Origin of the sequence: Micromonospora sp. NPDC048935 (genome assembly GCF_043197875.1) — a bacterium.
GTDB lineage: Bacteria > Actinomycetota > Actinomycetes > Mycobacteriales > Micromonosporaceae > Micromonospora.
The window spans coordinates 1-457,748 of the sequence record NZ_JBICTZ010000005.1; the positions used below are offsets into that span (position 1 = coordinate 1).

Annotated in this window: 404 protein-coding genes, 9 pseudogenes and 2 riboswitches; of the genes and pseudogenes, 173 read left to right on the forward strand and 240 right to left on the reverse strand. The window is 72.3% G+C overall.

Annotated features, from left to right (window positions below; all coding sequences use genetic code 11):
* Nucleotides 1–1,426 precede the first annotated feature (1,426 nt).
* From ACGFIW_RS15700 to ACGFIW_RS15710, 3 genes are all read right to left on the reverse strand, one after another.
* Nucleotides 1,427–2,056: a hypothetical protein gene (locus tag ACGFIW_RS15700; RefSeq protein WP_393315326.1), complete on the reverse strand. Its 630-nt coding sequence runs from the start codon at nt 2,054–2,056 to the stop codon at nt 1,427–1,429.
* 13 nt (nt 2,057–2,069) lie between these two features.
* On the reverse strand, nt 2,070–3,854 hold the full coding sequence (locus ACGFIW_RS15705; protein ID WP_393315328.1) for a DUF4012 domain-containing protein: 1,785 nt from the start codon (nt 3,852–3,854) through the stop codon (nt 2,070–2,072).
* A gap of 97 nt (nt 3,855–3,951) precedes the next feature.
* On the reverse strand, nt 3,952–5,199 hold the full coding sequence (locus ACGFIW_RS15710) for a glycosyltransferase family 4 protein (RefSeq protein WP_393315331.1): 1,248 nt from the start codon (nt 5,197–5,199) through the stop codon (nt 3,952–3,954).
* Nucleotides 5,200–5,367: 168 nt separating this feature from the next.
* Here ACGFIW_RS15710 and ACGFIW_RS15715 point away from each other — a divergent pair, with 168 nt between their 5' ends.
* Nucleotides 5,368–5,922, forward strand: coding sequence for a low molecular weight phosphatase family protein (locus ACGFIW_RS15715; RefSeq protein WP_393315334.1), 555 nt, complete (start codon nt 5,368–5,370; stop codon nt 5,920–5,922).
* Here the strand turns inward: ACGFIW_RS15715 and ACGFIW_RS15720 are convergent.
* Entirely contained in the window at nt 5,903–7,366 is a 1,464-nt protein-coding gene (locus ACGFIW_RS15720; protein ID WP_393315337.1) for a polysaccharide biosynthesis tyrosine autokinase, read from the reverse strand. The genes ACGFIW_RS15715 and ACGFIW_RS15720 overlap by 20 nt on opposite strands.
* Nucleotides 7,367–7,773: 407 nt before the next feature.
* Here ACGFIW_RS15720 and ACGFIW_RS15725 point away from each other — a divergent pair.
* Nucleotides 7,774–8,225: pseudogene (locus ACGFIW_RS15725) on the forward strand (Na+/H+ antiporter NhaA).
* Nucleotides 8,226–8,239: 14 nt separating this feature from the next.
* Here the strand turns inward: ACGFIW_RS15725 and ACGFIW_RS15730 are convergent.
* From ACGFIW_RS15730 to ACGFIW_RS15775, 10 genes are all read right to left on the reverse strand, one after another.
* Nucleotides 8,240–8,437, reverse strand: a complete 198-nt coding sequence (locus ACGFIW_RS15730; protein ID WP_393315340.1) for a hypothetical protein — start codon at nt 8,435–8,437, stop codon at nt 8,240–8,242.
* A complete protein-coding gene (locus ACGFIW_RS15735) occupies nt 8,434–8,763 on the reverse strand; it encodes a hypothetical protein (protein ID WP_393315342.1) in 330 nt (109 codons plus the stop codon). Before ACGFIW_RS15735 ends, ACGFIW_RS15730 begins: the two co-directional genes overlap by 4 nt.
* Complete coding sequence (locus ACGFIW_RS15740) at nt 8,763–9,125, reverse strand: DUF1622 domain-containing protein (protein WP_355030519.1); 363 nt, start codon at nt 9,123–9,125, stop codon at nt 8,763–8,765. Before ACGFIW_RS15740 ends, ACGFIW_RS15735 begins: the two co-directional genes overlap by 1 nt.
* 39 nt (nt 9,126–9,164) lie before the next feature.
* The gene (locus ACGFIW_RS15745; RefSeq protein ID WP_393315346.1) at nt 9,165–9,752 is read right to left on the reverse strand and encodes a TMEM165/GDT1 family protein; all 588 of its coding nucleotides are present in this window, start codon (nt 9,750–9,752) and stop codon (nt 9,165–9,167) included.
* A gap of 218 nt (nt 9,753–9,970) precedes the next feature.
* On the reverse strand, nt 9,971–10,936 hold the full coding sequence (egtD, locus tag ACGFIW_RS15750) for an L-histidine N(alpha)-methyltransferase (protein ID WP_393315349.1): 966 nt from the start codon (nt 10,934–10,936) through the stop codon (nt 9,971–9,973).
* Between the two features lie 51 nt (nt 10,937–10,987).
* Nucleotides 10,988–11,734 carry an ergothioneine biosynthesis protein EgtC gene (gene egtC, locus ACGFIW_RS15755; protein WP_393315351.1) on the reverse strand — a complete coding sequence of 249 codons (747 nt, stop codon included), beginning with the start codon at nt 11,732–11,734 and terminating at the stop codon, nt 10,988–10,990.
* A 40-nt stretch (nt 11,735–11,774) separates the two neighbouring features.
* Nucleotides 11,775–13,112, reverse strand: a complete 1,338-nt coding sequence (gene egtB / locus ACGFIW_RS15760; RefSeq protein WP_393315354.1) for an ergothioneine biosynthesis protein EgtB — start codon at nt 13,110–13,112, stop codon at nt 11,775–11,777.
* Complete coding sequence (egtA, locus tag ACGFIW_RS15765) at nt 13,109–14,347, reverse strand: ergothioneine biosynthesis glutamate--cysteine ligase EgtA (protein ID WP_393315357.1); 1,239 nt, start codon at nt 14,345–14,347, stop codon at nt 13,109–13,111. The genes egtB and egtA overlap by 4 nt, the downstream gene beginning before the upstream one ends.
* A gap of 156 nt (nt 14,348–14,503) precedes the next feature.
* Nucleotides 14,504–15,292, reverse strand: a complete 789-nt coding sequence (locus ACGFIW_RS15770) for a hypothetical protein (RefSeq protein WP_393315360.1) — start codon at nt 15,290–15,292, stop codon at nt 14,504–14,506.
* Nucleotides 15,293–15,308: 16 nt separating this feature from the next.
* Nucleotides 15,309–15,941, reverse strand: coding sequence for an RNA polymerase sigma factor (locus ACGFIW_RS15775; RefSeq protein ID WP_393315363.1), 633 nt, complete (start codon nt 15,939–15,941; stop codon nt 15,309–15,311).
* A gap of 544 nt (nt 15,942–16,485) precedes the next feature.
* Between ACGFIW_RS15775 and ACGFIW_RS15780 the strand changes: the two genes are divergently transcribed.
* Together ACGFIW_RS15780 and ACGFIW_RS15785 are read left to right on the forward strand one after the other, a co-directional pair.
* Nucleotides 16,486–17,862, forward strand: coding sequence for a serine/threonine-protein kinase (locus ACGFIW_RS15780; protein ID WP_393315365.1), 1,377 nt, complete (start codon nt 16,486–16,488; stop codon nt 17,860–17,862).
* A 123-nt stretch (nt 17,863–17,985) separates the two neighbouring features.
* Complete coding sequence (locus ACGFIW_RS15785) at nt 17,986–19,248, forward strand: nucleotide sugar dehydrogenase (RefSeq protein WP_393315368.1); 1,263 nt, start codon at nt 17,986–17,988, stop codon at nt 19,246–19,248.
* Nucleotides 19,249–19,424: 176 nt separating this feature from the next.
* Here ACGFIW_RS15785 and ACGFIW_RS15790 read toward each other — a convergent pair whose 3' ends face one another.
* From ACGFIW_RS15790 to ACGFIW_RS15805, 4 genes are all read right to left on the reverse strand, one after another.
* Nucleotides 19,425–21,899, reverse strand: coding sequence for an ABC transporter permease (locus ACGFIW_RS15790; protein ID WP_393315371.1), 2,475 nt, complete (start codon nt 21,897–21,899; stop codon nt 19,425–19,427).
* 147 nt (nt 21,900–22,046) lie between these two features.
* Entirely contained in the window at nt 22,047–22,712 is a 666-nt protein-coding gene (locus ACGFIW_RS15795; RefSeq protein WP_393315374.1) for a response regulator, read from the reverse strand.
* Nucleotides 22,709–23,920, reverse strand: coding sequence for a sensor histidine kinase (locus tag ACGFIW_RS15800; protein ID WP_393315377.1), 1,212 nt, complete (start codon nt 23,918–23,920; stop codon nt 22,709–22,711). Before ACGFIW_RS15800 ends, ACGFIW_RS15795 begins: the two co-directional genes overlap by 4 nt.
* A 67-nt stretch (nt 23,921–23,987) precedes the next feature.
* Nucleotides 23,988–24,683 (reverse strand): DUF305 domain-containing protein, encoded by a 696-nt coding sequence (locus ACGFIW_RS15805; protein ID WP_393315380.1) that lies wholly within the window; start codon nt 24,681–24,683, stop codon nt 23,988–23,990.
* Nucleotides 24,684–24,836: 153 nt separating this feature from the next.
* Between ACGFIW_RS15805 and ACGFIW_RS15810 the strand changes: the two genes are divergently transcribed.
* The 7 genes from ACGFIW_RS15810 (at nt 24,837) to ACGFIW_RS15840 (ending at nt 30,829) form a co-directional block, all read left to right on the forward strand.
* Entirely contained in the window at nt 24,837–26,258 is a 1,422-nt protein-coding gene (locus ACGFIW_RS15810) for an LVIVD repeat-containing protein (protein ID WP_393315383.1), read from the forward strand.
* Nucleotides 26,259–26,389: 131 nt separating this feature from the next.
* Nucleotides 26,390–27,601 carry an SLC13 family permease gene (locus ACGFIW_RS15815; RefSeq protein WP_393315385.1) on the forward strand — a complete coding sequence of 404 codons (1,212 nt, stop codon included), beginning with the start codon at nt 26,390–26,392 and terminating at the stop codon, nt 27,599–27,601.
* A gap of 128 nt (nt 27,602–27,729) precedes the next feature.
* Entirely contained in the window at nt 27,730–27,885 is a 156-nt protein-coding gene (locus ACGFIW_RS15820) for a lasso RiPP family leader peptide-containing protein (protein WP_393315388.1), read from the forward strand.
* A gap of 34 nt (nt 27,886–27,919) precedes the next feature.
* The gene (locus tag ACGFIW_RS15825) at nt 27,920–28,558 is read left to right on the forward strand and encodes an ATP-binding cassette domain-containing protein (RefSeq protein ID WP_393315391.1); all 639 of its coding nucleotides are present in this window, start codon (nt 27,920–27,922) and stop codon (nt 28,556–28,558) included.
* The gene (locus ACGFIW_RS15830; protein ID WP_393315394.1) at nt 28,555–29,397 is read left to right on the forward strand and encodes an ABC transporter permease; all 843 of its coding nucleotides are present in this window, start codon (nt 28,555–28,557) and stop codon (nt 29,395–29,397) included. The genes ACGFIW_RS15825 and ACGFIW_RS15830 overlap by 4 nt, the downstream gene beginning before the upstream one ends.
* An 8-nt stretch (nt 29,398–29,405) precedes the next feature.
* Nucleotides 29,406–30,551, forward strand: coding sequence for an asparagine synthase-related protein (locus ACGFIW_RS15835; protein WP_393315397.1), 1,146 nt, complete (start codon nt 29,406–29,408; stop codon nt 30,549–30,551).
* Complete coding sequence (locus ACGFIW_RS15840) at nt 30,548–30,829, forward strand: PqqD family protein (protein WP_393315400.1); 282 nt, start codon at nt 30,548–30,550, stop codon at nt 30,827–30,829. Before ACGFIW_RS15835 ends, ACGFIW_RS15840 begins: the two co-directional genes overlap by 4 nt.
* 65 nt (nt 30,830–30,894) lie before the next feature.
* Here the strand turns inward: ACGFIW_RS15840 and ACGFIW_RS15845 are convergent, their stop codons facing one another.
* The 6 genes from ACGFIW_RS15845 to ACGFIW_RS15870 form a co-directional block, all read right to left on the reverse strand.
* Nucleotides 30,895–31,821 carry a nucleotidyltransferase family protein gene (locus ACGFIW_RS15845; RefSeq protein ID WP_393315403.1) on the reverse strand — a complete coding sequence of 309 codons (927 nt, stop codon included), beginning with the start codon at nt 31,819–31,821 and terminating at the stop codon, nt 30,895–30,897.
* Entirely contained in the window at nt 31,818–32,645 is an 828-nt protein-coding gene (locus ACGFIW_RS15850) for a hypothetical protein (RefSeq protein WP_393315406.1), read from the reverse strand. The genes ACGFIW_RS15845 and ACGFIW_RS15850 overlap by 4 nt, the downstream gene beginning before the upstream one ends.
* Nucleotides 32,646–32,743: 98 nt before the next feature.
* Complete coding sequence (locus tag ACGFIW_RS15855) at nt 32,744–35,437, reverse strand: fibronectin type III domain-containing protein (protein WP_393315409.1); 2,694 nt, start codon at nt 35,435–35,437, stop codon at nt 32,744–32,746.
* 305 nt (nt 35,438–35,742) lie between these two features.
* Nucleotides 35,743–36,573 carry a MerR family transcriptional regulator gene (locus ACGFIW_RS15860; protein ID WP_393315412.1) on the reverse strand — a complete coding sequence of 277 codons (831 nt, stop codon included), beginning with the start codon at nt 36,571–36,573 and terminating at the stop codon, nt 35,743–35,745.
* A gap of 48 nt (nt 36,574–36,621) precedes the next feature.
* Nucleotides 36,622–38,223 carry an asparagine synthetase B family protein gene (locus tag ACGFIW_RS15865; RefSeq protein WP_393315415.1) on the reverse strand — a complete coding sequence of 534 codons (1,602 nt, stop codon included), beginning with the start codon at nt 38,221–38,223 and terminating at the stop codon, nt 36,622–36,624.
* Nucleotides 38,224–38,227: 4 nt separating this feature from the next.
* The gene (locus ACGFIW_RS15870) at nt 38,228–39,196 is read right to left on the reverse strand and encodes a DUF5715 family protein (protein ID WP_393315418.1); all 969 of its coding nucleotides are present in this window, start codon (nt 39,194–39,196) and stop codon (nt 38,228–38,230) included.
* Between the two features lie 192 nt (nt 39,197–39,388).
* Here ACGFIW_RS15870 and ACGFIW_RS15875 point away from each other — a divergent pair, with 192 nt between their 5' ends.
* The 3 genes from ACGFIW_RS15875 (at nt 39,389) to ACGFIW_RS15885 (ending at nt 41,163) form a co-directional block, all read left to right on the forward strand.
* The gene (locus ACGFIW_RS15875) at nt 39,389–40,102 is read left to right on the forward strand and encodes a PIG-L deacetylase family protein (protein WP_393315421.1); all 714 of its coding nucleotides are present in this window, start codon (nt 39,389–39,391) and stop codon (nt 40,100–40,102) included.
* A 147-nt stretch (nt 40,103–40,249) separates the two neighbouring features.
* Entirely contained in the window at nt 40,250–40,924 is a 675-nt protein-coding gene (locus ACGFIW_RS15880; RefSeq protein WP_393315424.1) for a hypothetical protein, read from the forward strand.
* Nucleotides 40,925–40,968: 44 nt separating this feature from the next.
* Nucleotides 40,969–41,163: a hypothetical protein gene (locus ACGFIW_RS15885; protein ID WP_393315427.1), complete on the forward strand. Its 195-nt coding sequence runs from the start codon at nt 40,969–40,971 to the stop codon at nt 41,161–41,163.
* 65 nt (nt 41,164–41,228) lie between these two features.
* Here ACGFIW_RS15885 and ACGFIW_RS15890 read toward each other — a convergent pair whose 3' ends face one another.
* The 3 genes from ACGFIW_RS15890 to ACGFIW_RS15900 all read right to left on the reverse strand — a co-directional run bounded on the left by ACGFIW_RS15890 (nt 41,229) and on the right by ACGFIW_RS15900 (nt 43,582).
* Nucleotides 41,229–41,747: a 2'-5' RNA ligase family protein gene (locus tag ACGFIW_RS15890; RefSeq protein ID WP_393315430.1), complete on the reverse strand. Its 519-nt coding sequence runs from the start codon at nt 41,745–41,747 to the stop codon at nt 41,229–41,231.
* A gap of 78 nt (nt 41,748–41,825) precedes the next feature.
* A complete protein-coding gene (locus ACGFIW_RS15895) occupies nt 41,826–42,431 on the reverse strand; it encodes a DNA-binding response regulator (RefSeq protein ID WP_393315432.1) in 606 nt (201 codons plus the stop codon).
* Nucleotides 42,428–43,582, reverse strand: a complete 1,155-nt coding sequence (locus ACGFIW_RS15900) for a sensor histidine kinase (RefSeq protein ID WP_393315435.1) — start codon at nt 43,580–43,582, stop codon at nt 42,428–42,430. Before ACGFIW_RS15900 ends, ACGFIW_RS15895 begins: the two co-directional genes overlap by 4 nt.
* Nucleotides 43,583–43,713: 131 nt before the next feature.
* Here ACGFIW_RS15900 and ACGFIW_RS15905 point away from each other — a divergent pair, with 131 nt between their 5' ends.
* On the forward strand, nt 43,714–44,628 hold the full coding sequence (locus tag ACGFIW_RS15905) for a hypothetical protein (RefSeq protein WP_393315438.1): 915 nt from the start codon (nt 43,714–43,716) through the stop codon (nt 44,626–44,628).
* 117 nt (nt 44,629–44,745) lie between these two features.
* Nucleotides 44,746–46,491, forward strand: coding sequence for a DEAD/DEAH box helicase (locus ACGFIW_RS15910; protein ID WP_393315441.1), 1,746 nt, complete (start codon nt 44,746–44,748; stop codon nt 46,489–46,491).
* A gap of 66 nt (nt 46,492–46,557) precedes the next feature.
* On the opposite strand, the gene ACGFIW_RS15915 is transcribed toward ACGFIW_RS15910, so the two are convergent.
* Complete coding sequence (locus tag ACGFIW_RS15915) at nt 46,558–46,962, reverse strand: DoxX family protein (RefSeq protein ID WP_393315444.1); 405 nt, start codon at nt 46,960–46,962, stop codon at nt 46,558–46,560.
* A 133-nt stretch (nt 46,963–47,095) separates the two neighbouring features.
* Nucleotides 47,096–49,426, reverse strand: a complete 2,331-nt coding sequence (gene lon / locus ACGFIW_RS15920) for an endopeptidase La (RefSeq protein WP_393315447.1) — start codon at nt 49,424–49,426, stop codon at nt 47,096–47,098.
* Nucleotides 49,427–49,590: 164 nt separating this feature from the next.
* Between lon and ACGFIW_RS15925 the strand changes: the two genes are divergently transcribed.
* Both ACGFIW_RS15925 and ACGFIW_RS15930 read left to right on the forward strand, forming a co-directional pair.
* Nucleotides 49,591–50,385, forward strand: coding sequence for a response regulator (locus tag ACGFIW_RS15925; RefSeq protein ID WP_393315450.1), 795 nt, complete (start codon nt 49,591–49,593; stop codon nt 50,383–50,385).
* Nucleotides 50,370–50,717: an Lsr2 family protein gene (locus ACGFIW_RS15930; RefSeq protein ID WP_357555231.1), complete on the forward strand. Its 348-nt coding sequence runs from the start codon at nt 50,370–50,372 to the stop codon at nt 50,715–50,717. Before ACGFIW_RS15925 ends, ACGFIW_RS15930 begins: the two co-directional genes overlap by 16 nt.
* A 130-nt stretch (nt 50,718–50,847) precedes the next feature.
* Here ACGFIW_RS15930 and ACGFIW_RS15935 read toward each other — a convergent pair whose 3' ends face one another.
* Nucleotides 50,848–52,110, reverse strand: a complete 1,263-nt coding sequence (locus ACGFIW_RS15935) for a hypothetical protein (RefSeq protein ID WP_393315453.1) — start codon at nt 52,108–52,110, stop codon at nt 50,848–50,850.
* Nucleotides 52,111–52,404: 294 nt separating this feature from the next.
* Entirely contained in the window at nt 52,405–53,286 is an 882-nt protein-coding gene (locus ACGFIW_RS15940; protein ID WP_393315456.1) for a DUF2726 domain-containing protein, read from the reverse strand.
* A gap of 162 nt (nt 53,287–53,448) precedes the next feature.
* Here ACGFIW_RS15940 and ACGFIW_RS15945 point away from each other — a divergent pair, with 162 nt between their 5' ends.
* From ACGFIW_RS15945 to ACGFIW_RS15965, 5 genes are all read left to right on the forward strand, one after another.
* Nucleotides 53,449–53,640, forward strand: a complete 192-nt coding sequence (locus ACGFIW_RS15945; RefSeq protein ID WP_393315458.1) for a hypothetical protein — start codon at nt 53,449–53,451, stop codon at nt 53,638–53,640.
* Complete coding sequence (locus ACGFIW_RS15950; RefSeq protein WP_393315461.1) at nt 53,637–53,948, forward strand: Asp23/Gls24 family envelope stress response protein; 312 nt, start codon at nt 53,637–53,639, stop codon at nt 53,946–53,948. The genes ACGFIW_RS15945 and ACGFIW_RS15950 overlap by 4 nt, the downstream gene beginning before the upstream one ends.
* Before the next feature lies 1 nt (nt 53,949).
* Nucleotides 53,950–54,471 (forward strand): DUF6286 domain-containing protein, encoded by a 522-nt coding sequence (locus ACGFIW_RS15955; RefSeq protein WP_393315464.1) that lies wholly within the window; start codon nt 53,950–53,952, stop codon nt 54,469–54,471.
* The gene (locus ACGFIW_RS15960) at nt 54,468–55,028 is read left to right on the forward strand and encodes a hypothetical protein (RefSeq protein ID WP_393315467.1); all 561 of its coding nucleotides are present in this window, start codon (nt 54,468–54,470) and stop codon (nt 55,026–55,028) included. The genes ACGFIW_RS15955 and ACGFIW_RS15960 overlap by 4 nt, the downstream gene beginning before the upstream one ends.
* A gap of 270 nt (nt 55,029–55,298) precedes the next feature.
* Nucleotides 55,299–56,024 (forward strand): helical backbone metal receptor, encoded by a 726-nt coding sequence (locus tag ACGFIW_RS15965; RefSeq protein WP_393315469.1) that lies wholly within the window; start codon nt 55,299–55,301, stop codon nt 56,022–56,024.
* 18 nt (nt 56,025–56,042) lie between these two features.
* Here the strand turns inward: ACGFIW_RS15965 and ACGFIW_RS15970 are convergent, their stop codons facing one another.
* Nucleotides 56,043–57,002, reverse strand: a complete 960-nt coding sequence (locus tag ACGFIW_RS15970; protein WP_393315472.1) for a TerC/Alx family metal homeostasis membrane protein — start codon at nt 57,000–57,002, stop codon at nt 56,043–56,045.
* A gap of 272 nt (nt 57,003–57,274) precedes the next feature.
* On the opposite strand from ACGFIW_RS15970, the gene ACGFIW_RS15975 reads away from it, so the two are divergent.
* Nucleotides 57,275–57,667 carry an FKBP-type peptidyl-prolyl cis-trans isomerase gene (locus ACGFIW_RS15975; protein WP_393315475.1) on the forward strand — a complete coding sequence of 131 codons (393 nt, stop codon included), beginning with the start codon at nt 57,275–57,277 and terminating at the stop codon, nt 57,665–57,667.
* Nucleotides 57,668–57,746: 79 nt separating this feature from the next.
* On the opposite strand, the gene ACGFIW_RS15980 is transcribed toward ACGFIW_RS15975, so the two are convergent.
* Together ACGFIW_RS15980 and ACGFIW_RS15985 are read right to left on the reverse strand one after the other, a co-directional pair.
* A complete protein-coding gene (locus ACGFIW_RS15980; protein WP_393315476.1) occupies nt 57,747–58,133 on the reverse strand; it encodes an STAS domain-containing protein in 387 nt (128 codons plus the stop codon).
* 334 nt (nt 58,134–58,467) lie between these two features.
* The gene (locus ACGFIW_RS15985) at nt 58,468–59,736 is read right to left on the reverse strand and encodes an Ig-like domain-containing protein (RefSeq protein WP_393315479.1); all 1,269 of its coding nucleotides are present in this window, start codon (nt 59,734–59,736) and stop codon (nt 58,468–58,470) included.
* A gap of 696 nt (nt 59,737–60,432) precedes the next feature.
* On the opposite strand from ACGFIW_RS15985, the gene ACGFIW_RS15990 reads away from it, so the two are divergent.
* The gene (locus tag ACGFIW_RS15990; RefSeq protein ID WP_393315482.1) at nt 60,433–61,383 is read left to right on the forward strand and encodes a sugar phosphate isomerase/epimerase family protein; all 951 of its coding nucleotides are present in this window, start codon (nt 60,433–60,435) and stop codon (nt 61,381–61,383) included.
* A 20-nt stretch (nt 61,384–61,403) separates the two neighbouring features.
* Nucleotides 61,404–63,491: a PQQ-dependent sugar dehydrogenase gene (locus tag ACGFIW_RS15995; RefSeq protein WP_393315484.1), complete on the forward strand. Its 2,088-nt coding sequence runs from the start codon at nt 61,404–61,406 to the stop codon at nt 63,489–63,491.
* Between the two features lie 165 nt (nt 63,492–63,656).
* Here the strand turns inward: ACGFIW_RS15995 and ACGFIW_RS16000 are convergent, their stop codons facing one another.
* The 4 genes from ACGFIW_RS16000 to pdhA all read right to left on the reverse strand — a co-directional run bounded on the left by ACGFIW_RS16000 (nt 63,657) and on the right by pdhA (nt 69,204).
* Nucleotides 63,657–65,336, reverse strand: a complete 1,680-nt coding sequence (locus ACGFIW_RS16000) for a right-handed parallel beta-helix repeat-containing protein (protein WP_393316446.1) — start codon at nt 65,334–65,336, stop codon at nt 63,657–63,659.
* Nucleotides 65,337–65,606: 270 nt separating this feature from the next.
* Nucleotides 65,607–67,052 (reverse strand): dihydrolipoamide acetyltransferase family protein, encoded by a 1,446-nt coding sequence (locus ACGFIW_RS16005; protein WP_393316449.1) that lies wholly within the window; start codon nt 67,050–67,052, stop codon nt 65,607–65,609.
* On the reverse strand, nt 67,037–68,041 hold the full coding sequence (locus ACGFIW_RS16010; protein WP_393316452.1) for an alpha-ketoacid dehydrogenase subunit beta: 1,005 nt from the start codon (nt 68,039–68,041) through the stop codon (nt 67,037–67,039). Before ACGFIW_RS16010 ends, ACGFIW_RS16005 begins: the two co-directional genes overlap by 16 nt.
* Nucleotides 68,038–69,204: a pyruvate dehydrogenase (acetyl-transferring) E1 component subunit alpha gene (gene pdhA, locus ACGFIW_RS16015; protein WP_393315487.1), complete on the reverse strand. Its 1,167-nt coding sequence runs from the start codon at nt 69,202–69,204 to the stop codon at nt 68,038–68,040. The genes ACGFIW_RS16010 and pdhA overlap by 4 nt, the downstream gene beginning before the upstream one ends.
* Nucleotides 69,205–69,310: 106 nt before the next feature.
* Between pdhA and ACGFIW_RS16020 the strand changes: the two genes are divergently transcribed.
* Together ACGFIW_RS16020 and ACGFIW_RS16025 are read left to right on the forward strand one after the other, a co-directional pair.
* Nucleotides 69,311–69,817, forward strand: coding sequence for an Lrp/AsnC family transcriptional regulator (locus ACGFIW_RS16020; protein ID WP_393315490.1), 507 nt, complete (start codon nt 69,311–69,313; stop codon nt 69,815–69,817).
* Between the two features lie 74 nt (nt 69,818–69,891).
* Nucleotides 69,892–72,063, forward strand: coding sequence for an acyltransferase family protein (locus ACGFIW_RS16025; protein WP_393315492.1), 2,172 nt, complete (start codon nt 69,892–69,894; stop codon nt 72,061–72,063).
* Nucleotides 72,064–72,084: 21 nt separating this feature from the next.
* Here the strand turns inward: ACGFIW_RS16025 and ACGFIW_RS16030 are convergent, their stop codons facing one another.
* From ACGFIW_RS16030 to ACGFIW_RS16045, 4 genes are read right to left on the reverse strand one after another with little or no spacing between them, the layout of a single operon-like run.
* Nucleotides 72,085–73,056 (reverse strand): DNA polymerase domain-containing protein, encoded by a 972-nt coding sequence (locus tag ACGFIW_RS16030; RefSeq protein ID WP_393315495.1) that lies wholly within the window; start codon nt 73,054–73,056, stop codon nt 72,085–72,087.
* 37 nt (nt 73,057–73,093) lie between these two features.
* Complete coding sequence (locus tag ACGFIW_RS16035; protein WP_393315498.1) at nt 73,094–74,398, reverse strand: acyltransferase family protein; 1,305 nt, start codon at nt 74,396–74,398, stop codon at nt 73,094–73,096.
* A gap of 22 nt (nt 74,399–74,420) precedes the next feature.
* A complete protein-coding gene (locus ACGFIW_RS16040) occupies nt 74,421–75,398 on the reverse strand; it encodes an NAD-dependent epimerase/dehydratase family protein (RefSeq protein ID WP_393315501.1) in 978 nt (325 codons plus the stop codon).
* Nucleotides 75,399–75,421: 23 nt separating this feature from the next.
* On the reverse strand, nt 75,422–76,312 hold the full coding sequence (locus ACGFIW_RS16045; RefSeq protein WP_393315504.1) for a glycosyltransferase family 2 protein: 891 nt from the start codon (nt 76,310–76,312) through the stop codon (nt 75,422–75,424).
* Nucleotides 76,313–76,507: 195 nt separating this feature from the next.
* Between ACGFIW_RS16045 and ACGFIW_RS16050 the strand changes: the two genes are divergently transcribed.
* From ACGFIW_RS16050 to ACGFIW_RS16065, 4 genes are all read left to right on the forward strand, one after another.
* On the forward strand, nt 76,508–78,067 hold the full coding sequence (locus tag ACGFIW_RS16050; protein ID WP_393315507.1) for a glycosyltransferase family 39 protein: 1,560 nt from the start codon (nt 76,508–76,510) through the stop codon (nt 78,065–78,067).
* Nucleotides 78,068–78,110: 43 nt separating this feature from the next.
* Entirely contained in the window at nt 78,111–78,842 is a 732-nt protein-coding gene (locus ACGFIW_RS16055; protein ID WP_393315510.1) for a histidine phosphatase family protein, read from the forward strand.
* Complete coding sequence (locus tag ACGFIW_RS16060; RefSeq protein ID WP_393315513.1) at nt 78,826–79,695, forward strand: NAD(P)H-hydrate dehydratase; 870 nt, start codon at nt 78,826–78,828, stop codon at nt 79,693–79,695. The genes ACGFIW_RS16055 and ACGFIW_RS16060 overlap by 17 nt, the downstream gene beginning before the upstream one ends.
* Before the next feature lie 80 nt (nt 79,696–79,775).
* Entirely contained in the window at nt 79,776–80,276 is a 501-nt protein-coding gene (locus ACGFIW_RS16065; RefSeq protein WP_393315516.1) for a hemerythrin domain-containing protein, read from the forward strand.
* Between the two features lie 59 nt (nt 80,277–80,335).
* Here ACGFIW_RS16065 and ACGFIW_RS16070 read toward each other — a convergent pair whose 3' ends face one another.
* Complete coding sequence (locus tag ACGFIW_RS16070) at nt 80,336–80,467, reverse strand: hypothetical protein (RefSeq protein ID WP_393315519.1); 132 nt, start codon at nt 80,465–80,467, stop codon at nt 80,336–80,338.
* Between the two features lie 79 nt (nt 80,468–80,546).
* A riboswitch (ZMP/ZTP riboswitch) is annotated at nt 80,547–80,636 on the forward strand.
* Between the two features lie 19 nt (nt 80,637–80,655).
* On the opposite strand from ACGFIW_RS16070, the gene ACGFIW_RS16075 reads away from it, so the two are divergent.
* Nucleotides 80,656–82,092, forward strand: coding sequence for a glycine hydroxymethyltransferase (locus ACGFIW_RS16075; RefSeq protein WP_393315522.1), 1,437 nt, complete (start codon nt 80,656–80,658; stop codon nt 82,090–82,092).
* 54 nt (nt 82,093–82,146) lie between these two features.
* Here ACGFIW_RS16075 and ACGFIW_RS16080 read toward each other — a convergent pair whose 3' ends face one another.
* From ACGFIW_RS16080 to ACGFIW_RS16105, 6 genes are all read right to left on the reverse strand, one after another.
* Nucleotides 82,147–82,398, reverse strand: a complete 252-nt coding sequence (locus ACGFIW_RS16080) for a hypothetical protein (RefSeq protein ID WP_393315524.1) — start codon at nt 82,396–82,398, stop codon at nt 82,147–82,149.
* 75 nt (nt 82,399–82,473) lie between these two features.
* Nucleotides 82,474–83,802 (reverse strand): aminotransferase class I/II-fold pyridoxal phosphate-dependent enzyme, encoded by a 1,329-nt coding sequence (locus ACGFIW_RS16085; protein WP_393315527.1) that lies wholly within the window; start codon nt 83,800–83,802, stop codon nt 82,474–82,476.
* A 3-nt stretch (nt 83,803–83,805) separates the two neighbouring features.
* Nucleotides 83,806–84,909, reverse strand: a complete 1,104-nt coding sequence (locus ACGFIW_RS16090) for an alpha-hydroxy acid oxidase (RefSeq protein WP_393315530.1) — start codon at nt 84,907–84,909, stop codon at nt 83,806–83,808.
* Nucleotides 84,902–85,888 (reverse strand): alpha/beta hydrolase, encoded by a 987-nt coding sequence (locus ACGFIW_RS16095; protein ID WP_393315533.1) that lies wholly within the window; start codon nt 85,886–85,888, stop codon nt 84,902–84,904. The genes ACGFIW_RS16090 and ACGFIW_RS16095 overlap by 8 nt, the downstream gene beginning before the upstream one ends.
* Before the next feature lie 7 nt (nt 85,889–85,895).
* Nucleotides 85,896–87,107, reverse strand: coding sequence for a cytochrome P450 (locus ACGFIW_RS16100; RefSeq protein ID WP_393316454.1), 1,212 nt, complete (start codon nt 87,105–87,107; stop codon nt 85,896–85,898).
* 68 nt (nt 87,108–87,175) lie between these two features.
* On the reverse strand, nt 87,176–88,453 hold the full coding sequence (locus tag ACGFIW_RS16105) for an SGNH/GDSL hydrolase family protein (protein WP_393316457.1): 1,278 nt from the start codon (nt 88,451–88,453) through the stop codon (nt 87,176–87,178).
* A gap of 313 nt (nt 88,454–88,766) precedes the next feature.
* Here ACGFIW_RS16105 and ACGFIW_RS16110 point away from each other — a divergent pair, with 313 nt between their 5' ends.
* Together ACGFIW_RS16110 and ACGFIW_RS16115 are read left to right on the forward strand one after the other, a co-directional pair.
* Nucleotides 88,767–90,332 carry an AMP-binding protein gene (locus tag ACGFIW_RS16110; RefSeq protein ID WP_393315535.1) on the forward strand — a complete coding sequence of 522 codons (1,566 nt, stop codon included), beginning with the start codon at nt 88,767–88,769 and terminating at the stop codon, nt 90,330–90,332.
* Nucleotides 90,329–91,552 carry an MFS transporter gene (locus ACGFIW_RS16115; RefSeq protein ID WP_393315538.1) on the forward strand — a complete coding sequence of 408 codons (1,224 nt, stop codon included), beginning with the start codon at nt 90,329–90,331 and terminating at the stop codon, nt 91,550–91,552. Before ACGFIW_RS16110 ends, ACGFIW_RS16115 begins: the two co-directional genes overlap by 4 nt.
* A 22-nt stretch (nt 91,553–91,574) precedes the next feature.
* Here the strand turns inward: ACGFIW_RS16115 and ACGFIW_RS16120 are convergent, their stop codons facing one another.
* Nucleotides 91,575–92,525 carry a pentapeptide repeat-containing protein gene (locus tag ACGFIW_RS16120; RefSeq protein WP_393315541.1) on the reverse strand — a complete coding sequence of 317 codons (951 nt, stop codon included), beginning with the start codon at nt 92,523–92,525 and terminating at the stop codon, nt 91,575–91,577.
* Between the two features lie 477 nt (nt 92,526–93,002).
* On the opposite strand from ACGFIW_RS16120, the pseudogene ACGFIW_RS16125 reads away from it, so the two are divergent.
* A pseudogene (locus tag ACGFIW_RS16125) lies at nt 93,003–93,662 on the forward strand (SGNH/GDSL hydrolase family protein); the annotation flags it as partial.
* A 137-nt stretch (nt 93,663–93,799) separates the two neighbouring features.
* On the opposite strand, the gene ACGFIW_RS16130 reads toward ACGFIW_RS16125, so the two are convergent.
* The 11 genes from ACGFIW_RS16130 to ACGFIW_RS16180 all read right to left on the reverse strand — a co-directional run bounded on the left by ACGFIW_RS16130 (nt 93,800) and on the right by ACGFIW_RS16180 (nt 104,304).
* Nucleotides 93,800–95,158: a hypothetical protein gene (locus tag ACGFIW_RS16130; RefSeq protein ID WP_393315544.1), complete on the reverse strand. Its 1,359-nt coding sequence runs from the start codon at nt 95,156–95,158 to the stop codon at nt 93,800–93,802.
* Nucleotides 95,155–96,123, reverse strand: coding sequence for an alpha-ketoacid dehydrogenase subunit beta (locus ACGFIW_RS16135; protein ID WP_393315547.1), 969 nt, complete (start codon nt 96,121–96,123; stop codon nt 95,155–95,157). Before ACGFIW_RS16135 ends, ACGFIW_RS16130 begins: the two co-directional genes overlap by 4 nt.
* A 28-nt stretch (nt 96,124–96,151) precedes the next feature.
* Nucleotides 96,152–97,123: a thiamine pyrophosphate-dependent dehydrogenase E1 component subunit alpha gene (locus ACGFIW_RS16140; protein WP_393315550.1), complete on the reverse strand. Its 972-nt coding sequence runs from the start codon at nt 97,121–97,123 to the stop codon at nt 96,152–96,154.
* A gap of 1 nt (nt 97,124) precedes the next feature.
* Complete coding sequence (locus ACGFIW_RS16145) at nt 97,125–98,027, reverse strand: phytanoyl-CoA dioxygenase family protein (RefSeq protein WP_393315553.1); 903 nt, start codon at nt 98,025–98,027, stop codon at nt 97,125–97,127.
* The gene (hppD, locus tag ACGFIW_RS16150) at nt 98,024–99,115 is read right to left on the reverse strand and encodes a 4-hydroxyphenylpyruvate dioxygenase (protein WP_393315555.1); all 1,092 of its coding nucleotides are present in this window, start codon (nt 99,113–99,115) and stop codon (nt 98,024–98,026) included. Before hppD ends, ACGFIW_RS16145 begins: the two co-directional genes overlap by 4 nt.
* A 75-nt stretch (nt 99,116–99,190) precedes the next feature.
* Complete coding sequence (locus ACGFIW_RS16155) at nt 99,191–100,429, reverse strand: beta-ketoacyl-[acyl-carrier-protein] synthase family protein (protein ID WP_393315558.1); 1,239 nt, start codon at nt 100,427–100,429, stop codon at nt 99,191–99,193.
* A gap of 67 nt (nt 100,430–100,496) precedes the next feature.
* Nucleotides 100,497–102,113: a class I adenylate-forming enzyme family protein gene (locus tag ACGFIW_RS16160; RefSeq protein WP_393315561.1), complete on the reverse strand. Its 1,617-nt coding sequence runs from the start codon at nt 102,111–102,113 to the stop codon at nt 100,497–100,499.
* The gene (locus ACGFIW_RS16165) at nt 102,110–102,673 is read right to left on the reverse strand and encodes a beta-ketoacyl synthase chain length factor (RefSeq protein WP_393315563.1); all 564 of its coding nucleotides are present in this window, start codon (nt 102,671–102,673) and stop codon (nt 102,110–102,112) included. Before ACGFIW_RS16165 ends, ACGFIW_RS16160 begins: the two co-directional genes overlap by 4 nt.
* Entirely contained in the window at nt 102,670–103,779 is a 1,110-nt protein-coding gene (locus ACGFIW_RS16170; protein WP_393315566.1) for a beta-ketoacyl synthase N-terminal-like domain-containing protein, read from the reverse strand. Before ACGFIW_RS16170 ends, ACGFIW_RS16165 begins: the two co-directional genes overlap by 4 nt.
* The gene (locus tag ACGFIW_RS16175; RefSeq protein WP_393315569.1) at nt 103,772–104,017 is read right to left on the reverse strand and encodes an acyl carrier protein; all 246 of its coding nucleotides are present in this window, start codon (nt 104,015–104,017) and stop codon (nt 103,772–103,774) included. The genes ACGFIW_RS16170 and ACGFIW_RS16175 overlap by 8 nt, the downstream gene beginning before the upstream one ends.
* Complete coding sequence (locus ACGFIW_RS16180) at nt 104,017–104,304, reverse strand: acyl carrier protein (RefSeq protein WP_393315572.1); 288 nt, start codon at nt 104,302–104,304, stop codon at nt 104,017–104,019. The genes ACGFIW_RS16175 and ACGFIW_RS16180 overlap by 1 nt, the downstream gene beginning before the upstream one ends.
* Before the next feature lie 15 nt (nt 104,305–104,319).
* Between ACGFIW_RS16180 and ACGFIW_RS16185 the strand changes: the two genes are divergently transcribed.
* Nucleotides 104,320–104,994 (forward strand): 4'-phosphopantetheinyl transferase family protein, encoded by a 675-nt coding sequence (locus ACGFIW_RS16185; protein WP_393315575.1) that lies wholly within the window; start codon nt 104,320–104,322, stop codon nt 104,992–104,994.
* On the opposite strand, the gene ACGFIW_RS16190 is transcribed toward ACGFIW_RS16185, so the two are convergent.
* Both ACGFIW_RS16190 and ACGFIW_RS16195 read right to left on the reverse strand, forming a co-directional pair.
* Complete coding sequence (locus tag ACGFIW_RS16190) at nt 104,922–106,271, reverse strand: class I adenylate-forming enzyme family protein (RefSeq protein WP_393315578.1); 1,350 nt, start codon at nt 106,269–106,271, stop codon at nt 104,922–104,924. The genes ACGFIW_RS16185 and ACGFIW_RS16190 overlap by 73 nt on opposite strands.
* 295 nt (nt 106,272–106,566) lie before the next feature.
* Nucleotides 106,567–107,394: an XRE family transcriptional regulator gene (locus tag ACGFIW_RS16195; RefSeq protein WP_393315581.1), complete on the reverse strand. Its 828-nt coding sequence runs from the start codon at nt 107,392–107,394 to the stop codon at nt 106,567–106,569.
* A gap of 236 nt (nt 107,395–107,630) precedes the next feature.
* Between ACGFIW_RS16195 and ACGFIW_RS16200 the strand changes: the two genes are divergently transcribed.
* Entirely contained in the window at nt 107,631–108,653 is a 1,023-nt protein-coding gene (locus ACGFIW_RS16200; RefSeq protein ID WP_393315583.1) for a hypothetical protein, read from the forward strand.
* A 33-nt stretch (nt 108,654–108,686) separates the two neighbouring features.
* On the opposite strand, the gene ACGFIW_RS16205 is transcribed toward ACGFIW_RS16200, so the two are convergent.
* The 10 genes from ACGFIW_RS16205 to ACGFIW_RS16250 all read right to left on the reverse strand — a co-directional run bounded on the left by ACGFIW_RS16205 (nt 108,687) and on the right by ACGFIW_RS16250 (nt 117,909).
* Complete coding sequence (locus ACGFIW_RS16205) at nt 108,687–109,514, reverse strand: M55 family metallopeptidase (RefSeq protein ID WP_393315586.1); 828 nt, start codon at nt 109,512–109,514, stop codon at nt 108,687–108,689.
* 261 nt (nt 109,515–109,775) lie between these two features.
* Nucleotides 109,776–110,093, reverse strand: coding sequence for an antibiotic biosynthesis monooxygenase family protein (locus ACGFIW_RS16210; protein WP_393315589.1), 318 nt, complete (start codon nt 110,091–110,093; stop codon nt 109,776–109,778).
* A complete protein-coding gene (locus ACGFIW_RS16215; RefSeq protein ID WP_393316460.1) occupies nt 110,090–111,340 on the reverse strand; it encodes a beta-ketoacyl synthase N-terminal-like domain-containing protein in 1,251 nt (416 codons plus the stop codon). The genes ACGFIW_RS16210 and ACGFIW_RS16215 overlap by 4 nt, the downstream gene beginning before the upstream one ends.
* Nucleotides 111,341–111,363: 23 nt before the next feature.
* Nucleotides 111,364–112,656 carry a beta-ketoacyl-[acyl-carrier-protein] synthase family protein gene (locus ACGFIW_RS16220; protein ID WP_393315592.1) on the reverse strand — a complete coding sequence of 431 codons (1,293 nt, stop codon included), beginning with the start codon at nt 112,654–112,656 and terminating at the stop codon, nt 111,364–111,366.
* A 55-nt stretch (nt 112,657–112,711) separates the two neighbouring features.
* Entirely contained in the window at nt 112,712–113,116 is a 405-nt protein-coding gene (locus ACGFIW_RS16225; protein ID WP_272611493.1) for a cupin domain-containing protein, read from the reverse strand.
* Entirely contained in the window at nt 113,109–113,864 is a 756-nt protein-coding gene (locus tag ACGFIW_RS16230) for an SRPBCC family protein (RefSeq protein ID WP_393315595.1), read from the reverse strand. The genes ACGFIW_RS16225 and ACGFIW_RS16230 overlap by 8 nt, the downstream gene beginning before the upstream one ends.
* Nucleotides 113,861–115,291 carry an acetyl/propionyl/methylcrotonyl-CoA carboxylase subunit alpha gene (locus ACGFIW_RS16235; protein ID WP_393315598.1) on the reverse strand — a complete coding sequence of 477 codons (1,431 nt, stop codon included), beginning with the start codon at nt 115,289–115,291 and terminating at the stop codon, nt 113,861–113,863. Before ACGFIW_RS16235 ends, ACGFIW_RS16230 begins: the two co-directional genes overlap by 4 nt.
* Before the next feature lie 19 nt (nt 115,292–115,310).
* Complete coding sequence (gene accB, locus ACGFIW_RS16240) at nt 115,311–115,772, reverse strand: acetyl-CoA carboxylase biotin carboxyl carrier protein (protein WP_393316463.1); 462 nt, start codon at nt 115,770–115,772, stop codon at nt 115,311–115,313.
* A gap of 50 nt (nt 115,773–115,822) precedes the next feature.
* Nucleotides 115,823–117,574 carry an acetyl-CoA carboxylase carboxyltransferase subunit alpha gene (locus ACGFIW_RS16245; RefSeq protein WP_393315601.1) on the reverse strand — a complete coding sequence of 584 codons (1,752 nt, stop codon included), beginning with the start codon at nt 117,572–117,574 and terminating at the stop codon, nt 115,823–115,825.
* Nucleotides 117,571–117,909 carry a TcmI family type II polyketide cyclase gene (locus tag ACGFIW_RS16250; RefSeq protein ID WP_393315604.1) on the reverse strand — a complete coding sequence of 113 codons (339 nt, stop codon included), beginning with the start codon at nt 117,907–117,909 and terminating at the stop codon, nt 117,571–117,573. Before ACGFIW_RS16250 ends, ACGFIW_RS16245 begins: the two co-directional genes overlap by 4 nt.
* A 434-nt stretch (nt 117,910–118,343) precedes the next feature.
* Here ACGFIW_RS16250 and ACGFIW_RS16255 point away from each other — a divergent pair, with 434 nt between their 5' ends.
* The 5 genes from ACGFIW_RS16255 (at nt 118,344) to ACGFIW_RS16275 (ending at nt 124,012) form a co-directional block, all read left to right on the forward strand.
* The gene (locus ACGFIW_RS16255) at nt 118,344–119,141 is read left to right on the forward strand and encodes a BTAD domain-containing putative transcriptional regulator (protein WP_393315607.1); all 798 of its coding nucleotides are present in this window, start codon (nt 118,344–118,346) and stop codon (nt 119,139–119,141) included.
* Between the two features lie 90 nt (nt 119,142–119,231).
* The gene (locus tag ACGFIW_RS16260; RefSeq protein ID WP_393315609.1) at nt 119,232–119,624 is read left to right on the forward strand and encodes a TcmI family type II polyketide cyclase; all 393 of its coding nucleotides are present in this window, start codon (nt 119,232–119,234) and stop codon (nt 119,622–119,624) included.
* 1 nt (nt 119,625) lies between these two features.
* Nucleotides 119,626–120,975, forward strand: coding sequence for an FAD-dependent oxidoreductase (locus tag ACGFIW_RS16265; RefSeq protein ID WP_393315612.1), 1,350 nt, complete (start codon nt 119,626–119,628; stop codon nt 120,973–120,975).
* A gap of 365 nt (nt 120,976–121,340) precedes the next feature.
* Nucleotides 121,341–122,453 (forward strand): hypothetical protein, encoded by a 1,113-nt coding sequence (locus ACGFIW_RS16270; protein WP_393315615.1) that lies wholly within the window; start codon nt 121,341–121,343, stop codon nt 122,451–122,453.
* 401 nt (nt 122,454–122,854) lie between these two features.
* The gene (locus ACGFIW_RS16275; protein WP_393315618.1) at nt 122,855–124,012 is read left to right on the forward strand and encodes a low temperature requirement protein A; all 1,158 of its coding nucleotides are present in this window, start codon (nt 122,855–122,857) and stop codon (nt 124,010–124,012) included.
* Nucleotides 124,013–124,025: 13 nt separating this feature from the next.
* Here the strand turns inward: ACGFIW_RS16275 and ACGFIW_RS16280 are convergent, their stop codons facing one another.
* Nucleotides 124,026–124,784: an Asp/Glu racemase gene (locus tag ACGFIW_RS16280; RefSeq protein WP_393315621.1), complete on the reverse strand. Its 759-nt coding sequence runs from the start codon at nt 124,782–124,784 to the stop codon at nt 124,026–124,028.
* Nucleotides 124,781–125,608, reverse strand: a complete 828-nt coding sequence (locus tag ACGFIW_RS16285; protein ID WP_393315623.1) for a hypothetical protein — start codon at nt 125,606–125,608, stop codon at nt 124,781–124,783. The genes ACGFIW_RS16280 and ACGFIW_RS16285 overlap by 4 nt, the downstream gene beginning before the upstream one ends.
* A 250-nt stretch (nt 125,609–125,858) precedes the next feature.
* Between ACGFIW_RS16285 and ACGFIW_RS16290 the strand changes: the two genes are divergently transcribed.
* Together ACGFIW_RS16290 and ACGFIW_RS16295 are read left to right on the forward strand one after the other, a co-directional pair.
* Nucleotides 125,859–126,065 (forward strand): hypothetical protein, encoded by a 207-nt coding sequence (locus ACGFIW_RS16290; protein ID WP_357555313.1) that lies wholly within the window; start codon nt 125,859–125,861, stop codon nt 126,063–126,065.
* A gap of 182 nt (nt 126,066–126,247) precedes the next feature.
* The gene (locus ACGFIW_RS16295) at nt 126,248–127,207 is read left to right on the forward strand and encodes a TIGR03557 family F420-dependent LLM class oxidoreductase (protein ID WP_393315626.1); all 960 of its coding nucleotides are present in this window, start codon (nt 126,248–126,250) and stop codon (nt 127,205–127,207) included.
* 259 nt (nt 127,208–127,466) lie between these two features.
* Here ACGFIW_RS16295 and ACGFIW_RS16300 read toward each other — a convergent pair whose 3' ends face one another.
* From ACGFIW_RS16300 to ACGFIW_RS16320, 5 genes are all read right to left on the reverse strand, one after another.
* On the reverse strand, nt 127,467–128,984 hold the full coding sequence (locus tag ACGFIW_RS16300; protein WP_393315628.1) for a hypothetical protein: 1,518 nt from the start codon (nt 128,982–128,984) through the stop codon (nt 127,467–127,469).
* A 173-nt stretch (nt 128,985–129,157) separates the two neighbouring features.
* A complete protein-coding gene (locus tag ACGFIW_RS16305) occupies nt 129,158–131,260 on the reverse strand; it encodes an amino acid transporter (protein WP_393315631.1) in 2,103 nt (700 codons plus the stop codon).
* A gap of 87 nt (nt 131,261–131,347) precedes the next feature.
* Nucleotides 131,348–131,749, reverse strand: a complete 402-nt coding sequence (locus ACGFIW_RS16310; RefSeq protein WP_393315634.1) for a hypothetical protein — start codon at nt 131,747–131,749, stop codon at nt 131,348–131,350.
* Between the two features lie 376 nt (nt 131,750–132,125).
* Nucleotides 132,126–132,896, reverse strand: a complete 771-nt coding sequence (locus ACGFIW_RS16315; protein WP_355032607.1) for a DUF5995 family protein — start codon at nt 132,894–132,896, stop codon at nt 132,126–132,128.
* A 128-nt stretch (nt 132,897–133,024) separates the two neighbouring features.
* On the reverse strand, nt 133,025–135,922 hold the full coding sequence (locus ACGFIW_RS16320) for an AAA family ATPase (protein ID WP_393315637.1): 2,898 nt from the start codon (nt 135,920–135,922) through the stop codon (nt 133,025–133,027).
* Between the two features lie 193 nt (nt 135,923–136,115).
* On the opposite strand from ACGFIW_RS16320, the gene ACGFIW_RS16325 reads away from it, so the two are divergent.
* Nucleotides 136,116–138,374: an adenylate/guanylate cyclase domain-containing protein gene (locus ACGFIW_RS16325; RefSeq protein ID WP_393315640.1), complete on the forward strand. Its 2,259-nt coding sequence runs from the start codon at nt 136,116–136,118 to the stop codon at nt 138,372–138,374.
* Nucleotides 138,375–138,594: 220 nt separating this feature from the next.
* Here ACGFIW_RS16325 and ACGFIW_RS16330 read toward each other — a convergent pair whose 3' ends face one another.
* From ACGFIW_RS16330 to ACGFIW_RS16345, 4 genes are all read right to left on the reverse strand, one after another.
* The gene (locus tag ACGFIW_RS16330; RefSeq protein WP_393315643.1) at nt 138,595–139,338 is read right to left on the reverse strand and encodes a class I SAM-dependent methyltransferase; all 744 of its coding nucleotides are present in this window, start codon (nt 139,336–139,338) and stop codon (nt 138,595–138,597) included.
* A 148-nt stretch (nt 139,339–139,486) separates the two neighbouring features.
* Nucleotides 139,487–140,248 (reverse strand): SDR family NAD(P)-dependent oxidoreductase, encoded by a 762-nt coding sequence (locus ACGFIW_RS16335; protein WP_393315645.1) that lies wholly within the window; start codon nt 140,246–140,248, stop codon nt 139,487–139,489.
* A gap of 87 nt (nt 140,249–140,335) precedes the next feature.
* The gene (locus tag ACGFIW_RS16340; RefSeq protein WP_393315648.1) at nt 140,336–141,844 is read right to left on the reverse strand and encodes an MFS transporter; all 1,509 of its coding nucleotides are present in this window, start codon (nt 141,842–141,844) and stop codon (nt 140,336–140,338) included.
* A 159-nt stretch (nt 141,845–142,003) separates the two neighbouring features.
* Nucleotides 142,004–142,585, reverse strand: a complete 582-nt coding sequence (locus ACGFIW_RS16345) for a TetR/AcrR family transcriptional regulator (RefSeq protein ID WP_393315651.1) — start codon at nt 142,583–142,585, stop codon at nt 142,004–142,006.
* Nucleotides 142,586–142,712: 127 nt separating this feature from the next.
* On the opposite strand from ACGFIW_RS16345, the gene ACGFIW_RS16350 reads away from it, so the two are divergent.
* Both ACGFIW_RS16350 and ACGFIW_RS16355 read left to right on the forward strand, forming a co-directional pair.
* The gene (locus tag ACGFIW_RS16350; RefSeq protein WP_393315654.1) at nt 142,713–146,003 is read left to right on the forward strand and encodes an ATP-binding protein; all 3,291 of its coding nucleotides are present in this window, start codon (nt 142,713–142,715) and stop codon (nt 146,001–146,003) included.
* An 89-nt stretch (nt 146,004–146,092) separates the two neighbouring features.
* A complete protein-coding gene (locus tag ACGFIW_RS16355; protein WP_393315657.1) occupies nt 146,093–146,785 on the forward strand; it encodes a hemerythrin domain-containing protein in 693 nt (230 codons plus the stop codon).
* Nucleotides 146,786–146,897: 112 nt separating this feature from the next.
* On the opposite strand, the gene ACGFIW_RS16360 is transcribed toward ACGFIW_RS16355, so the two are convergent.
* From ACGFIW_RS16360 to paaK, 4 genes are all read right to left on the reverse strand, one after another.
* The gene (locus tag ACGFIW_RS16360) at nt 146,898–147,506 is read right to left on the reverse strand and encodes a hypothetical protein (protein ID WP_393315659.1); all 609 of its coding nucleotides are present in this window, start codon (nt 147,504–147,506) and stop codon (nt 146,898–146,900) included.
* Nucleotides 147,507–147,596: 90 nt separating this feature from the next.
* Nucleotides 147,597–148,163 (reverse strand): dienelactone hydrolase family protein, encoded by a 567-nt coding sequence (locus ACGFIW_RS16365; protein ID WP_393315662.1) that lies wholly within the window; start codon nt 148,161–148,163, stop codon nt 147,597–147,599.
* Between the two features lie 55 nt (nt 148,164–148,218).
* Complete coding sequence (locus ACGFIW_RS16370; protein ID WP_393315665.1) at nt 148,219–149,325, reverse strand: nucleotide disphospho-sugar-binding domain-containing protein; 1,107 nt, start codon at nt 149,323–149,325, stop codon at nt 148,219–148,221.
* 420 nt (nt 149,326–149,745) lie between these two features.
* Nucleotides 149,746–151,065 (reverse strand): phenylacetate--CoA ligase PaaK, encoded by a 1,320-nt coding sequence (gene paaK / locus ACGFIW_RS16375; RefSeq protein WP_393315668.1) that lies wholly within the window; start codon nt 151,063–151,065, stop codon nt 149,746–149,748.
* Nucleotides 151,066–151,351: 286 nt separating this feature from the next.
* Here paaK and ACGFIW_RS16380 point away from each other — a divergent pair, with 286 nt between their 5' ends.
* The 6 genes from ACGFIW_RS16380 to ACGFIW_RS16405 all read left to right on the forward strand — a co-directional run bounded on the left by ACGFIW_RS16380 (nt 151,352) and on the right by ACGFIW_RS16405 (nt 156,533).
* Complete coding sequence (locus tag ACGFIW_RS16380; protein ID WP_393315671.1) at nt 151,352–152,110, forward strand: class I SAM-dependent methyltransferase; 759 nt, start codon at nt 151,352–151,354, stop codon at nt 152,108–152,110.
* Between the two features lie 121 nt (nt 152,111–152,231).
* Nucleotides 152,232–152,708, forward strand: a complete 477-nt coding sequence (locus ACGFIW_RS16385; protein WP_393315674.1) for a fluoride efflux transporter FluC — start codon at nt 152,232–152,234, stop codon at nt 152,706–152,708.
* On the forward strand, nt 152,705–153,067 hold the full coding sequence (gene crcB / locus ACGFIW_RS16390; protein ID WP_393315677.1) for a fluoride efflux transporter CrcB: 363 nt from the start codon (nt 152,705–152,707) through the stop codon (nt 153,065–153,067). The genes ACGFIW_RS16385 and crcB overlap by 4 nt, the downstream gene beginning before the upstream one ends.
* A gap of 114 nt (nt 153,068–153,181) precedes the next feature.
* Nucleotides 153,182–153,706, forward strand: coding sequence for a PadR family transcriptional regulator (locus ACGFIW_RS16395; RefSeq protein ID WP_393315680.1), 525 nt, complete (start codon nt 153,182–153,184; stop codon nt 153,704–153,706).
* Complete coding sequence (locus ACGFIW_RS16400; RefSeq protein WP_393315683.1) at nt 153,703–154,383, forward strand: ABC transporter ATP-binding protein; 681 nt, start codon at nt 153,703–153,705, stop codon at nt 154,381–154,383. The genes ACGFIW_RS16395 and ACGFIW_RS16400 overlap by 4 nt, the downstream gene beginning before the upstream one ends.
* Nucleotides 154,380–156,533, forward strand: coding sequence for an FtsX-like permease family protein (locus ACGFIW_RS16405; protein WP_393315686.1), 2,154 nt, complete (start codon nt 154,380–154,382; stop codon nt 156,531–156,533). Before ACGFIW_RS16400 ends, ACGFIW_RS16405 begins: the two co-directional genes overlap by 4 nt.
* Nucleotides 156,534–156,536: 3 nt before the next feature.
* On the opposite strand, the gene cobA is transcribed toward ACGFIW_RS16405, so the two are convergent.
* The 13 genes and pseudogenes from cobA to ACGFIW_RS16470 form a co-directional block, all read right to left on the reverse strand.
* Nucleotides 156,537–158,294 (reverse strand): uroporphyrinogen-III C-methyltransferase, encoded by a 1,758-nt coding sequence (gene cobA, locus ACGFIW_RS16410; protein ID WP_393315689.1) that lies wholly within the window; start codon nt 158,292–158,294, stop codon nt 156,537–156,539.
* A complete protein-coding gene (locus tag ACGFIW_RS16415) occupies nt 158,291–158,887 on the reverse strand; it encodes a precorrin-8X methylmutase (protein WP_393315692.1) in 597 nt (198 codons plus the stop codon). The genes cobA and ACGFIW_RS16415 overlap by 4 nt, the downstream gene beginning before the upstream one ends.
* Nucleotides 158,888–158,916: 29 nt before the next feature.
* Nucleotides 158,917–159,078: pseudogene (locus ACGFIW_RS16420) on the reverse strand (DUF362 domain-containing protein); the annotation flags it as partial.
* The gene (gene cobJ, locus ACGFIW_RS16425) at nt 159,066–160,826 is read right to left on the reverse strand and encodes a precorrin-3B C(17)-methyltransferase (protein ID WP_393315694.1); all 1,761 of its coding nucleotides are present in this window, start codon (nt 160,824–160,826) and stop codon (nt 159,066–159,068) included. The pseudogene ACGFIW_RS16420 and the gene cobJ, both read right to left, overlap by 13 nt.
* Nucleotides 160,823–162,220 (reverse strand): precorrin-6y C5,15-methyltransferase (decarboxylating) subunit CbiE, encoded by a 1,398-nt coding sequence (cbiE, locus tag ACGFIW_RS16430; RefSeq protein WP_393315697.1) that lies wholly within the window; start codon nt 162,218–162,220, stop codon nt 160,823–160,825. The genes cobJ and cbiE overlap by 4 nt, the downstream gene beginning before the upstream one ends.
* Nucleotides 162,217–163,368: a cobalt-precorrin-5B (C(1))-methyltransferase gene (locus tag ACGFIW_RS16435; RefSeq protein WP_393315700.1), complete on the reverse strand. Its 1,152-nt coding sequence runs from the start codon at nt 163,366–163,368 to the stop codon at nt 162,217–162,219. The genes cbiE and ACGFIW_RS16435 overlap by 4 nt, the downstream gene beginning before the upstream one ends.
* Nucleotides 163,365–164,210 (reverse strand): precorrin-4 C(11)-methyltransferase, encoded by an 846-nt coding sequence (gene cobM / locus ACGFIW_RS16440; RefSeq protein ID WP_393315703.1) that lies wholly within the window; start codon nt 164,208–164,210, stop codon nt 163,365–163,367. Before cobM ends, ACGFIW_RS16435 begins: the two co-directional genes overlap by 4 nt.
* On the reverse strand, nt 164,207–165,013 hold the full coding sequence (gene cobI / locus ACGFIW_RS16445; protein ID WP_393315706.1) for a precorrin-2 C(20)-methyltransferase: 807 nt from the start codon (nt 165,011–165,013) through the stop codon (nt 164,207–164,209). The genes cobM and cobI overlap by 4 nt, the downstream gene beginning before the upstream one ends.
* Nucleotides 165,010–166,365: a cobyrinate a,c-diamide synthase gene (locus tag ACGFIW_RS16450; RefSeq protein WP_393315709.1), complete on the reverse strand. Its 1,356-nt coding sequence runs from the start codon at nt 166,363–166,365 to the stop codon at nt 165,010–165,012. Before ACGFIW_RS16450 ends, cobI begins: the two co-directional genes overlap by 4 nt.
* Nucleotides 166,359–166,970 (reverse strand): cob(I)yrinic acid a,c-diamide adenosyltransferase, encoded by a 612-nt coding sequence (gene cobO / locus ACGFIW_RS16455; protein ID WP_393315712.1) that lies wholly within the window; start codon nt 166,968–166,970, stop codon nt 166,359–166,361. The genes ACGFIW_RS16450 and cobO overlap by 7 nt, the downstream gene beginning before the upstream one ends.
* Nucleotides 166,970–169,300, reverse strand: a complete 2,331-nt coding sequence (locus tag ACGFIW_RS16460) for a VWA domain-containing protein (protein ID WP_393315715.1) — start codon at nt 169,298–169,300, stop codon at nt 166,970–166,972. The genes cobO and ACGFIW_RS16460 overlap by 1 nt, the downstream gene beginning before the upstream one ends.
* On the reverse strand, nt 169,297–172,965 hold the full coding sequence (cobN, locus tag ACGFIW_RS16465; RefSeq protein ID WP_393315717.1) for a cobaltochelatase subunit CobN: 3,669 nt from the start codon (nt 172,963–172,965) through the stop codon (nt 169,297–169,299). The genes ACGFIW_RS16460 and cobN overlap by 4 nt, the downstream gene beginning before the upstream one ends.
* 330 nt (nt 172,966–173,295) lie before the next feature.
* Nucleotides 173,296–173,425: riboswitch (cobalamin riboswitch) on the reverse strand.
* A gap of 191 nt (nt 173,426–173,616) precedes the next feature.
* Nucleotides 173,617–173,892 carry a hypothetical protein gene (locus ACGFIW_RS16470; RefSeq protein ID WP_393315719.1) on the reverse strand — a complete coding sequence of 92 codons (276 nt, stop codon included), beginning with the start codon at nt 173,890–173,892 and terminating at the stop codon, nt 173,617–173,619.
* A 154-nt stretch (nt 173,893–174,046) separates the two neighbouring features.
* Here ACGFIW_RS16470 and ACGFIW_RS16475 point away from each other — a divergent pair, with 154 nt between their 5' ends.
* Nucleotides 174,047–174,940, forward strand: a complete 894-nt coding sequence (locus ACGFIW_RS16475) for a DUF5919 domain-containing protein (protein WP_393315722.1) — start codon at nt 174,047–174,049, stop codon at nt 174,938–174,940.
* On the forward strand, nt 174,937–175,749 hold the full coding sequence (locus tag ACGFIW_RS16480) for an inositol monophosphatase family protein (protein ID WP_393315725.1): 813 nt from the start codon (nt 174,937–174,939) through the stop codon (nt 175,747–175,749). Before ACGFIW_RS16475 ends, ACGFIW_RS16480 begins: the two co-directional genes overlap by 4 nt.
* A 121-nt stretch (nt 175,750–175,870) precedes the next feature.
* On the opposite strand, the gene ACGFIW_RS16485 is transcribed toward ACGFIW_RS16480, so the two are convergent.
* Nucleotides 175,871–176,206 (reverse strand): hypothetical protein, encoded by a 336-nt coding sequence (locus ACGFIW_RS16485; protein WP_393315730.1) that lies wholly within the window; start codon nt 176,204–176,206, stop codon nt 175,871–175,873.
* 118 nt (nt 176,207–176,324) lie between these two features.
* Between ACGFIW_RS16485 and ACGFIW_RS16490 the strand changes: the two genes are divergently transcribed.
* From ACGFIW_RS16490 to ileS, 5 genes are all read left to right on the forward strand, one after another.
* Nucleotides 176,325–176,906: an RNA polymerase sigma factor gene (locus ACGFIW_RS16490; RefSeq protein WP_393315733.1), complete on the forward strand. Its 582-nt coding sequence runs from the start codon at nt 176,325–176,327 to the stop codon at nt 176,904–176,906.
* Entirely contained in the window at nt 176,899–177,609 is a 711-nt protein-coding gene (locus ACGFIW_RS16495) for a hypothetical protein (protein ID WP_393315736.1), read from the forward strand. The genes ACGFIW_RS16490 and ACGFIW_RS16495 overlap by 8 nt, the downstream gene beginning before the upstream one ends.
* 65 nt (nt 177,610–177,674) lie before the next feature.
* Complete coding sequence (locus ACGFIW_RS16500; RefSeq protein ID WP_393315739.1) at nt 177,675–178,211, forward strand: hypothetical protein; 537 nt, start codon at nt 177,675–177,677, stop codon at nt 178,209–178,211.
* Entirely contained in the window at nt 178,208–178,900 is a 693-nt protein-coding gene (locus ACGFIW_RS16505; protein ID WP_393315742.1) for a hypothetical protein, read from the forward strand. Before ACGFIW_RS16500 ends, ACGFIW_RS16505 begins: the two co-directional genes overlap by 4 nt.
* A 279-nt stretch (nt 178,901–179,179) precedes the next feature.
* Nucleotides 179,180–182,326 (forward strand): isoleucine--tRNA ligase, encoded by a 3,147-nt coding sequence (ileS, locus tag ACGFIW_RS16510; RefSeq protein ID WP_393315744.1) that lies wholly within the window; start codon nt 179,180–179,182, stop codon nt 182,324–182,326.
* Between the two features lie 48 nt (nt 182,327–182,374).
* Here the strand turns inward: ileS and ACGFIW_RS16515 are convergent, their stop codons facing one another.
* Nucleotides 182,375–183,271, reverse strand: a complete 897-nt coding sequence (locus tag ACGFIW_RS16515; RefSeq protein WP_393315747.1) for an aldo/keto reductase — start codon at nt 183,269–183,271, stop codon at nt 182,375–182,377.
* A 73-nt stretch (nt 183,272–183,344) separates the two neighbouring features.
* Nucleotides 183,345–184,604 (reverse strand): MFS transporter, encoded by a 1,260-nt coding sequence (locus ACGFIW_RS16520; RefSeq protein WP_393315750.1) that lies wholly within the window; start codon nt 184,602–184,604, stop codon nt 183,345–183,347.
* 161 nt (nt 184,605–184,765) lie between these two features.
* On the opposite strand from ACGFIW_RS16520, the gene ACGFIW_RS16525 reads away from it, so the two are divergent.
* Nucleotides 184,766–185,755: a LacI family DNA-binding transcriptional regulator gene (locus ACGFIW_RS16525; protein WP_393315753.1), complete on the forward strand. Its 990-nt coding sequence runs from the start codon at nt 184,766–184,768 to the stop codon at nt 185,753–185,755.
* A gap of 201 nt (nt 185,756–185,956) precedes the next feature.
* A pseudogene (locus ACGFIW_RS16530) lies at nt 185,957–186,463 on the forward strand (alpha/beta hydrolase); the annotation flags it as partial.
* A gap of 84 nt (nt 186,464–186,547) precedes the next feature.
* Here the strand turns inward: ACGFIW_RS16530 and ACGFIW_RS16535 are convergent.
* Nucleotides 186,548–187,672 carry an aromatic acid exporter family protein gene (locus tag ACGFIW_RS16535; protein ID WP_393316465.1) on the reverse strand — a complete coding sequence of 375 codons (1,125 nt, stop codon included), beginning with the start codon at nt 187,670–187,672 and terminating at the stop codon, nt 186,548–186,550.
* A 161-nt stretch (nt 187,673–187,833) separates the two neighbouring features.
* Nucleotides 187,834–188,463, reverse strand: a complete 630-nt coding sequence (locus ACGFIW_RS16540; protein WP_393315756.1) for a TetR/AcrR family transcriptional regulator — start codon at nt 188,461–188,463, stop codon at nt 187,834–187,836.
* 66 nt (nt 188,464–188,529) lie between these two features.
* On the opposite strand from ACGFIW_RS16540, the gene ACGFIW_RS16545 reads away from it, so the two are divergent.
* Complete coding sequence (locus ACGFIW_RS16545; RefSeq protein ID WP_393315759.1) at nt 188,530–189,693, forward strand: FAD-dependent oxidoreductase; 1,164 nt, start codon at nt 188,530–188,532, stop codon at nt 189,691–189,693.
* A 68-nt stretch (nt 189,694–189,761) separates the two neighbouring features.
* Here ACGFIW_RS16545 and ACGFIW_RS16550 read toward each other — a convergent pair whose 3' ends face one another.
* From ACGFIW_RS16550 to ACGFIW_RS16565, 4 genes are all read right to left on the reverse strand, one after another.
* On the reverse strand, nt 189,762–194,117 hold the full coding sequence (locus ACGFIW_RS16550) for a hypothetical protein (RefSeq protein ID WP_393315762.1): 4,356 nt from the start codon (nt 194,115–194,117) through the stop codon (nt 189,762–189,764).
* A 29-nt stretch (nt 194,118–194,146) separates the two neighbouring features.
* Nucleotides 194,147–195,001, reverse strand: coding sequence for a hypothetical protein (locus ACGFIW_RS16555; protein WP_393315765.1), 855 nt, complete (start codon nt 194,999–195,001; stop codon nt 194,147–194,149).
* Between the two features lie 389 nt (nt 195,002–195,390).
* Nucleotides 195,391–198,225, reverse strand: coding sequence for a BTAD domain-containing putative transcriptional regulator (locus ACGFIW_RS16560; protein ID WP_393315767.1), 2,835 nt, complete (start codon nt 198,223–198,225; stop codon nt 195,391–195,393).
* A 390-nt stretch (nt 198,226–198,615) separates the two neighbouring features.
* A complete protein-coding gene (locus ACGFIW_RS16565; protein ID WP_393315770.1) occupies nt 198,616–199,596 on the reverse strand; it encodes an adenosine deaminase family protein in 981 nt (326 codons plus the stop codon).
* A gap of 236 nt (nt 199,597–199,832) precedes the next feature.
* Here ACGFIW_RS16565 and ACGFIW_RS16570 point away from each other — a divergent pair, with 236 nt between their 5' ends.
* The 6 genes from ACGFIW_RS16570 to ACGFIW_RS16595 all read left to right on the forward strand — a co-directional run bounded on the left by ACGFIW_RS16570 (nt 199,833) and on the right by ACGFIW_RS16595 (nt 204,253).
* The gene (locus ACGFIW_RS16570; RefSeq protein ID WP_393315773.1) at nt 199,833–200,627 is read left to right on the forward strand and encodes an LppM family (lipo)protein; all 795 of its coding nucleotides are present in this window, start codon (nt 199,833–199,835) and stop codon (nt 200,625–200,627) included.
* A gap of 145 nt (nt 200,628–200,772) precedes the next feature.
* Nucleotides 200,773–201,108 carry a hypothetical protein gene (locus ACGFIW_RS16575; RefSeq protein ID WP_357063193.1) on the forward strand — a complete coding sequence of 112 codons (336 nt, stop codon included), beginning with the start codon at nt 200,773–200,775 and terminating at the stop codon, nt 201,106–201,108.
* A gap of 11 nt (nt 201,109–201,119) precedes the next feature.
* Complete coding sequence (locus tag ACGFIW_RS16580; protein WP_393315776.1) at nt 201,120–201,728, forward strand: glycine zipper family protein; 609 nt, start codon at nt 201,120–201,122, stop codon at nt 201,726–201,728.
* Nucleotides 201,725–202,423 carry a carboxypeptidase-like regulatory domain-containing protein gene (locus tag ACGFIW_RS16585; protein ID WP_393315779.1) on the forward strand — a complete coding sequence of 233 codons (699 nt, stop codon included), beginning with the start codon at nt 201,725–201,727 and terminating at the stop codon, nt 202,421–202,423. The genes ACGFIW_RS16580 and ACGFIW_RS16585 overlap by 4 nt, the downstream gene beginning before the upstream one ends.
* A 23-nt stretch (nt 202,424–202,446) precedes the next feature.
* Complete coding sequence (locus tag ACGFIW_RS16590) at nt 202,447–203,769, forward strand: phage tail sheath family protein (RefSeq protein ID WP_393315782.1); 1,323 nt, start codon at nt 202,447–202,449, stop codon at nt 203,767–203,769.
* Between the two features lies 1 nt (nt 203,770).
* Nucleotides 203,771–204,253: a phage tail protein gene (locus ACGFIW_RS16595; protein ID WP_393315785.1), complete on the forward strand. Its 483-nt coding sequence runs from the start codon at nt 203,771–203,773 to the stop codon at nt 204,251–204,253.
* Between the two features lie 234 nt (nt 204,254–204,487).
* On the opposite strand, the gene ACGFIW_RS16600 is transcribed toward ACGFIW_RS16595, so the two are convergent.
* A complete protein-coding gene (locus ACGFIW_RS16600; RefSeq protein ID WP_393315788.1) occupies nt 204,488–204,640 on the reverse strand; it encodes a hypothetical protein in 153 nt (50 codons plus the stop codon).
* A gap of 976 nt (nt 204,641–205,616) precedes the next feature.
* Between ACGFIW_RS16600 and ACGFIW_RS16605 the strand changes: the two genes are divergently transcribed.
* From ACGFIW_RS16605 to ACGFIW_RS16650, 10 genes are read left to right on the forward strand one after another with little or no spacing between them, the layout of a single operon-like run.
* On the forward strand, nt 205,617–205,886 hold the full coding sequence (locus ACGFIW_RS16605) for a hypothetical protein (protein ID WP_393315791.1): 270 nt from the start codon (nt 205,617–205,619) through the stop codon (nt 205,884–205,886).
* Nucleotides 205,886–206,761, forward strand: a complete 876-nt coding sequence (locus tag ACGFIW_RS16610; protein WP_393315794.1) for a hypothetical protein — start codon at nt 205,886–205,888, stop codon at nt 206,759–206,761. The genes ACGFIW_RS16605 and ACGFIW_RS16610 overlap by 1 nt, the downstream gene beginning before the upstream one ends.
* Nucleotides 206,758–208,350, forward strand: coding sequence for a phage baseplate assembly protein V (locus tag ACGFIW_RS16615; RefSeq protein ID WP_393315796.1), 1,593 nt, complete (start codon nt 206,758–206,760; stop codon nt 208,348–208,350). Before ACGFIW_RS16610 ends, ACGFIW_RS16615 begins: the two co-directional genes overlap by 4 nt.
* Complete coding sequence (locus ACGFIW_RS16620) at nt 208,350–208,688, forward strand: hypothetical protein (RefSeq protein ID WP_393315799.1); 339 nt, start codon at nt 208,350–208,352, stop codon at nt 208,686–208,688. The genes ACGFIW_RS16615 and ACGFIW_RS16620 overlap by 1 nt, the downstream gene beginning before the upstream one ends.
* Nucleotides 208,685–209,119: a GPW/gp25 family protein gene (locus tag ACGFIW_RS16625; RefSeq protein WP_355028744.1), complete on the forward strand. Its 435-nt coding sequence runs from the start codon at nt 208,685–208,687 to the stop codon at nt 209,117–209,119. Before ACGFIW_RS16620 ends, ACGFIW_RS16625 begins: the two co-directional genes overlap by 4 nt.
* The gene (locus tag ACGFIW_RS16630) at nt 209,116–211,836 is read left to right on the forward strand and encodes a putative baseplate assembly protein (RefSeq protein ID WP_393315802.1); all 2,721 of its coding nucleotides are present in this window, start codon (nt 209,116–209,118) and stop codon (nt 211,834–211,836) included. Before ACGFIW_RS16625 ends, ACGFIW_RS16630 begins: the two co-directional genes overlap by 4 nt.
* A complete protein-coding gene (locus ACGFIW_RS16635; protein WP_393315805.1) occupies nt 211,817–212,332 on the forward strand; it encodes a phage tail protein in 516 nt (171 codons plus the stop codon). The genes ACGFIW_RS16630 and ACGFIW_RS16635 overlap by 20 nt, the downstream gene beginning before the upstream one ends.
* A complete protein-coding gene (locus ACGFIW_RS16640) occupies nt 212,329–213,261 on the forward strand; it encodes a hypothetical protein (protein ID WP_393315807.1) in 933 nt (310 codons plus the stop codon). Before ACGFIW_RS16635 ends, ACGFIW_RS16640 begins: the two co-directional genes overlap by 4 nt.
* Complete coding sequence (locus tag ACGFIW_RS16645) at nt 213,258–213,719, forward strand: hypothetical protein (RefSeq protein ID WP_393315809.1); 462 nt, start codon at nt 213,258–213,260, stop codon at nt 213,717–213,719. The genes ACGFIW_RS16640 and ACGFIW_RS16645 overlap by 4 nt, the downstream gene beginning before the upstream one ends.
* A 19-nt stretch (nt 213,720–213,738) precedes the next feature.
* Nucleotides 213,739–214,506: a hypothetical protein gene (locus ACGFIW_RS16650; RefSeq protein ID WP_393315812.1), complete on the forward strand. Its 768-nt coding sequence runs from the start codon at nt 213,739–213,741 to the stop codon at nt 214,504–214,506.
* A 122-nt stretch (nt 214,507–214,628) separates the two neighbouring features.
* Here the strand turns inward: ACGFIW_RS16650 and ACGFIW_RS16655 are convergent, their stop codons facing one another.
* The 7 genes from ACGFIW_RS16655 to ACGFIW_RS16685 all read right to left on the reverse strand — a co-directional run bounded on the left by ACGFIW_RS16655 (nt 214,629) and on the right by ACGFIW_RS16685 (nt 221,021).
* Entirely contained in the window at nt 214,629–215,003 is a 375-nt protein-coding gene (locus ACGFIW_RS16655) for a cupin domain-containing protein (RefSeq protein WP_357063231.1), read from the reverse strand.
* A gap of 121 nt (nt 215,004–215,124) precedes the next feature.
* Nucleotides 215,125–216,045, reverse strand: coding sequence for a PmoA family protein (locus tag ACGFIW_RS16660; protein WP_393315815.1), 921 nt, complete (start codon nt 216,043–216,045; stop codon nt 215,125–215,127).
* Nucleotides 216,042–216,671 carry a hypothetical protein gene (locus ACGFIW_RS16665; RefSeq protein WP_393315818.1) on the reverse strand — a complete coding sequence of 210 codons (630 nt, stop codon included), beginning with the start codon at nt 216,669–216,671 and terminating at the stop codon, nt 216,042–216,044. Before ACGFIW_RS16665 ends, ACGFIW_RS16660 begins: the two co-directional genes overlap by 4 nt.
* Nucleotides 216,655–217,521, reverse strand: a complete 867-nt coding sequence (locus ACGFIW_RS16670) for a carbohydrate ABC transporter permease (protein ID WP_393316468.1) — start codon at nt 217,519–217,521, stop codon at nt 216,655–216,657. The genes ACGFIW_RS16665 and ACGFIW_RS16670 overlap by 17 nt, the downstream gene beginning before the upstream one ends.
* A gap of 2 nt (nt 217,522–217,523) precedes the next feature.
* The gene (locus ACGFIW_RS16675) at nt 217,524–218,501 is read right to left on the reverse strand and encodes a carbohydrate ABC transporter permease (RefSeq protein WP_393315821.1); all 978 of its coding nucleotides are present in this window, start codon (nt 218,499–218,501) and stop codon (nt 217,524–217,526) included.
* Between the two features lie 30 nt (nt 218,502–218,531).
* Nucleotides 218,532–219,869, reverse strand: coding sequence for an ABC transporter substrate-binding protein (locus ACGFIW_RS16680; RefSeq protein WP_393315824.1), 1,338 nt, complete (start codon nt 219,867–219,869; stop codon nt 218,532–218,534).
* A 6-nt stretch (nt 219,870–219,875) separates the two neighbouring features.
* On the reverse strand, nt 219,876–221,021 hold the full coding sequence (locus ACGFIW_RS16685; protein WP_393315827.1) for a LacI family DNA-binding transcriptional regulator: 1,146 nt from the start codon (nt 221,019–221,021) through the stop codon (nt 219,876–219,878).
* Nucleotides 221,022–221,259: 238 nt separating this feature from the next.
* Between ACGFIW_RS16685 and ACGFIW_RS16690 the strand changes: the two genes are divergently transcribed.
* From ACGFIW_RS16690 to ACGFIW_RS16725, 8 genes are all read left to right on the forward strand, one after another.
* On the forward strand, nt 221,260–222,588 hold the full coding sequence (locus ACGFIW_RS16690) for a Gfo/Idh/MocA family protein (RefSeq protein ID WP_393315830.1): 1,329 nt from the start codon (nt 221,260–221,262) through the stop codon (nt 222,586–222,588).
* Nucleotides 222,589–222,612: 24 nt separating this feature from the next.
* A complete protein-coding gene (gene uxaC, locus ACGFIW_RS16695) occupies nt 222,613–224,046 on the forward strand; it encodes a glucuronate isomerase (protein ID WP_393315832.1) in 1,434 nt (477 codons plus the stop codon).
* Nucleotides 224,043–225,347 (forward strand): enolase C-terminal domain-like protein, encoded by a 1,305-nt coding sequence (locus ACGFIW_RS16700; protein WP_393315835.1) that lies wholly within the window; start codon nt 224,043–224,045, stop codon nt 225,345–225,347. The genes uxaC and ACGFIW_RS16700 overlap by 4 nt, the downstream gene beginning before the upstream one ends.
* Nucleotides 225,338–226,831 carry a mannitol dehydrogenase family protein gene (locus ACGFIW_RS16705; protein WP_393315838.1) on the forward strand — a complete coding sequence of 498 codons (1,494 nt, stop codon included), beginning with the start codon at nt 225,338–225,340 and terminating at the stop codon, nt 226,829–226,831. Before ACGFIW_RS16700 ends, ACGFIW_RS16705 begins: the two co-directional genes overlap by 10 nt.
* Nucleotides 226,821–228,038 carry a Gfo/Idh/MocA family protein gene (locus ACGFIW_RS16710; RefSeq protein ID WP_393315841.1) on the forward strand — a complete coding sequence of 406 codons (1,218 nt, stop codon included), beginning with the start codon at nt 226,821–226,823 and terminating at the stop codon, nt 228,036–228,038. Before ACGFIW_RS16705 ends, ACGFIW_RS16710 begins: the two co-directional genes overlap by 11 nt.
* Before the next feature lie 65 nt (nt 228,039–228,103).
* On the forward strand, nt 228,104–229,453 hold the full coding sequence (locus ACGFIW_RS16715; protein WP_393315844.1) for a polysaccharide lyase family 1 protein: 1,350 nt from the start codon (nt 228,104–228,106) through the stop codon (nt 229,451–229,453).
* A gap of 81 nt (nt 229,454–229,534) precedes the next feature.
* Nucleotides 229,535–230,269, forward strand: a complete 735-nt coding sequence (locus tag ACGFIW_RS16720; protein ID WP_393315847.1) for an HD domain-containing protein — start codon at nt 229,535–229,537, stop codon at nt 230,267–230,269.
* A gap of 150 nt (nt 230,270–230,419) precedes the next feature.
* Nucleotides 230,420–231,910 (forward strand): FAD-binding oxidoreductase, encoded by a 1,491-nt coding sequence (locus ACGFIW_RS16725; protein ID WP_393315850.1) that lies wholly within the window; start codon nt 230,420–230,422, stop codon nt 231,908–231,910.
* A gap of 638 nt (nt 231,911–232,548) precedes the next feature.
* Here ACGFIW_RS16725 and ACGFIW_RS16730 read toward each other — a convergent pair.
* Together ACGFIW_RS16730 and ACGFIW_RS16735 are read right to left on the reverse strand one after the other, a co-directional pair.
* A complete protein-coding gene (locus ACGFIW_RS16730) occupies nt 232,549–232,914 on the reverse strand; it encodes a barstar family protein (RefSeq protein WP_393315853.1) in 366 nt (121 codons plus the stop codon).
* Between the two features lie 76 nt (nt 232,915–232,990).
* Entirely contained in the window at nt 232,991–233,428 is a 438-nt protein-coding gene (locus tag ACGFIW_RS16735; RefSeq protein WP_393316470.1) for a ribonuclease domain-containing protein, read from the reverse strand.
* A 272-nt stretch (nt 233,429–233,700) separates the two neighbouring features.
* On the opposite strand from ACGFIW_RS16735, the gene ACGFIW_RS16740 reads away from it, so the two are divergent.
* Complete coding sequence (locus ACGFIW_RS16740) at nt 233,701–234,525, forward strand: hypothetical protein (protein ID WP_393315856.1); 825 nt, start codon at nt 233,701–233,703, stop codon at nt 234,523–234,525.
* Here the strand turns inward: ACGFIW_RS16740 and ACGFIW_RS16745 are convergent.
* The 6 genes from ACGFIW_RS16745 to ACGFIW_RS16770 all read right to left on the reverse strand — a co-directional run bounded on the left by ACGFIW_RS16745 (nt 234,512) and on the right by ACGFIW_RS16770 (nt 241,478).
* A complete protein-coding gene (locus tag ACGFIW_RS16745) occupies nt 234,512–234,850 on the reverse strand; it encodes a hypothetical protein (protein ID WP_393315859.1) in 339 nt (112 codons plus the stop codon). The genes ACGFIW_RS16740 and ACGFIW_RS16745 overlap by 14 nt on opposite strands.
* Before the next feature lie 52 nt (nt 234,851–234,902).
* A complete protein-coding gene (locus ACGFIW_RS16750; protein ID WP_393315862.1) occupies nt 234,903–236,381 on the reverse strand; it encodes a hypothetical protein in 1,479 nt (492 codons plus the stop codon).
* Nucleotides 236,382–236,547: 166 nt separating this feature from the next.
* Nucleotides 236,548–237,954 carry a hypothetical protein gene (locus tag ACGFIW_RS16755; protein ID WP_393315865.1) on the reverse strand — a complete coding sequence of 469 codons (1,407 nt, stop codon included), beginning with the start codon at nt 237,952–237,954 and terminating at the stop codon, nt 236,548–236,550.
* A gap of 202 nt (nt 237,955–238,156) precedes the next feature.
* On the reverse strand, nt 238,157–238,783 hold the full coding sequence (locus ACGFIW_RS16760) for a restriction endonuclease (RefSeq protein ID WP_393315868.1): 627 nt from the start codon (nt 238,781–238,783) through the stop codon (nt 238,157–238,159).
* A gap of 213 nt (nt 238,784–238,996) precedes the next feature.
* On the reverse strand, nt 238,997–239,638 hold the full coding sequence (locus ACGFIW_RS16765; RefSeq protein WP_393315871.1) for a TMEM175 family protein: 642 nt from the start codon (nt 239,636–239,638) through the stop codon (nt 238,997–238,999).
* Nucleotides 239,639–239,684: 46 nt separating this feature from the next.
* Complete coding sequence (locus tag ACGFIW_RS16770; RefSeq protein WP_393315874.1) at nt 239,685–241,478, reverse strand: ABC transporter ATP-binding protein; 1,794 nt, start codon at nt 241,476–241,478, stop codon at nt 239,685–239,687.
* Nucleotides 241,479–241,557: 79 nt separating this feature from the next.
* On the opposite strand from ACGFIW_RS16770, the gene ACGFIW_RS16775 reads away from it, so the two are divergent.
* The gene (locus ACGFIW_RS16775) at nt 241,558–241,989 is read left to right on the forward strand and encodes a MarR family winged helix-turn-helix transcriptional regulator (protein WP_393315876.1); all 432 of its coding nucleotides are present in this window, start codon (nt 241,558–241,560) and stop codon (nt 241,987–241,989) included.
* A gap of 114 nt (nt 241,990–242,103) precedes the next feature.
* Nucleotides 242,104–243,888 (forward strand): N-acetylglutaminylglutamine amidotransferase, encoded by a 1,785-nt coding sequence (locus ACGFIW_RS16780; RefSeq protein ID WP_393315879.1) that lies wholly within the window; start codon nt 242,104–242,106, stop codon nt 243,886–243,888.
* Nucleotides 243,889–243,901: 13 nt separating this feature from the next.
* Here the strand turns inward: ACGFIW_RS16780 and ACGFIW_RS16785 are convergent, their stop codons facing one another.
* The 5 genes from ACGFIW_RS16785 to ACGFIW_RS16805 form a co-directional block, all read right to left on the reverse strand.
* Entirely contained in the window at nt 243,902–245,035 is a 1,134-nt protein-coding gene (locus ACGFIW_RS16785) for a glutamate--cysteine ligase (RefSeq protein ID WP_393315882.1), read from the reverse strand.
* A 69-nt stretch (nt 245,036–245,104) separates the two neighbouring features.
* Nucleotides 245,105–246,313 (reverse strand): RNA polymerase sigma factor, encoded by a 1,209-nt coding sequence (locus ACGFIW_RS16790; protein ID WP_393315884.1) that lies wholly within the window; start codon nt 246,311–246,313, stop codon nt 245,105–245,107.
* Nucleotides 246,314–246,315: 2 nt separating this feature from the next.
* Entirely contained in the window at nt 246,316–246,672 is a 357-nt protein-coding gene (locus ACGFIW_RS16795) for a YciI family protein (protein ID WP_393315887.1), read from the reverse strand.
* A 660-nt stretch (nt 246,673–247,332) separates the two neighbouring features.
* Entirely contained in the window at nt 247,333–249,966 is a 2,634-nt protein-coding gene (locus ACGFIW_RS16800; RefSeq protein ID WP_393315890.1) for a discoidin domain-containing protein, read from the reverse strand.
* A gap of 227 nt (nt 249,967–250,193) precedes the next feature.
* Nucleotides 250,194–251,393 (reverse strand): ROK family protein, encoded by a 1,200-nt coding sequence (locus tag ACGFIW_RS16805; RefSeq protein WP_393315893.1) that lies wholly within the window; start codon nt 251,391–251,393, stop codon nt 250,194–250,196.
* Between the two features lie 238 nt (nt 251,394–251,631).
* Here ACGFIW_RS16805 and ACGFIW_RS16810 point away from each other — a divergent pair, with 238 nt between their 5' ends.
* From ACGFIW_RS16810 to ACGFIW_RS16830, 5 genes and pseudogenes are all read left to right on the forward strand, one after another.
* Complete coding sequence (locus tag ACGFIW_RS16810; RefSeq protein ID WP_393315896.1) at nt 251,632–252,930, forward strand: ABC transporter substrate-binding protein; 1,299 nt, start codon at nt 251,632–251,634, stop codon at nt 252,928–252,930.
* 70 nt (nt 252,931–253,000) lie between these two features.
* The gene (locus ACGFIW_RS16815) at nt 253,001–253,993 is read left to right on the forward strand and encodes a carbohydrate ABC transporter permease (RefSeq protein ID WP_393315899.1); all 993 of its coding nucleotides are present in this window, start codon (nt 253,001–253,003) and stop codon (nt 253,991–253,993) included.
* A 166-nt stretch (nt 253,994–254,159) separates the two neighbouring features.
* Nucleotides 254,160–254,741: pseudogene (locus ACGFIW_RS16820) on the forward strand (carbohydrate ABC transporter permease); the annotation flags it as partial.
* Between the two features lie 46 nt (nt 254,742–254,787).
* A pseudogene (locus ACGFIW_RS16825) lies at nt 254,788–256,231 on the forward strand (GH1 family beta-glucosidase); the annotation flags it as partial.
* A 121-nt stretch (nt 256,232–256,352) separates the two neighbouring features.
* Complete coding sequence (locus tag ACGFIW_RS16830) at nt 256,353–257,021, forward strand: TMEM175 family protein (protein ID WP_393315902.1); 669 nt, start codon at nt 256,353–256,355, stop codon at nt 257,019–257,021.
* On the opposite strand, the gene ACGFIW_RS16835 is transcribed toward ACGFIW_RS16830, so the two are convergent.
* Entirely contained in the window at nt 257,008–257,583 is a 576-nt protein-coding gene (locus ACGFIW_RS16835; protein ID WP_393315905.1) for an NTP transferase domain-containing protein, read from the reverse strand. The two genes, ACGFIW_RS16830 and ACGFIW_RS16835, sit on opposite strands and share 14 nt — an antisense overlap.
* A gap of 127 nt (nt 257,584–257,710) precedes the next feature.
* Between ACGFIW_RS16835 and ACGFIW_RS16840 the strand changes: the two genes are divergently transcribed.
* From ACGFIW_RS16840 to ACGFIW_RS16865, 6 genes are all read left to right on the forward strand, one after another.
* Entirely contained in the window at nt 257,711–258,208 is a 498-nt protein-coding gene (locus tag ACGFIW_RS16840; RefSeq protein WP_393316473.1) for a 2Fe-2S iron-sulfur cluster-binding protein, read from the forward strand.
* On the forward strand, nt 258,205–259,188 hold the full coding sequence (locus tag ACGFIW_RS16845) for an FAD binding domain-containing protein (RefSeq protein WP_393315908.1): 984 nt from the start codon (nt 258,205–258,207) through the stop codon (nt 259,186–259,188). Before ACGFIW_RS16840 ends, ACGFIW_RS16845 begins: the two co-directional genes overlap by 4 nt.
* Complete coding sequence (locus tag ACGFIW_RS16850) at nt 259,185–261,275, forward strand: xanthine dehydrogenase family protein molybdopterin-binding subunit (RefSeq protein WP_393315911.1); 2,091 nt, start codon at nt 259,185–259,187, stop codon at nt 261,273–261,275. Before ACGFIW_RS16845 ends, ACGFIW_RS16850 begins: the two co-directional genes overlap by 4 nt.
* A gap of 28 nt (nt 261,276–261,303) precedes the next feature.
* Nucleotides 261,304–261,669 (forward strand): ArsR/SmtB family transcription factor, encoded by a 366-nt coding sequence (locus tag ACGFIW_RS16855; RefSeq protein ID WP_393315914.1) that lies wholly within the window; start codon nt 261,304–261,306, stop codon nt 261,667–261,669.
* Nucleotides 261,669–262,310, forward strand: a complete 642-nt coding sequence (locus ACGFIW_RS16860; protein ID WP_393315917.1) for an SRPBCC family protein — start codon at nt 261,669–261,671, stop codon at nt 262,308–262,310. Before ACGFIW_RS16855 ends, ACGFIW_RS16860 begins: the two co-directional genes overlap by 1 nt.
* Nucleotides 262,311–262,500: 190 nt before the next feature.
* Nucleotides 262,501–263,016, forward strand: a complete 516-nt coding sequence (locus ACGFIW_RS16865) for an NUDIX domain-containing protein (protein WP_393315920.1) — start codon at nt 262,501–262,503, stop codon at nt 263,014–263,016.
* A 212-nt stretch (nt 263,017–263,228) separates the two neighbouring features.
* Here ACGFIW_RS16865 and ACGFIW_RS16870 read toward each other — a convergent pair whose 3' ends face one another.
* From ACGFIW_RS16870 to ACGFIW_RS16880, 3 genes are all read right to left on the reverse strand, one after another.
* Nucleotides 263,229–265,169: an ABC transporter ATP-binding protein gene (locus ACGFIW_RS16870; RefSeq protein WP_393316476.1), complete on the reverse strand. Its 1,941-nt coding sequence runs from the start codon at nt 265,167–265,169 to the stop codon at nt 263,229–263,231.
* Between the two features lie 76 nt (nt 265,170–265,245).
* Nucleotides 265,246–266,703 (reverse strand): ATP-binding protein, encoded by a 1,458-nt coding sequence (locus ACGFIW_RS16875; RefSeq protein ID WP_393315923.1) that lies wholly within the window; start codon nt 266,701–266,703, stop codon nt 265,246–265,248.
* Complete coding sequence (locus ACGFIW_RS16880; protein WP_393315926.1) at nt 266,700–268,358, reverse strand: FAD-dependent oxidoreductase; 1,659 nt, start codon at nt 268,356–268,358, stop codon at nt 266,700–266,702. The genes ACGFIW_RS16875 and ACGFIW_RS16880 overlap by 4 nt, the downstream gene beginning before the upstream one ends.
* Nucleotides 268,359–268,575: 217 nt before the next feature.
* Here ACGFIW_RS16880 and ACGFIW_RS16885 point away from each other — a divergent pair, with 217 nt between their 5' ends.
* The 3 genes from ACGFIW_RS16885 to ACGFIW_RS16895 all read left to right on the forward strand — a co-directional run bounded on the left by ACGFIW_RS16885 (nt 268,576) and on the right by ACGFIW_RS16895 (nt 271,808).
* On the forward strand, nt 268,576–270,762 hold the full coding sequence (locus ACGFIW_RS16885) for a hypothetical protein (protein WP_393315929.1): 2,187 nt from the start codon (nt 268,576–268,578) through the stop codon (nt 270,760–270,762).
* A gap of 34 nt (nt 270,763–270,796) precedes the next feature.
* Entirely contained in the window at nt 270,797–271,288 is a 492-nt protein-coding gene (smpB, locus tag ACGFIW_RS16890) for an SsrA-binding protein SmpB (RefSeq protein ID WP_393315932.1), read from the forward strand.
* 127 nt (nt 271,289–271,415) lie between these two features.
* Complete coding sequence (locus ACGFIW_RS16895) at nt 271,416–271,808, forward strand: SCO5389 family protein (RefSeq protein ID WP_393315935.1); 393 nt, start codon at nt 271,416–271,418, stop codon at nt 271,806–271,808.
* 385 nt (nt 271,809–272,193) lie between these two features.
* On the opposite strand, the gene ACGFIW_RS16900 is transcribed toward ACGFIW_RS16895, so the two are convergent.
* Nucleotides 272,194–273,060 (reverse strand): aldo/keto reductase family oxidoreductase, encoded by an 867-nt coding sequence (locus tag ACGFIW_RS16900; RefSeq protein WP_393315938.1) that lies wholly within the window; start codon nt 273,058–273,060, stop codon nt 272,194–272,196.
* 137 nt (nt 273,061–273,197) lie between these two features.
* On the opposite strand from ACGFIW_RS16900, the gene ACGFIW_RS16905 reads away from it, so the two are divergent.
* From ACGFIW_RS16905 to ACGFIW_RS16925, 5 genes are all read left to right on the forward strand, one after another.
* Nucleotides 273,198–273,638, forward strand: a complete 441-nt coding sequence (locus ACGFIW_RS16905; protein ID WP_393315941.1) for a winged helix-turn-helix transcriptional regulator — start codon at nt 273,198–273,200, stop codon at nt 273,636–273,638.
* 101 nt (nt 273,639–273,739) lie between these two features.
* Entirely contained in the window at nt 273,740–274,162 is a 423-nt protein-coding gene (locus ACGFIW_RS16910; RefSeq protein ID WP_393315944.1) for a molybdopterin-binding protein, read from the forward strand.
* Nucleotides 274,159–274,944 carry a molybdate ABC transporter substrate-binding protein gene (gene modA, locus ACGFIW_RS16915; RefSeq protein ID WP_393315947.1) on the forward strand — a complete coding sequence of 262 codons (786 nt, stop codon included), beginning with the start codon at nt 274,159–274,161 and terminating at the stop codon, nt 274,942–274,944. Before ACGFIW_RS16910 ends, modA begins: the two co-directional genes overlap by 4 nt.
* Nucleotides 274,941–275,756 (forward strand): ABC transporter permease, encoded by an 816-nt coding sequence (locus ACGFIW_RS16920; RefSeq protein ID WP_393315950.1) that lies wholly within the window; start codon nt 274,941–274,943, stop codon nt 275,754–275,756. The genes modA and ACGFIW_RS16920 overlap by 4 nt, the downstream gene beginning before the upstream one ends.
* On the forward strand, nt 275,753–276,820 hold the full coding sequence (locus ACGFIW_RS16925; RefSeq protein WP_393315953.1) for an ABC transporter ATP-binding protein: 1,068 nt from the start codon (nt 275,753–275,755) through the stop codon (nt 276,818–276,820). Before ACGFIW_RS16920 ends, ACGFIW_RS16925 begins: the two co-directional genes overlap by 4 nt.
* Here the strand turns inward: ACGFIW_RS16925 and ACGFIW_RS16930 are convergent, their stop codons facing one another.
* The 4 genes from ACGFIW_RS16930 to ACGFIW_RS16945 all read right to left on the reverse strand — a co-directional run bounded on the left by ACGFIW_RS16930 (nt 276,821) and on the right by ACGFIW_RS16945 (nt 279,605).
* A complete protein-coding gene (locus tag ACGFIW_RS16930; RefSeq protein ID WP_393315956.1) occupies nt 276,821–277,234 on the reverse strand; it encodes a type II toxin-antitoxin system Phd/YefM family antitoxin in 414 nt (137 codons plus the stop codon). It lies immediately after the preceding gene.
* 29 nt (nt 277,235–277,263) lie between these two features.
* Nucleotides 277,264–277,836 carry a GNAT family N-acetyltransferase gene (locus ACGFIW_RS16935; RefSeq protein WP_393315959.1) on the reverse strand — a complete coding sequence of 191 codons (573 nt, stop codon included), beginning with the start codon at nt 277,834–277,836 and terminating at the stop codon, nt 277,264–277,266.
* Between the two features lie 68 nt (nt 277,837–277,904).
* On the reverse strand, nt 277,905–278,345 hold the full coding sequence (locus ACGFIW_RS16940) for a hypothetical protein (protein ID WP_393315962.1): 441 nt from the start codon (nt 278,343–278,345) through the stop codon (nt 277,905–277,907).
* A 33-nt stretch (nt 278,346–278,378) separates the two neighbouring features.
* The gene (locus tag ACGFIW_RS16945) at nt 278,379–279,605 is read right to left on the reverse strand and encodes a hypothetical protein (protein WP_393315965.1); all 1,227 of its coding nucleotides are present in this window, start codon (nt 279,603–279,605) and stop codon (nt 278,379–278,381) included.
* A gap of 156 nt (nt 279,606–279,761) precedes the next feature.
* On the opposite strand from ACGFIW_RS16945, the gene ACGFIW_RS16950 reads away from it, so the two are divergent.
* Together ACGFIW_RS16950 and ACGFIW_RS16955 are read left to right on the forward strand one after the other, a co-directional pair.
* Entirely contained in the window at nt 279,762–281,342 is a 1,581-nt protein-coding gene (locus ACGFIW_RS16950; RefSeq protein ID WP_393316479.1) for an NAD(P)/FAD-dependent oxidoreductase, read from the forward strand.
* Nucleotides 281,343–281,390: 48 nt separating this feature from the next.
* Nucleotides 281,391–281,930 (forward strand): alpha/beta hydrolase, encoded by a 540-nt coding sequence (locus ACGFIW_RS16955; protein WP_393315968.1) that lies wholly within the window; start codon nt 281,391–281,393, stop codon nt 281,928–281,930.
* On the opposite strand, the gene ACGFIW_RS16960 is transcribed toward ACGFIW_RS16955, so the two are convergent.
* Nucleotides 281,920–282,756, reverse strand: a complete 837-nt coding sequence (locus ACGFIW_RS16960) for an RNA methyltransferase (protein ID WP_393315971.1) — start codon at nt 282,754–282,756, stop codon at nt 281,920–281,922. The genes ACGFIW_RS16955 and ACGFIW_RS16960 overlap by 11 nt on opposite strands.
* The gene (locus ACGFIW_RS16965) at nt 282,735–283,400 is read right to left on the reverse strand and encodes a hypothetical protein (RefSeq protein ID WP_393315974.1); all 666 of its coding nucleotides are present in this window, start codon (nt 283,398–283,400) and stop codon (nt 282,735–282,737) included. The genes ACGFIW_RS16960 and ACGFIW_RS16965 overlap by 22 nt, the downstream gene beginning before the upstream one ends.
* Before the next feature lie 97 nt (nt 283,401–283,497).
* On the opposite strand from ACGFIW_RS16965, the gene ACGFIW_RS16970 reads away from it, so the two are divergent.
* Nucleotides 283,498–284,634, forward strand: coding sequence for a tetratricopeptide repeat protein (locus ACGFIW_RS16970; RefSeq protein ID WP_393315977.1), 1,137 nt, complete (start codon nt 283,498–283,500; stop codon nt 284,632–284,634).
* Between the two features lie 31 nt (nt 284,635–284,665).
* On the opposite strand, the gene ACGFIW_RS16975 is transcribed toward ACGFIW_RS16970, so the two are convergent.
* Entirely contained in the window at nt 284,666–287,464 is a 2,799-nt protein-coding gene (locus ACGFIW_RS16975) for a CHAT domain-containing protein (protein WP_393315980.1), read from the reverse strand.
* A gap of 74 nt (nt 287,465–287,538) precedes the next feature.
* Between ACGFIW_RS16975 and ACGFIW_RS16980 the strand changes: the two genes are divergently transcribed.
* Together ACGFIW_RS16980 and ACGFIW_RS16985 are read left to right on the forward strand one after the other, a co-directional pair.
* Nucleotides 287,539–287,940 carry a hypothetical protein gene (locus ACGFIW_RS16980; protein ID WP_393315983.1) on the forward strand — a complete coding sequence of 134 codons (402 nt, stop codon included), beginning with the start codon at nt 287,539–287,541 and terminating at the stop codon, nt 287,938–287,940.
* Nucleotides 287,937–288,839, forward strand: coding sequence for a hypothetical protein (locus ACGFIW_RS16985; RefSeq protein ID WP_393315986.1), 903 nt, complete (start codon nt 287,937–287,939; stop codon nt 288,837–288,839). Before ACGFIW_RS16980 ends, ACGFIW_RS16985 begins: the two co-directional genes overlap by 4 nt.
* 9 nt (nt 288,840–288,848) lie before the next feature.
* Here the strand turns inward: ACGFIW_RS16985 and ACGFIW_RS16990 are convergent, their stop codons facing one another.
* A complete protein-coding gene (locus ACGFIW_RS16990; protein WP_393315988.1) occupies nt 288,849–290,096 on the reverse strand; it encodes an MFS transporter in 1,248 nt (415 codons plus the stop codon).
* Nucleotides 290,097–290,234: 138 nt separating this feature from the next.
* Between ACGFIW_RS16990 and ACGFIW_RS16995 the strand changes: the two genes are divergently transcribed.
* On the forward strand, nt 290,235–291,152 hold the full coding sequence (locus tag ACGFIW_RS16995; RefSeq protein ID WP_393316481.1) for a LysR family transcriptional regulator: 918 nt from the start codon (nt 290,235–290,237) through the stop codon (nt 291,150–291,152).
* A 180-nt stretch (nt 291,153–291,332) separates the two neighbouring features.
* Here ACGFIW_RS16995 and ACGFIW_RS17000 read toward each other — a convergent pair whose 3' ends face one another.
* From ACGFIW_RS17000 to ACGFIW_RS17020, 5 genes are all read right to left on the reverse strand, one after another.
* The gene (locus tag ACGFIW_RS17000; RefSeq protein ID WP_393315990.1) at nt 291,333–292,688 is read right to left on the reverse strand and encodes a serine hydrolase domain-containing protein; all 1,356 of its coding nucleotides are present in this window, start codon (nt 292,686–292,688) and stop codon (nt 291,333–291,335) included.
* A gap of 193 nt (nt 292,689–292,881) precedes the next feature.
* Nucleotides 292,882–295,968: a S8 family serine peptidase gene (locus ACGFIW_RS17005; RefSeq protein WP_393315993.1), complete on the reverse strand. Its 3,087-nt coding sequence runs from the start codon at nt 295,966–295,968 to the stop codon at nt 292,882–292,884.
* Nucleotides 295,969–296,738: 770 nt separating this feature from the next.
* On the reverse strand, nt 296,739–297,542 hold the full coding sequence (locus tag ACGFIW_RS17010; RefSeq protein ID WP_393315995.1) for a sugar phosphate isomerase/epimerase family protein: 804 nt from the start codon (nt 297,540–297,542) through the stop codon (nt 296,739–296,741).
* Complete coding sequence (locus ACGFIW_RS17015; RefSeq protein ID WP_393315998.1) at nt 297,539–298,690, reverse strand: dihydrodipicolinate synthase family protein; 1,152 nt, start codon at nt 298,688–298,690, stop codon at nt 297,539–297,541. The genes ACGFIW_RS17010 and ACGFIW_RS17015 overlap by 4 nt, the downstream gene beginning before the upstream one ends.
* Nucleotides 298,687–299,838, reverse strand: a complete 1,152-nt coding sequence (locus ACGFIW_RS17020) for a Gfo/Idh/MocA family protein (protein ID WP_393316001.1) — start codon at nt 299,836–299,838, stop codon at nt 298,687–298,689. Before ACGFIW_RS17020 ends, ACGFIW_RS17015 begins: the two co-directional genes overlap by 4 nt.
* Nucleotides 299,839–299,953: 115 nt before the next feature.
* Between ACGFIW_RS17020 and ACGFIW_RS17025 the strand changes: the two genes are divergently transcribed.
* Genes ACGFIW_RS17025 through ACGFIW_RS17035 form a run of 3 tightly spaced genes read left to right on the forward strand, consistent with a single transcriptional unit; the run spans nt 299,954 to nt 302,573 of the window.
* On the forward strand, nt 299,954–301,027 hold the full coding sequence (locus tag ACGFIW_RS17025; RefSeq protein WP_393316004.1) for a LacI family DNA-binding transcriptional regulator: 1,074 nt from the start codon (nt 299,954–299,956) through the stop codon (nt 301,025–301,027).
* A complete protein-coding gene (locus ACGFIW_RS17030) occupies nt 301,024–302,040 on the forward strand; it encodes a phosphotransferase family protein (RefSeq protein ID WP_393316007.1) in 1,017 nt (338 codons plus the stop codon). Before ACGFIW_RS17025 ends, ACGFIW_RS17030 begins: the two co-directional genes overlap by 4 nt.
* A 47-nt stretch (nt 302,041–302,087) precedes the next feature.
* Nucleotides 302,088–302,573: a GNAT family N-acetyltransferase gene (locus ACGFIW_RS17035; RefSeq protein WP_393316010.1), complete on the forward strand. Its 486-nt coding sequence runs from the start codon at nt 302,088–302,090 to the stop codon at nt 302,571–302,573.
* A gap of 77 nt (nt 302,574–302,650) precedes the next feature.
* Here the strand turns inward: ACGFIW_RS17035 and ACGFIW_RS17040 are convergent, their stop codons facing one another.
* Entirely contained in the window at nt 302,651–303,955 is a 1,305-nt protein-coding gene (locus tag ACGFIW_RS17040; RefSeq protein ID WP_393316012.1) for an MFS transporter, read from the reverse strand.
* 74 nt (nt 303,956–304,029) lie between these two features.
* A complete protein-coding gene (locus tag ACGFIW_RS17045) occupies nt 304,030–304,935 on the reverse strand; it encodes a LysR family transcriptional regulator (RefSeq protein ID WP_393316014.1) in 906 nt (301 codons plus the stop codon).
* Between the two features lie 118 nt (nt 304,936–305,053).
* On the opposite strand from ACGFIW_RS17045, the gene ACGFIW_RS17050 reads away from it, so the two are divergent.
* The gene (locus ACGFIW_RS17050; RefSeq protein WP_393316017.1) at nt 305,054–305,992 is read left to right on the forward strand and encodes an SDR family NAD(P)-dependent oxidoreductase; all 939 of its coding nucleotides are present in this window, start codon (nt 305,054–305,056) and stop codon (nt 305,990–305,992) included.
* Nucleotides 305,993–306,066: 74 nt separating this feature from the next.
* On the opposite strand, the gene ACGFIW_RS17055 is transcribed toward ACGFIW_RS17050, so the two are convergent.
* Complete coding sequence (locus tag ACGFIW_RS17055) at nt 306,067–306,627, reverse strand: NADPH-dependent FMN reductase (RefSeq protein WP_204940359.1); 561 nt, start codon at nt 306,625–306,627, stop codon at nt 306,067–306,069.
* Nucleotides 306,628–306,763: 136 nt separating this feature from the next.
* Between ACGFIW_RS17055 and ACGFIW_RS17060 the strand changes: the two genes are divergently transcribed.
* Nucleotides 306,764–307,264, forward strand: a complete 501-nt coding sequence (locus ACGFIW_RS17060; protein ID WP_393316020.1) for a MarR family winged helix-turn-helix transcriptional regulator — start codon at nt 306,764–306,766, stop codon at nt 307,262–307,264.
* A 13-nt stretch (nt 307,265–307,277) separates the two neighbouring features.
* Here the strand turns inward: ACGFIW_RS17060 and ACGFIW_RS17065 are convergent, their stop codons facing one another.
* The 4 genes from ACGFIW_RS17065 to ACGFIW_RS17080 all read right to left on the reverse strand — a co-directional run bounded on the left by ACGFIW_RS17065 (nt 307,278) and on the right by ACGFIW_RS17080 (nt 313,152).
* Complete coding sequence (locus tag ACGFIW_RS17065; protein ID WP_393316023.1) at nt 307,278–307,778, reverse strand: DUF1772 domain-containing protein; 501 nt, start codon at nt 307,776–307,778, stop codon at nt 307,278–307,280.
* A 140-nt stretch (nt 307,779–307,918) separates the two neighbouring features.
* The gene (locus ACGFIW_RS17070) at nt 307,919–311,632 is read right to left on the reverse strand and encodes a S8 family serine peptidase (protein ID WP_393316026.1); all 3,714 of its coding nucleotides are present in this window, start codon (nt 311,630–311,632) and stop codon (nt 307,919–307,921) included.
* Between the two features lie 283 nt (nt 311,633–311,915).
* The gene (locus ACGFIW_RS17075) at nt 311,916–312,437 is read right to left on the reverse strand and encodes a hypothetical protein (protein WP_393316029.1); all 522 of its coding nucleotides are present in this window, start codon (nt 312,435–312,437) and stop codon (nt 311,916–311,918) included.
* Nucleotides 312,438–312,444: 7 nt separating this feature from the next.
* Nucleotides 312,445–313,152 (reverse strand): DUF899 family protein, encoded by a 708-nt coding sequence (locus ACGFIW_RS17080; protein ID WP_393316031.1) that lies wholly within the window; start codon nt 313,150–313,152, stop codon nt 312,445–312,447.
* A gap of 137 nt (nt 313,153–313,289) precedes the next feature.
* On the opposite strand from ACGFIW_RS17080, the gene ACGFIW_RS17085 reads away from it, so the two are divergent.
* Nucleotides 313,290–314,210 carry an RNA polymerase subunit sigma-70 gene (locus ACGFIW_RS17085; RefSeq protein WP_030490338.1) on the forward strand — a complete coding sequence of 307 codons (921 nt, stop codon included), beginning with the start codon at nt 313,290–313,292 and terminating at the stop codon, nt 314,208–314,210.
* A 216-nt stretch (nt 314,211–314,426) separates the two neighbouring features.
* On the opposite strand, the pseudogene ACGFIW_RS17090 reads toward ACGFIW_RS17085, so the two are convergent.
* The 4 genes and pseudogenes from ACGFIW_RS17090 to ACGFIW_RS17105 form a co-directional block, all read right to left on the reverse strand.
* A pseudogene (locus ACGFIW_RS17090) lies at nt 314,427–314,690 on the reverse strand (transposase); the annotation flags it as partial.
* A gap of 156 nt (nt 314,691–314,846) precedes the next feature.
* A complete protein-coding gene (locus tag ACGFIW_RS17095) occupies nt 314,847–315,449 on the reverse strand; it encodes a bifunctional 4-hydroxy-2-oxoglutarate aldolase/2-dehydro-3-deoxy-phosphogluconate aldolase (RefSeq protein ID WP_393316033.1) in 603 nt (200 codons plus the stop codon).
* Between the two features lie 131 nt (nt 315,450–315,580).
* Nucleotides 315,581–316,606, reverse strand: a complete 1,026-nt coding sequence (locus ACGFIW_RS17100) for a sugar kinase (protein ID WP_393316036.1) — start codon at nt 316,604–316,606, stop codon at nt 315,581–315,583.
* A 95-nt stretch (nt 316,607–316,701) separates the two neighbouring features.
* A complete protein-coding gene (locus tag ACGFIW_RS17105; RefSeq protein WP_393316038.1) occupies nt 316,702–317,562 on the reverse strand; it encodes a S1 family peptidase in 861 nt (286 codons plus the stop codon).
* A 169-nt stretch (nt 317,563–317,731) separates the two neighbouring features.
* On the opposite strand from ACGFIW_RS17105, the gene ACGFIW_RS17110 reads away from it, so the two are divergent.
* On the forward strand, nt 317,732–318,919 hold the full coding sequence (locus ACGFIW_RS17110) for a low temperature requirement protein A (protein ID WP_393316041.1): 1,188 nt from the start codon (nt 317,732–317,734) through the stop codon (nt 318,917–318,919).
* 10 nt (nt 318,920–318,929) lie between these two features.
* On the opposite strand, the gene ACGFIW_RS17115 is transcribed toward ACGFIW_RS17110, so the two are convergent.
* The 3 genes from ACGFIW_RS17115 to ACGFIW_RS17125 form a co-directional block, all read right to left on the reverse strand.
* Nucleotides 318,930–319,502 (reverse strand): nucleosidase, encoded by a 573-nt coding sequence (locus ACGFIW_RS17115; RefSeq protein WP_393316044.1) that lies wholly within the window; start codon nt 319,500–319,502, stop codon nt 318,930–318,932.
* 37 nt (nt 319,503–319,539) lie between these two features.
* A complete protein-coding gene (locus ACGFIW_RS17120; protein ID WP_393316047.1) occupies nt 319,540–322,299 on the reverse strand; it encodes an Hsp70 family protein in 2,760 nt (919 codons plus the stop codon).
* A gap of 404 nt (nt 322,300–322,703) precedes the next feature.
* Nucleotides 322,704–323,651 (reverse strand): NAD(P)/FAD-dependent oxidoreductase, encoded by a 948-nt coding sequence (locus tag ACGFIW_RS17125; protein ID WP_393316050.1) that lies wholly within the window; start codon nt 323,649–323,651, stop codon nt 322,704–322,706.
* Between the two features lie 76 nt (nt 323,652–323,727).
* Here ACGFIW_RS17125 and ACGFIW_RS17130 point away from each other — a divergent pair, with 76 nt between their 5' ends.
* On the forward strand, nt 323,728–324,183 hold the full coding sequence (locus tag ACGFIW_RS17130; protein WP_393316053.1) for a MerR family transcriptional regulator: 456 nt from the start codon (nt 323,728–323,730) through the stop codon (nt 324,181–324,183).
* Nucleotides 324,184–324,202: 19 nt separating this feature from the next.
* Here the strand turns inward: ACGFIW_RS17130 and ACGFIW_RS17135 are convergent, their stop codons facing one another.
* The 7 genes from ACGFIW_RS17135 to ACGFIW_RS17165 all read right to left on the reverse strand — a co-directional run bounded on the left by ACGFIW_RS17135 (nt 324,203) and on the right by ACGFIW_RS17165 (nt 329,916).
* Nucleotides 324,203–324,910: a RibD family protein gene (locus ACGFIW_RS17135; protein WP_393316056.1), complete on the reverse strand. Its 708-nt coding sequence runs from the start codon at nt 324,908–324,910 to the stop codon at nt 324,203–324,205.
* The gene (gene ribA / locus ACGFIW_RS17140) at nt 324,907–325,572 is read right to left on the reverse strand and encodes a GTP cyclohydrolase II (protein WP_393316059.1); all 666 of its coding nucleotides are present in this window, start codon (nt 325,570–325,572) and stop codon (nt 324,907–324,909) included. The genes ACGFIW_RS17135 and ribA overlap by 4 nt, the downstream gene beginning before the upstream one ends.
* Before the next feature lie 57 nt (nt 325,573–325,629).
* Complete coding sequence (locus ACGFIW_RS17145) at nt 325,630–326,568, reverse strand: lysylphosphatidylglycerol synthase transmembrane domain-containing protein (protein WP_393316062.1); 939 nt, start codon at nt 326,566–326,568, stop codon at nt 325,630–325,632.
* Nucleotides 326,569–326,634: 66 nt separating this feature from the next.
* Nucleotides 326,635–327,453 (reverse strand): class I SAM-dependent methyltransferase, encoded by an 819-nt coding sequence (locus ACGFIW_RS17150; RefSeq protein ID WP_393316065.1) that lies wholly within the window; start codon nt 327,451–327,453, stop codon nt 326,635–326,637.
* A complete protein-coding gene (locus ACGFIW_RS17155) occupies nt 327,450–328,532 on the reverse strand; it encodes a glycosyltransferase family 4 protein (RefSeq protein ID WP_393316484.1) in 1,083 nt (360 codons plus the stop codon). Before ACGFIW_RS17155 ends, ACGFIW_RS17150 begins: the two co-directional genes overlap by 4 nt.
* Nucleotides 328,532–328,930 carry a 6-carboxytetrahydropterin synthase gene (locus ACGFIW_RS17160; RefSeq protein WP_357520820.1) on the reverse strand — a complete coding sequence of 133 codons (399 nt, stop codon included), beginning with the start codon at nt 328,928–328,930 and terminating at the stop codon, nt 328,532–328,534. Before ACGFIW_RS17160 ends, ACGFIW_RS17155 begins: the two co-directional genes overlap by 1 nt.
* A gap of 2 nt (nt 328,931–328,932) precedes the next feature.
* On the reverse strand, nt 328,933–329,916 hold the full coding sequence (locus tag ACGFIW_RS17165; protein ID WP_393316068.1) for a dehydrogenase: 984 nt from the start codon (nt 329,914–329,916) through the stop codon (nt 328,933–328,935).
* A gap of 276 nt (nt 329,917–330,192) precedes the next feature.
* Between ACGFIW_RS17165 and ACGFIW_RS17170 the strand changes: the two genes are divergently transcribed.
* The 5 genes and pseudogenes from ACGFIW_RS17170 (at nt 330,193) to ACGFIW_RS17190 (ending at nt 336,611) form a co-directional block, all read left to right on the forward strand.
* Nucleotides 330,193–330,450 (forward strand): hypothetical protein, encoded by a 258-nt coding sequence (locus tag ACGFIW_RS17170; RefSeq protein WP_393316071.1) that lies wholly within the window; start codon nt 330,193–330,195, stop codon nt 330,448–330,450.
* Nucleotides 330,451–330,460: 10 nt separating this feature from the next.
* Nucleotides 330,461–330,790 carry a TraR/DksA family transcriptional regulator gene (locus tag ACGFIW_RS17175; RefSeq protein WP_393316074.1) on the forward strand — a complete coding sequence of 110 codons (330 nt, stop codon included), beginning with the start codon at nt 330,461–330,463 and terminating at the stop codon, nt 330,788–330,790.
* A gap of 262 nt (nt 330,791–331,052) precedes the next feature.
* A pseudogene (locus ACGFIW_RS17180) lies at nt 331,053–332,225 on the forward strand (collagen-binding domain-containing protein); the annotation flags it as partial.
* Between the two features lie 2,349 nt (nt 332,226–334,574).
* Nucleotides 334,575–335,804 carry a hypothetical protein gene (locus ACGFIW_RS17185; RefSeq protein ID WP_393316487.1) on the forward strand — a complete coding sequence of 410 codons (1,230 nt, stop codon included), beginning with the start codon at nt 334,575–334,577 and terminating at the stop codon, nt 335,802–335,804.
* Between the two features lie 432 nt (nt 335,805–336,236).
* Nucleotides 336,237–336,611: a Rieske (2Fe-2S) protein gene (locus ACGFIW_RS17190; RefSeq protein ID WP_393316077.1), complete on the forward strand. Its 375-nt coding sequence runs from the start codon at nt 336,237–336,239 to the stop codon at nt 336,609–336,611.
* Here ACGFIW_RS17190 and ACGFIW_RS17195 read toward each other — a convergent pair whose 3' ends face one another.
* From ACGFIW_RS17195 to ACGFIW_RS17220, 6 genes and pseudogenes are all read right to left on the reverse strand, one after another.
* The gene (locus ACGFIW_RS17195) at nt 336,612–337,370 is read right to left on the reverse strand and encodes a VOC family protein (RefSeq protein ID WP_393316080.1); all 759 of its coding nucleotides are present in this window, start codon (nt 337,368–337,370) and stop codon (nt 336,612–336,614) included. It lies immediately after the preceding gene.
* Between the two features lie 40 nt (nt 337,371–337,410).
* Nucleotides 337,411–337,758, reverse strand: coding sequence for a hypothetical protein (locus ACGFIW_RS17200; RefSeq protein ID WP_393316501.1), 348 nt, complete (start codon nt 337,756–337,758; stop codon nt 337,411–337,413).
* Between the two features lie 44 nt (nt 337,759–337,802).
* Nucleotides 337,803–337,949 (reverse strand): annotated as a pseudogene (locus tag ACGFIW_RS17205) (hypothetical protein); the annotation flags it as partial.
* Between the two features lie 308 nt (nt 337,950–338,257).
* The gene (locus tag ACGFIW_RS17210; RefSeq protein ID WP_393316083.1) at nt 338,258–341,392 is read right to left on the reverse strand and encodes an RICIN domain-containing protein; all 3,135 of its coding nucleotides are present in this window, start codon (nt 341,390–341,392) and stop codon (nt 338,258–338,260) included.
* Between the two features lie 200 nt (nt 341,393–341,592).
* Nucleotides 341,593–341,781 (reverse strand): hypothetical protein, encoded by a 189-nt coding sequence (locus tag ACGFIW_RS17215; RefSeq protein WP_393316087.1) that lies wholly within the window; start codon nt 341,779–341,781, stop codon nt 341,593–341,595.
* Nucleotides 341,782–342,036: 255 nt separating this feature from the next.
* Nucleotides 342,037–342,615, reverse strand: coding sequence for a helix-turn-helix domain-containing protein (locus tag ACGFIW_RS17220; RefSeq protein ID WP_393316090.1), 579 nt, complete (start codon nt 342,613–342,615; stop codon nt 342,037–342,039).
* A 75-nt stretch (nt 342,616–342,690) separates the two neighbouring features.
* On the opposite strand from ACGFIW_RS17220, the gene ACGFIW_RS17225 reads away from it, so the two are divergent.
* From ACGFIW_RS17225 to ACGFIW_RS17240, 4 genes are all read left to right on the forward strand, one after another.
* On the forward strand, nt 342,691–344,265 hold the full coding sequence (locus ACGFIW_RS17225; RefSeq protein WP_393316093.1) for an FAD-dependent oxidoreductase: 1,575 nt from the start codon (nt 342,691–342,693) through the stop codon (nt 344,263–344,265).
* A gap of 231 nt (nt 344,266–344,496) precedes the next feature.
* Nucleotides 344,497–346,101, forward strand: a complete 1,605-nt coding sequence (locus ACGFIW_RS17230) for a DivIVA domain-containing protein (protein WP_393316096.1) — start codon at nt 344,497–344,499, stop codon at nt 346,099–346,101.
* A gap of 420 nt (nt 346,102–346,521) precedes the next feature.
* Nucleotides 346,522–347,916, forward strand: coding sequence for a dihydrolipoyl dehydrogenase family protein (locus ACGFIW_RS17235; protein ID WP_393316099.1), 1,395 nt, complete (start codon nt 346,522–346,524; stop codon nt 347,914–347,916).
* A 54-nt stretch (nt 347,917–347,970) separates the two neighbouring features.
* Nucleotides 347,971–348,507, forward strand: coding sequence for a GNAT family N-acetyltransferase (locus ACGFIW_RS17240; protein WP_393316102.1), 537 nt, complete (start codon nt 347,971–347,973; stop codon nt 348,505–348,507).
* 16 nt (nt 348,508–348,523) lie between these two features.
* Here ACGFIW_RS17240 and ACGFIW_RS17245 read toward each other — a convergent pair whose 3' ends face one another.
* Genes ACGFIW_RS17245 through ACGFIW_RS17255 form a run of 3 tightly spaced genes read right to left on the reverse strand, consistent with a single transcriptional unit; the run spans nt 348,524 to nt 351,141 of the window.
* Nucleotides 348,524–349,294, reverse strand: coding sequence for a nucleotidyltransferase domain-containing protein (locus tag ACGFIW_RS17245; RefSeq protein WP_393316105.1), 771 nt, complete (start codon nt 349,292–349,294; stop codon nt 348,524–348,526).
* Between the two features lie 36 nt (nt 349,295–349,330).
* Nucleotides 349,331–350,671, reverse strand: a complete 1,341-nt coding sequence (locus ACGFIW_RS17250; RefSeq protein ID WP_393316108.1) for a hypothetical protein — start codon at nt 350,669–350,671, stop codon at nt 349,331–349,333.
* 5 nt (nt 350,672–350,676) lie between these two features.
* Entirely contained in the window at nt 350,677–351,141 is a 465-nt protein-coding gene (locus ACGFIW_RS17255) for a hypothetical protein (protein ID WP_393316111.1), read from the reverse strand.
* Nucleotides 351,142–351,265: 124 nt separating this feature from the next.
* On the opposite strand from ACGFIW_RS17255, the gene ACGFIW_RS17260 reads away from it, so the two are divergent.
* A complete protein-coding gene (locus ACGFIW_RS17260) occupies nt 351,266–352,078 on the forward strand; it encodes a copper resistance protein CopC (RefSeq protein ID WP_393316113.1) in 813 nt (270 codons plus the stop codon).
* Between the two features lie 123 nt (nt 352,079–352,201).
* Here the strand turns inward: ACGFIW_RS17260 and ACGFIW_RS17265 are convergent, their stop codons facing one another.
* Entirely contained in the window at nt 352,202–353,164 is a 963-nt protein-coding gene (locus ACGFIW_RS17265) for a hypothetical protein (protein WP_393316490.1), read from the reverse strand.
* Nucleotides 353,165–353,337: 173 nt separating this feature from the next.
* Complete coding sequence (locus tag ACGFIW_RS17270; RefSeq protein ID WP_393316116.1) at nt 353,338–353,724, reverse strand: DUF2267 domain-containing protein; 387 nt, start codon at nt 353,722–353,724, stop codon at nt 353,338–353,340.
* A gap of 217 nt (nt 353,725–353,941) precedes the next feature.
* Between ACGFIW_RS17270 and ACGFIW_RS17275 the strand changes: the two genes are divergently transcribed.
* The 4 genes from ACGFIW_RS17275 to ACGFIW_RS17290 all read left to right on the forward strand — a co-directional run bounded on the left by ACGFIW_RS17275 (nt 353,942) and on the right by ACGFIW_RS17290 (nt 356,292).
* Nucleotides 353,942–354,274, forward strand: coding sequence for a nuclear transport factor 2 family protein (locus ACGFIW_RS17275; protein ID WP_393316118.1), 333 nt, complete (start codon nt 353,942–353,944; stop codon nt 354,272–354,274).
* Between the two features lie 33 nt (nt 354,275–354,307).
* Nucleotides 354,308–355,144 carry an SDR family NAD(P)-dependent oxidoreductase gene (locus ACGFIW_RS17280; RefSeq protein WP_393316121.1) on the forward strand — a complete coding sequence of 279 codons (837 nt, stop codon included), beginning with the start codon at nt 354,308–354,310 and terminating at the stop codon, nt 355,142–355,144.
* 246 nt (nt 355,145–355,390) lie between these two features.
* The gene (locus ACGFIW_RS17285) at nt 355,391–355,810 is read left to right on the forward strand and encodes an ATP-binding protein (RefSeq protein WP_393316124.1); all 420 of its coding nucleotides are present in this window, start codon (nt 355,391–355,393) and stop codon (nt 355,808–355,810) included.
* Between the two features lie 104 nt (nt 355,811–355,914).
* Complete coding sequence (locus ACGFIW_RS17290; protein ID WP_393316127.1) at nt 355,915–356,292, forward strand: nuclear transport factor 2 family protein; 378 nt, start codon at nt 355,915–355,917, stop codon at nt 356,290–356,292.
* A 6-nt stretch (nt 356,293–356,298) separates the two neighbouring features.
* On the opposite strand, the gene ACGFIW_RS17295 is transcribed toward ACGFIW_RS17290, so the two are convergent.
* From ACGFIW_RS17295 to ACGFIW_RS17340, 10 genes are all read right to left on the reverse strand, one after another.
* Nucleotides 356,299–356,820: an SUKH-4 family immunity protein gene (locus tag ACGFIW_RS17295; RefSeq protein ID WP_393316130.1), complete on the reverse strand. Its 522-nt coding sequence runs from the start codon at nt 356,818–356,820 to the stop codon at nt 356,299–356,301.
* A 192-nt stretch (nt 356,821–357,012) separates the two neighbouring features.
* Entirely contained in the window at nt 357,013–357,483 is a 471-nt protein-coding gene (locus ACGFIW_RS17300; RefSeq protein WP_393316132.1) for a molybdenum cofactor biosysynthesis protein, read from the reverse strand.
* Nucleotides 357,484–357,609: 126 nt separating this feature from the next.
* On the reverse strand, nt 357,610–358,230 hold the full coding sequence (locus tag ACGFIW_RS17305; RefSeq protein WP_393316134.1) for a hypothetical protein: 621 nt from the start codon (nt 358,228–358,230) through the stop codon (nt 357,610–357,612).
* A 17-nt stretch (nt 358,231–358,247) separates the two neighbouring features.
* The gene (gene urtE, locus ACGFIW_RS17310; protein WP_357520777.1) at nt 358,248–358,943 is read right to left on the reverse strand and encodes an urea ABC transporter ATP-binding subunit UrtE; all 696 of its coding nucleotides are present in this window, start codon (nt 358,941–358,943) and stop codon (nt 358,248–358,250) included.
* Nucleotides 358,940–359,716, reverse strand: a complete 777-nt coding sequence (gene urtD / locus ACGFIW_RS17315) for an urea ABC transporter ATP-binding protein UrtD (RefSeq protein WP_393316137.1) — start codon at nt 359,714–359,716, stop codon at nt 358,940–358,942. The genes urtE and urtD overlap by 4 nt, the downstream gene beginning before the upstream one ends.
* Nucleotides 359,713–360,900 carry an urea ABC transporter permease subunit UrtC gene (urtC, locus tag ACGFIW_RS17320; RefSeq protein WP_393316140.1) on the reverse strand — a complete coding sequence of 396 codons (1,188 nt, stop codon included), beginning with the start codon at nt 360,898–360,900 and terminating at the stop codon, nt 359,713–359,715. The genes urtD and urtC overlap by 4 nt, the downstream gene beginning before the upstream one ends.
* Entirely contained in the window at nt 360,897–361,784 is an 888-nt protein-coding gene (gene urtB / locus ACGFIW_RS17325; RefSeq protein ID WP_393240621.1) for an urea ABC transporter permease subunit UrtB, read from the reverse strand. The genes urtC and urtB overlap by 4 nt, the downstream gene beginning before the upstream one ends.
* Nucleotides 361,785–361,859: 75 nt before the next feature.
* On the reverse strand, nt 361,860–363,104 hold the full coding sequence (gene urtA / locus ACGFIW_RS17330) for an urea ABC transporter substrate-binding protein (protein ID WP_393316143.1): 1,245 nt from the start codon (nt 363,102–363,104) through the stop codon (nt 361,860–361,862).
* A 167-nt stretch (nt 363,105–363,271) separates the two neighbouring features.
* On the reverse strand, nt 363,272–363,454 hold the full coding sequence (locus ACGFIW_RS17335) for a hypothetical protein (RefSeq protein WP_393316146.1): 183 nt from the start codon (nt 363,452–363,454) through the stop codon (nt 363,272–363,274).
* Between the two features lie 64 nt (nt 363,455–363,518).
* A complete protein-coding gene (locus tag ACGFIW_RS17340; RefSeq protein WP_393316149.1) occupies nt 363,519–364,601 on the reverse strand; it encodes a substrate-binding domain-containing protein in 1,083 nt (360 codons plus the stop codon).
* Between the two features lie 95 nt (nt 364,602–364,696).
* Here ACGFIW_RS17340 and ACGFIW_RS17345 point away from each other — a divergent pair, with 95 nt between their 5' ends.
* Complete coding sequence (locus ACGFIW_RS17345) at nt 364,697–365,194, forward strand: MarR family winged helix-turn-helix transcriptional regulator (RefSeq protein ID WP_393316152.1); 498 nt, start codon at nt 364,697–364,699, stop codon at nt 365,192–365,194.
* A 101-nt stretch (nt 365,195–365,295) separates the two neighbouring features.
* Here the strand turns inward: ACGFIW_RS17345 and ACGFIW_RS17350 are convergent, their stop codons facing one another.
* From ACGFIW_RS17350 to ACGFIW_RS17375, 6 genes are read right to left on the reverse strand one after another with little or no spacing between them, the layout of a single operon-like run.
* A complete protein-coding gene (locus ACGFIW_RS17350; RefSeq protein WP_393316154.1) occupies nt 365,296–366,075 on the reverse strand; it encodes an urease accessory protein UreD in 780 nt (259 codons plus the stop codon).
* Entirely contained in the window at nt 366,075–366,827 is a 753-nt protein-coding gene (gene ureG / locus ACGFIW_RS17355) for an urease accessory protein UreG (protein ID WP_393316492.1), read from the reverse strand. Before ureG ends, ACGFIW_RS17350 begins: the two co-directional genes overlap by 1 nt.
* A gap of 19 nt (nt 366,828–366,846) precedes the next feature.
* Nucleotides 366,847–367,593, reverse strand: coding sequence for an urease accessory protein UreF (locus tag ACGFIW_RS17360; protein WP_393316157.1), 747 nt, complete (start codon nt 367,591–367,593; stop codon nt 366,847–366,849).
* Nucleotides 367,593–369,296: an urease subunit alpha gene (locus ACGFIW_RS17365; protein WP_393316160.1), complete on the reverse strand. Its 1,704-nt coding sequence runs from the start codon at nt 369,294–369,296 to the stop codon at nt 367,593–367,595. The genes ACGFIW_RS17360 and ACGFIW_RS17365 overlap by 1 nt, the downstream gene beginning before the upstream one ends.
* The gene (locus ACGFIW_RS17370; protein WP_393316163.1) at nt 369,293–369,628 is read right to left on the reverse strand and encodes an urease subunit beta; all 336 of its coding nucleotides are present in this window, start codon (nt 369,626–369,628) and stop codon (nt 369,293–369,295) included. Before ACGFIW_RS17370 ends, ACGFIW_RS17365 begins: the two co-directional genes overlap by 4 nt.
* On the reverse strand, nt 369,625–369,927 hold the full coding sequence (locus ACGFIW_RS17375) for an urease subunit gamma (RefSeq protein ID WP_355029767.1): 303 nt from the start codon (nt 369,925–369,927) through the stop codon (nt 369,625–369,627). Before ACGFIW_RS17375 ends, ACGFIW_RS17370 begins: the two co-directional genes overlap by 4 nt.
* A gap of 438 nt (nt 369,928–370,365) precedes the next feature.
* Between ACGFIW_RS17375 and ACGFIW_RS17380 the strand changes: the two genes are divergently transcribed.
* The 4 genes from ACGFIW_RS17380 to ACGFIW_RS17395 all read left to right on the forward strand — a co-directional run bounded on the left by ACGFIW_RS17380 (nt 370,366) and on the right by ACGFIW_RS17395 (nt 372,676).
* Nucleotides 370,366–371,124, forward strand: a complete 759-nt coding sequence (locus tag ACGFIW_RS17380) for a hypothetical protein (RefSeq protein ID WP_393316166.1) — start codon at nt 370,366–370,368, stop codon at nt 371,122–371,124.
* Nucleotides 371,125–371,177: 53 nt separating this feature from the next.
* Complete coding sequence (locus tag ACGFIW_RS17385; RefSeq protein WP_393316168.1) at nt 371,178–371,582, forward strand: hypothetical protein; 405 nt, start codon at nt 371,178–371,180, stop codon at nt 371,580–371,582.
* Nucleotides 371,583–371,947: 365 nt separating this feature from the next.
* Nucleotides 371,948–372,331: a hypothetical protein gene (locus ACGFIW_RS17390; RefSeq protein WP_393316171.1), complete on the forward strand. Its 384-nt coding sequence runs from the start codon at nt 371,948–371,950 to the stop codon at nt 372,329–372,331.
* A 3-nt stretch (nt 372,332–372,334) separates the two neighbouring features.
* Nucleotides 372,335–372,676, forward strand: coding sequence for a DUF1036 domain-containing protein (locus ACGFIW_RS17395; RefSeq protein ID WP_393316174.1), 342 nt, complete (start codon nt 372,335–372,337; stop codon nt 372,674–372,676).
* A 28-nt stretch (nt 372,677–372,704) separates the two neighbouring features.
* Here ACGFIW_RS17395 and ACGFIW_RS17400 read toward each other — a convergent pair whose 3' ends face one another.
* The gene (locus ACGFIW_RS17400) at nt 372,705–373,880 is read right to left on the reverse strand and encodes an LLM class flavin-dependent oxidoreductase (RefSeq protein WP_393316177.1); all 1,176 of its coding nucleotides are present in this window, start codon (nt 373,878–373,880) and stop codon (nt 372,705–372,707) included.
* A gap of 176 nt (nt 373,881–374,056) precedes the next feature.
* Here ACGFIW_RS17400 and ACGFIW_RS17405 point away from each other — a divergent pair, with 176 nt between their 5' ends.
* Genes ACGFIW_RS17405 through ACGFIW_RS17430 form a run of 6 tightly spaced genes read left to right on the forward strand, consistent with a single transcriptional unit; the run spans nt 374,057 to nt 379,677 of the window.
* A complete protein-coding gene (locus tag ACGFIW_RS17405; protein ID WP_393316180.1) occupies nt 374,057–375,037 on the forward strand; it encodes an aliphatic sulfonate ABC transporter substrate-binding protein in 981 nt (326 codons plus the stop codon).
* A complete protein-coding gene (locus ACGFIW_RS17410; RefSeq protein WP_393316183.1) occupies nt 375,034–375,867 on the forward strand; it encodes an ABC transporter permease in 834 nt (277 codons plus the stop codon). Before ACGFIW_RS17405 ends, ACGFIW_RS17410 begins: the two co-directional genes overlap by 4 nt.
* Complete coding sequence (locus tag ACGFIW_RS17415; protein WP_393316186.1) at nt 375,840–376,571, forward strand: ABC transporter ATP-binding protein; 732 nt, start codon at nt 375,840–375,842, stop codon at nt 376,569–376,571. Before ACGFIW_RS17410 ends, ACGFIW_RS17415 begins: the two co-directional genes overlap by 28 nt.
* Nucleotides 376,572–376,585: 14 nt before the next feature.
* A complete protein-coding gene (locus ACGFIW_RS17420) occupies nt 376,586–377,992 on the forward strand; it encodes a selenium-binding family protein (protein WP_393316189.1) in 1,407 nt (468 codons plus the stop codon).
* A complete protein-coding gene (locus ACGFIW_RS17425; RefSeq protein WP_393316191.1) occupies nt 377,989–378,618 on the forward strand; it encodes a hypothetical protein in 630 nt (209 codons plus the stop codon). The genes ACGFIW_RS17420 and ACGFIW_RS17425 overlap by 4 nt, the downstream gene beginning before the upstream one ends.
* 42 nt (nt 378,619–378,660) lie before the next feature.
* Nucleotides 378,661–379,677 carry a methyltransferase gene (locus ACGFIW_RS17430; RefSeq protein WP_393316193.1) on the forward strand — a complete coding sequence of 339 codons (1,017 nt, stop codon included), beginning with the start codon at nt 378,661–378,663 and terminating at the stop codon, nt 379,675–379,677.
* Nucleotides 379,678–379,766: 89 nt separating this feature from the next.
* Here the strand turns inward: ACGFIW_RS17430 and ACGFIW_RS17435 are convergent, their stop codons facing one another.
* A complete protein-coding gene (locus tag ACGFIW_RS17435; RefSeq protein ID WP_393316196.1) occupies nt 379,767–380,618 on the reverse strand; it encodes an alpha/beta fold hydrolase in 852 nt (283 codons plus the stop codon).
* 180 nt (nt 380,619–380,798) lie between these two features.
* Here ACGFIW_RS17435 and ACGFIW_RS17440 point away from each other — a divergent pair, with 180 nt between their 5' ends.
* The 3 genes from ACGFIW_RS17440 to ACGFIW_RS17450 all read left to right on the forward strand — a co-directional run bounded on the left by ACGFIW_RS17440 (nt 380,799) and on the right by ACGFIW_RS17450 (nt 382,337).
* Nucleotides 380,799–381,119 carry a hypothetical protein gene (locus ACGFIW_RS17440; RefSeq protein WP_393316199.1) on the forward strand — a complete coding sequence of 107 codons (321 nt, stop codon included), beginning with the start codon at nt 380,799–380,801 and terminating at the stop codon, nt 381,117–381,119.
* A complete protein-coding gene (locus ACGFIW_RS17445) occupies nt 381,113–381,400 on the forward strand; it encodes a hypothetical protein (protein ID WP_393316202.1) in 288 nt (95 codons plus the stop codon). Before ACGFIW_RS17440 ends, ACGFIW_RS17445 begins: the two co-directional genes overlap by 7 nt.
* A gap of 70 nt (nt 381,401–381,470) precedes the next feature.
* A complete protein-coding gene (locus ACGFIW_RS17450; RefSeq protein ID WP_393316205.1) occupies nt 381,471–382,337 on the forward strand; it encodes a metallophosphoesterase family protein in 867 nt (288 codons plus the stop codon).
* Between the two features lie 247 nt (nt 382,338–382,584).
* Here the strand turns inward: ACGFIW_RS17450 and ACGFIW_RS17455 are convergent, their stop codons facing one another.
* The 7 genes from ACGFIW_RS17455 to ACGFIW_RS17485 all read right to left on the reverse strand — a co-directional run bounded on the left by ACGFIW_RS17455 (nt 382,585) and on the right by ACGFIW_RS17485 (nt 390,271).
* A complete protein-coding gene (locus ACGFIW_RS17455; RefSeq protein ID WP_393316208.1) occupies nt 382,585–383,607 on the reverse strand; it encodes a methyltransferase in 1,023 nt (340 codons plus the stop codon).
* Nucleotides 383,604–384,764 (reverse strand): aminotransferase class V-fold PLP-dependent enzyme, encoded by a 1,161-nt coding sequence (locus tag ACGFIW_RS17460; RefSeq protein WP_393316210.1) that lies wholly within the window; start codon nt 384,762–384,764, stop codon nt 383,604–383,606. The genes ACGFIW_RS17455 and ACGFIW_RS17460 overlap by 4 nt, the downstream gene beginning before the upstream one ends.
* Complete coding sequence (locus ACGFIW_RS17465) at nt 384,765–385,988, reverse strand: tryptophan 2,3-dioxygenase family protein (RefSeq protein WP_393316213.1); 1,224 nt, start codon at nt 385,986–385,988, stop codon at nt 384,765–384,767.
* Nucleotides 385,972–386,682: a tryptophan 2,3-dioxygenase family protein gene (locus tag ACGFIW_RS17470; protein WP_393316215.1), complete on the reverse strand. Its 711-nt coding sequence runs from the start codon at nt 386,680–386,682 to the stop codon at nt 385,972–385,974. Before ACGFIW_RS17470 ends, ACGFIW_RS17465 begins: the two co-directional genes overlap by 17 nt.
* 808 nt (nt 386,683–387,490) lie before the next feature.
* Nucleotides 387,491–388,645, reverse strand: coding sequence for a helix-turn-helix domain-containing protein (locus tag ACGFIW_RS17475; protein ID WP_393316218.1), 1,155 nt, complete (start codon nt 388,643–388,645; stop codon nt 387,491–387,493).
* Nucleotides 388,632–388,811 (reverse strand): hypothetical protein, encoded by a 180-nt coding sequence (locus ACGFIW_RS17480; protein ID WP_393316220.1) that lies wholly within the window; start codon nt 388,809–388,811, stop codon nt 388,632–388,634. Before ACGFIW_RS17480 ends, ACGFIW_RS17475 begins: the two co-directional genes overlap by 14 nt.
* Before the next feature lie 149 nt (nt 388,812–388,960).
* Entirely contained in the window at nt 388,961–390,271 is a 1,311-nt protein-coding gene (locus ACGFIW_RS17485) for a helix-turn-helix domain-containing protein (RefSeq protein ID WP_393316223.1), read from the reverse strand.
* A gap of 199 nt (nt 390,272–390,470) precedes the next feature.
* On the opposite strand from ACGFIW_RS17485, the gene ACGFIW_RS17490 reads away from it, so the two are divergent.
* A complete protein-coding gene (locus tag ACGFIW_RS17490) occupies nt 390,471–391,007 on the forward strand; it encodes an NUDIX domain-containing protein (protein ID WP_393316226.1) in 537 nt (178 codons plus the stop codon).
* A gap of 96 nt (nt 391,008–391,103) precedes the next feature.
* Here the strand turns inward: ACGFIW_RS17490 and ACGFIW_RS17495 are convergent, their stop codons facing one another.
* From ACGFIW_RS17495 to ACGFIW_RS17505, 3 genes are all read right to left on the reverse strand, one after another.
* Nucleotides 391,104–391,301: a hypothetical protein gene (locus ACGFIW_RS17495; RefSeq protein WP_393316229.1), complete on the reverse strand. Its 198-nt coding sequence runs from the start codon at nt 391,299–391,301 to the stop codon at nt 391,104–391,106.
* Nucleotides 391,302–391,588: 287 nt separating this feature from the next.
* Nucleotides 391,589–392,251, reverse strand: coding sequence for a tetratricopeptide repeat protein (locus tag ACGFIW_RS17500; RefSeq protein WP_393316232.1), 663 nt, complete (start codon nt 392,249–392,251; stop codon nt 391,589–391,591).
* Between the two features lie 124 nt (nt 392,252–392,375).
* Nucleotides 392,376–394,757, reverse strand: coding sequence for a discoidin domain-containing protein (locus tag ACGFIW_RS17505; protein ID WP_393316235.1), 2,382 nt, complete (start codon nt 394,755–394,757; stop codon nt 392,376–392,378).
* Nucleotides 394,758–395,121: 364 nt separating this feature from the next.
* Here ACGFIW_RS17505 and ACGFIW_RS17510 point away from each other — a divergent pair, with 364 nt between their 5' ends.
* A complete protein-coding gene (locus ACGFIW_RS17510) occupies nt 395,122–395,946 on the forward strand; it encodes a hypothetical protein (protein ID WP_393316238.1) in 825 nt (274 codons plus the stop codon).
* Nucleotides 395,947–396,030: 84 nt separating this feature from the next.
* On the opposite strand, the gene ACGFIW_RS17515 is transcribed toward ACGFIW_RS17510, so the two are convergent.
* The 3 genes from ACGFIW_RS17515 to ACGFIW_RS17525 all read right to left on the reverse strand — a co-directional run bounded on the left by ACGFIW_RS17515 (nt 396,031) and on the right by ACGFIW_RS17525 (nt 398,621).
* The gene (locus ACGFIW_RS17515; protein ID WP_393316241.1) at nt 396,031–397,323 is read right to left on the reverse strand and encodes a putative sulfate exporter family transporter; all 1,293 of its coding nucleotides are present in this window, start codon (nt 397,321–397,323) and stop codon (nt 396,031–396,033) included.
* On the reverse strand, nt 397,323–397,469 hold the full coding sequence (locus ACGFIW_RS17520; RefSeq protein WP_393316243.1) for a hypothetical protein: 147 nt from the start codon (nt 397,467–397,469) through the stop codon (nt 397,323–397,325). Before ACGFIW_RS17520 ends, ACGFIW_RS17515 begins: the two co-directional genes overlap by 1 nt.
* Nucleotides 397,470–397,829: 360 nt before the next feature.
* Nucleotides 397,830–398,621, reverse strand: coding sequence for an alpha/beta fold hydrolase (locus ACGFIW_RS17525; protein ID WP_393316245.1), 792 nt, complete (start codon nt 398,619–398,621; stop codon nt 397,830–397,832).
* A 59-nt stretch (nt 398,622–398,680) separates the two neighbouring features.
* On the opposite strand from ACGFIW_RS17525, the gene ACGFIW_RS17530 reads away from it, so the two are divergent.
* A complete protein-coding gene (locus tag ACGFIW_RS17530; protein WP_393316248.1) occupies nt 398,681–401,722 on the forward strand; it encodes a BTAD domain-containing putative transcriptional regulator in 3,042 nt (1,013 codons plus the stop codon).
* Nucleotides 401,723–401,730: 8 nt separating this feature from the next.
* Here the strand turns inward: ACGFIW_RS17530 and ACGFIW_RS17535 are convergent, their stop codons facing one another.
* The 10 genes from ACGFIW_RS17535 to ACGFIW_RS17580 form a co-directional block, all read right to left on the reverse strand.
* Nucleotides 401,731–402,285 (reverse strand): dihydrofolate reductase family protein, encoded by a 555-nt coding sequence (locus tag ACGFIW_RS17535; protein ID WP_393316251.1) that lies wholly within the window; start codon nt 402,283–402,285, stop codon nt 401,731–401,733.
* A gap of 63 nt (nt 402,286–402,348) precedes the next feature.
* The gene (locus ACGFIW_RS17540) at nt 402,349–402,909 is read right to left on the reverse strand and encodes a hypothetical protein (protein ID WP_393316254.1); all 561 of its coding nucleotides are present in this window, start codon (nt 402,907–402,909) and stop codon (nt 402,349–402,351) included.
* A gap of 29 nt (nt 402,910–402,938) precedes the next feature.
* Complete coding sequence (locus ACGFIW_RS17545; RefSeq protein WP_393316257.1) at nt 402,939–404,798, reverse strand: S9 family peptidase; 1,860 nt, start codon at nt 404,796–404,798, stop codon at nt 402,939–402,941.
* On the reverse strand, nt 404,799–406,577 hold the full coding sequence (locus ACGFIW_RS17550) for an N-acetylglutaminylglutamine amidotransferase (RefSeq protein WP_393316259.1): 1,779 nt from the start codon (nt 406,575–406,577) through the stop codon (nt 404,799–404,801).
* A gap of 99 nt (nt 406,578–406,676) precedes the next feature.
* The gene (locus ACGFIW_RS17555) at nt 406,677–409,346 is read right to left on the reverse strand and encodes a glutamate--cysteine ligase (protein ID WP_393316495.1); all 2,670 of its coding nucleotides are present in this window, start codon (nt 409,344–409,346) and stop codon (nt 406,677–406,679) included.
* A gap of 180 nt (nt 409,347–409,526) precedes the next feature.
* The gene (locus ACGFIW_RS17560) at nt 409,527–410,324 is read right to left on the reverse strand and encodes an aminotransferase class IV (protein ID WP_393316262.1); all 798 of its coding nucleotides are present in this window, start codon (nt 410,322–410,324) and stop codon (nt 409,527–409,529) included.
* 173 nt (nt 410,325–410,497) lie between these two features.
* A complete protein-coding gene (locus ACGFIW_RS17565; RefSeq protein ID WP_393316265.1) occupies nt 410,498–411,856 on the reverse strand; it encodes a cellulase family glycosylhydrolase in 1,359 nt (452 codons plus the stop codon).
* Nucleotides 411,857–412,026: 170 nt separating this feature from the next.
* The gene (locus tag ACGFIW_RS17570) at nt 412,027–412,626 is read right to left on the reverse strand and encodes a dihydrofolate reductase family protein (RefSeq protein WP_393316267.1); all 600 of its coding nucleotides are present in this window, start codon (nt 412,624–412,626) and stop codon (nt 412,027–412,029) included.
* Nucleotides 412,627–412,761: 135 nt separating this feature from the next.
* Nucleotides 412,762–413,109, reverse strand: coding sequence for a DUF1801 domain-containing protein (locus tag ACGFIW_RS17575; protein ID WP_393316269.1), 348 nt, complete (start codon nt 413,107–413,109; stop codon nt 412,762–412,764).
* Between the two features lie 33 nt (nt 413,110–413,142).
* Nucleotides 413,143–414,411, reverse strand: a complete 1,269-nt coding sequence (locus ACGFIW_RS17580) for an SGNH/GDSL hydrolase family protein (RefSeq protein WP_393316271.1) — start codon at nt 414,409–414,411, stop codon at nt 413,143–413,145.
* Nucleotides 414,412–414,611: 200 nt separating this feature from the next.
* Here ACGFIW_RS17580 and ACGFIW_RS17585 point away from each other — a divergent pair, with 200 nt between their 5' ends.
* Nucleotides 414,612–417,881 (forward strand): BTAD domain-containing putative transcriptional regulator, encoded by a 3,270-nt coding sequence (locus ACGFIW_RS17585; protein WP_393316274.1) that lies wholly within the window; start codon nt 414,612–414,614, stop codon nt 417,879–417,881.
* 46 nt (nt 417,882–417,927) lie between these two features.
* On the opposite strand, the gene ACGFIW_RS17590 is transcribed toward ACGFIW_RS17585, so the two are convergent.
* Genes ACGFIW_RS17590 through ACGFIW_RS17600 form a run of 3 tightly spaced genes read right to left on the reverse strand, consistent with a single transcriptional unit; the run spans nt 417,928 to nt 419,450 of the window.
* Nucleotides 417,928–418,494 (reverse strand): TetR/AcrR family transcriptional regulator, encoded by a 567-nt coding sequence (locus ACGFIW_RS17590; RefSeq protein ID WP_393316277.1) that lies wholly within the window; start codon nt 418,492–418,494, stop codon nt 417,928–417,930.
* 4 nt (nt 418,495–418,498) lie between these two features.
* A complete protein-coding gene (locus tag ACGFIW_RS17595) occupies nt 418,499–419,059 on the reverse strand; it encodes a carboxymuconolactone decarboxylase family protein (protein ID WP_393316280.1) in 561 nt (186 codons plus the stop codon).
* A gap of 31 nt (nt 419,060–419,090) precedes the next feature.
* On the reverse strand, nt 419,091–419,450 hold the full coding sequence (locus tag ACGFIW_RS17600) for a hypothetical protein (protein ID WP_393316282.1): 360 nt from the start codon (nt 419,448–419,450) through the stop codon (nt 419,091–419,093).
* A gap of 132 nt (nt 419,451–419,582) precedes the next feature.
* Between ACGFIW_RS17600 and ACGFIW_RS17605 the strand changes: the two genes are divergently transcribed.
* Nucleotides 419,583–420,560, forward strand: a complete 978-nt coding sequence (locus ACGFIW_RS17605) for an aldo/keto reductase (RefSeq protein ID WP_393316285.1) — start codon at nt 419,583–419,585, stop codon at nt 420,558–420,560.
* Here ACGFIW_RS17605 and ACGFIW_RS17610 read toward each other — a convergent pair.
* Together ACGFIW_RS17610 and ACGFIW_RS17615 are read right to left on the reverse strand one after the other, a co-directional pair.
* The gene (locus ACGFIW_RS17610; protein WP_393316286.1) at nt 420,499–421,326 is read right to left on the reverse strand and encodes a YqjF family protein; all 828 of its coding nucleotides are present in this window, start codon (nt 421,324–421,326) and stop codon (nt 420,499–420,501) included. The two genes, ACGFIW_RS17605 and ACGFIW_RS17610, sit on opposite strands and share 62 nt — an antisense overlap.
* Before the next feature lie 14 nt (nt 421,327–421,340).
* Nucleotides 421,341–422,507, reverse strand: a complete 1,167-nt coding sequence (locus ACGFIW_RS17615) for a winged helix DNA-binding domain-containing protein (RefSeq protein WP_393316289.1) — start codon at nt 422,505–422,507, stop codon at nt 421,341–421,343.
* Nucleotides 422,508–422,753: 246 nt separating this feature from the next.
* Between ACGFIW_RS17615 and ACGFIW_RS17620 the strand changes: the two genes are divergently transcribed.
* The 3 genes from ACGFIW_RS17620 (at nt 422,754) to ACGFIW_RS17630 (ending at nt 425,246) form a co-directional block, all read left to right on the forward strand.
* Nucleotides 422,754–423,677, forward strand: coding sequence for an RNA polymerase sigma factor (locus tag ACGFIW_RS17620; RefSeq protein WP_393316291.1), 924 nt, complete (start codon nt 422,754–422,756; stop codon nt 423,675–423,677).
* 111 nt (nt 423,678–423,788) lie between these two features.
* A complete protein-coding gene (locus ACGFIW_RS17625) occupies nt 423,789–424,673 on the forward strand; it encodes an alpha/beta fold hydrolase (RefSeq protein ID WP_393316294.1) in 885 nt (294 codons plus the stop codon).
* Between the two features lie 111 nt (nt 424,674–424,784).
* Nucleotides 424,785–425,246, forward strand: a complete 462-nt coding sequence (locus ACGFIW_RS17630; RefSeq protein ID WP_393316297.1) for a DUF5709 domain-containing protein — start codon at nt 424,785–424,787, stop codon at nt 425,244–425,246.
* Between the two features lie 51 nt (nt 425,247–425,297).
* Here the strand turns inward: ACGFIW_RS17630 and ACGFIW_RS17635 are convergent, their stop codons facing one another.
* Both ACGFIW_RS17635 and ACGFIW_RS17640 read right to left on the reverse strand, forming a co-directional pair.
* Nucleotides 425,298–426,878: a DHA2 family efflux MFS transporter permease subunit gene (locus ACGFIW_RS17635; protein ID WP_393316300.1), complete on the reverse strand. Its 1,581-nt coding sequence runs from the start codon at nt 426,876–426,878 to the stop codon at nt 425,298–425,300.
* Nucleotides 426,879–427,124: 246 nt separating this feature from the next.
* Nucleotides 427,125–427,445: a hypothetical protein gene (locus ACGFIW_RS17640; RefSeq protein WP_393316302.1), complete on the reverse strand. Its 321-nt coding sequence runs from the start codon at nt 427,443–427,445 to the stop codon at nt 427,125–427,127.
* Here ACGFIW_RS17640 and ACGFIW_RS17645 point away from each other — a divergent pair.
* The 3 genes from ACGFIW_RS17645 (at nt 427,444) to ACGFIW_RS17655 (ending at nt 430,378) form a co-directional block, all read left to right on the forward strand.
* Nucleotides 427,444–427,758, forward strand: a complete 315-nt coding sequence (locus ACGFIW_RS17645; RefSeq protein WP_393316305.1) for an SDR family NAD(P)-dependent oxidoreductase — start codon at nt 427,444–427,446, stop codon at nt 427,756–427,758. The genes ACGFIW_RS17640 and ACGFIW_RS17645 overlap by 2 nt on opposite strands.
* A gap of 418 nt (nt 427,759–428,176) precedes the next feature.
* Complete coding sequence (locus ACGFIW_RS17650) at nt 428,177–429,400, forward strand: IS110 family transposase (RefSeq protein ID WP_393316308.1); 1,224 nt, start codon at nt 428,177–428,179, stop codon at nt 429,398–429,400.
* Between the two features lie 144 nt (nt 429,401–429,544).
* Nucleotides 429,545–430,378 carry a helix-turn-helix transcriptional regulator gene (locus ACGFIW_RS17655; RefSeq protein WP_393316311.1) on the forward strand — a complete coding sequence of 278 codons (834 nt, stop codon included), beginning with the start codon at nt 429,545–429,547 and terminating at the stop codon, nt 430,376–430,378.
* Between the two features lie 6 nt (nt 430,379–430,384).
* On the opposite strand, the gene ACGFIW_RS17660 is transcribed toward ACGFIW_RS17655, so the two are convergent.
* The gene (locus ACGFIW_RS17660) at nt 430,385–431,188 is read right to left on the reverse strand and encodes an AraC family transcriptional regulator (protein WP_393316314.1); all 804 of its coding nucleotides are present in this window, start codon (nt 431,186–431,188) and stop codon (nt 430,385–430,387) included.
* A gap of 50 nt (nt 431,189–431,238) precedes the next feature.
* Here ACGFIW_RS17660 and ACGFIW_RS17665 point away from each other — a divergent pair, with 50 nt between their 5' ends.
* Entirely contained in the window at nt 431,239–431,661 is a 423-nt protein-coding gene (locus ACGFIW_RS17665; RefSeq protein ID WP_393316316.1) for a DUF2000 family protein, read from the forward strand.
* Between the two features lie 95 nt (nt 431,662–431,756).
* The gene (locus ACGFIW_RS17670) at nt 431,757–433,367 is read left to right on the forward strand and encodes a ricin-type beta-trefoil lectin domain protein (protein WP_393316319.1); all 1,611 of its coding nucleotides are present in this window, start codon (nt 431,757–431,759) and stop codon (nt 433,365–433,367) included.
* Between the two features lie 54 nt (nt 433,368–433,421).
* Here the strand turns inward: ACGFIW_RS17670 and ACGFIW_RS17675 are convergent, their stop codons facing one another.
* Both ACGFIW_RS17675 and ACGFIW_RS17680 read right to left on the reverse strand, forming a co-directional pair.
* Nucleotides 433,422–435,941, reverse strand: coding sequence for an FtsX-like permease family protein (locus ACGFIW_RS17675; RefSeq protein ID WP_393316322.1), 2,520 nt, complete (start codon nt 435,939–435,941; stop codon nt 433,422–433,424).
* A gap of 8 nt (nt 435,942–435,949) precedes the next feature.
* Entirely contained in the window at nt 435,950–436,708 is a 759-nt protein-coding gene (locus ACGFIW_RS17680) for an ABC transporter ATP-binding protein (RefSeq protein ID WP_393316325.1), read from the reverse strand.
* A gap of 172 nt (nt 436,709–436,880) precedes the next feature.
* Between ACGFIW_RS17680 and ACGFIW_RS17685 the strand changes: the two genes are divergently transcribed.
* From ACGFIW_RS17685 to sthA, 4 genes are read left to right on the forward strand one after another with little or no spacing between them, the layout of a single operon-like run.
* Entirely contained in the window at nt 436,881–438,074 is a 1,194-nt protein-coding gene (locus ACGFIW_RS17685; RefSeq protein ID WP_393316328.1) for a sensor histidine kinase, read from the forward strand.
* Nucleotides 438,071–438,709, forward strand: coding sequence for a response regulator (locus ACGFIW_RS17690; RefSeq protein ID WP_393316331.1), 639 nt, complete (start codon nt 438,071–438,073; stop codon nt 438,707–438,709). Before ACGFIW_RS17685 ends, ACGFIW_RS17690 begins: the two co-directional genes overlap by 4 nt.
* 48 nt (nt 438,710–438,757) lie before the next feature.
* The gene (locus ACGFIW_RS17695) at nt 438,758–439,822 is read left to right on the forward strand and encodes a fibronectin type III domain-containing protein (RefSeq protein WP_393316334.1); all 1,065 of its coding nucleotides are present in this window, start codon (nt 438,758–438,760) and stop codon (nt 439,820–439,822) included.
* Nucleotides 439,823–439,875: 53 nt separating this feature from the next.
* Entirely contained in the window at nt 439,876–441,279 is a 1,404-nt protein-coding gene (gene sthA / locus ACGFIW_RS17700) for a Si-specific NAD(P)(+) transhydrogenase (RefSeq protein ID WP_393316337.1), read from the forward strand.
* Nucleotides 441,280–441,727: 448 nt separating this feature from the next.
* Here sthA and ACGFIW_RS17705 read toward each other — a convergent pair whose 3' ends face one another.
* The gene (locus ACGFIW_RS17705; RefSeq protein ID WP_393316340.1) at nt 441,728–443,071 is read right to left on the reverse strand and encodes a PHB depolymerase family esterase; all 1,344 of its coding nucleotides are present in this window, start codon (nt 443,069–443,071) and stop codon (nt 441,728–441,730) included.
* A gap of 317 nt (nt 443,072–443,388) precedes the next feature.
* On the opposite strand from ACGFIW_RS17705, the gene manD reads away from it, so the two are divergent.
* Complete coding sequence (gene manD / locus ACGFIW_RS17710) at nt 443,389–444,597, forward strand: D-mannonate dehydratase ManD (protein WP_393316343.1); 1,209 nt, start codon at nt 443,389–443,391, stop codon at nt 444,595–444,597.
* Nucleotides 444,598–444,637: 40 nt separating this feature from the next.
* On the opposite strand, the gene ACGFIW_RS17715 is transcribed toward manD, so the two are convergent.
* The 7 genes from ACGFIW_RS17715 to ACGFIW_RS17745 all read right to left on the reverse strand — a co-directional run bounded on the left by ACGFIW_RS17715 (nt 444,638) and on the right by ACGFIW_RS17745 (nt 453,848).
* Nucleotides 444,638–446,776: an alpha-glucuronidase gene (locus ACGFIW_RS17715; protein WP_393316345.1), complete on the reverse strand. Its 2,139-nt coding sequence runs from the start codon at nt 446,774–446,776 to the stop codon at nt 444,638–444,640.
* Nucleotides 446,773–446,994 carry a hypothetical protein gene (locus tag ACGFIW_RS17720; protein ID WP_393316348.1) on the reverse strand — a complete coding sequence of 74 codons (222 nt, stop codon included), beginning with the start codon at nt 446,992–446,994 and terminating at the stop codon, nt 446,773–446,775. Before ACGFIW_RS17720 ends, ACGFIW_RS17715 begins: the two co-directional genes overlap by 4 nt.
* The gene (locus tag ACGFIW_RS17725; RefSeq protein WP_393316351.1) at nt 446,991–447,677 is read right to left on the reverse strand and encodes a DUF624 domain-containing protein; all 687 of its coding nucleotides are present in this window, start codon (nt 447,675–447,677) and stop codon (nt 446,991–446,993) included. The genes ACGFIW_RS17720 and ACGFIW_RS17725 overlap by 4 nt, the downstream gene beginning before the upstream one ends.
* A gap of 205 nt (nt 447,678–447,882) precedes the next feature.
* A complete protein-coding gene (locus ACGFIW_RS17730; RefSeq protein WP_393316354.1) occupies nt 447,883–449,520 on the reverse strand; it encodes an extracellular solute-binding protein in 1,638 nt (545 codons plus the stop codon).
* Nucleotides 449,521–449,573: 53 nt separating this feature from the next.
* The gene (locus ACGFIW_RS17735; protein WP_244166150.1) at nt 449,574–450,482 is read right to left on the reverse strand and encodes a carbohydrate ABC transporter permease; all 909 of its coding nucleotides are present in this window, start codon (nt 450,480–450,482) and stop codon (nt 449,574–449,576) included.
* A complete protein-coding gene (locus ACGFIW_RS17740) occupies nt 450,479–451,462 on the reverse strand; it encodes an ABC transporter permease (RefSeq protein WP_393316357.1) in 984 nt (327 codons plus the stop codon). Before ACGFIW_RS17740 ends, ACGFIW_RS17735 begins: the two co-directional genes overlap by 4 nt.
* Nucleotides 451,463–451,472: 10 nt before the next feature.
* A complete protein-coding gene (locus ACGFIW_RS17745) occupies nt 451,473–453,848 on the reverse strand; it encodes a glycoside hydrolase family 3 N-terminal domain-containing protein (protein ID WP_393316360.1) in 2,376 nt (791 codons plus the stop codon).
* Nucleotides 453,849–454,166: 318 nt separating this feature from the next.
* Here ACGFIW_RS17745 and ACGFIW_RS17750 point away from each other — a divergent pair, with 318 nt between their 5' ends.
* The 3 genes from ACGFIW_RS17750 to ACGFIW_RS17760 all read left to right on the forward strand — a co-directional run bounded on the left by ACGFIW_RS17750 (nt 454,167) and on the right by ACGFIW_RS17760 (nt 457,698).
* Nucleotides 454,167–455,204 (forward strand): LacI family DNA-binding transcriptional regulator, encoded by a 1,038-nt coding sequence (locus tag ACGFIW_RS17750; protein WP_393316363.1) that lies wholly within the window; start codon nt 454,167–454,169, stop codon nt 455,202–455,204.
* Nucleotides 455,205–455,225: 21 nt separating this feature from the next.
* Entirely contained in the window at nt 455,226–456,233 is a 1,008-nt protein-coding gene (locus tag ACGFIW_RS17755) for an acetylxylan esterase (RefSeq protein WP_393316367.1), read from the forward strand.
* Between the two features lie 283 nt (nt 456,234–456,516).
* The gene (locus tag ACGFIW_RS17760; RefSeq protein WP_393316370.1) at nt 456,517–457,698 is read left to right on the forward strand and encodes a cellulose binding domain-containing protein; all 1,182 of its coding nucleotides are present in this window, start codon (nt 456,517–456,519) and stop codon (nt 457,696–457,698) included.
* The last annotated feature ends 50 nt before the right edge of the window (nt 457,699–457,748 follow it).

Below are 457,748 nucleotides of genomic sequence, written 5' to 3' on the forward strand. Positions count from 1 at the left end.
GTTCATGGGGGTAGCTCCTTCGGGGGTAGGACACCCGACCGCCAAAGGGGGGCGGCGGCAGGGTGTGAGCACCTCGTCCGGCGCTGCACAAACAAGGGGGGGAAAGATTGGGGGGGTGACGCTGTGTCGGCGTCGGGGCCGGGCGGCCTGCGAGCGAGGGCTCGGGGCACCGGGTCCCTGTGTAACGACCGGGGGGGCCGAGGTCATTCCGGGGGTGGCCCACCTGCCGGCACCCTCATCGTGGCGGTGCCTGCGGTCGTTCGTGGGGACTGTAACGACCGGGGGCCGGGGGTCATTCCGGGTCGGCCCATCGCACGGCACCCTCGTCAAGGCGGTACCGACGGTCGCTCGTCGCGACTGCAACGACCGGGGGGCGGGGGACATTCCGGGTCGGCCCATCGCACGGCACCCTCGTCAAGGCGGTACCGACGGTCGCTCCTCGGGACTGTAACGACCGGCCCCGGGTAGGCATTCCGACCTGCGGGACCAGCCTCCCAAACCCCTGCGGGTCGGGCGCGCGGCAGGTCGTGCTGCGATCGTCAGGGTGTGTAACGACCCCGGCCCGGCCACGATTCCGGCCCACGGGTGCGACCGGTCACAGGCCGCAGAGCCCTCGGGCGAACAAACCACCCATAACCCCCGCACCGGCGTCCCCGAACCACCCCCACCGGGCATGATCCACTCGCGTTCATGAAAATCGGGGCATCCCGGACGCCCGGACACCCCGATTTCCGCAAACCCGAGTCGATCAAGGCGGATCATCCACGGCCGGAGGGTCACGGAACGGACAAAGGTCGCAGGTGGGCTCACGTGTCGGCCCGGTTGGTCGACCGGCGCTGATCTGGGCACCTCCGCGGCCGGATGAACCGGGTCGACCCATCCCGCGCCCACCGCTCGGAGCCGAGGACAGCCAAGGCCGTTCACCCAGCGCCGGGCACGCCCAAAGTCGGACATCCTACGCCCGGGCGTGCCCAAAACCCGGACACAACCAGCGCCTGCCACCCCAGCGGCAGGCGCGCCCAAAGCCGACCATCCCCACAGTCAGGGCCCACCCCGGGCCGACCACACCCACCACCAAAGCCCACCCCCTGCCGGCCACGCCTCACAGTCAGGCCCACCCCCGGCCGACCACAGGCCCGGACACCTGCGGGACCGGACCACCCGGGAAGCCCACCCCCAGCCGGCCACACCCCACCACCAGGCCCACCCCCGCCCACCACAGGCCCGGACACCTGCGGGACCGGACCACCCGGGAAGCCCACCCCCAGCCGGCCACACCCCACCGCCAGGCCCACCCCCGCCCACCACAGGCCCGGACACCTGCGGGACCCGACCACCCGGGGCGGACGGACGCTGGCGCCCGTCGGAGTGTTCCGACGGGCGCCAGCTTCAGGTGCGATCCGGGCACGGCCCGGTGGTGTGCGGATCAGTGCGCGGCACCACCGAGGCGCTGGCGGCGACGCCAGGCCAGGGTCAGCAGCAGCATGACCGCTCCGGCGCCGACCAGGCCGCCGCCGAGCTTCATGGGCGTGCCGATGCTGTCACCGGTGACCGGCAGCGGCTGCTTCTTGTGCAGCACCCGCAGCTCGGTGCTGGCGGTACGGCCGGACTCCCGACCCGTGGCGGTGAAGGTCAGCAGACCCGTCACCGAAGGGGTGTAGCTCTTGCTGAAGCTTCCCTGGGCGTTGGTGTACGCCGTGAAGTTCAGCGGCGCGCTCGCCTGGTAGGCCACCGCGGCCATCGCCACGGTGCTGCCGTCGCTGCGGCGAGCCGGAGCCTGACCGCCGGCCGGAGCGGCCAGCGGAGCCACCGTCACCGCGATGTCGACGGTCTCGTTCGGGCCGAAGCCGGTGCCGGTCAGCACGACCGTCTCGCCGAGGAAGATCGTCGGCCGGTTGACGGTCAGTGACGCTGCGGCTGGCGGGTACGGCGGCGGTTGCGGCGGGTCGGTGGTCGCGCTGGGCGTCGGCTGCGGCTGTGCCGCCCCCGCTGCCGTCGGCACGGCCACCACGGCCAGGCCGACCGTGAGCGCCATGATGATGCGGGATAGCCGCATGATTGGTTCCCTCCTACTGGTCACAGCTTGGTGCGGAATGAACTTGGGTGGTCCATGGGCTGGCGGTGGGGGTCAGCCACAGCTCGGCCTGCCCGACGCCGGTCTTGGCCGTCAGCACGCTGACCTCCAGCACCTTCTCGGCGCCGGGGCCGACGTCGACGCTGGCGGTCGCCACCTGGCGGCGGCGTTCCGTGCCACTGCCAAGCGCCGTCTCGGCCCCGTCGAGCCGGGCCTCGAGCACCGCGCCGCCAGCCGGGCTGAAGATCGACACCAACGTGCGAGCGGTGTACGGGTCGCCAGCCAGACCAAGCCCGAGAACGGAATCGCTGAGTCCGGACTTCGGCGCGGTCGAGCGCAGGGTCACCCGCAGCCGAAGCTCGCGGCGGCCGTCGGGCCGGCATTCGCCGACCGTGAGGTTCGCCGTCGGCCGCAGGTAGTAGCCGAGCTTCGCGCCGCTGCCGTCGTTGAGAAAGACGCCGACGGTCGGCACGGTGTCCTGCTCCGGAAGCGTCCCGGCCATCCGGCTCGCACCGAATGTCCGCTGTTCCTCAGGTCGGGCACTCCAGAACAATATCCGTCGTTCAGTGATAGCACGGTCAAATGCGGACAACAACACACGTGGGTTGACATTCTTCTTGAAGAAGGCGTCGAAGACCGAAGCCGCCGACGCCGCGAAGAACTCATCCTGCTGGCGGACGTTCAGCCGCTGGTAGCTGTCGTTGAGCAGCGTCTGCACGACCTTCTCGCTGGCGAGCGGGACCCCACCGGGCACCAGCACCGGGCCTGTCGCCTTGAGCAGGTACGACAGCACCACCGGGTCGACGGCGAGCACACCGTCGACAGTGGTGCCGGTCGAGCGCCGGAACATCTCGCGGTACAGCGTGGCGGCGGTCGGGAAGTGCGGGGACAGATTGACGTCGGCGGGATAGATGCCGGGCAGATCGGTCCAGAGGGCCCGGGTCTCGGCGGGCACCTTCAGCGCCGGGGTGAACCGGCCGAGCGAGGCACTACTGCCCTGCCTGCCCATCTTCACCGCGCCGTTCTCCGCCTCGATCATCGCGTACGCGCCGAACATGCCGCCGGTGGCGCGCAACTCGGCGAGGTTCTGCGAGACCAGCAGGTACCGTCGCGGCCCGTTCGCGCCAAGCAGCGGCGGCAGCAGGCGGGCGCCCTGGTCGGCGGCCGTGGTGAGGCTGGCCAGCCGGTCGATCTCGTCGCGGAGGTCCGTCAGGGCCTGCCGGATCTGGCTGACCAGCCTGTCGGTCGGCACCGCGCCCAGATCGCGGCGCGTCCGCTGCACCGACTCGTTGACGCCGGTCAGCTCGATGGAGACAGCGGTGAGCCGAGCGAGGTCCAACCGTCCGCCGGTCGGCACCAACCTGGTCAGGTCCGTCCGCAGCAGGGTCGGGAACGCCTCCCGGGCCAGCTCGTCGATGGCGATGGCGATCCGCCGGACGGCGTCGAGATCGTCACCCGCGACCGGCGTGCGGCGAGCCAGTCGCCAACTCGGGTCGGCCGTCGCCGCCCGGGCAGCGCCGGACTGCTCCTGTAGGGCGGCGAGTGTCCGCAGGGCCCGGTCGGTGTCCCCACCCACCACCTGGGCGCTCAACTCCCGGGCCAGGCCGGCGGCGTTGAGCAGGTGTGCCCGCGCCTGCCAGCCACGGAAGCCGATCCACCCGCCGGTCGCCAGCAGCAGCGAGCCGACGACCAGGGCACCGAGGAGCGCACGTCGCAGCCGGGCACGCCGACGGCGCCGGGACCGGCTCCGCCGCCGGGTCGGCCGTTCACTTTCCGTCACACCACACTCCCGTTCACGGAACCGGACAGATGGTCCGTTCCCCGACGTTCTTAGCACGCGCTGGGGAACTTCGTACCATTATTGAGGTCTTCGCCCTTTAAGCGAATTTCCTTCGCAGATCGCCGGTCGGCTCGGTGGCCCGTCCCGCCGCCTCGTGCAGCAGCCGCTCGATCCGGTCCACGCCGGCGGGCAGCGACATCTCCCGCAGGTACGCCGTGCGCCCCCGGCGACCCATCTCGGTACGTGTCGGCGGCGGGATGGTGGCGGCCAACCAGAACCGGTCGGCCAACGCGGCCCAGTCCTCCGGGGGGCAGGACAGCCCGGCCCGGACACGCTCGACCAGCTCCGCGGTGTCGCCGCCGGCCGACGCGATCACCGGGGCGGCACAGGAGAGCGCCGCCTGGAGCTTGCCCGGCACCGTGCCGCGCAGTTCCGGAAGGTCGCGCAGCATGACCAGCTGATAGTCGGCGGCGGCGTACAACTCGGGCATGTCGACGGGCGACCGTCGCTGCACGAAGCGGACGTTGGCCGCGCCCAACTCGGCGGCGAGCCCCCGGACCTTGCGCTCGGCCGAGCCCGAACCGACCAGGACCAGGTCCATCGTCCGGTCCAGCGCCGCGGCCGCCCGGACGGCGGTCTCCAGCCCCTGCCGTTCGCCGATCGTGCCGGCGTGCATCACCACGCACCGACCGTCTCGGCGGACCAACTGGCGGGCCGCCACACCGGGCGTCGCCGGATAGAAGATCCGCTCGTCGGTCCAGTTGAGGACCAACCGGACCCGGTCCGGTTCGGCGCCGGCCGCGACGACCAGATCCCGCATCGACGGCGCCGCGACCGCGATCCGCGCGGCGGACCGGTAGATCCGGGTCATCGCGCTGCCCATCCGCGCCACCCAGCGCCCCTGGCCCGCCTCGTCGACGCCGTCGCGGGTCCAGACGTCCTGGACGTGCAGCACCGCGGGCACCTGCCCGAGCAGCCGGAGCACCCCCGCGGCGGCGAACGTCGTGGCCGGGAGCTGGAAGACGTACAGCGCGTCCACGTCACCGAGGTAGCGGCGCGCGGCCAGCGTCGCGCTGCCGGCGAAGGAGAGGTAGCTGGCCATCCGGGCGCCGGTGGACGTGGCGCCTCCCGGGTAGCGGGGCACCCTCCGTACGGTCAGCCGTTCGCTGTGCGTCTCGTGGTGCCACCGCTGTCGCCAGCCGGGATAGACGTGGCCGCCGGGGTAGTCCGGAAACCCGGTGAGCACCCGGACCTCGTGCCCCCGGGCGGCCAACTCCTCGGCGAGGCTGCCGGGGATGAACGCGGGCTCGGGCGGGAAGTGGTAGGACAGGATGCCGATCTTCACTGCCGAACCCCCATCCGCTGCGAATCGGCGCCAGCCGGCGCGGCACCCCGGCCGGCGGGTGGACGGCCCGCGTACGATGCCGACAACCCCTCCCTGCGCGGCCGCCGGCACCGACACACCGTCCTCGCGGTGTGGCCGCCCGCGTCCGCACCGACGAGAGGGGCACCGATGACTGATCGTGTGTTGTTCGTCTGCCACGCCAACCTGTGCCGGTCACCGATGGCCGAGCATCTGGCCCGCCGGCTGCTGGCCGACCGGCCCGTCACCGTGGCGAGCGCCGGCACCGACGCGGTCGACGGGCTGTCCATGCATCCGTACGCCCTGGAGGTCGCGACGGAGAGCGGCGCGGACGCCGCGGCGTTCCGGACCCGCGGTCTGCGGCCCGAATACCTGGTGGACGCGACGCTGGTGCTGACCGCCACCCGGCGCCAGCGCTCGATCTGCACCGCGCTGGCGCCGAGCGCCCTGCACCGGACGTTCACCCTGCGCCAGTTCGGCCGGCTGGCGGCGGCGGCCGAGCCGCCCGCCGAGCCGGCCGACGACCCGTTGCGGGCGGCTATCGCCGCCGTCGCCCGGGCCCGGGGACGGCTGCAACCCGCCGCCCCGGACGCGGACGATCTTCGGGACCCGATCGGCGGCACCTCCGCCGACTTCCGACGCTGTGCCGAGGAGATCGAGCGGTCGCTGCGACCCCTCGCCGCGCTCATCGGGGCAGCCGGGTGAGCTCCTGGGTGTGGTCGGCGACGCCGTTGACCCCGTTGGTGGCCTCGCTGTGCCGGCCGGACATCACCCGATCTGCCGGAACCGACGCCGGAGGGATCGAGGCGACCACGCGGTAGGCCTCGTACTGGTACGCCTCGGCCTTGGCCACCTTGGCCATGTTCAGCACGCAGCCGAGCAGGCGGACCGAGACCGAGTGCAGTGCGCGGGCCGCCGCGGCCACCTGGGTCCGCGAGGTACGGCCCTGCTGGCTCACCAGCAGCGCGCCGTCGGCCTGCACGGCCACGACCACGCCGTCGGTCACCGCGAGCAGCGGAGCCGTGTCGATGATCACGATGTCCGCGGACTCTCGCAGCGCCAGCAGCAGATCCGACATCGCCTTGGATCCGAGCAGCTCGCTCGGGTTCGGCGGCGCGGAACCGCTGGGCAGCACCAGCATCGACTTGTCGCCCCAGCGCTGGACGACGTCGCCGACCTTCACGTCGCCGACGAGCACGTCGGTGAGGCCGACCCCGGCGTCCAGTCCCAGGTACTCGTCGACCTTCGGCCGGCGCAGGTCCGCGTCGACAAGCAGCACCCGCCAGCCCGCCTCGGCCAGCGCGATGGCCAGGTTGCAGGAGAGCGTGGTCTTGCCCTCGCCCTGCAACGCGCTGGTCACGGCGATGACCCGGGCCGGCTCGTGCACGTCCACGAAGCGCAGGTTCGTCCGCAGCTTGCGGACCGCCTCGGCGCGGGCCGAGGTCGCCGCGTCGCCGATGATGAGCGGCTCGGTGCGGGCGCTGCTCTCATAGGGGATCTCACCGAGCAGCGGGCTGCCGGTGGCACGTTGCAGGCCGGCGGAGTCGCGCAGTCGGACGTCGGCGACGCCGCGCAGGATCGCCAGGCCGACGCCGAGCATCAGGCCGATCAGCCCGCCGAGGGTGAGGTTGCGCGTCGGCTGCGGTGAGACCGGATTGGCGCTGACCCGTGGGCCACTGACCACCTCGATCTTGATCGGTGCCTTGCCCTCCGATGTCGTCTCGACCTTCTGCACCAGGTCGACGAACTTCGCGGCGAGCGACTCGGTCACCCGCAGCGCCCGGGTCTGGTCGGTGTCGTTGACCGAGGCGCGCAGCAGCACGGTGCCGGTCTCGGTGGAGGTGGTCACCCGGCTGCGCACCTCGTCCGCGGTGAGGCCCACCGGGGTGTCGGCCACCACGCTCTGCGCCAGCCTGTCGCTGGTGAGCAGATCGGCGTACGACTTGACGCGCTGTTGGAGGAAGAGCCCACCCTGGTAGGCATCACTGACGCCGGAGTTGGGGGTGGTGACGAAGAAGGTCACCGAGGCGACGTACCGGGGTTGTGCCCGTACGGTCAGGAACGCCGAGGCGCCGAGGGCCACCATGACCGTGACCAGCACGACCCACCAGTGCCGACGCACGTGGCGCAATTGGCGGAGCAGGTCCATCAGGAGCGCCTCCGCGTCGGTCCGGTTACGCCAAGAAACTTCACGAAAACCCCCAAGGTCGTTTGTAAACTCGTGAAACCATTAAAGCGGCTCATGCGGCTTATGTCCGGAGTTAGGTGGTTCTCACTCTGACCCATGCGCCCGCATAACCAACCGGACAGAGGCGCATTCGGCTGCGGCGAGACGCGGGGAAAAGTCGACGGCCGGCCGAACGACCCCTGTGGCCGACGGCGCGCACGAGCCCGGACCGGGCCGACAGCGGTGTGCCGGGAAGTCGGTGGCGCCTTGCTGCTGCTCGGTGCCGTGACGGCCCTGGTTCGGGCTAACTCGTCCTGGTCCGACTCGTACCCCGCTCGGCGACTGGGTGCCCTGGGCCCGGCGGCGCGCCCTGGCACCTCGACCTGGACGTGGCCACCTGGGCGGCGGACGGCCTGCTGGCCGTCTTCTTCTTCGTGGTGGGCCTGGAACTCAAGCGAGAGTTCGTCGCCCCTGCGCGATCCTCGTCGGGCCGCGCTGCCCGTGGTGGCATGCTGCTGCCGGCGCTCTCACCCTCGCCGTGGTCGACGACCTGTTCGCCATCACCATCATCGCGGTCTTCTACACCGCCGACTTCCACCCTGTGCCGCTACTCGCGGCGCTGGCGCCGATCGGGCTCTTCGCGGTGCTGGTGCGACGCGGCCTTACCTGGTGGTGGGCGCTGACCCCGCTCGCGGCCGCGGCCTGGGCCCTCGTGCACGCCTCCGGTGTGCACGCCACGGTGGCCGGCGTGCTGCTCGGCTTCACGGTGCCGGTGCTCGCCCGCCGCCGGGCCGGCGGCGGCGCCGTGCCCGACGTCTACCAGCGGCCCGCCGACAGGTGAGCGGTGGCCGCGCGTCAGCGGCGACGCTCGGCGGGCGGCGGCTCCTCGGTCTCCTCGACCAGCGCCTCCGCTGCCGGTGCGGTGAGGTCGTCGCCCGGCACCGCCACCTCCTCGGCACGATCCTGCTCGTCCGGCCTGCCCCCGGCCGGCGGCTCGGGTGCGGTGCCGCCGCCGGCGAAGCCGTACTCGTTCGGTTCGTCGTGCCGGCTCATGTGGTCATCCTCCCGCTGTCCCCGGTTTCGCGTCTCACCGCCAACGGTAGGTGCTGATCGTGGCCTGCGCAGCGCCCCGGGGATTGTCGCCCGGACCACGGCGGTGAGCCGCTCAGCGCCGCCCCGAGCAGCTGACGCAGGGCGATGATCGCCACCGCGCCGGCCAGGCCGTTCCAACCCGGCTCGCCCACCAGCCGGAGCAGGCCGGCCGCGGTGAGCAGGTCCAGCAGGACCCGGACACCGCTTCGCAGGCCGCCGGTGCCGAGCGTGGCGATCACCCCGGCGACAAGCGCCAACGCGGTGACCGCCGTGACCAGGGCCCCCATCACGGCCGACGCTCCCCCTCGGCGACCTGCCGTTGCTCCTGACGGATCTCCCGACCCAGGAAGTAGTTCAGCGCCGTTCGGATCGTCGCGATCGCCGCCAGTTGGCCGATCTGGTCGAACGACGGGGACACCGCCGTGCGCAGCACGTCGGCCGCCAACTGGAATTCGAGGCCGAGGGTCAGGAACCGACCCAGCGACAGCCGGATCGGCGTGAAGCGGGCGGCGGAGCGGTGTCGCAGCCCTTCGACCACGAACCGCACCGCCGCCCAGACCGCCCCGACGAAGATGACGAGCGCGCCGGCCACCTCCACCACGGCAACCAGCACCTGGTCGCCCTGGCGCAACAACTCGGCCGGCTCCACCGGAGGCCGTTACCCGTCCACGGGCCAGCTAGTCGACCCTCAGGTCAGCTCGTTGACCGCCTCCAGGATCAGCCAGAGGCCGGAGATGGCGAACAGGACCGCGGCGCCGTACCTGATCGTCTTCTCCGGCAGCCGGCGACCGAGCATCCGCCCGACCAGGATGGCCAGCGCGTCCGCGGCCACCATGCCGATGGTGGAGCCGAGCCAGGTGCCGAACCAGCCGTACTTGGTGGCCAACGTGATCGTCGCGAGCATCGTCTTGTCGCCCAGCTCGGCCAGGAAGAACGCCACCGACACCGCCACGATCGCGGTCTTGCTGGTCTTCTCCGCCTTGCGCTTCTCCTCCTCGGTGAGCTTGTCACCGCGCAGCGTCCACGCACCGAAGCCGAGGAACGCCACACCGGCCACCAGGGAGATCCAGTCGGTCGGCAACACCGCCCCGAGACCCACGCCGATGGCCACCGACGCCAGGTGCACCACCGCCGTGGCGACAGTGATGCCGATCAGCACCGGGATCGGCTTGAACCGCGTGGCGAAGGTCAACGCCATCAACTGGGACTTGTCTCCCAGCTCGGCGACGAAGATGACGCCGAAGCTGATGACCAGCGCGGCGAAAAATCCCTCCATGACATCCTTCCCGTTCACGCCGGGAGGAGGTGACAGGGGCGCCCTCGACCCGGCTGCAACAGCCTGAGTCGAAGGTCTCGCCCGCCCCGGACGAACCGGGGCCGCGTGGCCGGGTGCGGAACGCACCAGTATGTCGACCACGACATTGGGGGCTACTCCCCTTCGCGGACCCAGCCTAGCGGATCACCACCGGGCCGGGCCGTGGTGGGTGAACCGGCTCAGCCTGCCCGGGCCAGCGTGACCCCGAAGAGCCCGTCCGGGTCGGTCCAGAACTCCGTCGCGGCGAAGCCCGCGGAGGCCAGCTCTCCGGCGACCCCCTCCGGGCGGAACTTCGCCGACACCTCGGTGCGCAGCTCCTCCCCCGCGGCGAAGTCCACGGTCAGGTCCAACACCCGGACCCGCATCGGTCGGGTCGCCCGCAACCGCATCTCGATCCACTCGTGGGTCGGATCCCAGAGGGCCACGTGCGCGAACGCCCCCGGGTCGAAGTCGGCGCCCAACTCCCGATTGACCACCCGCAACACGTTGCGGTTGAACTCGGCGGTGACCCCGGCGGCGTCGTCGTACGCGGGCACCATCACCGACGGGTCCTTCACCAGGTCGGTGCCGAGCAACAGCCAGTCGCCGACCTCCAGCGCGCCGCGCATCGCCGTCAGGAACTCGGCCCGCTCGGCGGGCAGCAGGTTGCCGATGGTGCCGCCGAGGAACACCACCAGCCGACGGCCGCCGGTGGGCAGCCGGTCCAGTTGCCGGGTGAAGTCGCCGACGATGCCCCGGACCCGCAGGCCCGGATAGTCGGCGGCGATCTGGGCGGTGGACCCGCGCAGCGCGCTGACCGACACGTCGAGCGGGACGAACGTGCCCAGGCCGCCCCGCCGGGTGAAGGCGTCCAGCAGGAGTCGGGTCTTCTCCGACGAGCCGGAACCCAACTCGATAAGGGTCTTGGCCCCGGTCAGCGCCGCGATGGCGGGAGCACGTTCGGCCAGCACGGCCCGCTCGGCCCGGGTCGGGTAGTACTCGGGTAAGCGGGTGATCTCCTCGAACAACTCGCTGCCCCGAGCGTCGTAGAACCACTTCGGTGGCAGCCACTTCTGCCCGGCGCTCAGCCCGGCCCGAACGTCGTCGCGCAGGCCGCGCTCCAGGTCGTGCTCTTCGAGGTAGATCTCCAACGGTTCCGCGGTCATCGATTCGCCTCTCTGTTCGAACAAAACAGGTGGTGCCCCGACCGGTGGTGCTCACCGGACCGGCAGCGGACATACCCGGACCTCCCCCGGCGTGGCCACGACCAGGTGCCCCTCCGGCACCGCCCGCCACCCCGGATCGTCGTCGTGCGGCTCGGAGGCCAGCAGCACCGAACCCGGCGTCTCGCGCACCGACAACGCGTGCCCGGCCACGCTGGCGACCGCCCGTCGCCCGTCGGTGAGCAGCAGGTTGAGCCGCGACCCCGGGGCCGCCGCGGCCACGTCCGCCACCGTCCGCCCGACCGCCTCCGCCGGGTCCTCGCCGGCGCGCAGCCGATGCCGCACCAGCGCCCAGAGCAACGCCGAGTCGGTGGCGGCGTCCAGGGTGAGCAGGTCGCGCACCGGCAGCCCGGCGGCGAGCGGCACCACCGCGTCCGGCCAGCCGCGGACCACGCCGTTGTGGCTGAACAGCCACCGCCCCTCGGCGAACGGCGCGGCGGCGCCGTCGAGCACCGCCATTCCCACGGTGGCCGAGCGCACGGCCGCGAGCAGCGCGCCGGTGCGGGTCACCGCCGCGAGCTGGGCGATTGTCGGATCGCTCCAGATCGGCTGCGCCCGCCGGTAACGCACCGGCTCGCCGTCGCCCGGATACCAGCCGACCCCGAACCCGTCGGCGTTGATGGTGCCGCCGCCGCGCATGTCGCGGGGCGCCCAGGACTGGCGCACCAGCGAGTGCGCCGGGTCGAACAGCACCTCGGCCAGGGTGACCGGCGGCCCCAGGTAGGCCAGGTGACGACACATCAGCAGACCGTCCCCGCCGGGCCGCCGATCGGGCGGTGGATCACCGGTACGACTCGTCCGGCCGGACGTCGCGGGCGCAGCGGAAACCGCTGAAGATCTGCCGCCGGATCGGGTAGTCCCAGTTGCGGAAGGTGCCCCGACAGGCCGAACGGTCGGTGCCGAACGAACCACCACGCAGCACCCGGTAGTCGTCGCCGAAGAACACCTCCGAGTATTCGCGGTAGGGGAACGCCGTGAAGCCGGGATGCCCGGTGAACGTGGTCGAGGTCCACTCCCAGACGTCGCCGATGAGCTGGTGCACACCCAACGGCGAGGCGCCCGCCGGGTACGCGCCCACCGGCGCCGGCCGCAGATGACGTTGGTCGAGGTTGGCGTGCGCCTCGGTCGGGTCGTCATCGCCCCACGGATAGCGGCGGGACCGCCCGCTCGCCGGGTCCCACCGGGCCGCCTTCTCCCACTCCGCCTCGGTCGGCAGCCGCTTGCCGGCCCACGCCGCGTACGCCTGCGCCTCGTGGAAGCACACGTGCACCACCGGCTCGTCGGCGCGCACCCGACTCCACCGGCCGAAGCGCTGATAGAACCAGTCGTCGCCGTCGCGACGCCAGTGCATCGGCGCGCTGAGCCGCTCCCGCACCCGGTGGGCCCAGCCGGCCGCGCTCCACCAGCGCTGATCGGTGTAGCCACCGTCGGCGATGAAGGCCGCGTACTGGCCGTTGGTGACCGGAGCCGCGTCGATGACGTACGCCGGCAGGTCGACGCGGTGCGCCGGGCGCTCGTTGTCCAGAGCCCACGGGTCGGTGTCGGTGCCCATGGTGAACTCCCCGGCCGGCACCAGCACCTCCCCGGCGACCCGGGCGGACGGCTCGGGCGGCGGCGGGGCGTGCAGCACCGCCGGCCCCGACCGCAACTGGTGGGTGGCGAGCATGGTCTCGTCGTGCTGCTGCTCGTGCTGCACCATCATGCCGAAGGCGAACCCGTTGGCGACCAACGGCCGCTGCGTGAACGCCACCGAGTCGAGCAGGTCGTACACCTTGTCCCGGACGGTGGCCAGGTAGGCGCGCGCCTCGGCGGGCGGCAGCAGCGGAAGCGCCGGGCGGTCCCGGCGCGGCTGCTTGAACGCGTCGTACAACTCGTCGATGTCGCGGCGGACCGGCTCGCGGCCCCCGACGTCGCGGACCAGCCAGAGCTCCTCCTGGTTACCCACGTGGGCGAGGTCCCAGACCAGTGGCGACATCAGCGGTGAGTGTTGGCGCAGCAGATCTCCGTCGTCGACCACCTCGGTCAGCAGCGTCGTGCGGGCGCGGGCCCGGGCCAGCTCCGCCGCGATCCGGTCGCGCAAAAGTTCACCGTCGGTGTGCCCCGTCGTGCTCACGCTCATCTGTCCCGTCCTTCCGTCGCGGCGGCGAGCCGCCGTCGTACTCCGCGTTCGATCTCGTCGTGGACAGCCGCCGGCAGGTCCAGCCGGGGCAGGGTGCGCAGCGCCAGGTCGAGCAGCGCCGCCGCGGCGGTGGCCAGCGCCGGATCGGCCAGGCCCTGCTTGGCGGCGACCGACCAGCGGTCCGCCACCGGCGCGGCGATCGTGTGCGCCACGCCCACCGTGCCCGCATCGGTGAAGAGGGCACTCAGCACCGCCAGCGGGAGCCGCCAGTCCCGGCCGGGCTGGGTGTCCAGGTAGCGCAGCTCCAGGTAGCCGCGTGGCCGCACCGGCGGGAAGAGGGTGCTGACGTGGTAGTCGAGGTCGTCGGTGGTGGGCGGTCGCGGCAACGCGCCGTCGAGCCAGTCGGCGAATGTCACGCCCGGTGGCGCGGCCCAGTCCGTGCCGTGCCGACGCAGGCAGAGCAGCGGCGCGGCCAGCACGTACCGCATCCAGGTCGCCGTCGGGTCCTCGTCGACGCGACCCGGCGTCCAGACCGGGCGGGTGCGGGCCGGGTCGATGGCCAGCCAGGCGGCCATCCGCGCGGAAACCCATCCGGTGCGCCGCCCGGCGTGCCGGTCGGCCGACGCGAACACCGCGAGCAGCGGCGGCCCGACCGCGTGGGCGGCCGCCCAGCGTGCCGCGACCTGATCCGGCTCACCGGCGTCGAGGCAGACCTGCAGGCCGGCGGTGCTGTACATCATCGTGCGGCCGGCCGGACCACGCCTGTCGAAGGCGGCGCGCATCGCGCGGTAGCGGGGAGTTTCCAGCACCGGGCGGGGCCGTCGGTGTGGGTCGATGCCGCTGCGGCCGAGGATCAACCCGGCGGCGGCCAGCAGGTCGGTGACCTGGGCGATGTCGGCCTCGGTGGCCTCGATCAACGCGGTGACCGAGGGGCGGGGCGGGGTGGAGATCTCCACCTGGCCACCCGGCTCGAGGGTCACCATGCCGCCGTGTCGCAGCGGCTCGGCCGGGCTGGTGGCATCCAGCGTGGTGGGGCTGTGCCGCCCCAGCGCCGCCCGGAGCCGCGTCGGGTCGACGGGTCGGGCGGGATCGGCGGCGTCGTGCACGGTCCATTCCAGTTCGACGCCGGTGAGGGTGGGTGGGCCGGTCTTGAAGCAGATCCGGGCGAGGTGCCGGACTGCGGCTGCGGACTCGCGCAGGATGGCCCCGCGGTCCAACTCGGGTGACGTCACCAATGGTCGGGATCCCCTCTCCGTGTGCCGACTCCGGACACGGTGCCACCGTAGACCCACCCACCGACACCGTCGTTGGCGTGCACGGCAGCACCAACCTCTGTCTAACAGACGAATTTCCCGTGCAGGGCGGAACGGAAACGCGTCGGCACGGGCCGGTTACCGACGGGTGAGGGGGCCCGTCGGCGGAGATGGCGGCTGGGGCTTCGCCGGTTCGGACGGCCTACGCTCGGGCCCCAACCGCTGGCAGTACGCCTCGACCCCGGCGGGGCCGCCGGCGGCGGCGACGAGCCTCTCGAAGGCCGGCGTCCGCAACGCCCTCTCCCGCTCCTCGGGCTTCTTGGCCTGCCAGGCGCGGCACAGGCCGTCCAGGTCCCCGGCGGGCGCGCCCGGGGTCGGCGGCGTGCCCGCCGACGGAACGCCTGGAGACGGTGGGCCCGACGACGGGCGGCCGGGCGGCGGCGGGCCGGGCGGCGCCGATCGACTCGGCTCGCCGGACGGGGGTGCGCTCCCCTGCGGGCTCGGCGACGTCCGGGACGGCTGCGGTGCGACCGGGTCCGGGGCCCGGTCGCGGGTGACCGCGGCGAAGGCGGCCCCGGCCGTGGCGGTGGCCGCCACCGCGCCGATCCAGGCCACCGCTCCGGTGGTGAGGCGGCGGCGGTGCGGCCGAGGTGGCACGGACGGCGCCGGATCGGCCCGCGCGGCCCGGAACGCGGCCAGCGCGGCCTCCTCGCCGGCCAACTCGCCGGGCCGGGCCGGACCGGCGGCCGCGGCGAGCAGACCCGCCACCCGGTCCGCCGAGGGCCCGGGCGACGCGGGTACGCGGGCCTGCGGCGAGGCCGCGTCCCCTCCCCGACCGGCCCGGTCCGACGTGGCGTCCAGGTCGGCGCGGACCGAGTCGAGCAGCCGTTCGGTCTCGGCGTGGTCGCCCCGCCGGAACGGGTTCATCCAGAATCCCCTCACGTCAGCCGTCCGCCGGCTCGGCGTGCGGTGCCCGCAGGGATGGGCCGCCGCCCGCCCGGGGCGGCGACCCACCGTCGAGTCGGACGGACGACTCGACCGCGTTCTGCCGCTCCAACAGGGCTGCGAGCCGTCGCAGACCGCGGTGCGCGGCGGTTCGAACGGCACCGGCCCGGCGGCCCAGCACCCGGCCCGCGGATCCCGCGTCCAGCCCGATCACGGCCCGCAGCAGGACCGCTTCGGCCTCGCGGGGAGGCAGGGTGGCGATCAGCGCCAGGGCGGCTTCGGTGCCGATCGTCTCGCTGGCACCCTCGGCGGTGTCCGCCTCGCTGGCCAGGTCGACGAGCGCGTGCACCGGGACCGGCAACGACGGCCGGCGGCGCAGCCTGCGCAGGTGATCCATCGCCCGGTTGCGGGCGATCGTGACGGTCCAGGCGCGGAACTCGCCGCCGGTGAAGCTGGGCAGGTCGCGGGAGATCTGTAGCCAGGTCTCCGATGCGACGTCCTCCGCGTCCGCGCCGACCAGGGCGGTCAGATAGCGCAGCAGGCCCGGCTGGAGGCTGCGGTAGAGCAGGCGGAACGCGTCCTCGTCCCCGGCCTGCGCCGCGCTGACCGCCTCCGTCAACTCGCCGGTCATCCGCGGCCCATGGATCGCGCCGGCCTGGCCCGCGGCGGCACGGCAGAGCACGCGGTACGAATCGTCCGCCCGACCAGCACCCGCCCCGCCCTCCGCCAATCTGGTCCCACCCGTGACCGAGGTCGTCGGGCCGGGGTTTCTGGTGGGCCAACGCCAGGGTCGTCGGCTCGGTGCGCCGACCCTCTCCGTGCGCCGACCCTTGAGATCGCCGGGGCGGCCCGAGCCGCGCTAACGCTAGGACGGGGGCCAACGACGCGACAAGTCGGGACCTCGTCACGGAAGAGTGACAATTATCAACCCGACATTCGGGCGTGTCGCCGTCACTGCCCGTGACCCAGAGGGTGCAAACCAGCCCTCGACTCGCCTTTCGTCCACCGTCGCGCGCCCGCGCATCGAAATATGTCGGCTTTCGTCACGGCACGTCGCCGCACCGTCACAGAGACGCAGCGTCCACACAGGTCAGCCCGGTACACCGGTGCGGGGCACCCGTTCGGCTGACAGCCCGTGTCACGCCCCCGCGCGCGACTCTGGGTACGGTATTGCGGTGTTGTCATCGGAGGTCGTGCTCAGCGGTCGGTACCGCCTGGACGAACGTGTCGCTACCGGCGGTATGGGCGACGTCTGGCGTGGCGTGGACCTGATCCTCGGCCGGCAGGTCGCGGTCAAGGTGCTGCTGCCGACACTGGTCTCCGACCCCGACTTCATCGCCCGGTTCCGGGCCGAGGCCCGGATCATGGCGGCGCTGCGGCACCCCGGCATCGTGCAGGTCTTCGACTGCGGTGCCGAGGACCTGCCCGACGACGCAGGTCGGGCCGACTACCTGGTGATGGAGTTCGTCGCCGGCGAGCCGTTGTCCAAGCGGATCGAGACGGCCGGCCGCCTCGACGTGGCCGAGACGATGTCGATCGTGGCCCAGGCCGCCTCCGCGCTGAACGCGGCGCACCGCGGCGGCATCGTGCACCGCGACGTCAAGCCCAGCAACCTGCTCGTGCTGGAGGACGGCTCGGTCGTCCTGGTGGACTTCGGCGTGGCGCGTTCGCTCGACATCACCAGCATCACCAGCACCAACGCGGTGCCCGGCACCGCCCTCTACATGGCCCCCGAGCAGGCCGCCGGGCGACCGGTCAGCGGTGCGACAGACATCTACGCGCTGGGCGCGGTCACCTACTGCTGCCTCACCGGCAATCCGCCGTTCACCGGCGACAACCCGCTCCAGGTCGCCGTCCGACACCTCGACGACGAGCCGCCGGAGCTGCCGCACGAGATTCCCGAGGCGGTTCGCGCCCTGGTGTCCCGGGCCCTGGCCAAGGACCCGCAGGATCGCTTCAGCAGCGGTGCCGCGATGGCCGAGGCCGCCCGGACCGCGGTGACCGGCGGCGAGCCGCCCACCGCGATGGCGGCAGCCGTTCCGCTGCGCGACGGCGGGCCGGGCGGCCGTACCGAGGTGGCGGCCGGCGCGGCGGTGGCGGGTGGGGCCCCGGTCGGGCGTGAGCGACGGCGGGCCCCCCTTGTCGGCGCGGCGGTGGCCGTGCTCGTCGCGCTGGTCGGGCTCGGGGTGGCGCTGGCCACGACGCACAAGACCAGCGAAAACCCGGCGGTCAAGCTGCCGAGCACCTCGCCGACGGCGGCGCCGAGCGGCCCGTTGGACCTGCCGGCGGGCAACGAGCAGGTCGCCACCGGTGGCCCGACCAGGCCCGACCGGTCGGCGTCGCCCGGCGTCTCCCCGTCGACGTCGATCTCCGCCACACCGAGCACGCGGCCCAGCCAGACGACGAGCCCGTCGACGCCGGTGGTGACGCCGACGGCGACGACGGGGCCGACCAACGGTCCGACGGGCGTCCCGACGACACCGCCATCGGTGCCCCCGCCGACCGCGACGGAGAGCGCGCCGACCGTTCCGGAGGGACCGGCGGCCAACTGACCGTCGGTTTCGTCCACCGCGGATATTCCCACCAGCACCGATATCCCCAAAACGGACGTGGGGCGACGAACACCCCTCTAGGCTCTCGGCAGGCCATATCCTCCATCTGCCCCGGGAGCCTGGGTGAGCGCTGAAAAGCTGGTCGTGATCGGTCAGGGATACGTCGGGCTGCCGCTGGCCATGCGCGCCGTCGAGGCCGGGCTGGACGTGGTCGGCCTCGACGTCGACGCCGACCGGGTGAAGCGTCTGGCCTCCGGGGAGTCGTTCGTCGAGGACATCCCCACCGACCGGCTGGGGCGCGCGTTGGGCAGCGGCCGGTACAACCCCAGCACGGAGTACACCGACGCCGAGGGTTTCGACATCTGCGTCATCACCGTGCCGACACCGCTGCGCGACGGCACCCCCGACCTGAGCTTCGTCGAACAGGCAGGCGTCGGCATCGGCCCGTACGTGCGCCCGGGATGCACGGTGATCCTGGAGTCGACGACATACCCGGGCACCACCGAGGAGCTGCTGCGCCCACTGTTGGAGTCGGCCAGCGGACTGCGCAGCCCCGGCGACTTCCACCTCGGCTACAGCCCGGAGCGCATCGACCCGGGCAACCCGACGTGGCGCCTGGAGAACACGCCGAAGGTGGTCTCCGGCGTGGACGCGACGTCGCTGGCCCGGGTGGACGAGTTCTACAGGCGCCTCGTGGAACACACCGTGCCGGTGGGCTCGACCCAGGTGGCCGAGCTGACCAAGCTGATCGAGAACACCTTCCGCCAGGTCAACATCGCGCTGATCAACGAGCTGACCATACTCTCGCACCACCTCGACATCGACGTCTGGCAGGCGATCGACGCCGCCGAGACCAAACCGTTCGGCTTCCTGCCGTTCCGGCCCGGGCCCGGTGTCGGCGGGCACTGCCTGCCGATCGACCCGTGCTATCTGTCCTGGCAGGTCAAGCGACGCCTCGGCCGCCAGTTCCGGTTCATCGAGTTGGCCAACGACATCAACCACGAGATGCCCGAGCACGTCGCGCAGCGGATCATGGCGGGCCTGAACCGGGACGGCCGGGCCGTCAGCGGTGCCCGGCTGCTGCTGCTCGGCCTGGCGTACAAGAAGAACACCGGCGACATGCGGGACTCCCCCGCGGTCGACGTGGCCCGCCGGCTGCGGGCCATGGGTGCCGAGGTGCACGCGGTCGAGCCGTACGCCGAGGCGCACCACATCCCGGACGGCGTCACCGTGGTCGGGCTCACCGAGCAGGAGGTCCGCGCCGCGGACGCGGTGGTGGTGGTCACCGACCACGACAGCTTCGACTACGACCTGGTGGTCCGGCACGCACGCTACGTCTTCGACACCCGCAACCGGTGCGTCGGCCCGAAGGTCGAGCGCCTGTAGACCCGGCACCGCTGGCCGGTCCCGCCGCCGGGAAAGACGGCGGGACCGGCCGGCGGATGTCCGTTCGCACCCCCGGGGCGGCGACCCCGGCGGCGGACCTGGCCGGCCGCGCCAGGCGGCGGCAGGGCCGCTCCGGCCGGCGGCGGCAGGGCCGCTCCGGCCGGCGGCAGGGCCGGTCACTGGTCGGCGAGCGCCTCGACGACCGGGCGGGACAGCGCCCGGCGGGCCGGCAGGACCGAGGCGAGCAGGGCGGCCAGCACCGCGACGCCGAGGATCAGTCCGAGCTGGCCGAGCGGCAGCACCAGGTGGAAGTCACCGCCGAGACGGGTGAGCAGGGCCATCGCGGAGGCGCTGACGCCGGTGCCCAGCCCGACGCCGAGCACCGCGCCGACCAACGCCATCAGCACCGCCTCGACGGCGAGCACCGCCCGCATCCGGCCCCGGGTGAGCCCGACCGCCCGCAGCACGGCGTTCTCCCTGGTCCGCTCGACCACCGACAGGCTCAGCGTGTTGGCCACGCCGACCAGGGCGATCACCACGGCCAGACCGAGCAGTGCCGTGACGAAGGCGAGCACCATGTCCACCGTGCCGGTGAGCGACTTCTTGTACGCGCCCTGGTCCATCAGGTTCACCGTCGGGTAGCTGCCCAGCACCGCCTCGATCGCGTCCCGGGCCCGCTCGGCGCTCACCCCGGCGGCGGGGTCGATCTCGGTCAGGAAGCCCCGCTGGGCGGGGAAGAGCGCGGCGAAGTCCGCGTCGAACATGTCGATGACGTTGCCCGCGGGCGCGCCGTCGGCGGACGTGTCGTCGGTGACCACGGCCGCCACCTGGAACGACCGGCCTGCGACGGTCACCGGGGAGCCGACCCGCAGGCCGCGGGCCTGCGCCAGCTCCCGGTGCACGAGCACCTGCCCGGGCCCGACCCCGGTGGGGTCGCCGGCCAACACCCCGCCCAGCGTCCGGCCGACGAGCGCCGGGTGGGCCGCCCGGATCTCGACGTCGGCGACGACGGTGTGGCGCTGCTCGTGCACCACACCCAGCTCGGGGCGGGCGGCCAGCTCACCGGTGAGGGCGGCGGGAAGGTTCTGGCCGATTCCGCTGACCACGAAGTCCGTCCCGATCTGGGCGTCCACGCTGCGTTCGATGCCGTCCTTGGTGCTGCGCGCGCCGACCATGAAGGCCGACACCAGTCCGATCCCGATCACCAGGGCGGTTGCGGTCGCGGCGACCCGCCGCGGGTTGCGGACCGTGTTGGCCACCGCCAGCGCGCCGGTCGCCCCGAGGACGCGGCGGGCCGGCCAGCCGAACACCCGGGCCAGCGCCGGAACGAGCACCGGCCCGAACAGCACGATCCCGAAGAAGGTCAGCACCCCACCGGCCGCCACCAGCACCAACTGGCCGGCGCTCGCGGCACCGGCCAGCGCGGCGACACCGACGGCCAGCAGTACCGCGCCGAAGGCCAACCGCACCCGACCGGCGCTCCGGCTCGGCTGCACCGCGGCGTCGGTCAGCGCGGCCACCGGCGCGATCCGGGTGCCCCGCCAGGCCGGGAGCAGGGCGGCGCAGACCGTGAGCGCGGTGCCCAGCAGCAGGCCGGTCAGCACTGTCGAACCGGTCACGGCCAGGCCACTGGTGCCCGGCACGTCCAGGTGCGACATCAGCAGTCGCAGCCCACCGGCGAGGCCGACCCCGAGCAGCACCCCGAGCGCGGAGGCGACCAACCCGAGCACCGCCGACTCCACCAGGGCGGCCCGGAAGACCTGACCCCGGGTGGCGCCGATCAGGCGCAGCAGCGCGGTGCGCCGGGTGCGCTGGGCCAGCACGATCGCGAAGGTGTTGGCGATCACGAAGCCGGCCACCACCACCGCGACCCCCACGAAGATCAACAGCAGCATCCGGAACTGGTCCGCGTTGCGGACCGCCTCCTCGACGGCCTCGTCGAGGATCCGCTGGCGACTCTTCACGGTGGCGTCGCCGCCGGCCACGGCACGCACCCGTTCGGTCACCGCCGCGACGGAGGCACCCGGGCGGGCCGCCACCAGGATGCGGCCGTAGCCCCGCTGGCCGGTCAGCGCCAACGCGTCCGGCCCGACCAGGCCGACGAACGGGCCGCCGACGTCGCGGACGGTGCCCGCCACGTCGACGGTCCCCACCAGGGTGTACGGGCGGGCCGCACCGCTGCTGCCGCCGACGCGGACCTCGGTGCCGAGCGTGAAGCCCTCCTCGGCGACCGTCGGCGCGTCCAGCACCACCTCTCCGGACCGGTCGGGCAGCCGACCGGCGACCACGTCGTACGAGCGCACGGCCTGCTCGGTGGGGATGGCCACGAGCATGGTGAAGCCGAGCACCGGACGACCGTCGGAGCCGAGGAGCCCGCCGGTGTTGGTCAGCTCGCCGTCGGCGGCGGCCACCCCGTCGACCGCACGCACCCGGTCGACGAGGGCCGGGGACAACACCTCCGCGCCTGTCGCGTAGACGCCCAGGTCGGTGTGCCGGTCGAAGGTGCCGGCCCGCTCGTACGCCCCGGCGCGCATCCCGTCGACGAAGATCATCGTGCCGGCCACGAACGCGACCCCCAGCACGACGGCCAGTGCGGAGAGCAGCATGCGCAGCGCCTCGGCACGCAACGAGCGCAGGGTCAGGCGGATCATGCGGGGCTCCCGGTGCAGGTGGCGGATCGGACCCCTCCGACGCTATGGCCGGAGCCGGTCGGTTGATCTCCACCGGAATGCTCGACCTGCGTGCGTCCCGGGTCGGGGTGCGCCCGCCACCGGCTACGACCCAGGTCGTACGCGGCGTCATCCGCCGGGTGTCACCAGCCCGCTCTCGTACGCCAGGACCACCGCCTGAACCCGGTCGCGCAGTTGGAGCTTCGCCAGGATCCGACCGACGTGGGTCTTCACCGTCGCCTCGGCCACGTGCACCCGGGCGGCGATCTCCGCGTTGGACAGGCCCTGTGCGACGAGCAGCAGCACCTCCCGTTCCCGGTCGGTGAGTTGCGCGAGGCGCGGGTCGGCGCTCGGGGCGGCGCCGAGTTGCCCGGCGAACCGGTCCAGCAGCCGCCGGGTGATCGACGGTGCCACCACCGAGTCGCCCTGGGCCACCACCCGGATCGCGGCCAGCAGCTCCTCCGGCGGAACGTTCTTGAGCAGGAACCCGCTCGCCCCGGCCTGGAGGGCGGCGAACGCGTCCGCCTCGGTGTCGAAGGTGGTCAGCACCAGCACCCGGGGCCCGCCGGCGGGCCGGTCGGCGCAGAGCCGCCGGGTCGCCTCCACCCCGTCCATGGTGGGCATCCGGATGTCCATCACGACCACGTCGGCCTCGGTGCGGGCGAGCACCCGCAGGGCGTCGGCACCGTCGATCGCCTCCCCGACCACCTCCAGGTCGGGCTGGGAGCCCAGCACCATCCGGAACCCGGCGCGCACCAGCGCCTGGTCGTCCACGATCACCACCCGGACCGTCATGCCGCGATCACCTCCGTCGCCGGGTCCGACGGTAGCGGTAGCCGGACCTCGAGCTGCCAACCCCCGGCCGGTCGACGACCGGCGGTGAGGCTGCCGTCGTACACCGTCACCCGCTCCCGCATCCCGAGCAGACCGTGACCGCCGGACGGCGCCGGGCTGACCAGCGGGCGGCCCCGACCGTCGTCGCGTACCCGGACCACGACGGCGTCGGCGGTGTACGTGAGGGCGACCTCGACGACGGCACCGACGCCCGCGTGTTTGAGGGCGTTGGTCAGCGCCTCCTGCACCACCCGGTAGACGGTCAGCTCCAGGCCCGGCGGCAGGGGCGGCTGGTCGCCGGTCACGGTGCTGCGGATGTGCAGGCCGGCGTCACCGAACCGGGCCAGCAGGTCGGGCAACTCGGCAAGCGCCAGACGACGGTGCTCCGGGTCGGCGGCCACCGCGAGCTCGTCGCCGCCGGCCGGGCCGGCGTCGCGCAGGACGCCGACCAGCCGACGCATCTCCTCCAGCGCCGCCCGGCCGGTGTCCGCGACCACCTTCACGGCGGTGCGGGCCTGGGCGGGGTCACGGTCGAGCATGAACCGGGCGCCGTCCGCCTGGACGATCATCACCGCCAGGCTGTGGGCGACCACGTCGTGCAGCTCGCGAGCGATCCGGGTGCGCTCCTCGGCCACCGCCGCCCGGGACTCGGCCTCCCGTTCGCGTTCCAGGGTGGCGGCCCGCTCCTCCAGGCTGAGCACGTAGAGCCGGCGGGTCCGCACGTTCAGCGCGACCAACCACACCGCGCCGGTGACCAACGCGTACCACAGCGCGGTGACCCACCAACTGATGACGCCCGGGGTCTGCACGGCGGCGAGCACCACGCCCACGGCGGCGGCCGCACCGGCGAGCACCGCGGCGCGCAGCCGCTCGCCGTACTTCACCACGCTGTAGAGCGCGATCAGGACGGCGACGTCGAAGGGCAGCGGACCCCACCGGGCGATGACCTGCACCAGGCCGAGCGCCGCGATCACCACGGTCACCGCGCCCGGGCGCGCACGGCGGAACAGCAGCGCCACGGCCATCCCGACACAGACCAGCGCGGCCGCCCAACCGCCCGCCAGGTTCGCCGCACCGGCCAGGCCGATGAGCGCCACCGCCGCGGAGACGGCCACGTCGAAGGCGACGCTGCGCAGCGGGCGACCGACCATCGTGCGTCTCACGGTCACCCAGCGTACGTGCCGTGGGGCGGGGCACCGCGCCTCGGCCGGGTCGCTCGCTCCCGGCTGGCGCGGCTCAGCGGGCGAGGACCTCGCGCATCCGGTCGATCTCGACGGTCTGCTCGGTGGCGAGCGAGGTGGCGAACTCGTTGAGCGTCAGGTCGGAGCCGACGGTGAGCAGGTTGGTGGCCATCTCGATGGCACCCTCGTGGTGCTCGGTCATCATCCGGACGAACAGCCTGTCGAAGTCCGGGCCCGTGGTGGCGGCGAGTCGCCGCATCGCCTCGGGTGACTGCATGCCGCGCATGGTGCCGTGGTCGTGCCCCTCGGCCTGCGCCGGGAGGCCGCGAGTCTGCAACCAGCCCCGCATCATGCCCATCTCGGGCCCCTGGCTGGCCCGGATGCGCTCGGCGAGGGCGCGCACGTCGGGCTCGGCCGCGCGGTCGCCGGCGAGCTCGGCCATGGCGAGGGCCTGCGCGTGGTGCGGGATCATCATCCGGACGAACCAGACGTCCAACGAGTTGTGCGGCGCGGGGCCGGCGTCGCGGACCTCGTGGGCGGCGCGGGTGGCCGCCACCTCACCGGGGCGGCCGGGCGCGATGACGGTCAGGTCGGTGGGGACCGGGCTGACGGTCGGCGTGGGTGACGCGGAGGTGGCCGGCACGGCACCGTTCTCGGTGTCGCCGCCGGAGCGGTGCACGACGACAGCGACGAGAGTGAGCACGAGCGCCAGTGTGACGATCGCCAGGGTTCGTGCGCGCCGATCGGTCATGGGCCACTCCCTGAAGTCGAGGTCACCGCGATGCTATCCATTGACGCAGGCCCTTTGATGTGACCCGGGTCACATCGACGTTCATCGTCGGGCGGTAGGGTGTCGACAATCATCTTCCCCTTGCGAAGGGCCTCGCCGATGATCAGACCTCACATGCCACGGCCACGCCACCTGCGCACCGTGGCGCTCGCCACGACCGGCCTCCTCGTCGCCAGCGCGCTCGTCGCCCCGGCGAGCAACGCCCAGGTGGCGCCCCCGTCGGCCCCCACCGCCAACGCGATCCCCGGCGTCGACGAGATCGTCAGCAGCCCCAACCTGCGGCAGATCGCCAACGTGCCCAAGGTCGCCCCACTGGACGCGACGAACAGCGACATCGCCTTCCAGGGCAGGTACGCGTTCGCCGGCAACTACAACGGTTTCGTCATCTACGACATCTCGCGGCCCAGCGCGCCGACGGTCACGGCCCGGGTGCTCTGCCCGGGGTCGCAGAACGACATCTCCGTCCACGGCGACCTGCTCTTCCTCTCCACCGACTCGTCGCGCAGCGACGACTCCTGCACCAGCACCACGCAGGGGGCGAACGTGAAGGCATCCTGGGAGGGCATCAAGGTCTTCGACATCAGGGACAAGGCCAACCCGCGCTACATCAAGTCCGTCGAGACGGCCTGCGGCTCGCACACCCACACCCTGGTGCCGGGCAAGGACCGCAAGGCCGTCTACCTGTACGTGTCGTCGTACAGCCCGCGGGCCGAGTACCCGGACTGCCAGCCCCCGCACGACTCCATCTCGATCGTCAAGGTGCCGCTGAAGAAGCCCACCGACGCGGCAGTGGTCGCCACACCGAACCTCTTCCCGGACGGCGGCTTCCCCGGCAGCGAGACCGGCTCGGCGACGACCGGTTGCCACGACATCACCGCCTACCCGTCGAAGGACCTGGCCGCCGGCGCCTGCATGGGCGACGGCATCCTGCTCGACATCAAGAACCGGGAGGCGCCCCGGGTCATCAACCGGGTCCGGGACACGGTCAACTTCGCGTTCTGGCACTCGGCCACCTTCAACAACTCCGGCACCAAGGTGGTCTTCACCGACGAGCTGGGTGGTGGCGGGGCGGCGACCTGCAACGAGGCCATCGGCCCCGAGCGGGGTGCGGACGCCATCTACGACATCACCGGCCGCGGCAACGCCCGGACGATGACGTTCCGCAGCTACTACAAGATCCCGCGCGTCAACGCGGACACCGAGAACTGCGTGGCACACAACGGCTCGCTGGTGCCGGTGCTCGGCCGCGACATCATGGTCCAGGCGTGGTATCAGGGTGGCATCTCGGTGTGGGACTTCACCGACTCGGCCCACCCGAAGGAGATCGCCTTCTGGGAGCGCGGCCCGCTCTCGGCGGACACGTTCGTCGGCGGTGGCACCTGGTCGGCGTATTACTACAACGGCCACATCTACTCCAACGACATGGTCAAGGGCCTCGACGTCCTGGAGCTGAACGACTGGCGCACCTGGTCGGCGAAGCTGACCCGCTACAACGAGCTCAACGTGCAGACCCAGCCCAGCTACCTGGGCTGGTAGGCACCGCACGGCAAACACCGGGCCCGGTCCCCCGATCCGCGGGAGGCCGGGCCCGGTCGCGCGGGTGGGACCCGTCACCTCGACGGGGGTTGCCGAGCCACCGCTCAGCAGCTGTGCCACCGTGAGCAGACGTGAAACCCACAGCCCCGCCCGAGCCGTCCGTGCGCTGGCGCCCGCACCCGCTCGACCTCGTGGCTGTCGTCCTGGCGGTGGCCGGCGCGGGCTGCGCGCTGAGCGGGCTGCTGTCACCGGCGGAGACCACCGCCACCCTGCACCGGATCCTGCCGCTGCTGCTGTTCCTCGGCACCGTGATCGTGCTCGCCGAGCTGACCGCCGTGGCCGGCGTCTTCGACGTGCTGGCCAGCCGGCTGGCCATCGCCTCCCGGGGCAGGTGGGCGGCGCTGTTCCTGCTCTGTGGTGGGCTGGCCACGCTGACCACCCTCGTGCTCAATCTCGACACCACCGCCGTGCTGCTCACCCCGGTGCTGCTCGCGCTGGCCCGCAACCTGCGCGTCCCGGCCGCCCCGCTCGCGGTCACCACCGTCTGGCTGGCGAACACCGCAAGCCTGCTGCTGCCGGTGTCGAACCTGACAAACCTGCTGGCCGCCGACCGGATCGGTCTGGCACCGCTGGCGTACGCGGCCCGGATGGCACTGCCGCAGGCCGCCGCGGTGACGGTGACCATGGCGCTGCTCTGGTACTGCTGGTGGCGGCGGGACGCGCCGGCCGGCGGGCGATTCGTTCCGCCCGAGCGGCACGTACCGGCGGATCCGGTGCTGCACCGCGTCGCGCTCGCCGGTTGTCTGCTCTTCGTCGCCGGCATCCTCGCCGGCGTGGAGATCGGTCTCGCCTCCACCGTCGCGCTCGCGCTGGTGCTCGTCGGGTTCGTCGTACGCTCCCCCGCCACACTGCGCCCGGGGTTGGTGCCGCTGCGGCTGCTGCTCTTCGTCACCGGCCTGTTCCTGGTGGTGCAGACCCTCGGCCAGCACGGGCTGGACGACCTGGTCGCCGGCCTGCTCGGCACCCAGGGCGGAACGCTCGGCGAACTGCGCACGGGCGGCACCGGTGCGCTGCTGGCCAACGTCGTCAACAACCTACCGGCCTACCTGGCCGGTGAGTCGGTGCTGCCACCCGACGACCACACCCGCCTGCTGGCGCTGCTCATCGGCACCAACATCGGCCCGCTGGCCGTCCCGTGGGCGTCGCTGGCCACCCTGCTGTGGTTCGAACGCTGCCGGGCGGCCGGGGTGGCGGTGCCGATGCGACGGTTCGTGCTGACCAGCACCCTGCTCGCGGTCACCGGCACGGTCGCGGCGGTCGGCGCGTTACTGCTCACGAGCTGAGCCCGCTCTAACCACCATTGAATGGTTCTCGCCCGGTTGCGACGTATGGCCACCCACGTCGTGTTATCTACCTGAAGCGCGAGATGACCGTTTATGCTGGGTCGACACCGATTCGAGTAGGAGAACCGATGACATCGCACCGCGAACTGGACACGCCCGATACGGCCGTTCCCGACTACCGGCCACCGACGATCCAGCGCCTGGGCACCCTCGCCGAGCTGACCAAGGGCGGCACCGTGGGTCCGGACGACGGCCTGGGCGGCGGCGGCGACGGTTCGCTCTGACCCGCCGCCGCCCGACAGCGTGGGAGCACCGCCGTTGCTCACGATCCGCCGGGCACAGCGTCGGTTCGGTCGCCGGGTGATCTTCGCCGACCTGGACCTCGACGTCCCGGTGGGTGCCCGAGTGTTCCTGGGCGGCAGCAACGGATCCGGCAAGACCACACTGCTGCGGTGCCTGTCCGGCACGCTGACCCTCAGCGCCGGACAGGCCACCGTCGGCGGCCACCCGGTCGGCTCACTTCCCGCCCGACACCTGACCAGCGTGTGTCTCGCCCCGGAACAGGGCCTCTACGAGACGCTGTCGGCACGGGAGAACGTGTCCCTCGTCGCCCGACTCCGACTGCCCCGGCGAGCCGTCCGCGCGGCCGTCGCCCGGGTCGAAGCCGAACTGGACCTGGCCGGCTACGCGACAGTCCCGGTGCAGCGGTGCTCGGCGGGGATGCGCGCCCGGGTCAGCATCGCGCGGGCTCTCGTCGCCGATCCCGCGCTGCTGCTGCTCGACGAGCCGGGCCGCTCCCTCGACGAGACGTCGCGGGAGCTGTTGTGGCAGGCGCTCGACCGACGGCCCGAGCTGACCTGCGTGATCGCGTCGCACCTCGCCGACGACCGCGCCCGGTGCGAGTCCGCCCTGACCCTCACCGGGCAGCCGCCGACGACGACCGCGGTCGCGTCGTGACCTCGACCAGTTCGGCCGCGACCACCAGCCGGGCCGCCGGGGCCAGGGCGCCCGCGATGATCCTCGCCCTGGTCCGCCGCGATCTCGGCGACCCGCGGCAGTTCCGGCTGCCGCTGCTGCTGGACCTCGCCTTCGGGGTGGTGAACCTGGCCGTCTTCCTGTTCATCTCCCGGGTGCTCACCCCGTCGGCGGGCACCGACCTCGCCCACTCGGCCAGCTACTTCGACTTCGTGGCGGTCGGCATCACCTTCCTGCTCGTCCTCCAGGCCGCCACCACGCAACTGACCGGTCGGGTGATCCGGGAACAGCGCAGCGGGACACTGGAGTTGCTGGCCGCCCAGCCGATGCCGGTCATCGCGCTGACCGTCGGGACCGCCGGCTACCCGTTCCTGTTCGCCCTGCTGCGTTCCTGCGTCTACCTGGCGATCCTCGGCACCGTGCTCGGCCTGCACACCGACCGTGCCGACTGGTGGGGAGTCGCGGTGCTGCTGATCGCCGGCACCGCGTCGGTGCTGGGCATCGGCATCGCGCTCGCGGCGTTCAGCGTGGCCGTCGGGCACGGCGACGCCGCCGCCCGACTCTTCGTCGTCGCGCTCACCTTCCTGTCCGGCACGTACTTTCCGGTCTCCGAACTCCCCGGCCCGCTGCCGGAGCTGACCGCGGTGCTGCCCAGCCGGATCGCCCTGGACGGCCTGCGCGCCGCGCTGGCCGGCGGCGACTGGGCCTGGTCGGCCGGCACGCTGCTCGGTGCCACCGCGCTCCTGCTGCCGGTGTCGAGCTGGGCCTTCGCGGGGGCGCTGCGGGTCGCCGCCCGCCGCGGCGCCCTGAAACGCGATTGAGGTACGACATGCTCCGTCCGACACCGTTCGACATCGCCAGCGGCACGCTGCTCGGTGTCGCCGCGCCACCACCACGTCGGCCCGTTCCGGCCGGCGGACCGGACCCGTTGGGCGCGCTCGACGCCGCCGTGCTGGCCGGCCTGACCCGCCCACCGTGCGTGGTCAGTTTCTCCGGCGGGTTGGACTCGTCGCTGATCCTGGCGGTGGCCGTCCGGGCCGCCCGCCGGGAAGGGCTGCCCGACCCGGTCCCGGTCACCTGGCGGTTCACCGACGCCCCCCGGGCCGACGAGTCGGACTGGCAGCACCGGGTGATCACGGCGCTGGGGCTCGGCGGTTCGTGGCAGATCCTGCGGGCCGCCGACGAGCTGGACCTCATCGGGCCGGTGGCCCGCCGGCTGCTGCACCGCCACGGCGTGGTCCATCCGGTCAACCTGCACCTGCACCTGCCCATCGCCGAGTTGGCCACCGGCGGCGCACTGCTCACCGGTGCCGGCGGCGACCAGGTCCTGGCCGGGTGGCGTCGTCCACCGGCGGCCTCGCTGCGCGCCCGACTGTGGTGGCTGCGGCACGCCGCGCGTACCCGGCAGGGCCCGGCGGAGGCGTTTCCGTGGCTGCGCGCGGAGGTCGCCCGGGCGGCGCACCGCGCGCAACGCGCCGAGCAACGGGCCGAACCGCGCCGCCTGCGGCAGCGGATCGCCTGGCACACCCGACGGCGGGACCTGCGGACGACCTGCTCGGCGCTTGCCGCGTTGGCCGCCGAGCACCGGGCGACCGCGATCCAGCCGCTGCTCGACGAGGGCTTTCTGGCCGCGTTGGCGCTGCGGTTCGGCGGCCACCGGAGGATCGGCCGGGACCGGCTGCTCGCGGAGATCGTCCGGGGAGCCCTACCGGCCGAGGTCACCGCGCCCCGCCGCAAGGCCCGCTTCCTTGAGGTGTTCTTCCGGACGCCGACCCGGGAGTTCGTCAGCTCCTGGGACGGCTCCGGAGCCGACGAGGAGTTGGTCGACCCGGAGGCCCTGCGGGAGATCTGGTCGCACTGGCCGATCCCCGGCGGCACCGCCAGCCTGGTCCAACAGCTCTGGCTGGCCGCCAACCCGCCCGACTCCGCCGGCCGGCCGGAGCGTTCCGAGATCGACATGGAGGTCACGCCGTGACAGAGCAGGAGATCGTGCACCGGGTCGACCCGGACCGGGTGGCCTGGCGGGTCGCCGGCGAGGAGGTCGTCGTGCTGGACACCAGCAACTCGGTCTACTTCGGGTTGGACGCCACCGGCGCGCTGCTGTGGCAGCGACTGGTGACCGGCGCCACCAGCACCGAGCTGGTCACGGCACTCGTGCAGGCCGCCCCGGTGGACCGGGAGCGGGCCCGCGCCGACGTGGCCGCGTTCCTGGCGGACCTGCGCGGGCACGGGCTGCTGGTCCAACGCCCCTGACCGGCCCGGTCACTCGGACACGACGACAGGTCACGCCGGGCGGGTAGGGCAGCACCCGCCAGCGGTCAGCCGTGATCGTCGCGCCGCGCCGCACGTACCTCGTTGAGTGCGGCCGGGAGCCGCCCGGTGTTGCGGGCCAGCCGGGCCAGGTGCGCCAGTAGCAGACCGACCGGGCCCCGGCGGGCCAGCGGGCTGGCGTGCCGCATGGACGCCGGTGTCGGAAACAGCCGTGGGCCGAGGTGGCGCAGCCGGTCGACCACACCGGGCAGCTCGGCGAGCTGCGCGATCGTCAGGGCTGCCGGTGAGGAGCGGTGGGCCCGCAGCCACAGCGCCGGCGTGCCCTGTCGGGGCAGGGCCAACGTGGTGGCCAGCGCCGCGCCCGCCGGTGTGAGGCGCAGCCCGAGCGCGAACGACGGCAGCGCGCCGGTCCGCGTGGCGAGGTCGGCCGCCGATCGCCAGGTGGCGACGGGAAAGACCGCAAGCGCCCGCCGCAGGTCGGCACCCGGCCGGTCGGAGCGGCCCGGCGCGGCGGCGTGCAGGGCCACCAGCAGGGCGGCGCCCGCCTCGTCCGGCACGGCGACCAGGCCGTCGGCCAACCCGATCCGTTGCGCCGAGGTGGACAACCCGGCCCACAGTGCCTCGGGATCGGCCACCCCGTGGAAACCGCGGTGCAGGTCGATGGTGAGCGACAGCGGGCCGGGCATCCGCCACGGCCGTTCGTACCAGTGCGACCGATGGTCGGGGCGACCCTCCGGGAGCGCGCTGTGGCAGCCGAGGTCGGTAAGCGTGGTCTGCGCGAGGTCGAACGAGGCGGGGGCGACCAGCAGATCGACGTCGGTGTAGAGCCGGTGCCGCTCCTGGCCCAGCCGGCGGGCCAGCCCCGCCCCCTTGAGCAGGATGGCCACCACGCCCCGGGCGGCCAGCGCCTCGGTGACCCGGACCGCGGCCGTGTCGAGGCTCAGACAGCGGACCGCCGACGGCAGGTCGGTCACCGGGTCGCTCCCACGGCGTCGACCACCAGCCGGTGGGTGTCGTCGAGGGCCGCCCAGTCGCGCGGCCGGGTCAGCTCCCACGCCGGCAGGGCGGCGAGCGACAGCAGCGCAGCCGGATCGGAGGGCAACTGCCCGAACGACCGCCGGCTGGCGAGGCGAGCCAGCACTGTGGCGCCGGGCACCCGGGCCAGGCCGACCGCGCCGCCCCAGCGCAGGAACAGCCAGCCACCCAGGGGGACGTGCGGCGCGATCGGCGGCAGCCCCACCCGCAGCAGGTCGCCGGCCCGGACCGGCCGGGTGGGCAGCGCCACCCCCGGCACCGGCCGCCGCAGGTCGACACAGCGCGGGCCGGCGAAGGCGTCGACGCCGTCGACGACCAGGATGTCGTCGGTCAGGATCGACACCCCCCGGGCGGCCAGGGCCGCGAGCAGGCTGCTCTTGCCGGCGGTACGCGGGCCGAGCACCGCCCAGGCCCGGCCGGCGAGCACGAACGCGCCACTGTGGAACGCCTCCCGACCGGCCCACCTGTTGACGGTGGTGGCCACCGGCGCGAGGTACGGATGGGCCAGCACGTCCGCAGCGAGCGGTGGCCCGTAGAAGGTGGCGGTGCCGCCCGGCCGGTCGACGGCGAGGGTCCGCCCGTCGGCGAGGACCCGGGTGCCCCGCCGGCCGTCCAACGGCACCGGCGGTGGAGGCGGTGTGGCCACCTGGCCGACCCGCACGGCGGGCCACCCGAGGGCCGCGCCCTCGGCCGGCGGCAACTCGGACGCCTCGTCCAGGCCGTGCACCCGCAGCCCGTACACGCCGCGTCCGGATGTCGGCATGATCCCCCCGCTCATCGTCTGCTCAACGGTCCTGGACGGTGACGCGATGCGGGTGGCGCTCGTGGTGACACGCCACCCGCATCCTCACTCGACGAGCGTCAGCGCAGGGTTCCCCTGATGACTGTCAACTCCTGCGATTCCTTCAGTCGCTTGGCGTCCGCCGCGCGCTGCTTGGTCGCCGTGGCGCCCTTCGCCGAGGGCGCGATCCTCGGGACCGCTCCCCCGCCGATCGCGTCGACGTCGTACGCCACCCAGAACGGTCCGGGTGTGTCCACCGCGAAGCTCAACGCGATGTTGATCGACGCACCCGGCGCCAGGCCACCCAGGTCGATGGGGATCGTCAGGGTGGTGCCCAGCCCTCCACCCGGCGGGTTGGTCGCCGGCGCGTCCATGGACAGGTTGCGCACCAGCAACGTCCGACCATCGCTGATGGTGATCGAGGTGGTGGCGTTGGCCGGGTTGACCAACCGCAGGTTGGAGTGCACCTGCGGCGACGACCCGCCGGGGTACGGTGCGCCGTTCTCCGCGCTCAACGACGTGATCCGGATCCGCGCCTGGGTGATCGGTGCGGTCGACCGGTTGGTCAGCGTCCGCCGGATGACCAGGCTGTTCGCGGTGCGGACCCGGTTGGGCGCGACCGACGCGGCCACGTTCGGGTCGAACAGCGTCGACTGGACAGCGGCGTTCTGCTGGTAGGTGCCCAGGGTGTTCTGCGGGGACGGACTGCCGAGTGTGGACGGCACCCCGTTGATCGGGCCGAGGATGGTGGCCGTCAACCGGAAGTCGGCCACGTTGTTGGCGGTGTCCCGCAGATTGCCGGCGATCCTCAGCCGGTTCCAGGAGTGGTGGACGAACGGCGGGCTGGTGAAGGCGGGCAGTGGTGGCCCTTCGGAGAAGCCCGGTGTGGAACCCGCCCGGTCGGTGACCGTCCCGGCGGCATCCGGGGCGACCAGCCGGAACCCGCCCTGGCCGAGGTTGGCGACGACGAGGTCGGGCTGGATGTTCCACAGGGAGTAGCCGGTTGCCGCGATCAGGTAACCCCGTCGGGGGGGCAGCGGTCGGGCGGTGCCGGGAATGGTGACGGACACCCCGCCCGGGGCCTCGACCTTGAAACCGGCGATCGGCAGGTTGATCGCGGTGCCGTTGACGATCGAGACGAACTGGTCGGTGAGGCCGTTGATGCCGGACTGCGCGAACTGGTCGATGACCACCTGCCGGGGCGCCGCCGAGACCTCGATCGTGACCTCGTTGGACACCGCCTCGCCCAACGGAGCGGTGCCGTCGTACTGCGCCCGGAACTGGTTGTGCCCGAACGCCGGCACGTAGATGTCGAAGGATGCCGTGTTGAGCACGACCGGGAAGGTGCCGAGCGGGGTCTCCACCCCGTTGGGCTGCTCGTCGATCAGGGTGACGCTCCCCTCCGCGACCCCTGGGCCGACGATGACCTCGAAGTGCACAGGCGTGCCGAAGGTGGTGGAGTTCGTCGACGCGGTCAGGGTGGCCACACTGGCCGCCTGGATCAGGATGCGGACCGCCCGCGTGGCGCTCTGGCCGTTGGCATCGGCCACCCGGACCGTCGCCGGGTAGGCGCCCGCCTGGGTCGGCCGGCCGGACAGCAGGCCGCTGACCGGGTCGAGGGCCAATCCGGGCGGCAGCGAGCCGTTGGCCAGCGACCAGGTGAACGGCGCGGTGCCGCCGATCACGTTGAGCTGCTCGGCGTACGGAGCGTTGACCTCGCCCAGCGGCGGCGGCGGGAAGCTCAGGACGGGTGCCTTGTTGACCACCAGGTTGATCAGGCGGGTGCCGGTCTGCCCGTTCGAGTCGTTCACCCGGACGACCACCGGGTAGGTACCGGCGGTGGTTGGCACACCCGAGATGCCGTTGGTGACGGGGTTGAGCGTGAGGCCCGGCGGCAGTGTGCCCGAGTCGACGCTCCAGGTGTACGGCGGCACCCCGTGGGTGACGTTCAGGGTGGCGACGTACGCGATCCCGACGGTCGCCTCGTCCGGGTGGTCGAACAGCAGCGTCGGCGACAGGTTCGCGATCACCTGATCGGACAGGGGCGACTCGGGACCGGTGCCCTCGGCGGTACGGGCGGCCACCGTGAACCGGTAGGGGGTGGTGGGGACCAGCCCGGTCACGGTGTTGGTGGTGGACGGCCCGAAGGTCTGGGCGGGCTGACGCACGCCGTTCACCCAGGGCGTGACGATGTAGTTGAGGATCGGTGACCCACCGTTGGGGCCGGGCGTCCAGCTCAGCAGGGCGGTGGCGGTGTCGGCGGTGACCGCGATGATGGTCGGCGCACCGGGCAGCGCCATGATCTTGGCGCCCGCGGAGGGCTTGCTGGCCGGGCCGACGCCCTCGGCGTTCTTCGCGGCGACGGTGAAGGTGTAGGTGGCCCTGGCGGTCAGACCCTCGACCTTCCGGGTGGTCGTCGACTCGTCGAAGGTGACGGTCTTCGCCTTCTTGCCGTTGCGGTACGCGGTGACCACGTACCCGCTGAGGGCCGAGCCGCCGTCAGCCGGCGCCTTCCAGTTCACCGTTGCCGTGCCGGCACGCCAGGACGCGGTGGGCCGGGCCGGCGCGGCCGGTGGCTGCGCCGGGGCGGCCAGCTCGGCGATCCGCTGCGTGGCGGCGGCCGGCGCTGTCACCGGCGCCACTGCCGGTGTGGGGGTGCGACTCGGGGCGCGAGCCGAGGCCGCCGTGGGGGCGACGAGCAGACTGACGATCAGCGCCAGGATTGCGGCGCATGCCGTGACGGCCCGTGGACGGGCACGGAGCACTGGGGACATGAATGGTTTCTCCCTCTCCCGGGGATGAGGGCCACCGCGGGCGGGGGAAGGAGGCAGGCGGCCGGCTGATGGTCCTCGGCGGGCCACGCGCCTGCTGCCCCCGGCCGCAGGGCGACTGGCGGAAAACCGACCGTCACGCACGGAATGGCTTTCACGTGTTGAGTGACGGATCTCTATCCACTCCTACCAGTTTTCCCAGGTCAGGCCATATTCGGGTGGGGAAAGTGTCCAGCCATGGGCGGAGGTTGTCCGAATTCCGACTGCCGTCGCGTCCTTCCCGCGGCGGACGCGACGGCAGGGCCGTGTCAGTCCCGGCGCACCGCGAGCTGAAGCTCGGTGACGCCCTGCTCCGGCTGGTCCGGGCAGTAGTCCAGGTACACCTCGCGGGCGAAGCCGTCGGCGCGGTAGCCGTTGTCGTCGATCCAGCGGGCGAGCACCTGCATGCTCTGGTCGGCGTCGTCCATCGCGCCATGATGGACGATCGTCGCGGCGACGCCCAGCGCGGGCAGGTCGCGTACCTCGACATCGCCACCTGCCGTCGGCCCGACCGCGACGGTCACCCCGGCGTGCACCAGCACCGCGTCGCCGTCGCCCTCCGTGGCCGGCTCGTACCAGGCGATGGCCGGCCCCGTCGGGGTGATCCCGGCCTCGGCCAGCCGGCGGAACAACTCCGGGTACAGCGGCCCGATCACCGGGCTGATGTCCTGGCTCTGGTAACTCGCCGCGACAGCGGTCAGTTCCGCGACCCGCACCGGTGCGATGTCCTTCAGAACGACGTCCTGCGTACTCATCGTGCCCTCCGACTCGATCATCCGGAGCCTCGCCTCGACCGCCGCCAGCCGGGCGGCGTCCGCGGCCAGTTGCTCTTCCAACTGGGTACGACGCAGCCGCAGCATGCCGCGCAGCTCGACCACGTCGACGGCGTCGTCGACGATGACCCGCACCTGCTCCAGGGTGAGGCCCAGCTCCTTCAGGGCGATCACCCGGTTGAGCCGGCGCAGTTGGTCCGCGCGGTAGAACCGGTATCCGGTGTGCCTGTCGACGGCGGCCGGCCGGAGCAGCCCGATGCTGTCGTAGTGGCGCAGCATCCGCACCGACACCCGGCCCAGTCGGGCGAAGTCTCCGATGGTGAACATGGTCCCCTCACGCTCGTCCCTGACACGGTGTCAGAGTCAAGCGTCGGGTCAACCGGTCGACGAGCGGCGGGCCGGGCGCGGCCCGACCAGCCGGCGGACCATCGGCGCGGCGTTCCACCTGGCGGCACCGACCAGGTCGCGGGCGTGCTCCAGCACGGTGTAGTCGGGCCGGTCGAGCCCGTCGGCGATGGCCCGGTCGAGGTCGTTGCCACACCGGCTCAGCACGGTGTCGAAGTCGCGGCGCACCGGCTGTTGCAGGTCGTAGCCGAAGGAGCGGTGCAGCCGGGCGAAGAGCGGCTTGTACAGCCGGACCCGCTCGTGCAGACCCGACGAGTACGACATCGGGTTCTTCGGCCGGCGCAGGACGTAGTCGGGCAGCACGTCGGCGAACGCCCGCCGGACGATCCACTTCTCCTGCCCGTCGCGCACCTTCAGGCTCAGCGGCAGCCGCATCGCCAGCTCCACCACGCTGAGGTCGAGAAACGGCACCCGCGCCTCCACCCCGTGCGCCATGGCGGCCCGGTCGACCCGCTGCAACTCGGTCCGACACAGGTTGCGGATCCGGTGCAGGAACAGCCGGCGCGCCGCGGCCGGGCCGACCTGGCGGTACATCGGATACCCACCGAACAGCTCGTCGGAGCCGTCGCCGGTCAGCACCACCTTGATCCCCAGGTCACGCAGGCGACGGAAGATCGGCACCGAGACGACCGCGTTGATGATGTCGCCGTACTCGGTCAACTCGGAGATCCGGATCGCCTCGCGCACGTCGGCGAGCCGGATGTCGCGTGGGCGCAGCTCGACCACGACGTGCGGCACGTCGAGATCAGCGGCGAGCCGCCGCGCGTACGCGACGTCGGGGCTGTCCGCGACGCCCACCGTCACCGCGACGCAGTCCGGGTGGATGTCGCGCACCTGGCGCAGGATCAGCGAGCTGTCCAGCCCACCGGAGAGCACCACCCCGACGGTCAGGTCGGTCTCCACCCGCATCCGGATGGCGTCGCTGAGCGCGGCACGAACGAGCAGGCGGGCCTCGTCCGGGTCGTCGACGACCGGCAGGCCCGCGCCGATGGTGAGCAGGTCGACGTACGGGTCCAGTCGCACGTGCCCGTCGGCCTCGGCCCAGCCGTGGTGCCCGGGTGGCACCTCGACGATCGGGGCGCCGTGCCCGACGAGCGCCTTGACCTCGGAGGCGAGGTGCAGACAGCCGGGCCGGCGCGACCAGTACAACGGTTTGACCCCGAGCGGGTCGCGGGCCAGGTAGGCCCGGCCGGTGGCCCGCTGCACGATGGCGAACGCGTACTCGCCGCGCAGCCGGGTCACCGCCGCCTCGCCCCACTGCTGGAACGCGGCGAGCAGCACCTCGGTGTCGCTCTCGGTGCGGAACGCCTGACCGAGTCGGGTCAACTGCGCCCGCAGCTCCCGGTGGTTGAAGATCTCGCCGTTGAAGCAGAGCAGCCAGCCCTCGTCGGTCGACGTCCACGGCTGCACCGCCCGGTCCCGGTCGACGACGCGCAGGCGGCGGGTGCCGGCGAGCAGCCCGCTCTCGCAACGGGTCTCGGTGACCTCACCGCGTGGGGCCAGGACGGCAAGCATCCGCCGGAAGGTCGTCGGGTCGGCCTCGGGGCCGATGCTCAGGGCGATGCCGCACACCGGCTCAGACCCCCATCTCGGCCTCGTACGCCTGGCGGAGGCGGCGTCGGGCGGCGGGCGCGAGGCACAGGTGCCACGCCTGCCCCTCGTCGATCACGTTGACCTCGCCGGCCTCCTGCCGGGCCAGCAGCAACTCCGCGAGGGCCTGGCGCGCACCGAACCGCTCGAACCAGCTCAGCTCGACGTCGACGGAGTAGCCGAGGCAGTGCCCGCTGGGCAGCATCGCGGCGTAGCCGAGGCGCCGCAGCCGGTACTGGTGCTCGGTGCTGCGGACCAGGCTGGTCACCCACAGCGGCGGGGTGTGCGGCGGCGCGGCGGCGGCGAACTCCCGCGCCAGGTCGTTGAGCAGCGCCACGACCTCCCGGCGGGCGCGCCGGAACAGCAGGCCGGCGGTCTGCGGGGCGGCGTCCGGGCGCAGCCGTCGGCGCAACCCGCGGGCGGCACGGCCCAGCAGGGTGGCGGGCTGTTCCTGGTAGCGGAACCGCAGCAGGTCGCGGCGACGCAGCCACTCCAGGTCGACCAACTCCGCGCTGCCGTTGACCTGGTCGTCGGTGCGGAACGTCGGGGCGTCCTGCCACCACAGCACGTCGATGCGGGACAGCAGGTAGATCCGTACCAGCGCGCTGAGGTCGCGCGCCGAGGTGCGCTCGTTGGGCTGGTAGCGGGCCATCTCCAGCAGCAGCGTCTCGCGCGCCCCGAGCAGCCCCTGGGGGGTGGCGTCGAGGACGGCGGCGAGCGCCGGCTCCCGCAGGCGCTCATCGACGAGCACCTGGCGGGCCCGGGTGCTCGTCGCGTCGGCCAGTGCGCCGACCTCGACGAGCAGTTCGGCGACAGCGGCCCGGTAGGCCGCCAGGTCGGGCTCGGCGGCGGACCGGCGGCGGGGGGTCGTGCCGGAGGGGCGGCGGCGGGCCGGCGCGGTGGGCGAGACGGGCGATCCAGGTTGCTGACCCGGACTACGGCTGGGCACTCGCATGACGGGGGTCCCTTCTGGCACTGGGTGGATCGCCCTGAACACACCGTAATCAGCCGGACCGGACCAGATCGAACAATCCTCCGATTCACCCCGGAAAGAGCCGGACGCCGCGCTCAGCTTTGCGCCGAACGACGGAACGAGGTCGTACCAGCGCGTGATCAGACGATGACGGATTGCCGCCATACTTCGTGAATGGCTGACGACATCGCGACGACACGGTGGGCGGGGGCGGCTTCTGCCTCGATGGCGGCGAACGATCCGGGCGGCGGAGCGAGTCCCTTCGCGACGACCGCACTGCGGACCGCTCTGGTGATCGTCGCGCACCCGGACGACGAGGCCCTCCTCTGCGGCGGCACCATCGCCCGGATGGCCCAGGCCGGGATGGACGTCCACGTCGCCTCCCTGTCACGCGGGAGTCAGGGCAGGGACAAGGCGTTCGACGCCTGCTGCGAGATCCTCGGGGCAACCGGCGAGGTCGGCGACCTGGAGTCCAACGACCTGCGCATCGACGGGGATCTGGTCACCATCACGGATGCGTTGATCGACGCCCGCCGCCCGGATGTCGTGATCACCCACGGCCCCGGTGCCGGGCAGAACCAGGACCACAACGCGATCTGTCACGCCGTACGGATCACCGTCAGCCGCAGCCGTCATCCGACGATGCTCCTCCTCGGCCACCCGACCTTCGCCACGACCGACTTCCGCCCGACCTTCTTCGTCGACGTCACGGACGTCTGGTACACCAAGATCGAGGCGCTCGCCGCGTATCGGCAGATCCTCGACCGCGACTACATGAGCGAGGAGTACCTGCGGGTCAAGAGCCGCTGGTGGGCGCAGGTGGCGGGCCGCGAACGAGGGCTGTGCGAAGCCTTCGAGATCGGCCTGTGGCGTCCCGCCCCGGCCTGAACCCCCCGCGCGCCCCCGCGCGGTCGACAGCGGACCGGCGCGTCCGGTGCCGCGCTTGCCTGCCGCCCCTACTCTGAAGGAGCCACGGCGCCACTTCGGCAAGTCGAGGCACGAGCGCCCGCAGCCCGGGCGGATAGAAGTAGCCGCATGAACTGGCCGAAGTTCAGAAGCGACAGAACCCCTCGCCGAATCCGCGCCGTCTCCGATCTGCAGTTCCCGGCCAGCGGGCGGGAGCGCCTCCGAAATCGGTACCCCCATCTCAGTGCCGACGACATCGTCCTCGTCGAGACCGCGACCCGGCAGTGGTTCCGGCTCGTCGTCCGCCACCCCGGTGCGAAGCTGTCCGTGCCGTCGATGGTCGTGGACGACCTGTGGCAGGCACTGACCCTGCACACGCGGGACTACGCCACCTTCTGCGACGCCGCGTTCGGGCGCCTCCTGCACCACCAACCGGGGCCCGCGACCGGCGGCGACCCACCCAACGCCGAGCGCGGCTCGCTGCTGCTCGCCACGCTGAGTCACGCCCGCCGGGACGAGGGTGGCGACCCGACCAGCCTTCCCCTGTTGTTCCGGGTCGACCAGGAGCTTCGCGTCCCCGACGGCAAGCGCTACCTGGCCGACTGCGGCGGCCGTGGCGAATGTTTCCCGGTTGCCGAACGGGTCTGCCTGCAACACCTCGGCGGGCCGGGCAAACGACCCAAACCCCGCGGCATCCGTGGCGATCTGCCCTTCCTGGACGGCCGCCACGGCTACGCCGGCAGCTCAGGTGGGGTGGGTGGCGGCGAGTTCAGTGGCGGTGGCGACGGCGGGGGCAGCAACTAGCACGAGTTCGTCGACACGCCTACTGCCGTCGCCACGAGATAGCGGTGATCGTCCGCGGCCTGCGTAACACCACCGACCTGCGGGCCGAGTACAAGCTCGCCGCGATGAAGCAGTCGCTGGGCGTCGCCACGGTGTTCCTGCCCGCACGGCCCGACCTGGCCGCGGTGTCCTCGACGGCGGTACGCGCGCTGGGCACACCGCCGTCCCCACCGCGGTCGTCGAGCGGCCCTGGTGGGTAGCCGCACCCGGGCGGGCTCGGGCCGGTGACCGTCGCGGCGATCCGGGGCCCGGTCCCGCGACGACCTCAGCCGAGCCTGGTCAACGGGGTCACCGTCCGATCCGTACCGTCATAGCTGCGCGCGCCGACGAAGTCGCCCCCCGGGCGCTGCCCACCGCTCACGGCGCGGGCCCGGCGCAGGTCCGCGTCGCGGAACCGCAGGGCCAGGCTCAGGTGTGGCACCCACTCCCCCGGTGCGTGCCACGGCCGCTGCCCGTCGGCCTCGGCGAGCACGTCCCAGACGGCCGCGTGCAGCGTGGTCAGGGCGGGCGTCTGTCGCACGAGCCAGACCAGCGGGGCACTGCCGTCGAGGACGACGACACGTTCGAGGGTGACCGGCACCGGTAGCGCGGCGTCGAACAGCTCGGCCAGACGGTGCGCGACGCCGGGCGGGAAGTCGTCCACCGCCGCGAGCGTGAGGTGCGGCCGGTTGGTCGGGTGGATGTTGCGGGCCAGGCTGGGCAACCCCGCCGCCGCCAACCGACCCCAGACCGCCCGGACCGCGACGTCCAACCCGGGCGAGCAGACCAGTTCCACGGTACGCACGCGCCCACGCTAACCCGACGGCCGGCACCATCCACGGGATGGGGACCGAGCACGCTCCCGCTGGGAAGCGCGACGTGGTCAGAGCCAGCCGTTGTCGCGGGCGGTGCGCACCGCGTCGGCCCGGTCGGCCGCGCCGAGCTTCTGCACGGCGGCGCACAGGTGGTTGCGGACGGTGCCGGTGGACAGGTGCACCCGGCGGGCGATCACCGCGACCGGTGCGCCGAACTCGGCCAGCCGCAACGTCTCCAGCTCGCGGGGCGTCAGCGGGCACGCGGGCAGGGTCAACGCGTCGGCGGCCAGCGACGGGTCGACGTACCGGCCGCCGACGTGCACCCGGCGGATCACGTCGGCGAGCGCACCACCGGGCGAGCCCTTGGGCAGGAACCCACGGGCACCGGCGGTCAGCGCCTGCCGCAGGTGCCCCGGGCGGCCGTGCCCGGTCAGCACGATCACCGCGCACTCGGGGCGGACCCGGGTCAGCTCGGCGGCCACCCCGATGCCGTCCAGACCGGGCATCTCCAGGTCCACCACGGCCACGTCCGGGCGGTGCGCGAGCGCCGCGGTCACCGCCGTGGGACCGTCGGCGGCCTGGGCCACCACGTCGATGTCCGGTTCGAGGCCGAGCAGCGCGGCGACCGCGACCCGCATCAGGTCCTCGTCGTCGGCGAGCAGGACGCGGATCACGACGCCACCGGCACTGTCACCGCGAGGGTGAACACGCGGTCCTCCCGGCGGACCCGCACCTCTCCCCCGACCACGGCCAGCCGGTCGGCCAGACCGCGCAGGCCATGGCTGTGCGCGTCCGGGCCGCTGTCGTCGGCACCGTCGTTGGCGATGGTCATCCTGGCCCCGTTCTCGTCCCGGTCGATGTGGATCCGGCACCACTCGGCCCGGCTGTGCCGCAGCACGTTCGTACCCGCCTCGCGCAGCACCGCCGCCAGTTCGGCGGCGGCCGCCTGGGGCAGGTCGACCGGCGGCGGCGACACCGTGCAGCGCACCCCGCAGGAGCGCAGGATCTCCGCCACGGCGGCCAACTGCTCACCGAGATCGACCGCCCGGTAGCCGTGCACGGTCTCGCGGACCTCGGTCAACGCGGACACGGCGAGCCGTTGCGCCTCGGCGGCTTCCCGACCGGCCCGTTCCGGGTCGACCGGCGCGAGCCGGGCGGCGAGTTCGGCCTTCAGCGCGATGACGGTGAGATGGTGCCCCAGTACGTCGTGCACGTCACGGGCGAAGCGCAGCCGCTCCTCGGCAGCGGCCAGCCGCACCTGTGCGGCCTGGCCCTGCCGGGCGTCCACGAGCAGGCCCCAGAACCAGATCTGCAACCCGTTGACGGCCGCCACGGAGGCCCCGATCCCGCCGGTCACGGCCAGGTGACGCGCGATGGACCCCCCGGTCCACACGGCGACCGCCACCGCCACCAGCAGGACGCCGGCGGCCATCACGAGCGCGGCCCGCAGTCGCAGCAGCAGCGGGGCCATGCCGATCAGTGCCGCACCCAGCCAGGCCCAGGTCGGCCACCCGCCGGCGTCCACCGGGCCCACCAGCGGAACCGTCAGCACCGCCGTCGCCGCCAGGCTCACCTGGGCGCGCCGCCGCCAGCGCGGGTCGAGCCACGGCGTGACGGCCGCGTACAGCACGACGGTCTGGGCGGTCACGAAGGCGAGGATGCCGACCGCGCCGAGCGCCACCCGGCCCGGGGCCGGCTCGCGGGTCAGCCCGACGGCCGGGAGCAGGACGCTCGCCCAGACGCCGGTGACCAACGACAACAGCGTCGCCTGCCGGGCCCGGTGCAGCCGGCGGTCCGCCCGGGGAGTCACCGCCTCGCTCGCCACGCGTCGATCCTAGGGCCGCCCGACGCCCGGCCCACCCCCGCGACCGTCACGGTTGAACCGTGCGTCCCGCACGGTTTTCCGATGACGAACGGTTCTGCCCACCGCGCCGCGACGCCGGCAGGGTCAGGGGCATGGAAAAGACAGAGTTGTACGCGGACACCGTCGCCGCCGTACCCCCGCCCGCGACGGCACCCACCGCCGAGCCGACAGCCTCGGACGCGGCGCTCCCGGACGCGGCGCCGGCCGCCGGTGCGCGGCGGCTGCTGTGGCATCTGGGCGAGATGGCGCTGGCGATGCTCGCCGGGATGCTGCTGCTCGATTCACTGTGGGACGCGGCCGGCGCCGTCTCGGGTCTCGCCGGTGCGTTGCGCCGCCCGGACGTCGCCGCACTGGTGATGGCGACGAACATGACAGTCGGGATGACGGTGTGGATGCGCTACCGGGCGCACCACTGGCGCGGGGTCGGCGAGATGGCCGCCGCGATGTACGTCCCGTTCCTGCTGCTGATCGTGCCGTTTCGGGCCGGTCTGATCGACGCCGAGGCGCTGCTGCTCGGCGGTCACCTGCTGATGGTTCCCGCGATGGTGCTGGTGGCGGTCCGACACCGCCACGAGGCGCCGGCGCCGGTACGCCGAAACCGGGTCGTGGTGGCGCTCGCCCACCGCTGGCCGGCCGGGTTGGCGCTGCTGCTGACCGTGGACATGTGGGTCGATCCGAGCGTGCTCAGCCCGTGGACGATGCTGGTGTTGCCCGGCGGCTACCTGGTGATCGGCATGGCCCGTCGCACGCTGGGCGGGCGGGGCGTGCTCGCCACCCAACTCGTCGGTCTGGCCGTCTGGGCCGCCCTGATCCTGGTCGCGGCGACGGCCGGCGGGCGGACCGCCGACTGGCTCGTGGCGATCGGGTGGTTGACGCACGCCGGCTGGGACGTGGTGCACCACCGCAACCGCCGGGTGGTGCCACGCGGCTACGCCGAGTTCTGCCTGGTGCTCGACGTGGCCGTCGCCGCGGTGATGGTGCTGGCGATCCTGTCCACCGACGCCTGACCGCCGCCTCCCCACCCGCTCGTGATCCAGACAACGTCGGGGCGGCTCGCGGGACGCGGTCGCGGGGTTGTGCCGGTCGGCGCAGCGGCCCGGACGGCGTAATGAAAGGCTTGGCACATGAGTTCCGCACCTGCACAGCACGACGCACCGACCGACGCACCGATTGACGCCAGCCCCGGCGGCACCGACGAGGTGAGCGCCTTCACCGAGCTCGGGCTGCGCGCCGAGTTGCTGGGCGCGCTCGCCGCCCTCGGGTACGAGGAGCCGACCCCCATCCAGCGGGAGGCGATCCCGCCGCTGCTGGATGGCCGAGATCTGCTGGGTCAGGCGGCCACCGGCACCGGCAAGACGGCGGCGTTCGCGCTGCCGCTGCTGAACCTGATGACGCCGCATCGCCGCGACGGCGACCCGGTGGCGCTGGTGCTGGTGCCGACCCGGGAGTTGGCGGTGCAGGTCTCCGAGGCGTTCCACCGCTACGGCAAGGACCTCGGCGCGCGGGTGCTGCCGATCTACGGTGGCCAGCCGATCGGGCGGCAGTTGCGGGCACTGGACAGCGGCGTGGACGTGGTGGTGGCCACCCCGGGTCGGGCGCTGGACCACATCGCCCGGGGCACGCTGCGCCTGGGCGGGCTGGCGACGGTGGTGCTCGACGAGGCCGACGAGATGCTCGACATGGGCTTCGCCGAGGACATCGAGGCGATCCTGGAGCACGCTCCGGCCCAGCGTCAGACGGTGCTCTTCTCGGCCACCATGCCGTCGCGCATCGACGGGATGGCCCGCCAGCACCTGCGCGAGCCGGTCCGGATCGAGATCGGCCGGGAGCAGACCGTCGCCGGTGAGGCGCCCCGGGTGCGACAGAGCGCGTACATCGTGACGCGGGCCCACAAACCGGCGGCGCTGGGCCGGGTGCTGGACGTGGAGTCGCCCACCGCGGCGATCGTGTTCTGCCGCAGCCGCGAGGAGGTGGACCGGCTGACCGAGACGATGAACGGCCGGGGTTACCGCTCCGAGGCGCTGCACGGCGGGATGAGCCAGGAGCAGCGCGACCGGGTGATGGGCCGGCTGCGGGCGGGCACCGCCGACCTCCTGGTCGCCACCGACGTGGCGGCCCGAGGGCTGGACGTCGAGCAGCTCACCCACGTGGTCAACTACGACGTTCCGTCCGCGCCGGAGTCGTACGTGCACCGGATCGGTCGGGTCGGGCGTGCCGGCCGCGAGGGTGTGGCGATCACCCTCGCCGAGCCGCGTGAGCACCGGATGCTCAAGACCATCGAGCGGGTGACCGGTCAGCGGATCACCATCGACAAGATCCCCACCGTGGCCGACATGCGCACCCGCCGGTTGGAGCTGACCCAGGCGGCGCTGCGGGAGAGCCTGCTGGAGGACGACCTCGACCCGTACCGGGTGATCGTGGAGACGCTGACCGACGAGTTCGACCTGATGGAGGTCGCCCTCGCCGCCGTGAAGCTGGCCCACGAGGTGACCTCGCCGGGCGCCGACGACGAGGAGGAGATCCCGCAGGTGCCGGTGCGCGCTCCCCGCGAGGGTCGACCGGAGACCGGCGGCCGGGGCGGCGACCGGCGGGGCGGGGGCCGGCCGCGCTCGGGCGGCGGCAACACCGTCCAGGTCTTCGTCGGCCTGGGCCGACGGGCCGGGGTGCGCCCGCAGGATCTGGTGGGCGCGATCACCGGGGAGACCGGGATCCGTGGCCGCGACATCGGCTCGATCGAGATCGCCGACCGGTTCTCGCTGGTGGAGGTGCCGCAGGGGGTGGCCGACGAGGTGATCTCCGGGTTGCGGCAGAGCACCATCAAGGGCCGCAAGGCCACCGTGCGCCGCGACCGCGGGGGCGACGAACGCTGATCCCGCCGCCGGTCTGCGCACGCCGCCGGCGACCGCCGGGTACGACGGTCGTCGGCGGCGTGCGGCTCAGAAGGAGTACGGGCCGAAGCGGCCCCAGGCCACCACGGTGGCGAGCACGAGCAGCACCGCACAGGTGATCGCGCCCTGGATCTCCGTGCGACGCTCGGCCGCCGTGTCGCGCTGCTTGCGGTCGCGCAGGTGCACGGAGATGCCGCCGACCATGACGATGACCAGCCCGACGGCGGCGAGCGGGGTGAGCACGGTGGCGATGCCGGCGAGCGGGGGCAGCACCAGCCCGACGGCGGCCAACAGCTCGACCGCGCCGAGTGCCTTGACCTGGGTCGGTGGGACCGGGTCCACCCACCGCATCAGCTCCCGCAGCTTGTCCTTGGGTTGGGTCAGCTTGGCGAAGCCGGCGCCGACGAAGACGGCGGCGAGCAGGATCTGGATGATCCAGAGCACCAGGTTCACGGGGGTTCCTCCAGGGGACCGCCTCGCGGCGGAGAGGCAGTTGAGGGTTCACGCGGCACAGTAGACCTCTTTGCGCGTACCAAAGGACCCCCGCCGTCTCCGATGACGGCGGGGGTCCTTTGGGGTTGCGGCGTCAGACCGTGAAGAGCGCCGGACCGTCCAGCGTCTCGACCTCGGCCGGGCGCAGCGCCAGGGCGAGCACGTCGGCCACGTCGGCCAGGGTGTGCACGGTCAGCGCCTCACGCACCTCGGTCGGCAGGTCGTCCAGGTCGGGCTCGTTGCGCGCCGGGATGATGACCTCGGTGAGGCCGGCCCGGTGCGCGGCGAGCAGCTTCTGCTTCACCCCACCGATCGGCAGCACCCGACCGGAGAGCGTCACCTCGCCGGTCATCCCGAACTCGGGGCGGACCGGGCGGCCGGTGACCAGCGACGCCAGGGCGGTGACCATGGTGATGCCGGCGCTCGGGCCGTCCTTGGGCACCGCGCCCGCCGGGACGTGCAGGTGGATCCGCCGTCCCGCCAGGGCGTTCGGGTCGATGCCGAGCCGGCGCCCGTTGGAGCGCAGGTACGACAGCGCGATGTGCGCCGACTCCTTCATCACGTCGCCGAGCTGGCCGGTCAGGGTCAGCCCTGGCTCGCCCTCCATGCTCGTCGCCTCGATGAAGAGCACGTCCCCACCGGCACCGGTGACGGCGAGGCCGGTCGCCACACCGGGCACCGCGGTGCGCTCGGCCGACTCCGGGGTGAACTTCGGCCGGCCCAGGTAGCCGGTGAGGTTGTCGGTGTCGACGCGTACCGGGGTCGGGTCGGTCGCCAGCGTCACCGCCACCTTGCGCAGGATCTTGGCCAGGGCACGCTCGAGTTGCCGGACACCGGCCTCCCGGGTGTACTCCCCCGCGATCAGCGCGAGCGCCTCGTCGGCGACGCCGACCTCGTCGGCGGTCAGCCCGGCCCGGTCCCGCTGCCGGGGCAGCAGGTGGTCGCGGGCGATGGCGACCTTCTCGTCCTCGGTGTAGCCGTCCAGCGTGACCAGTTCCATCCGGTCCAGCAGCGGGCCGGGGATGGACTCCACCACGTTGGCGGTGGCCAGGAACAGCACGTCGGACAGGTCCAGGTCGACCTCCAGGTAGTGGTCCCGGAAGGTGTGGTTCTGCGCCGGGTCGAGGACCTCCAGCAGGGCGGCGGCCGGGTCGCCGGCGTAGCCGGCGGAGACCTTGTCCACCTCGTCGAGGAGCACGACCGGGTTCATCGAGCCGGCCTCGCGCAGCGCGCGGACGATCCGGCCGGGCAGCGCGCCCACGTAGGTGCGCCGGTGACCGCGGATCTCCGCCTCGTCGCGGACACCGCCGAGGGACACCCGGACGAAGTTGCGTCCGAGCGCCCGCGCCACGGACTCGCCGAGGCTGGTCTTGCCGACCCCGGGCGGACCGGCGAGGGCGAGGACCGCGCCGGAGCCGCGACCGCCGACCACGCCGAGGTTGCGCTCGGCCCGCCGGTTGCGCACCGCCAGGTACTCCAGGATGCGGTCCTTCACGTCGGCCAGGCCGGCGTGGTCGGCGTTGAGCACCGCCCGGGCCGCGGCCAGGTCGGTGTTGTCCTCGGTACGCGTGCCCCACGGCATCTCCAGCACCGTGTCGAGCCAGGTGCGGATCCAGCCCGCCTCCGGGGAGGCGTCGCTGGCCCGCTCCAGCTTGCCGACCTCGCGCATGGCCGCCTCGCGGACCTTCTCCGGCAGCTCGGCGGACTCGACGCGGGACCGGTAGTCGGCGGAGCCGTCCGGCTCGTCCTCGCCCAGCTCCTTGCGGATCGCGGCGAGCTGCTGACGCAGCAGGAACTCCCGCTGGGACTTCTCCAGCCCCTCCCGGACGTCACTGTTGATCTGCTCGGTGACCTCCTGCTCGGCCAGGTAGTCCTTCACCCAGCCGACCAGCAGCTCCAACCGGGCGGTGACGTCCGCTGCGGCGAGCAGTTCGTTCTTCTGCTCCAGGGTCAACCAGGGCGCGTAGCCGGCCGAGTCGGCCAGCTCGGACAGGTCGGTCATCCGCTCCACCGCGTCGATGACCTGCCAGGCGCCCCGCTGCTGGAGCACGGAGGTCACCAGGGCGCGGTACTCGCGGGCGAGTTCCCGGGCGCGGCCGGCGGGAGCGGGTTCGTCGAGTTCGGTCGCCTCGACCCAGAGTGCGGCGCCGGGGCCGGGCACGCCGGAGCCGATCCGGGCCCGGGACAGGCCACGGATGACGGCGGCGGGCTCACCCTCGGGGAGCCGGCCGACCTTCTCGATGGTGGCGACGACGCCGACCGGGCCGTACTCGCCGTCGATGCGCGGCACGGCCAGCAGCTTGCGGTCGCCGGTCGCCCGCGCCGCGTCGATCGCGGCCTGGGTGGTCGGGTCGAGGGTCACCGGGATGACCATGCCGGGCAGCAGCACGGCGTCGGTCAGGGGAAGTACCGGAAGAGTTGCCATCGAACACCTGCTATCGCGTTGAGTTGAGCGTGTCTCACTCAAGTAACAAAGCGTTCCCCTTGTTCCGGCTTGTGACCCAGGCCACTCCGATGAAGTGATCCCCCCAATTCCCCTCGTTCGGTGCGTACCGGCATGATCGGTACCCACCGGGGAACGGCGCAGACATGCCGGGAGCCTCCACCATCCGACTCGTCGTCGTGGACGATCACGCCCTCTTCGTCCACGGGCTGGAGTCGCTGCTCCCGCTCACCACCGACGGTCGCGTCGAGGTGGTCGCCTCGACCGGCGACGCCGCCGCCGCGGCCGCGCTGACCAGCAGCTGCCGACCCGACCTGGTCCTGGTCGACCTGCACCTGCCGGCACCCGGCGGGGTCCGGGCGGTCGCCGCGATCCGGCGGGCCACCCCGCGGGTACGGGTGATCGCGATGTCCGGTTCCGTCGACCCCGCCCCGGCGTTGGAGGCACTGCGGGCCGGCGCCGAGGGGTTCCTGCCGAAGACCGGTGAACCGGCACAACTTCTGCCCCCGTTGCTGGCCGTTCTCGACGGCTGGGCGGTGCTTCCGGCCCAGGTGCTGCGTGCCCTGCTGCGGCCCACGCACGCCAGATCCGTCGACCTGGACGGCGAGGAACGGCGGCTGCTGCGGGCGATCGCCGCCGGCCGCAGGACCGTCGACATCGCCGAAGAACTGCACGTCTCGGAACGGACGGTGAAACGGATGACCGCCGCGTTGCTGCGCCGGCTGCGGGTGTCCAACCGGGCGGAGGCGGCCGCCGTGGCCGGGCACACCGGCCTCCTCGACGATTGCGGCCCCCACCGATTCCCGGCTTTTCTCGGTAACGAACGGAATCACGACGCGCCGAATGGGGCGCATATTGTTGCGGAATACCGGGCTGATAGGTCAGACTTTGGACACATCCCGCCGCACACAGGGAGTAATCGGCAATGGCGAGAAAAGTAATCACGGTCCTGACCGACGACCTCGACGGCGGCAAGGCCGACCGGACGGTCGAGTTCAGTCTCGACGGCGTGGCCTACACGATCGACGTCTCGGACGAAAATGCCGGCGTCTTGCGTAAGGCACTGGATCCGTACATCAATGCGGGTCGGCGGATCGGCCGCGGCCCGGTGGAGAGCGCCCGATCGATCCGGAGGCCGGGGCGACCCACCGGCGCCGGAATGGATCGGGAGCAGAACCGGGCCATCCGGGAATGGGCCGTCAACAACGGCTACAAGATTTCCGAGCGGGGCCGGATCCCGGTTGAGGTCGTCGAGGCGTACAAGGCGCGCTGACGCGCAGGTCGCCGACGGGGTTGCGCTGGACACGGCGAGACCCCGTCGGATTGTCTCGGCGCGGCATGACGGTGGCCGGTCACCCAGGGGTTGTCACCCCGGGTGACCGGCCACCGTCGGTCGTGCTGGGTCAGTTGACGTCGATGCGTACCGAGTCGAACGCGGGCGTCTGGTTGGCCCGCTCCATCATCGGCAGCCGGTGCGAGCCGTCACCGGCCCAGACGGAGCACTGCGCGGTGCCCGACTCCGGCAGGCCCGGGATCTGGATCGTCACCTCGTCGGGCTGGGCACCACCGCGGCCGTCCTCGGTCGCGACGAAGAAGGCGGGCACCTCCTGCGGCTCCGGCGGGGTGGTCAGACTGTCCAGCATCCGGCACGCGGTGTGGAAGTGACCCCGGACCAGGCCCTGGGCGTTGAGCAGCGAGCTCTCCACGTAGTAGCCACCCTGACCGGCGGCCAGGAAGCGGTCGCGGACCAGGTTGCGGGTACTCACCCGCAGGGTGAACGCCTGGTTGCGGCCGACCTGGTCGGGGAACTGGGTGATCAGCAGGGACGGGTTGTTGGCGGCGGCGCCGACCTCACCGAACTCGGTGCTGACGCAGCGGTTGCCGATCTGGAAACCGTCGTGCGGCTGGAGTCGGCTCTCGTCGCAGTCGTTGGCCAGCACGCCGAGCCCGGCACCGGGGGCATTGCCACCGTTGTTGTTCCCGCCGCCGTTATTGCCACCACCGTTGTTGTTGCCGCCGCCGCTATTTCCGCCGCCGTTATTGCCGCCGGTATTGCCGGTCGGCTGCACCTGGCAGTCGGCGAGCTGCGCCAGGCCCTGCGGTCGAGGCCCGACCCGGTCGATCGCGGTCGTGATCCGGTCCAGTACCGCGCGCCGCTTGCCGGCCAGCGGCTGCAGGATCGCGTTGCGGATGAAAGCCTCACCCCTGTTTCCCTCGGCGGCCAACCGGCGGTCCGCCTCGGCGATCTGGGCCTGCAACTGGGCGAGGCCACGGTCCACCTCGGCCCGGGCCTGGGCCGGCACCTGCGGCAACTTCGCCGTCACGTCCGGACAGGCGATGGCCGTGCCGGTGCCCACCGTGCCGTCCTTGCCGTCCTCACACTCGGGGACCGACTGCTGCCCGTCACCCCAGTGGTTACGCACCCAGCGGCCGTTCTGCCAGGTCCGGCTGGTCGAGGCGCCGCCAGCCGGCGCGGTCGAACCGGGGCTCGGCTCCACGCACTGCCCGGCAACCGGACGAGGCTTATTTGTCCGCCGGTCCTGGGCCGACGAAATCTGGGTCACGGCGACGACTCCGCCGAAGACCACGAGCGTGCCGACAACGGCCAGCAGACGCTTGCTCCGCGCGTTGCCGGATGACCGGCGCGCCCGTGTGGACCTGCGCATCGAATTGCTCTCCTTCTCGATCCGGTAGTGGATTCCTGCCCTCGGCGGACCGACGGATGTGAGATGGCACGCCACGGTGGCGAGCACCGTGACCTACCCGGTAATGCGTCGATGGCCGACGATGCCCTTTCCGCACCGTCTCCCGCGTCCGTGGACGCGGTTGGGGAGATCCTGTTCATTCGCGCAGGAGTACGGCCCGGCAACCGGGAAGGTTCAACCGTCGCGCAGGAAATTGCCGGGACCGGAGACGGAGCCCGATCCGGGGCAGGAATCAGCAGGTAGAACGGGCGCCGGTCAGTCGGCGCAGAGGTGGTCGAAGGCGAATCCGCCGACGAGTTCGTGGCGGCGCCGACTCAGCGCGGCGATCCGCGCGGTCAGTTCGGCACGCGGCAGCAGGTCCGTGCCGGCGTCCGCCCGCAGCCGGTCCCCCACCGCGACGGTGGCGAGATCCTCGGCCAGCCGGGCCGCGTCGATGCCGCACGAGAAGCGTTGCTCGGTCACCGAGACCTCCTCGACGAGGCAGGCGTCGGGGCGGACCTGCACCCAACTCCACCCCTGCGCCGGCCCGTCGGCCCAGCGCACGTGCAGCCCGCGCACGATCGGGTCGGCCACCCGACCCGCCACGTACGCCTCGACCGCCGCCGCCCGGGTCAGCGCGCCGAGGTCGTTGACCGGCCCGGTACGGCCGTCCGGCAACCGGCCGAGGATGTCCCGGAAACCCACCGGGGTCGGTTCGTCGCCGACGGCGGTCACCCCGGCCGCGCCGGCCGCGTAGGCGCGCGCGTCGATCACGTACTCCACCAGGCGTCGGCCGTGCTCGGCGGCGCGCAACGTCGGCGATCCGATCCGCAGGACGGGCAGCCCGACCGCCGCGCTCACCGCGTCCTTGAGCCGCTCGATGCGCTGCTGCGCGGAGCCGGCGGACGCGACCGGGCCGATCTCCACGGCGACGACCGCTCGGCCGGTGTCGGCGGCGCAGACCACGAAGTCGAAGCTGGCACGGCTGGCCGAACTCCACTGGCTGCCGGTGACCCCGGGCGGGCGACCCTGGACCAGATCGCTGAGCCGGCGGGCCGGATGGACCCGGAGGCCGGCGCGGCTGAGCGTCGTCTCGCGCCCACCGTCGGCGGGCAGCGCCCGCAGCCAGCCGCGGTCGTCGCTGCCGATGCTCGTCATCTGCCTGATCCATCCGCCGGTCGGTCGAGCCGGGCCGAGTCTAGGTGCTCGATCATGGAACACCGACTTCGGATGTGACCGGGATCACAGGCTGGTGACGTTCCAGGGGCGGCCGGCAGGTGTATCCAGCGACCGCCGGTACCGGACCGGCCGGAGGTGACCATGTCGCGTCAGCAGTTCGGCTTCCTCGCCGGTTTCCTCGCCGTGGCGGTCTGGGCACTCGCCGGCGTCGGCGTGACCGCCGTCGCCGTGCTCGCCGGCCTGCTCGGCTGGCTGGTGGTCCGGGTCCTCGACGGTGACCTCACGGTGACCGGCCTCGGCGACCGCCGCACCGCGCCACGGCGACGCCGATGACCGGCCGCCCGTGCGACGCCGCGGACGTCGCGCGGATCGCGGTCCAGGCCGCCGGCCTGGTGCCGGGCGTCTCCGTCGTCCGTCCGGCGGCGGTCCGCCTCGACGACCGGTCCGTCGGACTCGATCTGCATGTGATCACCTGGTACGGGCACAGTGTGCCCACCATCGCCGAAACGGTCCGGGCGGTGGTCGCCGACCGGGTGGGCGCCACCACCGGCCTCCGCGTGGCGGCGGTGACGGTCACCGTGGACGACCTGCTCGTCCCGGGCGTCGACGTCTCCGCGGCCCCCGCGACCTGGGGCGGCTGAGATGCGCACCGTCAACCGGGTCGCCTCGCTGCTGCTGGCCACCGCCCTGCTCGTCGGCGGGGCACTGGCAGCCGTCCAGGCACTCCTGCTCGCCCTGGACCGACCGGCGCCGCTGGACACCACCGGCTGGTTCGACGCCCTGAGCGGCACCCGGTGGCGCGACCCGACGGTCCGGGCGGTGGCCGGCGGCGCCGTACTGCTGGGCCTCGTCATCCTGGTCGCCCAGTTGCGCCCCTGGGCGCCGGTGCGGTTGCGCACCGACGACCACGACGGCTGGCACCTGCACCGTCGCAGTGTGGAGCGGCGGCTCTCCGACGCGGCCCGCGCGGTGCCGGGCGTACGCCGCGCCCGGGTCCGGGTCCGACGCCGCGCCGGCCAGTGGCGGCCCCGGGTGCGCGCGACGGGTGACCCGGCGGCCCGGGCGGAGATCGAGTACGCGGTGCACCAGGAGCTGCACCGGCTCACCGCGCCCCGCCCCGGACGCATCGACATCCGCCTACAGCCCCACCGGCGCCCGGCATGACCAACGCCGGCCACCGCCTGCTGTGGACGATCGTCGCGCTGCTGCTGGTGGCGGGCGGCGCGGCGGCGCTGGCGGCCGGCAACGGCACCCTGCCCGGCGCCGATCCACAGGCGGCGTTGCTCAACGCCGGGCTGTTGGACCGCTGGCGGACGGCCACGCCGTGGAGCACCCTGGCGGCGGCGGTCGGCGGGGTACTGCTCGCCCTGGCCGGGCACCGCCTCCTGGCCCGGGAGGTGCGGCGACCCGCCGGTTCGCTGCGCGGCACCCTGAGCCACCCCGGGCGACGACCGGGCCGCACTCGGCTGGCCACCGACGTCCTCACCGACGCGCTGGTGCGCGACCTGACCGCCAACCCCGAGGTACGCCGGGCCCGCGTGGTGCTCACCGGCGAACCGCCGCGCCCCGACGTGTGGATCCGGGTGGACCTGACGGCCGACGCGGCGACCGCCGGTGTACGCGAACACGTCCGCGCCGCGGTCCGCCGGTTCGCGGCGACGACCGACTGCCAGCCGGCACACCTCGACGTGACCGCCCGCATCGAGCCAGGCCAGCCCTGACCCGCGCCGCGAGGCGGGTCGGGCCGGACCCGTGCCGCACCGCCAACCGCGACGGCCCCCGGCGCGCGCCGCGGCGACCCGGTAGTCATGATCGGTGCCGCGAGCCGGATCAGGCCGCCGGCCAGGCGGGCATGATCGGTGCCGCGAACCGGGTCAGGCCGTGGCGTGCCGTGCCGTGGCCGTGCCGTGGCGTGGCGTGGCCGTGGCCGTGGCGTGTCGGCCCGGCGGGCATGATCGGTGTCGGGACGGGTGGCGGACGGAGGTGCGCGGGTGCGGGTGGTGTCACTGGTACCGTCGCTGACCGAGGCGGTGGCGCTGACCCTGCCGGGGCTGCTGGTCGGGGCCACCGACTGGTGCAGCCACCCGGCCGGGCTGGACGTCGCCCGCGTCGGCGGCAGCAAGTATCCCGACCTGGACCGGGTCCGCGCGTTGCGGCCGGATCTGGTGCTGCTGAACGTCGAGGAGAACAGCCGGGCCGACGCCGACGCGCTGCGGTCAGCCGGCGTGCCGGTGCGGGTCACCTACCCGCGTACCGTCGCGGGCGCGTTGACCGAGCTTGGCGACCTGCTGGCCGAGTTGGGCGCGCCGGCCGAGCCGGACTGGTTGCGGGCCGCTCGACGGTCGTGGGCCGCGCCACCCCGGCTGGTCCCACCCCGCCGGGCGGTGGTGCCGGTCTGGCGTCGGCCGTGGGTGGTGCTCGGCAGCGACACGTTCGCCGGCGACGTGCTGCGCCGGCTCGGCGTGGTCAACGTCTACGACGAGCACCCCGAGCGCTATCCCCGCCCGCCCCTCGCCGAGCTGCGCGAACGGGAGCCCGACCTGGTGGTGCTCCCCGACGAGCCGTACCGGTTCACCGTCGAGGACGGGCCGGAGGCGTTTCCCGGCGTACCCTGCGCTCTGCTCTCCGGCCGACACCTGACCTGGTACGGCCCGTCCCTGGCCGAGGCGCCCGCGCTCCTGGCCGAGCAGCTGTCCCGACCGGTGCTGAGCGACTGACGCGGGCCGGTCGGCGGCTCAGCCGTGGACACCCGGGCGGCGCGCGGCCACGACGCTGGCCCCGATGGAGACCACCAGGGTCAGCACCACCACCGCCAGGGTCGACCAGACCGGCAGCTTGCCCACCGGCGTCTCGGCTAGGACGAGCTTCAGGCCGGCGAAGCCGAGCAGCAGCGCCAGCCCGTAGCGCAGGTAGCCGAACTGTCGCAGCAGGCCGGCGAGACAGAAGTAGAGGCTGCGCAACCCCAGGACGGCGAACGCGGTAGCCGTCCAGACCAGGAAGGTGTTGGTGGTGATGGCGAGGATCGCCGCCACCGAGTCGATGGCGAAGAGCACGTCGGTGGCCTCGATGGCGACGAGTGCCACCACCAGCAGTGTCGCCACGCGCCGCCCGGCGACCCGGGCGGTGAACCGGTCGTCGTGGTATCGGGCGTCGGTGGGCACCAGCTTCCGGAACAGCCGGACCACGACGTTGCGTTCCGGGTCGACGTCCGGCTTCCCGCGTACGGCCAGCCGCCAGCCCGTCCAGATCAGGAAGGCGCCCAGCGCGAACCCGGCCCAGGTGAGCCGCTCCAGTAGCTGCGCGCCGGCGAAGATGAACAGCAGGCGGAAGGCGAGCGCCCCGACGACTCCCCAGAACAGCACCTTGTGCTGATAGCCCGACGGCACCTGGAAGTAGCCGAAGAGCAGGGCGAAGACGAACACGTTGTCCACCGAGAGCGCCTTCTCCAACAGGTAGCCGGAGAAGTACGCGATGGCCGGGTCACCGCCGAGGCCCCACCACAGGACCAACCCGAACAGCAGACCCGCGCCGACCCAGACGGCGCTCCACAGCAGCGCCTCGCGTAGCCCGATGACGTGGTTGTCCCGGTGCAGGAGCACGTCGACGGCGAGCAGTACGGCGATCCCCGCGCCCGCGGCCGCCCAGGCCCAGAGCGGCACCGCGACCGTCGCCTCAGCCACCGACGCCCTCCGCATCGCCGCTGCCCAACAGCGGACCGCCTCCGACCCTAGGCGAGTCCCCCCGCCGCCACCGCCGCTCCGACAAAGTCCGTTCCGCCCGCCGATCTTGCACTTTCTGCCCCGACCAAAGGCGCGAAACGGGACACACCGGCGACCGAAAGTGCAAGATCGACGCATGGGTGGGGTGGGGGTGGGGCGGGGGTGGGTCTGCCGGGCATTGGTGGGGGGTGATCCGGCAGGATCGAGGGTGACCGGGCACATCAATCGACACGGCAGGAGATTCCCGCATGAACCAGGCAGCAGGCGCCCGATCCGGCAAGCCCGAGGTGGGTCCGATCGAGGGTGCGCCGCCGGCCGACCTCGTGATCGAGGACATCACCGTGGGCGAGGGGGCCGAGGCCCAGTCGGGCCAGTTGGCCAGCGTGCACTACGTGGGCGTGTCGCACTCCACCGGCGCCGAGTTCGACTCGTCCTGGAACCGGGGCGAGGCGTTCGAGTTTCCGCTCGGCGGCGGTCAGGTCATCGCCGGCTGGGACCGGGGCGTCGTCGGCATGCGCGTCGGCGGCCGTCGCCGTCTCACCATCCCGCCACACCTGGGGTACGGCGACCGCGGTGCGGGCGGCGTCATCAAGCCGGGTGAGACGCTCGTCTTCGTCGTCGACCTGCTCGACGTGCGCTGACCGACGCTCGGGGGTCGTCGGCGCGTGCCGGCGGCCCCGCGGCGGCCGTCGAACAGCGACGGGGCTCGCGGGCCCGGGGTCAGGCGGCCAGTCGCAGGTCGGCCGGCTCGACCGCCGGGCGGCGGGCGGCCTCGACGACCCGGGCCGGCTCCAGAATCGGCATCACCCGGTGCAGGCCGGTGGCGCGCAACACTCGGGCCACGACCGGGCTCGGGTCGACCAGGACCAGCTCACCACCACACGCCCGGACCCGCAGGTGCGCGGCGAGCAGCGTGCGGACGCCTGCGGCGGAGAGCAGCCGCACCCCGGACAGCTCCACCTGGATCACCGGACGGGCCGGCACCGACCACAGCGCGGACCGGAACGCGGCCACCGTGGCGATGTCGACCTCACCGGCCACCCGCACGAGGACCACCTGGTCACCCACGCTGACCTGCACGTCGAGCCGGTCGATCCGTTCTCCCATGCCGAGAAATCTAGCCTCCCCCACCGACAGTTTCGGCCTCCGCGGGAGTGATTCCGGGTACGCCCAGGGTCTTACCCCGAGGTGCCCCTCGTCCCCCTCGGGGTAGGGGCCGGGGCCCAGCGCCGCAGCGTGCACCCCGAGCGCCGGGCCGTGCCCTGCCGGGTATCCGCAGCAGCGCTACGCCGCGACAGCACGGACACCGTGTCGATCATGGGCGGTGGTCGGCCCCGATGGCGCGGGGTGCTCGCCGACCTGCCCGCGTACCCCTGGAATTGACACGCCCGGGCCGGCCCGCCGTGGTGGCGGGCCGGCCCCGGGTGCCGGTGCCGGTGTCTCAGCGGCCGCTGACCGAGGGCGCCGGGGCGGGCGAACCACCGGCCACCGCGCCCGGGTGCGCCGGGGCGACCGGCGCGGGCCTGAGCCCGGGTGGCACCGGCAGGGCGCTGCCCCGGACGAACTCGTCCCAGCTCACATTCCACGCCGTCCAGCCGTTGCCCGGCTGCAACTCCACCTCGGTGCCCTTGACGGTGACCAGGTCGCCGACCTGGGTCACCCCCATCAGCCAGTCGGCGGCCGTGGCGGAGACGTTCGCGCAGCCGTGCGAGGTGTTGGTGTTGCCCTGCTCTCCCTCCGACCAGGGCGCGGAGTGGATGAACTCGCCACCCCAGGTGTAGCGCTGGGCGTCGTCGACGTCGACCACATAGCCGCCGTTCGGCTCACCCCGGGTGTCGAAGGTGGTCCGCTCGTGCTTCTCCATGATCACCATCTTGCCGCTGGAACTCGGTGTGCTCGGCTTGCCCAGGCTGACCGGGATGCGACGGATCTGTTTGCCGTCGCGCAGCACCGTCATCTGCTTGGTGGCGTTGTCGATCTCCAGCGCGAGCTGGCGTCCGATCTTGGAGGTCGCGGTCCGCTCGGCGTCACCGACCCGGTCCTTGCCGATCGGCAGGCCCTCCAGGCCGGCCCGGACACTGATCGAGGTCCCCGGTTTCCAGAAGTCGGGCGCCCGGTAATAGACCTGACTGCCATCCTCAAGCCACGACCAGGTGCCCGGCTGCGGCGGATTCGTCTTGACGAACAACCGTCGCTGGACATCCGCTCTGGCCTCTTTCGGAATTGCCGGGTCGAACGCGACGGTTACCGGCATCGCCGTGCCGTACGTCCGATTACCCACAAAATAGAGGGTGCTGGTGATCTGCGGTTTGGTCGATTTGGCCATGGTGGTGAACGTGGTGGTGCGGGTGGTGGTGGCACCGGAGTCCCCGGTGGCGGTCACCTCGGCCGTGTACGTCCGCCGTGGTTGCAGCGGCCCCTTCGGCACCCAACCCGAGCCGTCCTCACGCGGCTCGGCGTCGACCACCTTGCCCTTGTCGTCGGTGAGGCGTACGCCGGTGACCCGTCCACCCTTGACCACGGTGCCCACCTCGGCGCTGACCGGAACGTCCCGGGCCTTGTCCCCCGGCGTCACGGCGAGGTCCGGCCCGGCGACGTGGTGCTTGGCCGAACCGTTCGCCGTGTCCCGGTCGGCGGTGCACCCACCCAGGACGAGCGGTGCGGCTGCGATGGTTACCGCCAACAGCGTCAATCGCCGCCTAGACGTCATGTTCAGTCCCCCCGTTTTCGACTTCCCTCCGCCACATTCTCGCCCGCTCGACAGGGCCGTCCACGGCATTCGGAAATAATCGACGGCGCATTTACCGACGCATTTTCCGGCAATGTTCCGCTTGTTGGAACAGCGGCTCAACCGGCCCCTGTCGGGCCCTTTGCCCTGCTTGCGCGACCCCGGACCGGCTGTCCGGATGACGGTGTCTGCGGGGGATGCGACGCGAACGGGGCGTGCGACCGGTCGCACCCGGTCCGTCCCGGCCCACTTCGTGCGCGGCCCGGCTTCGGTGACGCAGGGTCATCGGGACGGCACGGATACGCGCAGGTCCGGGGCGCTCCGCCCACCCCGCCCGACCGGCGCGGGAACTAGAAGGTGACGGCGGGTGGCGCACGTCGAGGCTGGACTTTTGTCACCTGAAGTGAAACTTCTGCCGAACGCGACGAAGCTTTGCCTTCGTCCGGGGGCAAGGGTAAGGTCACCTTCCAGATAGAGGGTTGCCCATTAGTCGATCAGCTTGCCGCCGCCCCTGCCGGGTTCGCTGTGTTCCGCCCCCATGGAGGGCTGGGCCGCACCGGCGCGCCGTCCTCACCGTCCAGCCGGAGCCCGCCTCCGGCCGGTTCGGCGTGCCCGGGTGACGGCAGCCAGGTCGACCGCCGCCGACGGCGTACCTGCCGTCAGGAAGGGACCACCACCATGGATCAAGAGCTCAACCGTCCGATATCGGCATCCGAGTCGATCAGCCGGCGCGGAGTGCTGCGCGCCGCGACCGTCTCCGCCGCCGCCGTCGGCGCCGCCGGTCTGCTCGCCGGCCCGGCCACCGCCGCGCCCGCCGGGCAGTCCCAGGGCCGACGTCGGGTGCCTGTCGACCGGATCAGCATCCAGCTCTACACGCTGCGCGACCAGCTCGCCGCCGACCTGCCGGGCACCCTGGACGCGCTGCGCCGGATCGGCTACCGGCGGGTGGAGCACGCCGGATTCGTCGGACGCACCGCCGCGCAGTTCCGGGCGGCGCTCGACGAGGCCGGGCTGCGGTCCACCTCCGGGCACACCGCCATCCCGCAGCCCTTCGACGCCGCCGCCTGGGAGCAGTCCCTCGCCGACGCCAACGTCGTGGGCTGCAAGAAGATCGTCCACCCGTACTTCGGTCGGGACGCCAACGGTCAGGCGATCCGGGACCCCAACGTCTACCGGGCCCTGGCGCGCGACCTGAACAAGGCCGGCCGGTTGGCCGAACGCGCCGGGCTCGACTTCGGCTACCACAACCACCAACTGGAGTTCACGCCGTTGACCGACGGCTCGACCGGCTTCGAAATCCTCACCGGGCAGACCGACCCGCGCCTGGTCCACTTCGAACTCGACCTCTACTGGACGTGGCGGGGCGCGCACGACCCGGTCGACGTGATCCGGGCCAACCGCGGCCGGATCCGCCAGGTGCACGTCAAGGACCTCGACGTCGAGGGCGGTTTCGCCGACCTCGGCGACGGCCTCATCGACTTCGGCCGCATCTTCGCCCACGAGCGGGAGGCCGGCATCGAGGAGTACATCGTGGAGCGCGACGACGCGGGCACCACGCCACGCTCCCCCGCCGACGCCCTGGACACCGCTCGCGTCGGCTTCGACTATCTCGCCTCACTTCGGTACTGAAACACCTCGGGGGACAATTGATGAACAGGACCGCATTCGTGTCCGCCCTGCTGCTGGTGACGGCCGGTCTGGCCGTACCACCGTCGGCGGCGGCCGCGGCGCCGGCCGCGCCGCCGGACAGCAGCTTCCAGAAAGTGACACTGAACGACTTCCCGGGCGAGCCGATGAGCCTCGCCGTCCTGCCCGACCTGCGGGTGCTGCACACCTCCCGCACCGGCGAGGTCCGCATCCACGACCCGCGCACCGGGCTGAACACCCTCGCCGCGGACATCCCGGTGTACGAGCACGACGAGGAGGGGTTGCAGGGGGTCGCCATCGACCCGAACTTCGCCCAGAACAAGTGGGTCTACCTCTACTACTCGCCGCCGATGGATACGCCGGTGGACGACCCGGCGACCCCCGGCGTCAACGAGGGGGACGCACCGGAGACCGGCACCGAGGCCGACTGGCAGCCGTTCAAGGGCGCACTGCGGCTGTCCCGGTTCAAGCTGGACGGGATGAAGCTCAACCTCGCCAGCGAGCAGCAGATCATCGACGTGCCCACCGACCGGGGCATCTGCTGCCACGTCGGCGGCCAGATCGACTTCGACAGCTTGGGCAACCTGTACCTGTCGACAGGTGACGACACCAACCCGTTCGCCTCCGACGGCTACATTCCGATCGACGAGCGGGCCGACCGCCACCCGGCGTTCGACGCCCAGCGTTCGGCGGCCAACACCAACGACCTGCGCGGCAAGCTGCTGCGCATCAAGGTGAAGAACGGTGGCGGTTACACCGTGCCGGCCGGCAACCTGTTCAAGCCGGGCACGGCACAGACCCGCCCGGAGATCTACGCGATGGGGCTGCGCAACGCGTTCCGGTTCTCCGTCGACAGGCGTACCGACAACGTGTACGTGGGCGACTACTCCCCGGACGCCTCCACCCCGAACCCGGAGCGTGGCCCGGCCGGGCACGGTCGGTGGATGGTCATCGACAAGCCGGCGAACTACGGCTGGCCGTACTGCGTGACGCCGACGATCGCCTACCGCGACTACGACTTCGCCACCGGCGAGTCCGGCGCCAAGTTCAACTGCAAGCGCCCGGTCAACGACTCACCGCACAACACCGGCAAGCGCGTGCTGCCACCGGTCGAGCAGCCGCAGGTCTGGTACGCGGCGGCCCCGTCCGCCGAGTTCCCGCAGCTGGGCACCGGCGGCATCTCTCCGATGGGCGGCCCGGCGTACGACTACGACGGGACGAGCACGTCGCGTACCCGCTGGCCGGCGTACTACGACGGGGTGCCGCTGTTCTACGAGTGGTCCCGCGACTACATCAAGGAGTTCCGCCTCGACGCCGACGGCGATGTCACGGACATCCGTCCGGTGGCGCCGTCGCTCGTGGTGGACAACCCGATGGACATGGAGTTCGGCCCGGACGGCGCGCTCTACGTGCTGGAGTACGGTGACGGCTACTTCGCCGAGAACCCGGACGCCCAGCTGTCCCGGATCGACTTCGTCCGGGGCAACCGGACGCCGATCCCGAAGATCAGCGGCACGCCGACCGTCGGGCAGGCCCCGCTGACCGTCGCGTTCTCCAGCGCCGGCACCACCGACCCGGACGGTGACAAGCTCAGCTACGCGTGGGACTTCAACGCCGACGGTTCGGTGGACAGCACCGCTGCGAACGCGACCTGGACGTTCCCGGAGAACGGCTCGTACACCCCGACGCTGAAGGTGGCCGACCGCACCGGACGGTCCGCCTCGGCGAGCCTGCCGCTGGTGGTCGGGCCGACCGCGCCGGTCGTCGAGTTCGTCACCCCGGAGGCCGGGCAGCCCTTCCAGTTCGGGCAGACCGTCGCGTACGAGGTGAAGGTCACCGACGACCTGCCGGTGGACTGCTCCAAGGTGAAGGTCACCTACGTGCTCGGGCACGACGAGCACGGGCACCCGCTGTCCACCTCGACGGGCTGCTCCGGGAGCATTCCCACCTTCCTCGACAGTGGGCACAGCGGTGCGGACAACCTGACCGCCGTGTTCGTCGCGGAGTACACCGACGCGGGCTCTCCGGCGCAGTCGGGCTCGGCCACGGTCGTGCTGGACCCGACCCCGGTGGCCGGTCTGGCCGGCTGACCAACCCAGGATGACGGCGGCGGCGACCGGAGCACTCCGGTCGCCGCCGCTCGTCGTTTCTCCTCCTGCCGGCGCGGGGCACGCTCCGGCGCAACGGGCGGACGGTCCTCCGACCGGCGGGGGGGCACGGACCGGCGCCGGTGCGGGCGGACCTCCGGTCGCCGCTCAGCCCCAGTCGCTGTCGACGTGGTTGTCCCGCCAGCGTCCGCCCACCGGCGGGGTCTCCAGCAGCATCCCGTCGCCGACGTTGCCGGCCAGGTCGTTGTCCTCGACCCGGCAGCCCACACAACTGCCGCGCTCGGTGATCCACAGCCCGTGCGTCTGGGTCTGGTCGTCGTGGTTGTCCCAGATCCGGTTACCGCGGACCGTGGCCGAGTCGAACGCCGCGTCGATCGTGATCCCGGCCCGCCGCTCGGGTGCGGGAGACAGTTCGTATCCGCAGCCGGGCGGCGGCACGTCCCCGCTCCACGCGGTGAACCCGTCGGGGCGTACCGGGGCGAGGGTGAGCTCGTCGCCGGTGTTGGAGGCGACCATGGCCACGGCGCGCCCGACCCGCAGGACCTTGCCCCGGTGCCCGTCGTGCGGCCAGTTGGCCGACCGGTCCACCAGGCACCGTTCGCTGTAGCGGACGGCGTCCCCGGTGCCTCCGGCGCCCTGGGCACACTGCCGCCCGTTGTTGCGGATCCGGTTGTTGAGCAGCACCGCGTCGGTCATCTGGTGGTCGATCCGGACCGCGTCCAGGCCGTTGCCCCAGAACTCGTTGCTCTCGATGACGACGTCCCGGATCGGGCCCTGGTAGCCGCGTCCGAGGTCGTGCGCGTGGTAGCCGTGTCGCCCGTTGCCGCTGATCCGGTTGCCCCGCACGGTGTACGGGCCGGGGCTGTTGCCGATGCTGACCCCGTCGCGCATGTTGCCGTCGATGACACAGTCGGTGAGCAGCCCACCCCGGCCGGCCACCGACGAGGTTCCCTGCGCCGACACGTCGAAGCCGGTCTCCAGGTTGCCGGTCATGGTGCAGGCGGAGACGATCAGACCGTCGGCACCCCAGTCGGAGATGCCGAACCGGTTGCCCTGGCTGTGACAGCCGATGATGCGGTAGCCGCGCGGCGGCGCCCAGTAGTCCTTCTGCAACTCCAGGAAGATTCCGTTGGTGCCGTTGGCCAGCGTGGTGCAGTTGGCGATGGTCAGCCGCTCCACCGTGCCCCAGCCGCCGATGCCGACCCCGATGCCGGCGCCGCCCATCTGCTCGCCGTTGTCCAGTCGGCCGCAGCCGACCACCACCACGCCGTCGATCAGGGAGTCCTGGAGGAAGTCGCAGCCCAGCCCGGTGGCCGCCGTGTGGTGGATGTAGAGGTTGCGGAACACCCCCCGCACCACGTACTGGAGACCGAGGCCCTTGGCCAGGTAGTTGTACTCGGCCATCGCCACGCCGGAGCCGTCGATCTGGAAGTCGGAGAAGGTGCAGTCGGCGATGTGCCGGTCCCGGTCGGCACCGTGCTGCACGGTGGTCCAGAAGGCCAACGGCGTCGGATCGGCCCGGTTGCCCTCGTTGCTGAGCATGAACCGGGTCGCCGCCGGGCCGGCCCCGACCAGCGACACGCCGCTGCGCCACACCGTGCCCGCGTCCCGGATCGAGTAGATGCCCGGCGGGCAGTAGATGACCCGGGCGCGCCCGTCCGAGGCGTACCCGGCGCCCAGCCGGTCCACGAGGGCGGCCAGAGCCGGCTGGTCGTTCGTCGCGCCGTCGCCGGTCAGCCCGTACTCCAGCGCGTCGCAGTAGAGGGGCGCGCCGGCCGAGGCGGGCCGCCGTACCCGGACCGAGTTCAGTAGCAGCTCGTTCGCCACGGCCACAGGCCGGCTCCCTTCGACGCGTTCGGTGCGCTCCGGCGGGGCCGACTTCCCGATCACACCGCCGGGAAACCCCGGCACCGCGACACCGCCGGGAAACCCCGGCACCGCGACACCGCCGGGAAACCCCGGCACGGTGACACCGCCGGGAGAGCCCGGCTCGGTGACACCGCCGGCAGCGCCCGGCACGACGACGCCGCCGGCAGCGCCCGGCACGCGCGCCGGCCCCGGCGCCGCAGGGGGCAGCGCCGGGGCCGGGTACGCGTCTCAGACGGCGGCGATCAGCAGCGCCGGGCGCTCCACGCAGTCGGCGACGTGCCGCAGGAAGCCACCGGCCACCCCACCGTCACAGACCCGGTGGTCGAAGGTGAGGCTGAGCTGGGTCACCTTGCGCACCGCGAGTTGCCCGTCGACCACCCAGGGCTTGTCCACGATCCGCCCGATCCCGAGCAGCGCCGCCTCGGGGTGGTTGATGATCGGTGTGGAGCCGTCGACGCCGAACACCCCGTAGTTGTTGAGGGTGAACGTACCGCCGGTCAGCCGGGCCGGTGGCAGGGTGCCCGCCCGCGCGGCGGCGGTGGTCGCCGCCAGTTCGGCGGCCAGCTCGGCGGTGGTGAGTCGCTGGGCGTCGCGCAGCACCGGCACCAGCAGACCCCGGTCGGTCTGCGCGGCGATGCCGAGGTGCACCCCGGCGGACTGGACGATCCGCTGCGCCTCGGTGTCGACCCGGGCGTTGAGCTGCGGGAACCGGCGTAGCCCGCTGAGGCAGATCCGGGCCAGCAGGGCCAGGATGCTCACCGGCGCGTCGGGCGTCGCCGCGTTGATCGCGGCCCGGGTCTCCAGCAGCCCGGTGGCGTCCACGTCGACCCAGATGGTCACCTCGGGGATCTCCCGCCGGCTGCGGGAGAGCTTGTCGGCGATCACCTTGCGGATGCCGGTGAGCGGGACGATGACGTCGTCGTCCCCGGACGGCACCGGCGCGACGGGCGCGTCCGGCGCGGCGGCGAGCCGGGCGGCGGGCACGGTCAGCGCCGCCTCCACGTCGGCACGGCGGATCACCCCGCCGTGCCCGGAGCCCCGCACCGCGTTCAGGTCGACGCCACGCTCCCGGGCCAGCCGCCGCACGATCGGCGAGATGACCAGGGCGGTCGGTCGCCCCGGGTGGCCGGGCGCGTCGCCGGCGGCAGCACCACCGGCCGGGGCAACGCCACCGGTCGGGGCAGCACCACCGGTCGGGGCACCACCACCGGACGGGGCAACGCCGCCGGTCGGGGCGGTACCAGCGGTCGGCGCGGTGTCGGCCGGTTCGGGGGCGAGCGTCAGGCGGGGTCGACGGCGGCGGCGGGTGGCACCGCCGTGGCCGGTGCCGTAGCCGATCAACACGTTGCCGGAGCCGGCCCGTTCCTCCTCGCGGTAGGTGGCGTGCCCGGCGGGCTCGTCGCCGCCGCCCAGCGGTGCGATGGTGATCAGCGGCTGGCCGACCGGGCGTACCTCACCGGCCGCGCCGTGCAGGGTGACGACCCGTCCGGCGTACGGGCAGGGCACGTCCACGACCGCCTTCGCGGTCTCCACCTCGACCACGCTCTGGTCGACCGTGACCACGTCGCCCACGGCGACCCGCCACTCGACGATCTCGGCTTCGCTCAGCCCCTCACCCAGGTCGGGCAGGAGGAAGACCTGCGTCCGTTCGACGGTGGTCATGCCGCCGCCCAACGCGCGTCCGGCTGGTCGTCCCACTGGAGTCGGGCCACCGCGTCGAGCACCCGGTCCACCCCGGGCAGGTGGGTGTGCTCCAGCATCGGCGCCGGGTAGGGGATGTCCAGCCCGGCGACCCGCAGCACCGGGGCGTGCAGCGCGTGGAAGCAGCGCTCCTGCACCCGGGCGGCGATCTCCGCGCCGACCCCCGCGAAGCCCTGCGCCTCCTGGATCACCACGCAGCGGCCGGTGCGGCGGACCGAGGCGGCGATGGTGTCGTCGTCGAACGGCACGATGGTGCGCACGTCCACCACCTCCAGGTCCCACCCCTCCTCGCGGGCGGCCTCGGCGGCCTCCAACGCGACGGGCACCGCCGGCCCGTACGCCACCAGGGTGGCGTCGCGTCCCGGACGGCGCACCACGGCCCGGCCGAAGGGCTCGGTCCGCGTCGGCAGGGCCGCGTCGGCGCTGCCGAAGTAGAGCTTCTTGGGCTCCATGAAGACCACCGGGTCGGGGTCGTCGATCGCCTCACGCAGCAGCGAGTACGCGTCCTCGACGGTCGCCGGGGTGATGACCTTCAGACCGGGGGTGTGCGCGTAGTACGCCTCGGACGAGTCGCAGTGGTGCTCGACCCCGCCGATGCCGCCCGCGTACGGCACCCGGATCACGATCGGCACGCTCAGCGCGCCCCGGGTCCGGTTGCGCAGCTTCGCCACGTGCGACGCGATCTGCTCGAACGCCGGGTACGCGAACGCGTCGAACTGCATCTCGACCACCGGCCGCAGACCGGACATGGCCAGGCCGACGGCGAACCCGACGATGCCGGCCTCGGCGAGCGGGGTGTCGAAGCAGCGGTCCTCACCGAAGCGGGCCTGGAGGCCGTCGGTGATCCGGAAGACACCGCCGAGCGCGCCGACGTCCTCACCGAAGACGACGACCCGGTCGTCGGCGGCGAGGGCGTCGGCGAGCGCGGTGTTGAGCGCCTTCGCCATGGTGGTGGCCATCAGGCGTCCCCCTCCTCGTCGCGAGCGGCGGCCAGCTCGGCGCGGACCAGCTCACGCTGTTCGACGAGTTGCGGGGTGGGCTCGGCGTAGACGTGCTCGAACAGGCTCAACGGGTCGACGCTCGGCTGCTCGTTCATCCGGGTGCGCAGGTCCGCCGCGTACGCCTCGGCCTGCTCGGCGACCTCGGCGACCGCCGCGTCGTCGAGCACCCCGCGGGCCCGCAGGTAGGTCTCCAACCGGGCGATCGGGTCGCGGTCGCGCCAGGCGTCGACCTCGGCGCCGTCGCGGTAGCGGCTGGCGTCGTCGGCGTTGGTGTGCGGCTCCATCCGGTACGTGTGCGCCTCGACGAGGAACGGTCCGTTGCCGGCGCGGGCGTGCGCGACCGCGCGGGTGAGCACGGCGAGCACCGCCACCGGGTCGTTGCCGTCGACCTGCTCACTGGGTACGCCGTAGCCGACGCCCTTGTAGGCCAGTGACGGCGCGGCGGTCTGCCGGGACAACGGGACACTGATGGCGTAGCGGTTGTTCTGCACGAAGTAGACGACCGGCGCCTTGAACACGGCGGCGAAGTTGATCCCCTCGTGGAAGTCGCCCTCGCTCGTGGCACCGTCGCCGATGAAGGCCAGCGCCACGGTGTCGCGCCCCTGGTACGCCTCGCCGTGCGCGAGACCGGCGGCGTGCACGCACTGGGTGGCGAGTGGGGTGCACTGCGGCGCGGTGCGTACCTCGGTCGGGTCGTAGCCGCAGTGCCAGTCGCCGCGCAGCAGCGTGAGCACCTCGACCGGGTCGATGCCCCGGGCAACCAGCGCCATCGACTCACGGTAGGTGGGGAAGACCCAGTCGGTGTCGCGCACCGCGAGCGTCGCGCCGACCTGGCACGCCTCCTGGCCCCGCGAGGACGGGTAGACGGCCAGCCGGCCCTGCTTGGTCAGCGCGGTCGCCTGGGTGTCGAACCGGCGGCCGAGCACCATGCGGCGGTACAGCTCGCGCAGCACCTCGACGGGTGGCTCCGGATAGTCGCCGCGGGCGGGCAGCGGCGTGCCGGTCGGGTCGAGCAGACGGACGGGTTCGGTGTTCGGCAGCAGCGGGCGCGCCGGGTCGGGCGGGGTGGCCGCCCGACGCGTACGCGGGGATACCCTGCGGACCGCCTGGGGAGTGGTCGTCACGGCGGAACCTCCTGGGACGTGTGGTGAGCCTATGCTTCCGCCTGTCGGATGATTGACTCAAGATCCACGCAGAAGGCGGGACGGTTGGCATGCGGAGGGACCACCAGTGAGCCAGGAGACCGGCGACGAAGCAGACCGGGCGGCGGGATCGGGACGATCGGTTCGAGCCCTCGACGAGGTGGACCGGCGGATCCTCGACGAGCTGGTCCGGGACGGGCGGACGTCGGTGCGTACCCTCGCCGAACGGATCCACATCTCCCGCACCAACGCGTACGCGCGGGTGGAGCGGTTGCTGCGCGACGGGGTGATCACCGGGTTCCACGCCCAGGTGGCGCCCGAGGCGGCCGGGCTGGGCACCTCGGCGTACATGGCGTTGACGATCGAGCAGAACACCTGGCGGGAGGTGTCGGCCGAGCTGGCCCGGGTGCGCTATGTCGAGCACGTGGCGTTGCTCAGCGGCGAACACGACGTGCTGGCCCTGGTCCGGGCCCCGGACAACGCCGCCCTGCGGGATGTGGTGCTGGACCGGGTGCAGCGCATCGCCGGGGTGTTGTCGACGCGGTCCTGGCTCGTCTTCGAGGAGTTCGGCGGAACGCGGAGCCCCTGGCAATAGAGGTCATAACACGAAATCATTAGCACGATGACGAAACAGCCGAACCACCGCAGAACGCCGTTACTATCCGCGACGTGGCTATATCAAATGAGTTGTGGGCGCAGGCCAGGGTAGCCGCCCCGCCACCGACCAGGCCGACGTCGACACGGCCCCCGTCGACGGGCGCGCGGTCCTTCCGCGCTGACATCGAGGGCCTGCGGGCGGTGGCCGTGCTGCTGGTGCTCCTCGGTCACGCCGGAGTGCCGTACCTTCCCGGCGGTTTCGTCGGTGTCGACGTGTTCTTCGTGATCTCCGGCTTCCTCATCACCGGTCTGCTGGTCGAGGAACTCGACCAGCGTGGACGGCTCTCGCTCACCGACTTCTACGCCCGACGAGCGAAGCGTCTGCTCCCGGCCGCCGCGACAGTCCTCCTCGCGACCCTGGTGCTCACCTACTTCTTCCTGCCCCGTGGCCGCTGGTCGGCCACCGCCTGGGACGTCATCGCCAGCGCCTGCTACGCCATGAACTGGCGGTTGGCCGAGCAGTCCGCCGACTACGTGGCCGCCAACGACGCCGCGAGCATCGCCCAGCACTTCTGGTCTCTCGCCGTCGAGGAGCAGTTCTACCTGGTGTGGCCCCTGCTGCTGATCGCCCTCGGGTGGTTCGTCCGCCGCCGGGGGCATGGTGGCCGCGGCCTCTACCTGCTCGGGTTGGCGCTGATCGCGGTCCCCTCGTTCGCCTGGGCGCTGTACGTCTCACCGACCGACCCATCGGCGTACTTCGTCACCACCACCCGGATGTGGGAACTGGCCCTCGGCGGCGCCGTCGCCGTCACGGCGATCTGGTGGAGCCGGTCGCCGCGCCTGGTGGCCGTGCCGTTGGCCTGGGCCGGGCTGATCGCCGTCGGCGCCTCGGCCGCGCTGATCACCACCGAGGCCGGTTTCCCCGGCTACGCCGCGCTCGGCCCCACCCTCGGTACGGCCACGGTGATCGCGTTCGGGCCGGCCGCCGGCCGCGCCGGGCCCGTCCTGCTGCTGGGCCGGCAGCCGCTGCGCTACGTCGGCGGGATCTCCTACTCGCTGTACCTGTGGCACTGGCCGGTGCTGGTCGCCGCGCAGGCGCAGTTCGGTGACCTCGGCATCGGCCCCGCGCTCGCCGTCGTGGCCGCCTCGGTGATCCCCGCCGCGCTCACGTACCACTTCATCGAGAACCCGGTGCGCCGGTCACCGGTCCTCGCCGACCGGCCGACCTCCGCCCTGCGCATCGGGGCCGTCTGCACCGGTGCGGCGGCGCTGGCCGGCCTCGCCTTCCAACTGGGCATTCCGTCGACGGCGGGTACGACGCCACCGCCGTCGGTCATCATGGGCCAGGTGCCCGGCGGCTCGGCGCAGGCGGCGCCACCGGCGGCGCCGGGTGCCGCGGCGCTCGGTGGATCCCCCCGCACCAGCCGGGCCGGGGTGCCCGTCGACAAGGTCGACTCGATCACGCCCGACCCGGTGCGGGCGGCCCAGGACGCGCCGCTGTTGCAGGCGCAGAAGAGTTGCCACGTGTCGTTGGAATCCGCGACGCCGGAGGTGTGCGTCTACGGGAAGATGAATTCGGCGATCACGATCGCGCTCGCCGGTGACTCCCACGCCGACCAGTGGGTTCCCGCCATGCGGTTGGCGGCGGAGACCAACGGGTGGCGCCTGGCCACCTACACCAAGGGCGGCTGCCCGTTCCTGACGGCGGAGATCTCCCTGAACGACAGGCCCTACACCTCCTGCACGGAGTGGAACAGGAAGGTACGGGAGACACTGCTCGGCGCGGGTCGTCCCGATCTGCTGGTCGTGACCAACGCCGAGTACCCGGTCAGTGGCGAGCCGCGCTCGCAGTGGCGGTCCGCGCTGGCCCGCGAGCTGCGCAGGACCTGGAGCGGCATGATCGCGGAGAAGATTCCGGTGGTGGTGCTGCGGGACACTCCGCTGCACCTGGAGGACGTCGCCGAGTGCGTGTCGAAGAACCCGGACCGCCTGACCAGGTGCGCCAATCCCCGGGCCGAGGCACTGGGCCGCGGGGGCGGTCCGGCGCAGGAGGAGGCGGCCGACGGGCTCGCCGGTGCCCACCTGGTCGACCTGAACGACTGGATCTGCCCCGCGGACCGGTGCGCCCCCGTCATCGGCGGTGTGCTCGTGTGGCGCGACGCGCACCACCTGAGCGCCACCTACTCGACGACGCTCGCACCCCAGGTGGGCGCCGCGCTCAAGCCCGTGTTGGCCGACCTGTGACCCGCCGGGCCGGCCCGGATCTCATCGTTCGGGCGGGGCTTCCAGCCCTTCCCGGTCGGCCAACTCCAGCAGCGGCTCCAGCGAGTGCCGGTCGCCGTCCAGGCCGGCGTGCGGGTCGCCGCGCTCGGCGAAGCGGGTTGGCACGGTGAGCACGTCGAAGTCCTCCGGTCGGGCGTCGTCCAGCTCCGCCCAGGTCAGCGGTGTCGACACCAGGGCCCGGGGCGTCGGTCGAATCGAGTACGCCGAGGCCATCGTGTGGTCCCGCGACATCTGGTTGTAGTCGACGAAGACCGGCCGGTCCCGCTGCTCCCGCCACCAGGTGGTGGTGACCAGCTCCGGCAGCCGGCGCTGCATCTCCCGGCCCAACGCGAGCACCGCCCGACGGCACTCGCCGAAGCTCCACCGCGGCTCGATCGACAGGTAGACGTGCAGGCCCCGCCCACCCGTGGTCTTCGGGTAGCCGGTCATGCCCAACTCGGCCAGGAACGCCCGCACCTCCCGGGCCACCGGCACCACCTGCGCGAAATCGACGCCGGGCACCGGGTCGAGGTCGATGCGCAACTGGTCGGGGCGTTCCACGTCGGCCGCGGTGACCGGCCAGGGGTGAAACCGCAGGGTGCCCAGGTTGGCCGCCCAGATCACCACGGCCAACTCGCTGGGCGCGACCTCGTCGGCGGTCCGGCCACTGGGGAAGGTGATGTGTGCGGTGCGCACCCACTCGGGCGCGCCCGCCGGCAGCCGCTTCTGGTAGAACGCGTCGCCCCGGTTGGTCTGCCGGGTGGCGATCGTCGCGCCCTCGAAGACGCCACGCGGCCAGCGTTCCAGCATCGTCGGCCGGTCCCGCAACGCGCGCAGGACCCCGTCACCCACCGAGAGGAAGTAGCGCACCACGTCCAGCTTGGTGAGCCCGAGCTCCGGGAAGTACGGCTTGTCGGGGCTGGAGACGCGGACCAGCCGCTCCCCCACCTGGATCTCCTCCGCCGCCGTGGCCACGCCCCCGAGCGTACGGCTCGGGGGCGTGCCGGCGGGTTCAGCGGCCGGGAACCAGCGTGGCGGATTGCTGCGGCAACTCCTCGGTCGGACCGCCGACCTGCACCGGCGGCGACGCGGGCGGCTCCTCGGCCACCGCGGTCTGCTGCTCGACGGGCACCCGCTGCGCCGACCGGCGGGCCACGAAGCCCGGCGTCCAGTCCTTCAACCGCAGCGCGGGCTGCTCGACAAGCTTCCAGGACAGGAACGCGGCGACGAAGGCGACCGCGACCGACATGGCCGCGAACGGCACGTAACCCCAACGGTTCCAGCCGAGGCTGGCCATCAGCTGCTGGAAGATGAACCCGTAGATGTAGATGCCGTACGAGTAGTCGTTCTTGCGGCCCACCCAGTGCACCTGACGCGGCAGCCGCACCGACAGCCACACCAGCAGGTAGGCGAACGCGGGCAGCCCGATGACGAAGAACCCGCCGACGAGCAGGGACAACCCGAGCGCCACCGCCGCGCCGATGCCCAGCACGTCGCTGATCGGCACCCGCTCCCGGTAGAGGTCGAAGGTCGCGCCGAGGGCGAAGAGGAAGCCCAGGTAGACGATGTAGTGGAAGCTCATCGGGCCGACCAGTGGCGCGTCGAAGGTCCAGCCCGCCGTCGACGCCGGGCCGCTGATCTGCCCGGTGGCCACCCAGTCCTGCAGGATGCTCAGGTAGAGAGCGACGGTCAGGACCAGCACGAACCGGCGGGCGTGGCGCAGCACGGCGGTCGCCGCCAGCACGCCCACCACGACGTAACAGAACATCTCGTACTTCAGTGACCACAGCGCGCCGTTGAAGACGCTGGTGCTGGTCTTGCGACCCCACGGGGTGGACTGGATGAACAGGTCGTGGATGCCGTACTGCTCGACACCGGTCCACCAGTTGCCGCGCAGGTAGGCCAGCGGGCCGCCCGGCTCCCCGGGATTGTCGAAGTAGCCGTCGGTGGTGCCGTGCTCGCGCAACGCGACGAGCGGGGCGATCACCAGCGCGGTGATCAGCAGGCAGACCCAGAGACCGGGCAGGATCCGCAGGGCCCGGTGCCAGGCGTAGCGGATCAGGCCGGTACGCCTGGCGCTGCGGGTGATCAGCAGGCCGGAGAGCACGAAGAAGCCGTACACGGCCATGGTGCCGACGTTGGTCTGCCGACCGGTCAGGCTGTAGCCGAGGTCGGCGGCACCGAAGCCGAGCGGCTTGGAGTGCGACAGGACGACGCCGACGGCGAGGCAGAGCCGGATCAGCCCGATGCCGTTGCTCCGGCCGGAAAGCAGGTCGGCCAACGTGCCACGGGACCGAATGAGGGCGGGGGTTGTCATACGGTCAGGAAACCTCTCGGCATCAGGCGGGCACCTCGGCGCCGGCGTGCTCCCACAATTGCTTCATCTCGGTGTGCAGGTCGTCGCTCGGCGACCAGCCGAGCACCTCGGCGGCCAACCCGACGTCCAGTCGCTGCCAGCTGGTCTCGGCGGGGCCGGTCTGCTCGGCCTCGACCAGGTCGGTCGGCACCTCACTCACGTCGATGAGGAGCCGGACCATATCACGCGCGCTGGCCGCCACCCCCCGACCAATGTTGATCACGCGGCCGGGCGCGTCGGGGCGGGTCGCGGCCAGCAGTACGGCGGCGACCACGTCGCTGAGGCCGATGAAGTCCCGCCGGGAGCCGAGCGGAGCGAGCTCCAGCCGGGCCCGCGTACCGGCCCGCTGGGCGTCGCGCAGCCGGCCCGCCACCACCCCGAGCAGGCTGTGCCCGGGCTGGCCGGCGCCGATGACGTTGCCGACCCGCAGCGTGACGCCCTCGATCAGGCCCTGCCGGTCCGCCGCGGTGATCGCCTCGGTGCAGCGCAGCTTGAACTCGCCGTACGGCATCACCGGCGCGGGGGTCAGCTGCTCGGGCATCGACGTGTCCACCGGGACCAGCCCGTACTCGTGCACGCTGCCCATCTGGACCACCCGGACCCGCCCGGGCAGTCGGCCCGCGGCCTGCACCAGCCGCTCGACGAGGGTGACGTTGACCGCGAGCATCTGGGCCTCGGACAGGCCCCACATCCCGCCCGCCGCGTTGATCACCACGGCCGGGTCGAGGTCGCGCAGCACCGCGGTGATCTCGTCGACGTCGGCGGCGGCCAGGTCCAGTGCACGGACCTCGACACCCGGGCCGATCGTCTTGGGGGTACGCGCGACGGCGACCACGGCGTGGCCCTGGTCGGCCAGCGCGCGGCAGATCGGGCGGCCGAGAAAGCCGGTGCCGCCGAGCACCACCACCCGCAGCGGCTGCTGTGCCGCGTCCTCCGCCGGGTGTCGTGGTCTGACGGTCATGGCGTCCCCCTGGCTGTCGTCGGTCATCGGCCCGGCCCGAACGCGTGCCGGGACAGGCTGCGCACGCCGGCCATCTTGCCCGAGAGGACGGCCGTCGGCAGCAGGGTGATGGCGTGTAGGCGAGACGAGGTGTAGCTGCGGGCCGCGCGGGCCGCGCGCGGCCAGCCCTGCTCGTCCATCCGGCGGGCGACGTCGAGGAAGAACGCCCGCGCCTCGGTGAACCGGGTGCCGTTGACCGCGTCGGCGGCGGACTTGCTGACCGCGTGCCGCCGGTACTGGAAGCAGAGGGTGTTGTCGACGGCCATCTGCTCACCGCGCTGGATCAGGTCGATCACCAGGGCCAGGTCCTGGATGACCTGGAACTCCTCGCGGAAGTCGACGGCCTTGAGCGCGTCGGTCCGCCAGCAGATCGACGGGAAGTAGAACCAGCAGCCGCGCAGCAGGCTGGCCGCCAGGTCCTCACCTCCCATCAGCTCGCGGGAGTCGATGCGGGGGGCGTAGATCCGCCGCTTCGCCTCGTCGACGATGGTGTTGACCACCGCGCCGTCGGCGTCGATGATCTCGACCCCCGGCTGGACCATGCCGACGCCCGGGTACTGCTCGATCACCGACCGCACGGTGGCGACGTAGTTGGGGTGCATAATGTCGTCCGTGCCCATCATCACCAGGTACTCGTGTTCGGCGAGACCGACGCACTTGCGGTAGTTGGCGGTGATCCCGAGATTGCGCTCGTTGCGCTGGTAGCGGACCCGCTCGTCGTCGATGCCCGCGAACCACTCCGGCACGCCCGGCTCGGTGCCGTCGTCGACCACGGTGAGACGCCAACCCGGGTCACTCTGCGCCATCACGCTGCGCACCGCCGCCTGCATGAGGGGCACGCTTCCGTAGTACGGCAGCATAATGTCGACAATCATTGGGTCCGTTGGCCTCACTGTGCGTGGTGGAAATGCTCGACGGGCGCGGCCACATTATCAGGCCCGTCTCCGCGATCGGCCATCGCCGAACCGAGCGGGCGCGCACCCGGATCGGGCCGATCACGCGCGGGGGCCGGCCCCCGCGGGCGCTATCATCGTCGCGCCCCGTAACCCCGCCCCCCGGATCGGACGCCGATGTCGAACCGCGCCCTCGCCACGGACGCGCAGCCCGCGCAGACCGATGCGGGGAGTCCTCCCCCGCCCACCGGGCCGGACCGCCGGCCGGTCCCGCTCGCCCGCCGGCTGGCGCTCAGCGTCTGGTTCTGGCCGACGGCGTTCGCCGCGGTCGCCGTCGGGTGGCGGCTGGGCAGCCCGGAGATGTGGCACGACGAGCTGGTCACCGTCGACGTGGCGACCCGCTCCACCGGGCAGATCCGGGGCATGCTGGCCAACGTCGACGCCGTGCACGGGGCCTACTACCTGTTCATGCACGCCTGGACGACGGTGTTCGGCACCGGCCCGATCGCGGTGCGTCTGCCGTCGGCGCTGGCGATGACCCTGGCCACCGCCTGCGTGGCGCTGGCGGGGCGGCGGCTCTTCGACCACCGGACGGGTGTCGCCGCCGGGTTCGTCTTCGCCCTGGTGCCCACGGTCACCCGGTTCGGGCAGGAGACCCGCTCGTACGCCTTCGTCGTCCTCGCCGCGGCGGCGGCCACCCTGTTCCTGCTCCGCGCGTTGGAGCGGCCCGGGTGGCTGCGCTGGGCGGCGTACGTCCTCGCGGTGGCCGGCATCGGCGTGGTCAACGTGGTGGCGCTGACCCTGCTGGTCGGGCACGGCACCGCCGTTCTGATCCACTGCTGGCGCACACGCGCCTGGTGGTCGCTCGCCTGGTTCCCGCTCGCCGCCCTCGGTGGGGTGGCGCTCGCCGCGCCGGTGATCCTGCGGGGGATGAAACAGGCGGGGCGGCAGATCAGCTGGATCCCGGACAGCTCGCCCTGGACGGTCTGGGAGCAGGCGTACGGCTCGACGCTGCTCGCCGCCGCGGTGACCGCGCTGGCCACGATCGGCCTGCTGACCCACCTGCGCCGGGACGCCGTGGCCCGGACGGTGAGCGCGACGCTCGTCGCCGTGCTGCCGGTGCCGGTGATCCTGGTGGCCTCGACCGGCGAGATCAACTACTTCTTCTCCAAGTACCTGCTGTTCCTGCTGCCGGCCTGGGCGGTCCTGGCCGGTTCGGGGCTCGCGGTGCTGCGCCGTACCCCGTTGGTGGCCGCCGGCCCGGTGGTCGTGGCCGCGCTGGCCGTGCCCGGTCAGCTCGCGATGCGCGGGGAGTACGCGCACGGCTGGTACACCTACCCCCAGGCGAGGGCGTTCGAGCCACTGTCCTACTCCCAGGCGGCACGGGTCATCGAGGCGGGCTACGAGCCCGGTGACGGCCTCGTCGTGGGTGGCGTCTGGTGGTGGATGACCGAACCCGGAGTGCGGTACTACCTCCCGGCGGACATCTCCCCGCGCAACGTGTTCCAGGCGCGGACCGCCGCCCAGCGCGACGAGCTGTTCGCCGCGGACTGCGGCGACCCGGCGAGCTGCCTGCGGGACGAGCCACGGCTGTGGATGGTGCTGCCGACGGTCACCGACGAACCGCTGACCGGACTGTCGAAGGAGGCGGCCGCCCTCCTCGGCGAGCGGTACCAACTGGCCCAGCTGACCCACGTGACCGGGATGACCGTCGCCCTGCTGCAACGGCGCGGCTGACCCGGCGCGATTACCGCCGCCGGCACCCGGGTAGGGGGTCGACATGGCGGAACTGGCAACGCTCTGGATCATCCGGCACGGTGAGAGCACCGCGAACGTGGCGGCGACGCACGCCGAGGCGTCCGGCGAGGAGCTGATCGGGCTCAGTCACCGCGACGCCGACGTGCCGCTGTCCCCCACCGGCGAGGAGCAGGCGCGGGCCACCGGCCGCTGGCTGGCCGGGCTGCCCGCGGACCGCCGGCCGGACGTCGCGGTGGTCTCGCCCTACCTGCGGGCGGTCTCCACCGCCGAGTTGGCGCTGGACGGCACCGGGGTGCCGGTGAGCCGCGACGAGCGGCTGCGCGACCGGGAGCTGGGCATCCTCGACGGCCTGACCGGGCACGGGGTCCGCCGGCGCTACCCCGACGAGGCCGAGCGGCGGGCCCGGCTCGGCAAGTTCTACTACCGTCCGCCCGGCGGGGAGTCCTGGACCGACGTGGCGCTACGGCTGCGCACGCTGCTCGGCGACCTGCGCCGAGACCACGAGGGCCAGCGGGTCCTGCTCTTCGGCCACGACGCGCTCGTCTTCCTGCTGCGCTACCTGGTGGAGGGGCTGACCGAGGCGGACCTGATGGCGCTGACCCGCGAACACGTGATCGCCAACTGCTCGGTCACCGACTGGTCCGCCGACGCGCGGGACCGGCTGGTCCTGGGCGGCTTCAACGAGGTCGGACACCTGCACCGGCAGGGCGCCCAGCCGACCAGGGAGGACGAGGTCCATGCCGAACCGGTCTGAGGTGAAGGTGATCACGCCGGCGTTGCTGCGGGACTGGGCGCTACCGGTGCCGGTCGGTGGCAAGGAGAGCCGTGGCACCGTGCTGGTCGTCGGCGGGTCCCGCTTCACCCCCGGTGCGGTGCTGCTCGCCGGGGTGGCCGCGCTGCGCGCCGGCGCCGGGGTGCTCCAGCTCGCCGCCGCCGAGTCCACCGCCGCCACGCTGAGCATCCAGGTGCCCGAGGCGCTGGTGGTCGGGCTGCCGGAGACCTCCGACGGTGCGGTCGCCGCCGACCGGGACGGGCAGCTCGACGAGTTGGTCGCCCAGGCCGACGTGGTGGCCCTCGGGCCGGGGCTGAAAGCGATCGACGAGACCAACAGGTTGCTGGGTCTGGTCCTGGAGGCCGCCCGGCCGCAGACGTCGCTGGTGCTCGACGCGTACGCCCTCGGTGCGCTCAGTCACGCACCGGACCTGCTGGTCGGCTCGGGTCGGCCGGTGGTGCTCACCCCGAACCTCACCGAGGCCAGGCACCTGCTCGGGCGGGACCCGAGCGACGACCTGGACGCCGAGGCGGCCGAGTTGGCCGACCGGTACGAGGCGGTCGTCTCGCTCTACGGGCACGTGGCCGCACCTGACGGTCGCGGGTGGCGGGAGGAGAGCGGCGACGCCGGGTTGGGCACCTCCGGCAGCGGGGATGTGCTCGCCGGGTTGCTGGCGGGCCTGCTGTCGCGGGGCGCCGACCCGGCGCAGGCCGCCTGCTGGGGTTCGTTCGCACACGCGGTGAGCGGCCAACGGCTGATCCCCCGGTACGGCCGGATCGGCTTCCTGGCCCGGGAGTTGCTCGACGAGATCCCCCGCACGTTGGCGATGGTCTGATCCACCCATATCCACTGTTTCCGCGTCGGCCACCTGGGTACCGATGACCCCACCAGACGAGATCCAGGGAGGTCATACCCGTGTCGACAGATGCCATCGTCCTGCTCAAAGAGGACCACAAGGAGATGCGCCGCCTGTTCAAAGCCTTCCAGGATGCCGAGGAGGGCCCGGCCAGCAAGCGGCAGAAGCTGGTGGAGGAGATCCTGGAGGCCCTCACCGTGCACACGTACCTCGAGAACGAGGTGATGTACCCGGAGGTGCGCCGCCTGCTGCCCGACCTGGAGGACGACATCCTCGAGTCGTACGAGGAGCACCACGTGGCCGACGTGCTCTGCGCCGAGCTGGCCAGCATGGACGCCGACGACGAACGCTTCAACGCCAAGACGACGGTGCTGATCGAGAACGTCACCCACCACGTCGAGGAGGAAGAGGAGGAGTGGTTCCCCAAGGTCCGCGACGCCCTGGGTCGTAAGCAGTTGCAGGAGATCGGCGAGAAGATGATCGCGCTGCGGGCCGACGCGCCGCGTACCCCCACCGCGCCGAAGGCGATCAAGAAGGCGATGGACGCGATGACGGCCTGAGCCGGTCGCGTACACCGAGGGGCCCGGCACGATGCCGGGCCCCTCGTCGTGCACCGGGGTCAGTCGCCCGAGCCCGGCTCGGCCATGTGCCGGTGCTGCTCGGACTTGAGCCTGTCCGGGATGATCCTGCCGGCCGCCGTCTGCACCTTGTTCAACAGCGAGCCGGCGGTGATCGTCTGGTCACCCCGCATCAGCGCCTCGAAGTCCAACCCTTCCGACGCGCGACGTACGGAGGTCGCCCGGGACGGCCCCGGGCGGCCCGGTAGGATCGGCGCGGGCCGTTACTGGCGCGTGGGGATGGACAACCATCGGGGAGCGGCCCCGTCACAAGGACGTTTGCCGAGCGCCTGGGCCTTCCCGCACGTCTGTTGGAGGTCGCATGTCGCACAACGCCGAGTCCACCGCATTCCGTAGTGCCCTTGAGGTGATCCGGGCTGTCGAGCCGCGGGTGGCCGACGCCATCGGCGCCGAGCTGACCGACCAGCGGGAGTCGCTCAAGCTCATCGCCAGCGAGAACTACGCCTCCCCGGCGACCCTGCTGGCGATGGGCAACTGGTTCAGCGACAAGTACGCCGAGGGCACCGTGGGCCGCCGTTTCTACGCCGGCTGCCAGAACGTGGACACCGTCGAGGCGCTCGCCGCCGAGCACGCCCGGGAGCTGTTCGGCGCCCCGCACGCCTACGTGCAGCCGCACTCGGGCATCGACGCCAACCTGGTCGCGTTCTGGGCGGTGCTGGCCGACCGGGTGGAGTCCCCCGCGCTGAAGAAGGCGCAGGTCCGCCAGGTCAACGACCTCACCGAGGCCGACTGGTTCGCGCTGCGCCGCGAGCTGGGCAACCAGCGGATGCTCGGCATGTCGCTGGACGCCGGCGGCCACCTCACCCACGGCTTCCGGCCGAACATCTCCGGCAAGATGTTCGACCAGCGCAGCTACGGCACCGACCCGGCGACCGGCCTGATCGACTACGACCGGGTCGCCGAGGCGGCCCGCGAGTTCAAGCCGCTGATCCTGGTCGGCGGCTACTCGGCGTACCCCCGGAAGGTGAACTTCCGGATCCTGCGGGAGATCGCCGACTCGGTCGGCGCCACCTTCATGGTCGACATGGCGCACTTCGCCGGCCTGGTGGCCGGCAAGGTGTTCACCGGCGACTTCGACCCGGTGCCGCACGCGCACATCGTCACCACCACCACCCACAAGTCGCTGCGTGGCCCGCGCGGTGGCATGGTGCTCTGCCAGCCGGAGCTGGCCGACCAGGTGGACCGGGGCTGCCCGATGGTGCTCGGTGGTCCGCTGCCGCACGTGATGGCCGCCAAGGCCGTCGCCCTCGCCGAGGCCCGCCGGCCCGACTTCGCCGACTACGCCCAGCGGATCGTGGACAACGCGCAGGCGCTCGCCGAGGGGCTGCTGCGCCGGGGGGCGAAGCTGGTCACCGGCGGCACCGACAACCACCTGGTGCTGATCGACGTGTCCGGCTACGGGCTCACCGGCCGGCAGGCCGAGCAGGCGCTGCTCGACTCCGGCATCGTCACCAACCGCAACTCCGTCCCGCAGGACCCGAACGGGGCCTGGTACACGTCCGGCATCCGGATCGGCACCCCGGCGCTGACCACCCGGGGCCTGGGCACCGCCGAGATGGACCAGACCGCGGAGCTGATCCACACCGTGCTGGCCCAGACCACGGCCGGCGCCAACGCCGACGGCACCCCGTCCAAGGCGAAGTACGTTCTCGACGCCGACCTGGCCGACAAGATCGCCCAGCAGGCGACCGACCTGCTGGCCCCGCACCCGCTCTACCCGGCGATCGACCTGACCTGAACCGGTCCGGTCCCGGACGCGGACCCGACCGGGTCCGCGTCCGGACGCGGGGGGTCAGGCCAGGGGGCGCTTCAGGTGGTAGCGGTGCACCTCGGTGCTGCCCTGGACGTTGTTCACGTCTTCGGCCGCGGAGACGAGCTCCCACCCCTCCCGGCCGGCGCGGTTGAGGTGCGCGATGGCGGTGTCACCGAAGGCGGTGATGTCCTTGCGGGACCCGTCCGGGGCGTACCAGACGAACGAGACATGAAAATTGCGGCCCTGTCCCTGATAGCGGCGGACGAGCAGGGCGTACTCCCAGGCAACCATGCGGCCATTATGACCGTCCACCGAGGACGGCGGTGAACCGGCCGTCGCGCATTGCCATCCGGTGAACGCGGTGGGTCAACCCGCTCGACGGGCCAACTCGTCGGTGATCAGCCGCGCGAGGCGATCCAGCCCGACGTCGATCTGCTCGGGTGTCACCGCGCTGACCGACAACCGCAACGCGCGGACCGGCGCGGTGTCGTCGTAGAAGTGCGCCATCGGCGTCCACAGCACCCCGTAGTCGCGCGCCGAGCGGCCCAGCAACGCGTCGTCGACCGGGAACGGCACGGTCACCACCACGAAGAACCCTCCCGCCGGCACCGTCCAGCGCACCGCCGCCGGCCGGTCCGGCACGGCCGGAAAACGCCGGGTCAGACCGGCCACCAGGTGACGCAGATTCCGGGTGTACGCGGCCCGCTCCCGAATGTTCGCGGCGACCAGGCTGCATCCGTGCTCCAGCAGCCGGCCGCCGATCACCGCCTGCGCGATCGGCGACGTGTTCACCGTGACCATGCTCTTGATCATGGCGAGCTGGTCGGCGAGCGGGCCGACCCGCCCACCCGGACCAGCCACCCGCTGGTCGGCGACCACGTACCCGACCCGCGCGCCGGGAAGCACGGTCTTGGCGAACGAGCCGAGGTAGACGACCCGCCGGCCGGTGTCCAACGCCTTGAGGGTGGGCGGGCGCGGCCCGTCGTCGAGGTGGAAGAGCCCGTACGGGTTGTCCTCCAACAGCAGCAGGTCCTCCTCGGCGGCCAGGTCCAGCAGCCGCCGCCGGTGGGCGGTGTCGATGCTGACCCCGGAGGGGTTGGCGAAGTCCGGCATCAGGTAGCAGGCGCGCGGCCGCAGCCCGGCCGCCCGTGCGCGGCGTGCCTGGGCGGCCAGGTCGGCCAGATCGACCCCGGACGACCCACCGGCGACCGGCCACACCGGCAGGTCCACCAGCCGGGCCGCCCCGGTCAGCCCGACGTAGGTCGGGGCGACCGCGAGCAGCACATCCGTCGGCCCGGCCCGCAACGCCCGCAGCACCAGGAACATGGCCTCCTGGCAGCCGACCGTCACCACGACGTCCTCCGGGTCGACGGTGATCCCCTCGTCGACGGCGAGGTTGCGGGCGATCAGGTGGTGCACGATGCCCTTGGTCCGGCCGTACTGCAACAGCAGTCGCCGGGCCTGCTCCGGTCGGTGCCCGAGGTCGTCGACGAGGTGCCGGTGGAAGGTGTCCAGGTGCCGGTGCACCGCCGCCAGGTCGAAGAACTCCTCGTACGGCCGTCCGGCCGCGAGGGATACCGCCGCCGGGTAGCGCTCGGACACCTCGTTGAGGAAGTTCATCGACGTCAACGCCGGATCACCCAGCGCGGGGTGCAGGTCGGCGATGGTCAGGTCGACCGGTTCGGCGGCGGCCACTCCTCAGCCCACCCCGAGGGTGCGCAGCTCGCCGGCCGCCGCCACGTCGGCACAGCCGGCCAGGGTGAGCGCGTCGGTCAGCTCGGTGGCCAGCAGCGCCAACGCGTGCCGGGCAGCCGGTTCGCCACCGGCGGCGAGGGCCCACAGCAGCGGCCGGCCGACGAGCACACCGGCCGCGCCCAACGCCAGCGCCCGCAGCACGTCGGTGCCGCACCGGATGCCGCTGTCCAGCAGCACCTGGCAGTCGTCCCCGACCGCGTCGACGACCTCCGGCAGCACGGTGACGCTCGCCGGCGAGCCGTCCAGTTGCCGCCCGCCGTGGTTGGAGACGACCACCGCGTCCGCGCCGACGCGTACCGCCTCGGTCGCGTCGCGCGGGTCCAACAGCCCCTTGACCACCAGCGGCAGGTCGACCTGCTCGCGCAGCCACGCCAGGTCCGCCCAGCGCAGCGCCGGCGCGAACGACGCGGCGGTGTGCGCGGCGATCGCGGACACCCCGGGCGCACCGGAGTGCGCCAGCGTGTCCCGCCCGTCGGGGAGGTTCGCGGCGACCACCTCGGCCGGCAGCCGGAACGCGTTGCGCAGGTCCCGGGGACGTCTGCCGAGCACCGGCACGTCCACGGTGACCACCAGCGCCCGGCACCCGGCCGCGACGACCCGGTCCAGCAGGTCCCGGACGAGAGCCCGGTCGCGCAGCCAGTAGAGCTGGAACCAGACCTCCGCGCCCGCCCGGGTGACCTGTTCGATGGGTGTGCTGCCCAGCGTGCTCGCCAGGTACGGGATGCCGGCCGCACCGGCCGCCGCCGCCAGCCCCAGTTCCCCGTCCGGGTGCAGCAGCCGCTGGTACGCCATCGGCGCCACCCCGACCGGCATGGCGTACCGACGGCCGAGCAAATGGGCGCCGAGGTCGACGGTGTCCACCCCGCGCAGTACCCGGGGCAGCACCGCGACCCGGTCCAGCGCGCGACGGTTCGCGGCGAGGGTCACCTCGGAGGCGCTGCCGCCGGCCACGTAGTCCCACACGTCCGGTGGCAGCACGGCCCGGGCCCGCTCGGCGTAGTCGGCGAGCGACACGGCCGGCGGGTCGGCGGGCACCCGCTCACCCATCGCCCGCCGCCGTGTCCGTTGGCGCGGCGGCCACGTCGAACCCGGCGGGCCCGTCCGACAGGCCGAAGCGCTCGCGGAGGAACGCCGCCGCGCTCCCCTGTGCCCGCCGTCCGTCGGTGAAGGTTCCCGGCATGGCGAAGAACCCGTGGATCATGCCGGGGTAGTGCTCCGTCCGGGTGGACACGCCGGCGTCGCGCAGCCGCTCGGCGTACCGCTGCCCCTCGGCGCGCAGGGGGTCCAGTTCGGCGGTGATCACCAGCGCCGGCGGCAACCCGGACAGGTCGTCGGCGAGCAGCGGTGAGGCCAGCGGATCCCGGGCGTGCGCCGGGTCGGCCAGGTAGTGCGTCCGGTACCAGGCGACCGATCGGCGGTTGAACAGCGTCGGGTCGTCGTCCCCGGCCGGTTCGCCGCTGGAGTCGGTGTTCGGGTAGACCAGCAGCTGCGCCGCGAGCGGGGGCCCGTCCGTACGGCTGAGCAGGGTGACCGCGGCGGCCAGGTTCCCGCCGGCGCTGTCCCCGCCCACCGCCAGCCGGGTCGGGTCCACACCCAGCTCCTCGGCGTGCCGGGCGACCCACGAGGTCGCGGCGTGGCAGTCGTGCACCGCCGCCGGGAACGGGTGCTCCGGGGCGAGGCGGTAGCCGACGGTGATCACCTGGCAGGGCACGGCATTGGCCAGGCGACGGCAGATGCCGTCGGCGGTGTCGATGCTGCCGAGCGTCCAGCCGCCGCCGAAGAAGTACAAGAGGGTGGGCAGCGGACCCGACCCGGCCGGCCGGTACACCCGCAGCGGCAGTTCCCCGGCGGGGCCGGGGATCCGCTCGTCGCGTACCTCGGTCACCGGCTCGACCGCGCCGGTGCCGGCGCGGATCGCGGCCAGGTCCGCGGCGCGCGCCTCGACGAGGGTCTGCGCGTACAGCGGCGGGGCGCCGGCCGCGGCACGAGCCGCCCGGTACGCGGCCACCTCCGGGTGCAGGGCCATGTCGCTCCTATCCGCCGGTGCTGACCAGCAGCTTGTCGATGCCGCGCAGGAACAGGCTGCCGCTGTACGTCGGCGTCTCGGTGACCGTCAGCGCGGGGAACCGGGCGAACAGCCGGGGTAGCGCGAGACGTCCCTCCAACCGCGACACCGCCGCGCCGAGGCAGAAGTGCAGACCCGCCCCGAAGGCCAGCGACGGAGGGCCGGGACGGGTCGGGTCGAAGGTGTCCGGGGCCGGGAAGCGGGACGGGTCCCGGTTGGCCGCCCCGATCAGGATCAGCACGTTGTCGTCCGCGGCGACCGGCACGCCGTTCAGCACGGTGTCGGCCGGTGCGGCTCGGGCCAGGAAGTGCACCGGGCTCGCCATCCGCAGCACCTCGTCCACGCAGCCCTGTGCCAGCGTGGCGTCGGTGGGCAGCGCCGCGACCGTCTCCGGCTGGGCCAACAGCAACGGCAGCCCGTTGCCGAACATGTAGACGGTGGTGACGAAGCTGGCGTTGAACAGCACGATCAGGTTGCTGATCAGCTCGTCCTCGGTCAGCTCCACCTCACCGGAGTCGAGCGCCTCGACCAGCCCGCTGAGCAGGTCTTCCCCGGGCACCCGGCGGCGCTGCCCGAGCAGCTCCCGGTAGAAGGCCCGCAGATCCCGCGCGGCGGTGTTGGCCGCGGCCAGCCGCTCCGGGGTCTTCCCCGCCACATCCAGGAACTCGTCGATCCACTCCACCCGCTCGCGGTACCACGGCAACTCCGCGGTCGGGATACCGATGAACTCGGCCATCACCAGGGCCGGAATCGGGTACGCGAAGTCGGCCACGAAGTCGACCACGCCGTCGGCGGCGTCCGCCATCCGGTCCAGCAGTTCGTCGACCACCCGCAGGATCACCGGTTCCAGGGCGCCGAGCCGGCGCGGCGTGAAGGTGCGGGAGAAGACGTGCCGCATCCGGGTGTGGTCGGGCGGGTTGACGAACATCATCGAGGTCTGGAAGGTACGCAGGATGTCCTGCTCCTCCCACCCCGGCGGCGGCTGTTTCGTCCACTCCGGATCGCGCAGCAACCCGTCGACGAGGTCGTAGCCGACCGCGACGGCGGCCACCGTCCGGTGCTCGGCGCGGGCCGGCACCGCGCTGATCGGGCCGAGCCGGTGCAGGTCGGCGTACCACGGGTAGGGATCCTGTCTGCCCTGTTCGCTGTACAGGCCGGTGAGTATCTCCTCCACGCCCACGGCCAACTCCTTCCCGCCGATGTCGGTGGCCGGGGACAGCGGGATCACCCGCCGCCCCCGGGCCCGGGTCACAGATCGAGCAGCCGCAGCGGCACGGCGGCAGCGAGGGCCTGGTTGCCGGCGTCGTTCGGGTGGATGTGGTCGCCCGAGTCGTACGCGGGCAGCAGTTGGCTGGGTCGGGCCGGGTCGCGCACCACGCGGTCGAAGTCGAGCAGACCGTCGAACTCCCGGCTGCCGCGCAGGTACGCGTTCACCGCCTGGCGGGTGGCCTCCTTCTGCGGCGTCCACACGCCCGGCGCGCCGTGCCCCTCGTACGGGGTCAGGGTGGCCACCAGGCTGGTCAGCCCGCGTTGCTGGAGCTGCTGGTTGATCTGCCGCAGGGTGGCGATGATCGCCTCGGGTGCGTCGTTCGACATCCAGATGTCGTTGATGCCCAGGTGGGTGACGACGGTCCGCACCCCGGTCTGGCCGAAGACGTCCTCGTTGAGCCGGGCGGCCGCGTTCGGGCCGAGCTGGTAGTAGCCCGGGTAGTTCCCGTCGCCCGGCTCGGTGCCCTCGTGGTTGAGCCGGTTGCCGGCCAGGCTCAGGTTGAGCACGCCGGGGGTGCGCCTGTCCGGCCGGTCGGCGAGCAGCCGGTCGGCGAGCAGGTCGGGCCAGCGCCGGTTGGCGTTGACGGTGCTGCCGTTGCCGTCACCGATGGAGTCGCTGAGCACGACGAGCGCACCGGGGCTGCCCCTGCGCTGCACGTCGATGCCGGAGAGGAAGAACCAGCAGCAGGTGGGACGGGTGGTGAACCCGGTGCCCTCGGCCACCCCGGTCAGATCCCCGGCGCCGATGAAGTTGGCCTGCTGGGACTGCCCGTGGAACGTGGTCGGGCCGGTCGGCGTCGGGAAGTGCAGGGTGACCACCAGGTCGCTGTCGTCCGCGACCGGGAAGGTCAGCGGGTCGCTGAGGAGTTCGGCGCCCCGGTTCATGGTCGCCGTGGTGGCGCCGGTGAAGGTCAGCGGGCGCACCGAGGGCGCGTCGATGTCGGAGAGGTCGTCGGGGGTGGCGGTGTTCGGCCGGGCGACGGTGGCGCGGCCAACCCTGACCGCCTGCTCGCCGTACAGGTTGCTGAGGCGTACCCGCAGCGCCGGCCCGCCCACCGACACGTGCACGATCATCCGGACGCTCTGGTCGTTGAGGCCGGTGTTGGTCAGTCCGACCGAGTTGCCCCGGGTGACCGCGGTGGCCCAACTGCCCGCCCACTCGGCGCGGTCGGGTCGGCCGGCGGCGGTGCCGGACGGACCGGCGCTGGCGACGACGGCGGGTGCGCCGACGACCAACAGCGCGGCCGCGGCGGCGATGACAGGCCATCTCTTCGGGGTTGCCGTTGCCATGGAACCTCCATCGTGTGGCAGCCCAGGGCCGTCCGCTGACGGCGCCCGCCTGGACGATGGTCCAGAAACCTAGCCGCCGCCGCTGACGGGCGTCAATCAACCTGATCGACGCGATGAAATGTCCGGCGGGCCCCTCGGATCGCCCGTCGGCACGGTTCCGACCAGCCGTTTCGCGCCTAGGCTTCCAGGCGGCGGCGGTGCGGTCGCCCGAGCGCGCCACCGTCGCGTCGTCACCGGGAGCTGCCCGGGACCGCCGCTTTCTGGGGATGGGGGCTGCCGGATGACTGACGGACCCGGGCACGACACCAGCTACGTGCACAGGGTGTTGGACCTCTTCGCCGAGTTCGGCGACCGGGAGGCGCTTGTCGGCGCCGGTCGCCGCCTCACCTACACCGACGCCGCCGCGCGGGTCCGGGCGATGGCCGCGACGGTGACCCGGCACGGCGTACGGCCCGGGTCGGCGGTGCTGGTGACCGTCGCGAACGCGGTCGAGGGTCCGCTGCTGCAACTCGCCCTGCATCTGCTGGGCTGCCGGACGATGTGGGTCGCCCCGGTGACCGCGCGCCGGGAGGTCGACGAGTTCATCCGGTTGGCCCGCCCGGACGCCCTGGTCTACGACGCTCGGGACCGGGCCAGCCTGGGCCCGGAGCTGGCCGCCGCGCTGCCCGGCACACCGGTGTGCTGTCTGGGCGCGGGCGGCGCCGGCCCCGACCTCACCGCCGACGCCGACGCCGACGTGACGAACCTGCCGGCGGTCGTGCCGACGCCCGAGTCGTTCCTGCAGACCAGCGGCACCACCGGACGCCCCAAGCTGGTGCACCACCGGGAGAGCTTCTACGCCCAGATCCTCGCCCTGGCCGCCGACTTCCGCGCCGCCGGGTTCCCGCTGCTGCGGCACCTGTCGCACTCGCCGATGTGGCTGGCCAGCGGGCAGATCACCACACTGTTCAACCTGTTCACCGGCGGGGTGCTGTTCCTGCGCGACGACTGGGACCCGGTGGCCTTCGTGGACACCGTGCAGCGGGAACGGATCAACTCGACCTTCGTCACCCCGCCGATGCTCTACGAGGTGTTGGACCACCCGGCAGTTGTCGACGCGGACTTCTCCGCCATGTTCATGTTCAACGTGGGCGCCGGGCCCGCCGCGCCCGCCCGGCTGCGCCAGGCCATCGCGCGGTTCGGTCCGGTGCTGCGCATCGTGTACGGCCTCAGCGAGGCCGTCGTGATCACCGCGCTACCCGGCCTGACCGACGATCCGGAGCACCCGGAGCGGTTGGGCTCCTGCGGACGGCCCTACGGCGACGTCCGCATCGAGATCCGCGGCGACGACGGCACCGTGCTGCCGACCGGCCGCGACGGCGTGGTGTGGGTGCACACCCGGCTGCGCTTCGCCGGCTACCACGGCCAGCCGGAGCTGACCGCGCAGACGCTCGTGGACGGCTGGGTGCGCACCCGCGACATCGGTCACCTCGACGACGACGGCTACCTCTACCTGGTCGACCGGGCAGACGACGCGATCCTCACGCAACGACGGAGCTGGCCGATCTTCTGCCGCCCCATCGAGGACGTGCTGGCCGGGCATCCGCGGGTCCGGGCCGCCGCCGTGATCGGCGTACCGGACGAGACGGCCGGTGAGGTCCCGTACGCGTACGTGGTGCTCGCCCCGGGCGCGACGGTCGCCGGGGCGGAGCTGATCGACCTGGTGACCGCCGAGCTGAACGAGATGTGGGCGCCGGCCGCCGTGGAGTTCGTCGACCGGCTGCCGGTGAACCGGTCGATGAAGGTGGACAAGCGGGCGCTGCGCGCGCGGTACGCGGCGCGTCGGGCGGCGGCGGTCGGGGCGTGACTCCCCGCCGGCAACTGGTCATCCTGGTCAGCGCGGACCTGATCTCCAACCTGGGCACCCGCATCTCGGTGGTGACCATCCCGTGGCTGGTGCTGGTCACCACCGGCAGCCCCACCAAGATGGGCCTGGTCGCGTTCGCCGAGACCCTGCCGTACCTGCTGTCCAGCGCGTTGGGCACGCCCTGGGCGGACCGGATCGGCCTGCGCCGCACCTCGATCCTCTGCGACGCGGGCAGCGCCGTGGCGATGGTCGTCGTCGCGCTGACCCCGTGGATGGGCTTCGCCCCGCTGGTGGCGCTCGTCGCCGTGGCCGGCGCGCTGCGAGGCATCGGGGACCGGGTGAAGCACGTGATGTTCCGCCCGGTCGCGCAGGCCGCCGGAGTGCCGCTGATCCGGCTGACCTCCGCGTACGACGGGCTCAGCCGGGTGGTGACCCTGTTCGGCGCCGCCGTCGGCGGCCTGCTGATCGCCGCGTTCGGGGTGACCGAGGCGCTCCTCGTCGACGCGGCCAGTTTCGGCGTCTGCGCGCTGCTGATCGGCGTCCTGGTCCGCCCGCCGGTCGCCCCGGCGCAACCCGCCCAGCCGGAGAGTTACCTGCGCGCGCTGCGGGGCGGTTTCAGCTACCTGGGTCGGGACCGGCCGCTGCTCGGCATGCTCGCCGTCGTCTCGGCGCTGAACATGGTGGCCAACGCCAGCGTGGCCGTCTACATCCCGGTCTGGGTCGCCCGGGAGTTGCACGGCCCGAGCGGCCTCGGTCTGGTGCTGGCGGCGTTCTCGGCGGGCGCGCTGCTGGGCAACCTGGTGTTCACCATGCTCGGGCCCCGGCTCCCCCGGCGGCTGACGTTCCTGCTCGGCGCGCTGGTCGCCGGCACACCCCGGCTGGTGGCACTGGCGATCAGCGACGAACTGCCGGTGGTGCTGGTGGTGACGTTCCTGTCCGGAATCGGCATCGCGGCGGTCAACCCGCTGCTCGGGGTGGCGCTCTACGAGCGGATACCGCCGGAGTTGCAGACCCGGGTGATCGGCATCGCCGGTTCGTTGGCCTTCGTCGGTCTGCCGGTCGGCGCGCTGCTCGGCGGCTGGTCGGTGGACGCCCTGGGGCTCACCCCGGCCCTGCTGACCATGGCGGCGGCGTGCCTGGTGATCACCGCGTACCCGCTGCTGAGCAGGACGTCCGGACCGGAGACACCGGCCCGGCCCGCCCCCGTCACCACCCCCTGACCGGCCCCCGCCTCGCGGGGTCCTACCGCACCTGTGCCCGGCGGGCCCGGCACTCGGGGTCGTTGATGTTCGCGCCGGCCACCGGCCGGATCACGCCGGCCGGCAGGCTCGTCAGGGCGTCCACGAACGCGCAGCGCAGGGCCTCACTCGCGAACCCTTCGAGGTCCTCCCCGTACAGATCGACGCCGAACATCTCGGCGCCGAACAGCTGCGCGTCGCTCAGGTCCGCACCCGCCAGGTCGGCGTCGGTCAGATCGGTGCTGGACAGGTCCACGTCGGTCAGCACGGCGAAACGCAGGCTCGCGCCGACCAGGCTCGCGCCGACGAGGGTAGCGTGGTCCAGCCCCGCCCGGTCCAGTTGCGCGCGCTGCAGGTCCGCCCCGCCGAGGTTGGCGCCGCGCAGCTGCGTGTCGAACAGTTCGACGTCGGTCAGGTTGGCGCCCGTCAGGTCCGCGTCGGTCAGGTCGGCATCGGAGAGGTTCGCCCCTTCCAGATTCGCCAGCCCCAGATCCATGCCGGCCAGGTCCATCCGCCGCAGGTCGGTGCGGGACAGGTCGACGCGGGTCAGATCCGGCCGGCCACCGAGCGAGTCGCTGTCGCCGAGCGCGGCCAAAGCGGCGTGGATGTCTACCGGGGGCGGTAGCCGGGCGCCCTTGACCGAGGTTGCCCCCGCGGCCTGGTCGGCGCGAGCGGCTGCCCCGCCGACGGAGTGGACGCGGACGAACGCCGACAGGATCTCCACCACGGCAGGACGATCGGCCGCAGAATCACGCATGATCCGTCGCAGGGCGTGGATGGCGCCCAGGCGTACGTCCACCTTCTCGGCGCCCGGCTGCCCCAACTGTTCGATCGACGCGGTGAAGCGGTCGGTGATCTGCCCCTGCGCGGTGAGGCGTTGCTGCTCGCGGTCAGCCTCCTGTTGCGCGCGGTTGGCGGCGTTGGTGACGTACAGCCCGACGGCGAGGACGATCACCGACAGGATGCTCCCCAGGCCGAGCAATCGTTGCCAGGGGTCTGGTCTGAGTTCCAGGGGGGCGCTCGGGGCCAGCTCCAGCCGGGTTGTCGACGGTCGGCCAGGGCGTAGGGCGCGCGACGCGACGGTGGCCGGCCGAGGCCGTCTCTCCCGCGTCGGGCGGCCGGGGGCCGCGGTGGGGGTGCCGGCACGCCAGGCGGCGCGGACGGCGGCTAGTCGAGCGCGGATGGTCAACACGACCTCCATTTGACCCGACCTGTGCCACTCCTGCTCGCACCTCCGGACGTCCGGCAAACCGGTTGCGGGTCGTGCCCGGCTGCCGCAGGCGGGCACGGATGAGCGCCCCACCGCCGCCAGGCGTCCCAGTGACAGACGATGCCGAACTCCACTCCTCGTCGAGCAGAGCGACTGCCTGGCCGAGGCCAGCGTGACCGGCTGAGCCTGGCCGGCAGCCCGGCGGTCGGCTAGCGTGCCGGCATGCCATCGACGCCCAACGAATCGACGGACCCGTACTGCCTGCGCCCCGGGGAGGCAGCCGAACTGCTGCGTGGGCACCCGTGGCGGCGGTTCGTGGCGCTCGGCGACAGCGTCGTGGAGGGCATGTGTGAGCCGACGCCGGGCTACCCCGACGTGCAGTGGGTCGACCGGGTCGCCGCCGAGCTGACCGCCGTGCACCCCGGTTTGGCGTACCGGAATCTGGGTCGACGCGGGCTGCGCGCGCACCAGGTGCGGGCCTCCCAGCTCGCCCCGGCGCTGGCCTTCGCACCGGACCTGGCGCTGGTGGTCTGCGGGGGCAACGACGCCTTCCACCCGGCGTACGACGCGGAGGCGGTGGACGCCGAGCTGACCGCGATGATCACCGCGCTGCGCGCCGTGGGGGCCGACGTGATCACCGTGGGCATGTTCGACGTCTCGCACAGCCCTGCGGTGCCCGAGCACCTCCGGCAGGGCCTGGGCGAACGAATGCGCCGCCTGTCGGCACACACGGCGAGCCTGGCCGACCGTCTGAACACCGTCCACGTGCACCTCACCGACCACCCGTTGACGGCCGACCCCACCCTCTACAGCACCGACGGCCGCCACGGCAGCGCCCGCAGCGACGCCATAGCAACAGCCCAAACCCTCCGCGCCCTCTCCCGCCGCTTCCCCGCCCCCGCCCCCGCCCCCGCCCCGGCCCCGGCCCCCAGCCCCGGTGATCATGAGGTTGGCGGGGCCGCAAGCGGCCCAGGGCCCCGCTAACCCCATGATCAACCGGGCGAGAGAGGTCCGGGGGGTCAGTCGGTGAGGAGGATTCCGGTTAGGAGGACCCCGTGGGCCAGGTTGAGGACTCCGTCGCAGCCGGGGTAGCCGACCCTCGCCAGGCCGCCGGAGGCGTGGCGGCCGAAAAGGTACGGGGCCAGGGAGAACGGGACGTCGGCGGTGACCGTCTCGCCGGTCTCGATCTGGACGAAGTCCATCGGCACCCGGTCGGTCGGCAGGTACTTCTGCAGGATCGCGCCGCCCCGATCGACGGCGGCCCGCACACCCTCGGCCCAGTCCGCGGCGCTCAACTCCGGGCCGAGCAGCACGCCGTGGCCGGCGGAGCCGTCGGCCGGTTTCGCCACCAGCTCGGCCTGTTCGGCGATGGCCCGGTCGAGCACCGCGGCGGTCAACGGCACCGTGTACGGCACGTGCCGGCGGATCAGCGCCTGGTCGTCGGCGGGTAGCCCGTCGACGTCCTCCCACAGCCAGGCGAAGGTGGTCTTGTTGCCGAGCAGCCACGCCGCCGCCGACACGAACATCGGGAGGGTGCCGGCGGCGAGGGCCCCGGCCACCGCGTCCAGGCCGGCGGTCGGGGTGACCCGGTTGGGCACGAACAACCGGAACAGCGCGTCGACCGGCGCGCCGTCGACCACCAAGCGCGCGGAGGCGTCCAGGGTGGCGCTGGACACGGGCGCGATGACCAGGTCGATGCCGAAGTCCCGGGCCCGTACGGCGAGGGGGTCGAGGATCCGGATGAACGTCTGCGGGTCGTCGAGGCCCGGATAGTCGGCGTCGAAGTCCATCAGCAGCGCCACCCGGGCGCCCTCGGGCAGCCGCAACTCCTCGCGGATCGCCACGAACCGCTGGTCGAGCAGCGACGGCGCGGCACGCACCGGCAGGTCGTCGAGGATGCCCCGCTCCCGGTACAGGCGCGCGAACCGCTGGATGACGGTGTCGGCGTCGAACCCGCCGCCGAGGCTGCTGTCGATGTTGTACTCGACGAACTTCGGCACCCCGGCGGAGAAGATCACATCTGGGCGGTACGCGGCGAGCAGCGACTCGGTCAGCGGCTCGGCCTCGTCCAGCAGGCGGGTCTCCCCCGCCGGCACGCCGAGCAGCCGGCGCAGGTCACCGGCGGTGCCGGCCCGCCGACGGCAGGCGTCGAGGATGAGCTGGGCGAGCCGGTCGCAGACCTCGTTGAGCTCCCGCCAGGCGTCGGCGGTGAGCACCGGGGGGCGGGCCAACCGCCACTGCTTGTTGTAGGTGGCCCGGCCGTGGAAGACCTGCTCCCAGGCTGCCGCCCCAGCGGCCACCATGGCCGAGCGGGCCGGCTCCGGCAGGGCGGTCCAGGCCCGGTCGGCCGTCGGCCACGCGTAGTTCGGGTCGATCATGATCCGTCCTTCATGGTCAGGTGGATGGCGGTGGCGAGCTGGTCCCGGCCGGGCTGGACGGCCCGGTCCAGTGCCGGGGCGAACGGGAGCACCGCCCCGTCCGGTCGGGTGACCCGGCGGGGTGGGGCGAGCAGCCGGACCCGCTCCACCACCGAGGCGATGATCTCGGCGGCCATTCCGCAGGAGCGGTTGGCGTCGTCGAGCACCACGAGTCGCCCGGTGCGGGCGACCGACTCGGTGAGGCCGTCGATGTCGAACGGGTACAGGGTGCGGGGGTCGAACACCTCCACCGACACCTGGTCGGCCAGCTCCGCGGCGACCGCGAGCGCGTCGTGCACCAGGTGCCCGATCGCGACCACCGTCACGTCGTCGCCGAAGCGGTGGATCCGGCCCCGGCCCAGCGGCACCGGTGCCGGGTCCTCGACGTCGTCGCGCACGTCCATCGCACCGGCCGGCGCGAACACCACCACCGGGTCGTCGTGGCGGATCGCGGTGACCAGCAGCCCGTACGCGTCGGCCGGGGTGGCCGGCACGACGGTGACCACGCCGACGTGGGCGAAGAGGCTGTACGGGTGGTCGGAGTGCTGCCCGGCCCACCCGGTACGCGAGCCGGAGCCGGGCACCAGGTAGGTGACGGGGACGCTGCACTGCCCGCCGGTCATCAGCGGGAACTTGTGCGCGTGGTTGACGATCTGCTCGAAGACCAGGAACAGAAGCGACGGGATCTGGAACTCGATCACCGGCCGCAGCCCGGCCAGCGCCGCCCCGGTGGCGAAGCTGGTGAACGCCTGCTCCGACAGGGGGGTGTCGCGGACCCGATCGGTGCCGAACCGTCTGGCCAGCCCGGTGGTCACCAGCGACGCCCCGACCTGGACGTCCTCGCCGAGCAGGAACACCGCCTCGTCGCGGGCCAACTCGTCGGCGAGGGCCCGGGTCAGCGCCCGGCGGTACGACAGTCGGGGCACCTCAGCCACCTCCGGTGCGCGGGGTCATTCAGCCACCTCCGGTGCGGGCGGTCAGGCCGCTGGCGTACAGGTAGGCCAACGCGTCGGCCGGGTCGGGTTCGGGGCTGTCCAGGGCGAACCGCACGGCCGCGTCGAGGGTCGCCTCCACCTCGGCGTCCACTGCGGCACGGTCGACGTCGCGGAGGCGCTCGCCCTGGATGCGGACCGGGTCCCGGGCCCGACCCCGGGTCACCTCGTCGGGCGGGCGGTAGTCGAGGCGTACCGCGTGTTCGAAGGTGTGATGGGCGTCGAAGCGGTAGGTCCGGGCCTCGATCAGCTCGGGGCCTCCGCCGGAGCGCATCCGGTCGACGGCGTCGGCCGCGGCGGCGCGTACCCTCTCGGGGTCCTGGCCGTCGACTCCGACGGCCGGGATGCCGAACGCGGCGGCCCGGCCGGCGATGCTGCCGGCCACCGCGCCGGCCACCGGCATGGTGGTGGCGTAGCCGTTGTTCTCGCAGACGAACAGCACCGGCACCCGCCAGAGCGCGGCCAGGTTGAACGCCTCCAGCAGCATCCCCTCGTTGACCGCGCCGTCACCGAAGAAGCTCACCCCGACGGTGTCGCGGCCCCGGCGGCGGTGCGCCCAGACCGCGCCGGTGATGATCGCCCCGGAGGCGCCGACGATCGCGTTCGCGCCGAGCACGCCGATGCTCAGGTCGGCGGCGTGCATCGAACCGCCCCGGCCGGCGTTGAGGCCGGTGACCCGACCGCACAGCTCGGCCATCATTCGCGCCGGATCGGCGCCCCGGGCCAGGACGTGCCCGTGCCCACGGTGAGTGCCGGCGAGCACGTCGTCGGCGCCCAGCGCCGCGCAGACGCCGGCGGCGATGCCCTCCTGACCGAGGTACGGGTGGATGCCGCCGACGATCTGCCCGCCGTGGACCAGCTCCACCGCCCGTTGTTCGAACCGGCGGATCAGCCGGACCGTGCGGTAGAGCCGGACCGGGTCGGCGTCTGTCACGTCAGCCTTCCTGCTGGTGGCGCCAGATGACCGGGCAGTATTCGGGGTCCGCGTAGTCCGGCCGCCCCTCGGAGGTGCGGCGGACCAGCACGTCGTGGTTGTACGCGGCGAGCGAGCCGTCGGAGAGCGGATACTCCCGCCAGGCGTTGTCGCCGTCCTGTAGGTGCAGCGAGATCGCCTGTCGGGGGCGACCGCTGACGTTGGGGCCACTGCCGTGGTAGGTGCGGCAGTGGTGGAAACTCACGTGTCCCTTGGGGATCACCATGGGGATTTTGCGGATCTCCGCGCCGTTGTACGCGGCGTTCTCGGCCAGCATCTCCTCCAGCTGGCCGCGGTCCCGGTCGGCGAAGTGGCGTACCACGGTGTCGTCCGCGCCGATCTCCTTCCACCGGTGCGAACCGTCGACCATGGTGATGGTGCCCATCTCCTCCCCGCAGTCGTGGAAGGGGATGAACGCGGTGAGCATCTTCTCCGACGACGAGGACGCCCAGTAGTGCTTGTCGAAGTGCCAGGGCACGATGTTGCTCGGCTCACCGGAGATCGGCGGTTTGTAGATCAGCGTGGACTGGAAGACCCGGATCTCGTCGGCCTGGGCGAGGCGGGCGGCTACCGCGCCGAGCAGCGGCTTGCGCAGGATCGCGCCGAGCCCGTCGTGCTCGTGGTGGACGTAGTCGTTGTGCCGCTGCACCGGGCCCTTGGACGGGTCCCAGTAGGCAAGCCTCGGTGGGCGTACCGGCAGCCGGCGGTCCCGCTCACCGTCGTAGTAGCGCTGCGTGGCGGCGGCGAGGGCGTCCACCTCGTCGTCGGTGAACACCTTTCCCGACAGGTACCAGCCGTGCTCGGCGTAGTGCCGCACGTCGTCGTCGGACGGGAGCAGCGCCTGCTCCTCGGCGGTCAAGCTCATGCGCCCACCCCCTGTGGTGTGGCCGCCACGGCGGCCAGTTCCCGTTCCTTGGCCTCGTAGAGCGCCTTGATGTTGCCGCTGCCGAAGCCCCGTGCGCCGCGCCGCTCGATCAGCTCCAGGAAGAGCGTGCGACGCACGTGCATCGACTCGGCGAAGATCTGCAACAGCTGGCCGTCGTGGTCGGAGTCGACGAGCACACCCAACGCGCGCAACCGGTCCAGCGGGGCGTCCACCCGACCGACCCGCGCCTCCAGGGCGTCGTAGTAGCTGGCCGGGGTGCCGGCGAACCGCACCCCGCGCCGGCCCAACGCCTCCACCGCGGCGACGATGTCGTCGGTGCGCAGCCCCAGGTGCTGCACGCCCCCACCGGCGTGCTGGTCGAGGAACGCGTCGATCTGCCCCGGCCGCCGCGTGCGGTCCGGTTCGAGCAGGACCACGGTGACCCGCCCGGACGGGCTCTGCACCACCTTGGAGTTCATCGCCTGCCCGTCGACCTCGATGTGCTCCTCGAAGATCTGTGCGAAGTCGAACAGCGCCTCGAAGTGCCGGACCGTCTCGTCGAGCTGCCCGGGCGGCACGCAGACCGCCAGGTGGTCGATCTCGGCGAGAACCGGCGGGTGGTCGTCCTTCGTGGCCGCCACCGGAGTGATCGCGCCGGGCAGGAACTCGCCCCCCTCGCCCCGGCGCTGCACCAGCCGGTGCCGCACGTCGGCGAAGCCGTCCACCTCGGCGATGACCACCTCGGCGTCCGCGCCGGTGCGGGTCGTCGGCGGCGTCACGCCGGTGGCACCCCGGCCCACCAGCTCGGCGTACGCGGACGGCACGTCGTCGACCTCGACCGCGACGACCGCGATGCCGTCACCGTGGCGCTGCACGTACCGTGCCGCCGGATGCTCGGCGCTCAACCCGGAGGTGAGCAGCAACCGGATGTCGCCGTGGCAGAGCAGCAGCGAGCGCTGCCCGACCAGCCCGGTCTCCGGGCCGCCCTGGCCACAGATCTCGAAGCCGACGGCGGTGCTGAAGTAGAAGGCCGCCTGTCGGGCGTCCCCCACGTAGAGTTCGATGTGGTCGATACCACGGATGTCCATGTCCCCTGAAGCCCTTCCCACCCGGTTCCCCCCGTGTTGCCGTCCGGACGCGCCCCGCCCGGGATGCCGCGTCGATCACCCCCTCGGCTCGGCGACGCGCGCCAGCAGCAGGCTCACGTTCTGGCCGCCGAACCCGAACGAGTTGGTGACCGCGTACTCCGGGTCGGTCTTGCGGGGCGTGCCACGGATGTGGTCCGCCGGGCAGGCCGGATCCGGATCGTCGAGGTGGTACGTCGGCGGCAGCAGCCCCCGACCGAGCGCCAACGCGGTGGCCGCCGCCTCCAGCACCCCGGAGGCGCCGAGCAGGTGACCGGTGAGCGCCTTGGTGGAGCTGACCGGCACACCACCGACGCCGAAGACGTCCGTGAGGGCGGTGGTCTCCGCGATGTCACCGAGTTTCGTGCCGGTGCCGTGCGCGTTGACGTAACCGACCGCCGCCGCCGGCACACCGGCGCTGCGCAGCGCCCGGCGGATGCACGCCGCCGCGCCGGCACCGTCCGGGCGGGGCGCGGTCGGGTGGTACGCGTCGGTCGTCGCGCCGTGCCCGGCCACCTCGGCGTACCCGGCGACGCCGCGGGCCGCGGCGTGCTCGGCGTTCTCCAGAACCAGCAGCGCGGCGCCCTCGGACAGGACGAACCCGGTGCGGGAGGTGTCGAACGGCCGGCTCGCCCGGCTCGGGTCGGTGCCGGCGCGCGCCAACGCCCGCGCGTTGCCGAAGGTGTCGGCGAAGGTCGGGAAGAGCGGCGCCTCGCTGGCCCCGCAGAGCACCACGTCGGCCTCCCCGGTCGCGATGAGCCGGACACCGTCGGCGACCGCCTGCGCGCCGGAGGCGCAGGCGGTGCCGACCGACGAGCTGTAGCCCCGGATGCCGTGCGCGATGGCGATCCGCGCCGCCGGCATGTTCGGCAGGATCCCGGTGAGCAGGTACGGGCTGACCGCCGCCCGACCCCGGGCCGCCCGGGCCAGCACCTGCGACTCCAGGGTGGCCATCCCGCCGACCCCACCGACGATCACACCGATCCGGTCGGGGTCGACGTCGCGGCCCACCACGATGCCGGCGTCGGCGAGGGCGTCGGCGGCGGCGAGCAGGGCGAGGACGACGATCCGGTCCAGCACCCGGGTCTCCGGCCCGGACGCGACGGTGCGCGGGTCGATGTCGGGCAGCAGGCCGGCGACGTCCAGCGACCCGCTCGCCGGGTGCCCCTGCGGTGGACGGGTCAGCCCGGACCGACCGGTGGTCAGCGCGTCGAAGGTCTCCTCGACGCCCCGCCCGACCGGGGTGAACAGACCCATCCCGGTGATCAGGGCGGTCACGCCGCCACTCCGCTTCGCTGCGCGCCGGCGTGACACTCCACGCGGCTGAGCTGCCTGATTCGCTCGCTCATGACGTGGCCTCGGTGAGGTAGCGCTCGCGCAGGACCACCTTGCGGACCTTGCCGGTCACGGTGACCGGAATGTCGGCGGAGGCCACCGGCACCACCCGGCGCAGCGTGGCGCCGACGTCCGGGCCGAGGGCGGCGCGGATCCGCTCGGTGCGGTCCTCTGCCTCGTCGGCGCCGGCGGCCAACTCCAGCAGCACGTCGGTGACCACCCCGCCGGCCTCGGCGACGATCACCACCGTGCAGTCGGTGACGTCCGGGCAGGCGGCGAGGATCCGTTCCTCGGACAGCGCGGTGTAGAAGCGCCGCCCGTCACCGGCGTCGACCGAGTCCACCGCCCGGTCGACGTGGTAGTAGCGGCCCTCGGCGTCGACGCGCACCAGGTCACCGGTCAGGTACCAGCCGCGCTGGCGGAAGCGGTAGGTGGTGATCGAGTCGTTCCAGTAGCCCCGGAACAGTGACGGCGAGTCGATGCCCAGGAAACCCACCTCGCCGACCGGCACCGGCTCGCCGTCGGCGTCGAGCACCGCGACCCTGGTGAACTGGTACGGGCGACCGATGCAGCGGCCGTACCGGTCGGTGTCGGCGCGGTGGGTGATGTGGAACATCGAGTGCCCCATCTCGCTGGAGCCCAGCCCGTCGATGAAGACCGAGCCGGGCACCCTCGCCACCCCGTCGCGGGTGACCGTGTCGTGCCAGCCGACCGCGACGAGACGGCGGATGTGCGGCTCGTGCGAGGCGTCGCCGGTGTTGAACCACAGCCGCACCGAGTCCAGGTCGTACCCGGACAGGTCGAAGCGGGCCAGCTCCGCCCAGGTGACCGAGAAACCGAACACCCCGTCGGGGCGCCAGCGTTGGATGGCGTCCAGCACCCGTTCGCCGCCCTGCTCGGAGAGCAGGAACATCTGGGCGCGGTTGCCCAGCGCCTGGTTGACCATCAGCACCGTGGCGGTGTGCGGGGCGGGCAGCGCGTTGAGGATCCGGCTGGTGCCCTGCGCCTGCGGCATGGTGAGCAGGTGCCGGGTGGCCGCGAACAGGCTGGCGTGCGAGTGCAGCACCGCCTTGGGCACCCCGGTCGTCCCGGAGGTGTGGGTGATCACGATCGGGTCGTCCGGGTGGTGCCGGTAGTGTGCCGGGGCCGCCGCCGGGTCGCCCGCGCCGGCTTGCGCGGGGGTGCCGAGCAGCGGTACGCCCAGGTCGTGCCCGGCCAGCAGCGCGGTGTGCGCGTCGTCGGCCAGCACACCGACGCCCCGCAGGCGGCGGATGTACTCGGCGGCGATCTCCGGGCGGAGTCTGCCGTTCATCAGCGCCGGGATCGCCCCGAGCCGGGCCAGCGCCAGGAAGCTCAGCACCATGTCGGCGGCGGCGGTGGCCCAGACGGCGACCGGGTCGCGGGGGCGTACCCCCTGTTCGTGCAGCCAGGCGGCGCGGGCGGCGACCCGTTCGTCGAGCTGCCCCAGCGTCAGGGGTGTCTCGGCGGGGTGCCCGTCGACGGCGGTGTCGAAGGTGAGGCCCGGCCCGTCCGGGTCCGCGCCATGCGCAAGCACCCGGGCCAGGACGTTGCCCGCGCCCACCTCGGTGTCGGCGGCCAGTGCGCCGCGCAGTCCCCGTGTCCTCATGGTCGTGCTCCTCCCCCCAGCAGCACCGCGACCGCCTCGGTCGGCCGGTCGGGTGCCTGTTCGATCAGGATCAGCAACACCTCGTCGGCGTCGCCGTCGTCGCGCAGCAGGTCGGCCTCGGCGACACCGTCGGTGTACGGGTCGCCGGTCGGGCTGAGGCAGACCACCGGGCCGCGCAGGTCCCAGCGGGCCGCGAGGTGCCCGGCGACGCTGTTCGGCACGGACTGGAAGAAGAACAGCGGGCCGACCCGCCCGCCGGCCTCGACGGTCGCCCGTACGTGCTGGGCGCTGGCGAGATCACCGCTGGCGCTGACCAGCACGATCGCCGTCCGCACCCCGGCGGGCACTCCCGCCGACCCGTACCCCCGCCGCAGACACCGCTCGGCGACGGCCACCACCACCGGCGCGAAGTCCGAGTGCACGAACCCCGGCACCCCCGGCGCGGCCGCCCCGTCCCCACCCTCGGGCCAGCGTGCCCGCGCCAACACCCCCGGTGAACCCGCGGGTTCGGGTTCGTCGGTGCGGAGCGTGCGGGACCGCGGGGAGTGGGGGGCAGTCATCCGACGCCGACCAGGAGAGCGGTGTTCGCGCCGCCGAAGGCGGCATTCAGGGTCAGGGCGTGGGTGGCTTCCGTCTTCCGGGGACGGTCCGTGATCACGTTGAGCGGGCAGGCCTCGTCGGGGGCCAGCCAGCCGGCGTTGACCGGCAGCTCGCCGTGTCGCAGCGCGAGCGCGGTGACCACCAGTTCGAGCAGCCCGGACGCCTCCAACGCGTGCCCGTGCACCGACTTGGTGGAGCTGACCGGGACGCGGCTGCCGTGCGCGCCGAGGGCCCGACGCAGGGCCGCCGCTTCGGCGGCGTCGCTCTGCGCGGTACCTGTGGCGTTGGCGTTGACGTAGCCGACGGCCTCCGGTGGCAGCCCGGCCCGGCGCAGCGCGGCGTCGACCGCGCGGGCCAGCCCGGTGCCGCCGGGCTCCGGCTGGCAGGGATGGAACGCGTCGCCGGCCCGTCCCCAGCCGGCCACCGTGGCCACCGGATCGACGCCGCGCCGCCGGCCGGTGCTCGATTCCAGCACGACCGCGGCCACGCCGTCGCCCAGCAGCAGCCCCTGGCGGCCGGCGCTGAACGGGCGGACCGCCCCGTCGACCGCGAGGGTGCGACCGGCGTCGAAGAGCGCGAACTGGTCCGGCTCCACCAGGTAGCCGGCCGCGACCACCACCCGCTCGACGTCACCGCGGGTGATCCGGGCGGCGGCGTCGGCCACCGCCGTGCTCGCCGACACACAGGCGCTGGTGTAGACCCGGGTGTGCCCGGAGAGTCCACAGCGGGCGGCGAGCCGACCGGCGAGCACGTCCGGGGACGGGCCCGCACCGGGGGCCGGGCCGCCGTGCACGGCGAGCAGCAGGGCACACCCCGTGCGCCGCGCGCGATCCAGGCCGGCCGCCCGGCAGGCCGCGTCGACCGCGGCGGCCAGCTCGTCGAGGAGCGTGCCGACCTCGGGCCCGGTGGCCGCCACGGTGACCCGGCGGGCGGCGGTGTCGAACCGGCCCACCGGGCCGAACGCCGGCACCCCGGCCAGCGCACCGGCGAGCTGCGCGTCGGCGCCCCGTCCCAGGGCGCTGACCGCGTACACGCCGGTGAGCTGGGCGACGCGCGCCTCAACCATCTGCGGAGGCGGTCAGTGACGCCCGGAACACCGCCAGGGCGTCGTCGACGGTACGGATGCCGGCCAGTTCGTCGTCGGTGAGGTCGAGCCGGCACTCGTAGCGCTGCTCGACGAGGTGCACCAGCCAGGCAAGCTCCATCGAGCCGATCCGGTCGGACACCTCGGCAGCCGGTTTCGCGGTGAGTTCGGCGAGCATGGTCATCAGGTCAGCTCGCCCCAGCTCGGGCTGACCGCTCATCAGGCTTTGTCGCTCGTCGCCTCGGTGACGTCGCTCGTCGCCTCGGTGACGCGACTGGCGACCATGGTGGTGAACTCACCGACCGTCATCAGGGCCAGTTGCTCCGACTCGTCGTCGGCGAACGTCAGGCCGTACCGGTCCTCGACCCGGACGGACAGGTCGGCCAGGGCGAGAGACTCCAGGTCGACGCCGGACGGGCCGAGGGTGGTGTCGTCGTCGAGCCCCTCGACGTCGTAGTTCATGTCGGCGAGCTGCTCGACGACGAAGGCGCGAACCTCGGCTCTCATGGATACCCTCTCTGCGTGGGTCAGCTGACGGCGCCCGGTCGGGACACCGCCTACGTGTGGGTCGGCCGGGACACCGGCGGTCAGCCGGATCCGGCCCCGGTGCTGCTGCGGCGGGCGGGTGCCCTGCTGCTCGGTCGCGCGGAGACCGCCGTGGTGCTGACGCACGACCGCGCTGGACGGCCGGTCGTCCGGGTCGACGCGGCCGAGTTGGCGGTCAGCGTCAGCCGCACCCCAGGGCTGGTGGTGGTCGCCGCCCGCCGGGCCGGCGCGGTCGGCGTGGACGTGGAACGCATCCGGGACCTGCCGGCGCTCGCGCTGGCCCGCCGCTGGTTCCCACCCGCCGAGTTGGCCTGGTTGGGCGATCGGCCCGAGGCTGGCCGGACGGTGGACTTCCTGCGCCTGTGGACCGCCAAGGAGGCGGTCGGTAAGGCGCTGGGGCGGGGGTTGCGCGACGGTGGCCTGCGTCGGTTGATGCCGCCGCCGGGGCTGCCGTTGCGAACGGTGCCCGACGCCGGGGCCCTGCGGGTCGGCCATCCGCAGCTGGGCCCAGGGCTCGTCCTGGCGCTCGCCGCGCAGGCGACCGGGCAGATCGACGTCGAGATCGTGCAGCGGCCCGGTCACGGGGTGACCGCCGAGCGCAGCGCGTCGGTCGAGCGCACCAGCTTGCCGGTGGTGGTGCGGGGCAACTGATCGACCAGGTGCAGGACGCGGGGCCGCTTGTAGCCAGCCAACCGCTCCGCGAGGAGCTTGTCCAGCGTCTCCTCCGACAGCGGGCCGTCCGGCTGGACGTAGGCGGTGATGCCGCCGTCCCAGACCACCACGGCCGCCGCCACCCCGGTCAGCTCGGCGACGGTGGCCTCCACCTCGGTCAGGTCGACCTTCATCCCGCCGACGGAGACCTGCGAGTCGAGCCGACCGCGCACCGTGACCAGGCCGGTGTCCTCGTCGACGGTGCCGGCGTCACGGGTGTGCAGCCACCCGTCGGACCACCGGGTCGGGTCGCTCAGTCCGACGTACGGCGACGCCGGGCAGGAGACCCACAGCTCACCGCCGACCTCGCGGACCTCGATGCCGGGCGCCGGGGCGATCGACGGTCGGTGTACGCCGTACAGGTCGGTGCCGATCACCCCGACCTCGGTCATCCCGTACATGTTGCCCAGCGGCACCCCGTACCGGTCGGTGAACGCCCGGGCGACGGCGGCCGGCACCAGCTCGCCCCCGGTGGTCATCCGTCGTAGCTGCGGCAGTGGCCCGGCCGGTCGCGTGGAGGCCAGCAGTCCGATGTGGAACGGCACACCCAGCACGGTGGCCGGTGTGGTGTCGGCGCTGATCGCGGCCAGCACGGCGTCGCCGCTGAGCCGCTGGGGCGGGACCAGCTCGACCCCGGCGTGCAACCCGTAGAGCAGGCCGCCGACCAGGCCGAGCACGTGCACCATCGAGGGCAGCAGGATGATCCGCTCGCCGGGCAACGCCACCCCGTCGATCCGGGTGTAGCGGTGCACCTCGGCGACCAGGTCCGCCGCGGTGCGACCGATCACCTTGGACGGGCCGGTGGAGCCGGAGCTGAGCTGGACCACGGCGTGGCCGCTGACCGCCGGACGGTCGGCGTACCGGGTGACGCCCTCGGTGACGTCGACGAAGATCCTCAGCGCGCCGCCACCGGTCCGCACCGGGGCGACCACCACCTGCGGGGTCAACCGGAGCAACGCGCGGTCCACCTCGTGATCGGTCAGCCGGTGATCGAGCAGGATCGCCTGCGCCCCGGCCCGCCAGGTGGCCAGCAGGTTCACCACGTACGCCAGGGACGGCGGCAGCCGCAGCGCCACCGCGCCACCGGGGCGCAGTCCGGCGGCGGTGAGCCGCTCCTGCGCGGCGGTGACCAACCGGTGCAGGGTGGCCCGGTCGACAGGCTCGGGCAGACGGAGACAAACGTCGGTGGGCTGGCCTGTGAACAGGATTTCGTCCACCCAGCCTGGGTCTGTCGCCGTAGGATCTTCTGCCGTCACCGCTGATCACCGCCCAGCATCAAAAAGGGCGAAACCGCCCATCACAAACGCTTGTCGGGGTGTTGCGGGGAACCATACGACTCCCACCACCCCATTGCCAGATGCGAATGGATGGATCAAAAGAAGCGGCCAGCCGGATTGCCGACAGCCCGTTCGGCGGGCAGGATCGGGCAGGCGATTCGGCAGAACGTCACCGAGGCATGACGCCTCGTACAACCGTCGCGCGGCCCCAGCCGGACGGCCGATGGCGTCGCGGTCACCGGCTGAGCCCGACGAGGGTGGCGAGCCGTGCCACGCTGGCGGCCGCGCGGCCACTGTGGGCGATCTCGGCGACGAGGGTACGGGCGGCAGGCCGGTGGCGGACCTCGTCGGGCGCGACGGTGTCGGCGTCGACCAGGGTGCGCCCGGCGGCGGCGAGGTCGCCGACGTCGAGGTAGGCGCGGGCGGCGTCGAGAAGGTGGGCGGCCCGATGCTCGGCGGGGAGTCGACGCCAGTCGTCGCCGCGGATGACCTTCTCGTGGCGGTACACCGCCTGGGCGGCGTCGCCCAGGTACAGGGCGCTGACACAACGGGCCAGTCGCACGGTGATGGGGCCGAACGCGGTGTGGTGCGGGTCGTCGGTGCTCGTACACCGGTCGGCCAACGCGGCGGCATGGTCGGTCAGGTCGTCGGCGCGGCGGCCGTCGCCACAGCCGGCAGCGGCCATGGCGGCCTGGAGCAGCAGCGTTCCGCGTACCCCGTCGTCAGCCGCCGTGCCCACGGCGGCGACGGACGCGGTGAGGGCGAGGCGGTCGCGGCCCAGGGCGCGCAGCGCCTGCGCCACGGCGATCGTGGCGGTGCCGGTGCGGATGGGGTCACCGGTGGCGGCGGCCACGGCCCGGTCGGCCGCCAGCCAGGCGAGGTCGGGCTCGCCGAGCTTGACGAGCACCGAGGCGGTGATCCGGTACGCGGGCACCAGCAGGCCCGCGCTGGTGTGGGCGGCGTCGAGCAGGGCGGGCAACACCCTCAGGAGGTGGGCGTAGTGGGCGTGCTGGTAGCTGAGCCAGGCGTGCGTGACGTGCCGGCCCACCTCGTCGGCGGGCACGACGGCTGCATCTGAAGACGCCGTACAAGTGGAAGAAGGGTGACACTCCCCGGACGCCGTGGCCGTCGTTGACCACGGCGCTGCTGTCCGAGCAGCTACAGCGGACGGTTGGTCTCGATGAGCTGGGTTGGCCAAGCGATGGGTTCGAGGCCGTTCCCGCCTCAGCCGGTCTTGATCTGCCCTGGTCCGCAGGCGGGGCCTTGCGGGCGGGCGAGGTGGTAAACGAACCTGAGGGGATGACGCACCGACGGATGTTCCTCACTCTGCTCGGTTCCGCACTGACATCACCGGCGCACGAGTGGCTGATCGCCCAACCACCGCAGGACCTCGCATCGACCGCCGGCCGCCCCGTGTCCGGCGACGTCGTAGATCACCTGGACGCGGTGACCGCCAGTCTGCGACGGATGGACGACCACCTCGGGAGCGGCCAGACTCTGGGTCTGGTCCGCCAACACCTGAGCACGGTGGTCGAGGTGCTGCGCGAACGCAGCTATACCGACACAGTCGGCCGACGCCTACACGGCGCCGCCGGCGAGCTGTTACGCCTCGCCGGTTGGCTCTCCTTCGACGACGGCCACCACACCCAGGCGCAACGGTTCTGGATCGCGGGCCTCTATCAGGCCAACGCAGCCGGTGATCGCGGGCTCGGCGCGAACATCCTCGGCTTCATGTCCTGCCAGGCCAAAGATCTCGGTCAGCTCCGTCAGGCCGTGACCCTCGCGGAGACCGCGCGAGCCAGCTACCCGGCTACGAGCCCCAAGGTGGGGACGATCCTCGACCTGCGGGCCGCCGAGGCGTATGCCAACAACCGGTCGGTAACCGACACCCGCCGGGCGCTCGACAAGGCATTCGGCAAGTTCACCGACAGCCGCCCGGAGCACGGGGACCCCGACTGGTCCTACTGGATCAACGAGGCGCAGGCCCACGCTCAAGCCGGCTACTGTTTCGTCAAGCTCGAAGACTGGACGCGCGCTCGCGACCACCTGCGGGCAGCGCTGCGGCTACAGAGCAACGAGTACACCCGCGAGGGCGCACTGCGTAACGCGTTGCTTGCCACCACGTACGTCCAACAGAAGCACCCCGAGTTGGACAAGGCGCTCGCCCTCGGCGACCAGGCCGTGCAGACCCTGACCGGGCAGGTCACCTCCACCAGATGCATCAAGCACGTCCGCAACCTGGTTGGCGCGCTGACTCCGTACAGGCGCACTCCCGCTGTCCGCCGCTTCTGTCAGGACGCCCGAGACCTCATCGCCTCCTGAGCAGCGGCTCGGGCCTTGAGCGGTTCGCGCGCGCTAGCTGGGTTTGATGCCGGCGAGCTGAACGAGTAGCTGAATCAGCCGGTACGCCTCGGCGATGTCGGCGGCGTGGAAGGCGACCGTACGGCCGCCACCGACACGGGTCACACCCGGCACCAGGACTGCCAGGTCGACCATGTACGGGCCGTACAGGTCGACCTCGACGTCCACCGGCCCGGCCATCTTCGCCGGGCGAATCGAGGCACGCCGGGCGATGGCGTCGGCGGCAGCGTGGCGCAGCCGCTCCCGTGCCTCCTGCGGATGCAGAGTGACCGCGGCGGCCTGACCCAGGGTCTGCTTGACGGCGACGGTGACTGCCGAAGGCACCAGCTCACTGAATTCCGCGCAGGCGGTGTCGTCCCCGCTGAGCAGGACGACGGGCACGTCCAGGTGCCCGGCCATGGCGACGTTGAGGCCGATCTCGCCCACCGATCGTCCGACCACCCGCACGTCGAGGATGGCGTCACTCATCGTGTGTGCCAGCACGGCAGGCCCGGCACCGGCCCGAGCGTGATAGCCGACGAGCAGAACGGCATCGGTGTGCTCGTCCAGCCCGGCGAGCATGCCCAGCGGGCGGGGTTTGCCCCGCACGAGGTGGGCACGGCGGTCGAGGTCCTCCGGCAGGAGGTTCCGGAACGTTCCGTGTGCGTCGGCGACCCACACCACGGCGTCGGGTTCGGCATCGAGAACACCGGCGATCACCGCGTTCGCCTCGGCCGTCATCAACGCCCGGCCGCGCTCGTAGTCGTACCGATCCGGATTCGTCTCGGTGGGATGCACGATCCCCGCGCCGCCTTCGAGGTCCACCGAGATCAGCACCTTCATGGCTACAGAACCCTACGCGCTCGCGACCCGATGTCGACCCCGCGCGGCGCAGCCAAGGCGTCGTCCCGCCACGCCCGATCTTGCATTTTCGGTCGTCGAGATGCGTGAAGTGCCCCCGATTTCGCGACAGTAAGTGCAAGATCGCGGGGAGGGTCCGTCGATCATGGAGTTGTGGTGCCTAGCTTGGTGCCATTCGGGCACTTTGTCGCCCACCACAACTCGATGCTCGACAGGGGGCAGCGCGGTGGGGTGGGGTGGGCGTCAGGTCAGCGCGGGGGTCTGGGCGTGGATCTGGAAGCGCAGCGAGCGGGCGTCGGTGAAGCACTCCCGCATCGGGCGCACCAGATCCCGGTGCTCGGGGCTGCGCTCCCATGCCTCGAAGTCGGCGAGGCTCGCCCACTCGCTGGTGATGAGCCACTGTTCCGGGTCGGTCGACGAGCGGCACACCTGGTCGACCAGGTGTCCCGGCACCCCGTCGGCCACCAGGTGGCGTACCTGCTCGTAGGCGGCGAGGAACTCCTCGGTGCGTGGCACCGGCACCCGCACCAGGAACACCACCCGCGCCCGCTGTTCGCTCACGGCGTCTCTCCCCTCATCGGCACCGCCCCGCGCAGGACCAGCGCACTGTTGAACCCGTCGAAGCCCCGCGCGCAGACCAGCGCGAGCCGGCTGCGCGGCTGGCGGTGCTCGCGCAGGAAGTCCAGCTCGCACCCCTCGGCGACCTCCTGCGGGCCGGCCGACGCGGGCAGTGTGTCGTGCGCGAAGGCGAGCAGGGCGGTGGCCACGTCCAACGCCGACCCGCCCTGGTACGCCCGCCCGGTCAGCGGCTTCTGCGTCGTCACCGGCACCGGCCGGTCGGCGAACACGGCGCGCAGCGCCTCGGCCTCGCTGCGGTCGTAGCGGGGCACGCCGAGGGCGTCGGGCAGCACCACGTCGATTCCGGCCGCCGCGACGCCGGCCCGGTCCAGGGCCAGCCGCATCGCCCGCGCGTACTGGACCGGGTCGCCGGCGCTGTCCGCCGTGGTGTGCGCGGCGTCGTGGGTGGAGCCCCACCCGCTCACCTCGCCGTAGACCCGGGCGCCCCGGGCGAGGGCATGGCCCAACTCCTCCACCACGAACACCGCACCCCCCTCGGCCGGTAGGTAGCCGCTGGCCGAGGCGTCGAACGGCCGGTACGCCCGCTGCGGGTCGGAGACGTCACTGAGCAGCCCGGAGCGCAGTTGACAGGCCAACGCGTACGGGCTGAGCGGGCACTCGGTGGCCCCGGCGATCACCACCGGGGTGCCCCGGCGTACCGCGCGGGCGGCGTGCGCGAGGCTGTCCAGCCCACCGGCGGCCTCCGCGACCAGCACCCCGCTCGGGCCCTTGAACTGGTGGTGGATGGAGAGCTGCCCGACGCTCGCCGCGTAGAACCAGGCGATCGACTGGTACGCCCCGACCGTGCGGGACGTGCCGCCCCAGAGCCGTTGCAGCTCCCGCTGGCCGAACAGGTTGCCCCCGGACGAGCTGGCCAGGGTCACCGCGTAGCCGTACGGGTCGGGGGCCCGGTCGGGCAGCCCGGCGTCGGCCAACGCCAGCCGGGTCGCGGCGAAGCCGAGGTGCGTCCACCTGTCGGTCTGCACCACCTGTCGACTGTCGGCGTAGGAGTCGGCGGTGAAGCCGGGCACCTCCCCGCCGAGGCGGGTCGGATAGCCGGCCGGGTCGAACAGGGTGATCGGCCCGGTCCGGCGGGTGCCGGCCAGCACCGTTCGCCAGTGGGCGTCCGCGCCGATGCCACTCGGCGCGACCACACCGATGCCGGTCACCACCGCCCGGGCGGCGCTCACTCCGCCGCCGGGCCGGGCGGCGCTCACGCCGCCACCGGGCCGGACGCCGCCGCCGGGCCGCGCAGCCGGCGGAACACCATCGCCGACTGGAAGCCGCCGAACCCGCTGCCCACCGACAGCGCCACGTCGACCGGGACCTCCCGGGCCTCGTTCGGTACGTAGTCCAGGTCGCACTCCGGGTCCCGGGTGCTCCAGTTTGCCGTGGGTGGCACCACGCCGAACTCGATCGCGAGGGCGCACGCCGCCATCTCGATCGACCCGATCGCGCCGAGCGAGTGCCCGACCATCGACTTGATCGAGCTGATCGGCACCCGGTACGCGGCCTGACCCAACGCCCGTTTGAACGCGGCGGTCTCGTGCCTGTCGTTCTGCTTGGTACCCGAGCCGTGTGCGCTGATGTAGGACACCTGCTCGGGGAGAATCCGCCCCTGCTTCAGCGCGTCGGTGACGGCGAGGCTCATCTCCAGGCCGTCCGGACGCAGCCCGGTCATGTGGTAGCCGTTGCTGCGGCTGGCGTAGCCGGCCACCTCGCAGTAGATGTGCGCGCCCCGCCGGCGGGCATGCCCGACCTCCTCCAACACCAGCACCGCCGCACCCTCGGCCAGCACGAACCCGTGCCGGTCGGCGTCGAACGGGCGGGAGGCGTGCGCCGGGTCGTCGTTGTCCGGGCTGGTCGCCTTGATCGCGTCGAAGGAGGCGACGGTGACCGGCGAGATGGGTGAGTCCGCCGCGCCGGCCAGCATCACGTCCGCCTCACCGTCCACGATCATCTGGTGGGCGTAGCCGATGGCGTCGATGCCGGAGGTGCAGCCGGTGGACACCACCTGCGCCGGGCCGTGCAGCCCGTGCCGGCAGGCCACGTCGGCGGCGAGGCTGCTGGGCACCAACGCCTGGTAGAGGTACGGGCCACCGCGCGTCGCGTCGACAAGCCAGCGGCTGCCGTGCTCGCTGACGGTGACGTACTCCTGCTCCAGCGCCATCGTGCCGCCCACGGCGGTGCCGAGCACCACCCCGGCCCGGTCCCGCTCGGCGTCGCCGAGCACCAACCCGGCATCGGCGACGGCCTCCGCGGAGCAGGCAAGCGCGAACTGCACGTACCGGTCGGCCCGGCGTCGTTCGGCGTCGGTGAGCCCCGCGGCGACGGGGTCGAAGTCGCACTCGGCGGCGATCTGCGACCGGAACGCCGACGGGTCGAAGAAGCTGATCCGCCGGGTGGCGGTCCGCCCCTCCGTGATGGTCTTCCAGAACCGGTCCCGGCTGGCGCCCCCGGGGGCGACCACCCCGATCCCGGTCACCACCGTGCGGCGTCCGCTCACGACGGCACCCCGGTTCGCGACTGCCGGGCCCGCAGCCCCGGCGCGTTCCTCGCGCTCACGACCCACCACGCTGTTCGGCCAGCTCGGTGTCGACGTGCCCCAACTCCGGGCGGGGGGCGAGCGGGCCCAGGTGGAAGACCACCTCGGCCGGTTCGACACCGGTGTTGCGCAGTCGGTGGCGCACGTTCACCGGGACGAACAGCGCCTCACCGGCGGCCAGCAGGGTCGGCTGGTCGTCCAGGTCGACGGTGATCGCGCCGCGCACCACGTACAGGAACTCCTCGCTGTACGGGTGGTAGTGCTCGGCGATCCGCTCACCCGGCGCGAGGGCGGCGACCCCGAGGAAGCCGGAGGTGCTGCCGACGGTGCGGGGGCCGAGCAACACCCGTAGCTCACCGCCGCGTCGCCGGTCGGCGGGTACGTCCCCGGCGGCGATCGGCCGGGTGCTCAGGTCACTCATCGTCGGCCTCCGTCGGGTCGGCGCCGGCCGCCGGGGCGTCCTGGTCGGCGCGCTGTCGGGCGATCCGCTCCACCCGGTCCTTGATCACCGCGAGCTGGATGACGCTGTTGGTGTTGATCCGCTCGGTCATCCCGGCGTTGTCCAGCGGCGCGGTCGGCTTCATCGCGAAGTCCTGCGTCCAGGTCATCCGGGTGCCGCCGGCCTCCTCGGTGTAGCGCCAGTGGATCCGCATGTACTCGAACGGCCCGGTCTCCACCCGGTGCGCCCGGACCTGCCTGCTCACCGGGTCGGAGGTGCGCTCGCTGACCCAGCTCCAGGCCACCCCGTTCTCGTCGGGGTACATGGTGAGTCGGAACCGCACCGTGTACCCCTCGCGGTGCAGAATCTCCACCACGGCGTACTCGGTGAACAGTTCGGTCCAGTTCGCCACGTCGTTGGTGACGTCCCAGACCAGCGCGAGCGGCGCGTCGATGAGCACTGTGTTCTCGGTGTGCCCGGGTGGGTCGGCGCGGCGGGCGATCAGGTCGGCCACCGCCGGGATGCTCAGCTCCGCGGCCTGCTCGGGGATGCTCACCTGCCACCGGTCGGCGACGACCGCGGAGAGTTCCAGCAGGGCGAGGGAGTCCATCCCCAACTCTTCCAGCGAGGCGGCCGGCGCCCGGGCCGCCGCGTCGGGGTCCAGCCCACAGTGCGCCACCAGGATGTCGGTGATCTCGGCGGTCATCGGGCGACCATGAGTGACGGTCATCGGGTCCTCCTGAGGGTTACGTCGGGCTCCGCGGCGGACGCGGGGCGCGGTGCGGGGGTGGCCGTGGGCCGCTGCGCGGACGCGCCGAGCAGACGGTCGACCAGGCCGGTGGTGTAGCGGCCCTTGCGGAATGCGGCGTCGTCGAGCACCCGCCGGACGAACGGGATGGTGGTGTGCACGCCCGGCCCGGCGATGTCGAACTCGTCCAGGGCCCGCTCCAGCCGGTTGAGCGCCGACTCCCGGTCCGGCGCCCAGACGATCACCTTGGCCAGGAGCGAGTCGTACCAGGGGCCGACCAGGTAGCCGGCGCTGGCGTGGGTGTCCACCCGGGTGAACGGGCCGCCGGGCGGGGTGAAACGCTCCAACCGGCCGGGGGTCGGTGCGAAGTCCCGGGCCGGGTCCTCGGTGTTGACCCGGCACTCGATCGCGACGCCGTGCAGGCGGATCTCCTCCTGCCGCAGGCGCAGCGGCACCCCGGCGGCGATGTGCAGTTGCTCGTGCACCAGGTCGATCCCGGTGACCATCTCGGTGACCGGATGCTCCACCTGGATCCGGCAGTTGATTTCCAGGAAGTGGAACTGTTCCTCGGCGTCGACCAGGAACTCCAGCGTGCCGGCGCCGACGAAACCGACCCGCAGCGCAGCACGGAGGGCGGCCTCGGCGATGGTGTCGAGCACTGCGGCGGACAACGCCGGGGCGGGTGCCTCCTCGACCAGTTTCTGGTGCCGGCGCTGCACCGAGCAGTCCCGGGTGCCCAGGTGCACACCGTTGCCGTGGGAGTCGCAGAGCACCTGCACCTCGACGTGGCGCGCCTCGGTGAGGTACCGCTCGACGTACACCCGGTCGTCGCCGAAGGCGGCCTGCGCGGCGGCCCGGGTGCGGGCGTACGCCCGGTGCAGCTCGCCCGGGGTGCGTACCACCGTCATCCCCCGGCCCCCTCCCCCGGCGGCGGCCTTCACGATCACCGGGTAGCCGATGGCCCCGGCCACCTCGGCGGCCGCGGCGGCGGTCGGCACCGGTGCGACGCTGCCCGGCGACAGGGGCAGGCCGGCGCGGCTCAGCAGCGCCCGCGCCGAGGACTTGTCGGCCAGCGCGGCCATCACCGCGGGTGGCGGGCCGATGAAGATCAGGCCGTTGTCCGCGCAGATCTCGGCGAAGTCGGCGTCCTCGGAGAGGAATCCGTAGCCGGGATGGACGGCCTGCGCGCCCACCTGTCGGGCCGCCTCCACGATCGCGGCGGCGTTGAGGTAGCTGCGCCGGCTCGACGCCGGCCCGATCCGGACGGCCTGGTCGGCGAGGCGGACCGCGGCCGAGTCGGCGTCCGCGGCGGAGTAGACCACCGCCGTGCGCACACCCAGCTCCTTGCAGGCGCGCAGCACCCGCAGCGCGATCTCGCCCCGATTGGCGATCAGCACGGTCTCGAACATGGTCAACCACCCTGCGCGGTCATGCCGGGTCCACCTCGACAAGCGGCTGGTCGTACTCCACCGGGTGGCCGTCCTCGACGAGGATCGCGACCACCCGGCCGGCGCGGTCGGCGGTGACCTCGTTCATCAGCTTCATCGCCTCGACGATGGCGACCGGCTGGCCCGGGCGGACCAGGTCGCCCACCGCGACGAAGGGCTTGGCACCGGGTTCCGGCGCCCGGTAGAAGGTGCCGACCAGCGGTGCCCGCACCGCGGCGGTCGCCGGCGGCCGGTTCGGTGCCGTGGACCGGCCGGCGGCCGGGGCCGCCGACTCGGCAGACCCCGCGGGTACGTCGGCACGGGTCGGCTCCTCCGGGTGCCACTCGACCTCCAGCACCGCCGGGCCGCTGCGCAGCCGGATCCGGCGCACCGGCCCGGCGAGTTCGGCGATCAGGTGGTGGGCCTGCCGGCGCAGTCCGGCAAGGGCCTCCTCGTCACCCATCGCGGCGTCGTGGGGTGTCTCGACTGTCGACACCGTCGCGTCGCCGGCGGTCACCGGGCACCCGCCCGGGCACCGGCACGTGTCGTGCCGAAGCGTCGGAAGCGCTGTCGGCGCAGGCGCACCAGCATGGCGGGCGGCACGTCCAGCAGCGGCAGCAGATTGGTCAGCAGGGCGGCGCGCAGCCGGCGGGCGGTCTCCGCGGGGTCGTCGTGGGCGGCGCTGGACGGCTCCGGTACGACCTCGTCGATCACGCCGAGCCGGTACAGGTCCGGCGCGGTCAGTCGGAGCGCGCGGGCGGCCTGCGGTGCGGCGGACCGGTCCGGCCAGAGGATCGCGGCACAGCCCTCGGGGCTGATCACCGAGTAGACGGCGTTCTCCAGCATCAGCACCCGGTCGGCGACGGCGAGGGCCAGGGCACCGCCGCTGCCGCCCTCTCCGGTGATCACCGCGAGCACGGGGGTGGGCAGCACGGTGAGGGTGAGGATGTTCTCCGCGATGGCCGCCGCCTGGCCCTGTTCCTCGGCGCTCACCCCGGGGTCGGCGCCGGGGGTGTCCACGAGCGTGACCACGGGCAGGCCCAGGCGGGCGGCGAGGCGCATCAGCCGCAGCGCCTTGCGATGCCCGGCCGGGCTGGCCATGCCGAAGTTGCGGGCCACCAGCTCGGCGGTGGTGTGCCCCTTCTGGTGGCCGATGACCATGACGTGCCGGTCGGCCAGCCGTGCCACACCGCCCACGATGGCCGGGCAGTCCGCGCCCAGCCGGTCGCCGTGCAGCTCCAGGAACCCGTCGAAGACCGAGTCGAGATAGTCCAGTGTGGTGGGTCGACCGGGGTGTCGGGCCATCCGGACGGTGTCCCACGCGTCGCGTACCGCCGGGGTGGTCGGCGCGGCCCCGACGGCCGTCGGGTCGGCCGGGCGCGCGGGTGTCGCGCCGGTGTCGGCCAGGCGCTCGCGACGCGGCGCCGGCTCCTGCCGGGGTACGGGCGGACGACTCGCTCGGGTGGCGCGAGTGGCGGCGAGCAACGCCGCCAGCCGGGGGCGCAGGGACCGGCGCTGCACCACCATGTCGACCTGCCCGTGCCGGAGCAGGACGTCGGCGGTCTGGAAACCCTCCGGCAGCGCCCGGCCGGTGACCTGACGGATCACCCGGGGGCCGGCGAAGCCCATCCGCGCGCCGCTCTCCGCGAGCACCAGGTCGGTGTTGGTGGCGAACGACGCGGCCACCCCGCCGTAGGTCGGGTCGGTCAGGACGCTCACGGTGACCAGGCCCGCCTCGCGCAGCGCGGCGATGGCCTGGCTGACGGTGGCCATCTGCATCAGGGACAGCACGCCCTCCTGCATCCGTGCCCCGCCGGACGCGGTGACCAGGATGAGCGGGACACGGTCGTCCAGCGCCCGCTCGGCGGCCCGGGTGATCAACTCGCCCACCGCGCAGCCCAGGCTGCCGCCGAGGAAGCGGAAGTCCATCACCGCCAACGTGGCCGGGTGACCACCGATGGTGGCGGTGGCGCAGACGACCGCCTCGGAGAGGCCGGTGCTGGCCCGGGCGGCGCTGAGCCGGTGGGGGTACGGCAGCACGTCGACGAAGTCGATCGGGTCCGCCTCGGGAAGCTGGTCGGGCAGCAGGCGCAGCGACCCCGGGTCGACAAGTTGGCGCAGGCGTTCCGGAGCGCCGAGTCGGGCGTGCTCGCCGCACTCCGGGCAGACGTCCAGGTTGCGGCGCAGCCGTTTGCGGTAGAGCAGGCTGGCGCAGCCGGCGCAGCGGGACCAGAGCTGCTCCTCGCGGGGCGCGGTCGCTGTCACGACCGCCGCCGGTTGTCCGGGGGGTCGAACCGGTAGAAGCACCGCGCCATCGCGTCGCGCGGCGAACGCCAGGTGGACAGGTACGGCGACACGTACGGGCGCAGCCGGTCGCTGACCCGGATGAACTCCGGGTGGCCCCGGGCGCCCTCCACCGCGCTCTCCGCTGGATGCTCGGTCTCGAGCAGGTGCACATAGAGGTCGTGCAGCCGGTACAGCGAGCGGTGCCGGACACCGACCAGACGCGGCAGTTCCGTCGCGTCCGACTCGGCGAAGATCTCGGCGACCCGCTCCTCGGCGGTCGGATCCACCTTCGCGACGATCAGCGATCGGTCCATGCTGGGCCTCCCCCCACGGCGTCCGGCCGGCGACGGGTGGCCCCCGGACGCGCTGGACTACTGCCGACACGATGCGGCAGTCCTCGTCACGGCGGCGTCACCGGACCGCACCGGTCAGCAACGCGCGCCGGTGACGCTGCGTTGACGCATCCTGTGTATCAGCTATGCGAGCGCTGTATCCCATAGACAGTGTTTGCCCAGTTCAGAACCGATCTCAGGTTGACTGTCGCCAATACACGACCCACAACGGCGTTGACTCAACGTGACTGCTATTGATAATCTTCATCGTGGTCAGCCCGGCCGCCTCGGCGGGCGGGGCCGCGCCCGGCAGCCGAGGGCCGCGCCTGCACCGGTGGGGCCGACAGTGGCGTCACGGGCAACCGATCCGGGCCACAGCAGACAGTCGGGACGAGCGTTCCGCAGGGGGTGCCGCCGTGACCGCTGACCCGTCCGTGCCGACCGCCGGAGATCCGCCCGGCGAGGGCGTCGCACTGCACCTGCTCGGCGGCTTCCGACTGTTGCGCGAGGCGGCGCCGGTCGTGGTGCCCCGCGGGCTGCAACGGGTGATCGCGCTGATCGGGCTGCGCCCGGGCGCCACCCGCAGCCAACTCGCCGGCCTGCTCTGGCCCGACGCGTCGGAGGAACGGGCGCTGTCGTCACTGCGCACCGCGCTGTGGCGACTCCGGCAGGACCCGTGCTGCCCGATGACCGTGGCCAGCGACACCGTACGGCTCGACCCGACGGTCCGGCTCGACGTGGACGACCTGGTCGGCACCGCGGCCCGGGTCCGCGACGGCGACGACCCGCGCATCGCGGCGGGAGCACTCGCCGCCGGCCGACACGACCTCCTGCCCGGCTGGTACGACGACTGGGTGCTGCTGGACCGGGAGAGACTGCGCCAACTGCGCCTGCACATGCTGGAACAGGTCGCCGGGCAGCACCTCACCGCCGGACGGCACGGCGAGGCCCTGGAAGCCGCGCTGGAGGCGATGGCCGCCGAGCCGTTACGGGAGACACCGCACCGGCTGGTGGTCCGCATCCACCTGGCCGAGGGCAACGCCTTCGAGGCCGTCCACGCCTTCTACGTCTACCGGGACCTGCTGCGCAGGGAGCTGAGCCTGGAGCCGAGCCCCGCGATGAGCGCCCTGCTCGACGACACGCTCGCCCCGATCCGGCAGGCCACCCGCCATGCCGTCACCGACCGCCCGTCACCGGCGGGCCGGCGTACGTGACGGAGATGTGACAGACGCTGCGGCACGGTAGGCGCACAGAGCACGTGGCGCCGATCCGAGGGTCGGGAGGCCACCGGCGGAAGGGGTCCCATGAGTCGTCTACTGATCGTCAGCCGGATCATCCCGGGCGCGGAGGGGCGGGTCGCGCAGATCTTCGCCGAATCCGACGCCACCGACCTGCCCGGTCTGACCGGTGTCACGCACCGGTCCCTGTACTGCCTGCACGACCTGTGCGTACACCTGCTGGAGACCTCGGACGACATCGACCCGGACGCCCTCGCGGCGGCCCGCAACCACCCGCTGTTCCAACAGGTCAACGAACGGCTCTCCGCGCACACGTCGCCGTACCTGCCGACCTGGCGCTCCCCCCGGGACGCCATCGCCGGCTGCTTCTACCGGTGGGACGCGCCCCCGGCCGTCCCCGACGTGCCCGCAACGCGACCGGCCGGCACCGACGTGCCCGCGGCGCGACCGGCCGGTTGAGATGTCCGCCGCCGGGCCGCACGTCCTGGTCATCGGCGCCGGCACGGGCGGGTTGTGCCTGGCGCACGGCCTGCGCCGGGCCGGGATCAGCGTCGCCGTCTACGAGCGGCACCGCGACCGCGCCGAAGGTCTGCTCGGCTACCGGGTCGGCATCGGCCCCACCGGTAGCCGGGCGCTGCGGGAGTGCCTACCCCCGGAGCTGTTCGCCACCTTCCTGGCCACCTGCGCGCGGCCGCCGCACTACTTCAACGTGGTCACCCAGGGGCTCCGCCAGACCGCGTCCTTCCCCCTGCGACCCAGCGCCGACCCGGTACAAACGGAACACTCGGTGGCCCGGATGGTGCTGCGCCAGGTGCTGCTGACCGGCCTGGACGACGTGGTGCACTTCGACAAGACCTTCACCCACTACGAGCAACGCGACGACGGCACGGTCACCGCGTACTTCGCCGACGGCACGAGCGCCACCGGCAACCTGCTGGTGGCGGCGGACGGCACCCACTCGGCGGTACGCCGGCAGTACCTGCCGCACGCCGTCACCCGCGACGCCGGCACCATCAACATCGCCACCCGCATCCCGCTCACCGCGCACACCCGCGGCCTCGTCCCGGAGCGGGTCCGCCAGGGCATCTCGCTGATCTTCGGCGTCGGCGGGATGATGGGCGTCCTGCACGTCATGGAGTTCAAGTGGGACGCCCGCCGGGCGATCAAACCCGGCGTCAGCGACGCCGACGCCGCGCTGCTGCGAAACTGGCCCGGCCTGTCGCACGACACCACCACCGACAACATCAACCTGATCATCTGGAGCACGGGTCGCCGATTCCCGGCCGACGTCATGGAACGCCGCGGCGAGGACCTGGTACGCGTCGCCCTGGACCTCACCTCGAACTGGCACTCGAACCTGCGGGAGTTGCTGACCCGCGCGGACCCGTCCAGTGCCCTACCGATCCGAGTGTCCACGTCCGAGCCGGTGCCGCCGTGGAAGAGCAGCACCGTCACCATGCTCGGCGACGCCATCCACACCATGACCCCGGGTCGCGGGGTGGGCGCGAACACCGCCCTGCGCGACGCCCGACTGCTCTGCGAGCAGCTCGGCCGCGCCGCCACCGGCGACAAGACGCTGGTGCAGGCGGTCGCGGACTACGAGGCCGCGATGGTGCCGTACGGCTTCGCGCGGGTCGCCGAATCGCTCAATCGCAGCGGCACCAACGGCGACGACCGGATGTACCGGCCGGTCGTGGGTCGACTCGCGTTGCTCGGCGCGCGCGGCTACTTCGGAGTGACAAGTCGGGTGCCCCGGCTGCGTCGCCGGTTCGTCGACGACTTCCACACCTACGAGGGCGACCAGGACTGAGTCAGACATCGGCCCGGCGACCCGGGCTCGGCGTCCCCCGCCGGGCCCGGGTCTCGTCGTGCCGGGTGTCGTCGTGCCGGCGTTCGTCGTGCCGGCTCTCGTCGTGGCGGGTCTTCGTGTCGTCCTGGGGTGACGTTGCTTGTCCGGTGGCGACGCTGATTGTTCGACGACGCTTGTTCGGTGCGACGCTGCGTCACCCGGCGGGCACCGCCCGAGGTGGTCGTCCCCACCGGGACGCCCGCGGCCGATCCTCTCACTTGCCGGCAACACGCGTGTGCGAAGCTGCGGCGAGTTTTTCTCGTGCCTTTTCCAACGAGTTGAGAGGGAGGTTCGCCGTGGCGTGGTCTATCGGACACTCGCTGATAGTGGTTCTGGCACTGGTGCTGGGCCTGGCCGCCGGGTGGCTGCTGCGCGGCCGGCGGGGCGTGCAGGGCAATTCGATAGTGGACGGAGATCCGGTAGCCGGCCTGGCGGTGATCTCCACGCCGACGCCGCCGGCCACCACCGACGAGGCCCGGCCCGCGGCCACCATCGACCCGGCCCCCGTCGCGGTCGCCGACGAACCGGTGCCGGTGGACACGGTCAGCGCGCCCGCCGCCGTCATTGGACCGGACAGTGCGCCCACGCCGGTGGAGGTTCCGGCGGACGCCCCGAGCACCGTCGATCCGGCCGACATGGCCCTGACCGAGGCCCCGCCGTCGGCACCGTCCGACGCGCCTGACCTTCCGTCGGAGCCCGTTGTGGAGTCGACCCCCGAGCCGGTCGCGGTCGACGAGCAGCCCGCCCCGGCGGCCGTGATCGCCCCCCGCGAGCCCGCAGACGACCTTCCGCTCGACACCGCGCCGCTCGACACCACCCCGGCCGACGAGCCGGTCCCGACCGGCGACCAGGCCGACGATGCGGCGACCAAGGCCAGCCCCGCCGACGAGCCGACCGCCGCCACCCCGGCCGACGAGCCGACCGCGGTCACCCCGATCGACGAGCCGACCGCGGTCACCCCGGCCGACGAGGTGGCGACCGGGGCCGCGGTGGCGGCGGAGGCGCCGGTCAGCACCGACGTGTTGCACGCCGACCCGACGGACACCAACGGCGTGGAAGCAGCGCTGACGGACGCGGACGCTGAGCCGGAGTCGGTGCCGTCCGCGGTGGCCGCGCCTGTGGTCGTACCGCCCGTGGCCGCGACCCCTCCGGTCGTCACGACCGCTGCCAGCGGCACGGACGCCGATCCCACGGGCCCGGCCGACGACTTCCGCCGGATCCAGGGAATCGGGCCGAAGATGGCGGCGGCGTTGCAGGACGCCGGTGTACGCACGTACGTCCAGCTTGGTGCGCTGGACGAGGCGGCGCTGCGCGACCTGATCCGGGCCGCCGGCCTGCGCGCCGCACCCGGGCTGGCCACCTGGCCACAGCAGGCCCGCGTGCTCGCCGGTGCCGGCGACGCGATGGCCGCCGTGCTGCCGGGCGGCAACCCGTCCTGACGCGCGACATCGAGCCCCCGGTCCACCGTCTTACGCGACGGTAGGCCGGGGGTTCGGCCGTCGGGGCCGCACCATCCGAGGACCCGACCGCCGGGGTGATCAACTCGGACTTCAGGAAACCGGGCCATCCGACCCGCCCGGACACCGCGACATCCAGAAAGCCGAGTCGATCACGCCAACCCGCCCGCCACCCCGACGCCCGGACACCCCGACCTGCAGAAAGCCGAGTCGATCACCTCGGTTGGGGGAAGGCGCGGCGAATTCGCGGCCGGGCCGTGGACCGGTCGTTACCGTCTGTTCAGGTGGGCCGGACGGGTCCGTCGAGTCGACCGGTTCCGCAGGAGTAACCCGTGCACCTCCCCGCGCCGGAGCCCGGGTCCCAGCGGTCCCGCCGTCCCCCGGTGCGTGACCCGGAGGCCCCGCGCCGGGTGACCCTCCTCGAACTCTTCTTCGACCTGGTCTACGTGGTCGCCCTGGCACTCATCTCCCGGGGCATGGTCAACCAGCTCGACTGGCACCGGGCCGGAGAGGCACTGATCATGCTGGCCGCCGTCTGGTGGACGTGGGTGATCACCACCCTGGTCACCGACCTGTACAACCCGGAACGCGCCGAGATCAAGCTGCTGATCAGCGCCGTGATGTTCGGCGCGCTGCTGATGACCACGGCGATCCCGGAGGCGTTCAACGCTCGTGGGCTGGTGTTCGCCGGCACCTACGTGGCGATCCACCTCGGGCGCGGACTGTTCCTGATGCCGGCCGTCCGCCGCGAACCGCAGACCCAGCGCCGCGCGGCACGCATCTTCATCTGGTTCGCGGTGTCCGCGATCCCGTGGATCATCGGCGCGTTCGTCGGCGAGGACGCCCGCCTGGCGTGCTGGGCCATCGCGCTCTCCATCGACTACGTCGGTTTCCGGCTCGCGTACCCGGTGCCGGGGCTCGGGGTGGTGCCGGAGCCCCAGCGCAACGTCACGGCGGAGCACCTCTCCGAGCGCTACCAGCAGTTCTTCATCATCGCCCTCGGCGACGCCATCCTGACCATCGGCACCATGTTCAGCGCCGCGCACAGCGAGGCGAAGAACATCGGCATGTTCGCGGTGGCGTTCCTGACCACCCTGATGCTCTGGCGGATCTACGTGCACAAGTCCGGTCAGCTGCTGCCGACCGCCATCAAGGGGTCGGGGTCACCGAGCAAGTTCCTGTTCACCGCGCCGTACACCCATCTGGTGATGGTCGCCGGGGTGGTGACCACGGCGACCGGGTTCGACCTCGTGCTGCACGAACCGAACGGACGGACGCCGCCGGCCTGGGCGGCGGTGATCCTCGGCGGCCCGGCGCTCTTCCTGGCCGGTCGGGCCTCCTTCGAGTACGAGGTGTTCAGCCGAGTGTCCTGGTCCCGCCCCGGCGGCGTGCTGGCGCTGCTGATCATCGCGCCCGCCGTGCTGTACGTGTCGCCGGTGTTCGCCTCCCTCGGCGCCCTCCTGGTGCTGATCGGCGTGGCCTACGCGGACTTCCGGCGCAGCTACGGCAAACCACCCGAGGCCCCGTCCCCACCGCACTGAACCGACCGGCCGCTCAGGGTGCGGTCGACCCGGCGAGCAGCCGGCCGGCGTCCGGCACGTACGGATCGACGCCCACCGTGGTGAGCAGTTGGTGCACGGTGGCGGTGGCCGCGGTGAGCACCGGGCGGCCGAGTCGGGCCTCCACCCACGGCACCGCCGCCAACGACGGCAGCTGTACGCAGGCGGAGAGGACCACCGCGTCCACGCCGGTCACGTCCAGTCGCTGTGCCAGCCCGGCCAGGCGGGACGTGGGGATGCGCCCCACCGCCACGTTGTCCGGCTCGCTCAGGCTCACCGCCTCGGTCACCCGCACGCCGTGCGCGGCCAGGTAGGCGGCGACGGTCGCGGTCATTGGCGGCAGGTAGGGCGCGATCAGGGCCACCCGGCGGGCGTCCAGCGCCCGCAGACCGGCGACCAGCGCGCCCGCACTCGTCACCACCGGCATGTCGTGCCCGGCGCGGCGGGACGCCCGGCCCAACCGCCGCTCGGCCCGCTCGTGCGCGCCCGGGCCCTCGCACATCACCGCCACCAGGCAGGCGTACGCGAGCACGTCGCAGCGGGCGTCGGCCAGCTCGGCGGCGCAGCGCGGGGCGGAGCGGTTCATCCGGGCCAACTCGTCGGGGTTCACCTGACGCAGTCGTACCCGGCTGGCGTGCGTGGTGAAACGGACCGTCGCGTCGACGCTCTCGCGGCGACGCAGCATCGCCGGGATCTCGGTCTCCATCGTGGTGTTCGAACTGGGCACCACCAGGCCGATGCGATGGTCGCTCACACCAGCGCCCCGGCGTACGCCCGGGCCCGCAATCGCCGCACGGCGGTGCCGCCCAGACGCACCTGGAGGCCGAGTGGCGCGGCGGCGCGGCGGACGTCGTCCAGGTGCAGCGACCCGTGCCGGTCCACGGTGAGCACCGGAGGCTCCTCCAGCTCGCCCTCCGGGGCGTGGAACGAGAGCAGGGTGACCGAGGTGGTGAGGTAGCCCGGGTACGCGGCGCGGGCCGCCGCCTCGTCCCGGTGGGCGAGCACCACCAGGTCGTCGAGGTGGGCGAAGTCGGCGGCGAGGGCACCGATCTTCCAGTGCGCCGGTTCCTCGGCCGCCCCGGTGAGGTGCCGGGACCGGTTCGCCGAGGTGATGTAGAGGTGGTCCGACCCGGTCTCGGCGAGCGCCCGCTCGAAGAAGGCGTTGGACGGGCAGGTCAGGCCGGGTGCGATCACCTGGGTGGTCCGCATCCCCTGGTCGACCTGGGTGAGGTGCTCGGGGAGCCGCTCCGCCGCCGGCCCCCGGAAGCCGAACGGCCCGGCGCCGTACAGGGCGTCCATGAGTGCCCGCACGCGGCCGACCGGCAGCCGCGGTGAGATCCGCGTCCAGTCGAACATGCCCGGGATCCGGCCGACCGCGGTGGTGATGCTGCCGACCTGCTGCGCGGGGCGACCCTTGGCCAGGTTGAGCTGGCGTACGGTGGCCGCGTCGGGGCGGGTGACGAGGACGTAGAAGTTGGCGAACGCCGCCGCGACGACCGCGCCGCCAGCCAACGCGCGGGCCGCGACCGCGACGTCGTCGGGACGGTCGATGTACAGGGGCGGTGTCGGGGCGTCCATGAGTCCTCCTCGGCGGGGCCGTGAGGCAGTTCTACGTCCGCCGGAGCGGGTGCCGGCCGGGTCGGTCGCCGATCCGATAGCCGACACGCGGTACCCGGTGCGGGCGGCCGATCCCGGGCGGTACGCAACGGCGAACCGAATCGGCCGGACGGAGGATCCGGTGCTCCGGAGCCGGTATCCGTTAGCCGAACGACCCGATTGGGTACAACGGCTACACCTCAGCTCCACCACATATCCTCAGGAGGCAGCGATGCGCGGCAGCTCGATACTCGGAGTCATCGTCGTGATCTGGCTGGTGATCGGCGCGATCGCCGCCGGCCAGCGTGGCTACTACAGCGGCGACGACACCAACTGCGCCGAGGCCGGCACCATCCTGGTCACCATCGTGGCCGGTCCGTTGAACTACATCGGTGCCAACCCCAAGGTCGACTGCAAGCTGCCCGAGCCGTCCAAGTAGGACCTGACACCGCCGGCCCGCGCCCCTCCCCCGGGCGCGGGCTGTTTTGCTGTCCGCCCGGGGTCGCGGCACACCCCGTACGGCGTCCTAGGAGGCTGGTTTGCCGTCGTCGGCGGTGTTTGTCGGCGCCGACGACGGGAACCGACCCGGCGTCACTCGGCGGACGGAATCGGGAGCGTGGCATGCGGATCGGGTACAAGCTGGCCGCGGAGGGATACGGCCCACAGGAGATCATCCGGCAGGCCGTCATGGCCGAACGGGCTGGTTTCGACTTCGTCGAGATGAGCGACCACTTCCACCCCTGGCTGGAGGAGCAGGGCCACTCGTCGTTCGCCTGGAGTGTGCTCGGCGCCATCGCCGCCAAGACCAGCACCCTGGGTCTGGCCACCGGCGTCACCTGCCCGACCGTCCGCTACCACCCGGCGATCATCGCGCAGGCCGCGGCGACCATGGCGTTGGTCTCCGACGGTCGGTTCACCCTCGGGGTGGGCGCCGGCGAACGACTCAACGAGCACGTGGTCGGGCAGGGCTTCCCCAGCGTCCGAGGCCGGCACGAGCGGCTGCGCGAGGCTCTGGAGATCATCCGACTGCTCTGGCAGGGTGGCTACCAGTCCTACGAGGGTCGGCACCTGCACCTGGAGGACGCCCGGCTGTTCGACCTGCCGGACACCCCGCCGGTGATCGCGGTGGCGGCCAGTGGGGAGGCGTCGGCAAACCTCGCCGCCGAGTTGGGCGACGGGTTGTTCGCCACCGAGCCGGACGCCTCGATCGTCGCGCACTACCGACAGGCCCGCGGCGCCGGCCCGCGCTACGCCGAGGTTCCACTGGCGTGGGCCAGCGACGAGCAGCAGGCGGTACGTGCGGTGATGCAGACCAGCCGGTGGATGGTCACCGGCTGGAAGGTGATGAGCGAACTGCCGAACCCGGTCAACTTCGACGCGGCCAGCGCGCACGTGCAGGAGCAGCACATCCGTCAGCTCTTCGCCGTCGGCCCCGACCCGGAGCCGCACGTGGCCAAGGTCCGGTCGTACGTCGAGGCCGGCTTCGACCACATCGTCCTGCAGAACGCCGGCCCCGACCCGGACGGCTTCCTCGACTTCTTCGCCGGCACGCTCTCCGCGCGGCTGCGCGCCCTGTCCTGACACCACCGGCACGTCGATCGCCCGGCCGGCCGCCACGACATCCTGCCCCTCGACGAGCCCACCACCGGCCTCGACCGGCAGGCCCGCCACGTCCCTGTGGGACCGGCCCTTCCAGCTCGCTCGGCACGATCGCGACAGGGGACGGCCGCCCCGGCCGCCATGTTCACGACGGTCCGGCGGGACAGGGGCCGGCCGCCCCGACGATCGCGATGATCGTCCGGGCGGCCGGCTGGGCGTTTTGGATGGCGCGCGGAAACACTCAGCGGAAGCAGTGCGCGATCGGCACGGGGCTGCCCTCGCAGTTCGTCGGCTCGTTCTCGACGACCACGCTCTCGTCGTCGATCTTGACCTGGGCGTGCATGGCGGAGATGCCACCGGGCTTCACCGTGGAGGCATTGTGGGTGACCTTGCTGGTGTAGATCGCCACCGAACCCGCGGAGGCGTAGATGCCACCTCCGGTGGACGCCGCGCCGACCGCCTCGTTGCGGGTCACGTCACTGCCACGGACCAGCAGGTTCGACTTCTCGGCGTAGATGCCGGCGCCGACGCCGTGGGTGGTGTTGCCGTCGACAACGCTGTCGTCGATCGGCGTCAGGCCCTTCACCGTCGAGATGCCGCCACCGTTGACGGTGGACGTGTTGCCCCGGATGGTCATCGTGCGCATCACCAGCACCGCGTCGGAGTTCGCGGCACCGCCGCCGACCTGCGCGGTGTTGTTCAGCAACTCGGTGTCGGAGACCTTCGTCCGGGCCGAGAAGCTGGCCAGACCGCCGCCCTGGCCCGCGCTGTTCTGGGTGAACGAGACGCTCTCCACGTCGGCCGCACCACGGTAGTTGCCCAGCCCACCGCCGTAGCCGTTGGCGCTGTTGCTGTGGAACTCCGAGCGCTTCAGCGTCAGCACACCGCCGTTGAGCAGGCCCCCGCCCTTGCCCGCGGCGCCGGAGGCGCTGTTGCCGACGAAGGTGCAGTCGGTGACCACCATGTTGCCGTCGTTGAAGATCCCACCGCCGCCGCCCTCGGGGGACAGCGAGGTGCTCTGCGAGACGGTGACCCGCTCCACCACGGCGGTCGCCCCGTGCACCACGTGCACGCTGCCGCCCTCGATGTTCGAACGGCCGTTGTGCAGTTCCATGTCGCGCAGGGTCAACTCGCCACCGTCGCGGACGGTGAAGAAGCGGAACGGCGCGGCCTGGGCGTCGCGGGCGATGGTGGCGCCGGCACCGTCGATCGTGATGCTCTGGTAGATCACCGGCAGGCCGGCGGTGTCGTCGGCCGGATTGTGCGGCGGGGCGTCGGCGTCGCCGGGGGTCTCCGCGGCGTCGGCCGCCTCCCGGGCGTCACGGATCCCCCCGTCGTACTGGTCGGTCTCGTGGAACGCCTCGGTGAGCAGGTAGCGGCACTTGGGCGCGAGCCGTAGTTCCCCGCCGCCCTCGGCGTTCGCCGTCACCAGCGCCGCCACCAGCTTCGCGGCGTCGCAGGGCACCGACACCACGCCCCGCTTGCCGGTGCCCGGGCTGGGCGCGCGACCCCGCTCGCCGGCGTCCCGGTCGCGCGGCGCCTCGCCGTGATCGCCGGCACGGCGGTCGTCGTCACTCGCGGACGCCGTGCCCAGCCGGCCCAGACCGGGGAGGGCGAGGCCACGGTCGGCCGCGGCGGCCACACCGGCCACGCCGGCTGCTCCCACGACCAGGCTTCCCGCCAGTAACCCGCTGGCCAAGAACCATCGGGACCGGCGTCTGGGTCGGATCTCGCGGTCTCCCCCGTGGTACGTGGACATCAAAGGTGCCTGCCTTCCTGCCTGCAAGACGTGACCGCGCGCCGATCCGGGCGCGGGGGGCTCGACGTAGCGTCGACCACCAAACGTCACGATAGGTCCGCAATACGGACAGGAAGGCGTGAACGTGAATAGTGCCCCTATTCATCTTTGAACCCGGCCAAAGGGTCGACCGGTCAGCCGCCGACGTGGATGCCGGGACGACGCAGCGGGTCCCGCTCGGTCCGCCGGATGATCTCGCGTACCACCGGCGGGGTGTCTCCCCGACCGAGGATGAGATAGCGCGCCAGGTGCGCGATCGGGCTGCCCTCCGACCACTCGAAGTGCGCGTGCGGCCGCACCCCGGTGGCGTCGCGCAGGGCCAACAGGATCGCGGCGATCGCGTTCGGCGCCGCCGGGCTGCTGGCCCGCAACACCCGGAAGCCGCCCACCTCGGTCCCGTGCACCCGCAGCACCTGACTGAACTCCGACGGGTCGACCACGTCGATCTCCAGGAACAGCACGTCCGCCGCCCCGGGCACCGGATTCATCCCCCGCTGCGCCCGCTCCTTGACCGTGTACTCCTTCACCGACCCGCTCTGCCTCTTGTTCGCGATCAGGTGCAGTTGCCCGTCGTGGGCCAGCGACTCGGTGACGAACCGACGCGCCGGCTCGTCGAACTCGATCCGCTCGGCGCGCAGCTCGGTGGTCCGGGTGACCCGGGAGACCAACGAGACAACGATGATGCCGAGGATGAACAACGCGGAGATGGTGATCCCGTCCGGCTGCTCGATGACGTTCTCCAGCAACGCGTACAGCAGCACCAGGGTCAGCACGGTGAAGCCGGCGGCGACGGCGCGCTGGCGGTGGCGGTGGCGGGCCGCGGAGATGGTCACCGCCACCGCGCCGGAGACCATCATCGCCAGGATGCCTGTCGCGTACGCCCCGGCCTGGGCGTTGACGTCGGCCCGGAAGGCGACGGTGATGGCGACGCTGACGACGGTGTAGACGATCACCACCGGACGCACCGCCCGCGCCCACTCCGGCGCCATCCCGTACGAGGGCAGGTAGCGCGGGACGATGTTGATCAGCCCCGCCATCGCCGAGGCGCCGGCGAACCAGAGGATGAGCACGCTGCTCACGTCGTAGACGGTGCCGAACACCTCACCCAGTTGGGCGTGCGCCAAAAACGCCAGAGCCCGCCCGTTCGCGGGGCCTCCGGGCCGAAACTCCTCCTTCGGGATGAGCGCCGTGGTGACGAAGGTCGTCGAGACCAGGTACACCGACATGATCAGCGCGGCGGTGGTGAGCAGCCGGCGGGTGTTGCGGATCCGGGCGGCGAGCCGGGCCGGGCCGTCCGCCCCGTCGGCCCGCACCAGCGGCATCATGCTCACCCCGGTCTCGAAACCGGACAGCCCCAGCACCAGCAGCGGGAACGCCAGCACGGCGGTGAGCAGCACGCCGCCCGGCCCGCCGCCGGTCCTCGTCAGCGCGGCCGTCCAGTCCGACACGATGCCCGGGTCCCCCACGAGCCGGGCCACCGCGACCACCACGATCACCGCGTTGAGCGCCAGGAAGACGGCGACAAGCGGGATGGCCACCACGACCGCCTCGCGGAAGCCGAGTAGGAACACCCCGCCGAGGATGAGCAGCAGCACCACGGTGACCACGACCGGGACGACGGAGCCGTGCGGCGCGTCGGGCAGGTACGGGTTCTCCAGCAGGTGCACGGTGGCGTCCGCCGAGGAGAGGGTGATCGTGATGATCCAGGAGGTGGCCACGAAGCCGAGCAGCACGAGTACGAAGATCTTGCCCCGCCAGAACGGCAGCAGTCGCTCCAGCATCGCCACCGACCCCTGCCCGTGCGGGCTCTCCTGGGCCACCCGCCGGTACATCGGCAGCATGCCGAACAGGGTGAGCGCGACGATCAGCAGGGTCGCCAGCGGGGAGAGCGCACCGGCCGCCACCGCCGCGATGCCCGGCAGGTACGACAGCGTGGAGAAGTAGTCGACGCCGGTCAGGCACATCACCTGCCACCAGGCGTGCCGGCGGTTCTGCCCCTCGCCCGACTCCGGGCCGGGCGGCTGCACCTGGTGCTCGAAGAGCCACCGACGCAGTGGGCTGGCCGGCGGTCCGGTCCGCGCCGCGGTCGCCACGCGTTCGGGCACCACGACACCCGGGCGGCCGCCCCGGTGCGGGCGGGCCGGGTCACGGGCCGCCCGCAGTGCCGGGTCCGGCCCGGTCGGCGCGTGGCGGCGTCCGTTCCAGCGTCGTGGTTTCGCCCGGTGCTCGTCAGCCATCACCCGCCCCGCCCTCACAGGTCCTGCTCCGACGGTAGGCGGAAGATCGGGGCCCGACCGGCGGAACCGGGCACGTGGCTGGCCAGCTCAGGACAGGTCCGAAACGGCGAGCAGGCGGGCCAGTGCGGGCGGATCGTCGATGGTCACCGTGGCCGCCGGGTGTCGTGGCCGCCCGCCCGGCACCACCGCCGGCACCGGGCTGCCGAAGCGCAGGCAGATCCCGCCGGCCGTGCTGCTGCCGAAGCTCGCACCCCCGTCGGCAAGCGACAGGTGCGGCCCGATCACCCGCCACCAGCGGTACGGGCCGCTCAGCTCGACGGCTGTCACGTTGTCCCGGTCGGTCCGCAGCCGCCACGGGCCGTACCGGATCGCCAGGTCCCGGTCGGTGACGGCGACCCAGGCGGTCGCCGGGCGGACCCCCAGCAGCGCCAGCACCGGGCGGAACAGCGGATCGAAGCGGAACGCGAACCGCGTGGCGGCACCGGTCATCGCGCACCGGGTCGGGCGGTGGGTCGCGGCACCGGGCCGCCCGGCCGTAGCGGGCCGGGCCGCGCGGGCCGGGGACGGGCGGCGGGGCGGCGCCGGGCCAGGACGGTCATGGCGCGGGCGTACCCGGTACGAGCCGGCCGACACCCGTGGATATCCGCCACCGGCGGGACCAGCCCACCGCCCTCCCCCACCGCCGGCCGGCACCCCCCGGGCCGGCCGACGGTGGCAGACGGTCGACACCCCCCCGGGGCCGACCGGCTGTCCCCCGCGGGCCGACCGGGCGTCGGCTGGCCCCACGGGTGGGTGGATCTGGTGGGACGCGTCCCCGCGCTCCGCCACCCCCCACGGGGCAGAGCGCGGGGACCCCCCGTCCCGACTACTGCAGGAACGCCCCGAGGGGCGAGAGCAGTAGCCGGCCGAGCGCCGCGGCGTTGTCGTCCAACCGCGTGCGCTCGCACTCGCGGGCGTCCGGATCGTGCCGGCACCGCCAGATCTTCTGTGCGTTGCGCCAGGCGACATCGCGGGTGTACTCGACCAGTTCCCCCTGGTACCAGTCGTCGATGTCGCCGTTGAGCATGTCGATGAGCAGCTGCCACCGCTCCAGATAGCCCCGGCGCAGGCCGGGGATCTTGTCCGCGAAGATCTTGTTGATCTCCAGGTAGTCGTGGTGCTGGTCACTGCCGTCGACCGGCTCCGACTCCAGGTGGTCGAACGTCGTCACCAGCGCGAAGGGCAGGTCGAAGTTGATGTGCGCGTTGACGCCGGCCGCCGCCGACGGCAGTGGCCGGGCGTCCGGCCCCCGCATCCGCTCGAACAGGCACGACCACGCCTTCGGAGTGCCCGGACTCGAGTCGGTCCACAGGCGCATCGCGTCGAAGTAGCGCGCGGCGAACTCCACGTCGAGCCGGGAGAGGAAGGCCGGGTCGACGAAGCGATCGTCGTACAACCCGTCCAACACGCTACTGGTGATCGTCAGGTAGAGCCTGTTGAAGTCGGCGAGGGGGCAACTGGCCTCCAACGGAGGCAGCCGCACCAGCATGTCCTGCAGCTTGGTGAGGTGATCGACAACGGCTGGCACGTCCGCGGGATGGTCGGCGAGCAGGTCGACGATGTCCCGGTGCACGGGCCCCCAGACCGGTTCGGTCATTTCTCCTCCATTGTGGTCGGCGGCATCCCCCGTGCCGTCGTCGACGCGGCCCAGCCTTTCAGCCGACACCCACCCACCGGATCAGTAGAACGACGTATCCCGGCGCGCACACGCGATGCGTACGTACGTCAGCCCCGGACGTTTCGCAACTGGATCGCGCTGGCCTGCACGCGGGTACGGACCTGGAGCTTGTCGAAGATGTGCGACACGTGCACACCGATGGTCCGCTCGCTGATGAACAGCCGCTGCCCGATCTCCTTGTTGGTCAGCCCCTCCGCGACGAGCGCGAGCACCTCCCGCTCCCGTGCGGTGAGCGCCGCCAGCTCGTCGTCGGACGCCTCGGCCGGCGCGTCCCGCGTGCCGGTGACGGCCTCGCGCTCCTCCAGCGACACCCGGGCCCGCCCGGCCAGCTCGCGGATCTCCGAGGTCAACGGCGCCGCGCCCAACCCCTGCGCCACCCGGTACGCCTCCCGCAACAGCTTGCCGGCGGTGGCCAACCGGCTGCGGCGGGCCAGCAGCGCCTCGGCCTGCCGCAGCCGCGAGTACGCCGCCGGGTAGGGGTGGTGCCGCCGATCCCACTCGGCGACCGACGCGGCCCACAACTCCGGGTCGCTGCTGTCCAGGCGGCTCACCTCCGCGGCGCAGAGGGCCAGGAACCCCTCCACCACCGACCGCACCGGACGAGCCGCGCCCACGCTCTTGCGGGCCACCCGATCCGCCACGTCGCGCAACCGGCGTACCACGGTCGGGTCCACGGTCACGGTGCGGCTGGCGTGCGCCTCGGCCTCGGCACGCAGGCCGTGCCAGATCAGCGCCGACAGGATCGTCACGTCGTCGGATCGGCTCTCGGTGAGGCCCCGTTGCACCGCCAACCGCGCCACCTCGTGCCGGCCCTCCCACATGGCCAACCCGGCGCGCAGCGTGAGCAGCGGAATGACGTGCCGCGCACCGCCGCCGGCGAGCAGGGTCGCCACCGCGTCGAGGTCGCGGCTGGCGGCGTCGATGTCACCGTAGCCCACCGACAGCCGGCACCGGGCCAACAGCAACTCGACGGCGTCCGCACCGGACGGTCGGTGCCGCAGGGCGGCGGCGACCACCTTCTCCGCCTCGGCCCACTGGCCCACCCGGAACAGCCCGTTGATGGCGACGGCCAGCAGCCGGGTCTCCCAGGTGCGGCCCAGCCCCAGCTCGGCGACCCGCTCGGCACCGCGCCGGGCCACCACCACACCCTCCTCCAGGATGTTGAGCGGCCCGGTCAGCAGCTCCGCCAGGTGCAGGTAGGCGCAGGCCACGTCCTCGGGCTGGCCGGCGCGCTCGGCGGTGTCGAGGGCGTCGCGCATCACCGCGAGGCCGGCGTCCGGGTCCTCCAGGTAGGCGTCGCTGAAACCGAGCGCGGAGCTGGCCAGCACCACCTCGGTGACGGAGCCCTCCACGTCGGCGGCCAACGCCAGCGCCTCCCGGGCCCGCCGGCCGGCGTCGGCGTAACGACCCAGGTGCAGGAGCAGCTCGGCCAGGCGGGCGGCGGCGTTGGCCCGGTCGCGCGGGGAGCAGTCCGCCGCCGTCAACGCCCGCTGGTATTCCTCCTCGGCCAGCGCCGAGCGACCGGCGGCGGCCAGGTAGCGGGCCCGCCGGATGTGCAACGCGCAGCTCGGCTCGCCGCCGCGCAACGCGGCCACCTCTTCCAGCAGGGCCAGCGCGCGGGCGTGCTCACCACTGTGGTGGGCCGCCTCGGCGGCGTTCTCCAGCAGCTCGACACGGTCCACCGTCAGCGGGCCCGGGTCACCGGCCAGTTGCAACGCCGCCGACCAGTGCCGGTGCGCCTCGGCGTAACCGTGCAGCCGCTCGGCCTCCTGCGCGGCCGCCACCGCCGCCGGCAACGCGCGGGCCGGCTCACCGGCCAACCGCCAGTGGTGCGCCAGCCGGGCCTGGTGCAGCTCGCCCGGCGCGGCGGTCAGCGCCTCGGCGTAGCGGCGGTGCAGCCCGGACCGCTCGGCCGGCAGCAACTCGTGCGCGAGCACCTCGGCGACCAGGCGGTGCCGCAGCCGGTAGCCGTCGTCGGCACCGACCAGCAGCCGGTGTGCCACCGCGGCGCGGGCCGCGTCGATCAGCTCGTCCTCGGGCATCCGCAGCACCCGCGCCAACAGCCAGTGCTGCACCGGTTCGACGCCGGCGGCCACCGCGTGCACCACCGCGTGCGCGTGCTGGGGCAGCGCGTCGACCCGGTCGAGGAAGATCTCCCGTAGCGTCTCGGACAGACCGTCGCGGCCGTCGCGCAGGTCGCGGGCCAACTCCTCGATCACGAACGGGTTGCCACCGCTGCGCTGCCACACCTGCTCGGCCGCGTCGGCGGAGAGCGTCCGACCCACCACCGCGGCGGCGAGCTTCTCGGTGTCGGCCCGGTCCAGCGGTGCCAGGTCGAGCACCCGCACCGTCCGCAGTCGCCGCAGCTCGGTGAGCACCCGACGCAGCGGGTGCGCGCCCTGCAACGACTCGGCGCGCACCGCCGCCAGCACGGAGAGCTGGAGGTCGCCGAGGCCGGCCAACAGGTAGAGCAGCAACTGCCGGGTGCTGCGGTCGACCCACTGCAGGTCGTCGAGGATCAACACCAGTGGCCGGCCCTCGGCGATCAGGTGCAGCCCGCGGCTGACCCGCTCCAGCAGGGCGCCCGCCCCGTCCGGGCCGGCGGTCTCGTCGGCGAACATCTGCAACAGCCCCCGCACCGCCGAGGAGGTGCGCGCGTGCGTGCTGGCCACGTCGGCGTCGAAGCGGCGCAACGCCTGCAACAGCGGGTGCAGCGGGGAGGCGTCGCCGATGTCCAGGCAGCTGCCGGTGAGCACCACGGCGCCCTGCTCCCGCAGCCGCACCCCGATCTCACCCAACAGCCGGGTCTTGCCCACACCGCTCTCGCCGGTCAGGAAGACGGCGGCGGTCTGCCCGTGCGCGGCGTCACCGAGCAACGCGGACCGAACCGTCTGCACCAGCTCGGTCCGGCCCACGAGCGGTGCGGTGTCCACATCGCTGGCCATGGCACGCAGCCTAATCACAGGTCCCCGAACCGTTCTACGGCCATCTGCCGCATGTGGTACTCCTCGCGTCGACTTTGCGACTAAAGGTTGCGGGTGGCCGACATACGTCGTTCTGCAGATCCCCCGTCGGCCCAGGGATGTCAATCTCCGGAGGTCATCAGGCATCAGCAGGCAGAAGGGTTGGTGCGCGACCATGACCACCACCACCAGGATCATCCTCGGCGACGCGCGGCGCGGCGTGACATCGCTCTGGCCGGTAGCGGAGGAGAGACGCACCGTCACCGTGCTCTTCGCCGACATCGTCGGCTCCACGGCATTGGTGGACCGACTCGACCCGGAGGACGTCCGCGCGGTGCAACGGGCCTACTTCGACACCGTCGCGGGCGTGCTGCACCGCTGGCAGGGAGTGGTCGAGAAGTACGTCGGCGACGCGGTGATGGCGCTGTTCGGTGCCCGGCACTCCGACGGCTTCGACGCGTACCGGGCGGTGCGCGCCGGACTGGAGATCCAGGCCGCGCTGGACCGCCGGCCGATGGTGGACAACATCCGACTGCGGGTTCGCGTCGGTGTCGCCACCGGCGAGGTCGTGGTCGACCTGGGCGGCGCGGTCAGCGGCGGGCACGGCGTGGCCAGCGGCGCGGTGATCACCACCGCGGCCCGCCTGCAGGAGTACGCGCCACCCGGCGCCGTCGCGCTCTGCGCGGCGACCGCACGAGCCACCGCGGGGCTGATCACCCAGCGTCAGTTGACGCCGGTCCCGGTCGCCGGCCGGGTGCCGCCGGTGCCGGTCTGGCACGCCGTCGGTCCGGTGCGGCCCGGACCGGACCGACACGACGGCCCGTTGATCGGCCGCCGCCGCGAGCTGGCCACCGTCCGCGACCAGTTGACCGTGGCCATCCGGGAGCGGAATCCCCGCTGGGTCTCCCTGGTCGGGCCCACCGGCAGTGGCCGCAGCCGGCTGCTGCACGAGTTGACCCGTGGGCTGACCACGGTGGACGGGGTGCCGGTGCGCTGGTGTGTGGCGACCTGCCAGCCGTACCCCGATGAGGTCCTGGCACCGGTCGCGGAGTTGCTGCGCGGTCTGGCCGGGGTGCGTCGCGGCGACGGCCCGGCGGCGGTCCACGATCGGCTCGTCGCCGCCCTGAGCGCGCTGTTCCCCCCGGCTCGCGTCGCCGCGGCGGTCCCGGCTCTGCACCGGATGCTGACCGCCCCGGACGGCTCGTCGGCGGCGTTGGCCGGCGCGGCGGCCTGCCAGGACATCCTGCTGCGCCTGGCCGACCGGGGGCCACTGATCGTCGCCGTGGACGACGTGGACCGCGCGGCGCCCGCGGTGAGCAGGTTCCTGCACGGGCTGTTCAGCGCGGCGACGGCACGTGGGCTGCCACTGGCCGTGGTCACCCTGCACCAACCACAGTGGGCCGACACCCGGCCCGGCCCGGCCCGCCGGGTGACGATCCGACCACTGGCCACGGTGCAGTCCGGACGGCTGCTGCGCCAGCTCCTGACCCGGGCCGGCCAGCCGGTGGCCCTGGTGGACCGGCTGCTGCCGCTGGTCGGCGGCCGGCCCGGACACGCGGCGGCCTACGTCGCGTCGATCCTGGACGGGGCCGACCCGGTGGCGCTCCCGCTGCCCGAGGCGGTACGCCGAGCCGTCGGCGCCGAGCTGGACCACCTCGACGGTGAGCGGCGGGCGGTCCTGATGGCCGCCGGCGTCCTCGGCGGCGTGATCACCGGTGCGGCGGTCGACCGGGCGCTCGGCTGGGCGCCCGGCCGGTCCGCGCCGGCACTGCGCCGGCTGGTCGCCGCCGGGCTGCTGCTCCCCCACCACACCGACGGGTACGCGTTCGCCGCGCCCGCGCTGCGCCAGGTCGCCGCCGAGCGGCTGCCCCGCGCGCTGCGGGCCGTCTTCACCCGCCGGGCCGCCGGCGCACCCCGCCACGACACCGACCTGCCCGACCGTGGGGCTGTCACCAACCGCTCCGAGGCCGCCCGCGGTGGCGCGGTCAGCGGCTCGGCGGCAAGGAGCGCCGAGATCGTGCGCCTCGACACCGTGGGCGCCCGGTCCGGCCGTCTCGACGCCGTCTTCGCGGCGGCGCAGGGCGGTGCCGTGGGCCCGACAGCGCTGCCCCGACGCAACCCTACCCCGACGATGGCCACCCGTCCCGCCGTGTCGAGTCCCGGGACCGACCGGGTGGCCGGCCTCCGTCCGCTGCGTGCCGTCGCGTCGGCCGACGACGTGACGGCGACCCCGGCCACGACGGCGTCCCTGCCCCCGAGCGGTGCGGACGGCCCCTCGGCCCGGGACGACGCCCGCCCCCCGACGTCGCTCCGGCCGCCGCCGGCGAGGTCGGCGGTGAACCGGGCGCCCGCCGGCACCGCGCCGGGCACGGTCCGCGCCATCCCCCTCCCGCCGTTGATCCGCCGAGCGGACGGCCTGCCCGCCTCCGCCTGACGGTCCGACAGCGGCCCTGGGCCACCCCGCACGCCCTCGGCGCACCTCGCCGGCGTGGCTCGCCCGATGATCGTTCGATGTCCAGGAGTCAGGGGAGGCAGCCGGACAGGACAGAGCCAGCCGAACCGGGTCGCGCCGGGCGGCTACGGCACGGACGCCGAGGCCAGCAGCGCCGCGGTCGGCAGTGCGAGCAGGCCGTCGCCGTCCCGGTAGGCGGCGGTCAGCTCGTCGTAGGCGCTACGAATCCGGGTGAGCACGTCCGGCGGCTGGGCCGCCAGCACCAGGCCCGCCCTGCTGATGCCGTTGGCCGGGCCGCTCCCCACCATGCCTCGGGGTCGGTGCGGTGCACCCAGGTGATCGCGTCGCAGCGCACGTCGGTGAGGCCGGCGGCGTCGAGCAAACCCGCGAAACCCTCGGGGGTACGCGCAAAGTCCCGCTCCGCGTCCACGGTCGGCACGGAGGTCTGACGGTCGACCCCGGCGGCGTCGAAGACCGCGCCCCACAGCCGCTGCGCCTCGGGCGGCGGGTCGGGCCAGACCGTCACCGCGATGCGACAGGCCGGCCGGACGACCCGACGCAGCTCACTGATCGCGGCCAGCGGGTCGCCGACGTGGTTGATCACGAAGTTCGCCACGGCCGCGTCGAACGACCGCGAGGCGAACGGAAGATGCGGCAGGGCCGCGAGGCGGACCTCCGCGGCGGACGGGAGACGGCTGCGCACCAGCTCGACCATGCTGGGCTCGGCGTCGACGGCCACGACGGCGGCGCCCCGAGCGACGGCCAGCCCGGCCACGGTCCCGGAGCCGGTGCCCGCGTCGAGCACCCGTGTGCCCGTGGCGACGTGGGCGGCGTCCAGCAACGCCGGTGCAGGATGGGCACAGAGGGCGGCGAAGCTGCTGTCGAACGCCAGCGCGCGCCCGGCCCAGCGCGACCGCTCGTGCGCGTCGAAAGCCGTCCTCGGCACTGCCCGCCCCCGCTCCGGGATGTCGGTGGTGGCGCCACGATATCGAATGACATGTGTGGTCAGCCTCGTGGCACCGGGTCGAGCGTCAGGTGGGAGGTCGGCCGGGTGCACCGCCCGCGCAGGCCCTTGGATCGGCCGGCGCGGGCGGCTAGGCGGCGGCTCCCCCGTCGAACACCAGGTCGGTGCCGACGGCGAAGCCGGCGTCGGGTGAGGCCAGGTACAGCACCGCCGCGGCGATCTCGTCGAGGGTGCCGACGCGGCCGACCGGCAGCTGTGCGGCCATCCGTCCGGCGCGGTCGGCGGGGCTCTCCCCGGGCCGGAGAGACATCGCGGTGTCCATGGGTCCGGGGCTGACGCTGTTGATCCGAATCCCCTCTCGGATGTGGTCCAGGGCGGCGTTGCGGGTCAGCGCGCTCACCGCGGCCTTTGTCGCGACGTACGCGCCGAGCCCCGGGCGCCGCGCGTGAGCACCGAGGTTCGAGGCGATGTTGACGATGACGCCGCCACCGTGGGCCCGCATGTGGGTGATTTCGTGCTTCATGGACAGCAGGGTGCCGGTGAGGTTCACCGCGACGAGGTGGTGCCACTGCTCCTCGTCGACATCGCCGAGCGGGCCGACCGCGGCCAGGATGCCGGCGCTGTTGACCGCGATGTCGAGCCCGCCGTACCGGCTGGTGGTCTCGTCCACCATCCGGGCCAGGTCGGCCGAGTGGGTGACGTCGGCGGTGACGGCCGAAGCCCGGCCGCCCTCGTCCTCGATGAGCTTGACGGTGGCGTCGAGCGAGCCGGGGGTGCGACCCGCCACGACGACGGCCGCCCCCTCGCGAGCGAACGCCCGTGCGACTGCTTGGCCGATTCCGGAGCCGCCGCCGGTGACGAGGGCGACCTTGCTGGTGAATCGTGCGGTCACTGTGGTGACTCCTTCTGGGTGTCGGATCGGTTGTGGTGGTGGGTTCGCTCTCCGGGGAGCGCCGTCGGCCGAGATTGCCGTGCCCCGTCAGCCGGACCGGTGGCGGTGGGTGCGCCCGGTCAGTGCGGCGACAGCGGCCAGCGCGGCGAACGCGCACCCCGCGGCGCCGAACGCCCAGGCGTACCCACCGGTGGTGGCGTCGGGTAGGCCGGCACCGCCGGTCTCGAGGTGCGTGGAGCGCGCCGTGGCGAGCGCGGTCAGCAGGGCGAGTCCTGCCGTTGGTCCCACCTCCATCGCCGTGTTCAGCACGCCTCCGGCGAGCCCCGCTTGCCGTGGTCGCACGTCGGACAGCGCGAGCACCGACCCGGCGGAGAAGGACAACGCGACACCGGCCGGCAGGAGAGCAAGGCCAGGCAGCAGACCGAGGCCGTACCCGGTGTGCGGGTGCACACCGGCCAGCAGGAGCAGGCCACCGGCCGCCAGCGCGAGCCCCGCGGAGGTGACGCGTTGGGCTCCCCAGCGGACGATGAGTCGTCCGGACAGCCGCCCGGCGACGACGAGGACCGCCGCGTACGGGAGGAACGCCATGGAGGTCCGCAGCGGCGTCCAGTTTCGGACCTGTTGGAGGTACAGGACCAGGAGGAGGAAGACAAGTGCGGTTCCGGCCGCGGACAGGGCGATCACGAGCAGCGCGGTCGCCCGCCGGAGGTCAGCCAGGAAGGACATCGGCAGGAGCGGATCGGCGCTGGACAGTTCGACAGCGACGAAGGCGCCGAGCAGTGCCAGGCCCGAGGCCAGCGGGGCCAGCACCAGCGCCGAGGTCCACCCGTGGTCGCCGGTCACCACCAGGCCAAAGCTGAGCAGCGTGATTCCCGTGGTGGCGAGCAACGCTCCCGGCAGGTCGAGCGTGGCCCGCCCGTACGTGGTGTCCGCGGGCAGCGTCCGCGGACTCACCACCGCCGCCACCGTGGCGACCACCAGCGGAACCGCCACCATCCACCGCCACGACAACCAGGTGGCGACGATCCCGGAGAGGAGACTTCCCAACGTCGCGCCGAGTACCGACAACCCGCCCCAGGTCGCCATCGCCCGGGCGGAGCTGACGGGATCCGGAAACACCCGTCGCAACACCGCCACGGCTGCCGGCGCGACAAGGGCCGCGCCCACCCCCTGGGCGAAGCGTGCGGCGGTGAGGGCCGCACTTCCGGGAGCGAGTGTCGCCGCCATCGAGGCGGCGGCGAAGACAACGAGACCGGCGGTGAACATCCGGCGTCCGCCGTACCGGTCGGTGAGCCGACCGCCGAAGAGCAGCAGGCCGCTGAAGGACAACCCGTAGGCGGCGCTGAGGAGGACCAGGCTGGACTGGCCAAGCCGCCACTCTCGGCCGATCACCGGCAGCGGTACGGAGATGACGGTGACGGTGACGGTGAAGATCAGCGTCGTCTGTACCGTGCCGAGCAGCGCGAAGGCAGGGCCGACCGCCGGTCTTCCCGGACCGCCGTCCTGACCGTCGGAACCGGGTCGCGGCCACCGGCCACGACTGCGCGCCACCGCACCGAGCCTGCCCGGCGGTACGTCGGGGACCGCTGTCGCCATCGTCACCCACCCTCCAGAGTTCGGGAACGCTCGTTCTAGATTCGGCGCAGGGCCGACGTCGCACGGTCGCGAAAGGAACACCGACACCGAGCCGACGGGCTCAGATCCGCGCCGGGGCGAGCCGTCGCGCGATCAGCGGCGCGCTTCGGCGGCCCGCCGTCAGTCGAGCAGGGACAGCGCCTGGGCGGCGGCGTCCCGCAGCCGCCGCGGGTCGGCCGACACCTTGCCGACCACCCGGATGCCCTGCATCAGCACGAGCAGAAGCCGGGCCAGCGCTCGGGGGTCCCTGCCCGGGGCGAGTTCGCCCTGGGCCTGCGCCCGGATCAACGCAGAGGTCATCGCGGTTTCCAGGTAGTCCCAGCTCGCCGCCACGCGGCGTGCCGCCTGCCGATCATGTGGCGCGACCTCCACGGCCGTGTTGACGATGAAGCAGCCACGCCGTCCGCCGTCGTCGCCGGCCTCGCACGCGTATCGCTCGACGAGGGCTCGTACGGCCGGCAGCGCCGGACCCGGCTGCGACAGATCACGCAGCAGGATGGGGTCGACCAGGTCGCCGTAGCGGTCGAGCGCCTTGAGATAGAGATCGTGCTTGTTGCCGAACGTCGCATAGATGCTCGCTCGCGCGACACCCAGACGCTCGACCAGGTCGGCCATCGAGGTCGCCTCGTATCCCCGCTCCCAGAACAGGTCGAGGGCCGCCCGCAGTGCCGCATCCGGATCGAACTCCTTGGTCCGTGCCACGGCTCGACCCTAACCGTATCCAGATCGATTGGTCAAGAATGGCCGAGCCGCACCACCGTTGACCGGGCCGGCCGTTGCACGGTAGATCGGGACGGCCACCCGGCGCGTGACTAGGATTGGCCCGGTCATGCTGCTACGGGTGCTCGGGCCGCTTGAGGTCGAGGTCGACACGGGCGCACCGGCCGACCTCGGCGGCCCCCGCCAACGCGCCGTGCTCGCGCTGCTGCTGGCGGCCCGGGGCGAGGTCGTCTCCGTCGGTCAGATGATCGAGGATCTGTGGCGGGGTGAGCCGCCGCCACGGGCGATCGCCTCCCTCCAGGCGTACGTCTCGCACCTGCGCCGCCTGTTGGAGCCGTCCCGCGAGCGCCGTGCGCCGGCGCGGGTCCTGGTCACCGCCCCGCCCGGCTACGCGATCCGGGTGCACCCCGACGCGGTCGACGCCGGCCGGTTCGAGCGGCTGCTCGTGCAGGCGCGGGCGGTCAGCTCCACCGACCCGGGCCGGGCACGTCACCTACTGGGCACGGGGCTCGACCTGTGGCGCGGTCGGGCGTACGCCGAATTCGCCGGGGAGCCGTGGGCGCAGGCCGAGGTGCTGCGGCTGGAGGAGTTGCGTCTCGGTGCCCGGGAGCTGCTGCTCGACGTGACGGTGCGCTTCGGCGACGCGGCCGAGGCGGTGTCGCAGGCGGAGGTGCTGACCCGGCAGGCGCCGCTGCGGGAGGAGTGTTGGCGACTGCTGGCGTTGGCGCTGTGGCGTGCCGGTCGGCAGGGCGACGCGCTCGCCGCGCTGCGCCGGGCGCGGGCGACCTTCGCGGACCAGCTCGGCCTCGACCCGGGGCCGGCGTTGGTCGAGGTGGAGTCCGCGATCCTGGGCCAGCGCCTGGACCTGCTGCCCCCGGTGGTCGCGACGACGGTACGCGTCGACGCCGAGCGACAGGTGTCGGAGGAGGTGTTCGTCGGACGGGAGGCCGAGCTGGCGGCTCTGCGGCAGGCAGCGGCCGAGGCGGTGGCCGACGGGCCACGCGTCGCGCTGCTCAGCGGGGAGGCCGGGGCCGGCAAGACAAGTCTGCTCACCCGATTCCGCGAAGGGCTCGCCGCCCACGGCTGGCTGGTCACCGTGGGCCGCTGCCCCGAGGTCGAGGGCGCCCCGCCGGCCTGGGCCTGGGTCGAGGCGTTGCGGCAACTCGCCGGGCAGGCGCCGCCGGGTGATCTCGCACCGGCCCTCGCCCCGCTGCTCGGCGACGGCGACGGGGACTCCGGCGGCGACGTCACCGCCGGCCGGTTCCGGCTGCACCGTGCCGTCGCCGCCTGGCTGGACGGCGCCGCGGCCACCCGACCGGTCGCCGTCGTCCTCGACGACCTGCACGCCGCCGACGCCGAGACGCTGCTCCTGCTGAACAGCGTCGTCGAGTTGACCACCGGGGCCGTCCTGTTCGTCGCGGCGTTGCGCCCGGCCGAGCACCGCGAGCGGCTCGCCGACACGATGGCCGTCCTGGCCCGCCGATCACCCCTGCGGATCCCGTTGGCCGGTCTGACGCCACCCGAGGTGCGACTGCTGCTCGGCGCGCTGGCACGGACCACCGTCGACCCGGACACGGTCGCCGCGCTGGCCGAGCGGACCGGCGGCAACCCGTTCTACGTGCGGGAGTCGGCCCGGCTGCTGGCCACCGAGGGCACGCTCGTCGCCACCTGCGACGTGCCGGAGGGCGTACGCGACGTGCTGCGCCGACGACTCTCCCGCCTGCCGTCGGCGGCCGTCTCGGCGCTGCGCCTCACCGCGGTCGCCGGGCGGGAGGCCGAGGTGCGCACACTCGTCGACGCCGCCGGCAGCGACGAGACCTCCGCCCTCGAAGCGCTGGAGGTCGGACTGGCCGCCGGGCTGCTCACCGAACCGGCGCCGGGACGGGTGCGCTTCGTGCACGGGCTGGTCCGCGACACCATCTACACCGACCTGCCTCAGCTGCGCCGCACCCGGCTGCACGCCCGGATCGCCGCCGCCACCCGCCGGCTGACACCCGACGACTATCCGGCCCTGGCCCACCACTACGCCCGGGCGGCGTCGGCCGACACCGCGCCGCTCGCCGTCGAGTACGCCATCCGCGCCGCCGAACTCGCCGAGCGGCGGTACGCGTACGACGCGGCGATCGAGGTGCTCACCAACGCCGTGGACGCCGCCGGGTCGGTCAGCGGGGATCACGACGCGCTGCGGGTCGACCTGCTCGGCCGGCTGCTGCGCGCCCAGGCTCGGGCCGGCGCGGTGGCGGCCGCCCGGCGGACCCGCGCCCGAGCCGTCGACGTCGCCACCGCGTCCGACCGGCATGAGCTGCTGGTCGCGGCCTTCACCGCGTGGACCGTCCCCACCCCGTGGCTGACCCACGAGTACGGCGTGGTGGACCATCGCGTCGTCGAGTTGCTCACCCGGCTGCTGCGTGCCGACGACCTGGACCCGGTCGCCCGTTGCCGGCTGCTGGAGGCGCTGGCCACGGAGCTGGACGGCGAGGCCGATCCCCGGGGCGTGGCGGCCGGGCGGGAGGCGCTGGCCCTCGGCCGGCGGTTGGACGACCCCGAGTTGCGGGCCCTCGGGCTGGCCGCGCGAATGCGCACCATGAGCTACGAGCGGGAGGCCCCGGCACGTCGGGAGTTGGCCCTGGAACTGCGCGACCTCGCCGCCGAGCACGCTCTGGTGACCTACCGCTCGGTCGCCGAGCAGGCGCTCGGTCACAGTGCCGCCGCGCTCAACGAGCCGGACGAGCTGCGCCGCAGTGTCGCCCGGCACGGGTTGCTGGCCGAGACGTACCAGCTCAACGAGGCGCAGACGATCCACAGGTGCGCACTGGCCGCCCTCGCGCACGTCACCGGCGACTTCGTCGCGGCGCGACGGCACTACGACGAGGTCGCCGAGCAGATGCGACGGCAGGGCTCACTGCACGCCGCGGCCTTCCACTTCTTCTCGGTGGGGACCCTGTTGATCAGCCAGGGACGCTTCGGCGAGCATCTGGAGGCGACCCGGCGGATACGCGGGTCGCTGGGTCCGATCGTGGACGACCTGCTGGCGCTGGCACTGATCGAGAGCGGACGGGTGGACGAGGCGCGGGCCCTGCCGATCGCACGGCACACCTACCGCCCGGACTACTTCGAGTCGGCGCTGCTCAGCGTGCGCGCGATGGTCATCGTGGCGCTGGGCCGCCGGGACCTGGCCCAGTCCGTGATTGACGCCCTACTCCCGGTACGCGACCAACTGGCCGGTTTCTCCACCACGGCGGCCGTGGTGCGCCCGGTCGCGCTGACGTTGGGCGAGCTGTTCCGGTTGCTGGGCCGCACCGACGATGCCGCCCGGCACTTCACGCTGGCGGCCGAGGTGGCCCGCCGGTGGGAGTCGCCGCACTGGCTGGCCGAGGCGACGGCCGCGCTGGGCGCCTGATCCCCCGGTTGGTGGATTCCAAGCCGATTCCAAGTGCCCCCGCGCATGATCAACAGACCTGTGTCAGTTGATCCCTCGGAAAGGGCACCGTGAACAAGAACCACTCCGAAGCCATGGCCGACGTCCGCGACATGTACATGGCGCACGCCGTGTTCCGTCGCGAGTTCAGCCTCCTCCCGCAGCTCGTCCGCGACGTCACGCCGGGCGACGTCAGCCGCGCGGAGGTCGTCGGCGCCCACGCCGAGATGCTCTGCCACACCCTGCACCTGCACCACGAGGGCGAGGACCTGCTGCTGTGGCCCCGGCTGGTGGAACGCGGCGGCGCGGCGGCAGCCGCCATCGTCCCCACCATGGAGGCGCAGCACCACGCCATCGAGGACGGCCACGCGGCGGTGGTCGCGCTGCTGCCGCAGTGGCGGCGTACCGGGCACGGCGGTGCGCGACTCGCGGAGGAGCTGGAGCGGCTGCGGGTCGCACTGATCGAGCACATGGCCATGGAGGAGGCCGAGATCCTGCCGTTGGCCGAACGGCACGTCACCGCCGCGGAGTGGATGCAACTCGGCGAGCACGGGATGGCTCAGACCCCGAAGAAGCGGCTGCCGCTGGCCTTCGGCCTGGCCATGTACGAGGGCGACCCCGAGGTGATCAAGGCGGTGCTGGCGCACGCGCCGCTGCCGGCCCGGCTCCTCATGCCGATCATCGGCCCCCGGCTCTTCGCCGCGCACGCCAGGCGGGTGCACGGCACCGCGACTCCCCCGCGCATCGGTGCCGGCGCTCGCTGAGCGAGATTCGCAACCGACCGACCAGATTGCGCTGAGCTCTGGGATTGCCAACGTCGACCGCGCCGCCGGGGCCGGCGCGGTCGCGCAACCCGCAGGGAACGGGCCTGCGGCCTCATCGTTGCAAACGGATCGCGGCCTTGTCGCCCCCCGGAATCGCCGTACCGGCGTCGGTGTCGTGCCTCGGGCGCACGCCTCCGCCGAGGTCGGAGTGGGACGACCGCCGTCGGGTTTTGTGTCCCTTGCTGAGCGGGTGGGTCAGCGGCACGCCGGCGCGGATCTGCTGCTGGAGCAGGTGGAGCGTTGGCCACCACGCGGGGTGACTCTCCACCACCTCGTTGAGGATCGGGCTGTGCTGCAGCATCTCCGCCGGCCAGTGATGCCACGAGTGGGCGAAGTGGAAGGCGGGCAGCAGCGAGGCCATCTGAAGATTGCACTCGAGCACGTCTCCGAGCAGTTCCGCGAAGGTCAACACCTTCGGCCGCTCCGCATCGTCCGGCGGGCAGGGCTTCCCGTCAAAGAAGTACGGCCGCGCCGACGGGTCGTGGAGCAAACGTTCATGCCAGGAGCGAATGAGGTTGTTGACCTCGACAAGCGCGGTAGCCGAACCGATGCCGTTGTTGATACGGCTCTGCCTCGCCACCTCCCGGGTCTGTAGCGCGGAGAAGCACAGCGATATCGCGACCAGCACCAGACCGACGACGCTCAGGACTGTCTCGTTCATGCCCGTGCCCTTCGATGAGGGGAGCCTGTCCTCACGCTAGGCCAGCGTCGCAACCATCGACTGTCGTTGCTGCTCGGCGGCCCTCGATCCTCAGGAGGCAGCTAGGAAGGACAGCACGCGCGGCCAGGCCGCCGCGGTGGCGTCCGGGGAGTGCTCGGCGAGGTCCGGGTCGGTGAACAGGTGGCCCACGCCGGGATAGCGGAAAACCGTCAGGGCGGCGCCGGCGTCGGTGAGCGCCTGCTGCCACTCGTCGACCTCGTCCGGCGCGTCGAACGGGTCGGGGTCGGCGAGGTGCAACTGCACCGGCAACCCGGGGCGGACCGCGTCGGGTGCGCCGCCGGTGCCGTGCAGCAGGAGCAGGCCGGCGGTGTGGGGGCGCTCGGCCACCAGCGCCCCGGCCACACCGGCGCCCATCGAGAAGCCGGCGAGCACCGTCTCCGGTGGCAGGTCACGCAGCGCTGCCCGGGCCCGGTCGAGCACCACCTCGTGGCCGATCTTGTCGAGCAGCGCGAAGCCGTCCTCGACGGAGTCGGTGGCCGGTACGCCGTACAGGTCGGGGGTGCTGACCTGATGCCCGGCGGCGCGCAACCGGTCGGCGGCGGTGCGCACGGCGGGCCGCAGCCCGTACACGGAGTGGAACAGCACGACGTGTCGCATCACGTCATCCTGCCGCAGCGGACCGCGCTCCCGGCGCGGCCACGCGGGGTGACCGTCAGACCAGTGCCGCCAGCCGCGCGACCAGGTCGGCCGGTGGCGGCATCGCGGCGATCTCCTGGCTGACCTGCCCGGCGGCGGCACGCAGGCGCTCGTCGGTGAGTAGCTGGGTCAGCGCCCGCGCGGTGATGTCCCGGGGGCGCAGCGCCAGACCGGCGCCCCGGCGGGCCACCAGCTCGGCGTTGTGCCGCCGGTCCCCCGGACCCGTCGTGGCGAGCTGCGGCAGGCCGGCGGCGAGGGCACCGAAGATGCTGCCCGCCCCACCGTGGTGCACCAGCGCCGCACTCGACGGCAACGCCGCGTCGAGCGGGATCCAGTCGACCACCCGCACGTTGCCGGGCAGCGACCGGGCCGACCGCTCGTCGGGCCGGACCAGCACGATCTCGGCGTCCACCTCGGCGGCGGCCGCGACCACGGCGGGCATCGGCCCCCGGTCGCCGGGGCCGGTCAACGTGCTGCGGGTGACCAGGATGCGCGGTCGTTCACCCGGCGTCCGCAGCCAGGCCGGTAGCTGGCCGCCGCCGACATAGGAGTCGTAGCGCATCGGCCAGCCATCCTGCCTCGCCACGCTGGGCGGGGCCACGGCCAGTGCGGCGGCCGGGGGCGGCAGCCCGGTCAGGCCGTGCCGCCGCAGCGCGGGACCGAGCCGGGCGGCACTGGCGCGGACCAGCTCCCGACCGTCGAAGAGGGAGTTCTCCTGCCGAACCGCCGGTACGCCCAGCCGGGCGGCGGCCACCGCGCCGGCCACCGCGAACGGCTCGTGCAGCACCAGATCCGGCTGCCAGTCGGTGGCCACCGTGACGACCGGGTCGGTGAGCTGGTCGTTGAGCGCGCCGAAGAGCAGGCCGGCGCCCCGGGTGCCGGCGGTGCCGGCCAACTCGGCGCGGGCGATCAGCGGGTGGCGGGGGAAGAGCCGCCGCGCGATCCGGCCGAAGTCGAAGCCCGGCGCGATGTCGTGCACCGGCAGATCGGCCCCGGCGGCGGCCAGGCCACCGCCGCCGGTGGCCAGCAGCACGTCGTGGCCGGCGTCGCGCAGCGCGACCGCGAGCGGCACCAGCGGGAAGACGTGCCCGACCAGCGGGGCGGAGACCACCAGCACGCGCATGAGCAGGATCGTAGGTCGGCGGCGCGACCGGAGCACCTCGACTGCGCGTTCGGCGTGTCCGCCTGCCCGTGCCGCCGACCTGCGGCAGGTGGTCGACGACCCACCGCCACAGCGGGTTCCTCCGACGCGCGGTTCCCGCCTCCGCCTGCCGCGAGGTGGTCACCGGCTGTCTACGTCTGGGGCGGCCGCGTCCACGGGCCGACGCCGGAACTCGACGAGCCCGGCAGCCAGACCGACGTGGCAGCCCACGATCGCGGTGTACCCGTCGTGCGTGGCCGCCAGGGATGAGCCGCCGGGATGAGCCGCCGTGCCACGTCGGCACGTGGTGTCCTGCCGTAGCAGCCGCCCGGACTGCCGCCGCTCAACACCCCCCGTCGTACCGGCGGGCAACCCGCCGCGCCGCCATCGTCGAATGCCCGCTCACACCGCCGTCCGCGGAGGTTGTCGCCTGTCGACGATGCGGCGCATCTTGCCCGCCGACCGCTCCACCGCGTCCGGGGCGAGGACGTCGACCGCCACGCTCACGCCGACGGTGTTCTTCACCAGCTCGACGAGCGTCGCACCGGCCCGCTCGGCGGCGTCCGCCGCGACCCCGGGCCGTCGCTCCACCCGGACCGTCAGGGTGTCCAACCGGCCCCGCCGATCGAGGACGCACTGGAAGTGCGGCGACAGCTGCGGGGTACGCAGGATCAGCTCCTCGATCTGGGTGGGGAAGATGTTCACCCCACGCACGATCATCATGTCGTCCGTCCGGCCGGTGATCTTCTCGATCCGGCGCATCGGGCGGGCGGTGCCGGGCAGCAGCCGGGTCAGGTCGCGGGTGCGGTAGCGCACCACCGGCACCGCCTCCTTGGTCAGCGAGGTCAACACCAGCTCGCCCCGCTCGCCGTCGGGCAGCACCGCCCCGGTCACCGGGTCGATGATCTCCGGGTAGAAGTGGTCCTCCCAGAGGTGCAGCCCGTCCTTGGTCTCGACGCACTCGGTGGCCACGCCGGGGCCCATCACCTCGGACAGCCCGTAGATGTCGACCGCGTGGATGTCGAGCTGCTGCTCTATCTCCCGGCGCATGTCCTCGGTCCACGGCTCGGCGCCGAAGATGCCCACCCGCAGGGAGGTGGCCCGGGGGTCGACGCCCTGGCGGCGCATCTCGTCCACGATCGCGAGCAGATAGCTGGGCGTGACCATGATGACCTCGGGTTCGAAGTCGCGGATCAGCAGCACCTGACGCTCGGTCATGCCCCCGGAGACCGGGATGACCGTGCAGCCCAGTTCCTCGGCGCCGTAGTGCGCGCCCAGGCCACCGGTGAAGAGCCCGTAGCCGTACGCGACGTGCACCCGGTCGCCGGGGCGGCCACCGGAGGCGCGGATCGAGCGGGCCATCAGGCGCGCCCAGGTGCGCAGGTCGTCGCGGGTGTAGCCGACGACTGTCGGCCGGCCGGTGGTGCCCGAGGAGGCGTGCAGCCGGGCGACCCGCTCCCGGGGGACGGCGAACATGCCGAACGGGTAGTTGTCGCGCAGCTCCGCCTTGCCGGTGAACGGGAAGCGGGCCAGGTCGTCGAGGCCCCGGCAGTCGTCGGGATGCACCCCGACCGCGTCGAACGCCCGGCGGTAGTGCGGCACGTTGTCGTACGCGTGCCGCAACGACCAGCGCAGTCGTTCGCGTTGCAGGGCGCGCAGCTCGTCGACGCCGGCGCGCTCGATCGGCTCCAGCTCCTCCGCACGAGGGGTGCGGTCCTGCATCGGCTGCCTCCTTGGCGCGAAGGTCCCGGTGAGGGCTGCGGGTACGGTACGCCCGCCGTCGCCGGGCGCCGACTCGGGCGTCCGGGCGACCATCGCGGCGGCCCACCTCGGCAACGCGTGAGGTGCCTGGATCGGCGGCGCGACCCCGCCGCTGAGAAGGACGCCGGGCCGGGCGGCTGCCCGACCCGGCGTCGCTCTGATCATCGCCCTGCCATCATCCTGCAATTGCAAAAGATGTGCAACAAGGTCTGGACACCGCGCCGGTGCCGTAACTAGCCTGCTCACTATGAGTCCTTACATTTCGATGCCCTGGTCCTGGCAGGAGAGCTGGGACCGCCAGCAGGAGGCATTCATGCCGGACCGGGAACACCGGTTCGCCGCCATGCTGGACACCGTCGACGCGGTGCTCGACGGTCGGCCGCCGCGCGTGCTCGACCTGGCCGGCGGCACCGGCACCATCTCGCTGCGGACGCTGTCGCGCTTCCCCGGCGCGGAGGTGACCCTGGTGGACCTCGACCCGGCACTGCTCGCCATCGCCGACGCCTCGCTGGCCGACCGGGCCACCATCGTCACGGCCGACCTCGGCACCCCCGAGTGGCGCGCCGCGCTCCCCCACCGCGACTACGACGCCGTGCTCACCGCCACCGCCCTGCACTGGCTGCCGGCCGACCGGCTCGGGCAGCTCTACGCCGAACTGCGCGACGTGCTGCGACCGGGCGGCGTCCTCGTCAACGCCGACCACATGCCCGACGACGCCCTGCCGGAGCTGACCAAGCGACTGATGGACCGGGCCCGGGACCGGCGCGACGCCCGGTACGCGGCCGGCTCGGTGCTGTCCTGGTCGGACTGGTGGGAGCGGGCCGCCGCCGATCCGGCGCTCGCCCCGCTCGTCGCCCGGCGGCAGACCATCTACCCGACCGGACACAGCCCGGAGTGGAATCCGCCGGCCTCGTGGCACCTGGCCGCGCTCACCGCGGCCGGTTTCACCGAGGTCGGCACGGTGTGGCGCGGCGGCCCGGACGCCGCCGTCGCGGCGGTGCGCTGACCGCCGCCGTGGCGCTGACCGTCACCCTCGCGGCCGTGGCGCGCACCGTCGCCCGCACGGTGGTGCGCTGACCGCCGCCGTCGCGGCACCACGCTCAGTCGCACCACTACGCTAAGGAGCCGTGTCAGAGCCGCCGGACCAGCGCACCGACCCCGACGTCGACCTCCGCGTCGACGCCGACCGGGGCGAGCTGGCCACTCGTCCCGCGACGGTCCTCGTCAGCATCGCGGCCGGCGGGGTGGTCGGCGCGCTGGCCCGCGCCGCCCTGCAACACGCCGCCCCCCACGCGGCGGCGGGTTTCCCGTGGGCGACGTTCGCCGTCAACCTGTCCGGGTGCCTGCTGATCGGTGTGCTGATGGCGGTCCTCGCCCACCTCGGCGGTGGGCATCCGCTGGCCCGCCCGTTCCTCGGCGTGGGGGTGCTCGGCGGGTTCACCACGTTCTCCACCTACGCGGTGGACGTCCAGCAGGCACTTGTCGCGGGCGCACCAGGCACCGCGCTGGCGTACCTGGCCGGCACGGTGCTCGGGGCACTTGTCGCGGTCGGGCTGGGCGACGCCGTGACCGCCGCGCTGCTGCGGCGGCGGGTGGCCGGATGACAGTCCTGCTCATCGCCCTGGGGGCGGCCGTCGGCGCGCCGTTGCGCTACCTCACCGACCGGGCCGTGCAGTCCCGGCACCAGTCGGCGTTTCCGTGGGGCACGCTCACCGTCAACGTGGTCGGCTCGCTGCTGCTCGGCGTCCTCGTCGGGTGGCCAACCGGGTCGGCGGTCGCCGCGCTGCTCGGCACCGGGTTCTGTGGGGCGCTGACCACCTACTCCACCTTCAGCTACGAGACGTTGCGGCTGGCGCGCGGCGGTCATCGATTCCTCGCGCTGGCCAACGTGCTCGGCAGCGTGGCCGCCGGGCTCGCCGCGGCCACCGCCGGCTACGCCGCGGCCCGCGCCCTGACCGGCTGACCGCACGCCAGCCGCTCGGCGCCCGCCTGCGTCCCCACGAACGCCTGGACCAGGGCCGATCTGAACACACCGAGGGTATATCCGCGAGTTATACCCTCGGTGTAGTCTCTCGGGATGAGCGTGCCACTGACCCTCCTCGGCCTCCTCGAACGGGAGCCCAGCCACGGATACGACCTGAAGCGCGACTACGACGCCTTCTTCGGCCGCGGCAAGCCACTGCCGTTCGGCCAGGTCTACTCCACCCTCAGCCGCCTCGCCCGCGACGGAAAGGTGGTGATCAGCGACGTCGCCCCCGGCTCCGGCCCCGACCGCAAGCGCTACGTCATCACCGACGTCGGCGCGACCGAGGTCGAGCACTGGCTGACCCAGCCGGTCGCCCCCGAGCCACACCTACAGACGGTGCTCTTCGCCAAGGTCGTGCTCGCGCTGATGCTGGACCGCCCGGCCGCCGAGTACCTCGACACCCAGCGCAGCGCGCACCTGCACCGGATGCGTGAGCTGACCGAGATCAAGCGCGCCGGCAGCCTGGTCGACGCGCTGCTCGCCGACCACGGCCTTTACCACCTGGAGGCGGACCTCCGGTGGATCGAGATGACCGGCGCCCGCCTGGACGCCCTGCGCAAGGAGGTGCGGCCATGAGCGTGGTGCTCGAAGCGCGTGACGTGACGTTCTCCTTCGGCCAGACACCCGCCCTGCGCGGCGCGAGCGTCGCCGTGGATGCGGGCGAGATCCTCGCCGTCATGGGTCCCAGCGGCTCGGGCAAGTCCACCCTGCTGCACTGCCTGGCCGGCATCCTGGTGCCCGACTCCGGCGAGATCGTCTTCGACGGGGCACGGGTCGACGCCATGCCCGAGACCCGGCGCAGCAGTCTGCGCCGGGACCGGTTCGGCTTCGTGTTCCAGTTCGGTCAACTCGTCCCCGAGCTGACCGCGGTGGAGAACGTCGCGCTGCCGCTGCTGCTCAACGGCGTACACCGCAAGCAGGCGCTGCCCAAGGCGTACGCCTGGTTCGCGCGCCTCGGCCTGGACGGCCTGGAGCAGCGGCGCTCGGGTGAGCTCTCCGGCGGGCAGGCGCAACGCGTCGCCCTGGCCCGGGGCCTGGTCGCCGAGCCGCAGGTGCTCTTCGCCGACGAGCCGACCGGCGCGCTCGACTCGCTCACCGGCGAGCACGTCATGGATCTGCTGGTCAGCGCGGCCCGCGAGCAGGGCACCACGGTCATCCTGGTGACCCACGAGGCCAGGATCGCCGCGTACGCCGACCGTGAGGTCATGGTCCGCGACGGGCGCGTCAACGCGCCGGACCGGATCGCCTCGTGATCCGCTTCGGGCTCCGTCTCGCCGTGGCCGGCGGCCGGGAGGCACTCACCCGCCTGCTCGTCATCGCCGCCGCCGTCGCGATCGGCAGCGGTCTGCTGTTGACCACCCTGGCCGGGGTCAACGCCGTCAACGCCCAGCTCACCCGATATGCCTCGATGTATCCCAACGCCTCGGCCGGCGACGTCGACCCGCTGTGGTGGTCGACCCGTCAGGACTACTTCCGCGGCAAGCAGATCATCCGCATCGACGTCGCCGTGACCGGCTCGACGTCGCCCACCCCGGTCGGCGTCCCGACCATCCCCGGCCCCGGGGAGTTCTACGCCTCGCCCGCGTTCCGCGATCTGCTGGCCGCCCACCCGGCCGCCGAACTGGGCGACCGCTACCCGGGGCGTGGCCTCGGCACGGTGGGTCCGGCCGCGCTGACCTCGCCGGACACCCTGCTCATCATCGCAGGCGGCACCCCCGACCAGGTCGCCGCTCTGCCCGCTGCCAAGCAGGTCACCAGCGTCGGCGACACCCCCGCCCTCCCCGAGACCACTGTGGACCTCATCCTGGGCGTGGTCGCCGGTGGGTTGCTGTTCCCGGTGCTGATCTTCATCGGCACCGCCACCCGGCTCAGCGCCGCCCGCCGGGAGCAACGCTTCGCCGCGATGCGCCTGGTCGGCGCGACACCCCGGCAGATCTCGACAGTCGCCGCGGTGGAGGCAGCGGCCGCCGCCGTCGCCGGCACCGCCGTCGGCTTCGGCCTGTTCTACGCCTTCCGCGACCCGCTCGCGGGCATCCCGTTCACCGGCATGCCGTTCTTCCCCGGCGACATGTCCCTGGGCGTGCTGGACGTCCTGCTGGTGGCGCTCGGCGTCCCGGCCGGCGCGGCGCTGGCCGCCCAGGTCTCGCTGCGCCGGGTGCGGATCTCGCCGCTGGGCGTCACCCGCCGGGTCACCCCCCGGGCGCCACGCGCGTACCGGCTGATCCCGATGCTGCTCGGTGTCGCCGTGCTGTTCTTCGCCATCGGCTTCCGACCCGAGACGTCCGACGGCCAGGCGGCGGTGTTCCTGCCCGGCCTGCTGCTCGTCATGGCCGGCCTGGTCCTCGCCGGCCCGTGGCTGACGATGGTCGGCGCGCGGGTGATGGCCCGGTACGCCAACCGTCCGGCCACGCTCATCGCCGCGCGGCGTCTCGCCGACAACCCCAAGGCCGGCTTCCGGGCGATCAGCGGCATCATGCTCGCGCTGTTCGTGACGAGCGTGGCCGTCGGCGTGATCACCACGATCGTCGCCAACCGCGGCCCGGCGCCCATCGGCTCGACCGATGCAGGCACGGTGACCACCGTCTTCGACGAGCAGACAGCGTCGGTGCCCGACACGCTCTTCGCCGACCTGCACGCGATCACCGGCGTGCGGTCGGCGACCGCCATCCGGGAGAACCCGGCGCCCACCGACTCCGGCGAGGTCGGGGTGATCGCGTGCGCCGACCTCCCGAGCGCGTACGGCCGGTGCGCCGACGGCGCGAGCGTCATCGAGGTGCCGTTGGGCCTCAGCCGCTGGCGGGAGTCGGCGTCGTCCGCGACGGTCTGGCCCGCCGCGTCGCTCACCCTCGACGAACTCCAGCGGCTACCGGTCGGGGCGATGGTCGTCGGCACGGACGGCTCCGCCGCCGCCGTCGAGCGCGTCCGCACCGTGCTGGAGGTCGCCTTCCCGACCTTCTGGGTGGGACCGAACGTGCCAGGCGACTTCGAGTCGGACTTCGCCGACACGCTGCGCGGCTGGGAACAACTGGCCAACGTCATCATCATCGCCAGCCTCGCGCTCGGCGGGTGCAGCCTCGCGGTCAGCGTCATCGGTGGCCTGACCGAACGCCGCCGTCCGTTCAGCCTGCTGCGCCTCAGCGGCGCACCGGTGCGGGTCCTTCGTCGCGTGGTGGCGTTGGAGAGCGCCGTACCGATGCTCGCCGTCGCCGCCGTCGCCATCGGGATGGGCCTGCTCGCCGGGCACCTGTTCCTGCGGGCGCAGATGCACTACACGCTTATCGCGCCCCAGCCGCGCTTCTACGTGATCGTCGTCGTCGGACTGGCCGCCTGCCTCGGCGTCATCGCCTCCACGATGCCGCTGCTGGAACGCGTCACCGGGCCGGAGACCGCCCGCAGCGAGTAGCCGTCAGGCGCTCGGCCCGGTGGCCGCGAGAGCGACCACCGGGCCGAGCACGAAGACGGCGGGCGGCCCGATGCCCTCCCGGGCGGCGACCGCGCCGATCTCGTCCAGCCGGGCGGGCACCGACCGCTGGTCGGGCAGACCGGCGTCCTGCACGGCGAGCACCGGGGTCTCCGGGGCGCGGCCGTGCTCGATCAGCACCGCCGCGATCTTCGCGATGGTGTCGACGGCCATCAACAGCACGACGGTGCCCCGGGTGCGGGCCAGCGCCGCCCAGTCGACAAGCGAGTCGGGGTGCCCGGGCGGCAGGTGCCCGGAGACGACTGTGACGTCGTGCGCCACGCCCCGGTGCGTGACCGGCACGCCAGCGAGGGCCGGTGCGGCGAGCGCGCTGCTCACCCCGGGGACCACGGTCACCGGCACGCCGGCCGCCGCGCAGGCCTGCACCTCCTCGTGGCCGCGTCCGAAGACGTACGGGTCGCCGCCCTTGAGCCGGACCACCCGGCGACCGGCGCGGGCGTGCGACACCAGGGCCTCGTTGATCGCGTCCTGGGCCATCGACGGGCCACGGGGCACCTTCGCGGCGTCGACCACCAGCACGTCGGGGCGCAGCCCGGCGAGCAGCCCCTGCGGGGCGAGTCGGTCGACCACGACGACGTCCGCCGTGTCGAGCAGCGCCTTTCCGCGTACCGTGATCAGGTCGTCGGGCCCCGGCCCGCCGCCGACCACCGCGACCGATCCGTGGTCGTGCGAGCCGTGGTCGTGGTCGTGCCCGTGGTGGTGATGGTGGTGGCCGACCGGGTCGTCGGGGTGGTCGTGCGGGCGTTGCGGGCGACCCACCTTGTCCGCGAAGCCGGGCATCAACACCCGGTACGCGCAGGTGTCGCAGTTCATCCGGATGTCCCCGCCCAGCGCCTCGGTGTGGCGTTCCCGCACCAGGTCGGCGAGGGCGTCACAGTCACCGATCACCTCGGCGACCCGGACGTCCAGGTCGGGGTGGGCGGCGGCGAACTCCGCCGACTGGGCCACGATCCGGTCCGGCAGCACCCCGGCGAACAGGAAGTACGGGGCGACGACGATCCGCCGCGCGCCGAGGCGGCGCAGCCGCTCCAGCACGGCCGGCACCGACGGCTGCGCCAGGGAGATGAACCCCGGTTCCACGCCCGCGTAGCCGCGTCCCTCCCAGAGCAGCCGGGCAACCTTGGCGACCTCGGCGTTGGCGTCCGGGTCGGTGGACCCCCGCGCGATCAACGCCACCCACGTGCCGGCCCGGCCGGCACCAGCCAGCACCGTGCCGGCCCGGCCGGCACCAGCCAACTCCGTGCCGGCCCGGCCGGCACCAGCCATCACCGTGTCGGCCCGGTCGGCATCGGCCAGCTCCGTGCCGGCCCGGTCGGCATCGGCCAGTGCGGCGTCGATGCGCTGTTCGAGGGCTTCGTGCAGCAGCGGGTGGGGGCCGAGCGGGCGGCCGTAGCGGTAGGTCAGGCCGGGGTGGCGCTGCTGCTCCCGGGCCATCGCGGCGGGGATGTCGCCCTTGCCGTGCCCGGCGCCGGTGAGCACCAGCGGCAGCGCGACGAGGGCCCGGTGCCCCCGGGCGACGAGAGCGCCGACCGCGTCGGTCAGCGGTGGGCGGGACAGCTCGATGAAGCCGCCCTCGACGTCACCGATGTCACCGCGACGACGGACCCGCTCGACGAGAGCGGCGAACTGTTCGACACCGGTCGCGCTGCGCGTACCGTGCCCGACGATGACCAACCCGGTCATGGCTTCTCCTCGATGTAGAGCAGGGCGTTGAGGGCGGCGGCGGCGACCGCCGAGCCACCCTTCTCCCCCACGTTGGACACGGCGGGCAGGCCGCTGGCCCGCAGCGCCGCCTTCGACTCGGCGGCGCCGACGAAGCCGACCGGCAGGCCGACGACGAGCGCCGGTGCGGCGTCCAGGGTGAGTAGTTCGACAAGTGCGGTGGGTGCGCAGCCGACGACCCAGACCGCGCCCGGCCCAACCCGGCCCAGGGCTATCCGCACGGCCGCCGCCGAGCGGGTGATCCCGGCCGCGCGGCCCAGCTCGGCGGCGGCCGGCTCGGCGACCGGGCAGACCAACTCCAGGCCGGCCCGGGTGATGCCGGCGGCGACCATCGCCACGTCGGTGACCACCGGCGCCCCGGCGCGCAGCGCCGCCAGCCCCGACTCCAGGGCGGCCTCGTCGCAGACCAGGTCGTCGACGTACGCGAGGTCGGCGCTGGCGTGCACCACCCGCTCGGTCACCGCGCGGCTCAGCGGCGGCAGGTGCGACAGGTCGACCCGCTCGCGCAGGATGCGGTACGACTCGACTTCGATCGGGTGCACCATCCGGCTCATCGGGCTCCTTCACCAGTGTCGGAAACGACGCGGATGGCGTCGACGGGGCAGATCTCCAGGCACTCCAGGCAGCCGGTGCACCGGTCGGCGCGGACCGTCAGGCCGCCCGGGACCGGTCGGATCGCGTGGGTGGGGCAGGTGAGCAGGCAGGCGCCGCAGCCCTGGCAGGCGTCGATCGTCACGATCGCCACCGGTACCCCCGGGGCGTGACCATCCGGCCGGCGACCACCCTCGTGTCGCTGTTGCCGACCACCACGACGCTGTACATGTCGACCACGGCCGGGTCGAGGGTGGCCAGGGTCGCCAGGTGCAGCCGCTCGCCGGGGCGGCTGGCGTTGCGCACCACACCGACCGGGGTGTCCGGTGGGCGGTGGCCGGCGAGGATGCCGAGCGCCTTGCCGAGCTGCCAGTCGCGGGCCCGGCTGCGCGGGTTGTAGAACAGCGTCACGAAGTCACCCTCGGCGGCCGCGGTCACCCGCCGCTCGATGACCTCCCACGGGGTGTGCAGGTCGGACAGGCTGACATAGGCGTGGTCGTGGCCGAGCGGCGCACCGAGCAGCGCCCCGGCGGCGAGCGCGGCGGTCACCCCGGGCACACCAACCACGTCGATGCGTTCGTCGGCGTACTCCAGGGCGGGGCTGGCCATCGCGTACACCCCGGCGTCGCCGGAGCCGATCAGCGCGACCGCCCGGCCGGCGACGGCCTCGGCGACGGCGGCGCGGGCCCGCGCCTCCTCCGCGCCCAGCCCGCTGGCGAGCACCCGGGTGCCGGGTCGGAGCACGTCGCGGACCTGGTCGAGGTACTGGTCGAGGCCGATCACCACGGCGGCGCGACGCAGCTCGGCCACCGCGCGGGGGGTGCGCAGGTCGGCGGCGCCCGGCCCGAGGCCGACGACGGCCAGCCGGCCGCGGGGCGCGTGCCGGGCCACCGCGACGGTGGCCATCGCCGTCGCGGTCTTGCCCACCAGCAGCGTCGCGTCGTCGGCCCGGCCGTCCGGGCCGAGCAGGGCCGCGGCCTCCGCCACGCTCGGCGTGCCGACCGCGGCCCGGACCACCTCGCTGGGGTGCGGCACGTCGACCGCCGCCAGCCGCGTCGCCGGCCAGGTCACCAGGGGTACGCCGAGCGCGTCGGCGGTGCTGCGGATGCCCGCCTCGTCGGCTTTGATGTCGGCGGTGGCCAGGCAACGCAGGCTCGCCGGGTCCAGGCCGGCCTCGGCCAGCGCCCGGTGCAGCAGCTCCGCCACCTCGGCGGCGGGTACGCCCCGACTCGCGCCCACACCGGCGACAAGCGACGGCGGCCGGAGCACGGCCGTCCGCCCGTCGAGCGGCACCACCCGGTCGGTGACCAACAGCCGGTAGCCGGCGTCGGTGGCGGCGGCCTCGTTGTCGGCGGCGGCCCCGGAGTGTGCGGGGGCGGGTTGGGCGTGGACGTTCGGGGGCAGGGCGGGCAACGGCCAGTGGGCGTCGGCGATCAGCCGGACCGGCTCGCCGTCCAGGATGGCCCGGGACACCGCGGCTACCGCGCCCTGCACGGGCCAACCGAGGGTGTCCAGCCCTGGCAGGTCGACCGCGTCGGTGGCGGTGGTGATCACCGGTCGGGCGTCCAGCAGCGCGGCGACCCGCTCGGCGAGGTCGTTGCCGCCGGCGTGCCCGCCGAGCAGTGCCACCGCGTGGCGGGCGGCCTCGTCGACGACCACCACGGCCGGGTCGCCGTGCTTGTCGGCGAGCAGCGGCGCGAGGATCCGCACCACCGCGCCGGTGGCCAGGAACGCGATGACCGCGTCGCATTCGGCCCAGGCGGTCCGCAGCGCGTCGGCGACGGTCTCCCCCTCGACCACGCGGGCGTGCGGCCAGGCGGCGGCGATGGTGTGCGCGTGCCGTCGGCCGGCGGCCGTGGCCGCCACCAGACCGATGCGAGCGGGCGGGTTCTGGTCGGTCACTGGCGCTCCCCGGTGAGGACGACCACCGGGTTGGTGGCCGCGAGGCGGATCGACCCGCCGGGCAGGTCGGCGAGGCGGGCGGCGGAGAGCTGACAGCCCTGCACCGTGTAGCCGGCGGCGCGCAGCAGACCCACGGCCGGTGCGACCCGGTCCAGTGCGGCAAGGGTGAGCACCACCCGCTCGGGTTGGCGGGTCACCACGGCGGCGAGCACGTCGACACCTCCGCCGCCGACGAAGACCGCGTCCGGATCGGGCAGGCCGGTCAGCGCCTGCGGCGCCCGCCCGGTGACGAGCCGGACGTCGACCGCGTGCGCTGTCGCGTTGGCCCGGATGGTCGCGCCGGCTCCGGGGTCCTGTTCGACGGCGAGTACGGCAGCGCCGAGCAGGGCGCACTCGATGCCGACCGAACCGCTGCCCGCGCCGACGTCCCACACCAGCCGACCCAGTCGGGGGCGCAGCCGGGCGACGACGAGGGCACGCACCTCCGACTTGGTGATCATGGAGTCGCGGTGGGCGTACCGGCTCTCCGGCAGCGCCCACCCGCCGGCCGGCGCGGCGGCCGGCTGGTTGTCGGCGCGCATCCCACCGAACGCGAACAGATCGCTCGCGGAGTCGGGGCCGAAGACCGAGCCGCCCGGGTCGGCGTCGCCGGGGGCGGCGGCCGGGTCGCCGGGGCCGAAGGCCGCGTCGCCGGGGGCGGCGGGCGCGGGGTCGGGTGTGGCGAGGCTGAGCAGGACGTGTGGGTCGGACCAGGTCTCGGTGGCGGCCTGCTCGGGAGTCACCGTGCGGATCCGTTCGGCGGTGGTGCCCAGGTGCTCGGCGACAAACAGGCGGCGGGGCCAGCCGATCAGACCCGCGCCCAGCTCGGCGGCACCGGCGCCGGGTGCGGTGAGCACCGCCACCAACGGCAGCGCCCGGCAGGCGTTCAGGGCCGGTCGGGGGTCCCGCCCGTGCGCGGTGACGACTGCGGCACCGTCCCAGGGCAGCCCGGCGCGGGCGAACGCGGCGGCCACACTGGACACCGCCGGCACCACCCGCAGCGGCAGCCCGGCCGCGCGCAGCCGCCGGACGATGCCGAACAGGCCGGGGTCCCCGCTGGCCAGCACCACGGCCGGTACCCCGGCGGCGACGGCGACGCCCAGCCGCCCGACGGCCGGGGCGAGCGGCCCGAGGGCGACGGTGTCCGCGCCGGCCGGCACGGGAACGGCGGCCAGGTGCCGGGCCGCCCCGACGACCAGCCCGGCCCCGGCCAGCGCGGGCGCGAGGGCGGGGTGCGGTGGCGCCCCGGCCGCGTCCAGCCCGACCACGGTCACCAGCGCGTCCGGGCCGGCCGCAGTCGCCAGCGGGTCCGGGCCGGCCGCGGTCACCAGCGGGTCCGGGGACGTCCGGCTCATCGGGGCCACCGACCCGACGAGGCGACCACGTGCGCTCCGGCGAAGTCGACCATCGCCACGTCCACGGTGACCGTGGGCCCGGCGAACCGTCGCAGCACCTCGCGGACCCGTTGGCAGAGCAGGTCGCCGGCCGGGCCGAGTAGCCCGGCGGCCTCCCACAGCTCGTACGCGTGCCGTCCGGTGTTCGCCTCGGTCACCGCGGCGACGAGCGCCGGGGCGCCACCGGCCTCGGCGGTCACCGCGCCGAGCAGGGAGAGGTCCACCCTGGAGCGGGTGTAGTGGGTCATCAGGATGCCGGCGGCGAGTTTGGCGAGCTTGCCGGCCATGCCAACGAACACGACCCCGGTCATCTCGTCGCCCACGGCGGCGGTCACCGCGGCCCCGGTGAAGTCGCCGACCTCGACGAAGCACACCTCGGGCAGGTCGGGCAGCAGCGCGCGGGCAGCCCGTTCGGTACGCCCGCCGGTGCACAGCACCACCGTCGGCTCGCCCTGGGCGGCCATCACGTGCACGGCCTGGACGACGCTGGCCCGCCAGGAGGCGGTGGAGAAGGGGCGGACGATCCCGGTGGTGCCGAGGATCGAGATGCCGCCGAGGATGCCGAGTCGCCGGTTGGTGGTCTTGCGGGCCATGATCTCCCCCCGGGGCACGCTGATCACCACCCGCACGCCGACCTCGCTGAGGTCGACCACCTCGGCCACCGCCTCGCCGATCATCCGGCGGGGGGTGTCGTTGATCGCCGGGCCGCCGACGGCGAGCCCGAGGCCGGGTTTGGTGACCGTGCCGACGCCCGCGCCGCCGGCGAGCCGCAGACCGGGGACGTCGGTCCAGTCCACTGTCGCGGTCAGCTCGGCCCCGTGGGTGACGTCCGGGTCGTCGCCGGCGTCCTTGACGACGACCGCCTCGGCGCGGATGGGCGGGTCGCCGGTCAGCTCGCAGCGTTCCACTCCGAAGCGCACCCGCCGTCCGGCGGGCAGGCCGATCTCCACGTCCGGCTGGATCTCCCCGGTGACCAGGGCGGTGACCGCCGCCTTGGCCGCCGCCGTCGCGCAGGCGCCGGTGGTCCAGCCGGTACGCAGCGCGGTGGGCCGGACCTTCGCGGTACGCGGCAGGTCCGGCTCGCGCAGCGGCGGCTCGGCGTACGTCACGGTGTGTGCCCCGGTGTGGCTGTCCCCCCGGTGCGGGCGCCGGACTGGCGGCGCAACTCGGCGCGGGCGGCCGGCTCGGCCCGGCGGAAGGTGTGGAAGTGCCCGGGGTGGTACAGGTGCGAGCGGGTGCCCTCGGCGGCCAGCGCCGGCCCGACCAGGAACAGGGTGTGCTTCCACAGCCTGTGCTGCTTGACCGTCGCCTCCAGGGTGCCGACCGTGCAGCGCACCACCAGCTCGTCCGGCCAGGTCGCCTGGTACGCCACCACGGCCGGGGTGTCCTGCGGGTAGCCGCCGGCCAGCAACTCGGCCTGCACCTGCCCGGAACGGGCGGCGGAAAGGAACAGGGCCATGGTGGTGCCGTGCCGGGCGAAGTCGCGGACCCGTTCGCCGGGCGGCATCGGGGTCTTGCCGCCTTCGAGGCGGGTGAGGATCACCGACTGGGCCACCTCGGGCACGGTCAGCTCCCGCCCGACGATCGCCGCGACGGCGGTGAACGAGGAGACCCCGGGCACGATCTCGACGGCCAGGTCGAGCGCCCGGCACAGGTCCAGTTGCTCCTGCACGGCACCCCACAGCGCCGGGTCGCCGGAGTGGATCCGGGCCACGGTCAGCCCCTGCTCGGCGGCCCGCTGGTAGAGCGGCAGCACACCCTCGATGGGCAGCTGCGACGAGTCGACGATCTCCGCGCCCGCACGGGCGTGGCCGAGCACGTCGGCGTGCACCAGGCTGGCCGCCCAGATCACGATGTCCGCCTCGGCGATGACCCGGGCGGCCCGCAGGGTCAGCAGGTCCGCCGCGCCGGGGCCGGCGCCGACGAACCACACCTTGCCGTCGCTTGTCACAGTTTTCCTCCTCGGTGCTCGCGGCGGGCCGGGACCAGCAGCGTCGACAGGTACGGCAGGTCGTGCGCGGTGTCGTCGACCGGGCCGACGTGTTCGCCGGGCAGGCCCAGGTTGCGCCCGAGCACCGCGTCGGCGAGGCGGCCCTGCCGGCGCAGCTCGGCCAGCAGCTCCGGGTGCCGCCGCCAGCCCTTGTAGGCGACCACGGTGCCCGGCCCGGCGAGGGCGTCGGCGAACAGCGCCAGGCCGGCGGTGGCCGGCAGCAGGGTCAGCGGCTCGCGTCCCTCGCACAGCGGGGTGCCGCTGCGCGCGGCCAGCTCCTGCATGGCGGTGATGCCGGGCACCGTCGCCACCCGCACCGCCGGGCGTATTGCCCGGACGCTCTGCGCCAGGTAGCCGAAGGTGGAGTAGACGTTCGGGTCGCCGATGGTGGCGAACGCCAGGGACCGTGCGCCCGCGTCGATCGCGTCGACCACCACCCGGGCCGCGTCGTCCCAGGCCGCCGCCCGGCGGGCGGTCACCCCACCCCGGTCGTCCAGGGCGAACGGCAGCCGGCGTAGCCGGTCCGCCGCGACGTGGGAGCGTACCGTCGCCTCGGCCCGCCCGGCGTCCGCACCCGCCGGCGTCGCACCGGCGGTCGCGGTGGGCTCGGCCCGGTCCGCCATCACGGGTACGAAGACCAGGTCGGCCTCGCGCAGTAACCGCACCGCCTTGACGGTGAGCAGTTCCGGGTCACCCGGGCCGACACCGACCCCGGTCAGCGTGGCGTCGGCCGATCCGCCGGCCCGACTGTCGTCGGCGGTCATCGGCAGTCCTCCACCAGGCGGCGGGCCGCGGCGGGGTGACCGGCCCAGTGGGTGTGCAGGTAGGAGGCGTGCACCCGACCGGTGACGAAGCCGTGCGCGGTGTCGTCCCAGCGCCACGCCGGCCGGTCGCCGTGCCCCGGGTCGGTGGTGGTGCGGTGGAACTCGTGGCCGCGTACCGGCTCGCCGGCACCGGCGATCGGTGAGTCGGTGACGGCCAGGGCCTCGCGGTAGCCGAGGGTGAGTCGGCCGGTCATCCGGGCGGTCAGGTCCAGCCGGCCGCACATCGGCACACCGTCCAGGGACCGTCCGAGGTAGAGCAGCCCGGCGCACTCGGCCACGATCGGCCCGTCGAAATCGGCCAGCTCGGCGCGCAGCGCGGTGTTGTCGGCCAGCGCCTGGGCGTACGCCTCGGGGAACCCGCCGCCGATCACCACCGCGCGGGTGCCGGCGGGCAGCGCCGGGTCGCGTAACGGGTCGACGGTGACCACGTCCGCGCCGGCGGCGGTGAGGAGTTCGGCGGTCTCCGCGTACGAGAAGGTGAAGGCCGGACCACCGGCGAGGGCGACTCGTGGCCGCTCGACGCCGGCCGGGCCGCCGACGGCGGTGACCGGGTCCCACGCCGGGGTGGTCAGCGGCCCGGCGGTGCGGGCCAGGTCCAGCACGGCGTCGAGGTCCACGGTGGCCTCGACCAGCTCGGCGAGGGCGGTGACGATCGCCAGGGACTCGGGGGCCCGTTCGGCGACCGGGACGAGGCCGAGGTGTCGGGCCGGCGCGGCCACCTCGGCGGCGCGGGTGACGGCACCGAGCACCGGTACGCCCACCTCGGCGAGGGCGTCGCGCAGCAGCGTCTCGTGTCGGGGTGAGCCGACCCGGTTGAGGATCACCCCGCCGATGCGTACCGCCGGGTCGAACGCGGCCATGCCGAGGGTCAGCGCGGCGGCGGAGCGGCCCTGCGCGGTGGTGTCCAGCACCAGCAGCACGGGTGCGTCGATCAGCCGGGCGACGTGCGCGGTGGAGGCGTAGTCGCGGCGGCCCACCGCGCCGTCGTGCAGGCCCATGACGCCCTCCACCACGGCGATGTCGGCGGGTGTGGGGACGCTCGCGCCGTGGCGCAGCAGCGCGGCGATCCGGTCGGCCCCGACCAGGAACGGGTCGAGGTTGCGTCCCGGTCGCCCGGCGGCGAGGGCGTGGTAGCCGGGGTCGATGTAGTCCGGGCCGACCTTGTGCGGGCTGACGGTCAGGCCCCGTTGGCGCAGCGCGGCGAGCAGCCCGGTGGCCACCGTGGTCTTGCCGTGGCCGCTGGCCGGCGCGGCGACCACCAGCCGGGGCAGCGCCCACTGTGTGCTCACCACTCGATGCCCTTCTGGCCCTTCTGGCCGGCGTCCATCGGGTGCTTGACCTTGGTCAGCTCGGCCACCAGGTCGGCGGCGGCGACCAGGCGGGGGTCGGCGTCCCGGCCGGTGATCACGACGTGTTGGAAGCCGGGCCGGTCGGCCAGGGTGGCCACCACCTCGTCGACGTCCACCCAGCCCCACTTCATCGGGTAGGTGAACTCGTCCAGCACGTACAGCCCGTAGCGCTCGGCGGCCAGGTCACGCTGGATCTGCCGCCAGCCCTCCAGGGCGTCGGCGGCGTGGTCGGCGTCGCCGCCGCGCTGGATCCAGGACCAGCCCTCGCCCATCTTGTGCCAGGCCACCGGTGCGCCCTGGCCGGTGCGTTCGTGCACCTCGCCGAGGGCCCGGAAGGCGTTCTCCTCCCCCACCCGCCACTTGGCGCTCTTGACGAACTGGAACACGCCCACCGGCAGACCGGCCGTCCAGGCCCGCAACGCCAGCCCGAAGGCGGCGGTCGACTTCCCCTTCATCTGTCCGGTGTGGACGATCAGCAGTGGTCGGTGCCGCCGCTGCCGGGTGGTCAACCCGTCAGTAGGCACGTGACTCGGCTGTCCCTGCGGCATCAGCGATCTCCCCTGGCTGGCGTGATGGTGGTGCCGGTCGAGATCTTGGAAGGGATCCGCCCTTCCAGGGGCCATTTCCTTCCAAGATCTCCTCGGGTCTGGGCCACGTCGTTCAGTTCGTGGCGGGGGGCTTGCAGCTGGGTTGCCAGGCGATTGGCCAGGTTTAGGCGGACCGGGCCGGCCTCGCAGTCGACGACCACGCAGGGGGCGCCGGTTGCCGCCAGGGCCGCTGCCGCTGCTGCCGCGCGGTCGAGCGGACGTTGACCCGCGGTGGCTCTGCCGTCGGTGACGATGAGGACCAGCGGGCGGCGCTTCGGGTCGCGCAGGCGCTCCAGCCGCAGCAGGTCGGCGGCGGCGAGCAGCCCCTCGGCCAACGGCGTACGCCCACCGGTGGGCAACTCGGCCAGCCGGGTCGACGCGGCCAGCACCGACGACGTCGCCGGCAGCAGAGTCCGGGCGCCGGCACCCCGGAACGCGATCACCGCGACCTTGTCCCGCCGCTGGTACGCGTCGGTGAGCAGGGCGAGCACCGCGTCCTTCACGGCGGTCATCCGCTGCCGGGCACCCATCGAGCCGCTGGCGTCCACCACGAACAGCACCAGGTTGCCCTCCCGCCCCTCCCGCACCGCCTCGCGTACGTCGTCCGGGCGCAACCGCAGCGGACCGGTCGACCGTCCCCGCGCGGCCTGGTGCGGCGCGGCGGCACGGACCGTCGCCGGCAGGTGCAGCGCCCCGACCCGACCCGTCGGCACCCGGGCCCCGGTGGTGCGCCCCCGTCCGGTGCGGGCCCGCGAACGCCGGCCGGGCACCCCGTCACCCACGCCGGGCGCGGTGAGCACCCGCGCCCGCAACCCACCCCGGGGTACGGCCACCGGCTGCGACTTCCCGCCCCGGGCCGGATCGTCGTCACCGGCCGCCGATTCCCGGCCACCGCGCGGGCGCGCGTTCCGACCCTCACCACCCCGGTCCTGAGCCGAACCCTGCGGCCAGCCGTCGTCGCCCCGGTCGTCCCCCGAACCCTGCGGCCCGCCGCCGTCGCCCCGGTCGTCCCCCGAACCCTGCGGCCCGCCGTCGGCACCCCGGTCGTCCGCCGAACCCTGCGGCCAGCCGTCCGGCCCGTCGGCGCGCCCGTCCGGGCTGGCGCCGTCCCGTGCCGGCGAGCGCCCGGCGGCCCCGGGTGCACCCGGGTCGGCCCCATCGCCCCCGCCGCCACCGCCCCGCGGGCCGCCACCGTCCGGGCCACCACCACCGTTCGGGCCACCACCGGCCGGACCGCTGTCCTCCGGGCCGCTGTCGTCCGGGTCGTCGGGGTGGGCGTCCTGGGCCCGTTGCAATGCCTCGTCGAGGCGCTTCTCGTCCAGCCCGGGTGTGTCGAACGGGTCGCGGCGGCGGCGGTGCGGCAGGGCCAGCCGGGCGGCCACCCGGACGTCGTCGATGGTGACCCGCTCCCGGCCGTGCCAGGCGGCGTGGGCGAGGGCGGTACGGGCCGTGACGATGTCGGCGCGCATCCCGTCCACGTCGAACGCCGCGCACACCTCGGCGATCTGCCGCAGCGCGGCGTCCGGCAGGCGTACCCCGGGAAGCCGGCGGCGGGCGGCGGCCACCTGGGCGGCGATCTCCGCGTCGGCGTCGGCCCAGCGGGCGGCGAACCCGGCCGGGTCGGCGTCGGCGGCCAGCCGGCGGCGGACCACCTCGACCCGGACCGCCGGGTCCCGGCTGGCACCCACCTCCACGGTGAGCCCGAACCGGTCGAGCAACTGCGGGCGCAGCTCCCCCTCCTCCGGGTTCATCGTGCCGACCAGCAGGAACCGGGCCGCGTGGCTGACCGAGACACCCTCCCGCTCGACGTGGCTGCGACCCATCGCCGCCGCGTCCAGCAGCAGGTCCACGAGGTGGTCGTGCAGCAGGTTGACCTCGTCGACGTAGAGGACACCCCGATGGGCGGCGGCGAGCAGGCCCGGCTCGAAGGCGCGTACCCCCTCGCCGAGGGCCTTCTCCAGGTCCAGTGAGCCGACCACCCGGTCCTCGGCGGCCCCGACCGGCAGCTCGACGAGCCGGGCGGGACGCGTCTCGGCGGCGGCGTCGGCGGGGTGTGGGCCGTCCGGGCAGGCCGGGTCGGGCTCGGCCGGGTCGCAGCCGAAGCGGCAGCCGGCGACGCGGCGCACCGGCGGCAGCAGCGCCGCGAGCGCCCGTACGGCGGTGGACTTGGCGGTGCCCTTCTCACCCCGGACCAACACACCGCCGATCGCCGGGGATACCGCGTTGAGCAGCAGCGCCAACCGCATGTCGGCCATGCCGAGCACGGCGCTGAAGGGATAGGTGACGCTCATGCCCGGTCCTCCAGGTCGCCCTCGCTGGCCAGGTACGTGTCGCGCAGCCGGTCCAGGGTGGCCGGCTCGGGTTTGGCCCACAGCCCCCGGTCGGCGGCCTCCAACAGGCGTTCGGTGATGCCGCGCAACGCCCACGGGTTGGACTTCTCCAGGAACTCCCGGGTGGTGTCGTCGAAGAGGTAGGCGGCGGCCAGGTGCTCGTACATCCAGTCGTCGACCACACCGGCGGTGGCGTCGTAGCCGAACAGGTAGTCCACGGTGGCCGCCAGCTCGAACGCGCCCTTGTAGCCGTGCCGGCGCATGGCCGCGATCCACTTCGGGTTGACCACCCGGGCCCGGAACACCCGCCGGGTCTCCTCGCCCAGGGTGCGGGTGCGCACGTCGTGCGGCATCGCCGAGTCACCCACGTACGCCTGCGGTGACGTGCCGGTGAGGTGGCGGACCATCGCCACCATCCCGCCGTGGTACTGGAAGTAGTCGTCGGAGTCGACGATGTCGTGCTCGCGGGTGTCCTGGTTCTTCACCGCCACCGCGATCCGGGCGAAGGAGCGTTCCATGTCGGCGCGCGCCTCCCGCCCGTCCAGGCCCCGTCCGTAGGCGTAGCCGCCCCACACCGCGTACACCTCGGCCAGGTCGGCGTCGCCGCGCCAGGTCCGGGCGTCGATCAGGGGCAGCAGGCCCGCGCCGTACGCCCCGGGCTTGGAGCCGAAGATCCGGGCGGTGGCCCGCCGCTCGTCGCCGTGCTCGGCGAGGTCGGCGGCGACGTGCGCCCGCAGGTAGTTGTCGTCGTCCGGCTCGTCCAGGGCGGCGACCTGCCGGACTGCGTCGTCGAGCAAGGCCACCACGTGCGGGAACGCGTCGCGGAAGAACCCGGAGATGCGCACCGTCACGTCGACGCGGGGCCGGCCCAGCTCGGCGGTCGGCACCACCTCGATGCCGGTGACCCGCCGGGACCGCTCGTCCCAGACCGGCCGGCAGCCCAGCAGCGCGAGGATCTCGGCGATGTCGTCGCCCTGGGTGCGCATCGCGCTGGTGCCCCACACGGTCAACCCCACCGAGCGGGGGTACGCCCCGGTGTCGGCGAGGTGCCGAGCCAGCAGCGAGTCGGCGAGGGCCACCCCGACGTCCCAGGCGTTGCGGCTGGGAATGGCCTTCGGGTCGACGGAGTAGAAGTTGCGCCCGGTGGGCAGCACGTTGACCAGGCCCCGGGTGGGTGAGCCGGACGGGCCGGGCGGCACGAAGCGGCCGTCGAGCGCGCCGAGGGTGTTCCTCAGCTCGTCGGTGGTCCGGCCGAGCCGGGGCACCAGTTCGGTGGCGGCGAAGTGCAGCACGGCGGCGACGTCCGGGATCGGCCGGCCGGTCACCTCCGTCACCACCGCGTCGACCGCGTCCACGGCCCAGTCCAGGGTCTCCATGCCGAGGACCAGCCGCCGGGCCAGGGCCTCGATCAGGTCGATGGCGTCGGCGGCGGTGCCGGCCGGCCCGTCCACCACGTCGGTCAGCGCCGTGGGCAGCGCCAGTCGTTCGCCAGGTGCCGCGAGCAACTCCTGCTCGTCGAGGGAGTACGCGACGGCGAGGGCCTGCCGCAGGCCGGGCAGGGCGCGGGCGCCGCCCCAGATCTGGGGGGCGCGCAGCACGGCGAGGACCAGGTTGACCCGGGGCTCACCGGTGGGCGCGTCGGCGAGGATGTGCAGCCCGTCACGGATCTGCACGTCCTTGACCTCGCACAGGTACCCGTCGAGGTGCAGCACGAAGTCGTCGAAGTCGTCCGCGTCGGGCATCGCCTCGGCGTGCAGGTCGTGGTGCAGCTCGGCGGCGCGCACCAGGTCCCAGATCTGCGCCCGCACGGTGGGCACCTTCGCCGGGTCGAGGGCCTGCACCGTCGCGTACTCGTCCAGCAGTTGCTCCAGTTTGGCCAGGTCGCCGTAGGTCTCGGCGCGGGCCATCGGCGGCACCAGGTGGTCGATGACCACGGCGTGCGCCCGCCGCTTGGCCTGGGTGCCCTCGCCGGGGTCGTTGACGATGAACGGGTAGACCAGCGGCAGGTCACCGAGGACCGCGTCGGGCGCGCAGTCGGCGGCCAGGCCGAGGCCCTTGCCGGGCAGCCACTCCAGGGTGCCGTGCTTGCCCAGGTGCACCACGGCGTCCGCGCCGAAGCCGCCGTCTGCGGGCGGCGCGGTCAACCAGCGGTACGCGGCCAGGTAGTGGTGACTCGGCGGGAGGTCCGGGTCGTGGTAGATGGCGATCGGGTTCTCCCCGAAGCCGCGCGGCGGCTGGATCAGCAGCACCACGTTGCCGAAGCGCAGCCCGGCGAGGACGATGTCGCCGCCCTCGGTGTACAGCTGGCCGGGCGGCTCACCCCAGTGCTCCCGCATCCGCTCGCGCAGCTCGGCCGGGATCTGGTCGAACCACCGCCGGTAGGTTGACCCCGGTATCCGGGCCTCGGCGGCGGCCAACTGCTCCGGGGTGAGCCACTCCACGTCGTGGCCTCCGGCGGCGATCAGCGCGTGGATCAGCGCGTCGCCGTCGTCGGGCACCGGCGCGTCGCCCAGGTCGTAGCCAGCCTCGGCGAGCGCGGCGAACAGCCGGACCGCCGAGACCGGGGTGTCCAGCCCGACGGCGTTGCCGACCCGGGAGTGCTTGGTGGGGTACGAGCTGAGTACCACGGCGACCCGCTTGTCGGCGTTGGGCACGTAGCGCAGCCGGGCGTGGCGCACCGCGATCCCGGCGACCCGGGCGGCCCGCTCGGGGTCGGCGGCGTAGACGGACAGGCCGTCGGCGTCGATCTGCTTGAACGAGAACGGCACGGTGACGATCCGACCGTCGAACTCGGGGATGGCCACCTGCATCGCCGCGTCCAACGGGGACAGCCCGGCGTCGCTGGCCTCCCACTGCGCCCGGGTGCTGGTCAGGCAGAGCGCCTGGATGACCGGCACGTCCAGGGCGGCCAGGGCGCCGACGTCCCAGGCGTCCTCGTCGCCACCTCCGGAGGCGTCCGCGGCGACCGCACCGCCGGCGGCGAGCACGGTGACCAGCAGCGCGTCGCAGCGGGCGAACAGCCCGAGCGGGCCGGCGCCCGTGGTCAACCCGCGCAGCGAACCGCAGAAGATCGGCAGCGGGTTGCCGCCGGCCTGGTGGACCGCGTCCGCGAGCACGTCGACGAAGTCGGTGTTGCCGGCGAGGGCGTGCGCCCGGTAGAAGACGATCCCCACCGTGGGCCGATCCGGGTCGGCGGGGTGTTCGCCGTGCACGCCGTACGCCGGGGTGGGTGTGGGCGGGGCGAACCCCTCGCCGGTGAGCAGGACCGTGTCGGAGAGGAACCGGGCCAACTGCCCGAGGTTGTCCGGCCCGCCCTCCACCAGGTACGCCAGCGACTGGGTGACGACCCCGGACGGCACTGTGGAGATGGCCATCAGCTCCGCGTCGGGCAGCGCCTCGCCGCCGAGCACGACCGTCGGCACTCCGGTGCCGAGCAGCACGGCGAGGCCGTCCGGCCACGCCTGTCGGCCGCCGAGCAGGCGTACGACGACGAGGGCGACCCCGTCGAGCAGGGCGGGCACCTCGTCGGCGGCGACCCGCGCGGGGTTGGCGAGCCGGTAGTCGGCGCCGCTGGCGCGGGCGGCCAGCAGGTCGGTGTCGGCGGTGGACAGCAGCAGGATGCGCACGGCGGGCTCCGGAGAGTGACGCCCTGGCCGCTGCGGAGGCGACCTGGACGAAGCGGATGGGTGCGGCGTCAGCCGGTACGACGGCGCTGCCGGACTCGTCGACGCGGGCGTCGGAGTCGGTCAGCGGCGGGCGCTCGGCTCAGCGGTACCGGAAGCCAGCGGCCTGGCGCGCGTCGAGGCAACCGGCGCCAGACGTGCGGGCGCGGCCGGTTGCGGGTGCGGGGTGTCGCCCGCGATGCGGGTCATGACGATGCTCGTCGATGAATGAGACGCCGTGCGTCATCGGGTCCTCCTCGGGTGTCCACGCCCTGGGGTACGTCCCGACGGCCGAAGTATCCTGGCTTCCGGATCGACGCTCTCCCCCGGCCTTCCAGCCGCAGACACACGGCCGTGACTCACGAGGGGGGATCGCTCCCCGGTGACAGTGGCGGGACCGCGTCGGAATCGCACCGACTTCCTTCACTGCCGTCAGGCCGCGAATGCTGCCACACCCCTCCGCCGCCGGTCAACGCCGGCCCCGGCGTCGCCCGGCCGCGCTCATCACATTGACCTGGGAAAATATAGGCGCGCGGGGTTGCCTGACACACGAGACGGCGAGCTGATTGGAGCTGATGTCGTAGACGGTTCAGCACCCACGCGGTCAGCCCTGGGTTACTCGTGCTCGAAGCGACGCGGCCGGCGGGTCAGCGACAGCCAGCCGAGGAAACGGGTGTGCATCTTGGCAAGGTCGGGGCGACCGCCAAGACTGAACAGGTCGTGGATCGCCTCGTTCATGCAGGACGTCAGGTAGAGGGCCAGCGCCAGCGAGTGGCCATAGAACTCGGCGACGAGATCGAGTTGCGCGCGGGAGCACGGCCACGCGGCGGCGCAGTTGCGGCACAGCCAGGTGGGGCGCATGGGCAGGTGCGGACGGGAGCGAAGACTCACACCACGACCCTGCTCACCCTAACCGCAGCCATCCATCACAGTGGGTGATCCCTCGGCGGATAACTTCCATCCACCCTCCGGATGTCGTCCCGGCACCGCCATCAGTTCGCTGGCTATGCTGACCCACATCCCCGGTGCGGGAAGGGAGCGGCGCGTGAGCGTCCGAACGACTGGAGCGTTTACCGTTCCCGACCTGCTGTGGGATTCCTCCGACATGCTCGACGCCCTTGCCACTCGGGACATCGCTCAGGTGTTCCGCCTCGTCCAGCGAACAACCCACGCCAGTCAAACCACCCTCGGCATCGCCACCGGGCTCAGTCAGGCGCAGGTCAGCGAGATCACCAGCGGCGCCCGCCGGGTCAGCAGCATCGACGTCCTCACCCGCATCTGCGCCGGCCTGTCCATGCCACGTCACGCACGCATGACGCTCCTGCTCGGCGAACGCGACCAAAACCCGACCGAACGCAACGTCAGTGGCCCGAAGGTCGCGAGGGCGGCGCGGGACCGGTGCGCCGATGTCACCGCGATCTATTCCAGCCGGTCAGATTTCGTGGCGGAGTTGCCGCCGCACGTCCTCTTCGACCATGCCAGGGACATCCGGGCGTCCGGCCTGTCACTCAACCTCATTTGCCAGCAGTACGCCGACAACCGCCTTCTGAAGCTCCTCGCCGCCGGCACCCACCTCCGTTGCCTTTTCCTGGATCCCGCCGGCGAGGCGATCAGGCGGCAGGAGCGTGAGGACGACTATCCGGACGGCCACCTCAGCGCGCTCACCGAACTCAACATCCAGAATCTGGCCCGCCGCATTCGTGACAGGCTCCCCGCAGGTGCCCGAGACCACCCGTCCATCGGCGTCTACGACGAGTCCATTCGCGCCAACGTACTCCTGATCGATGACCGACTCTGCGTCGTCCAGCACTACCTACCGCGGATGCGGGGCGTCGACTGTCCGACGATGGTCATCGAACGCAGCGCGGGCCCCGCCGGCCTCTACCCGATATTCGACGAGATGTTCACCTCACTCTGGGATCGCAGCCGCCAGCTATGACCGACTACGCCCGCCTCCTCCCCCTCGCGCAGGAGGCCGTCGACCTGGCGCGCGACCTGATGCGGACGCTCCAGCCCGGTGCGCTGACCTTCAAGGGTGACCGCGACATGGCTTCCGAGGTGGACTACGCCATCGAGAGGGCGGTCCGCGCGCATCTGGCCGCCAAGGCGCCCGACATCGGTTTCCTCGGCGAGGAGTACGGCGACAGTGGCGACGCCACCGCACTGACCTGGGCACTCGATCCCGTCGACGGAACTGTCAACTTCGTCCACGGCTCACCCCTGTGCGCGATCTCCCTCGGCCTCATGCACGGCGCAGACGCCGTCCTCGGCGTCATCGACCTGCCGTTCCTCGGCACCCGCTACCACGCCGCCAAGGGACACGGGGCCTACGCCAACAATCGACGCATCCACGCCAGCCGGGTCACCGACCTCAGGGATGCCGTCGTCGCCATCGGCGACTACGCGGTCGGCACCGGGGCCAGCGGGAAGAACACCGAACGACTCGCCATCACCGAGCAGCTCACCCGGCACGTCCAACGGATCCGCATGCACGGGTCTGCCGCGATCGACCTCGCCTGGTTGGCTCACGGCAGGATCGACGCGTTCATCATGCTCAGCAACAAGCCCTGGGACACCGTCGCGGGCGTCGCGGTCGCCCGCGAGGCGGGCGCCCTGGTCGTCGACCTCGACGGCACCCCCCACAGCGTGCACGCCGTCGCCACGATCGGTGGCAACGACCTGCTCCTACCGTCCATCCTCACGCTCGTCCAGCGATCACTCGAACGCACGGAACCCGACCAGGGTTGAAGCCCCGTTCGCATGGTCGCGCCTCGTCGATCATGGAGTTGTGGTGGGCGACAAAGCAACCATCCGTGGCTAAATTGGGCACCACGACTCCATGATCGACCCCGTTGGCTGAGGCTGAGCGTCAGCGGGCGTGGCGCTCCGGATGGGCCCGGTTCCACACCCGCATCCGTTCCGGGTAGCCGGTGCGGCCCGCCTCGTACAGCGGCACCGCGTGCTTGCGGGCGATCGCCCCGGCCGCGCGGGGCGTGCCGGTACGGCGACGGATCCACTCGCCGTCGTGGGCGATCGCCACGACTGTCGTGTCCGTCGCGGTGGTCTCCGGCTCCAGGTAGAACTCCACCCCGCGCCGACTCGTGACGAACGCCTCCAGCGCGGCGAGATCGTCCCGGGTCGCCTCCCGGTCCAGCTTCGTCGGGGTCGCCTCGGCACCCCGTGACCGGCGACTGAACCAGCTCATGCCAACCCCTTCCCTCGACGCCCTCCAGTGCAGCACCGATTCCTGGCAATACGCTGCACGCCGGATGGGAGACAACTGACCCACCGAGGGCTGGAACCCGCCGAGCGTGGGCGGTGTCATGAGTGTGATCCGAACGGAGGTTCCCCTGGACGACGACGCGCTCGTCACCCGCGCCCGCTCCGGTGACCTGGAGGCGTACGACCTCCTGGTCGCCCGGCACACCGCGTCCGCGTACCGGACGGCGGTGCTGCTCGGCGCGGGCTCGGACTCCGAGGACGTCATCCAGGAGGCGTTTGTGAAGGCGTACCGCAAGCTGTCGCGTTATCGGGGCGAGTCGTCCTTCCGGTCGTGGCTGCTCGCGATCGTCGCCAACGAGACCCGCAACCTGCACCGCTCCCGGGGCCGGCGGGACGGACTCGTCCTGCGGGCGGCGGCAGCGGACCCGATGTCGGAGATCACCGAGGACGGGGCGGTCGGCGCGGTCCTCGCCGGGGAGCGCCGCGCCGCGCTGGTGCAGGCCCTGCGTCAACTGCCGGTACGCGACCGCGAGGTGATCGTCTGCCGGTTCTTCCTCGACCTCAGCGAGGAGGAGACGGTGGCGACGCTGGGCTGGCCCCGGGGCACGGTGAAGTCGCGCACGTCCCGGGCGCTGGCGAAGCTTCGCGGCCTGCTCGACCGGGAGGAGGTCCGGCATGGGTGACCTCGAACGGGAGCTGCGCGACCTGTCCGCCTGGCTGGACACGCCCGAGCCGCCCGACGTGCGCGCCCGCGTCCGCGTACGGCTGCACCGGCCCGTGCGCCGGTGGCGCCCGTTCGCCGCGGCGGCGCTCGCCGCGCTGGTCGTGGCGGTGTTGCCGCCGACCCGGGCCGCCGTCGCCGACGCCGTCACGGGGCTGCTGCGCTTCGCCGGCGTCAGCATCGCCACCTCGCCCGCGACGACGCTGCCCAGCGGTGCTGCCCCGCCGTTGCCGGGGCAGCACGCCGCCGGCCTGGAGGAGGCACAGCGGGCGGTGCGGTTCCCGATCCGCCTGCCGGCGAAGCTGGGGCCGCCCGAACGGGTGCTGGTCGCCGACCCCGACGCCACGGGCACCTGCCGGGTGGCGACGTTGCTCTACGACGGCGGCGCGTTGCGCGTGGACGCGTTCGACGGTCGCCTCAACCTGTCCTTCCACAAGGAGGTCACCCCGCCGGGAGCGGAGTGGGTCGAGGTCAACGGCGACTTCGCCGTGTGGGTCGACGGCCCGCACATCCTGTCGTACGTGGACCGGGCGGGGAATGTCCGCCAGGAGAGCGCCCGGCTGGCCGCCTCGACCCTGATCTGGCAGGACGCCGACGTGAGCTACCGGATCGAGGGCGCCCTCACCCAGGCCGAGGCGATCGAGATCGCCCGTTCACTGCACTAGGAACCGGACGGGCGCGACAGGTGTCCTGAAGATACGAGTCGTCGACGCGTTCCGGAGGGGTCGAGATGGGTTCATGGGGCAGGTCGCTGCTGGCGGCCTCTGTGGTTCTGCTGGCGGGGTGCACGACCACGGCCAGCGGCGGATCGGCCGCGCCGAGCGCCAGCGCGACGAGCGCCGCGAGCGCGACGAGCACGACGAGCACGAGCGCCGCGACGGGCTGTCATTCGCCGGTCGAGACGACGTCGCTGCCCGACTGGGCGGACGCCGGGTTCCACGGGGGCAGCCAGGTCCCGCACGTCTTCGGCAAGACCGGTGACATCGTGGCGGTGCTGTTCGCCCATCCACTGCGCCAGGTCCGCGAGGACGGGTCGAACAACAAGATCCTGTGGGTGGCCCGCGCCGCCACGACCTCGCCCGATCCGTCGGCACCGGCGACCCTGGTGATCACCGCGACGCTGGACGGCACCGACACCAGGGTGACCCGGGAGGTCGCCGGCGGTCCCGGTCCGTCGATCATCGACATGCCGCGGGCCGGGTGCTGGCATCTCGACCTGCGCTGGTCCGGGCACACCGACACGATCGACCTGGTCTACGCCCCGTGACCGCGCACCCTGGGCTGCCGGGCGTGCACGAGGACGCGCGGGCGGCCGCGGCCCGCAACAACGCCGAGTGGTGCGACATCGTCTGCGGCAGCCACGGGCTGGCCGGTCGTACCGATGCCGACGCCTGGTCGGTCCCCCACCGCTCGCCGCCGTGGTACCCGGACGCGGTCACCCTGCGGCCGGGCGTCGACGCCGAGGCCCTGCTGGCCCGGATCGACGCCGGGCCTGGCGCGTCGGTGAAGGACAGCTTCGCCGACGTCGACCTGTCCGGGTACGGGTTCCGGGTGCTCTTCGACGCGCGGTGGATTCACCGGTCACCGGTTCCGCCGGTGGCCGGCGAACCGCTCACCCCGGTCACCACCCCCGACGACCTGGCGGCCTGGGCGGCGGCCCACGGCGGCGGGGAGCTGTTCCGCCCCACGCTGCTGGCCGACCCCCGGGTCCGGGTGCTCGCCCGCCACGACGATCGGGGTGTGCTCACCGGCGGTGCGGTGCTCAGCGGCGGCGGTCCGTACGGCGTCTCCAACCTGTTCTCCCGCACCGACCGCGCCCGCGACATCTGGCGCGCGGTGTGCGCCACCGTGCCCGGCGCGCCGCTTGTCGGCTACGAAACCATCCCGGACCTGGCGCCGGCCCTCGCCGCCGGCTTCACCACCACCGGCCCGCTGCGCGTCTGGCTGCACGCCTAGTCCTCGGCCACGGGCTCCGCGCACGGACGGCTATGCTGGACGACATCGGCACCGATCCGGCCATCACCGGGGAGCCTCCGGAAGAACGGGCAGCTCGACCGCCCCGGTAGAACCGGACGTCGCGGCACGTCACGTCGTGGAAATGGAGCGGCGCCCGCACCATCGGGGCGCAAGCGGGGTGGTACCGCGGAGTCCTGGCCATACGCCCGACACTTCGTCCCCGCGTGGGCAGTGCGTTGATGCCCGCGCCAGCGGATGTGGAGTGCAGGGAGAGCGTCGATGACGGACGGCCCATCGAGGTCACCATTCGTGCCACTGCCCACCAAGATCGACTTTGGTGCGCTGGACCGTAGGGTCATCGAGTGGTGGCAGGCCAACGACGTGTTCAACCGGAGCCTGGAGCAGACCGCCGACGGCACGCCGTGGGTGTTCTACGAGGGACCGCCGACCGCCAACGGCACACCCGGCACCCACCACATCGAGGCACGGGTCTTCAAGGACCTCTTTCCCCGCTACCGGACGATGCGGGGCTTCTCGGTGCCCCGCCGCGCCGGGTGGGACTGTCACGGCCTGCCGGTCGAGCTCGCGGTGGAGAAGGAGCTGGGGCTCGGCGGCAAACCCGACATCGAGAGGATGGGCGTCGCCGAGTTCAACGCCCGGTGCCGCGCCTCGGTGCTGCGGCACGTGGACGAGTTCGTCCAGCTCAGCGAGCGGATGGGTTACTGGATCGACCTGGAGCACCCGTACCAGACGATGTCACCGGAGTACGTGGACAGTGTCTGGTGGTCACTGAAGCGGATCCACGACAGCGGGCGCCTGGTGGAGGATTTCCGGGTCGCGCCGTACTGCACCCGCGACGGCACGACCCTGTCCGACCACGAGGTGGCCCAGGGGTACGAGACGGTCACCGACCCGTCGGTGTACGTGCGTTTCCCGGTGCGGGGTGCGGTCGCCGGCCACACCGGTGTCGAGCTGCTGATCTGGACCACCACCCCGTGGACCCTGGTGTCCAACACCGCCGTCGCCGTCCATCCCACGGTGACGTACACCCTGGCCCGCACCGGGCGGGGCACGTTCGTCGTCGCCGAACCGCTGACCCGGCGGGTCCTCGGTGACGAGGCGGAGATCCTGGCCACGGTGCCGGGGTCGGCCCTGGAGGGGTTGCGCTACGAGCGGCCGTTCGACCTGGTGGACATCCCGGACGCGCACCGGGTGGTCCTCGCGGACTACGTCACGACCGAGGACGGCACCGGCCTGGTACACCAGGCACCGGCCTTCGGCGCGGACGACCTCGCCGTCTGCCGCGCCTACGGGTTGCCGCTGGTCAACCCGGTCGCCCCCAACGGGCGGTTCGACGACGGCATCGACCTGGTCGGAGGGGTGTTCTTCAAGGACGCCGACGCGTTGCTCATCGACCGACTCCGGACCTCCGGTCGGTTGTTCCGGCACGAGCCGTTCGAGCACCCCTACCCGCACTGCTGGCGGTGCCACACCCCGCTGATGTACTACGCGCAGCCGTCCTGGTACATCCGGACCACCGCCGTACGCGACGAGCTGACCCGGGAGAACGAGAACACGACCTGGTTCCCGGAGCACATCAAACACGGCCGCTACGGCGACTGGCTGAAGAACAACATCGACTGGGCGGTGTCCCGCTCCCGGTACTGGGGCACCCCGCTGCCGCTGTGGCGCTGCCCGGACAACCACGTGACAGCCGTCGGCTCCCGCCGTGAGCTCGGCGAGCTGGCCGGCGCCGACCTGTCCGAGTTGGATCCACACCGCCCGTACGTCGACGAGATCACCTTCGCCTGCCCGGACTGCGGCAAGGTCGCGACCCGGGTCCCCGAGGTGATCGACGCCTGGTACGACTCCGGGGCGATGCCGTTCGCGTCGTTGGGCTACCCCCACGTGCCGGGCAGCGGGGAGGTCTTCGAGCGCAGCTACCCGGCCCAGTACATCTGCGAGGCGATCGACCAGACCCGGGGCTGGTTCTACACGCTGATGGCGGTGGGCACCCTGGTCTTCGACAGGTCCCCGTACGAGAACGTCGTCTGCCTCGGGCACATCCTGGCCGAGGACGGCCGCAAGATGAGCAAGCACCTGGGCAACATCCTGCTGCCCATCCCGTTGATGGACACGCACGGCGCCGACGCGGTGCGCTGGTTCATGGCCTGCTCCGGCTCGCCGTGGTCGCCGCGCCGGATCGGGCCCGGCCCACTCGACGAGATCGTCCGCAAGGTGTTGATGACCTACTGGAACACCGCGGCGTTCTTCTCCCTCTACGCGACGAACTCCACGTGGGCACCGCACCTGGGGCAGCCGGTCGCCCGACGACCGGTGCTGGACCGGTGGATCGTCGGCGAGGTCCACGCCCTCGCCGCCGCCGTGGACGACCGGATGCGCAACTACGACACGGCCCGCGCCGGCCGCCTGCTCGCCGACGTCATCGACGACCTGTCGAACTGGTACGTCCGGCGGTCGCGGCAGCGTTTCTGGGAGGGCGACCCCGACGCGCTGGCCACTCTGTACGAGTGCCTCGACGTCCTCACCCGGCTGCTCGCGCCGTTCGTTCCCTTCGTCACGGAGGAGGTGTGGCAGCAGGTCGTCCGGCGCGGTAACGCCTCGGCGCCGGAGTCGGTGCACCTGGCGACCTGGCCCACACCCGACGCCAGCCTGATCGACACGGAGTTGTCGGCCCAGGTGGCCACGGCGCGGGCGGTGGCCGAAGCGGGCCGGTCGGCGCGTAAGACGAGCAGTCTGCGGATCCGTCAGCCGTTGAGCCGGGCGCTTGTGGGACTGCCGGCCGGCACCGTGCTCCCGCAGGCGTTGCTCGACGACATCGGCGACGAGTTGAACGTCAAGGTCCTCCAGCCACTCGATCCCCAGAGCGGGGTCGTCGACGTGCAGGTGAAACCGAACTTCCGGACCCTGGGCCGCCGGTTCGGCAACCGCACCCAGCACGTCGCGAAGGCCGTCGCCGCCATGGCCCCCCGGGAGTTGGTCGACGGTGTCCGGGCGAACGGGACGTTCCCGCTGTCGGTCGACGGTGCCCAGGTCGAGGTGGGCCTGGACGACATCCTGGTCACGGAGGTGCCGCGCACCGGTTGGGTCGTGGAGTCCCAGCGCGGGGTGACGATCGCGCTGGACACCGAGATCACCCCCGAGCTGGCGGCCGAGGGCGTCGCACGCGACGTCGTACGCCTCGTCCAGCAGGCCCGCCGCGACGCCGACTTCGAGGTCGCCGACCGGATCACGGTGGCGATCGCCGCGCCCACCGACGTCGCGGCGGCGATCGCCACGCATCAGGTGCTCATCGCACACGAGACCCTCGCGCGCACGCTGACGGTGGTCAGCGCGTTGTCGGAGGGGTTCGCCGGCACCGTGGGCGACGGCCAGGAGATCGTCGTGCACGTCGTGCGGGCCTGACCGGGTGGGAGGTCGGATGCCCACCGTGCGCCTCGGCACGGTGGGCGCTCAACCGAGCTGGGCCAGGTCCTGCGGGGTCAGGCGGAGCGCTCCGGCCGCCACGTTCTGCGCCAGGTGGTCCGGGTTCGCGGTGCCGGGGATGGCGAGCACGTGCGGGCCCTGGTGCAGCGTCCAGGCCAGGCGTACCTGCTGCGGTGTGACGCCGTGGGCGCGGGCGACGGCCTCCACGGCCTCGCTCTGCGCGGCGCTCGCGCCCTTCTCCCGACCGGTGCCGGCCACCGCGAAGAACGGCACGTAGGCGATCCCCCGCGCACCGCAGAGCCGGACGAACTCGTCCTGCTCCCGGTAGGCGTCCACCCCGTAGTTGTTCTGCACGCAGACCACCGGCGCGATGCCGGCCACCTCGTCCAGTTGCCCGGGCCGGGCGTTGGAGAGCCCGAGGTGTCGGATCAGCCCGGCGGCGCGCAACTCGGCCAGGGCACCGAACCGGTCGACGAGCGGCACCGCGCCGGGGCCCCGGCCGAGGCGAAGGTTCACCACGTCGAGCTGGTCGCGGCCGAGTCGACGCAGGTTCTCCTCGACCTGTTCGCGCAACTGCGCAGGGGTGAGCGCCTCGGTGAAGCCGGCCTCCGGGTCGTACCCGAAGCCGACCTTGGTGGCGATCACCAGGTCGTCCGGGTACGGGGCGAGCGCCGCGCGGATCAGCTCGGTGGCGTAGCGGGCCGGGCCGGTGCCGACCCGCAGGGTTCCGCCGGGCGAGACGTAGAACGCGGCCGTGTCGATGTGGTCGACGCCCAACTCCACGGCGCGGCGCAGCAGGGCCACGGCCTGGTCCGGGTCGGGGTTGGCGGTGATCCGCATGGAGCCGAAGCCCATCCGGCGCACGGTGCGGTCACCAAGGGTCCAGCTGCCCGCGGCGGCGGCGGTGATCTCGTCGATTGGCATCCGGCGACCCTAACCAGCGCGGGTACGCGGCGCAGTCGGCCGCGCACCCGATACCGCCCGCCGGCGTGGTGGGCTAGTTTTTGTGTACTGGCGGAGCCTGCCCGGCGGTGTGCGGGGCACGCAGCACCGGCACCAGCAGCAGGGTCGGCAGCAGCAGCAACGGCACCACCAGCAGCGCGCGCAGCGTGCCGACCTGGTCGCCGAGCAGCCCCAGCAGCGGCGGCCCGCCCAGGAACGCGGTGTAGCCGATCACCGCGACCACACTCACCCGCACCGCCGCGTGGGCCTCCTCGTCGGCGGCCGCGCTCATCCCGACCGGGAAGCCCAGCGACGCACCGAGGCCCCACAGCGCGACGCCGACGATGGCCAGCGGCCCCGGCCCGGCCAGCACGGCCAGGCCGGCACCGACCACGGCGAGCCCGATGGTGGCGCTGAGCACCGGGACCCGACCCCACCGGTCCAACGCGACGGTACCCGCCGTGCGCCCGGCGGTCATGCCCACGACGAAGACACCGAAGACCGCGGCGCCGGCCGCCTCGCTCAGGTCCCGTCCATCCACGAACGCGACGGCGAGCCAGTCGTTGGCCGCGCCCTCGGTGAACGCCGCCACCAGCACGAACAGCCCGATCAGCAGGGTGCGCGGCTCCCGCCAGGCGGCGAGCTGCGCCCGGCGGCGGCCGGCCGGGGTGGCGTCCGCCGGGTCGCCGGAGTGGTCGCCGGCGGCGGGCAGGAACGTCCGGGCGGCGAGCGCGGTGCCGGTCAACACGACCACCGCGACGGCGGCGAGGTGTACGCCGACCGACACGTCGAAGCGGGCCGCGCCGGCACCGAGCCCCGCTCCGGCCACCGAACCGAGGCTCCACCCGGCGTGGAAACGGGGCATGATCGTGCGCCCGAGTCGTCGTTCCACCGCCGCGCCCTCGATGTTCATCGCCACGTCGCAGGCGCCGGAGCCGTAGCCGAGGGCGGCCAGACCCACGGCGACGACGACGAACGACCCGGCCAGCGTGGCACCCAGCCCGGCCACGGTCAGGCCGACCGCGACCAGCACGGTGGCCAGGGTCACGGTGCGGGCCGCGCCGAGTCGCTGGGCGAGCAGGCCGGAGGTGGGCATGGCGAGCAGCGCGCCGACGCTCATCGCCAGCAGCAGCAGCCCGAGCCGGCCGGCGGAGAGGTCCAGCGCCTCACGGACCGCCGGCACGCGGGAGAACCAGCTACCGACGGCCAGCCCGTTGAGAGTGAAGGTGACGGCGACACCGTTGCGGGCGATCAGCACCGCCCGCGAGGGCGGTGCGGTGTCCGGGGATACGGGTCTGCTGGTGGGGGCGCTCACGGGGTCAGGTCCTCTTCCTCAGGGTGATCTCCTGGCACGATCGCACACCTGAGAGCGCTACCACCGCAACCGGGCACCGCCCCTTACCGGCGGTGGACCGCCCGGGGCATGATGTGAGCAGGCGTTTGTCCGACCGGACGGGCCGGCGCGGGGAGGCGACGATGACGACAGCGGCACAGCGACCGGCCACGCTGGAGGACGTCGCCCGGATCGCCGGGGTCTCGCGGTCCACCGCGTCGCGGGTGATCGCCGGCAGCGGGTTCGCGTCGCCGGCCGCCCGGGAACAGGTCGCGGCCGCCGTCGACAAGCTCGGCTACGTGCCGAACCCGGCCGCCCGGGCGCTGGTCCGCGGCGGCGGCGTCCGTCTGGTCGTGGCCGTCACGGGCACCAGCGCGGCGGTGCTGGACGATCCGTACCTGCATCAGGTGGTCGGGTCGGCCGCCCGGGTGTGCACGCCCGCCGGCGTCGGGGTGGCGTTGCACTGGCTGCCGCTGGGCGACACCCGTGGCCTGCACCAACTCGGCGAGGATCGCACCGTCTGCGGGGTGATCCTGGTCAACACCACCGAGGACCTGCTGGCGGCGGTGCCGGCGTCGCTGCGCGGTCGGGTGGTCTCGATCGGCGTCGGCTCGGCGACCGTGCCGGCGTTCGACGTCGACAACGCCGCCGGCTCCGAGGCGGTGCTGCGCCACCTGTACGCCACGGGTCGCCGCCGGATCGCCATGCTGACCGGTCCTCGGTGGCTGCCCTGCGCGCAGCGCCCCGTGCAGACGTACCGCCGACTCATGCACCAGGCGGGCCTGCCGGAGCGGGTGTTGCCCGGGGACTTCACGGCGGCGCGCGGTCGGGCGGCGGCCGGCGTGGCGCTGCGGCAGTGGCCGGACGTCGACGCGATCTACGCGATCAACGATGACAGTGCCCTCGGGGTGATCGCCGGCCTGCGTGACGCCGGTGTGCAGGTGCCGGGCGACGTGGCGGTGGCCGGCTTCGACGACATTCCGCTGGCCGGGATGACCGCACCGGCGCTGACCACCGCGAGCCATCCGGTGGGGCGGATCGCCGCCGCCGCGGCCACCGCCCTGCTGGACGGGCGTCCGGCCAACCCGGTGGCCCTCTTCCCGTCCACCCTGGTGGCCCGGTCCAGCACCTGAGCCCCGACGGTTAACCCCCGGCGGGCCGGGTAACCGCGTCGGACCTTCCGCCGACCGCGAGGAGCGCAGGCCGTGTCCGACTCCGCGCAGCCGCGCCGGGATCCCCGGCTCGGGCGGTTGACCGCGCGTCCCCACCCACCAGTGACGTCGGGGCCCACCGGGCTGGTGCCGATGACCGGCCGCGACGGCGAACGGCTCGCGATGGCGTACGCCCCACGGCCGGCGACCGACGGGTCCGCGTACCGGCTGGTGCTGCTCCTGCACGGTGCGGGCGGCTCGGCGCGGCAGGGCCTGGACCTGCTGCTGCCCGTCGCGGACGCGCACCACCTGCTGCTGGTGGCGCCACAGTCGTCGGCGGCCAGTTGGGACCTGATCGCCGGTGGCTTCGGCGCGGACGTGACGCGTGTCGACGGGCTGTTGACGACCGTCTTCGACAGCTACCCGGTACGCGAGGTGGTTTTCGGTGGCTTTTCCGACGGCGCCTCCTACGCGCTGTCGCTGGGCCTTGCCAACGGGGACCTGGTCGAGGCGGTGGTGGCCTTCTCCCCCGGTTTCGCCGCGCCCCCGACCACCCACGGCCGACCACGGCTGTTCGTCTCGCACGGTGTCGACGACCGGGTGCTGCCCGTCGACGTGTGCAGCCGCCGTCTCGTTCCCCACCTGCGCGGCCTCGGCTACGACGTCACCTACGAGGAGTTCCCCGGCGGCCACGAGATCCCCGCACCGGTTCGCGACCGCGCCACCGGATGGCTCACCGCTGCGGCCCACGCTTCGGGCGTCCCCGTGCCGGCGTCAGACGGCGGGCAGGCCGAGGGCTTCGTCGACGCGGGCGAGGACGGCGGCGTCGTCCTCCGGGTTGACACCCCGCAGCAGGTCGATGGCCGTGGCCCGGACCTGACCGATGATCATCGCTAGGGGGAGGGTCTGCGTGGAGCCGAAGAGCTGCCCGGCCGTGTGCACGGCGGCCAACGCCGCCTCGTCGGCGCGGGTGGCGTGCCGGTCGGCGGTCTCGTCCTGGCCGTCGAGGTCGGCGGCGAGGGCGGCACCGGCCTGGCGGACGGCCTCGGCCAGCGATCGCAGCGCGGCGCCCAGCTCGGGCGGCGCCGGGGTGTGCAGCCGGCGGAGCGTCACGCCCGCGCGGGCCAGCACCCGGACGTTGCGGACCGCGTAGTCGATCTGTCGGATCGACTCGTCCGCCGACCGCAGCCGGCCGATGTGGCGACGTCGGCGTACGTTGAGCCGCAGTGCCTCACCGGCGGCCAACACGCCGTCGCGCAGGCCGTCCACCCGGGCGTCCATTCCCCGGGCCTGCGCCAGCGCGGCGACCGCGGCGGCCTCGTCGCGCTGGTCCAGCGCGCCGGCGATCTCGACCAGCAGCCCGGCGAGGTCGTCGAAGGTCCGCCGCACCTCGGCGACCAGCGGCGCGAGGGGGTGCCGGGCGTCGACGAGCAGGCTGGCCGCGAGCGCGACCGCGCCGCCGACAAGCGCGTCGACGAAGCGGAACGGCACCAACGACCCGTCCGGCGGGGCGACCACCACCAGGTAGAGCGCGGAGACCGCGGCCTGTACCAGTGTCACGCCGGTGGCGCCGAAGGCCACCGCGAGGAGGACGGTGAGCAGGATGACGGTGCCGACCGTCCAGGTGCTGCCCGGGCCGAGTGCCTGCACCACCAGGTCTGCGACGAGCACCCCGGCGGCGACCCCGAGCACGACCTCGACGGGCCGGCGGATCCGTTGACCGCGAGCCTGACCGAGAACGATCAGCGCGGCGGCGGGTGCGAAGAAGGGCTGCGGGTGCCCGAGCAGCCGGGTGGCCAGCAGCCACGCCACGGTCGCCGCGACTGTCGCCTCCAGCACCGGCCGCCAACCGTGCCGCAGCCGCCCACCGGCCGTCCGCAGGCCACTGAACCGCACCATCGCCACCCTCTTCTCCCCGTGCCACCAGCCCACGGCGCCCGGAGGCGATCGTCTCCCATCACGTGACGGCCCTGCTCACCGGGCTGCTCCGCGTCGCGCCCGAGGTGCCGGAGTCGCGGGTGCTGGGGCGCCGGGGCCCGGTCGCCGACCGGGACGGCGGGTCAGCTCCCGGTGAGGGCGCGCAGCAGCGTACGAACGGCGGCGCCCAGGTCGGCACGGCTGGCCGCGCTTCCGGGCTGCGGGGCACTGAGCGCGCCCGCGCCGACCAACCTGTCGAAGAGCAGGCCGTCCACGAACGCGACGAACTGGTCGCCCTGCCGATCGGGGTCGGCGGCCCCGGCCCGGGTGAGCAGGTCCCGGGCCTGCACCCGCAGACCGGTGCCGTGTTGCAGGATGCCGCGCAGCTCGGGCCGGTGCACCGCCTCCAGCAGGCAGGCGTAGCGGGCCAGGGCCCGGCTGCGCCCGGTGGTCAACCAGCGGTCGAGCACCTCGGCGACGCCGGCCGCGAGGTCGTCGAGATCGTTCCCGTCGAGTCGGGGGGCGGCTGTCGGGGGTGGCGGGCCGGTCGGCAGGTCGTGCCGTGCCAGGTCGGCCCGGTCCCGTTCGGCGAGCCGGCCCACCACGGCCTCGATCAACGCCTGTCGGGTGCGCAGGTACGCGGAGGTGGTGCCGGGCGGCATCCCGGCGCGGCCGTCGACCGCACGGTGGGTCAGCGCCCGCATGCCGCCGTCGGCGATCAACTCGATGGCCGCGTCGGTGAGCGTCGCGATCCGTTTCGCCCGCGCCGTCATGGCACTCCTTCTTCCCTGGGTCCGCAGGTAGTATCGCTCTTCTACAGATGTAGAAGGGTGGTCGACATGAACGAACCACACGCGGTCGTGGTGGGCGGCGGGATCGGCGGGTTGAGCGCGGCTCTCGCCCTGCACCGGCGCGGGTGGCGGATCACCGTGCTGGAGCGCGCCGCCGAGCTGCGCGAGGTGGGTGCCGGCCTGAGCCTGATGGCCAACGCGGTGCGCGGGCTGGACGCCCTCGGCATCGGCCCGGCGCTGCGCCGGGGTGGCCACGGCGAGGCACCCGGCGGCATCCGTGACCGGCACGGGCGGTGGCTGTCCCGGGTGGACGCCGCGGAGATGATCCGGCAGCTCGGCACCACGGCGCTCGGCGTGCACCGGGCCACGCTGCACCGCACCCTGCGCGAGGCCCTGCCGGCCTCCTCGCTGCGTACCAACGCCGAGGTGGAACACGTCGGGTCCGGCCCGGACCACGCCGAGGTGCGCTACCGGGGGCCCGACGGCCCGCACGCCCTCCACGCCGACCTGGTGGTCGGTGCCGACGGCCTGCGCAGCCGGGTCCGCGCCCAGCTCTGGCCGCGACACCCCGGCCCGGTGTACGCCGGGTCGACGACGTGGCGGGCGGCCATCGCGTTCCCGCACCCGATCCCGGCCGCGATCACCTGGGGACCGGGAGCCGAGTTCGGCATGGTGCCGATCGGCGACGGCCAGCTCTACTGGTACGGCGCACTGAACGCCCCGCCGGGCGGCCACGCCCCCGACGAGCTGGCGGTCCTGCGGGAGCACTTCGGCGACTGGCACGCCCCCATCCCGGCGCTCCTCGCGGCGACCCCACCCGACGTCGTCCTGCGCAACGACGTCCACCACCTGGCCGTCCCACTGCCCTCGTACGTACGGGGACGGGTGGCGCTGCTGGGCGACGCCGCCCACCCGATGACACCCAACCTCGGGCAGGGCGCCGGGCAGGCTATCGAGGACGCGGTGGTGCTCGGCGCGGTCTGCGCCGATGGTGCCGAGGGGGTGCCCGCCGCCCTGGCCGCGTACGACAGGCAGCGCCGAGCGCGCAGTCAGTCCGTCGCCCGGGCCTCCCACGTCGCCGGGCGGCTCGGACAGCAGCTACACAACCCGATCGCCTTCGCGGCGCGCACCACCGCGTTGCGCCTCATCCCGGCCCGGGCCATGCTGCGGAGCATGGCCCGGTACGCGGACTGGCGACCCCCGACCGACTAGCGCTCCGGGGTCGCCACGCCTCTTCGGGATGCCGGTAGCTTCCCGGAGAGGCCCCCGAAACCCGTCCGTCAGCCTCCGTAACTGCTGTGCCCGGGATCGCTGGGCAACGTCGTGTTGAGGCAGAAATGCGCCCGGTCCGGGTTCGCGGCAGGAGGTGCCGGGATCGGCTGCTCCAGAGACGGGAACGGGGACATGTCCCAGGGGTTCCCGGACTGGCCGGTCATTTCGTTGCACTGGCCGAACGGGCTGGGTGACCAGGGGTTGCCCGGCAGGTCGGGAAGCACGCTGAACATCTGGAAGTTGCCGCGGGTGACCGGAAGGCTGCTGGCCGAGTACTCCCCGTTGTGGTTGATGGCGGAGCCGTTGCGGTACAGGTACTGATCCGGCATCCAACTCGACCGCAGCAGCGGTAGGTTTTCGATCCGCTGCATCGTGCCGTTCGCGCACGCCTTGAAGTGCAGTTCCTGCCAGATCGGGGGCGCGTGGACAAAGCTGCTCGCGTCGGCGCCCGGTGCGAGACCCGCGTCGAAGAAGAGTCGCCGGATGTCGTCGGCGAGGTCCCGGACCGACTGCGCGGCGACCGGATGGGCGTTGATCTGCCCCACCCAGTCGGCCATCGCCGCCGGAGGCCCGGACGTGCCGAGCATCGGCCGGTAGCCGATCGACCCGCCGCCGATGGTGAGGGCGACGACGCAGGTTGCCTGCGTGTCCGAGCGCGCGCCGGTGGCGTCGACCAGAGCGGGCGCTCGGCCGGCGAAGGCGTAGGCCCGGCCGGGCAGTTTCCCGTCGACGGCCGGATTCGCCGTCGTCAGGCCGCCGTCATGGGCGTTGAGGTCCGGCAACGTGTACTGCAGATTAGGTGGCTGGATCCCGAAGCTGTGCCGCATCGACTCGAACAGGTCCCTGACGAACCGCGGCAGGTGAGTGTTACCGGTGCGATGCTCGTACGTCGCGGACTCGCTGCCCGGGATCACGAAGCCGTCCGGACCGACGACGAACGAGACCGTCGCCTTCACCCGATTCTTGAACCGGTCGTCGTCGTCGAAGTGGGCAGGTCGTTGACTGCTCGTCGGCCGATCGGTGTACGGCTGGGCGATTCCGAGCCAGTCACCGGCGCTCTTGCCGGGCGGGTGGTTCACCGGGTCGGTCCCGGCCGCCAGCACCTCGTCCCGCCAGTTCTGGGCGAACTGGCGCAGTTGCGTGGTCACGCACTGTCCGTGCGGCGGCGTCGAGCAGATCGGCAGGGCCAGGATGTCGCCGCTGCGATCCAACGCCCAGTCGTAGAGCGCCTGTTGGCCCGCCATCGGACCGGAGATCCAGGAGGCCGGGGCGGACACGTCGATGTTCTGGTTCTCGTCGAAGACGGCGACCGCCTCGATGGACTCCTCGCGGTAGGTGCCGCTGACCGGCACGAAGGCCACCGCGTCGAAGGCGATGTTGTCGCTGCCGTCGCCGTCCGGGGTGACCGAGCTCAGGGTCACCTCGGGTACGCCGTTGAACAGATAGGTGCCCAGCGGAACCCACCGGTTGGCGCTGCCCTGCTGCTTGAGCGTCCGGGTGCGGTTCCCCTGCGCGGTCCGGATGGTGTACCGCGCCTGGGCGGTGTGCGCGCCGTGGTCCGGTAACGCGACCATGATCCGCATCGGCCCGTTGTGCGAGGTGCTGAGCCGCCACTTCGCCGTGACGGCGAGCTTGCCGTCCTCGTCGTCGGCGGTCCTGGTGTGGGTGAACCAGAAGTGCCCGCCGAATCCGCCGCCGAGCTGATGGGTGTCTATCTTGCCGGGATACTGGCCGGCGGCGTCCGCCGGAAAGGTGAGGCTGAACGTGCCCGCGTTGTTCCACGGACGCCCGCAGTTGGGCCGGACCGCGGGTGTCCCGTCCGGCACGTCGTCGACGATCCGCGCGTTCGCCGGCAGCCCGTCCAGGGTGCACTTCGGCGGATAGGCCGTACCGTCCTCCTGGTACGCGTACCCGGGGTCGAAGCGCAGCAGTTCGTTGCCGCAACTGTACGAGCAGTCGGCCTTCCAGGTGCTGGACTGGTGGTACCAGCAGCGCAGGTCGATCCGTCCGGCGCTGTCCCGGTGGGCGCAGGGCCCCGCCGGCTCACCGATGACGTCCGGGGCGTCCGGCGGGTACGCCTGCCCGGGTTGGCACTGGTTGGAGGCGTTACAGAACTGGGTCACCGGCGGCTTCACCGCGGTGCGGTTCTGCGGGGCGGTCGTCGCGGTGCCGTTCCACCAGGCGGGGCGGAATCCGGAGACCAGGGTGTTCGGCGCGTCCAGGACCTCCACCGGGTGACCGGCCCAGCCCATGATCTTCTCCGGGTACGGCCAGTGCTGTGGATGCGCGGCGTCGGCGTAGGACACGTCCAGGAACGCGGTGCGGTTCGCGGGGTAGCGCGGGTTGGCCGGGTTGTTCGCCCAGCCGAGCCCCCAGGGCGACCCGTCGCCCTTGTCCGGGTAGAAGCCCGAGTTGTACGCCCACACGGCGTAGAACCAGTTTTCGAGCTTGGCCGGGTCGCCGTTGTTGAGTGTCATTCCGGCGGACCTGACCTGGTTCCACTTCTCCTGAAGGATTCGCAGCCCGGCCGCGATGTTGGCGGCGAAGTCGAGCGCCACCGCCCGCTGCTTCTGATAAGGCAGCGCGGTCTCCCCCGGTCGTTCCCGCCCGGCCAGGCGCATGCCGTCGGTCACCTGCGTCACGCCGTAGCCGCAGTCGGCCTCGGACCAGTTGATCGTCCAGTCGTCGGAGCCGTCGCTGTTGTAGATGTCGACGCCGAAGTAGTTCCCGATGAGCGGATTCGCCGTCACGCCCGGTACGACGAAGCGCGGCGCCTGCCACAGGTTGGACTCCTGCGCCGCCACCCCGAGCATCACCTGGGCGGGCACGTAACCACCCCCGACCAGCGGCACCGGCGGAAAGAGCCCCTGCGGGGTGTACGCCGGCATGCCCAGGTTCTTCCAGTTGGCCTGTCGCTGCACCGTCAACGTGTGCCGGACGGCCTGGTCGACGGCCCACTCCACCTGCCGGGGCCTCGGTTGCACCGCCTGGTTCGCGGGGTCGTTACGCGCAACCGCGCACACCCGTTCGGCGAGAGCGCCCGGATCGTTCGGGTCGCCCGCCAACCGTCGGGATGCCGGCGACGCCGAGGTCCGCACCGCTGGGCTGAGCTGCCGGCCCGTGTCGGCTGTCCGGCCGGCGGCCGGCTCTTGGGGCGACACGAGGAAGCCTGCGGCGCGGCCGGTGGTGAGCGACGTCGCCGCGATCGTCAACGGTTGCCGCCCCGGTGGGTGGCCCGGTCGGGTCGAATCCGTCTCGGGGGTCAGCGTGGCCTGCCCGGCCGATCCGGCCTCGGCGCTCGCGGTACCGGCCGGCAGCACCGAGGTGATCGCGAGTTCGCCGGAGAGGGAGAGCTGGGCGCCGGCCGGCACGTCCACCAGGGACACGCTGGGAACGCCGGTGTCGGCCCGCAGTCCCCGGTCGAGCTTGCCGACGCCGGCGACGAACACCCGCCCGCCGCGGCCACTTGTCACGTTCAGGTCGGTGAGGCGGCCGGTCGCCAGCGTCGCGGCGACCGCCCGCCCGGCCATCACCCCACGGGTCGGAGCCCGCCGCACCAGGACCCGGTCCGTACCGGCGCGTTCCATGAACACCACACCGCCGTCCGCGTCGGCGGCGAGGCGGAACGGAACACCGGTGGCGGCGGTCAGCACCCGGCGACGTCCCGCGCCGTCCACCCGGACCACCGCCCCCGCGTCGGCGGCGACGATCCCGCCCGCTGTCGGTACCGGCGACGTCAGTTCGCCGGGGACCTCGACGGGGGTGCCGAGCGCGGAGGTGACCGTGTCGACCTCGATCAGCCGGGTCCGGTCCAGTTCGTCGCCGCCGGCCTGGGTGAGGACGGCCTTCTCCCCCGCCCCGCAGCCAGGATTGAAGTAGGCGAGGCTGGAGGTGACAGGTAGTTTGCGCACCGCTCCGGTGTGGAGGTCGACCACGGCGGTGAACCCGCCCCGGTCGAACAGGTCCGCCCGGTTGGTGAAGGTCCGCGGCGCGTAGACGACCACCGCGCTCCGGCCGGAGCCGGTCACACAGACGTTGCCGATCCACCGGTCGGTGTCCAGTCCCGGTTCGGAGAGGGTGGCCAGCGTCGACCAGCCGTACCCCTGGGCGGCGTCGGCGACGAGGAGGTGGAACCCGTCCGCGTCGCCGGAGCCGACCACGGCGCGGTCGGTGGAGCCGCGCCATCCGGCGCCCAGCACCGCGGCCCGGTCCCGCTCGGGGACGTTCGGCGTGGAGGCCGGCCGTCCGGCTGGCGGGGGTACGGCACCGGGCCGCGCCTGGGCCGGGGTGGCCGACGGGCCGAGCAGTGTGGCGACGGCCAGGGCTGTGAGCGCCCGCACCTGGCGACTACGACGGATGTGCACGCCAACTCCTTCCCGCACGCGATCCGTAGTCAGCAGCAGATCCAGTTGCTCTTGGCCAGCCGGTCGTCCGGGGTGATGACGAACATGTCCAACCGGTTCCCGTCGTTGTTCCAGGACGCGGCGGGCGCCTTGCCCCACTCCATCTGACCGCCCAGGTTGAACCAGCCACTCCAGCCGCCGGCATCCGTCCAGAACTTCTGGTACAGGTAACCGTCGGTACCGCGGGCGAAGACGTCGAGCCGGCTGCCGTTCGGCACCCAGGTGGCGGTCGGCGGGGAGGTGATGTTTCCGCCGAGGGAGAACCGCTGCTGCCAACCGCCGTTCTCCAGGTGGTACACCTGCCACACCGCGTTGTCCCCACCCTGGTAGACCACGTCGATCCGGTTCCCGTTGGCGTGCGCGGCGACGCTCGGTGCGCTGTTGAGGTTGGCGTCGACCCCCACCCAGCCTTCCCAACCGGCAGCGGTGTACTTCGTGTAGTGGAGCTTGTAGTCGGGTCCCCTTGCGAAGACGTGCAACTGGCTGCCGTTGCGACTCCAGGTGGCGGACGGGCCGCTGGTGAGCACCGCCTGGTAGCCGGGCGGCTTGGGCGCGCCCTGGTCGAAGAAGCCGTACCAGGTGGGATTTGCCCAGAACCACTGGGTCAGACGCGATTCGGTGTTCTGACCGAAGATGTCAAGCCGGTTGTCGGTCGCAAAGGTGGCGGTCGGCCCACTCGTGCCGAGGTAGCCGTACGGTGGGTTCAGCAGCTCGTACCAGCCGTTCCAGGTGTTTCCGATGAGGACAGCCTGGAAGGTGTACGTCTGCAGGGTGTCCGGGATATCGCAGAAGAGATGCACGAACACGTCCAGCCGACTGCCGCTCGGGGTACGGGCGACCGACATGCTCTGATACTTGCATCGACTGTCGTTTATCGGCTTGTTGAAGTAGCTCCATCGCGAGAAACCACCGGCTGCCGTCATGCGCCCCGTCCCGTCCGCCGCGCCGGAGACCACAAGCGGGGTCGACGGAGCACCGGTCATCGGCAACGTGGCGTCCGGCCCGCTCACCGTCACGGGACCGGCCGCATCGGCCGGCGGGACGACGCCGATCACGGCCAGCAGACCGCACAACGCGATAGTGCCGACAGCCCTACCGACCCAACTCACTGGTATCCGAAACACCGCATCCCCCACCCTGCGCCACGTCGATACCGGCGGAAGCGACCGGCCCGAGGTGATGATTGACCGCCGCCGTGGAAAGTGGGTGGAAGCCCTTCGGCGAGGGCCGGGGTTCAGCTCACCGGCGCTACGTCCAGCCGGGCCCGCAGTTCGTCGGCCTCGGGGTGACCGAGTTCGTCGAGGATTCGCCACGCCTGCGACCAGGACCGGATGGCCGCCGCCCGGTCTCCGACACCGGCCTGGACGTCGCCCAGATCGCGACCGGTCTCGGCCATGCCGTAGCGGTCACCGAGGTCCTCGTAGAGCGCCAGGGCCCGCTGGTAGCAGGTGATCGAGCCCCGATGCCGACCCAGCCGGTGCTGGATGTAGCCGAGGCTGTCCCAGGTCGCGGCCTCGGCGTGGCGCTCACCGACCTCTCGCAGCGCGGCGAGAGCCTGTCGGCAGTACGTCAGGGCCGACGGAAACTCACCCCGCTGGGCGAGCAGCCACCCGATGTTGTTCAACGCCATCCCCTGCCCGGCCTGGTGACCCCCGTCGCGGTACAGGTCGAGGGCCCGGCGGACGTGGCCCAGCGCCTCCTCGGCGCGACCTTCCCGCTGGAACAGCCCGCCCAGGCTCCGGTGCGTGTGCGCCTCGTGGACACGGTTACCGACCGCGGCGAAGCCGGTCAGCGCGGCCCGGTAGTGGTCGTGGGCGTCGTCATGGCGGCCGAGTCGCTGGCAGGCGCGGGCGAGGTGGTAGTGGACTCCGGCCTCAGCCGCCGGCTCGGCCGAGCGCCGCGCTGCCGCCAGGGCGAACTGTTGGGTGGTGGCCCAGTCGGACCAGTGGCCCTGGTCCTCCAGATAGGTCGACACGGCCCGGGCGAGCTGCCACGCATGGGTGTGGAAACCGGCCCGGCCGGCCCAGTCGCTTGCGTGGACGAGCGTCGCGTGCTCGGCCGTGAGCCAGGCCAGGGCCTGCTGGTTGTCGCCGAGCGGCTCCGCGGTCACCCCGGGGGCCGGCGGGCCCGGGGGCGGCGCGATCGGGTCCTGGGCCGGCACCAGGAGCCGGTCGGCGGCGACGGCGCTGTGCAGGTAATGGTCGAGCACCCGGCGCAACGCCGCGCGCCGGTGTGTGGCGAGGTCGGCCGCGACCAGCTCGGCGGCGTAACCGCGCAGCAGGTCGTGCACCAGGTAGCGGCCTTGCACGGGCACGGTCACCAGGTGCGCCTGGACCAGGACGGCCAGGTGTTCCGTGGCCACCTCCGGCGGCAGACCGGCCAGGCTCGCCGCAGCGCGGGTGGTCACACCCGCGCCGGGATGCAGTCCGAGCAAGCGGAACAACCGCGCTGGTCCGGTGTCCAACGTGCGGTAGGACCAGGAGAACACCGACCGTGCGTCGGCAGCGGCGTCGGTGCTGGCGAATTCGGTGAGGCCACCCCGCGCCGCCCGCAACCGGCGGGCGAGCGTACTCAGCGCGACGTCGGGGTTGGCGGCGACGCGGCCGGCCACGATGGCCAGCGCCAACGGTAGCCCGCCGCACGAGGCGACGATCTCGTCGGTCGCCTCGGGTTCGGCGTCGAGCGCCGCCGTTCCGAGGCGGCGGCGGATCAGCTCCCGGGAGCCGGCGGCCGACAGCATTCCCAGGGCGATCGGCCGGGCGCAGTCGACGGTGACCAGGCTGGCCAGTTGGTCGCGGCTGGTCACCACCACCGCGCAGCCGGCCGCGCCGGGCAGCAACGGCCGGACGTGATCCGCGTTCCGGGCGTTGTCCAGCACCACCAGCATGCGCCGGTCGGCCAACAGCCGGCGGTACAGTCCGGCTCGCGCTTCGGTGGTCGCGGGCAGCCGGTGTACGGGCACGCCCAGCGCGTCCAGGAAGCGACGCAACGCCTCGGCGGTGGTCATGACGGGCCCGTTCGGGTCGAAGCCACGCAGGTCGACGTAGAGGTTTCCGGCCGGGAACCGGTCCGCGAGGGCGTGTCCCAACCGGACGGCGAAGGTCGTCTTGCCCACCCCAGCCGGCCCGGTCACCACGATCGTGGCGGGGCTGTCCCCCGCACGGATCGCCTGCTCCGCGTGCGCCAACTCGGCGGCCCGGGCGGCAAACCGCGGCGGATCGGGTGGCAGCAGGCAGACGACCCGCGCGGCGCGGGCCGGACCGGCGTCGGTGGCAGGTCTCCCGTTGGCTGTCCTCAGTGCCTCGCCGTGCAGAATCGAGCGCAGCAGCTGCTGCAACGTCGGCGCGTCCAGGCCCCGGCCCCGCAGCAGCGTCAACCCGGTGCGGCACACCCGGACGGCCTCATCCGTACGTCGCAGGTCATGCAACACGGAGGCGAGCAGTCGCCGGGCGCCTTCGTCGTACGGCTCCTCCTCGACCAGCCGGGTCAGGTCTCCGGCGGCCTCCGTGTACCGGCCCAGCGCGATCAGGGCCTCGGCGTGGCCATTGCGGGCCGAACGGCGCAGTGCCTCCAGCCGGGCCACCTCGGGCAACGCGAACGACCGGTCCGCCACCTCCGGATACGCCGGTCCGCGCCACAGGGCCAGGGCCGCGCCGATCAGCCCGGCCGCCCGTTCGACCTGCTCCCGGCCACCGTCCACGAGCAGTCGCCGGCCCTGTGCGTAGGCCTCCTCGAAGCGGTGCACGTCGACCTGTTCGGCCGTCACGTCGAGTCGGTAGGCCAGACCTCGACCGCTGCCGACCGTGACGAGGACGCCTCCCCCACTCGGCGGCCGCTGTGGCGTCAGCGCCCGCCGCAGGTGCGACACGTGGCTGCGCAGCGTGACGGGCGCGCTGTCCGACGGCGATGAGTCCCACAGCAGGTCGATCAGGCGCTGCGCCGCGACGGGCTTGCCCGCCTCAAGCAACAGCACCGACAGCAGCGCCGCGAGCCGGGGCCCGATCCGCACCGTCGCCTGGCCGACCTGGATCCGTAGTGGCCCCAGCACCGCGATGTACAACTCGCTCAACTGTGCCTCCCTCGTTCGTCAGCGGCGTCGGTGGCAGGTGCCGCATCCTGGCTCTTCGGCAGCCGGACGCTGGGCTTCGCCCGTCCCGCGGGCGGGCGCCCGCCAGTTCCGGTAGCCGCGATCCGACGTCGGCCACGGAGCCGGGTCCCGTTCCCTGGTGACCCGCCTGGCCGCAGACGCGGTGAGTGGAGGCGGAATGCCAGGGACCTGCGCCTCACGCGGACGGGGCGTTGAGAGCGGCGAATCTGTCACCGCGGATAGGGTGCGCCAAGCGGCCACCGTCGGCAAGGCGTTCCAGTTGTGCCGAACAGTCCCGCACAGATCCGGTCGGCGCGGCGTTGCCGCGCTGCTCACCCGCCAACCGGCCGCGGCGACGATCACCGGCCCGGCTCAGGCGGGTGTGCCGCCCCGGTACGCCCGCTCCCCCACCGCCACCAGTCGCGCGTGGTCGGCGGCGTCGGCGAGCATGCCGCGCAGGCCGGCGGCGTAGGCGGTCGCGGCGTCCACCCCGAGCCGGGCGGCGAACGCGTACTCGTCGGCCAGGGTGATGTCGAAGATGGCCGGGTCGTCGGTGGACACCGAGCAGGCGACCCCGGCGTCGGTCAGCACGGTCAACGGATGTGGGTGGTCCTCTCGGGCCACGCCGAGGCGCAGGTTGGAGGTGGGCGTCACGTCCAACACGACGCCCCGCCCGGCCAGCTCGGCGACCAACTCCGGGTCCTGCACGGCCCGCACCCCGTGCCGGATCCGGACCGCGCCCATCGCCAGCACCTCGCGGACCGCCTCCGGCCCGGCCGCCTCGCCGGCGTGCGGCACGAACGGCAGGCCGCCGTCGCGGGCCAGCTCCACCATCCGGGTGTACGGGGTGGTCGGGTACCGCCCCTCGGCACCGGACAGCCCGAAACCGACCACGCCCCGCCCGGCGAACCGGGTGGCGACACGGGCCGCGCCCTCGGTGAAGTCGACGTCGTGCCCCCGGCAGACCTGCGGGGTCAACCCGATCGACACCCCGTACGACTCGCGGGCCTCGGCCGCCGCGTCGACAAGGGCCGCGAGCACGTTCGCCCAGCCGGGCAACCCGAGCCGCTCCTCGGCGTCCACGATCGGTTCCAGGTGGACGGCCCCGTCGTGGGCGGCTTCCGCGGCGTAGGCCAGCAACGCCCGCTGGTAGTCCCGCGGCGTCCGCAGCACCGCCGTCATCGCGTTCCAGGTGGCGATGAAGTCGTCCAGGTCGTCGAACCGTCCGGGTGACTCGGCCGGCACCGGGAGACGGTGGGCGCGGGCCAGCGCGGCGAGCAGCGGCGGGCGGACCGTTCCCTCCAGGTGGACGTGCAGTTCGATCTTCGGGGTGTGGCGCTGAGCCGGCGTCATCGTGGTCCTCGGGGTGGTCGAACAGGTGCGTCCAGCCTGCCGCACCCCGGCCCGGGCCGCCCTCCCCCACACAGGGGATCATCACCGGGAAACCGTTCTTGGCCCAAAGCTCCAGAGTAGTCAATTGCGCCCCGATCCACCTCGGTCAGATATGACAGTGCGTCGGTACAATCGGCGACTGCTTTGTGACTGATCGCTGACTGCTCGTGGTGAAATGGATCACACACACTGAGCCCATGAACAGGAGAGTCAACCGCGGTAAGGCACTCCGCGTCGCGGTGTGTCTCCTTCTGGTCGCCGCGTTGGGCGGCTGCATGCAACTCAACATGGGGCTCACCGTCAACAGCGACGACACGGTCGACGGGCAGCTCCTGCTGACCGCCGAGAAGTCCCTGCTGACCTCGCGCAACAAGAACATCCCGGTGGCCTTCGCGGAGCTTCGGCAGAACATTCCCGCCCTGCCTGCGGGGGAAGAGACCCGGTACGAGGACGACAAACTCTTCGGCTCCCAGATCAGTTATCGAAAAGCGCCGCTGGCAGGTTTCGACACGGAGAGCGTGAAACTGGTCCGGGACGGCGACTTGTACCGTTTCACGTTGCCGCTCGACCCGTCGAAATACGGCGGGAAGGTCGCGCAGCAGAATCCGCAACAACAGCAGACATTTCTCAAGCTGATGTCGTTCGAGATCTCGGTGACATTTCCCGGCCGGGTGATCGACAGCAATGGCACCGTCAACGGCCGGTCGGTCAGCTGGAAGGTCACCTCCAACCAGGACAAGCCGACCGAGCTGCGCGCCGTCGCCGAGGCGCCACCTCGACCGTCCGCCTCGCCGGCCGCCGCCTCCGCGGACGACGGTGGAATCGGCTGGCCGCTGATCGTCGGCGGCGTACTCCTGCTCCTGTTGCTGCTCGCCGCGGTGGGCGTACTCCTGCTGCGACGCCGGCACCCCACGGCGCCGGCCCCGCCCGGCCCGACCGCGCCCGGTCCGACACCGCCGGGGCCGCCCGCCGGCGCCCCGGGGCCCGGTTGATCCACCCGGTGGCCGGCTGAGCCGGCCACGCCCGGCCCCGGCCGCCCCCCGGAGACGACGGCGACCGGTCCCGGTGCTCCCCCGCGGGAGCACCGGACCTCACCACCACATCCCGGTCGCACCATCGCAGAAAAGGGGGATCGCCATGAACGATCTCTTCACCTGGGCCGCCCTGGGCACCATCGCCGGCGCGAGCGCCGCCACCCTGCTGGCCACCAACGTCATCGGCGGGCTGATCGGCCCGAGCGGCGACAAACTCCGCAAGTGGATCGCCATCGCCATCGCGCTGCTGCTGTCCTACCTGACCGCGGCGTTCGCCGACGAGGCCGGCGGCGAGAAGTGGGTCATCGCGTTCTTCAACGCGCTCGTCATCTTCTCCGCCGCGCTCGGCGTCAACCAGTTCCCGCCCGGCAATCGACAGGCGACCCCAACCCAGGTCGCGAGCGGTCGCGAGCCCCGAGTCTTCCGTTCCTGGGTCTGAGGGGTGACGTCATGGTCTTCGGAATTCTCAGCGCGGCGGTCCAGGTCATCCTCGGCGCCCTGTTCGGCTTCCTCGCCGGCGGCCCGATCGGGCTCCTCGTCGGCACCGTCGTGGGCCTGCTGGTCGGCGCGGTCTTCGGCTGGGCGGTGGCCTCCGCCGGGGTCTACGCCCCGGACGCCCGCGGCATCTTCCTCTTCGTCGTCGACCACACCTGGAGTCTGCTCAACACCGTCGTCGGCGCCCTCTACCTGACCGTGCACCTGGTCTTCGGGCACTCGCTGGACCGGCCCACCTCGGCCGGCAGCGGCCGGGTCAGCGTGGTGCAGGGGGTCTCGCCCCGCTACGCCACCACCATCGGCACCGTCTGCGCCGGCTCCAGTTCGGGCATCCAACGGCACGAGGACGTCCACATCTTCCAGGGGCGCCTGCTCGGCCCGCTCTACATCCCGCTGGTGCTGGCGAACTACGTCCTGTTCACCATCGCCCCGGTGTGGCTGCTCTACCACGACCACACCAACGCCCCGATCAACCGGTTCACCAGGTACTTCGAGATCGGCGTCTACCCGCACGTGTGGAACGAGGCCATCGCGTACCGGATCCAGGGGACGCCGCCGCGATGAGCACCGACGGGCGTGGGCCGATCGAGACGGCCACCGCCGAGCTGGCCGCCTGGCTGACCAGCGCGGCGGGGGAACCCGTCCCGATCGGCCCACCCCGGGCGTTCGACGACGCCGACGGGCTGACCCTCTGGCCGTTGGAGCTACGCCCGGCCCGGCAGACCCGCTCCAGCGGCGCGGTCCGCGAGCCGTACCGGTTCACGGTCCGCTACCTGCTCTGCGTGACCGGGCCGGGCGGGTTGCCCCGGCTGGACCGGGTGCTCACCAGCGCGACCACCGACGGCAGCTACCCGGTCGTCCTGGAGGCCGGTGACCCACCACTGTGGACGGCGTTCGGCACGGCACCCCGACCGGCGCTGCTGATCGACGTGGCCGCCCAGGTGGACCACCCGACCCCCGCCGCGCCGCCGGTGCTCCGCCCGCTGCGACTGCGGCAACTTGAGGTGCGGACCCTCGCCGGCCGGGTGGTCGGTCCCGAGGACCAACCACTGGCCGCGATGCGGGTCGAGCTTCCCGGCACCGGGTCCGCCACCCGCACCGACCCGCAGGGCCGGTTCCGGATCGTCGGCGTCCCGCACGACCCCGAGCACCCGAACCCGGTCCGGTTGCGGCTGACCGGACGCGGGCTCGTCCTCACCGCCGACGTCGACGCGGACGAGGACGACATCGTCATCGTCTGCGCGCCACCGACCCACTGACGCCCACCCGCACAGGAGGACCGATGCCCAGCTACTTCTCCCCCGGCATCTATGTCGAGGAGGTCCCGAGCGGCGCCCGACCGATCGGCCCGGCGAGCACCAGCATCGCCGCCTTCGTCGGCCTCGCCCCGGACCGCGACGCCCACCTGGGCAGGGCGGTGCCGGTCAACAACTGGACGGAGTTCCTGCGCCTCTTCGCCGCCGGGGAACGGGTGGAGAGCACGCCGCTGGCCCGCGCGGTCTTCGGCTTCCTGGACAACGGGGGCGCCCGCTGCTGGGTGGTCAACGTCGGCGAGGGCGGCGCGATCACCGGCACCGGGCAGCGTCGCGGCGGCTTGCAACTGCTGGAGGCCATCGACGAGATCTCCATCATCGCCGCGCCCGGTTTCCACGACGTGGTGTCGCACGAGGCGCTGTTGAGCATGGCCGAGCGCACCCGCACCATGGTCGCCATCTGCGATCCGGCACCGGACATCGACGACATCTCCGCGTTGACCCGGGTCGCCACCCCGTCCTCCGGCAAACCCCCCAAACCCGCCGAGGGTACGGGCGGCGGCTCGGCGGGTGCCGGCAGCGGCTCGGCGGGTGCCGGCAGCGGCTCGGCGGGTGCCGGCAGCGGCTCGGCGGGTGCCGGCAGCGGCTCGGCGCAGCCGGGCGGCTCCGGTGGGCACGAGGGTGCCGCGTACCGACCCCGGCAGTCCGAGTTCGGCGCGTTCTACTACCCCTGGCTGCGGGTCCGCGACCCGATCAGCGGGGAGCTGGAACTGACCCCGCCGAGCGGGCACCTGGCCGGCATCTGGGCCCGCACCGACGCCCTACGCGGAGTACACAAGGCACCGGCCAACGAGCCCGTTCGGGGCGCCGTCGACCTGGCCTACCTGGTCACCCGACCGGAGCACGACGTGCTCAACCCCAAGGGTGTCAACGTGATCCGCTACTTCGCCGGGGAGGGCATCCGCGTCTGGGGCGCCCGTACGCTCGCCGCCGAGGCCAGCGAGTGGCGCTACCTCAACGTCCGGCGACTCAGCATCGCCATCGAACAGGCCATCGCCAACGGCACCCGGTGGATGGTCTTCGAACCGAACGACTTCACCCTCTGGCGCTCGATCCGGCGCGACATCGGGGCGTTCCTCACCCGGGTGTGGCGCGACGGCGCACTGCTCGGGCGCAGTCCCGAGGAGGCGTTCTTCGTCAAGTGCGACGAGGAGACCAACCCGGTCGACGTCCGCGACGCCGGCATGGTGATCGCCCACATCGGCATCGCCGTCGTCAAGCCCGCCGAGTTCGTGGTGTTCAAGCTGAGCCAGTGGGCCGGCGGCACCGAGACCGAGACGATCGGAGGCTGACATGCCCACCACAGCCACCCCGCAGCCCGGCGCACCGGTCGACCCGTACCGGGCGTACCACTTCCGGCTACTCATCAACGGTGTCACCAACGGCCACTTCACCGAGATGACCGGGCTGGAGGTGAACATCCCCGGGCAGCCGTACCGGGAGCACGGCCTGGGCCGGATGCGGATGGTGCCCGGCCAGGCCGAGTACGAGCCGGTGACGCTGCACTTCGGGCTCACCGCCTCCCGCGAGTTGTGGGACTGGGTGAACGCCACCGCGCAGGGCACCCTCAACCGCCGCAACGTCTCCGTGGTGCTGCTGGACTCGGTCGGCACCGCCGAGGTGCTGCGGTGGAACCTGATCGACGCCTGGCCCACCCGGTGGCGCGGCGCGCACCTCAACACCCTCAGCCACGAGATCGCCATCGCCGCGTTGACCCTGCGCTACGAGGGTCTGGAGTTGGAGACCGGCGGTGCCACCGCGCCGACACCCGCGTAGCTGGCTGGCCGGTCGGCTACGCGCTGCGGCCGGCGCGGCCCAGCGCCTCGCCGGCCAGGTCGAGCCCGCCGAACACCGGGCACCCGCCGGACGTGCGCCCGCCGGACACCGTGCGCCGCAGCCGCCGTCGGAGACGCCCGGTGCGACACCGCGCCGCTTCGGGGAACCCCCGCAGCACTGGCTGGACCTGGTCGCCGCCCACGCGCCCGGTCTGCTACACGACCTGGACCTCGATCACCCCGCTCCCGCCCCGGCCAAGGGGCGCGATGACCACGCCAGCGGCTCCGGCCCTAGCACCAGCACCAGCACCAGCACCAGCACCAGCTTCGACACCGGCACCGGGTCCGGGTCCGGGTCCGGCTTCGACACCGGGCTCGGCTTCGACACCGGGTCCGGATCCGTTTCCGGCGATCGGTTCGACCGGGCCGGGCCGGGCCGGTGGTCCGCGGTGACCCGGCCAACTCGGCCCGCCCGGGAGAGTGCCGGGATCCCTGCCGACAGGGTGGGCCCGCATGGCCCCGGCACGGTGGGCCGTACCACCCCGGGCACGGTGGGCCGTCGGTCCTCCGGCACGGGTAGTGGGGCCGGCCGCACGACCAGCATGAACGGCCCCGACGGCGCCACGCACTCCTCCGGGCGTGGCCGCCCGGCGTCCGCCACAGCGGGCACGATGGATGGCAACGGCACGACGGGTGACGGCGGCGCGATGGGTGACGGCGGCACGAGGTATGGCGGTGGCACCGCGGGCGCGGCGTACGGCGTCGACGGGCCGGAGGCGCTGAGTGGCGTCGGACGGTCGGGCTGGGCGCGCTGGACGGGCGCACCCGGGAGGCCGAGGCACACGCCGAGGGTGGCCGACCGGTCCGGCGGCCCAGGGATGGTCGGCACCAGCCCACGGGGCGGCAGTGACGCCTCCGACGTCGCGGTGACCGCCGAGGCGCCCCTCGCCGCGGATGCCGGGCGACGTCGGCCGGGCCGGCTGCGGGACGGTTGGCGTCGGCTACGCGCGGCATCCGGACGGGTGGCGGCGACAGGACCGGCGCGGGACGACAACGCGGCCGCCGACACGAGAGAGCACTCCCGATTCGGAGCGCCAGCCTCCCCAGACAACCTTCCCCACCGCACCCTCCCCATCGAGATCTTGGAAGATTTCGGCCCCTCCAGGGGCACTTTCCTTCCAAGGTCCACAACTGACGCCGCCGACGTCGGCGGGGCGAGGTCGGGCCGGGCGGCAGCTCGGGGCGGCCGCCCAGCCGGCGGTCCGGCGACGGCCAGCGGCGGGACAACGCCCAACAGCGGGACAACAGCAGACGGCAGGACAACAGCAGGCAGCGGGACAACGACCGGCGGCGGACTGTGGCCGGTGCTGCCGGACGAGCGGGCCTGGTCGGGGCAGCAGGTTGGCGAGGGGGTCGGACAGCACGGTCCGGCAGGGCGGGTCGCGGGTGTGTCCTGGCCCGGCTCGCCGGGGCACGATTCGGGCGGCCGCCGAGGACCGAACAGCACCGCTGGCGCGACGGCGTTCGATCCGTGGCCGGCGCCGCCCGACGACGCCGCACTGTGGTCGGTCGCCGGTGCGGCGTTGGACGCCGCCCAACTGAGCCGGCTGGATCGGGAACAGGCGGGCGACTGATGGAGCGTGTCGCCTTCCTCATCGACTCCTCCGGCGAGCGGGTCGACTGCCTGCTCAACCCGGAGACCGTGCAGGTGACCCGACTCGCGGGCGTACGTCATCGGGGTGTCGCCGGCGGGCAGCTCTCCGGGGCCGGGCTGGCCGACGATCCGCTGGTCTTCACCGGCGGCGGCAGGACCGAGCTGGTGCTCGACCTGCTCTTCGACGTCGACTTCGTCCAGACGCAGCTTCGTCCGGCGGACGTGCGGGTCCTCACCCGCCCGCTGTGGATGCTCGCGGAGAACTCGACAGCCGAGCACGGGTGGCTGCGACCGCCGCTGGTCCGGTTGGTGTGGGGGAAAACCTGGAACGTGCCAGGTGTGATCGTCGCGGTGGCGGAACGGTTCGACGCGTTCACCGGCACCGGCTCGCCCCGGCGTTCCTGGCTGCGGCTGAAGCTGGTCCGCGCCGCCGAGACCGCCGACCAGGCCGAGGCCGGCTTCGCCGAGGAGTTGGCCGCCGCGAACACCCCCACCGCCGCACCGGGCAGCGCGGTGATCGCGGCCGGTGACGGCGCGGCCGAGCCGGGTCGTTCCGGTGTGCGGTTCGACCTGCTGGCCAACGACGCGCTCGGTTCGCCGCTGCGCTGGCGTCTGCTGGCCGAACACAACCGGATCACCGACCCCCTCGCCGTGCCGGCCGGCACCATTCTCGCCGTGCCACCACCCGGTGCGCCGAGCGGCGGCGGAGCGGTGGTGGGCGCGGTGACCGGAGTCGCGCGGGCGCTGGCCGGCGGGGTGGGTGCCGGCGCGTCGTTCGTCGGAGCCCCGATCGCCACCGCGCCCGCCGCCTGGGGCCCGACCGGCCCCGGTCCCGCCCCCGGGGGTACGCCGTGACGAGCGTCGCGCCCCGGGCATTGGTCGTCCTGCTCGACGGCGTCGAGCTGACCGGCGCCGTTCGTCCGCGTGTCCGCTCGCTGCGGGTGGCGGCGCGGCTCGACCAGCCCACGCAGGCGGAGGTGGTGCTCGCCACCGCCGCCGGCGTCGGCGCGTTCGACCCGGCGGTGCGCCTCGGGACGACCCTCGACGTACGGCTGGCCGATCATGCCGACGCCCTGTTCGGCGGGGAGGTCACCGCCGTGGAGGTGGAGTACGCCGGCGACGGGGCGGCGGTGCTGCGGCTGCGGGCGTACGACCTGCTGCACCGGTTGCGTAAGCGGCAGGGGCTGCGGGTCTTCACCTCGGTGACCGCCGTGGAGCTGGCCCGGGAGCTGTGCGGTGCGGTGGGGCTGGAGGTGCGCGCGGAGGTCGACGGGCCACGGTTGGAGCGGCTGTCGCAGCACCGGCACAGCGATCTGGAGCTGCTGCGTGAGGTGGCCGGCCGGGCCGGGCTGCACCTGGCCGCCGACGGCGACGGGGTCCGGCTGGTCACCCTCGCGGGCTACGGGGAGCCGGTCGCGCTGACCCTCGGCGCGGGGGTGCACACCCTGCGCGTGTCCACGAACGCCGACCAGGCCAGCGGTGCCAGCGCGGCGTTGGGTTGGCACCCGCAGCGGGCCGAGGTGATCAGCCAGCAGGTCGACGAGGCGCGCTGTGGCCGGCCGGCGTTCGACCGACCGGACCCGGCCGACGTGGGCGCCGACGGGGTCCGCACCGTCGTGGACCAACCGGGTCGCAGTGACGACGAGTTGGCGGCGCTGGCCCAGGCGCGGCTGGACACCCGGGCCGCCACCCTGGTCACGGCCGAGGGGGTGGCCGAGGGTGATCCGGCACTGCGGCCGGGCCGCCGGATCGAACTGAACGGGGTGCCCGAGCCGGTCGCCGGGACGTACGTGCTGACCGAGGTGGTGCACACCGTCGACGGCGACGGGCACCTGACGCGGTTCTCGACGGTGCCGCCGCCCACCCCGGCGGCCCCGCCCGGCGCGGCGGTGGTCACCCTCGGCACCGTCACCGACGTCGCCGACCCGGACGGGTTGGGCCGGGTCCGGCTGACCCTGCCGGCGTACGGGGACCTGGACGCCGGGTGGCTCGCCGTGCTCTGCCCCGGTGCCGGGCGGGGCAAGGGGTTGGTGGCGTTGCCGGATCCGGACGACACCGTGCTGGTGGTGCTGCCCGGTGGCGAGCCGGCCTCGGGCATCGTGCTCGGTTCGCTGTTCGGCACCGTCGAGCCGTACGACACGGGTGTGGACGACGGAAAGGCCCGCCGCTGGACGATGCGCACCGCCGGCGGGCAGTCGATCGTCGTCGACGACGTGCGGCGCAGTCTGCGGCTGGCCACCGAGGGCGGCAGCTTCCTGGAACTGACCCCGGACCTGGCCACCCTGCACGCGGCGTCCGACCTGGTGCTCTCCGCACCCGGCCGGGCCATGGTGGTCCGCGCCCGCAGCGTGGACTTCCTGCGAGCCGAGTCGACCGAGGACCCGACGACCGCGGCGCGGCAGGCCCGAACGCTTGCCCGCGCCCACCACGAAGGAGGCGGCTGATGCGCTGGATCCACGGTGACTCGGTGATCACCTGCGATCACGACGGCCGGGTCGAGAACCGACCCTCGCAGCGGTGGGTGACCGTCACCGGTGTGCCCGTGCTCGTCGACGACGACCCGGAGGGACGCACGATTGTCGCCTGCCCGAACTACGGCCCGACCGTCAAGCCGTGCACGAAGAGTGAGAGCCTCCGCGTCGGTTACAGCGACTGGCTACGGGTCGACGGGCACCGGGTGGTGCTCGACAACCTGGAGGGGTTCACCAACGGCACCCCACCCAACGCGGTTCACCACACGGTGCGCGACCCCCGCCAACGTTTCCTGGGGGCGGACCGATGAGGGCCTTCCGGTTCGTCGGAGCCGGCTTCGACGCCGGCCGGGGCGGCGGTCTGGCGCTCACCGCGGCCGGCGGCCTGGCGATGACCGAGGGCGACGAGAGCGTACGGCAGGCGCTGTTCCTGCTCCTGTCGACGACGCCGGGCGAGCGGCTGATGCGACCCGGGTACGGCTCCCGGCTGCACCGGCTCGTCTTCGCGCCGAACGACGACACCACGGCCGGCCTGGCCATCCACTACGTCCGGCAGGCCATCGCCCGGTGGGAGCCGCGGGTCGAGGTGATCGACGTCGACGCCGGGCCGGACCCGGACGACGCGTGGCGACTGGTGATCCGGTTGGACTACCGGGTGCGGGCCAGCCTGACCCCCGGGCAACTGGTGTTCTCCGTGGACCTGCTCCCCGCCGACGAACCCGCGCAGGGAGGGCCCTCATGACGCTGCCCGTGCCGCATTTGGACGATCGCGGTTTCCTCGACCTCGTCACCGAGGCCCGGGAACGGATCCGGCAGTCCTGCCCGGCGTGGACCGACCTGTCGGCGCACGACCCCGGGATGGCGCTGGTGGAGGCGTTCGCGCACCTGACCGAGGTGATGATCTACCGGTTGAACCAGTTGCCGGACAAGGCGTACGTCTCGTTTCTGAACCTGCTCGGGGCCGCCCGGCACGCACCCACCGCGGCCTGGGCGGACGTCCGGTTCACCCGCGGCGGCACCGACCGCGCCGCGGTCCGGATCCCGGCCGGCCTGCGGGTCGCGGCGGCGCGCGGCGCGGACCCCCGGCCGGTGGTGTTCGTCACCACCGAGCCGACGCTGTTGCCCGCCGACGAGGCGTCGGTGACGGTACGGATGCACCACTGCGAACCTGTCGACGCGGAGCTGCTCGGCGTGGGCACCGGCCAACCCGGCCAGGTGCTGCGCGCCGCCCACGCCCCGCTGACGCACACCGCCGAGGCGCTGGACCTGCTCCTCGGGGTGGAGGTGCCGCCCGGGACTGTCGAGTTGGGCGCGGCCGCCCGCGAGCACGACGGCCGCACGTTCGAGATCTGGCGGCCGGTGGACAGCTTCGCCGGGCTCGGCCCGCAGGCCAAGGCGTACCTGGTGGACCGCTGTTCGGGGACCGTCACCTTCGCCCCGGCCCTGGACCTGCGACCGGCCGCCGCTCCCGGCGATCCCGCGCCACCCGTCCCGGTGACCGTGGCGGCGGTGCCGCCGGCCGGGCGGCAGGTCCGGCTCTGGTACCGCGCCGGCGGCGGGCCCACCGGCAACGTGGCGGCGGGCACGCTGACCAGCCTGCGCGACCCACTGCCCGGGGTACGCGTCGACAACCCCGCGCCGGCGGCCGGCGGCCGGGAGATGGAGGCGTTGGAGTCGGTGCTGCTGCGCGGCCCGTACGAGTTCTTCGCCCAGCAACGGGCGGTCACCGCCCGCGACTTCGAGGTCCTCGCCACCAGTTCCGGCGCGGTGGCGCGGGCCCGGGCGTTCACCCGCGCGGCGGTGTACAGCTTCGCCCGGCCGGGTGAGGTCGAGGTGGTGCTGGTGCCGTACGTGCCGTCGGAGGCCCGACCCGGTGGCCGGCTGCCGGTGGCGGTGCTGCGCGAGCACGAGGTGCCCGAGGCGCGCCGGCGGGTGGAGGCCGACCTGGAGGAACGCCGGATGGTCGGCATCCGGTCGCGGGCCACCTGGGCCCGGTTCAAGGCGGTGTCGGTGCGGGCCCGGGTGGTGGTCCGCCGGGAGGAGGACGTGGACGCGGTGCGCCGCCGGATCCACGACCGGCTGCACCAGACGCTGAGCCCGCTGCCGACCGCGCTGAACCCGACCGGGTGGCCGTTCGGGGAGCCACTGCGGGCGTCCAACGTGTACCGGCTGTTGGAGCAGGCCGAGCCGGGGGTGCGTTACGTCGAGTCGGTGCGGTTCGTGGTCGACGAGGCCCCCGACGCCGAGGTACGCGCGCTCGCCGTCGACCAGTACCAGCCGCGTACCTGGTACGCCGGGCGCGGCCCGGTGCTGTTCCGTTCCAGCAACGGCGGTGCGGGGTGGGAGCCGGCCGGCCGTTTCGACGACGAGACGGTGCTGCGGGTGGCGCCCGCGCCGGCGCCGGTGCGGCCGGGCATCGTCGCGCGCCCCGGGTCGGTGGCCGTGGTGACGCTGCGGTCCTCCGGCGGCTCCCGGGTGCACCTGAGCACCGACCTGGGCGAGACGTGGTCGCTGCTGACCGACCTGGATGCGCGGATCTCCGACGTGGCCTGGTTGGACCGGGACGGCGCGGGCGCGCTGTTGGTGGCCACCGACACCGGCCTGTACGAGGTGTCGCTGCTGCCCGGGGCGGTGCCGTTGCAGATCCTGGTCGACCCGTCCGACGCCGACCGGAGGTTCTACGCGGTGCGCGCGTTCGTCTCGGAGCGGGGCGCGCCGGGGGTGGCGGTGGCCGCGCAGGCCAGCTTCGGGGTGTACCTGTCGACCGCCGGTGGCCGTCCGGGCAGCTTCGTCCACGTCGGGCTGGCGAACGTGGACAACCGGGTGCTCGCGGTGCAGTACGACGGCCCGGCGACGCTGCTGTGGAGCGGTGCCGGCGAGCCGGACCCGAAGAAGCCCGGACAGGGGTGCCACCGCACCCGGCTGTTCGAGTCCGACGTGAAGTGGCAGCCGGTGCAGACCGGCTGGATCGGCGGCACCTGCCGCGACCTGGCGTTCGCCGGCCAGCTCGCGGTGGCGGCGACGCAGAGCGGCGGGGTGCTGCGGCTGGACACCCTGGGTGCGCAGCCGCAGTGGCAACCGGTGTCGGTCAACTGCGGGTTGCCGCTGCGGGACCGGACCCGGTTCGTGCCTGTCGACGCCGTCGCGGTGAGCGGCCCGACCGGCGGCGGCGCGGGTGGCACGGCCGGCGGCACCGGCACGGCGAGCACCGGCACGGCAGGCAGCACCGGCACGCCGGGCACGGCCGGCGGGGGCACGGCCGGCGGCTCCGACGCGGCGGAGCGGCTGATCCTGGCCGGCGGCGAACGCGGTGTGCACCGCAGCGCCACCGCCGTGGACTGGACGCCCAGCGCCAACCAGGCCACCGCCGACGTGGTGACCGTCCCGGACACCTGGCTGCTCTGCTCCGGCGAGCACGACATAGAGGTGGTGCGCCAGGATGCGACGTTCGGCGATTGAACGGCTGCTGCCCGCCGCCTACCAGCGGGCCTGCGTGCCCGGCAGCGTGCTCTGGGCACTGCTGGACGTGATGGAGGGGCTGCACGCCCCGGACGAGGCGATCCTCGCCGAGGTGGATGCCCTCTTCGACCCGTACCGGGCACCGGACGGGCTGGTCGTGCGGTTGACCCGCTGGGTGGCGATGGACCACGTGGTGGCCTCGCCCCGGCCGGACGCGCCCCTGCCGCTGCCGGTGGGCCGGCTGCGCGACCTGGTGGCCAACGCCGCGCTGTTGGCCCGGTGGCGCGGCACCCCGTACGGCATGCGGCGGGCCCTGGAGCTGGCCACCGGGGTGCCGGGCTTCGCGATCGACGAGCCGGCCGAGCGGCCCTTCCACGTCGTGGTGCGGGTCCCGGCTGCCGCCGTCGGCCAACTCGCCGTGATCACCCGCATCGTCGAGGCGGAGAAACCCGCCTCCACCACCGTCGAGATCGTCCCGGAAGAGGAGTCGTCATGACCACCGAATGGGCGGTCGTCGCCGCCGCCGAGCAGTTCACCCTCGACCCGCGCAACGCCGGCGAGCTGACCTTCACCGTCTCCAACCCGGGCACCGCGCCGGACACCGTGGTGTTCGACGTGGCGCCCGGTGACGGCTCCCAGCGGGCGTGGTTCACCGTCGCCGAGCCCCAGCGGGTGGTCCCCGGCCAGGGCTCGCTGTCGTTCCTGGTCACGCTCGCCGTCCCGGCGGGCACACCGCCGAGGCGCTACGACATGACCGGGTTCGCGTACTCGGCGAACACCGCTCCGGAGGAGAGCTCCCGGTCCAGCGGCCGGGTCACGTACGAGGTGCGGGCGGTCGCGCCGCCACGGCGTACCCCCTGGTTGTGGATCGCCGCCGCGGCGGCGTTGGTGCTGGTGGTGGTGGCCGTGGGGGTGGTGTTGCTGACCCGCGACGGCGAGCCGGCCCCCGGCGAGCCGCGGGAGGTCACCGTGGAGGCGGAGAGCCTGGTGGACGGCGCGGTCGTGGTCAGGTCGCCGCAGAACAGCACGGCGGCCGTGGGTGCGCAGCCCAACTGCTGCGGGGTGACCTGGTCCGGGGACAAGCAGCTCTTCTTCACGGGGCTGGCCATCGGCGACAGGGTGACGGTGACGGTGCAGATCCCGGCCGACGGCACCTGGCGGTTCGCCACGGCACGGACCACCGCCCCCGATTACGCCAACACCGTCTTCACCATTGACGGCAACCAGGTCGGCGGCACGTTCCTCGGCTTCACACCGAAGGTGCAGAAGACCGACTTCCTGGACGTCGGAACGATCCGGCTGGCCAAGGGGCCGCACCAGGTCACGCTGCTGGTGGTGGGCAAGACGCAGGGCACGAACTCCTACTTCGCCGGGGTGGACACGATCCGGTTCACCGAGGTCGTGACGTCGGCCGTGGCGCGATGAGCGGTCGGCAGAAGACGCTGCTGGGGCTGCTCGCCGTCCTGCTGGTGGTGCTGTTCGTGGTCGCGGTCGGCGCGGGTCGCGACGACCGGGGTGATCCGGGCGCCCGACACGGGTTGGTCGACCGGTTGGGTGCGCTGGCCGGCGAGCGTGCGGCGGTGGACCCGGCCGGCGTCGACGCCGACTGCGCCGACGGGAACGGCCGGTTGACGTTCTCCGGCAGTTGCGTGCTGCGGGTCGCCGACCCGGGAGGGCTGCGCACCCTGGTGCTACGCAGCGCGGCACGGTTCACGGTCGTCGCGCCGGCGCCCGGCGACGCCGAGGTCACCATCCGCGACGAGGTCGAGCCGGCGTCCGACGGCACCGGGGCGGTGGCGAAGGTCGCCGTCGACCAGGCCACCGAGGTGGGCCTGACCTGCCCCGGCCTCGGTGGCTGCACGGTCGTCGTGGCCACGTCCTGACCGGAGGGAAGGTGCCGACATGGGTGACCTGCGTAAGCCGTTTCTGTTGCTGGCGATGCTCGCCATCGTCCTGGCGATCGGCGTGGAAATGGGTGCCGGGTTGTTGCTGGGCGGTGCCGACGCCGGCGCGGCCCTCGCGGACAGCGCCGGATCGCTGGACGTGGACCTCGACGACGTGTCCGGGGTCAGCGAACCGTCCGGCCGGGGCACCGGCTACCTGGCGTTGATCGACGCGGTGGCGGTCTGGAGCACCGGGCTGTTCTGCCTGGGCATGCTGCTGCCCGAGCGGGTCCAGGGCCGGGTGCAGGGCGTCGCCAGCCTGATCTTCTCGATCATCCTGATCATCGTCGGGCTGGTCGCGCTTGTTATCGCGTTCGTGGAGCTGATGATCATGGTGTCGCTGTTCCTGGCCGTCCCGTTCGGCACGCTCGCGTACCTGGCGCTGTGGGGGTTCTTCCCGGTCGGCGACGCGGCGCTGCTGCTCGGGCTGGTGCTGCTGCTCAAGCTGGTGTGGGCCGGGCTGCTGGTGCTGGCCCAGCCGCGCTTCCTACAGAACAAGGGCCTCGTCCTGCTGATCCTCACCACCCTGCTGTGCACCGTCGTCCTGGAGTTCCTGCACCACCTGGTGCCGGTGATCCTGGTCAGCATCGTCGACGACGTGGCGGCACTGGTCTTCGCGGTGATCGCGATCGTCTGGGGGCTGGTGCTGCTGATCGGGTCGATCCCGGCGATCGTGAAGGCCGTCCGGGTAACGGCCGCCTTGCCAACCACCCACCCACGCCGTTGATCATGAAGGCGTCGTCGTCCGGTGCCCCCGGTGATCATGAGGTTATTGCCCTCCCGAGCGGCGTGTCGTGGCAATAACCTCATGATCGACGCACGCGGGGGTGGGGTGGGGTGGGGTGGGGGTTAGTCCACCTTGGTTAGGAGGGGTTTGCCTTTTTCTACTACGTAGGTGGCCAGCTCTACCGCTATGCCGTCGCCTACGTTGCGGGCCTGGTGGTGGACGCCGTAGGGGACGGTCAGCGCGTCGCCGACATTGCACACGATCGGTGGCTGTCCCTCGAGGGTGTACTCCAGGGTGCCCTGCAGAACGCAGATGATCTCTTCGCCGGGGTGGAAGTGCTTGAACGGCGGCGAGTCGGGGGTGAACTCCACCCGACTCTGGATGACCTCCCGCCCGGGGATGCTGAGATCGTGTTTCTGGAGATCGACGCGCCACAGTCCCGGTGCCCCCTGCACCGCTGTCGGGCTGATGCCCTCGGGTCGATCCGTCCCACTCATCTCGGCCTCCTGCACACCGTCGTGCGGACGGCACCCGCCCACGGTTGGCGATCCCCCGAGGATAGATGGCCACGGACCCGCCGGGGCACGGATGCCGAGAAAGCGAGCCCCGCGCCCCTGGTCAGGTCACCGGACGCCCGCGCGGCGGTGCCGGCCCCGATCTCACGGCCAGGGCGGCGGCGGTGGCGCGGTCCAGGGTGCCGTCGGCGACGACCACCGCGTGCCGGCCCCGCCGCGCCGTGCCGGCCGCGATGGTCACCGGCCGCTCGAACGCGAACGCCACCCCGACGCCCGGATACATCGCGGTCCGCGTGAACCACCGGTCGCCGTCGCCGAGACCACTGAAGACCAGGGTGTACGCGCTCCCGTCCGGCCCGGTGCCGGCAAGGGCGACCCACGGCTCGGCGGAACCGTTCACCGCCTCCTCCCCCGTCGCCGAGGCGCTGAACACCGACGCGGGCCCGGCCGAGACCGCCCGCCAGAAGAACCCGCCGTAGCCGGCGCCGCCGGGGCGGCCGTTGGTGGCCGGGCTGCCCAGCCGCACGTCCCGCCCGTCCGGGGCGCGCAGTGTGTAGTCCACGTCCAGTCGCCAGGCCGACACGTTTCCGCCCGCCGGGGCGGCGCTGAGCCGACGCTCCTCGGTGAGCAGCACCGCCGAATGCGGGTCGCGCCACTCCAGTCGGTGCGCCAGCCGGTCGGCGGACCGCTGCGACCAGCCGGTGTGCGCGATCCGCCCGTGGTCGTCGCGCCACGTGTAGCCGACGTCGCGGACGTAGGTGCGCCCGCCCCAGAGGTTGCTGCCATTGACGTCCTGCACCGCGAGGGAGGCGCCGAGGTGCCACACGTGGTCGGCGGGCAACGCGTCGGTGACCACAGTTCCGCCCAGGGTGCGGACCGGATGCAGGTACGGTCGCGGCCCGTGCCGCGCGTCCAGCGCCGGATCGACCACGTACCGGGCCACCTCCGTGCCCGCGACCAACAGCCGCGCCGGCTGCTCGCCGCCGTCGCCCGCCGGGAGCCGGGACCCGGCCTCGGTGCTCACTGTGACTCCCGGTCGACGGTGACCGGTTGCCGACCGGCGACGGCGTGCAGGGCGGCCACGGTGTAGCCGGCGAGGATCGGCACCGCGACCGGGGTGACCAGCACGGCGAGCAGCCCGGCCAGCGCGGTCACCCCGGCGAACGCGGCCCAGCGGGTGGGCGCGTCGAGGCAGGCACGTGCGGCGGACCGGGCCGCCGCCCGCCACCGCCCACCCCCGTTGCGGCCCGCCTCGACGACGACCAGCCCGGCGTACCCGGTCAGACCGGCCGTGACCAGCGCGGTCACCACCAGCGCCGGCGGGCCGCCCGGCACCCGGCCGGTGGCCAACGCCGCCAGGTCGGCGGCGAGCAGCCCGGCCACGGCGAGCGCCAGCAGGCTCACCGGCACGCCGGGCAGCGCCGCGCGGCCGAACCGGCGCAGGGTGACACGTGCCGACGGCCAGCCTCCGGTACGGGTCCAGTCGTGCACCGCCGCGCTCGCCGTGCCGGCCGCCGCCGCGGCGGTGAGCAGCGGTGCCGCGACGAGGGTCAGCAGGATGCCGAGCAACGCCAGGTCGGCGGCGTCGCGCAGGACGTCACGCCAGTCCCGCCGGCCGCCGGTGTCCGCCGGTTCAGCCCTTGATGCCACCGGTGTTGATCCCCTCGACGAGCATCCGTTGGAAGGCGACGAAGAACAGGAAGACCGGCAGCAGCGACAGCACCGACATGGCGAACATCGGCCCGACCGCACTCTGGCTTGTCGAGTCGATGAACAGGGTCAACGCGACAGGCACGGTGTAGTCCCCCAGTTCGGACAGGAAGACCAGTTGGCGGAAGAAGTCGTTCCACGTCCAGATGAACGAGAAGATCGCGGTGGTCACCAACGCCGGGCGGCTCAGCGGCAGGATGATGTGCCGGAAGATGCCGTACGGGCCGGCGCCGTCGATCCGGGCCGCCTCGTCCAGCTCGCGGGGAATGCCGCGCATGAACTGCACCATCAGGAAGACGAAGAACGCCTCGGTGGCCAGGAACTGCGGGATGAGCAGCGGCAGGTACGGCCATTCGCCGCCGACCAGCCCGAGCGTCCGGAACAGGATGTACTGCGGCACGATCAGCACGTGCTGGGGCAGCAGCAGCGTGCCGATCATGACGGCGAACCACACCCCGCGCAGCCGGAACCGCAGCCGGGCGAAGGCGTACGCGGCCAGCAGGCAGGAGAGCCCGTTGCCGACGACGGTGAGCAGGCTGACCATCGCACTGTTGAGGAAGAACCGGCCGAAGCTCACGTCGAAGTTGGACCACCCGGCGGTGTAGTTGCCCGGGGAGAAGCGCTCCGGCAGCAGGCCGACGTTGTTGACGATCTCCTCCTGGGATTTCACCGAGGTGCCCACCATCCAGATCAGCGGGTAGAGCACCACGGCGAGGATCGCCACCAGGATCAGCAGTCGCAGCACCGGCCGACCGGCCGGGCGTCGCGGGGCGATCGGCGTCTGGGTCACCGTCACCGGTCCTCCCCGTCGGAGTAGTGCACCCAGAACCGTCCGGTGCTGAAGAAGATCGCGGTGATGAGCGCGATGGCGAGCAGGAACACCCAGGCCATCGCCGAGGCGTAACCCATCTCGAGGTCGGTGAAGCCGGTGATGTAGAGGTTCAGCGTGTACATCAGCGTGGAGTCGACCGGGCCGCCGGTGCCGTTGCTGAGCACGAACGCCGCGGTGAAGCCCTGGAACCCGTTGATCGTCTCCAGCACCAGGTTGAAGAAGATGACCGGGGACAGCATCGGCAGGGTGACGTTGCGAAACTGGCGGAACCGGCCGGCGCCGTCGACCGACGCCGCCTCGTACAGCTCGGCGGGCACCTGCTTCAGCCCGGCCAGGAAGATCACCATCGGTGCGCCGAACTGCCAGATGGCCAGCACCATGAGCGTCTCCAGAGCCCAGTCCGGGTCGTTGACCCACGGTTTGCCCTCGATGCCGACGAGGCTCAGCAGCGAGTTGAACGCACCGTCGCGGTTGAACATGCTGACCCAGACGATGGCCAGCGCGACGCTGCCGCCGAGTAGCGACGGCAGATAGAACAGCCCACGAAACAGCCCGACGCCGCGCCAGGCACGGTTGAGCAGCAGCGCCACGCCGAGCGCCGCGGCCAGCTTCAGCGGTACGGCGATCAGCGCGAAGGTCACTGTCACCCGCACCGCGTGCCAGTACGACGGGTCGGCGGTGAACATCCGTTCGTAGTTGGCCAGCCCCACCCACTCCACCTCGGACAACGGGGTGAGGATGTCGTAGTTGGTGAAGCTCAGGTAGAGCGACAGCAGCATGGGGACCGCCGTGACACCCAGCAGGCCGATGAGCCACGGGGACAGGAAGGCGTACCCCGCCCGGCCCTCGCCGTGCCGGACGCGTCCGGGCCCCTGGGCGCGGGCTCGGGCGGATCCGGGGCCGCGTCGGGTCGGGTCGGGCGCCGTGGTCAACGCCACGAACGGCTCCTCTCCTCGGCTGGTGGGCGCTCAGGCGATGGCGGACGTGCACGCCGCGAGGAACTGGGCGGCGGCCTCGGCGGTGCTCACCCGGCCGTACTGCGCGTTCTCGGCGGCCTTGATCAGCTCGGACTTGACCTTGCTGTGCCCCTTGATCGGCACCTGCGGCGACTTGCCGAACTTCTGGGTCAGCTCCGCCTCGACGGCGATCGACTGTTTCATGGCCGGGTCGCTGGTGCCCTCGCTGACCACCCGGCGCAGGTCCAGGTTGGACGGCAGGCCCCGGTCGGTGCCGAGCAGCGTGACCGCCTCCTGGTCGTTGTTCAAAAAGTTGATCACGTCGACGGCGACGTCCCTGTTCTTGCTGCCCTTGAACACCGACCAGTACATCGAGGCCCGGGCCCACTGCGCGCTCGGATCACCGGGGTACGCGATCACGCCCAGCTCGTCCTTGGTGTTCTTCTTCAGGTCCGGCATCTGGTTGGCCCACACCCAGGAGGTCCCGGCCTTGCCGGTGACCACCAGTTGCTTGGTGACGTCGCTGGAGTTGCCCTCGTGGATGACGTCGGCGGTCGGCGTGGCCCGACGGTCCCGGGCGCCCTTCCACAGGTCGAACCACGTGGTCACGTCCGCGGCGGTGAAACCCAGCTCCTTACCCTTGTAGAGGTCCTTGCCCTGCTGGCGCAGCCACACCCAGAACGCCTTGTAGTCGGCGCTCGGGTCCTGGGTGCCGGGCACCTTCGTCGTGGCGGTGACCTGCTCGGCCCAGGCGATGTGCTGCTCCCAGGTCATCCCGGTGGTCGGCTCGGGCAGGTTGTGCGTCTTCAGCAGCGTCTTGTTGTAGACCAGGCCCTGGGTGTTCTCCCCGGCGGCCAGCCCGGCGAGCTTGCCGTCGACCACGCCGTACTGCCAGAGGCTCTCCGGGAATTTGGAGGTGTCCAGTTTCCCCGACTTCTGGTAGGAGGTCAGGTCGAGCGTGGTGTTGCGGGCCGCGTACTCGGCCAGGTAGTTGTCGTCGATCTGGAACAGGTCCGGTGGGTTGCCGCCCGCCGTGAGGGTGGCCAGCTTGTCGAAGTAGCCCTGGTTGGCCTGCCAGGTCGTCTCGAAGGTCACGTTCGGATGCTTCTTGGTGTAGAGCGCGAGGGCGTCCTCGGTCAGCTTGGCCCGGGCGTCGCCGCCCCACCAGAAGACGGAGAGCTTGACCGGGGCGTTCGGGTCGGCGGCACCGCCGTCGTCGTCGCCGCACGCGGCGGCCCCGGCCAGCAGCGGCGCGGCGACCGTCATGGCGAGCAGGCCGCGCAGCAGACGCCGCCGAGACAGCGGGATACGGTCGATGCGCCCGACGGGCACGTCAGAGGTGGGGTGCATGTGCGCTCACTCCTCGGCGGTGGGAGGCGACGGCGTCACCGGTGGCCACGCTCGGGATTGTTCGGGCCCGCGGGGCGATGCGGGGTCCGGGCCGAGCGGTGCGGCCGGGGGACGTGCCGGTCGGGCGTGCGGGCCCGGGCCGGTCGAGTCGCGGATGACCAGGTCGGTCTGGAGCATTACCTGTGCGGTGGTACGACGGACGCCGAGCGCCGTGCCGGCACCGGGCCCCCGCGGGCCGCGCGGTGACTCGATGTCCTGTTGCAACAGCATGTCGACGGCCGTCCGGCCAGCGGTCGCGGTGGGGGTGGCCACCGTTGTCAGTTTGGGGCGGGTGAGCCGGCTCAGGGTGATGTCGTCGACCCCGACGACGCTCACCTCCCGCGGCACCCGGATCCCGAGCGCGTCCAGCCCTTCGATGAGGCCGATCGCCATCAGGTCGTTGTAGGCGAGCACGGCCGACACACCACTGCGTCGCACCTGCTCGGCGACCGCGGAACCGCCGGTCACGGTGGGCGCGTTCGGGCCGAGCACGGTCAGCTCCGCGCCACCGGCCCGGGCGGCGGTGCCGGCGGCCCGGCGCATCTCCCGGTTGGTCCACGAGCTACGCGGGCCCCCGAGCAGCGCGAGGTGGCGATGGCCCAGGCCGACCAGGTGCTCGACCGCGGCGCGGGCGCCCTGCCCGACGTCCATCAGCACGCAGGGCAGGCCGGTCACCTGGCGGTTCACCACCACCAGTGGCACCTCACGGCTGAGCTGCTCGATCAGGCTGTTGCTCATCCGCGGGCTGCACAGCAGCACACCGTCCACCTGCTTGGCCAACGCGTGGACCAACTCCTCCTCGGTGGCCGGGTCCTCGTTGGTGTCGGCCACGAAGACGTGGTAGTCGCGCTGACGGGCCTGACTCTCCGCCGCCTTGATCAGCGGTGGGAAGAACGGGTTCGCGATGTCGGCGATGATCAGCCCGATGTTGTGCGTACGCCCGGTGATCAGTGCGCGGGCGGCCCGGTTCGGCCGATAGCCCAGATCCTCCGCGCACGCCAACACCCGGATCCGGGTGTCCGGGTTGACCAGGTGCGGAGCGGAGAAGGTGCGGGACACGGTGGAGATGTGCACGCCGGACGCCCGGGCGACGTCCCGGATGGTGACTGGCACGGCGGGCCCTTCGTCCGATGTGGTGGCGGTCACGCGGGTGTGGCCCATTAATGCAAACGGTTGCGCCAGTGTCAACGGTCAATGTCTGCGGATGTGCTACGTCCACGTTTCGCACCGTGACGTTCCGCCCCACAAACGCGGATATTTACCACCGATCGCAGCATCGTCGTTGACGCGATCATATTGATCGTGATTACTTCACTGCAAACCTTTGCAGAGTCACCGGGAAGGCGAGCGCATGTCACCGAGAGCCGACGGGCGGGTCCGGTACGCCATCGTGGGCACCGGCGCGCGGGCGGAGATGTTCGTGCGGGCGTTGGTGCTCGACCACGCCGACACCACCGAGCTGGTCGCCTTCGCCGACGTCAACCAGGCCCGGATGGACGCGCACAACCGCTGGCTCGCCGAGCTGGGCCACCGCCCGGTGCCGACCTACCCGGCCGGTGACTTCGCGGCCATGCTGGACTCCGAGCGTGTCGACGTCGTCCTGGTCACCAGCGTGGACGTCACCCACGACGAGTACGTGGTGGCCGCGCTGCGCGCCGGCCGGGAGGTGATCACCGAGAAGCCGATGACCGTGGACGTGCCGCGCTGCCGGCGCATCCTCGACGCCGTCACCGAGACCGGCGGTCGGGTGACAGTGGCGTTCAACTACCGCTACAACCCGCTGCACGAGCAGGTCCGCCGGCTGCTCGCCGAGGGCGCCGTCGGCGAGATCGGCTCGGTGCACTTCGAGTGGCTGCTCGACGTGCGCCACGGTGCGGACTACTTCCGCCGCTGGCACCGCGACAAGGCCACCTCCGGCGGGCTGATGGTGCACAAGGCCAGTCACCACTTCGACCTGGTCAACTGGTGGCTGGCGGCCACCCCCGTGCAGGTGTACGCGGCCGGTCGGCTCTTCTTCTACGGCGACGGTGGCCGCCGGCACGGCTACGCCCGCGACTACGACCGGGCACACGGCTCCCCGGACGCGGCCGACGACCCGTTCGCGCTGCGGTTGGACGCCCATCCCCGGCTGCGCGAGCTGTACCTCGATGCCGAGGCGGAGGATGGCTACCAACGCGACCGCAACGTGTTCGCCCCCGGAGTCACCATCGAGGACGACATGGCGGTGCTCGCCCGCTACTCCACCGGTGCCACGATGACCTACCACCTCACCGCCTACGCTCCCTGGGAGGGCTACCGGGTGATGATCAACGGCAGTCGCGGCCGGCTGGAGCTGGAGGTGACCGAGAACGACTTCGTCGACCGGGGCACCGCCGGCGCGGTCAAGGGTGCCGCCCTGCACGGCACCGAGGCGCCGGCCGAGGGCGGCGGTGCGACACTCACCCTGCGCCCGTTCTGGGCACCGCCCCGGCGGATCCCCGTCGAGGGCCGCACCCGGCAGGGCCACGGTGGCGCGGACGCCCGGATGACCGGGGTGCTCCTCGGGGGTCGACCCGACCCGTTGGACCGCGCCGCGACCGCCGACGACGGCGCTCTGGCCCTGCTCACCGGCCTGGCGGCCAACCGGTCCTTCGAGACCGGTCAACCGGTCCGGGTCGCCGACCTGCTCACCCCCCGCTGACCAGGAGACGAGGAGCCCATCCCCGTGCCGACGTCCGACCACACCGACCTGCTCCTGCCCTCCGAACCGGGCCAGCGCGCCCTGGCCCGAGAGCTGTACGCCCTCGCGGCGGAGCAACCCATCATCTCGCCGCACGGGCACGTCGACCCGGCCCTGCTGGCCGAGGACCAACCCTTCCCGGACCCGGCGCGGCTGCTCATCGTGCCGGACCACTACCTGACCCGGATGCTGCTCAGTCAGGGCGTCCCCCCGGCGGAGCTGGGTGTGCCCACCCGTGACGGCAGCCCGGTGGAGACCGACGGCCGGGTGATCTGGCGACGCTTCGCCGCGCACTGGCACCTGTTCCGGGGCACCCCGTCGCGGCTCTGGCTGGAGCAGACCTTCCGCACCGTGTTCGGGGTGCACACGCCGCTTCGCCCGGCCACCGCCGACGCCCTCTACGACGAGATCGCGGCCCGGCTCGCCGAGCCGGACTTCCGGCCCCGGGCACTGTTCGAGCGGTTCGGCATCGAGGTCCTCGCCACCACCGAGTCGCCACTCGACGACCTGGGCCAGCACGCCAAGCTCGCCGCCGACGGCTGGGGCGGGCCGGGCGGCCGGGTAGTCACCACGTTCCGCCCGGACGACGTGGTGGACATGGAGTACGACGGCTGGGCAAGCAATGTGGACCGGCTCGGCGAGCGGGCCGGCGAGGACACCGGCACGTACGCCGGCTACCTGGCCGCGCTGCGGGCCCGGCGGGCCGCGTTCGTCGCCGCCGGCGCCACGTCCTCCGACCACGGCCACCCCACCGCGCGCACGCTGGACCTGACCCCGGCCGAGGCCGAGCGCCTGTACGACCGGGGCCGGCGCGGCACGGCCGACGCCGCCGACGCGGAGGCGTTCCGGGCGCACATGCTCATGGAGTTCGCCCGGATGTCGCTCGACGACGGCCTGGTCATGCAGCTGCACCCCGGCGCGGTCCGCAACCACAACCGGTGGCTGCACGCCCGGCACGGCCGCGACGTCGGCGGCGACATTCCCCAGGCCACCGAGTACGTGCACGCGCTCGCCCCCCTGCTGGAGCGCTACGGCAACGACCCCCGGCTGCGGCTGGTGCTCTACACCCTCGACGAGGACACCTTCACCCGCGAGTTGGCGCCCCTCGCGGGCGGGTACGCCGCCGTGCTGCTCGGCGCGCCCTGGTGGTTCCTGGACTCCCCCGAGGTGCTGCGCCGGTTCCGGGAGGCGGTCACCGAGAGCGCCGGTTTCTACAACACCACCGGTTTCGTCGACGACACCCGGGCGTTCTGCTCCATCCCGGTCCGCCACGACGTGGCCCGTCGGGTGGACGCCGGCTTCCTGGCCCGCCTCGTCGCCGAGCACCGACTGCCGATGGACGAGGCCGCCGAGACCATCGTCGACCTGGCGTACCGGCTGCCCAAACGGGTCTTCAACTTCGGAGGCACCACCAAGTGAGCATCACCATCACCTCCGTCGAGGTGCACGACGTGCGGTTCCCGACCGCCGCCCGGGGCGACGGCTCCGACGCGATCAACCGCGGCGACTACTCGGCGACGTACGTGGAGTTGGGCACCGACGCCGGGGCGACCGGCGCGGGGTTCACCTTCACCAACGGTCGTGGCAACGAGATCACCTGCGCGGCGGTCCGCGCCCTGGCCCACCACGTGCGGGGACGCACGATCGAGGAGATCACGGCCGAGCCGGTGGCGTTCTGCCGCGCACTCAGCGCCGACGCGCAGCTACGGTGGCTGGGGCCCGAGAAGGGCGTCATCCACATGGCGACCGGCGCGCTCGTCAACGCGGTCTGGGACCTGCGGGCCACCCTCGCCGGCAAGCCGATGTGGCGGTTCCTCGCCGAGCTGCCCACCGACGAGCTGGTGGCCAGCGTCGACTTCACGCACATCAGCGACGCGCTCACCCCGGACGAGGCTGCGACCATCCTGGACAAGGGACGCGACGGCCTGGCCGACCGGCTGGCCACGCTCGAACGTGACGGTTTCCCGTCGTACACGACCTCGGTCGGCTGGCTCGGCTACCCCGACGACAAGGTGCGCGCGCTGACCCGGCAGGCGTACGACGAGGGCTGGCGGGCGATGAAGATGAAGGTCGGCGGCCCGCTCGCCGACGACCTGCGGCGGGCCCGGATCATCCGGGCGGAGATCGGCCCGGACGCCCTGTTGATGATGGACGCCAACCAGGTCTGGGGCGTGGACGAGGCGATCACCGCGATGGCCACACTGGCCGAGGTGGACCCGTACTGGATCGAGGAGCCGACCCACGCCGACGACATCCTGGGCCACGCCCGGATCGCCCGGGCGGTCGACGAGCTGACCGGCGGGCGGTGCCGGGTGGCCACCGGCGAGGTGGCCGCCAACCGGGTGATCTTCAAGCAGTTGTTGCAGGCCGAGGCGATCGGCGTGATGCAGGTCGACGCGTGTCGGGTCGCCGGCGTCAACGAGGTCCTCGCCGAGCTGCTGCTGGCGGCGAAGTTCGGGGTGCCGGTCTGCCCGCACGCCGGTGGCGTCGGCCTCTGCGAGTACGTCCAGCACCTGGCGATCTTCGACTACCTGCGGGTGGGCGCCGGCCTGGACGGACGGATGATCGAATACGTCGACCACCTGCACGAGCACTTCGTCGACCCGGTCCGCACCCGCGGTGGCCGCTACCTGCTGCCCGAGCGGCCCGGCTACAGCGCCACCATGAAACCGGCGTCGATCGCCGAGTTCCGCTTCCCGGACGGTCCGGCATGGCGGTGACCGTCGGCGCGTCCCGCCTCGGCCTGGGGGTGCTGCGCCACCTGCCCGTCGAGTCCCGTCCCCTGGTCCGGCCGGGCACCGTGCCGACCGGCATCGTCCATCTGGGGCTGGGGGCGTTCCACCGGGCACACCAGGCCGTCTACACCGAGGCGGCGGTCGGCGCGGCCGGCGGCGACTGGGGCATCGTGGCCGTCGCACCGCGCAGCACCGCCGTGGTCGAGGCACTCGCCGCCCAGGACAACCTCTTCAGTGTCAGCACCCTCTCCGCCACCGGCAGCGAGACCCGGGTGGTGGGCGCGCTGAGCGGCGTACGGCACGCCCCGCACGACCCGGACGCCGTGGTGGCGCTGCTCGCCGATCCGGCCGTGCGGGTGGTGACGTTGACCGTCACCGAGAAGGCCTACCAGCTCGACCCGGTGACCGGGCGGCTTTCCCCGGACTCGGCGCTCGCGGCCGACCTGGCCGGCGGCCGACCGCCGACCACCGTACCCGGGTTGCTGCTGCGAGGGCTGGCCGCGCGGGCCGCCGCGGACGCCGGGCCGGTGGCCCTGGTGAGCTGCGACAACCTGCCGGCCAACGGGCGACGACTGCGCGGCATGCTCGACCAGGCGGTCGGCCGGGCCGCTCAGGTGCCCGCCGGGCTTGTCGAGTGGGTGGCCGGCAACGTCACCTGCCCGGGCACCATGGTCGACCGGATCGTGCCGGCCAGCACCCCGGAGACGATCGACACGGCCCGCCGGGCGCTCGGCGTGACCGATCTGGCCGCGGTGGCCGCCGAGCCGTACGCGCAGTGGGTGATCGAGGACGACTTCCCCGGCGGCCGGCCCGGCTGGGAGCACGCCGGCGCGGTGCTGACCGACGACGCCGGCCCGTGGGAGCGGTTGAAGCTGCGCGCCCTCAACGGCGTGCACTCGGCCGTGGCGTACCTCGGCGCGCTGGCCGGTCGGGAGACGATCGCCGAGGCGCTGGAGATCCCGCACCTGGCCGACGTGCTGCGTCGGTTGATCGCCGAGGACGTCGCGGCCAGCTTCACCCCGCCGGACGGGGTCCGGGTGGTCGACTACGGTGAGCAGGTCCTCGCCCGGTTCGGCAACCCGGCGATCCACCACCGCACCCTCCAGGTGGCGTTGGACGGCTCGCAGAAGCTGCCGCAGCGGATCCTGCACACCATCGTCGACCTGCGCGCGTCCGGCCGGTCCGCGCGCTGGGGTGCGCTCGTCGTGGCGTCCTGGTTGCGCTTCGCGCTGGGGTACGCCGACGACGGCCGCCCGCTGCCGTTGCAGGATCCCCTCGCCGGGCCGATCCGGGCCGCCCTGGACGCCGGCGCGCAGACCCCGGCCGGCGCGGTGGACGCCGTCTTCGCACTGCGTGAGGTCGTCCCGGAGGAGGTGGCCGCCGACGACGAGGTCCGCGCCGAGGTGACCGCCTGGCTGACCGCGCTGGGACGACACGGCGTCGAGGCCACCCTGGCCGGTGCCCGGTGAGTCCACCGCCGGTCGGTGCGCGGTGACCGGCGGGGCGACAGCGCCGTCGCCCCGGGTGGCGGTGATCGGGGCGAACGGGCACGGTCGCTGGCACCGGCGGGTGCTCGCGCCGTTGCACGCCGCCGGCCGGTTACGGCTTGTCGCCCTGGTCGACGTCCGGCCGGTGGAGGACGATCCGGCGGCGCCGGTGCCGCCCGGGGTCAAAATGTTCACCGACCACCGGGCGATGCTCGCCGCCACCCGCCCCGAGGTGGTGGTGATCTGCACGCCGCCGCACACCCACCTGGCGATCGCCCGGGACGCCCTGACCAGCGGTGCGGACCTGCTGCTGGAGAAGCCGCCGGTGTTGTCGCTGGCCGAGCACGAGGAGCTGACCCGGGCTCTCGCCGCCGCCGGCCGGGTCGCCCAGGTCGGCTTCCAGGCGCTCGGCTCGGCCGCGCTCACCGCGCTGACCGACGCGTTGGCCGCCGGCCGGCTGGGTACGGTCACCGGCATCTCCAGTGTCGCCGCCTGGCAACGGCCGGACGCCTACTACGCCCGGTCCCCCTGGGCCGGTCGACGAAGCCTGGACGGTCGGCCGGTGCTGGACGGCGCACTCGTCAACCCGCTCGCGCACGCGGTGATGCAGTGCCTGGCGATCGGCGAGGCGCTCGGCGGGGCGACGCCCTGGCCGGCCGTGATCGAGGTGGAGCGCTACCGGGTCCGGCCGATCGAGGTGGAGGACACCGCAGTGCTGCGGGTCCTGTTCCGCGCCGGCCCACCCGTGCTGGTGGCGGTGACCCTGGCCGCTGAGGAGTTCGTGGCGGGCGAGGTGGTGGTGACCGGCACGGCGGGCCAGGCGGTGCTGGAATACCCGACCGACCGGCTGCGGCTGCCCGGGGACGTGGTGACCCGCCGCGTGCCGGGGCGGCAGGGGTTGCTGGAGAACCTGCTCGCGCACCGGGTCGACCCGACGGGGGTGCCGCTGATCGCCCCGCTGGCCCGTACCGCGCCGTTCACCGCGCTGCTTGACGCGTTGCGGTCCGCGCCGGAGCCGCGACTGCTCGACGGCGACCTGGTGACAGACGTCGGGGCGGGCGGGCAACGGGTGCGCCACCTGCGCGGCGTGGTCGACGTGTTGCGTCGGTCGGCCGAGCGGGGGGCGCTGCCGAGCGAGTTGGCGGTGCCGTGGGCGAGCGCCGGGTACCGCGCGGACGTGACGGGATAGGGGGTCCGCCCCGACTCCGGCGGGCCTCATCGGACAGTTCGTCAGACTGTGAAGGGACCACAGCGATGCGCAGACCCCTCCTCGGCGTGCTGGTGCTCGCCCTCCTGTTCGTCGCCGCACCGGGCGCCGCCCGCGCCGACGTCCGGTCCACCGAGCGGCTCTCCTGGCCGGCACGTCACCTCGGCCGGCAGGCCCTGCCCGAGCGGGACGGCTGGGCCGCCGAGGGTGCCGGCACCACCGGCGGCTCGACGGCCACCCCCGAACGGACCCGGGTGGTGCGCAGCCGGGCCGAGCTGATCGCCGCCCTGGGCGGTGACAACGCCAGCAACGCCGCCGACGCCACGCCGAAGCTCATCTACGTCGACGGTGCCGTCGACGGCTTCGAAGGGCCGGACGGCACGTCGCTGAGCTGCGCCGACCTGGCCGACCCGGGGTACCGGTTGGACGCCTACCTGGCCGCGTACGACCCGGCGGTGTGGGGTCGAGTGGCACCGGCCGGGCCGCTGGAGGAGGCCCGGGTGCGCTCGGTGACCAACCAGACCCGGCAGACCCAGCTCAACGTCGGCCCGAACACCACCATCGTCGGGCTGCGCGGTGCGCGACTGACCGGGCTCACCCTCATGATCGACCGGGCGTCGAACGTCATCGTCCGCAATCTGACCCTCGTCGACGCCCGGGACTGCTTCCCCGCCTGGTCGCCGACCGACGGCGAGGCCGGCAACTGGAACAGCCAGTACGACCAGATCTCGGTCCGCCGCAGCGAGCACGTCTGGGTCGACCACAACACCTTCACCGACGGCGACAACCCGGACAGCGCCCAGCCTGTCTACTTCGGGCGGCCCTACCAGGTGCACGACGGGTCGTTGGACGTCACGCACACCGCCAGCCTGGTCACCGCGTCCTGGAACCGCTTCACCGGACGGGACAAGCTGCTGTTGATCGGCTCGTCCAACACCGTCGGCCCGGACGTGGGCCGGCTGCGGGTCACCCTGCACCACAACCTCTTCGATGGCGTCCTGCAACGGCTGCCCCGGGTGCGGTTCGGTCAGGTCGACGTCTACAACAACCACTACCGGCTCGGCGGGAGCGACTTCCAGTACGCCCTCGGCGTCGGGGTCCAGTCGGCCATCTACGCACAGAACAACTTCTTCACCCTGGACGCGCTTGTCGACCCGGCCGACCTGCTCTACGACTGGGGTGGCACCACGCTGACCGAGCGGGGCTCCTGGGTGCGCCGGGGCGATGGTCCGGCCCGGCCGGTCGACCTGTTGGCGGCGTACAACGCGAGCCATGACCCGGACCTGGGAGCCGACGCGGGATGGACGCCCACCCTGCGCCGCGAACCCGTCCTACCGGCCCCGCTGGTGCCCCTGCTGGTGGGCCCGCTCGCCGGCGCCGACCGGTTGCCGATCTGACGGCGCGGCGCGCCCGCACTCGCGGTCGGGTCGGCGACGTAAGGGCTCATCGATGTGGTGAAGATCGGCTATAAGTGACGCATGGACTTCCCGCCGCACCTGGGCAGCATGCCGATGCACGCGATCACCGAGATCCACGGCGAACCGGGCCTGCTGGAGCGCTTCCGGTTGGAGGTCCGGCAGTTCGACGACGCCGCCCGCGAGCGGTTGACCGCCGCGCTCGACCTGGCCGCCGAGTTGCACCGCGACGACCGGCGCGTTCGCGAGCCGTACCTCAACCACCTGTTGCGGGTGGCGATCCGGTTGATGCACCACTACCAGGTGCGCGACGTGGACGTGATCGTCGCCGGCCTGCTGCACGACGCCGTCGAGGACCACCCGGCCGAGCTGGCCGACGGCGACGCCGGCCCCGACCCGACCGCGGCCGCGCTGGCGGCGCTCGCCGCGCGGTTCGGCACGCGCGTCGCGACGCTCGTCGCCGCCGTCACCAACCCGGTGTACGACCCCGAGCGGGACCGCAACACGCAGTACCGGGAGCACCTGGCGGTCAGCCTGGACCGGGAGCCCTGGGCTCGGGTGATCAAGGTGTCGGACTTCACCGACAACGGCGTCGGGGTGATCCACACGGTCGGGCCGAAGGTCGTCTCGTCGGCCCGGAAGTACCGGCCGCTGGTGCCGGTCTTCCGGGACCTGATCGGCCGGCCGGACACACCGTTGTCGCCGGCGGTGAAGCGACACATCTTCGGGCAGCTCGACCTCGCCGAGGAGCGGTTCAGCGCCATCCTGGACCAGCCCGCGCACTCCACCTCCACCTGACCGGCCTCCGGATCACCCGACCGGGTTCCGTGACAAGTTCTCGGATCTTTGCCGCAGCCTGCGGCATTACGGTGATTTTGCGTCAGTTGGGAGGCGAAAGTCCTCTTGGTCGAAGTTGCTGACGTAACCCCGATCGAGAGGACTCGGACCATGCGCGACCTTTCTCGTCGCGACCTGCTCAAGGCGACGGCCGTCGGCGCCGGAGCGGTCGCCCTCCCCGCAGTGATTGCCGGCAGTTCGGCGTTGGCGGCGGACGGCCCGTCCACTGGTGGTGAGAAGTTCCCGCCCGCCAGGTTGACCGGCCGGATCGTCCGTCCCCAGAGCCCCAACTACGCGGAGGCGAGCCTCGGCTGGGACGAGCTGTTCGTGCGCTACCCACTGGTGATCGTCTTCGCCCAGGAGACCCAGGACGTCGTCAACGCCCTCACCTGGGCTCGGCAGCACGACGTCGCGCTGCGGGTACGCAGCGGTCGGCACAGCCTGGAAGGCTGGTCGAACGTCGACAACGGCATTGTGATCGACGTCAGTGAGCTGAAGGACGTCCACATCGACCCGGCCGCCCGCAAGGCGAAGCTCGGCGCGGGGCTCACCCAGTCCGAGGCGGTCGCCGCACTCGGGGAGTACGACCTGGCGGCGACGACCGGAGGCGAGGGGACCGTCGGCCTGTCCGGTGCGACTCTCGGGGGCGGTCTCGGTTTCCTCACCCGCTACATCGGCATGGCCTGCGACAACCTGATCGGCGTGGAGATCGTCGTCGCGGCGGGGGCCGACGGCGCCAAGGTGCTCCAGGTGGACCCGTGGAACCACGCGGACCTGCTCTGGGCGCTGCGCGGCGCCGGAAACGGCAACTTCGGGATCGTCACGTCCCTGACCTACCAGGTGGCCCCGCTGGAGAGCGTCGCCTACCTGCAGGCGACCTGGCCGGGCCTCGACAACCTGCACGACATCTTCGACATTTGGCAGCACACCGCACCGTTCGCCGACCCTCGCCTCGGCACTCAGGTCGAGGTCCACCCGGACAAGATCCTGCTGTTCGCGGTGCTCGCCGAGGGTTCGGAGGCCGAGGCGAGGAGGCTGCTGGAACCGCTCCTCTCCATCGGCGACCCCGAGGTCACCGTACAGGTCGGCGGCTGGAGCGAGACGTACGCCGGATTCCAGGTCCCGAGCGCCGACGACCCGGCAAAGTGGAAGTTCTACTCACAGTTCACCAGGGAGCCCTTCCCGGCAGAGGCGATCAGCATCGTCCGCCGGTTCATGGAGAAGGCTCCGTCGCCGGACAGCAACTTCTTCAGTCAGGCCTTTGGCCGCGGAGCCCAACGGCAGGAGCCCTTCGGTGGGGCGGCGTTCGCGCACCGCGACGCGCTCTTCTACTCCGAGCCCGGCGCGGGCTGGGGCACTCGCGGCGAGCCGGACAGCGACGACGCCATCACCCCGATCGCCCAGGCATGGATCGCCGAGTTCAGCCTGGCGCTGCGGCCCTATGTGGACGGCGCCTACGTCAACGTGCCGAACATCGGCATGGCGGAGTGGGAGGAAGCCTACTGGGGGCGCAACTTCCCACGGCTGCGCAAGATCAAGGCGAAGTACGACCCGCACAACGTCTTCCAGTACGAGCAGAGCATCCCGCCCGCGACCCACTGACCCGGCTGGCCGACGGCGAGGGTGACACCACCCACGCCGCCGGCCACCACCAACCTCGCCCACCCACCCACCTTGTGCATAGCCCACCCCACCCCGCCCCACCTTGCCGCCACCCCAACCCAAGCGGGGTCAACTCGGCGGGCTTGAGCACCACCAGGTTGCCGGCGGCGAGGGCCGGGACCGTGCCGCAGCCCCAACCCCAACCCATCTGCCGCAACCCCAACCCACCTCGTGCCCAGCCCCCGCCCCGTCCCACCTTGTGCGGTCCTTTGCTCTGCACCCGCGGAGGCGACACTCACGGTCTGTAGCTGGCGCCTCCGCAGGTGCAGAGCAAAGGACGCGGAGACAGCCGGCGTCGCCGGGCTGAGGCCGAGCCGGGCCGGGCGAGGGCCGGGCGAGGCGAGGCGAGGCGAGGCGAAACTAGAGCAGGCACCGGTGCCGGGATCGGCCAACCGCACCAGCACCCCGGCGACGAAGCCCACCGCGCGACCTCCCCGTTGCCCATGCCGGTGCGCCCTGCCCGGTTCGGCACGAGGATCGCGGAGGGCCCGTCACCCGAGCGTCACCGCCACCGCCACGTGCTCGGACGCGGCCCGGACTGTCGGGAACTGAGCACCCCCACAGTCGTCCCGCGGGCGTCAGGAGGACGCGGGCTCGTCGAGAACGACGCGCAACGGGTGCGGGGCGGTGGCGGCGAGGTCGCCAAGGACGGTGAACAACAGGGCGTACTGATCGGCCGGCTCATCGGCCAACAGCTGACCGGCGTCGTCGATCAGCAACGTGAGCGGACCGGCGTCCAGCCGGTCCCGGAGCACGTCGGAGAGGGCGTCCCAGGTGTCCCCCAGGTACGCCGGCAGGGACAGCACCGCGGCGAGCGCGGTGAACAGCCCGGCCCTGGTCCGGCTCGCCGCTCCGGTCAGCACCACCGCGCCGGGCACACTCAGAGCGTCATCGCGGCGGACGATCAGCCAGCTGGGCGGTCGACAATCGTCCCCGTCGAACATCAGGTGCCTCCTCCGCTGGCCGGACGACTCTGCCGCGCGGGGCCGGCCGAGAGCGGCAGGCCGGTCCCGGGGTGGGTCAGAGTCGGTAGAAGTCGGTGTAGTGGTTGGGCGAGAACCAGGTGACCCCGGTGCTGCGGTTCACGACGATCCGGTACGCGTCCCGGGCGGCGCCCTGGGTGCGCGGGTAGACGTCGTACTCGTAGTAGGTCGCGTTGGTGGGCAGTTGACCCTCGTAGTTGTAGAACTGCCCGCCGGCGAAATTGGACTTCCCACCGCTCCAGGAGTACCAGCCGCGGCTGGTCGGGAACCCCTTGGCCGACCAGCCCGAGCGGGCGGTGCGGGCGTCCGCGCAGCGGCTCATGGTGCAGGAGCTGTAGACCGCAGCCGAGGCCGAGTCGGTCAACCGGGGAGAGACCACGGACGGGCCGACAAGCGCGGCGGCGACCAGGGCAAGGAGCAGGGCGAGGGTGGTGGTACGCCGGCGGATCGCGCCGGGCGTGGCCAGCGGGGACACGAGGGTGGACACAGGCTGCCTCCAGACCATCCAGTTCATCGATCCGCGTCACTATCGGATCAGGCCCAGTCTCGCCGATGCCTGTCGACAACGACAGCCCTCGTCGGCCCAATGCTCAGTGAACCTCCGACAACCCGGAGGTTGTCCACGCCTGACCGGCACGCGACGGGGCGCAACCGCACGGTCGGCTCATTCAGAATCGGCGTGGCGGCGGGCATATCGGTCACCGGTTGTTAGCGTGACGGGCGGATCCGTGAGCATGGAGGGGTGCCATGACGGACGCCCCCGATGGGAGGCCGAGGCCCGCGGACCAGTGGCGACACCGGGGCATCCGCGGGCTGTTCGTCGCCCGCGACGTGAGTGTTCGCGGGTGGCGGTGGTGGGCGCGGAGCTGGGATCGGCTGGTCGCCGCCCTCCAGGACGAGGCACCCGTCAACTCCGCAGCCGCGCCGACCCCGTCCGGCCCGCTCGTCGAGCAACGCGACGCGCCCCGACTGATCGTGGTGCCCGCGCGGGGTTACGTCTACTCGTTCTCCATCCGCGCCACGTTCGCCTGGTCGTCGCCGGTGAGCCTGCGGTCCGAGGTGCTGAGCTGGTACGTGCAGTATTTCCAGCCGACGGCGGTCCAGCGGCTGACCCGGCTCGCCGCCGACGCCGCCCGGGACCTGCCACCGCACCGGGCCGGTGACCTGGAGGTGGCGTTGCAGCAGGCGCTCGCCGACGAACCGGAGTGGACCTACCAGCGAGGTGACATCGTCATCACCTGCCGCCCCGACGCCGCCGTCCGCCTCGACGATCGGATCATGCCGGCGCTCCAGGCGCACGTCGACCGGATGGTCACGCTGGAGTACCAATTCGACGAGCAGCTCCGTAAGGCCCGGTACGCCGAGGAGCTGAGCCGCCAGTGGACGACGATCCTCGGCGCCCATGCCGAGGACCGCGACGTGGCCGACGCCCGCGACCAGATGCTCACCGCGCAGAAGGAAGCCGCCCGCTGGGTCACGGAGCTCCTGCTCCGCCACACCGAGCACCCCGCGGGCTCAGCAACCGCACCCCCGGCGCCCACACCACAGCGCCGGACCATCACAGGCTGTTGACGGCCTGGGAGACGCGCAGAACCGCGTCGGCGACGGCGGTAACAGTTCCGGCGCCTGTCAGCAGGGCCGGCAGCAGGCTGCGGATGCCCTCCACGTTGGGCCGGGGCTCCGCCGCGTAGGCGGCAGCAGTGCCCGCCAGCTGCGTCAGCCGTTCGGCCTCGCGAATCTCGGTCCGGTGCTTCGCAACCTCGTCGACCAGGGCAGCGACGAGCCCGGAGAGATCCGAACCTCGACTGAGGTCGTTGCTCCTGTTGTGCACCTGTGCGTGGTCACCGAAAACGTTCGCCTCACCGCTGATGTCGCCGCCAAAGTTGAACTGACTCACAGACTCATCCTCCCGAGTCGCCCGCCGGTCGGCCCTGCGGGACACCAACCGATCAGTCGACGTGGTCATCGCGATCGAAATTAGACATTCGTCCGTGGTTGCCGAAGATGTTGCCCCGGCCGGACACCTCCCCGATGTTGGTGATGTTGTTGATGATCCGCTGCCTTCCGGCGGCAATGTCGGACGTATCGATGCCCTTTTCCTCAAGAAACGCGACCAAACAGTCGATCACCCCTCGCTGCATCCGCACCAGACAGTCACGCACATCCGCGATTTCGAAATAGCTCACGATGTTCGACGCTGCCGCGAGTTCTCGAGCGCTGAAAGGTGCCCCGTAGTCGTAGCGTCGACCCTCCTGGAGGGCCTCGTAGTGCCGCTGCGTTCGATCCTCGTGCGCCTCGGCCAGATCGACACCCCGGTCCGAGCGCAGGAAAAACTCGGCAACGAGAGTGCGCCACGCCGCGATGACCATGGCCCGGGTGGCCGAGCGCCCATGAAGCGGGCTCAGATCCTCCCCGAACAGGCCGTAGAACCCCGTGGCGGGCGCGGAGTCGCGAAGGACGGGTGGCAGAACGTAGGCGACGAACTCGCAGGACAGAATGCCCTGGTCGAGGGTGTAACGGGCGAAGAGGGTGACGACGATCTGGCCGCCCACGAGGCTCTTCGCCAGACACACATAGGTTCTGGCCTGTTCCCCCGGGGCGTCGCTGCCCAGATCCACCCAGGATGTGTCCAGCCGGGATGGTGGGCGTGTCTCGTCCGGATGGAACAGCCCCTCGCATTCCGGCAGCACGTCCCCCCGCACGTAGATCCGCTTGGTGACCTCGATGTCACTCAGCCCGAGCCGGGACCGAGCGAGCCGCATCAGGTCGTCGTGCAGTTCTCGGATGGAGAAGGAGGCGGGCAGCTGCGTACCGTCCCGGTTCTTCTCCCTCGGGCGGCCGGCATCGATGGGTGGCAGGGCCCAGCGCCCGATCTCGGTGCCGCTGCCAACGAAAGGGCTGCCCGCGGAGACCTCGAAGACGATCATGTTGGCGTCCTGCAGGGCGGCGAGCTCGTCTTCCAGGTCCAAGCCGACCTCCGGCACCTGGGCGGCCAGGGCCTCCTCGTCCTCCTCCGCCATGGTCCTGATCGCCGCCGTGCGGGTCTCCTGAAGGCTGAGGAAGGTCGCGCGCCACCCGAATCCGCACGCCACGGCGATGAGAGGTAGCGAGAACAGTGCCGTCACCAGCCCGCCGCGCCACAGGAGGAAGATGCTGAGCGCGACCACACCGAGCACCGCGTAACGCGTCAGCGCGACAGCGCTGTACAGCTTCCGCCAATGGGTGTCGGCCGCCTGCGCGTGCCGGACCAGCGCCACCGCGTCCACCCCGAAGGAGGGACACCATGCCTTCGGATTGTCGACGCTGTACTCCAGCAACACCTCCGCCGCCAACGTCGGATGCAGGTGCATGGCGCAGCACATTTGTCGGCTTGCCAGGTCTTTCGGCACCGCGGGCAGCGTCGACCCCTCACCGGTACGACCGTTCATCGTATCGGCAGCGTCTTTCGCACTGACACTTCTCGGAATTGACGGGGCCATGCCGGGACAGTAATTCCTGCACTGTCAATGTGCTGTCCATGATCTTTCAGTGCTTGCCGCCGTTTCGACTGCGCACCCTCTCCCTCGTCATCGGCGGCCGGGCGTGCATCAAGCCTCACCGCTTGACCGTCGTTCCGTAGATGACAGCCAGACCGATGCCCCCAACGGTTAGAGCCAACACGGCGGTCCGGAAGGGATCCCCGGTGTCGAATCCCTGAACGAGACTCGCGAGGCCAGCGACAATGCCGACTGCGACGGCGATCTCGTGCCGAAGTTTGGTCGCCGGCCCTTCGCTGGTCACGGCGTTGCCCCCTTCAGAGGACGGCCGATGAATTGCCGTGGGGTCCGCCGCCGCCGGCTGCGGCGTGGGAAGTGGTGGGCTCGCACCGGTAACCACCGGCGTGGGCGCGGTGGGGGGCAACGGGGTGTGCGGCAGCACGGGGGCAATCGGGTACGTCGGCAGCGGGTGCGCGGGTTGGATCGCAGGTCGGCGCAGCCAACCGTGGTCCACCTGGACGACCGGTGAGGGTGCGATTGGTCGCACTACCGTGGGCGGAGCCACGACGGGCGGCAGGACAGGAGACATCGTCGTCTGGGCATGGATCGCCGGCCGCTCCGAACGCCGGCGACGCCAGGCCCTGATGGGTAGGGCGACCGGAACAATCAACACCGTGTTGACGGAGCTGAAAAGGAGATAGATCGCCAGCGTCGAGCTGACGGGATCAAGTGGGTCCGCGGTGGAGTTCGTCGGAGGGCCTACAAACATCGCTACGGCAACGAGGGCGGTGAGTAACCCAGCCAGCATGTGGGCGCCGTACACGAGCCGGTGGAGTTTTCTTTTCGTCAGCCACCATTCGGCCAGGCTTCCGGGCAGGCGGAGGAACGCCGCTACCAGGAAGCCTCCGAAGAAGCCATACGACAGCGTTGCGTCCTCCTGGGCCGCCATGCTGGGGGCCATGAAGATGGCCACGACGGCGAGGAGAACCGTGTTGAACCAGAACATTGCGGGAAGCGCGGCCAGCGACCCACGCTGGGCGCCGACCTGAGCAGGCTTGCCTGCGTTCCGCCAGATCCGGAGGCCGGCGATGGCCGCAGCTACGACAAGTCCACACAGCGCCACCATGAAGTCGGCGAAAACGGCGAGGGCCGTTCCACCGGTTACCGGGGCGTCGCCCGTGGCCGGGGTCGTGGGTGGCGCAGTAAGCATCATGAGTCCAAAACCCAGCCCGACGATGTGGCTGAGGAGGATCGATCGATATGCGTACTGGCGGGCAAGGAACCATTCCAGGGGGACGGAGAAGGCCCGGACCGATCCCAGAATACAGAACGCGGCCACATAGCCGATCACCGGCGACTCGTCCTCGGCAGAGACGAAGCCGGACCCGCCGAGGATGCAACTCAGTGCCACCACTAATAGGTTGCCGGCCACCCACTGCCACACGGGTCGACCAGGACGGCGACCATCTTGCACGTTGCCCATTGACGGAACCTGTTGCTGACCGGAGAAGACGGGATAGGTCACGCATCGTATCCTGCTTCATCACTGGACCAACACGCTCACCCGGAAAGGTACGCCTCGCACCCGAATGGATGATGAGGTGTCAATTTTCCTCAGATCACCGGCTAATGACGCAGCACCATTCGGTGCCCGGACCACCGTCGTAGTCGCCGTCATCGACGGTCAGCCTGCCGTCGGGCGTCGCGCCGCTGTCCGCCGCCCCGCGTCAGTGCGAACCGCCTCCCGGGATGGACTCCGGCATGGGTCTTCCCGTCCATGCCCACATCTCCAGTGCGTGCCGGTCGACGAGCGTGATGTCGAGCTGTCGGGCGATCTGGATGCCGTCACCCGCGGTGAAGAAGCTGTTCGTCACGAGCAGGCAGATCTCGCCACGGTGGATGTGCCGGCAGGTGCCGGCGAACCGCTGGATGGCGGCGCTGCCCACCCGGTTGCCGATGCTCTGCCGCTTGCACTGCGCCACGACGCGTCGGCCGTCCGGGGCGACGGCCGTGACGTCTGCTCCCCGGTCACCGGGGCCGCCGCACACCTGCACGTTCCGAAACCCGGACGCGACAAGGATCCGCGCGAACCACTGCTCGAACTCGGGCCCGCTCATCGCATCGGTCACCGCGATCAGCATGTCCCGCTCAGCCTGGTCGGCCCGCTCGCGGGCACGCTGCTTCGCCGCGATGAGACCGACGGTGGTCGCCCCTGCCAGGACGAGGCTCAGCAGGAGGGCGGTCCAGTATGGATGCCGCTGGACGAAGTCGATGACCATGCGCAGGAGCACGAGACCGACGACGGCGCAGAGCAGCAGGGACCAGCCGTTGGCCGACCTGCCGCCTCCGGACACGCGGCGGACCGTCGATCGCCGCCGGGCACTGCCGGTGCGCCGTCTCCGGTAGTGGGCCCGAACCCGGGCTCCACCCCTCCTGGTGTGTGATCTGACGTACGGCACGAGGCACCTCCCCGTTCGCGGAAGCCTCAGTCTTATGGCAGCCTCCGACAAACCGCGTGCATGCCCGTCAAGAGTGTCCGGTACCCGTCTGTCTACGTGCTGGGCCTGTCATCTCGCCGTCTGACTGGTCTCGCCGTACTCGCCGCGGATGGGTAGGTAGTAGGCGGGCAGGAAGCCGGCGATGATGGCGACGCCCGCGATCGGCACGAACGCGCCGACGAGGATGCCGGAGCCGATCCAGACCAGCGCGAGCGCGAATCGGCGGCCGATGGCCCGGACGCCGAAGGCGCCGAGGGTGGGGTCCAGTAGTTTGACGCGGCGCAGGTAGAACCAGATGACGTTGAACAGGGCCGCCGCCATCCACAGTGTGCTGCCGTAGACGAGGACCGCGGTCCGCAGGCCGTGCTCCGCGCGGAGCGCGCCGGCGAGGAGGGACGTGGAGAACGGCAGGAACGCGATGACCATCAGGAGCAGCGTGTTGAGGAACAGGATTCCCCGGTCGACGTGTCGGACGCGGTCGAACATGACGTGATGGTTGACCCACACCTGTCCGATGAGCAGGAAGCTCAGCGAGTAGGCCAGGTACGACGACCAGAGCGCCCCGAGGCCCCGCAGGAGGTGCCCGAAGTCCGGCGGCGGTTGGATCTCCAGCACGAGCAGTGTCACGGCGATGGCGAAGACGCCGTCGCTGAAGGACACCAGCCGACCCGGGTGACGGGTCAGTGGCGGGGCGACCCGCTGGGCATTCACCCCCTCATAATGCTCTATGCCCTGATTTGTTCCGAGCAGTGCCGGCTCAGGCCGCCAGCGTGGCGTAGCGTCCGTTGCGGTTCAGCAGGCTGTCGTGGGTGCCGGACTCGACGATCCGGCCGTGGTCGAGCACCGCGATCTGGTCGGCGTCGCGCACTGTGGACAACCGGTGGGCGATGGTGATCGTGGTACGCCCCTCGGCGAGCGCGTCGAAGGCCCGCTGCACGGCCCGCTCGGTCTCGGTGTCCAGGGCGCTGGTGGCCTCGTCGAGGACCAGGATCCGCGGGTCGCGCAGCAGCGTGCGAGCGATGGCGAGGCGTTGTTTCTCGCCGCCGGAGAAGCGGTGGCCACGGGAGCCGACCATCGTGTCGTACCCGTCGGGCAGCCCGGCGATCAGGTCGTGGATCCGGGCGGCGCGGGCGGCGTCCTCGATCTCGGTGTCGGTGGCTCCCGGCCGGGCGTAGCGCAGGTTCTCCCGGACGGTGGTGTGCAGCAGGTACGTCTCCTGGCTGACCACGCCGACGATCGCGGCCAGGTCGGCCAGGCGCAGGTCGCGCAGGTCGACGCCGTCGACGGTGACCCGGCCGGCGGTCGGGTCGTGCAGGCGGCTGACCAGGCCGGCGAGGGTGCTCTTGCCGGAGCCGGTCTCGCCGACCAGGGCGAGGCTGGTGCCGGCGGGCACGTCGAGGGTGATCCCGGCGAGGGCTGCGGTGTCGCTGCCCGGGTAGCCGAAGGTGACGTCCTCCAGGCGCAGGTGCCCGCGTACCCGGGTGGGGTCGAGGTGGACGGGCTCGGCGGGGTCGGCCACGTCGACGGGTAGGTCGAGGTATTCGAAGATCCGGGCGAAGAGCGCCAGTGACGCGGTGAGCGAGACGCCCACGTTGAGCAGGCCCATCAGCGGGCGGAACAGGCCGCCCTGCAGGGCGGTGAACGCGACCAGGGTGCCGATGCTCAGGGTGCCGGCGGTGCCGGGCAGGCCGGCGGCGAGGTAGATGACCGCGGGTACGGCGGCGAAGATGATGCTCATCGAGGCCATCCGCCAGCGGCCGGCCAACTCGCTGCGCAGTTCCAGGTCGACGAGTCGCTCCGAGGAGGCGGTGAACCTGTCGATAAGCGCGGGGCCGGTGCCGAGGGTCTTGGCGAGTTGCACGCCGCTGATCGACAGGCCCTCCTCGACTGTGACGTTGAGGTCGGCGAGTTCGCCTTGCCGCTGGGCGGTGATCTCGCGGCGCATCCGGGCGACCCGGCGGGTCAGCCAGATGGCCGGCGGCAGCACCACGAGCGAGACGAGGGAGAGCTGCCAGGAGAGCGCGACCATGGCGACGGCGGTGGCGACCACCGTGGTGAGGTTGGCCGCGACGGCGGTGGCGGTGGAGGTGACGACCGACTGCATGCCGCCGATGTCGTTGGTGATCCGCGACTGCACCTCGCCGGTGCGGGTGCGGGTGAAGAAGCCCAGCGACTGGCGCTGGAGGTGGCTGAAGACGTCGGTGCGCAGCCGGTGCATGACCCGCTGCCCGACCTGGGTGGAGATCCAGGTCTGCACGACGCCCAGGGCGGAGGTCACGGCCGCGACGGCGACCATGCCGAGGACCAGCCAGACCAGCAGGGTCACGTCGCCCTGCGGCAGGGCGCGGTCGATCACGGTACGCAGGAGGAACGGGGTCGCCATCGCGATGATCGAGGACAGCACGATGATCATGGTGACCACGGCCAGGGCGGGCCGGTGGGGGGTGAACAGGCGGCCGATGCGGCGCAGCGACACCTGGCGGGCCTGCGTCTTCTCTTCGGCGCTGAGAGTGCGGTGGCCGCGGTCGCGGCCCTTCGGGGTGGGCTCCAAGGGGAACTCCTTCCGGAGGCGATATGCTGAGGTTACCTCAACATGAGGGAACAACCACATTTGCTGCTACGGTATTCCGGTGACCGAGGACACCACCGGGGCCGGCGACGACGACAGCCTGGCCGAGGCGTTCTGGGCCGTGGCGTCCCGTCTGCGCCGGCAGACCAAGGAGTCGTTGACCCCCTGGGACATCACGCCCAGCCAGTCCCGAGCCCTCGGTGTGCTGGGCCGCCACGGTGAGGTACGCCCCGGCACCCTCGCCGAGCACCTGCGCATCGCGGCCCGCTCGGCGACCGAGGTCGTCGACGACCTGCAGGCCCGTGGGCTTGTCGAACGCCGAGGAGACCCGGCCGACCGACGGGCGACCCTGGTCGCCCTCACCGAGGAGGGCAAGCGCGTCGGCGCCGCCATCCGGACCGCCCGCCGAGCCGAGGCCGACCGCTTCTTCGGCCACCTCAACGACACCGACCGCGCCGAGTTGGCCCGCATCCTGCGCACGCTGCGCGCCTGACACCACAGGTTTACCCACGCCGGGCGCGGGTAGCCAGCGACCCCTCTCGGGGGGACGAGGTGACAGGAGGACGCTCGTGCCGCTGGTGCCACACCCGAACAACCACCCCGGCTGATGTGCGGGATCAGCGGGGAGGCACGCTTCGACGGCCGTTCACCCGACGCGGCGGCGGTCACCCGGATGACCGAGGCGATGCGCTCGCGCGGCCCGGACGACGAGGGCCTGTTGACTGACGGTTGGGTGACCCTCGGGCACCGGCGGCTGACCATCATCGATCTGTCCGACGCCGGCGGCCAACCGATGGTGCGCGACGACCTGGGCCTGGCCCTGGTCTTCAACGGCTGCGTCTACAACTACCCGGAGCTCCGCGAGGAGCTCCGCAACGCCGGATACGAATTCCACTCCACCAGCGACACCGAGGTGATCCTGGTCGCGTACGCGCACTGGGGTGAGCGTTTCGTCGACCACTTGGTCGGCATGTTCGCGATCGGGCTCGTCGACCGGACCCGGCGTCGGCTGGTGCTGGCCCGCGACCGGCTCGGCATCAAACCGCTCTACCTCGCCGAGACACCCGGGCGGCTCCGGTTCGCCTCCACCCTGCCCGCGCTGTTGCGGGCCGGCGACGTGGACACCGGCATCGACCCGGTCGCGCTGCACCACTACCTGTCCTGGCACTCCATCGTGCCCGCGCCGCGCACCGTGCTGCGCGGGGTACGCAAGCTGCCGCCGGCCACCCTGCGGGTGATCGAGGCGGACGGGCGCAGCCGCGAGGAGGTCTACTGGCGACCCGACTACGTCCGCGAGCCCGCCGACGCGGGGATGGACGCCGCCGACTGGCGGGCCGCCGTCGGCGACGCGCTGCGCACGGCGGTACGCCGACGGTTGGTCGCCGACGTGCCGGTCGGTGTGCTGCTCTCCGGTGGACTGGACTCCAGCCTCATCGTGGCGCTGCTCGCCGAGGCCGGGCAGCAGCACCTGCGCACGTTCAGCATCGGCTTCGACAGCCGCGACGGCGAGTCCGGCGACGAGTTCCACTACTCGGATCTGGTGGCCCGCGCGTACGACACCGACCACCACCGGATCCGGCTCGCCGACGACGACCTGGTGCCCGCCGTACGCCGGGCCGTGCTGGCGATGACCGAACCGATGGGCAGCCACGACGTGGTGGCCTTCCATCTGCTGTCCGAGCAGGTGGCGCGGCACGTGAAGGTGGCGCAGTCCGGGCAGGGCGCCGACGAGGTGTTCGCCGGGTACGGCTACCACCAGCCGCTGGTCGAGGCGCCCCGGCACGGTGCTGCCGAGACGTTCGCCGCCGCGTTCTTCGACCGTGGCCACGACGAACTGCGCGCGATCGTCGGTCCGGCGTACGCGCTGGAGCACGACGCCAGCCGGGACCTGCTCACCGACCACCTCGCCGCGCCCGGGGCGCAGAGCGCGCTGGACGCGGTGCTGCGCCTGGACACCCACCTGATGCTGCCGGACGACCCGGTCAAGCGGGTGGACAGCATGAGCATGGCCTGGGGCCTGGAGGTGCGTACCCCCTTCCTCGACCAGGACCTGGTCACCCTGGCCGCGCACTGCCCACCGGAGCACAAGGTCGCCCAGGGTGGCAAGGGTGTGCTCAAGGAGGTCGCCCGGGAGGTGCTGCCGGCCGAGGTGATCGACCGCCCCAAGGGCTACTTCCCGGTGCCGGCGCTGCGCAACGTGGACGGCCCGGTGCGCGAGCTGGTCGCCGAGGCGTTGCAGGCGTCGGCCGCGCGCGAGCGGGGGCTGTTCCGACCGGAGTACGTGGCACGCCTGCTCGCCGAGCCGGACCGGGCCGAGGCGGCCGCCGGCAGCAACAAACTGTGGCAGCTCGGGCTCCTGGAGCTGTGGCTACAGACCCACGACATCCGCTGAGGCCGCGCGGCGGTCAGCCCGCCGCGGTGCCGGCGACCAGGTCGTCGATGACCGCGCGCAGGTCACCGGTGCGTTCCAGCACCCGACGCTGCCGGGTCGCGCCGGTGCCGTCGCGGCGTAGTCGGGCCAGTTGCGCCAACGCGTACCCGAGGTCGCCGTGGCGCAGCAGGGCCGGGGCGATCACCGCCATCAACTCGTCGACGAGCGTCCACGCTGGTCGGGTGCCGCCGCCCCGCAGGTCGATCAGCTCGCCGTCGAGACCGTCGTGCGCGGCCCGCCAGTGCGCGGCGGCGACCAGACAGTCGCGGATGGGCGGGGCCAGCACCCCGGCGCGGACGTCGTCGGCGAGGGTGGCGACGAGTGACCGGACCAGCGCGGCGACCAGAACCGTGTCGTCGACGGCCGAGCAGACGTCGCCCACCCGGACCTCCACCGTCGGGTAGGCCGCCGACGGGCGGGCGTACCAGTAGACCATCCCCGCGTCGAGCATGATGCCGGCGGCGATCAGCTCGTCGACGGTCCGATCGTAGTCGGCGGCCGAGTCGAAGTAGGGCGTCGGCCCGATGCTGGGCCAGCGTTCCAGCTGCATCGACCGCCAGCTGGCGTGGCCGGTGTCACGCCCGTCGTGCAGGGGCGAGTTGGTGGTGATCGCCTGCACCACCGGCAGCCACGCCCGCAGGTGGTTGCAGACCTGCACGGCCAGCTCCCGGTCGGGCAGGCCGACGTGCACGTGACAGCCGCACACCGCCGGATCGTGGGCCACCGGGCCGTACTGGCGTGACATCGCGTGGTAGCGCGGCTCGTCGGGAACCGTCCGGTGCGGCTCGGCCAGCGGGGTGGCGCCGATCGCCACCAGCCGGGCACCGGCGGCGGTGGCGGCCTCGGCCGCCCAGCGGCGCAGCGCCACCAGGTGCGCGCGCAGCTCGCCGAGGTCGGCGCAGACCGGCGTGACCATCTCCACCATGCTGTGCCGGAACTCCTGGCGGCTCTGGTCCCGGGCCGGTCCGCGCAGCGCGGCCACCACCTGGTCGGCCACCGGCAGGTTGCGCCCGCTGTCCGGGTCGAGCAGCAGGAACTCCTCCTCCACGCCGAGCGTGAGGGTGGACAGGTCGGGCACGGTGTCGACGGCGGTCGGACGGTACGCCATGACCCCTCCCCATCCCCTGCTGCGGCCGGGTGCCTCGGGTTCCCGGCCGCCCCTGCGGCAAACGCCGGCTCAGGGCGTCGCGAGGGCCGCCGCGCGCGCGGTGAGGAAGGCCCGTTCGGCCGCGTTGTCCGTCAGGGCGACGGCCGTCCGGTACGCCTCGACGGCCTCTCCGCCCCGACCGAGCCGCACCAGCAGGTCGGCGCGGACCACGTGATAGACGTGGTAGCCGAGCAGATCGAGGCGGTCCACCTCGGCCAGCGCCACCGCCGGTCCGGCCACCTCGGCGAGCGCGACAGCCCGGTTCAGCGCCACCACCGGGCCGGCGGCGAGCACCGTCAGCTGGTCGTACAGCGCAAGGATCTGAGCCCAGTCGGTGTCGGCGCTTCGCGGTGCGGTGCTGTGCACGGCGGCGATCGCGGCCTGGATCTGATACGGGCCCGGTCGGTCGCGGCGCAGGCAGCGGCGGACCAGCGCCTGCCCTTCGGCGATCAGCGTGGTGTCCCACAGTTCTCGGGCCTGCCGGGACAACGGCACCAGCTCACCGTCGGCGGTGGTTCGCGCCGGCCGGCGGGATTCGGTGAGCAGCATCAGGGCGAGCAGGCCGAGCGCCTCCGGTTCGTCCGGCATCAGCTCCACCAGCAGCCTGGTCAACCGGATCGCCTCGACGCACAGCTCGGCGCGGATCAGGTGCGGGCCGGCGCTGGCCGTGTACCCCTCGTTGAAGATCAGGTAGAGCACCGTGAGGACACCGTGCAGTCGGTCGGGCAGGTCGGCGTCGCGGGGCACCCGGTACGGGATCCGCGCGTTGCGGATCTTCGACTTGGCGCGGACCAGCCGCTGCGCCATCGTCGGCTCGGGCACCAGGAAGGCTCGGGCAATCTCAGCGGTGCTCAGGCCGCCGATCAGCCGCAGGGTGAGCGCGACCCGGGCGGCCGGGGCGAGCGCCGGATGACAGCAGGTGAAGATCAGCCGCAGCTGGTCGTCGTGCACGGGTCCCTCCTCGACGGGTTCGTCGGCGGCGAACAGCAGGGCAGCCTGGGCGTGCCGCTCGGCCCGGGACGCCTCACGGCGCAGCCGGTCGATCGCCCGGTTACGGGCGGTGGTGATGATCCAACCAGCCGGACTGGGCGGCGGGCCGGTGGTCGGCCAGCGGGCCACCGCGACGGCGAAAGCGTCCTGGACGGCCTCCTCGGCGAGGTCGATGTCGCCGAGGAGACGGACCAGGACGGCGAGCGCGCGCCCGTACTCCGCGCGGAACACCGCCTCAACCTCAGGCACGGTCAGTCGCCGGCCCCGCCCTGGAAGGGACGCACCTCGACCGGCAGGGTGGTGGCCAGCGCGTAGCGGCGCCCCCAGTGCAGGGCGGCGTCCAGGTCCGCCACGTCGATGATGGTGATGCCGCCCAGGTGCTCCTTGCCCTCCACGAACGGCCCGTCGGTGACCAGGACGTCGCCGTCGCGGGGGCGCAACACGGTGGCCGTCTCCGGGCCATGCAGGCCCTGCCCGAAGACCCACGACCCGGCGGCGGCCAACTCGTCGCGCAGCTCGCCGACCTGGCGCATCACCTCGGCCAGGAATGCCGGCTCCGGCGGCAGCTCACCCTGCGGCTGGTGAAGGCTGAGCAGGTACAACGTCATCGTTCCTCCTCGCGGGCGGTCGGCGCGTCGCCGACCTCTCATCCTCCACACGATCGGCCGCCGCCCGAATCGACAGGCCGGCAGAAACTTCTCCGCGGCCGACCCGCCCCCGCTGTTGGCGTGCCCTTTGCTCTGCACCCGCGGATGCGACGGGGCCCGGGGCCGGGTCCAGGCCCGAACGCCGACGCAGGCCCGAACGCCGGTACAGGCCCAAACGCCGGTACAGGCCCAAACGCTGGTACAGGCCCAAACGCCGGTACAGACCCAAACGCCGGTACAGACCCAAACGCCGGTACAGACCCAAACGCCGGTACAGACCCAGACGCCGGTGCAGGCGTGGACGTCGGTGCGGGTCCGGGTGGTGCGTCGGCGGGTGCAGAGCAAAGGACGAAGGACAGGGGTACGGTCCGCCAGCGCCGCGACCGGAGCCGATGGTCACGCCTGCGACGGTGGTGGGTCGCTCGGCGGGTGACTCGCCACCACGGCCGGGGACGACGACGCCGCCGGAGGGTGCGGTGCGCGGGCGGCGGCCGAGGTGCTGGCGGTTGACGAGGGTACGACCGGGGCCGGCCCGGTCTCGGCGGGACCGGGCCGGCCTCGGCCCTGGGTGTCACCCGGCCGCCCCGGCCCCAACGGACCGGGCCGGCGCGGGCGCACCGGTCATGGGTAGGTGGTCAGGTACACCGTCTGGTTAGCCGCGTTCGCGGTGCCACCGGCGTTGTTGATCACCCGGTTGATGGTGCCGACGCCACCGAGTGAGACGGTCACCATGTTCGTGAACCGCACGTTCGAGTTGGTGGGCACCTCGAAGGACCGTTCCTCGACCACCGCGGGGTTGACGTTGAAGTAGCTGTAGCTGCCCAGCCCGAACGCCTGGTGGCTGGTCACCGAATCGGCGACCTTGTACGCGGCGTAGCCCCGGGTCGACCCGTTCATCCAGGCCGCCTGGTTCGGCACGTCGTACGGCAGCTCGTTCTGGTAGAAGTAGGTCCGCCCGCCGTTGCCGTTCCAGATGGTCTGGTACTTCTGGTAGTGCTCGACGAACAGGCCGTACATGGTGACGTTGTCGCCGTTGACGGTGAGCCCGGTGTCGGCGGTGTTCAGCGTCCACCCGGTCGGCACACCGCTGGCGGCGTGGTCGGCCCGCCACAGCCACATGTGGTCACCGATCACGTTGTCGCTGTTGACGGTCAACGTGTTGGTGGCCCTGCCGACGTGCGGCCCTCCGATGCGGAAGAACACGTCGTGCAGCGAGGTCGGGTTGCTGGCGTGGCTCGCCGACGATCCGGTCGGCCCCACCTCCATCAGCACCGGCGAGTTGGTGGTGCCGGCCTCGAACATCAGGCCGGCGACCTTCACGCCGTCCACATCGGCCACCCGCATGCCCACGCTGCCGTTGTCGGCCTGGATGGTGGCCAGGCCGAGGCCGAGGACCACCGTGTCGGCCCGGTTGACCTGGATCGGCTCGGTGACGTGGTGCACGCCCGGGGTGAAGAGCAGGTGCTTGCCCTGGGCGAGGGCCGCGTTGATGGTGGCCGCGCTGGTGCCGGTCTGGACGACGAAGAACTGCGACAGCGAGATGGACGAGCCGGCGGGCGTCTTGTTGTACCAGCTGGTACCCGTCGAGTTGGTGCGCAGCGCCGGCACGAAGACCCGGTACTCGCCGGTGCCGTCGACGTAGAGGAACGGCTTCTCCCGCACCTGCGGGGTCTGCGCGATGACGGTGTGCGACGGGTTGGGGAAACTCGGCGCCGGTGCGCCGGTGACGCCCTGGAAGACCATGTTCCACACCGAGCCGGTCCAGCCGTTGCCGAACTCACTGTTGCGCGAGTACCACTGCTGCTGCGAGCCGGAGACGACAAGCCCGTCGATGCGGGTGTCGGCCAACAGGCCACCGCTGGACCAGCCGTCGCCGCCGTTCCACAGTTGGATCTGGTTCTGCCCGCCGCGCAGGTGCATCCGGCGGTACGGCGCGGCCTGGGACACCGCCCAGCGTTCCACGGTCTGCCCCGCGGGCAGGGTGACCGAGAGGTTCTCGGCGGCCCGCCAGAAGTTCTGTGTGGCGTTGCCGCCCATCCAGAACGCCTCGGTGCGGACGTGGCCGTTGAGGTTGACGTCGTCCGGGCTCAGGCCGAGGCCGGCGACCTGGGTGAAGAAGCCGAGGTTGACGTCGGCGGTGTAGCTGCCGGGCTTGAACAGCACCGCGTAGCGCTGCGGGCCGAACTGGTTGGTCTCCTGCTGGGTGAAGAGGGTGTTCAGTCGACTCTGGATCGTCGACGTCGGGGTGCTCGGGTCGAAGACGTACGTGTTCGGCCCGAGGTTCGGGTTGCGCGGGTCGGTCCCGTCGACCGGCGGCTCGCTGGTGCCGCCGGTGGTGTGCGCCGCCAGCTCCCACAGCGAGTAACCGTAGGCGGTGCCCCGGGCGGTGCCGTACACCCGCAGGTATCGGCCGCTGCCGCTGACGGTCAGCGACTGCGTGCCGCCGGTGGCCGTGGTGGTCGAGTAGATCGTGGTCCAGGTGGCGCCGTCGGCCGAGGTCTGGAGCTGGAAGGCCCGGGCGTACGCGGCCTCCCAGGTGAGCACCACCCGGCAGATCGTCCGGGTGCTGCCGAGGTCGACGCGCAGCCACTGCGGGTCGCTGGCGGCGCTGGCCCAGCGGGTGCCCGGGTTGCCGTCGACGGCGGCGGACGCCGCGAGTCCGGCGTCCTGGGTGGACGACGCGGTAGCGGGGGCGCCCTGCGCGACGTTGGTGCTGCCGCAGGTGGGCGTGCTGCCGCCGGTCTCGCCGTAGACCTGGAACTCCCAGAGCGAGTAGCCGTAGCCGGTGCCCCGGGCGGTGCCGTTCATCCGGACGTAACGTCCGGCGCCGGTGACGGTGAGGCTCTGCGTGCCGCCGGTGCCGGTGGTGGTCGAGTAGATGGTGGTCCAGGTGGCACCGTCGTCGGAGGTCTGGAGCTGGAAGGCGCGACCGTAGGCGCCCTCCCAGATCAGGTTGACCTGGCTGATGGTGGCCCGGGCACCCAGGTCGACCTGGAGCCACTGCGGGTCGCTGAAGGCGCTGGCCCAGCGGGTGCCGGTGTTGCCGTCCACGGCGGCGCTGGCGGGGGTGCCGGCGTTCTCGGTGGACGAGGCGGTGGCCGTCCGGCCCTGGGAGAGCAGGGTGGGCGCGGCCTGCGCGGGGGCGGTGGCACCGGTCGGGGTGAGCGCCGCGACAAGCGCCACGGTGAGCCCGACGAGCAGGTGTCGGACGGCCCGTCGGGGACGCGGACGTACGGATGTTGCACGAGATGTCATGACATCGCCTGTCGATAGGGGGTTACGGATGCCGACGAGGGTGGGATCGGGCTCGCCCCGTGGTGCCGTGGATGGTGCCGCCGATGCGGCGCCGCGGGCCGGAGAGCGCTCTCGTAGGAGTGTTGCGGCGACATTGCGGCGACGTCAAGACATCGATCTATAACTTCGTTATTTATCCCGAGGATTCTTTTTGTGTAATTCGCCGACGCCGCTGCCGTCGTCCCGGCTCAGCGGCGGACGCCGCCCTCGGTGAGGAAGCGGGCGATCGGCAGGGTGGCCGCGCCGAGCGCCACCGCGTCCACGCCGAGGCGGCACAGCTCGATCGACGCCTGCTCGAACGGTTGCCGCAGTGCCTGCCGGCCGGCGGCCTCGCGGACGGCCGGCAGCAGGTCGCCCAGCGCCATGGCCGCCCAGCCGCCGAGCACCACCCGCTCCGGGTTGAACAGGTTGATCAGGTTGGCCACGCCCGCGCCGAGGTAGCCGGCGGTGTCGTCCAGCACCCGCCGGGCGGTCACCGAGGTGTCGGCGGCGGCGACCAGCGCCGCGAGCTGGGACTCCTCGTCCTCGCCGGGCACGGCGCGACCCCGGCGCGCCTCCCGGTAGCGGTCGATGATCGCCTCCGCGCCCACGTACGCCTCCAGGCAGCCGCGCGCGCCGCACCGGCAGGCCCGCCCCCCGTACACCAGGGTGGTGTGCCCCCACTCCCCCGCGCTGCTGGACGCGCCCCGGTAGGTGGCACCGTTCGTCACCACCGCCGCGCCGACGCCGGAGCCGACGAGCGCGAAGACGGCGTGCCGGGCGCCCCGGCCGGCGCCGAACCACATCTCGGCCTGGCCGAGGGTCTTCGCGCCGTTGTCGATGTGCAGTGGCAGGTCGGTGCCGGCACTGATCAGGCGTTCCAACGGCACCCGGTCCCAGCCGAGGGCCTGGGCGTGCACGACGGCCTCGGCGCCCTGCTCGACCACCCCGGAGACGCCGATGCCGACGCCGAGCACGTCGCCGGGGGCCACGCCGGCCTGCCCGGTCACCGCGTCGATGCCGGCGAGCACGTGCCCGGCCACCAGGTCCGGTTCGGTCCGGGCCGGGTCGAGCGGGTACTCGATGCTGGCCAGCAGGGTCATCGCGAAGTCGAACAGCTCCACCCGCACGCGGGTCTCGCCGACGTCCACGCCGACCACGAAGGCGAAACGGGGCGCGGTCCGCAGCAGCATGCTGGGCCGCCCGCCGTCGGACTCGGCGGCGCCGGCCTCGGCGACCAGCCCCTCGTCGATCAGGTCGGCCACCACGTTGCTGACCGCCGGCTGGCTCAGCCCGGTGCTGCGCACCAGGTCCTGGCGGGTGAGCGGGCCATCGAGGAAGAGCCTGGTCAGCAGGGCGGACCGGTTGCGCAGCCGCACGCTGCGGTTGGTGGCACGCGCCAGCTCCACTCGTCACCTCGTTCCCGTCGGTCGTTCGAGGCGACTGTAACCGCCTCGTGCTTGACGACCCACCGGCCAGCACCTTTAATGACGACATAAATTAAGCCGTAATGTAACTCCCGGGAAACGCCGACGGACCCCGACGGCGCACCCCCGAACCCTGTCCGCAACCGACCGACCGTCGCCCTCGACCCCTATCGACGACGGAGGTCGGTGGACCCCCACCACGCACCGGAAGGGCAGACCCGTGTCGAGACGACACCTCGGGATATTCACCGCCGCCGTACTGGCCGCCGCCTCGCTGACGGCCTGTGGCGGCTCCGGCGACGACTCCGCCGCATCGCCCAAGACGCTCACCTACTGGGCCAGCAACCAGGGCGCCAGCCTGGAGGCCGACAAGACGATCCTCCAGCCGGAGCTGGACAAGTTCGAGAAGCAGACCGGCATCAAGGTCACCGTCGAGGTGGTCCCGTGGTCGGACCTGCTCAACCGCCTGCTCGCGGCCGCCGCCTCGGGCAAGGGCCCGGACGTGGTCAACATCGGCAACACCTGGTCGGCGTCGTTGCAGGCCACCGGCGCACTCGTCGAGTTCGACGACGCCACCCTGACCGCCGTCGGCGGCAAGGACCGGATCGTGCCCGCCGCGCTCGCCGCCGCCGGCGCCCCCGGCAAGCCGCCGGCCGCCGTGCCGCTCTACAGCATGGCGTACAGCCTGTACTACAACAAGAAGTCGTTCGCCGACGCCGGCCTCACCGCGCCGCCGACCACCTGGGAGCAGCTCGCCGAGTACGGCAAGAAGCTGAGCACCGGCGGCAAGTGGGGCCTGGCCATCGAGGGGGCCAACCCGTCGGAGAACGCGCACCACGCCTTCACCTTCAGCCAGCAGTACGGCGGCGAGTGGTTCGACTCGGCCGGCAAGCCGACCTTCGACACCCCGCAGAACGTCTCGGCGATCAAGCGGTACATCGACTTCATGGCCGCTGACAAGATCACCAACCCGAGCAACGCCGAGTACGCGCAGAACCAGTCGGTCTCGGACTTCGCCAACGGCAAGGCCGCCATGCTGCTCTGGCAGTCCGCCGGCTCGAACCTGAAGACGCAGAACATGCCCGCCGACGCGTACGGGGTGGCCCCGGTGCCGTTCCTGGCCAACCCGCCGGCCGGCGGCAAGAAGGTCAACAGCATGGTGGCCGGCATCAACATGGCGGTCTTCAAGCACACCAAGAACAAGGACGGCGCGCTGAGCTTCGTGAAGTTCATGACCAGCGACGAGGAGCAGACGCTGCTCAACAAGACGTACGGCTCACTGCCGGCGGTGAAGACCGCGGGCTCCGACCCGGCGTTCAGCGCCACCGAGCAGAAGACCATCCAGGAGACCCTGGTCACCACCGCGGCCCCGCTGCCGCAGGTGCCCGAGGAGAGCACCTTCGAGACCCTGGTCGGCACCGCGATGAAGGAGCTGTTCGCGGACGCGGCAAGCGGCAAGCCGGTCACCGAGGCGTCGGTGAAGGCGAAGCTGACCGACGCGCAGCAGAAGATGCGCTGACCCAGGCGTCACCGGTGGCCGTGGTCGGGTGCTGAGCCCGGCCACGGCCACCGCCTCCGAGAGGACCCCGATGGCAACCAGCACCACCGCGCCGGACGCCGACCGGCGCGAACCCCGGGCCGGGTCACCGGCCCGGGAGCCGGCCCGCCGGCCCCGCGGCCCCCGCCGCTCACTCCTGCCCTATCTGCTGCTCGCCCCGGCCGTCGTGCTGGAACTCGCCATCCACGTGGTCCCGATGGTGGTCGGGGTCTGGATGAGCCTGCTGGAGCTGACCCAGTTCCATATTCGCAACTGGTCCACCGCGCCCTTCGTCGGGCTGGAGAACTACCGGGCGACGCTCGACCTGAACAGCGCCGCCGGCAAGGAACTGCTGCACTCGTTCTGGGTCACCCTGGCCTACAGCGTGCTCTCGGTCGGGTTCGCCTGGCTGCTCGGCATCTCGGCGGCGGTCGTCCTGCAGAAGCCGTTCCGTGGGCGGGCGATCCTGCGGGCGCTCTTCCTCACCCCGTACGCGCTGCCGGTCTACGCCGCGGTGATCACCTGGAGTTTCCTGCTGCAACGGGACACCGGCCTGGTCAACCACGTCCTGGTCGACCAGCTCGGGCTGCTGGGCGAACGGCCGTTCTGGCTGATCGGCGACAACAGCTTCTGGTCGCTGCTGGTGGTGTCGGTCTGGCGCAACTGGCCGTTCGCGTTCCTCTGCCTGATGGCGGGTCTACAGAACGTGCCGGGTGAGCTGTACGAGGCCGCCGCCATCGACGGCGCCGGGTTCTGGCGTCGGCTGCGCTCGGTCACCCTGCCCATGCTGCGGCCGGTGAACCTGGTGCTGCTGCTGGTGCTGTTCCTGTGGACGTTCAACGACTTCAACACACCGTTCGTGCTGTTCGGCGGCTCCGCGCCGGAGCAGGCCGACCTGATCTCCATCCACATCTACCGCAGTTCCTTCAAGACCTGGGACTTCGGCTCCGGCTCGGCGATGTCGGTGGCGCTGCTGCTGTTCCTGATGATCGTCTCGGCCGCGTACCTGCTGATCACCAACCGTCGGAGGGACGACCATGCGTGAGACCGCCGGTGAGCGCTGGGGCCGGCGCATCGTGCTGACCCTGCTCACCCTCTTCGTCGTCATCCCGCTGTACGTGATGGTCACCTCGGCGGCGAAGCCGTTGCAGGACGTGCAGAACGGCTTCACCTGGTGGCCCAGCCGGCCCACCCTGCAACCGTTCGTGGACATGTGGAGCACCGTCCCGCTGGCCCGGTACCTGGTGAACAGCCTGGTGGTGTCGAGCATCGCGGCGGTCTGCTCGGTGGCGGTGGCCATCTTCGCGGCGTTCGCGGTCAGCAGGTACCGCTTCCGCGGCCGGAGCCTCTTCTCGGTGACCGTGCTGTCCACCCAGATGTTCCCCGGCATCCTGTTCCTGCTGCCGTTGTTCCTCATCTACGTCAACCTGGGCAACGCCACGGGCATCGAGTTGTACGCCAGCCGGACCGGCCTGGTGATCACGTACCTGACCTTCTCGCTGCCGTTCTCGATCTGGATGCTCGTCGGTTACTTCGACTCGATCCCCCGGGGTCTGGACGAGGCGGCGCAGGTCGACGGGGCCGGGCCGCTGCGCACCCTGTTCCAGGTCATCCTGCCGGCCGCCGTGCCCGGCGTCGTGGCGGTCACCGTGTACGCGTTCATGACCGCCTGGGGTGAGGTGCTCTTCGCGTCGGTGATGACCGACGAGGGCAGCCGCACCCTGGCCGTCGGCCTCCAGGGCTACTCCACCCAGTTCAACGTCTACTGGAACCAGATCATGGCGGCCTCGCTGGTGGTCAGCGTCCCGGTCGTCGTCGGGTTCCTGGCCCTCCAGCGCTACTTCGTCGCCGGCCTCACCGCCGGCGCGGTCAAGTGAGTCAGTCAATGCCAGAGGAGATCCGTCCCGTGCCCGACCTGTCCAAGCTGCCACCCGACTTCCTCTGGGGCGTCGCCACGGCGGCGTACCAGATCGAGGGGGCCGTCGACGTCGACGGCCGGGCGCCGTCCATCTGGGACACCTTCTCGGCGACCCCCGGCAACGTCGACAACGGCGACACCGGCGCGGTGGCCTGCGACCACTACCACCGGTGGCCCGAGGACTTCGCGCTGCTGCGCCGGCTCGGCGTGGACGCGTACCGTTTCTCGGTGGCCTGGCCCCGGGTGATGCCCGACGGCGTCGGTCGGGTCAACCCCGCCGGGCTGGACTTCTACGACCGGCTCGTCGACACGCTGCTCGCCGACGGGATCCGGCCGTTCGTCACGCTCTACCACTGGGACCTGCCGCAGGCCCTCCAGGACGCCGGCGGCTGGCCGGAGCGCGCCACGGCCGAGGCGTTCGCCGAGTACGCGGCGGTCGTCGCCGCCCGTCTCGGTGACCGGGTGGCCGACTGGTGCACCGTCAACGAGCCGCTCTGCGTGTGCTGGATCGGGCACCTGGACGGCAACATGGCCCCCGGCGAGCGGGACCTGACCCGGGCGGTGCACGCCTCGCACCACGTGCTGCTCGGGCACGGGCTGGCCACCCAGGCGATCCGCGCCAACGCCGCCCGGCCGGCGTCGGCGGGTCTGGTGCTCAACCTCAGCCCGATCGAGGCGGCCACCGACCGACCCGAGGACGTGGCGGCGGCCCGCCGGGCGGACGGGCACGTCAACAGGTGGTGGCTGGACCCGGTCCACGGGCGCGGCTACCCGGCCGACATGATCGCCACCTACGGGGTCGAGCCGCCGGTACGCGGCGACGACCTCACAGTGATCGCCACGCCCACCGACTTCCTCGGGGTGAACTACTACTTCCGGCAACTGGTGGTGGACGACCCGACCGGCGCGGCGCCGTACGCCCGGCAGGTGCCGGTGCCCGGCTCGGTGGAGACCGCGATGGGCTGGGAGATGTACCCGGCGGGGCTGGAGCGGCTGCTCGTCGACGTGCACGAGGAGTACCGGCCGGGCCGGATCATCGTCACCGAGAGCGGGTCGGCCTGGCCGGACGAGGTCACCGCGGACGGCACGGTGGAGGACAAGGAGCGCACCGACCACCTGGAGCAGCACCTGGCGGCGTGCGCGTCGGCGGTGGCCCGGGGCGTGCCGCTGGACGGCTACTTCGTCTGGTCGCTGCTGGACAACTTCGAGTGGGCGTACGGCTACGACAAGCGTTTCGGGCTGGTGCACGTGGACTACCCGACGCAGCGCCGGACGATGAAGGCGAGCGGTCTGCGCTACGCCGAGCTGATCCGCGCCCACCGGCGTCTCGCCCGTACGACCGGGGCCGCCGCGCCGGTGGCCTGACCATCACCGGCGGTGCGGCCGGCCGCCCGGGAACGCCGTCGTGGCGACCCCGGGCGGCCGAACCGGTCCCGATCGGACGAAACCGCCACCGACCGCCGCGCCCGGTGGCTAACCTGCGGCAATGTCCGCAGCACCCGACGAGGTCGAGCAACCCGACGCCGGGGCGCGCGTCTCCGACACCGATCGGATGACGGCCTTCAGCGACGGTGTCTTCGCCATCGTCATCACGCTGCTCGTCATCGACCTGCGGGTGCCGGAATACCACGAGGGCGAGTTGCTCACCGACCTGCTCGACGAGGGCGCCTCGTACCTCGCGTTCGTGGTGTCCTTCGTCTACATCGGGGTGCTCTGGCTCAACCACCACGCGCTGCTGCGGCTGATCCGCGGCACCACCCTCGCACTGAGCTGGATCAACCTCGGCGTGCTCTTCGGCGCGGTGATCATTCCGTTTCCCACCGCCGTGCTGGCGTCGGCCTTCACCCAGGGCGACACCGACGACCAGCGCGCGGCCGTCGCCCTGTACGCGTTGTCCGCCGCGCTGATGTCGGCCCCCTGGCTGGTGTTCTTCGGCTACCTGCGGCGGCACCCGGCGCTGCTGCGGCGCGGGGTCAGTCCCGAGTACGCGCGCCGGCAGCGGCTACGGCCGGTCACCGGCCTGATCCTGTACGGGCTCGGCGGCCTGCTCGGCTGGTTCGTCAACCCGCTGCTGGGTCTGCTCGCGGTCATCTTCATGATCAGCTATCACGCGGTGACAAGCGAGGGGCTGCCCCGGTGGCTCACCCGTCGCTGACCAGCCGGGGCAGGTCGGCGGGGGTGTCCACGTCCAGCGGTGAGCCGACGTCGTCGCAGGGCACCTCGACCACCAGGTCCGGCCGGTCGCGGAGCAGGTCGCGGGCGCCCCGGTCGCCGATCGCGTAACCGTCCAGCAGCGGCCAGGTGTCCCGCCCCAGCAGGACCGGGTGCCCCGGCCGGCCGGCGTAGGTGGCGACCGCGACGAGCGCACCGCCGGCGTACGCCGCCCGCACCCGGTGGACCGCGACCGGGTGCAGCAGCGGCTGGTCGACGAGGACCACGACGGCCGCCGGTACGTCGGCCGGCAACGAGGCCAGGCCCCGGCGCAGTGACGAGCCCAGCCCCTCGGACCAGCGGTCGTGCCGCACCGGCACCGCGCCGGGCAGGTCGGGCACCTCGTCGGCGCCGGCACCGAGCACCACGTGCACGGGCGCGCAGCCGCCGTCGCGCAGCAGCCGGACGCCACGGCGCACCAGCGACTCGCCGGCCAGCTCGACAAGCGCCTTCGGCCGGCCGTACCGCCGCCCGGCCCCGGCGGCCAACAGCAGCCCGGCGGTCACCGTCGTCACCTCCCCCCGCGAAGGTCTTTGCGTTATTCGCCCCGAGATATACCGACAAAGCTAGTCTGGGCCGGTGCAGGGCGGACCCGAGAACGCGACGACGACCGACGAGCGGCACTCGTCCCGGGTGACGTTCGAGGTCAACGGCGCGGCACGCGAGGTGACGCTGGACAACCGCACCACCCTGCTCGACACGCTGCGCGAGCACCTCGGCCTGACCGGGGCGAAGAAGGGCTGCGACCACGGCCAGTGCGGCTCCTGCACGGTGCTCCTCGACGGCCGGCGGGTGAAGAGCTGTCTGGTGTTCGCGGTCACCCTCGACGGCCGGTCGGTGGTCACCGTCGAGGGGTTGGCCGAGCCGGACGGGCTGTCCCCGTTGCAGGCCGCGTTCGTCGCGCACGACGCGTTCCAGTGCGGCTACTGCACACCAGGGCAGCTCTGCTCCGCCCGGGGCATGCTCGACGAGGTCGCCCGCGGCTGGCCCAGCGCGGTCACCGCCGACCTGGGCGCGCCCGTCGACCTGACCGACGCGGAGATCCGCGAACGGATGGCCGGCAACCTGTGCCGCTGTGCCGCGTACCCACACATCGTCGCGGCCGTGCGTCAGACGGCGGCGAAGCGATGAGGGCGTTCCGTTACCACCGGCCCGCCGACGTGGCCGACGCGGTCGCCGTGCTCGGCGCGGAGCCACACGCGGCCTACCTGGGCGGCGGCACCAACCTGGTGGACCTCATGAAACTCGGGGTGCAGCGCCCCGACGTGCTGGTGGACGTGACCGGGCTTCCGCTGGACACCGTCGAGGAGCTGCCCGACGGCGGGCTGCGGATCGGCGCGACAGTCCGCAACAGCGACCTCGCGGCCCATCCGGTGGTCCGCCGGGACTACCCGGTGCTGGCCCGCGCCCTGCTCGCCGCCGCCTCCGGACAGCTCCGCAACATGGCCACCACCGGTGGCAACCTGTTGCAGCGCACCCGCTGCGTCTACTTTCAGGACACCGGCAAGGCGTGCAACAAGCGGGAGCCGGGCAGCGGTTGTGCCGCCCTGCACGGACAGAACCGCGACCTGGCGGTGCTGGACTGGTCCGACCAGTGCGTGGCCACCCACCCGTCGGACCTGGCCGTGGCGCTGACCGCGCTCGACACGGTGGTGGAGGTGCACGGGGCCGAGGGCGCACGGGAGCTTCCGATCGCGACCCTCTACCGCTCCCCCGGCACCCACCCGGAACGGGAGACCACCCTGGCCCGGGGCACGCTGATCACCGCCGTCCGGCTGCCGCCGCTGCCGGCCGCGCGCCACTCGACGTACCTGAAGGTCCGTGACCGTGCCTCGTTCGCGTTCGCCGCCGGGTCGGTGGCCGCCGTGCTGGAGCTGGACGGCGACGTGGTCCGCGACGTGCGGCTGGCGTACGGGGCGGTGGCGCACCGGCCGTGGCGGGCGTACCGGGCCGAGGAGGAGCTGCGGGGTCGCCCGTTCAGCCCGGAGCTGGCCGCGCGGGCCGCCGACGTGGAGCTGGCCGAGGCCCGCCCGCTACGGCACAACGGCTTCAAGGTGCCGCTGACCCGGGCCATCACCGTGCGGGCCCTCAGCGAGCTGGCGTCGTCGTGAGCACCGGGGCGGTCGGCCGCGCGTACCCCCGCCGGGAAGGGCCCGAGAAGGTCACCGGCACGGCCCGGTACGCGGTCGAGTACCCGGTGGACGGTGTCACCTACGGCTGGGCGGTGCCGTCGGCGGTGGTCCGGGGCCGGATCACCCGCGTCGACTCGACCGAGGCGCTCGCGTCGCCGGGCGTGCTGGCCGTCCTGCACCACGGCAACGCGCCCCGCCTCGCCGCCGACGGACCGCCGGAGCTGCGGCTGTTGCAGGAGCCGGCGGTGCACCACCGGGGCCAGTTCGTCGCCGTCGTGGTGGCCACCGGCCTGGAGGCGGCCCGCGAGGGTGCCCGGCTGGTCCGGATCGACTACGACACCGGGCCGCACAACACCGTGCTCAGCGCCGACCACCCCGGCCTGTACCGGCCCGAGCACGTCAACCCGAGCTATCCGACCGACACCGCCGAGGGCGACTTCGACGCCGGGTACGCCGCCGCCCCCGTCCGGGTGGACGCCTCGTACCGAACGCCCGCCTACCACAACAACCCGATGGAGCCACACGCCACGACGGCCCAGTGGCGCGACGGTCGACTGCTGGTGCACGACTCCACCCAGGGCGCGTCGCCGGTGCGGGCCACCCTCGCCGAGCTGTTCGCGCTGCCCCCGGAGTCGGTCCGGGTCGTCGCCGCGCACGTCGGTGGCGGCTTCGGCAGCAAGGGGTACGCGAAGGCATCGGTGGTGCTGGCCGCCCTCGCGGCCCGGCACGTGGACCGGCCGGTCAAGCTGGCGTTGACCCGTCAGCAGCTCTTCGGGCCCGTCGGGTACCGCACCCCCACCATCCAACGGGTCCGTCTCGCCGCGGACGCCGACGGGCGGCTCACCGCGATCTGCCACGACGCGATCAGCCAGACCTCGACCATCCGGGAGTTCGCGGAGCAGACCGCCGTCTACACCCGCAGCATGTACGCCGCACCCCACCGCCGCACCACGCACCGACTGGTCCGCCTCGACGTGCCCACGCCGTTCTGGATGCGCGCCCCCGGCGAGTGCCCCGGCGCGTACGCCCTGGAGTCGGCGATGGACGAGCTGGCCACCGCCGCCGGCATCGACCCGGTGGAGCTGCGCATCCGCAACGACGCGCCTGTCGACCCCGACCAGGGACGGCCGTTCACCAGCCGCAACCTGGTGGCCTGCCTGCGCGAGGGCGCACGGCGGTTCGGCTGGAGCGACCGGGACCCGACGCCCCGCGCCCGGCGCGACGGGCGTTGGCTGATCGGCACGGGGGTGGCCGGGTCGAGCTACCCGGCGCGGGCCAGGGCGTCGTCGGCCACCGCCACCGCCCGGCCCGACGGCGGCTTCCTGGTCCGGATCAACGCCACCGACATCGGCACCGGCGCCCGAACGGCCATCTGGCAGGTGGCCGCCGACGCGCTCGAAGTCCCGCCGGAGCGGGTGGAGATCCACATCGGTGACAGCGACCTGCCGGCCGCGGCGCTGGCCGGGGGTTCGATGGGCACCGCCAGTTGGAGCTGGGCGGTGATCCGCGCCTGTCAGGCGCTGCGCGGGAGACTGCGCGTGGGCGTGCCACCGGATCGGGAGGTGAGCGCGTCCGCGGACACCACCGACGAGGTGGGCGGGCAGCCCGCCCTGCCCCGGTACGCGTACGGGGCCCAGTTCGCCGAGGTGCGGGTGGACGCGGACACCGGCGAGGTACGGCTGAACCGGATGCTCGGGGTGTTCGCGGCCGGGCGGGTGGTGAACCCCACGACGGCCCGCAGCCAGCTCATCGGCGGCATGACCATGGGGCTGTCGATGGCGCTGCACGAGGAGGGTCTGCTCGACGAGCGGTACGGCGACTGGGTCAACCACGACCTGGCGACCTATCACATCACCGGTTGCGCTGACGTGGAGTCGATCGAGGCGTACTGGCTGGACGAGCGCGACGACGAGCTGAACCCGGCCGGGGTGAAGGGCATCGGCGAGATCGGCATCGTGGGTGCGGCGGCGGCGGTCGCCAACGCGGTGCACCACGCCACCGGCGTACGGATCCGGGACCTGCCGATCCGGTTGGACAAGCTCATCGGAGCATCAGGACTGGCTTAAATAAGCCGGCGATGATAGAACTGTCGTCGTGCACGCCTTCGACGTGCTGGGCGATCCGGTCCGGCGCCGCATCCTGGAGCTGCTCGCCGACGGCGAGCAGACCGCCGGTGCGGTAAGCGCGGTGATCCGCGACGAGTTCGGCATCTCCCAGCCCGCCGTGTCCCAGCACCTCAAGGTGTTACGGGACAACGGCTTCGCCACCGTGCGGCCGGAGGGCACCCGGCGGCTCTACGCGGTCGACCCACGGCCACTGCGTGAGGTCGACGGCTGGCTGGAGCACTTCCGCCGGTTCTGGACCCCGCCCCTGGCGGCACTCGCCACCGAGCTGGCCCGGGGCCGACGCGACCGTCGGCTGCGCGAGCCCGCCGACCCACCCGACGAGAGGGACACCTGATGTTCGACGCCACCGAGCAGATCAACGCCGTGCAGCGCACCGTCGGCAGCCGCACCCTGGCCGCCGGCGAGGCTCGGGTGACCACGATCAGCCAGACCTACCAGGCGACGGCCGAGGATCTGTGGGACGCCTGCACCAACGCCGAGCGCATCCCCCGCTGGTTCCTGCCGATCTCCGGCGACCTGCGGCTGGGCGGCAAGTACGAGTTGCAGGGCAACGCCCACGGCATCATCGAGAGCTGCGAGCCGCCGCACCGCTTCACCGCCACCTGGGAGTACGGCGACGAGGTGAGCTGGATCGAGGTGCGGATCACCCCGGTCGACGACGAGCGTGCCCGCCTCGACCTGGACCACATCGCGCACGTCGACCAGGACCGGTGGGCCCAGTTCGGGCCGGGCGCCGTCGGCGTCGGTTGGGATCTCGGGCTGCTCGGCCTCGCCTCCCACCTGGCCGGCGACGGCAGCGGGGTCACCCCGGAGCAGAGCGCCGAGTGGAGCGCCTCCGCCGAGGGCCGACAGGCCATGGAGCTGAGCAGCCGACTGTGGGGTGCGGCGAGCATCGCCGCCGGCACCGACCCCGACGAGGCGAACGCCGCCGCCGCGCGCACCACCGCCTTCTACACCGGCTCCCCAGCAGCCTGAGCGCAAGCGGCGCAGCGCGGGGGGCGACGGGCAGCGCGGGACGACGGCGCAGCGGCGGCACGGCGGCGGCGGCACGGCGGCGGCGGCACGACGGCAGGGCGGGAGCGGGGCGGCGGCGGCGGCACGGCGGCGGCGGCGGCACGACGGCAGGGCGGGAGCGGGGCGGCGGCGCGGAGTAACGTGCTGCGGCATGACCGGCACGCCGTACTCGCACTGTTCCTACTGCGGCGCGGCCTACCCGGCGGCGGCCGGGTGGCCGCGTGTCTGCGCGGTCTGCGGCGAGACCGTCTGGCGTAACCCGCTGCCGGTGGCGGTCGCGGTGCTGCCGGTCCGCACCGCCGACGGCCTGGGCGTCGTGGTGGTCCGCCGGGACATCGAGCCGGCCCGCGGGCTGCTCGCGCTGCCCGGCGGCTTCATCGAGTACGGCGAGGAGTGGTCCGAGGCGCTCGTCCGGGAGCTGCGGGAGGAGACCGGCCTGGTCGCGGCGGCCGAGGATGCCCGACTGTTCGCGGTGCACAGCGCCCCGGCGGGCGGCACGATGATGGTCTTCGGGGTGCTGCCCGAACAGGCAGCCGAGAACCTGCCGCCCTCGGCGCCCACCGAGGAGGCGAACGAGTGGCTGGTACTCACCGACCCGGTCGAGTTGGCCTTCTCCACCCACACCCAAGTCCTGGCCGACTTCCTGACCCCCGACCGCCGGCACTGACCCCCCACCCCCGTGCCGCCCCGCCACCGTGCCGCCCCGCCACCGTGCCGCCCCGCGCCGGTGCCGCCCCTCCACCGTCCGCCTCGTCGCCCGCACCCGACCGCCAAGATCGTGCTCGATCCTGGTTGTCGTGGCATCCAACGTCGGCGAGGCCACTACTTCGAGGATCGAGCACGATCTTGGCGGGGTGGACAGCGCGGGGGCGGAGAGCGTCAGTGGGGCCGGGCGTCGTTGGCGCCGGTGAGGTAGCCACTGGCCTGCAGGTCGAACAGTTCGCGGTAGAGGCCGCCGGCCGCCATCAGCTCGTCGTGACCGCCGTGCTGGACGAGTCGACCGCGTTCCAGCACGAAGATCCGGTCGGCGTGCCGGACGTTGGCCAGCCGGTGGGTGATCAGGACGACCGCGCGATCGGGGCGACGGCGCAGGTGCTGGAACAGGGCGTGTTCGGCACGCGCGTCCAGGGCGGCCGAGGGCTCGTCACAGATGAGCAGGGCGGCGTCGCGGTAGAGGCCACGGGCCGCGACGAGCCGCTGCCACTGCCCGCCGGACAGCTCGTGGCCATCCTTGAACTCCCGGTCGAGCAGCGTGTCGTAGCCGTGCGGCAGGCCCACGATCATGTCGTGCGCGGCGGCGGCGTCGGCCGCCTCCCGCACGCTCGGGCCGGACCGGTCCGGTGGGCGGTCGTGCCGCCCGACGCGGATGTTCTGCCCGGCGGTGAACGGGAACTTCCACCACTCCTGGGTCATCACGGCCACCTGGGCGCCCAGGGCGCGCGGGTCCAACTCGGCGGCGTCGACCCCGTCCCAACGGATCACCCCGCCGGTCGGCTGGTAGAGCCCCGCGATCAGTTTGGCCAGGGTGGTCTTGCCGGAGCCGTTCTCGCCGACCAGCGCGATCACCTCACCGCGTCGGATGGTGAGGCTGACCCGGTCCACCGCCGGGGCGTCGGTGTCGGGGTAGCGCAGGCTCACGTCGTCCAGCTCGATCACGTCGACACCGTCGGTCACCCGGTTGCCCCCGATCGGCACCCGGGCGTGGGCGCGGGCCAGGAAGTCCCGGTAGTCCTCGTAGTAGAGGGCATCCTCGTACAGCGAGTTGGTGGCGACGACAGCCACACCCAGGCTGCTTCGCGCGGACTGCAGCGCGAGCAGGGCGGTGGCCGCGGCGGCGAGGGCGACCATCCCGGCCAGCAGCAGGCCACCGAGGACCGCGTACACGCCGAAGGTGGCCAACCCCGCCACCGTGGCACCGATCACCCGGGTGCCGGTCTGCGAGCGGACCAGCCGCAGTTGGGCGCGGGTCTCGACGGCCATCACCCCGCGGTACTCGGCGAGCAGGAAGTCGCGCATCTGGTACGCGCGCACCTCGGCGGCGGTGTGCCGGTTGGCCATCAGGTGGGCCAGCATCCACATCCGACGTCGCCGGGTGATCCGGGCCAGCATCGCCAGGTACTCCCGGCGGGCCATCCGCACCGCCGTGACCGCCTGCGGCACCGCGGCGAGCAGCAGGCAGGGCAGCAGCAGCGGTTGGATGACTGTCACCGCGACGGCGGTGGCGAGCATCCCGACCACGCCGGTGACCAGGTTGACGGTGTGGTCGACGATCCACGCGGCCTCGGCCATCCCCCGGTCGCGTGCGCGGTCCATCTCCTCGGCGAAGCCGGCGTCGTCGAACGCGGCGAGGTCCACCGCCGTGGTGGCCTCGAACAGCCGCAGCTCCACCTGATAGTTGATCTGCGGAGTCAGCCGGGCCTGGGCCCAGCCGGCCGCGATCGTCAGGCCGCCGCGCGCCGACACCGCCGCCGCGGCCACGACCAGCGCCGGCAGGGCCGAGCGGACCCGGTCCGGGGTGGGGCCGGCGGCGAACAACTCGCGCAGCACGCTTGTCGTGGCGAGCAGACCGAACGTGGTCATCACCCCGGCGGCGACATTCAGGCCGATGGAGGCGACCGTGTCCCGGCGGTTGGTGGCCCAGGCCAGACCGACCGCCTCGCGGACCAGCCGGGGCAGTCGACGGGCCACCGCCCAGAAGCTGGTGTGCGCGAACTCCTGCGCGTGGTGCAGCCAGTCGCGGTCCTCCAACTCCGGCAGCATCGTGCCCGGTGGATCGTCGGGCTGGTCGTCGTTCTCGACGGAGGCGCGCTGGCGGGCCATCGACTCCACGGGACCCTCCTCGGGGCGGGGATCACGAACGCCGCCCGAGACTACTGGCCGCCACCACCCGATGTCTCTAGGTAGTCGGCGCGTCGCGCGGCAGGTCCGGCGAGCCCTCCGTGATCGGCAGCAGCACCCGGAACGTGGTCCGTCCGGGCTCGGTCTCCACCCGGATGTCGCCGTGGTGCTTGTGCACCACGATCCGGTACGAGATGTCCAGCCCCAGGCCGGTGCCCGCGCCGACCGGCTTGGTGGTGAAGAACGGCTCGAAGATGCGCGGACGCACCTCGGGCGGGATACCCGGACCGGTGTCGGTGACCTCCACCGCCAGCAGGTCGCCGACCAGCCCGGTCCGCACGGTCAGCACACCCTTCTCCCCCATCGCGCCCAACGCGTTGTCGATCAGGTTGGTCCACACCTGGTTCAGCTCGGCCGCGTACGCCGGGATGTGCGGGATGTCGCGGTCGTACTCGCGGACCAGCTTGACCTCGGCGGGGATCTTCCCCTTGAACATCACGAGCGTCGCGTCGAGCAGGTCGTGCACGTCCACCACCCGGTACGGCGCGCGGTCCAGTTGCGCGTACTGCTTGGCGGCGCCGACCAGGCCGGAGATCCGGGTGACCGCGTCGCCGATCTCGCGCATCAGCAGCTCGGTGTCGACGGTGTAGGTCAGCCAGCGCACCGCCGCCTCCAGGTCCGCGGCGCCGACCGCCGCCTTCACCTGCGCCAACCAGGCCGCGTCGAGCCCACCGCCGACCAGGATCGGCGCCAGGTCCCACGCCCCACCGACCCCGTGCTCCTCCAGCCAGTCGGTGAGGGTGTCCTCGGCGTCGGCGGTGGCCATCGGCGTCAGTTTCGGCGCGGTGGCCACCCGGGACACCGCCTCCTCCTGCAACGCGACGAGGCCGTGCAGGGCGCTGCCGTCGAGCCGGCCGTCGGCGATCATCGCGAGTTTGTGCCGCATCCCGGCGACCCGGTCGCGCAGCACCGAGGTGGCCCGCACCGCCGCCGCCGCCGGATTGTTCAACTCGTGGGTCAGCCCCGCCGAGAGTGAGCCGAGGGCCAGCAACCGCTCCCGTTCGCCGACGATGGTCTGGCTGTCCCGCATCCCGAAGAACAGCCCTTCCAACAGGTGCATCGGCATCGGGAACCAGGACCGCAGGACGTGCGCGAAATCCTCCGCCGGCAACACGAAGAAGTCCGAGTCGACAAGCGCGCGCAGGCTGTGCAGGTAGTTCTGCTCGACCTGGTCACCCAGGTACGCCTGGGTGGCGCCGGCGTACACCCCGCGCTGGTCGGTGCGGCTGACCTCGACGTCGTCGCCGCGCACCTGCCGGCTCAGCGCCACCGCGCCACGCACCAGCACGAAGAAGCAGGTCGCGGGCTCACCCTCGCCGTACACCAGGGTGCCCCCGGCGCGCTGCTCGACCCGGCCACGCTCGGCCAGCCAGTCGAGCTGCCCGTCGTCGAGAGCCTCGAACAGGAACAGGGTGCGCAACTGCGCCGGTGTCAGTCGATCGGACCCGCTGGTCATTGGGCCTCCAGGTAACGGTGCACGAGCGAGACGGCCATCGCGCCCTCCCCGACCGCCGAGGCGACCCGCTTGACCGACTCGGCCCGCACGTCCCCGGCGGCGAACACCCCCGGGACACTGGTCTCCAGGTGGTACGGGTCGCGCGACAGCGACCAGCCGGCCGGCCGGCGTCCACCGGCCAGCAGGTCCGGGCCGGTGACGATGAAGCCGCGCCCGTCGCGGACCAGCACCCCGTCCAGCCAGTCGGTGCGGGGCTCCGCGCCGATGAAGATGAACAGCCAGGACGTGTCGACCGAGCGGGACTCCCCGGTACGGGTGTCGCACAGGGTGAGCCGCTCCAGGTGGCCAGCACCCGCCCCGCCCACCACCGCCGTGTGCGGGTGCACGGTGATCCGGTCGATCCGTTCCAACTGGTCGATCAGGTACCGCGACATCGAGGCGGTCAGGTCCGCACCCCGGATCAGCAGGTGCACCCGCGCCGCGTACCGGGAGAAGTGCACCGCCGCCTGGCCGGCGGAGTTGGCCCCGCCGACGATGTAGACGTCCTGCTCCACGCAGCTCGGCGCCTCGGTGGCGGCGGCGCCGTAGAAGACCCCCCGACCGGTGAAGTCGGCCAGCCCGGGAGCGTCGAGCACCCGGTACGACACCCCGGTGGCCAGGACCACGGTGTGCGCCGCGATCTCGGAGCCGTCGCCGAAGCGCAACAGCCGGGCGCCGCCGGCCTCACTCAGACCCACCACCTCCCGGGCGCTGAGCAGCTCGGCACCGAACTTGACCGCCTGCCGCCGGGCCCGGTCGGTCAACTGCGCGCCCGAGACGCCGTCGGGAAAGCCCAGGTAGTTCTCGATCCGGCTGCTCTGCCCGGCCTGCCCGCCGGTCGCCCGTCGTTCGACGAGCACGGTGCGCAGCCCCTCCGACGCGCCGTACACCGCCGAGCCGAGGCCGGCCGGGCCGCCGCCGATCACCACCAGGTCGTAGAAGTCACTCGCCGGCACCACTGTCAACCCGGCGAGCGCGGCCAGCTCGGCCTCGCTGGGGGCGACAAGCGCCTTGCCCTCGGCCGTCACCACCAGCGGTACGTCCGCCTCGGTGGCCCCGGCCGCGTCGAGCAGTCGGGCGCCCTCCGGGTCGTCGGAGAGCATCCACCGGTACGGCACCAGGTTGCGCGCCAGGAAGTCACGGACCTTGAACGACGGCGCCGACCAGCGGTGCCCGACGACCCGGATCTCGGCGCTCGCCGCGTCCGGGGTGACCGACCACGCCTCCAGCAGCCCGTCGACCACCGGGTACAGCTTCTCCTCCGGCGGATGCCAGGGTTTGAGCAGGTAGTGGTCCAGGTCGACGACGTTGATCGCCTCGATCGCGGCGTCGGTGTCCGCGTACGCGGTGAGCAGCACCCGGCGGGCGGCCGGGAAGATGTCCATGGCGGCCTCCAGGAACTCCACCCCGGTCATCTCCGGCATCCGGTGGTCGGCCAGGAGCAGCGCCACCTGCTCGCCGCGCAGTTTGACCTCCCGCAGCGCGTCCAGCGCCTCCGGCCCGGAGGACGCCCGCAGCACCCGGTAGCGGTCGCCGTAGCGGCGGCGGATGTCCCGGGCCACCGCACGGGACACCACCGGGTCGTCGTCGACGGTCAGGATCATCGGGTTCGCCATGGCGCCATGAAATCACCTCCTGCCGGTCGGCCGCACCTGGCCCGAGCCGCGCGGCACGGTTGACCGGGTTCGGGATGGGTAAGCCGGGGAGCCGCGTGGGTGGTCGTCCGTCGACGACACGCCCCGCTGCCGCGCACACCTCGGGGGGCCCATGGCGGACGTGTCGCCGACCGGACCGACGACGTCGGGTGGAATCGTTCAGTTGCGGGTGCACGGCGTGTCCGGTGCGGGCGCGGACCAGGTGTTGAACCGGCCGTACGTGCACCAGGTCGCCGGGGACCGCAACGGCGGCTTCTACCGCACCCGGCCCGGCTATCCGGAGTCCGAAGTGACCGACGGGGTGACGCTGGAGGCGTACCGCTGGAGTGACCTGCCGTCCGGCACGGCCGTGCGGACGCTGTCCCTGGTGTTCCTGCTGCCGTTCATGCTCTGCAACGTGGCGATCTGGATGCACCCGGTGCCGCACTCGGCGAAGAACATCGTCCTCGCCGTGGGGCGGGTGCTCGCCCTCAGCCTCACCATCCTCTACGTGCTCTCCATCGTCGGCGTGGTGCTGGACCTGATCGCCTGGCGCTGCCTGGGCGACCCGTCCTGCCTGGCGGGCCGGAGCTGGCTGTCCTGGCTCGGTGGCCGCCCGATCGGGCTGCGCCTGGGTGTGCTGGCGTTGGTGGCCATCGCCGCCGTCGGTGTCCTCTGGTGGTTGAGTACCCGCCTCAGCCACTCGTTCGACGCGTTCCGCACCGGCGGGCCGGCGACGTCGCGGCATCGGTTGAGCGCGGTCGGCCAGTGGGACGGGGCACCGCTCGTCGGTCGTCTGCGCTCGGTGCACGTCGCCGCCGCCTTCGCCACGCTGGACGGCAGCCTGCTGCTCGCCGAGTCCAGCCAGCACCGCACCTGGGTGATGGTGGTGCTGGTGGTGGCCGTCGGCGGGGTGCTGCTGGCCTGCCTGGTCCTGCTCAGCGCCGTGCGGAGCATCGACCGGCCCGAACCGGCACCCCTGGTGGACAGGCTCACCCGTGGACTGCGCACGATCACCTGCGGCATCACGATCCTGGTGATCGTGCACGTCCTCGCCAGCCCGGCGCCGTGGCCACAGAGCCGCGCACTGCCCGGGTACGGCGCCACCGTGGCCGGGCTGTTCGTCAGCCAGACCGTGCTGATCACGGTCCTCGCCGCCGTGGTGATCTCGCGGCGGGGCCGTCAGCAGCGCGTCGGAGGACCGCGGCCCGCGAGGCTGCGCGCACTGGGCTCGCCGGTCCTCGTCACGATCGCCGCCGGACTCGCGGTGGCCTTCTCCGCCGAGCTGGTCTACCGGACCGCGGACCTCCTGGACCGGGAGGGGACAACCGCGGACGGAATCGCGACGAGCCCGCCGCTGGCGTACAAGTGGGCGATCTTCAGCTTCTTCCTCGCGGTGTTGAGCGCGTTGCTGGTGGCCGCCCTGGTCACGGTGCTGACCCGACGCGGTCGGTGGCGGGCCGCGCGGGCGATCGTGGCCGCGGACTTTCCGCACGCGCCCCCGGAGGCGGCCGACCGACTGCGCGAGGTCGTACGGACGGTGGCACGGGCCCGGTTCACCGAACGACTGGAGCCGCTCACCGTGGTGTACGCGGGGCTGGCCGCACTCGGGCTGGCCACCAGTGCGGTCGGACTGTTCCAGATCTATCCCGGCGACATGACCCAGCGGTTCCTCGGCGTACCGGACGGCTTCGTCAACTTCTTCATCGGCATGGGCAGTTATGTGATCGCCGCGATCATTCTCGGACTCGTGATCGGCGGCCTCTTCGCCTACCGCACGGCCGGGTTTCGCCGGTACGTGGGCGTCCTGTGGGACCTGGGCACCTTCTGGCCCCGCGCGGCGCACCCGTTCGCCCCGCCCTGCTACGCCGAGCGGGCCGTGCCGGAGTTGGCCAAGCGCATCACCTACCTGGTGGAACAGGGGCAGGGGGTGTTGCTGACCGGGCACAGCCACGGCTCGGTGCTGCTCGCCGCCACGGTGCTCCAGTTGCCCGCCCGGGTCACCGACCGGGTCGCCCTGCTGACCTACGGGTCGCCCCTGGGCCGGTTGTACTCGCGGTTGTTTCCCGCCTCCGCCGACGTGTCGACGCTGCGGGAGGTCGGCGAGCGGGTGGGCTGGCGGTGGGTCAACCTGTGGCGCGACACGGACCCGATCGGGGGCTGGATCTTCGCCTCCCACCGGCCCGGCGAGACCGAGACACTGACCGGGCCGGAAGCGACGGTGGATCGTCGGTTGACCGATCCGCAGGACGTGGTGCCTCCACCCAGCGACAGTGTCCCCCCGCCGATCCTGGGGCACTGGCCGTGCGAGTCCGAGGAGGCGTTCGGGCAGGCGGTGCGGGATCTGGTCGCACGGCTGCGACGCGAGCACCCGGCGGTCGACTGACCGGACCGGGTCGGCGGCCGGATATCGTCGCCGGGTGACACCGTCCAAGAAGCCCGAGCGCCGGTTGATCGCCTCGAACAAGAAGGCCCGGCACGAGTACACGGTGCTACGCACGTACGAGGCGGGCATCGTGCTGGTCGGCACCGAGGTGAAGTCGCTGCGCGAGGGGCGGGCCTCGCTTGTCGACGCGTTCGCGCACGAACGCGACGGCGAGATCGTGCTCTACGGCCTGCACATCGCCGAGTACACGTACGGGACGTGGACCAACCACGCCCCCCGCCGCAACCGCAAGCTGCTGCTGCACCGGGCCGAGATCGACCGGATCCTGGACAAGGTCCGCGAGGGTGGGGTGACCCTGGTCCCGTTGTCGATGTACTTCGAGAACGGCTTCGCCAAGGTCGAGTTGGCCCTGGCCAAGGGCAAGCGCTCCTACGACAAGCGGCAGACGCTGGCCGAGCGGGACGCCAACCGGGAGATCGCCCGCGAGCTGGGCAGGCACCTCAAGGGCCACCCCCGCCGCCCCTGAGCTGCCCTCCATCGCGGTTTCTCCACGCGGCACGCCCCCGGGTCGTTGACGTCCCTCCAATGACGTGGTCTGCTCAGTCGAGACCGTTATTGAAAACGGTAATCATTCTTCTAAGCGGAGGAGAACCATGTCGCTCACCGTCCCGCCCGCCCTGCTCGACGCCGCCGAACGCGGCCCCGTCGACGACGAGGCGTTCGTCGCCTGCGTCCGCGACTCACTCCCGTACGCCTGGGCCACCGTCAGCCGGGTGGTGGCCGAGCTGGAGGCCGGCGACGCCGACCTCGCCGACAACGTCGTCCCGCCGCCCACCGACGCCGACCGGGGGCAACTGCTGCGGGCGCTGGCGAGCGACGCGATCCGCGCCGGCCTGGAACGGCACTTCGGCGTACGCCTGGCCTTCCAGAACTGCCACCGGGTCGCCGCGTTCCGCCCGTCGGCCGTGGACGGGGAGCGCTACCGCCGCTTCGTGTCGACCCGTGGGCAACTGCTCAACCAGTCGCCGGAGCTGCGCAACTGCTGACGGCGGGCCCGGGGCGGGCGGGAGCCCCACAGCCCGCCCGCCCCACGCCCCGCGCCCCGCGCCCCGCGCCCCGCGCCCAAGATCCGCACAACATCCCCGATGTTGGTGCCTCAGCCGCGCGGGAGGCAGCAACATCGGGGTAGTTGCGCGGATCTTGATGACGAGCACCGTGCTCGGGCGGGGCCGTAGGCGGGTTCGGGGTGACTCGTGTCCGTTGGTTGCGCTCGATCCGGGAAGGAGTGGCCTCACCAACGCGCCGGTGCCACTACTTCCCGGATCGAGCACGATCTTGCGCCGACATCCCGACGCGCCGGGACGCTCCTCGCAACTGCCGACGACACCGGGTGGACCCGTTGGAAACTCCGGCGGGGCCACCCTCTCGCCGCTAGCGGCCGATCTTGTCCAGCTCGGCGAGGTCGTCGTCGGTGAGGGTCAGTGCGGCGCCCGCGATGTTCTCGTGCAGGTGTGTCGTGGACGAGGTGCCCGGAATCAGCAGGATGTTCGGCGAACGCCGCAGCAGCCAGGCCAGGGCGACCGACATCGGTGCCGCCTCCAGCCGGGCGGCCACGGTCGAGAGCAGCGAGGACTGCAGGGGGCTGAAGCCGCCGAGAGGGAAGAACGGCACGAAGGCGATGCCCTGCTCGGCGAGCGCGTCGATCAGCTCGTCGTCCTGGCGGTGTGCGAGGTTGTACCTGTTCTGCACGCACACGATCGGCGCGATGGCCTGCGCCTCGGCGACCTGTTCCGGCGTCGCGTTGCTCACTCCGAGGTGCCGGATCAGGCCCTCCCGCCGCAGGTCGACAAGTGTCGAGAACGCCTCGGCGACCGAACCGGCCTGCGGGCCAGCGGCATCGCCGAGCCGGAGGTTGACGAGGTCGAGCACGTCGAGACCGAGGGTCTCCAGGTTCTCGTGCACGGACCGGCGCAGGCTTTCCGGGTCACGGGCCGGGGGCCAGCCGCCCCGCTGGTCGCGGTTCGCGCCGACCTTGGTCACGATGTGCAGCGAATCGGGGTACGGGTGCAGCGCTTCCCGGATCAGCTGGTTGGTGACCTGCGGCCCGTATGCCTGGGAGGTGTCGATGTGGGTGATGCCATGCTCGACGGCCGCACGGAGGACGGCGAGTGCGCCGGCGTGGTCGGCCGGCGGTCCCATGACCCAGGGGCCGGCCAGTTGCATGGCGCCGTAGCCGAACCGGGTGACCGTCAGGTCTCCCAGCGTCCAGGTGCCGCCGGGAAGGGAGGTGGAGACCATGTTCTTACCTCTGGCTTTCGTGTCGCACCGGGCCGTGCCGGTGCATCGCCTACCCGCTCCACTATCGGGGTGTAACTTCACTGCGGGAAGTAGGCACCTGAAGGTGCGTAACGCCCCGGCGGAGGGGGAGCAGTTCGATGACGACGACGACGGCGCGGAAGAGGGCTCAGGCCAAGGTGGAATACGACGCCTTCCTGGCGCAGTGTCCGAGCCGCAAGCTGCTCGACCGCATCGCGGACAAGTGGGTCACGTTGGTGCTGGCCGCGCTGCGCAGCGACGGCTCGCACCAGTTCGGCGCCGGCTGTGCCGGCGAGCCCCGGCCGATGCGGTACTCGGAGCTGTCGCGCCTCCTGGCCGGGGTCAGTCAGAAGATGCTGACCCAGACGCTGCGCTCCCTGGAACGCGACGGTCTGATCACCCGCACCGTGGTGCCGACCGTGCCCGTCACCGTCACCTACGAGCTGACCGACCTCGGTGTCTCCCTGCACGAGGTGGTCCGCGGCCTGAAGGGCTGGGCCGAGACGCACATGGACGACGTGCTCGCCAACCGCGCGACGTACGACGACCACGTCGACTGAGCCGCCCCTACGCACCTGCGGCCGGAAAAACCCACGGGAGTACGCAGACACGGCAGGATCCGGCCTTCCGTGCCCGCAGATGCGGCAGCTAGGGTGAGCCGGTGACGATGTTCCGGATCGGTGCGGCGGCCGACCTGCTCGGCGTCAGCAGCGACACGATTCGCCGCTGGGTCGACGCCGGGCGGCTGACGGCCGGGCGCGACGAGCACGGCCACCGGGTGATCGACGGGGTCGACCTGGCGGCGTTCGCCCGCGCCCAGGCCGCCGACCCGGACGCGGGCGCCGGGTTCTCCTCGGCCCGCAACCGCCTGCGGGGCATCGTCGTCGACGTCCGCAAGGACACGGTGATGGCCCAGGTCGACATCCAGGCCGGCCCGTTCCGCGTCGTGTCACTGATGAGCCGGGAGGCGGTCGACGAACTGGACCTGCGGGTCGGCTCGGTCGCCGTCGCGGTGATCAAGTCGACCACGGTGGTGGTGGAGCGGGCCGCACCCGCCCCGAGCGGCGGAAGGTCGGGCGGATGAGGCCGCGGGCGACGCGTACGGCGGTGGCCGTGGTCCTGGCCCTGGCGGTCGCCGGCTGCGGCACGGGCGGCGACCGGGCCTCCGGCGGTGCCGTCGACGGGCGGGTCACCGGCACGGTGACGGTCTTCGCGGCCGCCTCGTTGACCGAGTCGTTCACCCGCATCGGCAAGGACTTCGAGGCCGCCAACCCGGGCAGCACCGTGACTCTCAACGTCGCCGGCAGCTCCGCGCTGGCCAACCAGATCAACCAGGGTGCACCGGCGGACGTGTTCGCCTCGGCCGCCCCGGCGAACATGACCACCGTCACCGAGGCGGGCAACGCCGACGGCACACCGAGCGTCTTCGCCCGCAACCAGTTGGTGATCGTGGTGCCCCGGGGCAACCCGGGCCGGGTGACCGGGCTGGCCGACCTGGGCGGGCCCGGCGTGAAGGTGGCGCTCTGCGCCCACCAGGTGCCCTGCGGGGCGGCGGCCCGCACCGCCCTGGACGCGGCCGGCGTCGCGCTGACGCCGGTCACCTTGGAGCAGGACGTCAGGGGCGCGCTCGCCAAGGTGCGGCTCGGCGAGGTCGACGCGGCCCTGGTCTACCGCACGGACGCACGGGCGGCGAGCGCCGACGTGACAGGCGTCGAGTTTCCCGAGTCGGCGCGGGCGGTCAACGACTACCCGATCGTCGCGTTGCGGGACGCGCCGAACCGGGCCGGCGCGCGGGCCTTCGTCGCGTACGTCCGCTCGGCGCCGGCGCAGGCCATCCTCGCCGAGGCGGGCTTCCAGGCGCCATGAGTCGGGTCCTCGACCAGGTGACCCCCCGCCGGCGAGGGCGGGTGCCGGCGGCGTTGCTGATTCCCGCCGCGCTGGGGTTGCTCTTCCTCGTCCTGCCGCTGGCTGGTCTGGTGATCCGGGCGCCCTGGACGACCCTGCCGCAGCGGCTCAGCGCGCCGGGGGCGCTGACCGCGCTGCGGCTGTCGGTGCAGACCGCGACCCTGGCCACCGTGCTCTGCCTACTGCTCGGGGTGCCGCTGGCCTGGGTGCTGGCCCGGGTGGAGTTTCCCGGCCGCCGGCTGGTCCGCGCGCTGGTCACCGTGCCGCTGGTGCTGCCGCCGGTGGTCGGCGGCGTGGCGCTGCTGCTGGTCTTCGGCCGGCGGGGGCTGCTCGGCGGCTGGCTGGACGCCACGTTCGGCGTCACCCTGCCCTTCACCACCACGGGTGTCGTGGTGGCCGAGTCGTTCGTCGCCATGCCGTTCCTGGTCATCGCCGTGGAGGGCGCGCTGCGCGCCGCCGACCACCGCTACGAGGAGGCCGCCGCCACACTGGGCGCCGGCCGCTGGACGACCTTCACCCACGTCACGGTGCCGCTGGTGGCACCCGGGTTGGCCGCCGGGGCGGTGCTCTGCTGGGCGCGGGCGTTGGGCGAGTTCGGGGCGACCATCACCTTCGCCGGCAACTACCCCGGTCGCACCCAGACCATGCCGCTCGCCGTCTACCTGGCGCTGGAGACCGACCTGGAGTCCGCGATCGTGCTCAGCCTGGTGCTGCTCGTCGTGTCGGTGGGCATCCTGGTGGCGTTGCGGGACCGCTGGATGACAGGCGCATGACGCCTCCGCTGCTCGACGCCCGGCTCGTCGTCGACCGGGGCGCCTTCCGCCTCGACGTCGCGCTGCGGGTGGCTCCCGGCGAGGTGGTCGCGCTGCTCGGCCCGAACGGCGCCGGCAAGACCACCGCGCTGCGCGCGTTGGCCGGGCTGCATCCCCTCACGGCCGGGCACGTCACACTCGACGGCGTCGACCTGGATCGGCCGGCGGTGCGCGGCTGGGTGCCCACCGAACGCCGGTCGATCGGCGTGGTCTTCCAGGACTATCTGCTCTTTCCGCACCTCAGCGCCCTGGACAACGTGGCCTTCGGGCCGCGCCGGCACGGCGTGGACCGGCGGGCCGCACGGGCCACGGCCCGGGACTGGCTCGCCCGGGTGGGGTTGGACGCGCAGGCGCAGCGCCGGCCTCGGCAGCTCTCCGGCGGGCAGGCGCAGCGGGTGGCGCTGGCCCGCGCGCTGGCCGTGGCACCGGCACTGCTGCTGCTGGACGAGCCGCTCGCCGCACTGGACGCGCGCACCCGGCTGGACACCCGCGCGGAGCTGCACCGCCACCTGTCCGCGCACCCGGGCGCGACGCTGCTTGTCACCCACGACCCGCTGGACGCCCTCGCGCTGGCCGACCGGCTGGTCATCGTCGAGGGTGGCCGGGTGGTGCAGGAGGGCGACGGGCCGAGCGTCACCGCCCGCCCGCGCACCGACTACGTCGCCCGGCTCGTCGGGCTCAACCTCTATCGGGGAAGGGCTGCGGGGCACGGGGTACGCGTCGCGCCGGAGCTGACCCTCACCGTCGCCGACCGGCTCGACGGCGAGGCGTTCGTGGCGTTCCGCCCGGCGGCGGTGGCCCTGCACCCGACCCGACCGCAGGGCAGCCCCCGCAACACCTGGGCGGGCACCGTGGTCGGCGTGCAGCGGCACGGCGACAACGTGCGCGTGCGGGTGGACGGGCCGATCGGGGTGGCCGCCGACGTCACGCCGGCCGCCGCCGCCCAACTGCGGCTGCTCCCCGGTCAGCGGGTCTGGGTGGCGCTCAAGGCGGCCGAGACGCACGCCTACCCGGCCACCGGCTGATCAGCCGGCGAGCAGGTCGTTGTGCGCCGCGCGCAGCCGGGCCAACGTGGGGTCGCTGCCCGGGACGACCCGGCGATCCAGCTCGGCCCACGCCTGCGCCAGCGCCGCACGGATCGCGCCCAGCTCGGCGGCGTGCCGCTGGCTGCTGCGTCGGTGCTGCTCCTCCAGGCGCCGTGCCCAGCCGGCGGTGACCGTGGCGAGCCGGTCGGCGTCGGCGCGGGCCTGTGCACCGCTGCGGGCGGCCGCGGCGGGGACGATCGCGGCGACCGGGCGGGGATCGCCGTCGCGGGTGACGACGGTGACCGTGTCGGTCAGCTCGGCGAGCGCGACAAGTTGACTGAACCGGGTGCGCGCCTCACGCAGCGGCACGGAACGCGGCGGGTCGGAGTGGGGGGTGAGCGCGGGGACGGCCATGAATGCATGGTGCCGCGCGGGTATGACAACTATTCGCGGTCGTCGGTGGACGGTGAGTGCGCGGCGGGCCACTCGTCGGCCAGCACCGACCAGACCTCGACGTCGATCCGACCGTGCGGACCGGGGCTGACCTGGCGCAGCGTGCCGTCGAGGCGCAGGCCGAGTCGGCTGGCGAGGGCTTTGCTGCGGGTGTTGTCGGCGGTGGTACGCCACTCGACCCGCTGGATGCCGCGCTCACGGACCGCCCAGTCGACGATTCGGCGGATCGCCGGGGCGACCATTCCCCTGCCCTGCGCGGCCGGCTCCACCCAGCAGCCCACCTCGCAGACGCCCCGGGTCACGTCGAACGAGACGAACATGACGCCGCCGACGAGCGTGCCGCGCCACCACAGCCCCCAGATGCCGCCGGTGTCGCTGGCCCACCTGTCGGCGTAGCGCTGCAACACCGCGCGGGCCGACGGCAGGTCGGTGGCGACGAACGACGGCGACACCCAGGGCCGGATGTGCTCCCGCGCCCGATCCAGGTGGGCGAGGAACTCCTCGGCCCGCCACGGGTTCAGCGGACGCAGTTCGACGTCCTCGGTCAGCGGCAGGGCGAACACCGGGCCTCCAGTCAGATATGGAGAAGCAGCCTCGCACAGGCCCGTCGGGTGCGCGCGCCGGGCACCGCTCAGGTCGGCAGATGGGTACGCAGTGCCGCGAACTGCGCCACGGTCAGGTACGACGGGTTGGCCGCCTGCGGTTGGCCGAACACCTCCAGGGTGGCGAGCCGCTCGTCGGCGCGTAGCCGCAGCCGGGGCACCCGGTCCTGCTCGGCGAGGATGGGCAGGTCCAGCGGCACCGACCAGGGCTGCCCCGGCGGCCCCGGCTCGGCCGGCCCGGTGACCCGACCGATCCCCCACACCCCGTAGGGCAGTCGACCGCGGCTGCCGCTGGCCCAGAAGACGACCGCCTGCCCGGCGTCCATCAACCGTGCCCGGTAGCCGGGGCGTACACACCAGCTGGTCACCCGCGGATCCCGGGCGAACCGGGCGGTCAGGTCGACCAGCTCGGCGTTGCCCTTGATCAGCCAGGCCCCCAGGTCGTCCAGGCGCACCCGCGGCTCGGTCATCGCCTCATCCTGCCCCGCCGAGGGCCACCCCAATCAGATGATCGTGTGGGTCCAGTAGCTGAGCCAGAGCGCGAACAGCACGCCCTGCACCACGGCGAGCGTCGCGGTCAGCCACACGTCGACGCCGACGGGCCGGGCCCACCGGGCCAGCACCAGGGCCACCGGGAACGCGGCGAGCAGGTAGCGCAGCAGGCTCCGGTAGACCGCCGGGCCCATCGACAGCGGCACCAGCACCATGAGGACGCCGTACACCAGGTAGGCCAGGTCGCGGCGGCGGAACCCGGCGACAAGCACCGCCAGCACGGCCACGGCGAAGAGGGCCCGGGCGGCGTCGTGCGGCTCCCCGGTCAGCCCGTTCAGCAGCACCGGCACCGGGTTCTGCACCTCGATGCCCCAGCCGACCCGCTGAGCGTGCTGGTAGGCGAACCAGTCCCCGCCGCGCCACCGGCAGAACGCCATGAAGGTGAACCACCCGGCGGGCAGCAGCAGCAACGGCCAGCCGATCCGCAGGTAGCCGAGCAGGGCGCGCGGGCCGAGCCGCCAGTCGTGCTGACGCAGCAGGACCAGGGCCAGCGGCAGTGCGACGAGCAGACCGACGGAGCGGCTCATCGCCAGGAAGTAGCCGAGCACACCGACAAGCAGCCACCGCCCGCGCTCGGCGTGGTAGAACGCGGCCAGCGCGAGACAGATGAAGAGCGACTCGGTAAGCGCGGCCTGGAACAGAAACGCGGTCGGCAACAGCACGAGATAGCGGACGAACCGGCGGGCGGCGGGCGCGTCGCCGAGCAGCAGCTCGGCCAGCCGGTAGCCGTACCAGAGCGCCAGCAGGAACGCGACGTTGCTGATCAACAGCAGGGCCAGCGCGTTGTCGCCGCCGAGCAGCGCGCCGACCGGCCGGGCCAGGAACGGGTAGAGCAGCGGAAAGCCGAAGTCGTTCCAGGGCTGGTTCAGGGGCAGCTCGCTCAACCGCAGGTAGAGCAGGCCGTCCCAGGCGAACCAGAGGGAGATCCACCGCTGCCCGGAGATCTCGCGCTGCTGCGCCCACATCATCGCCTCGTCCGGCGGCGGCGCCCCGGGCACGCCGTCCCAGGCGTGCAGGACCAGCAGGCCGAGCAGGGTCAGCAGCAGCTTCGCACCGAGGAACAGGCCGATGACGTACGGCCAGGGCTCCGGCACCCGACGGGCCGCGCGCGCCGTGGCGCCGCCGGCCGCGGCCAACCGGACGGCAAGCGTCGCCGTGCCGCTCCGCCAGCTGTGCATCCGTCCCCGCTCCCCCCATCCGCCGGTCCACCCCCGCCGCACCGGAGTGTCGTCCAACCGGTTGTCCGCCGCCAGACGCCACTCCGGAGCGGAATCGATCGTTGACCAGCAGTGACATTCGACGCAGAGCGGGTAGGCGGGGCGTTTCCGACGGCGGTGGGGAGCGGGGAACGCGGCAGCGGGAGCGAGCGGCACGGCACCGTGGTCATCGGTGCGGGGCCGGCGGGGCTCACGGCGGCGTACGAGCTGCTCCGGCACGGCCGGACGGTGCAGGTCTTCGAGGCCGACGAGGTGGTCGGCGGGATCAGCCGGACCGTGGAACGCGACGGGTGGCGGTTCGACATCGGCGGGCACCGGTTCTTCACGAAGGTGCCTCGGGTGGAGGCGTTCTGGCACGAGATCCTGCCCGACGAGGACTTCCTGACCCGGCCCCGGATGAGCCGGATCCTCTACCGGGGTGCGCTGTTCAACTACCCGCTCAGCGCGATGAACGCGCTGCGCAACCTGGGTCTGACGGAGGCGGCCCGCTGCCTCGGCTCGTACGCCCGCGCCCGGCTGCGGCCCCCTCGGGACCAGTCGCACTTCGAGGGCTGGGTGTCGGCCCGGTTCGGCTGGCGACTGTATTCGATCTTCTTCAAGACGTACACGGAGAAGGTCTGGGGGATGCCGGCCGACCGGTTGCAGGCCGACTGGGCCGCGCAGCGGATCAAGAACCTGTCGCTGGCCACGGCGATCCGCAACGCGCTGCTGCCGAGGCGCCGGCGCACGGACGTGACAAGTCTGATCGAGGAGTTCCAGTACCCGAAGTACGGGCCGGGAATGATGTGGGAGCGCTGCGCCGAGCGGGTCCGTGAGCGGGGCGGGCGCCTGTCCACCGGCAGCTGGGTCACCGCCGTGCACCGCGACCCGGCCCGCCGTCGGGCGATCAGCGTGACGGTCAACGGCGCGGGCGGGCAGCGTACCGAACCGGCCGACCACGTGATCTCGTCGATGCCGATCTCGGAGCTGGTGTCCGTCCTGCGTCCGGCGGCGCCACCGGAGGTGCTGGCCTGCGCCGCCGACCTGCGCTACCGCGACTTCCTGACGGTCGCGCTCGTGGTGCCGGCGGAGTTCTCCTTCCCGGACAACTGGATCTACGTGCACGACCCGGGGGTGCGGGTGGGTCGGATCCAGAACTTCGGTTCCTGGTCGCCGTATTTGGTCAAGGACGGCCGCACCTGCCTGGGCCTGGAGTACTTCGTGTTCGAGGACGACGAGATGTGGCGTACCCCGGATGCCGACCTGGTGGCTTTGGGCACCGCGGAGCTGGAGGGGTTGGGGTTGGCCCGGCCCGGCGTGGTGGAGGCCGGCTACGTCGTGCGGATGCCCAAGGCATACCCGGTGTACGACGAGCGCTACCAGCACAACGTGGACGTGATCCGCGCGTGGCTGGCCGAGGCGGTGCCGAACGTGCACCCGGTGGGGCGCAACGGCATGCACCGCTACAACAACCAGGACCATTCGATGCTGACCGCGATGCTCACCGTCGAGAACATCGCCACCGGCAGTACGCACGACGTCTGGACGGTCAACGTCGAGCAGGACTACCACGAGCAGTCCTCCGGCGGTGACCGACGCGGCACGGGCCGGGACGCGCCGGTGCTGCCCAGCCGCATCGTCACCGCCCCGATCGCCACGCCCGTCGGGGTCCACTCCGGGGGCGACGGCGACCCGGCCGCGCAGGTCCCGCTGGCCTGACGGTGTCGGCGGGGCGTGGTTTGATCAGACCCTCGATCCGAGGGGGGCATGGTGGGGCGCAGAGCGATCATCTTTCACGGGACCGGCGGCAACCCGGACGTGGTGTGGTATCGGTGGTTGGCCGCACGGCTGGAGGCCCGGGGCTACGCCGTCGAGGTGCCGCACCACCCCGGCATCAACGTCGAGCCGATCGCCACGTTCCTGCCGAAGGTGCTGGACGGGCACACCTTCGACGAGGACACGGTCCTGGTGGGCCACTCCGGCGGCGCGGCGCTCCTCCTGGCGCTCCTGGAGCACGTCGAGGTGACCGTCGCGCAGGCGGTCCTGGTCGCCGGCTACAGCACCCAGCCCAACACCAGTGAGGAACCGGTCCTCCAGCAGAGCTACGACTGGGCCGCGATCCGGTCCCACGTGCGCGACATCTACTTCGTCAACTCACTCCGGGATCCGTACGGCTGCGACGACCGGCAGGGACGCGCCATGTTCGAGCGGCTCGGCGGCACCCAGATCGTGCGCGACGACGGGCACTTCGGCGACTACGACCAGCCGTACGAGCGGTTCGACCTGCTCGACCGGCTCATCCCCTGATCCGCTCCCTGCTGGCCCGCTGGCGTGCCGCCTCGTACAGGACGACGGACCCGGCGGTGGCGGCGTTCAGGGAGCTGGCCATGCCCACCATGGGTATCCGGACCAGGCGGTCGCAGGCGTCGCGCCACGCCGAGCTGAGCCCGGACGTCTCGTTGCCGACCAGCATCAGTGTCGGTTGGGTGAAGTCGTACTCCGCCGCCTCCGCCGTACCGCTCTCGTCGGTCCCCACCACCTGCACGTCGACGCCGTCCGCCCGGACGGCGTCGACCCAGTCGAGGACCTGCCGGTGCGACGGGACGCGCACCACGGGGATCGAGAACAGCGAGCCCGTGCTGGCGCGTACCGCCTTGGGGTCGTAGACGTCGGCGGCGTGGCCGGTGAGGATGACGCCGCTCGCGCCGAAGGCGTCCGCCGACCGGATCAGCGTCCCGATGTTTCCGGGGCTGGTCGGCCTGTCGAACACGACCGCGAGCAGATCGGGGCCGGTCGGGATCCGACCGAGGTCGTCCTCGGGCAACGCCACCACGGCAAGCAGCTCCGGGGCGCCCTCCACCTTGCCGCCCAGCTCGACCATCAACTCGCCGGCGACGGCGACCCTTGTCGCGCCGGCCCCGTCCAGGGTCTCCTGCGCCCAGGTCGACAGGTGTGCGTCCGCGTTGTACAGCAGCTGACGGACCTGCCACCCGAGTTGGATCGCCAGCGTGATGGGCCGCACGCCCTGCACGAGGAACTCGCCGCCGCGCTGGCGCTTGGTGCGGTTGCCCAACAGCGCCTCCCACTGCTGGAACCGCGCATTGCGAGTCGTCACCCGGAGGACCGCCACCAACCCCGCCTTAATCGTGTCTGCTCGTACGTCGTTCGGCCGGCCACTCGGCACCAGAACCTGCCGAGCTTACGTGGGTGGGCGCCGCGCCCGGCGCGCGCCGGGCGGGGAGTCCCGCCCGGTCGGTTCCGGCGGGCACGCAGCGCGGCGACGCAGGAGGCGCGCACGTGGTCGTACTCCGGCGTTCCCTGGGCAACGTCGCTCAGGGGGGCCGCGCAGTCGCGCCGAGCGAGCACCTCGCGCTCGTCGGTGATCACCTGCGGGGCACCGCGGGCCTGGTCGAGGAGGAGGAAGGAGTCCGCGAGGAGCAGATAGTCCAGGCGGCCCCGGTGGGCGCGGGCCAGCAGGACGGTGGCCTGCGGGCTGCTGGGGTCCGCCAGGTCGCAGGTGTCGCGGTGCTCGGTGGCGATCTCGTCGATGGCGGTGGCGAGGATGTCCGCGAGGTCGCGCCCGTCGTCGGGCGACAGGTGGCCGAGCAGCGCGCCGCCGAGGCGGTGGGTGTACCAGGCGACTCCGTGGTGGCAGAGCGACTCGGCTCCGGGGATGCCCGCGCCGTCGAGCAGGACGACGGCGCCGGGCACCGCACCGACGAAGTCCTCGTTCGGCCGGTCGGCCCTACCCGCGCTCGTCGCCAGACTGACGTGCACTCCCCACCTCCTGACGTGCGAGCGTCAATACTTCCTCGCCGCCGGTGATATCGGTTGACATCGACACGTAGTCTGCTGTCGATGACGGATCGTGCGGGTGTCGACACTGCGGGAGGCGCGTGCGGTGGGCAGATGGTTCAACCGAAGCCGCAAACGCGACGACGAGCCACCGCGTAAGGCGACGTCGTCCGGGCCGGTCATCGAGATCACCGTCACCCAGGGCGGCCGCTCGACCACCGAGACGGTCGGCGGTCCGGTGGCCTTCGGGCTGCAATACCACGCCTACCACCAGCAGTACGGCGCGTCCGACGCGCGCACGTTGGAGGCGGGCTCCCGTTACGCGCAGGAGTTGATGCGCGGCAACGACGTCGCCGAAGCCGTGGCCGTCTATCAGGAGATCGTCGGGTTGCGCAGCTCGGCGTTGGGGCCGGAGCATCCGGACACCCTGCGCAGCAAGCACAGCCTGGCGTTCGCGCTGTGGCAGCGCGGCTCACACGCCGAGGCGGAGCGGGTGCAACGAGACGCCTACGCGGCGCGACGCCGGGTGCTTGGCGACGAGGATGCCGAGACGCTGCGCAGCGGCAACAACCTCGGCTGGTTGCTGATCGAGCTGGGGCGCCTCGACGAGGCCGAGCCGCTGCTGCGGCAGGTCGCCGACGGCATGGCCAGGACGCTGGGCCGGGACGACGCGGACACCCTGACCTGCCAGCTGAAGCTCGCCGGGATCCAGCACCTACAGGGCCGCAGCCAGCAGGCCGAGCGGGCCCTCCGGGACGTGGTCAAGCGGATGACCAGGACGTTGGGGCCCACCAGCCCGGCGTCGCTGCAGGCCCGCAGCAACCTGCTCGTCGTCCTGCTCGACAACGGCCGGGCGGCCGAGGCGGTCGACGCCGCCCGGACGCTCGCGGACGACGCCGGTCGCGCCCTGAGCAACACCGACGGTGTCCGTCTGCACGCCCAGCACTCCCTGGCCAGGGCACTGGACGGGGTGGGCCGGCGGGCCGAGGCGATCCGGTTGCTGGACGACACGCTGCCGGACAGCGAACGGGGCCGAGGCGCCGACCATCCGGCGACCCTGGAGATGCGCACGCTCTTCGCCCTGCTGCTGGTCGAGGAGGGGGACCCCCGGGCGGGTCGGGAGGCGCGGGCCGCGCTGGCCGGGTGCGAACGCGTGCACGGCCCGACCCATCCACACACGGAGAAGGCCCGGGCGTTGGTCCGGCGCACCCGCTGACACCGAGGGGCGGTGGCCCGGTGAGCGACGGTCAGCCGCCGGTGTGGATGTGCGCCGCCCACAGCGTCGGCGTCAGCGGGTAGCGGTCCCGCAGCCCCCGCACGGCCGAGTGCAGCGCGTACGCCGCCGCCCCGGTCGCGTCGGCGTGCTCGTAGAAGGCGGTGGTCAGGGCGAGGGAGACCGCGTCGTCGATCTTCCACAGGGTGCCGATGACGTGCCGGAACCCGGCGAGTTGGAAGGCGCCGGTGATGTGCAGCGACTCGTCGACGAGGGTCGGCGGGGCCTGGGCGGTGGCGCAGGACGACAGGAAGGCGAACTCGGCGTCCAGGTCGAGCTGGGACACATCGGCCACGGTGAGGGGGCTGTCCTCGTGGTCGTGGACGAGCAGCCGGCCCTGCGCCGGGTCGTGCGGATCGGCCACCGCGTGGCACGCGAAGTGCGCGTACGCCGAGCCGGCCAGCCGGTCCAGGACCTGCTGCCGGGTGGCCGTCGCGTCCAGCCCGAGCCACGCGCCGGGCAGCGCCCGCGCCGCCGACGCGGCCTCGCGTTCGGCGCTGGGCAGCGCGGCCGGGCCGCCGGGGGTGGCGCGCATCGCCACGACGCAGGACCGGGCGTCGGGGCGGGACTGTCGTGGGCCGGTGCGTTTGCGGGCGAGCGCGGTCACGGTCGGGGTGTAGGAGGAGACCACCTGGTCGAGGGCGGACCGGCCGACGCCGGCCTGGGCGGCGTGCAGGGGAAAGAAGGCGAGCGGGCCGACCGGACACCACCAGACGCGCGGCAGCTCGCCGGCCGCCCCGGGCGCGTCCACGTGCTCCAGCACCGGCCCGACGAGGGCCTGCCACAACCATTGCAGTACGCCGGTGAGCACCGACTGGGCGCGCAGCCGGCTCCGCGCGTCCGCCGCCGGATCGTAGGCCGTGGTGGTGGCCTCCTGGAGCAGGCGCAGGTGTGTCATCGCGTCGGCCAGCGACAGATCCGGCAGGGGCAGCACCGTCACGCGGTGCTGTCGCAGGATGAGCGCGTCGCAGCGCAACTCGCTCGCGATCGGCACGATCACCGTGCCGTCGACCTGGTCGAGCAACTGCCGGGCGCTTGGCGCACGCAGGAAGTCACCCAGGCCGGGCAGCTCCCGGATCGTCGCCAACAACACGTTCCACTCGGTCTCCCGGTCCCGGCCGAAGGTGGTGGGCGCCGACGATTCGGGGACGGGCGCCTCGAAGTCCCGGCGCATCCGTTGGAAGTCGGCCGCCAGGTGCTGGTCGGCGCGTTGCAGCGCCGCCCACTCGCCGTCGGCCGTCAACCGCTGGTGCAGCAGCAGGCCCCGGCCACGCTCCAGCAGCTCCAGGGCCCGCTCCGGCTGCCCCGCGCCGATCGCGCAGGAGGCGGCGGTCGCCGCCAACCCGGCCGTCGAGCCGAGGTCGGCGTACTGGTCGTGTCGGGTACGCCCCCGGGACGCCAACCGGGGCAGCAGCGTGATGGCCTCGTCGAAGGCATCCGTCGCCTCCTCCCACCGGCCCAGCGCGGTCAGCGTGTAGGCCGCCTTGTCGAAGGACTGGATCCGGACCGGCACGGCGCCGGCGTCGACGCGGCCGGCGGCGCGCGCCCGCTCGGCGGCCTCGGTGAGCAGGGCCGTCGCACCGGTACGCAGGTAGGTCGCCCGCAACGCCTGGGCGATGGACAGCCCGGTCTCGACACGCTGCGGATCGCCCGCGGGCAGGGCGTCCAGGGCCCTGCGCAGCAGGACGATCGCCTCCTCCAGGTAGGCGGGCTCCCCGGTGGCGTCGTAGAGCAACCGGAGGCTGTAGCCCAACCCGTCCAGGTACAACGCGTGGTTGGCCTCGCCGCGCGCGGACAGCGCGAGCGCCCGACGCAGCAGACCGATAGCCGTCTCCAGCGCGGAGATGTCGCCGGTCAGCTGGTACGCCTTCCGGCCGACGCTGGCGAGGCTGGCGAGCGCCGTCCGATGGTCCGGGTGCCGCTCTCCGACGGTGTTCAGCGCGGCCAGGAACTCCTCCCACGCCTGGCCGAGCAACTCGGCGCGGCCGGTGCGGTCGGCCAGGGTGAGCAACGTCTGCCCGGCCAGGAAACGCGGCGCGTTGCCCTGCGGGGTGTGCTCGCGCAGCAACGCGACGGCCCGTTCGACATCGACGGTGTGGGTGGTCCCGGTCGCCCGGGCCAGCAGGCACCGGGCTCGCAGCACGACGATCTGGTCCTGGTTGGGCCCGGTCGTGTCCACCGAGGACAGCAGCTCCATCGCCTCGTCGACGTAGTCTTCCACCCCGGTGAGCTGGTAGGCACGCAACAGCGCCTCCGCGTGGATGCCCCGCAACGCGGGCCGATGCTCCTCGCTGATCCACCGCTCGGCCATCTTGGCGATGCCGGTGAGCCGGTAGAGCGTGTCGACCGAGCCGTCGAAGGTGTGCCGGGCGCGATGGACCTGGCAGTTCTTCAGCATCAGCAACGCGCTGTTACCGAGGTCGGCCGAGGTGTCGTCGGCGAACTGCAGATACCGCTCGGCGATGTCCAGCAGCTCTGGGTCACCGTCGAGCTGGGCCCTGGCCAGCAGCACATCGGTGTACGTGGCAAGGGCGCGGACACCGTGCGCCGTACCCAACTCCGCAGCCAGAAAGGTGTCGGCCATCGTGCGGATCGCGGCCTCCAGCACGACGGTGGCCTCGATCAGGTCCTCCCGCGCCCGGTCCGCGGCGTACCTGTCGAGCAGCGCGGCCCCCAGCTCCACCTGGGCCTGGGCCCATCGCCGGTCGCCGCGCGGCTGGCCGGCCGCGGCACGACGCCAGCGGTCGACGGCGTCCGTCGCGTAGGGACCCACCGGCGCACCTCCTCCTCGCGGTCGCTCCCCAGCCTGCCAGCCGGGCGCCGGCATCGACAGGAGATAATCAGCCGATGAGTCAATCGGTGCCGGACAGGCGACTCGACGACGACCGGGCGGCCCGGCTGGCCCGGGTCTGCGCGGACATCGCACAGGTGGGCGACCTGCTCGGGCCGGAACCGGCCCAGGCCCTGGCGCGGCTGCGTGACCGGTCGGTGTCCGACCGGGGCGTGGACGCGGTGCTAGCCGAGGTGACCGAGTTGATGCGCCTCGGCGGGCTGCTCGGTGGCGACACGGCCGCCCGCGGCCATCACTACCTGCCCCTGGCCGGCGTTCACGGCCGCCGCCCGGAGGTCGTCCTGGTGTGCCCCGGTGACCTGTGCGACCGGGTGGAGATCCCTCGGCCGGACGCCGGCCCGCCGCCGCGCTGCGCCGTGTGGGACTGCCCGCTGCCGACCTTCCGGATGGACCGGTGAACGCGGTCATCGCCTCGCTCGGCGGCAAGCTGGCGGAACGGTGGCTCGCCGGGCTGGCGCTGCCCGGTGTGGTGTTCGTGGCGGTGGCCGCCGTGGCGGTGCGGCTCGGCCACGCCCACTGGTGGGACCTGCCGCTGCTGGGGCGGGAGGTGGACCGGCTCGCCCTCGGGTCACCGGCCCCGGGCACCGGCTCCGCGCTGCTGATCGTCCTCGGTGTCGTGCTGGCCAGCGTCGTCGCCGCGACGGCCGCCCAGAGCCTGGAACGCCTGGTCGTGGCCCTGTGGACGCAGGGCTGGGGCCGGGCCGGCGATGCGGTGACCCGCCGGCGGCGGCACCGGTGGCACGCCGCCGTGGAGCGCTACGAGAACGCCCTGCGGGACAAGGCGCGGCGGCTGCGGTCCGCCGACGGCGCTCCCGGGCCGATGCCGGACACCCAGGCGCTCGCCCGTGCCTGCGACCGGATCGCGTTGACCGAGCCGGACCGGCCGACCTGGATCGGTGACCGCATGCTCGCCACGGCGGTACGGGTGCGGGCCTGCTACGGCCTGGACCTGGCCGCCGCCTGGCCCCGACTGTGGCTGCTGCTGCCCGAGGAGACCCGCGATCCGCTCGCCCTCGCCCAGGCCGACTTCACCGCCGCCGCCCGACGGGTGGGCTGGGGATCGCTGTATCTGGCGCTCGGCCTGCTGTGGTGGCCCGCGGCGATCATCGGCCTCGGCCTGTGCGTGGCGGGTTGGCGACGGGGCCGGAGCACGGTGTCCGTGCTGGCCGACCTGGTGGAGGCGGTGGTCGATCTGCACGTGCGCGCCCTCGGCGCCGCGCTGGGGCATCCCACCGACGGCACCTTCGGCACGGCCGACGGAGAGGCGGTGACGGCCCTGCTGCGCAAGGACCGGTGATCCGGAGCGTCACGCGACCCGGGCGTCTTCGGCCGGCCGGACCGGCTCCGGGGCCGACCAGTCTTCGCGCGTGGGCAGCAGAAGCGGGGTGGCGAGCAGGAGTACGCCGGAGACGGCGATCGCGACAAGCGGGCTGGTGAGGCTGGCGAGCACACCCCAGATCACCATCAGGACGGCCTGGAGGAGTCTGCTGCTGGCAGTCCAGGTGCTGAGCACCTGGACGGTGTGCGACACCGGGCTCCGTCGCAGGCGTTCGGTCGCGGAGATCGGGTTGAAGACGCCCATGCAGGTGATCAGCAGGCTCTCGACGACGATCACGGTGACCAGCCCGGGGATGCCGGGCTGGACGAACGCGAGACCGAGGGGGAACACCGATCGCAACCAGCCGGAGACGATCATGACGCGGCGCTGGCCGTGGCGGCGCGCGAGACGCGCGGACAGGCGGGCACCCACGAACCCGCCGAGCGCGGGGATCCCGAACGCGAGACCGTACTGCCAGGCCGGCGTGTGGTATTCGCCCAGCAGGAGAACGGCCAGGAGCGGGGCGGTGGCCATGATGAGGCCGCCGACCAGCACCGAGTTGAGGAACAGACCCCGCAGGACGCGGTCGCCGAGGATGAGTCGCCACCCGTGCGGCAGGTCGGCCGGGCGCAACCGGGTGACCCGGTCGTGGGGCGCCGCGACGTCGCCGCCCCGGATGCGCAAAACCGCGAGCGCGGACAGCAGGTAACTGAGAGCGTCGGCCAGGACCGTGACGACCGGGCCGAGCAACCCGACAAGCGCACCGCCCAGCGGCGGACCCACCGCGATCGCCGTCCAGGTCGTGCCCTCGAACCTCCCGTTCGCCACCAGGAGATGCTCGCCACGGACCAGATGTCTCAGGTACGCGCCGGACGCGGCGGTGAACGCGATGCTCGCCGTCGCGCAGACCACCGAGACAACCAACAGGTGGGCGTACGACAGCACGCCGAGAAGGTACGCGACCGGGACACTGGCCATCGCCGCGAACCGGACCAGGTCCATCGCGATCATCACCGGCCGCTTGGCCCGGTGCTCGACCCACGGCCCGAGCGAGACGGCGACGATCGCCGCGATGGCGAGCCCCGCCGCATCCAGCAGCGACACGGCGAATGCCGACGAGTCCAATAATCGTACCGCGAGCAGCGGAAACGCGCCGAAGGCGAGCCAGGTGCCGTACGCGCTGACCCCGTATGCCGACCACAGCCACCCGAAGTCGGGCCCCAACCGGACGCGCATGCGGCTCCCTCCTGACACGCGGTTTTCGGATCCGGGCATCCCAGCGCACCGACCGCCGTGGGGACAAACAACCGGCTTCCGGGCGAGCCACAACCATCGGTTGTGCGTGCGCATAATGGGTCAGTGGATACCGAGGCGGTGCGATCGTTCGTTCGCGCATCGGAGCTCGGGCAGTTGCAGCAGGCTGCCGACGAGCTCGGCGTGACACAACAGGCCGTGTCGAAACGGATCGCCGCCCTCGAACGTGAGCTCGACGTCCGGTTGTTCACCCGTACCGCCCGAGGGGTCGAGCTGACACTCGACGGCCAGGCGTTCCTCCCGCACGCCCGGGACGTCGTCGCCGGTGTCGACCGTGCCGTGGCCGCGGTCAGGCCGGGCTCGCGGGCCCTGCGGATCGACGTGCTCGGCCTGCGGTCCGCGCAGGCCGTCGTCCTGCACGACTACTGGCGGTCATATCCGGAGACCAACCTCGACGTGGTGACCCTGCGGGTCGACGACCCGCGCGAGGCGGCCGCCGCCGTCCAGGCCGGCGACATCGACGCCTCGTTCCGCTCGGTCACCGACCCGGCCACGCTGCCACGCGACGTGCGGATGATCCACGCGTTCGACTCCCCGCTGGAACTCCTCGTCGGCCCGAGACACCCGCTCGCCTCCGCCCGAACACTGACACCGCAGCGGCTGCGCGGACACCGGATCTGGGTGCCGGGCATCGCGCCGCGCAGCGAGTGGGCGGACTTCTACGACCAGCTCGCGACCGACTTCGACCTGCGCATCGACGCGGCGGGCCCGCACTTCGGCGACGAGGTGCTCCTCGACATCCTCGCCGACACCGCCGACGTGGCAACACTCGTCGGCTCGCGCGACAGGTACCTCTGGCCGGTGAACCACGACCTACGTCGTATCCCGATCGTGGATCCGACGCTCGCGTACCCGCTGTCGCTCCTCCTCCCCCGGGCGAACCCGCACCCGGGCCTGCGGGCGGTCATCGACCACGTCGCAGGCTTGGCCCCGCTCCCGACGCCGATGTGGCGCCCGTCCTGGGCGCCAGCCACCTGACGGGGCGGTGCTCGGGACCCCGGCTCGGCCAGCCCCGAACCGGTGGCAGACCGTCCAACCGCAGACGCCTGTTCATCGCGGCCGTCCTGATCGGCTGTTTCGTGTGGGCAATGGTCACCATGGGGCTGTCGTTCGCGATGGTGAAGCGTGGCAACGGCATCGATTCGCGGTCCGTCACCATCACGACCGCTTCGCGGTTTGGGTCACTCCTTCCTGCCGCAGTTCCAGGGCGTCAGGCTGGCCGTTGGCCGGCAGGAACCGGATCTCCAGGTCGAGTCCCGGGTGCAGGTGCCGACCGTCCGGTTCTGCGCGCAGCACCACCGGTTGCTGACCAGCGGCGGAGAAGGTCACTTGACCGTCGGTGACCGCGATGTCGATCGGATAGTCGTCGCGCAGGACGTAGCGGCCCGACACGTCACCAGGCGGTGCGGTGGTGACCGCTGTGGCGTACCGACGGTCCACGGCGGCACGGATGCTGACAAGCGTCTCCCAGCCGTCCTCGGAGTTGGTCATCGCGGCGACCGCGATGCCGCTGTCCGGCCACACGTACGAGAAGCAGGTGTAGCCGACGTTCAACCCGGTGTGCCCGAACCGCCGGCGTCCGGCGCGGTCCTCGACCTCGGTGCCGAGCCCGTAGGCGCCGCCCGGAATCTGCGGTGTCCACATGTCGGTGGCCAGGTCGCGGTCGAGCAGCCGCGAGTCTCCCGAGACCGCTCGGGCGATCTCGAGGTCGAGCCGGAGCAGGTCGGTCGGGGTGCTCCACAGTCCCGCCGCGGCCAGTTCCGGTTGCGTACGCCACCCGCCGGGGAGCGCGGTGCCGCCGCCGTGGTGGCCCCGGGCCACCCGATGCGGCCGCTGGTGCGGAAACCGCTGGTCGAAGCTGCTGTCGGCCATCGCCACCGGGTCCAGCACGAGCGTGCGCATCAGGTCCTCGAACGGCACGCCCGTCGCGTCCACCAGCAACTGCTGGAGTACGCAGTAGTGGCTGCCCGAGTAACGGAAACGGCTCCCCGGCAACAGGGTCGACCGTACCGGTGCGGTCGTCGTCGGGCCGCTGCCGTCCAGGACCTGCAACAGCGAGGGGGCACGATCCGCGGGATAGCCCCGGTACCAGGTGTCGGACAGGCCCGCCGTGTGCGCCAGCAGCTGTCGTACGGTGACCGCCGGTTGCCGGCCCTCGCGGTCGAGCAGGTGCCACGAGGTGAGGTACTCGCGGATGTCGGTGTCCAGAGCCAGCACACCGTCCTGGACCAGTCGCAGTGTGCCGAACGCGGCGACGTGTTTGCTGATCGAACAGGCCGCGAACGCGGTGCCGGCGGTCACCGGCGTCGACGTCGTGCCTCCGGTGACGCCATACCCCGCCGCCCACACCTGCCCGTCCAGATGCCCGACGGCGATGCTGACCCCCGGCACCTGGTAGCTGCTCATCAGATCGGGCAGCGCCACCGTGTCCGGCGACAGCAGTCCGGAAGACACCTGCCGGTCAAGGTGGCCCAGCATCTGAGCCCAGCCGTGCGAGAAGCCCGAGTCCTTCACGGCGCCGATTCTTGACCACGCACGGCGGTGGATCAAGCCCTCTCGACGGGCGATGCCCACCCGTCGATCTTGCAGTTTCGGTCGCCCGTATGCGCCGGTACGCCCCCTTACGCCGGGGCAGAAAGTGCAAGATCGCGGAAGGGAAGGGACCGTGGGGCGGTGCGCTCGGCACCGCCCCACGGTCAGCTAACCGCTACTCCCAGGCACTCTGCTGGGTGTAGACGAGGTTGCCGGGGATGACCGTTCCGTTGGTGCTGCTGTACTCGGTGTACGCCCAGAAGTCGCCAGCGGGCAGCGGCTTGTTCGGCTTGAGCGTGAACTGCTGCGACGAGCCGCGCTCCACCGTGCGGGGAAGCGTCAGCGCGGCACCCGTGTACTTCGCGTTGCGGCCGATGATGGCGTGACCGAACTGGAAGTCGACGACCGGAGCACCGGGGTACTGTGCGAACACGTACGCGGTGTAGCGCCCCGGCTCGGGCAGGAACTTGTACGCCTGCTCCGTGCTGGTCCAGTACCTGTCACTGCTGTAGATCAGCTTGTCGCCCCGGTACAGGTAGAGGTCCAGGTTGGTGTTCGGGTCGTCGGTGTTGGTCTCGACCATGATGCCCGCGGTGTTCGCCGGCACCGTGAAGTCGAACTTCTTCACGCCAGCGGCCTTCGGGTCGAACACGCCGCCGTAGACACCCGCCGGGATCGAGTACGACGCACGCTGCATCGGCGTGTAACCGGTGCTGCGGCCGGTGAGCGGTCCGGTGAAGCCGGGCTGGACCAGGCCGGACGCACCGCTGGTCATCCGGCCGAACTCCTCCCCGTCGTCACCGTACGGTCGGGGCATGATGCCCCACGGACGGGCGGTGACCGGGATCCGGGCACTGTGGGCCTTGCCGCGCCAGCCGATCGACCCGGTCACGTACCGGTCCCAGGGCGCGCTGCCGCGGCGCAGCGTGATGGTCACGGTCGCGGACTTGCCGGGCGCCACCGTCACCGATGCCGGCGACACGGTGACCTTCATGCCCTTCAGGCCGGACACCGACGAGCGGTAGGTCTCCCGCTCCTTGCCCACGTTGGTCAGGGTGCGGGTGAGTGTCACCGGGCGGGTCCCGTCGTACTCGCGCAGCGAGATGCCCGGCAGGTTGAGCTCCTTGCCGTCCGGCACGGCCGTCTCGCTGAAGGCGACAAGGTCGGCCGCGGTCGGCTCGATGACCAGCCCGGGATCGGTGGCCCCGGCCAGGTTGATGAAACCGCTGCCCTGGTCCAGGGGGCTGCTGGTGCCGACCGTGTCGGTGGCGGTGGTGCGCAGCGCCGAGGCGACCCGGCCGGGCGACCAGGTCGGATGCGTGGCACGCAGAACGGCGGCCGCGCCGGCTACGTACGGTGAGGCCATCGAGGTGCCGGAGTACGCGTCGTACGCCCGCCCGAAGTTGCCCGCCGGTGAGACCGCGGCGATGATGTCCGAGCCCGGTGCGACCAGGTCCGGCTTGACGACGCCGACGGCCACGCTGTCCGGGCCGGTGGAGGAGAAGTCCGCGACGCTGGGCACGCCCGGGACGCTGGAGCCGTCACCGCCGCTACGTAGGGACGCCTTCGCGTCGGTGGGGTGGCGCATCAGGTAGTTGAACAGCGTGCCGGCCTGCTTCTCGGTCGGCAGGTAGACGACCGGGAAGTTGAAGATGGAGTTGATCCGGTAGTTGCCGACCGGGTCGAACACCACCATCGCCGCTCCGCCCTTGGCCTTGATCTCGGCGGCGGAACCGAACATGTCGGACAGCGCACACGCGACGACCTTGCCCTTGATCTTGGCGGGGTCGAGGCTGCCCGGTTCGCAGTAGACCGCACCCAGATCCGGCGTACCGGCCTGCTCGCCGAAGACCATCGGCCGCGAGGCGCCGCCGGGCAGTGCGTCCAGCGAGCCGCCCACGAGCTTCGTGCCGTCGCCCAGCTGAATGGTGGCCTCGTCGAGGTTCGTCACCGCCGCGCCGACAGTGGTCACCCAGGGTGCCGCGTTGCTGATCGCCCCGCTCACGATGCCGGTGTTGCCGGCCGACGCCGCCACGAAGACTCCCGCCAACGTGGCGTTGAGGAAGGCGATGCCGATCGGGGTGTTGGCCTCCCAGTCGCCCAGATCGCTGCCGATCGAGAAGTTCAGGACCTGCACGCCGTCGGCGACGGCGGCGTCGATGCCGGCGATGATGTCGGCGTCGAAGCCCATGCCGGCCCAGAGCACCTTGTAGACGGCGATCTGGGCGTCCGGCGCCACTCCGGAGACGGGACCGAAGCGCCGACCGTCGATCGTGACGTTCGGAATCGGCAGGCCGGCGGCCGTGGAGGCGGTGTGCGTGCCGTGCCCGGACATGTCGCGGGGGGACAGCACCTCGCCGCCGGGCACCGAGCCGCCGTCCGCGAGCCACGTGTCGGCGAAGTACCGGGCTCCGACGATCTTGCCGTTGCAGTGCTCGGCCACGAAGGCGACACCGGTCTGGCAGGTGCCGTGCCAGGTCGAGGGGGGCGGCATCTTCTTGGCGAACGACGCGCTCTCCGGCCAGATGCCGGTGTCCAGGACGCCGATCACCATGCCCGCGCCCGTACCGGGACCGGGCTTGACCGGCCTGCCGGGCGGACCTCCCGCCGGGCCCTGCTCCGGCGCGGCCGAGGTGGTGGCGCTCGGGGCACCGGCGCTCGGGGTGGTCGGGGCGGTCGGCGACGGCGCGGTGGGCGGCGGCGTCGGGGTGCCGAGGGCCCGCGCGGCGGTCACCGCGCGGACACGCTTGTCCGCCCGCAGGGTGGTCGCCTGCTGTGCGGTCAGCTTCGCCGAGAATCCGTTGAAGGCGGCGGTGTACGCCGCCTTGACCGTGACGCCGGCGGCGTCCGCGACGGCCTTGCGCTGCGCGTCGAGGTGTCCGCGGTACGCCCGCGCGGGTGCCGACGTCGCGTCCAGCCGGCTCCCGGCGTCCGGACGGGTCCGCGCCAGTCCGGCAACACCGCCGGTGTACGCGGTCAGCGGGTCCTCGGCCAGCTCGACGATGTACGTGCCCGAACCGGTCTCGTCCACCGCGGCCCGCTGGCTGGCCGCGTTGCGGCCGCCGGGTCGGCGATCGGCCCCGTCGGTCAGGGTGACCTTCTTGTCGTGTCCAGCGGTGAAGTAGCTGGTGCCGCTGCCTGCCGGCCCCGCCGGGGCCGCCGACGCCGGTCCCGCAACGCCGGTGGTGCCGGTGATCAGCGCGACGACCAGCGACGGTATCGCCAGTCGTCGCAGCCTGTTTCCGCTCGTGCCTGTAGCCACGAGGCTCCTTTCAATGGCTCCCTTGTGGAGCTGTTCCTCGATCGCGATCCGCTCATGGGAGCGCTCCCCCACCTAAGCCGCCGACGGTTAATCGACGGTTTGCGCGGTGTTACGGATCGCCGGTGCGTATAAGATCACGTTCTCTCGGCCACGCCTAGATCAAGTTTTCCCGATGCCCCCGGAGCAGGGCGAACCCTGGGTCAGTCCTCGCCGACACTCCCCCGACCTGACCGGGACATCCAGGCCGGTCGAGTCGTGCGCGACGGCCTGCCCCTGGCCGTCGGCGCCGCCGTCGCCGCCATCCCGACGGCGGGCCGCGGCCTCGGTCGCCTAACCAGGGCACGGGGCGGGTCCACCGTCCACCCTGCAGCGGGCAGCGGGCAGCGGGCAGCGGGATCTTCGCGTCAGAGACGAGCGCCTGGGCGAAGACGAGCGCACATCGCCGAGGACGGCTCCTGACTGCCTTTGCTCTGCACCCCGATATGCGCCAGTCACGGACCGTAGCCGTCGCATCCGCGGGTGCAGAGCAAAGGCGGCGAGCCGGGTGCCCACTCCTCTGGGCCGGCCACGCCGCTCAGTGGGTCATCAGCCTCGGCTGGGTCGACTGGGTCGGCTGGGCTGGGTCGGCTGGGCTGGGTCGGCTGGGCGCCGTCACATGCGCGACAGCGACCTCGGCTCCCGCGAGTCGGCCAGGTCTGCGGGAGGTAGGCGGTGGAGAGGTCGACGCCCGGCCGAGCGGCGACTGCTTCGGCCACCGGTTGTCGTGCGGCTCAGACGACGTGGCCCAGGTAACCGGTGATCGCCGCGTCCAGCACCTCCGCGCCGGGCCGCGCCCACACCTCGGCGGAGAAGACCTCCACCTCGATCGGGCCGTCGTACCCGGCCGCGTCCACCGCCTCGCGCAACCGGCGCAGCTCGATGCACCCGTCGCCGGGCAGCGCCCGGCCGAGCAGCACCCCCTCCGGCAGCGGCGTCACCCAGTCGCAGACCTGGAACGCGGCGATTCGTGGCCCGGCCCGCCGGATCTGCGCGTACACCGTGTCGTCCCACCAGACGTGGTACGCGTCGACGACCACGCCGACCACCGTCGGGTCGAACCGTTCGGCGATGTCCAGCGCCTGGCCGAGGCTGGCGATCACGCAGCGATCGGCGGCGAACATCGGGTGCAGCGGCTCGATGGCCAGCCGTACCCCGGCGGCCTCGGCGTGCGGTGCCAGCTCGCCGATCGCGTCGGCGGCCCGACGGCGGGCGCCGTCGATGTCCCGGCTGCCCGGCGTCAGCCCTCCGGAGACCAGCACCAGCTCGGGGGCACCGAGGGTGGCCGCCTCCTCGATGGCGCGCAGATTCTCCGCCAACCAGTCGTCGGCGGAGAAGAACCCGCCCCGGCACAGCGAGGTGACCGTGAGACCGGCCTCGCGGACCAGCTTCGCCGACCGGGCCAGCCCGTACTCCGCCACCGGCTCGCGCCACAGCCCGATGCCCGGCACCCCGGCGGCGACGCAGCCGAACACCACGTCGGGCAGGGGCCAGTGCTGGGCGGTGGCCTGGTTGAACGAGAAACGCGCGAGGCTCACTGGGTCACCCCCGCCACCGTGAAGAACGCCCGCGCCCGGGCGGCGGCCAGGTCGGCGTCCGGTAACAACCCCGCCCTGTCGGCCAGGACGAGCAGGGTCGCCAGGTGCGCCGGGGACCGGCCGGACTGCGCCCCGCCGACCATCGTGAAATGGTCCTGGTGCCCGGCCAGCCAGGCCAGGAAGACGATCCCCGTCTTGTAGTGCCAGGTCGGTGCCGCGAACAGGTGCCGGGCCAGCGGCACCGTCGGCGCGAAGATCTCGGCGTACGCCGCCAGGTCACCCCGGTCCAGGGCGGCCAACGCGGCGGCGGCGGCCGGTGCGATGGCCGCGAACACCCCGAGCAGCGCGTCGGAGTGCCCCACCTCGTCGCCCCGGATCAGCTCCGGGTAGTGGAAGTCGTCACCGGTGTAGAGGCGCACCCCGGCCGGCAGCCGGCGGCGTAGCGCGACCTCCCGGCCGGCGTCGAGCAGCGACACCTTGATGCCGTCCACCTTCGACTCGTGCGCCTTGATCAGCTCGGTGACCGTGTCGGCTGCGGCGTCCAGGTCGGCCGCACCCCAGTAGCCGGTCAACGCCGGGTCGAACATCGGGCCCAGCCAGTGCAACACCACCGGCCCGTCTGCGGCGCTCAGCAGCTCGTCGTACACCCGCAGGTAGTCCTGGGGCCCGCGGGCGGCGGCGGCCAGGTGTCGGCTGCACATCAGCACCGGCCGGGCGCCGGCCGCGCGGACGTCGCCGAGCTGTTCGGTGTACGCGGCGGTGACCGCCGCCAGGGTGGCCCGGCCGGGTGGCAGTTGGTCCGTGCCGACGCCGGCGACGATCCGACCGCCCACCGCGCGGGCCTCGGCGGCGCTGCGACGGATCAGTTCCCGGGTGGCCGGATAGTCCAGCCCCATCCCCCGCTGGGCGGTGTCCATCGCCTCGGCGACTCCCAGCCCGTACGACCAGAGGTGCCGCCGGAACGCGAGCGTGGTGTGCCAGTCCACCGCCGCCGGGGCGCCCGGCACGTTCTCCGCGGCCGGGTCGGCGACCACGTGCGCGGCGGCGTACGCGATCCGGCTCCTCGCCGGGGCTGCCGGGCGGGCGAAGCCGCTGCCACCGGCCAGCCGGTGCCGTCGCCCGCCCGGCAGCACGACCTCGGCCCTCACCCGAACAGCTCCGGCACCTCGACTCGACGGCCCTCCCGGGCCGAGCGCAGCCCCAACTCGGCGAGTTGGACGCCGCGCGCGCCGGCCCGGAAGTCCCACCGGAACGGCTCGCCGGCCACGACGTGCCGCAGGTACGCCTCCCACTGCACCTTGAAGCCGTTGTCGAACTCCTCGTTGTCGGGCACCTCGGCCCACTGCGCCCGGAAGTCCTCGGTGGCCGGCAGGTCCGGGTTCCACACCGGCTTCGGGGTGACCGCCCGGTGCTGCACCCGGCAGTTGCGCAACCCGGCCACCGCGCTGCCCTCGGTGCCGTCGACCTGGAACTCCACCAGCTCGTCGCGGTACACCCGCACACCCCAGGACGAGTTGATCTGCGCGATGATGCCGCTGTCGAGTTCGAAGACGGCGTACGCGGCGTCGTCGGCGGTGGCCGCATAGACCTGGCCGGCCTCGTCGACCCGCTCGGGCACGTGGGTGGCGGTCACGCAGGAGACGGCGGCGACCCGGCCGAACAGCTCCTCCAACACGTAGTGCCAGTGCGGGAACATGTCGACGACGATGCCGCCGCCGTCCTCGGCCCGGTAGTTCCACGACGGACGTTGGGCGGGTTGCCAGTCACCCTCGAAGACCCAGTAGCCGAACTCGCCACGCACCGAGAGGATCCGGCCGAAGAAGCCGCCGTCGACGAGACGCTTGAGCTTGCGCAGGCCGGGCAGGAAGAGTTTGTCCTGCACGACGCCCGTGCGCAGGCCGGCCGCGTCGGCGGCCCGGGCCAGGTCGAGCGCGGCGGCGGTGTCCTCGGCGAGGGGCTTCTCGGTGTAGACGTGTTTGCCGGCCTCGACGGCCCGCCGGATCGCCTTCTCCCGCTGCTGGGTGACCTGGGAATCGAAGTAGATCTCGACGTCGTCGCGGGCCAGCGCCGAGGTCAGGTCTGTCGTCCAGTCGGTCAGCCCGTGCCGATCGGCGATCTCCCGGAGCTTGGTCTCGTTGCGCCCGACCAGGACCGGTTCCGGCCAGATGGTCGTGCCGTCGGCCGCTGTCACACCGCCGGCCTCGCGGATGGCCAGCAGCGAGCGGACGAGGTGCTGCCGGTAGCCCATCCGTCCGGTCACGCCGTTGACGATGATGCCGATCGACCTGCGGGTCATGGGTGTTCCCTCCCGTCGTGCTGGTCGTGCCTCCCTGCGGGAAAGGGCTTTCTCTGCGGTACCGTGACGCTAGCCGGCACGACGAAACGCCGTCAACAGATCGAGGGGGCGGGCCATGGCGACTCTGTCCGATGTGGCCCGCCGGGCGGGCGTCTCACCCGCCACCGCCTCCCGCGTCATCAACGCCAGCAGCAAGCCGGTCACCGACGAGTTGCGCGAGCGGGTGCTCGCCGCCGTCGCCGAGTTGCAGTACGTGCCGAACGCGCACGCGCAACTGCTGGCCCGCTCGCACCGCAGCGCGGTGGGCGTGATCGTGCACGACGTCTCCGACCCGTACTTCGCCGAGATCACCCGTGGGCTGCAACGCGTCGCCACCGACCAGGGCCGCCTGCTGATGATCTGCAACAGCTACCGGGACCCGGACCGCGAGTTGGAGTACGTGGAGCTGCTGCGCGGCCACCAGGTCGCGGCGCTGATCCTGGCCGGCTCCGGCTACCACGACGAGGCGTTCACCCGGCAGCTCAACGAGAAGCTCGCCGCGTACGAGGCCACCGGCGGGCGGGTGGTGGTGATCGGTCGACACGAGCACTCCGGTGACGCGGTGATGCCGGACAACCGGGCCGGCGGCTACCTCGCCGGACAAGAGCTGTGCGGGCTGGGGCACCGGGCGATCGGCGTGATCGCCGGCCCCCGCATCCTGACCACCACCACCGACCGGCTGGCCGGCCTCCGCCAGGCCCTCACCGAGCAGGGCCGGGACCTGCCGGAACGGCACATCCGGTACGCCGAGTTCGACCGCGACGGCGGCGCGGAGGCGACCGCCCGACTGCTCGACGCCGATCCGGAGCTGACCGCGATCGTGGCGCTCAACGACTCGATGGCCATCGGCGCGCTCGCCACCCTGCGCGCACGTGGGCTGGCGGTGCCGCGGCAGATCTCCGTGGTGGGCTTCGACGACATGCCGATCGCCCAGGACGTGACCCCGGCGCTGACCACCGTGCGACTGCCGCTTGTCGACATGGGAGTCCGGGCGATGTCCCTGGTGCTCGCCGCGGAGGTGCCGACCCCCCGGGTCGAGGTGCTCCCCGCCGAGCTGATCCGCAGGGACACCGCCGGTCCCGTCCCGACCGCCGCCCGCGCCACCGCCGGCTTCGCGCCGCGCGCTCGACGGGGTGACGCCGTCTCGTGACCGGCATCAGCCCGACACAGCGTCCGCTCACCCGCGACGACGTGGCGTACCTGGTCCACGCGTCGTTCGGGCCACACACCCGGGTCCGGGACGCCGGGCCGTTGGACGGCGGTGGATACGCGACGGTCTGGTGGGTGCGGCTCGACGACGACCGCCGGGTGGTGCTGAAGCTCGCCCCACCGGCCGGAACGCCGCTGCTGCGCTACGAACGAGGGCTCTGTGCCGCCGAGGCCCGCTACTTCCGCCTCGTCGCGGAACACGCCCCGCAGGTGCCCGTACCTCCGGTGTTGCACCACGGCACCGACCCCGCGTACGGCGAGTGGTTGGTCACCGCGTTGCTGCCCGGCCGGTCGCTGTCCGACCTGGCCGCGGGCGGCGTCGCGGTCGACGACGGCCCGGCACGCTACGACCTCGGGGTGGCCCTCGCCGCGGTGCACCGGGTCACCGGCGACCGGTTCGGGTACGACGGCGACCGGGCCGGCGGGCCGACCTGGCGGGTGGCGTTCACGGCGATGCTCGACGCGCTGCTCGCCGACGCGACCGACTGGAGCGTGCGGCTGCCGGTGACCCCGGACCGCCTGCACGGGCTGGTCAGACGGCACGCCGACGTGCTGGACGAGGTGGACCGGCCGGCGCTGCTGCACTTCGACTGCTGGGACGGCAACGTGTTGGCCGCGCCCGATTCGCGGGGCCGGCTCCGGTTGTGCGGCCTGGTCGACGGCGAACGGTTCCTCTACGGTGACCCGCTGCTGGACCTGGTCTCGCCGCTGCTCTTCCGGCGCGTCGAGGACGAGCCGGAGCATCCGCTGCTGCGCGGCTACCGCGACGCCACCGCCGCACCGCTGGTGCTGGACGCTTCGGCACGACGCCGGCTCGGCCTCTACCGACTGCACCTGTACCTGCTGATGACCGTGGAGATGCCCAGCCGTGGCATGACCCCGAGCAGCCATCCGCAGCGGCACGCCCGGCTCGCGACGCTGCTGGACGCGGAGCTCGACGCGCTCGCGCGCTGAGCGAATTCCCGTTGTCCGGGCGGCTCGCCGCTCGTAGCCTGCTCGGCGTGCAGATTCGGGAGTTCGTGGCGGAGGACTGGTCGCAGGTGTGGCCGATCGTCGAGGAGGTGATCCGGGCCCAGGAGACGTTCCCCTACGACCCGGCGATGACCACCGAGCAGGCGTACGGCATGTGGGCGGAGGCACCGCCGGGCCGGACCGTCGTCGCTGTCGACGGCGGGCGGGTGCTCGGCAGCGCGAAGATGGGCACCAACCGACCCGGGCCGGGCGCGCACGTGTCCACCGCGAGCTTCCTGGTCGCCGCCGACGCCCGGGGTCGGGGCGTGGGCACCGCGCTGTGCCGCGAGGCCCTGACCTGGGCACGCCACCAGGGGTACGCCGGCATGCAGTTCAACGCCGTGGTGGAGAGCAACAGGTCAGCGGTGGAGTTGTACCGGCGGGAGGGTTTCACGGTGGTCGGCACCGTGCCCGGCGCGTTCCGCCACCCCACCCTCGGCCGGGTCGGTCTGCACGTCATGTACCAGGAGTTCTGACCGGCACCGTCTCGCCGACGCCCGAACCGCGGCTGGTGCCGGGGTGCTGTTCGGTGCCTGTCACCGTGCCCTCCATCTCACGCCGTCGAGGGATGGTCCGCCGGTGGCTGAACGGCCGTGCCCGGCACGACTGCGGCCGGCGGCCGACGCGCCTCGGAGCCGGCGCGGCGGACCGGGGTGAAGAGGCCGCCGACCGCGACCAGCAGGCATCCGGCTCCGGCGGCGAGCGTGACCGCCTGGACGCCGTACCGGCCGGCGGCCCAGGTCAGCGTGGCGGCGCCGATCGGCCCGAGGGCGTAGTGCGTGCTCCAGAACGCCGAGGTGACCCGGCCGAGCAGGTGATCGGGGGTGATCTCCTGGCGCAGCGACATCGAACAGATGCCGCCGATGCTCAGGCAGCACAGGTACACCGCGGTCAGCGCGGTGACCGCCGGCACGTTCGTCGCGAGGCCGACGCCCGCCACCGCGAAACCGCAGACCGTGTGCGCGCCGATCCAGGTCGCGCCGAAGCCGCGTCGGCGGCGCAGCGGGGCCACCAGCAGCGCGCCGGCGACCGTGCCCAGCGCGGCCAGGCCGAGCACCGTACCGACGGTGCCCTCGGAGCCGCCGAGATCGTGGGTGACGTGGTAGATCAGCACGTCGGTGAAGCCGTAGGTCAGGAAGATGAAGACCGACAACAGGACGGTCAGCGCGCGGAGCACGGGCTGCCGCCACAGGAACCGCGCCCCGGCCAGGAACTCGGCAAGCGGCCGCTCCCGGGTCGCCGGTGCGGCGGTGTCGGCCCGCGCGGGTCGCAGTCGGATCAGCCACAGACCGGCTGCCGAGAGAGCGAAGCTCGCCGCGTTGACGGCGATGGCGAGCGCCGGGCCGAAGCGGGCCGACACCACGCCGGCGAGCAGCGGCCCGAGGACGGCAGCCGCCGCGTACGTCGCCTGCAACCGGCCGTTGGCCTCGGTGATCCGGTCGGAGTCGACGAGGTTGCGGACCGCGGTCACCGCCGCGACCTGGAACACCATGCCGGCCGCCTCGCAGATCGGCAGCACGACGAAGAGCAGCCAGACCTGCGGGCCGGCGAGCCAGGCCAGTGGCACCAGGCCGTAGAGCACCAACCGGGCCAGGTCCGCCACGATCATCAGGGTGCGGCGGTCGTACCTGTCGACCAGCACCCCGCCGAAGATCCCGGCGACGACGGATGCCGCGCCCGCGACGGCGGTGAGCAGGCCCATCTGCGCCACCGACCCGGTGGCCTGGAGGACCAGCAGCGGCACGGCCAGGTAGGCGAAGGAGTCACCGGCCGCGGAGAGCGACTGCGCGATCCAGTAGGTGCCGAAGGTGCGGTCCCGCCACAGCGGAGACCGGGCGGCGGTGGCAGCTCGGCTCATCGCGACGAGGGTAGTCGGCGCGAGCGGCCGACGCTGGCCGTGGCGGTTGTCATCGATCTCTCGGCCGGCCCCCGTCAGCCGGTCGTGGTGAGGTCGGTCGTGGCCGCGAGGTCGGTGACCACGTCCAGGAGCCGGTGCAGGGCGGGCGCGGTGCCGCCCGGCAGCCACACCATCTCGGTGTGGGCGTAGGCACCGGTCAGCGGAATGAACACCACGCCGGTGCGGCGAAGGCTGGCCGCCGAGCTGGCGAGCCGGGTGACGCCGACGCCGGCGGCGACCAGGCCGAGGAGGCTCTGCACGCTGGCGTCCTCCTGGACGACGTTCGGCACGAACCCCGCTTCCCGGAACTGCTCGTCGAAGGTGCGGTGCCAGGGTTCCCAGGAACTGCGCGGCGTCAGCACCCACGGTTCGTCCGCCAGGTCGGCGAGCCGCAACTCGGCGCGGCCGGCGAGCGGGTGGCCCTCGGGCAGCACCGCGCACACCGGTTCGGTGGCCAGCCGCCGGGAGGCCAGGCCGGGGACCAGCGGGGTCCGGGTGAAGGCGACGTCGTAGTGGCCGCCGAGCACGCCCTGCACCAGGGACGCGATGCCGGTGGACTCGGTGGCCAGGTCGAGATCGGGAAGGTGGCGGTGCACGGCGCGGACCACCGGTGGCAGGAGGTGGTTGGCGACGGTGGTCAGGAAGGCGAGGTGGAGCCTGCCGACCTCACCCCGCTGGGCCCGTCCCACGACGGCGACGGCCTCGTCGGCGCGGTCCGTCACGGCGCGCGCCTCCGGCACGAACAGGGCGCCGATGTCGGTCAGGGTGGTGCCCCGGGAGTCGCGATCGAACAGCCGCACCCCGAGTGTGCGCTCCAGGGCGGTGATCTGCTGGGACAGCGACTGCTGGGCGATCATCAGGCGGGCGGAGGCCCGGGTGAAGCTCAGCTCCTCCGCGAGGACCAGGAAGTACCGCAGTTGCCGCAGCTCAGGGGTCGCCACAGGGACAGACTGTAGCCAGGTCAGCAAGCGTGTGTTGGCCGTCTCGACAGACCTGGTCGCACGATCGTTCGGGGGCCGGTAACGGCCACCCAACGACACACGCGAAAGGAATTCGATCATGAGTGCAACACGCCTCACCACGCCTTTCGACGCCCGCTCCACCGCCCGTGACGTCGTGGCCGGTGTCGACCTCACCGGGCAGCGCGCCATCGTCACCGGCGCCTCGTCGGGCATCGGCGTGGAGACGGCCCGGGCCCTCGCGGCCGCGGGCGCCGAGGTGACCCTCGCGGTACGCGACGTGCGGGCCGGCGAGCGGACGGCTGAGGACATCGGGGCCACCGTGGCGAACCTGTCGATCCGGGTCGCACCGTTGGACCTGTCCGACCAGCTGTCGATCGCGGCCTTCGTCAGGGCCTGGGAGGGGCCCCTGCACATCCTGGTCAACAACGCCGGGGTGTCGGCGACCCCCGAGACGCGTACGCCCGAGGGCTGGGAGTTGCAGTTCGCCACGAACCATCTCGGCCACTTCACGCTCGCCATCGGGCTGCACCGGGCGCTCGCGGCGGCCGGCCGGGCCCGCGTGGTGTCGCTCAGCTCCATCGCCCACGTGCAGGCGCCGATGGTCTTCGAGGACGTCAACTTCCGCGAACGCCGCTTTGACCGAATGCTGGCCTACGGCGAGTCGAAGACCGCCACCGCCCTGTTCGCGGTCGAGGCGCACCGGCGCTGGGCCGACGACGGCATCACTGTCAACGTGGCCAACCCGGGCGCGGTCACCACGAATCTGGGGCGGCACCTCACCGAGGAGGACTACGCGGGGCTTCCGGCATTCGACTTCAAGACCCCGGAGCAGGGGGCCGCGACGTCGGTGCTGCTCGCCGCCTGGCCGGGGCTGGAGGGCGTCGGCGGCCGCTACTTCGAGGACTGTAACCAGGCCGAGCGCCACAGCCCGGAGACGCCGCTGCGGGGTGTCGCCGATCACGCGACCGACCCCGCGGCGGCGGCCCGCCTGTGGCAGGTCTCGCTCGACCTGCTCGCCGCCGCACAGCGCGCCTGACCGACCGGGACATCGGCAGACAGAGACGGCCGCGGGATCTCTCCCGCGGCCGTCTTCGGACGTGCTCGAAACGATCAGGCCTGGCGCAGCGGCGCGAGCGCGGTGCTCCAGGCGACCACCTGGTCAAGGGTGGTGGTCAGCGCGTCCTGCTGGAACTGGTTGGGCTTGAAGACGCTGAAGTTCTCGAAGTCGGTGAAGAGCGACAGCGCGACCTGCGACCGCACGTCGGCCATCTGCAGCTCACCGGAGATCAACCGCAGGTGCTCCACGGCGCGCGCGCCACCGACCGAACCGTAGCTGACGAAGCCGACGGCCTTGTTGTTCCACTCGGCGTACAGGAAGTCGATCGCGTTCTTCAGGGCACCCGAGGTCGAGTGGTTGTACTCGGGGGTGACGATGATGAACCCGTCGTACGAGGCGATCGTCTCGGCCCACCGCAGCGTGTGCGGCTGGGAGTACTGGCCCATCGAGGGCGGGTACGCCTCGTCGAGGTGCGGCAGCTGGTAGTCGAGCAGGTCGATCAGCTCGTACTCCGCGTCGGAGCGCTGCTTGGCGATCTCGAGCACCCAGCGGGCGACGGCTTCACCGTTACGCCCCGGGCGGGTGCTTCCGAGGATGATCCCGATCCTGGTCATGGTGGCGCCTTTCCTAGGGACTTGGGCTGACGGGCCGACGCTAACCGGTGATTGCTTGGTCAAGCAAATGAAGCGGCTATGGCTACGCTCACACTCTGCGTAAGCAATTGCTCAATCAAGCAACTAAGATATGAGGATGTCCAACCCCGCCGCAGAACCGCTGCAACCCCTCAACCCCGACGAGGAGGCCCTGGTCCGCGCCCTGGGCCAGGTGATGCACGTGCTGCCCCGCGCGATCGACACCGACATGGTCGGCGACCGTCAGTTACCGCTCACCGAGTACACCGCCCTGATGAACCTATCGGAGGTGCCGGGCCGGCGGATGCGGATGAACGAGCTTGCCTCGGCCTGCCACCTCTCCCTCAGCGGCATGACCCGCACCATCATCCGGCTGGAGACCCAGGGCCTGGTCCGGCGGGAACGCTGCGCGGAGGACGCGCGCGGCTGGAACGCGGTCCTCACCGACAGCGGGTTCGCCCGTCTGGCAGAGTCCTGGCCCAGCCACCTGGCCGCCGTACGCCGCCGGTTCCTCCAGCACTTCGAGGGCTTCGACCTCGAAAAGCTGGCCCGCGCGTTCCAGCGAGCTGGCACGGCCGAGACGACCGGCACGGCCGAGGCGACCGAGACGGCCGGCTGAGCCGGAAACCGGCTCAGCCGGGCAGCCGACCCACCTCGACCAGCGCCCAGGCCAGCAGCCCGAAGGCACCGGTCGAGGCGACCGCCCGGACCACGTTGCCGCGTACCCAGGTGGTCTCGAAACGCTGCCGTACGGCCGCGAGGTCGGTGACCCGGTCGACGTCACCGGCGCGGGCCAGCGTGTTGTTCAGCGGCACGTTGACCACGGCGGTGACGCCGAGCACCACCAGGTACAGCAGCAGCGCGGCACCGATCCACGGCAACGCCGACCGACGTTCGGCGCCCAGATGCAGCACCGCCGCCAGCAGCGTGAACAGCAACGCTCCCCCGAAGCAGACGGCGAACCACCCGTTGAGGATGGACTCGTTGATCCGCCGCATGGCGAGCACCAGCGTCCGGTCGTCGCTGCGTCCCAGGCCCGGCATGACCGCGTACGCGAAGGCGGCGAACAGCCCGGCGGTCAGGCCGGTGGTCAGGGTGGCGGCGAACAGGCTCACGGTACTCAGGAATCCCATGGGCCCCATTGCACCCGCTGGCGCGCGTCCTGACCAGACGTCGGGCCCGCTCCGACGCGTACACCGGGAAACGGGGACCGACGCGGACCGGCCGCCGGCCGGGATGCGCGCGGCACCCCGACCGACGGCCGGCCGGACCGTCAGCGCAGGCCGAACGCCCGCGTGATGCTCTGACTCACGGTGTTGCCCGCGTCGTCGCGCGCGGTGGTGCGCAGACTCACGAAGCCGGCCCGGGCCGGTGCCGCAAGCGTGCTACGCCAGCCGTCCCCGTGCCGGGTCAGGCGCTGCCGGTGCCAGGTCGCCCCGTCGTCGTAGGACACCTCGACGGTGACCGCGCCGACCGTGCCCCGGACGCCGGGCAGGTGGGAGGCGACCACGGTCAGCGGTGCCCGCCGTGACGCCGTGCCCGCGGAGTCGATGGCCACCTGGTAGTCAAGCTGGATCATCGGCAGCACCTCCGCCGACTCCGCGCCGGTGGCGGCCGAGCTGAAGCCCCACTCGGTGCGGGTCTGCCGGGAGTACGGGTTGGTCCAGGCGGCCCGGTCGTTCTGCACCACCAGCCGGTACGGCAGCCGCTGCGCGGCCAGCCCGGAGACCTGGAGGTACTCGGCGTTGCCCCAGTTCAGCTCCTTGTCGCCCTGGTAGAGGGTGGTCCGGTTGACCATGTCGTAGTTGGCGCGCGCCTCACCGATGTGGCCACCCCCGTCGCCCCAGCCGGGCGCGGGTAGGTAGAGGGTGTCCAGGTAACGCGCCGGGACGAAACCCCCGCCCATCCGGGGCCGCTGGATCGGCCCGAACCACTCGACGGCGCTCGGCCGGCCGACCGGGTAGGTGGCCACCTCCATGAGGTGCTGGCCCGTCTCGCCGACGATGTACGCGTCGTCGACCCACCGCTCGCCGGCGGTCACCCAGTCGGTGCGCCGGCCCTGGGCCGGGACGGTCTCCTGGTTGCCCGAGGCCATGCCCTTCCAGACGTCGGTCCGGAACTCCAGCGCCTTGCCCTGCCGGTAGTTGCGGAACTCCACGTCGACCCGGGCCAACTCCCGCTTGGCGGGCCGGTAGGTGGGGTCGGCCGGCACCGTGCCCGTCCAGTGGTGTGCCACGTCGTACAGGTAGGTGGTCTCCGGGTGCGACTCGGCGGTCAGCCGCACCGGGCCGCGCTCCAGCGCCGCGACGAGCTGGTCGCCCTCGTCGGCGCCGAGCGTCGCCACGGTCACCGGGGCCGGGCTCTCCGGGCTCCACGGCGTCTCGTCCCAGGGGTCGAGCCGACCGACGCCGTCGTTGACCACCAGCAGCAGCTTCGCGCCGGCCGCCGCGACGGCCCGCGCCTGGGTGGCGATGTCCACGGTGTCGCTGCGCCGGAGGACCACCGCCCGGTCGCGGACCGGACGCCTGGCCAGCCCGGCCGCCGAGGTGTCGGCTACGTAGACCGCCTCCAGTTGGCGACGACCGGCCGGCAGCGCCGGGGTCGCCCGCTTGACCAGCAGATCGTCGTACGAGCGGCCGCCGGCCGAGATCGTCAACGCCGGCTGTTCCAGCCGCCACCGGGCACCGAACTCGAACTCGCCGTCGGTGACCTTACGGCTCGTCGGCAGGGCCCACATGCTGTCGTACGAGTCGTTGGGCAGCACCTGACTCTCGGTGAGGCCGTTCGCGGTGGACCGGTGGATGTCCATTCGCAGCGAGGTGGCGGTGGCCTCCTGCGGCACCGCGGCCCGCACCTGTCGGGCCTCCCGCGCGTCCAGGATGACGGTGCGGTCGCGGTCCAGGTTGACGTCGGTGAAGCTGAGCATCGCCATGCCCTTGGACCGTGGCCCGTGCGCGCCGCGCACGTCCGCGGAGATCCAACCGGTCCAACTCGCCACCGGCAGCCGAAGCGTGGCGGTGCCGCTCTCGGGCAGGTCCACGGCACTGAACAGCCCGTCGGTGGTGAGGATGACCTTGCCGGCGAGCGGTTTGCCGTCACGGTCCTTCGCGACAAGCGTCAGGTTCTGCCGCTGGCCCTCCTTGCCGGCGCCGACCAGGGTACGGCCGCGGATCGCGCCGGCCTCGTCAGTGGCGATGATCATGCCGCTGACCTGCTTCTCCGCCGGCAGCTTGTCGTACGCGGCGGTCAGCGTCACCGTGGCGGTGCCCCCGGCGGGCACGGTGACCCGGTCGGCGGAGAGAGCGAAGAGGCCGGCCGGCGCGGCGGTCGCGTCGAGGGCCAGCCTCAGCGTGACCGGCGCGCTGCCGAGGTTGGTGTAGGTGACCGTCCGGTCGACTGTCATCCCCGGCTGCTGCGGCCACGCCTGGAATCCGGAGTAGGCACTCGGGGTGGCGAAGACGGTCGCCCGCGTGGCCGCGACCGCGTCGACCCGGCCGGCACCCGCCTGGTACGGGGTGTACTCGGCGGTGGCCTTGACCGTGCTGACCAGCGCCTCCTTGATGCGCTGGCCGGTCCAGTCGGGGTGCGCCGCGGCGACCAGCGCCGCCGCGCCGGCCACGTGTGGGGTGGCCATCGACGTGCCGCTCATCAGCGTGTAGTCCCCGGAGCCACCGCGCACGTAGTGGGAGCGGGCCGCGAGGATGTCCACGCCGGGTGCGGTGATCTCGGGCTTGAGCCCGCCGTCGCCGGCACGGGGGCCCTGGCTGGAGAAGTCGGCGAGGTGGTCGGTGGAGTCGACGGCGCCCACCGTGAGCGCGGAGTTCGCCGCACCCGGGCTGCCGATGCTGTTCGGCCCGCCGTTGCCGGCGGCGATCACGAACAGCGCGCCGGTCTCGGCGCTGAGCCGGTCGACCGCCTGGCTCATCGGGTCACTGCCGTCGGTGGCCTCGCCGCCCAGGCTCATGCTGACGACCCGGGCCTTCCGCTCGCGGGCCGCCCACTCCATGCCGGCGATGATCCAGGAGTCCTGCCCGCTGCCCTCGCTGTTGAGCACCTTGCCGACGTGCAGCCGGGCGCCGGGGGCGACGCCCCGCTCGGCCCCACCGGAGGCCGCGCCGGTGCCGGCGATCGTCGAGGCGACGTGCGTACCGTGGCCCTTGTAGTCGAGGATGTCGGGCTCCGGCGGCACGAAACTGCTCGACGTGGCGATCTGACCGGCGAGGTCCGGGTGCTCGGCGTCGGCACCGGAGTCGAGGACCGCGACGTCGACACCGGCGCCGGTGTTGCCCTCGGCCCAGACGGTCGGGGCGCCGATCTGCGCGGTCGACTGGGCCAGGTCGGCGTGCACCCGGCCGTCCAACCAGACCTTGGCGATGCCGTCGGCCAGGGTCGGGGCGGCACCCGTACGCCGGGCGGTGTCGGCGGTGAGGGCGGTCCAGAACCGGTCGGCGGTGGCACGCTGGCGCGTCAACGCGGCGCCCTGCACGCTGTCGAGCGGGCGGACCAGCTCGGCACCGTCCACAGTGGGACGGGTGCGGGCGCGGGCCGCCGCGTCGGTCATCGTGACGATCAGGGGCAGCCGGTCGGTGTGGGCGTCGTCGTAGCCGTCGGCGATCAGCTCGGTGACGTTGAACAGTTGCCGGTCCAGCACACCGCTGGTGACGTACGACAGCGCGGCGTCCGGGTAGACGTACGTGTCGCCGTCGCGCACGGTGCGGTGGAAGGTCGGCGTACTGCCGTCCGGGCGGCGCACGGTCAACACGGTGCTGCCGTCCGCCGCGGTGGTCACCGTGACCGTGTCACCGGTGATCAGCGTGACGGTGGACGCACGTCCGGCGGCAGCCGGGGGAAGGCCGATGGGGCGGTCGGGGGTGTTCGGCGGGGCGGCGGACGCCCCCGCGGCGGGTGGGGTGAACCCGGCCGCCAGGGTGAGGGCGGTGCCGAGGGCGATCAGCCCGGATCGGCGACGCCGGCGAGACAGAGCCAAGATGACCTCTTTGCGTCGAGAAGTGGTACGCCGCACAGCATCGACGCAACACCCACTCCCCGACCCCCACCAACCCCCGACGCACTTACGCCATGGCACAAACCCGCCACACTCCCCCTCTCCCCTCTCCCCTCTCCCCACCCCACCCCACCGCGCCGATCTTGCACTTTGTGTCGCGGCAAGAGTGGCGAATCAGGACGCATCGGCGACAGTAAGTGCAGGATCGGCGGGGGCGGGGGGTTAGTACTCCAACGTCACTTGATCTGCCGGCTGACTTACTCGGCTAGCTCATGAAGAAGATCATGGCCGCGAGGCTTGCCCCCATGGCCAGGTGCTCCCAACGGAGCAGGTCCGTGATCGGTCGATTGCGCAGCCGGACGAGTACGGCCGCCATCCAGCAGAGGTAAGCCGCCGTGGCGGCGCGTAGCAACACGAGCGCCGCGTCATGGCCGGTGACGATGCCGTGGTCCATCCGGGGCCCGGCGGCCATGTGGTGGATAGCCATCGACCCGCCGTGTTGATGCATCAGCACGGCGAGCGCCATGAGCACGGCCCCGGCCGTACGGTGCCACTCCACCTCCGGGCCGCGCTCGGTCGGACCGCTGGTGACGAGTGCCACCGCGAGGGCGAGGAGCAGCAGCGCGCCCGCGTACCGCACAACCGGTGCGGCGTCGAGGGTCACCGCGACCATGACAGCCACCATCGCACCCGCGAGCATCCGGGCCCTGCGGGACGCTCCCGCCCGCGGCACGGCGCAGCAGCAGGCCGACACCGCGGCCGACCCGAGCATGATCACCTCGATCATCAGGACGTCATCGCGGTGCGACGCCGGGGCGTGACCATTGCGCGGTGGGGCGGCCGTTGAGACGCCACGGGTGCCCGGTGACCCGCGGCCAGCCTTCAGGCGAGTTTTCCCAGTTCTCTTGCCGGCCGTACACGGTGAGGTCCAGGGCGTGGTAGCTGGTCGTCAACGCCTCCACGCCCCGCCCGGTGGTCCAGTAGGTCTCGTAGACCTGGTCGCCGTCGCGCAGGTAGCAGGCGATGAACCCGAAGTCGCGACCGTCGGCCAGGGCCGGTTCGGAGTCTTTCGCCGAATACCAGGGGAACGGGTAGCCCATGAACTCCGCGAACGGGGCACTTTCGTCGTAGGGGCCCTGGCAGAACACGGCGTAGGTGACGTCCCGGGCATGCAGGTAGTCCAGCATCTGCATGTGACAGGTCGAGAAGGTGCACCCCTCACACTGATCCCCGTACGGTTTGCCGTCGTGCCACATGTGGAAGTAGGCGATGAGCATCCGGCGGCCCTCGAAAACCTCCACCAGCGGGGTGTCCCCGCCGGGGCCCTGGACCGTCACCGTCGGCATCAAGGTCATCGGCAGCTGACGACGAGCGGCTGCGATCGCGTCTCCTTCGCGGGTATGGGCCTTCTCCCGGACCAGCAGTTCGTTGCGCTCGCGCAGCCAGGTCTCCCGGTCGACGACCGGGGGCGTGGCTGCGCTGGACGCGGGGGTTGCCGTCATGGCTGTCTCCATCGTGGAGTGGGGATTGGTCACAGGTACAGACGACCGAGTCGGCGATCGTCATCGGTGACCGATGACGGATCGGGTCCGCGGTCGTCAGTACGGTTGTGCGGACCACTCAGCCCCGGGGAGATCACATGTCCGACTCGCCTGACGAGCAGGCGGTCTGGCTGCAGCGCGCCTTCGACGAGCACCGGCGCGAGCTACACGTGCACTGCTACCGCCTTGCAGGGAACGTCACCGACGCGGACGACCTGGTGCAGGAGGCATTCCTGCGTGCCTGGCGGGCTCGCGACCGCTTCGAGGGTCGGGCGTCGGCGCGCACCTGGTTCTACCGGATCGCCACGAACGTCTTCCTCGACAGCCGCAAGGCGGCCGGTCACCGGACGGTTCCGTACGGTGACCCGCTGGAGTGGTCCACCGAGCTCGGCCCCTATCCAGACGCCCTGTTGGCCGACGATCCGCAGACCGGTCTCGCCGCCCGGGAGACCGTCGAACTGGCCCTGATCGCAGCGCTCATGTACCTGCCGCCGCGGCAGCGGGCGGCCTTCGTGCTGCGCGACGTCTACGGCTGGACGCCGCAGGAGATCGCCGGCGCGCTCGACACCGCCGTAGCGGCCGTCAACAGCCTCCTCCAGCGGGCCCGCCACACCCTCCGGCGGCGCGCTCCGTCGGACCCACAGGACTGGCGCCGCCCGCAGCTCACCAGCGAGGACGAAGAGATCCTGCGCCGCTACGCCAACGCGAAGGACCCGGAGACGGTCCGGGCACTGCTCGCCGAGGACGTACGGATCACGATGCCGCCCGAGCCGCCGGTCGTCGGGATCGACGCGGCCGCGGAGTTCCTCGGCCGACCGCTCGACTGGCGTACCTTCCCCACCTCGGCCAACGGGCGCCCGGCACTGATCAACTATCTCCGCCGGCCCGGCAGCCCGCACTACGAGGCGCTGGTCGTCGACGTACTCCGGATCGAGAACGGGAAGATCGTAGAAAGCAACGCCTTCATCGGTGCCCGTCACGTCGCCGCCTTCAGCATGCCCGCCACGCTCGAGCCCTAGACGAGTAAGTCTCAAGCTAAGTGGCCGAGTCTGCGCTGGTAGTGGGATCGCCGGGCTCCGGCTTGGGATGTTCGTCGCCAGGTGGACCAGTACAGGGTGCTCTCTGGGGGTGGTGGCAGGGCGAGGACGAAGGCGTTGAGGAGTCGGCGGATCCCGGCGACGGTCACGAGGGTGTGCAGCGGCACCAGGCGAGGTCACCCGCACAGGTAGAAGGCCAGCGAACCCGACGTCGTCCGGGACGCCGGCGGCGGTGAGACGGTCGGGGCGATCGCACCAGGATGTCTCGGGTAGGTAGAGCCGGCGATCGATCATCGCCCGCCCCGCCGGTGACACGTAGGCCAGGAACACCCCGACCTGGCTGTTCTCGGCCCGGCCGGCGGTGCCCGTGTACTGCCGCTGCACCCCGACCGAGCACACGCCCTTCTTCAGGAAGCCGGTCTCCTCGGTGACCAGCACAGCCTCGGGGTGGCCGAGCTGCTCGGATGACCCGCCACCCGGTCGGGTCTACGCTGTGGCACACGGCCACCGCACGATCTTCGGTTGTCCTCACAAACCATCGATGATCAACGCGGTGGCCGTCCTCATGCCCGCGCCACGCCCAACGCCGAAGCCAAGTGACGTTGGCGTATTAGGGGGTTAGGGGCGGGTTAGCTTGGCCAGGGCGTCGAGTTGGGTCGGGTCGGACAGGGCCGAGCCGACGGCCGCCACCCGTACGCCGGCATCGAGGAACGCGGCGGCGTTGCCCGCGTCCAGGCCGCCGGTCGCGACGAAGCGCAACTGCGGCAGCGGGCCGGCCATCGCCTTGAACCAGGCTGGCCCGAGCGAGATCGCGGGGAACGCCTTGAGCCAGGTGAGGCCGTGCCGCAACGCTTGCTGGGCCTCGGTGGGAGTGGCCACACCGGGCAGGTGCGGCAGACCACGGGCGGCGGCCGCGTCGGCGATCGCGAGGTCCAGGCCGGGCGCCACGGTGAACCTGGCACCCGCGTCGGCGGCAGCGGCGACCTGCTCGACGTCGAGCACGGTGCCCGCACCCACGATCCGGCCGCGCGCGGCGCCCGCCTCGACGGCGGCGCGCAGCGACGGTACGGCGTCCGGGGTGGCCACCGGCACCTCCACCACGTCGATGCCGAGGTCCCAGGCGCGCTCGGCGAGCCGAACCGTCTCGGCGACCGGCAGGCCGCGCAGGATCGCCATCACCCGGGCCTTGCCGAAGATGTGCTCGAAGTCCGCTGTGGTCATGGTGCACTCCATCCGAGATCGCGGTGAATCTGTTGCCTACTGGCCAGGTCGACCGCCGACCTGGCCCCATCGCCCTTCGACCTGGCCCCGCCGCCCTTCGACCTGGCCCCGTCGGCCGGCGACGGCATGACTCAGGTCGTCGCCAGGGCGCCGGTCAGGTCGAGCGGCGACCAGACCTCGACGGGTGCGTCGATCAGCCGCTCGAACCAGGCCCACGGCGGGATCGGGGCGTTGTCGCCGCTGCTGGTCAACGCCTGTGCCGCGACGAGGTGCCCGAGGCGCAGGCGTCGCACGGGGTCGAGGCCGCGCAGCAGCCCGGCCAGGTAGCCGGCCGCGAAGGCGTCGCCGGCACCGACCGGCTCCACCACCGTCACCAGGGGCGCCCGAACGAAGATCGGCTCGGCGTCCCGGCACAGTGCGGTGGCGCCCACCGCGCCATCCTTGACCACCACCGTCTCCGGCCCGGGCAACAGCCGGCGTACGGCCAGCGGGTCGGCGGTGCCCCACAGCGTCTCCGCCTCGTCCTGCCCGACGAAGACCAGGTCGCTGCGGTCGGCCAGGTCGCGCAGCACCGCAGCGGCCTGCTCGGCGGGCCACAACCGGCCCCGGTGGTTGACGTCGAAGCTGACAAGTGCCCCCGTCAGCGGCCGGTCCGCCACGGCGTGCTCGACAAGCGCCCGGCAGGAGGCGGAGAGCACCGGCGTGATGCCGGACAGGTGCAGCACACGGGCACCGGCCAGACCCGGCGCGGCGAGTGTGCCCGGATCCATCCGGGAGGCCGCCGAGCCCGCACGGTAGTAGTGCACGGCGGTGCCCTCCGGGCCCGGGTCCTTGACGTACAGGCCGGTGGGGGCGGCCGGGTCCACGCTGACCTGGTCGACACGGACACCGGTGGCGGCGACGTGCCGGACGACGGCCCGGCCGAAGGGGTCGTCGCCGACCCGGCTCACCCAGGCAGCCCGGTGCCCCAGCCGCGCCAGGTAGCCGGCCACGTTGGATTCCGCGCCGCCGACCGAGACGGCGACCCGGTCGGCGTGTTCCAACGGCTCACCCGGCGCGGGACAGAGCACCACCATCGTCTCCCCGACCGCGGCCACCTCGATCGGCGCGGAGCTCGCCGGGACGGTCGCGTCGTCGGGTGGGGAGTCGGTCGACATCGGGGCACACGTCCTCGCGGCGGGGATCCTGGGCGCCGCCGAGCCTAGGTGTCCCGCGCGGGACGGGCAACCCGTCATACGTCACACCTCGACGCTCACGGCAACGTCAACCCGTACGCGGCCAGCACCTCCCCGATCGGCTGGTAGTAGGTGGTGCCGCCGGAGGTGCAGTTGCCGCTGCCGCCGGAGAGGATGCCGAGGATGGTGCCGGTGGAGGCCACGTAGAGCGGGCCGCCACTGTCGCCCGGCTCGGCGCAGATGTTGGTGCGGATCAGGCCGTAGATCACGCCGGTGGCGTAGTTGACGGTCTGGTTGAGGCCGGTGACGGTGCCGCAGCGCACGCCGGTGGTGACGCCACTGCGACAGACCGCCTGACCGACGTACGCGGTGCCGGGCCCGTTGATGGTCAGCAGACCGGGGTACGTGTAGACCGCGCTCGGGTGGGCGACCCGCCCGGTGTAGCGGATCAGCCCGTAGTCGTTGGTGGGGTAGCTGGTGGCGGTGCGGGCACCGAGCACGGTGGTCTGCGCACTGTCGGCGTACCAGGTGGCGGCGGCGGTGGTGCAGTGCCCGGCGGTGATCACGTAGTAGGTGCTGCCGCTGCGCGCGTTCGCGCCGAGCGAGCAGCGCGCACCACCGCCGTAGATGCCCTGCCCGCCGGCGATCAGGGGGCGCAGCGTTCCGGGTTCGCGGCGCAGCAGCACGCCGGCCCGGTCGGCTGTCGTCCGCAGTGCGGCCAGCTCGCTCGGGGCCACGGTGTCGTCGACGGTGAGGGTCATCCGGCCGGTGGCGGGGTCGAGACCCCAGGCGGTGCCCGCGGTGCGTACGCCGGTCAGCGTGGCCGCCGCGTCGGCGGCCGGCGCGGCGACCCGGTCCGGGACGGCGGCCTGCGCCGCGCCGGGCACGACGAGCAGCAGGATGGTCAGGACGAGGGCAGCCAGCGGGAAGCGGCGCATCCGAACCTCCGAGCAGATCGAGAGTTATGGATGCCGACAAGCATCGCCCGGCGTCCGACCCGTGGCAACCTCCGTCCGTCCTCTTCCCCGACCGGCGGGAATCCCCGATCCGGGGACGGTCCGCGCCGGCACCGCCGATAATCCTCAGAGACACGGCGGGAGGCCGGGCATGACCACCGGAGGCACCCCGGCGTTGGTACGCCGTCTGGACGGGTCGACCCGGGCGACGCTGCTGGAGCTGCTCTTCGACGTGGTCTTCGTGGCCGCGCTCGCGCAGACCTCGAAGCTGCTCGCCGACCAGAAGTCGTGGGCACCGACCGCGTCGGTGGGGCTGCTGCTTGTGGCGATCTGGTGGACCTGGTCGGTCACGTCCACCACGACCGAGTTCTACGACCCTCAGCAGCGCCCCATCCAGGCCATCCTGATGGTCGCCATGGTCGGATCGGTGGGGATGGCGGCATCGCTGCCGATGGTCACCGGAGCGCAGTCCCTGGCCTTCGCGCTCGCCTACGTCGGCACTCACGTGGTGCGCGGCATCGTCCTGGTCAGCGCCCTGTACCGGCAGCACCACCCGTCGGCGATGGCGCGGGCCACCCGGTTCCTGTTCTGGTTCGTGGTGTCCGGGGTGCTCTGGATCGCCGGGTCGCTGGCCGGCACCGCGCGGTGGTGGATCTGGACCACCGCGATCGCCATCGACCTGCTCTCCGCGGCGGCGCGCTACCCCACACCGTGGCTCGGCCGGGTGCCTCTCGACCAGTACGACCGGACCACCGGGCACCTGGGCGAGCGGTACCAGCAGTTCGTCATCCTGGCCCTCGGCGACATCATCCTGGTGCCCACCCTGGAACTCAGCCGCAGCGACTTCGGCCGCCTCAGGATCACCGCGCTGCTCTGCGCGTTCGCCATCATGCTGCTGCTGTGGCAGATCTACGTCTATCGGGCCGGCGAGTTACTCGAGACCGCGGCCTCGTCGGCGCCCGGCCGGTCCACCCGGATCGCTCCGTACTCCCATCTGGTGCTCCTGATCGGCGTGCTCGTCACGGCGGCCTCCTTCGACCTCGTCGTCGACCGACCCACCGGAACGACACCGGTGCGGTGGCTGGTCCTGATCATCGGCGGACCCCTGGTGTTCGTGCTCGGCCGGGTCCTGTTCGCCTATCTGCTGTCCGCCCGCGTGCCGTGGGGTCGCGTGGCCTCGCAACTGCTGCCCCTGCTGACGCTGCCCTGGGCCGGCCGTTGGCCACCGGTGCTGGTCACCGCGATCGTGGCCCTCGGGCTGGCCGTGCACGTGCTGCTCCCCAGCGGCCGCAGCCGGGAAACCAGGCACGGACTCCAACCGCGATCACCCGGCGGATGACCCTCGACGGTCAGGCGAGGTGTTGACCGGCCCACTCGCCGAGGGCCCGGGCGCACGCGTCCACCGACTCCTGCCAGGTGCGCACCGCGCCGTCCCCCGCCTCGTCGCTGACCTGCTTGACCAGCCGGCACGGCACACCCGCCTGCGCGGCCGCCCACGCCACCGCGTACCCCTCCATGTCGACCAGGTCGGCGCGCTGCGCCAACCGGTCCCGCGCCGCGTCGTCGGCCACGAACGTGTCGCCGGTGGCCAGCACCGCGCCCTCGGCGGCCAGGGTCAGCGGCGCACCGCAGGTCTCCCCGGTGAGCGTACGCAGCAGGTCGGTGTCCAGATCGTGCTGAAGCACGGTGGCGATCTCGTGGATGCCGCCCCACCCGGGGCGCAACGCACCCGCCGTACCCAGGTTGAGCAGCAGGCTGGGGCGCGGCCCGGCGGCCAGCACGGCGGCCACCGCGCTGGCGGCGTTCACCTTGCCCATGCCGGTCAGCAGCACCGGCAACTCGGCCGGGAGGTAGCGGGCCTCCTCCCCGACGGCGAGTACCACCAACGGACGATCGGCGCGGACCGTACCCCGAAGATTCACCGGAGCATCGTACGAGGTGACCGCCGCGCGGGTGGGGTCAGTCCTTGGTGAAGCGGTACAGGACGAAGTCCTCGTCCGCGCCGCAGGCGATCACGTGCGTGTTCCACGAGCAGGACGCGCTGCGGACGTCCTTCAGCTCGCCCAACTCGTCGACCTCGCCGGACTCGGCCCACACACCGGCCAGTACGCGGTTGTCCGCGACGGTGCCGGGCGCCTTGGCGAAGACCAGCAGGTTGCCCTCGTCCAGCCGGACCGCCACCCCACCCCGGTCCCGCAGCACCGGCTTGCCGGCGGCGTCGAAGAGGGTGACTGTCGGTTCCGGGTACTCCCGCTGGGCGAGCACCTGCTCCCCCACCGGCACCAGCTCGGTCACGCCCGGCGCCGGCCAGTGGAGAGTGCGTTCCCCCTCGGTGGCCGCCACCACCTCGGTGCGCTGGACGTCGTTGTTCGGCACCTGCAACAGGCAGGCCCGCCGCTCACCGCACGCCACAAGTGCCTTCGCGCGCTGCTCGTCGTTCCCGGAGCGGTAGAGCACCACCGGTTCCGCGTCGGACCCCAGGTCGTACGCCAGCAACTGGTACCCGCCCTCGTTGGCGGCCACGTACAGGCGGTCCTCGTGCGCGACCACCAGGTCGTCGAGGTCGGCGACGCTGCCCCACTGGCGCAGCACCCGGCCGGATGCCATGTCGAGCAGCCGCACGGACCGGTCCGCACCCACCTGGACGAGTCGCCGCCCCTTGCTCGTCCACGGGTTGCGGGGCGTCCCGTCGAGGAAGGCCGGTCCGCCGGCTGCCTCGTCGCTGCCCACCGGCCGGACCACGGTGCGGCTGCTGTCGTACTGGTCGCGGGGGTTGGCCTGGGTCCACCTCTGGGTGCCGTCACTCAGGCGCAGGCCGACCAGTTGGGCTCCGGCGCGGTCCAGAAGCACCGCCGTGTCGTCGGCGAAGTAGATCGCGTCGTCACCCCGGACCGCGCGCTGCCAGCGTTGCGCGCCCGAACGACCGTCGAGGACGGCCAGCGGACGCGGGGTGCTGTCGCCCGGTGCGTCGGCGAGGACCGCGACCGCCCCGGGAACGGCGACGATCGCCTCCCAGTCGTCGGCCCGCACGTCGGTCGCCCTGCGCCACAGCTCGCCGCCGGTGCCGGTGTCGACCGCCACCACCTCCAGCCGGTCGTCCGGCAGCGGGAACCCGAGGTAGGCCCGGTCGCCGAGCACCGCCGTCCACATGCCGGCCGGCCGCTCGCCGCCGGCCTTCGGCCGGGACAGTTCGCGCAGCGACGCGAACTCCAGGTCGGGATAGCGGTCCCGGGTCAGGTAGAGCGTCACGGCGGTGGCCACCCCGAGCAGGGCCAGCACCGCGCCCAGCACCACCCAGCGCGCCCGCCGCCAGCGCGCCGCGCCCGCCGGACCCGGCGGCACGGCACCCGCCCAACCCGGCGCGGGCGGACCCGCCGGCGGAGCACCCGCCCAACCCGGACCCGCCTGCGCGGCACCCGGGAAACCCGGACCCGCCGCCGGGGGCGAGGCCGACCAGGGCTGCGACGGTACGGCCGGCACGTCCCCGACCGGCCCAGCCGGACCAGCCGGCGCAGGCGACGCGGGCGGACTCATCGGATTTGGTGGAGCGGGCTGCGGCCCGGCGTACGCCGGCAGCGGTCGGCGCAGCGGCAGGTCGGTCAGCGCGCCCTCGGCCACCGGCAACTCCGGTTGGTCGAGCACCGTCGGCGCTATCCCCAGTTCGGTGTGCAGCATCCGGGCCACCAGTGGGATCCGCGACGAACCACCGACGAGGAACAGCCCGGCGAGCTGGTCGGGGCTGAGCCCGGCGGTGGCGATCACCTCCCGGGCCCGGTCCACGGCGCGGCGTAGCAGCGGAGTGGCCACCCGCTCGACGTCGGCTCGGGTGAGCTGGACGGCTTCGGCCACCCCCGGCACCGCGACCGGTGCCACCGTCGAGCGGGACAGCGTCTCCTTCGCACCTCGTACCTCGTCCCAGAGCCGCACCTGGTCGCGGCGCTGCGCCGGGTCCTCCGGCCGGATCAGCCGGGCCCACCGCGCGGCGTGCCGTTCCCCGAGCAGCTCGCCGACCCGCCGCACCAGCCCGGCGTCGAGATCCAGGCCGCCGAGGTCGGGCAGGCCACCGTCGGCGACCACGCTGAAGCCGGAGTCACCCCACGGGTCCGCGCCCTCGTTGCGCAGCACCGCCACGTCGAGCGTGCCGCCGCCGAAGTCGAACACCGCGATCGCGTCGCCGACGGGCACCGGCCGGTGCAGCACCTGCGTGTAGTAACGGGCGGCGGCGACCGGCTCCCGCAGCAGCCGGGTGCCCGGTGGTGTCGGCCCGGCGAGGGTGTGCTCGGCCACCTGCGGCCAGCCCGCCAGCAGCAGCGCGTCGGCGAGCACCTGCCGCCGCGTCGCATCCCAGGCGGCCGGGCAGGTGAGCACGGCCGGGGGCAGAAAGCCGACGGCGCCCACCGCGGCCCGCGCGACCGCCGCCAGCACCGCGGCGAGCAGGTCGGCCGGCGGGTACGAGCGGTCACCGAGCACGATCGTCGGCTCGTCCACCCGGCGCTTCGGGTTCGCCTCGAACCGGGCCGGGTCCGTCTGCGCCAACCGCCGGGCGTCCCACCCGGTGTGCAGGGTGCCGTCCGGGTCGGCGTACACGGCGGAGGGGCTGAGCGGTTGACCGTCCACCAGCAGCGGGCGGGTCCGCCCGTCGGGCCAGCGCAGCACCGCGACCGTGTTGGACGTACCGAGGTCGACGCCGAGGGCGAAACCCTCGTGCTGGCCTGCCATCTACCCGATACCTCCGCCGCGACGAGGGGAACTCGACCCCGCATCGTACGCAGGGTGGACGAGCCCCGTCGCGGGCCGTACAGATCAGCCGCACCCTCCCGCGTGGCCGCCGTCGGTGGACGACGCGCCGCCGGCGGGCGCCCGGACCCGGACGCGGAAACGGGCGAGCTGCCTCCCGCCGCGAACGGGGGTTCGCGGCGGGAAGCAGCTCTGAGCCGCGCAGTGGTTGACCCGGGTGGGTCAGCTGCGCGCCGGGACGTCCGTATCGGCCGTAGCGGGACCCTCGGCCGACACGAGCGCGAGGCCGATCACGGCCAGCGGGACGTTGCTGCGGCCGGCTGTGGCGACCTGGTTCTCTGCTGCGGCGCCCGGGGCCGGCGCGGTCTCCTCTCGGTTCATGATGATCAGCGCCGGGCGTTGGCGAACGGGTTGGGCAGGTCGTACTCGACACTGAGCAGGTCCTGGTCGATGATGCCGGCGGCGACCGTGCCGCTGGCCGCGGCGACCACCACCGCGGAGACCGGCATCGGGACGGTGGAGCGTCGCGCCATGTCGCCGGCCGCGTAGACCCCGGGCACGCTCGTCTGGCCGAACTCGTTCACCTCGACCGCGTTGTCGGGGAAGATGGCACAGCCGAGCCGCGCGGCGATCGGGGACCGCTGCCGCAGGCCGGTCTTGATGAACATGCCCGACCGCTCCAACTCCGGACCGGTCTCGAACTGGATGGCGCGCAGCTGCGGGCCGTCCGCGCGGACCGCGGTGACCCGTTCGGTCCGGACCTCGACTCCGGCCTTTCCCAGTGCGGCGGTGAGCGGCTCCGGAAACTCGGTCTCGCCGTCGGTGCAGAGGACGATGTCGTCGGTGAAGCGGCTCAGGTGCACGGCCAGTCGTACGCGGTCGGGCGTGGCTCCGACCACGGCGATGGGGCTACCGCTCACCTCGTATCCGTGGCAGTACGGGCAGTGGAACGCCGAACGTCCCCACAGGGGAGCGAGGCCCTCCATCGCCGGCAGGTCGTCGGCGAGCCCGGTGGCCAGCAGCAGCCGGCGTCCGTGCTCGACCTGCCCGTCAGCCAGGACGACGGCGAACGCCTCGGGGGCCTCGCGCTCGACTCTGGAGACCTTGGCGACCTGTAGCCGCACGCTCGGGTAGTGGCCGAGCTGCTCGGCGCCGATGCGCCGGATCTCGGTGGGGGGCGTGCCGTCCTGGGTGAAGAAGTTGTGAACTTCCTGCGCCGGGGCGTTGCGCCCATCCTCGGTGTCGAGGACGAGGGTGCTCCGGTGTGTTCTCCCGAGGCAGAGCGCGGCTGACAGGCCCGCCGGCCCGCCACCGATCACGATCGCGTCGAACACAGCGCGTCCTCCTCTGACAGCAGGTAGTTCTTTGCTTCGGCTTGACTGCTCTCCTACTCTGGAATCTCATGTCGACATGAAGTCAAGTGGTACGCCAAAGATGATGACCATCGGGCAACTCGCCGAGAGGTTCAGGTTGGCCACCCACGTGCTCCGGCACTGGGAGTCGGTGGGGCTGCTCACGCCAGCGACCCGGGTGAGCGGTCGACGGCTCTACCACGACGAGCACATCGCCCGGGTGACGCTGATCCTGCGCGGCAAGTCCGCCGGGCTCAGCCTGGATCGGCTCCGCGAGGTGCTCGCCGCTCCGAACGGCGTGACGCGACGGAAGCTGCTGGCCGAGCACCACGCCGAGTTGGAGCGTCGGATCCGGGATACGGCCGCGGCCAAGGAACTGATCGAGCACGCCCTCGAATGCTCGGCGGACGACTTCACCCAGTGCCCGGCGTTTCGTCAGCTCGCTGAGGCGGGCCTCGGCGCCGTACCGATCGGGATGATCGCCGGTCCCCGGGGCGACCCGCCCACCTCATGATCAACCACGACGGGTGGGGTCAGGTTTCGGTGCAGCGGTCGGAGAGGGCGTAGCGCAGGAGCACCACGTCGCCGATCTGACGGGCCTCGGCCAGCCGGGCGCGGCGGCCCGGGTGCCAGGGGAAACTCCCCTCGCCGACGAAGCGGGGGGCGCGCTTGTCGCCGACGAACAACGGTGCCACCACCAGGTGCAGCTCGTCGGCGAGACCGGCGGCGAGGAACTGGGCGTGCACCGTCCCGCCGCCCTCCACCATCAGCCGGCGTACGCCTCGCGCGGCCAGATCGGTCACCAGCCAGGCGGGGTCGACGGACTCGCCCGCATCCACCACGGTAGCCAGTCGGCCGAGGCGTTCCTGGGCCTTCTCCAGCGCCCCGGTGGCGCAGTAGACGAGCCGGGCCGGGTCACCGGCGGTGAAGAAGCGGGCGGTCGGGTCGAGATCACCGTGGGCGGTCAGGGTGACCTTGGTGGGCGAGGCGGGCCGACCGCACGCCACCCGTTCGGCCCGGCGGCTCGCGGAACGCACCAGCAACCGGGGGTCGTCGCGGCGGACGGTGCCGGCCCCGACGAGGATCGCGTCGCAGCTGGCCCGCACCGCGTCGACCCGGTCCAGGTCGTCGTCGTTGGACAGCAACAACCGCTGGTCGGAGGCGTCGTCGATGTATCCGTCGATCGAGGTGGCGCAACTGAGCAGCACGTACGGCCGCGTCGGCGCCGACGAGAGGCTCACCGGTCGGCAGGCCGATCGGGCGCGGCCGAGACGGTCTCCGCCGCCTTGGCGGCCTTGGCGGCCAGGTAGTCGGCGTTGGCGGGGAACAGGAAGACGCTCGTGGGCACCTGTTCGGCGATGTCCACGCCGAGGCGGGTCAACTGCGCGGCCTTGTCCGGGTTGCTGCTCAGCAGTCGGATCCGCGGCACGCCCAGCGTGGCAAGCATCTGCGCGGCGGCGGTGTAGTCCCGCTCGTCCTCGCCCCGGCCCAGCGCCACGTTGGCCTGGTAGGTGTCCAGCCCGGCGTCCTGCAACGCGTACGCGTCGAGCTTGGCGTACAGGCCGATGCCCCGGCCCTCCTGCCGCAGGTAGAGCAGGAACCCGCCGGCCTCGGCGATCCGCTGCACCGCCTCGCGCAACTGCGGCCCGCAGTCGCAGCGTTGGCTGCCGAACACGTCGCCGGTCAGGCACTCGCTGTGCGGGCGGACCAGCGGCGGCTCTCCCCCGGCGGCGAGCCGGTCCAGTGCGCCCGCCCAGTCGCCCAGGCCGAGAGCGAGGTGCTCCCGGGCGTCCACCAGGCCCTTGAAGGAGAACACCCGGACGGTCGTGGTGTAGCCATCGGGAAACGTCAACGGCACCGTGACCTGCGTACGGATCGTGGCGACCGGCAATGCTTCGGGCATGGGGCTCCTCTGTCCGGCGCCACCGACGCGCGGCGACGCGTGTTCCTCACCACCGACTCAACAGCCGCCATCGGGGGCGGCTTCCCGGGCGGCGACCGGGGTTCGGTTCCGTCGCACCAGCAGCACCGCGGCTCCGGGCAGGCTGGCGACGAGGATCAGTGCACCGTAGACGGTGGCGGTGGCGACGCCCTCGGCCGCGCTGAGGCCGGCCGCGCCGAACACCCAGGCCGCCACCCCCTCCCGGGGGCCGAAGCCGGCGACGTTCAGCGGCAGCCCCATGGCGAGCAGGGCGAGCAGCGTCAACGGCAGCAGCCGTGCCAGCGGGGCGTCCGATCCGGCGGTGCGGGCCGCCACCAGGAAGGTGGCCAGGTGACCGGCGACCATCACCGCGGAGGCGATCAGCACGCCCAGCCAGGTGCGCCGGGCCAGCAGCCCGGACCGCACGTCCACCACGGCGGTGCGCAGCGCCCGCGCCCAGCGCGACGGGCCGGAATGTGGCACGGCCCGGGCCAGCAGCACGGCGACCAGCCCGCTGCCGACCAGCAAGGCGGCGGCGAGCGGCAGATACGGCCGCACCGGCGACGGGAAGACCGCGAGCACCACAAGCGCGACGCCGACAAGCACCACCTGCCCGGCGGTACGTTCCCAGACGACCGCGCGGATGCCCCGGCTGACGTCACCGGCGTCCCGGCCGTGGCGGACCGCCCGGTGCACGTCGCCGAGCACCCCGCCGGGCAGGGTGGCGTTGAGGAAGACCGCCCGGTAGCAGTGCGCCACGGCGGTCGCCAGCGGCAGCCGCACGCCCAGGCCACCGGCGACGAGACTCCACCGCCACGCCGCGCAGACGGTGGTGAGCACTCCGATGGACAGCGCCGCGACCAACGCGGGCGCGTCGATCAGCCGCACCCCGGCGAGGAACGGGCCGGTGCCCACCTGCCACAACAGGACGGCGAGCAGCCCCACCCCGCCGACCACTCGTGCCCAGGCCCAGAACATCGGCGCCGGCCCTCCCCTTGAAGATCGTCCACTTGCCCTAGTCCACGTACCCAGGCAGTGAACGGTTCATCCACCCGCGAGGAGGTCACTGTGCTCGACAAGCACGGTGAGCCGGCCAGCCGCCGCCTCGGCCAGCCGACGCTCGGCGTACGCCTGCGCCGGGCCGGTCAGGTCGGGACGCTGCGCGCAGGCCGCGCCCAGCCAACCCCGGAACCACTCGGCGGCCAGGTCGGCCTGCTCCGGGCCGAGGTGCCACGGGCTGGTCCGTTCCCGCACGTCGACACCGTGTCGGGCGAACGCGGCGGCGGTGGCGGCGACGGCGTCCGGGCCGAGCAGTCGTCGGCCGTCGACGGTACGCCGCTGGTGGTCGTTGAAGGCGGCCTCGACTGTGGCGTCCAGCGGGTCGGCCGGGTCGAGTCGGACCCGTCCGGTCACCGAGACGGCGAACAGGGTGGGCCGACCGACGCAGGCGGCCACCACCCGTTCGATCTCCTCGGCGGTGAGCATGTCCAGCAGCGCGGACGCGGTGACCAGGGAGGCGTCGGCCAGGTCGGCGGCGCTGAGCCGGGTGAGGTCGCCGTGGCGCACGTCCACGGTGACCGGGGCGCCGTCGGCGGCGGTGACACCGGTCATGCCCTCGGCGGCGCGGGCGAGCAGGTCGGCGTCGCGGTCGTGCAGCACCCAGTGCTGCGGGCCGCGCAGGCGGGTGGCCAGCCAGCGGCTCATCGAGCCGGTGCCGCTGCCCAGGTCGTGGACCACAGTCGGGGCGGCACCGGTGAGCCGGGGGCGGACGGCGTCCACCAGGTCCTCGGCCCGCGCCGCCGCGTCGGCCGGCTCCCGCAGCCGCAGCCAGTCGGCGAACGGCAGCGTCTCCTCGACGGTCATCGCGCCACCTCCTCCAGCACGGTGGCCAGCGACGCGGCGGTCACCGTCCAGTCGGTCAGGGTGTCGCGCCGGGCGAGCGCCGCCCGCCGCAGCCGGGCCCGCAGCACGTCGTCGCCCCACCACCAGCTCAGCGCGCCGGCCAGCGCGGCCGGGTCGTCCGGTGGGACCAGCAGCCCCGGCAGGTCGCCGTCGGCGCTGCGGCCGAGCGCCTCGGGTAGGCCACCCACCTCGGTGGCCAGCACCGGCAGGCCGCGGGCCAGCGCCTCGGTGACGACCATGCCGTACGTCTCCGCTCTCGATGGCAGCACCAGCAGGTCGGCGGCGGCGTACGCGGAGTCGAGCGCCGCACCGGTCAGCGGGCCGGCCAGCCGCACCCGGTCGGCGAGCCCCGCGCCGACGAGCCTGTCGCGTAGCCGGTGCACCAGCTCGGGCTCCCGGGTCAGGGTGCCGGCGCAGACAAGTTTCCAGGGCACCTCGGGCAGCACGGTCAACGCGTCGACGAGCACGTCGTGTCCCTTGTGGCGGGTGACCGCGGCCACGCAGAGCAGCCGGTTCCCGGCGGTCGAGCCGGGGGGTGCCAGCGGAGCGGCGGTCACGCCCGGCGGCGCGACCCGGATCCGGTCGGGGCGCAGCGGGTGGCGCAGCAGCAGGTGGCGGCGGGTCCACTCGCTCGTGGTGACGACGGCCCGCGCGGCGGCCAGCGCCCGGCCCTCCGCCTCGTCGTCCACCGGCATGTGCACGAGGACGACCAGGCGCAGCCGGCCGGCGTGCGGGGCGAGCAGGTCCGGCACGGTCGAGGCGAGCAGACCGTCGAGCAGCACCACGGCGTCGTCCGGAGCGGCGGCCAGCACCCCGGCCAGTGCCGCCCGGTCGGCCGGCTCGGGGCTCGGCCAGGCCCCGGGCACCGCGTGCTCGTGCACCGCCCAGCCACGCTCGCCGAGGCCCGCGCAGACGCGCCGGTCGTAGGTGTTGCCGCCACTGGGTGTGGCCGGGTCGTCGATGTCGCCGGGCAGGACGACGTGCACCGCAGGGCCGGTGCTACCCGAGCCGGCGGTGGGCGCCGCCCGGCCCGCTTCGATCACAGTGCCCGCTCGTAGCTGGCCCAGGCGACGTGCGACTCGTGCAGGGTGACGGTGATTCCCGCCAGCTCACGGGCACCCGCGCCCAGGTCACCGGCGTGCACGCGCTCGGCCAGCCGGTCGGCGACGGTGCGGGCCAGCACCTCGGTGGTGGTGTTCACCCCGGCGAAGGCCGGCTCGTCGTCGAGGTTGCGGTAGGTCAGCTCGCCCAGCACGGCCCGCAGCTGCTCGGTGGCCAGACCGATGTCGACGACGATGCCGTCGGCGTCCAGGTCGGCACGGCGGAACGTCGCGTCCACCACGAACGTCGCCCCGTGCAGGCGTTGGGCCGGGCCGAACACGTCGCCCCGGAAACTGTGGGCGATCATCATGTGATCCCGAACTGTCACGCTGAACACTGTCACTCCCCGTCGTCGTAGGTGATGAGGTGGCAGAGCGCGGGCAGGTCACCCGTGCTCAGTCTGGCGAGCACGTCGGGCAGTTCCGCGAACCGGGACGCGCCGGTGATCAGCGCGTCGAAGGCCGGGTCGTCGAGCAGGTCCAGGGCGAGCGCCAGCCGGTCGCGGTAGCTGCGCCGGCCCCGCCGGGCGGGAGCGACCATGCCGACCTGACTGCTGCGTACGGTGAGTCGACCGGAGTGGAACGCCCCGCCCAGCGACACCTGCACCGGGCGGTCCCCGTACCAGCTCAGCTCGATGACCGTGCCCTCCGGGGCGAGCAGGTCCAGTGCGCGTTGCAGGCCGGCGCCGGTGGCGCTGGCGTGCACGACCAGGTCCCGGTCGCCGCTGGCGTCGGCCGGCTGGGCGAACCCGACGCCGAGCGCGCCGGCCACCCCCGCCCGGCGGGAATCGACGTCCACCAACTCGACCTGCACGCCGGGGAACCGGGCGAGCAGGGCGGCGACGCAGCAGCCCACCATGCCCGCGCCGATCACGGTGACCCGGTCGCCGACCAGCGGCGCGGCGTCCCACAGCGCGTTGATCGCGGTCTCCACCGTGCCGGCGAGCACCGCGCGGGCGGGCGGCACCCCGTCCGGTACGGGCACCACGGCGGTGGCCGGCACGACGTACGCGCTCTGGTGCGGGTGCAGGCAGAAGACGGTGCGCCCGAGCAGCTCCGGCGGGCCCTGCTCGACCTCGCCGACGCTGAGGTAGCCGTACTTGACCGGGCCCGGGAAGTCACCCTCCTGGAACGGCGCGCGCATCGCCGCGTACTGGTCGGGGGGCACCTGGCCGGCGAAGACAAGTGTCTCGGTGCCCCGGCTGACCCCGGAGTAGCGGGCCCGGACCAGCACCTCGTCGGGGCCCGGCGTCGGTAGCGACACCGGCCGGATCTCCGCCGTGCCGGGCTCGCGCACCCAGCAGGCGTACGCCTCGCGGATCACCGTCGCGCACCTCACCTCTTACTCCCGGCCGAACAGCGCGGCCGTCCCCGGTCGGGGTCGTCGATCATAAACACGGAGGTACCGCGTCCACAGTTCGACGTTCTCCGGTGATCGGCCGAGGACGCTGCTCGCCGTGCTGGTGACGCGTCACCGGTCTCGTGCCTCGAGCGTGCTCAGAAGTCCGATCCCGCCCGGGGTGCCGTCGCCTGTCCCGATGCGTCGATCATGGATCAAGGGACGTTGGCTTTAGGGCATCCGCCGCCCTATGGTGGGGGCATGCCGTGGGTGACCTTCCGCTCGCCAGCCGTCACTGACGTGACGGCTGGCAGTGCTGCCCGCGTCGTGACGGTTCCGCTCGGCAAGGCCTGCATGGGAGTGCCGGTCGTCGGCGCCCTGTACATCGTGCCCACGCGCGGGGCGTCGAGCCTGGCGCGCACCGGCCGAGGCCCTCCCGCGGAATCGTTGCATCCCGAAACGACCGCAGGGCGAAGCTACTCAAGCTTCGGCCCTTTTTCTTTTTCCTCGTTCTTCTGAAGGGCAGACCATGAGCATCGATCAACGCGCTGTCGAGCACGGCTGGTTGGCTGATCTACGAGCGTCCCTGGCGGACGAGTTCGCGACGCAGACGGCTCGGCTACGGGAACTGACCGAACTCAACGCGGACACCGGCGACCCGGGCGAGGCCCACAACCAGGCCGCTCTGCTGGTGGTCACCCGCCGCCACCTCGAGCAGATCACCGGCGCGCTGGGCCGGATCGCAGATGGTACCTACGGCGCCTGCGAGAGGTGCCGCAAGAGCATCCCGGCCGAACGCCTCGAAGTCCTCCCGCATGTCCGCTTCTGCGTGCCGTGCCAGGAGAAGCACAAGGGCTGACACCTGGGCTGGTGCGAACGCGTGCGGGCCGAGCCGGAGGTGAACCGGTCCGGCCCGCGCGGCCCGATCTCGCCTGCGGCCAGTCAGCCCCGCTAAACGGACAAAAGCCCATCAAATGCTTTTTTGCCCCTATACGCTCCCCTGGCACATTCGAACCAACGGGGGCGTGATGAGGATTTCGTGGTGGGGTAGGCGCAGGTCACAGGCGGCGGCCATGGTCGCCGTGGCGGGCGTGCTCGCGATCAACGGTCTGCTGGCCCCGATGCCGGCCGAACCCCCGCCGAACCAGCGACTTGTCGCGGCCGAGGCCATCGGGCCGGTCAACCCCGTCGCCGAGGCGCTGAGCTTCGGGGTGATGACCGAAGGCGACGCCGGTGTGTTCAGCGCCGAGAACGAGGGCACCCTCGCCGTCGGTGGCGACCTCACCTTCGGCACCTACCAGCTGGCCGGGGCGACCTCCGGTTCGTTCGTCGTGCCGGGCGACGCCAACCCGACAGCCCTGGTCGTGGGTGGACGGGTGAACTTCGCCGGCAGCGTCGGCGGCAGCCGGCTCCAGGTGCTCAACAGCGGGTACGCCAAGGTCGGCAACCTGACCGACACGTTCGTCCGGGACACCGACAACAACGGCGCCCAGGTCAACACCCGGATCCTGCCGTCGGACAACTACGACGCCTCCCCCCGGGTCGAGCTGGTCACCCGGCAGCCGGTCGCCAGCGTCGGACCCGCCTCCCCGATCAACTTCGCCGGTGCCTTCGCGAGCTTCCGCGACACCACCGCCGGGCTGGCCACCTGCGACAACACGGTGGTGCTGCGTACGCCGAACGGTGACGTACTGCCCCGGCCCATCCCGGCGGGCAGCAACGCCGTGGTCACCCTGACCCCCGGTGTGACAAACGTGCTCAACCTCAGCGCGAGCGATCTGAACAACATCCAGACACTGACCTTCGCGAGCCAGCCCACCACGGACACCCCGCTGCTGGTCAACGTGGACACCAGCGGCGTCGGCAACGACTTCGCCTGGACCGCCCCGAACTTCTCCGGCATCGGCGGCCCGCAGGCGCGCTACATCCTGTTCAACTTCCCGACCGCCACCGCGCTCACCCTCACCCCGGGCGCGGCCACTGTCGAGGGCACCATCTACGCCCCCAACGCCAGCCTCACCGACCTCTCGGCCAGCAACACCGAGGGCAGCGTCATCACCCGTACGCTGGACCACCGCGGCGGCGAGATCCACTACTTCCCGTTCAGCACCACGCTCGCCTGCGCGGGCGGCACACCGGCGAACATCGACCTGATCAAGTCGTCGACCACCACGGTGATCACCAGCGTCGGTCAGCAGGTCCCGTACTCGTTCCAGGTGGTCAACACCGGCGGCGTCCCGCTCACCACCATCTCGGTCACCGACACGCAGACACCGCCGTCGTCGAACGCCAACCTGGGCCCGATCACCTGCCCGGTCACCACCCTCGCTCCCGGCGCGCAGACCACCTGCACGGCCACCTACACCGTCACCCAGGCCGACCTCGACAACAACGGCGTCACCAACGTCGCCACCGCACAGGGCAACCCACCCACCGGTCCACCTGTCGTCTCCGATCCGAGCACCCTGACCCTCCCGGCGCAGGGGCTCACCGCCTCCGTCAGCGTGGTGAAGTCGTCCACGACCGCGTCGATCAGCTCGGTGGGTCAGCAGGTGCCCTACCACTACCTGGTCGCCAACACCGGCGGTCTGACCCTGACCAACGTCGGCATCACCGACGTGCAGGCACCGCCGTCCTCGAACGCGAACCTCGGCCCGATCACCTGCCCGGTGACCACCCTCGCGCCCGGCCAGACGACCACCTGCACCGCCACCTACACCGTCACCCAGGCCGACCTCGACAACAACGCGGTCACCGACACCGCCACCGCGCGGGGCACGCCGCCCAGCGGCACGCCGGTCACCTCGCCACCGTCGACACTGACCATTCCCGAGGCGGGGCTGACCCCGTCGATCGCGGTGACGAAGACCTCCACCGCCGCGTCGATCACCACGGTCGGGCAGCAGGTGCCGTACTCGTTCCACGTGGTCAACACCGGCGGGCTCACGCTGACCAACATCAACGTCACGGACGTCCAGGCGCCGCCGTCGTCGAACGCCAACCTCGGCCCGATCACCTGCCCCGTCACCACCCTCGCCCCCGGCGAGCGGACCGGGTGCACCGCGACCTACACCGTCACCCAGGCCGACCTCGACAACGACGGCGTCACCAACACCGCCGTCGCCCACGGCACCCCGCCCGGCGGCGGCACGCCCGTGGACTCGCCGCCCTCGACGCTGACCCTGCCGGAGACCGGCCTGGTCCCCTCGATCGCGGTGGTGAAGACGTCCACGACCACCACGATCACCACCGTCGGGCAGCAGGTGCCGTACTCGTTCCAGGTGGTCAACACGGGTGGGTTCACCCTGACCAACGTCGGCGTCACCGACGTGCAGAGCCCGCCCTCGTCGAACGCCAACCTCGGCCCGATCACCTGCCCCGTCACCACCCTCGCCCCCGGCGTGCAGACCACCTGCACCGCCACGTACACGGTCACCCAGGCCGACCTGGACTTCGGCTCGGTACGCGACACCGCGACCGCGCAGGGCACCCCACCCGGCGGTCGCCCACCCGTGCAGTCGCCGCCGTCGACGTTGACGATCCCGGGCGACGTGGTCTCGCCGGCGATCGCGCTGGTGAAGTCGTCCACCGCCGCGACCATCAGCGCGGTGGGTCAGCAGGTGCCCTACCGGTTCCTGGTGGCCAACACCGGCGGCATCACCCTGACCAACGTCAACGTCACCGACGTGCAGGACCCGCCGTCGTCCAACGCGAACCTCGGGCCGATCAACTGCCCGCAGACCACCCTCGCCCCCGGTGAGACCACCGTGTGCACCGCCACCTACACGGTCACCCAGGCCGACCTCGACCACGACGAGGTGACCGACATCGCCACCGCGCACGGCACCCCCACGGGTACGGAGGAGCCGGTCGACTCGGACCAGTCCGTGCTGACCATTCCGGCAGCCGACGTCACCCCGTCAATCTCGGTGGTCAAGTCGTCCACCACCACGTCGATCACGACAGTCGGGCAGCAGGTGCCCTACCAGTTCCTCGTGGTCAACAACGGGGGCGTCACGCTGACAAACGTCACCGTCACCGACGCGCAGACGCCACCCTCGTCGAACGCGAACCTCGGCCCGATCACCTGCCCGCAGACCACGCTCGCACCCGGCGCGGCGACCGCCTGCACCGCCACCTACACCGTCACCCAGGCCGACCTGGACAACAACGCGGTCGTTGACGTCGCCACCGCGCACGGCAACCCGCCGGGCAGTGACACACCCATCGACTCGCCACCGTCCACACTGACGATCCCGGAGAACGGACTGGTCGCCGCGATCTCGGTGATCAAGGTCTCCGAGACCGTCACGATCGGCGCGGTCGGGCAGCAGGTGCCCTACCAGTTCCACGTCGTCAACACCGGCGGCCTGACCCTGACCACCGTCAACGTCACAGACGTGCAGGCACCACCGTCGTCGAACGCCGACCTCGGGCCGATCACCTGCACGACGACCACACTCGCCCCCGGCGAGGCCACCGGCTGCACCGCCACGTATACGGTCACGCAGGCCGACCTCGACAACGGCGGGGTCACCGACACCGCCACCGCACACGGAACGCCGCCGGGCGGGGGGACACCGGTGAACTCGCCGCCCTCGACGCTGACCATCCCCGAGGCGGGGCTCGTCGCCGACATCGAGGTGATCAAGTCGTCCACGACCGTGGCGATCACCGCGGTCGGGCAGCAGGTGCCGTTCACCTTCCTGGTCGTCAACACCGGTGGCCTCACGCTCACCGGTGTGACAGTCAACGACACCGTGCTGCCGCCGTCCGAACGCGCCGTGCTCGGGCCGATCACCTGCGGTCCGCAAAACACCCCGAACGGCGCGGTGACCCTGGCCCCGGGTGCCTCCATCCAGTGCCGGGCGACCTACACGGTGACCGCGGAGGACTTCACCGGCACGGCGCTGATCAACGTCGCCACCGCCACCGGCACCCCACCGATCGGGTCGCCGCCGGTCTCCCCGCCGTCGTCGCTGGACATTCCGATCCCGCACCCGGAGATCGCCATCACCAAGACGGTCACCCCCAGCGTGGTGTCCGTGGCCGGTGACACCGTCACGTACCAGTTCGTGGTGACCAACACCGGCAACACCTCGCTCAGCGCGGTGACGGTCGACGAGACCGAGTTCTCCGGCACCGGCACGCCCGGGGCGATCACCTGCGGCACGCCGCCGGTGGCCAGCGGCAGCGTCACGCTGACGGCGGGGGCGAGCACCACCTGCACGTCGACCTACACCGTCACGGCGGCCGACATCGCGGCCGGCCGGATCACCAACACCGCCGTCGCCGCCGGCACGCCGCCGACCATCCCCGGGCAGGAACCACCGGGACCGGTACGCTCCGATCCGGCCACCGCCGAGGTCACGGCCACCCGGGGTGCGGCGATCACCGTGGTGAAGTCCAGCAGCACCGACAAGATCGGTCGGCCGGGCCAGCAGGTGCCGTTCCAGTTCGTGGTCACCAACACCGGGCAGGTGGCCCTGACCGACGTGACGGTCACCGACACCCTCACCGCGCCGGCCGCGCCCACCAACCTCGGCCCGATCACCTGCGGCCCGGACCGGACACCCAACGGGGCGGTGACCCTGGCGGCGGGCGCGGCCGTCACCTGCTCGGCGACCTACACCATCAGCAAGGCCGACTACCACCACGGGTCGGTGCGCAACACGGCGACCGCGACCGGCACCCCGCCGGACGGTCCGGCACCGGTCTCCCCCGAGTCCACCATCACCATCCCGGTGAAGGGCAAGCTCCCGGTGACCGGCGGGTCGTTCCCGATCGGGGGCTGGATGACCGCCGGCCTGCTGGCGGTGTTCCTCGGTGCCACGTTGCTGATGATCGTCCGGCAGCGGAGGACCCGCGCGTAGGGACTGTCTCACAAGGGCGGTCGAGCCGAGGCGGAGTCCGGGCGGCGATCCGGCAAGGCGTCCGGGCCCGCCGCAGGCCGGCCAGTTCTTATGAAACAGGCCCTGGTAGGCGATATCTCCGGTGGTCATGCTGCCTCGGGCGAGCAGCCAATGGCGCGGCCGGGCTGCCAGCAGATTCGCACCGGCACCCGCGCCCACCAATACTCCCGAGGCCCGTGCGCACCAGCCCCGGCGGACAGCCGACGCCACGCCCGAGCAGGAAGGTTCGCGATGAGCTGGTCGCGCGGGCAGTTCCCAGGCTGGTGGTGATCATGTCGTCGTTGCGGCGGGTCGCGACCACACAACCCCGATTTGGGTACGCCGCCCGCGCGCCACTGACCGGCGCCGAGCCGATGGCAGCCGCTTCCCGCTGCCGATGCGGGGGCGGTCGCGATGACGCCGATGGCCGAGGTGCTCAGAAACCTGGCCGGTCTTCCCTGGCTGGAACCCGGCGAACGGTCCCGCGCCGCCGACCGGGCGCACCAGTTGCAGGCGGCGGACTGGACCCGCTTGGCGGCGAGCGGGCAGATCGGCCGGACACCGGTGGCCAGGCAGGCGGTCCACCTCGGCGAGTCACGGACTCTGCTGCTGTGGCGCACCCGCTCGCGCCATCCCGTTGCGATGGACGCCCTCTGCCCGCACAAGCCGTTCAGCATGGTCGGGGCACGCCTGGTGGGCGACGCGCTGGAGTGCCCGGTGCACCGCCGGCGTTTCGGCCGAACGGCCTGTGTGTCAACCGCCCGGACGGCAAACCGGCCGAGCTGCTGATCAGCCGGACTCGCCCCCGGGAGCGGCGAGGACGCAGAGCTCATGTCCGTCAGGGTCGGTCAGGCAGATCCAGGAGACGTCGCCGCCCTGGCCCACGTCGAGATCGGCGGCACCGAGCGCGCGCAGGCGAACGGCCTGGGCGGCCTGGTCGTCGCCGGTGTCGGGCCGCAGGTCGAGGTGCAGCCGGTCGAGTGTAGGCGTGGTGCCGGGGACGCGGACGAAGGTGAGGTCCGGTCCGGTGCCGCGGCCGGACCGCAGGATGGCCCGCTCGCCGGTGACGGCAACCACGGGCCAGTCGATCGCCGCGCCCCAGAAGCGAGCCATGGCGGGCGGGTCGGTGCAGTCCATGACCACCGCGGAAATGGGGCCGGTGTCCCGGCCGGTCTCCTGCGGTCCTGGTACGCAGAACTCGTTGCCCTCCGGATCGGCCAGCAGGGCGCAGGACGCGCCGAGCCGATCGGCGCCGGCGGGTTTCGCGCCAAGCCTCTCCAACCGGGCCAGCAGCTCGGCCCGGTGTCCGGGCGAGCTGCTGGCGAGTTCGAGACGCATGCGGTTCGTTGTCGCTGTCTTCGGCTCGGGGACCGGGACGATGTCGATGCCCAGGAAGTCCGGGTCCGGCCAGACGAACTCGGCTCGCGGCCCGACGTACGTGGTGACGCCGGGGTGGAACGCGTTCCAGCCGAGCGCCTGAGCCCAGAACTCGCCGACCGCGACGGGATCGACTGCCTTGATGTTCACATGAGCCGGTCGCAGAGCCATGCCCCGATTCTAGGGAAAGCGGGCATTCGGTCATCGACACCTACCGGTTGGCGCCGGCGAGCGCGGCAGCCAGGACCGGCCCGATCTGAGTCAGCGCCGAGGGGCGCATTATCCGGAAATGGGTGGTGGCGATCTCATGGGTCGTGATGCGGCCGCCGACGTAAGGAGTCGACTCGTCGGCCAGTGCCTTCGGTCCGGCCGTGCACAGCAGCAGGTCGCCGCCGAACCGGTCGGGAGTGAAGCGGTCACGCAACCGGCCGCTGTGCTCGACCGTGGCGGATATGCGGGCGACCGTCTCCGCCGACAGGCTGGCGTCGCCGATCTCGTCCGCGAGAGCTTGCGCGCGCGTGTCGTCCTCCGGCTGCGTGGCGTCGGCCGGCTCGGCCACCGGCGCCACGCAGCCGGCACGGCCAGCAGCTCCACCCGCTGCCCGTCCCGCTCCAGCTGGACCGCGAGCGCATGGGCGACCAGACCACCGAACGACCAGGCGAGCAACCGGTAGCGTCCACTTGGTTGCACTGGAACACCGGGATGTGGGTTCTGTGCGCCCACGCCTACCTCGCCGTCACCGCCACCCACGCCAAAAAGGGGGCACCGAACCCGACCAGGACGACCTCATTCCGCTCACCCTCGGCGAGGTCCGACCTCTCCTGGCACACCTGATCACCACCATCCGACCCTTCGACCACGTCCATCGATGGTCGCGATGGCGACGCCGACACCAGCACCGCGCCAAAACAGCCCACTACCAGCGAAGACTCCAACTCCACCAGGTGCGGCTGGAGTACCAGTACTCCAACGTCACTTGAGCCGAGTGCGGGCGTCCGCAGTTTCTTCGACTGGCGGGTGCAGGCGGTTGTGGTGGTGGCCGTCCGGCGCGACCGGCATCACGGCCGGACGGCCCCGACGGCATCCACGACGAGGCTGCCGCTGCGCACCATGATCTCCACGGTGTGCGTGCCGGCGCCGAGGTTGCGCAGGGCGTACGTCTGATAGAACTCGGGAGAGGCGAGCGTGCGCGCTGCGGAGTTGACCACCGTACCGTCCACCGTGACCTGCAGGACGGCCGAGCCGTTGTTCGGCCCGATGATGTCCAGGCCGGTGCCGGCGAACGTGTAGGTCAGCGTCGAGCCGCTTCCCTGGCTGGTGGACAGGCTCCGCTGAACGTTGTACATACCCTTACCGTTTTCGTGCGCCCAGGAACCGCCGTACACCAGCTTCCTGGCGGGCGGGTTGGCCAGGTCGGACATCTCCAGGTTGTCCAGCACCTCGGAGTAGTACGCTGGGCTTCCGTCGACCGTCTCCACCCGGAGGTTGTCAAACCGGGTGAAGTAGTAGCCGCTGCCCAGCGTGATCCGGCCGGACAGCTTGGGATTCGGGTCGGTGTAGGTGGCCAGTGTGACGCCGTCGAGGTAGGCGGTCACCGTGCTTCCGACGCCCTTCAGCGCGATGTTGTGCCACGCGTTGTGCGCGGTGTTGAACCCACTGATCCGCACGCCACCGGCGCCGCTGACCACGTTGCCGCTGGCGACCGCGCTGTTGTTGACCAGCAACTGCCAGCCCCCGTCGAAGGTGAACCGCACCGAGTACGGCGCACCGTTGTCACCGTGCTGCTCGCGGATGCCCAGTCGGGCGTGGTTGGCGCCGTTCTGGGTGCTGCTGTTCTCGAAGGAGACGTCGACACTGGCCTTGTAGTTGAGCCACCGGCTGTCACCGATCCTGGTGACCGCGTCCCCCCCGTTCCACGCACCGCCCAGGCCCTGGCTCGGGCCGTCCAGCTGCTGGCGCAGCACGTAATTGGTCGATCCGTCCGGCTGGTACGCCTCGAAGGCACCGTTGCGGTCGCTGGCGTAGCGCGGGATGACGCTCTTGGCGCCGCCACGCGAAGTGATGAAGTCCTCCGTGCCCGTGATGGTGCCGCCACTGCCGATCACCGGGACCGTCTTGCCGGAGTAGTCGAAGCCGTCGGCGTAGAGGATGTTGTCGCTGGTGCTCTGCACGTCGCCGGAGATGTCGGTGTCCAGCACGGTGCGCTGGCCCTCGACCGGCAGGGGTTCCAGGTACTCGGGCTTGGTGTGGTTGGCCAGCGTCGTCACGGTGACGACCGAGTTCGGCCTGACCGTCACGGTGTACACCCCGCCGGTATCGGCCGGGACGCTGCCGAGGTGCTTCAGGTAGTTGGCGTTGAACGCCTGGCCGGGGTCGGCCGCGCGGGTTTCCCACACCTGTAGGGCCGGAGCGCCGGAGTAGGCCATGTTCACCGGCTGGAGGCGGTACGACTGGGTGTACTCGCTGTCGTTCATGAAGACCGTGGAGAAGTTGCGCCTGTCGGGCGCGGCGAGCGTGAGATAGCTGGGCGTGCCGTTGCGTCCGACCACCGGGTTCGTCCCGGTCGCTCCGGTATAGCTGGATTCGGGGACGGCGCGCCAGATACCGGCCGTGTTGCTGGAGTTCTCCCAGCCGGTCTTGGCGAACCAGCTGAAGTGCCGCAGCACGTCGATGGCGGCGTCGTAGTGCAGCCAGCCCGACCAGGGATCACGGGCGCTGACGACCTCCTTGTAGGAGTATTGCCCACCCTCGTAGAAGGACCCGATGGCCGGTTGGTAGATGAAGTTGGTCCGGCGCGAGTTGACGAACCCCTTGATGATGGTGTTTCCCATTTCCAGCGCACTGTTGGTGCCGCCGATGCCGGTTCCGACCACCGACGGGGACCGCATGTTGTTGTTGGGGCGGAAGGCGGAATTGCCGAAGGTCGCCTGTGCTTCGCTGTTCCAGATCTCCTTGTCGTAGTCCATCGCCAGGCGCTTGAAGTTGCCGGCGCTGTCGTCGTCGGGGCTGTAGTGGTAGCCGGCCGCCGCCACCACGTCACGCAGGCCGGCGTCGCTGATCATGCTGCCGCCGAACGACCCGACACCGACCTCGTCGGAGATGACGACCTTGAGCTGGTTGTACCGGGATCGCTCTGTCGAGTTGGCGAAGTCGGCACTGTCGGTCCTGACCCGGTTGGCATAGGTCTTGGTCCAGTTCAGGTCCGCCCCGCGCTCGTTGAGACCCGGGTTGACGTAGTCGACCATGAACCCGTAGGTCCGGTACGCGCTCAGGATGGTCTTCTTGAACCAGGTGTAGACCTTGTCGTTGCTGTTCACCCAGCCGGGGGAGTTCCAGCGCAGCAGGGTCACCTTGACGTTCGGGTTGACCTTCTTCGCGTCGGCCGCGAGTTGGAAGCCCTGCGCACGCTCGACGTTGGGGGTCTCGGACTCCCAACGCATGGTCGAGGGGTCCGGTCCGGTGGAGTTGTTGCGGTCGTTGCCCATCTCGATCTTCACGTTGGTGAAGACCGGACTCTCCCCACCGAAGAGGACCCGCAGCAGCTGCGCGTACGCGGTCGGGCTCTGGGCCTTGTAGTCCATCAGCAACTCGCTGGTGCTGTTGGCGCTGAGCGCACCGAAGCCCTTGAACGTCAGGCCGTTGACGTTGCCGGCGCGGATGTTGTTGCCGTCCACCGTGATCGTGCCCGATCCCGGAGTCGACACGTCAGTGACGATCCACTGCTGGTTGGTGCTGCCGCTGTTCGCGTACTGGACGAGGTTGGCGCCGTCGGACGTGCTGCCCCCGCCATCCAGGTACAGCCCGTTGGCCCGGTTCCTGAACTTGACGTAGCCGCCGGAGTCCTCCCGGGTCCACTGCTGGTTGGTGCTGCCGCTGTCACTCCACTGCCCGCAGATGGATCCGCCCGTCGTGCGGCCCATCCCGTCCAGGTACAGGCCGGTGGCCCGATTCTTGATCCGGACGTAGTCGCCGACGGCATCGATCATCCACTGCTGGTTGTCGCTCGACGACGAGGCATACTGGCCGACCGCGGCGCCGTTGGTGGTCCGGCCCATGCCGTCGATGAACTTGCCGGTGGTCCGGTTGCCCAGTTTGACGTAGGTGGCGGCTGCTTCCACGGTGAGGCCCACTGGCGTGGATGCGACCGGCATGGCTACCACGTACGTCAGGGCAAGCGCTACGACCGACAGCATGCTCAGCGCGGTGGGCCTGACCCGGGCACGGCGCGGGCTGGCTACTCCCGGAGTCTGCCGAGGCGGAGCGGATCGAGGGCTGGTCATGAGATCTCCAGTCAACCGGTCAAGGTGTGGCAGGCGACGCCTCGGACTCGCCGGCCTGCGGTGTCCAGAGGTGATACGTCTGATCGCATCGATCTATATGTATACCATCCGGATCAAGAGATGCCAGGAACCGGACCGAGACGTTCAAAAAAGATCAGACTCGAACATCCGGCAGTCAGGCCGGCTGTCCCCACAATCTGGTCGACGGCGGCGCTGCGCCAGCCACTCCACAACGTGGAGCCGCCGCCGGCATGGCCGACCATCAGCTCGTCGGGCGAGATCCACGCGGTCTCTGCGGTCATGTCCAACCCCCTGCGACGATGCGGTCGTCCGGCCTCCCCGGTGGGAGTCGGATGTGGGTGCTCGTCACCCGGCACCCCCGGGTGCCGCAGACGTCCCGCTTCTGCGTCACCCGGCGTGCCCCGCGTCAGAAGCGTGTGTCAGGGGTCTTGGACAAACCTTGCAAGAAGCCTGAGATCCCCTGCTGATCGGCACGAGATCGCTGACGTCGGGGGTCCTGGCAGCCCGGATGCCCCGATTGCACCGATCGGTGTTGATCAGGCCGGTCGGGCCCGGACGTGCAGCCGCTCCCCCTGCGGGCCGAAGAGGCTGAGAGCCTCGGCGACGCCGGGCCCGGGGTTGAGGACGAGGTGCGGAACGCGGGTGTCGAACTCGGCCACCTCGCCCGGGGCCAGGGTCAGGTCGCGGTCGCCGAGCAGCAGGCGTAACCGGCCGGAGAGCACGTAGAGCCACTCGTACCCCTCGTGGGTCTGCGGGGTCCGCTCCCCGGCCGTGGGATCCGGCGGGAAGATCTGTTTGAACGCCCGCAGGCCACCCGGTCGGCGGGTCAGCGGCAGGAACGTGACGCCGTGGATGACGATCGGCTTGGGGCGTACCCGGGGGTCGCCGGTGGCCGGCGCGTCCACCAGCTCGTCCAACGCCACCTGATAGGCCCTCGCCAGCGGGAGCAGCAGTTCCAGGGTGGGCCGGCGACTGCCGGACTCCAGCCGGGACAGGGTGCTCACGGAGATGCCGGTCAGGTCGGCGAGCTGGGCCAGCGTGGTCCCTCGCTGGTGGCGCAGGGCGCGCAGCCGCGGGCCGACGGCCGTCAGCGCGGCGGTGTCCTCGTTTGCCATAACAGCAAGAATAGTTGTCACTCTGCCGGCGACGACGGATGGTGGGCTCAACCGACAAGGTAAGAGGGGGAACCGGTGGACGAGACATACGACGTGGTGGTGGTGGGCGGCGGTGCAGCGGGGCTCAGCGGGGCCCTGGCGCTGAGCCGGGCGCGACGGTCGGTGCTGGTGATCGACGCCGGCGAGCCGCGCAACGCGCCCGCCGGCCACGTGCACAACTACCTGGGACGCGAGGGGACGCCGCCGGGCGAGCTGTTCGCGGCCGGGAGGGCCGAGGTCGCCGGGTACGGCGGGCAGTTCCGCGCCGGGCTGGTACGGGCCGTGACCCGCGACGACGACGGGTTCCGGCTCGACCTCGACGACAGCACTCCGGTGCGGGCCCGTCGACTGCTGGTGGCGACCGGGCTGACCGACGAGCTGCCCGACGTGCCCGGGCTGGCCCAGCGGTGGGGGCGCGACGTGCTGCACTGCCCGTACTGCCACGGTTGGGAGGTCCGGGACCAGCGGATCGGGGTGCTGGCGACCGGGCCGCTGGCCGTGCACCAGGCCGAGATGTGGCGGCAGTGGAGTTCCGAGGTGCTGCTCCTGCTGCACGACGCTCCGGCACCGGATGCGGAGGCCGCCGAGCGGCTCGCCGCCCGCAGCATCGCGGTGGTGCCGGGTCCGATCGCCGCGGTGGAGGTGACCGACGACGTGCTGACCGGCGTACGGCTCGCCGACGGGCGGGTGGTCGCACTGGACGCGGTCGTGGTCGGGACGCGGCTGACGCCCCGCGCCGGTCTGCTGGTGGGGCTGGGCCTCGCTCCGCAGGAGGTGACGATGGGTGAGCACGTGATCGGTGCGCAGATCCCGGCCGACGCCACCGGGGCGACGAGTGTGCCGGGTGTCTGGGTGGCCGGCAACGTCGCCGACATCCGCGGTCAGGTCATCACGTCCGCCGCTGCCGGTCTGACCGCCGGCGCGGCGATCAACGCCGATCTCATCGCGGAGGACACCCGCGCGGCGGTGGCCGCGTACCGGCAGGTGGTGGCCACCGCGTTCGAGGAGCCGGCGTGGGAGGAGCGCTACCGGTCCAGGCCCGCGGTGTGGAGTGGCCAGCCGAACCCACAACTTGTCGCCGAGGTCGCGGACCTGGCCCCGGGGCGCGCGCTGGACGTGGGCAGCGGTGAGGGCGCCGACGCGGTGTGGTTGGCCGAGCGCGGCTGGCGGGTGACGGCTGTGGACATCTCCACCACCGCGTTGAGCCGAGCCAGCGCGCACGCCGACACCGTCGGCGTCGGCGACCGGATCGAGTTCACCCACGCCGACCTGCGCGACAAGCCGCCCGCCGAGCAGGCGTACGACCTGGTGTCCGCGCAGTTCATGCACCTGCCCCCGGTGCAGCGGGGCGAGTTGTTCGCCCGGCTGGCCGAGGCGGTGGCACCCGGTGGCGTCCTGCTGATCGTCGGGCACCACCCGTCGGACCTGTGGACGTCGGCGCGCCGGATGCACATGCCGGACATGATGTTCACCGCGCAGGACGTGGCCGCCACCCTGAACCCGTCCGACTGGGAGGTGTTGGCCGCCGAGGCCCGCCCCCGCCCGGCCACCAGCCCGGACGGCGAGCAGATAACCCTGCACGACGCCGTCCTACTGGCCCGCCGCCGCTAGCCCGGCCCGATCCTCGTCGATCATGGAGTTGTGGTGCCGGAATGGTGGTGGTCCACGACCTATGTCACCCACCACAACTCCATCATCGACGCGGGACAGGGGGCCTCTGCGAGACGTGGTGGGGCGGGACTTCGCATGCCATCGGCTCGGCGGTAGCGTTGCGCCACACTGACGGCCCGCGGGGCAGGCGACCGCCGACCCGCACGCCCCCGATCGTACGGAGGATGGTGCATGTCCATCGGCGCTGAGCCGCACGCAGCACGCGACGATGCGGCCTCCCGGCCGAGCTTCGAGCTCGCCCTGCGCGGCTATGACAAACGCCAGGTGGATCGGCACCTGGAGCAGCTCGACGGTCAGATCGCGATGCTGAGCGGCGAGCACGGGCGCTCCGCGGTCCGGGTCCGTGAGCTGACCGCCGAGGTGCAGCGGTTGCGCGCCGAGCTGGCCGAGATGCGGGAGCAACCCGTGCAGGTGGACCGTGCCTCGATCCACGACCTGGGCCCGATGGTCGCCGAGATCATGACGCTCGCCGACAAGCAGGCTGCCATGATCATCGAGTCGGCCACCGACCGGGCGAACGAGCTGCGCAGCGAGTCGGAGCGGATCCTCGCCGACACCCGTGAGCGGGCCGCGCAGGCACGGCAGGACCTGTCCGAGGAGTTGGCGACCCGGCGTTCCGAACAGGAGCAGGCGCACGAGGAGCGGCGCACCCTGGCCGAGGCCGAGTTGACCGCGATCCGCGAGCACGCCGAGCAGTTGCGCGCCGACGGTGAGGCCGCACACGAGCGCGCGCAGCACGAGGCGAAACGGATCACCGAGCAGAGCGCCCAACAGCTCAACCAGACCCGGGTCGCCGCCGACGCGCTGATGAAGTCGGCCCGTACCCAGATCCAGCAGGAGCTCCAGTCGGCCCGCGCCAAGAACCAGCAGGAGATGGCCCAGTGGCAGGCCAGCGTGGAGCGGGAGGTCAACGAGCGGCGCACGGCCGCCGAGCAGGACATCGCCGAGCAGCAGGCCGCCGCCGAACAGGAGCTCGCCGAGCAGCGCAGCGCCACCGAGCAGCAGATCGCCGCGCTGCTGGCCGAGGCCCAGCAGCACGTGACCGAGTTGCGTAACCGGGCCGACGAGCAGGCCGCCACGCACCAGGAGCAGCTCACCGCCCTTCAGCAGGAGATCGCCGAACGCCGGCAGGAGGCCGGGGAGCTGCACGCCGAGCTGGACACCGCCCGCCAGCAGCTCGCCGAGATCCAGCAGGAGGGCGAGACGCTGGAGGACGAGCTGGCGCGGATGCAGCAGCGGCTCGGCGAGGTCCGCCGGGACCTCACCGCCGAGAGCGCCCGCCTGGAGGAGGCCCGCCGTGCCGGGGACTCCGCCGAACGGCACGCCAAGGAGGTACGCGCCCGGGTGCAGCGGGAGGCCAAGCGGGTCGCCGACCTCGCCGCCGCCGCGGTCATGGCGGCGGCAGCCGGTGGTCCGGAGACCGCCGAGTACCCGATGGTGGGCACCCGGTCCGGCATCGACCGGCCGAGCGTTGACCGGCCCGCCGTCGACCGGACCGGTCAGGGGCGGGCCGACGCCGACCAGTCCGGCGACGAGCAGTCCGTTACTGATCAGCCGAGGGCCGACCGGTCCGGTGCCGAGCCAACCGATCGTGAACGCGTCGACGAGCCGACCACTGTGGACGAGCCGGTGGCCGCGTCCACCGACCGGACGGCCGCCCCGGACGGGCACATCCAGGAGCCCGAGCGGATCTTCACCCGGCCGGACGCCCCGACGCCCGTGCCGTTCCTGGCCTTCGGCCAGCCGGTCAGCGAGAACGGCGCGGCCCGGCACTGATCACGGCCACCTGTCGTTCCGGGCCCGGAGCGCACGGGCCCGGGACGACGACCCGGGTATGGGTGCCAACCCGCGACGGCGACGACCCGATCAGATCGCGTGCCCGGACGCCACCGCCCCTGTGAGTCGGCGCTCGCCCTCTTGCTCGCCGCACCGGGTGCCGGGTTGGGTAGGCGCATGGCTCTTCGAGGCCATCCACTGATGATCCCTTGACCCGATGCCCACCACCACCGGCCTCGTTCGGGTCATGCCGAGAACGGCACCGACCGGACCCTTGCGGACAACCCTCTCAACGACGGTTGGCCTGGGGCGATTCTGCCCGGAACGGGGTCGCCGGTCTCCCCGGAGCTGGCAGGCTGGGCTGGCCGTCGCGCACCAGCGGTGGCCGCCGGCCTGCCCGGTGACCGAGAGGAGCGCCCGGTGACCGACGGACCTGAGGAGTTCGACCTGCTCGTCGTGGGCGGCGGCAAGGCCGGAAAGACGTTGAGTATGGACGTCGCCCGCTCCGGGCAGCGGGTCGCCATGGTCGAACGCGGCATGATCGGCGGCAGCTGCATCAACGTCGCGTGCATCCCGACGAAGGCCCTGGTGACCAGCGCCCGGGCGGCCCGCCTGCTGCGTGACGCGTCCGCGCTCGGCCTGAGCGTGCAGGGCGGACGGGTCGACGTGGACCTGTTGCGTGCGCACAAGCAGGACGTCGTCGAGGGGATGGTGGCCGCCAACCGGCAGCAGTTCCTCGACTCCGGCCTGCACCTGGTGATCGGCGAGGCCCGGTTCGTCGGCCCCCGGACCGTACGGGTGTCGCTCGCCGACGGCGGTGAGCGGTTGCTGCGCGGCGACGACGTGGTGATCAACACGGGTACGCGTCCACATCTGCCCTCCGTGCCCGGGATGGCCGAGGCCGGGGTGCTGACCAGCGACGAGCTGCTGCGCCTGGACCGGTTGCCGGCCCGGCTGGTGGTGCTCGGCGGCGGCACCGTCGGGGTGGAGTTCGCGCAGATGTTCGCGTCGTTCGGCAGCGCGGTGACGCTTGTCGAGGGCGGCCCCCGGTTGCTCCCCCGGGAGGACCCGGACGTGAGTGACGCGGTGCTGCGGGTCTTCCTCGACGACGGCATCGACGTCCGCGTCGGCATCGCCGTCGCCCGCGTCGACCGTGACGTGGACGGCACGCTCCGGGTGACGCTTGACGACGGCAGCCTGGTGACCGGAGATGACGTGCTGGTGGCGGCCGGGCGGGAACCGGTCACCGACGGGCTCGGCCTGGACGTGGCCGGCGTACGCCTCAACGAGCGGGGCTTCGTGCAGGTCGACGAGCACCTGCGCACCAGCGCCGAGCGGACCTGGGCGGCCGGTGACGTCGCCGGCAGCCCGCAGTTCACCCACGTCTCGCTGGACGACTACCGGATCATCCGGGCGAACCTCGCGGGTGGACAGCGCAGCACCGCCGACCGGCTCATCCCGTACACCGTCTTCACCACCCCGGAGCTGGCCCGGGTCGGGCTCACCGAGACCGAGGCGCGCCGCGCCGGGTACGACATCGAGGTGGCCCACCTGCCGGTCGCCGCGATCCCCCGGGCGCGCACCCTGCGCCAGACCCAGGGCATGTGGAAGGCGGTCATCGACACCGCCACCGACCGGATCCTCGGCGCGGCGCTGCTCGGCGCCGAGGCCGGCGAGGTGATCACCTCGGTACAGTTGGCGATGCTCGCCGGGATGCCGTGGACCGCCCTGCGCGACGCGGTCATCACCCACCCGACCATGACCGAGGGGCTCAACCTGCTCTTCGCCTCGCTCAAACCCCGCCCGGTCCGCTGAGGGCCGCGACTTCCGTCGGAGCGCTCGATTCGCGTACGCGTCTAGCATCCGGGCATGGCCCTGACCCACGCGACAAGCCACGGCCACGACGCGGCACGCTTCTTCGGGCCGCTCGTCGACCTGTACGAGTGTGTCTACGCCGAGCCGCCGTACGAGGAGGGCCCCGACCAGGTGTCCCGTTTCCGCGACAACCTGCCCGGCGAGGCCGCCCGGCCCGGTTTCACCATCGTGACCGTCGCCGATGGCCCCTCCCTGGTCGGTGCGGCCTACGGGTGGACCATGTCGGCCGGGAACTGGTGGTCCCGAGCCGACGCCGAACCGCCCGCGCGGATCCGTGCGGCGTCGAAGCTGGCGGTGATGGAGTGGATCGTCCACCCGCTGCGCCGTGGCGAGGGAGTCGGCGCGGAGCTGATGCGCCGGCTGCTCGCCGACCGGCCGGAGCGGTACGCCACTCTCGCCTCGGACCCCCGCTCTCGGGCACGGGAGATCTACGCGCGCAACGGGTGGTGGCAGGTCGGCACGTCGGCCCTGCCGTGGGGCCCGCCCATGGATCTGCTCGTCCGTGACCTCGACCCGAGGCCGGTCCGCTGAGGACCACAGGGCACGACTACGCGGCGGCAATCTCGTCGCGTACCCGTTGTTGGAAGGCACGGGCCTGTGCCCCGGTGGGCGGGGGCCCGCCGTGGCGTGCGGCGATCGCCCGGCCGATCACCTCGGCCGGCTCGTCGGCGTCGAGCAGCCGCTGACCGGCGGCGACCTTGGCCAGCCAGACGCCGTCGCGGTGGCGCACCAGCGACCGGCAGGCGCCGAGCACGGCGTCCTCGGTGCCGGGCGCGGGCCTGTCGTCCGGTGGGGTCGGCAGGGCCAGCCACCAGGACAGCGCGTCGACGAGCAGGCGACGCAGGTCGGCCGGGGCGAGGTCGGCGAAGGCGTCCGCCGCCGGCAGGCCGAGCAGCGGCAGCCCACTCTGGTGCAGGATGCTGCGGTCCAGCCCGTACCAGAAGCGGCCGTCGCCGACCGGTCGGTCGGCGGGGTCGAGGGTGCACCGGAACGGCATGCCGGACCCGGTGTTCAGCTCGACCTCGAAGCCCGGCTCGGGGGTTGCGGAGGCGGCCACGTCCCGCCGGTACGCGACGAGTTCCAGCCCGCGCGCCGGGCAGGGCAGGGCCTCGTGCCGTAGCCGCGCCACCAACGTCCGCTTGACGGTGTCGGTGAGCGGTCCGGTGCTGACCAACGCCACGTCGACGTCACTGCGGCCGGCCTGGTACGCGCCGAGCCCCACCGAGCCGGCCGCGTACGCGCCGACCAGGTCGGCACCGAGCACGTCCCGGGAGGCGGCGACCAGGTCGTCAAGATAGCGCTGGAGAGCGGAGTCCACGGGCCATCATGGCGCACGGGTCGGAGCCGGGCGGAACTACCCCGCGTAGAGCAGCAGCAGACCGGCGACGGTGTAGGCGACCATCAGGGCCAGCAGCGGTAGCTGACCGGCCACCGCACGGGCCCGGGGAAACAGGTACAGGGCACGGTCGTGGGCGAGCAGCGTGCCGACCAGGTGTCCGAGGACGATGACGGTGATCTGGAGGCTGGCCACCCCGGAGGGCGTGACCAGCCCGGTGTACGGCTCCCGGTCGGCGGTGCCGAGCCAGTTGGCGCCCGTGCCCAGCGGGTCGGAGAGCAGCGCGACGGTGCGTTGACCTTCCAGGATCAGCAACGAGTAGTAGTGCGCCACCACGTAGCCCACCGCGATCGGCACGATCGAGTGGGCGATCTCGCCCGGCACCGCTCGGGCGTCGGCCGGGTCGGCTCGCCCGATGCGGGCCGCGGCCGCGGTGGCGAGCAGGTACGCCACCGCGACGGCGGCGATGACCAGGACCAGCCCACCGCTGCCGGTGACCGCCGGGTGCAGGCCGTTCTCCTGGCTGAAGCGCAACCAGCCCGGCGCGTTGGACAGGCTGTCGTACATCGTCGAGCCGAGCAGCACGATCACCACGGCGACCAGCCCAGGGCGGGGCCGCAGGCCGGCGATCCCGTCGAGCGGATTGCGCCAGACCAGTACGCCGTCGGCGGCACGGCCGATCGGGGCGAGCTGACCGATCAGGGTGCCGTACACCTCGAAGGGGTCGGCGCGGTCGAACCAGCCGGCCCCGAACAGGGTCGCCCCGACCAGCATGACCACCGCGTACGCGGCGAGCCAGGCGGTGATCACCGGCAGGGTGGCCCGTTCGGGTGCGACAAGTTCCAGCCAGACGAACCCGAACAGCGTGACGGCACCCGGCCACAGCCCCACACCGGGTGGCAGCACCCGAAGCCCCCGGTCCGGGTTGCGACGCGTCGCCAGCGCGGCGAGCAGATGCACCGTACGCAGCGGGTTGAGCGCCCGCCAGACCGGTCCGAGCAGCAGTGACAGTGGGGCCAGCCCGACCCAGAGCAGCACGTAGAGCGCGCCGGCGCTCGGATTGTCCGCGGTGTCCGGCCCGCCCAGCAGACCTAGGCAGAACCAGGCGGCGGCGAGCAGGCCGAGCCCGCGCAGCGCCCACCGCAACGGGTGTGCGTCGACGAGCCGGGCGAGCCGTCGCGGCACCGGCTGGCCGCCGGTCGCGTCCCGATCGAGTCGGGGTTCGCGCCAGAGCAGGCCCAGCGCGAGGAACGTGACGACGAGGGTCAGTGCGGCGGCGACGACCAGCTGCGGCAGGGTGATCGGTAGGTCCTGGCGGCCACCGACGCCGTGTGCCAGCAGCGTCGCGGGGCCGCTCATCTCGCTCAGCGGACGACGAGCTGGAAGAGCACCAGCTCGGTCTCGTGCGTCTCCACCTCGAACAGACCGGTCTTGTCGGCCCGGAACTCCACCGAGCCGGGCTTACCGGCCGGCAGCCGAGCGCCCAGGTCGTAGCCGTGCACGTGCAGCTCGTCCGACACGTCCGAGGTGACGGTGATCCGGACCAGCTGTCCCTTACCCACGGTGATCCGTCCGGTCGGCGGACTGATCCGCCGCTTGGCGATCGTCACGACGATCTCGTGGTCCGCCGCCGGTGCGCTGGATGACGGGCTGGCCGTCGGGGTCGGCGCGGTGGTGGCGGCGCTCGGCGGGGCGGCGGACGTGGCCGGCGCGGTGGGGGTGGTCACGGACGGGTCGTCGTCGTGCCCGCAGCCAGCGATGAGCAGGGCGGTGAGGAGAGCGGCGGTGCGGGCGGCAGCGGCGCGGAGGGTGGGGGTACGGACGAACACGGGCGGGCTCCGAACGACGCGAGGGGGACGGGTGGCGGGGTGATCGTCGGGGAGGAGAACTCTACGTCTTGTTCGGCGACGGCGACATGACCATGATGAACGAATGCGATCGAGGCTCATCACTGTGCGTCACACCCTGAGCCGCGCCGTGGCGGCGTTGGCCGCGACGCTCGTGGTGTCGCTGCTGCTGCCCACCGCTCCGGCGTCCGCGCACGGTCAGCTGGCGACCTCCACCCCGCTGACCGGCACGGTCGTGCGCGAGCCGCTGACCCAACTGGCCCTGTACTTCACCGAGAAGCCGGCCACGAACGCGCACTTCACCATCGTCGGGCCGAACGGCTCGCGGGTGGACAGCGGCTGGTCCTCCGGCGAACCGAAGCGGCTGGACAAGCCGGTCACGGAATATTTCAAGGTCAACGGCGTGTTCGAGCCACGGCTCTACCACACCGGCTTCCCGGCCCTGGTGACCGTCGCGCACTGGCCGGCGAAGGGCCGCTACACCGCCAGCTACCTCTCCGTCGCCTCGGACGGCGAGGCGGTGCGGGGCAGCGTCACCTTCGACTACCAGGGACGCAGCACGGCGGCGCCGGCCGGTTGGACGGCACCCACGGCGGGGCCGGACCCGGCGCTGCTGGCCCAGGCCGAGGGCGAGGGGTCGGCCGCCCCCGCGGCGACCGACAGCCCGGTGGCCCCGACCGGGGCTCCGCCCGCCGCCAGCGAGGAGCGCTCCGGTGGCGGGTTTCCGGCCTGGCTGGTCCCGGCCCTGATCGTCGTCGTGGTCGCCGCGATCGTGCTGGTGGCGGCCCGCCGTCGACCCGCCGCGCGCGCAGCCACCCCGCCGAGCCGTCGGCCCGCCGGCCCGGCGGGCAGGGGCGGCACCCCGGCCCGGCGGCCCGGCAAACGATCCGGCGGTCCGGTCCGACGCGGTCGGCGGTAGGCCGGCGGCCCGGCCCGACACGGACCGGCAGGTGGCGGTGGACTGGGGCTCAGGTCAGGGCGGATGGGAAGCAGCGGCGCGGTCGTCTCCACCGGGAGGGGCGGCGGGTCGGGCCGCGCTCGTTCAGCGGAACAGCACCGGCCGGTTCCCGCGGGCGCCGACGAACTGACCGTGGATGTTGATGTCCTCGATCACGTCGGTCTCCCGCACGCCCCGGGTGGTCAGGTCGGTCATCGCCCCGTCGCGCCAGAGGAACGGGTGCCACTGCGCGGTGGTGGTGCTCTGGCCCACCACCACGCCCCGGTCGTTGATCGCGGTGGCCCGACTCCAGTCGCCGCCGAGCGTACCCAGGTCGGTAAGTATCCCGTTCTGCCAGCGGAAGGCCCGCCCGTTGGCCGCGCCCACCACCTGGCCCCGGTTGTTGACGCCGACGGCCTCGCTGCCGATCTGGGTTAGCACCCCGTCGCGCAGCCGGCCGCCGACGCAGGTGCACGGATAGTCCTGCGGCGGCACGTTCCACCCGCCCACCACGTCACCGGCGTTGTTGACATCGGCGGTGAACTCGTAGAAGTACTCCCGGCCCAGGTCGGTGAAGGTGCCGTCCCGCCACAGGAACCGGTGCGGCATGTCGCCGGCGGGTTCGCTGGTGCCGAGCACCTGCCGCCGGTCGTTGACGCCGATCGCCACGCTGTTCTCCCCGCCCAGGGTGCCCAGGTCGAGGAGGTGACCGTTGCGCCAGAGCACCGCCCGGGTCAGGTAGTCGGCGCCGAACGAGGTGATCGCCACGTCGCCGAACTCGTTGACGTCCACGGCTGTGGAATCCGTGTCACCCGGCAGCACGCCGAGGTCGGTGATGACGCCGTGGCGCCAGCGCACCGCGTGCCGGGCGCCGCTGGCGACGGTGCTCCAGCCGACGATGTCGCCGCGGTCGTTCATCGCCGTCGCGGCGCCGTCTCCCCCGGCCAGCGTGCCGAGGTCGACGACCCGGTAGGTGTGCGGGGACGCGGCGGCGGGAACGGGGGCAAGGGTGGTCAGGGCGACGACTGTCGTCGTCGCGACGGTCAGCAGGGAACGCGGGGACAGCACGGACGCCAAGGGAACGCTCCTCGCATCGGAGCGGCGAAGGCCCGCGGGCGGGCACGACCGGACCTCACCACTGCGCGTTCAAACGGTCACGCACAGTAGAACCGGCATCGCGCCCGGCACGCCAGGGACCGAACGGTCATCGATGCCTGGTCGTCCGGCGGCACACGCGTGGGTCAGGGGCCGTGCGGCAGTGGCTGGGCCAGCGCCCGCAGATCCGACGGGAGTTGGGCCAGGGCGTCCTCGAACTCCCGGTGCCCGACCACCCGGTGCATCGTCTGCAGGACGGCCCGGGCACCCCGCTCGGCGGCGGATCTGTCGATCCCGGCGCGGTCGGCCACCCGGCGCAGGAACTCGTCGTAGCCGAACGCCTCGGGCGGCTCCGCGGCCTTGACCAGCAGCGGGCTCAGCTCGTCGGCCAGGTGCGGGGCCAGCGCGCCCGCCTCACCACCGCTGAGGCGCTCGGTGAGGGTCCGCAGAACAGCCTCGGTCAGTGGTCGCGCCTGCTCCGGCGCAATGCCCGCCCGCGCGGCAACCTTGTCGACGAACCCCAGCTCGGCCATGCCCCCGCCCTTCACCTCGGAAAGGCGTGCCTACCCCGGCCGACCGGTGGCAAACCCCGCCCACCGACCCGGACGCCCACCGGCGCGCACGGCCGGCGAGCCCTGGTCGCGCGCCCGCCCGGTCGTTCTGTTCGTTGCTCCGCGCGGGGCCGTCACCTTCTCGTACGGTGAGGTCGGACCGGGAAACCGACGGCGGCCCGTGCCACAGGAGGAGCAGATGGCGGTGGACCTACCCGACGTGCTCGACAGGTACTTCCGGGCTGTCAACGACCGGGACCTGGATGCCTTCGTCGCCTGCTTCGCGGACACCGCGAGCGTCGCCGACGAGGACCGGCTCTACGACGGACGGGCCTCCATCCGCGCCTGGCGGCAGAAGGCGATGGATGCCTACACCTACACGGCCGAGCCGGTCGGTGTCACACCGCAGGCCGGCGACTCGTACCTGGTCCGCATCCGGCTGTCCGGCGACTTCCCCGGCAGCCCGATCGAGCTGCGCTACCGGTTCACCCTGCGCGGCGACCTGATCGGCGCCCTGGACATCCGCCCGTAGCAGCAGCCGAGCCGCCCGACAGGAGGAGACCACGTGCCGCGAGTCTGGCTCATCACCGGGTGTTCCCGCGGCCTCGGTCGGGCGCTCGCCGAGGCCGTGCTCGCCGACGGCGACCACCTGGTCGCCACCGCCCGCGACCCGGCCCAGCTCGACGCCCTGCGCGACAGGTACGGCGACCAGGTCAGGACGGTGGCGCTCGACGTCACCGACGCCGCGGCCGCCCGCACCGTCGCCGGCACCACCGTGGACACGTTCGGCAGCCTGGACATCCTCGTCAACAACGCCGGGTACGCCGACGTCGCCGCGATCGAGGACATGCCGGAGGACAACTTCCGGGCCCAGATCGAGGCCAACTTCTACGGGGTGGTCAATCTCTCCCGCGCCGCCCTGCCCGCGATGCGCGACCAGGGGCACGGGCACATCCTGCAGATCTCCAGCGTCGGCAGCCGGGTCGCCAGCACCGGCCTGGGCGCGTACCAGTCCGCCAAGTGGGCGGTCAGCGGCTTCTCCGGGGTGCTCGCCAGGGAGGTCGAGGGGTTCGGGATCCGGATCACCAGCGTCGAGCCGGGCGCGTTGCGGACCGACTGGGCCGGCTCGTCGATGAGCATGTTGCCGATCAGCGACCCGTACCGGCCGGTCATCGATCCGGCCGTGCAGCGGCTGCGCCAGGCCAGCGGCAACCAGCCGGGCGACCCGGCCCGTGCGGCCCAGGCGATCATCCGGATCACCCGGGTCGACGACCCTCCCCTGCGGCTGCTGCTCGGCGCCGACGCCGTGGCGGGTGCCACGGCCGCCGCCGAGGCCCTGGCCGCGTCCGACGCGCGGTGGCGCGAGCTGAGCGAGTCCATCGCCTTCGACCCGGCCCCCTGACCGACGCGCTCCCCGACCGACGCGGCGACCGGGCCGGGGTACGGGCCGGTGTGTCCGTGCGTCGCCGGATCGACCGCCGAACGGGCGGGACGGCCATGAAGCCAACAGGTGACATGATGTGTGAACAAACAGCTGTCGCTACGAGAAGGGTTGCTGCTGCCCGATGGCGCACTTCGCGGCTCGCATGTCCACCGCACCCGGGTCGGTCGTGGTGCGGTTCACCGGCGACCCGCGGACGGTGGGCTGATGCCGCCCGAGCGACCGGAGGTCATGGCCGAGCAGAGCATCCCCGCCGGCCTCGCGGACACCATGTCGTACCAGGTCGCGACGGACGTGCGGGCACTGCGCGCGTTCGTCAGCGTCGGGGCGCTGGCCCGGGGTCTGTCGGCGGAGCGGGTGGAGCTGCTGACGCTCGCGGTCAGCGAGCTGGCCACCAACACGTTGCAGCACACCACCGGTGGCGGCCGGGTCCGGCTCTGGGCCGAGTCGGGTCAGTTGTTCTGCGACGTCGTCGACCGGGGGCCGACGCGGGCGTTCGGCCGGGGCATGCCGGCCGCCGACGCGATACGAGGGCGCGGGCTGGCGATCGTGGAGCAGGTCTGCGACGAGGTCGCCGTGCTCACCCGCCCCGGCGAGACCGTCGTACGGATTCGCCTGAGCCTGTGAACACCGCCGGCGATCTCCCCGCTGCGGGCCACGCCGGCTGCCACAATGCGGACAGCCCGGGCCGACGGTGACACCGGGCCGACACCGATCGGGAGGACGGCACGATGCCGGACAGCGCACGCGAGGCGGAGTTGCTCGATGCCGAGCGGACCCTGCAGGACGCCCAGCGGGCCGGCGACGTGGCCGCCCTCGACCAGTTGCTCGTCGACCAGCTGATCGCCATCGGCCCGGACGGCCGTGCCTACACCAAGGAGGATGACCTGGCCGCCCACCGGGACCGTCGCTCGGTGGTGCAGGAACTGGTCGAGGAGGAGCTGGACCTGCTCGTCGTCGGCAAGACCGGTGTGACGTTCTTCCTGGGCCGGGTGTCCGGTGTGTTCGAGGGGGCGCCGTTCGCGGCGCGCCTGCGCTACACCCGGACCTGGGTCCACGACGACCCACACGGCTGGCGGGTCCTCGCCGCACACACCAGCCCGGTCTGACCCGGGTCAGGTCCCGTCGTCGACGTCGAGCAGGCCCTGCTCGTCGAGGAACGCGAACCACCTGTCGTCGGCGGGGGTCAGCTCGGCATAACCCGGGCCGAGCACGTAGTAGTCCACGAAGGACCCGAGGTCGGGGGCCAGCTCCTCGAACGCGTCAGACATGAACCACTCGGTGCCGGTCGGTGGGAAATACCAGATTGCGCCCGTGCCCCGGTCCATGAAGATCGGCTCGTCGCTACGGGTCCCGATCACCAGCCAGCCCGCCCGGTCCTGCGGGATCGAGGAGAAGTCCGGCGCGTAGTCGAGGTGGTATTGAACCCCCGCGAGGGTCGCCGTGGACGCCAGCTCGACCCGACCGGCGCGCAGCCCGTCGGCGACCAGCAGCAGATCCCGCAGGGTGTCCGGCAACCCGACCGGAACGGCGTCGATGGCGGCACCCTCGCCGAACTCGGCGAACGCCACGCTCGCCGGCTGGTCGGCCAGGTCCACCCGCAGCTCCTCGATGAGCTGCCGCAGCTCGGGGATCAATGCACCACCTCTGTTCGGGCCAGGTCCCGTCCGGTGCGGTCTGGACCTGCCCTCCGCTCCGCACACCGATGCGTGTTGGTTCTACCACGCAGCGGCGGGCCGCGACGTCAGCTCGCCGAATCGGCCAGCCTGGCCGCCACCGGTCCCGGGGCGCTGCCCGTCGAGTCGTTTCCTCAGCTCACCACGGCTGCTTCAGCTCACCACGGCGTCGATCGAGCCGACGCGCAGGGTCCCGTCGGTGAGTGGCGTGCAGCGGATGCCGCCGGTGGTACGCAACGCCTTCCAGGCCCCCGGGCCGACGGTGACGTCCATCCAGGCGCAGGGCCGGGCCGCCCGGTTGACCCGCAGGCTGACCGGGCCGTCTCCGGAGTCCAGGACCAGCACCCTGCCGATCAGCTCGTCCACGGCGATCCCGGTGGTGAGGATGTTGCGCCGCACCTCGGCCAGGCCGATGCCGACCGGCAGTGACTCCTGGGCGATGACCGTGACGCTGGCGTCGCGGTGCGCCTGCTGGCCGAAGTACCGGTCGCCGACGATGCCGAGGTGAGCCCGGATCCGGACGGCGTCGACCAGCTCACCGGGTGGAGCCGGTGCCGGGCCGTCGGCGGGCCGGCCCAGGAAGCGGTGCACGGGCGAGGCCAGCAACTCGACGATCTCCGGCATGGCAGGGATTCTACGAACCGGACCGGGACCGGCGGGCCAGGTCGGCGGATGACCCGGTGGGGACGGCGGCGGGCGCCGCTCTCCCGGCGCTTCCGCGGGTGCAGAGCAAAGGGGCCACACCGGGGTTCAGGCCGGTGTGCCGGTGACGATCAGGTCGCGCAACCGGCCCACGTTGTCGAACGAGCCGAACCCCACCCGCCCGGAGCCGAACGTGGTGTCCGTCGCGGTCATCAGCGGGCTCCGATGCCCGTCGAGGTGGACGGCGATCTCGCCGGTGGCCGGCAGGTGCACCACCCGCACGCGGTGCCAGTCGGCGTCGGTGATCGCCGGGTCCGCGCCACGGGATCGGCCGTTCCACTGGTGGTCGATGCGGTCCCGGTCGGCGTTGTCGACCTTGAAGATGCCGTTGTGCGGGTAGATCGTGTTGTCGGTGCAGAGGTGGGCGTAGTAGAACTCGGTGTCCGAACGCCAGCCGAAGACGATGATCACGTCCCGGTTGGTGACCTCCACCGGGGTGTCCAGTCGTACCCACGCGTCGATCTCGGCCGACGACCAGGCCGGGCCGGCGGTCAGCACGGCGTACTCGAAGGGCCGGCGCGGCCCCGGCCGGCTCTCGCCGGCCTCGGCGAGGATGACCTGGTCGTGGGTGAACTGCCACCTGGTCGGGGTCACCGGCGCCCAGTTCGACGCGCCGGCGGTGCGGCGCAGGGTGGTGCCGCCGATGTCGAACTCCCGGGTGCCGCTCACCGTCCAGATCCTGCCACTCAGACCGCCAGGGCCGCCCGGACCTCCCGTTCCGCCGTGACACCCCCGTCGCCGTGCGAGGTGACCCGGCCGGACTCCAGCACGTGGTAGCGGTTCGCCACCCGCAACGCGAAGCCCAGGTGCTGCTCCACGAGCAGCACACTGAACCCGGACTGCCGGGTCAGCTCGACGATCCGTTCCTGGATCTCGGCGACCACCGACGGCTGGATGCCCTCGGTCGGCTCGTCGAGCATCAGCAACCTCGGCCTGGTGATCAGTGCCCGGGCGATGGCCAGTTGCTGGCGCTGGCCGCCGGAGAGCAGTCCGGCCCGCCGCCGCAGCAGCGGGCGCAGGGCCGGAAACAGGTCCAGCACCTCCGCGGTGGCCACCGCCCCGTCGCGCCGCCCGTCGGCGACGAGCCGCAGATTCTCCGCGGCGGTCAGGTGCGGGAAGCTCTGCTGACCCTGCGGGACGTACGCCATGCCCCGCGCCACCCGCTCGTGCGGCCCGAGACGGGTGACGTCCTCGCCGTCCAGCTCGATGGTGCCGGCACTCGGGCGCAGCAGCCCGGCCGCGACCCGCAGCAGGGTGCTCTTGCCGGCGCCGTTGTGGCCGAGCACGGCGGCCACCCCGTCGGGCGGGACGGTGAGGTCCACCCCGTGCAGCACCCGAGAGCGCCCGTACCCGGCGTGTACCCCGCGCAGCGTCAGCATCATGCCTCCAGGACCGTGGGGGCCGACCCGGCGTCGACCGGATGGCCAAGGTAGACCTCCTGCACGCGCGGGTCCGCCTGGACCTGCGCAACCGTGCCCTCGCTGAGCACCCGACCGGCGTGCAGCACGGTGACGGTGCGCGCGAACCGACGCAGGAAGTCCATGTCGTGCTCGATCACCACCACCGTGCGGTCCCGGCTCACCGTCTCCAGCAGGGCACCGGTGGCGTCGCGTTCCTCGTGGCTCATCCCGGCGACCGGCTCGTCGAGCAGCAGCAGCCGGACATCCTGCACCAGCAGCATGCCGATCTCCAGCCACTGCTTCTGGCCGTGCGCGAGCGTCCCGGCGAGGTGCCCGGCCCGCCCGGTCAGCCCGATGGTCTCCAGTGCCGAGGCCACCTCGTCCGGGATGCCCCGGCGACGGCGGGCCAGGGTCGCCCAACTGCGCCGGGCACCCGCCGCGATGTCGAGGTTCTGCAAAACCGACAGCTCCTCGAAGACCGTCGAGGTCTGGAAGGTGCGCCCGATGCCCAACCGGCTGATCCGGTGCACCGGGCGGCCCAGCAGCTCGTGCTCGCCGAAGCGGACCGAGCCGGTGGCCCGGACCAGGCCGGTGATCGCGTCGACAAGGGTGGTCTTGCCGGCGCCGTTGGGCCCGATCAGGAAGCGGATGTCACCGGCGGGCACCTCCAACGAGACCCCGTCGACGGCGGTGAACCCGTCGAAGCTGACCCGCACGTCACGGACGGACAACCCGTCCAGCCGCTCGTCGCTCATGCCGCCGGCACCTCCGACCGCTCGGCGCGTCGCCGACCCGTGGGTAACCATCCACGCCGACGCGCTGCCACGCCGTCCTCGCGGCGGCGGGCCAACGCCCACAGCGACGCCAGGCCACCGGGGAGGAACGCCACCACCACCACGAAGAGCAGACCCTGCAGGTACGTCCAGGTGCCGGGAAAGCGTTCCGACAACGCGGTACGCGCCCAGGCCACCGCCACCGCGCCGAGCACCGGGCCGAGCAGGGTGGCCCGGCCGCCCACCGCCACCCCGATGACGAACTCGATCGACGGGACGATGCCGATCAGCGCCGGCGAGATGATGCCCACCGCCGGCACGAACAGCGCCCCGGCCAGCCCCGCCATGCCGGCCGCGACGACGTACGCGACGAGCTTGACCGACGCCGGGTCGTAGCCGAGGAAACGGACCCGCTCCTCACCGTCGCGGACCGCCACCAGCAGCTCCCCGTAGCGGCTCTGGATGAGTTGGCGGGTCAGCGCGAGCAACGCCAGCAGTGTGCCGGCGATGATGAAGTAGACCATCCGCTGGTTGACCGGGTCGTCGAGGTTGTAGCCGAAGAAGCCCTTGATGTCGGTCAACCCGTTGGTGCCACCCGTGGTGCCCTGCTGCCCGATCAGCAGGATCACCATCGCCGCCGCGAGCGCCTGGCTGAGGATCGCGAAGTACGCGCCCCGGACGCGACGGCGGAACACCAGCGACCCGAGTCCGAAGGCGACAACCATCGGCAGCAGTACCGTCGCGGGCAGCGCGAACCACGGGCTGGCGAACGGCCGCCACCACAGCGGCAGTTCGTCGAGCTGCCCGTACAGCTGCATGAAGTCGGGCATCCCACCCGGGCCCGCGTCGGCGAGCTTGAGGTGCATGGCCATCGCGTAGCCACCGAGGCCGAAGAAGACGCCCTGGCCGAGGGTGAGCATCCCGCCCCGGCCCCAGGCGATCCCGATGCCGACCGCCACCATGGCGACGCAGAGGTACTTGGCGAGCAGGGCCAGCCGGAAGTCCGACAGCACCAGCGGTGCCACGGCGAACAGCAGGGCCGCGCCGAACGCGAAGCCGGCCGCTGTCCGCAGCTGGGAGCGGCGCGCGGGCGGGCCGGGTGGTTCGGTGCCGGCGGGTGCCGGGTGGACGGCGGTGCTGGGTGGCGCGGGGGTGAGGGCGGTCATGCGAGGCTCCTGGTCCGCAGGGTGAACAGGCCCTGTGGCCGCCACTGGAGGAACGCGACGATCGCCACGAACACGATCACCTTGGCGACGCTGAGGGTGGTCAGGTACTCCCCGGTGGCCTGGAGCACGCCGAGGGCGAAGGCGACGATCACACTGCCCTTGAGCTGGCCGATCCCGCCGACCACGACGACCAGGAAGGCGTCGATGATCAGGTTGGTGCCCATGGTGGGGCCGATCGGGCCGAGCAGGGTGAGCGCCACTCCGGCCAGCCCGGCCAGGCCGGAGCCGATGAAGAAGGTCGTCCGGTCGACCCGGGCGGTCGGGATGCCGGACACCGCGGCGAGGTCGCGGTTCTGCACCACCGCGCGGATGCGGCGTCCGAGCGGGGTGAGCCGCAGCGCCAGGGTGAGCGCCGCGACCGCGGCCAGCGCCAGGGCCAGGATGAACAGCCGGTTGTTGGCGATGGTCAGCCCACCGGGCAGCGCCACGTTGCCGGTCAGCAGGTCGGGAGCGCGGGTCTGCACGTTCGGGCTGCCGAAGACGTCGCGGGCGAGCTGCTGAAGCATCAGCGACACACCCCAGGTGACCAGCAGGGTGTCCAGTGGCCGGGCGTAGAGGCGGCGGATGAGCAGCATCTCCAGCAGCACGCCCATGGTGCCGGCGACCACGAAGGCCACCGGCAGCGCGACCACCAGTGACAGGCCGGCCCCGGTGATGCTCTGTTGCAGGACATAGGTGGTGTACGCGCCGGCCATGATGAACTCACCGTGCGCCATGTTGATCACGTTCATCTGGCCGAAGGTCAGCGCGAGGCCGAGAGCGATGAGCAGCAGCACCGCGCCGATGCTGATGCCGGTGAAGAGTTGACCGAAGAGGACTGTCACGGTGGGTACTCCGTACTGCTGGTCGGGGGGCCCGGGCGGACCGCGCGGCAACGCGCCCCGCCCGGGCCGGCATCGTCAGCTCAGGCCACTCGCCCACGGGTAGGTCTTGAGGTACGGGTCCGGCTGCACCGGCTTGCCGGAGTTCCACACCTCGGTGATCAGACCGTCCGCGCCGATCTTGCCGATCCGGGCGGTCTTGGCGATGTGCTGGGTCGGCCCGTCGACCGTGACCGTGCCCTCCGGCGCGTCGAAGGTGATTCCCCCGGACGCGGCGCGGACCTTCTCCACGTCGAAGGCGCCGGCCTTCTCGACCATCGCCTTCCACAGATGCACCGCCACGTACGCGGCCTCCATCGGGTCGCTCGTCGGCTTGTCCGCCCCGTACTTGGCCTTGTACGCGGCCACGAACTTCGAGTTCGCCGCACCGGGCGTGGTCTGGTAGTAGTTCCAGGCGGTGAGCTGGCCCTCCAGGTATTGGGTGCCGATGCCCTTGACCTCCTCCTCGGCGATCGACACCGACACCACGGGCATCGCGGTGGCGGTCAGGCCGGCCGACTTGTACTCCTTGAAGAAGGCCACGTTGCTGTCACCGTTGAGGGTGTTGAACACGGCGTCGGCCCCGGACGACTTGACCTTGTTGACGATCGTGCCGAACTCGGTGGACCCGAGCGGCGCGTAGTCCTCGCCGGACACGGTCATCCCGTTGGCGGCCGCGTACGCCTTGATGATTTTGTTGGCCGTGCGGGGAAACACATAGTCACTGCCGACCAGATAGACCGATTTCGCACCCTGTGCCTTGAGGTAGTCGAGCCCGGGAACGATCTGCTGGTTGGTCGTCGCGCCGGTGTAGAAGATGTAGGGCGACTGTTCCAGTCCCTCGTACTGCACGGGGTAGAACAGCAACGCCTTGTTCTTCTCGAAAACCGGCTTGACCGCCTTACGGCTGGCCGAGGTCCAGCAGCCGAAGACGGCGGCGACCCGATCCTCGGAGATGAGCTTCTCCGCCTTCTCGGCGAAGGTGGGCCAGTCCGAGGCACCGTCCTCACCGACCGGCTGGATCTTCTTGCCGAGGACGCCGCCGGCCGCGTTGATCTCCTCAACGGCGAGCATGATGGAGTCGCGGACGGTGACCTCGCTGATCGCCATGGTGCCGGAGAGCGAGTTGAGCAGGCCGACCTTGACGGTGGAGCCGGAGACGTCGGCGGTGACGCCGGTGGCGCTTCCCTCGTCGGTGGTCTTGCTGCCGCACGCGGTCATCGCGGCCGCGGCGACCAGGGTCATGGCACCCGCCAGGATGCGGCGGCCCCGGAATAATGACATCAATTCTCCCCTGCGGTGCGCTCAAGTGGCGAATGGACGGTCGGTGCGGTCCGGTGGATCTGACGTGGGCGATGCCGGGGTCGACGGGTGGACGCCACCGGGGCACCGCAGCGGATACGGGCAGGGAAAGCGTCGACCGGCATCATTGCGAACGTGTTTCCCGGCCCTTAATTGAGTGTTTCCCGCCAGCCGCGCGGCACGACCGCGAAAAAACGGCCGACACCGTCCGGGAAAGACGGTGTCGGCCGCTGGAAATCTCGGGGAAAATTGCCACCACAATGGTCGGCGAACGCTTTCGCCGATCGGGGACACACATTGGTGGCGGCTGCCCGCAGGGGCAGATCCTTCACGCAGGAAGTATCTTAGGGCCGCGGCGGGTGCGGCTGTCAAGGGTCACGTCGACCCGGCCACCGATCAGAGCTGGGCGAGCACGGTGAAGTCGAGCCCGTCGGCCTCGGCGAGGTAGATACGCTGACGCACGTGCCGCCGGCGCAGCCGCAACCGCCCGCGTGGCCCGTGGTACGCCACGGTGTCGGCGGCCGTCTCGATGGCCCGCACGTCGAGGGTGCGGGCCTGGCCGATCAGCGCGGCGAGCAGCATCACGCCCTCGTAACAGGACTCCCCCAGGCTGCCCAGCGGCGGCGCCTCGACCCCGAACCGACTGGCGAACTCGCCGTGGAAGTCGAGGTTCTCCTGGGTCACCAGTCCGGCGAAGAAGCCCGCGGTGCTGAACAGCCGTCGGGTCGCGCCGGCACCGCTGGCCAGCAGCATGTTCTCGTCCATCAGGGTGCTCAGCCGCAGACAACGCTGGTCCAGCCCGGAGCGGGCGAACGCGCGGTTGAACCGCACCGCGTCCGCACCGACGAGCAGCATCACCACCGCGTCGGCGTCGCTGTGCTCGATGCGGCGCAGCACCTCGTCGAAGTCGTGCGCGTCCAACGGCAGGAAGTGCTGGCCCACCACCTGCCCGCCGCACCGCAGCGCGTAGCGCTGGGCGGCCCGCGCCGTCCGCCGCGGCCACACGTAGTCGTTGCCGACCACGAACCAGCGACGCACCCGCTGCTCTCCGGCGAGCAGCCGCATCGCGGGCCACAGTTGGGCGTCCGGCGTCTCGCTGGTCAGGAAGACCCCCTCGGTACGCTCACCGCCCTCGTAGAGTGCGGTGTAGACGTACGGCACCCGATGCGCGACGCGGGGCGCCAGCGCCTGGCGCACCGAGGAGATGTGCCACCCCGTCACCCCCTGCACGGCCCCCACCGACACCAGTGCCTCGACCTCGGCGGCCACCTCGGCCGGCGGCGCACCGCCGTCGACCGGCACCAGCCGCACCTCTCGGCCCAGCACCCCGCCACACCTGTTGATCTCCTCGACCGCGAGTTGCGCACACAGCTCGCAGGTCGGGCCGAACATGCCGGCCGGCCCGCGCATCGGGTAGACCAGGGCGATGCTGACCACGGCACGGTCGACGGTCAGCCACGGCGGTGCCGGCGCGGACATGTGCACATGATTGCCCGGCCCACGACGGAAGGCCAGAGCTCACCACGGACCGGGACGACTCGGTAGCATGACAGAGCCACGGACCAGGGAGTTTCATGTCAGATGTGCCCGGGGCGCCAGCTGACCTGCTGCGCTCGCTCACCCGCGCCGAACGGCTGCTCTCCCGCCGGCTGGGCGCCGTCCTGGCCGACGACGCGCTGACCATCGAGGCGTGGCGGGTGCTCTGCCTGCTCGCCGACGGCCAGGGCCACCCGATGAGCGAGGTTTCCGCCGAGGCGTCACTGCCTCCCGGCACCCTCACCAAGCTTGTCGACCAGTTGGTCGACCGTAACCTCGTCTTCCGCCGGATCGATCCGATCGACAGGCGGCGGATCCGGGCGTATCTGACCGCCCGGGGCCGCCGCGAGCACGACCGCCTCGACCAGCGGGTCCGCGCCAGCCTCGCCGAGTTGGGCATCGCGCAGGCCGCCGAGCCGGGTGCGCCGCAGGCCGGTGACCTGGTCGGCGCGCTCGACGACCTGATCAGCCGTCTCGACCCGGCCCGCCAACGCGTCCACGCCAACGCCGGCCCGTCCGGTGGCCCGCACGGCTGACCCGGCCCGACCACTCCTCGGAGCCGGGTCGGCCTTCGGTCAGGGGTTGATCAGACGCCAGTCTCCTTCGGAGACGACCTCCACTGTGCCATCGGCCACCGTCATGGCGGTGTCGTCGTCGATGGCGTAGGTCGGGACCGGGATTCCGGACGCCCACTTATGGATGGCGGACAGAGGTGGGTGCGCAGGGTGTGCGCGTCCGGGGCGGTGGCGGTCCACAGTGTCGCCGGCCCCCCGGCCAGCGGCAGCCGAGCGACACTGCCCTCGGCCGTCGGAGGTGCGGCGGGCCGCGACGGGTCGACCACCAGCAGTGAACCGGTGGCCGGCGCGCCGTCGAGCACGGCGGGCCCGGCCCAGCCGGGTGCCTGTGGTCCCACGGCCAGGGACTGCCGCAGCAGCGGCCGGCCCGCGTAGTCGACGTGGGTGTGCACCACCGCCCCGCCGGGCGTCTCGCCGTACCGGCCGCAGATCAGCTCGTCGCGCCAGTGCAGGCTCGCCCCGGCGGCCAGGTCGATCCGGGATTCGGCGAGGTGCGCGCAACCGGCCGCGGCGACCAACTGTTCGGGGAGCCAGTGCAACGTGGCCCCGGTACGCACCACCGCCCGCACCGCCATCCGGGACACCGCCCCCGGCCGGCCCGGCAGGGCGATCGACGCGGCGACTGTGTGCACCCGGACGGCCGCGCCCGGTCCCACCTCGATCTCCAGCCGCAGATCGTCCCCGGCGATCGGGCCGGCCGCCCCGCCGACGAGGTGCACGGTGGCGAAGCCCGCGTCGGTCGGGGTCTGGCGCAGCAGCAGTGGTGTTTCGCCGTGCAACTCCACAAGTACCGTCCCGCCTCGACCGTCGGCCCGGGCGACCAGCCGGGCGAGTGCTCGCATCAGACCGGGCCGACCGGTACGGCGAGGGGGTGCGCGGTGGCGTGGTGGGCCAACTCGTGCCGAATCCAGTCGGCGACCGTACTCGCCGTCGGATCGCCCACGATGGACAGGAAGAGGGTCGGAAGGTCGCCACGTCGAGCTCGCGCGTCGCGATCCATCACGGCCAGGTCGGCCCCCACCATCGGCGCCAGGTCGGTCTTGTTGATCACGAGGAGGTCGGCGGCGGTGACGCCGGGTCCGCCCTTGCGGGGCACCTTGTCCCCTCCGGCCACGTCGACCACGAAGATCTGCCGGTCGACGAGCCCTCGGCTGAACGTCGCGGTCAGGTTGTCCCCACCGCTCTCCACCAGGACCAGATCCAGCGGGCCGACCGCATCGGCCAGCTCGTCGACGGCGTCCAGGTTGGCGCCGATGTCGTCGCGGATCGCCGTGTGCGGGCAGCAGCCCGTCTCCACCGCGCGGATCCGCGCCGGATCCAGCACTCCGGCCCGCCGCAGGAAGTCGGCGTCCTCGGTCGTGTAGATGTCGTTCGTCACCACGCCGAGCCGCAACTCGTCGGCAAAGGCACGGCAGAGCGCGGCCACCAGGGCCGTCTTGCCGGACCCGACCGGGCCGCCGATACCGACCCGCAGGGCACGACCCGCCCGGGCCAGCGGCGGGTGCGGGTCGACCCCCGGTTCCGGATGGGTGTGCGGGACGCTCTCGTCGTGGAACGGGTCGGCCGGCGGCGTGGTCGGCTCGACGGCGGGCACAGCGCTCGGCACAACAGTCTCAGGACGCAAAGAGACGCACCTCCCAGGTGGCATGGATTTCGGCATGGATGTCGGCGAGTGGAGCGGCAGCGGCCGGCAGCCGCTCCGGTGAATCGTCGGCGGCCCGAGCCGCCTCGGCGGCCGTGCCGTCGCAGGCGTCGGCAAGACCGACGAGCAGGGCCTGGACCTGGTACGGGTCGAGGCCGAGCAGGCGTACGCCGGCGCTGGCCGCCCCGGTCAGCGTCCCGTAGGCGGCGACCGTGGCGGTTTCGAGACGGGACAGCCCGGCCGCGGCGCAGAGCAGTCCCAGTACCAGCGGTTGGTGTGCGCCGCCCGGCGTCGGGGGCAGGTCACCGAACGGGGCATCCGGCCAGATGGCCCGTCCGGCACGCAGCAGCGCCCGGCCCTGCCGGCGGGAGACCGCCCGCAGGGTCGGCGACGCGGTACGCGCGTCCAGCTCCACGTCGAGCTGGGCCAGCGTGTGCAACCGCGCGGCGGACCGGGCTGACACGTCGGACCGTCCGACCGACCCGGCGACCTCGGCCACGCCGGGTTCGCCCGGCACCGCCGCCCGGTGCGCGGCCGCCGCGAAGGCCGCGCCGACCAGGCCGGCGGTGGCCAACCGCCCGGCCAGGAACGCCTCCAACGAGGTCAGGTCGGTGACCCGGCCCGCGGCGACGGCCGCCTCCAGACCCCCGGAGTGCGCGTGCGCCCCGGCCGGGAAGCGTCCGTCGGCCAACAGCAACAGCAGGCTCGGTGTCGCCATCAGAACAGGAAGTACCGCTGGGCCATCGGCAGCCGGGTCACCGGGTCCGGCTCCACCACCTGCCCGTCGATCCGTACCGTGAACGTGTCCGGATCCACCTCGATCCGCGGCATCGCGTTGTTCTCCGGCAGGTCGGCCTTGCCCCGCGACCGCACGTCGCGCACCGGCACCACCCGCCGTCGCACGTCGAGGCGGAGCCCCGCGTCCAGGGCCGCCGGCGCCACGAAGGCCAGGCTGGTGGCGGCGGCCGCCGCGCCGTACGCCCCGAACATCGGCCGCGGCAGCATCGGCTGCGGCGTGGGGATCGACGCGTTGGCGTCACCCATCTGGGCGTACGCGATCATGCCGCCCTTGAGCACCAGGTGCGGTCGTACGCCGAAGAACGCCGGGTCCCAGAGCACCAGGTCGGCGAGCTTGCCCGGCTCGACCGAGCCGACCTCGTCCTCCAACCCGTTGGCCATGGCGGCGCAGATGGTGTATTTCGCGACGTACCGTCGGGCCCGGTGGTTGTCGGCGGCCCCGTCACCCGGCAGTGCGCCGACCCGGTCCTTCATCACGTGCGCGCTCTGCCAGGTCCGCATGATCACCTCGCCGACCCGGCCCATCGCCTGCGCGTCGGAGCCGATGATGGAGATCGCGCCGAGGTCGTGCAGCAGGTCCTCGGCGGCCATCGTGGACGGTCGGATCCGGCTCTCGGCGAAGGCCAGGTCCTCCGGCACGGACGGGTTGAGGTGGTGGCAGACCATCAACATGTCCAGGTGTTCGGCGAGGGTGTTGGCGGTGTACGGCCGGGTCGGGTTCGTCGACGACGGCAACACGTTCGGCTCACTCGCCACGGTGATGATGTCCGGTGCGTGCCCGCCGCCGGCGCCCTCGGTGTGGTACGAGTGGATGGCCCGGCCGCCGATCGCGCGCAGGGTGTCGGCGACGAAACCGGCCTCGTTGAGCGTGTCGGTGTGGATCGACACCTGGACCCCGGACGCGTCGGCCACCCGCAGGCAGGCGTCGATCGCCGCCGGGGTGGTGCCCCAGTCCTCGTGCAGCTTGAAGCCGCCCGCGCCGGCCCGCAACTGCTCCCAGAGCGCCTCGGGGGAGACGGTGTTGCCCTTGCCGAGCAGCAGCACGTTGACCGGCAGCGTGTCCAGGGCCTCGTGCATCCGGGCCAGGTGCCAGGCGTTCGGGGTGACGGTGGTGGCCCGGGTCCCCTCGGCCGGCCCGGTGCCGCCGCCGACCATCGTGGTGATGCCACTGGCGAGGGCCTCGGTGACGATCTGCGGGCAGATGAAGTGCACGTGGGTGTCCACCGCGCCGGCGGTGAGGATCCGCCCGTTGCCGGCGATCACCTCGGTGGCCGGGCCGATGACCAGGTCGGGGTGGACGCCGGGCATGGTGTCCGGGTTGCCGGCCCGGCCGAGCGCCACGATCCGTCCGTCGCGCAGCCCCACGTCGGCCTTGACCACACCCCAGTGGTCGAGCACCACGGCACCGGTGATGACGGTGTCCAGCGCCCCCTCGGCGCGGGTCGCCCGGGACTGGCCCATCGACTCGCGGATCACCTTCCCGCCGCCGAAGACCGCCTCGTCACCGCCCACGCAGTGGTCGGTCTCCACCTCGATCAGCAGGTTGGTGTCGGCCAGCCGGATCCGGTCACCGGTCGTCGGCCCGTACAGGTCGATGTAGCGGTCCCGCCGCACGGCGCTCACTCCGGTGACCCGTCGGCCGACGGCGGGTCCAGCGGCCCGGCGCACTCCGCGCGCAGTCCCGGCACGATGCGCGCTCCCCCGAACGGGACGAGGTCGACGCTGCGGCTGATGCCCGGCTCGAACCGGACCGAGGTGCCCGCCGGCACCGCGAGCCGCTGCCCCCAGGCGGCAGCCCGGTCGAACGCCAGCGCCGGGTTGCACTCGGCGAAGTGGTAGTGCGAACCCACCTGCACCGGCCGGTCGGCGGTGTTCACCACGAGCAGTGTGGTCACCGGACGACCCACGTTGATCTCCACCGGGTCGGCGGCCGGCAGGATCTCCCCCGGGATCACGGGATCGGGTGGTGCACCGTCACCAGCTTGGTGCCGTCCGGGAACGTCGCCTCCACCTGCACCTCCCTCAGCAGCTCGGGGATGCCGTCCTGGACGTCGTCCCGGCTGAGCACGGTCCGGCCCGTCGACATGAGGTCGACCACCGACTGGCCGTCGCGGGCACCTTCCAGCAGGAACGCGGTGATCAGCGCGACCGCTTCGGGATAGTTGAGACGCAGGCCGCGCTCACGGCGGCGGCGGGCGACATCGGCCGCGACATGGACGAGCAGGCGATCCTGCTCGTGCGGGCTGAGGAACACGGGGCTCTCCCGGTGGGGTAAGCGTGCCCCACTCGTCGTCGGCTCCGCAGTGAGCCGCGCCGGGCGGCAACGCACCCGGGATGATGAGTTGGGGTCACACGACCGCCGAGCCGCCGCCGACGGGTCGACCCGGGACTCCACCATCCCGGCCCGAACGACGGGCAACCGGCGGTGTCGGATCGGATGCGGACCGCACCGCCCACCGCTGAGCAGACCGTAGAGGATCGCCACCGACCGAGGCAACAGTCCGGCGCGGATCGTCGTCCGTCCCCGCGTGTCCTGGTCCCCGGCGACGTGCGGGTTGGTGAGAGCATGACCGGGGCGGGTTGTTCGCCGTTCCGGTCGGGCCTCGGCGTGACCAGCACCGTCCACAGGGGAGGCAGCGTCATGCCGGAGTCAGCGCCCGCGGCCAGCGGCGACGCCGAGCGTAGGATCCGGATGCTCACCGTGGTGGGCGTGGCGGCCAACGTCCTCGGCGTGGTCACGGCGGTGCAGAGCGTGCTGCGCCGGGACGCGTTGCTGATCGTCCTCACCCTCACGGCCGTGCTGCTGCTCGGCGGGTTCTGGTTCTGGTACCAGCGGACCCGGCTGGCGGTCGCGCTACTCGCGCTCGGCTGTGTGCTGCTCGGCGGCGTCGTGGCGACACAACTCGGCCGTCCGTCGACGCCGCCGCCCCCCGCCGCTGGCACCTCTACGCCCACCCCGTCGGCATCGGGCGACGCTTCCCCGCCGAGCACCGCCGTCGCCGCTACCGTGGGGTCGTCTGCGCCGCCCACCACACCACCCGCCAACGGTGTCGACCCGGACGCGCCGCGCGTCCTCGTGGACCGCGACGTGGTGCTGCCCCGCGCTGCCGCGATCGACGTGGACCAGCCGGGTCAGCAGGTCGTCGCGAAACACGCCGGCGGGGCCACCGACGGGCTCGACCTGTACCACGACTGGGCGGACATCCGGTCGGACAACATCCAGGTGGCCAACCCGCCGAACGTCTACCAGTACTCCGGGGGCGACCCCAGTCGGGCGTACCAAACCTGCGCCCAGGGTGGCTCCGGGTCGGCGCGGGCGTCGTTCACGCCGGGGGCGGACTTCTGCTTCCGCACCTCGGAGGGGCGCGTGGGGTTCGCGACCATCGCCCCGCCCGGCAGGGATCAGGTGTTCGTCGTCCACGTCGTGGTCTGGGACGCCACCGGCGCCTGAGCGCCGCCGGTGGCCCGATACCGGTGCGGTGATGGGCACGGCATGATCGCCGGATGACGGCGACGAGGGGTACCCGGGCACTGCTCGGTGTTCTGTTCCTGGCGACAGCCACGGTCGGGGCGTGGGTCCTCTGGCTGGGCTGGGACACCAGGTACACGGTTGACGAGCAGACCGGCGCGAGCAGCGGCCCGTACGAGCCGTGGCAGGTGGTCGGCTGCGTGTTGACGCTCGTGCTGCTGGCCGCGCTCGCCGGGACGCGGCTCAGCCCGTGGCTGGTGGCGCCGGTGATGACCGTGGCGTTCACGGCGGCCTGGTCTTGGCGGGCCGCGTCGACCGACGACAGCGGGTTGTGGGTGGTTGGTGGGATTCTGGTGCTGCTGGGCATGGGGGCCGGCAGCATCGCGGTCAGCTTCCCTGCGCGGCGGTTCGCCCGACGCCGGGCCGGCCGGCCCGGCTAGCCGCGAGCACATAGCCGCGGCGAATGCCGCAACGACGGTAAGCACCTGTCGGCGCTCGGTCTCCGTGGGGACAGTCGTCCTGGCTCCCTTCACATCCTTTGCCGTTGTGGCGACCCGCTGGTGCTCGACGAGCATGCGCGCGATGCGAGAGACCCATTTCAGACAGTTGGCAAATTAGGCGAGGCATTCAGCCTGGTCATTCGGGATTTTTCGGGTTGTGCCCCTTTTTCCAAACTCTGGACCGGCTCATAACAGGCGTCATACCTTCGATAGGGAGCCGTCAATACCGCTTGTCGGTTGTCGGATCGACGACCACCCGAAACGGCCAGATCCGCAGGAGAAAGCAGTCAGAAAGGGGCCGAATTATGTCTGATTCCCCGTATCCTAATCCACCCGATCCCGCCGACGCGTCGTTGAGCAGGCGCGTACTCCTACGCATCGGCGGCGTGCTCGGCCTGACTGCCGCCGGCATCGCCGCGGTCGGTGCCGGCGCGTCAGCGAATGACACCAGTGCGTCGGCTGTCCCGGACGCGCCGGGCGGCTTCGGCGCCGCGCCGGCACCGGGGATCGCTCCCCAGCAGGCGAGCCGGGCCCGCGCTCGTGCCGGGAGCATGACCAACGTCCGGCCGGGCCAGGCGACGGGGCCCGAGCCCGGCACCGCCTCCGGGGCCCGTCTCACCCCCAACCACAGCCGCATCATCGCCACCCCGCTGAGCCGCCGCCCGGCGCCGTGGACCGTGGAGGACTGAGCGATGCAGCTGCATTTCCGCAACAGCTACGGCCCTCGGATCTGGGTCGCGATCATGTATTACGACACCGGCTGCAACTCCGACGGTTCCTCGTGGGGAACCCGGGGCTGGTGGACCATTGACAACGGCGGCCAAGCGTACGTGTTGAACACGAACAATCGCTACGCCTACTACTATGCCGAGGCCGCCGACGGCGCGGTGTGGACCGGCCAGTACGGACCCATCTACGTCCCGCAGACCGCCTTCAACTGGTGCTCGAGTGTCGGCAGTACCAACGCGCGGGTCGTCGGGCTCCGCGAGGTCTACATACCCAGCGACAACCACACGGTCAATCTCACACCGTGAGCCGCCGCTCCCCAGCCGGGCCGGCCGGTCAGTGGGCCGCGGCCGGCTGCGGCGTGGGCATCGCGGCGAACGGCACGTCGACGTTCACCGCAACGCCGGACGGTCCGTCGGGGTGCCGCCACAGCCCGCGGTCGCGCAGGATCGGCAGCACGCCCTCACCGAACCAGTACGCCTCCTCCAGGTGCGGATAGCCGGAGAGGATGAACTCGTCGATGCCGAGCGCGTGGTATTCGGCGATCCGATCGGCGACCTCGGTGTGGCTGCCGACGAGGGCGGTGCCGGCCCCACCACGGACCAGCCCGACCCCCGCCCACAGGTTGGGGGCGACCTCCAGGCCGTCACGGGAACCGCCGTGCAGGTCGAGCATCCGGCGCTGCCCCTCGGACTCACTACGCCGCAGCCCGTCCTGTACGGCCCGGATGTCGGCCTCGGCGATGCCGTCGAGCAGTCGCCGGGCCTGCGCCCAGGCATGCTCGGCGGTGTCCCGGGCGATGACGTGCAGCCGGATGCCGAAGCGCACCTCGCGCCCGGCGTCGGCGGCCAGCGCGCGGACCCGGGCCAGTTTGGTGGCGACCAGGGCCGGCGGCTCACCCCAGGTCAGGTAGACGTCGCTGTGCCGCGCCGCCACCGGCAGCGCGGCGGCGGAGGACCCACCGAAGTAGACGGGCGGGGCCGGGTCGGGCAACCGGTGCAGTCGCGCCTGTTCGACGCGTACGTGGGTGCCGGTGTGGTCGACCGTCTCACCGCGCCACAGCGCGCGGACCACGTGCAGGAACTCGTCGCACCGGGCGTACCGGGCGTCCTTGTCCAGGAAGTCGCCGTAGGCCCGTTGTTCCTGCGACTCGCCGCCGGTGACGACGTTGAGCAGCAGCCGGCCATGGGACAGCCGCTGGAAGGTCGAGGCCATCTGGGCGGCCAGGGTGGGGGCGAGCAGCCCGGGCCGGAAGGCGACCAGGAACTTGAGTCGCTCGGTCACCTCGGTCAGCATCGCGGTGCTGAGCCAGGCGTCCTCGCACCAGGCGCCGGTCGGGGTGAGCGCGCCGACGAAGCCGAGTTGCTCGGCGCTGCGGGCGATCTGTCCGAGGTACGCGACGCTGGCCGGGCGGGCTCCTCCGGCGGCACCGGTCGGTACGCCGTGTCCGCCGCCGACGATGTCCCGGCTGTCACCGTTGGTGGGCAGGAACCAGTGGAAGGTGAGGGTCATCGCGGCTTTTTCCTCCAGCGGGACGGTCGGCGCTCGCGGTGCGGCGGGCACCTCCTGAGGGGTGGGACGATCGAGCGGACAGCCTACCCATAAAACCTATCGGGTTAGTAGGCTACCGCCGGCGCCGACACCTGTCGATGCGCTGCCACCCGCCTGCCCCGACCCGAGGAGCCGCCATGCCCACCCCCTCGACGAGCCGCCCCCCGCATCGCCGCCTCCTGACGGCAGCGCTCACCACCGTGACGTTGCTCGCCACGGTCGCGGTGAGCGCGTGCGGCGGGTCCGCCGACGCGGACGGCGGCACCCCGGAAAAACTCCGGATCGGGTACCAGCGCTTCGGCGGCCTCAGCCTGGTCAAGGCACGCGGCGCCGCACCGGATGTGGAGTGGTCGCTGTTCGAGAGTGGCCCGGCGCTCACCGAGGCGCTCAAGGCCGGCTCGATCGACATCGGGCAGGTCGGCGAGGCCCCGCCCGTCTTCGCCGCCGCCGGGAAGATCCCGTTCTCCATCATCGGGACCTCGGCGCCGATCCCGCAGGGTGAGGCCGTGCTCGTCAAGGCCGACCGCGGTTACCGCAGCTTCGCCGACCTCAAGGGCAGGACGGTGGCCCTGAACAAGGGGTCCAACGTGCACTGGCTGCTGGTCCAACTCCTCAAGGCGAACAACATGACCTTGAAGGACATCCAGGTCAAATATCTCAAGCCCGCCGAGGGGCGGCCCGCGTTCGACGGCGGCCAGGTCGACGCCTGGGTGATCTGGGACCCGTACTTCGCGCTGGCCGAGCAACCGGGGGTCCAGGTGCTCGCGGACGCGACGGGTCTGGCCAGCAACCGCGAGTACGTCCTGGCCGCCCCGGACGCCGTCTCGAAGCGCTCGGACGAGGTACGGGCCTTCCTCCAGCACTACCGCGACGTGACCGACTGGGGCATCGCGCATCCCGAGGAGCGGGCCAGCATCCTCGCCCCCGAACTGAAGATCCCGCAGGACGTCACCACCCGCGCCCTGGCCCGCAGCGCCCGACCCCTCGCCCCGGTCACCCCGGCCATCGGTGACGAACTCCAGGCCATCACCGACAGCTTCATCGCCCTGGACCTCATTCCCGGGCCGGTCGATCTCCGCGCCCGGGTCGACGACCGGTTCAGTGCGGTCTTCCAGTGAGCCACACGACGCTCGCCGAGGCCCCTCCCGAGGTCGCGACCACCGCGCCCGGCACGCCTCGACGTGCCCGGTCGGCCCGCCGCCACCGGCGGCTGATCAGCCCGGTGGCGCTGGTCCTGGGCTGGGAGTTGGCTGGCCGCACCGGGTTGCTGGCACCGGAGAAGCTGCCCGCGCCCAGCGACGTCCTGGCCACCGGCTGGCGGCTGACCCGGGACGGGACACTTCCCGTGCACCTGCTGGACTCCCTCACCCGCGCCGGGGCGGGGCTGTTGATCGGCGGCCTCCTGGCGCTGATCCTGGGCACGGTGGCCGGTCTGCTGCGGCTCGGCGACGACCTGGTCGACCCACCGGTGCAGATGGCCCGGATGCTGCCGCACCTGGGACTGGTGCCGTTGCTGATCATCTGGGTCGGCATCGGCGAGTCGCTCAAGATCAGCCTGGTGGCGCTCGGCGTGTTCTTCCCCATCTACTTCAACACCTACGCCGGCATCCGGGACATCGACGAGCGGCTGGTGGAGGCCGCCCGTACCTGCGGGTTGGGGCAGGCCGCCCGCCTGCGGCACGTGGTGCTGCCCGGCGCGCTGCCGTCGCTCTTCCTCGGCCTGCGGCTGGCGATCGGCGCGGCCTGGCTCAGCCTGGTCGTCGGCGAGCAGGTCAACGCCCAGACCGGGATCGGCTTCCTGATGATGGAGGCGCGGGAGTTCAGCCAGACCGACGTGGTGGTGCTCGGCCTGCTCGTCTACGCCCTGCTCGGGCTGATATCCGACCTTGCGTTGCGGGTGTTGGAGAGGAGGATGTTGACATGGCGTCGCGGATTGCGGGCCACCTGACCGGTTCGACGCCGGTGTTGACCGCGCACGCGGTGCACCGGGCGTTCGGGCCGACGGTCGTGTTGGCCGGAGTCGACCTGACCATCGCCCGGGGCGAGGTGGTGGCCCTGCTGGGCGGCAGCGGCTCGGGCAAGAGCACCCTCCTGCGGATCCTCGCCGGCCTGGACGGCGAGGCCAGCGGTGAGATCGTCGTGCACGGCAGGGCCGCCGTGGTCTTCCAGGAGCACCGGTTGCTGCCCTGGAAGCGGGTGGCGGCCAACGTCGGGCTCGGGTTGTCCGGGGCCGACACGGCCGGTCGGATCCAGCGCGCGCTGGCCGAGGTCGGGCTCGCCGAACGGCACCGCGCCTGGCCGGCGGAGTTGTCCGGTGGGCAGGCGCAACGGGTCGCGGTCGCACGGGCCCTGGTCCGCGAACCGGACCTGCTGCTGCTCGACGAGCCGTTCGGCGCGCTGGACGCGCTGACCCGACTGCGGATGCAGGTCCTGCTGCGTCGGCTGCGCGCCGAGCACGGCTTCGCCGCCCTGCTGGTCACCCACGACGTGGAGGAGGCGCTGCTGCTCGCCGACCGGATCCTGCTCCTCGACGACTGCCGCATCGCCGCGGACCTGCCCGTCGACCTGGCCCCCACCCGTACGCCGGACGACCCGGCCTTCGGCGCGCTGCGCCGGCACCTGCTCGACCGACTCGGCGTTCCCACGACCTGACGAGCGGAGACCCGATGACCCGCTGGACCCCCGATCCCACCTTCTACCCCTCCCCCGCCGAGGCGGTGAGCGCACCGGCGGAGAAGCTCGCCTACGTGGCGGCCTTCGACCGGACGGCCAGCCGCCCGGACGCCATCGCGGTGCTGGACACCGACCCCGACTCCCCCGCCTACGGCACCGTCGTCGGCTGGACCGACCTGCCGCACCTCGGCGACGAGGTGCACCACTTCGGGTGGAACGCGTGCAGCAGCGCGCTCTGCCCGACCGCGCCGCACCCGCACGTGGAGCGGCGCTACCTGATCGTGCCGGGCCTGCGGTCGTCGCGCATCCACGTGCTCGACACGCAGCCCGATCCGCGCCAGCCCCAGGTGGTCAAGGTGATCGGGCCGGAGGAGTTGGCGAAGAAGGCCGGCTACTCGCGGCCGCACACCGTGCACTGTGGGCCGGACGGCATCTACGTCTCGGCTCTGGGCGGCGCGGACGGCGCGGAGGGTCCGGGCGGCATCGCGATCCTGGACCACACCACCTTCGAGGTCCGCGCGGCGTGGGAGGCCGACCGGGGTCCGCAGTTCCTGGCGTACGACGTGTGGTGGCACCTCACCCAGGACGTGCTCGTCACCAGCGAGTGGGGCACCCCGTCGATGATTGAGGACGGCATCGTCGGCGAGCTGCTGCTGGGTCGACGCTACGGTCACGCGATCCACTTCTGGGATCTCGCCAAGCGTCGCCACGTGCAGCGCGTCGACCTGGGTGATCAGTATCAGATGCCGCTGGAGCTGCGCCCCGCGCACGATCCGACGAAATCGTACGGGTTCGTCGGGGTGGTGATCAGCGTCGAGGACCTGTCCGCCTCGGTGTGGCTGTGGCACCGCGACGGGGACGCCTGGGCGGTCACCAAGGTGATCGACATCCCGGCGGAGCCGGCCGACCCGGCGGACCTGCCCGACCTGCTCAAGCCGTTCGGCGCGGTGCCGCCACTGGTGACCGACATCGACCTGTCGGTGGACGACCGGTTCCTCTACGTCTCCTGCTGGGGCACCGGGGAGTTGCGCCAGTACGACGTCGGCGACCCGCTGCACCCGGTGCAGACCGGCTCGGTGCACCTGGGCGGCATCGTCCGCCGCACCCCCCACCCGTCCGCCCCGGACGAGGCCCTCGCGGGCGGCCCGCAGATGGTCGAGGTGAGCCGGGACGGCCGGCGGGTCTATGTCAGCAACTCCCTCTACGGCGCGTGGGACGACCAGTTCTACCCCGACGGGGTGGGTGCCTGGTTGGCAAAGCTCGACGTCGACACCGACGCCGGTGGGCTGACCCCGGACGAGCGGTTCTTCCCACACGGCGAGGCGTTCCGCGGGTTGCGGGTGCACCAGACCCGGTTGCAGGGCGGGGACGCGTCCTCCGACTCGTACTGCTTTCCGTGACCGTCTCCACCCTGGCGACGCTCGCCGCGCTCGGCGCGTTCCACGGTCTGAACCCGGCGATGGGTTGGCTGTTCGCGGTGGCCCGGGGTTTGCAGGAACGCAGCAGTGCGGCGCTGCTGCGCTCACTGCCGCCGATCGCGGCGGGGCACCTCGCCTCGGTGGCCATCGTCGCGGCGCTGGTGGCCGCGACCCGGTCGGTGACGGCGAGCACCGCCGTGGCGGTGGTCGGCGGCGTGCTGCTCGTGGCCTTCGGGTTGTGGCGGCTGTTGTCCGAGCGGCACTTCCGCTGGGCGGGGATGCGACTGTCCTCGGCGCAGCTCGCCGGCTGGTCGTTTCTCATGTCGTCGGCGCACGGCGCAGGTCTGATGCTGGTGCCGGTGCTGGTGGCCGAGCCGGTGGCCGGGGGCCACTCCGGGCACCTGGCCTCCGCACCGGCGGGTGCGCTGTCCGGGCTCGCCGCGGCCGGCGTGCACACCGCGGCGATGCTCGGGGTCGCCCTGGCCGTGGCGATGCTCGTCTACCAGGTGCTCGGGGTCGGCGTGCTGCGTCGGGCCTGGTTCAACGTCGACCGGCTGTGGGCCGGCGTGCTTGTCGCGGCGGGGCTGGTGACGCTGATCCGGGTGTGAACCACCATCGTGGACTTCGACAACCTGTGATCTCATGTCCACGTGACCACTCCCACTCCCCTCATGCGCCTGGTGGCCGGTGTGTGGGGCTTCAAGACCCTCGCGGTCGGCGTCGAGCTCGGCCTGTTCACCCGGCTGGCCGGCGGGCGGACGATGACCGTGGAGGACGTCTCCGCCGAGTTCGGGTTGCCCGACCGGCCCGCGGACCTGTTGCTGGCCGCCAGCGCCTCACTCGGCCTGTTGGAGAAGGCCGGCGCCGGCTACCGCAACACCGAGTTGGCCGAGCAGTTCCTGGTCGAGGGCCGCCCGTACTATTTCGGCGCGCAGGTGCGCTACTCGGACCTGCGCACCTACCTGCCCTGGCACCGCATCGGCGAGGCCCTGCGCACCGATCGGCCGTTGACCTGGGATCCGGAGTCGCAGCAGTCGATGTTCGACACCGCCGACCCGGCGATGCTGGCGCAGTTCTGGGACGCGATGTTCTCCACGTCCAGCTTCACCGCCAGCGCGTTGGCCGACGCGTACGACTTCTCCGCCCATCAGCGCCTGCTCGACGTGGGCGGTGGGGCGGGCGCGTTCCCCATCGAGTTCTGCCGCCGTCTGCCCGACCTGCGGGCAACGGTGCTGGACCTGCCGCACGTCTGCGTCCGGGCCCGGGAGCGGATCGCCGAGGCCGGCCTGACCGACCGGATCGACGCGGTGGCCGGTGACTTCCTCGTCGACCCGGAGCTGCCCGACGGGCACGACGTCATCCTGCTCAGCATGATCCTGCACGACTGGGACGAGCCCACCAACCGGGCGCTGCTGGCCCGCTGCCACGCGGCGCTGCCGCCCGGCGGGGCGATCGTCGTCTGCGAGCTGCTGCTCAACGACGAGCGCACCGGGCCACCGGAGGCGGCGCTGATGGGGATGAACATGCTCGTCGAGACTGAGGGCGGGCGCAACTACTCGGGCGCGGAATACCGGACCTGGCTTGCCGACGCCGGCTTCGTCGACGTGCGTACCGTGCCGTTCGACGCCCCGGGCGCCAACGGCGCGGTGGTGGCCCACCGGCCCTGACCGCCGGCGACACCCGGCCCCGGTGCGAACCGTGGGCCGGGTGTCGCGGCGCCGCACGGCGCCGGCGTCCGATCGGCTACCGGTACGGGTCAGGCGCGGGCCTTCGCCGGCTGCTTCATGAAGTCCATGATCGCCTTGTTGACCTCGTCGGCGTGGGTCCACGGAATACCGTGCGGCGCGCCCTTGAGTGTGACGAGCGTGCCGGTCGGCATCATCGGCCCGAGCCGCTGACCGGTCACCGGGTAGGGCAGCACCCGGTCCTGGTCACCCTGCACGATCAACACCGGAATGTTGATCTTCGGCAGGTCCTGGCGGAAGTCCTCCTGCCAGGCGTCCACACTGTCGTGGGTGGCCTTGCCGGAGGCCATGGCACCGATCTGCCAGTGCGCCCGGTACGCCTCCTCGCTGACCCGCTTGCCCATGTTCTGATCCGGGTTGAAGAACGCGTCGCAGAACGACGTCAGGTACGCGAAGCGATCCTTGACGATGGCGTCCTGGAAGCCCTTGAAGAGGCTCCGCTCGACACCCTCCGGATTGTCGCTGGCCTTGGCCAACATGGGTTGCAGCGGGCTGAGCACCACGGCCCGACTCACTCGCTGGGAGCCGTAGTTGCCCAGGTAGCGGATCACCTCGCCGGTGCCCATCGAGTGCCCCACCAGGGTCACGTCGTTCAGGTCCAACTCGGTCATCAGCACGTCCAGGTCCGCGGCGAACGTGTTGTAGTCGTACCCGAACGCGGGCTGGGCGGAGTTGCCGTAACCGCGCCGATCGTAGGTGATCGTCCGGTATCCGGCGTCGAGCAGCGCCCTGGTTTCCTTCTCCCAGGTCGCCCCGTTGAACGGGAAGCCGTGGATCAGCACCACCGGCTTACCGGATCCGTGATCCTCGTAGTACAGGTCGATGGGTGCGGAGTTTTCCGTCCCCACGGTGATGAAAGGCATGTTTGTCTCCTGCTCCGGTTTCGGGCTGTCGGACGTCACGGCTTTCCCGCCGCGTCGGCGGATATGCGGACTACCGAAGGCACCCCCGGCAGGCGCTCACCCGCCCACCGCACCATCGACATATATCAACCTCATCGGTACGCTCGCCGGTAGGAAAGTTTCGGCGTACGGGAGGTGGGCATGCCCCGACGAATGCTCGTGAGGGTCGCCGCGTTGGCCATCGGAGCGGCCACGGCCGCAGTGGGCGCGACACCGGCACACGCCGACCCGGTGGTGCCACGGCACGCCATCGTGGTCTGTCAGAGCGCCAGTTTCTACGCCAACTACGACTCGGCCGGCGGGCCGACCGGCCTCAAGCGCACCCTGGTCTACGGCAACAAGATCGGCCACACGCCGGGGGCCCACCCGGTCTACAACGGGTGGGCGGCGTCGTTCGACTTCGGCCCCAACGACTGGGGCTACCTGCGCGCCGAGTGCATCGGCGGGTACGACTCATGGTGACCCGACGTCGGACGGTCGCCGGCCTGCTCGCCGGGCTCGTCGCCGCCACCGTGACCCTGCCGTCCCCCGCGCAGGCCGCCAACGGCACGATCGGCCAACGGGAGACGGTGTGCGCGAGCGACCTGTTCGTCCGCACCCAACCCAACGGCGCCTGGATGGGCACTCTCTACCAGGGTCAGACGTTCCTGGTCGAGGGTCCCCGCAGCGGCGGCTACGTCTACGGCTTCGCGTACGGGTATGTCAACCGACGCGGCTGGGTGCAGGACGGCTGGTTCTGCTGACCGCCTCCGCTGGCGCGAGACGGCAGGACAGGGGTGTCCGGATCGGGTCGCGACGGCCTAACCTCGGAGGGTGAGTCTTTCGCCTCGGCTGCGGGCCGTCAGCGACCTGCACATCGCGTACCCGGAGAACCGCTCGTTCGTCCAGGAGCTACACCCGGACCACGACGGCGACTGGCTGCTCGTCGCCGGCGACGTGGCCGAGCGGTACGCCGACGTCGAGTGGGCACTGGCGCTGCTGAGCACCCGGTTCGCGAAGGTCGTCTGGGCACCGGGCAACCACGAGCTGTGGACCCCGACCGACGACCCGGTGCAACTCCGCGGCGAGGCGCGCTACCACGAGTTGGTCCGCATGTGTCGACAGTTGGGGGTCGTCACCCCGGAGGATCCGTACCCGGTCTGGGACGGCGTGGGCGGCCCGGCCACGGTCGCCCCGCTCTTCGTGCTCTACGACTACACGTTCCGGGTGCCCGCGGCGCGCACCAAACAGGAGTCACTGGATCTGGCGTACAAGGCCGGGGTGGTCTGCTCGGACGAGGCGATGCTGCACCCCGACCCCTACCCGAGCCGGGAAGCGTGGTGCGACGCCCGGATCATCGAGACCGAGCGCCGGCTGTCCGAGCGCGACCCGGCCCTGCCGACCGTGCTGGTCAACCACTACCCGCTGGTGCGCGAACCCACCGACGTTCTGTGGTATCCGGAGTTCGCCCAGTGGTGCGGCACCGTCCACACCCGCGACTGGCACCTGCGCTTCGGTGCGGCCACGATGGTCTACGGGCACCTGCACATTCCTCGCACGACCTTCTACGACGGGGTGCGGTTCGAGGAGGTCTCGCTGGGCTACCCGCGCGAGTGGCGGCGGCGCGGCTCGGTGCCCGACCCGGTGCGCACCATCGACCCGGCCGAGGACCTGCGCCGGCGCGTGTCCGTCACCGGGTAAGACCGAGACCGGTCGCGCCACGCCTACCGGCGCGGGCAGCGCGCGGGGCAGCGCGGGCAGCGCGCAAACCCAAGATCGACTCGGCTTTGGCAAACCCGCGGTATCCCAGCGGCTCGGACACCCCGGTTTCACCAAAACCGAGTCGATCATCAGCGCTTTCCCAACAGTCGGGAGGCTGGCCCGGCCACTCAGGGCCGGGTGAGGCCGACCAACGTAGCGGTGTCCACTAACGTTTGCCCTCGTCCGGTCAGCCCGGCTTGTGCGCCGTGACGAGTTCCCAGGCTCCGGGCAGGACCTGGATGTCGGTGAATCCGATCTCCGCCAGCAGGCTGGTGTAGAAGCTGACCTCGCGGAGCCGGCTGACAGCGCTGTCGACGCCGATGAGGAAGTAGGACCAGAAGAACTGCATCGCGAGCCGGTCCGGAGTGCGGAACTCCTCGCAGATCAGTAGCAGCCCGCCCGGCGGCAGTGCCTCGTACGCCTTCTCGACGAGTCTGCGAGATTCCGGGGTAGGCCAATCGTGCAGTACCCGGACGAACGCGAGCGCGTCGTAGCCGGCCGGTAGTGGCTCGGCGAAGAAGTCGCCGCCGACGAATCCGAGTCGGTCCTGGTGGCCGCACCGCCTGCGGGTCTCTTCGACCAGAGGGGCGACGGCCGGCAGGTTATACACGTCGGCCCGCAGGTGCGTGGCGTCGTCGAGGACGTGCGCGGCAAGCGTGCCGGCACCGCCGCCGACGTCGAGGAAGCGGCGCCGCCCTGGCCACAGAAGGTGCGCGTGACGGCCGAAGGTCTCGATGACTGGTCCGAGCCCGGCGGACATGCTCCGCTCGAATGCCTCCGTCTGTTCGTCGGTCTTTGGAGGCCAGGAGAAGTCGTCCTCTGTCATGCTCACATCGCCGCGGAGACTCTCCGCCAACCGGCCGTGCAACCGCTGCCAGGGGTACGTGTCGCGGTCGCGCTCGATCGCGTGCGGCCCGACGGCAGCCGCCGCAGCGGCGCGGAGGCCGGGAACGGCGCTATACATGGTCTCGTTGATGTCGTCGCTCGGCTCGTCCCGGTCGAGGAACCCGAGACTCTCCAGACAGTCCAGAAACTTGTAGAGCCGCAACGGTTGCATCTCGAAGCGTTCGGCGAGTTCGCGAAGGCTTACCGGCCCAGGTTCCAGCGCGTCGAGCAGCCCGACGTGGAGCGCGGTCGTCACCACGTCGACGGCTTTGGAACCGTTGAAGAGCAGGCTCATCAGCGCACGTGGCGAGAGCGAGGTCGTCATCGCCCAGCCCCTCGTGACACGTCCTCGAGCGCGTCCATGAACTCGTCGATCTCGTCCAGTGTGTTGTAGATGTGGGGGCCGATCCGCAGGTATCTACGCCAACTGCAGATCATGTCGCGCTGGGCCAGCCGCTGCTTGACCGCCTCGCCGTCGGGGATGTCCAGGCACACCACGCCACCGCGCCGATATGGCTCGACCGGGCTGACCACCGAGATGCCGGCCGCCTCGGCGCGTCTGAGGATCCGCTCCGTGCAGACCAGTGAGTGCGCGCGGATCGCTTCGATGCCGACACCGCTGAGCAGGTCCAGGCCGATCTGGGAGATGAGCGACGTGAGGGGGAACGGTGTCCCGCCGGTGAACCGTCGCGCGTCAGGCGCCCAGCCTGTCGATGGCTGGAACGTCAGCGCCCGGTCGCCGGCCTGCCAGCCGGTTGCCGCGGGTTCGAGGCCGGGCAACAGGTCGGGGCGGACGTACAGGAACGCGTTGCCGACGCCGCACATCCACTTGTGGGCGCCTCCGAGGACGAAATCGACGCCGAGTGTGGTGACGTCGAGCGGCATGATCCCGACGCTCTGGAACGCATCGACGATGACCAGGGCTCCAACACTGTGTGCGTGTTTCACCACACGACCCAGGTCGATGGTGGCCCCGGACGAGTAGCTTGCGTGTGACACGCACACGAGCAGCGTCTGCTCATCGATTCGCCGCAGCAATTCCTCCTCGTCGATGCGTGGCCCGCCCGAGCCGGCCACGTCGAGCACGGCGCCGTATCGCCGGAACGCGTTCCAGATGAACGGGATGGTCGGGAACTCCAGATCCGTCGTCACCACACGGTTGCGGGGTGCCTGGTAGTCGAAACAGGAGGCGACCCGTGCCAGTAAAGTGCTCAGGTTGGCGTCGATTGCCACGCTGCCCGGTTCGGCTTCGATGAACGCCGCCAAGCCATCGGTGTATTTCTGGATGCCGTCGTGCCAGGCGTCCCAGACGCCGTCGCGCCAGGTACGTAGCGTCTCCCAATACTGAGTCAGGACGTGTTCAGCACCCTTCGGTACGGCACCGGTCGAGTTATTGTTGAGATAGATACACGTACTCAGCAATGGAAACTGCTCGCGGAGTACCGCCTGCGGCGTGGCGCACGGATCGGGGGTTCCGTTCATCTAGGCTCGCCTCGCATTGCCTGCCGGAGTGAACACTGGTATGGATCGGGTCACTGCCAGGTAGGGCGTGCCCTCGGTATATCCGGTTCCCATGCGGGTGTCAAGCATCCGGCTAGCAATTCGGTAATGAGTCTGACGCCACTGGGTCAGCGCGTTCGCGAATTCCCCCATCCGCGTTTCGAGTAGGAGTCGGTCAGGTTCACACAGGCGGCCGAGTCGGCTCGCCTCGTGGTAGGCGTGCTCGACCGACGGCTGGCCGGCCAGCACCCGGTCGCGCACCTCAGGCACCGACAGGTAGGCGGCGGAGGACAGGCGCGGCTCCTCCGGTGAGCGGCACAGCGACTCGACGAGTTTGTAGGACCGGGACTGAATCGCGCTGGCACCCTCGGTGTAGACGCGGAACGCGCGGAACGACTTCGGCTGCATGGTGGCCATCAGCGAGAAGAGCGGCGCGGCAGAATTGAGCAGTTCCCGGCCGTACGCCAGTTGTTCGGCCGCTGCCTCGGCATGCCCGACCGTCAGAGCCTCGACCGTCGCCTGCACCTCGGCGGCGAGCAGAGCGAACGTGGCTTCGTATGCCTGAAGCACCCGGATGAAGAGATACTCGTCGTGCACCACGTAGACCGGCAGCATTCCGATCAGCAAGGCCCGCCGCTCTGTGGGGCTCTGGTCCGCGACCACCGCGTCGTGCATCGCGGCCACCGCGGCCGCAGGCTCGGCCAGATCGGTCATGGCCGACCGGCCCTGCCGGGCCAGCGCCGCCGACACGGCCCGTAGTCCGAGCCGGTAACGTTTGGCCACCCGTTCCGGGCCCGGTCGTTGCAGGGGAAGCAGATCGGTCATACCAGTTTCGACGGCCAACTCGAACGCGAGGGCATCGGCGATGAGGTGTACGTAGAGGCGGTCGTGTTGTCGTCGCAGGTCAACCCGCTGGTCGTCGGTCGGCTCAACGGTTGGCAGCCGAAGCAGGTTCAGCGCCAGGTAGCTCTGGTAGTCGTATCGGCCGTCGCGCTTGTCAAGCGCGACGTCGAGAAAGTCCCGCAGAAGCCTTGTTTCCGCAGACCGCGGGGTGACCGCTCGAATCCAATCGAGGAGAACGAAGACGTCGTCGGCGACGAATTGCTTGCCAGTGCGATGGAACTCAGCCACGACCGTCTCGTAGGGAAAGGCGTCGGGGTCCGCGCCAGCCGACAGCCAGTTCTTCAGCTCATGCAAGGCTTGCACCCACTGTGCTACCCAGGGCGAGGTTCGCGCGCGCCTGCCACAGGTCGGGGAAGAAGCGGTAGTCGATAAGTTTGGCAAGCATGCCCGACGGGCTGCCCGCAGCGCCAATGACACCGTGGCTGCCAACCCGGATGGCCAGCTTGTAGTGCCGCACCCGCCATGACGAGACTCGATCGTCGAACTCCACCATGGCCTCGGCGAGACGGTAGGCAGGGTCGGACGGTTCCCGGGAGTAGAGCGTCGCCAGGTTGACCTCTCGGCCGGCGAGGAAGGTGGCGAATGCTTGGCCGAGCTTGCGGCCCGCGGCCTGGACCTGCCGCCAGCCCGGCGACTCCGCACCCGACCCCTTGCCAAGTGCTGGCTGCATCGCCTGGAAATCGGCCGGACGCAGGTGGCCCAACATGTCGAGTTGGTCGGTGATGAGCCGTACGGCGAGTGTCGCCCTGGTGAGTAGGAGTTCGGCCGGCGCAGGCTCGCCCCCGTCGACCCGGGCAATCGCTTCAGTCAGGTCGGCTGCCGCCAGTTTGAGCCACAGTTCAGCGGCCTGGTGCGTCACCTGAAAGAGCAGTTCATCGCGGTGAATCACCTCCCCAGGTCGCCTCTGTAGGTCAAGTAGCGCATCCGTACGCATGTAGCGCGCGTAGTCGGTGTCACCCTCACCGGGCAGCACAGGCCCAACGTTCTTTCGTTTCACGAGCGCACCCCTTCCGATCGGGTCCCCGGGAAATCATCGCGCGCCCGGTTATCCAATTACAATAGGCAATGCAAAATTACCTAACGACAGATCCGCTAACGCCGGAATCCGCCAGAGTCAATAGGTGGGGCGAGTTCAGCGAATGTGAGGATTGTCTCCTTGCGCCGATGTGACTCCGGTTGCACTGCGCCGAACGAGCTGAATTCTGGCCGCTTACCAGGAGTTTCTGCGGCTGGATGCCTGGTTGGCGCTGCCACTTCTGACCCCCTAGAGCCTGTTTCTGATCTATACGGCGGCGGTTGCGATACGGGCGCCGCAGCCAGAGCGTTCGCAAGGTGGAGATATGCCTGTTTAAGGGATGTCTCGTAACTGGTTGAAGGCGTTGCCCGGCATCGGGCCTGCGGTCAGCCGGCGACGATGATGTTGTGGAGGTTGGCGATGCCGGAAAGCGGCGTCGACCAATGTGTGGCCGGCGCGGCGGTGGTCGCGCAGACCGGTCACGAACGCCGTCGCCGCCCCGCCGCGGCTCGACCCGCCCGAACCGTCCCGCGAACGCATCGCACACCCCGGTCAGGACCTGCCGCCACCGGGCAGGGTTTACGCCGTGGCACGCGGCCACCGTCAGATCCGAACGTTCGTCCACAACATACAGACGATCACGCGGTGGCCGCACCTCGTCTACCCAGCCCCACCAGCAACATCTCAAACGGCGGCTGCGTACTAGCTAGCGGCTCGGACACCCCGGCATCACCCAAAACCGAGTCGATCATCACCGCTTACCCCACAGTCGGGAGGCTGACCCGGCTACTCAGGGCCGGGTGAGGCCGACCAACGTCGCCAGGCGCGTCACGCCGGCCGGCGCCGGCTTCGCGCGGGCGACATCGGCGATGAGGGTACGCGCCAACGGCCGGCACCGGACCTCGGCGGGCGCGACACTGTCCGCGTCGACCATGGCGCGTGCCGCGCCACGCAGGTCACCCAGTTGCAGGTACGCCCGCGCGGCGTCGAGCAGGTAGGCGCCCCGATGCTCGGCCGGCAGCCGCCGCCACGCCTCCCGCCGAACGACGCACACATGTCGACGCACCGCCTCGTCGGCGTCACCCCGCTGGGCCGCCAACAGGATCCGCGCCAGGTCGACGACAACCGGCCCGAAGGTGGTGCGGTGCTCATCGTCGTACCCCCGAAGGTTCGCGGCGACGCCCGCGGCCCGGTCGGTCAGCTCGTCGGCGCGGCGGTGCTCGCCGGAGCCGGCGGCGGCCAGGGCCGCCTGGAGCAGCAGCGTCCCGCCCACGGCCCACTCCCCCGGCGACCGTTGCGGCCTGATGCGGTTCGCGGCGGCGAGCGTCGCGGCCAGGGCGAGACGGTCGCAGCCCGACGCGCGCAGCGCCTGCCCGACCGACACGGCCGCCGTCGCCGCAAGCGCCGGATCGTCACCCGCCACTGCCATCGCCCGGTCAGCGGCCAGCCACCCGAGGTCGGCCTCACCCAGTTTGACCAGCAACGCGGAGGTGATCCGGTACGTCTGCACCCGCAACTCCGGGGACCGCACGCCCTGCACGACATCGAGCAGACTCGGCAACACCCGCACCAACTGCGCGTAGTGCGCATGCTGGTAGGTCAACCAGGCGTGCCCGACCTGCCTTCTCGCCTCTTCCGTCGTCTGCCGGGTGGCTTCCGGTGTGTCGTAGCGGGCGAGAGCGGCCCGGATGTCGTCCACCCCGTCGAGAGCGCCGACCGGCGTCCGCTGCGGCTGCTGGCCGAGCAGCACCTCGGGATCGATCCGCAGCGCCTCGGCCACCTCATGGATCACCGAGTACCGGTCCAGGGCGCGCGCACCCCGCTCGACCTTGTCGACCCAGCTCTTCGATTTGCGGAGGCGGTCGGCGAGCTGCTGTTGCGTCATCGAGCGCCGTACCCGCCAACGGGCAACCCGCCGGCCGATCGGCAGGTCATCGCTTGTCACGCCGCCACCGCCGGTCCGGGACCGCACGAGTCGTGTCCTCCACGGGTACGCGCTCCGCCTCCGCCTGCGCGAGGAGGCGCTGCTTGGCCGCCTCCCGCTCGGCCGCCTCGGCCTGCTCGCCCTTGCTCGCCGGCTCGTCGCTTCGCCCAGTTCGTGTGCCGCTCATCCCCCACCTCACGGATCGGGGCGCGAGTTGCCCATGACAGGGCTGGCCGTCGCGCCCGGCACGCTATGACCTCCAGAACGGGTCATTCAGCGACGCCCAGGTGACAGCCTGTGACGATCACTGGCCACGATCCAGGCAGATCGCGTCCGCTACTGTCCTCCGAGGTGTCCGCCTGCGGCGGCGGACAGGTCGGCGGACAGCTCCAGAAATTCGTCAGCAGCGCCGGGTCTGCCTTTGACGGCGGCAATCATGCGACGCAGCTCGGCGATACGGTCAACGGCACGCTGTGACCGCGCCGAGCGCGCCAGGGCAACGGATCGACCCGCGGCGACCACAGCATGCTCAACCTCACCGGCCTGCAGCAACGCTTCGGTGAGCCAACTGAGATACAAGGAGGTCTCGCGTGGCGAATCGTCACCGTAGCAAGCGACTGCGCTCTCCAGGATCGGCACCGCCCTCAGCGGCCGGCGCAACTCGGTCCACACCCGCCCAGCCATGACCTGAACCTCGTCGGGGGTCAACCAGTACGCCCATGAAGGGGCCTCGCCCAGGTTGCAGTCCTGATAGATCTCCCCGACATTCCCCAGTGCCCGCTCGGCAAGACTCGCCTCACCCATCCGCGCATGCGCCCACGCGACGCGCTCCAGCAGCAGGGCTTGCCCGGTGGCCTCGGCCGCCTGTCGGCCACCGACGTACGCCGACCGAGCCAACGTGACGGCAGAGCGCCTGTCACCGAGATTCGCCTCTAGGTAGGACAGGCTGCTGAGGCAGTTGGCCGCACTGGCGGTGTCGCCACCAGCGTGCGCAGCCCGCATCCCAGTCAGATAATGCCGACGAGCCTCAGTGACCCGGCCGGAGTCCTCGGCGACGAAACCCGCCAACTGACAAAGGTCAGCGATGGCAACGAGGAGCCGCCGATTTGCCGCTCCCCGATAGCTGCCCTCGCGAAGCAGGTCAGCGGTGGCGGCCAACTCGGCAGAGACCATCGTGTAGGTCTCCGCACCACCGACGTGGTCGTCCAACCGTCGAAGCTGGCGAACCCGACCTTCGATGCGGGCCACCGTCTCGTCCCCGACCCGCCGGCCTGCGCTCAGTTCATATCGCTGCGGTGGCTCCGCGATCAACCATTGATGTGCCAGTGCGGCCGCGTTCTCCGGGTTGGGCGCCTGCGTGACGAGCAGGCCGGCGAGCTGTTCGGCATCGCAACGCAACCCATGGGTGACAGCCCACTCCTCCTCGGCGCCGGGGGCCACGGCAAGCGCGGCTAGCCTCCCGCCCGCCTCCAATGCAGCGTCCAAACGCTGAGCAGTGTTCATGGTCGGCGTCTTTCGACCGCAGGCGAGGTCGTGGAGATAGCTCTTGCTGTAGAAGGTCTTTCCAGCCAGCGCACGATAGCTGACTCCCCGACTCTTGATCAGAGTCCTGAGCCTTTCAGCGAAAGGCGAAGCGGATTCGGACATCATGGCTCCCGCTGGGACTGCGGTAGGCGACCACCGTTACCGGCCATCGCCGCTGCGGACGGTACATCGACCATTACTCGACGGCGCTCAAGACGCCGACTGGATTCATCAAACACTTCCAGCGATCTGCAGAGCACGCCAGCCACGCCAACGGCCGCGTGGTGCGGAAGCCCCGTCTGATTCCGCTAGCGTCACCGAGGTGACCTGGACGGAGCCCGCCACCTGGTACGCCAACCTGGCCTCCTTCTACGCCGCCGCTGCGGCCTACATCACCGATCCCGACGGCAACGTGCTGCTCGTCAAGCCCACGTACCGCGACCACTGGTCCTTCCCCGGTGGGTATGTCGACGAGGGCGAATTCCCACATGATGCTTGCGCCCGTGAGATCCGAGAGGAGTTGGGCATCTCAGTGGTGGTGGGTGACCTGCTCGTAGTCGACTGGGCACCGCCCGCCGGGCAGCGGCCACGCGCGATCATCAGCTTCACGTTCGACTGCGGGTCCATCGCCAGCCTCGATAGCGTTAATCTGCCGGGGCAGGAGTTGGAGGACGCCGCCTTCTTCTCGCCCCGAGAGGCCGAGCGGCGTCTTCCCGGCAACATCGCCACGCGAGTCCATGCGGCGATGAGCGCTCGTGATCTAGCCGCTCCGCTGTACCTTGCTGGCGGCTCGGTCGTTCCGCTGCCCTCCGTTGACGGAGCAGAACACGGAGCAGGGCCTCGGCCGCAGACCGCGTGACGACAACCCGTACAGGTCAACTCATCCGTCACGCACCAGCTCAGACGCTTGATCAAGGTTCGCAACCCGGAACCTCCACCGCGTGGAAGCGAGCCCCTACATCGGCTGAGCCGCGCGAGCCTGCGTCCGTCGCACAGCCTCGATGAGAGCTGGCTCGGCCTTCTTCCAGAAGCGCGTCACCAGGTCATCCGGGCCGTATCGTTCACGGATCTCAGCCAGCCGCTCCATGACGGTGAAGTCCTGACCGTCGGGGCCGGTCGTCATATCCGCGTACCAGAGAGCATCGGAGCTCACGGACTTCTCGCGAGGGAACTCCGCGACCAATGCCTCGCCCAGGCCGCGTTCTTCAGCCTCGTATGAGGCACAAGAGTGATGCGCCACCAGTGCCGCTAGCCGAAGGCCGGATCCGTTCCGCAGCAGCCACCGCGCTCCGTCCAGAGAGTGGAAGCCAGTGTCCACCAATTCTGGTGCGTAACCAATATCGTGTAGCCAAGCAGAAGCGACCAGAATGTCTCCGTCGCCTCCTGTCAGGCAGCGGAGGTGCTCAGCCTTGAGCTTGGGTATGGGAGGTGATCGCGTGCTTAAAGTTGCGTTCTTGCCTGCTCGATTTGCCGCACGATGGCGTGGGCGCCGTGCGCTTGGGCGATAGCGTTCGCCTCGTCGAGTATCGCGAACGCGTCCGGGTGGCGGTCCTGAGCGGCGGCGATATAGGCCAGCCCGACCATGTTGGCGGCCACGCCCGGCAGCGCTCCCACCTCTCGGCGCAGCCGCGACGACTCCTCCAGCCGCTCGCGCGCTTCGTCCAGTCGACCGGCCATGTGCGCCACGATGCCCAGGTGTCGCAGTGCCTCAGCCTGGGTCGCGTTGTCGCCGACCTGCGCCGCCATCTGGCGGGACCTTTCCAGGTGTGGAAGCGCAGTCTCGTTGTCGCGCCGGATGACCTGATGCAGGCAGCCGATCCAGAACAGTGTCTCGGCCTGGCCACGCGTGTCGCCCAGCGCCTGGTAAAGCTCGGTCGCACGCTCAAACAACGGCAGTTCAGCCGGGTCCTCGGCGGGTGACGAGCCGCTGCTGGCACGTTCGTTGAGGAACCGCGCATGCAATATCCGCCCACGGGCCAGCGCGGCGTCGGCCTCCACCGCGTCCAGGTCCCGTTCGGCGTTGGCCAACACGCTGGCATCGCCGCTGTACACGGCTTGTTCATAGAGCGTTCTGGCCCGTTCGATGCGATCTTCGGCGTTCATCGCGGCCCCCGTCCTGGCCTCTTCACTGCCTGCCGAGTCAGCAGTTTAGTGGTCCAGCCCAGGCCCCAACGGGGTGGTCAGCGATGATGTGGGCGGCCGCCGGTCGGCGGCCGCCCACGCCCGGTCAGCTCGCGTACACCTCCAGGGCCGACAACTGCCCTGCCGGCCACCCAGTGTTGCCGGTAACGGTGATCCGCACGTACCGCGTCTGCGCGGCTCCGAAGGTGATCGTCACCTGGTTACCGGACGCCGGGTCGAAGATGCGCCCCGCCGAACCCGACAGCGTCCCGAAGCTCCCCCCGTCCACACTCCCCTGCACCGCGAGAGTCTGCGTCCGGCTGCCCCACGCCGACGACGGCGGCAGCTTCAGCACCACCCGCCCGACCGTGCGCGCCGAACCCAGGTCGACCTGCACCCACTGCGGAAAGGCGCTGTTGGCGCTCTCCCAGTAGCTGTTCGCGTCACCGTCGACCACGTTGCCCGACCCGTAGCTCTGCACGTGACTGCTCTCCGTGGTGGACCGACCCCGGGCGAGGTCCGCGTTGGCCGGGGCGTCCGTGGTGACCGTGACCGCGGAGGACGCGTTGGAGGTGTTGCCGGCCGCGTCGCGGGCGGTGACCGTGAAGGTGTACGCGGTGGAGGCGCTGAGCCCGCTGACCGTCGCCGTGGTGCCGGTGACGGTGGCGACCACCGTGCCGCCCTGTCGCACCTGGTAACCGGTCACCCCGTTGTCGTCGGTGGACGCCGTCCACGCCAGGGACACGCTGGAGGCAGTCTTGCCGGTCACCGTGAGGCCACTCGGGGCGGTCGGCGGATTGTCCATGGTGGCGCTGGCGGCGTACACCTCGACCTGGGCGAGCTGGCCCGCCGCCCAGCCGGTGTTGCCGGCGATGCTCAGCCGGATGTGGCGGGCCGTGGTGGTCGGCAGCGTGCGCGTGACGGTGTTGCCTGTGGCCGGGTCGAAGGCGAACGCGGAGGCTCCGGCGATGGTCGAGAAGGAGCTGCCGTCGACGCTGCCCTGCACGGTGATGGTCTGGGTGCGCGCGCCCCAGCCGGCGGGCAGCCGCACCACGAGCTTGTTGACCTGGTGGCTGACGCCGAGGTCGACCTGCCACCAGTGCGGGAACGAGCCGCCGCCGCTCTCCCAGTAGCTGCCGGCGTCGGAGTCCACCGCGTTGGACGCCGCGAACGAGCCGTTCTGGCTGCTCGCCGAGGTGGATCGGCCGGCCGCGAGGTTACCGCCGGTCGGGGGCGGGGTGCCGGTCAACGGCGGCGTGGGGCGGACCGGGGTGAGCGCGAGTTGCCCCGTCAGCATGCGGCCGCCGTCGGCGGTGATGCGCAGGTAGTAGTCGGAGGAGCAGGCCACGCCGTCCTCGTCCAGGGCGCGGATGTTCGCGCCGGCCGGGGTGGTGGCCTGGGTCTCGGAGGTCTTGGCGATCTGGTTGCCCTCGTTGTACTCGTCGAACATGGACACGTAGAGGCCCTGGGAGCCGAGCCGGACCATGTTGTAGATGTGCCGCCAGTAGAAGTCGCCGTGCTTGCGGTGCCCGCCGGCCAGGTCACCGGGCATCACGCAGGGCAGGTAGTCGATGCCACGCGCCGCACAGTCGGCCATGTCGCCGACGTTGACGTTGTTGTAGTAGGAGTCGAGTTCCTCCACGGTCCTGGCCCGGTAGACCATCCAGGGCGAGATCGCGTGGAACGCGTGGTAGACGTCGAGGAAGCCGGGGCGGGAGTCCTCGATGCCCTGCCGCCACCAGGTGGGCACGCCGCCGATGACGTAGCAGCCCTGGGCCTTGAACCAGTTGACGACGTCCAGGCAGGGCCCGGGGGTGAAGGGGCGGCTCGGCTCGCTGAAGCCGAAGCCCCAGATGCAGACGACAGGCTTGCCGTTCTGCCTGGCGTACGCGCTGGACGCGGTGTGCGTGGACATCTTCGTCGTCCAGTCGGTCTTGATGTCCGACTGCATGGTCAACCAGTCGGTGACGTCGTACATGATGTAGAACTTGCGGCCGTGGCGCTCGGCCGCCGAACGGACCTTCAGCGTCATCGCGTCGCGGGTCGGGCCCTCGTCGCCCGTCGGGTTGAACCGTTGCAGGGCGGCGGTGTCGCAGCCATACTCCTGCATCCACCGGAAGTGGGTGTCCACCGTCTGCTGGTCGTAGGAGGAGAAGAGGGTGGCCGGGGAGCCGTTGCCGAGGTTGGGGTACGCGGTGGGATAGCTGCGCGTGTACTCGCGCATGTCCGGCCAGGACACGATCGTGGTGTTCGCGGGCGAGGGCGGCTGGAAACGGTCGCGGCTCCAGTGCCACCAGCCACCGATCGGCGCGGAGTCGCCGGGCGCGCTGAACCAGCCCTGGTAGCCGACAGTCACCTTGCCGACCACGTCCCCGGGGGGACTGGCGGCCTGTGCGGGGCTGGCGAAGAACTCGGTGGCGGAGGAGGCGGCGGCGAGGGCGGACCCGGCCAACACCGACGTGACGAACCTGCGGCGGGAGACCGCCATGACGACCACTCCTTCGGGACGGAAGGCATTGACGGCCATCGTGGCAGCAGTGAATGCCGCACCGCAAGAGTGCGACTGAACCGTGGAATTTTTCGCCATCACAGCGAAAGGAGATTCACGAGCCTCATTCAGTTGTCCCTAATTATCACCATATCGCCACTTAGTTACCATATTCGGACATAGCCTCAGGATCGCCTTCTCGACGGTCGGGAAGGGTTTACTGATCAGAGGCGACAACGTGAGATTTTCCCAGCGACTTTCGGCTACTGGAGCCGTCGCGGTGGCGGCCGCGGGAGTGATGGTCCTGTCCGGAGGCGCTCCGGCGTACGCGGCACCCGGTGATGCGAGCGCCCGGGGAGTCGTGGTGGACCTTTCCGCGTCGGTACTTGGCACTCCGGTCATCACCGCCGACGCCGTCATCGGCACCGCGACGGCCCCGGCCGGCGGTGGCACGGACAGTGACACCGCCCTGGCGATCACCATCCCCGGCGCGCTGGGGGTCACCGCCTCCGGCACCGTCGTGCAGGTCAGCGCCACTCGCGGCGACACGGCGTCTTCCGCCAACGCCGAAATCGCCGACCTCGCACTCAGCGTGCTCGGCACGTCGGTGATCGACGCTGACGTGATCACGGCGGCGGTGGCCTGCCCCCAGGTCGGCGCCCAGACCGCGGACACCACGTTTGTCGGCTTGGAGTTGTTCGGGGAGCCGGTCAACCTGCTGCCCAACACTCCTGGCGTCACGGCCAGCGCCGCCGTCACGGTCCCCGGCCTGACGGGTGCCAGCCTGAACGTCACGCTCACCAATGTGGAGACCACAACCGCCGACGGAGCCACGGCGATCGCTGTCCAGGCAACCCTGCGGCTCACCGGCACCATCGTGGGCGGCCCACTGCTGGACATCCCCGTCGGCACCGTCATCCTGGCCGAGGCCCGCTGCGAACGCCCGCTGCAGACCACGCCGACACCGACCGCGACACCGACCCAGCCCACACCGTCACCGACCCAGCCCACAGCGGCCCCCACCGGTAACCCAACCCAGCCGGCCCCTTCGACCAGCCCGACCCTGCCGGTCACCGGTGGCAGTGCCGCCAACCTGTGGTGGTTCTTCGGCACCGGTCTCGCCTTGGTCATCTCCGGCACAACGGCACGGTTGATCGTCCGCCGGTCCCGCGCGTCGATCGACGCGTAACACGCACCTCGTAAGGAGCCCACCAGTGTGGAGAGGGTTCAGACCAGATCGTTGGTCTGACCCTCTCCACACGGTGCGGCCCGCTCAGGCGGAAAAGTCGCGGAACAACAGCGACGCCAGGGCGAGTGCCAACGCCAGGTTGAACACCGTGGCACTGGCGAAGACCGCCACCGGCCGCCAGCCGGCCTCCCGCAGCGACGCGACCCGGACCTCCAGGCCGATGCTGACGAAGGCCAGGATCAGGAACCAGACGCGCAGGTCGTTGACGATGGCGATGGTGGCCTTGCCGTCCGCACCGGCCCCGTCGAGATACCAGGTGGCGATGACCGAGGCCGCGATGAAACCCAGGACGAACTTGGGAAACCGGATCCACAACTCGCGCAGGCCCGGCCGTTCCGCGCCGGGCCGCCGCTCCACCCGCAGGGTGAAGTACGCGGTGAGCGCGACCGCGACCACACCCATCAGCGCGTTCTGGGTGACCTTCACGATGCTGGCGATCTGGAGCGCCTCCTCGCCGGCGATGGCCCCGGCGGCGGTGACCGCGGCGGTGGTGTCGATGTTGCCGCCGATCCAGGCACCGGCCACCGCGTCGGACAGCCCGAGCACGTCGGCCAGCCAGGGCAGGATGAAGATCGACGGCAGCGCGAAGATGATGACCAGGCTCGCCGTGTAGGCCAACTGCTCCCGCCGCGCCCGGACCGCGCCGGCGGCGGCGATCGCCGCGCTGACCCCGCAGATCGACACCGCGGAGGCGAGCAGCGCGCGCAGCTTGTCGTCGAGGCCGAACCTGCCGGCCAGCCACCAGGTGAACAGGAAGACCCCGCTGATCAGCAGGATCGCCTGGGCGATCGCCGGCCCGGCGGCACTGGCGATGACGGCCAGGTTGATCGACGCGCCGAGCAGCACCAGACCGGTCTTGATGAAGAACTCGGTGCGGAACGCGGCGGCGATCCGGTCGCGCCAGCCGAGCAGCGTCACGGCGACGTTGCCCAGCAGGCCCAGCAGGATGGCGTAGACCGGGTACTCGATCGCCGCGCCGATGTCCTCGACGGCGGTGCCCTCGGCCCAACCGGGGACGTGCTGCTCCAGGTAGCGGGTGAGCGCGCCGAGCCCGACCACGATCACGAGGCCGAGCAGCGTCCAGGCCCAGAACCGGCCATCGCGCGCCGTACCGGTGGGACCGGCCGGGTCGACGGTCGTCGGTGGCCCACTGACCGGCGCGGGCCCGGCAGCGCCAACGGGCGCGTCAGACACGGGCTCGGCAGCGCCCTCGGGCGCGTCAGGCGCGGGCGCATCAGACGTGCGGGTGCCGTCGGTCGTGCGGGGCTCGACAGCCGTCGCGGCAGGGTCGGCCGTGCTGGTCTCGTCCGTGGCCATCAGGGCACCAGCCCGGCAGGGATGGCACCGAGCAGAACCAGGACGAGCAGCGCGAGGCCGAGGATCGTCGCCACCCAGTCCTCGTTGAACGCGAGCCGGGACTCCCCGGCGGTTGGCGGGGTGGGCGGTGGCTGATCGGTCGCCATGGCGTACCTCCGTGGGGGTGGACCGGTCCGGCCGGGCCGAAGCGGTGGACAGCGCGTGGACGGGTGTGCAGGGCGACGCCGGCGACCAGCCGGCTCGGGGGTCGGCGTGACCCGCCAGCGGGGCGGGCCGGCGTCGCGGGCACTCAGTCGACAGTCGGCGAACCCGGACAGCGCCCGGAGGCGACCCGCATCAGGTCCACGAGGGGCCATGCGGGGCGGACCAATCGACACCGGTTCATTTTCCTACCTGAACGATAGGTATTCAAGGGTGCGGTGTGTCCTGTGCGGGCTCCGGGTCCTGACCACGTGCTGGAGGGGTGTTCAGGACAGTCAGCTTGGAGGGTTGACGCTGCGTCAGGGTCAAGCCCGAGCGGGCAGCAGCCCCTCCCCGTCCGGTCCGGCCTCGGTGAGGAACTCGTCGACCATCGGGGCCAGCCAGTCGGCGCGCTGCGGGATCGTGGTGTGCGTGGTGCCGGGCAGGATGGCCAGCCGGCACGCCGGCAGACCGGTCAGGTCGCCGGGCACCGCGCCGCCGAGCAGTCGGAACATCAGCACCGCGTGCTCGGGCTGGACGATGTCCGAGTCGGCCAGCACGATCATGGTGGGTGCGGCCAGCGCGCGGACCTGCTCGGGCGTCCACTGCGGCAGGTTCGCGTCCAGCACCTTCATCTTGGTGACCAGGTTGGCCCACCCCGTCGGGTCCGGTGCGGTCCGCAGGTACTCCTCGTGGAACTCCGAGCCGTGCAGGTGCTCGGGTTGCAGGTCCTGGATCCCGTCCAGCAGCCCCGGGTGCAGGCCCTCGTCGTCGAAGCTCACCGAGGCGAGCACCAACCGCCCGACCCGGTCGGGGTGGTCGGTGCCCAGGCGCAGCGCGACCGCCGCGCCCATGCTCCAGCCGAACACGTCCGCCCGCGCGATGCCCAACCGGTCGAGCAACTCCACCACGTCGGCGGCGAAGTGCTCCACGGTCAGCGGGCGGTCCACGTCGGGAGTACGGCCGTGTGCCTGCAACTCGACGGCGATCACCTGTCGGGTCTTCGCCAGGAGCGGCAGGATCGTGCCGAACGAGGTGTCGATGCCGGAGAGCGCGCCGTGGATCAGCACCAGCGGGCGTCCCGGGCCGTTGCCGTGCGTTTCGGAGTAGATGTCCATGACCACACGGTGCGCCGACGCGCTTACGGTTGACTTCCGGTCGACTTACCGGCGCTAAGATGTCCGCCGTGCAGTTCGGGGTGCTCGGGCCGCTCGCCGTGACCACGGACGACGGCGAGCCGGTGGTCGTGCCCGGCACGAAGGTGCGCGCGTTGTTGGCAGACCTGCTGACCAACCGCAACCAGGTGGTCTCGGCGGACCGCCTCGTCGACGACCTGTGGGGTGACGACTCCCCCGCCAACCCGCTCGGCGCACTCCAGGTGCGGGTGTCCCAGTTGCGCAAGGCGCTCAACGACGCCGAGCCGGGGGCCCGCGAGGTGGTCGAGTCCCGGCCGCCGGGCTACCTGCTGCGTACCGGCGCGGTCGACGCCGACCGGTTCGCCGAGCTGGCCCGCGGCAGCGACGTCGACCGGTTGACCGAGGCGCTCGGGCTGTGGCGCGGCGAGGCGTACGCCGACGTGGCCGACGCCGAGTTCGTCCGCGCCGAGGCGGCCCGCCTCGCCGAGCAGCGCCTCGTCGTGCACGAGCGGCTGGCCGAGGCCCGGTTGGCCCGGGGTGAGCACGACCTGGTCGCCGCCGACCTCGCCGAGCTGATCGCCCGGCATCCGTTGCGCGAGGGTCTGCGGGCGGTGCAACTGCGCGCACTGTACGCGGCCGGCCGCCAGTCCGAGGCGCTGGACAGCTACACCGACCTGCGGGAACGCCTCGCCGAGGAGTTGGGTCTCGACCCGGGCCCGGAGCTGGTCGCCCTGCACCGCCGGATCCTCGAACAGGACGCCGGCCTGAGCGCACCGCCGAAGGCCGCGCTCATCCGCAACAGCCTGCCGGCGCAGCTCGACGAGCTGGTGGGGAGAGCCGAGGCGCTGACCGAGCTGCGGGCGCTGCTGCCCCGGCAGCGGCTGGTCACGCTCGTCGGGCCGGGTGGGGTCGGCAAGACGCGACTGGCCACCGAGGCGGCCCGTGCCCAGTCCTTTCCGGACGGCGTCGAGTTGGTGGAGCTGGCCCCGCTGCCGGCCGGTGACCGGGGCGTCGCCGAGCAGGTGCTCGCCGTGCTGGGCGCCCACGAGGCCGCCGGGACGAGCCGGTCGGCGCTCGACCGCCTGGTGACGGCCCTGCGACACCGGCAGGTGCTCCTCGTCCTGGACAACTGCGAACACGTGGTCGAGCCGGCCGCCGAGTTGGTCGCCCGGCTGCTGCGCGACGTGCCGGGGGTACGCGTGCTGGCCACCAGCAGGGAGCCGCTCGGGTTGACCGGCGAGCTGCTCTGGGACGTACCCCCGCTGCCCGTGCCGGGCGACGGTGACCTGGACACGGTCCGGCGCTCGGCGGCGGCCCGGTTGTTCGCCGCCCGCGCCGCCGCGCAGCAGCGCGGTTTCCGGCTCGACGAGCAGACCGCACCGGCGGTGGCCCAGCTCTGTCGCCGCCTCGACGGGCTGCCGCTGGCACTGGAGTTGGCCGCGACCCGGGTCCGCGCGCTGGGTGTGCGGGGTGTGGTGGAACGGCTCGACGACCGTTTCCGGTTGCTCACCACCGCGCAACGGGACGTGCCGACCCGACAGCGGACGCTGACCGCGGTGATCGGCTGGAGCTGGGACCTCCTGGACGCGACCGACCGGGAGGTGCTGGCCCGGTTGGCGGTGTTCCGCGACGGCTGCACCCCGGAGGCCGCCGAGCGGGTCTGCCGCACCGACCTGGACACTCTCGCGCGGCTGGTGGATCGGTCGCTGGTGGTGCTCGACGACTCCGGTGCGCAGCCGCGCTACCGGCTGCTCGAATCGGTCGCCGCGTTCGGCCTGGCCCGGCTGACCGACGCCGACGAGGTACGCGCGCGGCACGCCGACTACTACACCGAGTTGGCCGAACGCGCCGACCCCGAGCTGCGCGGCGCCGACCAGCACCGGTGGTTGGCGCTGCTGGACGCGGAGACGGCCAACCTGCGTTCGGCGCTGGTCCACGGCGGCGGGTTGCGCCTGGCGGTCGCCCTGTGCTGGTACTGGTACCTGCGCGGCCGGTTCACCGAGGCACGGCGGGCCCTGGCCGGGGCCGGCGACCCGGTGCAGGAGGCCCGGGCGACGCCGTGGCGGGTCGGCTTCGCCCTGTCGCAGGGCGAGGCGATCGCGCCGGACGACGTCCGCGCCGCGGTGGCCGGTGACCCGGCCGGCCGGGGCGCCTGGTTCGCGGCGAACGCGCTCATCGAACACAGCGACCTGGCCCTGGCGGTGGAACTGCTGCCCACGGGCGTCGTCGACAGGTGGACCGAGGCCGCGGTGCTGACCTCGCTGGCCCACATCGCACATGCCAACGGCGACCAGGCCACCCTGGAACGCACCGCGACCCGCGCCGCCGCGCTCTTCGCCGACCTCGGCGACCGGTGGGGTCGGCTCCGGGCGACCGAGTGGGTGGGTGGGCTGGCCGACATGCGGGGCGAGCAGGAACGCGCCGCCGCGCTGCACCGGGAGGGGCTGCGCTGGGCCGAGGAGTTGGCGCTGTGGCCGCAGGTCTGCGCCCAACTGTCCTGGTTGGCGTGGCTCGCCGTGCAGACCCGCGACTACGCCCAGGGTCGGGAGCTGGCCGAGCGCGCGTACGGGCTGGCGGTGGAGCAGGGTGCGCCCGGTGCGCTGGTCTTCGCGCAACTGAGCCTCGGGCTGGCCGCCCGCCGCGACGGCAAGCTCGACCTGGCCGTCGCCCACCTCACCAACCTCGCCGAGCAGGGCCGGTGCGAGAGCCAACCCGCGCTCTACCTGCCGATGGTCCTGGTCGAGCTGGGCTACGCGGTCGAGCAGGGCGGCGACCCGGACGCGGCGCTGGCCCTGCACGTCGAGGCGTTCGAGGCCGCCGAGGCGATGGGGACCCCACGGGACGCGATCAACCCCCTGGAGGGGATGGCGGCGGCGGTGCGCTCCCCCGAGGTGGCCGCCCGGCTGCTGGGTGCCGCGGCGGCGGCCCGGCTCGCCACGCGGTCCCCCGCGGCGCCGTCCGAGCGCGACGACACCGACCGGGTGGCCGAACGGCTGCGGGCCGAGCTGGGGCCGGAGCGCTTCGAGGAACTGGTCGCCGAGGGCACGCGGCTGAGCCCGGGCGAGGCCCGGGCCCAGCTCTGAGCGACGCCTCAGGCGGCCGTCTTCGGCCGGTACGAGGCGATGATCACACCGCTCTTGTGCACCCGGGTGTCGACCAGGTCGAACGACGCCTTGAAGTCGGTCAGCGGTACCGTCAGGCTGGTGGCGCCCTCCAGGACGGGGTGGATCCAGAAGCGGACCTCGTCCACCAGGCCCGCCTTGATCAACTGCGCGGTGACCGAGCCGAAGCCGTACTGGATGATGTTCTTGCCGTCCTGGGCCTTCAGCTTGGCGACCTCCTCGACCAGGTCACCCCGGAGCACCTCGGTGTTCTTCCAGGTGGGGTCGGTCAGGGTGGTCGAGGCGACGTACTTCTTGACGTTGTTGAAGTACGCCGCGCCGGTGTTCGGGTCGCTCTCGTCCTGCTGCGGCCAGGCGACGGACATGCCGTCGTAGGTGGCCCGGCCCATCAGCATCGCGTCCGCCTCGTCGGTCTGCTCGCTGGCGAGGCCGCGGGCCTCCTCGTCGAAGTACGGCGCGGTCCACATCGGGTTCTCGATGACGCCGTCGAGGGTGATGTAGGTCGAGTTGACGAGCTTGCGCATGGGAGTCTCTCCTGGTTGTCGATCGTGCTCTCCGGTGACACCCAGAACTCTGCCGATCTCCACTTACGATTCGCTTGCAATGCCCTTACCGTCGCCCGGGTCGGTCAGTGGGAGGGGCAGGGCCGGCGTGGCCACCGTGGCAGCGCCTGTCGAGTGTGCCGGCGCGGGGCGGTCCCCGGTGCGGCTGTGCAGGCGTCCGCGCCCCGCCGGCCCGGCCCGACGGGTCACCTCGACGGTCACCATCCGCACCGGCGGTGGCGGTGCGGTGAACCGCCCGACGCCCCACCGCACCCACAGCGGGATGCGGCCGGCATCCGCCTCGGCGCGCAGCTTCTGCACCGTACGGGCCCGGTCGGTGTGGTCGACCTCCACGACGACCGGTGGGCCGTCCGGGCGGGCACACGCCACGTCGAGGACAGAGTGTCGCTGCTGGAGCGGCGGTGGCAACGGCAGCACGCTCGGCGCGCGCCGGTAGACCCGCCAACCCTGGGCCTCGGCCCACCCCACCACCGAGTCGATCACCCGTGCGGTGACCTCGTCGACGTCCAGGTCGACGAAGGTCACCTCGGCCAGCCACCGGCCCAGGTCCGCGGCCAACCGCTCGCCCTGCGTCGTGACCTCCACCGGCGCAGGATAACGCCTTAGGGCCTGTGTCAAAGCCCCTGGCCGACGGTGGTCGCGGTCGCGGCGAGGTGCTGGGTGAGCCAGGCGGTCGTGGCCGTACGGGCCGTCTCCTGGTTGGCCCGCGCCAGGAAGTCGTGCCCCTCGCCGGCGAGCACCAGGTGCCCGTGCGGCACGTCCCGGGCGGCGAGAGCCCGCGCCACCTGCGCCGACTCGCCGGCCGGCACGTTCGTGTCGTTCGCGCCGTGGATGAGCAGCACCGGCACGTCCAGCCGGTCGATGTGGGTCAGCGGCGACAGGTCACGTAGCAGCTCCGCGTCCCGCTGCGGGTCGCCGTACTTGCTGACGGCGGCGGCGGCGATCCACGGCTCGGTGCCGGCGTAGAAGGTGTGGAAGTCGGAGATGCCGCACTCGGCGACCCCGGCGGCGAACAGCCCGGGAAAGTTCACCAGCACCGCGAGGACCAGGTAACCACCATAGGAACGGCCCAGGCAACCGAGCTGACCGGGCCGGGCGATGCCGGCGTCGACGAGGAACTCGGCGCAGGCCGCCACGTCGGCGATCGCACCGTAGCGGCCGGCGAGGTTGTCGGCGGCGACGAAGGAGCGGCCGAACCCGGACGACCCCCGCACGTTGGGCGCGAAGACGGCGACGCCCTGGGCCACGAGGGCCTGGAACAGCGGGTGGTAGCCGGGTCGCTCCTGCGCCTCCGGGCCACCGTGCAGGCTGATCGCGGTCGGCCAGGGGCCCGGCCCGGCCGGGCGGTACAGCCAGCCGGAGAGCGGTAGCCCGTCGTGGGCGCGCAGGTCGACGAGTTGTGGCGCGACGCCGCCGCCGCTCGTGCCCGTGGTCGTGGTCGTGGTGCTCGGCCGCAGCGGGCGCGGCGCCGCCGTGTGCGCGTCGATCAGCCAGACCTCCCGGGGCTGCACCGGCCCCTGCGCGGTCAGACAGAGCAGGTCGCCGCCGGCGGCGAAGACGGCGTCGTCGAGCACCTCCCCGGGGGCGGCGACGGCCCGTTGCACGCCGTCGGCGAGGTCGAGCAGGGTCAGCTCGCTGCGCCCGCCGTAGGTGTTCCACAGCAGCGCGGCACGGTGCCCGTCCGGGCTCGGCGTCACGTGCTCCAGCTCGGCGTCCGGTCGCCAGGCGAGCCGGGTCGGTGTCCGCTCCGGTCGGGTCAGGTCGACACGCACCAGCGCGGCGAGTTCCGAGAACGCGTCGGTGCGGGCCAGCACGCTCGTGCCGCCCGGGCCGAACCAGCCCTGGTCGGTGCTGCCCCGACCGGTGTCCGGGAACAACCGTCGCCGGCCGCCCGTCGCCACGTCGAGCACCTCCAACCACCGGGCGTTGCGGGGGCCCCGGCGCAGCAGCGCGGCGCCCGCGTCCGGAGTCACGTCCAGGAGCGTGAGCAGGTCACCCTCGGCGAGCACCCACCGGTGCCCGGTGTCCGCGTCGATCAGGACGGCCCGGCCGTGCTCGTCGGTCTCGGTGACCATCAGGACCGCGCCGCCGGGCAGCCAGCCGGCCAGCGCGGCGCTGCGCCGGCCGAACCCGGCGAGCTGGCGGCGTCGCGTGCCGTCCGGGCGCAGCACCCACAGCTCGGTGCGGGGCGCGCCGCCGGGTGCGCTGACGCAGGCCAGCCACCGCCCGTCCGGGGACCAGCTCAGCGCCAGCACCGGTTCGTCGCCGGTGGGCAGCGCAACGGCCTCGCCGGTGTCGGTGTCGCGAACCCAGACGCGCCGGCTGCCGCCCTGGTCGGAGAGGTACGCCACCCGGCGGCCGTCGGGCGACGGCGCGGGGCGGTAGTCCTCGCCCACGGGCACCGGCGCCACCGGTCGAGGGCTGGCGGGTCGGGTCCGCCGGATGGTACGCGGCACCTCGGTCCGTACGCTCATCTAAACCCCGATCCGCTGCAACCAGAGCTCCAGCAGCCCGAGCTGCCAGAGCGCGTTGGAACCCAGCGTGGTCCGCCGGGTGTTCGGCGCGTCCAGCAATTCCTCCAGGTAGTCCTTGCGGAACAGGCCCCGCTCGCGCGCCGGCTGGGCGGTCAGCGCGTCGCGGACGTCGTCGAGCAGTGGACCGGACAGGTGCCGGATGGCGGGCACCGGGAAGTAGCCCTTCGGCCGGTCGATCACCTCGTCCGGGACGATGCCCCGGCTCGCCGCCTTGAGCACGCCCTTGCCACCCTGGGCCAGCTTCAACGCGGGCGGGCAGGCGGCGGCCAGCTCGACCACCTCGTGGTCGAGGAACGGCACACGGGCCTCCAACCCCCAGGCCATCGTCATGTTGTCGACCCGTTTGACCGGATCGTCGACGAGCATGACCAGGCTGTCCTGGCGCAGCGCCGCGTCCAGCGCGGTGTCCGCGCCGGGCGCGCCGAAGTGGGCGGTGACGAACTCCAGGCTCGCGTCGTGGTCGAGCATCCACTCGGGCGCCAGGTGCCCGGCGAGCGCGTCGTGCCGACGGTCGAAGAACACCCGGGCGTACGCCTCGACGGCGTCCGCGCGGGCCACGTTCGCCATCGGCGGGTACCAGTCGTAGCCGGCGAGGATCTCGTCGGCGCCCTGCCCGGACTGCACCACCGTGATCCGCTGCGAGACCTCCTCGGAGAGCAGGTGGAACGCGACGCAGTCGTGGCTGACCATCGGCTCGCTCATCGCCGCGATGGCCTCGTGCACGGCGGGGACGAACCGGCTGGCACCGATGCGGATCTGGTGGTGGTCGGTGCCGAAGTGGCGGGCCACCAGGTCGGAGTAGTGGAACTCGTCGCCGCTCTCCCCCGCCGCCGCCTCGAACCCGATGCTGAAGGTGGCCAACCCGGTCTGGCCCTGCTCGGCCAGCAACGCGACGATCAGGCTGGAGTCGAGCCCGCCGGAGAGCAGCACCCCGACCGGCACGTCGGCGACCATCCGTCGGCGTACGGCGGTGCGCAACGCCGCCATGATCCGTTCCTGCCACTCGTCGGCGGACATCGGTTCGGCGGCCGCCCGGCTGAACTCCGGCTGCCAGTAGAGCGTGTCGGCGCTCCGGCCGTCCGCGGTGATCACCCGCACGGTGGCCGGCGGGAGTTTGCGGACCCCGGCGAGGATCGTGCGCGGTGCCGGCACCACCGAGTGGAAACTCATGTAGTGGTGCAGCGCCACCGGGTCGAGGTCGGTGTCCACGTCACCGGCGGCGAGCAACGCCGGCAGGGTCGAGGCGAACCGGATACGGCCCGGCCCCTGGGTCAGGTAGAGCGGCTTGATGCCGAGCCGGTCGCGGGCCAGCACCAGGGTGTGCGTGGCCAGCTCGACCAGGGCGAACGCGAACATCCCGTAGAACCGTTCGACGCAGGCCGTCCCCCACCTGTGGTACGCCTTGAGGATCACCTCCGTGTCGGAGGTCGAGCGGAAGGTGTAGCCCAGGCCGATCAGCTCGTCGCGCAGCTCCCGGTAGTTGTAGATGCAGCCGTTGAAGACCAGGGCCAGACCCAGCTCGGGGTCGACCATGGGCTGGGCTCCGCCGTCGGAGAGGTCGATGATGCGCAACCGGCGGTGCACCAGGGCCACCGGCCCGTGCTGCCACCGCCCCTCGCCGTCCGGGCCCCGGGAGGCCAGGGCGGGCAGCATCCGCTCGACGGCGGCCAGGTCCGATGACGCCCCGTCGAGGCGTAACTCGCCTCCGATACCGCACATGGCACACACCTCTCATCGGCTCGGGTCCGCTCGGGCCGCTGACCGGTCCAGGTTTGGCGGACCGGGTTGCGTACCGATGACGGGATGGTCAAGCGTGGGTTACACCGAATTCTGCTCGGCCGCGCCGAGCAACCAGGTGTCCTTCGACCCACCGCCTCGCGACGAGTTGACGATCATGCTGCCGGCCGGCGCCACCCGGGTCAGCGCCACCGGCGCGACCTCGGCCTGCTCGCCGAGGAACACGAAGGCCCGCAGGTCGACGTGGCGGGGCGCGAGAGCCGCGCCGTCGAAGACCGGGTGGGTGGTGAGCGAGACCATCTCCTGGGCGATCCACCGGTGCGGGGCCGCGAGGATCTGCTCCCGGACGGCGTCCAACTCCTCCGCCTCGGCCCGTGGGCCGATCACGACCCGGTCGCCGCCGTACCCGTCGACGGGCTTGAGCACCAACTCGTCGAGCCGGTCCAGCACCTCGGCCCGCTGCTCGGGCAGCCCGCACAGGTACGTCGGGACGTCCCCCAACAGGGGTTTCTCGCCCAGGTAGTACTCGATCAGTCGGGGCACGTACGCGTACAGCGCCTTGTCGTCGCCGACGCCGTTGCCCAGCGCGTTGGCGAGCGTGAGCCGCCCGGCGTGCACGGCGGCGAGCAACGGCCAGCCCAGCGGCACCCCGTCGGCGCCCGGCGCGTGCAGCAGGGCCTCCTCGTCCATCCGCAGGTAGAGCACGTCGACCCGGCTGCGGCTGCCCGCACGGACCAGCCAGAGCCGGCCCTCCTCCACCAGCAGGTCGCCGGTCTCGGTCAGCGGCACACCCATCTCGTCGGCGAGCAGCCGGTGCTCGAACCAGGCGGGATCACCCGGGCCGCTGCTGAGCACCACCAGGGCGGGTTCGTCGGCCGCGGGGGGCGCGGCGGCGATCAACGCCCGGTACAGCATCGCCGGCGTCTCGTCGGCGGGCAGCAGGTCCGCCGGCACCGGCAGCTCCGGCAGCACCGCCTGGGTCAGCCGGCGGTTCTGCACCGCGTAGCCGATTCCGGAGGGCACCCGCAGGTTGTCCTCCAGGACGTACCAGCCGCCGTCCGGGTCCCGGACGAGGTCGGTCCCGGACACCTGGGCGCGGGTGCCCCGGCGGCCCATCAGCGCGCCGGTCGGGCGCAGGCCGGGCGAGGACTCCACCACCCACGCCGGCACCACGCCGTCGGCCACCACGGCCCGGTCGCCGTAGACGTCGCACAGGAACGCGTCCAGGGCGCGGGCGCGTTGCACCAGGCCCGTGCGCAGCGTCCGCCAGTCGGCGGCCGGCACCACCCGGGGCACCAGGTCGACCGGGAAGAGGCGGGTGCTCGCCTCGCCGGCCACGCTGAACGTCACGCCGCGGGCGCGCTGCTCCTCGTCCCGGTCGTGCTCGCGCTGCCGGAGGGCGCCGGCACCGAGCCGGCGCAGGGCCGCCAGGATCGGGAGGTACGCCGGCTCCGGCCCGCTCGCCCCGAAGACCTCGTCGCCGGCATCGGTGTACGTGGGCAGGACCGGCGGTGCGGGCGCACCCGGCGGTGCCTCGCGGACCCGGCCCCGGGTCTCGTCGAGTAGCAGGTCCACCACGTCGGCCAGGCGGCCGCGACGCTCGTACGCCCGGCGCTGCCGCGCCGCGGAGCTGCCGCGCTCCAGGGCGTACCGGGTCAGCTCCCGGATCTGCTCCCAGTCGCCGGTCGCCGTCAACTGCGGGCGCAGGTCGGTCACCAGGCGGCGGACCGCCTCGGCGGCCGGCACCGGTCGGGCCGAGCGGGGCAGGTCGAGCAGGTCGCCCTCCAACCCGGAGCGGGCCGCCCGCCAGACCGCGGCGCGCAGCACCGGTGGTCGCACGGCGGTGCGCTCCACCCCGGCGCGCAGGGCGGCGACCTCCCGCCGGACCAGTGCCCGGAACAGGCCGGTGAGCAGGACGATGGTCTCCACGTCGGCGTTGGCGTCGGTGATCCGCAACTCCACGGTGGGCACGTGCGCCGACGGCCGGACGTCGAAATAGATCATGGCAGGATCGGTGATCGTGCCGGAGGAGATCAACTCGGCGACCAGCGCCTCGTGATCCGCCGCGCTCGTCACCTCGCCCGGGTCACCGGCGGTGGGCCAGCGCTGCCAGACCAGCGACCGGACGCTGGCGTAGCCGCTGTCCTGACCCATCCAGTACGGCGAGCTGGTGGACAGGGCGAGCAGCACCGGCAGCCACGGCTGGACCCGGCGGGTGACCGCGACGGCCAGGTCCCGGTCGGTCACCCCGACGTGCACCTGCGCACCGCAGATCAACTGCTCCCGCGCGAGCAGCTGGTACTCGTCGAGCATCCGCCGGTACCGGGACGTGGGGGTGACACTCGGGTCGCCGTCGGCGCGCAGCGGCACCGTGCCGGCCGCCACGATGCCCAACCCGGCCCGGTCGGCCACCTGGACGGCCAACCGGCGCAGCCGGGTCAGCTCGGCGCGGATCTCGTCCAGGGTGCGGCAGACCGAGGTGTTGGTCTCCACCACGCTGCGGTGCAACTCCGCGGTGAACGAGTCGGCCGGCAGCCGGTCGAGCAACTCCCCGGCCCGGGGCACCAACTCCCGGGTGTGCAGGTCGACGACGTGGAACTCCTCCTCCACGCCGATCGTGGCCAGATCCGCCGGGTCGCCGTCGTCGAGGGTCACGGTCGGGTTGGCGCGTGGTGTGGGCAGTGCCCGGCCGTTGCCGGACCGGCCCATCGGCCCGTCGAACGTCGGCGCGTTTGTGGTGTTGTCGGCCATGGTCACCCCGGTTCGCGTATCGGTGGTCGTGGCTGTCCGACGAGCGTTCCCAGGTTTGGTGCCGGGGGTGTTTCCTGCGCGTTAAGGTGGCGGACCGTTCTGCCGGCACCCCGGCGACGCGCGGTGGGAGCAGGTGCGGTCGCGGATCGGCACAGAATGTGGACAGATGTCGCCCGGCCCCTATCGGGCTGGCCGGATCGGCTCCCGGTCGGCCTCCTGCCAGGCGCGCCGCAGCAGGGCGGTGAACGCGTGGTCGCCAGGGAAGGCCGTCTGGTCGATCGCCGCGATCGGCTGCGCCGGGCAGTGCGAGTTGGTCGCCGCAGCCGACGTCATCTCGTTCAGCGATTCGCCAGTCACCTTCCGGGTCGTGTCGGCAACGCCGAGCCTCCGCAGGCCGAGCCGAAGCAGCTGCATGGTGATGCCCGCCAGGAGTGGGCCGTCGGGCCAGACGACCTGTGCGCCGTCCCAGAAGGCGATGTTCCATACCGAGCCCTCAAGGAGGGAGCCGTCCCGGCCGGCGAACAGGACGTCGTCGAATCCGGCCTGGCGCGCGTGGATGCGATGGAAGGTGAGACCCAGCGTGGCCAGGTGTTTGAGCTGCGGAAGCTCTCGCTCGTACCGAACAGTCCGGACTCGCAGCGGCGCACCTGGAGCGTCGTCGACCGGTTCGTCGACGGACACCATGATGTCGATATCAGGCCACCGGGTGGGGTTCGGAAGGACTGTCACCTGGACGGAGGCATCGTCCCGGCCGCCCAGCGCCTGGCCGACGAGGGTCCTGACCTGGTCGCCGGACGGCGGGACGGCATCGGGAAGCAGCACGGCCGAGGCCTCGCGCAGACGACGGAGGTGCAGGGACAGGCCCGGCACGGCCCCGCCGCGCACCTGCATGGAGGTGAAGTGGCCGTAGTTCCACACGGCTGCCCGATGCAGGTCTTCGACGGTCGCCGGTTCGCCGTTGATCTCCACGTGTGCCACCGCGTCATGATGTCAGTCGACGCGGAGCCAGTCGCGGCTGCGGTACGCGGGAGCGCACCTGGGCCGCATCCTCGTCGACGGCGGGGACGCGGGTGCGGCCGTCGGGGATGTCGGGGTGTCCCACTGGCCCGGACACCCCGACATCGTCGACCTGGAGTTGGTGGCGTCCCGGGTTACCTCATGTTCGCCACCACGAACGGCGCGTGGCCGTGCAGGTAGTTGCTCCACCCGCCGGTCACCGGCGCGCCGGGGCTGAGCAGGTTTGTGGTGTCGGTGCCGACGTCGAGCTTCCACGCCGTCCAGGAGATGCCGTTCGCCCTCATCCAGTCGATCCAGGACTGCGCCTCCGGCAGGCAGGCCCGGCCGTCGAGGCCGCCGTCGGCGTTGCTGGCGCCCCACTCGGTGACGAACAGCGCCAGGCCGGCCCGGATCGCCGCGTCACCCTTGGCTCGCAGCGACGCGCCGTGGGTGCAGGAGTAGAAGTGCAGGGTGTACATCAGGTTGGTGCCGGTGACCGGGCTGGCCGCGGCCACGTCCACGTCCTGCGACCAGGTCGGGGTGCCGAGCACGACGATGTTGTCCGGGTCGGCGGCACGGATCGCTGCGACCACCGCCTGGTGGTACGGCTTGATGACGCTGGTCCAGCTCACCTGCAACGGCTCGTTGTACGGCTCCCAGATGACGTTGGGCAGGTGGCCGTAGCGGCGGGCCAGATCGCCGAAGAACGCCACCGCCTGGGACTGGTTGTTCTGGGCCTCGTGGGCGTGCCAGTCGACGATGACGTACACCCCGGCGCTGACCGCGTTGTTGATGATGGTCTCCACCTGCGCCCGCGCCTTGCCCGGGTTGCTCAGGTACGCGCCGGCCGGCTCCACGCCCATCGCCGCGCGGATCACCTGGAGGTTCCAGTTGTCCCGCATCCAGGTCAACGCGGAGAGGTTCTCGGCGTACGGGGCCGTCTCCCAGTTGAGCCACATGCTGCTGATGCCACGCAACTGCACCCGCGCACCGGACCTGTCGCACATCGTCGTGCCGCAGACCCGTAGCTGCCCGTGCCGCTCGACCGGCGTGCCGGTGCTCGGGGGCGGGGTCGTGGGAGGCGGAGTTGTCGGGGGCGGGGTGGTCGGCGGTGTGCCGCCGGTGCAGGACACGCTGTCGCCGTTGACCGTGCAGTTCACCGGGGTGCCCGACCCGTTGACGAGAAAGCCGAACGAGGTCGACGCGCCGGCGCCGAGGGTGCCGTTCCACGACACGTTGCTGAAGACGTAGTGGCTGCCGGAGGTCGTCTGCTGCGCGTTCCACGACTGGCTGATGCTCGACCCGGCCGGCAGGTCGAACTCGACCCGCCAGCTGCTGATCTGTGCGGAGGTGTTGTTGGTGACGGTGACCTGCCCCTGGTAGCCACTGCCCCAGGTGTTCGTCACGGAGAACACGGCGGTCGCCGCGCTGGCCGGTGTGGTGGCGACAGTCGCCACCGCACCGGCCAGCAGGCCGGCGACGGCCAGAGTCGTGACAAGTCTCAGTGTGCGCATGCTGAACCCGCTTCGGTCGATCGACGGTGATGGCCTGTGGCGGGGCGGCGCCTGCGGCAGACAATATCGATCTTTCCCTATGCGGTTCAAGGCCGCGCGGCTGATTTTCCGCCGGCCGGAGCGTCGAACGGCGGGGTGGCCGCGGGTCGGGGCTCAGCGTGGCCCGCTGGTCACCGCCCGCGCACCCGGTAGGCCAGGTGGGTGACCCCGTCGCCCTCGACGACGCGCAGAGGGCCGTCGAGTTGGAGTGGCGCGATCTTCAGGTCGGCGAAGAGGGGGATGCCGGCGCCGAGCAGGACCGGTACGAGGTCGACGTGCACCTCGTCGAGCAGGCCGGCCTCGATGACCTGGGCGGCGATGGTGCCGCCGTTGACGCCCACCTCCTTGTCACCGGCGAGCGCCTTCGCCCGGTCGATGGCGCTGACGATGCCGTCGGTGACGAACACGAAGGACTCGTTCTCCGGCTCCCATCCCTCCGGCACGCGGTGCGTGACGACCACGACCGGCTTGTCCAACGGGTGCCGGCCGCCCCACCCGTTGGTGATGTCGAACAGCCGCCGGCCGACGACGAGCGCGCCGGTCCGCTCGGTGAGCTCCCGCAGGTGCCGGGCACTCGCCGCGGACGTCCGGAACGTCATCTCCGGGTTGGCCGTCGGCGTCTCGACGTCTCCGTTCTCGTACCACTGGAAGAGGTACTCGAAGCCACCGTGGGACGCGTCCGCGATGTAGCCGTCCAACGACATCGTCGCCCCGGTCGTCACCTTCGTCATCGATCCACTCCTTGGTCCGTACGGTGTCAGCCTGCGGGTGGGACCGGGTGTGCCCGGCCCTCACCCCGCGGTCGAAGCCGGAGCCCTCGCTCTCGACACGGTCGCCTGATTTTCTCCCGGAGCGGGCGCGGGTGCTCAACCCTTGTCGAGCACCACGGCCTGGTGGACGTAGTCTTGCAGCGCCGCACGGTCCAGGGTGCCGGCCGGCCTGAGTTTGACGTGCCGGGTCCCCTTTCCCACACCGGCGAGCAGTCCGTGGCGGTCGGTGAACTCGGCGCCCCGGGCGAACGCGAAGGTAACGTGGGTCTTGCTCAGGCTCAGGATCGCCAGGAGTTTGACGCCCTGCCAGGCGAGCGAGCCCCGGCTGATCACCTCACGGGCGTCGGGGGCGCACTCCCGCATCATCTCGCGCAGTGCGGCGACCACGTCGCGGTGCTCGACGGGCAGCCGACCCAGGTGCTCGTCGATGTCATGGCTGGTCATGTCCGGGTCCCTCCGTTGTGGTGGCTACTGGTCTCAGCGGATCTGGGCGGCGACGGCGGCAGCGGCAGCGGTCGCCCCGGCGTCGTTGAGGTGCAGGAAGTCGACGTGGGCGTACGCGGGTCGCAGGGCGTCGCGGTCGGACGGATCGGCGAGGATCCGGTCGAGGTCGACGACGGCGTCGTACTCGCCGCTGGTGCGGATCCACCGGTTCACCTCGTCGCGTACCTCCTCCTTCTCCTGGGTGTAGCTGTACGAGTTCTTCATGGGCGGCATCGTGGCGCCGATGACGGTGACCCGGTGGGCCCGGGCGGCCCGGATCAGCGCCCGGTGGCCGTCGATGAGCGCAGCGGCGGTCACCACCGGCGAGGCGCCACAGCCGAAGTCGGGGTAGCCGCCCCCGGTGATGTCGTTGATGCCGATCAGGACGACGGCCGATCGCACCCCGGGCTGTGCGAGAACGTCGTGGCGGAACCGGCTGACGCCCCGCTCACCGAAGCACGTCGAGTCGGCGAGCAACTTGTTGCCACCGATCCCGACGTTGGCCACCGCCAGTGGGCGGCCGGCGGCGACCAGCCGCTCGGCCAACTGGTCCGGGTAGCGGTTGTCGGCACCGAGGGTGGAGCCGTATCCGTCGGTGTGCGAGTCACCGAACGTCACCACCGTGCCCCGGGTACGCGGCGACCCGGCGACGTCCACCCCCGTCAGGTGGTACCACGACTGACTCGTCTCGCCGGAGAACGCGCCAGCGCGGTGGTCGAAGCGGTGATCGCCAGTCGCGCGGTAGGTGCTGGTGAGTCCGTCCTGGTGGTAGGTGGCCGGGCCGGTCGCGCCGGCGAAGTACAGCGTCACGGTCACCGCCTCCAGCGCCCGTACCGGCAGGGACACCGGGTCGGAGGTGGTCTCGGTGCCGGCGGGCACGGTGGTCGTGCGCCGCCGGTCGAAGGTGACAGGCAGCAGGGTGCCGGGTCGCACCGCCGCTCCGGTGCCCGGACGGCCCACGGTGGCGCCGGTCAGTCGCAGCGGTTGGCTGCCGTACCGGTTGGAGACCCGGATCCGGATCTGGGAGCCGGCCGCGCTGACCCGCACCACCTGCCGGACCGACTCGTCGGCGAAGCCGGTCATGGACCAGTTGGTGCCGAACCAGTCGCTGCCCGGCACGGGGTGGTGGTGGGCGGCCGACCAGGCCGCCGACCAGGCCCCCGCCGCGTCGCGGCCGGTGGTCGCGGCGCTGGCCGGGGCGGCTGGCGCCAGCAGGCACAGGGCGGTGAGTACGGGCAGGATGCGAGCCGTCGACGTCGACATGGGAGTGTCCCTTCGGGAAACCACGGTGGGCGATGGGTTGCGGCCGGCTCAGGCCGGCCGACCGATGGGATTCACCCTGCCCGGGGGGCCTTACCGTTTCTTTACGGTGTTCTGCCGAGCCGACCGTGCCGCCACCCCGGCAGTCCCCTGGTCTGCGCGCCGGCTCTCGCGGGGCGGGTCGGGGCCGTATCCTGGCCGCCATGCGGTTCGGGGTGCTGGGCCCGTTGACGGTGTGGACCTCGCACGGTGCCGTGGTGACCGTCCCGGGGTTGAAGGTCCGGGCCCTGCTCGCCGCGTTGCTGCTGCACGAGGGGCAGCCGGTGCCGGCGGATCGGCTCATCGACTATCTGTGGGGTGACAGCCCGCCGGCTAACGCCGCCGGGGCGCTGTCGGTGAAGGTGTCGCAGCTACGCCGGGTGCTGGCCGAGGCCGAGCCCGGCGGTCGGGAGTTGGTGCGGTCGCCGCCACCCGGCTACCGGATCCTGGTCGATCACGACGACGTGGACTCCCGCCGTTTCCACCGGATGGTGTCGGAGGCGCGGGCGACGCGGGACGTTCGATCTCGCGTGGCGCTCTACACGGCGGCGCTGGCCCTGTGGCGGGGGCCGGCCTTCGCCGACTTCCGCGACGAGCCGTTCACCGCCGCCGTGACCGCCGGGCTGGAGGAGCAACGTCTCCTCGCCGCGGAGGACTGTCTCGACGACCGGCTGGCACTCGGCGAGCACGGGGCCGTCGTCGGTGACCTCGGCGACCTGCTGGCCCGGCAGCCGCTGCGCGAACGCGCACGGGGGCTGCACATGCTCGCCCTGTACCGGGCGGGACGCCAGGCCGAGGCGTTGAGCAGCTACGACGAGCTGCGTGTCCGACTCCACGAGGAGTTGGGGCTCGATCCGGGCCCCGAGCTGGCCGCGCTTCAGCGGGCCATCCTCGCGCACGATCCGACGCTCGCCACACCACCGGCGGCCCTCGGCGCGGCCGAGCACATCGCTCCCGCGCGGACGAACCTGCCGACCTCGTTGACCGAGCTGGTCGGTCGCGAGGCGGCCGTCACCGAGCTGACCGCGGAGGTGGCGGGCAACCGGCTGGTGACCCTGGTCGGCATCGGCGGGGTCGGCAAGACCCGGCTCGCCCTGGAGGTCGCCCGCGCCCGGTCGACCGCTTACCCGGACGGGGCGGTGCTTGTCGAGCTGGCGGGCCTCGCCCGGTCCGACGCGCCCGAAACGGTAGACGCGGTGGCGGAGCTGGTGCTGGCGGTGCTCGACGTGCGGGACGCCGCCGAGGCGGGCACGGCCAGCGCGCCGGTCGACCGGCTCGCCCGGGTGTTGGGCGACCGCCGGCTCCTGCTCGTCCTCGACAACTGCGAGCATCTGGTGGAAGCGGTCGCCGAGGTGACCGCCGTGCTGTTGCGGGCGGCACCCGGGGTGCGCGTGCTGGCGACCAGCCGGGAGCCGCTCGGGCTGTCCGGCGAGGTCGTGTGGGTCGTCCCGCCGCTGCCGGTCCCCGAGGAGAGCGGCGGTACGGACCTGGCCGCCCTGCGCCTCTCCAGCTCGGTGCGGCTCTTCGTCGCCAGGGCGGCCGCCGCGGACCGGGGGTTCGTACTCACCGTGGAGAACGCGACCGCCGTCGCCACCCTGTGTCGCCGGCTCGACGGGATCCCGCTGGCACTGGAGCTGGCCGCCACCCAGGTCCGTGGGCTGGGCGTGCCGGGTCTGGTCGCCGGGCTCGGCGACAGGTTTCGGCTGCTGGGGGCCCGGCACCGGGGCGTCCCTCCCCGCCAGCGGACGCTGCTGGCGATGCTCGACTGGAGCCGGCAACTGCTCACCGAGCCGGAACGGGTGGTGTTGCGGCGGCTGGCCGCGTACGCCGACGGGGGTCGGGTGGACGCGGTGCGGGCCGTCTGCGCGCCCGACGGCGTGCCCACCGCGAGCGTCGCGGACCTGCTGGCCCGCCTCGTCGACCGGTCGCTTGTCGTCGTCGCGCCGCGCGACGGCGGCCCGCACTACCGGCTGCTGGAGTCCGTCGCCGCCTTCGGCCTGGAGCAGATGCGCACGGCCGGTGAGGCGGACCAGATCCGCACGCGCGCCCACCGTCACCTCGCCGAGCTGGCCGAGCGGGCGCGGGACCACCTGCACGGTCCGGACCAACGCCTGTGGTTGCGGCAGCTCGACGCCGAGTCCGCCAATCTGCGCGGCGCGCTGGACGCCGCGGTCCGTCAGCGCGACGGGGATCTCGCGCTGCGCCTGGCCAACGCGCTGAGCTGGTACTGGTTCCTCCGGGGCCGGTTCACCGAGGCCCGCCGGCGGCTCGCGGCGGCCCTGGATTGCCCGCCGGAGGGGCCCACCGCCGAGCGTGCCCGCGCCACGGCGTGGCACCTGGGTTTCGCGCTCCTGTCCGGCGACGTCGCGGACTGGGCAACGCGCCACCACGCGGCGATCCGGCAATACGAGGGCATCGACGACCCGCACGGCCGGCTCCGGGCGCAGTGGTTTCTCGCCTACGCGGAGATCGACCTCGGTGACGTGGCGGCCACCGGCGAGTTGCTCGACCGCGTCCTTGCCGAGGCGCGCGCTCTGGGCGACGTGTGGGTCGTGGCCGCCACCCTGGGCCTGCGCGCCAAGCACGCGTACGCCCGGGGCGACGGCACGGTGGTGGCGCGCGACGGAGCGGAGAGCGCGACGCTGTTCCGCCGGCTCGGTGACCGGTGGGGGCTGTTGCAGGCCACGGAGTGGCTCGGCGCCCAGGCGGGCATGACCGGGGACTACGAGCAGGCCGATCGGTTGTACCAGGAGGGCCTCCGCGTCGCGGAGGATCTGGGCCTGTCGTTCGAGGTGGCCGGTCACCTCTCCTGGCTGGGCTGGGTGGCCCTGCAACGAGGCGACTATCCGCGGGCGCGGCAGCTCAGCGGTCGCGGGCTGCGGCTGGCCACCGAGCAGGGGACACCGCTCGGCATCGTCTTCGCCGAGCTGTGTCTCGCCGCCGCGGCGCGGCGGGAGGGCCTGCTCGACATGGCGGAGACGCACCTGCGCAACCTGCTGGACGCGGCCGCACGGCAGCAGGACGGCCCCGGGCAGCCTCTCTACCTGACCGGAGTCCTCGGTGAGCTGGGGTACGTCGCCGAGCTGCGCGGCGACCCGGCGGCGGCCCTGGGTTGGCACCTGCGGGCCGCCGAGGTCGCCGCGGACCTCGGCGCCGACCAGGACCCGTGGCAGATCCTCGTCGGCGTGGCCGCCGCCGGTGACCGCCCGCAGGACGCGGCCCGGTTGCTCGGCGCGGCGGCGGCGAGCCGGGAGGCGACGGGCCTCCCACTGGCGCCGGCCGATCGCCCCGACGTCGAGCGGGCGACCGCGCTGGCCGTGGCGGGGTTGGGTGTCGAGGACTTCGCCGTGGCCTACGAGCGGGGACGACGGCTGTCGCCCGAGGAGATCCGTCGCGTCGTTCGGCGCGCGGGCCTGGCGACCCTGCCCGGTTGACCAGGGCCGAGGCCGCGAGCCACTGCCCCGAGTGACGCGCTTCGGGTCAGGGGCGCAGCGCGTTGAGCACCAGGTCGGCGTACCGACGCCACACCGCCGGGTCACGCTCGTCGAGCACGATGAGCTGCCGGACCGCCCCGCAGAGGAGCACCCGGATGTCCAGCTCCCCGGCGTCCTGGCGGATCTTGCCGGAGGGCCGGACCGCCGCCACCAACTGCCCGATCAGGCCCAGGATGTGCGCGGCGGGCACCAGCCTGCCCTCGAAGAACGCGTCGGCGAGGACCCGGTCCCGGGCGAGACGTCCGAACAGGTCGGGCACGAAGGAACACCACTCCCGGTATGCGTCGGCTCCGTCGAGCGCGGCGCGGATGCGCTGCTCCAGCTCCTGGAACTGCTGCTGGACGACCGCGACGACCAGGTCTTCCTTGCTGGGGTAGCTGCGGTAGACCGTCGCGCGGCCCACCCCGGCCCGGTCCGCGACCTGCGGCACCGTCACCTGAAGCCCCTGCTCGGCGAAGAGTTCCCGGGCGGCGGCGATGACCCGCTCCTGGTTCCGACGGGCGTCGAGACGCCGATGGGGAGTGCGCGGGTCGCTCGGGGTGGGCGGGGTCATGGTCTCAGTCTGCCCGTTCGGTCTCGCCGGCCAGCGGCGGCTCGTCGCCGTACACCGTGGTCAGCTCGACGGTGAGCACCGTGGCCACCCGGCCGAACGACCAGTAGTAGCCGATCACCTGGAGCACCTCGACGATCTCGCGCTCGCTGAGGATCTGCCGCACCTGGTCGAAGAGATCATCAGGAATGCGCGGTGACCGCACCACCTCGGCGGCGAACCGGATGAGCGTCCGGTCGTACGCGCAGAGGTGCGGGCTGTCGATGTCCCGGCTGGTGATGATCTCGCGGGTGGCCCGGTCGACGCCGGCCGCTTCGGACATCGGACGGTGTTGGGCCGCCTCGAACTCGCACTCGGTGTACTCGGCCACGGTCAGGATGACCAGTTCCCGCGAGCGGGCGGGCAGCTCCAGCGCGGCGAACTGCGCCCTCGCGAGCTGGATGAACAGTTTCACCGTGCCGATCGAGTGGGTCAGCATCTTGACCATCGGGTCGGGCGGCAGGGCGGACAGGAAGTCGCGGACGTCGGCCGGAATCGCGTTCGGGTCGGGGTCGGCAAGGCGGGGCATGGTTCTCTCCTCTGCTGGTGGTCGAGATGGTTCAGGCGGGCAGGTCGAAACCCGTCTCGCTGAGGTGGCGGAACCGGCCGTCCTCGGCATACGACCCGAAGATCGCGATCTCCCGTCTGGCGGTCGATCCGTCGACCAGGGTGATCTCGTAGACGTGCCGTTCGGCGTAGTGGAGGCCGTCGCGCAGCTCGTCGAGGACGCGCACGGTGCCGCTGACGATCTGACCGCGTACCCGGGTCACCATCTCGACGAACTCGGCCCGATCGAGGGTCGCGCCGTCGCTGCGGTGGGTGTAGTCGGGGGCGTAGAACTCGTCCAGCGCCTCAGCCAGGTCGCGTGTCGGCTCGAAGACCACGGCGCGCAGGGCGTCGCTGATCCGTACCGGAATCATGGGGCTCCTCGTGACAGGTGGATCCGGACTCGGAAGTCCGCTTAGTCACCACCGTACCGGACACGCGAGTCCGCTTCCGGTGAGAGTCGTCACTGGGTGCGGGTGGGCGGGGCCGGTCGTAGCGTGGGGCGCATGCGAACCACCACACTGGGCAACGCAGGTCCCGAGGTCGGCGTCATCGGTCTCGGGTGCATGGGCATGACCCACGCGTACGACGTCACCGGCCCGCGCGACGACGACACCTCGATCTCGGTCATCCACCAGGCCCTCGACCTGGGCGCCACCCTGATCGACACGTCGGACGTGTACGGGCCGTACACCAACGAGGAGCTGGTCGGGCGGGCGCTGGCCGGCGGTCACCGCGAGCGGGCCGTCCTGGCGACGAAGGCCGGCCTGGTGGTCACCTCCCCCACCGGCGGTCCCGGCAACCTCGCGAAGATCGGCAACAACGGCCGCCCGGAGCACATCCGCACGGCGATCGACGACAGTCTGCGTCGGCTCGGCACCGACCACGTCGACCTCTACCAGCTACACCGGGTCGACCCGGAGGTGCCCATCGAGGAGTCCTGGGGTGCGATGGCCGAGGCCGTGGCGGCGGGCAAGGCACGCCAGCTCGGGCTGTCCGAGGTGACGGTGGCCCAGATCGCGCGGGCCCAGGCGGTGCACCCGGTGGCGTCGGTGCAGTCCGAGTTGTCGCTGTGGACCCGCGACCCGCTGGCCGAGGTGCTGCCGTACTGCGTCGAGCAGGGCATCGCCTTCCTGCCGTTCTCGCCGCTGGGTCGCGGTTTCCTCGCCGGCCGGTTCACCTCGTTCGACGACCTGCCCGCCGACGACTTCCGTCGTGGTCTGCCCCGTTTCCAACAGGAGGCGCTGCGCGCCAACCTCGCCATCGTCGCCCGGGTCCGCGAGATCGCCGACCGGGCCGGCGTCAGCCCCGCGCAGGTCGCCCTCGCCTGGGTGGTGGCGCAGGGTGACCGGGTCATCCCGATCCCGGGCACCAAGACCCCGAAGTACCTGGTGGACAACTGCACCGCCGGCGACGTGCGGCTCAGCGCCGAGGACCTGGCCGAGCTGGACGCGCTGCCCGCGCCGGAGGGCGGTCGCTACTGAGGCCGCGGCGGCCCGGCACCGCTGTGCCGGGCCGCCGCAGTGCCACCGGCGGGCCGAACCTGACCCCGACGCCGGGCGAGTAGAGCACGCTGACCGGCGGCCCGACCGGTGCCGGCAACCCGGCGGCGGTGACCAACTCGTCGTCCAGGTGCAGCAGTTCGGCCCGGTGCAGCGGCCAGCGCGGATGCCAGTTGGGCAGGTGCAGTGTGCGCCCGTGGGCCCGCGTGTGCAGCCCCCAGCGTGCGGTGACGAAGTGCTCCAGAGGGCTCGGCTCGTCGATCCGCTCCCCCACCCGCACCACCATCCGGTTTCTCGCACCCGCCGGGCCGGGCCAGCGTCGGCGGCACCGGTAGTCGCGGCGGTCACCGTCGCGGTCCAACCGCATCGACGACCAGAGGTACGGCAGACGCAGCGTCGCCCGCGCCACCAGCACCGGCACCAGACGGGACGCGTCGAGCGAGCGGAACACCACGGCTCGTCGGCCGGTGTCGTCGACCGAGTACAACCGGACGTTGGTCTCGGCGAAGGTGCCGAAGTAGGGCACCCCCGGTCCGCGGCCGAAGCCCAGCCCGACCATCCGGAAGCCGATCAGCCCGACGAAGCTCACGCCGTCCATCGTGTCCGGACGGGTGCCGGCCGGCAGCAGCGGCGCGACGATCTCCGGGGCGACGGCCCAGTGCAGGAAGGTGAGATCCTCCCAGCGTTGCCGCAGGACGGCCCGGGGGAACGCCTGCCGGGGTGCGTGGTCGACCGGTTCGATGTCCACCCCCTCATCCTGACTCAGGCGTGCGGGCCGACGTCCACAGTTCCGATTGTCAACGACGGCTTGCCCTCCAGAATGTGGGCGACCCGCTCGACCTCCTCGGCCAATGCCCGGCGTCGACCGGGGTCGAGCGCCCGCAACGGCTCGACGGTGACGCGGATCGTGCGCCCGGAGCGACGCTGGTGCCACACCCCGGCGACCGTCCCGTCCACGAGGAGCACCGGAAAGTTGCCGGCCTGCCCACCGGCCAGCGCCCGCTCGGCGGCGGCACCGGGAAAGAGCTGCTCGCGGGGGTGGCAGCCGACCGCGTACGCGTCGAAGTAGGGCAGTAACCGCAACCCGGACGGCAGATCGTCCGGGAAGTCGGTGTCGCCGGCGACCACCCACGCCCGCGTGCCGGCGACGGTGACCTCGCCCAGATCCTGCGACCGGAACACCCCGGTCGCCCACCGCTCGGTCACCGACAGCCACCTGGCGAACTGGGCGGGGGTGGCCGGCCCGTACGCGTACAGGTAGCGGCGGACGAGGTCGGCAAGCGCCGCCGGGCCGGCCAGCGGCGTGAATCCGGGTAGCCAGCGGGCCGGGCTGGTGTAGGTGGTGGCGCGTCCCCGGGTCGGGCCGTGGCACATCACGCCGCCCCGGGTGGCGGCCGACATCGCGGCCATCCACCGGGGCCACCGGTCCTGGAACGCCTCCATGACCCGCTCGCCCGCCCACGCACCGGTGCGGGCGACGACCTCCTCGGTCAGCTCGGCGGTGGTCAGCTCGGCCTCCGCCAACGCGTCGGCGATGGCCACGAGGACCTGCTCATGCTGCTCGGGAGTCAACAGCCCTCGGCTCTGCTCCCACGGCGGGGCGGGCATCGCGCTCAGCGCGCCGGTCCACATCGGCAGGTCCGCGGCGGCGAGCAGGTGCACCGTCCCGCGCGGCCCCCGGGTCTTGACCAGTGTGCGGTCCCCCCAGAGCGCCTGGCGCACCAGCGCACGGGTCGCGCCCGGGACACGTAGCCCGACGGACAGCTCGGCGGCGGAGGCGACCTGGGCGTGCGCCCCGCACATCCTCGACACCACGTCGGCGACGCGCTCGGCGGACGGGTCGGCGACCGGCGCGGACGACGCCGGTGCTGCCAGCCCGTGTCGCGCCAGCCGCCGGGCGGACACCTGCGCCCAGCTCAGCTCGGTCACGGCCGGCCCTCGTCGGCCGGGCACGGGGGTGGGGCTTCGAGAGCGCGTCTGGTCATGTCGCCCACGCTACGACCGACGTACGTCACTTTCCGGCAGCCACCGTCGGCGTCGGGGCCCTCCCCCGGTGCCGGCTCCGGGGATCGACGCCGTCACCCGTCGTAGGCTGGGTACCGGCGACAGGCACCGAACAACACCGACCAGACCGCCGCGAACAGGACACCTCGGGACGCGCAGGAGGACGTACGCGTGACGCAGGGTGACACGGAGCTGGTGCTGCTCGCGCAGGCGGGAGACGCGGCGGCGCTCGGTGCGCTGCTGGCCCGCCACGAGGCCGAGATGCGGGCCGTGGCGCTGAGCATCCTCGGCTACGGACCGGACGCCGAGGACGCGGTGCAGGACGCGATGGTGGTGGCGTTGCGCCGGATCGGCGAGGTCCGCGACCCGGCTGCCGTCGGCCCGTGGTTGCGCGTCATCGTGCGCAACAACAGTCGGATGGCACTACGCGGGCAGCGGGCCGTCCCGGTCGCCGAGCCGGAGTGGTTCGCCGGCCCCGCCGACACACCCACCCCGGAGGAGGCACTGGACCGGGGCGCGATGCGCGACTGGGTGTGGCACGCCATCGGGCAGTTGTCCGAGCCGGACCGGCTGGTCACACTTCTGCGGTACTTCAGCGACGCGTCCTCGTACGAGCAGATCGCGGCCGTGTGCGGCGTGCCGGTCGGCACCGTCCGCAGCCGCCTCAGCCACGCCCGCCGGGCGCTCACCGGCGGCCTGCGGGCGGCGGCGAGCGCGGCCCACACCGACGTCGCCGCGACGAACGGGGCACGGTGGCGGGAGGGCCGCGACATGATCGCCACGGCGATGGGCGGCGACTTCGACCGGGTGGTCCGCGAGAGCTGGTGGCCGGACGCCGAGATGATCGTGCCGGGCGGCCCGCGCGGCGGCCGTGACCTGGCCGTCGCGGGCATGGACCGCGACCTGACGGCCGGGGTACGCCAGCGGCTGCGCAACGTCGTCGCCAGCGGCGACGTGCTGATCTGGGAAACCGACCTGATCAGCCCGCCCGACGACCCGGAGCACTGCCCACCGGCGGCGCTGTGGTTACAGGTGCTGCGAGAGGGTCGGGTGCGCCACCTCACCCTCTTCCACCCCGTGCCCGCGCTGCGCTGAAAAACTTCTCGGACCGAGCGAACTTTCTCCCCGAGCCACGCATCTGGTTCGCGTCATGCACCAGTCGCCGTGTCGGCAACGCCGCACGGGTCGCGGATCGGGAGACAGCCCATGGGTTCCACAAGCAACGACGTCAGCGCGCTCGCACCGGGTGCCCACACCTTCCTCGTCGACGGCGTTCGGCAGGTCTACCACGTCGCCGGCAGCGGCCCGGTGTGCGTGGCGCACTCCGGCGGCCCCGGCATCGAGTGGGCGTATCTGCGGACGCCCGGCCTGGAGGAGCACTTCACGGTGGTGTACGTCGAGCCGGTCGGCACGGGTGCGTCGGGGCGGCTCGACGATCCCACCGACTACCGTCTCGACACGTATGTCCGGTTCCTCGACGCCGTCGTCGCGCACCTCGGCGAACCCCGGGTGTACCTCCTCGGGCACTCGCACGGCGGTTTCGTCGTCCAGCGCTACGCGCTCGCACACCCGGACCGGGTCGCCGGTCTCGCCCTGTACGACACCTCGCCCGTCACCGGCGCCGAGTTCTGGGCCGAGGCGATGGCCGGGCTCGCCGCGTACCCGCAGCGGCACCCGGACCGGCCGGAGGCGGCAGCGGTCCCGGCCGCCTTCGGGCAGATCGGTGCCGCCACCGACGACGAGTCGTTGGCCACCGCCCTACGCGCCGCCCTTCCGGTCTACTTCGCGGACTTCTGGGGCCGGCAGGACGAGTTCGTACCGTTTCAGGCCGCTGTCCGGATCTCGTTGGCGCCGGCGAGCGCGCAGGACCCGGTGCCCTTCGACGTGCGGGAGAACCTGGCTGAGATCACCGCGCCCGCCGTGGTGATCGTCGGCGCGTACGACTTCATCTGCCCTCCGCGCCGCGCCGAGGAGCTGCACGCGGGCCTGAAGGACTCGCGGCTGGTGCTGCTGGAGCGCAGCGGGCACTTCGCGCACATCGAGCAGCCGGTGGAGTTCACCGAGGCCGTGGTGGAGCTGCTCACGCGCTGAACCGGTGCGGCCCCAGGTCGGTTCGTCACAGCGGGCAGACCTCGGGGTGCGCACGCGTTGCACGGTCATAGGCTTGGCACTTTGGTGCACCGTGACGAAGAGGAGACCGCCGTGAGCCAGACCGAGCGGATGGATTCCGTCGACGAGTGGAACGTGGCCGAGGACGACGGCGTCCTGGACGCCTCCGACACCCTCGACGACGACCGGGTCGGTGACCCCCTGGACACCGGCATCGTCGCCGAGGATCACTGGACCGCGGCCAACCGGTTCGGCACCACGCCGGCCGAGGAGCGCGCCGGTGAGTCCCTGGAGCAGCACCTCGCCCAGGAGGTGCCGGATGTCGACCCGTACGCCGAGGGCGGCGACGACGAGGACGAGCTGACCCGCCGGGGGTACGAGAGCGAGGCACGCGCGGGCCGTCTCGTCGCCTACGACGAGGGCGTCCGCGAGGACGACGAAGCCGAGTCGGTCGCCTGGGACGCCGGGATCGACGCGGGCGCCGCCAGCGCCGAGGAAGCGGCGGTCCACGTGGTCGAGGAGCCGGACGGGCTCGGCGACGGCCCGTTGCGCTGACGCCGTACCGCCGCGCTCGGCACCCCAGGGGGCCGAGCGCGGCGGCGTGGGTCAGTGAATGACGACGGGCGCCTTGACCTGCTCGCCCTGCGCGTCGTCGAGCCGCGCCGGGGGACGTCGGCGCGGCAGCAGGGCCGCCGGGACGAACGTGAGCACGACAAGCGCGAACGCGACCCAGAACGTGCTGGCGAACGACTTGGCGGCGAAGTCGAGCCCGCGCTCGATGATCGACGGGTCCACCGGCATCTGCTGGAGCAGCTCCGGCCGTTGCTGGGAGGCGATGGCCAGCCCGGCCTCGGTGATCGGCTTGCCGCTCTCGTCGACCAGGCCGGGGATCGGCCGGGAACCGTTCAGCTCGTTGGTGAGGATCACCGACATCACGGCGGCGCCGACCGAGCCGCCGATCTGCTGGAGGATGTTGACAAGCGTCGAGCCGCGCGCCACGTCGTTGGCCGACAACGTCCGCAGCGCCGACGTCATGATCGGCATCATCGTGCCGCCCATACCCAGGCCCATCACGAACAGCGAGCCTTCGAGCATCAGGTACGAGGTCTGCGGGTCGACCTGGGTGAAGCTGAAGAACCCGACGACGATGAGCGCCAGCGCGAACGGGACGGTACGCCCGATCGGCACCCGGTCGGCCAGCATGCCGGCGATCGGCATGGTGATCATCGCGCCGATGCCCTGCGGGGCCATCAGCAGGCCGGCGGTCAGCGTCGTCTCGCCGCGCACCTGTAGGAAGTAGCTCGGGAACAGCAGACCGGCGCCCATGAACGCGATGATGAACACGAACAGCGTCAGCGACGCGATGGTCAGGCTGCGGTTGCGGAACAGCCGCAGGTCGAGCAGCGGGTGCCGGGGCTTGAACGAGTAGAGCACGAACGCCACCACGAGCGCCCCGCCGACAAGCATCGGAGCCCACACCTTGGTCGCGGCGAAGGTGCCCGCCTCCGGCAGCGACGACACGCCGTAGAGGAAGAGCGCCAGGCCCGGCGAGAGCATCAGCATGCCGACGAAGTCGAACGACTCGGACGGCTCGGGGGCGTCCTTCGGCAGCGCCATCTGCGCGTAGATCAGCGCGACGACGCCGATCGGCAGGTTGATCAGGAAGATCCAGTGCCAGCTCGCGGTGTCGATCAGCCAGCCACCGAGGATCGGGCCGCCGATCGGGCCGAGCAGCATCGGGATGCCGAGGACGGCCATCAGCCGGCCGATGCGGTGCGGGCCGGCCGCGCGGGTCATGATGGTCATGCCCAGCGGCATGAGCATGCCGCCGCCGAGGCCCTGGAGCACGCGGTAGCCGATCAGCTCGCCGATCGTGTCGGCGGTGGCGCAGAGCCCCGACCCGATCGTGAACAGGGTCAACGCCACCATGTAGAGCCGTTTGGTGCCGAACCGGTCGGCCGCCCAGCCGCTGAGCGGGATCACGGTGGCCAGCGCGAGGGTGTAGGCGGTCATCGTCCACGCGACGCGGGCGTAGGACGCGTCGAACTCGCTCTGGAATTTGGGCAGCGCCACGCTGACCACCGTCACGTCGAGGATCGACATGATGGCGCCGAGGACGACGACGCCGGCCACCTTGAGTACCGCGGCGTCGAGTTTGTCCGATGTCGCGACGGATTGCTGTGTCACTAACTCTCCTGTAGTCGATTGAGCCGGCCGATGGTGGGCGGTGGCGGCGATGCCGCGCCTACCGGGCGCGGGGCGCGACGTGCCAGGACGACGACGCGCGCAGGAAGAGTATCGGGAGGATGTGACGGTTCGCCGCCCGATTAAGGCTCGTCCGGGCGTCGCATCCGATCGGCCGTGCGACTGTGGCCGGACGTCGTGGTGGCGAGCAGCCGGCCGAACCCTGCGTCAACCGGCGCGCACGGTGCGTCAGAGACGGGTCGCGGTCCGGATCAGCGCGGCGAGGGCCAGGGATCGGCTGTGCGGCGGCCACGCGATCACCGTCGTCACGGTCGGCGCATCCACCACCGGCACCGCGGCGAGGTCGGGGCGTAGGTCGGCGCGGACCGACTCGGGCAGGACGGCCGACGCCCGGCCGAGCGCGATCAGCTGGTACAGCTGGGTGGTGTCCCGCGCCTGCGGACCGGGTCCGTCCGGGTACGTGCCGTCGGGGCCGGGCCGGCGGGGCATCGGCAGGTCGGGCAACGCGGTGACGTCAGCCCACTCAGCGTCGCCACGGACCGTGAACATGTCCAGCGACGTCGGCTCTCTCACCCGGCAGACCGCCTCCACCGACGAGCTCATGACGGGCCCGCTGGCCGTCGCGTACGCGCCGTCGAAGCCGTTCCTCAACGCCGTCACCGTGCAGTACGCCAAGGAGCTGCGCGGCACGAACATCCTGATCAACGCCGCCTGCCCCGGCTTCGTCGCCACCGATCTCAACGGCTTTCGCGGCGTCCGTACCCCCGAACAGGGCGCGGCGATCGCCATCCGCCTCGCGACCCTGCCCGACGACGGGCCGACCGGCGGGTTCTTCGAGGACGCCGGTGTGGTGCCCTGGTGATCAACCGTGCTGCCCACCGCGGTAGCTGAGCGGGCGTGGGGCGCGCCCGACCCTGGCCGCGCGCCACTCACCGCCCTGGTAGCTGGTGGGGCCGTGCCGGGTCCTGGTGGCGTGCCTCTCTTCGCCTCGGCGTTGGCCGGCGAGGCCGCGAAGCAGTCCACCGTCGTCGACCCGGACTCCGCGCTCACCCAGGAGGAAATCCCGTTACCTTTTTGATCGTCCCCAGCCGGGGACCCTCGGTCGCCCGGCCCGGTATGACTTCCTGCCCCTGTCGTTCGGATGATCCGGGGGGTGTTGTCGCCGGGTCGGGTGGCGTCGGCGGACCGCTGATAGGGACACGGCCACCCGTGTTCGGGGTAGGTCTCTTCGTAACGTGGCTGCCGGCAGTCCGACGCCTGGACCAGCGGCCGAGGCCACGATGCGATGCGTGGAGGCGGGTCTGGTGCACGACGGATATGGCGTCTTCCTCGGCTTGGACGTCGGCAAGGGTGATCACCACGCGGTCGGATTGGCTCCGGACGGCAAGCGGCTGCACGACGCGCCGCTGCCGAATACCGAGGCCCGGCTGCGGCAGCTATTCGACAAACTCGCCCGTCACGGCCGAGTCTTGGTCGTGGTTGACCAGCCTGCCTCGATCGGCGCCTTGCCGGTCGCGGTGGCTCGGGCGTGTGGGCATCAGGTGGCCTACCTGCCCGGCCTGGCGATGCGGCGGATCGCTGACCTGCACCCCGGCTCGGCGAAGACCGACGCCCGCGATGCCTACGTCATCGCTGACGCGGCCCGCACTCTGCCGCACACGCTGCGGCGGGTCGACACCGGCGACGAGACCCTGGCCGAGCTGGAAGTCCTCGTCGGTTTCGACGACGACCTCGCCGGCGAAGCCACCCGGGTGTCCAACCGCATCCGGGGACTGCTCACCCAGATCCATCCCGCCCTGGAACGCGTCCTCGGCCCGAAAATCGCGCACAAAGCTGTGCTGGAGCTGCTCTCGCGCTGCGGCGGCCCGGTCGGTTTGCGCAAGGCCGGCCGCCGCAAACTGCTCTCGATCGCCGCCGTCCACGCGCCCCGCATGGGCGAACGGCTCGTCGAGCAGATCATGACCGCTCTCGACGAGCAAACCGTCACCGTCCCCGGCACCAGCGCGGCGGAAACGATCCTGCCCCGCCTCGCCGACAGCCTGCACGACGTCCTGCGACAACGCGACCACGTCGCCGGCGAGGTCGAGAGGATGCTTGATGCGCACCCTCTTGCCCCGGTCCTGACCTCGATGCCCGGCATCGGCGTCAGGACCGCCGCCCGGATCCTGCTCGAAGTCGGCGACGGCACCGCCTTCGCCACCCCCGGCCACCTCGCCGCCTACGCCGGCCTCGCCCCCGTCACCCGACGATCCGGAAGCAGCATCCGCGGCGAACACCCACCGAGAGGCGGCAACAAGAACCTCAAACGCGCGTTCTTCCTCGCCGCGTTCGCCGCCCTCGCCGACCCCACCAGCAGGGCCTACTACGACCGCAAACGCGCCGAAGGCAAACGCCACAACGCCGCCCTCATCTGCCTCGCCCGCCGCCGCTGCGACGTCCTATACGCCATGCTCCGCGACAAGATCCCCTACCAACCCCGACCCACCACACCAATCCCCGCTTGACGAAACCCATAGGGACACCCCCCCGCGCGATCCGGCTGGAACCAGGATCCAGTGCGATCTTGGGCGGGTGGAACACCGTGCCGGGTCTCCCCTGTTGCACTCGATGCGCCGGTCAGCAGCCGGCACGCAGTGATCGGAGACACCGTGGACCGAGCCCAACTCGCCAGTTTCCTGCGCACCCGCCGCGAGGCGCTCCAGCCCGAGGACGTCGGGTTGCCCCGGGGTCCGCGTCGGCGCACCGGTGGGCTGCGGCGCGAGGAAGTCGCCACGTTGAGCGGGATGTCCACCGACTACTACGGCCGGTTGGAGCAGCAGCGCGGGCCGCACCCCTCGGAGCAGATGCTCGCCGCTCTCGCTCGCGGTCTGCGGCTCTCCCTCGCCGAACGGGACCACCTGTTCCAGCTCGCCGGCCATGCCGTACCCCACCGCCAGGTGCGGGCCGACCACGTGAACCCGGGAATGATGCGGATCCTCGACCGGATGCACGACACCCCGGCCCAGGTGGTGAACCACCTCGGCGAGACCCTGGCGCAGACCGCGCCGGCCGTCGCCCTGCTCGGTGACGAGACCCGGTACACCGGACTGGCACGCAGCGCGCACCACCGCTGGTTCACCGACCCGACGGCACGGCAGCTGCGCCCGGCGCAGGACCACCACACGCAGAGTCGCCTGCTCGTGGCGCACCTGCACGCGTCGTACACGCGGGACGGGCGCGGCTCGCGGGCCGCGGTTCTCGTCGACGACCTGCTGGCCCGGAGCCCGGAGTTCGCGCAGCTGTGGCGGGAGCACCCGGTTCCGGCCGGCTACTGCCCGCCCAAGCACTTCGTGCACCCGGAGGTCGGGGCGTTGGAGCTGCACTGCCAGACGCTGGTGGACCCCGACCAGTCGCAGACCCTGTTGGTCTTCACCGCCGTGTCCGGGTCGCCGAGCGACGAGAAGCTGCGGCTGCTCTCTGTCATCGGCGGCCAGCGCGGCTGACCGCGGTCAGCCGCGGGCGGGGTAGCGGGCCGGGCTGACACCCAGGTAGCGCCGGAAGTGGCGGGTCAGGTGCGCCTGGTCGAAGAACCCGGCCGCGACGGCGGTCTCGACGGGCCGCTGCCCGGCGAGGAGCAGGCGACGCGCCAGCTCGACCCGGCGGCCGGTCAGGTACGAGTGCGGTGGCACGCCGTGCACCTGGGTGAACGTCCGGACCAGGTGGGTCGGGTGGGCGTGCAGCAGCTCGGCGGCCTCCCCCAGCGTGACGCCCTCGACGGTCCGGGCGTCCAGCAGCTCCCGTAGTCGCACCGCGAGGCCGCGTCCGGCCGGCTGTCCAACGACCGGGGAGCGCTGGCGGAGCTGGTGGCGCAGCCGGTCCAGGATGAACGCGAGTCGACTCTCGGCCTCGAACTCGTCACCGGGTGCGGCGAGCACCTGATGCAGGTGGTGGATCCGGTCGCGCAGCTGCGGATCGGCCAGGTCCGGCTCGTCGACGGCCCGACCGACCAGCTCGGCGTCGAGCGCCGAAGTGTCGAGGTACAGGACCCGCTTGCGGAAGCCGTCCGGTGTGGCGGAGCTGCCGTCGTGCGGCACGTACGGCGGCAGCAGGGTGACCGACGTGCGCAGCGCACCGTGCCGGTGCCGGTCCAGGTCGAAGCGGACCGCGCCGTCGTCGACGATCAACAGCGTCCACACCTCGTGGATGTGCCGGGGGTAGGCGTGGTCCACGAAATGGGCGTGGAAGACCTCGGCGACCCCGGCTACCGCGGGTCGCCACGCGCTGACGTGCGAGCCGGCCGGGCGGGTGGCCACGCTAAGAACGTACAAGACCGGTAGGCGTCGGGGCGGGCAGGCTCGACGCCATGACCGAACCGATCCGCTTTCCCACCAAAATCGCCGTACTGCTCCGCACCGACCTGGCGAGCTGGCAACGGCTGAACGTCACCGCCTTCCTGGTCAGCGGCATCGCGAGCACGCTGCCGGAACTGGTCGGCGAGGAGTACCGCGACGCGGACGGCACCAGCTACCTGCCGATGTTCGGCCAGCCGGTGCTGGTCTTCGCCGGGGATCGTGCGACGTTGGTCGGCGCGCACTCGCGCGCCCTCGCCCGTGGCCTGCGGATGGCGATCTTCACCTCCGAACTGTTCGCCACCGGCAACGACCGGGACAACCGCGCCGCCGTCCAGGCGGTCCGACGGGAGAAGCTCGACCTGGTGGGTCTGGCGCTGCACGCGCCGCGCAACGTGGTGGACAAGGTGCTCAAGGGTGCGTCCATGCACCCGTAACGGCATCCGTGGCGACGAAGACATTGATATCGGTGTCTATGGCTGTAATGATTAACACACTTTACAGTTGTTTCGCCGCCCGGAAGGACCCCCACATGGCGCGACGATTGGCCGGGCTCGTGCCCCGCCGCCCCCGCATCAGACTGACCTCCGCGCTCGCCGCGGCCCTGCTCGCCGTACCGACCGCCCTGGTCGTCGGCGCATCGCCCGCGACGGCGGCCGCAACGGGCGTCATCACCGGGTACGGCGGCAAGTGCGTCGACGTGGCCGCCGCGAACCCGGCCAACAACACAGCGGTCCAGCTCTACACCTGCAACGGCTCGACCGCGCAACAGTGGACGGTCGGCGACGACGGCACGATCCGGGCGCTCGGAAAGTGCCTGGACATCTCCGCCGCCAGCACCGCCAACGGCGCCCGGGTGCAGATCTACGACTGCAACGGCACCGGGGCGCAGCAGTGGTCGGCCAGCGCCGGCCAACTTGTCAACCCGGCCTCCGGCAAGTGCCTCGACGCCACCGGCCAGAGTTCCGCCGACGGCACCCCGCTTCAGATCTGGAGCTGCACCGGCACCGCCAACCAGACCTGGACGCTGCCCACCGGCGGCACCACACCACCCCCGTCCGGCGGTTTCACGCACCCCGGTGTGCTGGTCAGCCGGGGTCAGCTCGACTTCGTCCGCTCTCGGGTGCAGGCCGGCGCGCAGCCGTGGGCGTCGGCCTACAGCCAGATGATGAGCAGCCGGTACGCGTCCCTGTCGCGCACCCCGGCACCCCGGTCGGTGGTGGAGTGCGGGTCGTACTCCAACCCGAACAACGGCTGCACCGACGAGCGCGAGGACGCGATCGCCGCGTACACCGACGCGCTCGCCTGGTACATCACCGGCGACGCCCGGTACGCGCAGAAGTCGATCCAGCTCATGGACGCCTGGTCGGCCACGATCACCGCGCACACCGGCAGCAACGCCCCGTTGCAGACCGGCTGGGCCGCCTCGGTCTGGCCCCGGGCCGCCGAGATCATCAGGTACACGTACACCGGCTGGCCCAACGCCAACCGGTTCGCCACCATGCTGCGCACCGTCTACCTGCCGGTGGTGCGCAACGGCTCGAACAGCAACGGCAACTGGGAACTGACCATGATGGAGGCCGCCGTCGGCATCGCAATCTTCCTGGAGGACCGCAGCGCCTACGACGCGGCGGTCACCCGCTTCCTCAACCGCACCCGCGCCTTCGTCTACCTGCCCAGCGACGGCGCGCTGCCGTACACGGTGCCCGGCAGCGGCCTGGACACCAGCTCGGAGATCATCGGCTACTGGCAGGGCCAGTCCACCTTCGTCGCCGGCCACGCCCAGGAGACCTGCCGCGACTTCGTCCACACCGGGTACGGGATCTCCGCCATCTCGCACGTCGCGGAGACCTCCCGCATTCAGGGGCGCGACCTGTACCCGCAGGTCGGTGAGCGGTTGCGGCAGGCGCTCGGCTTCCACTCGCGCTACCAGCTCGGCGAGGCCCCGCCCTCCTGGCTCTGTGGCGGCAGCCTCACCCGGGGCCTCGGCCCGATCACCGAGGTCGGCTTCAACGCGATGAGCAACCGGCTGGGCAACGTCATGACCAACACCCAGACCCTCACGGTGCAACAGCGACCGGCCGGCAGCAACAACCTCTTCGTGGCCTGGGAGACGCTGACCCACGCCAACAACCCCAACTGATCCCGGCCACCGTGGGTCGACGCCGAGGTCCCCGGCGTCGACCCACGGTGCTGGTCAGCCGTCCACCCCCAGCGCCGCCACCGGGCTGACCCGCGACGCTCGCCGGGCCGGCAGCACCCCGGCCAGCGCGGTAAGCACCACCAGGGCCACGAAGAGCCCGGCCAGCGGCAGCAGCGGCGCGGTCAGTGGCGCCTCGACGCCGAGGGTCTGGACCGCCAACCAGGCGTACGGGATGCCGAGCACCAGGCCGATGGTCGCGCCGATCACCCCGTACAGGCCGGACTCGACGGTCAGCATCGTGCGCAGGCCGGTCCGGGACAGGCCGATCGCCCGCAGCAGCCCGGACTCGCGTACCCGCTCCACCACCGACAACGCGGTGGTGGAGCCCACGCCGACGACCGCGATCAGCACGGTCAGGCCAACCAGGCCCACCGCGATCCAGACCAGGGTGCGCACCAACGCGTCGTTGCGGTCCCGTTCGTCGGCGAGCACCGTCAGGCCCACCCCGTCGCTGCCCCCGATCGCCTGGCGCAGCGCCCGCACGCCGGCCGTCCGGCCGTCCTCGCCGGTGCCGGCCGCGTCGGCCAGCAGACCGGTGTACGCGGCCGGCACGCCGAGCCGGTCCAGGTCGGCGGCATCGGCGAGGATGCCCGCGTGCAGCGGCCCGTCCCCGGGCAGGACCGCGGCGACCCGCACGTCGACCCGGCGCGCCGCGACGGCGAGCGTGACGGTGTCACCGGCCCGCACACCGCTGTCCCGGGCGACCCAGGCGTTGACCACGATCCGGCCGGGCCCCCGGTCGGCCAGACTGCCCTGGGCCACGTCCAGTTCGCCGGTGCTCGGCAGCACCGCCAGATCCAGGTCGCTTGTCGGGTAACCGGACTCGACGTCGCCGAGCCGGTCGGCACCGCGCAGCAGCGTGGCCTCGTCGACCATCCGGTACGGCACCACCCTCGCCAACGCACTGCGTGCCGCCTCGGCCCGGGTCACCACGGCCGGTGGCAGCGTCCCGCCGTTGCTGGTGACCTCGAAGTCGGTCGGTGCCGACAGCGCAAGCTCGCGGTCGGCCAGGACCTGTAGCGACGCACCGCCGATCAGCACCCCGGAGATCAGGGTCACGCCGAGCGCGACCACGACGGAGACCGCCGCCGCCCGGCGTGGCGTCCCGCCGATCCCACCGACCGACATCCGCCCGAGCGGCCCGAACTGGCGCAGCGGCCACCCCACCACGGCCAACACCGGACGCACCAGCAGCGGCCCGAGGGCCACCAGCGCGAAGAACGCCAACGCGCCGGACGCGACAAGCAGGAGCAGCGGCCGCGACGGGTCGTAGTTCGACTGGTCCGGCTTCGGCAACCGGCTGATCGTGGCGACCGCCGCCAGGACCGCGCCGACGGCCAGGAGCAGCCCGAGGACCAGACGTGGCACGCTGACGCCGCGCCGGCCGGCGGTGGTGCTCGCCGTGCGCAGTGCCTCCAGCGGGGAGACCCGGGCGGCGGAGAGCGCCGGTGCCAGCACGGCCAACACGGTGAGCACGACAGCGCCGACCACCACCGCGACCGCCGCCACCAGGGGCAGACCCGGCGAGGAGACCGCCCTGCCGGACGCGCGCAGGATGGCCGGCAGCGCGTACCCGAGGGTGAGGGCGCTGGCGACCCCGACGACCCCGGCGACCAACCCGGTCAGGGCGCCCTCGGCGGTCAACGCCCCGACCAGGGTGCCCCGGTTCGCGCCGACCGCCCGCAGCAGCGCGAGCTGCCGCATCCGCTGGGCGAAGACGATGCGGAAGGTCGAGGTGACCACCAGCGCCGCCGCGACGACCGCGATGGCGACGAACACGCCGACCAGGACGAAGAGCTTCCCCACCTGCTGGGCCGCCGCGTTCGCCTCGGCGTCGCGTACCTCGGCGCCGGAGCGGATCGGCTGGCCGGCGACCGCGGCGGTCACCCGTTGCCGGACGGCCTCGGTCGAGGTGCCGGGGGCGACCCGCAGGTCGACGCGCTCCACAGCCGTCAGCCGCGCCCAGGCGATCACGGCACTGTCCGGGGCGTACGCGTCGTAGCCGGCATCGGTGCCGGCGTCCACCAGAGCGGTCACCGTGAGCGGGGCGGGCGTGCCGAGTTCACCGCCGGTGCCGCTGGTGGTGGTGCCCACCGAGAGCCCGAGCCGTTCGCCGGTACGCGGCGTGATCGCGATCTCGCCGGGCTGGTCCGGGTAGCTGCCCTCGATCACCCGCAGGGTGCTCAGCGGGCCGGTGCCCGGATCGGACTGGAGGTTGAGGTACCCCTCGCCGATGGAGACCCCGGTCGCCACCCGGGCCACCGCCTCGGCGACCCCGGGCACCGCCCGGACCTGCCGCACGTCGGTCACTGTGGGGGGCGGCACGCCGGGCTCGCCGATCACCAGGTCGGTGACCGCCGGGGTGACGCTGAGGTTGTCCCGCACGGTCCGTTCGGTGATCTGCTGCACCAGCACGGTGCCGAAGACGACGAACGACGCGACAAGGATCGCCAGGCCGGTGAGGATCAGCCGGCCGGGCCGCCGGGCGGCGGCGCTCGTCTGGGTTCGCAGCACTGTCGCCCTCATCGGCGGGCCGCCAGGTCCCGCAGGGCGTCGGTGACCGACACCTGGTTGGGCTTGTCGATCTCGCCGGCCACCCGCCCGTCGGCGAGCAGCACCACCCGGTCGGCGTACGCGGCGGCGATCGGGTCGTGGGTGACCATGACGACAGTCTGGCCGAGGTCGCGTACCGAGTCGCGCAGGATGGTGAGCACCTCCGCGCCGGAGCGGGAGTCGAGGTTGCCGGTCGGCTCGTCGGCGAAGACCACCTCGGGTCGCGCCACCAGGGCGCGGGCCAACGCGACCCGCTGTTGCTGGCCGCCGGACAGCTCGCTGGGCCGGTGGTTCAGACGGTCACCGAGGCCGAGCACCCGCACCAGGTGCGCGAGGAGTTCGGCGTCGGGCTGCCGCCCGGCGAGGTCCAGCGGCAGGGTGATGTTCTGTGCGGCGGTGAGCTGCGGCAGCAGGTTGAAGGACTGGAAGACGAACCCGATCCGTTCCCGGCGGACCCGGGTCAGTGTCCGGTCCGACTGGCCGGTCAGCTCGGTGCCGCCGAGCAGGACGCGGCCGGAGGTGGCGGTGTCGAGGCCGGCGAGGCAGTGCATCAGTGTCGACTTGCCGGACCCGGACGCGCCCATGATGGCGGTGAACTCGGCCCGGCCGAAGCCGACCGAGACCCCGTCCAGGGCACGGACCGCGGTGTCGCCGCTGCCGTACACCTTCACCAGGTCGACCGCGGCGACCGCGGCGTGGCCGGTCTCCGGCGGGGCGAGGGTTGTCATTGTTCCTCCAGTGGCTGCGATGTGGCCCGGACAGCCAGTGGCTGCGATGTGGCCCGGACAGCGTCGCCGTCGCCGCAGGGCGGGCGCATCGGCCCGCAGCCGGGTAACGCCGGCGTCGGGTCTGTCTTTCGGCCGATCTGCCCGCGCCGTCCGCTGGCTACGCTGGGTCACCATGAGCACGCCGGATCTTCGACGTTGGTGGGTACGCCTGGCCCAGGCCGCCGGCCTGCTGGCCATGGGTCTGCTCGCCCTCTTCGACCTCCGGTTCGGCGCGCCGGAGAGCATGGCCGCTCTCCTGCTCCTGCTGGTGCGCATGGGGCTGGCGGTGGCGACGGTGCCGCTCTGGCTGCCGGTGCACCGGCTGGGTACGCGGCTGCTGCCGCTGGCCGCGCTGGGGCTCGCCTTCGTCTCACTGGCCGTGACCGCGGCCGTCGTGCTCTTCTCCAACGGCATCTACCTGTTCGGCAGCAGCTGGGGGCTCGCCGAGTCGGCCGGGCTGATCGGTGTGGTCTTCGTGGTCACCCGCTGGGGCGCGCCCCGGCTCGCCCCGTGGGCGACGCTGGCCGTCGGGTTGGCCGTGGCCGCGTTGCCACTGCGCTCCGGCACCGAGAACCTGCTGGTGATCTTCGGACTGCTCCAGGTGCTCGCCGCGGCCGGCGCCGCCGGGGTGGGGCTCTACCTGCGGATCATGGCCGCCGGCCGGGAGCGGGCGATCGCGCTGGTGCGGGCCGAGCAGCGCGCGGAGTTCGCCCGTGACCTGCACGACTTCATCGCCCACCACGTGACAGGCATCGTCGTGCAGGCACAGGGTGCCCGGTTCGTCGCCGAGCAGGACCCGCAGCGGGTGATCGTCGCCCTGGGGCAGATCGAGCGGGCCGGCGCGGAGACGATGGCCTCGATGCGGCGGATGGTCGGGATCCTGCGCAACCCGGACGCCCCGCCGGACGTGCCGCTGGCCCCACTGGCCGGGGTGACCGAGCTGGGGCCGCTGCTGGCCGGGTTCAACGGGGCGGCGAACGCGCCGGCACGGCTGCACGTCGACGGCGACCTGCACGGGCTGCCGGTGGAGGTCTCGACCTCGGCGTACCGGGTGGTGATGGAGGGTCTGACCAACACCCGCCAGCACGCGCCGGACGCACGGTCGGTGCAGGTGGCCGTGCGGCGTACCCCGGACTGGTTGCTGGTCCGGGTCGCCGACGACGGCGCGTCGCCGCGCACCGCGCCGGCCCGGGGGCACGGCTTCGGCCTGATCGGCCTCACCGAGCGGGTACGTGCCCTCGGCGGCACGATCACCGCCGGGCCCGGCGTCGCCGGTGGCTGGGTGCTCGATGCGGCGTTCCCGCTGCGTGCGGCGGTGGCGCGGTGATCCGGGTGCTGATCGCCGACGACCAGGCCATGGTCCGGACCGGCTTCGGCATGATCATCGGCGCTCAGCCGGACATGGAGGTCATCGGCGAGGCCGCCGACGGGGTCCACGCGGTCGAGGTGGCCCGGCGACTGCGCCCGGACGTGGTGCTGCTGGACATCCGGATGCCCCGCCTCGACGGGCTCGAAGCACTGCGGCTGCTCGCCGGGCCGGGCGTCGCCGACCCGCTGCGGGTGGTCGTGGTGACGACCTTCGACCTCGACGAGTACGTGCACACCGCGCTCGCGAACGGCGCGTGCGGTTTCCTGCTCAAGGACTCGGGCCCGGCCCTGCTGGTGGAGGCGGTCCGCGCGGCCGTGTCCGGCGACGCGCTGATCAGCCCCTCCATCACGGTACGGCTGCTGGAGCACCTCAGCCCGCCCGCCCCGGCCCGCGACGACGGCGGGCTGTCGCCACGGGAACTCGACGTGGTGAAGCTCGTCGCCCGGGGCCTGACCAACGCCGAGATCGCCGCCAGCCTCTTCATCGCCGTCGGCACGGTCAAGACCCACCTGGCGAGCGTGCAGATGAAACTCAAGGCCCGCAACCGGGTGGAGATCGCCGCGTGGGCGTGGGAACGCCGCCTCGTCGGTTGACAGGGGGCAGCGGCGCGACCGCCACTGACCTACCATCGTTATCAGTCGATGACTGGTCCGCTGCGGTCACCCGAAAGCGAGGCGATCATCTTGCGCGATCATCCGTGGCGCGGCGTCCGGTCCAGGGCCGCCGCACTGGCTGCCTGCGCGCTCACGGCGGCCCTGGTGGCGACGGGCGCGACCCCGGCGTACGCCGCCGCCGACACCGAACGCCCCACCACCCCCGGCCCGATCACTGTCGCCGCCGTCGACACCACCTGGGTCGAGCTGACCTGGGCCGCCTCGACCGACAACGTGGGCGTGGTCCGTTACCCGGTCTCCGCGCAGTTCGAGGACAACGGCGCGATCTACTCGACCGACACCAACAGCATCCGGATCACCGGCCTGCGACCGTCCCGCACGTACACCTTCTTCGTGTCGGCGCTGGACGCGGCCGGCAACAGCTCACCGACCAGCTCGACCCTGCGGCTGACCTTGCCACCGGGCGACGACCAACCGCCGGGCGCGCCGGGTCAACCGGTGGCGTACAACGTCGCCGCCACGCAGGTCTCGCTGCGCTGGGCACACTCGGTGGAGAACGTCGTGCTCGACCGGTACCAGGTGTTCCGGGTCGACGCCGGCGGCGCTCTCACCTTCGTCCGCGACGTGTCGCAGTACCCGCCCGTCAACAGCACCCAGATCAGCGGGTTGACGCCGAACACCACGTACACCTTCGTGGTGCGGGCCCGCGACGAGGTCGGAAACCTGTCCCCACTGTCCGCACCGGTCACCGTGACCACCCTGCCGCCACCGCCGAGTTGCGAGGTCCGGTCCGTGGTGCGGCAGTGGTCGGACGGCTTCGTGGCGCACCTCGCCGTCAAGAACACCGGCACCACGGCGATCAACGGGTGGACGATGACGTGGCGGTTCTGGGCCAGCCAGCAGGTCCAGGGCATCTGGGGCGCGAAGGTCATCGACCGTCTCAACAACAGCTACCTGCGGGTGGGTAACACCGGTCGCAACGCGGTGATCCCGCCGGGCGGCACGGTGTCGCTGGGGCTCGTCGCCTCCGGCACGCAACTGCCGCAGGAGATCACGCTCAACGGTGGCCTCTGCGTGGTGGCAGACGAATAACGCTCGGCTCCGGGGTCTGGCGCCAGTCGCGACATCTTGCGACGCTAGCGGTTGTGTATGACTACGACCTGTTGGTGCTGGGCTCCGGACCCAGCGGTCAGAAGGCCGCGATCGCTGCCGCCAAGCTCGGCAGGCGCGTCGGCATCGTCGACCGCCGCGACATGATCGGTGGGGTGTGCATCAACACCGGCACGGTCCCCTCCAAGACGCTGCGTGAGGCGGTCCTCTACCTGACGGGGCTGAGCCAGCGAGACCTCTACGGCAGCAACTACCGGGTCAAGGAAGAGATCACGGTCGGCGACCTGGCCGCCCGGACTCAGCACGTGATCAGCCGGCAGACCGACGTCATCCGCAATCAACTGGCCCGCAACCGGGTTGTGATGATCACCGGCACCGGCCGCTTCGCGGACGAGCACTCGATCTGGGTCGACGGCGGCTCCGGCCGCGAGGCCAAGGTGACCTTCGACAAGATCGTCATCGCCGCGGGCACCCGCCCCGCCCGCCCGGACAGCGTCGACTTCGACGACCGGACGATCGTGGACTCCGACGGCGTCATCAACCTCCAGGCCGTCCCCCGCAGCATGGTCGTGGTCGGCGCCGGCGTGATCGGCATGGAGTACGCCTCGATGTTCGCCGCTCTCGGCACCAAGGTGACAGTGGTGGAGCGCCGCGAGCGGATGCTGGATTTCTGCGACGACGAGGTCGTCGAGTCCCTGAAATACCACCTGCGCGACCTGTCCGTGGCGTTCCGCTTCGGCGAGGAGGTCGCCGCCGTGGAGAAGCACCAGACCGCCGCGCTGTGCATCCTCAAGAGCGGTAAGAAGATCGTCGCGGACACGGTCATGTACTCGGCCGGCCGGCAGGGCCAGACCGACGACCTGGCCCTGGAGGCCGCCGGGTTGGAGGCGGACCGACGCGGCCGGATCAAGGTGGACGCCAACTACCGCACCTCGGTGGACCACATCTATGCCGTCGGCGACGTGATCGGCTTCCCCGCGCTCGCGTCCACCTCGATGGAGCAGGGTCGACTGGCGGCCCAACACGCCTGCGGCGAACCGATCCGGGAGATGCACGGCCTCCAACCGATCGGCATCTACACCATCCCGGAGATCAGCTTCGTCGGGCAGACCGAGGCGCAGCTCACCGACACCTCGACCCCGTTCGAGGTCGGCGTCGCACGTTACCGCGAGCTGGCTCGCGGCCAGATCGTCGGTGACTCGTACGGCATGCTCAAGCTGCTCGTCTCCCCCGACGACGGCCGGCTGCTCGGGGTGCACGTGTTCGGCACCGCCGCCACCGAGATCGTCCACATCGGGCAGGCGGTGATGGGCTGCGGTGGCACGATCGACTACCTCATCGACGCGGTGTTCAACTACCCGACGCTGGCCGAGGCGTACAAGGTCGCCGCCCTGGACGCGTCCAACAAGATCCGCAACATCACCCGCATCGACGGCTGAGGTCGGAGGTCCGCGGGGTGGCGATCGGGTTGGTGGCAGCTGGTGCCCTGGCCGCGGCGGCACGACCCCTTCCCCACAACACCTGTAGAGCTGCCCCGGAAATGGGGCGGCGCGCCCTCCACGACCTCCCTGGGCGAGAGCCCAGCGGCATCCGGGAGGCGGTGCCCGCAGAGACGCCCGAGGGCAGCCGGTTCCCCGCCTTCGCGAATAGCGGTTGGTCGGGTGCTGCGCCCAGGTTGCCGACACGTTCCACTCCGGCTCGGCACCGACGTCGGCCGGGAACGACGAAAACCCTCGTTGCCCCACACCCGGGGCAGCTCTACAGGCGCCAACCGACTGGCACTTCCCCAACCGCGCGGGGCCGGGGTGGAGAACCGGGCCGAGCGGCGAGGTCCGGGGCCGGAGGCCGGTGCGGGGGTGAGTCCCTCCGCACCGGCCTCTGCTTCGTTTAGCTGGCCGCGCAGGTGGGGCTGAGGCTGCCGGCGGTGCCGGTGCCCTGGAAGCCGAACTCGGTGGACTGCCCGGCAGCGATCTGGCCGTTGTAGGCCACGTTCGTCCAGTTCGTCGTGCCGGTGTTACCGCTGGGGTTGGCGCTCCAGGCGTTGGTGACCGCCGCACCGGACGGCAGCGGGATCGTCACGGTCCAACCGTTGAGAGCCGACGAGCCGGCCGTCACCCGTACGCTCGCCACGAAGCCGCCGGTCCACTGGTTCACCGTCGCCGTCGCGGTGCAGCCACCCTCAGTCGGGGGCGGCGTGGTGGGCGGCGGAGTCGTCGGGGGCGGCGTGGTGGGTGGCGGAGTGGTGGGTGGCGGAGTGGTCGGGGGCGGAGTCGTCGGGGGCGGCGTGGTCGGCGGGGGCGTGGTCGGCGGGGTGGTGCCGTCCAGGCCGAAGAAGCGGATGACCTGCGCGGCGTCGACCGGCAGGTTGTGCGTGACACCCTGCAGGCTGATCGCCTCGACCGGCGCCATCGGGCCGCTGCTGCCGTACCGGGTGCGGGTGTGGCCGGACTGCGGGGAGTCGGTGTAGGTCGGGGTCTGGCTCAACCCGTGCACGTTGGTCCACTGCTTGACCTGCTCACCGAAGTTCGGGTAGCGCAGCGTCTCGTCGTTGGTGCCGTGCCAGATCTGCATGCGGGGCCGCGGGCCGGTGTAGCCGGGATACGCCCCACGGACCAGGTCCCCCCACTGCTGCGGGGTCTTGATGAGCTGCCCGTTCGCGCACTGGCTGTTCCACTCGGAGCTGCCTCCGGTGGCGAAACAGCCGAACGGCACCCCGGCGAAGGAGGCGCCCGCCGCGAACACGTCCGGGTAGTCACCAAGCATGACGTTTGTCATCATCGCGCCGGACGAGGTGCCGGTGGCGAAGATCCGTGCCGGGTCGGCGGCGTAACGCTGCCGCACGTAGTCGACCATCGACATGAGCCCGACCGGGTCGCTGCCTCCGCCCCGGCGGAGGGCCTGCGGTGAGGCCACGTCCCAGCACTTGCTGCTGCGGGTCACCGACGGGTAGATCACGATGAATCCGTAGCGGTCCGCGAGGGACGCGTACTGAGTGCCGGAGTGGAACGCCGGGCCCGACCCGGTGCAGTAGTGCAGGGCGAGCAGGATCGCCGGTCGGGTGGCCACCCGGTCCGGGACGTACAGGTGCATCTGGAGGTTTGTGGGGTTGGTGCCGAAGCCGGTCACCTGGGTCAGCGTCGCCGCCGACGCCGGGGTGGCGAACGTCAACGCCGCGGCGGCCAACGTCAGGGCCGCCATGACGGCGCCCAGCATCCGTGTCTTGAGTGTCATCGATCGCGATCCCTCGGGAGATAGACGCGTGGAAGAGGACTGAAGTCGAGGACTGCCCTTCGCCCGACCCTGACCCGGCTCGCGTGACGAAGTCAGCTTTGATCGAGGCATCTCGATTGTCAATACTTCCGGAAACCTTTCACGGCAACGCATTCCGGGCTCACCTGCGCGGCCAGCCGCCGCCACCGGGCCGACCATCGGCGGCGGGTCGCGGGCTATTATCGGGATGTTCTCGAAACGTGCCGGGCATCCACATCCCTCGCGCGACCCCCCTACGAGCGTCCGGCGGACGACGCCGTGGGCACGAAGGAGGAGCAGTGAAGATCGTTGATGTCAGGGTCATCCTGACGTGTCCGGGCCGCAACTTCGTCACCCTCAAAATCGTCACCGACGAGGGGGTGACCGGCGTCGGGGACGCCACCCTCAACGGCCGGGAGTTGGCCGTCGCGTCGTACCTGCGCGACCACGTGGCGCCCCTGCTGATCGGCCGCGACCCGGCCCGCATCGAGGACACGTGGCAGTACCTGTACCAGGGGGCGTACTGGCGGCGCGGCCCGGTCACGATGAGTGCCATCGCCGCCGTGGACACGGCCCTGTGGGACATCAAGGGCAAGGTCGCCGGCCTGCCGGTCTACCAACTGCTCGGTGGGCGGTCCCGCGAGGGTGTCACCGTGTACGGCCACGCCAACGGCGAGACCGTCGAGGAAGTGCTGGTGGAGGTCGCCCGCTACGTCGACCTCGGCTACCGGGCGGTCCGGGTGCAGTGTGGGGTGCCGGGCCTACCCAAGACGTACGGCGTCAGCACCGACAAGTTCTTCTACGAGCCGGCCGACGCCGCGTTGCCCAGCGAGGCGACCTGGTCCACCCCGCGTTACCTGGCGCACGTGCCGAAGGTGTTCGCCCAGGTACGCGACGAGTTCGGCCCGACCCTGCGGCTGCTGCACGACGTGCACCACCGGCTCACCCCGATCGAGGCGGCCCGGCTCGGCCGCAGCCTGGAGCCCTACGCGCTGACCTGGATGGAGGATCCGGTTCCCGCCGACCTCCAGGAGGGCTTCCGGCTGATCCGGCAGCACACCACCACCCCGATCGCCGTCGGTGAGGTGTTCAACAGCATCTTCGACGCCGCTCAGCTCATCCGGGAGCAGCTCATCGACTACGTCCGGGCCACCGTGGTGCACGCCGGCGGGATCACCCACCTGCGCCGCATCTTCGACCTCGCGGCGTTGCACCACGTCCGCAGTGGATCACACGGTGCCACCGACCTGTCCCCCGTCTGCATGGCCGCCGCGCTCCAGCTCGACATCTCCATTCCCAACTTCGGCCTTCAGGAATACATGCGGCACACCGAGCAGACCGACGAGGTGTTCCCGCACGGCTACCACTTCGCCGACGGCTACCTGCACCCCGCCGAGACGCCCGGTCTCGGGGTGGACATCGACGAGGAGGCGGCGGCCCGCTACCCGTACTCGCCGGCGTACCTGCCGGTGAACCGGCTGGAGGACGGCACCGTGCACCCCTGGTGACCGGGTGGGGCACCCGGCCGGCCCGCTCGGGCCGGCCGGGTCAGTAGATGCACCTCCCGCGCTCGTCCGGCACCCCGGACTTGCGGAAAAAGTACGAGTTGACCTGGTCGCGCCACTCGGTGGCGGACCGCACCTGCTCGTCGAGGCGTTCGGCCACCCGCTCGTACACGGCCGGGTCGATCATCCCGTTGAGCGTCTGCCACCGCCGGCGCATCGCCGTCACCTCTTCGACACCCGCGAAGTGCGTGTCGTAGATGTGCTGGATGACCGTCGACCCGCTGTGCAGGACGTGCTGGTACGGCACATGGTGGAAGAAGAGCAGCAACTCGTCGGGGCAACTCTCGGGCGACTCGTACACCTCGGCCCAGTACGGCGGGTACTGGCCGGCGAAGCCGGTGCCCGACGCGCGGCTGCGGTCCACGCCGACGCCGTCGCGGTCGGCGAAGTGGTAGGTGCCCCACCGCGAGTACTCGTACCCGTCGACGCCGGGGCCGTAGTGGCCGTCGGGGTTGACCATGAAGCCGACGCCCAGCGGGGCGGTGTAGCGCTCGTAGGTGCGCCACGAGTCGTCCATGATCTCGTGCAGTGTCCGCCGCACCAACTCCGGTTCGGCGGTCGCCGACGGTGGGAAGGTCAGCGTCATCCACTCGTCGAGGACCGTCGTCGGGTCCGCTCGCGGGTCCCAGGCGAGCCTGCCGAACGCGTACAGGTTGGCCTGCGCCAACGGATGCCCGGTCCAGAACAGGTCGTCGCCCACGTTGGCGACGGCGACCAGCCCGCCGCCCGCCGCCGACTCTCCCGTGACCACGTCGGCGATCGTCCGGCCACCCGGCCCCCAGGGGGCGAAGCTGAGCACCTCACTCCACCACGGGCCGAGGTGGCAGACGTGCCGCTGTTGGCCCGTGTACTCCTGGGTGACCTGCAACTCCACCGCGAGCCGGGTCGCCGGCATCGCCGCGAGCACCGGTGACACCGGCTCGCGCGTCTGGAAGTCCACCGGGCCGTGCTTCACCTGCACGACGACGTTGGTGCGGAACCGCCCGTCGAGCGGGGCGAAGTGGTCGTACGCGGCGCGGGCCCGGTCGGTGGACCGGTCCCGCCAGTCCTGGTGGTGGTTGTAGACGAACGCCCGCCAGTGCACCACTCCCCCGTGCGGGGCGAGGGCCTCGGCGAGCAGGTTCGCCCCGTCGGCGTGGTCGCGCCCGTAGGTGAACGGGCCGGGTTGCCCCTCCGAGTCGGCCTTGACCACATAGCCGCCGAAGTCCGGGATGCGCTCGTACACCCGCCGGGTGGTCGCGGCCCACCAGGCCCGCACCGTCTCGTCGAGGGGGTCGGCGGTCGGCAGGCCGTCCAGGACCACGGGTGCGGCGAAGCTGACCGACAGGTGCACTCGGATGCCGTACGGGCGCAGCACGTCCGCGATCTCGGCCACGTCGCCGATCCGGTCGGTGAGCAGCAGCGCCTCGGTGCGGCCCACGTTGACGTTGTTCACCGAGATGGCGTTGACGCCGCTGGCGGCCAACAGTCGCCCGTACTCCCGGATCCGGGCCAGGTCGCCGCGCGGGCGGCCGTCTCGCCAGAAGATCGAGCCGCCGGCATATCCCCGTTCGACCTGGCCCATCACCGGGTGCACGGCCACGTTGTCCCAGTGGTTCAGCATCCGGCGGCGCAGCGCGGGCCGGTGCAGCTCCGGCGGGCGGGCCGGGTCGAAGGCCGCCGCGCAGAGCCGGACGACGTGGAAGAGCCCGTATAGCAGCCCGGCCGGCGCGTCGGCCAGCACCACGGTGACCTGGTCGTCGCGGGCCAGCAGGAACCCCTCGTCGCCGAGCGTCGCGCCGTCGCCGATCTCGACGAGTGCCGCCTCCGCCGCCGACCGCGCCGCCTCCACCGCCGGGCTGGGCAACTCGCTCGCGCCCCGCAGGACGAGCACCAGGTCGACGTCGACGTCCCAGGAGGGGGAATGCCACACCCGCCCGCCGTAGCGCGCGCAGGCCCGCGACACCTCGTCGAGGGCGGTGTCGACGAGCAACCCGTCACCGTGGACGAGCACGCGCCGTGCGCCGAGGGCCCGGAACGCCTCCGGTGGCAGCCAGGCCGCGTGCACGCGCGGCTCGTCACCCTCCAGCGGCTCGTCGACGAACATCAGTTGCTCCAACTCCACCGACTCTTCGGCGTTCACCGATCCTCCTTCAGCACGACGACGCCGTACGACGGCGGTCGTTGCGAACCTCCGGCCACGTCGTAGCGGGACAGCGCCCGGTCGAAGACGCCGATGGCGACCAGGTCGATCCGTGCGGTGTCGAAGAGAGGATAGCCCCACTTCAATGGATCTTCGGGCGACTGTTCCGGGTTGTGGTCACCCCGCAGGGGTGTCCCGGCGGTGACGGGCAGACTCATCGGGTGAACTCCTCCCGGGTCAGCCGCACCATCGGGTCGCTGACGCGCAGGAGCGCCAGGACCGCGACCGAACCGACGATCGCCAGCACCGCCTCGGAGAGGACCGCGGTGATCCCGGCCGCGGCGGCCACCAGCAGCGCGTTGCCGACGGTGACCCCGGGGGTACGCACGAGGAAGTGCACGGCCAGTCGAAGGACGTCGCGGGTGCGGAAGTCGAACAGCGAGGTGATCACCAGGGCGTTCGCCGCGCAGAGCGTCACACCCACACCGAGCAGGACCAGCGGCACCGTCCACCAACCCGGCAGGCCGACCGCGCCCCGGTAGGCGAGGTTCAGGGCGAGCACGGTCAGCCACAGCAGTGTCGGCACCCAGACGCGCAGCACGCCGGACAGGTTGGCCCGGTACCCGCGCCAGAACACGCTTGCGGGCCGCAGGTCGGTCAGGTCGGTGCGCTGGTGGTGCAGGGCGTACAGGGCGGCCGAGATCGCCGGCCCGAGCGGCACCAGGAAGAGGGCGGCCAGCGGCAGGTTGCTGGGGTCGCGGCCCAACAGCAACAGCGGAAGCAGGCCGGGCAGGGTGGTGAGCAGGAGCAGCAACTCGACGACGAGCAGGATGTAGACGCGCGAGGTGATCCGCGACAGCGGGCCGTCGCCGAACTGTCGCCAGGTGCGCGCGGCGCTCACCGCCGTCCCCTCCGGTCGCGACGGCCGCAGCGTCGCCGGGTGCCGGCGCGGCGTCGGGTGGGTTGGCCGGAAACGGTAGTGCGCATCGCCGTCCTCTGGTCGTCCTGCCCGCGGGCGGGCGGGTCACCCGCGCGCCCCGGGCCGGTGGTCGTCGGGGAGTCCGGACGACGGCCCCGCTGGACCGCCCGCCCGGACTCCCCGCTGATCAGCCGTTGTCCTTCTGGAACCGCTCGTACGCCTTGTTGACCACGTCGATGTACTGCTCGGAGTTCTTGGCCTTCAGCTCGGCCACGTAGGCGTCCCACTCGCTGAGGGGCCGCTGGCCGAGGGCGAACTTGAGCGTGTTCTGGGTGACGAAGTCCTTCAGCGGGGTCTCCCAGAGCGACACCTGCTCGCGTTCCTCGTCGGTGAACGGGTGCGGCGGGGGAACCTCTCGCGGCTTGCGGGCGTCCATCACCTTCTGGAACTCCAACTCCTCCGGGGAAAAGAACCCACGAACGAGGTCGGGGCCGCCGCCGTAGGCGAAGACGCCGTTCTGGAAGCCGAAGTCCTTCTGTAGGTGCTTGGTCGCCTTCGGGTTGAGGCCGAGGAAGTCGACGTCGGGGACGAGCGTGCGCTTGCCGGACGCGTCCTTGGTGAAGGTGGTGCCCTCGACGCCCCAGCGGGCGAACTCCAAACCTGCGTCCGAATACCACAACCAGTCGATGAACTGCATCATGGCCACGAAGTTCTTGCTCTCCCGGGCCTTCGAGGAGATCATGATGCCGTTCTCCAGCCGGGGGAACGGGTTGACCTCGCCGGCCGGGCCGATCGGCAGCGGGATCTTGGCCATCTTCGCGTTCGGCAGGGTCTTGGCCAGGTCGGGACGGTGGTTGTTGACAAGCGTCTGCGCGTTGCCGGTGACCACGAAGGACTTGCCGTTGGCGAGCTTCTGACGGGCCTGGTCGTCGGTCTGGGTGAAGCTCTCCGGGTCGAGCAGGCCCTCGGCGACGAGTTTGTGCAGGAACGTGACCATCTGCTTGTACTGCTCGGACGAGCCGGTGTAGGTGAACTTCTTCTCCGCCGGGTTCCAGGTGGCGTGCTGGAAGTCCCAGCCCGCGTAGGTGCCGTGGGCCGAGCCGAGGAGGTTCAGCAGGGCGCCGGTCGGGTTGGGCTTGCTGAAGAGGTCGGAGTACGGGTAGACGTTCGGGTACTTCGCCTTCATCGCCTTGAGCACCGTGTACAGGTCGTCCCAGGTCTTCGGGACGGGGAGGTTGAGCTCCTGCATGATGTCGGTGCGCACCAGCACCGTGTAGTCCTGCGTGGGCTTCTCGTGCAGGCCGGGCAGCAGGTAGAACTTACCGTCGGCCTGCCGCAGGTTGTCGATCTCCGGCTTGAGGTTCCACTTGGCGATCTTGTCCTTGAGGTTGGGCATCAGATCCAGGTAGTCGCTCACCGGGAGGATCGCCCCGGAGGCCACGAACGCGTCCTCCTGCGGGTGGTACGTCTTCGGGATGATCAGCGGGGCGTCCCCGGCGCCGATCAACAGGCTGCGCTTCTGCTCGTAGTCGCTCAGCGGCACGGCCACCGGCTCGATCTTGACGTTGGTCCGCTTGGTCAGCTCCGACCAGAACGCCCAGTCTTCCTTGAGCGGATAGAAGTTGTGGTTGTTGTAGAGGGTGGAGAAGGAGAGCGCCTCGGTGGCCTTGAACTGGTCGCCGACGCCGTAGGTGGCCATCGCCCCGACCTTGTTCTCCGAGAGGTCCGTCGACTCGCCGGGGTCCTCGGAACAGGCGGTGCTGAGGGTGAGCGCGAGCAGACCCGCGGTGGCTATCGCCACCCGGCGCCACGTCTTGTGGAGCATGGCTCGTCCTTTCGGTGGTGGGGATTCGAAGGTGGATCTGTGTGGCGTCGGCGTCACCCCTTGACCGCGCCGAGCATCACGCCGCGGACGAAGTACCGCTGGACGAAGGGGTAGACCGCCAGGATCGGCAGGGTGGTGAGCACGATCGTCACGGCCTCAAGGGTGGCTGCGGCCTGGACCTTGTCGGCGTCGGCGGCGGCGGACTCGGCGCTGGTGGCGCCCGCGATGAGGTTGCGCAGGTAGACGGTGACCGGCAGCAGGTCCTGCTGGTCGATGTAGAGGAACGCGGTGAACCACGAGTTCCAGAACGACACCGCGTAGAAGAGCACCATCGTGGCGATGATCGCCTTCGACAGCGGCAACACGATCCGTAGCAGGATGCCGTACGTGTTCAGCCCGTCGACGGCGGCGGCCTCCTCCAACTCACTCGGCAGGCTCTCGAAGAACGCCTTCATGACCAGCAGGTTGAACACGCTGATGGCGTTGGGGACCACCACGGCCCAGATGGTGTTCTTCATCCCCAGGCTGGTGACCAGCACGTAGTTGGGGATCAGGCCGCCGGAGAAGAACATGGTGAACAGCGCGATGCCGACCAGGACACCGCGTCCCTTGAGCTGTGGCTTCGACAGCACGTACGCGTAACAGGTGGTCAGCACGATCGAGATGAGCGTGGCGACCACCGTGTACACCACCGTGTTGCGGTAGTTCGTCCAGAACAACCCATCGGACATCAACAGCTTGTACGCGGTCAGGTCGAACCCGCGCGGGACGATGCTCACCTTCCCCGTGATGATGTACGCCTCTTCGCTGAGCGAGCGGGCCACGATGTTGAGGAACGGGAACAGCGTCACGACCACGACGCCGATCAGGACGACCGTGTTGACGATCCGGAAGATCCGGTAGCCACGACTGTCCACCGGGCCCCGCGTCTTCGGGGCGTCGCTCTTCGTACCGAGGATCACCACAGGCTCGTCCCCACCGTGCGCCGGGAGATGAGGTTCGCCGTCAGGACCAGGATCAACCCGATCACCGCCTCGAAGAGGCCGATGGCGGCGGCGTAGCTGAAGTTGCTGGACTGGAAGCCCATCCGGAACAGATAGGTGGAGACCACGTCCGCGGTCGGGTACGTCAGCGGGTTGTAGAGCAGCAGGATCTTCTCGAACCCGACCGCCAGGAAGTTGCCGATGTTGAGGATCAGCAGCGTCATCATCGTCGGCCGGATCCCCGGCAACGTCACGTGCCAGGTCTGCCGCCACCGGCTCGCGCCGTCGATCCGGGCCGCCTCGTACAGCTCCTCGTCGACCGTGGTGAGCGCGGCGAGGTAGAGGATCGTCCCCCAACCGACGGTCTGCCAGACCTCGGACGAGACGTAGATGGTGCGGAACCACTCCGATTTCTGCAGGAATGCCACCGGCTCCCCGCCGAACAGGCCGACGAGCTGGTTGGCCGCGCCACCGACCGAGGTCAGTTGCATGACCATCGCCGCCACGATCACGATCGACAGGAAGTGCGGCAGGTAGGACACCGACTGGACGAACCGCTTGAACCGGCGGGCGCGCACCTCGTTGAGCATCAGCGCCAGCACGATCGGCAACGGGAAGCAGAACAGCAGGGTCAGCGTCCCGAGCACGAGCGTGTTGGTGAAGACCTCCCAGAACGTCGGGTCGGTGAGGAACATCCGGAAGTACCGCAGGCCGACCCAGTACTCACCGAAGATGTTGCCGCCCGGCTTGAACCGGCGGAACGCGATGATGTTCCCGAGCATCGGGAGGTACCGGAAGACCAGGAAGAACAGCAGCGGCAGGATGGCCAACGAGTAGAGCTGCCAGTCCCGGCGCAGGGCCTGCCGCCAGCTCCGACGGCGCCGTGGCTTTCGCGGTGCGGGGCTGGCGGCCTGGGACTGGGGTGGCGCCGGCGGCGGTGGCCGTAAGGTCGATGTCATCCTCGGTCTCCTAGGCGGGATGCGGGAGGGCCACGAGGGGCTCCACCCGCACCGACGTGAGCAGGTCCCGCTGGTGGCCGACCTGGCGCTCGACGCCGGTCAGCCGCAGTGGCAGGGTCGCCACGGCGTCGCCGCTCGACCGGCCGAACCGCAGCTCGACCTCGCCGGGCTCGACGATCCGCCGGCCGGACAACCCGGTGAACGAGGCCAGGTCGGCCGGTACGCCGAACGTCACGTGCGCCACCTCGCCGGGTTCCAGCGGCAGTCGGGTGTAGCCGACCAGCCGGACGACCGGGCGGGTGGTCTGCGCGACCGGGTCGTGCAGGTAGAGCTGCACGACCTCGGTGCCGGCCCGGTCGCCGGTGTTGGCGACGGTGATCCGCACCCGCACCTCGCCGTCGACCGGCCACGCCGCCGGCTCGTCCCGCGTCTCGCCCGCCGGGTCGACCACTGTGGCGTCGGACCACTCGAAGGTGGTGTAGCTCAGCCCGTGACCGAACGGGTACGCCGGGGTCGGGTCGACCGAGGAGACCTTGGTGCGGCGCCCGAGCGGCGGCGACAGGTAGGTGCCCGGCAACCCGCCGGCATGTCGGGGAACGCTGACCGGCAACCGCCCGGACGGGTTCACGGCACCGGTGAGCACCTCGGCGAGCGCCTGTCCGCCGAGCTGCCCGAGGAAGAACGCCTGCACCACGGCCGCCGCGCTGTCGAACTCCGGGCCGAGCGCGTAGGGGCGGCCGGTCATCAGCACCAGGACGACCGGGGTGCCGGTGGCGAGGACGGCCCGGACGAGATCGGCCTGCACACCGGGCAGCCGCAGGTCGACGGCGTCGCAGCCCTCACCGGAGGTGCCCCGGCCGAACATGCCCGCGCGGTCACCGACGGCGAGCACGCACACGTCGGCGGCGGCCGCCGCGGCGACCGCAGCCGGGATGCCGGAGGTGTCCTCGCCGGTGATGGTGCAGCCCGGCTCGTGGGTGAGCAGCGGGACGCGTCGGGCCAGCTCGTCGCGCAGCGAGGGGATCTCCAGGCCGAGCCCGTGCTCGCTGTGGTGGATGCCCACGTGGTTGGGGAACGAGTAGCAGCCGAGCATGGCCATCGGGTCGTCGGCGACCGGGCCGACCAGGGCGACCCGGCTGCCGGCGGGCAGCGGGAGGACGCCGCCGTTGCGCAGCAGGACGACGGACTCCCGGGCCAGGCGTACGGCCACGTCCTGGCTGATCTCGTCGTCGAACCGCAGGGACGCCACGTCGTCGGGCAGTTCCCGCCAGCCCTCGTCGAGCAGGCCGATCTCGATCTTCTGGATCAGCACGCGCCGCAGCGCCCGGTCGATCAGTGCCTCGTCGACGTCGCCGCTGCGGACGGCCTCGACCAGCGGGGTGCCGAAGGTGTCCACGGTGGGCAGCTCGACGTCGATCCCGGCGCGCAGGGCGAGCCGGGCCGCGTCGGCGGCGTCGGCGGCGACACCGTGCAGGGTCTCCAGGAACCGGACGGCGAAGTAGTCGGCGACCACGGTGCCGGTGAAACCCCACTCGTCGCGCAGCAGGCCGGTCAGCAGTGCCTCGTCGGCGGCGACGGGCAGACCGTCGATCTCGGCGTAGGAGTTCATCACCGAGCGGGCACCGCCGAGGCGCAGGGCCATCTCGAACGGCGGCAGGATCACGTCTGTCAACTCCCGGCGGCCCATCGGCACCGGGGCGAGGTTGCGCCCACCCCGGGAGGCGGAGTAGCCGGCGAGGTGTTTGAGGGTGGCCACCACACCGGCGCCCTCCAGCCCTCGCACGTACGCGGCGCCGGTCGTCCCCACCAGGTAGGGGTCCTCACCGATCGTCTCCTCGGTGCGGCCCCAGCGGTAGTCGCGGGTGACGTCGAGAACCGGCGCGAGCCCCTGGTGCACACCCGCCGCGCGCATGGAGCGCCCGATCCGGTCGGCCATCACCTCGACCAGCTCCGGGTCGAAGGACGCGCCCCAGCTGAGCGGGGTCGGGTAGACGGTGGCCCGCCAGGCCGCGAACCCGGTGAGGCACTCCTCGTGCACCTGCGCCGGGATGCCGAACCGGCTGGCGGCGACGATCTGCGCCTGGGAGGCGGCGAGCGACCGGGCGCCGAGCACCGGGTCGACGGGCGCGGTGCCAAACGGCCGGGTGAGCTGGCCCAACCCGTACCGGATGACGGTGCTCCACGGCGGCAGCTCGCTGATCATGTCGGACTGGTGTGGGGCGACCCCCTCGCCGGAGGCGTCCGCGCCGACCCAGACTCCGATCAGTTGCGCGATCTTCTCTTCGAGTGTCATCAACGGCAGGAGCGCCTCGGCCCGTTCGGTCGGCGACAACCGGGGATCGCGCCACGGCGCGGCGTCGCTGTCCACGGGCGACTGACTTCTCATGCCATGACCCCTTAGCTCCGGCCACATCCCCGTGCCCTGGTGGAACCAGTTCGGTGGCGGACGTTCACACGATCCGAAACTTTCCGGAAGCCTGCGCAACCTTTTCGGCAACCTAAGTGCCCCATCGATGGGTGTCAAGGGCCTCAACTGGACTCCGGCGGCCGCTCGGCGCACACGGTCACCCCGCCATCGGCACTCCGTCGCGAACCAGGGGGATAATGGCCCGCGAAACGGACGGGCCGACTGCCGCAACGGCTGGCGTGCTCGGCCAATCGTGTTAGGGTCTCCCGAAATTTTCGGATGCCGTATGGGGCCGCGATGACAGAGCACCGCCCGCCCGACCCACCCGCCTCCACCACCATCGCGACGATCGCCCACGATGTCGGCGTCTCGGTCGCCACGGTCTCCAAGGTCCTCAACGGACGTGGCGACGTCGCCCCCGGCACCAGAGCGCGCGTGGAGGCGAGTCTCGATCGCCACAAGTACCAGCGCCGCACCCGGCGGCCCTCCACCAGTGGGGGGCGGATCCATCTCGTGTTCCACGAGTTCGACACCGGGTGGGCCATGGAGATCCTGCGCGGTGTCGAGGCGGTGACCACCGCGGCCGGCGTCGGGATGTCGGTCGCCCAACTCGACGGTGCGCACCGCCCCCCGGCGCGATGGCTGGACACGATTCTCGCCGACCGCCCGTTGGGCGTGGTGTTCGTCCTCTCCCACCTGGCCGAGGCCCAACAGCAGCACCTGCGGCGTCAGGGCATTCCGTTCGTCGTCGTCGACACCGACAGCGCGACCTCGGCCTCCGTACCCACTGTCGGTTCGAACAACTGGAACGGCGGGCTGCTCGCCGCCCGACACCTCCTGGAGTTGGGGCACCGACGGATCGCCATCATCTCCGGGCCGACCGATGTGCTCTGCAGTCGCGCCCGCGCCGCCGGCTTCCAGTCGGCCCACGAAGAGGCCGGGCTCACCGTCGACCGGGAGCTGATCCGCTACGGCAGCTTCTCCGCCGGCGCCGGGCACGCCCACGGGCTGGACCTGCTCCGCCGGCCGTCTCGACCCACGGCGATCTTCGCCGGCTCCGACATCCAGGCCATGGGGGTGCTCCGGGCCGCCCGCCAGTGCGGCCTGCGGGTGCCCGAGGACCTGTCGGTGATCGGGTACGACAACCTCCCGGTCTCCACCTGGACCGACCCGGCCCTCACCACGATCAACCAGCCGTTGCGCGACATGGCGGGCATCGCCACCCAGATGCTGCTCGACCTGACCAGGGGCAACGAGCCGGCGACCAGCCGGATCGACCTGGTGACCGAGTTGGTCGTCCGGGAGAGCACCGCACCCCCCGCCAGCCCGCACTGACCCGAGCCCCTGCGAGGACCCGTGCCCCACTCCGCCGCCCTGCTCGACGACCTCCAGCGGTACGCGCCCGAGATCGTCGAACCCGACGACTTCGACGAGTTCTGGCGTGACACCCGCCTCGATGCGGCAAGCCGACCGGTGCTCGTCGACGTCCGACCGGAGCCGACCGACCTGCGCCTGCTCGACTCCTGGGACGTCACGTTCGCGGGCTTCGGCGGCGACCCGGTCCGGGCCTGGTACACCCGCCCCGCCGGGGTGGCGGGGCCACTGCCCGCCGTCGTCGAGTACGCCGGCTACGGCCGTGGTCGCGGCCTGCCCCACGAGCGGCTGACCTGGCCGACAGCCGGGTACGCCCACCTGCTGATGGACAACCGGGGCCAGGCGGGGCAGTACGGCGCCGGGGACACCCCCGACCCGCACGGCGCTCCCGGCGGGCCCTGGCCGGTCACCTGGGGGATCCTCGACCCCCGCGACTACCACTACCGACGTCTGATCACCGACGCGGTCCGGGCGGTCGACGCGGTCCGCGCACTGCCGGGGGTCGACGGTGACCGGGTCGCCGTGGTCGGCAACAGCCAGGGCGGCGGCCTGGCCCTGGCGGTGGCCGGCCTGGTCGGCGATCTTCGCGCGGTGCTGACCACCGCCCCGTTCCTGTGCGACATGCGGCGGGCCGTCCAGGTCAGCGAACCCGCGCCGTACGGCGAGATCGCCCGGTACCTGGCCGTGCACCGGGAGGCGGAGGAGGCGGTCTGGCGCACCCTGTCCTACGTCGACGGCGTGAGCTTCGCCCGGCGGGCGACCGCGCCGGCACACTTCGGGATCGGGCTGCGGGACACCGTGTGCCCACCGAGCACCGGCTTCGCCGCCTACAACCAGTACGGGGCCCTGGCCCGGCTCCCGGTGCCGCCGGCGCGCGAGATGCACGTCTACCCGTTCAACGGTCACGAGGGCGGCGAGGCCGTGCACGTTCGGCGTCAGCTGCGCTGGCTCGACTCGACGCTGCACCGGGCTGGCCCCTCCCGTACGTAGGCGCGCCGCCCGGGGCGTAACTCATAGCCGGGCGCCGATCTCTTGCCGATGTTAGCGATAACACGTTAGGGTGCGTCAGGCGAGGTGCAGGGCACACTTCCGCCACTGATCATCGGCCTGTCGGCTCCGACCCTCGATGACCAGTGCCAGCCGCAGCGCCACGATCGCCAGTGCAGACGTCCGGGTTCCTGGTCGTTGCGCGCAGCCCGCCTACCGCGTCCCGGCGGCGGCCGTCTCCTGGTGGCCGCCGTTGTCGCGCGCCCTCACCACCAGAGGAAGTCCCATGAGCAGTGCAACGCTCGGCCACCCCGTCCCTCCGTCACCCACCGCCACCGCGACGACGAGACCCCGACGAACCCGCCGGTGGTGGGCGGCCCTGGCCGCGGCCGCGGCGATGGCCGCGGCCGTACCCATCGCGACCACGCCGGCGAACGCCGAATCCAACGGCGGCGTACGCGTGATGCCGCTCGGTGACTCGATCACCGACGGGTTCAACGTCGCGGGTGGATACCGGATCGAGCTCTGGCAGCGGTTCACCGCCGGCAGCTACCGGATCGACTTCGTCGGTTCCCAGTTCAACGGCCCGGGCAGCCTCGGCGACCACGACCACGAGGGCCACTCCGGCTGGACCATCGCCCAGATCGACGCCAACGTGGTCAACTGGTTGCGGGCCACGAATCCCCGGACCGTGCTGCTGCACATCGGCACCAACGACATGTACGGCGACACCTCCGGCGCCCCGGGCCGACTGGCCACCCTTGTCGACCGGATCACCAACACCGCCCCGAACGCGGACGTGTTCGTCGCGACGATCATCCCGAAGTCGGGCGCGGACAATCAGGTCCGGGGATACAACGCGGCGATCCCCGGGATCGTGCAGACCAGGGCCGCCGCCGGCAAACGCGTGCACCTGGTCGACATGTACCGGGCCCTGACCCTCAGCGACCTGGCCGACGGGGTGCATCCCAACGCCACCGGCTATCGGAAGATGGCCGTGGCCTGGTACGACGCTCTCCGGACGGTGCCCGGCAGCATCGGTGACAACAGTCCGCCGACCACCGCGCCGCCCACGACCCCGCCGCCCACCACCCCGCCGCCCACGACCCCGCCACCGACCACGCCGCCGCCCACCACCCCGCCGCCGTCCGGTGCGTGCCGGGTCACGTACACGGTCAACTCCTGGGGCAACGGTCTCACCGCGTCCGTCTCGGTGGCCAACACGGGCAGCACTCCGGTCAACGGTTGGGCACTGGCGTTCACGCTGCCGGGCGGGCAGACCATCACCGGCGGCTGGAACGCCGACTACTCCCCGTCGAGCGGGGCGGTGACCGCTCGTAACGTCTCCTACAACTCGACGATCGCGCCGAGCACCTCTGTCGACATCGGATTCCAGGCAACCCACACCGGGAACGCCGGCCGACCGTCCGCGTTCACCCTCAACGGCACCGCCTGCGCCCTCGCCTGACGGTTCTCTCGCGCTGATGGGGCGGCGACGGGATCCCGTCGCCGCCCCGT

What these genes read in the sequence shown, in the direction of transcription:
- ACGFIW_RS15700 (WP_393315326.1), bottom strand. Translation starts at nt 2,056, where the DNA reads ATGCGGCTATCCCGCATCATCATGGCGCTCACGGTCGGCCTGGCCGTG.
- ACGFIW_RS15715 (WP_393315334.1), top strand. Translation starts at nt 5,368, where the DNA reads ATGACTGATCGTGTGTTGTTCGTCTGCCACGCCAACCTGTGCCGGTCA.
- ACGFIW_RS15720 (WP_393315337.1), bottom strand. Translation starts at nt 7,366, where the DNA reads ATGGACCTGCTCCGCCAATTGCGCCACGTGCGTCGGCACTGGTGGGTC.
- ACGFIW_RS15730 (WP_393315340.1), bottom strand. Translation starts at nt 8,437, where the DNA reads ATGAGCCGGCACGACGAACCGAACGAGTACGGCTTCGCCGGCGGCGGC.
- ACGFIW_RS15735 (WP_393315342.1), bottom strand. Translation starts at nt 8,763, where the DNA reads ATGGGGGCCCTGGTCACGGCGGTCACCGCGTTGGCGCTTGTCGCCGGG.
- ACGFIW_RS15745 (WP_393315346.1), bottom strand. Translation starts at nt 9,752, where the DNA reads ATGGAGGGATTTTTCGCCGCGCTGGTCATCAGCTTCGGCGTCATCTTC.
- egtD (WP_393315349.1), bottom strand. Translation starts at nt 10,936, where the DNA reads ATGACCGCGGAACCGTTGGAGATCTACCTCGAAGAGCACGACCTGGAG.
- egtC (WP_393315351.1), bottom strand. Translation starts at nt 11,734, where the DNA reads ATGTGTCGTCACCTGGCCTACCTGGGGCCGCCGGTCACCCTGGCCGAG.
- egtB (WP_393315354.1), bottom strand. Translation starts at nt 13,112, where the DNA reads ATGAGCGTGAGCACGACGGGGCACACCGACGGTGAACTTTTGCGCGAC.
- ACGFIW_RS15770 (WP_393315360.1), bottom strand. Translation starts at nt 15,292, where the DNA reads ATGAACCCGTTCCGGCGGGGCGACCACGCCGAGACCGAACGGCTGCTC.
- ACGFIW_RS15775 (WP_393315363.1), bottom strand. Translation starts at nt 15,941, where the DNA reads ATGACCGGCGAGTTGACGGAGGCGGTCAGCGCGGCGCAGGCCGGGGAC.
- ACGFIW_RS15790 (WP_393315371.1), bottom strand. Translation starts at nt 21,899, where the DNA reads ATGATCCGCCTGACCCTGCGCTCGTTGCGTGCCGAGGCGCTGCGCATG.
- ACGFIW_RS15795 (WP_393315374.1), bottom strand. Translation starts at nt 22,712, where the DNA reads ATGACGGTCCGGGTGGTGATCGTGGACGACCAGGCGCTGGTGCGCGCC.
- ACGFIW_RS15805 (WP_393315380.1), bottom strand. Translation starts at nt 24,683, where the DNA reads ATGACCGATCGGCGCGCACGAACCCTGGCGATCGTCACACTGGCGCTC.
- ACGFIW_RS15810 (WP_393315383.1), top strand. Translation starts at nt 24,837, where the DNA reads ATGCCACGGCCACGCCACCTGCGCACCGTGGCGCTCGCCACGACCGGC.
- ACGFIW_RS15820 (WP_393315388.1), top strand. Translation starts at nt 27,730, where the DNA reads ATGACATCGCACCGCGAACTGGACACGCCCGATACGGCCGTTCCCGAC.
- ACGFIW_RS15835 (WP_393315397.1), top strand. Translation starts at nt 29,406, where the DNA reads ATGCTCCGTCCGACACCGTTCGACATCGCCAGCGGCACGCTGCTCGGT.
- ACGFIW_RS15850 (WP_393315406.1), bottom strand. Translation starts at nt 32,645, where the DNA reads ATGCCGACATCCGGACGCGGCGTGTACGGGCTGCGGGTGCACGGCCTG.
- ACGFIW_RS15855 (WP_393315409.1), bottom strand. Translation starts at nt 35,437, where the DNA reads ATGTCCCCAGTGCTCCGTGCCCGTCCACGGGCCGTCACGGCATGCGCC.
- ACGFIW_RS15860 (WP_393315412.1), bottom strand. Translation starts at nt 36,573, where the DNA reads ATGTTCACCATCGGAGACTTCGCCCGACTGGGCCGGGTGTCGGTGCGG.
- ACGFIW_RS15870 (WP_393315418.1), bottom strand. Translation starts at nt 39,196, where the DNA reads ATGCGAGTGCCCAGCCGTAGTCCGGGTCAGCAACCTGGATCGCCCGTC.
- ACGFIW_RS15875 (WP_393315421.1), top strand. Translation starts at nt 39,389, where the DNA reads ATGGCTGACGACATCGCGACGACACGGTGGGCGGGGGCGGCTTCTGCC.
- ACGFIW_RS15880 (WP_393315424.1), top strand. Translation starts at nt 40,250, where the DNA reads ATGAACTGGCCGAAGTTCAGAAGCGACAGAACCCCTCGCCGAATCCGC.
- ACGFIW_RS15905 (WP_393315438.1), top strand. Translation starts at nt 43,714, where the DNA reads ATGGAAAAGACAGAGTTGTACGCGGACACCGTCGCCGCCGTACCCCCG.
- ACGFIW_RS15910 (WP_393315441.1), top strand. Translation starts at nt 44,746, where the DNA reads ATGAGTTCCGCACCTGCACAGCACGACGCACCGACCGACGCACCGATT.
- lon (WP_393315447.1), bottom strand. Translation starts at nt 49,426, where the DNA reads ATGGCAACTCTTCCGGTACTTCCCCTGACCGACGCCGTGCTGCTGCCC.
- ACGFIW_RS15925 (WP_393315450.1), top strand. Translation starts at nt 49,591, where the DNA reads ATGCCGGGAGCCTCCACCATCCGACTCGTCGTCGTGGACGATCACGCC.
- ACGFIW_RS15930 (WP_357555231.1), top strand. Translation starts at nt 50,370, where the DNA reads ATGGCGAGAAAAGTAATCACGGTCCTGACCGACGACCTCGACGGCGGC.
- ACGFIW_RS15935 (WP_393315453.1), bottom strand. Translation starts at nt 52,110, where the DNA reads ATGCGCAGGTCCACACGGGCGCGCCGGTCATCCGGCAACGCGCGGAGC.
- ACGFIW_RS15940 (WP_393315456.1), bottom strand. Translation starts at nt 53,286, where the DNA reads ATGACGAGCATCGGCAGCGACGACCGCGGCTGGCTGCGGGCGCTGCCC.
- ACGFIW_RS15945 (WP_393315458.1), top strand. Translation starts at nt 53,449, where the DNA reads ATGTCGCGTCAGCAGTTCGGCTTCCTCGCCGGTTTCCTCGCCGTGGCG.
- ACGFIW_RS15950 (WP_393315461.1), top strand. Translation starts at nt 53,637, where the DNA reads ATGACCGGCCGCCCGTGCGACGCCGCGGACGTCGCGCGGATCGCGGTC.
- ACGFIW_RS15955 (WP_393315464.1), top strand. Translation starts at nt 53,950, where the DNA reads ATGCGCACCGTCAACCGGGTCGCCTCGCTGCTGCTGGCCACCGCCCTG.
- ACGFIW_RS15960 (WP_393315467.1), top strand. Translation starts at nt 54,468, where the DNA reads ATGACCAACGCCGGCCACCGCCTGCTGTGGACGATCGTCGCGCTGCTG.
- ACGFIW_RS15970 (WP_393315472.1), bottom strand. Translation starts at nt 57,002, where the DNA reads ATGCGGAGGGCGTCGGTGGCTGAGGCGACGGTCGCGGTGCCGCTCTGG.
- ACGFIW_RS15975 (WP_393315475.1), top strand. Translation starts at nt 57,275, where the DNA reads ATGAACCAGGCAGCAGGCGCCCGATCCGGCAAGCCCGAGGTGGGTCCG.
- ACGFIW_RS15980 (WP_393315476.1), bottom strand. Translation starts at nt 58,133, where the DNA reads ATGGGAGAACGGATCGACCGGCTCGACGTGCAGGTCAGCGTGGGTGAC.
- ACGFIW_RS15985 (WP_393315479.1), bottom strand. Translation starts at nt 59,736, where the DNA reads ATGACGTCTAGGCGGCGATTGACGCTGTTGGCGGTAACCATCGCAGCC.
- ACGFIW_RS15990 (WP_393315482.1), top strand. Translation starts at nt 60,433, where the DNA reads ATGGATCAAGAGCTCAACCGTCCGATATCGGCATCCGAGTCGATCAGC.
- ACGFIW_RS15995 (WP_393315484.1), top strand. Translation starts at nt 61,404, where the DNA reads ATGAACAGGACCGCATTCGTGTCCGCCCTGCTGCTGGTGACGGCCGGT.
- ACGFIW_RS16035 (WP_393315498.1), bottom strand. Translation starts at nt 74,398, where the DNA reads ATGACAACCCCCGCCCTCATTCGGTCCCGTGGCACGTTGGCCGACCTG.
- ACGFIW_RS16040 (WP_393315501.1), bottom strand. Translation starts at nt 75,398, where the DNA reads ATGACCGTCAGACCACGACACCCGGCGGAGGACGCGGCACAGCAGCCG.
- ACGFIW_RS16045 (WP_393315504.1), bottom strand. Translation starts at nt 76,312, where the DNA reads ATGATTGTCGACATTATGCTGCCGTACTACGGAAGCGTGCCCCTCATG.
- ACGFIW_RS16050 (WP_393315507.1), top strand. Translation starts at nt 76,508, where the DNA reads ATGTCGAACCGCGCCCTCGCCACGGACGCGCAGCCCGCGCAGACCGAT.
- ACGFIW_RS16055 (WP_393315510.1), top strand. Translation starts at nt 78,111, where the DNA reads ATGGCGGAACTGGCAACGCTCTGGATCATCCGGCACGGTGAGAGCACC.
- ACGFIW_RS16060 (WP_393315513.1), top strand. Translation starts at nt 78,826, where the DNA reads ATGCCGAACCGGTCTGAGGTGAAGGTGATCACGCCGGCGTTGCTGCGG.
- ACGFIW_RS16070 (WP_393315519.1), bottom strand. Translation starts at nt 80,467, where the DNA reads ATGCGGGGTGACCAGACGATCACCGCCGGCTCGCTGTTGAACAAGGTG.
- ACGFIW_RS16075 (WP_393315522.1), top strand. Translation starts at nt 80,656, where the DNA reads ATGTCGCACAACGCCGAGTCCACCGCATTCCGTAGTGCCCTTGAGGTG.
- ACGFIW_RS16080 (WP_393315524.1), bottom strand. Translation starts at nt 82,398, where the DNA reads ATGGTTGCCTGGGAGTACGCCCTGCTCGTCCGCCGCTATCAGGGACAG.
- ACGFIW_RS16090 (WP_393315530.1), bottom strand. Translation starts at nt 84,909, where the DNA reads ATGGGTGAGCGGGTGCCCGCCGACCCGCCGGCCGTGTCGCTCGCCGAC.
- ACGFIW_RS16095 (WP_393315533.1), bottom strand. Translation starts at nt 85,888, where the DNA reads ATGGCCCTGCACCCGGAGGTGGCCGCGTACCGGGCGGCTCGTGCCGCG.
- ACGFIW_RS16110 (WP_393315535.1), top strand. Translation starts at nt 88,767, where the DNA reads ATGACTGACGGACCCGGGCACGACACCAGCTACGTGCACAGGGTGTTG.
- ACGFIW_RS16130 (WP_393315544.1), bottom strand. Translation starts at nt 95,158, where the DNA reads ATGATCGACCCGAACTACGCGTGGCCGACGGCCGACCGGGCCTGGACC.
- ACGFIW_RS16145 (WP_393315553.1), bottom strand. Translation starts at nt 98,027, where the DNA reads ATGAGCTTGACCGCCGAGGAGCAGGCGCTGCTCCCGTCCGACGACGAC.
- hppD (WP_393315555.1), bottom strand. Translation starts at nt 99,115, where the DNA reads ATGGACATCCGTGGTATCGACCACATCGAACTCTACGTGGGGGACGCC.
- ACGFIW_RS16160 (WP_393315561.1), bottom strand. Translation starts at nt 102,113, where the DNA reads ATGAGGACACGGGGACTGCGCGGCGCACTGGCCGCCGACACCGAGGTG.
- ACGFIW_RS16165 (WP_393315563.1), bottom strand. Translation starts at nt 102,673, where the DNA reads ATGACTGCCCCCCACTCCCCGCGGTCCCGCACGCTCCGCACCGACGAA.
- ACGFIW_RS16170 (WP_393315566.1), bottom strand. Translation starts at nt 103,779, where the DNA reads ATGGTTGAGGCGCGCGTCGCCCAGCTCACCGGCGTGTACGCGGTCAGC.
- ACGFIW_RS16175 (WP_393315569.1), bottom strand. Translation starts at nt 104,017, where the DNA reads ATGAGCGGTCAGCCCGAGCTGGGGCGAGCTGACCTGATGACCATGCTC.
- ACGFIW_RS16180 (WP_393315572.1), bottom strand. Translation starts at nt 104,304, where the DNA reads ATGAGAGCCGAGGTTCGCGCCTTCGTCGTCGAGCAGCTCGCCGACATG.
- ACGFIW_RS16200 (WP_393315583.1), top strand. Translation starts at nt 107,631, where the DNA reads ATGACGCACCGACGGATGTTCCTCACTCTGCTCGGTTCCGCACTGACA.
- ACGFIW_RS16205 (WP_393315586.1), bottom strand. Translation starts at nt 109,514, where the DNA reads ATGAAGGTGCTGATCTCGGTGGACCTCGAAGGCGGCGCGGGGATCGTG.
- ACGFIW_RS16225 (WP_272611493.1), bottom strand. Translation starts at nt 113,116, where the DNA reads ATGAGTGACCTGAGCACCCGGCCGATCGCCGCCGGGGACGTACCCGCC.
- ACGFIW_RS16230 (WP_393315595.1), bottom strand. Translation starts at nt 113,864, where the DNA reads ATGACCGTCACTCATGGTCGCCCGATGACCGCCGAGATCACCGACATC.
- ACGFIW_RS16235 (WP_393315598.1), bottom strand. Translation starts at nt 115,291, where the DNA reads ATGTTCGAGACCGTGCTGATCGCCAATCGGGGCGAGATCGCGCTGCGG.
- accB (WP_393316463.1), bottom strand. Translation starts at nt 115,772, where the DNA reads ATGGGTGACGAGGAGGCCCTTGCCGGACTGCGCCGGCAGGCCCACCAC.
- ACGFIW_RS16250 (WP_393315604.1), bottom strand. Translation starts at nt 117,909, where the DNA reads ATGGACCGATCGCTGATCGTCGCGAAGGTGGATCCGACCGCCGAGGAG.
- ACGFIW_RS16260 (WP_393315609.1), top strand. Translation starts at nt 119,232, where the DNA reads ATGAGTCGTCTACTGATCGTCAGCCGGATCATCCCGGGCGCGGAGGGG.
- ACGFIW_RS16265 (WP_393315612.1), top strand. Translation starts at nt 119,626, where the DNA reads ATGTCCGCCGCCGGGCCGCACGTCCTGGTCATCGGCGCCGGCACGGGC.
- ACGFIW_RS16285 (WP_393315623.1), bottom strand. Translation starts at nt 125,608, where the DNA reads ATGGACGCCCCGACACCGCCCCTGTACATCGACCGTCCCGACGACGTC.
- ACGFIW_RS16290 (WP_357555313.1), top strand. Translation starts at nt 125,859, where the DNA reads ATGCGCGGCAGCTCGATACTCGGAGTCATCGTCGTGATCTGGCTGGTG.
- ACGFIW_RS16295 (WP_393315626.1), top strand. Translation starts at nt 126,248, where the DNA reads ATGCGGATCGGGTACAAGCTGGCCGCGGAGGGATACGGCCCACAGGAG.
- ACGFIW_RS16300 (WP_393315628.1), bottom strand. Translation starts at nt 128,984, where the DNA reads ATGTCCACGTACCACGGGGGAGACCGCGAGATCCGACCCAGACGCCGG.
- ACGFIW_RS16305 (WP_393315631.1), bottom strand. Translation starts at nt 131,260, where the DNA reads ATGGCTGACGAGCACCGGGCGAAACCACGACGCTGGAACGGACGCCGC.
- ACGFIW_RS16310 (WP_393315634.1), bottom strand. Translation starts at nt 131,749, where the DNA reads ATGACCGGTGCCGCCACGCGGTTCGCGTTCCGCTTCGATCCGCTGTTC.
- ACGFIW_RS16315 (WP_355032607.1), bottom strand. Translation starts at nt 132,896, where the DNA reads ATGACCGAACCGGTCTGGGGGCCCGTGCACCGGGACATCGTCGACCTG.
- ACGFIW_RS16320 (WP_393315637.1), bottom strand. Translation starts at nt 135,922, where the DNA reads ATGGCCAGCGATGTGGACACCGCACCGCTCGTGGGCCGGACCGAGCTG.
- ACGFIW_RS16325 (WP_393315640.1), top strand. Translation starts at nt 136,116, where the DNA reads ATGACCACCACCACCAGGATCATCCTCGGCGACGCGCGGCGCGGCGTG.
- ACGFIW_RS16340 (WP_393315648.1), bottom strand. Translation starts at nt 141,844, where the DNA reads ATGGCGACAGCGGTCCCCGACGTACCGCCGGGCAGGCTCGGTGCGGTG.
- ACGFIW_RS16350 (WP_393315654.1), top strand. Translation starts at nt 142,713, where the DNA reads ATGCTGCTACGGGTGCTCGGGCCGCTTGAGGTCGAGGTCGACACGGGC.
- ACGFIW_RS16360 (WP_393315659.1), bottom strand. Translation starts at nt 147,506, where the DNA reads ATGAACGAGACAGTCCTGAGCGTCGTCGGTCTGGTGCTGGTCGCGATA.
- ACGFIW_RS16365 (WP_393315662.1), bottom strand. Translation starts at nt 148,163, where the DNA reads ATGCGACACGTCGTGCTGTTCCACTCCGTGTACGGGCTGCGGCCCGCC.
- ACGFIW_RS16370 (WP_393315665.1), bottom strand. Translation starts at nt 149,325, where the DNA reads ATGCGCGTGCTGGTGGTCTCCGCCCCGCTGGTCGGGCACGTCTTCCCG.
- paaK (WP_393315668.1), bottom strand. Translation starts at nt 151,065, where the DNA reads ATGCAGGACCGCACCCCTCGTGCGGAGGAGCTGGAGCCGATCGAGCGC.
- ACGFIW_RS16380 (WP_393315671.1), top strand. Translation starts at nt 151,352, where the DNA reads ATGAGTCCTTACATTTCGATGCCCTGGTCCTGGCAGGAGAGCTGGGAC.
- crcB (WP_393315677.1), top strand. Translation starts at nt 152,705, where the DNA reads ATGACAGTCCTGCTCATCGCCCTGGGGGCGGCCGTCGGCGCGCCGTTG.
- ACGFIW_RS16395 (WP_393315680.1), top strand. Translation starts at nt 153,182, where the DNA reads ATGAGCGTGCCACTGACCCTCCTCGGCCTCCTCGAACGGGAGCCCAGC.
- ACGFIW_RS16400 (WP_393315683.1), top strand. Translation starts at nt 153,703, where the DNA reads ATGAGCGTGGTGCTCGAAGCGCGTGACGTGACGTTCTCCTTCGGCCAG.
- cobA (WP_393315689.1), bottom strand. Translation starts at nt 158,294, where the DNA reads ATGACCGGGTTGGTCATCGTCGGGCACGGTACGCGCAGCGCGACCGGT.
- ACGFIW_RS16415 (WP_393315692.1), bottom strand. Translation starts at nt 158,887, where the DNA reads ATGAGCCGGATGGTGCACCCGATCGAAGTCGAGTCGTACCGCATCCTG.
- cbiE (WP_393315697.1), bottom strand. Translation starts at nt 162,220, where the DNA reads ATGAGCCGGACGTCCCCGGACCCGCTGGTGACCGCGGCCGGCCCGGAC.
- cobI (WP_393315706.1), bottom strand. Translation starts at nt 165,013, where the DNA reads ATGACCGCCGACGACAGTCGGGCCGGCGGATCGGCCGACGCCACGCTG.
- cobO (WP_393315712.1), bottom strand. Translation starts at nt 166,970, where the DNA reads ATGCCGCAGGGACAGCCGAGTCACGTGCCTACTGACGGGTTGACCACC.
- ACGFIW_RS16460 (WP_393315715.1), bottom strand. Translation starts at nt 169,300, where the DNA reads ATGAGCGTCACCTATCCCTTCAGCGCCGTGCTCGGCATGGCCGACATG.
- ACGFIW_RS16480 (WP_393315725.1), top strand. Translation starts at nt 174,937, where the DNA reads ATGACCGACTACGCCCGCCTCCTCCCCCTCGCGCAGGAGGCCGTCGAC.
- ACGFIW_RS16485 (WP_393315730.1), bottom strand. Translation starts at nt 176,206, where the DNA reads ATGAGCTGGTTCAGTCGCCGGTCACGGGGTGCCGAGGCGACCCCGACG.
- ACGFIW_RS16490 (WP_393315733.1), top strand. Translation starts at nt 176,325, where the DNA reads ATGAGTGTGATCCGAACGGAGGTTCCCCTGGACGACGACGCGCTCGTC.
- ACGFIW_RS16495 (WP_393315736.1), top strand. Translation starts at nt 176,899, where the DNA reads ATGGGTGACCTCGAACGGGAGCTGCGCGACCTGTCCGCCTGGCTGGAC.
- ACGFIW_RS16500 (WP_393315739.1), top strand. Translation starts at nt 177,675, where the DNA reads ATGGGTTCATGGGGCAGGTCGCTGCTGGCGGCCTCTGTGGTTCTGCTG.
- ileS (WP_393315744.1), top strand. Translation starts at nt 179,180, where the DNA reads ATGACGGACGGCCCATCGAGGTCACCATTCGTGCCACTGCCCACCAAG.
- ACGFIW_RS16515 (WP_393315747.1), bottom strand. Translation starts at nt 183,271, where the DNA reads ATGCCAATCGACGAGATCACCGCCGCCGCCGCGGGCAGCTGGACCCTT.
- ACGFIW_RS16525 (WP_393315753.1), top strand. Translation starts at nt 184,766, where the DNA reads ATGACGACAGCGGCACAGCGACCGGCCACGCTGGAGGACGTCGCCCGG.
- ACGFIW_RS16535 (WP_393316465.1), bottom strand. Translation starts at nt 187,672, where the DNA reads ATGGTGCGGTTCAGTGGCCTGCGGACGGCCGGTGGGCGGCTGCGGCAC.
- ACGFIW_RS16540 (WP_393315756.1), bottom strand. Translation starts at nt 188,463, where the DNA reads ATGACGGCGCGGGCGAAACGGATCGCGACGCTCACCGACGCGGCCATC.
- ACGFIW_RS16545 (WP_393315759.1), top strand. Translation starts at nt 188,530, where the DNA reads ATGAACGAACCACACGCGGTCGTGGTGGGCGGCGGGATCGGCGGGTTG.
- ACGFIW_RS16555 (WP_393315765.1), bottom strand. Translation starts at nt 195,001, where the DNA reads ATGTCGGTCGCCCGTACCCCGAGCGGCAGTCGGCTGGACGTGTTCGTG.
- ACGFIW_RS16565 (WP_393315770.1), bottom strand. Translation starts at nt 199,596, where the DNA reads ATGACGCCGGCTCAGCGCCACACCCCGAAGATCGAACTGCACGTCCAC.
- ACGFIW_RS16570 (WP_393315773.1), top strand. Translation starts at nt 199,833, where the DNA reads ATGAACAGGAGAGTCAACCGCGGTAAGGCACTCCGCGTCGCGGTGTGT.
- ACGFIW_RS16575 (WP_357063193.1), top strand. Translation starts at nt 200,773, where the DNA reads ATGAACGATCTCTTCACCTGGGCCGCCCTGGGCACCATCGCCGGCGCG.
- ACGFIW_RS16580 (WP_393315776.1), top strand. Translation starts at nt 201,120, where the DNA reads ATGGTCTTCGGAATTCTCAGCGCGGCGGTCCAGGTCATCCTCGGCGCC.
- ACGFIW_RS16585 (WP_393315779.1), top strand. Translation starts at nt 201,725, where the DNA reads ATGAGCACCGACGGGCGTGGGCCGATCGAGACGGCCACCGCCGAGCTG.
- ACGFIW_RS16590 (WP_393315782.1), top strand. Translation starts at nt 202,447, where the DNA reads ATGCCCAGCTACTTCTCCCCCGGCATCTATGTCGAGGAGGTCCCGAGC.
- ACGFIW_RS16595 (WP_393315785.1), top strand. Translation starts at nt 203,771, where the DNA reads ATGCCCACCACAGCCACCCCGCAGCCCGGCGCACCGGTCGACCCGTAC.
- ACGFIW_RS16610 (WP_393315794.1), top strand. Translation starts at nt 205,886, where the DNA reads ATGGAGCGTGTCGCCTTCCTCATCGACTCCTCCGGCGAGCGGGTCGAC.
- ACGFIW_RS16620 (WP_393315799.1), top strand. Translation starts at nt 208,350, where the DNA reads ATGCGCTGGATCCACGGTGACTCGGTGATCACCTGCGATCACGACGGC.
- ACGFIW_RS16625 (WP_355028744.1), top strand. Translation starts at nt 208,685, where the DNA reads ATGAGGGCCTTCCGGTTCGTCGGAGCCGGCTTCGACGCCGGCCGGGGC.
- ACGFIW_RS16630 (WP_393315802.1), top strand. Translation starts at nt 209,116, where the DNA reads ATGACGCTGCCCGTGCCGCATTTGGACGATCGCGGTTTCCTCGACCTC.
- ACGFIW_RS16635 (WP_393315805.1), top strand. Translation starts at nt 211,817, where the DNA reads ATGCGACGTTCGGCGATTGAACGGCTGCTGCCCGCCGCCTACCAGCGG.
- ACGFIW_RS16640 (WP_393315807.1), top strand. Translation starts at nt 212,329, where the DNA reads ATGACCACCGAATGGGCGGTCGTCGCCGCCGCCGAGCAGTTCACCCTC.
- ACGFIW_RS16645 (WP_393315809.1), top strand. Translation starts at nt 213,258, where the DNA reads ATGAGCGGTCGGCAGAAGACGCTGCTGGGGCTGCTCGCCGTCCTGCTG.
- ACGFIW_RS16650 (WP_393315812.1), top strand. Translation starts at nt 213,739, where the DNA reads ATGGGTGACCTGCGTAAGCCGTTTCTGTTGCTGGCGATGCTCGCCATC.
- ACGFIW_RS16655 (WP_357063231.1), bottom strand. Translation starts at nt 215,003, where the DNA reads ATGAGTGGGACGGATCGACCCGAGGGCATCAGCCCGACAGCGGTGCAG.
- ACGFIW_RS16680 (WP_393315824.1), bottom strand. Translation starts at nt 219,869, where the DNA reads ATGCACCCCACCTCTGACGTGCCCGTCGGGCGCATCGACCGTATCCCG.
- ACGFIW_RS16690 (WP_393315830.1), top strand. Translation starts at nt 221,260, where the DNA reads ATGTCACCGAGAGCCGACGGGCGGGTCCGGTACGCCATCGTGGGCACC.
- ACGFIW_RS16705 (WP_393315838.1), top strand. Translation starts at nt 225,338, where the DNA reads ATGGCGGTGACCGTCGGCGCGTCCCGCCTCGGCCTGGGGGTGCTGCGC.
- ACGFIW_RS16715 (WP_393315844.1), top strand. Translation starts at nt 228,104, where the DNA reads ATGCGCAGACCCCTCCTCGGCGTGCTGGTGCTCGCCCTCCTGTTCGTC.
- ACGFIW_RS16720 (WP_393315847.1), top strand. Translation starts at nt 229,535, where the DNA reads ATGGACTTCCCGCCGCACCTGGGCAGCATGCCGATGCACGCGATCACC.
- ACGFIW_RS16725 (WP_393315850.1), top strand. Translation starts at nt 230,420, where the DNA reads ATGCGCGACCTTTCTCGTCGCGACCTGCTCAAGGCGACGGCCGTCGGC.
- ACGFIW_RS16730 (WP_393315853.1), bottom strand. Translation starts at nt 232,914, where the DNA reads ATGTTCGACGGGGACGATTGTCGACCGCCCAGCTGGCTGATCGTCCGC.
- ACGFIW_RS16740 (WP_393315856.1), top strand. Translation starts at nt 233,701, where the DNA reads ATGACGGACGCCCCCGATGGGAGGCCGAGGCCCGCGGACCAGTGGCGA.
- ACGFIW_RS16750 (WP_393315862.1), bottom strand. Translation starts at nt 236,381, where the DNA reads ATGAACGGTCGTACCGGTGAGGGGTCGACGCTGCCCGCGGTGCCGAAA.
- ACGFIW_RS16780 (WP_393315879.1), top strand. Translation starts at nt 242,104, where the DNA reads ATGTGCGGGATCAGCGGGGAGGCACGCTTCGACGGCCGTTCACCCGAC.
- ACGFIW_RS16785 (WP_393315882.1), bottom strand. Translation starts at nt 245,035, where the DNA reads ATGGCGTACCGTCCGACCGCCGTCGACACCGTGCCCGACCTGTCCACC.
- ACGFIW_RS16795 (WP_393315887.1), bottom strand. Translation starts at nt 246,672, where the DNA reads ATGACGTTGTACCTGCTCAGCCTTCACCAGCCGCAGGGTGAGCTGCCG.
- ACGFIW_RS16800 (WP_393315890.1), bottom strand. Translation starts at nt 249,966, where the DNA reads ATGACATCTCGTGCAACATCCGTACGTCCGCGTCCCCGACGGGCCGTC.
- ACGFIW_RS16815 (WP_393315899.1), top strand. Translation starts at nt 253,001, where the DNA reads ATGGCAACCAGCACCACCGCGCCGGACGCCGACCGGCGCGAACCCCGG.
- ACGFIW_RS16830 (WP_393315902.1), top strand. Translation starts at nt 256,353, where the DNA reads ATGTCCGCAGCACCCGACGAGGTCGAGCAACCCGACGCCGGGGCGCGC.
- ACGFIW_RS16845 (WP_393315908.1), top strand. Translation starts at nt 258,205, where the DNA reads ATGAGGGCGTTCCGTTACCACCGGCCCGCCGACGTGGCCGACGCGGTC.
- ACGFIW_RS16860 (WP_393315917.1), top strand. Translation starts at nt 261,669, where the DNA reads ATGTTCGACGCCACCGAGCAGATCAACGCCGTGCAGCGCACCGTCGGC.
- ACGFIW_RS16865 (WP_393315920.1), top strand. Translation starts at nt 262,501, where the DNA reads ATGACCGGCACGCCGTACTCGCACTGTTCCTACTGCGGCGCGGCCTAC.
- ACGFIW_RS16870 (WP_393316476.1), bottom strand. Translation starts at nt 265,169, where the DNA reads ATGGCCCGCCAGCGCGCCTCCGTCGAGAACGACGACCAGCCCGACGAT.
- ACGFIW_RS16875 (WP_393315923.1), bottom strand. Translation starts at nt 266,703, where the DNA reads ATGACCAGCGGGTCCGATCGACTGACACCGGCGCAGTTGCGCACCCTG.
- ACGFIW_RS16880 (WP_393315926.1), bottom strand. Translation starts at nt 268,358, where the DNA reads ATGGCGAACCCGATGATCCTGACCGTCGACGACGACCCGGTGGTGTCC.
- ACGFIW_RS16895 (WP_393315935.1), top strand. Translation starts at nt 271,416, where the DNA reads ATGTCGCTCACCGTCCCGCCCGCCCTGCTCGACGCCGCCGAACGCGGC.
- ACGFIW_RS16900 (WP_393315938.1), bottom strand. Translation starts at nt 273,060, where the DNA reads ATGGTCTCCACCTCCCTTCCCGGCGGCACCTGGACGCTGGGAGACCTG.
- ACGFIW_RS16905 (WP_393315941.1), top strand. Translation starts at nt 273,198, where the DNA reads ATGACGACGACGACGGCGCGGAAGAGGGCTCAGGCCAAGGTGGAATAC.
- modA (WP_393315947.1), top strand. Translation starts at nt 274,159, where the DNA reads ATGAGGCCGCGGGCGACGCGTACGGCGGTGGCCGTGGTCCTGGCCCTG.
- ACGFIW_RS16920 (WP_393315950.1), top strand. Translation starts at nt 274,941, where the DNA reads ATGAGTCGGGTCCTCGACCAGGTGACCCCCCGCCGGCGAGGGCGGGTG.
- ACGFIW_RS16925 (WP_393315953.1), top strand. Translation starts at nt 275,753, where the DNA reads ATGACGCCTCCGCTGCTCGACGCCCGGCTCGTCGTCGACCGGGGCGCC.
- ACGFIW_RS16930 (WP_393315956.1), bottom strand. Translation starts at nt 277,234, where the DNA reads ATGGCCGTCCCCGCGCTCACCCCCCACTCCGACCCGCCGCGTTCCGTG.
- ACGFIW_RS16940 (WP_393315962.1), bottom strand. Translation starts at nt 278,345, where the DNA reads ATGACCGAGCCGCGGGTGCGCCTGGACGACCTGGGGGCCTGGCTGATC.
- ACGFIW_RS16945 (WP_393315965.1), bottom strand. Translation starts at nt 279,605, where the DNA reads ATGCACAGCTGGCGGAGCGGCACGGCGACGCTTGCCGTCCGGTTGGCC.
- ACGFIW_RS16955 (WP_393315968.1), top strand. Translation starts at nt 281,391, where the DNA reads ATGGTGGGGCGCAGAGCGATCATCTTTCACGGGACCGGCGGCAACCCG.
- ACGFIW_RS16980 (WP_393315983.1), top strand. Translation starts at nt 287,539, where the DNA reads ATGAGTCAATCGGTGCCGGACAGGCGACTCGACGACGACCGGGCGGCC.
- ACGFIW_RS16990 (WP_393315988.1), bottom strand. Translation starts at nt 290,096, where the DNA reads ATGCGCGTCCGGTTGGGGCCCGACTTCGGGTGGCTGTGGTCGGCATAC.
- ACGFIW_RS17020 (WP_393316001.1), bottom strand. Translation starts at nt 299,838, where the DNA reads ATGACCCGCAGGTCGATCGGCATCATCGTCAACGGCGTGACCGGACGG.
- ACGFIW_RS17025 (WP_393316004.1), top strand. Translation starts at nt 299,954, where the DNA reads ATGGCGACTCTGTCCGATGTGGCCCGCCGGGCGGGCGTCTCACCCGCC.
- ACGFIW_RS17040 (WP_393316012.1), bottom strand. Translation starts at nt 303,955, where the DNA reads ATGAGCCGAGCTGCCACCGCCGCCCGGTCTCCGCTGTGGCGGGACCGC.
- ACGFIW_RS17050 (WP_393316017.1), top strand. Translation starts at nt 305,054, where the DNA reads ATGAGTGCAACACGCCTCACCACGCCTTTCGACGCCCGCTCCACCGCC.
- ACGFIW_RS17055 (WP_204940359.1), bottom strand. Translation starts at nt 306,627, where the DNA reads ATGACCAGGATCGGGATCATCCTCGGAAGCACCCGCCCGGGGCGTAAC.
- ACGFIW_RS17060 (WP_393316020.1), top strand. Translation starts at nt 306,764, where the DNA reads ATGTCCAACCCCGCCGCAGAACCGCTGCAACCCCTCAACCCCGACGAG.
- ACGFIW_RS17065 (WP_393316023.1), bottom strand. Translation starts at nt 307,778, where the DNA reads ATGGGATTCCTGAGTACCGTGAGCCTGTTCGCCGCCACCCTGACCACC.
- ACGFIW_RS17075 (WP_393316029.1), bottom strand. Translation starts at nt 312,437, where the DNA reads ATGATCGAGGTGATCATGCTCGGGTCGGCCGCGGTGTCGGCCTGCTGC.
- ACGFIW_RS17080 (WP_393316031.1), bottom strand. Translation starts at nt 313,152, where the DNA reads ATGACGGCAACCCCCGCGTCCAGCGCAGCCACGCCCCCGGTCGTCGAC.
- ACGFIW_RS17085 (WP_030490338.1), top strand. Translation starts at nt 313,290, where the DNA reads ATGTCCGACTCGCCTGACGAGCAGGCGGTCTGGCTGCAGCGCGCCTTC.
- ACGFIW_RS17095 (WP_393316033.1), bottom strand. Translation starts at nt 315,449, where the DNA reads ATGACCACAGCGGACTTCGAGCACATCTTCGGCAAGGCCCGGGTGATG.
- ACGFIW_RS17100 (WP_393316036.1), bottom strand. Translation starts at nt 316,606, where the DNA reads ATGTCGACCGACTCCCCACCCGACGACGCGACCGTCCCGGCGAGCTCC.
- ACGFIW_RS17105 (WP_393316038.1), bottom strand. Translation starts at nt 317,562, where the DNA reads ATGCGCCGCTTCCCGCTGGCTGCCCTCGTCCTGACCATCCTGCTGCTC.
- ACGFIW_RS17110 (WP_393316041.1), top strand. Translation starts at nt 317,732, where the DNA reads ATGACCACCGGAGGCACCCCGGCGTTGGTACGCCGTCTGGACGGGTCG.
- ACGFIW_RS17120 (WP_393316047.1), bottom strand. Translation starts at nt 322,299, where the DNA reads ATGGCAGGCCAGCACGAGGGTTTCGCCCTCGGCGTCGACCTCGGTACG.
- ACGFIW_RS17130 (WP_393316053.1), top strand. Translation starts at nt 323,728, where the DNA reads ATGAAGTCAAGTGGTACGCCAAAGATGATGACCATCGGGCAACTCGCC.
- ribA (WP_393316059.1), bottom strand. Translation starts at nt 325,572, where the DNA reads ATGCCCGAAGCATTGCCGGTCGCCACGATCCGTACGCAGGTCACGGTG.
- ACGFIW_RS17145 (WP_393316062.1), bottom strand. Translation starts at nt 326,568, where the DNA reads ATGTTCTGGGCCTGGGCACGAGTGGTCGGCGGGGTGGGGCTGCTCGCC.
- ACGFIW_RS17150 (WP_393316065.1), bottom strand. Translation starts at nt 327,453, where the DNA reads ATGACCGTCGAGGAGACGCTGCCGTTCGCCGACTGGCTGCGGCTGCGG.
- ACGFIW_RS17170 (WP_393316071.1), top strand. Translation starts at nt 330,193, where the DNA reads ATGCCGTGGGTGACCTTCCGCTCGCCAGCCGTCACTGACGTGACGGCT.
- ACGFIW_RS17175 (WP_393316074.1), top strand. Translation starts at nt 330,461, where the DNA reads ATGAGCATCGATCAACGCGCTGTCGAGCACGGCTGGTTGGCTGATCTA.
- ACGFIW_RS17190 (WP_393316077.1), top strand. Translation starts at nt 336,237, where the DNA reads ATGACGCCGATGGCCGAGGTGCTCAGAAACCTGGCCGGTCTTCCCTGG.
- ACGFIW_RS17195 (WP_393316080.1), bottom strand. Translation starts at nt 337,370, where the DNA reads ATGGCTCTGCGACCGGCTCATGTGAACATCAAGGCAGTCGATCCCGTC.
- ACGFIW_RS17210 (WP_393316083.1), bottom strand. Translation starts at nt 341,392, where the DNA reads ATGCTGTCGGTCGTAGCGCTTGCCCTGACGTACGTGGTAGCCATGCCG.
- ACGFIW_RS17215 (WP_393316087.1), bottom strand. Translation starts at nt 341,781, where the DNA reads ATGACCGCAGAGACCGCGTGGATCTCGCCCGACGAGCTGATGGTCGGC.
- ACGFIW_RS17220 (WP_393316090.1), bottom strand. Translation starts at nt 342,615, where the DNA reads ATGGCAAACGAGGACACCGCCGCGCTGACGGCCGTCGGCCCGCGGCTG.
- ACGFIW_RS17230 (WP_393316096.1), top strand. Translation starts at nt 344,497, where the DNA reads ATGTCCATCGGCGCTGAGCCGCACGCAGCACGCGACGATGCGGCCTCC.
- ACGFIW_RS17240 (WP_393316102.1), top strand. Translation starts at nt 347,971, where the DNA reads ATGGCCCTGACCCACGCGACAAGCCACGGCCACGACGCGGCACGCTTC.
- ACGFIW_RS17250 (WP_393316108.1), bottom strand. Translation starts at nt 350,671, where the DNA reads ATGAGCGGCCCCGCGACGCTGCTGGCACACGGCGTCGGTGGCCGCCAG.
- ACGFIW_RS17270 (WP_393316116.1), bottom strand. Translation starts at nt 353,724, where the DNA reads ATGGCCGAGCTGGGGTTCGTCGACAAGGTTGCCGCGCGGGCGGGCATT.
- ACGFIW_RS17275 (WP_393316118.1), top strand. Translation starts at nt 353,942, where the DNA reads ATGGCGGTGGACCTACCCGACGTGCTCGACAGGTACTTCCGGGCTGTC.
- ACGFIW_RS17285 (WP_393316124.1), top strand. Translation starts at nt 355,391, where the DNA reads ATGCCGCCCGAGCGACCGGAGGTCATGGCCGAGCAGAGCATCCCCGCC.
- ACGFIW_RS17290 (WP_393316127.1), top strand. Translation starts at nt 355,915, where the DNA reads ATGCCGGACAGCGCACGCGAGGCGGAGTTGCTCGATGCCGAGCGGACC.
- ACGFIW_RS17300 (WP_393316132.1), bottom strand. Translation starts at nt 357,483, where the DNA reads ATGCCGGAGATCGTCGAGTTGCTGGCCTCGCCCGTGCACCGCTTCCTG.
- urtE (WP_357520777.1), bottom strand. Translation starts at nt 358,943, where the DNA reads ATGATGCTGACGCTGCGCGGGGTACACGCCGGGTACGGGCGCTCTCGG.
- urtD (WP_393316137.1), bottom strand. Translation starts at nt 359,716, where the DNA reads ATGAGCGACGAGCGGCTGGACGGGTTGTCCGTCCGTGACGTGCGGGTC.
- urtC (WP_393316140.1), bottom strand. Translation starts at nt 360,900, where the DNA reads ATGACCGCCCTCACCCCCGCGCCACCCAGCACCGCCGTCCACCCGGCA.
- urtA (WP_393316143.1), bottom strand. Translation starts at nt 363,104, where the DNA reads ATGTCATTATTCCGGGGCCGCCGCATCCTGGCGGGTGCCATGACCCTG.
- ACGFIW_RS17340 (WP_393316149.1), bottom strand. Translation starts at nt 364,601, where the DNA reads ATGTCCGCGCCGGCACCGCCGTGGCTGACCGTCGACCGTGCCGTGGTC.
- ACGFIW_RS17345 (WP_393316152.1), top strand. Translation starts at nt 364,697, where the DNA reads ATGTCAGATGTGCCCGGGGCGCCAGCTGACCTGCTGCGCTCGCTCACC.
- ACGFIW_RS17350 (WP_393316154.1), bottom strand. Translation starts at nt 366,075, where the DNA reads ATGCGAGCACTCGCCCGGCTGGTCGCCCGGGCCGACGGTCGAGGCGGG.
- ACGFIW_RS17360 (WP_393316157.1), bottom strand. Translation starts at nt 367,593, where the DNA reads ATGGCGACACCGAGCCTGCTGTTGCTGTTGGCCGACGGACGCTTCCCG.
- ACGFIW_RS17380 (WP_393316166.1), top strand. Translation starts at nt 370,366, where the DNA reads ATGCTCACCGTGGTGGGCGTGGCGGCCAACGTCCTCGGCGTGGTCACG.
- ACGFIW_RS17385 (WP_393316168.1), top strand. Translation starts at nt 371,178, where the DNA reads ATGACGGCGACGAGGGGTACCCGGGCACTGCTCGGTGTTCTGTTCCTG.
- ACGFIW_RS17390 (WP_393316171.1), top strand. Translation starts at nt 371,948, where the DNA reads ATGTCTGATTCCCCGTATCCTAATCCACCCGATCCCGCCGACGCGTCG.
- ACGFIW_RS17395 (WP_393316174.1), top strand. Translation starts at nt 372,335, where the DNA reads ATGCAGCTGCATTTCCGCAACAGCTACGGCCCTCGGATCTGGGTCGCG.
- ACGFIW_RS17400 (WP_393316177.1), bottom strand. Translation starts at nt 373,880, where the DNA reads ATGACCCTCACCTTCCACTGGTTCCTGCCCACCAACGGTGACAGCCGG.
- ACGFIW_RS17405 (WP_393316180.1), top strand. Translation starts at nt 374,057, where the DNA reads ATGCCCACCCCCTCGACGAGCCGCCCCCCGCATCGCCGCCTCCTGACG.
- ACGFIW_RS17415 (WP_393316186.1), top strand. Translation starts at nt 375,840, where the DNA reads ATGGCGTCGCGGATTGCGGGCCACCTGACCGGTTCGACGCCGGTGTTG.
- ACGFIW_RS17420 (WP_393316189.1), top strand. Translation starts at nt 376,586, where the DNA reads ATGACCCGCTGGACCCCCGATCCCACCTTCTACCCCTCCCCCGCCGAG.
- ACGFIW_RS17435 (WP_393316196.1), bottom strand. Translation starts at nt 380,618, where the DNA reads ATGCCTTTCATCACCGTGGGGACGGAAAACTCCGCACCCATCGACCTG.
- ACGFIW_RS17440 (WP_393316199.1), top strand. Translation starts at nt 380,799, where the DNA reads ATGCCCCGACGAATGCTCGTGAGGGTCGCCGCGTTGGCCATCGGAGCG.
- ACGFIW_RS17445 (WP_393316202.1), top strand. Translation starts at nt 381,113, where the DNA reads ATGGTGACCCGACGTCGGACGGTCGCCGGCCTGCTCGCCGGGCTCGTC.
- ACGFIW_RS17455 (WP_393316208.1), bottom strand. Translation starts at nt 383,607, where the DNA reads ATGACGACCTCGCTCTCGCCACGTGCGCTGATGAGCCTGCTCTTCAAC.
- ACGFIW_RS17460 (WP_393316210.1), bottom strand. Translation starts at nt 384,764, where the DNA reads ATGAACGGAACCCCCGATCCGTGCGCCACGCCGCAGGCGGTACTCCGC.
- ACGFIW_RS17480 (WP_393316220.1), bottom strand. Translation starts at nt 388,811, where the DNA reads ATGAGCGGCACACGAACTGGGCGAAGCGACGAGCCGGCGAGCAAGGGC.
- ACGFIW_RS17485 (WP_393316223.1), bottom strand. Translation starts at nt 390,271, where the DNA reads ATGTCCGAATCCGCTTCGCCTTTCGCTGAAAGGCTCAGGACTCTGATC.
- ACGFIW_RS17500 (WP_393316232.1), bottom strand. Translation starts at nt 392,251, where the DNA reads ATGAACGCCGAAGATCGCATCGAACGGGCCAGAACGCTCTATGAACAA.
- ACGFIW_RS17505 (WP_393316235.1), bottom strand. Translation starts at nt 394,757, where the DNA reads ATGGCGGTCTCCCGCCGCAGGTTCGTCACGTCGGTGTTGGCCGGGTCC.
- ACGFIW_RS17515 (WP_393316241.1), bottom strand. Translation starts at nt 397,323, where the DNA reads ATGGCCACGGACGAGACCAGCACGGCCGACCCTGCCGCGACGGCTGTC.
- ACGFIW_RS17520 (WP_393316243.1), bottom strand. Translation starts at nt 397,469, where the DNA reads ATGGCGACCGATCAGCCACCGCCCACCCCGCCAACCGCCGGGGAGTCC.
- ACGFIW_RS17525 (WP_393316245.1), bottom strand. Translation starts at nt 398,621, where the DNA reads ATGGACATCTACTCCGAAACGCACGGCAACGGCCCGGGACGCCCGCTG.
- ACGFIW_RS17530 (WP_393316248.1), top strand. Translation starts at nt 398,681, where the DNA reads ATGTCCGCCGTGCAGTTCGGGGTGCTCGGGCCGCTCGCCGTGACCACG.
- ACGFIW_RS17535 (WP_393316251.1), bottom strand. Translation starts at nt 402,285, where the DNA reads ATGCGCAAGCTCGTCAACTCGACCTACATCACCCTCGACGGCGTCATC.
- ACGFIW_RS17545 (WP_393316257.1), bottom strand. Translation starts at nt 404,798, where the DNA reads ATGAGCGTACGGACCGAGGTGCCGCGTACCATCCGGCGGACCCGACCC.
- ACGFIW_RS17550 (WP_393316259.1), bottom strand. Translation starts at nt 406,577, where the DNA reads ATGTGCGGTATCGGAGGCGAGTTACGCCTCGACGGGGCGTCATCGGAC.
- ACGFIW_RS17555 (WP_393316495.1), bottom strand. Translation starts at nt 409,346, where the DNA reads ATGGCCGACAACACCACAAACGCGCCGACGTTCGACGGGCCGATGGGC.
- ACGFIW_RS17565 (WP_393316265.1), bottom strand. Translation starts at nt 411,856, where the DNA reads ATGCGCACACTGAGACTTGTCACGACTCTGGCCGTCGCCGGCCTGCTG.
- ACGFIW_RS17570 (WP_393316267.1), bottom strand. Translation starts at nt 412,626, where the DNA reads ATGACGAAGGTGACGACCGGGGCGACGATGTCGTTGGACGGCTACATC.
- ACGFIW_RS17575 (WP_393316269.1), bottom strand. Translation starts at nt 413,109, where the DNA reads ATGACCAGCCATGACATCGACGAGCACCTGGGTCGGCTGCCCGTCGAG.
- ACGFIW_RS17580 (WP_393316271.1), bottom strand. Translation starts at nt 414,411, where the DNA reads ATGTCGACGTCGACGGCTCGCATCCTGCCCGTACTCACCGCCCTGTGC.
- ACGFIW_RS17585 (WP_393316274.1), top strand. Translation starts at nt 414,612, where the DNA reads ATGCGGTTCGGGGTGCTGGGCCCGTTGACGGTGTGGACCTCGCACGGT.
- ACGFIW_RS17590 (WP_393316277.1), bottom strand. Translation starts at nt 418,494, where the DNA reads ATGACCCCGCCCACCCCGAGCGACCCGCGCACTCCCCATCGGCGTCTC.
- ACGFIW_RS17595 (WP_393316280.1), bottom strand. Translation starts at nt 419,059, where the DNA reads ATGCCCCGCCTTGCCGACCCCGACCCGAACGCGATTCCGGCCGACGTC.
- ACGFIW_RS17600 (WP_393316282.1), bottom strand. Translation starts at nt 419,450, where the DNA reads ATGATTCCGGTACGGATCAGCGACGCCCTGCGCGCCGTGGTCTTCGAG.
- ACGFIW_RS17605 (WP_393316285.1), top strand. Translation starts at nt 419,583, where the DNA reads ATGCGAACCACCACACTGGGCAACGCAGGTCCCGAGGTCGGCGTCATC.
- ACGFIW_RS17625 (WP_393316294.1), top strand. Translation starts at nt 423,789, where the DNA reads ATGGGTTCCACAAGCAACGACGTCAGCGCGCTCGCACCGGGTGCCCAC.
- ACGFIW_RS17645 (WP_393316305.1), top strand. Translation starts at nt 427,444, where the DNA reads ATGTCCAGCGACGTCGGCTCTCTCACCCGGCAGACCGCCTCCACCGAC.
- ACGFIW_RS17640 (WP_393316302.1), bottom strand. Translation starts at nt 427,445, where the DNA reads ATGTTCACGGTCCGTGGCGACGCTGAGTGGGCTGACGTCACCGCGTTG.
- ACGFIW_RS17650 (WP_393316308.1), top strand. Translation starts at nt 428,177, where the DNA reads ATGCGATGCGTGGAGGCGGGTCTGGTGCACGACGGATATGGCGTCTTC.
- ACGFIW_RS17665 (WP_393316316.1), top strand. Translation starts at nt 431,239, where the DNA reads ATGACCGAACCGATCCGCTTTCCCACCAAAATCGCCGTACTGCTCCGC.
- ACGFIW_RS17670 (WP_393316319.1), top strand. Translation starts at nt 431,757, where the DNA reads ATGGCGCGACGATTGGCCGGGCTCGTGCCCCGCCGCCCCCGCATCAGA.
- ACGFIW_RS17680 (WP_393316325.1), bottom strand. Translation starts at nt 436,708, where the DNA reads ATGACAACCCTCGCCCCGCCGGAGACCGGCCACGCCGCGGTCGCCGCG.
- ACGFIW_RS17685 (WP_393316328.1), top strand. Translation starts at nt 436,881, where the DNA reads ATGAGCACGCCGGATCTTCGACGTTGGTGGGTACGCCTGGCCCAGGCC.
- ACGFIW_RS17695 (WP_393316334.1), top strand. Translation starts at nt 438,758, where the DNA reads ATGACTGGTCCGCTGCGGTCACCCGAAAGCGAGGCGATCATCTTGCGC.
- ACGFIW_RS17705 (WP_393316340.1), bottom strand. Translation starts at nt 443,071, where the DNA reads ATGACACTCAAGACACGGATGCTGGGCGCCGTCATGGCGGCCCTGACG.
- ACGFIW_RS17720 (WP_393316348.1), bottom strand. Translation starts at nt 446,994, where the DNA reads ATGAGTCTGCCCGTCACCGCCGGGACACCCCTGCGGGGTGACCACAAC.
- ACGFIW_RS17730 (WP_393316354.1), bottom strand. Translation starts at nt 449,520, where the DNA reads ATGCTCCACAAGACGTGGCGCCGGGTGGCGATAGCCACCGCGGGTCTG.
- ACGFIW_RS17740 (WP_393316357.1), bottom strand. Translation starts at nt 451,462, where the DNA reads ATGACATCGACCTTACGGCCACCGCCGCCGGCGCCACCCCAGTCCCAG.
- ACGFIW_RS17745 (WP_393316360.1), bottom strand. Translation starts at nt 453,848, where the DNA reads ATGAGAAGTCAGTCGCCCGTGGACAGCGACGCCGCGCCGTGGCGCGAT.
- ACGFIW_RS17750 (WP_393316363.1), top strand. Translation starts at nt 454,167, where the DNA reads ATGACAGAGCACCGCCCGCCCGACCCACCCGCCTCCACCACCATCGCG.
- ACGFIW_RS17760 (WP_393316370.1), top strand. Translation starts at nt 456,517, where the DNA reads ATGAGCAGTGCAACGCTCGGCCACCCCGTCCCTCCGTCACCCACCGCC.